The sequence below is a fragment of the Acidisoma sp. genome, from assembly GCF_965199065.1.
In the GTDB taxonomy this organism is placed as follows: Bacteria; Pseudomonadota; Alphaproteobacteria; order Acetobacterales; family Acetobacteraceae; genus Acidisoma.
Genome location: NZ_CBDAQN010000001.1, coordinates 966,196 through 1,416,033 on the forward strand (window position 1 = coordinate 966,196; position 449,838 = coordinate 1,416,033).

A 449,838-nucleotide genomic window follows, 5' to 3' on the forward strand; every position below is an offset into this window, starting at 1 on the left:
GTGGTGGCGGATGCGGAGCGCCACGGCGTCGGCCGCGCCGCGCAGTCGGGCGATCTCGGCGGGCGGCAGGCCGCGCGTAGGGGAGGGCAAGCGGGCTCGCGCGCCTGCCAGGCTCGCCGGACCGGCCTGGAACGCAACCTCCACCTCCGGCTGTCCAGACATCGCGCGCACCGCGCCGGCAGTCGCGCGCTTGAAGGCCTCACTCCGTTCGTTGCCGTCCTTAGTCCCGCTCACTGCGTTCGACCCTTAGCTCGCCCGGCGAAGGCCGCCGGTCGACAGCTCCTCGTTGAAGCAGCGCTGGTAGTATTCCGCGACCGTCGCCCGCTCCGCCTCGTCGCACTTGTTGAGGAAGGTGAGGCGGAACGCGAAGTTGAGGTCGTTGAAGATGCGGTCGTTCTCGGCCCAGGTGATCACGGTTCGTGGCGACATGACCGTGGAGATGTCGCCCGCGATGAAGCCCGCCCGCGTCAGATCGGCCAGCGCCACCATGCTCTCGACGCGGCGGCGGCCGGGACCATCCTTCGGGTCGATGCCGAGCTTGGCCATCACGATCGCCGTTTCCTGGCCGTGCGGCAGGTAGTTGAGGGTCGCGACGATGTTCCAGCGATCCATCTGCCCCTGGTTGATCTGCTGGGTGCCGTGATAGAGGCCGGTCGTGTCGCCCAATCCGACAGTGTTCGCGGTCGCGAACAGGCGGAAGGCCGGATGCGGATGGATGACGCGGTTCTGGTCGAGCAGGGTGAGCCGGCCCTCGACTTCGAGCACCCGCTGGATCACGAACATCACGTCCGGCCGCCCTGCATCGTATTCGTCGAAGACGAGGGCGCAGGGGTGCTGCAGCGCCCAGGGCAGGATGCCTTCGCGGAACTCGGTGACCTGCTGGCCGTCCTTCAGGACGATGGCGTCCTTGCCGATGAGATCGATGCGGCTGATGTGGCTGTCGAGATTGATCCGCAGGCATGGCCAGTTCAGCCGGGCGGCGACCTGCTCGATGTGGGTCGACTTGCCGGTTCCATGATAGCCCTGGATCATCACGCGCCGGTTGAAGGCGAAGCCGGCCAAGATCGCGAGCGTCGTATCATGATCGAACTGGTAGGTCGGGTCGATCTGCGGCACATGGTCCGAGCGTTCGCTGAAGGCCGGCGCGGTGAGGTCGGATTTGAGGCCGAAGACGTCGCGGACGCTGACCGTCGTGTCCGGCGTCCCCGTACCTCTGCTGACCGCGATCCCGGAATTGGCGCCATTCATCATCGAAAAGAACGTCCTGTCATGCTGCTGTCGGATGAGCGGGGGATTACGCCTCGCAAGACGCGGGCCGCCCCTGAGACCTGAAGACTATCATATAGGCGTCGCGCGGCGCCGCCGCGAGGGCGAACTGGCCCATGTTTCGGTGTCACGAACGAGCCATCTGCCGCTCGTCCGCCGGCCAGAGGGTCTTGAGCGTCGAATAGGCGATGTTGATGGCCTTGATCCGCGCATCGGCGGCATCTCCACCACCATTCGTGTCGGGGTGATGCTTCTTTGCCAGCGCCTTGTAGCGGGCCTTCACCGTGTCCATGCTGACCGGCCAGCTCAGCCCCAGCACGTCGAGCGGCTGGCGAAGTTCCGCGGGCGCCTGTTCCGAAGGGTCCGGCCGGTTCGGCCGGCGTCCGCCGAGGTTGAGCAGCGGATCGCGCAGAACGGCCTCATCGGGAACCTTGGGGCCACCATTCGTCCCCAGCCGCCAGGTCGGCCGTTGCCAGGACGCATCGGCCCTCAGCTCCTGCTCGATCTGGCCCGGCGTCATATCCTTGTAATAGTCCCAGCTGGCGTTGTAGGCCCGGACATGGTCCAGGCAGAGCCAAAGATAATCGTTCAGGGAAGTCCGGGACCGCGGGGCGCGGTAGCATCCCATATTGGGGCAATTGGGCATGTCGCACGGCCGGCCCGGCGCGTCCGGGTCGGGCGCGTAGGCCCGAACTCGGGTGACGCGTCGTGATGTCATGAGGCGATATATGGTCGCCGGGCGGGGCGCTTGGCAATCCCGCGCGCGCACGTCTGGCGACCGCCGATGATGCTTGAAATAGGGCGCGGTTCCGCTCAGGATTTGCCTCATGAGCAGGCAGTCCCGCATCGTCGGCATTCTCACGGAAGCCTTCACGCCGCAGCGCCTGGAGGTCGAGGACGACAGCGCCCGCCACGCCGGGCACGCCGGGGCCGGGGCCGGCGGAGAGACGCATTTCAACGTCCGGATGGCGTCTGCGGCCTTCGAAGGCATGAACCGCGTCGCGCGCTCCCGTGCCGTCAATGACGCGCTCGCCGGTGAGTTCGCCGAGGGCCTTCATGCGCTGTCGCTGACGCTGCGGGCGCCTTCGGAACTCACGGTCTCCAGCTGAAGCCTGCGTTCGCCTGAACCTCAGACAGCTGCGGGGCTGTCCGGACTTGCGCGGCTTGCCCGCTTGGCCGCACGCGGAAAATCCTTTGCCCTGCGCCCATCCTCTGTTGGAATGATTTGCAACGGGGGCGGATTTCCGTGCCTCTTCCTCTGAACCGGATTTCCTCAGGCAATCATGTCAGCAGCCGTGCCCATGGACGAGACAGACCGGGCGATCCTCCGGTTGATTGCGCGTGACGCCTCGCTCTCTCTGGCTGAGATCGCGGCGGAAGTGCATCTCACCCCGACCCCATGCTGGAAACGCATCCGCCGGCTGGAGAAGGACGGCGTCATCCGCGCGCGCATCGCGGTGCTGGACCAGCAGGCGCTCGGTCTGCCCGTCTCCGTGTTCGTCTCGGTCGAAACCGCGGATCATTCGGCGGATTGGCTCGGCCGTTTCGCGGCACTGGTGGACCAAACCCCCGAAATCGTGGATACATGGCGGATGGGCGGCGATGTGGACTACCTTCTGCATGTCGTCGTCTCAGATATCAGCGCCTATGACGCCTTCTACAGGCGGCTGATCGCCGCGCTCCCCCTGCGCAACGTCACCAGCCGCTTCGCCATGGAGCGCATCAAAAGCGCTCCCCTGCCACTATGACCCGGCAAACTCTCAACGCACCGGACGACGGGGCGGATACTTGCTTCGAGGAGAACGGCCCTGCCTGACCAACCTGATCCGACCGCCGCTCCGGAAGAGAACGGCAATCACCCCGAGGTCGCCATTCGCAACGCTCTCGATGCTGTCGGAAGCTTGCCGGACGAAGAAATAGCCTTGGCGGAGACGGCGCTTCTCTTTGCCCGGCTCGACGCGCCGGGCGCCGACTGGCGTGGTGCGAGGGCTCATCTGAGTGTGCTTGCGCGCGAGGCGGCGGAGCTGACCCAGTGGGCCGGCGCCAGCGCGCATGACCAGGGCGAGGCCATGTCGGCCATGCTCGGCTGCAGGCACGACTACAGCGGCGACCGCGACACCTACGACGACCTGCGGAACGTCAATCTGATACGCGTGACCGAACGCCGGCGCGGCATGCCGATCGGCCTCGGCGTGATCTGGCTGCACTGCGCGGAAGTGGCGGGGTGGGATTGCTACGGCATCAACTTCCCCGGCCATTTCATCCTCGGCCTCGATGGCGACGACGGGCAGGCGATCCTCGATGTCTTCTCCGGCGGCAAGATCCTCAACATCGAGGATCTCGACGCCATGATTTCGCGCGTCGACGAGACGCACAGGCCGCGGGCGACGTCCCAAGGCGAGCTGATGCCGCGTCTCTCGGGCCGGATGAGCAAGCGCGACGTGCTGGTCCGGCTGCAGCGGAACATCGCCTTCCGCCGCGAGCAGGGTGGCGATACTGCCGGTGCGCTCCGCTGCGTCGAGGATATGCTGCGCATCGCGCCGGGCGACATCGGGCTGTGGCAGGAGGCCGTCGTGCTCAATCAGAGGCTCGACCAGATGGCAGCCGCAGTGAGGTGCATGGGGCGCGTCGTGGCGCTGATTCCGCCCGGCAAGGACGCCGACCTCGCGCGTGCGGCGATGCGGCGTCTGCGCAGCAGCCTGAACTAGCCGACGACGTTCGCGAGCCTGTTCTCCGGGACGCGGGTCAGGACAGTGCCGAGCCTGATCGCGGCCGGGATGAGCCTCGCAGCCGCGAGCAATCCGTGCTGGGGCCGTGAATGGACGAAGACCCGCGATAGCCACGTCGCCCGTGACACCTGAGCGCCAACGTCGCTCGCGAGTTGCGCCTGGAAGCGCCCGACGCCTTGGCCGGCCAGATAGGCCGACGCGGCCAAAGCGGCGCTGTGCAGCGCGATCGACATGCCGTCCCCGGAAAAGGATGGAATGACGGCGGCCTGATCGCCGAGGCGCCAAAATCGTCCCAGGTCAGAACCATCGGGATCGGGAGCCCGGACTACGAGCCCGTAGGGCAGACCGGCGACGGAGAGCGGCCTGGCCCAGGCGGACGACGCACCCTCGAGGCGCTCCGCGAGTGCCGGAGTTTCTTCGCCGATGGCAGCCAGCAGACCTTGCCAGCTGCGGCCAGCCGCCGCGAACCGGTCGCGCCGCACCAGCAGGCAGAGATTGGCACGGTCGCCCTCCACCGGCTGCAGCCCCGCATATCCTCCGGCAAACAGCATGAGTTCCACCCGCCGGCTGAGCGCGGCGGCCTGACGGGGCGCCAACCTGAACATCATCTTGAAGCCGATGAGGTCGTTCTGGCGGCCCGGGGGACGCGGATGCCCTCGGAGGTCGTGCTTGCCGGTCGCAAGCACGGCTGTCGCCGCCTGCACCTCGACGCCATCCTCCAGACGCAGCCGCATCCCGTCTCCCGAAGGCTGGGCCGCCACCACCCTCCGCCCGCGCAGGATCCGGGCGCCGCATGCGGCGGCTCGCGACAGCACGGCCTCGTCGAGAACCCGGCGGGACAGGCTCATGGCCTGGAAGGGCAGGCGGGTCACGACGGAGGCTTTACCGGCCGAAAGGCCGAGCCTCTCGATCGGCAGCCCGCCCAGCGCCTTCAGGTCGATGCCGAGAGCGGACAGATAAAGCACCGCCTCACGGCTGAGGAACTCGCCACAAACCTTGTCGTGCGGCCCGGCCTCACGTTCGACCACGAGCACCTCGCGGCCAGCCGTGGCGAGGAGGCTGGCGAAACCAGCCCCCGCCAGTCCGCCGCCGATGACCGCGACCTCGGCCTGGAGCATCGATTAAACCGTCTCGAACAGCATCGTCTCGGCGACGAGGCCGGGACCGAAGCCCATCGCGCAGCCGCGCGCGCCTGGCTGTTTGGCGCGGATCATCCGGTCCAGCACGAACATGATGGTGGCGGAGGACATGTTGCCATAGTCGCTGAGCACCGACCGCGACTCCGCCAGCGCCCCCTGCGGCAGGTTAAGCCCTCCCTGCACCGCATCCAGCACCGACCGTCCGCCAGGATGGACCGCCCACAGGTCGATCGCCTCGACCGCCACGCCGTCCAGGATCAGCGGAGCGGCAACTGCCAGCCCTTCGCCGATCGTCGCCGGAACGCGGCCGGACAGGTGCATGTCGAACCCCTGGTCGCCGACGCGCCAGGTTATCAGCCCTTCGCTGGACGGGATCAGGGCCGCGTGGAAACGCTCGAGTGCGAGCCCCTCAGGCTCCGAGGTCACGAGGGAAGCGGCGCAACCATCCGCGAAGACGAGAAACGAGAGCACCTTCTCCAGATCCTGCGTCTCCTGCAGATGGAGGGTGCAAAGCTCCAGATTGACCACAAGGACCTGCGCGTCGGGTTCCGACCGCACGATGTGGCGCGCGAGCTTGAGGGCGTTGAAGGCTGCGTAGCAGCCCATGAAGGCCACCATGGTGCGCTCGACGGACGACCGTAAGCCGAGGGTCGCCGCGATCTGCATGTCCAGCCCGGGCGCGTAAAAGCCGGTGCAGGTGGTCACGATCAGATGCGTGATGTCGTCACGCCTCCCAGCGATGTCGAGGCCGCCGGCGGCCTCTAGCGCCAGCGGCAGCGCCGCCTGCTCATAGAGACCCATGCGGGTGCCGGAAGACGGGAAGTTGCCGCGCGCGAAGATGGCGGCGGCGTCGATGGAAGCACCGGTGGGGTCGGTCGCCGGCGCGAGCGTCGAATACCGGTGATGGATCTCGGAGCGGTCCGCCATGCGGCGGAACACTTTCTGGTGGCGTGGGTCCTCCAGCAGGCTGTCTGCGAAGCGCACGAACGTCTCGTGCACGTCGTGAGCCGGAACGGACGTCGAGACGCGATTGATGTAAGCGTTTCCCATTTGTCATATGTGGCATCACTTATGACCAAGTATAAGCGCTCGTTTTGTAGCCATTCTGTAACGTGACTTGCTTACGGGCGCGGCCGGCATGCGAGGAAGCGTCATCCGGCCTCTGCGCGCCTGCGAGGCGCTAAGCGACCGGAGGCGAGCCAGCCCCAGCGGCCGAGGAGCGGCGTAAGGAAACGATCCGTTCCGAACTGCAGACCGGCCTGCGCCAGGAACAGGGCGATGAAAACGAAGGCGTAGATGATGGCGGTTCCGATATCGGTTGAGCCGGCCTTGTAGGGTCCACCGAAGCCTTCGGCCGTCGACCAGATCGTAAGCGTCAGCAACACGCCCCCCAGCGCGGCCATATTGGTGAAGATGCCGAAGATCAACGCGAAGGCGAGCGCAGACTCGCTCAGTGCGACGATGGTTGCGAAGACGTGCGGATTAACCTCGATGATGTTGATCCAGAACCCGATCCACGCCTTCACGAGCGGCGGCTGCCCGTCAAGCGCACCACTGAGATAGGTCGGCAGGCCCGTCTGAAATGCGGGCCGCCATTTGAATTGGGCGTCAATCGCCCAAACGATCCCGAAGACGATGCGCAACACGCCGAAAGCCTGATCGCGCCACGGCTGGATGCCTCTCCCAGCCTGCAACATCGCGGATGCTGGTATCATCGACGACATGCGCGTGCCGTCGTCCACGATCTCGGAAGGATGTCGCATGCTTGCTACCCGTGATGATGATTTAGTTGAGACACAAGATTGTTTCGGCACGGCAGCGGAGACCGCGCGGTGTCTCGCCGCATCAACCCGTCGCAAGCTGGACCGGCCACTGCCAGCGAGAATGCCGCGGGTGCTTTACGCCCCATGAAGATGATGTGCTGCCTCGACCGCTGGCCGCCTGAAGGTCTTGTGGCAGGCCAAGCTTACGGCAACCTGACAGCCAGGCGATGCCGAGCCAGTTGACCGCCGCAAGCGCCAGTGCCGTCGCGAGCGTCCCTAACCGCGAGGACCCAGGTTGGAGGAAGCGTCTTCCAGCCTCTGGAGCGCCCGCCGGTCGCGGCGGAGGGCGTGGAACTCGAGCCATTGCCAGATCAGCAGGGCCGGAAGCCCGATGACGAGATCGCGCGCGCGGGTGAGAAGCGACACCGCAACGGAAATATCCGCAGGCAATCCAAATATGGCGCCGAGGCCGGCATACGCGGCCTCCTGCACGCCCGCGGCGCCGGGCACGAAGAAGGTCATGCTCAACGCGGCCCGGAGCAACGCCTCGATCCCCAGTGCCTGCGTGGGTGTGATCGGCGCGCCGAGCAGATGGTAGGCGAGCCAAGAGCTTCCGGCCGAGCCCAGCCACCCGATGAAGTGGCATAGCACGGCGGCGACGATGGCGGTCTTGCGTTCGTAGATGGCGTCGAACTGGCCGGCCATGCGATCGAGCGGACCCAAGGCGATCCGGCCGGCGGGCACCCCGGATTCTCCCGCGCCGATGCGCGCCACCAGTTTCTGCAGCACCCGGGTGCCCGGGCCAGGCAAGGAAATGAAGGTAACGGCCGCAAGCCCGGCAACCGCGATGCCCGCGCCGATCGGCAGGATGAGGCTCGAATGCGGCTGCCATACCACCAGCACGACAAGGCCGAGCGCTGCGAAAAGCACTTCCGCGGCGAACTCGGCCGCCACGTCGACCAAGGTCGAGGCCGCGGCGAGTGGTTTGGACATGCCCGCCAGCGAAACCGCGCGAGCACCCATGACGAAGCCGCCCACAGGCAGGAAGGGCAGGAAGCGGCCGCCGCCTTCCCGCACGAGACGGCCCCAGTAGAGGATAGGGTAGGTGCGGAAGTGGCCTTCCGGCAGGATGATGAACCAGGCGAGGGCCAGCAGCAGCGTGACCGCGAGTTGGGTCGCCACCATCAGGGAGAAGCCGCGCCACCCCACCGACAACAGCGCCGCCAGCACATGATGCGCCCCGAACACGAAGACCATGAGGATGGCGAGCAGAATGCCGGCCAGCATGAAGGCGACGGAGAGGCGCTTCATGGCTAAGGGCAGAAGCCCCAGGCCGGCGCGGGCACGATGCTGTTCACGGCTTTTGTCCCGGATCAGAGCTTGCGCCCATAGAGCATGACCGCTTCAAGGTTGAACCGGCGTCTAGGGACGAAGGCTTCTATACCGGCGCCGCTTCGGCTCGCCAATTCGCTACAGACTGTAACTGCCGCAGGAGAGGCCATTGGCCCGCGCAAATCTCGCCTTCGTCACCGGCGCCACCGGCTTCGTCGGCGCCGCCGTCGCCCGCGCCCTGGCCCTCAGGGGCTTTTCCCTGCGGCTCCTCGTGCGCCGCGCCAGCGAACGCAAGCATCTGGCGGGGCTGGAGGCAGAGTTGGTGGAGGGCGACCTCAACGATGCCGTGTCGCTGACACATGGCGTCAAGGATTGCCGCTACGTCTTTCATGTTGCGGCAGATTATCGTATTTGGGTGCCGGAGCCCGAGGCCATGATCGCGACCAACGTCCGCGCCACCGAGACCCTTCTGCGCCTGGCTCATGCGGCGGGTGTGGAGCGTATCGTCTACACGAGCAGCGTGGCGGCCCTTGGCCTGGCGCCACGGGGCGCGCCGCCGGCCGACGAGAAGACGCCCATCACCTACGACAAGGTCGTCGGGACCTACAAGAAGTCCAAGTTTCTGGCGGAGCAGGTGGCGCTGCGGCTGTCCGACGAGGGCATTCCTGTCGTCATCGTCAACCCTGCGGCGCCGGTCGGACCGGGCGACGTGAAGCCGACGCCTACGGGGGTCATGATCCGCGACGCGGCGACCGGCCGGATGCCGGCGTTCGTCGATACCGGCCTCAGCGTCGTGCATGTCGATGATTGCGCCGAGGGCCATCTGCTGGCGCTCGAGCGCGGGACGATCGGCGAGCGCTACATTCTCGGCGGCGAGAATATCTCGATGGCCGAGGTGCTGGGGCTGGTGGATGAGGTGACCGGAAAGCCGGTTCGCCGGTTCAAGCTGCCGATCGGCCCCCTCATGCCGGCGGCGGTCGTCGCCGAACAGGTGGCGCGGGTGACGGGGAAGGAGCCGCGCCTGACCCGCGATCACCTCAAGATGGCGCGCAAGATGATGTATTTCTCATCCGCCAAGGCGGAGGCGGATCTCGGCTACACGTATCGCCCGGCGCGCGAGGCGGTGCGGGACGCTCTCACTTGGTTCGAGACGCACGGCTACCTCAAGGCATGACGATCCTCACGGTGCTCGCGCTGCTCGTCTGGTGCGGGCTGATCCTCTTTCACGGCCGCTACTGGCAGTCGGGGCCGATCCTGCCGCCGGTGCCGGAGGGCCTGACGCTACCGCCTGTCGATGTCGTCGTGCCGGCGCGGGACGAGGCGCCCTCCATCGCCGCCGCGATCGGATCGCTGACGCGGCAGGCGATGCCTAACGTCCGCATCATATTGGTCGATGACGGCAGCACCGACGGCACGGCCGATCTGGCGCGGGCTGCCGCCGAGGGTGCGCCGCATCCGCTGACCATCGTGCCCGGCGCTCCCAAGCCACCCGGCTGGAGCGGCAAGCTCTGGGCGGTGAGCCAGGGTCTGGCCGCCACCACCGCCGATCTCGTGCTGCTGACGGATGCCGACATCACCCATGAGCCGGACCATCTCGCCCGGCTGGTGGCCCGCGCCGAGGCCGAGGATCTCGACCTCGTTTCCGAGATGGTGCTGCTGCATTGCGAGAGCTTCGCCGAGCGGGCGCTGGTGCCGGCCTTCGTCTACTTCTTCCAGCTTCTCTACCCGTTCGCGCAGGTGGCGGACCCTCGCCACCGGATGGCGGGTGCTGCCGGCGGCACCGTGCTCATCCGCCGCCGTGCGCTCGACCGGATCGGCGGCATTGCCGCGGTGAGGGGTGCTCTGATCGACGACGTGGCCCTCGGCACCGCGGTCAAGCGCAGCGGCGGGCGCATCTGGCTCGGCCATACCACGCGCGCGCGCTCGATCCGCCTCTATCCGGAGTTCCGCGACATCTGGGCGATGGTCGCCCGCACCGCCTATGTGCAGCTTGGCTTCTCGCCGGTGAAGCTCGCCGGCACCGTGCTCGGCATGCTGGTGGTCTGGCTGCTGCCGCCGGCCGCCGCCACCCTCGGCCACGGGTTAACACGCTGGTTCGGGCTCGCTGCCTGGGTGCTGATGGCGGCAAGCTTCCTGCCGAGCCTGCGCCGCTACCGGCTCTCGCCGGTCTGGGCCCTCTTCCTCCCGCTCATCGCCCTGTTCTACATGGCAGCGACGGTCGGCTCTGCGCTCAACCACATGCGCGGACGGAGCGTTATGTGGAAGAACCGGGTCTATGCCGATGGTCAATCATGAGCGCTAGCGCCGCTGCCGACACTGAAAACGTCGAAAGCTGGTCCGGCAAGGGTCGCGGCGACGAGAACTTTCCCGTCGGCGTCATCATCCGCCCCGATCTCCGCCGCCACGTCCATGCCTATTACGCCTTCGCCCGCAACGCCGACGACATCGGCGACAGCCCCATCCTGCCGCCCGCCGAGAAGATTGCCCGTCTCGACCACATGGAGGCCGTGCTGCTGGGGCATCGGGAAGGCGGGTCGCCCAGCGCCGCCGGCCTCCGCGCGAGCTTGGCCGAAACCGGCGTCGATCCGCGGCATGCCACCGACCTGCTCATCGCCTTCCGCCGGGACGCGACCAAGAACCGCTACGCGAACTGGGATGAACTGCTCGACTACTGCCGCGTCTCCGCCATGCCGGTCGGGCGCTACGTTCTCGACGTGCACGGCGAATCGCCCGCGACGCACGCGCCCTCGGATGCGCTCTGCGCGGCGCTTCAGGTGCTCAACCATCTCCAGGATTGCCAGAAGGATCTGCATGACCTCGACCGCTGCTACCTGCCGCAGGACCTCATGAGCGCCTCGGGAACGGATGTCACCGCCGTGTCGGGCAAGGCCGAGACGCCCGGCCTGCGCCGTGTCTTCGACGCGCTGCTGGATCGTTGCGACGCGCTCAATGCCGAGGCGGCCGCGCTGCCGCGCCTGGTCCGGGACCGCCGTCTGCGGATCGAGACCGGCGTCATCGCGAGCCTCGCCCGCCGGCTCACCACGCGGCTGCGGCGGGGCGATCCATTGGCGATGCGGGTGAAGCTCACCAAGACCGACGCCGTTCGCGCGCTGCTCGGCTCGCTGGTCCACGCCCTATGAGCCTGGCGAAGCTCCCGCAGCCGCCGCTGGGCGCGCTGCCGGCCGATCTCGAATTCGTCGAGGGGCTTGTGAAGCGGTCCGGCTCGTCCTTCTACTATGGCATGCGTATGTTGCCGCCGGACCGGCGCGCCGCCGTCTACTCCATCTATGCCTTCTGCCGCGTGGTCGACGATATCGCCGACGAGCCCGGCTCTCTCGTAGCCAAACGTGAGGCGCTCGACGGCTGGCGCGACCGGATCGCGGCCCTGGCCGAGGGGCGCGCCGACGATGGCCTCACCCGCCTGCTGCTGCTTTCGACGCGGAAATACGATCTTCGCGGCAAGGATTTTCTGGCGGTGATCGACGGCATGCAGATGGATGCCGAACGCGAGATTGTCGCGCCCCCGCTGGCGACGCTCGACCTCTACTGCGACCGTGTGGCGAGCGCCGTGGGGCGGCTCTCGGTGCGGGCGTTCGGGGATGCTTCCATGGCCGCCGACCGCGTCGCCTATTGCCTGGGGCGGGCGCTGCAGCTCACCAACATTCTGCGCGACATCGGCGAGGATGCCGAGCGCTCCCGCCTCTATCTTCCGCGCGAGTGGCTGGCGGAGGAGGGCGTGCCGCCCAACCCGCTCGCGGCACTGAAATCTCCCGGCTTGCCGCGCCTCTGCGAACGTCTGGCGGCACTGGCGCGCGACCACTATCGCGGTGCCGAGGAGGCTATGGCCGCCTGCGACCCGCGGGCAATGAAGCCGGCGCGGATGATGGCCGCGCCCTATCGCGCCTTGCTCGCCCGCATGGAGAAGTCCGGCTTCCGTCACCCCGAGCAACGGGTGCGACTTCCGGCCTGGCAGAAGGCCTGGTTCGGCTTCAGGATGATGACGGCTTGAGCGCTTCCCGAGGGCGCGTTCATGTCATCGGCGCCGGGCTGGCGGGGCTGTCGGCGGCGATGGCGCTGGTCGAGGCCGGGCGCGCGGTCACGGTTCACGAGGCTGGCCCGGCGGCGGGCGGTCGCTGCCGCTCCTACTTCGATCGCGAACTTGGCTGCCGGATCGACAACGGCAACCACCTGCTGCTTTCCGGCAATGCCGCCGCCATGCGCTACCTCGACCGCATCGGCGCGCGCGACAGCATGGTCGGTCCGGCCGCACCTGTCTTTCCCTTCATCGACCGCGCGGACGGTGCCCGCTGGGTGCTGCGGCTCGACCCCGGGCGGCTCCCCTTCTGGATCTTCGATCGCAAGCGGCGTGTGCCCGGCACTGGCTGGCGGGACTATCTGGCGCTCCTTCGGCTTCGTGGAGCCCATGGCACCGTGGCGGAGGCGCTCGGCGGGGCCGGACCGCTCTACCGGCGACTGCTGGAGCCGCTCGCCATCGCGGCTTTGAATACAGCGCCCGACGAGGGGCTCGCGTCGCTCATGCAGGCGGTGGTGGCGCAGACCCTGGGCGCGGGTGGCGCCGCCTGCCGGCCACTCGTGCCGCGCGAGGGCCTTTCCGAAAGCTTCATCGACCCCGCGGTCAACTGGCTTCGCGAGCGTGGGGCGGATGTGCGATTCGGCCGCCGGATGCTGGCCCTCGAACGGGCCGGCGATCACGTCTCCGTGCTGAACTTCAGCGATGGGCCGGTTCCCCTTGATCCGCACGACAGTGTCGTGCTCGCCGTGCCGGCGCCCGTCGCCGCTGGTGTCTTGCCCGGGCTTGCGGTGCCGGATGCCTTCGAATCGATCCTCAACCTGCACTACCTCGCCGATGCCCCGGAGGGGGATGCGCCGTTCGTGGGCGTCGTGGGCGGGGTCGCCGAATGGGTATTCATCAAGCCCGGCATTGTCTCGGTGACCATCAGCGCCGCCAACCGGCTGGCCGATGTGTCGGCGGAGACGCTCGCGGCCCAGGTCTGGCCCGACGTGCGTGCCGCCTGTCCGTCATTACCCGAGGCCATGCCAAGCTTCCGGGTGGTTCGCGAGAAGCGGGCGACGTTTGCCGCTACCGCAGCGCAGCAAAAACGCAGGCCAGCGGTGGACGGCGCGGGGCTTGCCAACCTCGTGCTCGCGGGCGACTGGACGGGGACCGGCTTGCCAGCCACGATCGAGGGCAGCATACGCTCGGGAGAGTCCGCAGCCCGCTTTCTCTTGAGGCATGTATAAGGCGACGATGCCGCACGACATGAACTTGGACACCGCGCTCGCCAGCGACGACCTCGAAGCCGCCATCGACCGGGCGGAGCAGGCGTTGCGGGGCCACCAGCAGCCGGACGGGCATTGGGTGTTCGAGCTTGAGGCGGATGCCACGATCCCCGCCGAGTACGTGTTGCTCGAGCACTACCTCGACCGGATAGACAACGAGCTGCAGCCCAAGATCGGGGTCTATCTGCGCCGCATCCAGGGCGAGCACGGCGGTTGGCCGCTCTATCATGGTGGGGCTTTCAACCTCTCGGCAAGCGTCAAGGCTTACTTCGCGCTGAAGGCGATCGGGGACGATCCCGCTGCCCCGCACATGGCGCGGGCGCGTAAGGCGATCTTGTCGGCGGGCGGCGCGGAACGAGCCAATGTCTTCACCCGCATCCAGCTGGCGCTGTTCGGCGAAGTGCCGTGGCGCGCCGTGCCGGTGATGCCGGTCGAGATCATGGGGCTGCCGAAATGGTTCCCCTTCCATCTGCTCAAGATCAGCTACTGGTCGCGCACCGTCGTCGTGCCGCTGCTCGTGCTCATGGCGCTGAAGCCCCAGGCACGGAACCCGCGCGGCGCTACCGTGCGGGAGCTTTTCGCGACACCGCCGGACCTCATCACCGACTGGATCAGGGGGCCGTATCGCAACGGCTGGGGCCGCTTCTTCAAGACGGTGGACGCCGTCATGCAGAAGGCCGAGCCTCGCTTCTCCAAGGAGCGCCGCCAGAAGCACATCGAAGAGGCGGTGCGCTGGGTGGGCGAGCGCCTCAACGGCGAGGACGGCCTCGGCGCGATCTACCCGGCGATGGCCAATTCCGTGATGATGTACGACGTGCTGGGATACTCGCCGGACCACCCGCAGGCGGCGATCGCCTGGCAGTCGGTGCGGAACCTTGTCACCGTCAAGGACGAGGAAGCCTATTGCCAGCCCTGTTTCTCGCCGATCTGGGACACCGGCCTCGCAGGGCACGCGATGGCCGAGGCGCAGGGTCCCGGACCGGGGCTGGGCGTCGCCGACGTGGAGCGCGCGGCGGCCTGGCTCGTCGAGCGCCAGATCACCGAGGTCCGGGGCGACTGGGCGGAGATCAAGCCGGACATCCCTCCCGGCGGCTGGGCCTTCCAGTTCAATAACGACCACTACCCGGATGTGGACGACACCGCGGTGGTGGCGATGCTGCTGCACCGGAACGGCGATCCGGCTCACGCGGATGCGGTCGAGCGGGCCCGGCACTGGATCATCGGCATGCAGAGCCGCAACGGCGGCTGGGGCGCCTTCGACGCCGACAACAACCACGAATACCTCAACCACATCCCGTTTGCGGATCATGGCGCCTTGCTCGATCCGCCGACGGCCGACGTGACGGCGCGTTGCGTCTCCTTCCTGGCCCAGCTTGGCCACGTCGAGGACGCCCCGGTCATCGCCCGGGCGATCGCGTATCTCCGCCAGGATCAGGAGGCGGAAGGCTGCTGGTTCGGCCGCTGGGGCACGAACTACATCTACGGCACCTGGTCGGTGCTCTGCGCGCTGAATGCCGCCGCCGTCTCGCCTGACGACCCGATGGTGCGGCGGGCGGTCGATTGGCTGGTCGAGAAGCAGCGGCCCGAGGGCGGCTGGGGCGAGGACTGCGCCAGCTACGAGGGGGCGCCGCCTGGCGAATACACCGAGAGCCTGCCCTCGCAGACGGCATGGGCCATTCTGGGTCTGATGGCGGCCGGGGAGGCGGACCATGCCGCTGTCATGCGTGGTGTCGCTTGGCTCGCGTCCCAGCAGAAGGTGGACGGCGAGTGGGAGGAGATGCCGTACAACGCGGTCGGTTTCCCCCGCGTCTTCTATCTCCGGTATCACGGCTACCGGCTATTTTTCCCGCTGATGGCGATGGCCCGGTTCCGTAATCTTCGCCAGGGCAACTCGCGAACCGTCGCCTGGGGCTTCTAGTCCGGCTTAGACTTCCAGATCCGCATTGTCTTCGGCGGCTCGTCAACCGACGATATTTTCACTCAAGTAAAGATTTCCGACGGTAGAGCGCCGCGAACTCCATGGTCGCAGGCATGTTTTCCGCATCGAAACCGGTTTTGGAGTGCACGGCGAAACGGTAAAGTCGTTGCAGGGATGTACGGGAATACGTTAGTCTTGCTCCCGAGGCGTTGAGCAGCCGTCGCATGCGAAGGCTTGAGGGTCATCGTCGACAAGCGTGGCGCGCTCAACATCGGAAAATATCGGCATGGCTGCGGACGGAACGACCATTCCCAAGACGACCGCGCGGCAGGGCGATCAGCCCATCACCGCACCAGCTGACGCCGCAACTGCGCTTGCCATTGCCGAAGACCATCGCCGCGCCCGCCGGTTCCACGATGCTGAAAAGACGCTCGTCGACGCCATCAGGACGTTCCCCGACCACCCGAGCCTGCTGACCTGTGCCGCCTGGGTCGCACATCAAAACGGCGACCATGCGGAGGCGCTCGAACGTTGGGCGCTGGTCAGGGTCGTCGTCCGCACCAAACCGGTGGGCTGGTCGGCCGCGGTCCAGGTCCACCAGAAGCTCGGTCAGCATAATGCCGCCGACGCTCTCGCCATGGAGGGCCTGGACCGCTTCCCCGCCGATGCGGCGCTGCTCGTCAATCACGCGTGGACGGCGCATCACGCACGCCGCTGGCAAGCCGCCGCGCTGCGCTGGCAGGCCGTGCGTGAACACGTGCGGGATGGCAAGCTCGGCTACGTGCAGGGGGCCAACGCCTTGCGCGAGGGCGGCGACGTTGCTGGGGCCGATGCACTACTGGGGGAGGCACTGCGCCGGTTTCCCGACGATGGCGAGTTGCTGACAAATGCGGCTTCCCTGGCGAGCCAAGGGCAGGACTGGACCCAGGCTTGGCGTCGTTGGCGCGGCGTCCGCGTCAAGTTCCCCGATGCCCGCGTCGCCTACTTGCTCGAAGCCCGAGCGCTTTTCCGTCTCAAAGCCTTTGAGGAAGCCGAGTTGGTCGCCCTGGCCGGCGCGAAGCTGTTCCCCGGGGATGGGGAGCTTGTGCTGGAGGCAGCCCGTTGCGCCTCGCGGATGAAGAACCATGCGACCGCGCTGGCGCGCTGGGAGCAGGCCTTCAACCTCGTGCCGCACATCCCCTCCGCGGGGATCGGTTACGCCGAGGCGCTGACCCGATCGGGAAACGGGGAACGCGCTGATACGTTGCTCGCCGAACTTGACGCGCGCTTTCCAGCCGATGCTGCAACCGCGATCGCCTTCGCACGCCAGGCGGTGGACCTCGGGGATTGGGCAGCGGCAGAGACACGCTGGCGCGCCGGCCACAGAAATCATTCGGGTAACCGTGCCTTTGCAGCCGCCGCCAATGACGCTGCCATGAGGGCGCTGCTCCATGACAAGGCCGATCTCGCGGGCATGCTCGGCCACTTCGCCGGCACCAACCTGACGCTTGTCGGAACGGCCGGCACCAAGCCAGGAGAGGCTGCGGAGATCGAGCCTCGCGCGCTGTTCATGTCGTTCGAGTCACTCGGCTACAACTGTGAGTTCGGCATCGTGCAACGACATTTTGGCGCCGAGCCGCTGAGCTTGCTGCGCTGGACCGCGACCGAGCCTGACGTTCTTGCCGACGCGTTGAACAACCAGCTGGACGGCGTCGGCCTGCCGGAGAACACGCGCATCGTTCTTGATTCCGACTATCGGACCAAGGACACGCGATACTCCATGCTGATGCATACATTCATTCTGCCTTCGCAGGCGACACCCGAGGAGCTGTTGCCGAAGTTCTGCAAACGCCTGCAGTACCTTCGCGCCAAGCTCCTCGACGACCTCCGCGCCGCCGAGAAGATCTTTCTGTACAAGGCCGTCGAGCCGATCACGGACGAGCAGTTGATGCCGCTGTGGCAAGCGGTGTCGGCCTATGGGCCGAACACGCTGGTGGTTGCCCGGATCGCCGTGCCCGGCCACCCGCCCGGTTCCGTTCGCGTGGTGGAGCCGGGGCTTATGGTCGGCTACTTCGACCGCACCTCTACGACCGACCCGTCCCTGGAAGTATGGCTCGAGATCTGTCGCCGCAGCCACTCGATATGGCAGGCGTCAAAAGCAGCGGTCACGGCCCCGCTTGCGGCACTTGCCTAGATTGAGAGCGACCCTCAACTGCCGGTGAAGGCCTGACACTCCGGCGCCCTTTCCAGATGTCCGGAAGATCGTTCCGTGAAGTTGATCGGAGCACGCGCCACCGTATTCCTTGGCGACTGCGCGATGCGCCGCATCCGCAAACAGACCCAAATAGGGCTTGATAACAAGGAGAACTTGGAAGAACCTGAGCTTTTTCGTGATCGGCGACGAATGAACGCTCGACCGAAGATTGTTTGACGCGCGACCCCAAAAGCCGACAGGTCAAAAGTGTTGGCAGGGGAGGAGATTGGCATCGATGTCGTGCGTCATATCGCGTCGTAAAAGACCGTCCACAGGCATAACGTAATCATGCTCTCACAAGCCGATGCCCAAGTTCTGGACGCTCAGATCAACACTCACGCTCTCAAAGAGGATCCCGGCCACCACATCGGCGCCATCGACGAGACCTCCATAAGCGCCGCCGGCGGGTGGTTCACGGGGTGGGCTTTGGAAAGAGCGACCTCGCGGCCGGCTGCCGGGCTCATCGTTAAATCCGCTGTGGGTTCCATCGTTCTCAAACCGAACTCCAACCGCAGTGATCTGCTGCGGGGCTTCGGACCAGACGCTCTTTTCTGCGGCTTTCGTGCGGACATTCCCTTGGGCATCATTCCGCCGATTTTCGCGCCCGACATGAAATACTACGCCTTCGATGGCAACACGGTCATAACGCCACTCCCGGTGACGAAGACAAACGACAAGCTGTCGCTGATACAGATCAGGACAGAAGCCGATTTCTACCGGCTGGTGCAGACACCTTCCACCCGGATAGGCGATGCGGCAACGATCACGCAACTCTCCCTCCATGCTTTGTCGCGCAGCGAGGGCAACTATGTGCTGGCCGCGGCGGCCGCCTGCGTTCTGGGCTATCGGCTTCTCGAAGGCGAGCCTCCGGCGGAGCACCAGCGAAGCATCATCCTCACCGCGATAAACAGGCTCTTGGGGGAGACCCCAGAGATCCCCCGTGGTCTTTTTTTGCGCTGGCATACGTCGCTGCGGCTTGTGGCGGGTTACCTCGCGTTCCAGGCCGGAAACGATGAGCGTGCGCTCACTCATTTCAGCGATATCGTCAATTACTTCCTTGACCTCAAGAGGTGGCCGCAGGCGCTGACGAACATCCTCATCGGCATTTCGATCTCCGGCTTCCTGCAGTATGAGAGGGGCGCGATCACGATGGCCATCGACACCTGGAACCGCGCGGAGGATGTCCTGCGCTACGGGGCGAGCGTTTCCGAGTTCCAGAATTTCTACGCCTATGGGGAACTGGGCAATGCTGTCCAGGTCGCGCAGTTCTGTCATACTGCCGCACTTTGCGCGCGAAGCGGCGGCACCCTGAACGATCCTTCTGTGGCGCCGCTCAACACCGGGATTGATATCAGGAAGATCGTAGGGCCGATTAGCCGGCTCGCCGCGGAGCGTCGCCGCGTCAGCAACTAGAGCGACATAGTTACAACGCCTCAACAGATGCGGCTATAGTCGTTACCTGATCATCCTCATCCAGCCTAGTCAGCTTCGCGTGGATGATTATGGCCCGGCCGATTGCTGTGAATTGACTTAATCAGGATAAGACCGGGCTTACGCGAGGGGATCGTCTTGTCAGGCGCAGATAATAGCCCTCTAATTCTGGAACCAGATCGACTGACTTGATCTGTCGTGGTAATGAGGTGGAATTAGTCGCAAACTGATGCAAGCGTTCTTGACGGACAGAAACTCGATTCAAGGAAGTGGATTGTGGAAGAGCAGCTAGTACAAAGAATTAAATGTCACCCTGCTTTCGAACGTCTGGGAAATTTGGATCTACCTGGTTTCACCTTACCCAAGGGCAATTTCTCGCGATACAATCCAGACGACACTCACGATAAACGTACGCTAGCCACCTTCGGAATACGGGTGTCTGGCAGCCTCGGGGGAAATAGCGAGGTCTATGTAGAACCTGCAATGGCGGGCGCAAACTTGGAACTTCGTGGCATCGGGCTGGGTGGGAATGTCGTTGTTCTGTCGCCTAAATGTCGCATCAAGGGTTCTATAGTCTTCGAGGGAACAAAGCACATCTTCATTGCCGGAGGCTGTCCGACTTCGAGCAATGTGGCTGCCGTATTTCGTACTGAAGAGTGCGGAATATTTCTTGGAGAGGAGACATCGTTTGGTGGAGCCGCTTTCTGGGCTGAGGGGCCGAAAGTTGGAATCTTCGTAGGCGACGGATCAATGGTCTCCTGGGATGTCAATCTGAGGACATCGGACGGGCACGGGATAGTTGATCTCCTAACGATGAGTAAATGTAATGAACATAAATCTGTTATTATCCGACCTCATATCTGGCTTGGAATGGGAGTCACTGTATGTCCCGGCACTGAAATCGGAAGTGGTGCGATTGTAGGAATGCACTCTGTCGTGACTAGAAGCATCGACCCTTGCACTCTGAGCATTGGAATACCCGCCAGATTGCACCGGTCGGGCGTGTCCTGGACGAGGCGGGCGATCCCGAAGTCTGGCGACCTAGATGCCTTGAGCAAACTTCCGGCGGTCGCAAGCTTCTTACAAGCCAATCGCGATCAAGCCAAGCCTTTTGAGGCAGGCCCTAGTTAGACTGCACCTGTTCACCTGCGGAGCTATCCGTTGGAGCCGCATTTACGGAACGAGCAAAAGCGAGGGGTGTCGGGGTGTTTGGGGCTCACCGGAGGCCGCAGAAACCCTGGCATAGTCCCGCCCCTATGAAATCTGTTGCGCTGCAACAGAATTTGATGCCAATCAGCAAGGAGCCGGACGCAGACCTAGACCTTGAGCGTCGTTAGAGCCGTGCATTCCCTCAGCTGAAAGACCTGGAGCCAGAATGTCCGATAGTTCCGTCATCGCGCCGCTCAAGGTCGCCAACGAGGCTTTCCTTGTCTCAAGCATGATCGAGCGCTGCCCCAAGACCATGATGATCCGAGAGTTGGTCATGAACGGCCTGGAGGCTGCCGCCCATGCGTTGCCGGGCCAGCGGAAGGTCGTCATATCGGCTCGCATGCATGAGGGCGCGCGCAAGCTATGCATCTGGAATACCGGCCCCGGCCTCAACGCGGCCGAATTGCTGCAGATCACGGACCTTGCCTCGTCGCTACGCAAGCAGAACAGCCTTGATCAGAACTTCGGTATGGGAGCGAAGGTCGCGTCGCTCCCGTCGAACCGTCACGGGCTGCGCTTTCGTTCCTGCGTGAAGGGGCGGGTCAGCGAAGTAATGATGGGCTACCGCGAGGGAACCTATGGCCGCTTACGCATCGGACCCGAGCGGATGGAGGTGGCCGACGCAACGGAGGCTTGCATAGCCGACGGTGATTACGATCTTGCACTTGATTGGACGGAGGTGCTGCTAGGCGGCAACAGCGCCGACCAGGACACCGTCGCCGCGCCCTATGGCGCGACCCTGAAGGCTGAACCGGATTGGATGGACGCCTATCTCGAAAATCGTTTCTTTCGCCTGCCGTGTGGTGTCAGTCTCACCCTGATGCCCGAGATCTGGGGCGGGACGGCGCCGCGCACCATGATCGGCCTGGACGACCGGCGCGACGAATTCGGCCGCACCGAGACCCGCACCACGCCAAGCGGTGTGAAGATACATTATTATTACGATCCAGCCGAGGGCGAGAACACTAAATCCGCCAAGGGTGCCATCGCCACCACCGCCTCGCGCAGCGCGATCGTCTACCGAGACGAACTCTACGATGTCCGGACCGGCCACGGCTGGCTGCAGGACGCGCCGATTTTCGGCATCCCCTTTGGCGCCAGATACATCTCCGTCTTCGTGGAACTTCCGCACGACTATCTTGTTTGGCCCGAAGCCTACCGGCAGTTCCTGCGCTTCCGCGGCAATGACCAACGGCAGGTGCATCTGACTGAGTTTAGCGCGCTGGTCCGGAGCTACATGCCAGCGTGGCTCGCCGAGATCATCCGCAGCTTCGGCCCCGGGCAGGCAAATTATCTCGACGAAATCGGCGACGAGCTGAAGGCGTTGCTCGCCTCGCTCGGTGTTCGGCCGACGGCCCAGACACCGGTGCCGGGTGCGCCCGAACGGCCGGCACCGACGACCGAGGTAAATCGGAAGCCTGCCGGCATCCAGGCCGACCAGCAGCCGCCGCCGCAAGCGCCGCCGCCCAAGCCGAAGCCCCCGGTCTTCGAACGGCCTCCGGAGATCATTGGTCTCCGCACGCCAGAGCAGATCCAGGAGCGGGCTCTCGAAGGCCGCGCGGCCAAATTCTATCCGCAGTCGCATCAGATTTTCATAAATCTTGCTTATCCAGCTGTGCTGCAGATGGCGGACGCCCTCCTGGCCGAGGGGGAGGCGCCGCCTGGCGGCATCGGGGAGGAAGCCCGACGCGTTGCGACCCAGACCGCGGAATGGGCGCTCACCAAGCGCATTTCCCGCGCAGTCGTGTATACCTTGTCCAAGAAGGCGATCGGCTGGCGGCCTGAGGAGGTTTCGCGCAGTCAGTCCACCGAAAGCCTCAGCCTGGTGGCCGATGATTGGGCGGCCGCGATGGACATTGCGCGTGCGCGGTATCAAGATCAGTTCGAGGCCGGAATGCCTGACAGGATCCGGCTTCAGGCTGTGGCGGCGTGAACGTCACGAACGCGCACGCAAGCCCGACGGACTTCGACCGCGCCTTCTTCATCCAGGGATGGAACGAACCGAGCGATGAACGACTTCAGCGGGCCGAGCATCGATCCCACCAACGCGCAGGCGACCCTGCGCGCTACGGCGGAGCTTTTGCAAAGCGGCGATTTCTCCACGGCCGAGCGTCTGCTGGGCTGGGCGCTCGATTTCAATCCGGAGCACCCCGGGCTCCTCAGGTGCATGAGCAAACTGCGCTGGAGCGAGGGCCGGGCTGATGAGGCTCTCACCTGGGCCGAGCAAGCGCTGGCGGCGGACCCTGGCGATGCTGAGAACTACGCCTGTCTCGGCCTACTGCGCATGCGCCAGGGCCATCACGTGGAGGCAAGCGAGCTTTTAGCCCGGGCCGTTGAAATCAATACAGAGAATGTGGGATATCTGCGGCTGCTGGCCGAGATCATGGCTCATCTGGGCCGGAGCAGCGAGGCGATTGCGCTTGCCGAGCGTGTGGTCTTGCTGCGGCCCCAAGACATCAGCAGCTACCATTCCCTTGCCGCCCTGCAGCAGCGCTACGGTGATTTCGAAGGTGCTGAAGCGTCGATCCTGACCGCCATCGACAAGGCTCCCGGGAATCCCTTGGCCCTGCGGCGCATGGCGGAGTTCCAACTTGGCCGCGGCAACATCGACACGGCGCGCGTTTGGGCGGCACGGGAACGCGAGAGCGCCGCCGACGACCCAGCGAGCCACGACCTTGAAGCCAGCTTGGCTCTCGCGAGCGGCGATATTGCCGGTGCCGAGGGAGCACTTCGCGCCGCCGCCGGTTTGGGCAAGGCAAACGGATACTACAAACGGCGGCTTAGCGACGTCCTCATGCGCCGCGGTGACAGGACAGGCGCCATCGCCTGGGCCGAGCGAGCAACTGCTGATCATCCGCAGGATCCGGGAGGTCATATCCAGCTCGCTCATCTGTATCTGGCCCAGGGCCAGCGCGATGATGCCTATGCGGTGCTTGAGGCGGCAATCGCTCAGTCTGCCACGCCGAGCGACGCTACACCGTTGATGCGACGGCTGAGCACCTTCGCGCTGCAGAACGGGCAATTGGACGAGGCCATGGGCTGGGCTTCCCGTGCCATCGCGGCTAGTCCGTTCGATGCGGAAAACCACGCCTCCGTGGCATCGTTTCATCTTCAGCTTGGCGAGTTGGTTCCGGCACTCGCGGCGGCAACACGCGCCTATGAACTTGCGCCTGGCACTGCGGCCCATAGCCGCCGCCTAAGCGACATTGCTTGGCGGCGGGGCGAAGCGGAGGCGGCCTTCGAGTGGGCTGCGCGCGCCGTCAGCGTGAACCCAGCCGACCCAAACAATCATGTCCACCAGGCGACTGTTCTGATGCAGAAGGGTCAGAACGAAGCAGCCGAGCCGGTGCTGGCGCGCGCCGTGGAACTTGTACCCCTGGACATCAGGCTGCTCACGCGCCTGAGCGACTTAAAGATGCGCCTCGGCAACCAGGAGGAGGCTTTCGCCCTTGCCGATCGTGCCATCGGCATTGGGCCACGCGACCTCGTAGCCTACAACCATATGGCGACGCTTCATCTTGCTCTCGGCAATCTGGACGCAGCCCACGAAGTTCTCAGCCGAGCGTCCGAAATAGCGTCTGCCAATGTTCAATTGCTGCGGCGTCTTGCCGATGTCGCGCAGCGACGTGGTGACAAGCCTGCCGCTCGCGCCTGGCTTCGGCAGGCGATCGATGCCGATCCGCGAGATCCGAACAGCTACAACCAGCTAGCACTTCTGGAACTCGCAAGTGGCGACAATGACGCCGCTGAAGCGGCGCTGACCCAGGCAACCGAGTTCGCCGGCGGCAACCCGGCCTTCCACCGCCGGTTGAGTGAGGTGTTGGGCCGACGGGGTGACGAACAGGGTGCGTTTCACTGGGCCGAGCGCGCCATCAGCGACTTCCCGGCGGACCCGATAGGTTTTGTGCAGTTCGGCAACCTTCACCTGGCGTCTGGTCGGCTGGATGAAGCCGAAGCCGCTTATCTCCAGGCACTCAAGCTTGCCACAACACCTGCCCAGGCGCTCGTGCCACTGCATCGGCTTAGTGAGGTTGCGACGCGACGGAACGACATCCGCGGCGCGCTTGCCTGGTCGCTGAAGGCGATTGAACGTTCGCCTCGGGAACCTGCCGCATACAACCATCTGGCCGGGCTGCACCTCGTCTATGACAATCTTGCAGCAGCCGAACAGGCGGCTCGGAGGGCCGTTGAGGTCGGGCCGACCGATGTGGCCGCGCTTCGCCGGTTGAGCGACATCGCGCTCCGCCAGGGGAGGATTGAAGTTGCGCTTGACCTTGCGCGTCAGGCCGTCGCCGCGAATGTGGGCGACGCGCAGAGCCATAATCACGAGGCGAGCGTGCGTCTTGCGGCGGGTGATCAGGCCGGGGCGCTGACCGCGCTTGCAAAGGCGCTCAAGCTCGCGCCGAACGACACGGCTGCTCTTCGAAAGGCAGATTATCAGCGGGCGCTGTCGGAGAGCGCTCTCGACCACGTCTGAGCCGGGCGGCAGCGATCTTTACTTGAACGTAATCGGTCACTAGTGTCGAGCTTGTTTCATGGTCGTCGTATCGGCATGATCACGATCGGCCGGCGACAAAACGGTCTGCCATCGAGTGGACTTTCTGAGGCAGATGCAACAGGGGCATGATGATTGAACGCGGCTTCTCCAGGAACGTTTGATTACCAGGGCCGGCCTATCTTGATACAGCCCGGCGGCTTTGCAGGATCGGTCGACAGTGCTCATCTGACGCTCGTGGGCGCAACTTTGGCCGGTTGGGCGGTTTCACATCGCGCCGAAGGCCAGGCTCTGCCGGCGCTGGAGGTCCTTGTGGTGAGCGATCGCAAGGTGATCCACGCAGCCCGGCCCGATCAGCTGAGGACCGACATCGGTGGCAAGTACGGCAATCAGGCGACGATCTCGGGCTTTTCAATCGCGCTGGACATCGCGCTGATCCCTCCGCCGCTGAAAACGAACTTCGCCCTATACGCCTACGACGGCGAAGCGGCGATGCTGCTGCCGGTGACTAGCGATCGAGACCGGCTGAGCGGCCTTGAAGTCTTGTCAGGGCAGGATTTCATCCGCCTCATCCAAAGCCCTTCAACCCGGCTTGCAGATCCGCATACGCTTGCCTATGCGGCCTATCACTGCGTGCGCCGGCTCCCGCCCGATTTCGCCCTCAGGGCTGCGGCTCTTTGTGTCATTGGCTATCGGCTCCTTAACCATGAGGTGGACGACCCGGCGCTTCGCCGTTTCTTTGAGAGCGAAAGCCGCCAGCTCCTCGCCGAGACGCCGAAGATTCCGCGTGGGCTCTTCCTGCGTTGGCATACCTCGGTGCGGCTGATAGCGGGCTACCTCGCCTTCCAGGCCGGCCGGGAGACGGCAGCAACCGAGCATTTCGCTGTCATTCCGAGCTTTGCGGCCGACCTTACCGAATGGCCGCAGGCGCTGACGAATGTTCTACTTGGGCTATTCATCACCGGCTATCTCCGATACCGGGACGGGCAGCGGGATGCAGCCATCGAGGAGTGGTCGCGCGGAGAGGGGATCTTTCGTTTCGGATCTTCGATTGCCGAGTTTCAGAATTTCTACGCCTACGGCGAGGTCGGCAACGCGCTCCGGGTGGTGCAGGAATGTTATATAGCGATGCAGGTGGTGCGTGGGTACGGTCCCATCAGCAATCCATCGCTGGCGCCGCCGGGCACGGACATCGACCTCCGCCGCCTGCCCAGCCCCTTCGCCAAGCTCATCGACGCGGCCAAGCAACGTGTTCCTGTGGAAGCCATGGTCTAGCGCACGACAACGCAGACGATCTAGATCGCATCTATTACGCAAGAAAATGTGTGGCGGGATGATCTACGCTGCCTGCTTCCCGTAGTATTGCCTGCACGAGAGGTTGAGCTTGTCCCGCATGGCGACCGCAATCACGCCAGGTCTTCCGAGCCAGGCCGGCATCGGCGACGAAGGGCAGACCAGCTCCCCTATCGTGCTCCGGTTCGGGCCGCATCTCTTTATCGACGGAGATTCAAATCATATCAACGAGCAGCATCAGGGCCGGCTGCCCATTCCGCTGCCGAGGCAGGAGGCTTGGCTCGCGCTGCTGCGGGCGCGGGCCGGCGCCGCCCGCGCCGCCGGCGCCGAGTTCCTGTTTCTGCTCGCTCCCGACAAGCAAAGCGTCTACCGGCACCTGCTGCCGTCATCCTACACTGCCCGCCCGGCGACCTTCCTCGGCCAGGACCCGGCCGTGATCGACATGGCGCCAGCTCTCGCCGCACTGGCGCAGGTGACGGATGTCTATCCCCGGACCGACAGCCACTGGAACCATGTCGGCGCCTTGGTCGCGGCCCTCGCGGTCCAGAGCCGCCGCCAGCAGACCCTGCCCGACATCCTTCACATTGGGGGGAGACCGCAAACCCTGGGGATCTCGGCAAGAAACTCGACCCTGTCGAGCACTCTACCCGCCCGATCGCCAAATTCCGCCAGCCTGCGGTCCTGCTGCACGACAACATGGTTCCGAACAACGGCCGTGTCCGCATCTTCGCGCGGCCGGTGCCACTGGGCGCCGAACCGCGGCGGCTGCTCCTCTTCGGCGACAGCTTCTCCTACGAACTCACTGAGTTTCTCAAGGAACTTCATGACGTGACCGTGCAGGTGCACAGCCCGGCCATGGACCACGCCTTGCTCGCGGCCTTTCGTCCGCAAATCGTCATCATGGAGCTCACGGAACGGTTCGTCTTCCGCCTGCCGGAGATCGCGGACGGCCACGTTCTGCCCGCCCTGTGGCTGCAGAAGATCGCGCGTCGCGAACGTCTGTTGCCCGCGCGCGGTGCCTCGCCTGAACAGGCAGCGGCGCTGCCGGCCGCCGCTCGGGACGTCCTCTCCTGGGTCGAAGCACTCTTCGAACCCTATCGGCCCCATCTTCGCCCGGATCACGAACACCAGACGGAAGGTGAAACGCCTTTTGAGCCAGCGACCGCCCTCGCGGCGGAGATCGACCGGCTAATTTCACTGCCGGGGCTTGAGGAGCGGCCGCGTGCCGTGCAGGAGCTGCTCAAGGGTCTCGCCCCGAAGATGGCGATGCCGGGCGGCAGCCTTGCCATTGCACTCCATACGGCATCGGTTCGCCCAGCCGAGGCGGCGGGAATATTGGCCGCCAGACCCGAATTCAGTGAATTTGCGACGATCTCGTCGCTGCCGCGCGCGCTGCAGGTGATGGCGCTCGGCGCCATGCGGAGCGCCGGGCGCCACCGGCAGATGTTCGCCTGCCTCCGTCTGGCCTGCTCCCGGTCTCCGGGCGGCAGCGCCACGAGCGGTGAGGTTCTGGCCTTCGCTCTCGACACGCTCTGCCGTATGCGTCCCCGCCGGCATCGGCGGGTGGAAGCGAGCCTCGCATCCCGTCTGGCGGCGGCGCCGCTCCTCGGCTCCACGGAGCACCATGTGCTTTGCCGCTATTTGCTCGATGTCGGGCGACCCGATGATGCGGCGGTCCGGCTGCGGATCTTCATCGCCGAATGCGATTCCGATCCGTGGCCCGTGGCGACGCTGGCGCGGCTGCTCTGGGCGGAAGGAAATGCTGAGGCCGCACGTCGCGAAATCACGTTGGCGTGGGGCCGGATGGCCTCAGATCCTGATCTTGCGGCCTTGATGACGCAGCTGTCACAATCCTGACTTGCATCATTTCATTGGCATTACATCTGCGTCTAAACAACAGTCCCGTCAAGTCCTTGCTGGTGAGAAATGGCCGGGGATGTAGAAAGTTCAGATGCCCCATTGAAATATTCCCATGAAAGAGTTAGTTGCGGTGCAGCATCATGCAGAGTGGGTAATGACGCGGCCTATAGGTCAATAGAAATGATTTTTTCTACTAGAGCCGGTTAGGTCCGGTGAGTGTAGCCGGCAATATCGAATCGATTGCCTTTTGTTCCGCACTCGGCGGGTGGCTTGTTCTCGGCTGGATCGGGCTGGGCTGGGAGAACGAGCACGGTGACTGTGAGGCGGCTGTCACCTTCAGCGGCCGGACGCTCACCGCCGAGCCTGTCATCTGCGTCTTCGACCGTGCCGATGTCCGCAAGCTGGGCACCGGAATGGTCGTGTTCATTCCCGATCAGCGCGACCTGCGCGGGGCGCCGCATGACCTTACACTCCGTTATGGCGCTTCCATCTTCTACTCGGCGCTGAACGGCGCCCAGACGCCTGAACAACGCACCCAGATCGCACACGCCCGCAGCCTGCTGGCCCATGCGGTCCGATCCGAGCAGTGGAAAACGCTCATCAACATGCTCGACCGTCCGATTTTTACGGGGGTCGATACGCTCGACACGTTCGAGCGGCCCGTCTTCCTCCAGCTCGACCTCGCCTACGTTTGTCCGCCTCACGGGCTCTGGATTTTCGGCTGGACGCTCGATCCGTTCGCCATCGTGAAATCCATGGTGCTGCGGTGCGGAGGCCGCCGGGCGTTGATCGATCCCAAGACCTGGATTCCCATCTCGCGGGCCGATGTACGAGACGGCTTCTCCGACAGGTTTGGCGGCCTCAGCGCAAAGTGCGGGTTCCTCGCCTATCTCGGCGATGTCTACGTTCCCGGCGAGACTGCCTACGCCGAAGTCGAAACCATCCACGGCGAGGTTGGCTTCAAATCGATGGCGGCGATCCGTAGTGCCGGCGTCGATACGATCAAGGACCTCCTTGCCCGGCTGGACCTGCGCTACACCGAGTTGGTCCGCGGCTACGACAACGTCGTCGGCCCGGCTGTCGAGGCGATCAACGCATTCCGGCTCCGGAACAGGCCCGACTACAAGGTCATCCAGTTCGGCGTTCCCCCGGCGCGGCCGAAGTCCTCGGTCATCGTGCCGCTCTACGGCCGGATAGACTTCATGGAGTATCAACTCGCGTTCTTCTCGCGCACCCTGTCGCACGACCACGAGTTGATCTACGTGCTCGACGACCCGTCCCAGATCCGCGCGACCGAGCATCTTGCCGCTTCCTGCCTGGCGCGTTTCGAGAAGCCCTTCGTTCTCGTCGCAATGGGCGAAAACCTGGGCTATGCGCCGGCGAACAATGTCGGCCTCGAGGTTGCCCGGGGCGAGTATGTCTGCTTTCTCAATTCCGACGTCTTCCCCGATGAGCCTCGCTGGCTCGACTACATGGTCGAGACAGCCGAGAGCGATCCCGACATCGGCGCCGTCGGCGCGCTTCTAGTCTTCGAGGACGAGACGACACAGCATGACGGCTGCACCTATGAGCGCCTCTCGGAACTCGGCAACTGGTTCTTCTGCCAGCATCCAAACAAGGGCTTCCTGTTCGAAGAGCAGCGGAATGTGCACGCCGTAGATGCCGTGACCGGTGCTTGCCTTCTGCTGTCGGCCGAGGTGGCACGGTCAGTGGGGGGCTTCGACGAAGGCTATGTGATCGGTGATTTCGAAGATGCCGATCTCTGCGAAAAGGTGAAGGCTCTCGGGAAGTTTTGCGTGGTCGACCGGCGCGCCAGGCTCTACCACCTGGAGCGGCAATCGCAGGGCAATCAACAGGATTGGCGCTTCAACCTGACCCTCTACAATGCGTGGCGCTTCCAGAAGCGGTGGGCGTCCGACGAGCTTGCCGCCGGGCGCCTGACCACTAGAAACCCAATGCTCGTGCGAACCTTCCAAGACAGTTCCGTCGATGGATGATCTGGCGAACGTGCTCTATCCGGCCGCGATGAGCACAATACCAAGCGTGCTTATCATGACCCACTCGCATCCGAGAGAGACGCGTGGGGGCGCCGAGATTGCGGCGCTGACCTTGTTCCAGGCGCTGAAGGGCCGTTCAGCCCGTACGTGGTTTCTCGGCTGTGCCGGCGTCAGGAGTGAATACCGCCTGGGCGCCACGCTGACGCAGCCCTACGGGCCGGATGACTATCTCTACCATCCGGGAGCGGAGTTCGATTACTTCAAGTTTGCCAATCCGGACCCGAATTTCCCGAAGGCACTCGGCAAGCTCGTCTCGGAGCTGAGGCCCGACATCGTGCACTCCCACCATTTCGCGCGTTTCGGCGTCGAATGTTTCTCTGTCATCAAGCGCCACTCGCCGGATACCCGGATCGTCCTCAGCCTTCATGAGTTTCTGGCGATCTGCAACCACCACGGACAGATGGTTAAGACAAAAACGTTACATCTTTGTGAACGGGAGAGCTACAGCGACTGCGCCAACTGCTTCCCGCAGTTCAGGCAGCGGGATTTCTTTCTCCGCAAGCGCTATATCCAGACATTCTTCGCCGATATCGATCTCTTCATCTCGCCGAGCCGGTTCCTGGCTGACCGATTTCGGGAGTGGGGGTTGCCCGAGCAAAAGATCGCGGTGCTCGAGAATATGCCGCCGGCTGTTCATGGCAATGCCTCGGATCTGGCCCTGCCGGAACCTGCAGCCGCAAGGCCATCATCGAGACGTGTCAAAGCTGGTGCGAGCGCAAGCGGGGCGGGAAGCGTGCAGGCAACCGCACCGGCGCGTCCGCTGCGGTTCGGTTTCTTCGGCCAGATGTCTCCGCTCAAAGGCATTTCGGTCCTCATCGACGCTGCCAAGCTTCTCAACAAGATGGGTCTCCGCGGCGCGATCATCGACATTTACGGTGACTATTCGAACCAGCCGCCGATCTTCCAGGCTGCGGTGGTGGAGGCGCTGGCCGAGGCCGGGCAGAGCGTCTCCTACCATGGGGCCTACGACAACCGTGATGTGCACAGGCTGATGCAGCGCATGGACGCGATCGTGGTTCCGTCGACGTGGTGGGAAAACTCCCCGGTCGTCATCCAGGAGGCATTTGCGAACGGGAAGCCGGTAATTTGTTCCGATATCGGCGGTATGGCGGAAAAGGTGGTTCCTGGGGTTAACGGGATGCACTTCTCGGTTGGCCAGGCGGCCAGCCTCGCCGGGGCAATCATGGATCTTGTTGATCACCCTGAGCGTCTCTGTGAGATGGCGGTCACCATGCGGCGTCCTGTGGATCTCGATACGGCGCTGGACGCGCATCTCGACCTTTATCGGGCGATGTTACCGCAACGACTTGACGTTGTTTGAGTTTCAGCCGGCCGCGTAAGGAAATCCTGATTTTTTAACGCAACCCCAATTATTTTGCTTGGGAATTTGTCGCCGATATCAGATTATGTGCTCAAGATTTAGCGGGGGCTTTCCTTCATGATTACAGGCTCAATCGACAAGCTCACGCCGCAGGGCGCCATCGGCTGGCTTTATCATCGCGAGCTTATGGAGCCTGTGAGGATCCGCGCGTTCCTCGACAACGAACTCATCGGTGAGACATTGGCGAGCTCCTACCGGGCTGACCTGCACCAGGTCGGCCTTGGTGATGGGCATTGTGGATTCGACATGAGCTTTACCCGGCCGATCAGCGAATCCCATCTTCCATTCATCAAGATCAAGCCTGACAGCATCGATCTCAGCCTCTCGCTCACCGGCAAGGCGGTGTACCTCGATCTGTTGCACGCCGTGCTTTCCAACGCCCATGGCGCCGGACGCAATCGCAGCATTCTGGGGGGGCTCTGGACGGACCGAACCGATGCCGCCCAAATCTTGACAGGTCGCCTGGCGGTTGGGTCCTGCGTCGCCGACATGCAGCCCATGCTGCAGGAACTCATCGCGAACGGGTTCGTCGTGCTGCCGGGTGTGCTGGCTCCAAACGGAATGACGCGGAAGGATGCGCTCGCTCTCGATCTCCAGGGCAAGAGCATCGCCCAGGACGTTGACCGGGACGCGCGGCTCCGCGAAGCGCTCGACACCTTGGCGAAACTTATTTTCCGGGATGTGGCTGTTCGCCTTCTCCGCGCCGTGTTCGACGACCACCCGGTGATCTATAGCCTCGACAAGATCGAGGAGGAGATGGAGTTCCATCAGGCAGCCTCGTTGGAGGCTCTGCCGTCGCCGGCTGAAAGTCTGCTGCTCTACGTAGGTTTCCCGGGCGGCAACAGCCGGCTCGACTTTATCCGTGAAAGCCATGAGATGGCTGAGTTCGGGCCGAGCGGCAAGTCGCGTTGGACCTTCGAAGGGGCGAGTGACCTAGGCTCGCTCGCGAAGCAGGAGGGGCTCTCCATCGGCGAGGCGGAGTTCGGCAATCTCGACATCGTTGTGGTCAGTCCAGGCCTCGTCCACCGCGTCAGCGGTTCCTCACGGGCGCCGGTACTGGCTGCATTTGCAACACCCCGGCGCATAACGCCGCTGCGTTTTCTGTCAGGGAGCGACAGCTGGGTCGAGGTTAATCACGTATCGGGTGCACGCATCCGTATCTGACATTGGCCCGGAGACAAGCTTCACGATGAATGCCGCACCCTCTCTGCATTGGCTACCTGTCGATGATGATTGGCGCGCGCGGCTCAAGGCCTTCCGCAACGGACATGAACTGTCGCGTGAAACTTGGGCCGAGGCCATCGGCATAGCCAAGCTGCGCCTCGACTTCACGGCCACGAATGCGCTCGATCAAGCGGTCCAGATGAGGTTCAGCGCCGGGCCGCCAGAAGGTCTCACCACCAAGCCGGTGCGTCTCGCGGTTCTCGGATCCTCCACGTCGAACCACCTCATTCCGGCCATACGGGTGGCGGCGCTCAGGCGCGGCATCTGGCTTCACGTCTACGAGACGAACTACGGGCAATATTTCCAGGAACTCGTCGACGCCTCATCCGATCTGCACGCGTTCAAGCCGACGGCGCTGTTGTTCGCTCTCGACGCCTTCGAGCTTGCGCAAGGTGTCACCGCCGGGATGACGGATCCCGTCGCCGCGGGCGCGATCGACGATGTCATGCAGAAGATCGAGAACTGCTGGAAGCTCACGCGTGACGCCTTTCGTGGCCATATCATCCAGCAGGCCGCGCTTGACGTATTTCCAAGCATCATCGGAGAGAACGACCACCGGCTGATTGGATCGCGCTCCGCCTTCATCACCAGACTTAACGAGCGGCTGCGCCAGGCGACCCAGGCCGGAGGCGTCGACCTCCTGGCTCTCGACCGTCGCGCGGCGCGGGATGGGCTTTTCAGCTGGTTCAACCCGGCGCTTTGGCACCGCTCGAAGCAGGAGGTCGCGCCGGCAGCTGCCCCGGTTTATGGCGATCTCGTGGGGCGCCTGCTTGCCGCGAAGCAGGGGTTGTCATCCAAATGTCTCGTCCTCGATCTCGACAATACCCTCTGGGGTGGCGTGATCGGTGACGACGGGTTGGAAGGCATCGTTCTCGGCCAAGGCAGTGCGTCAGGGGAAGCCTTCGTCGCGGTTCAGGATTATGCCCGCGAGCAAGCGAGGCGCGGCATCATTCTCGCCGTCTGCTCGAAGAACGACGATGCGGTCGCCCGCGAGCCTTTCGAGAAGCACCCCGACATGGTGCTCAAGATCGGCGACATCGCTTGCTTTGTCGCCAATTGGCAGGACAAGGCCTCCAACCTGCGCCATATCGCCGAGCGGCTGAACATCGGCATCGATTCGCTCGTCTTCCTCGACGACAACCCCTTCGAGCGCGCACTGATCCGCCGGGAACTGCCGATGGTCGCGGTGCCTGAGGTTTCGGAGGATGCCGCGCTCTACCCTTATGCCCTCGCGGATGCCGGCTATTTCGAAAGCGCCGTGGTGACGGACGAGGATCGCGAGCGCTCCGCGCAATATCAGGGCAACACACAGCGCGAGACGCTGCGGGAAAGCTCGACCGACATGAACTCCTATCTCCGCAGCCTGGAGATGAAGCTCATCTGGCGGCGTTTCGATCAGATCGGCCTGCAGCGTGTCGTGCAGCTGATCAACAAGACCAATCAGTTTAATCTGACGACACGCCGATACACGGAAACTGACGTCCAGTCGATGATGTCCGACCCACGCGCGGTCGGGCTGCAGCTGCGTCTTACCGATCGCTTTGGCGATAACGGGATCATTGGCATCGTCATCGGCCGGCTGCTGGATGACGGCGCGATGCTGATCGACACTTGGCTCATGAGCTGCCGCGTTCTGGGGCGTCAGGTAGAACAAGCAACCTTGAACCTGTTGGTCGAAGCGGCCAAAAGCGTTGGGGCGAACTCTCTCATAGGTGAATACAAGCCAACCCCGAAGAACGGGATGGTAGAGAAACATTATGAGAAGCTCGGCTTCGGTGTCGTTTCCCTGCATGAGGATGGCGCAAGTCGCAGCAATCTCGATCTGACCCGCTTCGCCGCGTGGCCGATTCCAATCACGACAGTTGAGGGATAAAATGACGACGGAACCCCAGGCCTACGAAGGGCTCGCAGAGATCTTCGGTGACGTGTTCATGCGCGACGATATCGCGCTCAAGCCGGAGCTCACGGCCAAGGACGTCGAAGGGTGGGATTCGTTCAAGCAGATCGAGATCGTCATGGCGGTTGAAGAAAAGTTTGGGATCAAGTTCCAGACCTGCGATCTCGACACGATGAAGAACGTCGGCGATCTCGTGCGCCTCGTAACAATGAAAAGCTAGCTGCGAACTGCTCAACACGACGGAGCGGGACGTTGAAATTTGATCATGTTGGGATAGTCGTAGCTTCCATGGCCGCGGGGAGGGATCACCTTTCGGCCCTCTTCGGTATTGGCCGCTGGTCGGAAGAATTTGCCGACACAGGCATTGGCGTCAATGTCCAGTTCGGAAGAGATCCTTCGGGTATCTGCTACGAGATCGTCGCGCCCCTACGTGAGGACAGTCCGGTGACACGGGCGCTTAATGCGCGGGACCGCATCCTGAACCACGTCGCCTATCTGGTGCCGGATCTGGAGGCCGAAGCCGCACGTGTTCGCGAAATTCGCTGCATGCCCGCCGGGCCGGCGATGCCAGCGGTAGCTTATGGCGGCAGGCGTGTGCAGTTCTTTGTTTCTCCCCTGTACTTTATCATCGAACTCATCGAAGCGCCCGGCCACGCCCATCGATACCTTGATGCGCCGACCGCGGCGAGCTAGAGGGGGCAGTGACTGATCTAATCGTTTGTTGCTGCATTCTATTAGCACTTATCGTCGTCGTGGGTTTCCTGCTGACGCGGAACCGCAAAGCCGATCATATTCTTTTCAATCGGTCGCGTGCAAAAAAGGCGCTGACCGAAGAAACTAAACGCCAGTTCAGAGCCCGAGGTTGGCTTGTTAGACGTGACGAAGCGCTGATTAATCTAGGCATTGACTTCTCAGTCGAGTGCCCACTTGCAACGTTTGAAGTTGTTTGCCTGGATCAGTCCTTGACACGTTTTCTCTCCGAAACTGCCATCCTGGAAAGATTCGAGATCCTGGCACGGCAATTCCGGCTCAGAAAAGCTTGTCTCATTGTTGTCACAGACGGCAGCCAAACAAAAGGCTTTGTTAAATCGGCTCAAGATCGAAAGTTGGTGCTGCTGCGACTCTCGGAGGTCGAGTTCGTCACTCAAATTATAACCTATGTCGATCTCCTCCCGGATACACTCGATGATGTGACGCTTCGCGCGATGGAAGGCAACTCTGCCACCTGCGCTAGCCTGATGTATCGCTTGAGCAAAAAAGGAGAGAAAGCCAAGGCGATAGAGTGGGGTAAGAGGGCCTTGAAAGCCTATGCCGGATATTTTGTTCACAACGCTCTCTTTTTTCTTCTCATCGATAACGATGATCTCGACGAGGCCGAAAAAATTGGCCAAGAAGCCTTGTCGTTTAAACCCAAAGATGCATCCGCTTTTTATCGTGGCTTTCAGAAGATAGCGTTTAAAAGAGGCAACGGTTCGGACGCGGTAAGTTGGGCAGAACGCTGGGTAAAGGCCGAACCCGGCAACAGCCAAGCTTACGCCAACTTGGCCACTATCCACCAGGAGCAAGGCGATCTCGCCTTTGCCAGTTCGAACATAAACAAAGCGATGGAACTAGATCCGGCGAATCCGGACTTGCTACGGCGGGCGACGTTACTTTCCGTTCGTGCAAATAATCTTGATGACGCATTCGACTACGCAACGAAGTGGGTCTCATATGCAGCAGGTGACGTTGGAGCATATGAAACTCTGGCGGACGTGCTGTTGAAACAAGCTCGCTACGACGAGGCCGCCGCATCGATAACCGAGGCTATGTCCATCCAATCCGACAGGCCAAGCCTTTTACGCAAAGCCTCTCTTGTTGCTCTTCAACGGGGCGATCTGCCGGCTTCTATCCAGTTCGCGGAGCGCTGGCGCTTTGTAGCGCCAACCGATGCCTGGGCACATGACCACCTCTCAACCATCTACCTACGTGGAGCAAGATTCGAGTTGGCGCAGGTTTCCAACTCCAAGGCTCGGGAGCTAGATCCAAACAATCTGAATTTTCTTCGGCGCGGAGAACAGATCGAAGCTCAAGCTGGGAAGTCATGCTGAACCCTGAGGGGCGAGGAGTGGCCTTGAGCAAAACCACTCGGCCGCAGGATGGAAGTCTGGGCTTCAACGCAGGTAGGACACGAACCAGCTTAAGATGCTCCTTGTGTTCAAGCTGGTCATCTTTCTATCAACGCATATCCGGATAATGAAGCAGAGTGCGATGCGAAGGACGATCTACAGGAGCACGAACCTACATGTGTTTTCTAATCAGGGCGTGACCGCTCCGGAAAATGGCATCGTTGTCGGTTTTCAGAATTGGAGGCCCACGCAGGGTCTTGATGATCCAGGGTTCGGTGAAACCTTCTTGGACAAGAACCGTCTTGCCGGCGTCTTCGTTAACTGCATCAGCAATGCCTGGTGGCAGTATGACGACTTGCCGCAAGCTCTTGCGGCTGTAGCATCGGCTGCGGCTCCCTTCGAGCAGCGCATTACGTATGGCTCAAGCATGGGGGGATATGCAGCGCTCCGCTTTGCTGATCTCATCGGTGCAACCCTGGTAATCGCAGCTTCGCCGCAATTTTCGCCGCGACACGAAGTGGTTCCTGTTGAAACCCGTTATATGAAGGCGATATGCGGCGTCAATTTCAAGTATGAGGACGGATTACTCCCGTTTAAAGACATCACCCGTTATCTGTTGTATGATCCTCTATTGAAGGTAGATAGAGAGCAGGTGCAACGTTATGCCGCCTTCGGCAGTGTACACCTCGTGCCCATGCCTGCGTCAGGTCATCCGTGTCTTTCCCTTCTTTTGGATCAAGAGGGACTTTCAAGCACTGTCAAGCTCATGATGAGCGGACACTTCAACATCGCCGAATTCAGGACCGAACAGCGCCACCTGCGTCGAACCACCTTTCGATACTGGGAGCAACTTAGCTTCAGGTTCGCCGAGCGGCAGAGGTTTGTGTTAGCCTCACGGATAGCTGAGAAAGCCGCTGAACATTTTCTTGATCACAGAGATAGAGCGCTGTCGCTTGCTTTGCGTTGGACCCTCTACGCCGGAGATCATGTTCGGGCTGGGATGATTACGACACGCATATCGGCTGGGTATCCAGATGCAGTGCGGCTTTGGACAGAAGCCTTCGAACACCGTCGCCGGGTCTTAGCACGACAGAGCGGCACGACATAGCCGAGAGACCTCAGGACGCGCCGCCTTTCGACAGCCGGTCGTACGCCTGCAGGCGAGCCAAGACCGCCGGCATCTCGGCGAGCGGGATCATGTTCGGCCCGTCCGAGGGCGCGCGGTCCGGGTCGGGATGCGTCTCCATAAAAATCGCCGCGCACCCGACCGCAAGCGCTGCCCGTGCCAGGATCGGCGCATATTCGCGCTGCCCGCCCGAGGAGCCGCCCTGGCCGCCCGGCTGCTGAACCGAGTGGGTCGCGTCAAAGACGATCGGATAGCCTGTGCGCGCCATCTCCGGCAGCCCGCGGAAATCCGTCACCAGCGTGTTGTAGCCGAAACTCGTGCCGCGCTCGGTCAGCAGGATGCGCTCGTTTCCCGTGCTCGCGATCTTGGCAGCCACATGCTTCATGTCCCAGGGCGCCAGGAACTGCCCCTTCTTGACGTTGATCGCGGCCCCGGTTTCGCCGGCCGCGATCAACAGATCCGTCTGCCGGCACAGGAAGGCGGGAATCTGGATCACGTCCACAGCCTCGGCGGCCGCCCGGCATTGGCCGGCATCATGCACATCCGTCAATGTGGGGATGCCAAAGCGCGCCCGCACCCCGGCGAGGATGTCGAGGCCCTTGGCCATGCCGACGCCACGAGCGGCGCCGCCCGACGTGCGGTTCGCCTTGTCGTAGCTGCTCTTGTAGATGAGCGGAATGCCGAGCCTCCGGCAGACCGCGGAGAGTTCCTCGGCCACTTCCATTGCATGTGCCTCAGACTCGATCTGGCAGGGACCGCCAATGAGGACGAAGGGAAGGTCGTTGCCGACTTCGACAGGCCCGACTTGAACAGCCATCTGACACCTCATCTTACGCGTTGACGCAGCTATTTATCGGCAGCAGGTCCAGATCAAGGAATAACCCGTCCGCCAACGGGGCGCCAGCGCTCCCGATACCGCAACGGTTCCGATGCTATTGACGAGAGCTCCCATGTCGCGCGAAGTGGCCTCGGCGCAACACCTGCATGATCGTGCCGGATTTTCGTAACGATTACCAGCGCATGAACCGTGCCGACATGCCGCTTCGCGATTGAGGCCCAGAGTAATGCCGAAATGACTCCGATCATCCTGATACCGGCCCGCATGGGTTCGACCAGATTGCCCGGCAAGCCCCTCGCCATGATCGGAGGTGAGCCGATGATCGTCCATGTTTGGCGGCGCGCGATGGAGTCCGGTCTGGGACCGGTTGCTATTGCCTGCTCGGAGAACGTGGTTGCGGACGCGATACGCGCTGTCGGCGGCACCGCAGTGATGACCGACCCGGCTTTGCCGCGCGGCTCCGACCGTATCCATGCCGCTCTCGCCGAACTCGATCCGGGGGGGCGGCATGATGTCGTGATCAATCTGCAGGGCGATCTGCCGACCTTGCCGCCCGACCTCTTGCGGGCCGTCACCTCGCCGCTGCGCGATCCCGGGTTCGACGTGGGCACGCTGGTCGCACCCATCCATGACGACGCCGAGGCGGCCCTGCCGAGCGTCGTGAAGGCGGCCTGCGCCTTCCGCGGCGACGCCGACATCGCGCCGGCACTCTACTTTTCGCGGGTGGCCCTGCCGTGGGGGCCGGGGCTCCGATGGCATCACATCGGCGTCTACGCATACCGCCGCCCTGCGCTGGACCGGTTCGTTACTTTGCCGGAATCGCCCCTTGAGATCAGGGAAAGTCTTGAACAGCTTCGGTTGCTGGAGGCCGGCATGAGGATTGGCGTGGCGAGGACTGAAACCGCGCCCTTCGGCGTCGATACGCCCGAGGATCTCGAACGGGCAAGACGCATCCTCCAATAGAGCGCGCTCGGCAGCCAGATCTCGGCCCGATCCGCGGAGGGCCGAATACCGGATGACAGTGTGAAGTCGTTTCGAGCTTGCCATAGGGAACCTTGAACATTAAGCTTATGGTGCTTGCGCTTCTGAAGGCATCCGGTTCTTCTAGACGAGATGACTAGCCTCGCGATCATTGCCGAGGATACAGCTCATGGGTGCAGGCCGAGAAGCGCCGATGTTGAACCCGGCGTTGTCGTGCTGACAGAGCAACGTCACTGGGCGTGGCGAGACGGCCGCAACCCTAGGCATCTGAGACATGAATGAGATGAGAAGAAGCGGCTTGGAACCTGGTGGTCCGGCGCAGACGGATTTGGTTTCGGCTGACAAACATATTGATAGTCTTGCCCGGACGATCGAGACCGAGAGAAAGGGCCTCGAGGTTCTGCAGGCAGCGCTGAGCCAGGGCCTGTCCGCCGCGATGTTGCGTATCGCCGAACTTATCGAGAAGAGCGGCGGCCGGGTTCTCCTGACTGGAATGGGGAAATCCGGGATCATCGGGCGGAAGATCGCGGCTACATTCGCGAGCACCGGCACTCCGAGCCACTTCGTGCACCCGGCCGAAGCCAGCCACGGCGATCTCGGCATGATCGGGCCCAATGATGTGGTGTTCGCGCTGTCCTGGTCCGGCGAAACGCCAGAGCTGGCCGATATCATAGCTTATACGCGCCGCTTCAAGATCACTCTCGTCGCCATGACGTCGCGCCCGCAAAGCGCGTTGGGGCGTGCGGCTGATGTCGGTTTGTTCCTGCCTGTCAGCCAGGAGGCTTGCCCGAACGGGCTGGCCCCGACGACCAGCACAACGATGCAGCTGGTGGCCGGCGACGCGTTGGCCATTCTGCTCCTGGAGCGCCGCGGATTTTCGTCGATGGACTTCCAGCGGTATCATCCGGGCGGCAAGCTCGGGGCGCGTCTCCTCACGGTTGGGCAGATCATGCATCATGGGGATGCATTGCCGATCGTGCGGGAGACCGCGCTCCTGTCGGAGGGCATCTTCGAGATGACTTCGAAACGATTTGGCATAGCGGCCGTGGTCAACGATAAAGGTCAACTTGTCGGCGTTCTGACGGATGGCGATCTTCGCCGTGCCTTCCGGTCAGGCTTCTCGGACATCCTGGTGCAGGAGGCCATGGGCAAGAGGCCGCTTGTGGTTACCGCGGACGTCCTGGCTGCCAAAGCCCTGGCACAGATGAACGATGCCAGGATTACCTGCATCTTCGTCTCCGAGGGCGACGTTCCGGTCGGTCTCGTCCATATTCACGACCTGCTGCGAGCAGGCGTCGCCTGACGCGGGGGCTCGGCGCGTGTCGCTTGGAGCTTGACCGCGCCCTGAAGAGGATGGACCTCATCGAAACGCCGCGGTCCGCGTTCGTCGTCGCGCGACGCTTCCGGGTGCCGGTCGCAGTCTTCATCTTTCTGCTGTCATCTGTCATGACGCTCAACAGCGCGTCAGCCGACGACTTCAACGTCCGAGCCTATGGCGCTGTGGGTGACGGGCGGGCTGACGATGGTCCTGCCATACAGCGCGCAATTGACGCGGCCATCCATACCGGACGGCCCAGCACAGTCATCGTTCCCGCAGGCCATTATCTGCTGTCGAGGCTGGTCATGGCAGGCGCACATGACATCTCTCTCGTCGGCACGTCCGGCACGGTGCTGATCGGCACCATGCCTCGGCTCACGATCCTCACGATTGTGGGCTCATCCGATGTTCGGGTCGCGGGCTTCACTTTGGATCGCGCGCCTGAGCTTTTTGCTCAGGGTGTCGTCAAGCAGGTCGATGTCGCCCGGAAAGCGGTCACCTTGAACCTCGACCCCCAGGCCGGTGCGTTGGATGGCCCCCTGCTGGTCCAGGAGAAGTTGCTGCTTGTGTTCAACGACCCAGCCTCCGGCAGTTGGGGCGATCACAGCGCCGCCTGCGCCTTCTATAAGCCAAGCGACCCCAGCGTTTGCTGGCCGCCGACCATCGTCGCACGCCGGCGGATCGACGCCTTCAGGTGGGAACTGATGCTGAACACTCCCCCGGAGCCGGGCGATCTCGGCAAGCAAGCCGTTGTCTGGTCGGGCGTCTATAAGGGGCGCGCCTTCCTGATCCTACGCAGCCATGACGTGACAATCGCCGACGTGACCTACTTTGCCGAGGGGGACGAGGGTGGTTTCATCGTCGGCCACGACAGCGGAACCGTCGAGTTTGACCACTTCACCATGAAGGTGCCGCCGGGCTCGGGAGACTTGGTCGCGTCGGTAGGCGGGGCCATGGTCTTTAACAACCACGTCCACCTCATCCTCGATCATGTCGATATCAGCGGCTCATGGGACGATTGCTTGAACATGGGCGCCAACTTCGCGCGCATCTACGCTCAGCTTTCGCCGAAAGTGCTCCAGGTCGACGGTAGCCGCGCCGACTTCGCCGTCGGTGATCACCTGTCGGTCTGGGACTGGCGCCTCAAGGCAATCATCGCCCATGTGGCGATCACGCAAATGACGTGCGAGAAGAAGCCCTTGATCACGTGCCAACTGACGCTCGACCAGTCGGTGAAGATCGCCCACCCCGGCTATGCGCCAGTTCGATCGGAAGGCAACGACACCGACGGGATCGACCGGGTCATCGATGTGGACGGCGTTGGCACCCTGACCGTCACCAACTCAAGCTTTCAATCTCTTCACGCGCGCTGCCTGTTGATTAAGGCGTCGCACGCGCTGGTTGAGAACAGCCTCTGTCATGACACCGTGATGGCGGGCATCGTGATCGGTCCTAGTTTTTTCTGGGATGAAGGACCTGAGACCGAGGGCGTAACGATCCGCAACACCGTGTTCCGTAACGTCAGCGGTCCCAACGTCCTCGTCACGAACGGCGGCTCGTCCAACGCACCCGCGGTGACCGGTATCGCGATCAAGGATGATCAATTCATCGGCTACGGACGTTTCCGGCATGGTGTCGAAGTAGGTTCGGGCGTGCCCATCATCCTACAGAAAACCGCGAACCCTGATCTTGCCGGCAATCGTACGTCCAGCCGGTTTGCGTTGCCAGGCAGCCCGCCGGCCGGGTCGGTCGATGATGCGCTTCAAATCAAATGATGCGGCCGCGTCGCCCGCGCGCAGGCCAGGCCCGCAGCCGCAACTTCGGGGTAATCCAGACGCACTACCGGTTCTTGCCGTCCTTCATGAGCCCGGCCGAACGTAGAACCTTCGTGATCAGCGCCCCAGGGTCGGCAAGGTTTGCCGCAACGCCCTGCACGGCTTCCTTGCCGGAGGGGAGAAAGTCCTGCCAGGCCGCGGCCGGGCGCGGCGCCGTCGTGGCTTTCTGGCCCGGCTGTTCAGCCGTTCCGCGCACCGTGCGCCGGCGGCCGATCAAGCCCCAGCTTTCCGCGATCAGGTACGTCGATGAGATGCCGGCCGGCACGATGAACCGGCTCGCGCCGGCGGTCCCGCATTGCGCGTCCTCGTCTGCCGTGTCGGGATCGATCGGGGTCGCATGGCCGAGCCCGGTGATCGTATAGGTCTCCACCACCTCCCGATCCTTCGCATTCCGCCACACCCGGTGCGCGGCGCCGTCGATCACACCGTCCGTCGATGCGGCGTCGGCCACGCCATGAACGTCCGACCATTGCTTCCGCAACTCGTCGGCATTCACTGGGTTGACCGTCGTGTCGGACGTGCCCTGCCAGATGGAGACCGTCGGCCACGGGCCCTGGTGCGGCGATGCCGCGCGCACGCGGTCACCGAGTTCGCGGGCTGAGCGGACGCGGCCCTGGCCCATCGCGCCGAAGGCTTCCGACATGCCATGCGCCGAGCCGAAGGGCAGTCCGGCGATGACCGCGCCACCGGCAAACAGGTCCGGGTACGTGGCAAGCAGTGCCGCCGTCATCGCCCCGCCGGCGGAGAGGCCGGTGACATAGACGCGGCGCCGGTCGATGCGGTGGGTGTCGATCATCGCCGTGACCATGGCGGCGATGGAAGCGACCTCGCCGCTGCCCCTTTCGATGTCCTCGGTCTGGAACCAGTCGAAGCATAGGTTGGCGTTGTTCGCGCGCCGCTGCTCGGGCAGCAGCAGAGCGAAGCCGAAGCGTTCGGCCAGCGTCGACCATCCGGTGCCGCGGTCGTATTCGTTCGCCGTCTGCGTACAGCCGTGCAGGACGACCACCAGCGGCGCACCCGCCGGCAACGCATCGGGCACATAGGAGAGCATCCGCAGGTTGCCGGGGTTGTCCCCAAAGACGGCCGTCTCGGCCAGAACGCCACCGCCCTGCGCGCCGAGCCCGGGCATGTCGAACGACTGCATCGTCTTCCCCAGCCCCTGCGGCTTGAGCTTCATGAGGTTGCTGAGAAAGCCATCGTTCGCGGGATTATGCGCCATGGCAGAAGACCTTTGCAGTGGGTGGAGCGCAGGCGTCGGGCGCCAGCCAGTTCGTTACAACGAACAAGATGGTGCAGCGCAGCAATAACTGCAAGGACCGTAGTTTTGCGTATCGGCTTCTGTTACGCCGGGAGGTAAGCCGACGCTCAGGTCTGGAGCGGTGGTGCCGCCGCGGCGCGGCCTCTCCGGCCCAGCATCCGCCTCAGTTCGCGCGGATGGGCAACGCCAAGCGCGAGACAGAGCAGGGCGAAAGCCGCGATGCCGCCGCCTACCAGCCCCGCCAGCGCCGCCAGTCGCTCGACGAGGTGCGGGGCGTTCAGCGCCGGCTGCAGCAGACGCTGAAGTCCGATAAGGGCGGCTCCCATGCCGACAGCCGCGAGCAGGATTCGCGGCAGGGTGCGGCGACAGCGGGCATCGAGTGAGAACTGGCGGCGGCGGGCGGAGATCGCCATCAGGCTGAGCGCGTTGAGCCAGCCGGCGGTGGAGGTGGCAAGCGCTATGCCGACGTGAGCGAGACCGGAGTAGAGCCCGAGGGAGACTGTCAGCACGAGGTTCGCGACCATCACGGCGATGGCGACCTTGACCGGCGTCAGAGTGTCCTGGCGCGCCAGGAAGCCGGTGATGACGACCTTGATGAGCACGAAGGCCGGCAGGCCGAAGGCGTAGGCGGCGAGGGTGGGCGCTACCTCGTCGACCTGATGCGGGCCGAACTTCCCGCGCTCGAACAGCACATGCAGGATGGCGTGGCTCTCCAGCAGCAGCGCGATCGCGGCCGGCAGCGTCAGCAGCAAGGCAAGTTCGAGCCCGCGGTTCTGCGTATGCAGTGCGGCGCTGTCCTCGCCCTTGCGGATATGGCGGGAGAGGGTGGGGAGGATGGCGGTCGCGACCGCCACCCCCACCACGCCGAGCGGCAGCTGGTTCAGCCGGTCGGCATAGGCGAGGTAGGAGACCGAGCCGACCGGCGCCAGCGATGCGATCGCGGTGGAGACGGCGAGGTTGATCTGGGTGGCGCCGGCGCCGAAGACGCCCGGCAGCATGACGCGCATGAGGCGGCGGACTTCCGGCGAGACATGGATGCGCGGCCAGCCGAGCCGCAGCCCGGCCTGCCGGCAGGACCAGAAGAGCCAAAGGCATTGCGCGACGCCAGCGGCCGTCACGGCCCACGATAGCTTCTCGCCGGTGACCGGATGCCGCAGCAGGGCGACGATCAGGAACAGGTTGAGCAGGATGGAGGTGGCGGCGGTCGCCGCGAACCGGTCCACGGCGTTGAGCAAGCCGCCCTGGAAGGAGGCGAGGGAGATGAACACCAGGTAGGGAAAGGTGATGCGGGTGAGTTCGACCGTCAGCCGGAAATGCGGTGGATCGACGTCGAAGCCCGGGGCGACCACGTGCAGGATGGCGGGCGTGAAAATCTCGCCAAGGGTCAGGAAGATGACGAGCGCCGTGAGCAGGCCGGAGAAGGTGTCCTGCGCGAAACGCATCGCGAAGTCGCGCCCCTCTTTCGCGATCATGCCAGCGAACAGGGGCACGAAGGCAGCGCTGAAGGCGCCTTCAGCAAACAGTGTGCGGAACAGGTTCGGCAGACGGAGGGCGACGAAGAAGGCGTCGCTGGTAGCGCCCGCGCCGAGTGCCGAGGCCGTCAGGATTTCCCGCACGAAGCCGAGCACGCGGCTGATCATCGTGTAGCCGCCGACGGTCGCCACGCGGCGGAGCAGAGCCATGCTAATCCCTAAAGCAACGCGCCCGTTCGAACGGGCGGGATTTTAATGCACGACAGCGCTTCCAAGCTCAAGTTGCCGCATCGTCACCTCGACCAGGGCACGCGCCTTGACGAGGTTGGTCGCCACTTGCTTCGTCTCGCTGCCGCCCCGCTCGCTCAGCTGCCGGAGCAGATCGCCGAGCAGTTCGGCGACCGCTGGAGAATTCTCCAACTCCTCGCGCTGATCCTCGGAGACGGAAATGGACACGTCGAAAAGCTCGCTCGCGAGGGTCGCGAGAAAGCCGGACGCGGCGACGGCGGAGGGGGCGGTCGCCTGCGCGCCCTCTTCGATTGCATCGAGTTCGCGCAGCATGTCGCGCACGAGGGAGCCGATGACGCGCTCCATCACCCGCTCCGGTGCCGCATGCCAGTCGGGGTTGGCTCCGGCCTTGCGAAGCTCGAGCAGAATGGCGGCGGCGACCGCTAGGTCCATCCGTTCGTCCCGGATGAAGTGGCGGTGCAGGATGACGCGCCAATCCTCCCAGCCCGGTCCCTCGGTCGCGGTCGCGGCAGTGGCCGCCAAGATCAGGCCCTCGGTGGTCCGCCTCGAGCGCGCGCCGAGGCCTGCCAGATATTGCGCGAGCGCGCCATCGAGTGCTTTGGCTTCGACCGCGGACGTTGCCTCCATGAGTGCCGCCCAGAGCCCCTCGAGTTCGCCATCGTCGCCGACGGTGTTGGCCCACTGGTCGGTCTCGAGAATGTCGTCGGTGCCGTCGGTCACTGCCTGATCCCTGGGTATCGGTTGGCCAGCAGCACTGGAGCATGTGTGCCGTGGTTATCTCATGGATAAGCGCTTGATGTGAATGTGCGCAGCCCCGGCTGCAACCGCGGGCATTGCCCCCGCTACAAAAAAGACGGTCGCTTCTTCAATGGTGCGGCGCCAGCAGGGCGCGGATAAAGGCGTAGGCCACGATAGGGATAGCGGCGATCACGTAAATCCGCAGCAGGATGAGCACCGTCAGTATCAGGGGGCCGAGATGGCGGCGGGGCAGCGGTGGCAGGATGTCGCTCATGCTTGTCCTCCTTACCCCAAGATCCCGGGGAAGACCGTGATCGCGCCGTAGAGCGCTCCCACCAGCGAGATTGCGATGATGATGGTGCCGCCGGCGAGGTTCGCCCGCCAGCCGTTTTCGAGGCCCGCCATGATCTCGCGGTCATTCACCAGCAGCAGCAGGAACAGAAGCGCCGGCGCCATCAGCAGCGTGGCGACGACGTTGACCGTCAGCGTCACCGCGAGCAGCGGCGCACCGGGGATGAGCACGATCCCGCCCGCCACCACGGCCGATATAATCGCGGCGCCGTAGAACAGGCGCCCATCGTTGAAATCGAGGTTCAGGCTGTGCCGGGCCGAGAGCGTCTCGGCCAGCGCATAGGAGGAACTGGTGGAGATCGTCATCGCCGCGACGAGGCCGGCCTCGACGATGCCGAGGGCGAAGAGCGTGGCGCCGGTGGTGCCGATGTAGGGCCGGAGCGCACTCGCGAAGTCAGCCCCGCTGGCAAAGTTTGCCACGTCGATATGGTGCGCGAACAGGGGAGCGGCGGCGACCACGGTCGCGATCGCGGTCACCGCGGCGATGAGCGCGCCCATGGCGGTATCGATGCGGCCCTGGGGAAGGTCGGCCCGCGTCAGGCCTTTGTCGACGACGGCACTCTGCTGGAAGAAGATCATCCAGGGGGTCACCGTGGCGCCGATGTTGGCGAGGATCAGCGTGACGAAGGCGGTATCGAGGCCGCCGGGAAGCGGCCCCCAGTGGGCGATGGCGTGGGCCAGGGCATGGCCATTCGGATGCGCCATCAGCGCGGCCGGAATGAAGAGCAGGTTGAAGGCAGCGAGGCCCATCAGCAGCCTCTCCCAGGTCGCATATCTCCGGAGCAGGAGCGAGCCCACGATCATGCCGATGCCGACCAGGACCGACAGCCATGTCGGGACGCCGAAGTAGAGGCCGCCAGCCTGGATGGCAATAAACTCGGTAACGAGCGTCAGGACATTGCCGAAGACGAGATCGGCCATCGCGAAGTAGCCCCAGAAGGGGCCGAAGCGCTGGAAGATGAGTTCCGCGTGGCCGCGTCCTGTCGCGATGCCCAGGCGCACCGTCATCTCCTGGACGATGTAGGCCATGACGAAGGTTGCCAGGATGAAGGGGACGAAAAACCCGATGCCGTAGGTGGCGCCAGTCGTGGCGTAGGAGACCATGCTCGGTCCGTCGTTCTCGCCGAGCATGACGAGCACCCCGGGTCCCGCGAGCAGCCAGAGTAACCGGAAGGAGCGGCCGCTGGCGCGGCTCGCCAGGATCCGCGAGCGGTCGCGGGCGCGCAGTCGTTCCTCGAGCGACATCGGCGGCGCGGCCTCGGCGGCGCCGGTATCGCGCAGATCGAAACTCACCGCTGTCGGCTCCTTGATGAACTGGGGTTGCACGACTTTCTGATGTGGCTAATGTAGCCGTGGTTACATTTCAGTCAATAGGCTTGGAGTTCTGGCCTTGGGGCTGCTGTAGGGCTGCGGCCTCACATTGACGCGACGACGCTGATGATCCGATACAGTCATTCGAGGGGGATGAAGGTGGAAACAGGTCTTGGCTGACACGCGGATTGAACCAGCGGTGACCGACATGCCCGAGGAGCCGACGCAGGCTCTACGGTTCGGCCGTGCGCGGACAGCCCGGTCGAGCGTGGTGCAGGAGGATTATGTCGAGTTAATCGCGGACCTCATGGCCGCGCACGGCGAGGCGCGGGCGACGGACATCGCCAAGCGCATGGGTGTGACACATCCGACGGCGTTGAAATGCATCACGCGGCTGAAGCGCGAGGGTCTCGTCACGTCGCGGCCTTACCGGGGGATTTTCCTGACGGAGGCGGGGCAGGAGCTGGCGCAGCGGGTTCGCGCCCGGCACCGGTTGATGGTGGAGGTTCTGTTGGCGCTGGGAGTGCCGGGGGAGGCTGCGGAAGCCGATGCCGAGGGCATGGAGCACTATGCCTCGGAGGCGACGCTCGCAGCGTTCAGCCGATACCTGCTGCGGCTGCGGCGGGAAGTCTGACACGGGTCCGGGCTGATCGGCAATTGTAGGCTTGGCGATTGCATGCCTGCAGCGGCCTAAGGCCTAGGCATGGTGAACATCAGTCATCGTAGACCATCCCGATTATCGCGAACCCCAATTCGCGGCTATCCAGGCTTTCTGCACTAAGATCGCAAGGCCGGTGAACGGCACAGTTGAACACCACTCGGCCATTAACCTGTGCGTATGGGATGGTTATGGTCCTGGCTGACCCTGGCGCGAGCAGGCACTCGTCGAAGAAACTGCCCGATGTCACCTGCACTTTCTTGTCGAGAGGAAGCGCGTTCTGCAGATTGATGGTCACATGCCGCCAAACCCGGCTCCCGTCGAGTGGAATGGCGGAGGCTTCCGATTTGCTCCAGCGAAGGTTGCCCTCGCCAGGATGCCAGCAATCGGGAAAACCCCAGGCTTCGAGAAGACATGGTCCTGTGATGTCCACGGTCAGAGCGCGGTTTGGCCTCGCGATGTATGCCGAGCCGCGCCAGCTCGCAGCATCGTTCATGAACGTTACGAGAAAGCCTGCGCGCATCCAGAGTTCGATGAAGTATTCTCTTGCGAAACCAAGTTCGCACCAGCCGTAGGTTCGCATGACCCGAAGCGACAGGCCATCGAGCCTCGGTCCCCAAGCATATGGCAACGTCTGCCGGTAGTAGTTGTCGCGTTCCAACACTGGCTCGCCGGCAAGAACGATATACCCGTCCGGCTGGAGGAGTTTAGCTAGCTTTCTGACCAGATCATGATGATTGAGAGCATGGTGAAACGCCTCAAAAAATAGGATGCGATCGTAGAGCACTCCTTCTTCAGAATCGCCGAACTCTCCTTCAAGCGTGACCAGATCGAGTTGAAGAGCAGCCGCCTGTGATTGGATACGCGATAAGTAGCGTCGCTCGATGTCGATCGCTGTGACTTTGCATTTCATTCTGCACAGGTGAAGAATGATCTGGCCGTCGCCCGGACCATACTCCAGAATGCGCTGACCTGAACGCATGGCAAGCGCCTTTAGGACGGCACCGTGCGCTTGGATGAACTCCCCCGCCCAAGCGGAGTCCCCAACGGTGTAGTGGCTAGGAACGACTGGGCCGGCGTTGACATCTGAAAGATAGGGCGCTTTTTCGTTCTCGGACGCATCATAGATGAGGCGGCCAGTTATTTCGTTCAGGCGAGCGGTCGCCTGCGATTTGAACTGCTCCGAAAAAGGATCAAGTGACGGCGCAGCGGAACCATCTGAGGGCGGCAACCAAAAGACGTCAACTAGCTGCTTTATGCAATCAGCCTCGTCATCGAAGGCTCGGTTTATGTCATCGATTTCGGTAAGATCGAATATCTGACGCACTTCCTGCTCCAAACTGCGCAGAAAGAACATTACACGAAACTCACCTACTGTCCATCAAGCTGCCAGCGTTGCTACAAGCGGCAAAACACACTTGCGGCTCCGCGCCGTCTACGACCACTAGGTGCCGAATGGCGACCGCTGATTGCCCGTTGACTGAGGAACCCCGTGACTGGAGCCTGCGCGGCACCCTCCGCTCAGGCTCCAGGCTATGACAGAATGTAAAGCTAAGAGGGTGTGAAGCTCGCTGCACCGACACAGAGGCGCTGAAGGCAGCCGCCAGCATGGCAGATCAGCGCCGGAGCGAAGCGGCTGTTCATGGCCGTAAGCACAGGAAGTCCAAAAAGCCGCGTCCAGCCAATGGAGCAGAAGACGTCATCGATGGTTCTAGCCCAAAGCCTCATTGATCTGCTTGATCGAATGATTCGTATAGTCCTTGGACAGCGTGTACGCGACGGCCTTGTCGACGTTCTTGTGCAGGGCATCCCGCAACTGCCCAAGCGTGTGCGGATCCGCAATCAAAACGATCGACTTGAAGGCGTTCTGATCGAACATCTTGTTGAGTGTCTTTGCCAGCTGCTTCGCGAACGTCGCTTCTCCCGTGTCGTGAGGTGACTGGTCTTCAAGTCCGGCGCCCGACGGTCCGTCGTTGACGAAGTCCTTCAGCGTGAGTCGCCGCTCTTCGCCAAGGACGACCTCCGCCTCCGTGCCGCTGTTGCGCAGCAATATTGCCTTGCCACCATCGGCCACTACGACCAATGCGCCTGCTGGAATAGTTTTCGACATAACGGTATCTCCTTGTACTTCCTGACAGGTGGCTATGATCTGTCGGATTAGAAGGTTGCTGTCGCTGGCATGATGAGCACGCGGACAGGCTCCCGGCAGCGTATGTCGTGTGGCGGAGCAACCGCGAGCGCTGGTCCGTGCATCTTCATCATGGGTCGACAAAGCTGCCTATCGCTTGTGCAGTATGCGGCGCCTGATGTTCGATCGAACTTCCAGGCAGCCGACAGAATAGAAGATGGCGGCAGCTGCCCACGGGTATGTGCGCGGCAGCACAAGGCGGTTCTACGTGTGGCTCAAAATCATCAACTCGCGCGGAACTGCCGGAAGGGGCGAGGCCATGCCCGCCCACTGGCTGAGGCCTCTCAAAAGGCTTGGCTGGATGAGTTGCCGCGCAACCGCTCCCGGTCGCTCGACGCGCCGTCTTGGCTGTGGAACAGCGTCGTCGACCTGATCCGTGCTCACGAGACCGCCTATATTGGGCACTGCCGTCTCTACGCTCGAAGGAAGCTGCCTGAAGCTCCGGATCAGAACCGGCAAACCGACAAGCGAACCCAGGTTATCAGGCCGATGGTGCTGCTGGAGGGGATTGAACTCTCGACCTCTCCCTTACCAAGGGAGTGCTCTACCACTGAGCTACAGCAGCGTGCCAGAGGCGCGCGGCGGCTTCATAGGCTGCAGCGCCTTAAGGCGCAACCCCGCTGTCATTGACAAGACCTGAAGCCCCGACGCAGATCTCTTGCGTGAGCGAGCCGCCGAAACCTGAACCGCAGCTGACCCCCGCCGCCCTGAAAGCTCGCGCTGAGCGGGAGGCGCGCCAGGCTCAGGCATTGCGCGCCAATCTTCGCCGGCGCCGCGCCCAGGCCCAAGGCCGCGAGACCGGCCGCGAGGTTAGCCGCGAGGCCGAGCAGGACACGTCCGCCGATCCTCCGCACAGCTTGTATCCGGATATTTCAGAGTAGCTCTAGGATTTGGAGGGCCGCCTGGGCTAGACCGGTCGCTTGCCGACCGCTGCCCATCTCCCGAGTCGCCTGGAGCCGCACCGCCGATGTCCGTCCTGCCCGACCATGTGATCCGCAAGCTCGCGATCGAGCACGCCATGATCGACCCCTTCGTCGAGACGCAGAAGCGCGAGGGCGTCATCAGCTACGGGCTCTCCTCCTACGGCTACGATGCGCGGGTGGCGGACGACTTCAAGATCTTCACCAACGTCGATTCGGCGATCGTCGATCCGAAGGCCTTCAACCCGTCGAGCTTCGTCGACCGCAAGACGCCGGTCTGCATCATCCCGCCCAACAGCTTCGCGCTGGCCCACACCATCGAGTATTTCCGCATCCCCCGGGATGTGCTGGTGATCTGCCTCGGCAAGTCCACCTACGCCCGTTGCGGCATCATCGTGAACGTCACTCCCCTGGAGCCGGAATGGGAGGGGCAGGTCACCATCGAGATCAGCAACACGACGCCGTTGCCCGCCAAGATCTACGCGGGCGAGGGCATCTGCCAGTTCCTGTTCCTGCGCGGCGAAGGCGCGCCGGAGGTCAGCTACGCCGACAAGGCGGGCAAGTACATGGGCCAGCGCGGCGTCGCGCTGCCCCGCCTGTGAAGCCCGTGCGTCAAGCCCGCTTGTTACGATAGGATCGCTTAATGGACAGCATCAGGATTGTCGGCGGCCGCCCGCTGCACGGTGAAATTCCCATCGGCGGCGCCAAGAACGCCGCTCTTCCGCTGATGGCGGCCGGGCTGCTGACCGAGGAGCGGCTGGTTCTCACCCGCGTGCCCCGGCTTGCGGACATCGAAACGATGGCGGAGCTTCTCGACCAGCACGGCATCGCCGTGGCACGCACCGGCAACGACGGCCGCTCGCTCTCCCTCGGCGGCCCGATCAAGAACACCGAGGCGCCCTACGACATCGTGCGCAAGATGCGTGCCTCCATCCTGGTGCTCGGGCCTCTGCTGGCGCGGATGGGCGAGGCGCGGGTCTCGCTGCCGGGCGGCTGCGCCATCGGCACGCGCCCCGTCGATCTCCACCTCAAGGGTCTGGAGCAGATGGGGGCGATCATCGACCTCGACGCTGGCTACGTGGTCGCCCGCGTTGCCGGCCGGCTAAGGGGGGCGACCATCATCTCGCCCGTGGTCTCGGTGGGAGCCACCGAGAACCTGCTCATGGCGGCCTGCCTCGCCGAGGGCCAGACCGTTCTGAGCAATGCCGCCCGCGAGCCCGAGATCATCGACCTCTGCCATTGCCTCGTGGCGATGGGCGCGCGGATCAGCGGCATCGGCACCGGCGAACTCGTGGTCGAGGGCGTCGAGCGCCTGCACGGCGCGACGCACGCCATCATTCCGGACCGGATCGAGACCGGCACCTATGCCTGCGCGGTCGCCATCGCCGGGGGCGAGGTCGTGCTGCGCGACGCGCGGATCGACCATCTGGGCGCGGTCAGCCGCGTGCTTGAGGAGGCCGGCATCGCGGTCACCGAGGTGCCCGAAGGCGTGCGCGTGCGGCGCCTCAACGGGCTGCACGGGGCCGATGTGATGACGGAGCCCTACCCGGGCTTCCCGACCGACATGCAGGCTCAGTTCATGGCTCTGATGGCGGTCGCGGAGGGCGCTTCGATGATTACGGAGTCGATCTTCGAGAACCGCTTCATGCATGTGTCCGAGCTCGCGCGCATGGGGGCGCGGGTGAACGTTCATGGGTCGTCCGCGATCGTGCGCGGTGTGCCGGCGCTGACCGGTGCGCCGGTGATGGCGACGGATCTGCGCGCCTCTTCCTCGCTCATCCTCGCGGGGCTGGCCGCCAAGGGCGAGACGGTGGTGAGCCGCGTCTATCACCTCGACCGCGGCTACGAGGATGTCGAGGGCAAGTTGTCGGCGGTGGGAGCCACGATCGAGCGCATCAGCGTGTAAGCGCGCAGGCGATTGTGCTTGCTGACGCCGAGCACCCAGCGATATGACCAACTACTTGGTCAGGAGGCTGTTGTGGAGACCGTGACACTTGCCGATGCAAAGGCACGTTTAAGCGAGTTGGTGGAGCGGGCCGCCTCGGGCGAGAGCGTGAGCATCACCAGGCGCGGAAAGACGGTGGCGCAGATCACGCCGATCGAGACGCCCCGCGAGCCCGTGGACGTTGAACGACTCCGCGCTCTGACGGCGGCGATGGAGCCGCAGTCTGAAGCGGGCGCTGATTTCGTCCGCAGAATGCGGGACGAGGACCGTTACTGACCCTCTATCTCGACACGTCCCTGCTCGTGGCGTCCCTCACTCGGGAGGCCGCGACGGACCGGGTTCTGGCATGGCTCCATGCGGCTGGTCAGGATGATCTTATGATCAGCGATTGGGTAGTGACCGAGCTGGCCTCGGCACTCTCAATCAAGAGGCGGATGGGACAGCTCGACGCGGTTCATCAGGCGAATGCGCTCACGGAGTTCACCCGGCTCTGCCGCGCGACGTTCACGGTGCTGCCTGTCGACCGGGTTCATTTTCGGCGGGCTGCTTCTCTGGCTAGTCAGTATAGCCTCGGCCTCCGTTCGGGCGATGCTCTGCATCTGGCTATCTGCGAAGATCGAGGCATGACCGTCTGCACCCTAGACCGGCGGCTGAGCGACGCCTGCTCGGAAGTCGGCATTGCCAGGACACTTGTCTGATGCCAGGGCGCGCCTGAATTGCTCGACCACGTCACCATCGGCGTCAACGATCTGGTGCGCGCGCGCCTTCTATGATGCGGCGCTGGCTTCGCCCGGCATCGTCTGTATGTGCGGCGAGGGCGATGCCTCCGCAGGCTATGGCGACGGCGAGCGCGCCGACTACTACGGCGCCTTCGTGCTCGACCCTGATGGGCACAACATCGAAGCCGTCTGCCACCAGCCGCTTCGTTAGATCGGCCACCACCCGTCTGCCCGACGCACGAAGCGCGGCGGCTGGAATACGCTCCGCACCGGCAACGGCATTGTGCCCGCGCCCTGGCGCATGGCGACGACACAGCCCTCGATCGCGATACCCAGCGTGCCGAGCAATGCCGCCACCGCGCCGAGCGACGCGCCCGTGCTGGCGACATCATCGATGACGACGACACGCCTGTCCGCCAGACGCGGCAGGATCAGCGGATCGATATACAGCCGCTTGCCCTCGCCCGGCGAGGTGATCGAGCGGATCGGCACCGACATGTCGTCGCGGTACCAGAACTTCCGTGAATAGCCGAGCGGCACGAAGTTCTCATGTCCCAGCCTGCGCGCGACTCCGGGAGCGAAGGCAAGGCCCAGCGTCGGCAGCCCGACCACGACATCGGGTTGAACCTCCACTGCGAGGGCCGCCATCCGCTCCGTCAGCAGGTCCAGCACGGAGAAGCTCGCCTGGTTGGCGATGAAGGAGGCGACCGCCGTGCGCCCACCGGGCAGGACCCGGATCGGCAGCACGAGCCAGCGTCCGGGCGCCAGTTCCACCGCGTAACGGTCGATGAAAGGTGGCCCTTCGACCGCGCCGTTCGCGAAGCCCTGCCAGAAACCATCCATCGTCCGATTGTAAGGCGTCGGGAGATTGGCAGGGAGCCCCCCGTCCTACCGGGGCGCCAGCCGCTTGATGACGTGCGTCGAGCCGACGGGCTGCGGCAGGTAACGCAGCAGCAGCACCTGCCAGTCGAATGGCACGCCCGCAGGCGGTGACGGCGAAGCGTCGTCGGAAGGTGTCGCCATCGGCTCACCGTCGTCGGTGCAGCCGCCGTCCCGTGCAGTGGAATTCGTTGCGCTCATGCCGCGAGATTGCCTCATCGAGCGTGACAACCATGTGGCGCAACCATGTCCAAATGTTGAGAGTTGGCGCTAACCTCGCGCCACTAAGCATTGATGCGATTGCGAATGTGGGGTGAGGCACGGTGGAGCTGAGGGGGATCGAACCCCTGACCTCGTCATTGCGAACGACGCGCTCTCCCAGCTGAGCTACAGCCCCGAACCGTGGGCGCGGAACATGGTCAGATGCCGGGCCACTGTCAAGCGCGCCCTCTGCTCGGGTCGGTTGCGCCTGTCTGCCTCGCCCGTTAGGGTCCGCCGCGACCGGCTGGGCGGGCTTCGCTTGCCGCGCAGGAGGAAACGACACCAAATGGATGCCGCCCAGCCTTTTCTGAGCACAATCGTCTGGCTTATCGAGAAGATCATCAGCCTCTACATCTGGGCCATCATCCTGGCCGCTGTCGTCAGCACCCTGGCCTCCTTCGGCGTCATCGACACTCGCAACCGGCTGGTCTGGACCGTCATGGACTTCCTGGATCGGGTGACCGCGCCGGTCCTGAGGCCGATCCGTCGCATCATTCCCTATCTCGGTGGGATCGACATCAGCCCGCTGATCGCCATTCTGCTGCTCGGGGCCCTGCAGAGGCTGATCGCCGACCTCTATGTGCACATGATGCTTGGCGGCGGCGGCGGCGGTTTCTGAGGGACTTCACCGCCTCCGTCTCGCTTGCGAAAAGCTCTCGGGCCATTACATCCGGTTCGGGTTGATGAAGGAAACAGCCGTTGGACGTGGAGGATCGTACCCTCGCTAAGGCCCGCACGGGGGTTCCAGGCCTCGACACCATCCTGGAGGGCGGCCTGACACCAGGCCATGTCTTCTTGCTGGAAGGCAATCCAGGCACAGGTAAGACGACCATCGCCCTGAACTTCCTGCTTGAGGGCGCGCGGCAGGGCGAACGCGGCCTCTACATCACCCTCTCGGAGACCGAGCAGGAGTTGCGCCTCGGTGCGCGCTCGCATGGCTGGACCATCGGCGACGGCATCGACATCTACGAGCTTGTGCCTCCGGAGAGCCTGCTCGACGCTGATCAGCACCAAAGCCTGCTCTATTCCTCCGACCTTGAGCTGGGCGAGACCACGAAGCTCATCTTCCAGGTCTTCGAGCGGATCAAGCCGACGCGGGTCGTGCTCGACAGCCTGTCCGAAATCCGCTTGCTGGCGCAAAGCTCGCTGCGCTACCGGCGGCAGATTTTGGTGCTCAAGCACTACTTTGCGCGCCAGCATGCGACTGTTCTCCTGCTTGACGACATGACCTCGGAGCAGCTCGACAAGACGGTCCACAGCGTCGTCCACGGCGTTATTCACCTCGAGGAACTGGCGCCGAATTACGGTGCCGAACGACGGCGTGTCCGCATCACCAAGTATCGTGGCCAGGCGTATCGCGGGGGCTACCACGACTTCACCATCCGGCGCGGCGGCCTCATCGTGTTCCCCCGCCTCGTGGCGGCGGAGCATCGAACGCCCTTCCTCCGGCAGGTCATGACCACCGGCATTCTCGAGTTCGACGCGCTTCTCGGCGGCGGCGTGGAGCAGGGGTCGAGCGCCGTCATTATCGGCCCCTCGGGCACCGGCAAGAGCGCGGTCGCCATTCAGTTCCTCGTTGCGGCCGTCGCTCGCGGGGAAACCGCCGCCATGTTCGTTTTCGACGAGGAGCTGGGGCTGCTCTTCAGCCGCACCCGTTCGATGGGCTTCGACCTTGAGGCGCTCCGGGACCGGGGCAGTCTCTACATCGAGCAGGTGGATGCCGCCGAACTGTCCCCGGGGGAGTTCACCGCACGCGTGCGGGATTGCGTCGACAGGGCTCGGGTGAGGACGGTGGTGATCGACAGCCTGAACGGCTATCAGGCGGCGATGCCGGAGGAGAATGCGCTCATCCTGCATATCCACGAGCTGTTGCAGTATCTCAACCGGCAGGGCGCATCGACGTTCCTGACGGTGGCGCAGCACGGCCTTCTTGGCGAAATGAAGACGCCGGTCGATGTCACCTACCTCGCCGACACTGTCATCCTGCTGCGCTTTTTCGAGGCGGCCGGCCGCGTCAGACGGGCGATCTCCGTGATCAAGAAACGGACCGGCGAGCATGAGGATACAATCCGCGAGTTCCGGGTGGGCCGCGGCGGGATATCGATGGGGCCGCCGGTGACCGACTTTCAGGGCGTCCTGCGCGGGGTTCCGGTCTTGGTCAGTCCAACCAGCCAGACCGGCAACGGGATCGATCAGTCCGGTGCAGCGTGAGCCGACAGCAAGCGGCGCGATCATCCTGGCGCCGCTGGGCAGGGACGCGACCGTCGCCCAGAGCCTGCTGCGGGAGGCGGGCGTGTCCTCCACGATCTGCAACAGTCTCGATGTGTTCGGGGGATTGCTCGGGAGCGACGTCTGCTTCGCGTTGCTGACGGAGGAGGCTGTCGCATCCGTTGACCTTCGTGGAATAGCCGGATGGGTCGCGAGCCAGCCGAGCTGGTCGGACCTGCCGTTCATCGTGCTCACTCAGCGCGGCGGCGGCCCGGAACGCAATCCGGCTGCGGCCCGTCTCTCCGATATCCTCGGCAACGTCACCTTCCTCGAACGTCCCTTCCATCCCACGACCTTCGTGAGCGTGGCGCGCACCGCTCTGAAAGGGCGCGACAGGCAATATGAAGCGCGGCGCCGGATCGAAGAACTGCACGAGAGCGAGGCGCGGCTGAGGACTGCCTTGTTGGCCGGACATCTGGGCGCGTGGGAGCTCGATCTCGGCACATGGACGTTGCTCTGCTCCGAAACCTGCAAGGCGGTGTTCGGGCGCAAGCCGGATGAGCCGTTCTCGTACATCGAGATGGTGCAGAGCGTCTTCGGCGCGGATCGCCGTCGTATGGACAAGGCGCTGCGGCGCGCGATCGACGAGGGTGTAGACTACGCCATCGAATACCGCACGGTCTGGCCGGACGGCAGCATCCACTGGGGCGAGGCCAGAGCACGCATCCTGCGAGACCGCGAAGGCGGACCCTTGCGCCTCGTCGGCGTTTGCTCGGACATCACGGCCCGTAAGGCTTCCGAAGATTCGTGGCGCCAGCTCAACGAAACGCTGGAGCAACGGGTCGGGCTGCGCACGGCGGAACTCGAAGAGGCGCACCGTTCCGTGCTGGAGCAAATCCGCAGTCGTGAGGAAGCGGAGGAGCGGCTGCGTCAGTCCCAGAAGCTGGAGATGATCGGGCAACTCACCGGCGGGGTGGCGCACGACTTCAACAACCTCCTGATGGCGATACTCTCCAATCTCGATCTGCTGGGCAAGTACATCCCGCCGGACAGCCGGGAGTCCCGGCTCGTCGACGGCGCTTTGCAGGGTGCCCGGCGCGGTGCCACGCTTACCCAGCGCCTGCTCGCTTTCGCCCGCAACCAGGATCTCAATGTCGAGCCGGTCGACATGTCGGCCCTTCTGAACGGGATGCTGGAACTTCTCGAGCGCTCGGTCGGATCATCGGTCGAGATGCGGATCGATGTCGCGGAGGATCTTCCGCCCGCCTTGGCCGATGCCAACCAGATTGAAATGGCGCTGCTCAACCTCGCGCTCAACGCCCGCGATGCCATGGCGGAGGGCGGGAAGCTTTCGATCGCGCTCGATACGGTGCGGGTCGAAGCAGTAGGGGCCGAGGCCATGCGCCACGATGAGCCGGAAGGGTTGGCGCCCGGTCGCTACTTGCGTCTCATCGTGACGGATACCGGCCACGGCATGGACCGCGAAACGCTGGCGCGTGCGATCGACCCCTTCTTCACGACCAAGGGTCGGGGCAAGGGCACCGGGCTTGGGTTGTCCACCATTCATGGCTTGGCCGTGCAGCTGAAGGGCACCTTGCATCTGGCGAGCGTCCCGGGACGCGGGACGCGGGCGGAGCTTTGGCTGCCGGCGTCTTCCGAGTGGGCGGCGCCTCAGCCGGCGGCCGCTCTGGTGGCAACGGACGCGCGCGAGAAATCCGTGTCCCGGGCTACCATTCTCATCGTCGATGATGACGCGCTGATCGCCATGAGCACGGCCGGCATGTTGGAGGATCTCGGGCATGAGGTGATCGAGGCCCATTCCGGCGCGAAGGCGGTGGCGCTCCTGCGGGACGGGCCGCGCGTCGACCTCATGATCACGGACTTCTCCATGCCCGGGATGACCGGCCTGCAGCTTGCCGAGGCGGCGCGGAAGTTGCGGCCGGAACTGCCTATCCTGCTAGCAACCGGCTACGCCGAATTGCCGAGCGGCGAGACGATCTCGCTGCCGCGTCTGGGCAAGCCCTACAAGCAAAGTCAGCTAGAGGCGGAGATTTCAAAGCTTCTGGCGCCGTCGTCTCCGCTCCTGCACTCCGAAGCGGTTTCCTAAAGCCCGCGTTCGCGCTTGATGCGGTCCCAGGCGGCATTGACCTGCGCCGCGCGCTCCGTGGAACGTGCGATGAATTCCGGCGGCACGCCGCGCGATGCCAGCGTGTCGGGGTGGTTCTCCCGCATCAGCCGCTTGCGCGCCTCCCGCAGCTGCTCGCTCGTGGCGCCTCTGGTGAGCCCGAGCACGCTGTAGGGATCGCCCTCATCCGACGACGGCCGCGCACGCTCCTGCGCGCCGCCTTTCGCCTGCTCCCAGGCGAACTGGTCCAGCCGCAGCAGACGATGCACGTCGGCGAGAAACCGCAGCTCGGACGCATTCAACCCGCCGTCCGCGCGGGCGATCACGAACAGCGACCGCAGCACCTCTTCCAGGAGGACGCGGTTGTCGGCCTCGAAGGCGAGGGCGAGTTCTTCGGCAAAGGCCTCGTAGCCGTTGGAGGATTTGCGTGCCTCGTCGAACAGCCGCCCGACCGTCGGCACATTCTGCGGCGGCACATGGAAGGCGGCCTTGAATGCGTCTATTTCCGCCCGGTTGACCGGTCCGTCGCATTTCGCGAGTTTCGCCGATAGTGTCACCGCCGCGATCGCAAATAATTGGTCCCGGTGGCCGAGCATGGCCGCGAGCCGGGCCGAATTGAGCGGTGCCGAATTACCGCCCAGGCCGCCGGGCATGAAGCCGCGCAACCCCTTCTGGATCTGCGGAATTGCGCCCGCATCGGCCGCGTGACCGAGTGCCGCGCCCATGACGGCGCCCGCAGGGCCTCCGACGGCGAAGCCAGCAACGCCGCCGATGATCTTTCCCCAGAGCATGAGAGCGGTCTAACACGGAGGCGCGGCCCGGGCGATATGAACAAACGCGTCACCACCTGGGCGTCATCTAATGGGCAACTTTGAATGAATGGTCGGTCTATGATTCCTTGGCAGTTCTGGATCGATCGTGGGGGCACCTTCACCGATATCGTTGCACGGGATGCGGCAGGCAGCGTCGTCACCCGCAAGTTCCTCTCCGAGAATCCGGGCCAGTACGATGATGCCGCCATCGCGGGCATTCGCGACATCCTGGCGCTCGCCCCGGGGGCGCCAATTCCGCCCGGTGCGATCGCCCAGGTCCGCATGGGCACGACGGTCGCCACCAACGCGCTGCTGGAACGGCGAGGGACGCCGGTACTGCTCGTCATCAACCAGGGCCTCGGCGATCTTCTGCGGATCGGCAATCAGGCGCGGCCGCGGCTGTTCGACCTCGATGTCCGTCTTCCGCCCGTGCTCTACAACGACGTGCTGGAGGTGTCGGGCCGCATCGGCGCCGATGGCCGCGAGGTGGCGCCGCTCGACGAGCCCGCCATCCGCGCCGCGCTGGCGGATGCGCGGGCAGGGGGCCTTGCCGCCGTCGCCATCGCGCTGATGCACGCCTGGGCGTTCCCGGAGCACGAGCGGCGTATCGCGGCGCTCGCGGCCGAAGCGGGCTTCACGCAGATTTCCACCAGCCACGAGACCGGGCCGTTGCTGCGCCTCGTGCCGCGCGGGCAGACGACGGTCGCCGACGCCTACCTCTCGCCGGTCCTGCGCCGCTACGTCGATCGCGTCGCGGGCGCGCTGCCGGATGTGCCGCTGTTCTTCATGCAGTCGCATGGCGGCCTCGCCCGCGCCGACCGCTTCGCCGGCCGCGACGCCATCTTGTCCGGGCCTGCCGGCGGCATCGTCGGCGCCGCGCGCACCGCCGCCGCGGCGGGCTTCGACCGCGTCATCGGCTTCGACATGGGCGGCACCTCGACCGACGTGGCCCTCTACGCCGGACGTTTTGAGCGCGCAACAGAAACCGAGATCGCCGGCGTGCGGCTGCGCGTCCCGATGATGGCGATCCACACGGTCGCCGCCGGTGGCGGTTCGGTGCTTGGTTTCGACGGCGCCCGGCTGACTGCGGGGCCGGGCTCGGCCGGCGCGCATCCGGGGCCGCTCTGCTACCGCCACGGCGGACCGCTGACGGTCACCGACGCGAACCTGCTCCTCGGCAAGATCCAGTCCGCGCACTTCCCGGCGATCTTCGGTCCGCGAGGACAGGAGCCGCTCGACGCCGATGCGGTGTCCGCCGCGATCGATGCCCTGGCCGCGGAGGTTGCGGACGCCACCGGGCGTCCGCAGAACCCGCTCGCGCTCGCGGAGGGTTTCGTCCGCATCGCGGTCGCGCACATGGCGGGCGCGATCCGTGAGATCACCCTCCGCCGCGGCCACGACGCCGCGCGCTTCACCCTTGCCTGCTTCGGCGGCGCGGGCGGGCAGCACGCCTGCATGGTCGCCGATGCGCTCGGCATGACGCGCATCTTCATCCACCCGCTGGCGGGCGTGCTCTCCGCGTACGGCATGGGTCTCGCCGACCAGTCCGTCATCCGGACGCAGGCCGTGGAACGCGAGCTTGAGCCCGGGCTGCTGCCCGAAATCGATGCCCTGCGCGCCCGGCTGGAGGACGCCGCGCGGGCCGAACTCGCGGGCCAGGGCGCTGCCGGCGAGGCGGTCGCAGTCTCCGTGACCGCGGAGCTGCGGCTGTCGGGCACCGATGCGCCTCTGCCGGTGGCGCTTGCGTCCCTCGACGCCATGCGGGCCGATTTCGGGCGCCAGCATCAGGCGCGCTTCGGCTTCGCGGCGCCCGATCGCCCGCTCATCCTGGAAGCACTGTCGGTGGAGGCGGTCGCCGCCGCCGAGCCGCCGGAGGAGGCATCGCTTCCGCCGCGCGCCTCGGGCTCCTCGCTCGCGCCCATCGACCATGTGGCGGTCTTCACCGGTGGCGAGACGCACGACACGCCGGTGTTCGAGCGCCTCGATCTGCGTGCGGGCGACACCATCGCCGGCCCCGCCCTCATCCGCGAGGCGAACGCCACGACGATGATCGAGCCGCACTGGTCCGCCACCGTCACGGCCACCAACGGCATGGTGCTCGACCGTGTGGAGGCCATGGCCGCCGCGGACGAAGGCGCGGACGCGGATCACGCCGACCCTGTGCTGCTGGAGCTTTTCCGCAACCTCTTCATGAGCGTCGCCGAGCAGGCGGGCGTCGTGCTTCAGAACGCCTCGCTGAGCGTCAACATCAAGGAGCGGCTCGATTTCAGCTGCGCCATCTTCGACGGCGAGGGGCGGCTGATCGCCAATGCCCCGCATGTGCCGGTGCATCTCGGCGCGATGGGCGAGAGCGTGCGGCACGTCATCGCCAAGCGCGGCGGGAGCCTGCGGCCCGGCGACGTGGTGGCGCTCAACAATCCCTTTGCCGGCGGCACCCATCTGCCCGACGTGACCGTCATCACGCCGGTCTTCGACGAGACCGGCCAGCATATCCGCTTCTTTACCGCCAATCGCGGGCACCACGCGGATATCGGCGGCACCACGCCCGGCTCCACCCCGCCCGACAGCCGCACGCTGGAGGAGGAGGGCGTCGTCATCGATGATTTCCTGCTCGTCGAGCAGGGCCGGTTTCGCGAGCAGCCCTTCCGCGATCTGCTTGGCCAAGCCCGCTATCCGGCCCGCAGCCCCGACATCAACGTCGCGGACATCGCGGCCCAGGTCGCTTCCAACGAGGCCGCCTCGCGGGAGATGGCCCGGATCATGCGCGACTGGGGCTGGCCGCGCGTGGACGCGTACATGAACCATCTCCGCGCCCATGCGGCGGAGAGCGTCCGTCGGGTCATCGACGGGCTGGAGGACGGCGCCTTCGCGCTCACCATGGATGACGGCGCACCGCTGCGGGTCGCGATCCGCATCGACCACGCCATGCGTCGCGCGACCATCGACTTCGCCGGCACCGGTGTGCAGAGCGCCGGCAACTTCAACGCGCCCCCGGCCGTCACCCGCGCGGTGGTGCTCTATGTCTTCCGCTGCCTCATCGGCGAGGACATCCCGCTGAACGACGGCTGCCTCGAGCCGTTGGACATCCTGATCCCGCCCGGCAGCTTTCTCGCGCCCGCGCCGGGGGCCGCCGTGGTCGCCGGCAATACGGAAGTCTCGCAGGCCGTGTGCAACACCCTGTTCGGCGCGCTAGGCGTCTGCGCGTCGGCCCAGGCGACGATGAACAACCTTCTATTCGGGGATGCCAGTCGCCAGTATTACGAGACGATCTGCGGCGGCGTCGGCGCGGGGCCGGGGTTCGACGGGGCGGCGACAGTCCAGACACACATGACCAACACACGCATGACCGATCCCGAGGTGCTGGAATTGCGCTACCCGGTCAGGGTCGAGCAGTTCGGGCGGCGCGTCGGTTCGGGCGGCGCCGGCCAGTGGCGCGGCGGCGACGGCGTCATCCGCCGCCTCCGGTTCCTGGAGCCGATGACGGCCGTGATCGTCTCCTCGCGCCGCCGCGAAGGCCCGTTCGGGCTTGCCGGCGGCGGTTCGGGCGCCGTCGGCGAGCAATGGATCGAGCGCGACGGCGCAATCATTCGCATGGAGGGCCGCGACCGTCGCGACCTGTTAGCCGGCGACGTGCTAGGCGTGGCCACGCCCGGCGGCGGAGGCTACGGAAAACCATGACGGAGCTGGATTGAGAGCGCCCCAGCGCTCGCGCTACCAGAAGCGGCGGTCCTTTCGCATAAGGCCCGTGCCGGTTCTGCTCGCGGGTGCCGTGGTGATCGTCGCCGGCATCTGGATCGGGCCGCGCCTGTTCGACTGGAACGCTCACCGCGCGGCGATCGAGGCCGCCGCCAGCGGCTTTCTCGGGCGTCGCGTCGAGATCAGCGGGCCGATCCGGCTCGGCCTGCTGCCCCAGCCCTCCATCACCGCCGAACGCGTCGAGGTCCGCGACGACGGGGACGGCGTGCGTATGGGCACGCGCGCGCTCACGCTCAACCTCTCGCTCGGCGCGTTGCTCACCGGCCGTGTGGAGGTCACGCACGTCGTGCTCGACCGGCCCGACATCCGTCTGCCCTGGCCCCTGCCACGCGGGCCGATCTCGATCGAACCGCCGCCTTGGCTGGCCGCGCTCTCCGCGAATGTCACGCGCGGCAGCCTCGTCATCGGTCCGCTCCATGTGACGGACGCCAATATCGGCGTGGTCACCGGCGGCGCGACGACGGCGCTCAGGATCGACGGAACGGCGGAGGCCGGCGGTGAGGCATGGCAGTTGAGCATCGGCCTCGCCTGGCCGCAGAACGATGGAGGCGCACCGCTGCAGTTGACGCTGCAGAATGCGGCGACGCCCGCCGGCACCTTTGGTTTCAAAGGCGTAATGGCTGCCAGCGGTCAGGTTATCGGCAGCTTCACGGCGCATGGCGACGATCTCGCGGCCCTCGTGCCGGCGCCGGCGCTCCCCTTCGACGCCGAAGGCTCGCTCCGCGCCGATGGCCGCAGCGTGAACCTCACCGATCTGGCTCTCAGCCTCGGCAACATGCCGGCGAGCGGCAATGTCCGGCTGCGGCTCACGACCCCGAAGGCACCGATGGCTCCGTCGCCTGGCCTGACCATCCACCTGCACACTCCGATGCTGGACCTCGCACCCTGGCTCACCGCTTTTCCCGCCGGCAGCACGAGCGCGCCGCCGCTCAGCCTCGATCTCGACGCGGACTCCGCCGTTTTCGGGGACGGCCTGTTGCGCCGCTTCGGGCTGAAGCTCGTCACCTCGGCCACGCGGATCCGCGTCGACGATGTCCACGCCACATTGCCCGGCGAGGCAGCGATCGCGCTCACCGGCTTCTATGACCCGGCGAGCATCTCCTTCATTGGCCGGATGAGCCTGGGCGCGCCGTCGCCCGCCGTCACGCTGCACTGGCTGGCGCAGTCGAAGCTGCTGCCCGACTTTTCCGGCGCACTATCGGGTCTCGCCAGTCTCGCGATCACTGCCGATGTCGCCGCCGATCCCCGTCGCGCCGCGGTCACCGGCATCGCCGGGCGGATGAACGACACCACCATCGCGGGCGGTTTCGCGCTTGGGCTCGGTCCGGCCGCCTCGGTCGCCGCCGGGCTCGACTTCGGCAAGATCGATCTTGGGCAGTGGCTGCCGCCCGACTGGCTGGTGGACCCGCCGCGTCCGGATCTGCTGGCCCATGCCCTCGCCGGCACGACAGCGGACCTGCGCCTCACGGCCGATGAGGTCTGGCTCGGTGACGACCGCATCGATCACGGCGTGCTCGATGCGGCGATCAGCGGCGGCCGCCTGAACCTTCGCCAGCTGGCCGGTCAGGATCAGGGCGTCCAGGTTCTCGTTTCAGGAGCCATGGACGGCGGCGGCGTGCTCAGCGATGCGCGGCTGGTGCTGGCGGCGCCGCATGCTAACCCCTTCATCGACCTCCTGCCGGCCCGGCTCCGGGGGGAGCGCACCTTCTGGAACGCGCCGCTGGCCGCCACGGTCACCGCTGCCGGGCCGCCGAACGCTCTCGCGGTTTCACTTCAGGGATCGCTCGGCGACCTCGACGTTTCCGCCCAGCCGGTCATGGATCTGGTTCACGACCATTGGCAGGGTCCGGTCACCCTGCAGCATCCCAACGCCTCGCGCCTGCTGCGCACCCTCGGCTACACCGACGCGCCCGCGTGGCTCGGCGAGGGCTCGCTGTCCGTCGTGTCGAACGTGGCGTCTGACGGCAGTTCCTGGTCGCTGTCTCCGGTGACCTTCAGCCTCGGCATGCTGCATGGCAGCGGCAGGCTCGCTCGGGCCTCCGCCCGCCCGCCCGCTGCGCGGCAGATTACCGGGACGCTCGTGATCGACACGCTACCCTGGCCGGAGCCCGCAACCGACGACCCCATTCCGGTGGCGCTGCTGCGGGGCTGGGAGGCAACGCTCGACATCACCGTCAACCGGGTGATGAACGACCTCTTGCCGGTCGCGAGCGACGTGCATGCCGAAACGCGGCTTCACGACGGCGTGCTGCAGGTGGCGATCGAGCGCGCGCGTCTTCTTGGCGGCACGCTGACCGGCACGTTAAGTCTGGCGGCGGCGGACCCACCGACGCTGACGGCGACCCTCGGGCTCGCGGGCGCGGCCTCGCCGCCGGCGGGCGACGATGTCCTCTCGGGCTTGCTTCCGGTCGCGCTGACCGCAACCTCGCTGAACGGTCGCGCGACGCTTGCCGCACGCGGCTACAGCCTCGCCTCGTGGCTGGCGAGCCTCGACGCAACCATGAGCTTAACGGCGGGGCCCGGTGTCATCGGCGGCATCGATCTCGGAGCGGTATCGAAGCCCGGCCTGGAGGCGACGCTGGCCGAGTTGCACAAGGCCGACCTGTTCGCCGGCACGTCGGCGTTCAATACGTTGAAGGCTTCGGCGAGCGTCGTCCTGGGCGAAATGCAGGTTACCGGGTTTCAGCTCGACGGCGCCGCCGGGGTCATGATGGCGACCGGTCAGGTCGATCTCGTCCGCGGGGTCTGCAACCTCAACCTGGCGCTCAAGCCGGCCGGTGGAGGCAGTATCGTCAACGCGGTCCTCCAGGGACCGGTAAGCCACCCAGCCTCCTGGATCGTCCACGGCACGGCCATGAACTGACTTCGGGTCAAGCCGTCATCAGCCAGGGTTTCGACAGATAGCGCGCCGCTTCTTCGGTCGTCGTCATCAGCGGTGCGATGAGCGGGCCCTGGACCACGTCGCAGCCATGCCGCTCCAGAAACAGGAGCTGCGCCGGCGTCTCCACGCCCACGGCGACAGCCTGGAAGCCCAGACCATGCGCGAGACCGATCGCCGCGCGCACGATCGCTTCGCTGCGGCGCCCGGTGCCGATCTCGGCGATGAAGGACGCGTCGATCTTGATGCGGGCGATCGGCAGGCGGGCGAGCGTCGACAGCGACACTAGGCACGCGTCTCCGGTCTCGATCACGCTGGTGATGCCGCAGTCGTCGAGCGCCCGGAGGGCATTCTCCACAGCCGCGCCGATGCGGCCATGGACCATATCCTCCGTGATCTTGATTTCCAGATCGCCCCGACGCAGGCCAAAACGCCTCAGCAGTTCCTTGGTTTCACCGACAAATCCGGCTTCCGCAACCTGACGGCCATAGACGCCGATCTCGACGCGCCCTGGCTCGAGGCCCTGGGCGCGGAGCGCGGCGAGGCGGCCGAGCGCCCCCTCCATCACCAAGCGGCCCAGCTCGCAGGCCAACCCGGTTTCGATTGCGGCCGCCACAAGATCGGCACGGGGCACAATCCGGTGCCCGTTACGCCAGAACGGTATGGCCTCGAACGCCACGTGGCCGCCGCGGAGCAGGCGTTTCGGCTGCCAGGCGACGGTGATCTGTCCGTCGGTCAGGGCGTGCCGCAGCCCTTCCGCTAAACGCGCCCGGCGATCCAGCGCCTCGGCCTGTTCCGGGCGGAAGGCGCGCCAGGCGCGACGACCGCTGCGCTTCGCTTCGTAAAGCGCAAGATCGGCGTTCTTGAGCAGCCGCGGCACCTGCCGCCCGTCGATCGGGAAGATGGTGACCCCGCTGGATATGCTGACCTCGACACGCTGGCCCAACAGCTCCATCGTTCCGGTCAGCGCCTTGTGGATGTCGAACAGCCGCGCTTCGGCGGCCTCGGACGTGCGGTCGCCGGGCGCCAGCAGGGCGAACTCATCGCCGCCCAGCCGGGCGATGACGTCGCCGGGCCGCGCCAGGCGGCTGACGCGCTGGGCCAACTCCACCAGCAGGGCATCGCCCACATCATGGCCGCGGGTGTCGTTGATCTGCTTGAAGTGATCGACGTCGAAAATCACGAGCGCGCCGCCGTCGGGCGCGGCGAGCGCGTGCTCGAAGGCGGCCAGCAGGGCTGAGCGGTTGGCGAGGCCGGTCAGCGGGTCGTGCTCGGCCTGATACCGCAGATAGGCCTCCATGCGGCGGCGCTCCGCTGCTTCCCGCCGGGCTTGCTCCTCGGCCAGGCGGCGCGCCGTGATGTCGGTCTGGACGGCGAGGAAGCCTGTCAGCTGGCCGTCATCGTCCCGCAGCGCCGTGCAGTTGATGGCGATCCAGTAAGATCGGCCGTCGCGACTGTAGTTCAGAACCTCGGCATCGAAGCCCTCGCCCTTCTCGATGCAAGCCCGCATGTAGGAGCGCGTCGATGGGTCGGTGCCGATGCCTTGAAGCAGCGCCCCGGGCCGCTTGCCGATCATCTCGACAGCCGGGATGCCGCTCATGCGGGTGAAGGCGTCGTTGCACCATTCCGTGCAGCCGCCTGCATCGGTGATGACCACGGCGTTCGGCATCTTGCGAACGACGAGCGACAGGCGTTCCGCGCGTTCCGTGAGATCGTGCCGGGCGGTCACATCCTGGAAAGCACCTGCGAGACCGGTAATCTGGCCGTTCTCGCAAATAGCCCCCCCGCAGGCTCGCACCCAGATCTCCCGTCCGGTGGCCGTGACGAGCGGCAGTTCGAGATCGTAGGGAACACCGTCGCGGCGCGCCTTCTCCAAAGCCCCGGAAAGCGTCGCCCGAGCGGCGGGAGGATAAAAGGCGAGGGCCTCTTCGACTGTCGGTGGCCGATCCGGATCGAGGTCGTGCACGGCAAAGGTGACGGCGTCCCAGCGGACGGCTCCTGTGCGAAGGTCAAGCTCCCACCCGCCGACACCCGAGATCTGCAGGGCCCGTTCGGCAAAAGCGGAAGCGATTTCGTGCATTAGTTCCAGCGTCCCTCGGCTCCCCAGACTATTGACTCCGCATAACCAACATGACTCACAAAGCCGTGATCTCCGTTAACCGCAGGCGTTTTCTGTCTCCTGCCTATTGACGGCCTCGCGCAGGGCACGGACGCGCAGAGCCGACGCCAGAGGTCTCGCCGGCGTTCGCTCGGCGTCAACCTCGAGGACAAGCGCTGCCAGCGGCTTTTCACGCTTCCGGGCGCATTGTTCCAGCGCTTCCCAGAACTCCGGCTCCAGCGCAACGCTGGTTCGGTGGCCAGCAATGCTGAAGCTGCGTTTGACTAGCATTCCGACCGGCCCTGCTCGTGCTGCTGACTGCAATCCGTGAGAGTAGGGCGGAGTGACAGTGGCGTGAATATCCCGACCCCGCTCTGTCGGGAGAGAGGGCGAGGGTGTATGTGGTCGCCTCATCCTGTTGTGGGATTGACTGCATGGCAGGTCATGCGGGAGTGTTTTCCAGCCGGTTTTGAACCGACAATAATGGCTGGCGCATTACCTGCGCGCATCATTTCTTTACTTATTCACAAGGAATTTCATTTAAAGCGACACGTGATTCGATTAGGTCTGCTGCGGGCGGCGGACGTCATCAAGAACAGCCCGGTTGATTTGGCTTCTCCAGGAGAAAACGATGAGACAGTCCTATATCATCGAGATCGACGGCGTTTTCGTTGGCGCAGCCGCATTCTATGGCAACGGATATACCTTCAAGGGTGTCGATTCCCGGTTGAAGGAAATCGACGGGCAGCATTTCTCTCAACTATCCGAGGTACGCGAGGCAGCGAGCCGCACGTATCGCCGCGCACCCTATGCGGCGCGGGTTCAGGCCATGAGCGTTATGGCTCGTTCGCTCTAGTAAATGTCGCATCAGCGGAAGGCGTTCCAAAGATGCGGATTAGAAACGGCAGGTAGCGTCCACAATCAACGGCCTTAACCTTCGCTCGATCCGGCGTTAATGCATTCGTAGATTCTGGTGAGGGCTGTCCAGGCTGAAGGCGGGTATCGTCACATCGAACAGCTCGCCGGATGACGGCACTACCATGTGATACTCGCCCGCCATGAAGCCGGTCGGCGTGTCGAGCGGCGTGCCGGATGTATATTCGAATGCCTCGCCCGGCTCGAGGACGGGCTGTTCGCCGACGACGCCATCCCCATGCACATGCTGGACGCGGCCGAGCCCATTGGTGATCCGCCATGTGCGGCTGATCAACTGCACCGTCTGCTGGCCTTTGTTCTCGATCGTCACGCGGTAGGCCCAGACGAAGCGCCCCTCGTCGGCTTGCGATTGATCTTCGAGATAGAAGGAGCGCACGCTGACGCGAATGCCGTTCGTCGTCTTTGTGTAATCGTTGCTCATATCGTGCCGCCGCTCCGCGGTCCTCTGCTTTGGATGCCGGAAGCTTCCGTATCCAGCTCCTTTCCTCACGCTACGCTGACAGCCAGGACGCGGCAACCGGGCCATCCGAGGGCTCGCCTTCACCGGCGGCTCAAGCAGGCTCCAGCACCAGCCCCGCCGCCATCGTCGTCACCTCGTCGGCGGAACGCTCCCCCGCGATCGCCTGGGCGGCGAGTTCGCCTGTGAGAGCCCCGAGCTTGAAGCCGTGGCCCGAGCAGGCGCTGATGATCCAGCCCTTCGCGCCAACCGCATTCTGGATGAAATGCTCATCGTCCGTCACGGTATAGAAGCAGGCCTTCCGCTCCAGCACCTGGTAGCGGTCGAAGTCCTTCACCACCCGTTTCAGCACGCGGGTCAGGCGGGTCACGTCGAGGTCGGTGGCGGTGCGGTCCTCGTCGGCGTCGCCGCGGCGGGTGAAGACGTGGTCGCCGATCTTGAGCCGCGTGCCGCGCCGGGGCGGCAGCATGTAGCAGCTCGACTCCGGTCCGAGGTCGGCCATCACCGAGGCTTCCGCCCAGGCCTGGGCATGGTCGGGCGGGGGCGCCAGGAACATCACCGCCTGGCGGGAGGGCGTGGCGTGCGCGCGGAGGCTCGGCACCAGCCGGTCGGCCCAGGCGCCGGCGGCGATCACCACGCGGTCACCGGAGTAAGTGGCCCCATTGGCGGTGACGGTTCCGTGCTCCGCGTCGATCTCGCTCACGAGGTGGTTGGCGTGGAAGACGACGCCCTTGCCGGCGAGGAACACGACGAGGTCGAGCACGATGCGGGACGGGAACAGCATGCCGGCGCCGTCGGTTTCCACGACGCGCGAGACGGTGTCGAGGTTGAGCATCGGGAAACGCGCCGCGGCCTTTCCCAGCGGAACGTCGCGGAAGCCGATGCCCATGCGGGTGAGCGCCGTCGAGGTGCCGTGATACCAGGGCGTCTCCTCGCGCTGGAAATAAACCGCGCCGCAGGGGTCGTAATGGGTGACGCCGAGATCCTTCCACATGAGGTCCCAGAGCCTGAAGGCCTGCGGCATGAGGTAGGAGTAGCCTTCGAATTCTCCATAGGCGTGGCGCGTGATGCGGTGCTCGTCCCACGACGAACCCTTCGGGTTGGGGATCGGCCCCTGCTCGAACATCTCGACCTCGAAACCGCGGCGCAGCAGGCTCCAGGCGGTTGCGAGCCCCGCGATGCCGCAGCCGACGATGAGGACTTTCCCTGTGGGCGCCATGGCTCTTGCTCTCTCTATTGGTTAGGCGGCGAGGACAGGTGCGACCCAGCCCTGGCGCGCGCGCCAGTCGCGCGGCAGGTTGGCGAAGCGATCCAGGCTCAGCTTGTCGATATCGGCGAAGCTGCACCGTCCGTCCATGACCAGGTCGCGGATCGCATGGCCCGTGGCGGGCGAGAGGCCGAAGCCGACGCTGCTCATGGTCGTCACCGTCAGGTTGCCGGGCTCTTCGAGCCGGTCGATGACCGGGCGGCCGTCGGGCGTGTTCTCGATAATGCCGGCCCAACTGCGGATGACGCGGACATGCGCGGCCTTGGGGAACAGCTCGACCAGGCGCTTGGAGAGGTTCTGCAGCAGTTGCGTGGACGGGCGGGCCGCATCGCCGCCGGTCACCGGCGCGTCCTCGAGCCATTCATGCGGTCCGCCGCCGTAGGCGAGGTTGCCGCGCAGGGTCTGGCGGCCATAGAGGCCGTTGCCGTCGACGCCGCCGATCTTCATGAGCGGCAGCGGCTCGGTCACGATCATCTCGGCGCGGGCGGGCGCGACGGGCAGGTAGATGCCGATCGTCTCCAGCAGCGCGCCGGTCTGCGGCCCGGCGGCGAGCACCAGATGGTCGCAGTCGAAGCGGCCGAGGCTCGTCTCGACGCCGACGACGCGGCCGCCCACGGTGACGATCCCCGAGACGGCGGTGTGCTGCAGGATGCGGCCGCCCTTGTCCTGCAGCGCCCAGGCATAGGCCTGCACGGTGCGCTGCGGATTGGCCTGGCCGCCAAAGTGGTAATGGACGGCACCGACGACGTTGTCCCCGGCGAAGGGCACAAGCTCGCGTGTCTGCTGTGCGTCGAGCGTCTCGTACTGATAGCCCATGTTGGCGCAGATATCGCCGTGGTCCTTGTACTGGGCGAGCTGCGCCTCGGTGAGCGCCATGATGACGCGCTCGCGCCGATACTCGGTCGGGTAGCCGAGCAACTCGTCCATCTGCGGCCAGAGCCGCTGCTCCTCGTGGAAGAGCGGGCTCTGGTAGTGGGTGCAGCCGCCGCCGTTGCGGCCGGAGGCCTCCCAGCCGACGATGCCCTTGTCGATCACCAGCACGTCGACGCCCTCGCGCGCCAGCCACCACGCGGCGCTGAGGCCGGTCACGCCTCCGCCGATGACGATGACGCTGGCACTCTTTCGTTCCATGGTCTTTTCCATCAGGGACACCTCAGCCATCCCTCAGAAATGCGCCATTCGGCCGGCGCGCTCGATCTCGCGCTCGGTGCCGATATCGGCGTAGGGCACCCACTGGGTGCGGATGCCGAACCAGACGTTCCAGCCCTGGATCATCTCGGCCGTCTCCTCGGAGGTCGCCAGCACGCCGAGCGGCAGCGGCCGCACGGGCGCGCGGTAGCCTGCCAGCGCGATGGATGAGAGCGGGCGTTCGGTGCCGATGGCCATGATCATGGCGACCTGCTCGCGGCAGCGGCGCGCCTGGCAAGCCCCCATGCAGGCGCGGGTGAGGCGCTTGATCTGGTCCTGATTGACCGGCCCGTCCTGAGCGAGTGTTGCCAGATCGCGTGAGGCGATCGGCGCGTCGAGGTAGCGCGGCGGCTGCACCGTCAGCAGGTCGCGGCGCGTCACCTCCTCGCATGTGCAGGCGTTCACATCGAGGCCGCCGGCCGTCATCAGGGCGCGCATCCAGTCCATGCGGTAGGCGTCGGTGTCCGTGATGGGCGACGGCACTGGCGCAGCCATCACCGGCACATCCTGGCCGAGCGAGCGCAACGCGGCATGAGCGGCGGCGCGTCCCGAGGCGGCGGCGTCTGTACCCGCGCCCGCGCAGTCGCCCGCGAAGAACACGCCGGCGGGCGCGGTCTCGACCAGATAGGCACCTTCGCGGCGGGCGATTTTGGCACCCGCGACATCGGCGAGATCGATCACCGGCACCGCGCCAATTGCGAGCACGATCGTGTCGCAGGCGATGGTCTTCGATCCCCCGCCCGAGACGGGCGCGAGAACGGCGGCGGTGACGCCGTCGGCATTGCCCTGCGCCTCCTGGATGACGTGGCCGGTGATGACCTCGACACCTCGCGAAACCATCAGGGACACGTCAGATTGCGGCGCGTCCCGCACCTCTACCATGGCCGCGACCTCGAGCCCGGCGTCGAGCGCTGTCTGCGCCGTCTTCACCGCAAGATCGCCGGTGCCGAGGATGACGATCCGACGGCCGTTGAAGGCACCGTATTTCGAGACCAGCGAGGCGAAGCCGAGCGCGCCGACGACGCCCGGCGTCTCGAAGCCCTTGAACGAAAATACGAGGTCGCGCGCGCCGGACGCGATGATGAGCCGCTTGAACCCGCAGAGCCAGGAGCGCGTCTCGTCCGCCAGACCGACGACCGGCTCCGGCAGCGAGCGCAGGTTCGGTCCGGCAACGAAGGCGCCCCAGGCATAGGTGCCGAGCTTCACCTCAACGCCCAGCTCGAACGCCTCTTCGAGACCAGGGTTGGTGCTGAGGATCTGTTCCAGCATGCGGCCCTTATTCTGCACGGCCGCCGTCCAGCGGTTGCCGAAGAGCAACGGCACATCCATGCCGATGAGCCCGGCGCCGAGCGGGTTCTCGTCCACCAGCGTCACCTGCAGCCCGGCGCGAGCGGCTTCGAGTGCTGCGGCAAGCCCCGCTTCGCCCGCCCCGATGACCAGCAGTTCGGCCTGTTCCGTGGCAGTCGTGTGCTTCTCGCCGATGGCGTGAAAGTCGGAAGTGACGTCTTCGTCTTCCATCAGACGGCCTCCAGGGCTTGGGCGAGATCCGCCACCAGATCGTCGCTGTTTTCGATGCCGACGGAAACACGCATCGTCGCGGGTCCGATATCAACTTCCGTGCGGGTGGCCTCGGGCACGGCATAGTGGGTGGTGGTCGCCGGGTGGCAGATGAGCGTCTCCGTCCCGCCGAGGCTGACCGCGAAGCGCAGCAGGCGCAGGCGGTCGAGGAACCGGAAGGCGCCCGCCTCGCCGCCGGTCACGTCGAACGAGAAGGTGGAGCCCGGTCCTGCACATTGCCGGTCATAGACCGCGCGTGCCGCCGATCCCTTTGCCAGGAAGCCGAGATAGGTGATGCGGGTAACCTTCTGGTGGTCGCGCAGATAGGTCGCGATGACCTTCGCGTTCCGCACGGCGCGCTCCGTCCGCAGGCTCATGGTCTCGACCGAGCGGAGCAGCATCCAGCAGCTATGCGGGTCGGCGTGGCATCCGAGCAGGGTGCGTAGCTTCTTGAGCCGCCCCACCAGCGCGGCCGAGCCGCTCACGCTGCCCGCCATGAAATCGCTGTGCCCACCGGCATATTTCGTGAGCGAGGTGACGCAGAGGTCGGCGCCGTGCTCCAGCGGCGATTGCAGGAACGGGCCGAGGAAGGTGTTGTCGACCGAAATGATCGGCCGCTTCCCTTGAGCGAGCGCGATGCGGTCCGCGAGGCGGCTGATCATGGCGAGGTCGGCGATGGCGCAGGTCGGGTTCGCCGGGCTCTCGACCATGATCAGGGTCAGCGGCCCCTTCGCCATGGCGGCATCGGCGACCGCCGCCATGGACGCCTCATCGACGCCGTCGGTGAAGCCGAAGATGTTCACCCCGATCTCGGCCATGTGCGAATGCAGCAGCATGTCCGTGCCGCCATAGATCGGTCGGCTGTGCATCATGCTGTCGCCGGGACGCAGCAGGCTCATGGCCAGCGTCGAGACCGCTGCCATGCCGCTCGCGAACAGCGCGCTGTCCTCGGCCCGGTCGAGCGCCGCGATGCGGGTCTGAGCCATGACGAGGTTCGGATGATCGAGCCGGGCGTAGATATAGCCGTTCTTCCCGCCGCGCTCGGGCACGTCGCCATCGAAGAAGGCCTGATGCACTGCCTTCGCCTGCGCCGCCGAGGCGTAGACGAAGGTCGAGGTCATGTAGATCGGCGGCTTGGCGGCGCCGCCATGCTCGGCGGGGTCGTAGCCCGCGCCGACGGCCAGCGTCTCCAGCGCAAGGGCGCGCTCGTCGCTTGGAGGGCGATCCATCACATGAGTTCCAAAACCAGGGGTGAGCGGGCGTAGCTGCAACAGGCGAGGATCTCGCCCGCGGCGATCTCCTCCTCCTCGATGCCGCCCTGATGGTTCATCTCCACGGTGCCCGAGCGTTTCCGCACCCGGCAGGTGCCGCAGATACCGTCCGCGCAGGCATAGGGGATGGCGATGCCGAGCCGCAAGGCGACCGTCAGCACGGTTTCGGAGGGCTTGGCCTCAGCCTCCTTCGCGGCAGGCTCGAAGCGCAGAGTGAAGGTGAGGGTGGCGGGCGCGGGGTTCGGCGGCTCGGGCGCGAGGTCGGGGATCGGGATGGCGGTGAAGGCCTCGCGGCGAAAGGCGGTGGCGGGGCCGCCCGCATTGGCGTGCGCAGCCTCGACGGCCTCCATGAAGCCAGTGGGGCCGCAACAGAAGACCTCGCGGGTGGCGAGGTCGGGCGCCATTGCGGCAAAGGCCGCGGCGGTCGGGCGTCCGGTCGCCGTCGTCAGGAAATCAAGCTTCCAGCTGCCGAGTTCGGCGGCGATCGCCTCGATCTCGGGCTTGAACAGCCAGTCTGAGGGCGTGCGGGCGAGGTGGACGTAATGCACCGGCGTGCGGCAGCCGATATCGCGCAGGAAGCGTGCGATGGACGCCATGGGCGTCGCTCCGCTGCCCGCGGAGACGAGCAGCAGCGGCCTCTCCGGCGGCTGCATCAGGCAGAACGGCCCGGCAGGCGGCATGGCCTTCAACGTCATCCCGACAGCGAGCGCGTAATGCATCCAGGCCGTGCCGCTGGTGTTGATGGTCTGCGCGCCGGCTTGACTCTTGATCGTGAGGTCGATCGCCTCATCCCGCAGCGGCGAGGAGGCGATGGTGAAGCAGCGCCACACCTTTCCGCCCGCCAGGGGCAGTTCAAGCGTCACGAACTGGCCGGCGTGGAAGCGGATGGGCGCGCGCGACTGAGCCTCGAAACGGAAGGTCCGGACGCCCGGCGCCTCATCAGATATGGCGGTGCAGCGGAGGAGGTCATCTCCGCCGCGCCAGACGCCGCTGTCGGTGGCGAGAGGGGGCACCTATTCCGCCGCGATGGCGTGGATCGGCTCGGCCTCCGCCTCAGCCGCCGCGATGAACGCCTTCGCCTGGGTCACGTAGTAGTTCACGAACCGCAGCACGAGCGACTCCGCAACCGCGGAGTAGGGGCCGGGCACGTAGCCGGGGGAGTTCACGCCGCGCTGGTTGAGTTCGCAGAGGTCGCGATCCTCGAGGTTGGTGGCGTCCCAGAGGCGCACGAGGTTGGCGAGGTCGTAGTCGACGCCCTCGACGGCATCCTTGTGGACCAGCCACTTGCCGAGAACGAGCGTCTCGCGCGTGTTGAGCGGAATGCAGGTGAACATGAAGGTGAAGTCGCCTGTCGAGTGGCAGAAGCTATGCGGCTCTATGGCCCAGCGCAGGCTGCCGATGTCGCCGTCGCCGATTGGGCACATGAGCTTGGCGACCGCGCGCTTGCCATCCATGGTCATGGAGACCGCGCCCTCGTTGAGCGGGAAGCGGGCGGCCTGCCACCAGTTCTCCTCGGCGGGCAGGCCGGGCAGGCCGAGTTCGACCATGCGCCGTTCGAAATTCGCCTCATGCTCGCTGACCGTCTCGAAGTTGCCCTTGGCATAGATCGGGAAGGTGACCGCGAGTTCCGGATGACGCCCGGCGCAATGGTAGCACTCGCGCGCATTCTCCATCACGAGCTTCCAGTTCGCCCGTTCGAGAAGCGTCGCCTCATGCGCGATCTTGGCGTTCTTGAAGTCGTGCGGCTCCAGCATGGGACCGACGGCGTCGCGGTAGGGCTGGAAGTCGGGCGGGCTGTCGGCGAGGCAGACATAGACGGTGCCGGCCAGCGTCTCGACATGGATGGGGCGGAGGCCATGGCTTTCGGGGCTGAAACCATCCCCCATCCGGCCGGCGAAGATGAGCTTGCCGGCGAGGTCGTAGGTCCATTGGTGATACGGGCAGACGAGGCGGGTCGCCTTGCCCGAACCCTCGGCGCAGAGTTCCGCGCCGCGATGCCGGCAGGTGTTGTGGAAGCCGCGCAGCGCGCCCTGGCGGTCGCGGATGACGATGATGGGTGCGCCGCCGATGTGCAGCGCCTGATAGCTGCCGGTGGCCGGAAACTCGATCTCGAAGCCGATCAGGATCCAGGTGCGGCGGAAGATCGCTTCCTGATCGAAGGCGAAGACCTCGTCGTCGTTATAGAGCGACTGGGGCAGCGAGTGTCCCGCTTCGCGCGCTCCGAGGGCGGCCTTGATCCTGGAGTAGTCAGCCATCCGCAGTCTCCGATCGACGGTCACTCAGAGCTGCGCCCATCACAGCACTGTGTTAGGTATGTGACACGATATCGCCCTGTATGGGCAAATCTCATTTGCTCATGCCGCCATCGAATTTCCGGAAGCGGCGGCGGATGGAGCGTGGCTGTTCCTGCGAATTTCGCCTAGCAATCCTTAGTGGAACCGTTCATACGGTCGCCTCGGCGCTTTTCATCCTGGGCTACAAGTGTTTCGGTATGCGGTTCCCGCCTCCGGCGCCTCCCCCCAATGCAAAAGTATGTTTGGCTCGCATGTTGCGGGTCGCCGGGTGCGAGGAGAGACCCGATGTCGGTCGGCACGGTTAAGTGGTTCAATGCTACCAAGGGCTATGGCTTCATTCAGCCGGAAGATGGTTCGGCGGATGTGTTCGTGCACATTTCCGCGGTCGAGCGCGCGGGCCTCGGCGGACTCAATGAGGGCCAGCGGGTTACGTTCGATCTCGAGCGCGGCCAGAAGGGCAAGATGGCTGCAGTCAACTTGAAAGTCTGATAAGAGCTGGACGACCTGCCCGATGCGCGGATCCGTGCATCGGGTGCTCGGCTGAGGTCTCACCGGCTTCCGCCCAACCCCTGGACTGTGGCGGACAGGCGGTAATGCGTGTGAAGGGGAAGCTGTATCTTGGCCATGAAGCCGAACTACAATCAGCAGCGTGCAGAGCGTGACAGGCTGAAACGCCTCAAGAAAGAAGAGAAGGCGCGCGAGCAGGAAGATGCCCGGCAGCGCCGCCGCTCGGAGCAGAGCGCGGGCGAGGGGGAGCCTCCGGCGCCCTCGCAGGACGAACCCGCACCCTGATCGCGGATACCGGTCCGGCCTGTCGCCGCTCGATTGACCGCCGTTGACCAGGATCAAGGTCCGCTTCCCGCGCTAAGCCGATAGTCCGCCGGAAACAGGCCTGCGGGCCAGGAGCAAGCGCGATGAAGGTCCAGGACGTGATGACCACCGATGTCCGCACGGTCGGGCCGGACGCCTCCATCGCCTCCGTAATCGCGATCATGACGGAACGGCGCGTGAGCGGCGTTCCGGTGGTGGATGAGGCCGGGCAGCTCGTCGGCATCCTGACGGAGGGCGACCTCCTGCGCAGGGCCGAGACCGGGACGGGCACGCCGACCCGCCCGTTCCTCCTCGATCTACTCGCGGGCCCCGGCCGTGAAGCCGTCGACTACGTTCGCACCCATAGCCGGCGCGTCAGCGACCTCATGACAGCCCAGGTGCTGACCGTGACGGAGAACGATCCGCTGACCGACCTCGTTCGCCTGATGGAGCGACGGCGCATCCGTCGCGTGCCCGTGGTGCGCGAGGGCCGGCTGGTGGGCATCGTCAGCCGGTTCGACCTGATCGCGGCGCTCGGCCGCGCTCTGGCCGCGTCGCCGGCACCGGCTGCCGGGGATGCCGAGATCGCCGCCAAGGTGGAGCGGGAATGGCGCGGCAAGCGCTGGCTCGGCAAAAGCAGCATCGGCATCCGGGTCGACGATGGCGTGGCCACGCTGGAGGGCATCATCCACGACGAGCGGATGCGTGACGCCATCCGGGTGGCGGCGCAGAATGTGCCGGGTGTCACGGCGATCAGCGACAGGATCGTCTATGTCGAACCGTTCACGGGGGCCATCGTTCCGGCGTGACCACGCCCGCCGATGCTTCCCAAGCGCGTTGCTTTTGTGCGACTGCACTTCATCTGCCGCGACCTGTCGGCGGCTCCGTTGTCTCCTTGCAACGATCTTGGCATACTCACCACGAACCTAGCATCGGACCGAACGATGACGGCTGCCCAAATCCACCCGATCCTCGTCACCCACAGCGGACGCTTCCACTGCGACGAGGTCTTCGCCTACGCCATTCTGCGATTGGCCTTGGCGCTTGTGGAGCCGGGACGGGACCACAGCCTGATCCGGACGCGCGACCCCGCGGTCGTCGGCAGCGCCGACATCGTCTGGGACGTGGGCACGGTGTTCGACCCGGCGGCATGTCGTTTCGATCACCACCAGCGCGGCGCGCCGCTGCGCCCCGACGGCACGCCCTATTCGGCGGCGGGGTTGATCTGGCAGGTCTATGGCGAGCGGGCGGTCGCCGCGCTGCTGGCGCCCTCGGGCTCCGAACGTTTTGCTCCCGCCATAGCGGCCGAGCTGGACGAGAGCGTGCTGCGGCGGATCGATGAACTCGACAACGGGATTTCGGCGCAGGGCCCGGTGGTGGACGACCTGCTCGGGCTGGGCCGGTTGATCGGCGACTTCAACCCGGTCTGGGACAGTTCGGAGGCCGACAGCCCGCAGGGTGGCAATGCGGCGTTCCGGGAGGCGGCGAGCCTTGTGGACGGTGTGCTCCGCCGGCGTGTCGAGGCGTTGCGTGCCCGGCTGAAGGCCGACGCCGAGGTTCTGGCGGCGTATGCGGCGGGCGCCGACCCCCGCATCCTGGTGCTGGAACGCGGCATGCCATGGAAGACGGCGGCGTTCAGCCATGAGCTGCCGGTGATCTTCACAGTCAGTCCGGCTGCCAACGGCAACTGGATGGTCGACACGATGCCGCCCGAGCCGGGCTCCTTTTCCCAGCGGCAACCCCTGCCGGAAGCCTGGGCCGGGTTGGAAGGTCCCGCACTGGCCGCGGCCTCGGGCGTGGCCGATGCCGTATTCGTTCACGTCCGGCGCTTTGTCGGCGCGGCGCAATCTCGGGCGGGCGCCATCGAGATGGCGCGTCTCGCTTTGGCCGCCGCCTGAGGCGCCGCTTTATCGTTTCGAAAAATTAACTGAATGCCCGTCGTCCACGGCGCTTCAGCATTGGACAGTTGGCCCGACCGGAAGCGGGGTCGCCGCCAGACGGCTCGCCGCTCCGGCACCAGAAGCGCCGTGGACGCGCCGCAAGCGTTACAAAGCTCCGGCATTCTCGACGAACCTTGCATCGGGCGTCCTCGAATGGGAGGAGTTCTTGCCCGGACCTCAAGGGAGAGACACGATGATCAGGGCCTTGCGCGCGATCGGCATCGGACTGGCGGCATTGGTTGTCCTGGGTTGCTGCGCCGTGCTGATCGGCGGCCCCCGGCTGATGCCGCAGGTCGCGGCGCTGTTGGGGCTCGCGCCGTCCTACTCCGGCAGCACGGGCACTGTCGGCGGCGTCACCATCGGCGGCCCGTTCAAGCTGACGGATGCGAGGACAGGCGCCGCCGTCACCGAGGCGAGCTATCACGGGCGCTGGATGCTGGTCTACTTCGGCTACACCTTCTGCCCCGACATCTGCCCGACGGATCTGCAGAAGATGATCGCGGCACTTCCCGCGGCGGGTGCAGGCGCGGACCGCATCACGCCCATCTTCATCACCGTCGACCCCGGCCGTGACAGCGCCGCGCCGCTCGCGCGCTATGTCGGGCTGTTCAGCCCCAAGCTCGTCGGTCTCACCGGGAGCCAGGCGCAGATCGACGCCGTCGTGAGCGCCTACCGGGTCTATGTCGAGAAGGTGCCCCCGGCGAGCCCCGGCGCCCCCTACCTCGTCAACCATTCCGCCTTCATGTATCTCATGAACCCGTCGGGCAAACTTGCCGCCATCTTCCCGCCGGACGTGAAGACCGCGGATCTCGCCCATCGGCTCGCCGACGACACCAGCACCTCGCCCGCCAGCTGAGCCTCAACGGAGGGGAAGCGCCGCGCCGCGCCGCAGGATCGCCTCCGCCGCATCCGTGTAGCCGCCGGTGGCACCATGCAGCACGAGGCCCGGCAGAAGGCGAAAGCCGCCGCCGCCGCCCTTGTGAGCCTGGAGGAGCACGATCCGCGCCTCGCGTCCCGGCTTCGGCCAGAGCGGAGATAGGAGCAACGAGCCGCAGCCCGCGGCCTCCAGCGCCGCAAGGCTCTCCGGAACCATCCGTGGCGGCAGGATGAGGGTGAGGGTGCCGCGGGGCCGCAGAACCTTGGCCATAGCCGAAATCCAGGCAGCCGCCAGTCCCGCCGGCGCCATCTTGGCCCGCTGCTTCAGCGCGCCGGGGGGCTGCGAGCCGGCAGCATCGTGCCAGGGCGGATTTGCCATCGCGTGATCGAACTCGCCCGCCGCGCCGGTCATGTCACAGACATCGCCGGTCAGGATCGTCAGCGCCCGCCGGCCGTTGGCGGCCAGATTGGCGGCCGCGATCCCGGCCATTGCGGGTTCGATCTCCACGCCGAGCCCGGTGACGCCATGCACGCGATGGGCGAGGCACAGCAGCCCGGCGCCGGCGCCGGTTCCTCCCTCCAGCACGCGCTCTCCGGAATGCGCCGGCACGGCCGCGGCCAGAAAGACCGGTTCGATTCCGGTGCGATGTCCCGAGGCGGGCTGCGCGTAGCTGACGGCACCGCCGAGCAGCGTCCCCTCCGTGGTCGGGATGGCGTCCATGCGGCATGCTCCCCCGCTGTGATCTTCAGGATCGACGGTCAGCGTTGCGTGAGACCGCTCGCGACGGTCTGCGGGCGGCGCGGAGGCGGTAGCGATCCACGGAGATTTGTGCGATGCCGAACGCGGCCACACAATGGCCTGCGGCGGACCGTGCCGGTCCGTTTATGACCCCTACCGGAAGGGCTCGAGCTTGGGCAAGATTGCCGGCCTATCAACACCTGCCTTCGCTAACGCGGGCAAGCCGGAGGAGGACGCCCTCTCGGCGCTCCTTGCCCTGCTGCAAGACGACATGAATGCCTGCAGCCGCACCATCGTGGCGCGCATGGACAGCCCCGTTGCGCTCATTCCTCAGCTGGCTGCCCATATCGTTGCCGCCGGCGGCAAACGCCTGCGCCCGCTGCTGACCCTCGCCGCTGCCCGGATGTGCGGCTACGCCGGCGGCGAACGCCATGTGCGTCTGGCTGCCTGCGTGGAGTTCATCCACACCGCGACGCTGCTGCACGACGATGTCGTCGACGAGAGCCGCCTGCGCCGCGGCATGGCGTCGGCCAATGCCGTCTTCGACAACAAGGCGCCGGTGCTCGTCGGCGACTTCATGTTCACCCGCGCCTTCCAGCTCATGATCGAGGACGGGTCGCTGCATGTGTTGCGCATCCTCTGCGATGCGGCGGCGACCATCGCCGAGGGCGAGGTGCTCCAGCTCGTCACCCAGCACGACCTGACAACGACCGAGGAGCGCTATCTCGACGTGGTGCGCGGCAAGACGGCGGCGCTTTTCTCGGCGGCGGCGCAGGTGGGCGCGGTCGTCGCCGGACGGCCGGTGACGGAGGAGGACGCGCTCGCGAGCTACGGGCACAATCTCGGCATCGCGTTTCAGCTTGTCGATGACGCGCTCGATTACGCCGCGGACGAGGCGGTGCTGGGCAAGAGCGTCGGCGACGACTTCCGCGAAGGCAAGATCACCTTGCCGGTGCTGATCGCCTACCAGAAAGGCAACGGCGACGAGCGGCGCTTCTGGCGCCGGACATTGGAGGAGGGCGAGCACAACGAACAGGATCTCGCGCATGCGATGCAACTGCTCGTGCAACATGCGGCGATCGACGAGACGCTGTCCCGGGCCGCGAGCTTCGTCCATGAAGCGCAGCTGGCGCTGGGCGTCTTCCCGCCCTCGGCGCTGCGGCAGGCGCTGGCCGATGTCGCCTCCTATACCATCAAACGGGTCCATTGAAGCGCGATCAAGCCGACCCACCTCCCGGTCTCGTCAACCGGAAAGGTTCCTGACATGGCAAGCGCGCCCAAACCCTCTCACATGCACTCCCACAAGACCCGTAACGATCTTGACGACAACGCGAAGAAGGCCTCGATCGACATCCTGAACGCCCGGCTGGCGGATGCGATCGACCTCGCCCTGATTACCAAGCAGGCCCACTGGAACCTCAAGGGCCCGCGCTTCATCATGATCCACGAGATGCTGGACGGCTTCCGCGACCAGATCGACGAGCATGTCGACACCATGGCCGAGCGCGTCGCGCAACTCGGCGGCACGGCGCTCGGCACCAGCCAGATCGTCGCGGGCAGCACGACACTCAAGCCGTACCCGACCGACATCTACAAGATCGAGGATCATCTCGCGGCCCTCATCGAGCATTACGCGGCCGTTGCGAACGCGTGCCGCCATGCGATCGACGACACGGACGAAGCCGGGGACGCCGACACGGCGGATATCTTCACCGCGGTGTCGCGCGAACTCGACAAGTCGCTGTGGTTCCTCGAGGCGCATGTGCAGGAGCCGACCTGACACTCGACGCAATTCTCAAGATGGAACCGTCGGTTGGCCATCTGAAGAATTTGTAGTGTGACCGACAGGGTGCGGCGCTGGGCAGCCGCCCCGCCGCGCGCTATGCACGCTCATCATGGACGCGACAAAAAAAGCTGCGAACGCCTGGCTCCGCCAGCAAAGTGCCATCGGTCGCCGGGTGGCGTCCGGCTCGATCGCGTTCGGTCTCCTCGGGACGGTTCTCGCGATCGTCCAAGCCGCCGCTGCCGCCGATCTGCTCCGAGCGCTCATCGTCCGCGACCATCAGCCGGTGCTCATCGCGGCGATCGTCTTCGCGCTCACCGCCGTGGGGCGCGCGGTCGTGGGGGCCCTTGCCGACAGCGCGGCGCTTGCTGCCGGCGCCGCCGGCCGCCGCCGTCTCCGCAGCGAGACGCTGGGGCGGCTGCTCTCGATCGGTCCCAGCCTCCTCCGCCAGGGCCACAGCGCGCAGCTCGCCGGCATCGTCGTCGACCGGATCGAAGCGCTGGAAGGCCTGTTCGCGCGCTGGATACCGGCGGCCTTCCTCGCCATCGCGGCGCCCATCCTGATCGTCATCGCGGCCGCCATCGCGGACCCTGTGGCGGCCCTCATCCTCGGCGTCTGCGGCCTGGCCGTGCCCTTCGCCATGGCCTTCGCCGGGATCGGCGCCGCCGTCGCATCCCGCAACCAACTGGCGGCGATGATGCGGCTGCAGGCGCGCTTCCTGGACCGGATGCGCGGCATCGGCACCATCGTCCTCGCAGGCCGCGCCGAGAGCGAGGCGGCCACCCTCCGCATCGCCGCCGACGAATTGCGGGCGCGCACCATGCGGGTGCTGCGGGTCGCGTTCCTCTCCTCGGCGGCGCTCGATTGCGCGGCGGCGGTCGCCCTCATCGGCATCGCCATCCAGCAGGGCGTGCTGATCCTCCACGCGCCACCCGGCGCCGAGATGGCGGCGCAGTCGGGCCGCGCCCTTTTCCTGCTGCTGCTGGTGCCGGAGTTCTTCGCGCCCCTTCGCAACTTCACGCTCGCCTATCAGGACCGCGGGCATGGCGTCGCGGCGGCGGAGGCGATCATCGCTCTGCCTGCCGCCGATCCGGACGCGCCCCTGGTCACGGAGGCGCCGGTTGCCGCGCCCGTCACCGTGGCGGCACATGGCATCAGCGTCGTCCTCGAGGATGTGCGGCTGACCTGGGACAAGGGGCGCGGCCCGGCGCTCGACGGGGTCAGCTTCCGGCTGCCGGCGGGCGGCGCGCTCATTCTCGCAGGGCCATCCGGCGCCGGCAAATCGACGGTCATCGAAATCCTGCTCGGCTTCGTGCGGCCGGATAGCGGGCGGGTCATGCTCAACGGCATGGACATCGCCAGCATCGTGCCGCAGGCGCTCGCCCGCCTCACGGCCTGGATCGGTCAGAAGCCGGTGCTGTTCGCGGCATCGATCCGCGACAACATCCGCTTCGCCCGGCCCGAGGCCACCGCCCACGAATTCGCCGAAGCCGTCCGCATGGCGAGCATGGAGGGCTTCCTCGCCGAACTGCCGCAGGGTCTCGACACCCTTGTGGGCGAGGGCGGATACGGCCTGTCCGGCGGTCAGGCGCAGCGCATCGCGATTGCCCGCGCCTTTCTCAAGAACGCGCCGCTGCTGCTGCTCGACGAGCCGACCGCGCATCTCGACCCCGCCACCGAGGCCGAGGTCTTCGAGAGCCTGAAACGCCTGGCGGTCGGCCGCACGGTGATCATGGCCAGCCACTCGGCTCAGGCGCATCTCCTCAGCGGCCGGCGCCTCAACATGGCGGCGGGGCGGCTGGTGCCGTCGGACCAGCAGCGGGGTGTTGCGTGACCGACCTGATCGCCATCCTCCGCCTGTGGCGGAATCGCACCGGCTGGATGGCCGCCGGCATCGTGCTCTCTCTGGCGGCGCTCGCCTTCGGGCTGCTCATGATGGCCCTGGCCGGACGCCTCACCGCCGCCGCCGTGGTCGCCGGAGTGATCGCGACGCCCGTGCTCCTGCGCGTGTCCGGCGTGCTCCGCGTCGTGCTGCGCTACCTCGAGCGCATCGTCACCCATGAGGCGACCTTCAGGTCGCTCGCCGATCTGCGGGTCTGGTTCTTCGCGGGCGTGGCCGAGCGGGCCGCCGGCGGGCTTGGCTTTCGCCGCAGCGGCGACGTGCTGACGCGGGTCGTCAACGATGTCGAGTCGCTCGACGGGCTTTATTCGCGGATCCTGGTGCCGCTGGCGGGCGCGCTGCTGATCCTGCCGGCGCTCGCCATCGTCCTCGCCTTCCGGAGCGGAACCCTCGCCATCACCGTCGCGGTGTTGTTCGCGCTCGCCGCCTTCCTGCTGCCGTGGATGGCCGCGCGCGGCACGGCCGCTGCCGGAGACCGGCTGGCGAGCGCGCTGTCGGGCCTGCGGGTGTCCGTGCTGGATGCGCTCACCGGTCTGCGGGAGGTGCGGGTTTTCGGCGCCGAGGGCCGCATGCTCGCGGCAATGCAGGCCCGCGAAGCGAGCTTGCTCGCGGCACAGCGGGATGTCGCGCGGCAGGCGCGCTTCGCCCAGGCCGGCGCCTTCCTCTGCGCCCAGGCGGCGATCCTCGCGGTGCTGCTGGCGGCAGGGGCACCGCCTGCGGGCGCGGTCGCCGCCGCCTTCCTGACCATCGCGGGTTTCGAGGCGGTCGGCGGGTTGCCCCGGGCAGGCGCGCTCGCCGGCTACGCCGCGGCAGGTGCCCGCCGTGTGCGGGAAGCCGCCACCGGCCCGATCCTCGCGCCCGATCCCGCGACGCCGGCGGCGCTGCCGCGCGACACGACGCTGCGGTTCGATGGCGTCCGGTTCCGTTGGCAGCCTGACCGCCAGACCGTGCTCGACGGCCTCACGATGGAGGTGCCGCCCGGCTCGCGCGTGGCGATCCTCGGGCCCTCGGGCTCGGGCAAGTCGACGCTGGCGGCGCTCGCGCTCCGTCTGGCCGTGCCGGAAGCGGGGCAGGTGTCGCTCGGGGGCGTCGACATCGCGACCCTCAAGGCGTCCGAACTGCGGTCCCGCATCGCGCTGCTCTCGCAGCAGACGCACCTGTTCGACGACTCGATCCGCGCCAACCTGCTGCTCGCGCGCCCGGACGCCGACGAGAAGGCGCTGTGGGCGGCGCTGGATGCGGCACAACTCGGCGATGTGGTGCGCGGCTTGCCCGACAAGCTCGACACATGGCTGGGCGAGGGCGGGTTCCGCTTCTCCGGCGGGCAAGGGCGGCGGCTCGCACTCGCCCGCGTCCTGCTATCGCCGGCCCTCATCGTGATCCTGGACGAGCCTTGCGCGGGCCTCGACATCGAGACGGAGACGGCGTTCCTCACCACCCTCAACGAGCTGGGGCGCGGCCGCACCTTCATCCTCATCGCCCATCGCCTGCTGGGGGTGGAGCGGCTCGACCGCATCTGGCGGATCTCCGGCGGCCATGCGGTGGCCGCCACGGCGTGAGACGGCTCTGACATTTGGCGATCACTTGACGGGAACGGCTTGGTCAGGCCCCATCTCCACGGGTAATTCTGGAGAACAACCATGCGCCGTCGCGCCGCGCTTCTAGCCTTCGCCTTGGTCGGATTGAGTGGCTGCGCGCAGGTTTCGCAGTTCGCATCGCGTCAATACTATCCGGCACAGCCGAAGTTCGTGATCGATTACAGCCCGTGGGGCACGACGCTCGACGAGAACGGTCTGTCGGTCGTTGCCGGGGCCGCCGAACTGGCTCTGAAGGAGCCGGCGTCCACGGTTCAGGTTGTAGGCTACGCCAGCGCCGTCGGCCCCGATGACGCCGATCAGTCGCTGTCCGAGGCGCGCGCCCAGGCGGTGGAAAGCCAGCTCGTCGCAGATGGCGTCGATGCCAACCGCGTCACCGGCTTCGCCCGCGGCGCCACCCCCTACCAGTTCAGCCCGTCAGAGGCCCGGCGCGTCGAGATCGATGTGGTGAAGGCCGGCTTCTGAGGTCGCTCCGACCGATTATCGTTGTCACGGCGCGGGCAAAAAAGGCATGAAGGCAGCGCCTTAGAGCCCGGCGTTGGAGTGGAAAGCGCATGTCGATCGCGACGATGATGAAGCGGCGTGTCCGGGCTGCGATCCCGCCCGTCATCTTCCTGCTGCTAGCCGTCTATTTTGGCTGGAACGCGATGCGCGGGGACCGCGGCCTCGTCGCGCAGCAGCAGGACAAGCTCGACCTTGCCGCAGCCCAGGTTCAGCTGGCGCACGCCAATGCCGAGGTCGCCCAGTGGGAGAACAAGATCGACGGCATGGGCGAACGCGCGCTCGACCTCGACGCGCTCGACGGGCAGGCGCGGAGCATGCTGAACCTCGTCGATCCCCGTGATCTCGTGGTGATGACGGGGACCGGCACGGAATCCGGCGCGGCGCCGATGAACGCCGCGGGCAGCAGCGTGCCCGCGATCAATCCCGGCCAGTAGGGGCAGCGCGCCCCTCCTCGACCGCGGGAAGAAACTGAAAAAGGGGCCAACCGGCCCCTTTTTCGTTGCCTGGGACGCAGGAGGCACTACCCCTCCATGTCTTCGGCGATGAGGCGCAATGTCCCCGGGGACTTGCTCTTCAACACCGAGAACCAGATGGCGCCGATCACGATGAAGAGCACGAAGACCGGCGGCAGGAAGTTGTAGGGGTAGGCGGGGTAGGGCACCACGCTGCCGTAGATCACGAAGGCCATCAGGGCCGCGCCGAGCACGCCGTAGATGACGTGCTGGATTTTCATCGCGCCCGCCCGGTAGAGATCGACCGGCGCGCTGAGGCAGACGCCGAGATAGACCACCACGAAGCCGTAGGTGGCGATGGTGCCGGTGAGGCCGAAGCCATTGAGCAGACCCTGCGGCAGCAGCGCCAGGAACAGCACCAGCACGATGAGGGCCGAGAACATCACGGCCATATGCGGCGTCTTGTGGGTGGCATGCACGAGGCCCATCGAGCGGTGCAGGAACTGGTAGCGGCCCATCGAGTAGAGCATCCGCGAGCTGGCGTTGATGCAGGCGAGCGCACAGGCGAAGGCGCTGATCATGGCGGCGAAATAGACGATGGCGGCGGCCCAGGGCAGTCCGGCCTTGTTGGTCATGTCGGCGAAGGGCGAGGCGCTGCCGCCGATGGCGCCCGCGTTGTCGCTCATGCCGAGAACCATGCAGTAGGCCATGACGCAGAAGAAGATGCCCGCGACGACGGCGCTGCCGATGACCGCGAACGGCACGTTGCGCTGCGGGTTGGCGGATTCCTTCGCCAGCGTTGCGGCGCTTTCGAAGCCCACGAAGCTGAAGACCGCGAAGGCCATCGCCGACATCACGCCGCCGAACTTCAGGTGCGAGATATCGAGCTGGGTGTGATCGACCACGCTGCCGTGCTTGCCGACGACGATCGCGGTGATGACGATGATGATGGCGATGGAGATCGTCTCCATCACCAGCCCGACCCGCGACGACAGCTGGATGTCGCGATAGGCGGCGTAGGTGACGAGCCCGAGGAACAGGACGCCGAATATCACCAGCTCCGGCATCGACAGCGTGATTTTGAAGACCGAAAGGAAGTTGCCCAGGAAGATCGGGAACCCGTAGACGACGGCGACAGCCGTGGTCGTGTAGGCCAGGATCATGCACCAGCCGGCCAGCGCGCCCGTCATCGGCCCGAAGTTGCGGCCGATATAGACGAAGTAGGAGCCTGCCTCAGGGTGTCGTTTCGCGAGCGTCGCGATACAGGCGCCCACGAAGACAAGCCCGACCGTCGCGATGAGATACGAGAGCCAGGAGCCGACCCCGGCGAGACCTGCCACCACCGTAATGTTCAGCGCGGGCGTCAGGGTGGGCGCGATGTTGGCGATCGATTGCCCGACCGTTTCCGGCAGGCTCAAAGCGCCATGCTTGAGTTGTGATGGTGCTCCTACGTCAGTCGTTGCAACCATGCTTTAGAACCTCCCGGAAATCGTTGCACGCGGGGCGACCGCCGGTCGAAGACCAAGAGATCGTTGCCAGTGCTCATGCAAACGCCGTGCCGTTTCCGGAACTAGACTTTCGTCGCCAGCCACTTCGCCATGACGATGCGCGGCGAGACCTCGAAGCCGAGATGCTCGTAGAACGAGACCACCTTGGTATTGGTATCGCGCACGAGGAGTTGCGCCTTGACGACCCCACGCGCTCGCAGCCAGTTCTCCGCAGCCGCCACCATGTCGCGCCCGTGTCCGAGCCCCCGCGCGCCTGGATCGGCGGAGACGTAATAGAGCCAGCCTCTGTGACCGTCATGCCCGACCATGACGCTGCCCCTGATGCAGCCGGCCTCATCTTCGCCGACGAGAACCTCCGAGCATGCGCCGGCTCTGGCAAAGGCAAAGTCTGCTGCGGGATCGTTGAAGCTCGTGACGAGGTCGCATGCGCGCCACAACGCGATCACCGCCGCCTCATCTTCGGCGGCGGCGGGTCTTATCGTCAGAGGCATGGAGCATCCTGCGGAAGTGGCCGATCGGGAACCGGCCGGTCATCCTCCGGAACGGCGGCACGCGTCAACGGCAGCAGGAGGAGGCGCCAGCTTCCCGGCTTCCGGTGTTGGTCGTCTCGGCCACCGCGATCGCCGGGTTGCCGTCGAAGAAGCCCGTCGGCATCAGCTTGAAGCCCGTGGTGATGCAAGGCTGGACGGGAAAATCCTCCGGTCGCACGGAATGATGCAGTCCGAAGACATGCCAGAGCACCAGGCTGGCATTCTCGAGCGGGCGGTCCTGCGCCACGAAATCAGCGATGCCGCCGGTGCCGTCCGAATGGTTCATGAATTCGCCCGCCGGATAACGCTCCTCCGGCGCGTGCGCTGTCACCCAAAGGTGGTTCTCGACGAAGCGCGAACGGCTGCCTGAAGGTCCCGACGGGCGCAGGAACGAATTGACGCAGTTCGTCGGCATGAGCTTGTAGCCGACCGGCTGCCCGACGAGGTTCGTCTTGTTCGGGTTGACGACCTTCCAGTACCGGGCGGAGTCGAGGTTCGCGCGGCGGCAGGCCTCGGTTTCCGTCTTGAGCGGCGTCTCGGTCTCGAAGAAGGCGTTGCCCCAGGGGTTGAGCGCCTCCACCTCGGTCTGCGTGTTGCACTCCAGGATGGTGTTCTCCTCGCCGTCGACCGCCATGTCCAGGCGCGCGCAGAAGATGTGCTGGTGGATTTGCCCGGCGACACCGGGCGAGACTTCGCGCTCGTATTTGCTCGGGTGTCCGGGCTCGCAGCCGACCGTGTTGATGATGCCGGTGGCCTTCATCTCGAACGCGATCTCGCCGTTCTGGTCGAACGTCCAGTACTGCGCGTACTCGTAGTTGCCGACCGTGCAGATGCAGGAGACGACGAGCTTGAGCCCGCGGCGGACCTGCGTCCGTTCCGTGCGGAAATCCCAGTGCTTCCAGAGGATGCCGTTATCTTCCTCGTGGATGCAGATGGCCTTTTCGATAGTGACGACGTCGCCCGACATCGTGTTGAGATGCACGTCGAGATACTCGATGGCGCCGAGGCAGTCGCAGCCGAGCTTGAGCGAGTTGGCAAGCTTGCCCAGCCCGTATTCGCCGATGTCGAAGACGTTCTTGCGGTAGTGTCCGTTGTCGGGCGATCCGTAGGGCACCACCATCTCGACCAGGGACGCGCGATTGACGACGGGGCGGCCATCGAAGCGGATGTCGTGCAGTGTGATCGCCTCGCGGGCGTTGAAGCCGATGGTGAAGGCCCAGCGGTCCCAGGCAATGTGGTGGCCGTCGAGGGCGAAGCTGACGCCCTCGGGTTGCACGATGTTCAGCGGCTTCAGCGGCGGCAGGGTCTCGGTCACGAACTTGCTGTCGTAGTTCACCTCGCGCATCGGGATGGCGGGGCCGGGGCGGTCGTCGACGCGGATGACCTCGCCCGTCTTGATGTCGACGACGGCGTTCAGGCCCTCGACCGGATGGGCGTAGAAGGCTTCGTCGTCATAGAGGCGGAGCCAGATGAAGGTGTGGCTGAGGTGGCGGCCCTCCTCGTCGGCATTGCCGAAATTTCCGGCAGACCAGGGGTCGACGCAGACGCGGGCCATGTCGGTGATCCCGCGCGCGGCGCAGGCGGCGATGAAGCGTGGATCGGCCTTCACATGGGCTTCGATCGCCATGAACTGCTCGAGCTGGATCATCGGCCGGGCGGACGGGTAGCGCTGGCTGGTGAGCACCCGCTTCTCGTCCAGCGACACTGTCAGCTTCCAGACCCCCTGTTCCTCGACGCGGAACACGTTGGCGCGGGCCTGCCGCGGGATGGCGGCCAACGGCAGGCCGCTCAGGATGGCGGCTTTCGGCGGGTCCATCAGCTCGATCGTCTCGAACAGGATGGCCTCGCCGAAGGCTGGATCGGCCTTCACGATAGCCGCCGTCGCGCGAAGCTCCGCGGCCGTCAGCGGCTCGAGCGCCGCCGCGTAGGGCGGAGTGGAGCCAGGCCCGAATGTTCTGTCTGCGGCAAAGCGGGCAATATCGTCCAAGGCCACCTCCTGAAGAAACGTTCCTTCCGCTCAGGAACTCGATGGAACAATGCAACCGATGTGCCGGGCAGCGCCACAACTTTCAGGACGGGGATGCCGCTGTTGGTGTGCGCGAACGCCGCCACCATATCAGGGAGCTTATCGACGAGGGGGGGAAACAGAGATGTCGCAGGACGGCAAACAGCACCGCAAGGGCGAGGCAGCACGGCCGCAAGCGCAGTCGGTCGATCGCGAGCCCACGGACGAACCGACGCCGCAGGGGCCGAGCGGTCAGGTCGATCACGAGGACGGGCCAAAGGGGCATCCGACGAGCGATCGCTTTCAGACCGAGCAGGCTCACCAGCCCGATGAAAAGGACACTAAGACACCGTAATTCTTCCCAAGCCCGATCGCGGACAGGGCGACGAACCGGTTGTTTTATGCCACAAAGAGGCATGCCGCCCGAAGCGCCCGGTGACACGTCTCTTACCGTCCTGTTGATGCGGGTGTCCGGCCTGACGTTGGCCATCCGCCAACGTGATGTCGTGGAAATCCTGCCGGTGCCGCGGCTTGCTGTGGTGCCGGAAGCGCCGTCGGTCTTGGCGGGCGCCTTCCAGTTGGCCGGCGATCTCGTGCTGGTCCTGCGGATGGCGACACTGCTCGGCCTGCCGGCCAAGGCGGAGGGCGATCCGCTCTACCACCATCTGCTGCTGCTGCCGGCACAAGCAGGCCGGCCGAAGCTGGCGCTGCTGGTCGACCGCGCCACCGACATCCTGGAGGCGGCGGCGACCATCCTGCCGCCCGGCGAGAGCTTCAACGACTGTGTCGACGGCGAGATCCGGATAGAGGGCGCGCTGGTGCCGCTGCTGGCGGCGAGCCGTCTGCTGACGGCCGATGAGGCAGCGCGGACGGAAGCCTTCGCGGCCCGGGCCGTGGCGCGCGAAGCCGCGTTCTCGGCACCTGGTGTCGCCTGATGTCAGCGCCTGGAACTGGCGTTCCGGCAACCCCTCACCGGGATGACGAGGCGAGCTTCGCCGCGCTCAAGCGCGCGGTCATCGACCGCACCGGCCATCATTATTACGCGGACAAGGACGATCTGCTGCGGGACCGGCTCGACCGCCGTCTGAAGACCACACGATCCGCAGGATGGGCCGGCTACCTGGCGCTGCTCAGCGATCCGGACGAGGGCGCCGCCGAATGGCAGGAACTGGAGGCCGAGATCACCATCGGCGAAACCTTCTTCTTCCGGCACGCGGAGCAGTTCGAGGCCCTGGAGAAGGTCATTCTGCCGGCGATCATCGACCGCAACGCGAGCCACCGGCGCCTGCGCGTCTGGAGCGCAGGCTGCGCGGTCGGAGCCGAACCGTATTCCATCGCAATTTTGCTGGAGCGGCTGCTGGGCAAGTCGTTTCCCGACTGGTCGGTCGATATCCTCGGCAGCGACATCAGCCATCGCTTTCTGGAGAAGGCGCGTGTCGGGTGCTTCAGCAACTGGGCTCTGCGCGGCATGGCGGACGAGGAGCGCGCGAGACATTTCGAGGCGACGCGGGACCCGAAGCAGTGGCAGATCGCCCACCGGCACCGGCGCCATGTCCGGTTCGTCCAGCACAACCTGCTGAGCCTCATCCACGGTCAGCAGAGTGCCGAGTTTGGCGGGTTCGACCTCATCCTTTGCCGCAACGTGCTCATCTATTTCAGCCAGGAGCGGATCGCGCCGATGATGTCGGTGCTTGGCCGCTGCCTCGGCCCGCATGGCTGGCTGATGGTGGGCTATTCCGATGCGATCGCGAACGTGCCGAAGGATCTCGGCATCGTCGAACTGGCCGGCACGATCGCCTTCCGGCCGCCCGGCCTCGTGCCGGCCCGCACGGCGCCTGTGCCTGCGCCCGTCCCGGCGCCCGTCCTGACGCCGGCGCCCGTCCCGACGCCGGTCGCTTGGGAGCGTAGCCGCCGGCCGCCGCCAGTCCCGGCCTCGTCGGAAACAACCGCCACGGGACGAGCCGCCGCCGGGTCGGCGGGACCTTCGCTCGATACGATCCGTGGGCTTGCCGACGCCGGACGGTTGCAGGAGGCGGCACAGGCCTGCAAGCGCGCGCTCGAGGACCATCCGCTCGATGCGCGGCTCCACTTCTATGACGGCGTCATCGCGCAGGCGGGGGGCGAGCGCGCCCGGGCCGAGGCCGCCTTCCGCGGTGCGATCTACCTCGCCGGCCACATGGTGGTGGCGCATTACCATCTTGGTCTGCTGCTGCTGGACGGGGCGACGCCGGAAGCCGGACGCCGGATCATGACCGAGGTGGTCAAGCTGTGCGCGACACTGCCGCAGGCGGAGGCGCTGCCGGAAAGCGACGGCCTCACCCCGCGCGACCTGGTCGAGCGGGTCGAAATGCGGCTGCGGGCGCGGGTTACAGAGGCACGGCCGGCTGGCGCCCCGCCGGGCCGGATGGTGAACGACCGGACCTCCTCGCGTGGAGCTTGACGAGGCGAGAACCGCGGCGCTGCTGGATCGCCGGACGACCGCACTTGCCACCCGCTCGGCCTCTCGAGGTGCGGGCCGCCGGGGCCTCGGCCGCGCCTCTCAGCTCGCGGAAGGGCGTCTGGCGGAGACGCGGGCACGGCCGTTCATCGTCTGGAGCCTCGGCGATAGCCTGTTCGGCACCGAGCTCGAGGCCGTGGCGGCGGTCGTGCCCTTCGCCGGCTGCGCCCGGGTGCCGACGCGCGAGCGCGCCTGCCTCGGCGTCGTCGGGCGGGCGGGTCGGTTCTACAGCGTCATCGGCATGAGCCGGCTGCTGGGTCTGGCGCCCGGCGATGTCAGGCCCAGCCACCTCCTGCTGCTTCGTGGGGCGGCGCCCTATCTGGCCCTGGCGGTCGATCAGGTGCTGGGACGTTTCGATCTCGCGGCATCAGGCCTTCCCTCGGACCCCGCGATGTCGTTAGAGGGCCGGCTGGTGGCGCCGTTCGCCCCGTCCGAGCTGCGGGTTCGGCTAGGGCTTTCCGTGTCAGGTGCCACGCCCAAGGAGTCTAACCTCTCGTGACTATCGCTGCTCGTCTGCTTCTCGGCTTCCTCGTCAGTGTTCTGCTGCTCATGGGGGTCGGGTTCTTCGGCCTCGACCGGATCGGCGTGGTGCGCGACACCACGGAGGCGATCGTCACCCACGACATCTGGGCCTACCGGGCGCTCCAGCGCATCGTGCAGACCCAGGTCACGATGATCGACGCGCGGCGCGCGACCGTCGTCGACTTCATGATGCAGGTGCAGCATCTCGGTCCCGCTACGGCCGGTTCAGGCACGGCCGGTTCAGGCACGGCCGGTCCAGGCATAGGTTCAGGCGCGGCATGGCTTGGCAGCGTGGGCGGCGCCAGCTCGGCCAATCTCGCTGCCGCCGCCGGGCATTGGAAGACGCTCGCCGATATGGGCGGAACGCAGCTCAACAGCGCCATCGCCGTCACCACGGGCTATGAGGAAGCGGCGCTGGCCGCCGGCGCCATCGGCCGGGCCGATGGGTGGCACGAGATCACCACCCTGCTGCAACAGGCGCAGTCGCAGTTCGAGGTGCTTCGTGCCGACGCGCTGAACCAGTTTGCCGCGATGGCGCAGGGCAACGTCAGCGGCGTGATCGGCGGAGAGCCGAAGCTCGTCACCGACAACATCGAATTCGGCGCGATCCTGGCGCGGGCGGAGGACGCGCTGCAAACCGGCAGCAGCGCCGGCGAGGCGCGCATCGCCGAACTCTACGATCAGAGCCGCATCCTGCTGGTCTGGGCGGTGATCGTCGCTCTCATCGTCTCGATCGGGATGGCCTACAGCATCCTGCGGTCGATCGTCCGCCCGCTGGAGGCCTTCATCGCCTTCGCCGAGCGCGTCGGCCGGGGCGACCTCACCGGCGAGCCGCTGAAGGTCGGCCGCAACGAGTTGGGCCGGCTCGGCGCGACGCTCAACACGATGTCGGAGAGCCTGCGGCAGGTCGGGCGTCAGAGCCGTGAGATCACCAGCACGCTGAACGCGTCGGCGGCCCAGATCCGGGCCTCGACGCAGCAGCAGGCGGCGAGCGTGGAGGAACAGCTCGCGGCCCTGCAGCAGACGGCGGCGACCGCGGACGAGATCACGCATTCCGGCGCCCGCATCGCCGCCCGGGCGCAGGAGGTCATTCACGCCGCGCAGGCGGCGGTGCAGACCAGCGCCAACGGCCTCAGGGCAGTCGGCGACGCCGCCCGCGCCATGGACGCCATCCGCGACCAGGGCGAGATCGTCGCCACCAACATCGTGGCGCTCAGCGAGAAGACCCAGGCGATCGGCGAGATCATCATGACCGTCAACGACATCTCCGAGCGGTCGCATCTCCTCGCGCTCAATGCCGCGATCGAGGCGGCGGCGGCGGGCGAGAACGGGCGCAGCTTCGCCGTCGTCGCCTCGGAATTGAAGGTGCTCGCCGACCAGGCCAAGGAGGCGACGCTCCAGGTGCGGTCGATCCTCGGCGAGATCCAGCGCGGCATCAACACCTCGGTGATGCTGACGGAGGAGGCGGTGAAGCGCGTCGCCGTCGGGCGGGAGCGGTCGGACGTGACCGAACGCACGATCGAGGAGATCACCGCCAGCGTGCAGGAGAGCGTGCAGACCTTCCAGCAGATCGTCGCCTCCACCAACCAGCAGCAGATCGGGATCGAGCAGGTAATGGCCGCGCTGCAGAACATCCGGCAGGCGAGCCAGCAGACGGCCGCCGGCACGCGGGAGCTCGACACCGCCGCCGGCAATCTCGCCGACCTGTCGCGGGAGCTCATGGTGCTCGGCGAGCGCTACAAGACGTGAGGCTCGGTGCCTCCGATGCCTGATCCTATGGCGGACCCGCTGCCCGGACCGTTGCAGGACCTCCGGCAGGAGCTGCTGACTGCCTTCGATGCCGAGTATCGCGACCACCTCGCCTCGGTGCGGAGCGGGCTCGCAGCGGCGCGTCGCGGCGAGGCCGCCGACCTTCGCGACATCTTCCGCCGCCTCCACTCGCTCAAGGGAGCCGCCCGTGCCGTCGATCTGCCGTCGGTCGAAGCTCTGGCGCACGGACTCGAAGCGCAGATGGCGGGCATCATCGAGGCGGGCTCGGGCCTCGGCCGCGACCGGATCGCCAGCCTGGAAGCCGGGCTCGACGGGATCGAGACGGCCATCGAGGCCGCCATCAGCGGCACCGGCGCGGCGGCCGCCCTGACGGCGGACGAGCCCACGACCGGCTATATGCGCGTCGAGGCCGGGCAGGTGACGGATCTGGTGATCGCCACGACCCGGCTCGCCCAGGCCGTGGAGCGCCAGGACGGGTTGTCCGCGCGGGTGCACGGGATCGAGCAGGCCGCGCGCCGCGCCCGCCGCGCGCTGGAGCCCTTGCTGCACCGCGACAATGCGCCGGGGCCGCTCGCCGAGGTCGCCCGCGAACTGGGTGCGTCGATGCGCGACGCTGCCTTGCTCCGCCACGACCTGCGCGAAACATCCTGGGCACTGGACGAGGCGCTGCGGCGGCTGCGGGAGGATGTCGACCGCTTCAGCCTGGTGCCGGCCGAAACGGTCTTCGGACCCATGGCGCGAATGCTGCGCGAGCTTGCGCGCGACGAGGGCGTCGAGGTCGAGCCGGATTTCACCGGCCTCGGACTGCAGGCGGACCGGCGCGTTCTGCAGGCGCTGAAGGACCCGGTGCTGCAACTGCTGCGGAACGCCGTGAGCCATGGCGGCGAGCATGCCGACCGCCGGCGTGCGCGCGGCCGGCCGCCGGCGATGCGGATCGCGCTGACACTCCGCAGCGGCGGGGGCCGTCTGACCGTCACCGTCACGGATGACGGTCCCGGCCCCGATATCGCGGCGATCCGCAGCCGGGCGGTGAGCCGCGGGCTGCTTGCCGCCGCCGCGGCCCGGGGGGCGACGCCCGAACAGCTGTTCGCGCTCGTGTTCGAGCCGGGCTTCTCCACCCGCGCCGATGTCGGCCAGCTCTCCGGGCGCGGCATGGGGCTGTCGATCGTGGCCGAGGCCGCCCGCGCGCTGGAGGGCAGCGCGCGCATGAGCATGGCTTCAGGCGGCGGCGCTGCCGCCGAAATCACGGTGCCGCTCTCGATCGCCCGGCAGACCGCCGTCCTGCTGGCCTTCGGCGAGGACGTGGTGGCGTTGCCGAGCGCCGCCGTGCAACGACTGCTGCGCGTTCCCGTGTCCGCGATCGAGCCGCTCGGCGGCCGGATGTGCGTGCGGACACAGGGGGGCGCCTCAGCCGGGGGCGCCTCGGCGCACACCGCGCCCGTGGCCGTGCTGGGGGAACTGCTCGCCATGGGGCAGGGTGGGGCGGTCACCGGTCTCCCGGTGCACGACGGCCACGTCAAACTCGCCGTGATGCGCGGTGGCGCTGGCGGGCAGGCGCTGGCGCTGGCCGTCGACCGCTTTCAGGACGTCCGCCGGTTTCTCTCCCACAGCGCCGAGATCGTCGGTCTCGATACCGATCTCGTCGCCGGCTTCGTCATGATCGGGAGCGAGACGCCGGCCCCGCTGCTATCGCCCGACGGCCTCGTCGCCCGCTGGGCTCATCGGGGCGGCTGGAGCGGCGAGATGTCGTCCGGCCCGGCTCTGCCCGATATTGCACCTCCCGACGGTACAGCCGGGGATACGGCCGAGCCGCGCACAATCCTGGTGGCGGACGATTCCATCACGAGCCGGACCTTGGAGAAGAGCATTCTTGAAGCACATGGATACCGGGTCATCACGGCGGCTGACGGGTTGGAGGCGCTGGAAATGCTGCAGATCCATCGGGGCCAGGGACGGGATACGATCGACATGGTCCTCGCCGATATCGAGATGCCGCGCATGGACGGGTTCGCGCTGCTGGAGGCCATGAAGGGCGACCCGGTGCTCTCGCTGATCCCGGTGATCATCATGACCTCGCGGGAGGCGGCGGCCGATGTCCGGCGCGGCCTCGATCTCGGCGCCGCCGCCTACATCGCCAAGCAGACCTTCGACCAGCAGGATCTGCTGGGAGTTATCGGGCGTCTGCTGTGAAGGCCCGTCGCGCGCTGCGCCCACAGGAAAACCTGCCACAGGAAACCGGGCGCGTGCGGGTGATGGTGGTGGAAGACAGCCCCGTCATCCGCAACCTCCTGGGGTTCATCATCGCCGCCGACCCCCGCCTGGAGGTGTGCGGCGCCGTGCCCTCTGGCGAGGCGGCGATCGAGGCCATCCCGCTTCTCCGCCCGGATGTGATCTCCATGGATATCCGGCTTCCGGGCATCGACGGGCTGGAAGCGACCCGCATCATCATGTCCCGCTACCCGACGCCGATCGTGGTGATCGCCGACGCGGTCGAGGATCGCTCGCTGCACATCTCGATGAACGCGCTGCGGTCGGGGGCGCTGTCGGTGGTCGAGAAGCCCGCCGGCTTCGCCCATGCCGACCATGCCGTGATCGCCGACACCATCCGCACGCAGCTCTACATCATGAGCCAGGTGCCGGTGATAAGGCAGCGCGACGTGAACCGGCCAGGGATGATGGCCGAACCATCCTTGGGCGAAGAGCGGCGGCGGCTCAGGCCGGCGATGGCGGCAATCGTTGCCTCGACCGGCGGTCCCGCCGCCCTGGCCCGCGTGCTGGGCGGCCTGCCGCTCGATTTCCCCCTGCCCATCCTTGTCGTGCAGCACATGGGGGCGGCCTTCATGACCGGCTTCGCCGAGTGGCTCGATGGCCTCGTCCGGCTGCCTGTCGGCATCGCGACCCATGGCCAGACGCCGCTCGCCGGGCAGGTCCATGTCGCGCCGGGCGACCAGCACATGAGCGTGGCGGCGGACGGCCGCTTGCGTCTCAGCCGGGAGGCGCCGGTGCACAACCAGCGTCCTTCGGGCACCATCCTGTTTCAGTCGATGGCCCGCGCTCTCGGTCCGCGCGGCCTCGGCGTGCTACTCACCGGAATGGGCGAGGACGGGGCCGAGGGCATGCTCGCCATGCGGCAGGCGGGCGCGATGACGATTACCGAGGATGAGAGCACGGCCGTGGTCTATGGAATGCCGGCAAGCGCCGTGAAGCTCGGCGCATCGGGGCTTGCGTTGCCGCTGGACAGGATCGCCCCCGCGATCCTCCACGCGACGGCCCCGGAGGGCGAACATTGGTGACGGAGGCGGATGTGCGGACGCCGAACCTGCTCGTGGTCGAGGATTCCGAAACCCAGGCGATCATGATCCGCCGCATGCTCGAGAGCCGCGGCTTTCAGGTCGAGCGGGCGGCCTCGGCAGAGGCGGCGCTCGACCACCTCAACCTCCGCCTGCCGGACCTTGTGATCGCCGATTACCATCTGCCGGGGATGAACGGCGGCGAGTTGTCGCGCCAGATCCGGCTGAACAGCCGGACGCGCTCCATCCCGTTGCTCATGCTGACCGAGGCGGCGGAGATCGAGACTGAACGGGAGGGGCTGGAGAGCGGCGCGGACGCCTATCTTTCGAAGGCGGCGGACCCCGACCTGATGATCCTCCGCATCCGGGCGCTGCTTCGGCAGCGGCCACCGGGCGCGGGAGAGCCGCCTCCCGACACCGCGCATTTCCGCCGCACCCGGTTCCTCATCATCGATGACGATGCAGGGGCGAGGGCGCGCCATGAGGCGGCACTGGTCCGGGACGGCTATCTGGTTTCCCTGGCATCGGATCTCGATGGCGCGCTGCATTGCATGAGCGATGGTCCGAGCACGGTCGACTGCGTGCTGGTCTCGTTGCAGGCCCAGACTTTCGATAGCGTCGCGGTCTGTCGCGCGTTGGATGCCCTCCGGGCGCCGCAGACCGTGGCCGACAAGGGCGCGCGTCCAGCTGCGCCTCAGCCGGCCGCGCCTCAGCCGGCCGCGCCTCAGCCGGCGGCGCCTCAGCCGGCCGCGCCTCAGCCGGCCGCGCCGTTCCTGCTCGTCGGGATCGAGCGGAAGGGCGATGTCTCGAAGGAGCTGCTGTCGCGCGCCTTCGATGCCGGGCTCGACGAATTCATCCCCGCCCTGCTCGACGACGGCGTGCTGCGGGTTCGCATGCGGGCCATCGTCCGCCGCAAGCTGCTGCAGGATGAGATGCAGCAGGCCGAGGCCGACCGGCAGGACCGCGCGATCACTCTCGAACGGGCGCGGATGGCGGAGGCGCTCACGCAGGCCAACGCCGGGCTGGAGGCCGCCAACGCCAAGCTGATCGAGACCCAGGCGAAGCTCGTGCAGGCGGCCAAAATGGCCTCGCTCGGCGAGCTGGTGGCGGGGATCGCACACGAGATCAACAATCCGCTCGCGTTCATCCTGGCACATCAGGCGACGGTGCAGCGGCTTCTCGGCAAGATCGGGCCCGAGGCTGTTCCGGACGAAGCGGCGCGCGGCTTCATCGCCAAGGCTCAGGACCGCGCGACGGCGATGGGGGCCGGCCTCCGCCGCATTCAGGACCTCGTGCTCAACCTGCGGCGATTTTCGCGCATGGACGAGGGTGGGTTCCAACTCGTGGACATCTTCGAATCGATCGACACTGTCTTGACCCTGCTCAGCCCGAAGCTCGGCGACCGGATCACGATCGGTCGTCATTACGAAGGGCCGCCCGCCCTCTGGTGTTCGCCGGCGCTGCTCAACCAGGTGGTGATGAACATCGTCAGCAATGCGGCCGATGCGATCGAAGGGCCGGGCCAGATCGAGATCACCGCGACCGCCGACGGCAACGTCTATCTCATCGTGATCGAGGATTCCGGCGCCGGTATCCCCGAGAACCTGCAGGAGCGGGTGTTCGAGCCCTTCTTCACGACCAAGCCGATCGGATCGGGCACTGGCCTTGGCCTCGCAATCGCCTATACGGTTGTTCAGGCCCATAAGGGTGCGATCACCGTCGGGCGTTCGGCGCTGGGCGGCGCGTCCTTCAGGATCTCCGTGCCGCTGACGCAGGACCCGGGTGCGCTGTCCGGGGGCGAGCGGCCGGGGCCCGCGCCGCGGGCTTTTGCGCGAGAGCTGATGCAAGGAGCATGAAGACGGGGATGCGCGGCACGATCCTGATTGTCGATGACGAGCCCGAAATCCTGACCGCCCTCCGTGATCAGCTGGAGGATGAGTTCGATGTCTGGAGCGCCGTGTCGCCGGTGACGGCGCTGGAAATCCTCGCCGACGAGCCCTCGATCTCGGTCATCGTCTCGGACCAGCGGATGCCGGAGATGACGGGCGACGTGATGCTGACGCGGGCCCGCGAAATCTCGGACGCGCAGACGATTTTGCTGACGGGCTATGCCGACCTCGGCGCCGTGGTGGACGCGATCAACCACGGGCGCATCTCGGCCTACGCGCAGAAGCCGTGGGAGCCGGCACTGCTGATGAGCATGGTCGCCAACGCTCACGAACAATGCGAACTGCGGCGCGCCCTGCGGCAGGAGCAGGCCTTGCTGCGCGGGCTCATGGACGGCAGCCAGAATGCGCTGTCCTTCAAGGATGCGGCGGGCAGGTTCGTACGACTGAATGCGGCCAAGGCGGCGGCGCTCGGCCGTGCGGCGGAAGCCTGTCTCGGCCATCTGGAGCAGGAACTTGCCGCCTCCCCGGAGGACGCCGCCCGCATCACCGAGGCGGATGCGGAAGCGATGGCCCTTGGGCGGGCGGTGGAGCGGCTCGAGGAACGCGGCGGCACGACGGCGCCCCGGTCGATGCAGGTGAACCGCGTGCCGATCGCCGGACCGGATGGACGGCCGGCCTACCTTGCCGTGCTCGAACATGACGTGACCGACCGGCGGCTGATGGAGAACAGGCTGCATCAGGCGGAGAAGATGCAGGCGCTTGGGACCATGGCGGGCGGCGTCGCGCATGACTTCAACAATCTGCTGACGGCGATCCTCGGCAGCCTGGAACTGGCAGTGCGGCGCAATGAAAACGATGCGCGCCTCCAACGGCTGCTGGAGAACGCGACGATGGCGGCCGAGCGGGGCACGACGCTCACCCAGCGGCTGCTGACCTTCAGCCGGCAGCGCGACCTCGCCTTGCGGTCGGTCAAGGCCAACGAGCTGATCCATGAGGTGCAGGACCTCATCCTGCGCAGCATCGGGACGCGGATCGAGGTGCGGGAGGAACTGGCGGAGGGTCTATGGCCGGCGCATGTCGACCCGGATCAGCTGGAGCTGGCTCTGCTGAACCTCTGCATCAACGCGCGGGACGCGATGGAGGGCGAGGGGTGCCTGACGCTGCTGACACGCAATCTGGTGGTGGGCCCGGCGGAGGCCGGTGACCTGACGCCAGGCGACTACGTGTCGGTCGCCGTCCGCGACACCGGGCCGGGGATGTCGCCGGAGGTTATTGCGCGTGTGTTCGAACCGTTTTTCACGACCAAGCCGGTGGGAAAAGGCACCGGCCTCGGGCTTTCGATGGTCTATGGCTTGGCGCAACAGGCCGGGGGCGTGGCGCGGGTGGTGTGCCCCACGGGCGGCGGCACGTTGGTGGAAATCGTGCTGCCCCGCGCCCGGGAGGAACGCCCTTCCGAAGCCGGAACGCTCGCGGAAGGGCATTAGGCCGGCTCAGCCCGCCACAGTTTAGCGCTTGCGGCGCTCGTCCCACGGAAACTCGCGGATCAGCGGCTCCAGGATATCGGGCTTGAGCAGGCCCACAAGGGCAATGACGAACGGGATCCCCACGATGGCGAAGAAAATCCAGTCGAAGGATTTTTCGCTGACGGCGCTGCTCTGGGCGAAGCTGCCGCTAAAAGCTGCCGATGCCGAGAGCAGCAGGGCCGCCATGATGATCGTTCGAAATCGCATTGGACGCTCCGGTCGTTTTTATTGAACAAGAGTTTGCTCAGCAGGTAATTCCCGAACAATACAAATTCGCGGGATGAACACTTTCCGCCGGAGAAATCCGACATTCACCGTCCTGTCCCGAGGACGAGCTCAGGCCGTCTTCCGCCGCAGACGATCGGTGAACTCCTTCCGCACCTTGGCGACCTTCGGCGCCACGATCACGCGGCAATAGCCGGCGTTGGGGTTCCGTGCGTAGTAGTCGTCGTGATAGGTCTCGGCGGGATAGAACACCGTCAGCGGCTCGATCGTCGTCACCAGCGGACGGCCCCAGATGCCGCGCCCCTCGATCTCGGCCATGACCTCGCGGGCAATACGCGTCTGCTCCTCCGTCTCCGGGAAGATCGACGACCGGTACTGCGTCCCCACGTCGTTGCCCTGACGGTTCAGCGTCGTCGGATCGTGGGTCGCGAAAAACACCCGCAGCAGATCGGCGTAGGAGATCACTGCGGGATCATAGGTGATCCGGATGACCTCGGAGTGGCCGGTGCGTCCCGTGCAAACCTGCTCGTAGGTCGGGTTCACCACCGTGCCGCCCGCATATCCGGACTTGACGCCCAACACGCCGTCCAACTCCAGAAACACCGCTTCCGTGCACCAAAAGCAGCCGCCGCCGAGAACCGCCGTTGCCGTCGTCATATCTGTCTCCCATTTTGACCAAATGTGCGTGAAGGCATATCGGCATCCGGGTTTGGACTGAGAAGGCCCGGAAACTGGAAGCGTAGCATGGGGAGCGCAGGGATGGCATTCGGAGACGGCACGGCCGCACCGAGCGGGGGCGGGCCGAGCGGAGGAGCGCCGAATGGGATCGTCACCATCGGCGAAATCCTCGTCGAGATCATGGCGACGGAGCCCGGCCATGGCTTCCGGGAGCCGATCAGCCTCGTCGGACCCTTCCCCAGCGGCGCCCCCGCCATCTTCATCGACCAGGTCGGCAAGCTCGGCTTCCCTGCCGGAATCGTAAGCTGCGTCGGCGGCGACGATTTCGCGGCCGTCAATATCGAACGTCTGCGCGCCGACGGGGTCGACGTGAGCGCGGTCGAACTCGATCCCGGCCAGGCGACCGGCAGCGCCTTCGTCCGTTACCGCCCCGACGGCGACCGCGACTTCGTCTACAACATCCGGCACAGCGCCTGCGGCCAGACGCGCCTGACCGAAGCAGCCCACGCATTGTTACGCCGCAGCAGCCACCTGCACGTCATGGGCTCCTCGCTCGCCTCCGAGCGGATCGTCGAGGAGACGAAAACCGCCATCGGGATCGTGAAGGCGCAGGGCGGCACCGTCTCCTTCGACCCCAACATCCGCCGCGAAATCCTGGCGGCGCCCGGGATGCGTGAAGCGCTCACTTATATGCTGGCGCATTGCGACATCTACCTGCCGAGCGGCGCCGAACTCACCCTGCTGACGGAATCGAAATCGGAGGGCGGGGCCATCGCCGAGATTCTGAGCCTCGGTGTCGCCGCCATCGTGGTCAAGCACGGAGCCGACGGGGCGAGCTACCACGACGGGCGGGAGAACCGGCGCCAGCCGGCGTTCACCGTGACCGAGGTCGATCCGACCGGCGCGGGCGACTGCTTCAGCGCCACCTTCATCACCTGCCGCCTGCAGGGGCGCAGCGTCTCCGAGTGCCTGCGCTATGCGGCGGCCTCGGGCGCACTCGCCGTGACGCGCCGCGGCCCGATGGAGGGCACCGCGACCTTTGCCGAGCTCGACGCGCTCATCGTCTCTCAGCGGCGCGGCATCGTGCCGGGCGTCGCCCAGCCGCCCGCGCATGGCGCCGGCATTCTGGCGGAACTGGCACAGGCACGCGGGGCCGGGCGGCCGTTCGGCATCACCTCCGTCTGTTCCGCCCATCCCCTGGTCATCGAGGCCGCGCTGCTGCAGGCGAAGGAGGACGGCACCACCGCCCTCATCGAGGCGACCTGCAACCAGGTGAACCAGCACGGCGGCTATACGGGCATGACGCCGGCGGGCTTTCGCGACTTCGTCCACGGCATCGCCCGCGATGTCGGCGTGCCGACGAGCCGGATCATCCTGGGGGGCGACCACCTCGGTCCCAACCCCTGGAAGTCGCTGCCGTCCGAGGCGGCGATGGCCGAGGCCGAGGCGATGGTGGAGGCCTACGTCCAGGCTGGGTTCCTCAAGCTCCACCTCGACACCAGCATGGGCTGCGCCGGCGAGCCGGTGGCGCTCGCCGACCAGCTCACCGCCGAGCGCGCGGCAAGGCTCGCGGCGATCGCCGAGCGGGCCGCCGCCCGTGCCGGAACGCGCCCCTACTACATCATCGGCACGGAGGTCCCGACGCCCGGCGGAGCACTCGAAGCCACGCCGGAGACTGTCGCGACCGCGCCGGACGCGCCGCTGGCGACCTACAGCATCCATAAGCATATCTTTATGTCCAATGGGCTGGGCCGCGTGCTGGACCGCGTTGTGGCGCTCGTCGTGCAGCCCGGCGTGGAACACGGCAACGAGACCGTGACGCGCTATGACAGCGAGGCGGCAGCCTCGCTCTCCGGGGCGCTGCACGGTCTCCCGGGGCTCGTGTTCGAAGCCCACGCGACCGATTACCAGACGCCGGCGGCGCTCGCGGCCCTGGTGCGGGACGGGTTTCCGATCCTGAAGGTCGGGCCGGCGCTGACCTTCGCGCTGAGGGAGGCGTTCTACGCACTCGACGGGATCGCGGCGGTGCTGGTGCCCGAGATCGACCCGGATGCGGAGCCGCTTCCGGCCGTCATGGAGCGGGTGATGCTGCTCAACCCGGAGCACTGGCGCAGCCATTACCACGGCGACTTCGCGGTGCTGCGTGTTCTGCGGCACTACAGCTACAGCGACCGCATCCGTTACTACTGGCCCGAGCCCGAGGCCGTGACAGCGGTGGACCGGCTCTTCGACCGGCTCGAGGGCGTGGTCATCCCGCCGCCGCTCATCAGCCAGTTCCTGCCACGGTTATACGAGCGCGTGGCGGCAGGCACCTTGCCAGGCGACGCGCGGGTGCTGGCGGTGGAGGCGGTGAGGGACGTGCTGCGTCCCTACGCGGCTGCCTGCAGGCCTTCCTCCGGACACCCATAGCTGCACTGCAGCATAATGTGCTGGCGAGCGCGGCGGCCTCGTCTTATCTGGGCTGGGGTTAATTTAAGAGGCTCGTGCGGATGTCGGCGTTCAATACCGAGACGGTGACCAAGGTTCATCATTGGACGGATCGGCTGTTCAGCTTCCAAACCACCCGCGACCCGGCGTTCCGTTTCCTCAACGGCCAGTTCACCATGATCGGACTGGAAGTCGATGGCCGGCCGCTGATGCGCGCCTACAGCCTCGCGAGCGCCAACTACGAGGAGGGGCTGGAGTTCCTCAGCATCAAGGTGCCGGACGGCCCGCTGACCTCTCGCCTGCAAAACATCCAGGAGGGCGACACCATCCTGGTGGGCCGCAAGCCCGTCGGCACGTTGGTGGCGGACAGCCTGCTGCCGGGCAAGACGCTCTATCTGCTCGGCACCGGGACAGGCCTCGCGCCGTTCATGGCGATCATCAAGGATCCCGATATCTACGAGCGGTTCGAGCGCGTGGTGCTGGTGCATGGCGTGCGGCAGGTCGCCGAACTTGCCTATGCCGACTACATCGAGACCCAACTGCCGAACGATGAACTGATCGGCGACGTCGTGCGCGGGAAGCTGCTGTATTACCCGACGGTCACGCGCGAGCCTTTCCGCAACCGGGGGCGGCTGACCGACCTCATCGGCCAGGGCACCATCGCGTCGGAGCTTGGGCTGCCGGCCATCGGCCGCGCCGATGACCGCTTCATGCTCTGCGGCAGTCCCGAGATGCTCACCGACATGACGGCATGGTTGCGCGCGGAGGGATTCACCGAGGGCAGCCACACGACACCCGCGGAATTCGTCGTCGAGAAAGCCTTCGTGGAAAAGTAGCGGCCGGTGTCGGGCCCCGCGAGCATCGTCGCGCCGATCGAGCGGGGAACGCCGGCGTTCAGGCGGACGACGTTAGCTCTGGGGACGGCGGGCTTCTCCACCTTCGCGCTGCTCTACTCCATCCAGCCGCTGCTGCCGGTGTTCTCCCGGCAGTTTCACGTCACCGCCGCCGGCGCCAGCCTTTCGCTCTCGCTGACCACGGGCCTCATGGCTGTGTGCATGCTGATGGCGAGCACCGTGTCCGAGAGCGTCGGGCGCAAGCCTGTGATGGTCGTCTCGGTGCTGGCGTCCTCGGTGCTGATGATCCTCTCGGCGCTGGTTCCGCAATGGTGGCAGTTCCTGGTGCTCCGCGCGCTGATGGGCGTGACGCTGAGCGGGCTGCCTGCGGTTGCCATGGCCTATGTCGCCGAAGAGATCGACCCGCGGCATACAGGGCTCTCGATGGGCCTCTATATCGGCGGCAACGCGCTCGGCGGCATGTCGGGGCGCCTCCTCATCGGCGTGCTGGCGGACCATACGGGGTGGCGGGTCGCACTACTGGTCATCGGGGTGGCGTCGACGGTCGGCAACCTCATCTTCTGGCGCATCCTGCCGCCGTCACGGAACTTCAGATCGCGGAGCTTCTCGCTGGAGACGCTGACGAGCGCCTTCGTGGGGCACCTCCGCGACAGTGCCTTGCTGATGCTGTTCGCCGAGGGCTTCCTGCTGATGGGCGGCTTCGTCGCGATCTACAACTACTTGGGCTACCGGCTGCTGGCGCCGCCCTTCGACCTCAATCAGGCGGAGGTCGGCCTGATCTTCTCGGCCTATCTCGTGGGTATTTTTAGTTCGGCCTGGATGGGCAACCTCGGCAACCGCCTGGGGCGGCGGCATGTCCTCTGGGTCGGCTTCCTGATCATGCTGGCAGGAACCGCGCTGACGGAGACGCGAAGCGTGATCCTCATCATCCTCGGCGTCGTCGTCGTGACGTTCGGCTTCTTCGGCGCGCACTCGATCGCCAGCGGCTGGGTGAGCGCGCGGGCGCGTCACGCGAAGGCGCAGGCGTCGTCTCTTTATCTGTTCTTCTATTACCTTGGGTCGAGCGTCGTCGGGACCACGGGCGGGGTCTTCATGCAGCACTACGGCTGGACCGGCGTGACGCTGATGACCGGCACGCTGATCCTGATCGGGTTGTTCCTGTCCCGGCGGCTGAGCCACATCCCGCCACTGGCCACAACGGGGCGTTGAACAAGACGACAATCAAGATTGTGGTTCGATAGCCCTAACCGCTAAACTCACGGGATGGAGCTTTCGCGGATCATCGATGAGCTAAGGAGCCATGAGCCTGCGCTGCGTGCGCGGGGTGTTCTTCATGTCGCTGTCTTCGGCTCCCGCGCACGTGGTGACAACCGGCCCGACAGCGATACGGATATCATGATCGACCTGGACCCTGACGCCCCGATCGGAGTTTGGGAATATGCCGGCCTGAAGACTTATATCGTTGGCTTGTTCGATGGTCCGGTGGATGTAGTCGCTCGCGAGAGCCTGAAACCTGCCATACGACCGGCCGCCGCCACCGATGCCGTCTATGCCTTCTGACGGTCACGCTTCACGCCGATGGCTCGGCGACATCCTGTATAACATCATTCTGGCCCAAGATTTCGCAGGGCACCTGACGTATCAGGAGTTCGGGACTGACACGTTGCGCCTTTATGCTGTCATCCGCTGCCTTGAAGTGATCTCGGAGGCCTCACGGCGACTGCCGGACGACCTGAAGATCCGTAACCCCGAAATCCCATGGCGCGAGGTGGCGGCCGCTGGAAACATCTACCGTCACGATTACGAAGCCGTGGCCGCCCGGCTGGTCTGGCGAACCTTGACGCATGATCTGCCGATGCTGCGCCTCGTAGTAGAAAGAGAAATAGCGTCCTGACGCGGGCGCCCTCGCATCATTCGAAGACGAATGCGGTCCCGGAAGGGGCTACGTTCAGCACCCCTTCAACTCAGTCCATCGCGACATGCGCCTCGGACGGATCCGGCTTCTTCGGCTGAACCTTCGGCTTGCGCATCAGGAACAACAAAAACAGGCACGGCACCGAACTGATCATCAGCGCCTTGAAGGCGTCGCCGTAGCCGATGATGCTCGCCTGGCGATTGACCATCTCGTTCATCGTCACCGCACCCTGCGCCGTGCGCGGATCGACCAGCGCCATCGCCCCCGAGGTGAACACATGCTGAAAGGGCGTCACGAAATAGCTCAGCACCGCGTGCTCATACTGCGTCATCTGCGTGACGATGGCCGAGGTTACCGACGTGCCGATCGCCATCCCGATGTTGCGCGTGAGGCTCATCGCCGCGGCGCCGTCACCCCGCAGCGCCGGGTTCAGCGTTGCGAAGGCAATGAGCTGCAACGGCATGAACACGAGGCCGATGCCCGCACCCTGAACGACGATCACCGTGATGATCCAGCTACTCGACACATCCGGCGTCCACAGCGTCATCCAGTAGAGCGACGCCAGCAACAGCGCGATGCCGACCAGCATCTGCAACCGCACGTCGATCCGGGTGCCGATGCGCCCGCAGATCATCATCGCCGCCATCGTGCCGAAACCGCGCGGAGCCATCTCGAGCCCCGCCGACCGCACCGAGTATCCGGAGAGGTTCTGAAGGTAGGGCGCCATGAGCGCGGAACTCGATAGCAGCACCAGCCCGACCAGGAACATCATCAGGATCGCGCTGAGCATGTTGCGGTCGGTGAAGATGCCCTTCGGCAGCAGCGGCTTGCTCGACGTCAGCATGTGGACGGTGAACAGGTAGAAGCCGAGCGCCGCCAGGATCGCCTCTGTGATGACCTCGTCGGAGCCGAACCAGTCCTTCGTCTCGCCACGGTCGAGCGCCAGCTGCAGCCCTGCCAGCGCGACCGCGAGAATGCCGAAACCGGTCCAGTCGAACGAGGGCACCTTCTTGTCGCCATCCTCCCGCATGAAGAGGATGATGCCGAGGGTTGCCGCGATGCCGAAGGGCAGGTTGACGAAGAACACGTAGCGCCAGTTGTAGATATCCGTGAGGTAGCCGCCGAGCGTCGGACCCAGGATGGGGCCGAGCATCACGCCCATGCCCCAGACCGCCATCGCTCCGCCGCGCTTCTCGACCGGATAGATGTTCAGCAGCGTCGATTGCGACAGAGGCACCAGGGCCGCGCCGAAAACCCCCTGCAGGAACCGGAAAATGACCATTTCGCCGATGCTGCCGGCAACGCCGCACATCATCGACGTGACGGTGAAGCCGACGAGGCTCACCAGCAGGACGTTCTTGGTGCCGAAGCGCGCGCTCATCCAGCCGACCGGCGCGGTCATGATCGCCGCCGCGACCACGTAGGAGGTGAGCACCCAGCTGATCTGATCGGAGTTGGCGGACAGCGTGCCCTGCATATACGGCAGCGCCACGTTGGCGATGGTGCTGTCGAGCGCCTGCATGAGCGTCGCCAGCATGACGCAGATGGTAATGATGGTTCGCGTCGCCGGCGTGATGCGCTCGTGCAGCGGGACCGGCATCGGCGCGGCGGCGGCGGACATCGCTTGCTCGTCGTTCAGAAGTTAGAAAAGATCGGAGAAGTGGCGCTTGTGGCCGGTGTCGACCGACACCTCGGCGCTCATGCCGGCGGCCAGACGCACGTCCTTCGGTCCACCGGTGAGCCGGATCCGCACCGGAATGCGCTGCACGACCTTCACCCAGTTGCCGGAGGAGTTCTCGGCCGGCAGCAGCGAAAACTGCGAGCCCGAGGCAGGGGCGATGCTCTGAACCACACCCGTCCACTTGTCGGCGGGGTAGGCGTCGACGCCGATCGTCACCTTCTGTCCCACGCGCATGTAGGTGAGCTGGGTCTCCTTGAACTGCGCCGTGACCCAGACATCGTCGGTGGAGACGATCCCGAAGGCCGGGGAGGCGGCCGTCAGGAACTGGCCGCGCTGCAGCTGCTCCACATTCGTCACGATGCCGTCGAAGGATGCGCGAACCGTCGTGTGGTCAAGCTGGCGCTGCGCCTCGGCAACGTCTGCCTCGGCGCTCTGATACTGCGGGTATTGGTCGACCGGCTTGCTGGGATCGTCGCCGAGCTTGGCGAGCTGCGTCTTTGCCTGCTCCTGCAAGGCACCGAGATTGGCCTGGTCCGCCTGCAGCTTGTATTTCGCGTCGTCGTATTCCGCGCGCGTCACGCCGCCGCTTTTGATGATGGAGGCATAGCGGTCGAAATCCGCCTGATCCTCCGCGACCTGGGCGGCGGCCGTGTCGGCGACCTTGAGCATGCGCTGGTAGTCTTCCCGCATCGAGGCGAGGGTCAGCGCCGTCTCCGCGAGCTTCGCCTTCGCGCCGTCCAGACCGATCTGGTAGCGGTGCTGGCCGAGTTCGAACAGGGTTTGCCCGGCCTTCACGCTCTCACCCTCATGCACCAGCACGTGGGAGACGATGCCGGAGACGTCGGTAGTTGCGTTGACCTCTGCGGCTTCGACGTAGCTGTCGTCGGTCGAGACCATGCGGCCGCCGGTGATCCAGATATAGCCTGTGCCGATGATGACGACCGCGATGCCGCCGAGCATGAGGATTGGCCGGATATAGTTGCCGCGCCGCTTGGCCGGCGCGCGAGCGGCAGGCGTGTCCGCCTGGGATGCACCGGGGGAGAGCTTGTCGGGCGCGGCGGTCTGGCCCGCATCGGCCGTCGTGCGGTCGCGGGTGGAAATCTGGTTCATCTATTGAGCTACCGCTAGTTTGGTGTCGTCATTCGGCGCCTCGGCGCCCTTGAGAGCGCCCACGACGTTCGCCTTCACCTGCATCAGGCCCTTCTGCATCGTCTGGACAGTGGGATGCCCGATGCCGGTCACGATCATCTCCGCGATGTCGGCCCGATGACCCGCCAGAACCTCCAGCAGCGGCCCGGCATCAGGGGTGAGGCGCAACCGCCAGACCCGCCGGTCGTGCCCGTCGGCATCGCGGGCGACGAGCCCACGTGCTTCCAGGCGGTCGACCAGCCTGCCGACCGTGATCGGCTCGACCTCCATCAACTCGGCGAGGTCCTTCTGAGATAGCCCAGGGTGGCGGGAGAGCTTCAGCAGCAGCACCCATTGCGCCTTCGTCATTCCGTGGCGCCGCGCAACGCGATCCGCATAGGTGCCGATGAGCCTGGCCGTGTCGCCGATGAGAAGGAGAAGGTCGTCCTCTGGCGGCAGTGCTGTCATACCAACGTAACTATAACGCCCGTTATCATCCGCATAGATACGATTGTGACAGATGTAACATGCTGTCTGGTATGAGCCGCCCTGGCGGGGGATCGGTATGCGCTCCGCCCCCTTGCGGCGCGGGCCCGCCGATGGTGGATGTCCCCCGACAGCTGGCGGCAACAAGTGGGGTTATTCCATGAGTGACGGTCGGATTTTCATCGGCACGCGCCGGTATTCCTCCTGGTCAATGCGCGGATGGCTGCCAGTGGCGCTCGCCGGGCTCGACGTGACCGAGGTGGTGATCCCGTTGGCCGAGACGGCGACATCGGCCGTGAAGGAGCAGACCCCGAGCGGGCTCGTGCCCTACCTGGAACACAACGGCGCCCGCATCTGGGAGAGCCTGGCGATCATCGAATACTGCGCCGAGTTCGACCAGACGCTGTGGCCGAAGAAGCGCAGGCCGCGTGCGATGGCCCGCGCGATCGCGGGCGAGATGCATGCCGGGTTCCGCGACTTGCGGCAGGCGATGCCGATGAACCTTGGCCGGGACGACTATGCGGGCCTTGGCCAGACACCGGGGGCTCTGGCGGACGTGGCGCGGATCGAGGCGATCTGGGCCGAGGCGCGGTCGGAGTTCGGCGAGGAGGGGCCCTACCTGTTCGGGGAGCGCTTCACCGGCGCCGACATCATGTTCGCGCCTGTGGTGGCGCGGTTCCTGACCTATGCGCCGCCGCTGAGCGAGGCGACCCTCGAATACTGCCGGGCAGTGAGGGCACACGCCCAGGTCGACGCCTGGTATCGCGCCGCCGCCGAGGAACCCGAAAGCTGGCGGCTGAGGAAATACGAGGGGCTTCGGCAGGACCATCCGGCCTCGACGGCCTGATCGTCCCAGGCGCTACTTTCCGGCGGGTGGCGCGCCCGCGCTCCCGGACCCGCCGAGCTGCAGGAACGGCATGGCCGTCGACCCCGCCATGTAGTGCGGCAGCTGCCCGTCCCACTTCTGGATCGCCGACAGCGTCAGGATGTCCGGCGTCAGAGCCTGCTGCTTGAGCTTGTAGGCCTGCGCGTCCGCCTGCGCCTGCAGAATGGTCGCCTTTGCCTGGCCCTGGGCGATGTCCACGGCGGCCGAGGCCTGCGCGTCCGCCTGCGCCACCTGCTGCTGCGCCGAAATCTGCACCTGTTGCAGCTTGTACTGCTCCTCCAGCGCCGTCTGCTGCGCCACCTGCTTGGCGTCGATCGCCTGATCGTAGGCGTCGGAATAGGAGAAGTTGGTGATGTTCACTCCAGTAACGACCGCCACCTTGTATTGTGCAAGGTCGGCGCGGACGTCCTGCTCGATCTCCTGGCGCACCTGCTCGCGCCGGGTGATCAGCTCCTGCGCCGTGTAGTCGGCGGTCACCGCCTTGGTGTCGTTGGAGACGATCGGCGCGATGATGGTCTGCGTGAGCGTCGGGATGTCGCGGTAGTTCTTCCAGAAGTTCACCGCCTCGGCGGGGTTGATGGTGAAGTTGACGGAAACGCCGGTCGAGACGTTCTGCTGGTCCTGGGTCGAGGCCGTCTCCGTCGTGGAGGCCAGCTGCGGCTGCGTCGAGACCTCGAACACGGCCTCGGCGACCGGCACCACGAAGTGAAACCCGGAGCCGAGCACGTCCTGCTCCGGCGCGCCGAAGAAGGTCTTCACGCCGACATACCCGCCATCGACGATGGTGAAGGGCCGAAACAACCAGATCAGGAGCAAAACCAGGATGACGGCGCCGGCCACGATCGTGGGCGTCATGTTGCCTCGCATGCTCGGGCGCATGCCCGGCAGCAGGCCGAATGGCGAATTGTTCGAGGATGACATGGAAGCCTCCGGGCTAAGCAGGCCAAAAGCCTGTGCCTCGGTGACTTGTCTACCAGTGGCTGCCCGGCGTGTCACGTGGCGGCCCGAGCCCACCGGACGCCGGGGCAGGGCTGGCGCTTTTGTTCAGAACACGGAAAAATGCCCTGGTTGAAGGTTGCGGAGTTGGATCGGATGACCGAGGCGGCTGCGATGACGAAGGAAAGCAGGCCGCGATTCCTGCTCGCGCGCGGCGTGGTCGTCGTCGCCGTGGCCATGGCGATGATCGGCAGCAGCGCGCCGTCGCCGATCTACGGCCTTTATCAGGCGCACCTGCACCTCGATCATGTCTGGCTGACCGCAATCTATGGCGCCTATTCCGTCGGCACCGTCTTCGCGCTGTTCGTCCTCGGCCGCGTCTCGGACGGCATCGGCGACCGCCGGCTTCTGCTGCTCGCGGCGCTCGTCGCGACCATCGCCGGCGCCGTCATCATGGCGCTCGCGCATGGCCTGGCAATGCTCCTCATCGGCCGTGTCTTCGCCGGCATGGGAACGGGGTGCATCATGGGACCGGCGACCGCGGCGCTCGTGGAACTGGACCCGTTGCGGGACCGGGTGCGCGCGGCCATCGTCGCCACGGTCGCCGTGACTGCGGGCATCACGAGCGGGGTCATCATCTCGGCGGCTGCGCTCGAAATGGATTTTGCGCCGACCGTCAGCCCGTTCGTGGTTCTTGCCGTTTCGGCAGCGGTCACGCTGGTCGCGTTGCGCCTTGTCCCCTGGGCGCCGCGCGATGTGGCGCCCGCCATGCTCCATCCCGCCGGCGCGTCCCCCGAAACGACGCCGGGCGGTGCGGCGCTGCTGCGGGAGGCGGGGTTGCCGTTCGTCGTATCCTGCGCCGGCATGGCCACGGCCTGGATGGCGGGCGGCTCGTTCCTGGCCCTCGGCGCCATCTTCGCGCGGCGGCTCGCGGGCATCCACGATCCGGCCGTGGCGGCGCTGACCGTGGCGGTCTTCCAGATCGTGGCGGGCTGCGCGCAACTCGGCGGGCGCAACCTGGAACCGCGCCGGGTGCTGGTCGCGGGCGCCGCGTTCATGGCGCTCGGTCTCATGCTCGCCACGGCGGCCGCGGCTCTCGGCTCGGCGGCCCTGTTCTGCTTGGGCGCGTTGCTGACAGGGGCCGGCTACGGCTGCGGCTTCTCGGGCGCCGCCGCCATCGGCAGCCGCAGCGCACCCGCCCGTGGGCGCGCGACGATCGTATCGTTCACCTACGTCGCGGGCTACCTCGGCAACCTTCTGCCGGTGCTGACGCTTGGGCTGATCGCCGACCGGTTCGGGCTCTTCGCGGCCATCGCGACGCTCGCCTGCGCCGCCGTGGTGTGCGGCGGGGTTCTGGCGGTGGCGGTGCGGGTCGTCCGCGCCTGAGGTTACGCGGCCCCGTCTATGCGGTCGTCTATGCGGTCGTCTATGTGGGCGTCTATGCGGCCTGTGCGAGTTTCTGGTGCACCTTGAAGGACGCCTCGGTCTTGGAGCGCACCTCGTCCACCGTCACGCCGGGCGCGAGGTCCACCAGCGTCAGGCCGGGGCGGGCGACATCGAAGACGCAGAGGTCGGTGACGATGAGGTCGACCACGCCCTTGCCGGTCAGCGGCAGAGTGCATTCGCGCAGGATCTTGGCCTCGCCCTTGGCGGTATGCTCCATCAGCACGACGACGCGCTTGACGCCCGCGACGAGGTCCATCGCGCCGCCCATGCCCTTCACCATCTTGCCCGGCACCATCCAGTTGGCGAGGTCGCCGTTCTCCGCCACTTGCAGCGCACCGAGGATGGACAGGTTGATGTGCCCGCCGCGGATCATGGCGAAGCTCTCGGCGCTGTCGAAGAAGCTGGTCGTCGGCAGTTCGGTCACCGTCTGCTTGCCGGCGTTGATGAGGTCGGCGTCCTCCTCGCCCTCATAGGGAAACGGGCCCATGCCGAGCATGCCGTTTTCGCTGTGGAGGATGATCGACATGCCCGGCGGGATGAAGTTCGCCACCAGCGTCGGGATGCCGATGCCGAGGTTGACGTAGAATCCGTCGTGCAATTCCTGCGCGGCGCGGGCCGCCATCTCGTCTCGTGTCCAGGGCATGTCTGGTCCCTTGCTGTTTGGATTTCAGGCGGCGCGCTTGCGAACCGTTCGTTGCTCGATCCGCTTGTCGACCGCGTCCAGCTTCACCAGCCGCTGCACATAGATGCCGGGAGTGACGATGTGGTCGGGGTCGAAGCTGCCGGGCTCGTGCAACTCCTCGACCTCGGCGACCGTCGCGCGGGCGGCTGTCGCCATCATCGGATTGAAGTTCCGCGCTGTCTTCCGGTAGATCAGGTTGCCCTCGCTGTCGCCCTTCCAGGCGTGGACGATCGCGAGATCACCGACGATGCCGCGCTCCATGACGTAGTGGTGGCCGTCGAACTCGCGGGTCTCCTTGCCCTCGGCGACCGCCGTTCCGTAGCCGGTGCGGGTGTAGAAGGCGGGGATGCCCGCGCCCCCCGCGCGGATGCGCTCGGCCAGCGTGCCCTGCGGGTTGAACTCGATCTCCAGCTCGCCGGCCAGGAACTGCTGCATGAACAGCTTGTTCTCGCCCACATAGGAGGACACCATCTTCTTCACCTGCTTGCTCTCCAGCAGCACGCCGAGGCCGACGCCGTCGATGCCCGCATTGTTGGAGACGATGGTGAGGCCGGTGACGCCGCTCTCGCGGATCGCGGCGATGAGGGCGCTCGGGATGCCGCAGAGGCCAAAGCCGCCTGAGAGGATGAGCATCCCGTCGCGCAGCAGGCCGGCGAGGGCATCTGTCGCATTGGCGTGAACCTTGGAAACGGCCATGCGTCTCAGACCTCCTGCTCTCTCCACCGTCGTTCCGGCGGGTAATGCCTCAGGAGGTAAAGCATCACCGCGATGGAGGGAAGCGTGGCCAGCGCCGTGACCAGGTAGAAGGCGTGCCAGCCGAGGCTCGCCGCCATGAAGCCCGACAGGCCGGCGACGGTCCGCAGCGCCAGCGCCGCGATCGACGACAGCAGCGCGTATTGTGTCGCCGTGTGGGCCCGGGAGCAGAGCGACGAGAGGTAGGTGATGAAGGCAGCGTCGGCGAGGCCTTCGGAGAAGGATTCCACCACTGCGGTCGCCATCAGCATGTGGTGGCTGCCCGCCGAGTAGGACAGCAGCACGTACATGCCCATGCAGAGCGTCTGGAAGCAGCCGGTGATGAGCAAAGCACGGCCGGTGCCGATGCGCGCCACCAGCCAGCCGCCGAGCGCCGCACCAATCAGCACAGCGGCGAGCGATATCGGCCCGTTGGCGATCGCGACCTGTGCGCGGTCGAAGCCGAGGTGGCGGTAGAAGGGCGGCAGCATGGTTCCTGCCAGCGCCTCGCCGAGGCGGAAGAGCACGATGAACAGGAGGATGACCGGCGCGCCGCGGCGGCTGGCGAACTCGGACAGCGGCTCGATGACGGAGCGGGCGAAACGGGTCGCGAAGGAGACGTGCTCCGCCAGCATGTGCGCGACGGTGGCGGTCGCCTCCGGTTCGCGGGCGAGGAGGGTGACGATCGGCCCGATCAGGGTGAGCGCGGCCATGGCCACGAACACGCCGTGCCAGCCCCAAGGGGTCGCGAGCGCAATGGCTCCTGCGCCGGAGATCAACAGGGCGGCGCGGTAGCCCCAGATGTAACCGGCGAGCGCGGTGCCCTGCATGGCCTGCGGGAAGGTCTCGATGCGCCAGGCGTCGATGATGGTGTCCTGACTCGCCGAGCAGAAGGCGAGGATCGCTGCGAAGGCGATGAGCGTCGTCGGCGCGGCGGGGCTGGCGAGCACCATGAGCAGGCAGGCGATGGTGAGCAGCGGCTGCACGGCAAGCAGCCAGCCGCGGCGGCGTCCGAGGCGGGCGAGGGGGCCGGGAGCGGCATTGTCGAACGCCGGCGACCAGAGGAATTTCAGCGAGTAGGCGAGGCCGATATTGGCGGTGAGGCCGATGAGCCCGAGGCCGACATGCCCCTCCGCGAGCCATTGGCGAAGGGTGAAGCCGGAGAGCGGAAGCGGCAGGCCGGAGGCGAAGCCGAACCCGGTCATGAGCCAGAGCCTGGGGTCGCTTAGCATGGCGGCAAATGTGGGGCGTGCTTCGGCGGGGGCGGTTGCGGATTCGCTCATGCCTCGAGCGTGTCACGCCGTGTGGGAGTGAGGCAATGAAGGGGTGGCGGACCCGAGACGATTCGAACGTCCGGCCTTTGCCTTCGGAGGGCAACGCTCTATCCAGCTGAGCTACGGGTCCATCGCTGCCCACCGGGCCGCGGGCACTCCAATACCCGGAACCGCAGTTTATGAAAAGGGGGCCTCGGCCTCGGTAAAACCGGAGCGAAGGTCGTTCGGCCAAGCCTGATGACGCCTCAGTTCAGCGCGGATTTCCTCGATGCGGCGGGGCTCGATGGCCGAGCCGAAGGCGGCGTTCCGGCGAACCGACGCCTCCAGCCGGGCGACGATCCCCCTCTTGGTCCAGGGGAGACGTAGAAGTTCCTCGACGAGGTCGGGCTCGCCCCAGGGAACGTCGATCGGAACCTGATCCAGGGCCACGTCCTTGTCGAGAAAACGCAGGGCCTGTGGGAACAGGGCAATGACGGGGCCGTGATCAGGCAACGGCTGCAACGGCCCCAGCTCATTGCTCGCCGCTTCATACAGCCGCGTCACGAGGTCCGCTCCGTGCGAACGGATATGTCCCAGCTGCGTCGCGCGCGGATTCATTTCGATCAGGAAGCATCTTCCGGTGGTGTCCTCGATAATGAAATCGAGCCCGAAAAAACCGGACAGGCCGAGATGCTCGGCGGTTACGGTAGCGACTTGATCCATCATGGGGTTGTCGATCAGCCGCAACACGGTCGAAGCGCCGACGTGCCCCTGCGTCGACATGACTTCGGCGTTGAGGCTCGCCAGTCTGCGGCCCTGCCAGGCGGCGACCATGCAGGTCACCTGGCGGCCGCGGACGTGCTCCTGAGCCATCACCTTGCGCTTCTTCCTGTGAAAGAAACGCGCCAGTGCGAAGGGGTCACGGTCGACAAGCCGGAAACGCACAGCCTTGTGGACCGGGAGCGGCGAGGACAGCTCCCGGTAGGCATCCATCGCATCTTGCACGGTGGCGGCGACCGCAACGCCCGAACCGCCCCAGCTGCCCTCGGCCTTGACAACCCACGGCGCCGCGTGAGCCTCGCACCAGGCACCCAGATCATCGGCCGACGAAATCTCCGCGCCGGCCGGGACGAGAACGCCCACCCCGCGCATCTCCTCGAGAAATGCGTGACGCGTTCCGCTTAAACCATATCCGGAAGGCGAGCCCAGAGAACGTTCTATGACACGTCTGACGGCTTGCCCTCGCGCATCCGCGGCAGCGGGAAGCTTTTTGTACAGTTCGTGAATGTGTTCGACGGCGCGATCATCCGTAGGGATGATGAGGTCAGGCTCGAAAGAGCCCATCGCCCGGCTCAGGGATCGGGCTGGGTCATATGCGGAATAGGTAGACCGACCTTGAATAAATTTTAGCTTGCTAAGCGGGTTGCCGATCGGGCTGAGGCTGAATACGTTAGCCCCCGCGCGCCTGAATGCAATTCCGAGGTATGCGGCAGATGGCCACCATGTTGTCGTAGCAATTAAGACTTTCACTCTCACAATACTGAACCAGACAATCTTCTAAGTTATCGTCGGAGCGGCGGACCCGGCTCCAGTTCGGTCGGTGAAGAGCATCGGGCAAGTGGGCCACAAGTCTAAGTGCGCAATAGGACCGATTAGGGAAAAATGGTAACCACTGTAGATTTCGCGATCGTGGGAGCGGGACCGTATGGCCTCTCGCTTGGCGCGCATGTCGCCGGAGCTGGCGCCGACTTCAAAATCTTCGGCTCCCCGATGGCGGTCTGGCAGAATCATATGCCCCGGGGGATGCATCTCAAGTCCGAAGGTTTCGCATCGACGCTTTTCGATCCGAAGCGGCAACACAGCCTGGAGGAGTTCTGCAAGCGCAACGGACATCCCTATGCCGACGTGGGCATCCCCGTTCCTGTCGAGCTGTTCTACTCGTATGGCCGGGACTTCCAGCAGCGCCTGCTGCCGGACCTCGATACGCGGCACATCGCGCAGATCACCGAGGACCGGGGCGGCTTTCTCCTCCGGCTCGATGATGGAGACCTGCTGAGGGCGCGGAAGGTCGTCGTTGCCGTCGGGATTTCGCACTACGCATACCTGCCGCCCGAGCTGCGGGACCTTCCTTCGCGGTTCGTGTCGCATACGTCGCAGCAACTGCCAATGAGCGAGTATGCCGGCCGCAAGGTTTTCGTCCTCGGAGCGGGCTCCTCGGCAGTCGACACCGCCGGGCTTCTGCACCAGGCCGGTGCCGATGTGGAGTTGGTCACCCGGCGTCCGAAAATCTGGTTCAACCATCCGCCCGAGCGCAAGCGGGGCCTCGAACTGGCGTATGCGAGGCTCCTGAAGCCGCGCTCCGGCCTCGGGCTTGGCTGGCGCTCGTACATGGCGTCCGACCTCCCGACCGTCTTCCATAAAATGCCGGAGCGGTTCCGCCTGAAAGTGACCAAGGGGCATCTTGGACCCTCGGCCGGGTGGGTCAGCCGGACGCTGGTCGAGGACAAGGTGCCGATCAAGGTCGAGAGGTCGCTCAGCAAGACAGAGGTTCGGGGCGACCGATTGCTCGTGACGTTCTCGGGGCCGGGCGGACAGGAAGAAGTGGAGGCGGATCACCTCGTAGCCGGAACCGGGTATAAGGTCGACCTCGACCGTCTTGAGTTTCTGGATGAGCCGATCCGGCGGCAGATCTCGAGGGTTCAGAACACGCCCAGGCTGTCGCGGTTCTTCGAGTCCTCGGTGCCGGGCCTGTATTTCATCGGGCCGTCTGCCGCGAACAGCTTCGGGCCGTTGCTGCGTTTCGCCTGGGGCGCCAAGTTCGCCTCCCGGCATCTGACGCGGCACCTCGTCCGCTAGCTCACGACAGCGGAGGCGGCCTCGCTCGGGATCCGCAATGCGCCTCCGCCTCCGTCCCAGGAGGCCGATCGACGGCCTCGCCGGCAGGTCCTGTCGGCAGCAGCCGAAGGCCGCCGGCCGAGCTTCCTCACCACCTCGGCCAACAGCAGCCCCAGCATGATGTCCTTGAGCAAGCCCTTGGCCCCGAAGGTCCAGAAGCTTTTCTCGCTGTAGGCTCCCTGTCTGCAGAGGCGGACGAGAGCGGCCATCCGCGCGGGCGGATGCGCGGAGCAGAGTTCCGCGCGACTGGAATAGACCGGCCCGAGCAACTGCCAGGCCGCCGCCGCCTCCGTCGCACGAAGACGGAGGAGAGGCGAGAACGTCTCGAGCCGGGACAGGCCGTCGAACAGGCCGGCGTTCAGCGGCGCGGTCTGCGACAGGTGGCGGTAGGTCTCCGATCTGTTCTCGAGGCGATACTGCCAGCGTTCGCGGAAGCTCGGTCTTGTGCGCTTACCCGTGCCCATCGTGTTGCGGCCGTGAATCCGATACTCCGCCAGCTCTTCATGGAGGTAGCGGACGGTCCCGAGGCCAGTCGCCAGCAGGAAGAAGAAGACCCCGTGCCCCATCTCCGTGTCCGGGTGGAAATAGTCCCGCACCGTGGGCCACAGGGCGGTCGCGGGCAGGAGGCTGCTCCGGATGGTCTGCGTGAAGCCGTAGCCGGCTGTCCAGGCCGGCAGGGTCAGCCGCGGAGACCGCGCCGGCGCGGGCGGATCGGCATAGAAGGGCGAAATCGAGCGGCGGGCACCATCGACGATGCGGGCGTTGTGGAACGTCAGCAGAACGTCGGGCTCCTCGAAGCACTTCGCCACTTTCGAGATATTGTCGGGATGCCAGACGTCGTCCTGATCGCAGAAGGTAATGAGGTCGCCCCGGCAGCGTTGCGCTGTGGCGATGAAGTTGGCCCGGAAGCCGAGGCGGCGTGGGTTCCTTTGGACAATTACCGGAAATGGCGCTCTGCCGGCGAATTCCGCCAGGATGGAGAGGGTTTCGTCCTCCGAACCGTCGTCGCCGACAACCAGTTCGGCCGGCCGGCGGCGTTGGGCGAGGAGACTGTCGAGTTGCTCGCGGAGATAGGTCGCGCCATTGAACGTTGTCATAGCGACCGACACCGTCAGTCGCTCGACTGTCACGTCTAAGTTGAGCCGCTCAGAGTTGCACATGACCTGATGGTTGTAGCGAATGTTCCCAGTAACCCGCGTTGGCAGGGCAATAAACCGACGCTTTTGGAGAATAAAGCATAAAATCGTCATGCCTCCGTACAATCATAATGAGGCTCGCATGAAGTACGGGGGCTGCGGCGAGCCGGGACTGCCTCACCGGGGGGAGCCCGTTTCCCAGACGCCTCGGGTTTTAAGATACCGGACCGTCGACGGGATCGAGAGCGCACGTCCAGGCTCAGATCAAGACTCGATATAAATTGTTAATGGTTTCTCTATAACCTTCGACGGCGCCCTAATGGACCGTTAACATGCATCTAAGCATCTCTTCGACGCTGAAGCTTTTTGGCGTGGCGGCCTGCCTCGGGCTGCTCGTCATCGTCGCGCTCAGCGTCATCGTGCTTGGGCGCGTGGAAATCTCCGGCCCGATCTATAACCAGATCGCCGTCGGCCAGGGCATCGAGGGCGATATCGAGCCGCCTCCGCTTTATGTGGTGGAAGCCTATCTCGATGCCAATCTGGCGGCGGCGCATCCGCATGATCTTGCGACGTACCGGGCTGCACTGACCGACCTGCACCAGCAATACGTCGATCGCCACGGCTTCTGGCAGAACAGCAATCTGCCGGTGGAGCTGAAGAAAGAACTGCAAGAGACATCGGATGCCGGGGTCCAGCAGTTCTGGAAGGAACTCGAACATGACCTGCTGCCCGCGATCGCCGCCGGCAACGCGCCGCAGGTTAGCCAGTCGATGGCCAGCCTCGACGTGATCTTCCGCGCCCACCGCGCCCTGGTGATCGACATCATCAACAAGGTCACGGCCCTGGACGACGCCAACCAGGCGATGGCGCAGCACGAGATCCGCTTTTTCTCCCGCCTGCTTTACGCGAACGCCGCCGTGGTTCTGCTGCTCATCGCAGGCGGCGTTTTCTGGATTTCCCGCAAGGCGGTGACGCCCATCGACGGCATGACCCAATACATGAGACAGCTCGCGACGGGCGAATTCGCTCGCGAGCCGCCTTACCAGAGCCGTCCGGATGAAATCGGCGACATGGCGAAGTCGGTCGCCGTCTTTCGCGATGCAATGATGGCGCAACTTCGCGCGGAGAAAGAGCTCGCCGCCGAGCGGGCCGCGGCCGAAATCGAACGCGACAAGTCCGAAGCCGCGACCGGCGTGTCGATGGGGCAACTTGGTTTCGTCGTGGAGACGATGGATGATGCTTTGCGCAGGCTCGCCGGGGGTGACTTGGTGTTCCGCCTGCGTGCGCCGTTCTCCGAAAGTTACGAGAAGCTGCGCCATGACTTCAACGGGGCGTTGGAACAGCTCCAGCGCACCATGACGTCGATCGGTTCCACCACGCAGGCCGTGAGTTCGACCGCCGGCGAGGTCGCGCAGGCCTCGGATGATCTCGCGCGCCGGACCGAACAGCAGGCTGCAAGCCTGGAGCAGACCGCCGCCGCTCTCGATAGGATCACCGCCACCGTCGGCAAGACCGCTGAAGGAGCCGATGAGGCCCGGAAGGTCGTCGCGGAATCCAAGGCCGACGCGGAGAGTTCCGGGGCCATCGTCGGCGATACCGTTTCGGCCATGCGTGGCATCGAGAAATCGTCGAAAGAGATCGGCAACGTGATCGGCTTGATCGACGAGATTGCCTTCCAGACAAATCTTCTGGCCCTGAATGCGGGCATCGAGGCGGCGCGTGCCGGTGACGCCGGCCGCGGCTTCGCGGTCGTCGCGACGGAAGTACGCGCTCTGGCTCAACGTTCCACGACTGCCGCTAAAGTCATCAAGGATCTTGTGTCAGCTTCGGACCAGCAGGTGGAAAGCGGGGTGAAGCTGGTGGATGAGACCGGTCAGGCGCTGGGGCGCATCGTCCGTCAGGTCGACCGGCTGAACCTGCTCGTGAGCGAGATCGCGGCCTCGGCGCGGGAACAGGCAGGCGCCCTGGCTGAGGTCAACACCGCCGTCAATCGGATGGACCAGATGACGCAACAGAATTCCGCGATGGTCGAGGAAACGACGGCCGGCAGCCATAACCTCGCCCGTGAAGCAGACGAACTGGCGCAACTGGTGGGCCTGTTCCAACTCGGTTCCGCCGCGAGCCGGTCCTTGCCGGAACTCACGAACTGACGCCGGCGAGGAGGTCGGAGGCTAACCGGCGGGTTGCGATGCGATCCAGGCCCGCGCGCGCCGGTCGGCGCCAGAGGGCAACGGCGCCCCCGGATCCGCAAGCCAATGCGCCACGTCTTCGGTCACCATCCGGCCCTCGTGGTCGCGCTCCAGCAGGTGGTAACCCTTGGGGTAGAAGGCATAGGTCACGCGGGCGTCGCCGCTCGCCATCGCCGCGCGCCACGCCGCCGCCATCGCAGGCTTCGGCACCAGCTCATCATGTCCGCCATAGAGGAACAGCACCGGCACCTTGATGTGCGCGGGTGCCGCCAAAGCCAGGTCCATGAGGTCGACGAGCCCCTTGAGCACGGACACGCGCGTCTCCGTCACCGTCAACGGATCGGTCGACAGGCGTATCAGCGCCGCCTCGTCGTCGGTCGGCTTCACACCGGCGCCGCGCCCGGTGAAGGTCATGCCGGGCACGGTCTTGTCGGCTAGCCAAAGCGTCGAGGTGAGGAGAACATTCATCTCGCGCCGGCCCCACACCGCGGGCGAACTGAACACATAGCCGTCGACCGGCGGTGCAAGACTGCTCGCCGCCAGCGCCAGCAGCACCGCGCCGCCCATGCTCTCGCCCGCCAGATAGAGGTGCGCCGTCGGGTAGCGCTCCTGGGTGAGGATCGCCATCTGCCGCGCATCCAGAAGCAGGCGCTCGATGCCGGGCCAGTGGCCGCGGCCGGGTGAGGCGCCGAAACCTCGCTGGTCCGGCGCGATGACGGCGATGCCGTGCGCCGCCAGGATGGGTCCAGGGCGCTCCCAGGCATCCCGGCTGTCGTCGATCCCGTGCAAGGCGAGCACCACGATCGAGGGGTTGCCCGGCGGCAGCCATTCCCGGTAGGGCAGCCGGGCGCCGTCGGTCATGGTAAAGGTTCCGTCAGTGACGGTCGGCGGTGGCGGCGGGCCGTAGCCCAGACGTGGTGGGGCGACGCATCCCGACAGCCAGAGGGCGGAAGCCAGCAGGGCGAGGGGGATGGTTCGGCGCACGCCGCATGGCTATCATTGAGCCGTCCTGCGCCAAAGAGGAAAACATGACCCCCGCTGACACGAAGCCACTTGTCACGACGCCGCTAGTCACGACGCCGCCTGTTGCGAAGCCGCTCGTCACGACCCGCGCCACGGCCAGCCAGGCTCTCATGAAGCCCATCGAGGTGCTGCAGGTCAGGGAGAGCGTTGTCACCTGTGACGGCGGCGGCGGCCGGCTTGGCCATCCCAAGGTCTATCTGCACATGCAGGGGCCCCTCGGGACCGAGGCCCGCCAGGTGATCTGCCCGTACTGCTCGCGGCTCTATGTGCTGACGGGCAACCCTGTCGCCGAAGGGCACTGACTTGGACCTGGACGTTGAAACTGCCTCGGCGGACACCGCGGCTGCCGGCGAGCCACTGCACCTTATCCTGATCGACGGCTCGGGCTTCATCTTCCGCGCCTACCACGCCATCCCGCCCATGAACCGGCCGGACGGCACCCAGGTGAACGCCGTCTATGGCTTCACCAACATGCTGTCGCGCCTGCTGAAGGATCATGTCGGCACCCACTTCGCCGTCATCTTCGACGCCGGCCGCACCACCTTCCGCAACCGGCTCTACGCCGAATACAAGGCGCACCGGCCGCCACCGCCGGATGACCTCGTGCCGCAGTTCGCGCTGGTGCGCGAGGCCACCGGCGCCTTCGGCGTGCCCGCGATCGAACTGGCGGATTGGGAGGCGGACGACCTCATCGCCTCTTACGCCGCCGCCGTGCGCGGTCTGGGCGGGCGCTGCACGATCGTCTCCTCCGACAAGGACCTCATGCAGCTCATCGGCGATGGGGTCGAGATGCTCGACCCCATGAAGCAGAAGCCGATCGGGACGGCCGAGGTCATGGAGAAGTTCGGCGTCACCCCGGACCGGGTCATCGACGTGCAGGCGCTGATCGGCGACAGCGTCGACAACGTGCCGGGCGTGCCCGGCATCGGGCCCAAGACGGCGGCCCAGCTCATGGCCGAATATGGCTCGCTGGAAGCGATCCTCGCCGCCGCGCGGAACGAGATGAAACCCTCCAAGCGCCGCGACGCGCTGGTGGAGCATGCCGAGGCCGCGCGTCTCTCCCGTCAGCTCGTTCTGCTTTGCGACACCGTGCCGCTGCCGCAGCCGATCGAGGCGCTCGTCGCGCGCCCGGTGGAGCAGGAGCGGCTGCAGGCCTGGCTGGCGACGCAAGGCTTCCGCTCCATCGCCACCCGCCTCGGGATGGAGGCCGGGAATGCGGCGGCGCGTTCGGTGCCGGCGAGGCCGCCGAGCGAAGCCGGGGACCGCAGCGCGCCCTTCGGCTCGCCCGCACCGCATCCGGCCGCGTCCGAGGGGGCTATCCCCGACGCGAGCGGCTACGGACCCTACGAGACGATCACTACGCTCGACGCCCTGCGCGCCTTCCTGGCGGAGGCCGTCCTCGACGGCATGCTCGCGCTCGGCGTGGAGACCGACGGCGTCGAGGCGGTGCGTGCCGCGCTCGTCGGCTTCACCCTGGCGATCGCTCCCGGGCGCGCCGCCTACGTGCCGTTGCGGCACGATCTTCTGGTTGGGCCGCAGATCGACCCCGAAGAGGCGATGGCTGCGCTGGCGCCCGTGCTCGCGGATCGCTCGGTGCTCAAGGTGCTGCACGACGCGAAGTTCGGCCTCGCCGTGCTGGAGCGGGCCGGCGCGCCCGCTGGAACATGGCCCCTCGACGACACCATGCTCATTTCCTACGCGCAGGATGCCGGACGCAACGGCCATGACCTGGGCGAGCTGGCTGAGCTTCATCTTGGGCAAAAGATGATGGGGCTGGACGCCGCGACCGGCACCGGCCGCGCGCGTGTGACCTTCGCCGGCGTGTCGCTCGAGCGCGCCACCGCCTATGCGGCGGAGGAGGCGGATGTCACCCTGCGGCTCTGGCACGTGCTGCGGCCCCGGCTTCGCACGACCAAGTCGCTCTCCCTCTACGAGCAGATGGAGCGGCGGCTGGTGCCCATCATCCTGGCGATGGAGCAGGCCGGCATCCGCATCGATGCGGACGAGTTGCGTCGTCTCTCTGCCGACTTCGCCGAGCGGATGGCGGTGGGCGAAACTCTGATCCACAAGCTCGCGGGCCGGTCCTTCAACCTCGGCAGCCCGAAGCAGCTGGGCGAGGTGCTGTTCGACGAGATGAGCCTGCCCGGTGGACGCCGCAACAAGACCGGCGCCTGGAGCACGGATGCCGCCGTGCTGCAGGACCTCGCCGAGCAGGGCCACGAACTTCCCGAGCGGCTGCTGCAATGGCGGCAGCTCTCCAAGCTCAAATCCACCTACACCGACGCGCTCATCGCGGAGATAGATCCCGACACGAAACGGGTGCATACGCGGTTCGCGATGGCGGCGACGACGACGGGGCGGCTGTCGTCGGTCGATCCCAATTTGCAGAACATTCCCATCCGCACGGAGGAGGGCGGCCGTATCCGCCGCGCTTTCGTGGCCGAGCCGGGCCATGTGCTGATCAGCGCCGACTACTCGCAGATCGAGCTGCGGCTGCTCGCCCATGTCGCCGATCTTCCCGTGCTGCGCGAGAGTTTCAAGAACGGCGAGGACATCCACGCGCGCACCGCCTCCGAGGTTTTCGGCGTGCCGATGGCGGGCATGGACCCGCTCACGCGGCGTCGCGCGAAGGCGATCAACTTCGGCATCATCTACGGCATCAGCGCCTTCGGTCTCGCGCGGCAGTTGCAGATCGAGGCGGGGCAGGCGAAGCGCTATATCGACGCCTATTTCGAGCGCTACCCTGGCATCCGCCACTACATGGAGCGGACGAAGGAGGAGGCGCGGGCTGCGGGATTTGTGCTGACACCGTTCGGGCGCCGGTGCTGGATTCCCGGCATTGCCGAGAAGAACGGTCCTCGTCGCAGCTATGCCGAGCGGCAGGCGATCAACGCGCCATTGCAGGGTGGCGCTGCCGACATCATCAAGCGGGCGATGGTGAAGCTGCCCAAGGCGCTGGCGGACGCGCGGCTGTCGGCGCGTTTGTTGCTGCAGGTGCACGACGAACTTCTGTTCGAGGCGCCGGACGCCGAGGCGCAGGCAACGGCGGCGGTCGTTCAGGATGTGATGCAACAGGCGGCGGTACTGAGTGTGCCGCTGGTGGTCGAGACTGGGACCGGCCTCAACTGGGGTCAGGCTCATTAGGCTCGGGTGGCAATTACAGCGCGGGCGAAGATTATTGGAAGTCGTCTTGGTTTCGCTACTTATGCAGGATGCACCAGTTGATCATTTCGCCTAGCAGCATTCTACATGGCATTTTATCTGGTTACGCTAGCGACTGTTCATTCAGCAAACGACCAGAAGTTCTCATCTGTGTGGAGCTCCACAAACCCTTCACGGACTTTCGGTGCGTATTCCCGAACCTCGGCCGCAAACCGACGATGGAGGGTGATCAGATGATCTCGAAACTGGGGCGCCATCTGTGCAGAGTCTTGATCAACGCGCTTTTTCAAGAAGGCTCCTAGGAGCAGGTTGGCGGCAAGCCAGAATTCATCGCAGCACTGCCCGGGGCTCACACCTTTCATGAGCTCCTCCATCATCCACCTCGCCCTTAGGTCATGAAATCCTTCTGGACGGAAAGTGGGGCAGTAAGAGAACGTCCCTTCCAAATGAGAGGGAAACATTCCAGAGGTCAGTAGTATCACGAGCGTGAGTTCGTCGAACTTGATTTCACATGCACGGATGTCGGGACGGTGAGGCTGCCCAAAGCTTGAGTTTGCACTCCCTACCAAAACCGAGTGGACTATATTGTGACGTGTGGTAAATTTCACAGGAACCCCGATCCCACGATCACATGCTCTTCATGGACAACTGGAACTCTCAGATAGCGCTCGCGGCTAAGATTCGTGCACTGTCGGAAATAAACATGGCTGAGTTACCCGTCCCTCCGTGTGGCGTCTGTAACGGCATGTCGCTCCTCGCTTTCCCCGTGTTCCAGAACTTGTGTCATATGGATGAGGGTGTGGGTCGGACTGTGATCGGGCACCGGGATCGAAATCTTATGAGTGACGGTCTTTGCAGCTTCAGCACCGTGGCCACATAACTCGGCCGACCGGATGACTAGAGTTACGCGACCCGTGTCTTTTTGCTCTTTAGCACTGAGAAGTTCACGCGGTCTCCCGTCAAATTCAACGCAGATGCGGACTTTCCTACGGCGCAACGTGGTCGCTCACAATCATGTTTCACAAGTAAGCTTGGAGAACCTTCGCATCCACCGGGGGCGATGGCCACGGCTTTCCAAGGCGGAAAGACTAGCAAACGGTTCACACGTTCTCCAGCAGGCTACTCGTCGCTTCCCATCACCAAGCCCTCGATATCGTGCTTCTGCGTGATCGGCACGAGCGTATCCACCACCCGGCACACCAGATGATCGCGCACGGTCTGCGGCAGCCCGTCGTGGAACGCCCGCGTCACCATCATGTCGTGCAGCGCGGCGTGTCCGGCACCCGGCGCGTCCACTCCAAGCACAAGAACCGGACGCGCGATCGGCGAGGGGTGCGCGGTGCCGCGATGCATCGTCAGCGCGGAGCGGCACGAGATGTCGCCCATCTGCGGATACTTCTTCACGGCGCGCTCCTCGAAGCGCGGCCAGAGCGCGCGGTCCGGAAACATCTCGTGGTTCCAGCTGCGTCCGTCATCCCATTGCGTGCCGGGAGCGACCTGAAACGGCCCCATATCGGGCGTCACGTCCACGCCGGTCAGGTTGAAGGCGAGCGACGTGATCCGGTGGCCCTCGTAGGTGTCCGGCGGCGAGGGGAAATCCCGGTGCCAAGGCTGGTTCTTCGCGCCCTGGAACGGCGTGTCGAAGCCGATCTCGACGATCTGGTAGTCAGGCCCCAGCACCCGCTCGCACATCGCCACCACCCACGGGTGCGCGACGAGGTCGGCAAAACCGCCGATCGCCTCGGGATGGACTTCCACATACCAGCGACGTGGCCCCCGTCCGACCGCCCCGCCGGGGCGCTGGATCGCCTCCCAGAAGGCCGTCATCATGTCCTCGCGCAACCGCTCGGCCCAGTCGCGCGAGAAGGCGCCCTTCTTCCCGACGACGCCGTCACGCACGAGGATATCCACATCCTCCGCGACCGGATCAGCAACCAGATTGTTGTCCAACATCACGAACTTCCCCCTCTAGGCGACGCGGCTGTTCAGTATGGCGGCATCCAGCCGGCCATACGCAGCTTCCTGTCGGTCTCGTACTGGTTCAGAGCGTACACCGCCCAGATCGCGGCCGGTATCCAGCCGATGATGGTCGCGTGCAGGATCAGGCAGATGATCCCGGCGACAGGGCGGCCAATGAAGAAGAAGGAAATGCCCGGCAGCAGCAGGGCCAGCAGCAGGCGCATCGTCGTCCTCCCTTGTCGGTATGCGCGCGGGGTTGGCGGGGCGGCCGCGCGCCTAATGAAGGTTTAAGCCGAGATAGGCGCGATCGCCCGGCTGTCATCCCTGAGGCCACCCGGCTGACCGCCGGACTGGCGCTGCCAGAGCCCGGCATAGATGCCGCCCCGCGCCAGCAAGGCGTGGTGGGTGCCCTGTTCGGCGATCCGGCCCTCATCCAAGACCACAAGACGGTCCATCATCGCAATGGTAGAGAGACGGTGCGCGATCGCGATGACGGTGCGCCCCTCCATCAGGTCGGTTAACTGCTCCTGGATCGCCGCCTCCACCTCGGAATCGAGCGCCGAGGTCGCCTCGTCCAGCACGAGGATGGGCGCGTTCTTGAGGATCACCCGGGCGATCGCGATCCGCTGACGCTGGCCGCCGGAGAGCTTCACCCCGCGCTCGCCGACATGGCTCTCGTAGCCGCGCCGGCCCTCGTTATCCTCGAGATGCTCGATGAAATCCGCCGCATGGGCGCGCGCGGCGGCGGCGTGGATCTCCTCCTCGGTCGCGGCCGGCCGTCCGAAGGCGATGTTCGCGCGGATCGAACGGTGCAATAGCGAGGTGTCCTGCGTCACCATGCCGATGGCCGCCCGCAGGCTCTCCTGCGTCAGCCCGGCGATATCCTGGCCGTCGATGAGGATGCGCCCCGCCGAGGGATCGTAGAAATGCAGCAGCAGGTTGACGAGCGTCGACTTGCCGGCGCCCGACCGTCCGATCAGGCCGATGCGCTCGCCCGCCTGGATGTCGAGGGTGATGCCGCGCAGCACGCCGCCGAGGCGGCCCGTCGCCCCGGTGCTGCGGTTCCGGCCGTAATCGAAGCTGAGGTTCTCGAAGCGGATAGCGCCATGCTCCAACCGCAGCGGCACCGCATCCGCGCGGTCCGGCATCTGCAGCGGATGGGCGATCGAGCGCATCCCGTCCTGCACCGTGCCGACGTTCTCGAAGATCGAGGTCACGTTCTGCGCGACCCAGCCCGCCATGTTGGCGATCTGCCAGGTCATCGGGATCGCGGTGGCGACGGTCCCCACCGGCACCTTGCCATGCACCCATAGCCAGACCGCGAGCGCGCCGGTGCTGGTGACGAGCAGCGCGTTCGTCATTGCCTGGACCATGAACCAGGTCGTGATGAGGCGCAGCTGGCGGCGATAGGCGAAGGTGTGGTCGTCGACGCTGTCGCGGATGAACGCGTCCTCCTGACGGGCGCGGGCGAACAGCTTGACCGTCAGGATATTCGTGTAGCTGTCGACCACACGCCCCGTGAGCATGGAGCGCACCTCCGACATCCGGCGCGACCGCTCCCGCATGCGCGGCACGAAGGACCGCATGAGAACGGCGTAGGCGATGAACCAGAGGATGATCGGAATGCCGAGGCGCCAGTCCGCATGGCTCAGCAGCAGGACCGAGCTCGTCCCATAGACAAGGATGTACCACACGGCATTGGTCGCGGAGACCATGCTCTCCCGCAGGCTCGGTCCGGTCTGCATGACGCGCGTCGCGATGCGGCCGGCGAAGTCGTTCTGGAAGAAACCCCAGCTCTGGCGCGCAACGTGCCAGTGGTTCTGCCAACGGATGAGGTTGGTCATGCTGGAGTTGATCGCCTGGTTGGTGATGAGGTTCTGCATGAGCAGCGCAGTTGGGCGCACCAGCAGCAGAACGCCCACCATGAGCAGCAACTGGCCGCCCGCCGCCGCGAACAGCGTCTTCGGCGTGTGGTTCGAGACGAGCGAGACGATGCGGCCGATGAAGACGGGGATCGTCACGTCGAGCGTGGCGACGACCAGCCCCGCTGCGAACAGTGCTGCCACCAGACCGGGTGCCTGGCGCACGAAGTGCCAGTAGAAGCGGGGCAGGGCGTTCGGCTGATCGAGGGTGGGTGGCGGCTTGTCCGGATCGATCGCGGTGGGTTCGAGCCGGGTTTCGAAAAAACGGAACATGGGCTAACCCCTGGACCCGATGCGGGGCCAGATCAACCCGCCGCCGCCGCAGGCCCCTCAATCGTGACGTAACCACGCCTCCGATGTCATCGAACGGTCGTAAGAGAACAACAGGAGGAAAGGCGGATGGTCACCAAGCGCGTCATCCTCGGCGGCACCATGCTCGCGGGGGTTGCCTATCTCCTCGGGATGCCGAAGGTTCGCCATGCCAGGGCCGAGACGTTCCCGGTCATGCATTCGGACGCGGAATGGCGCGCGGCGCTGAGCCCCGACGCCTATGAGGTGCTGCGTGACCAGGGCACCGAGGCGCCATTCTCCAGCCCCCTCGATATGGAGACGCGGCCCGGCCTCTATGCTTGCGCCGGCTGTGCCCAGACGGCCTATTCCTCCACCACGAAGTATGACAGCGGCACCGGCTGGCCGAGCTTCTGGGCGCCTTTGACGGGCGCTGTCGTCACCGCGTCCGATACGAGCTTCGGGATGGGCCGCACCGAGGTGCATTGCAGCCGTTGCGGCGGGCATTTAGGGCACGTCTTCGCCGACGGACCGCCGCCCACAGGCCAGCGATACTGCATGAACGGCGTTGCATTATCTTTCCACCCCACGGCGACCGGCTGAGGAAAATCTAAAATGTCACTGCTCTCCAGGATCAAGCCTTCAACCGGCCGCATCGGTGCGGTCTCGCTGGTGGCCCTGCTCGTGGCCGCGGTCGCCTCGGGTCATTTCCCGGGCGTGCGCGCTCATGCCGCCGATCTCGACCACAGATTGCCGGCGCCGGCAGTCGACGAGCCCGCCTCCGCTGGCCATACCGAGACGGCGATTTTCGCGGGCGGCTGCTTCTGGGGCGTGCAGGGGACGTTCCAGCACGTCCGCGGCGTCACCGAGGCGCTGGCCGGTTACGATGGCGGCCAGGCTTCGACGGCGCAGTATGAGACGGTGAGCACCGGCACCACGGGGCATGCGGAGTCCGTGCGCGTAACCTTCGATCCGCAGGTGATCTCCTATGGGCGCCTGCTGCAGATTTTCTTCTCGGTGGTCACCGACCCGACGCAGGTGAACGAGCAGTATCCGGATAGCGGCACGCAGTACCGGTCGGAGCTTTTTACAACCAGCCCCGCACAGGCGCGGGTGGCGTCGCTTTATATTGCTCAACTGGATCATGCGAAGGCGTTTCCGGCACCGATCGCGACCATCGTCGGCAAGAATACGGGTTTCTACCCGGCCGAGGGCTATCATCAGAACTACCTGACGCTCAACCCGGACAGCGACTACATCGCGACGTTCGACCTGCCCAAGATCGACGCGCTCAGCCACGTCTTCCCGGCGGACTACTCGTCGAAGCCGGTGCTCGTTCCTGGCAGCGGCAAGTCCTGAATGCCGTAATGTATTTGGTCTGCTTCAAGAAGAGCGTGCTCGTCTGGTTAGACGGTCACGCGGTGCGGTCGTTCCTCAGCAAGCATACGCCATGCCGGTCGTCATGACGGCAGCCGATAACCGGCGGCTTGACCAACCGTTAAACCTTTTCCTCTAAAGCCCTCGGATGCACGGCGGGACTTGCCGTTTCGCAACGTTTTGATCTTGCGGATCGCGGCGCGTGACCGGTGCCGACCATTCGGGGAACGAACATGCTGTCTCGCCTATCGATCACCCGTCAGTTCATCTTGCTCGGCGTCGTCGGCGTGATGATTACGCTGGTGACCCTCATCGTCGGGTTGCTTGCGATTTATAATGTCGCGCTGGACGCGAAGAAGATTCAGATCAAGAGCATGGTCGAAGCCTCGGTCTCTTCCACCGAGGGGTTCGTCAGGCTCGCGGCCGAGGGCAAGCTGACGACGAAGGAGGCGCAACGAGAAGCGCTGATCGCTGTCGGCTCTGCCCGCTACGACAACGGAGACTACTTCTTCATCTACGACGAGACGGGACTCACGATCGCCCATCCAAACAAGAAGTTTATCGGCACGAACCGCTACAATATCCGCGACTCTTTCGGCCGGTTGACGAACGCGCCCGTCATTGACGGAGCGAAAGCCGGCCATCCGGTCTTCAACACATATTTCAATCCAAAGGCTGGCAGCACCGTCCCCGAGCCGAAGATCTCCTATGGCGAGGCCGTCCCCGAGTGGGGCTGGGTCATCTGCACCGGCCTCTACGTCGATGATCTTAAGGCGGCTGTACTTACGCATCTTTTCAGCGTTCTGGAGATCATCGTCCCGCTTCTCGTGATCTTCATTCTTCTCTTCGTCTTCCTTGGGCACGCCGTGTCCGGGTTGCTCGGAACCATGAGCAAAAGCCTGCAGCGCATTGCCGGCGGCGCCTACGACGCCGAAATTCCCGGTCTTGATCGGCGCGACGAACTCGGACGGATGGCGGCGGCTGTCGGTGTGCTCAAGGAAGCCTCGATCGAGAAAAAGCGTCTGGAGCTTGCCGCGGAGGCCCACCGGGTAGAGGCCGAGAGTATCCGCAGCCAAGCCGATCGCGAGCGCGCGGATGCCGCGCGGGATCTGTCCGTCGTGCTGCAATCGGTGGCGACGGGGCTCGAAAAACTATCGGCGGGCGACCTCGTTTTCCGCCTGACGACGCCCTTCATCGGCGCCTACGAAACGCTGCGGACGAACTACAATGGCGCGATGGACAAGTTGCGGGAGACGGTCGCGGCGATCGCCGAGACCACCCGGGCGGTGCGCTCCGGCGCCGGAGAGATCACCCATGCCTCGGATGATCTTTCGCGCCGGACCGAGCAGCAGGCGGCGAGCCTGGAAGAAACCGCCGCCGCCCTCGATCAGATCACGGCCACGGTGCGTAAGGGAGCGGAAGTCGCGCAGGAAGCGCGTCTGCTGGTGACGACGGCCAAGGCGGATGCCGAGCGCGCCGGCGTCGTCGTGCGGGATACGGTCGGCGCGATGACCAGCATCGAGGACTCGTCGAAGAAGATCGGCAGCATCATCGGAGTGATCGACGAAATCGCCTTCCAGACCAACCTGCTGGCGCTGAACGCGGGCGTGGAGGCGGCACGTGCGGGCGATGCAGGACGAGGCTTCGCGGTAGTCGCGAGCGAGGTGCGGTCTCTGGCGCAGCGGTCCGCCGAGGCCGCGAAGGAGATCAAGGGGCTGATATCCGAGTCGAGCCGGCAGGTCGTGACGGGCGCTACTCTCGTCGGCGAGACCGGGACCGTGCTGCAGCGCATCGTCGACCACGTGATGAAACTCAATTCTCTTGTGGGCGAAACGGCGGCTGCGGCGCAGGAGCAGGCTATCGGGTTGAACGAGGTGAACACGGCCATGAACCAGATGGATCAGGTCACCCAGCAGAACGCGGCGATGGTCGAGGAGGCGACGGCGGCGAGCCACAGCCTGACGCGCGAGGCCGATGACCTCGCCCGCCTGATCCGGCAGTTCGATGTTGGCGAAGCCTCGGGGCACCCCGCGACGGCCTCCCGTGCTGGCACGGCGGCGACCCAGCGGCCCGCGGCGCGCCGCTTGCAGAGCGCCGACGCGTGATCCAAGACCCTGTCGCGAATGCGGCGGTCACACCCCGAGCGGCGCCAACCGGATGGCGGGCACCATCTCGCCCACATCGCAGGCCGGGGCAAAGGGCGGACGGATGATCAGCGCATCGGCCTCCGCCATCCGGCTGATCATCCCGGAATCCTGCTTCGCGTAAGGCTCGGCGATCCACTGCCCATCCACCTGGGTCAGCAGCGAGGCGCGGATGTAGTCCTCACGCATATCGTTCGCCGCCAACGGCGCTCCGAGACGCACCGCCTCGGCCAAGGGCGGATCGCCGGGCAGGCCCGAGAGCTTCGCGATCGCGGGCAACAGGAACAGGATCGCGCAGACGATGGCCGACACCGGGTTGCCCGGCAGGCCCAGCATCGGGACCTCGCCGAGTTTGCCATGCATCAGCGGCTTGCCGGGCCGCATGGCGATCCGCCAGAAGTCCAGCACCATGCCGCGCCCGGCCAGCGCCGCCTGCACCAGATCGTGGTCGCCGACGCTGGCGCCGCCCGTCGTCAGCAGCATCTCGGCGCCTCGGGCCGCGTCGGTCGCGGCAGCAATGGCGCCGATATCATCGCGCGCGGAGGGCAGCATCACGGGCTCACCCCCGGCCACGCGCACCAAAGCCGCGAGCGCCGGCCCGTTCGACGATACGACCCCGCCCGGCGGCAGCGGCTCACCGGGCAGCACGATTTCGTCGCCGGTGCTGAGGATGACGATGCGCGGCCGGCGATGCACGGCGAGCCAGGCGTGACCGCCCGCCGCCGCCAGACCGATGCTGCGCGGGTTCAGCCGCTTGCCGGCCGGGATGAGCGTTTCCCCGGCGCGGAAATCCTGCCCCATGCGGCGGATGTGGCGACCCGGCGGGGTTGCCTCGTTTAGCGTCACTACGCCGTCGCTGAGGGTGGCGTTTTCCTGGATGAGGATGGCGTCGGCGCCACCGGGCACCACGCTCCCGGTGAAGAGCCGCACGGTCTCGCCCGGCTCGATCCTGCCGTCGAAGGGATGACCGGCTGGGGCGGCGCCGATCAAGCGCAGCCGCGCGCCTGCGGCGGCATCCTCGGCTCGCACCGCGTAACCATCCATCGCCGAGACATCGGCGGGTGGATTGCTGTGGCGCGCAATGACCGGTGCGGCGGTCACCCGGCCCACGCCCTCCATGAGCGGTACGATCTCGGGCGCTGTCGGGGCCAGCCCTGCCAGTATTCTCGTGCGCGCTTCGGTCACGGAGATCATGGCGCGCGGAAATCGCCTGAGGCGCCCCCCGATTTCGCGACGACACGCAAGCCCTCAACCACCATCCCACGATCGACGGCCTTGCACATGTCGTAGACCGTAAGCGCCGCGACCGAGGCGGCCATCAGCGCCTCCATCTCCACGCCGGTACGCCCGGTGGTGCGGACGGTCGCCGTGATTTCCACGACCGACAGTTCGGCGTCCGCCACGAGATCCACGGTCACTGCCGCTATCGGCAGCGGGTGGCAGAGCGGGATGAGGTCGGCCGTGCGCTTGGCCGCCATGATGCCGGCGAGGCGCGCCACGCCGAGCACGTCGCCTTTCTTGGCCGTGCCGCTCAGGATAATCGCGAGCGTCTCGGGCAGCATGGTGATGCGGGCGCGGGCAGTTGCTTCCCGAACCGTCTCCGGCTTGGCCGAGACATCCACCATGGCCGCCTGCCCGGCGGCATCGAAATGGGTCAGGCGGCCTTCGGACGCCATCATGCCGCGTCCGCGGTTCGCTCCGGCCCGATCAGATCGCGCACCGCCTGGGCGACATCCGTCTGTCGCATGAGGCTCTCGCCGACGAGGTAACACTGCAGCCCGGCCTCGACGAGACGCCGCACATCTCCGGCATTCTGGATGCCGCTCTCGGCGATCAGGAAGCGCTCGGGCGGCACCTGAGGGGCAAGATCGACCGCCGTTTGAAGATCAATTTTCAACGTCTTGAGATTGCGGTTATTTATCCCGATCAGCGGCGTCTCCAGCCCCAGCGCGCGGCGTAATTCATCCTCGTCGTGCACCTCGGCCAGCACGTCCATGTCGAGGGCGCGGGCCAGTGCCTCCAGCTCTCGCGCCTGATCGTCGGAGAGGGCGGCAAGGATGAGCAGGATGCAGTCCGCGCCCATCGCCCGGCTCTCGTAGACCTGCCAGGGGTCGAGGATGAAATCCTTGCGGAGGACCGGCAGCGGCACCGCCGCGCGTGCGGCCATCAGATGTGCGGGCTCGCCCTGGAACCACGTCCTGTCCGTGAGCACGGACAGGCAGGTAGCGCCACCATCCCGGTAGGCCGAGGCGAGCGCAGGGGGATTGAAGTCCGGGCGGATGAGCCCGCCGGAGGGCGACGCCTTCTTGATCTCGGCGATCAGCGCGACCCGGTGCAGGTTGACGTGATCCATCAGGGTGCGCCCGAAGCCGCGCGGCTTGGTCTGGCCCGCGATCTTCTGCTTGAGCATTTCCATCGGCATCGACGCCCGCCGCCGGGCGACGTCCGCGCGGGTGTCGTCGCAGATTTTGACCAGAAGGTCGGGGACCTGGGAGTTCATTCTAGTTTGGAGCCTCTGGCGTCACTGCTTCGGAACCGCTGGGATAGAGGGCTGGCTTTCTCGCCGCAACGTCTCGAGCGCGCCCGCTGCCCGCTGGGCATCGATCGAAGCGGCGGCTGCGGCCACGCCTTCCGCCAGAGTTGGAACGGCGCCGGCCACCATCAAAGCTCCCGCCGCGTTCAAGATCACGGTATCGCGGTAGACGCCGCGCTCGCCCGCCAGCAGGCGCATGAGTGCCGCCGCATTGGTGGCTGCATCGCCGCCGCGCAACGCCGACAGCGGCGCGGGCGCGAGGCCTGCCTCCTCGGCGTTCAGCGTCATATCCCGCACCACCCCATCGCGCAGCACCGCCACGTGGTTGACGCCGGCGAGCGTCAGCTCATCGAGCCCCTGGCCATGCACGATCCAGGCGTCCCGGGTGCCGAGGCGCCCGAGCGCTTCCGCCACCGGCCGCGTCCACTGGCGCGCGAAGACGCCGGTGAACTGGCGCTCCACACGGGCCGGGTTCGCCAGCGGTCCCAGCAGGTTGAACAGCGTGCGGGTGCCGAGTTCCGCCCGCACGGGCGCCGCGTGCCGCAGCGCCGGGTGATGGGCAGGCGCGAACAGGAAGACACAGCCGGTCTCGGCGAGCAGGCGCTCGAGCCGGTCGGGCGGCAGAGTGACGTTGACGCCCAGATGTTCCAGCACGTCCGCCGCCCCGGACTTGGAGCTGAGAGCACGATTGCCGTGCTTGGCGACCGGCACGCCGCAACCGGCGACGACGAAGGCGACGGCGGTCGAGATGTTGAGCGTGCCGGCCTCGTCGCCGCCGGTGCCGCAGACATCGATGGCGCCCCTGGGCGCCGCGATCGCCACCATGCGGCGGCGGAGCGCGCGGACGGCGCCGACCATCTCCGGCACCGTTTCGCCGCGAACGCGCATCGCCATCAGCAGCCCCGCAATCTGCGCGTGGGTCGCGTCTCCGGTCATGATTTCGGTGAAGGCGGCTTCGGCTTCCGCCTCGGTCAGGCTCTCACCGCGGGCGAGCCGGGCGAGAAGCGGCCGGATCACGCCGGTCAGGCGGCCCGCCCATGAGCGCCTTCGGGAGCGTTCCGGCCACGCGCCAGCCCGAGGAAATTGGCGAGGATGGCGTGCCCATGCTCGCTCGCGATGCTCTCCGGGTGGAACTGCACCCCGAAGATCGGCAGGGTGCGGTGGCGCAGCCCCATGATGATGCCATCCTCGGTGAAGGCGGTGGGCGTGAGGGTCTCGGGCAGCGTTTCGCGCTCCACGATCAGGCTGTGGTAGCGCGTGGCGTCGAACGGCGAGGGCAGCCCCGCGAAGATATCAGACTGACCGTGCCGGATGGCGCTGATCTTGCCGTGCATCGGCGCGGGCGCGCGGATGACCTCGCCCCCGAAAGCCTGCCCGATGGCCTGATGGCCGAGACAGACACCGAGGATCGGCACCCGGCCGGCCGCGGCGGCGATGAGGTCGAGGCAGATGCCGGCCTCATTCGGCGTGCAGGGGCCGGGCGACAGCACGATGGCTTCGGGCTCGGCCGCGAGCACCTGCGCTACCGACACCGCATCGTTACGCCAAACCTCGCAGGCGGCGCCGAGATCGCCGAAAAACTGCACGAGGTTGAAGGTAAAGCTGTCATAGTTGTCGATGAGCAGGATCATGCCAATATTATCGTCTGCCGAGCAGGCAGGGTCAATCAATGGCAGGGCGGCTGGGCTCATGAACTTCGCCACATGGTTGGGGCGCCTGGGCCACCGGCCGCCACGCAAGGGGCACCACATGGACATCGACACGATCTCGAAAGCCTACCCGGTGAGCTTCACCGATGCCGAATGGCGCGCGCGCCTCTCACCCGAGCAGTATCAGGTTCTGCGACATCATGGCACGGAGCGGCCGGGCAGCTGCGCGCTGCTGCGCGAAAAGCGGCCGGGCACGTTCGCCTGTGCCGGATGCGGCAATCCGTTGTTCGAGGGCGCGACCAAGTTCGAGAGCGGCACCGGCTGGCCGAGCTTCGATGTACCGCTCGAGGGCGCGGTCGAGACCACCGAGGACCGCACCCTCGGCATGCTTCGGACGGAGGTTCACTGCAGCCAGTGCGGCGGTCATCTCGGCCACGTCTTCCCGGACGGGCCGCCGCCGACCCACCAGCGCTACTGCATGAACGGAGTGGCGCTGACCTTCACCCCGGCTGAAGCGAAATAACGTTCTGCGGACGATTTGGCGTCACCGCCGCCGCCACTGCGACGGACCGAAAAGGGGCAATGCGATGCCCCTTTTTTGTGGCCGCTCATGCGCGACCAGGCCGCGCCGGTCGATCCCCGGCGGTTAAACGTTTCGTTCATATCACGCCTGTATAACACGGGAATCGACATCTGATATTTGGGACGTCAACATGGCCCACGGCCGCTGCCACCGAACAATGCCGTTCAAGAAGGCCTAGCCGTGGCAACGCAGCCTTACGTCAGGCCTCCGACGATCCATGACGTGGCACGGGTCGCCAAGCTCTCCAAGTCCACGGTGTCCAACGTCATCCGAAATGCCGTCGGCGTGCACCCTGCGACGCGGGAGCGCGTTCAGGCGGCCATCGTCGAGTTGGATTATCAAACGAACATTGTCGCCCGCCAGCTCGTGCAGCAGAGGACGTCGATACTCGGCATCGTCATCGGCGACCTTGCCGATCCTTTCCAGGCCGAAATAGCCAAGTTGATCGGCGGCTTCACCGCAGCACTCAGCTATCAGGTGATGTTCTGCAACGCGCCCTCGGATGGCAACCCCGAGGCCGAGGGCATCCGCCGCATGTTGGAGCACCGGGTTGCCGGCTTGCTGTTTCTCTCCTGCCGGGCCGCCGCCGAGCAGGCGCGCCATCTCATCGGCAGTCGCGTGCCGTCGGTGTTCGTCTGCTGCAGCGCCGGCTGGGGCGATGTCGTTTCGATCGACGAACGCGCCGGCGCCCTGACCGCGATCTCCCACCTGATCGTGGAAGGTCATCGCGCCATCTGGCACCTCGCCGACGCGCCGTCCGACAGCCGCTATGCCTGCGACCGCGAGCTTGGCTATGCCGATGCGATGTTGGCTGCCGGGCTCCAGCCGAGAACGCTGTGCATCAGCCGCGACGGAGAGACGGCGACGATCGGGGGCGTCGCCATGCCGATTGCCGATGTCCTGCTGGGGGACGAGCGCCCGACCGCCGTCTTTGCCGTCAACGACATGCGGGCATTGCAGATCATGCAAATAGCCGAGCGGCTCGGCCTCGGCGTTCCGGACAAGCTGTCGGTTCTGGGCTTCGACGATGCGGGCAGTGCGGGGCACGGCCGCATGGAGCTTTCGACTATCGCCCAGCCAAAGGAGCAGCTCGCGCAACTGGCGGTCGATACCCTTGTCCGCAGGATAGCCGGAGGCGCGGGAACGGAACCGGCCCGCCACCTCCTCGGGTTTCAGCTCATGCTTCGCCGCTCGACCGCCACACACCATCAGGCAACAGAGCGTCTGGAGAGCTTTCCGGCGCTGCTCTCCGCCTGACGGTTTGCGCCCGCCACGATAACACCAAGGATGCCAATGCCCGCCATGGCATCGGGTCCCAGGCCCGGCAGGCAAGCCCCGAAGTCGACGGCAGCACAAGGACCGGCGGCATACCGGCCGGCTGCAAATCAGGCGGCAGCGGCCCATAGGGGATGCGCCCCGTTGGCAACCCCAGGTATTCCGCCGCCGCTCGCTTGCTGTTGAAGGCGAGCAGGCGCGGGCGGTAGCGCCGCATCGCTGCCGCCAGCCGCGCCCGGTCGAAGCCTTCGCGAGGCAAGGCCTCATCCTGACCCGAGGCGCTCTTGCAGACATCGGTCAGGCCGATACCGAGGTCTGGCAGACGCGGAAACTCCTCCGGCCGAAAGCGGTGCGGGGTCAGTCCCGTCTCCGCCAGCACGCTCCAGAAGCGGTTGCCGGGATTGGCGTAATATGCGCCGCGCGCGGCGGAAATAGCGCCGGCCGCCGTGCCACAGATGACGAGGTCCAGTCCGGGCCGCAGCAGGTCGGGCAGGATGTCGGGTGCAGGTGCCAGTGCAGGGAAAGCAGGGCTCAGACAGTCGCTCATCGGCTCATAGTAGCGCGGGCAAAACGCTCCGCCACCCTCCCTCGTCCTCCTTGGCATCAGGCCCGTGCGTGCCACCTCTGCCTGAAGATCGATGGTAAGGAACACCGCCATGGAATGCCGCCTCGACAAGCAGGTTGCGATCGTGACCGGAGCCAGTTCCGGCCTCGGCTACGCCTGCGCCGAACAGCTCGCCGACGCCGGGGCCGCTGTCGTCATCAACTACCACTCGCAACCCAAGCCGGCAGAAGAGCTGGCGAGCCGGATCAAGGCTGCCGGAGGCCGCGCGATTACCGTCGGCGCCGACGTTTCGCAGGAGGCCGACGTCGCCAGCCTCTTCGCGAAGACGCTGGAGGCTTTCGGCGGCGTGGATATCCTCGTCGCCAACTCCGGCATGCAGAAGGATGCGCCACTGACGGCGATGACGCTCGATCAGTGGGAGGCCGTGCTGAAGGTCAACCTGACGGGCCAGTTCCTTTGCGTCCAGACGGCTGTGCGGCAGTTCGAGGCCCAGGGGGATCGTGGCGTTTCGCGCGCGCGGGGCAAAATCATCTGCATGAGTTCGGTTCATCAGGTCATCCCCTGGGCGGGGCACGTGAACTACGCTGCCTCCAAGGGCGGCATCATGATGATGATGCAGACGATCGCTCAGGAAGTCGCGGAGAAGGGCATCCGGGTCAACGCAATCGCACCCGGCGCCATCCGCACCGCCATCAACGCGAGCGAGACCGAGGGCGAGAAAGGTGCGGCATTGCTGAAGCTCATCCCCTACGGCCGGATCGGCGTCGCCGAGGATGTGGGAAAAGCCGCTGTATGGCTCGCCTCCGACCAGTCCGACTACGTCGTCGGCACGACGATCTTCGTCGATGGCGGCATGACGCTCTACCCGGAATTCCGCGGCAACGGTTGACGGCCCTGCTGGCTTGCCGGAATTCGCCACGGCTGCGTTGACGCGACCCATTCTCGCGCGCGGGCCTCGGGATCGGCGTTCCGCAGCACGTCGGTGACGACGGCGGCGCTGTCGGCGCCAGCCTGCAGCACCTCCCGGCCCCGATCTGGTGTGAGGCCGCCGATGGCGACCAGCGGCGTGTCGCCCACATGCTGCTTCCAGTCGCCCACGCGGGAAACGCCTTGCGGCGCCCAGGCCATCGCCTTGAGGATGGTGGGATAAACCGGCCCCAGCGCCACGTAGTCGGGCGCGACGGACAGCGCGCGATCCAGTTCCGCCTCGTCATGCGTGCTGACACCGAGCCGCAGCCCGTGGCGGCGGATGGCGGCGACATCGGCGCCGTCGAGATCCTCCTGGCCGAGATGAACGAAGTCGCAGCGCTCATCGATGGCGATCTGCCAGTAGTCGTTGACGATGAGTTGCGCCCCGGCAGCGGCGCAGAGATCGCGGGCGGTGGCGATGTCGCTTCGCACCAGAGCCTCCGGCTGGTCCTTGATGCGTAGCTGCACCAGCCGCACGCCTTGAGGCAGCAGGCGGGGCAGCCAGCTTGCCCGGTCGACGATCAGATAGAACGGATCGAGCCGCATCAGAGGAAGGCCTGCCCGAGCAGGGGCGTGGAAGGCACCGCCATGTCACGCGGCAGCATGGGTTCGGCGAGGAACGCCTCGCGCCCCGCCTCAATCGCGTGAGCGAAGGCTGCCGCCATTCTGGCCGGCTCGCCTGCCCGGGCGACCGCGGTGTTGAGCAGGATGCCGTCATAGCCGAGTTCCATGGCCTGAGCCGCCTGCGAGGGCAGGCCGATACCCGCATCGACCACCAGCGGCACATCCGGGAAATGCGCCCGCATCGCGCGCAGCCCGTAGAGGTTGTTGAGCCCGCGCCCGGACCCGATCGGCGCGCCCCACGGCATCAGAACGCGGCATCCGGCATCGAGCAGGCGCTCGCCGACCACGAGGTCCTCGGTCGTGTAGGGGAAGACCTCGAAGCCATCCGCCGAGAGGCTGCGGGCCGCTTCGACGAGGCCGAAGACGTCGGGTTGCAGCGTGTCGTGGTTGCCGATGACCTCGAGCTTAATCCAGTTCGTCGCGAACACCTCGCGCGCCATCTGCGCCGTGGTGATCGCCTCGCGCGCGGAGTGGCAGCCGGCGGTGTTCGGCAACACGCGCACACCCAGTTCGCGGATGAGCGACCAGAACGCCTGGCCGGCGCGCTCCATGCCAGACTCGCGGCGTAGCGAGACGGTGACGACCTCGGCCCCTGAACGGCGGACGGCGTCGGCGAGGATGGCCGGCGAGGGATACTGCGCCGTGCCCAGCAGCAGGCGCGAGGAGAGGGTGACGCCATACACTTCCATCTCAGCCTCCCCGCATTGGCGCGAGCAGTTCCAGCCGGTCGCCCTCGGCCAGCATCAGCGACGGCCGGCTGCGCGCCGGGGCGAAGTCTCCGTTGACAGCGGTGGCTACCACGGCGCCGCCGTAGCCCAGCTCATCGAGCGCGTCGGCGAGGCTCGGCCCCGCGATCTCACGCGGTTCGTTGTTGACGAGGATTTTCATCCATCACCTCCGGATATTGTATGCCGTGCAGCAGCACGTCGGCGGCGCGGCGGGCGAGGGCAGGCGACAGCAGGAAGCCGTGCCGGAACAGGCCGTTGACCGACAGCCCGCTGCCATCGACGCGGATGCGCGGCAGGTTGTCGGGGAAGGCGGGGCGGGCATCGGCGCCCATCTCCAGGATCTCGGCCTCGGCGAAGGCCGGATGCAGCGTGTAGGCGGCGCTGAGCAGTTCGACGACGGAGCGTGCCGTCACCCGGTGCCGCTCGCCGCTTTCGACCATGGTCGCGCCGACCATGAAGACGCCCTCGCCGCGCGGCACGACATAGAGGGGAAAGCGAGGGTGCAGCAGCCGCACGGGGCGGGACAGGCTGATGGCGGGGCAGCGGAGGATGAGCATCTCGCCCTTGACCCCGCGCAGATCCGGCAGGCGGTCGGTGCCCGCCAACCCGCGGCAGTCGGCGATGAGATCGCGGCTCGGCGCCGCCAGGTCGACCGTCTCACCGAAGCGGATGGCGACGCCGCGCCCCGCCAGCGTTTCGGCCAGCGTCGTCAGCGCCCGCCGAGGGTCCAGATGCGCCTCGCGCGGGAAGAAAAGCCCCTGGCGGAAGCGGCCCGCGAGGTCGGGCTCGAGCGCCGCGATGCCGTCCGCATCGAGACGCTCATGCTCCGTGGTGCGGCGGGCGAAGCGTTCGAGGTCCGGCGCGTCGCGCGCGGGTGCGAGCACAAGGCTGCCGCGCTGCACCGTGCCGGGGTAGTTTCGCGGCCAGTAGTCCAGCGCTTCCTGGCCCAGCCGCGTTACCAGCGGCTCGGCGCTTTCGGCTTCGCACCAGGGGGCGAGCATACCGCCGGCGTAGCGCGAACACGCGCCGGCGCCGAGGCTTGCACTACGGTCGACGACGGTGACCTCAGCGCCCCCCTCCGACAGAGCGAGGGCGGTGGTGAGCCCGGCGATGCCGGCGCCGACGACGGTGACGCGCATGTCTTGCCTCACGCTTCGGTCGGGCGGCGGAGGGGGGTGGACCGGCACGGACGGGTGCGGGGGTTCGTTCCATCCCTTCGCCAGCATGACCTGGATCAGGTTGTAAGGGTCGCCGGGATGCGGTGTTCCGCGCTCCGGCCTCTCAGCCCCTTCTCGGGGCTCCCCTTGGTGCTTTCCGTGTAGTCCTGGCGGCGCGCCGGGTCAAAACAGCGTATCGTGACCCGAAGGTTATCCCCAGTCTCCACAGGCGCCGGCTGCTGAACCCGGAAGCCTCCTGGGTCTATGATGCGGCATGAACAACATCGACTCGCCGCTCCTCGGGCTCAGCCAACGCCTTCCGCCCGCCAACCTCCAAGCCGAACAGGCCCTCCTCGGCGCGCTTCTCGCCAACAACAAGGCCTACGAGCGGGTTTCGGAGTTCCTCGCGCCCGAGCACTTCGCCGACCCCATCCACGGGCGCATCTTCCAGGCGATCTCCCGCCGCATCGAGGCCGGGCAACTCGCCGACGCCGTCACCCTGAGGGCCGAATTCGAGCATTCGGGCGTGCTGGCGGAGGTCGGCGGCACCGCCTATCTCGCCCAACTCCTCACCGCCATGATCGGCATCATCAATGCCGGCGACTATGGCGTCACCGTGCATGACGCCTGGCTCCGCCGCCAGCTCATCGATGTCGGCGAGACGCTCGTCAATCGCGCCTTCGGGGCCGATGCGGAGCTCGACGGCCGCCAGCAGATGGAGGCCGCCGAGCAGCAGCTTTTCGATCTCGCGACCAGAGGCGGGTCCGAGGGCGGCTTCATCACCTTCGAGAAGGCGCTGGGGCAGGCGATCGACAGCGCCGAGCGCGCCTTCCAGCGTTCCGGCAGCGTCTCGGGCTTGTCGACGGGCTTGCGTGACCTCGATGCCAAGACCGGCGGGATGCATGGCTCCGACCTGCTCATCCTTGCTGGCCGCCCAGGCATGGGGAAGACGGCGCTCGCCACCAAGATCGCCTTCGGTGCGGCGCGCGCGATCCAGGCCGAGGCGCGCAAGGCCGGCGGCCCCAATGCCATCCCGAAGGACACCGTCGCGATCTTCTCGCTCGAGATGAGCTCCGAGCAGCTTGCCTCGCGTCTGCTGGCGGAGGAGGCGCGGATCAGCGGCGACCGCATCCGGCGCGGCGACATCGGCCCGCGCGACTTCGACCGGTTCGTGGCTGTCAGCCGGGACATCGCCAGCCTGCCGCTGGAGATCGACGACACGCCGGCCATCACGCTGTCGGCGCTCCGCACCCGTTGCCGCCGGCTGAAGCGCAGCAAGGGCCTGGGGCTCGTGGTGATCGACTACCTGCAGCTCATGCGGCCGGCGGCGGGCACCCGCCCGGAGAGCCGCGTGCTGGAAATCAGCATGATCACCCAGGGGCTGAAGGCGCTGGCCAAGGAGCTGTCCGTGCCCGTCATGGCGCTCTCCCAGCTCAGCCGCGCGGTCGAGAGCCGTGAGGACAAGCGCCCACAGCTCTCTGATTTGCGCGAGTCCGGGTCGATCGAGCAGGATGCGGATGCGGTGATGTTCATCTACCGCGACGAATACTACCTCGCCCAACGCGCGCCCAAGCAGATGGGCTACGACAGCGAGGACAAGTTTCAGACGGCGCTGGAGAAGTGGCAGCAGGATATGGAGCGCGTGCACAACAAGGCCGAACTATACCTCGCCAAGCAGCGCCATGGACCAACCGGCAAGATCGATCTCTTCTTCGAGGCCGAGTTCACGCGCTTCGCCGACCTCGACCAGGATCACGACGATCATCATTGAAGCGGGCACCACTGATTTCGACGTCGTCATCGTCGGCGCGGGCGCCGCGGGCCTTGCGGCGGCGGTAGCCCTGCGCACGGCGGGGCGCAGCACGCTTCTGCTCGAAGCGTCCGAGGCCCCCGGCGGCCGCGCGCGGACATCCACTCCCCCGGCGCTCGGCGGCGCCTGGATCGACGAGGGCGCGGCCTGGCTGCACATGGCCGAGCACAATCCGCTCGTGCCGATGGCCGAGCGCGCCGGCCACAAATTGCGCGAGGCCTTCCGCAGCGCATCCCGCATGGTCGTCGGCGACCGGCTCGCGACCGCCTCCGAGCAGGCGGACTACGAGGAGGCCGAGGAAGCGTGGTTCGAGGCCGTCATGCGCCATCCCGCCGAGCCCGACGTCGATCTCGCCACCGCCACGGGAGCCTTCCGGCACCAGAACCCCTGGGCGGCGACCATCGAGTCCTGGCACGCAAGCCTCATCGACGCCGTCGACGCGCCCGACCTCAGCCTCGTGGACTTTCGCCTCAACCAGCTGGACGGCGCGAACCTCATCGCCGAGCGTGGGTTCGGCCGCCTGTTGCGGGATCTGCTGGAGGCCGAGCGGGACCCATCCGCTGTCGCTGCCCCGCGCAACGAATCGCCTGGGGCGGTTCGGAGGTGAGGGTCGAGACACCTCAGGGAACCATCAGCGCCGCATCAGTCATCGTCACCGTCTCGACCGGCGTTCTGGGTGCGGGATCGATCGTCTTCGACCCGCCCTTGCCAGCGGATACCGCGGACGCGATTGCCAACCTGCCGATGGGATTGCTGAGCAAGGTGGTGCTGCGCGCACGAGGGGCGGACCGTCTCGGCATGACGGAGCCAACCCACGCCTTCCGCCGGCTGGACCGCCTTGGCGACCCGTTCATGAGCTTCATCGCCTGGCCGCGCGACACGGATCACGCCATCGCCTTTGTCGGCGGCGGCGCGGCCTGGGAAGTGGCGCCCGATCCGCGCGCGGCGCTCGATCTGGCGCGGTCGCAGTGGCGCGCGATGTTCGGAGCTAAGGCAGACGGCATCTTCGCCGAGGGCGGGTTCACCACCGACTGGGGCACCGACCCGCATCATCTCGGCGCCTACAGCTACGCCCGACCCGGTGGCGCGGGAGCGCGCGAAGTTTTGGGCCGCCCGATAGCCGGTGGCCGGCTCATTTTCGCGGGCGAGGCCTGCCGCACCGACGGCATGGCGGGAACGGTCGGCGGCGCGGTGCTGGACGGACGGCGCGCGGCGGCGCTCGTGATCGGGGAGAAGGATCGCCGCCATCATTGAACCCTTCGCCACCGGCGGCTCGGTGCTGGAGATCGACCTCGACGCCGTGGCGGCGAACTGGCGCATTCTGTGCGAGCGCCATGCGTCCGGCGATACGGCGGGCGTGCTCAAGGCCGACGGCTACGGCCTCGGCGCCGTGGCGATCGCCGCGCGTCTCTTTTCAGCAGGTTGCAGGCACTTCTTCACTGCCCACCTCATGGAGGCGATGGAGATCCGGCCCGTCGTCCCTGACGCCATGGTCTGCGTGCTGCACGGCCTCGGCCCCGGCGAAGAGGAAGCTTTCATCCAGCATGACCTCGCGCCGGCACTCGGCACCCTCGGCGAGGTGGAGGCCTGGAGCGCCGCTGCGCGGAATGCCGGGCGACGCCTCCCGGCGTTGCTCCATATCGACACGGGGATGAACCGCACCGGCCTGAGCCCCGCGGAACTTGCCCGGCTGATTGGCGACACAACGATGCTGGGCGGGCTCGACCTCCTTTACGTGATGACGCATCTCGTGGCCGCCGACACGCCGGCCTCGGCGATCAACGCGCTCCAGGCACGGACCTTCGCGGAGGCCGCCAGCCATTTCCCGGGCGTGCGCCGCTCCTTCGCCAATTCATCCGGCATCTTCCTGGGCGAGGACTTTGCCTCGGACCTCGCGCGGCCCGGCGCGGCGCTCTACGGCATCAACCCGACCGTCGGCCGCCCGAACCCCATGCGCCCCGTCGCGCGCCTCCGCGCGCGCATCATGCAACTGCGGGAGGTCGCGGCCGGCGAGGGCGTCGGCTACGACCACCAATGGGTCGCCACCCGTCCGAGCCGCATCGCCACGCTCCCCATCGGCTATGCCGACGGCTACCACCGCGTGCTCAGCAACAAGGCGGATGTGAGCCTCGACGGTCAGCTTTGCCCCGTCGTCGGCCGCATCTCGATGGACCTCATCACCGTCGACGTGACGGAGTGCCCCACGGCCGTCATCGGCGACTGGTGCGAGGTCATCGGTCCGCATGTTCCGGTCGAGAGACTTGCGGCGCTCGCGGGCACCAACGGCTACGAGATCCTTACCTCCCTGGGCAGACGCTTCCACAGGCGCTATCTGGGCGCATGAACTTGATCCTGAACGCGCTCGCCGCGATCGGGCGGGGCGCAATCGCGTCCTGCCGCTCGACCGGAGCCCTGGCGATCTTCGCCGTCACCGGCCTCCTCCACCTTCTGTTTCCGCCCTTCTACCCCCGGCTGCTCGGGCGGGCGCTGATCGGCATGGGCTTCCTCTCCCTGCCCGTGGTCTCGCTCACCGCGATCTTCGCGGGGATGGTGATCGCCCTCCAATCCTATACCGGCTTCGCCCGCTTCTCGGCGCAGTCCCAGACCGCGACGATCGTGGTGCTTTCCGTGACGCGGGAACTCGGGCCGGTGCTCGCCTCGCTCATGATGGCCGGGCGGGCAGGGGCCGCGATGGCGGCGGAGCTTGGCACCATGCGCGTCACCGACCAGATCGACGCGCTGCAGACGCTCTCCACCAACCCGATGAAGTACCTCGTGGCGCCCCGGCTGCTCGCCGGGCTCATCGCCATGCCGCTGCTGGTGGTGGTGGCCGACATCCTCGGCGTGCTGGGCGGCTTCATCGTCTGCACGCTCAAGCTCGGCTTCAACGGGCAAGACTATCTCCACAACACCTTCTCGGCACTCGCGCCCGTGGACGTGCTGTCGGGCCTGGCCAAGGCGGCGGTGTTCGGCTTCGTCATCGCGCTCTCCGGCTGCTACCACGGCTACCGCAGCCGGGGCGGCGCCGAGGGCGTGGGTTCGGCCACCACCTCCGCCGTGGTGATGGCCTCCGTCCTCATCCTGGCGCTGGATTACGTGATGACCGAGGTCTTCTTCACCCGATGAGCGCGAGCGGCACTCCGAAAATCCGCATTCGCGGCCTGCGCAAGGCATTCGGGACCAAGCAGGTGCTGGACGGCGTCGATCTCGACGTCTGGCCCGGCACTTCCATGGTCGTCATCGGCGGGTCGGGCACCGGCAAATCCGTGCTGCTGAAATGCATCCTCGGCCTCATCGAGCCGGATGCGGGCACCATCGAGATCGACGGCCAGAACATTCTGACGCTCGGCACCCGCGCCCGGAACGCGGCGCGCGGCGAGATCGGCATGCTGTTCCAGAACGGCGCGCTGTTCGACAGCATGACGGTGCGGCAGAACGTGGCGTTCGGCCTCGTCGCCAAGCGGCTGGCCTCGGGCGCCGAGGCGGCGCGGCGGGCGAACGGCGTGCTGGAACAGGTGGGTCTCTCGTCCTCCGTCGGCGATCTTGCGCCGTCCGAACTGTCCGGCGGCATGCAGAAGCGGGTGGCGTTGGCGCGGGCCATCGCCTCCGAGCCCGCGATCATGTTTTTCGACGAGCCGACGACGGGGCTCGACCCGATCATGGGCGCCGTGATCGACGGGTTGATCGTGGATTGCGTGAAGCGGCTGGGCAGCACGGCGATCGCGATCACGCACGACATGGCGAGCACGATGCGCATCGGCGACCGCGCGGCGATGCTGCGGCACGGCCGGATCATCTGGGAGGGTCCGGCGGCCGAGGTCATGAGTTCCGGCGATCCGGTGGTGGATCAGTTCACCCACGGCCGTCGCGAGGGGCCGATCCAGATGGAATTGCGGCGCTAGGGGCGAGGACCTTGCGGGGGGCGCGCGGCGGATGTTGCGCGAGGCGCTTGTGACGACCGCAGTCTATCCGTTCAACGACATCGTGGCGTGAACCCCTGTTCTTCGACTACGCGTTGGTGCCCCCGTCGACGGTCAGGCTCGTCCCGGTGATGTAGCTTGCCTCGGGCCCTGCAACGAAAGCCACCATCGCCGCGATGTCGTTGACATGGCCGTAGCGCTTGAGTGCGGTGTTCGCGATCTGGGGCGTTGCCCAGTCGCCCGCCGCGGGGTTCAGATCCGTGTCGATCGGACCGGGCTGGACGTTGTTGACCGTGATGCCACGGTTCCCCACCTCCCGCGACAGCCCTTGCACGAACATCTTGATGGCGCCCTTTGTGGCGGCATAGGCGGCCAGCCCCGGTGTCATCATACGTTCGCCGACGCTAGACCCGATCATGATGATGCGGCCGCCATCCTTCATATGCTTGAGCGCCGCATGCGTCGCGATCAGCGTGCCACGGACGTTGATGTCGATGACGCGATCCAGCTCCTCGAGCGTGGCCTCCTCGAACGGCTTGGGGATGGCCGTGCCGGCGTTGTTGACCAGGACATCGAGCCGGCCATACGCGGCGACAGCCTGATCAACGGCGGCAGCGACTGCCTTCGCATCGGTTGCCTCGGCCTGTACGGCCATTGCCTTGCCTCCGGCGCGCTCGATCTCGTCCACGACCGAGGCAGCGGCTTCACGGCCTTTGGTGTAGGTGATAGCAACGTTTGCCCCATCGGCCGCCAGGCGCCTGGCGATCCCTGCGCCGATGCCGCGTGAGCCTCCTGTGACAAACGCAGATTTGCCGGTCAGATTTGCCATTTCGCAAACTCCTCTATTGCTGCGGGACGAGATATCCGGGCGGGTCCGGGCGTCAGACGCTAGCCATAAGCGTCGCTGCCGAATAGGACTTTGCAGATCCAAGGATATGCCTCGGAGGCATAGAGCGGCGGAACTCAGGCACCTTCGTTTTCGTTCGTTACGGCTCATCGCCGCTTTGGCTAGCCTCCCACCATCTGCCAAAGATTGATGCCGAAATGGTCCAGCACCTTGTAGGCGCCATCGTGGATCATCCGCAGCGACACGAACAGCACCACCGCCAGACCGATCCAGGCGATCCAGCGCCGCTTCTCGAGCTGTGTCGCGATGAGGCTCGCCGCGACCCCCATCAGCGCCACCGACAGCAGTAGCCCCAGCGCCAGAATATACGGATGGTTGTGCGCCGCGCCCGCCACCGCCAGAACGTTGTCGAGGCTCATGGAGATGTCCGCGAGCGCGATCTGGAACGCAGCCTGCAGCGGCGTCTTGGCCAGGGCAGGGGCGGCATCGCCATGCTTCGGCCGCCGCCGCAACTCCCGGTACATCTTCCAGCAGACCCACAGCAGCAGCAGCCCGCCGGCAAGCGTCAGACCGACAACCGCCAGCAGCCGCAGGGCCATGAACGCCATCCCCACGCGCACCACGACGGCGAAGCTGACACCGATGAGAACCGCCCGCCGCTGCTGCGGCGGCGCGAGCCCGGCGACCGCCATGCCGATCACGACGGCATTGTCCCCCGCCAGCATGAGGTCGATGACCATGACCTGAGCCAGGGCCGCGAGTTGGGACAGCAGTTCGGGTGAGATCATCCGACCTCATCAGGAGGCGCCGGCATCCTTGTCAACCGGCGCCGTTCTCGGTAGGGCGGCGCCAGCGCCCTTTCCCGGAGAAGTCACATGGTTCCCCGCTATACCCGGCCCGAGATGGCGGCCATCTGGGCGCCCGAGAACCGCTACCGCATCTGGTTCGAAATCGAGGCGCTCGCGGCCGAAGGCATGGCGATGGTGGGCGCCGTCCCGGAGGAGGCCGCCCGCACCATCCGCGAGCGTGGCACGCCGTTGCTTGCGGCGATGGGGCCGGCGGACGTGGAGCGCATCGACGAGATCGAGCGCGAGACCCGCCACGACGTCATTGCCTTTCTCACCTGGCTCGCCGAGGGCGTGGGGCCGGACAGCCGCTTCGTGCATCTCGGCATGACCAGCTCGGACGTGCTCGACACCTGCCTCGCCGTGCAGCTCACCCAGGCGACGGATCTGCTCATCGCGGACGTGGACGCCGTGCTGGCGGCGCTGAGGGATCAGGCCTTCGCGCATAAGCACACGCTGACCATCGGGCGCAGCCACGGCATCCATGCCGAGCCCACCAGTTTCGGCCTCAAGCTCGCCGGGCATTATGCGGAGTTCGCCCGCAACCGGGCGCGCCTCGTCACGGCGCGGGCCGAGATCGCCACCTGCGCCATCTCGGGGGCCGTCGGCACCTACGCCCATCTCGACACGCGGGTGGAGGACTACGTGGCGGCGAAACTGGGGCTGGCCGTGGAGCCGGTCTCGACCCAGGTGATCCCGCGCGACCGTCATGCCGCGTGGTTCTCGGCGCTGGCGGTGGTCGCCAGCGGCATCGAGCGTCTCTCGACCGAAGTGCGGCATCTCCAGCGGTCAGAGGTCCGCGAGGCGGAGGAGTTCTTCCACGCCGGGCAGAAGGGGTCGAGCGCGATGCCGCACAAGCGCAACCCGGTGCTCAGCGAGAACCTTACCGGTCTCGCCCGCATCGTGCGCGCGGCGGTGGTGCCGGCGTTGGAGAACGTCGCGCTCTGGCATGAGCGTGACATCAGCCACTCCTCGGTGGAGCGCGTGTTCGCGCCTGACGCTAGTCTCGCCTTGGATTTCGCGCTGGTCCGGTTGGCGGGGATGATGGCGAAACTGGTGGTCCACCCGGCGCGGATGGCGGCGAACCTCGAGAGCCTGGGCGGCGTCGTCCACAGCGGCGAGGTTCTGCTGGCGCTGGCGCGGGCGGGCATTCTGCGCGAGGACGCGTACCGGATCGTGCAGCGGAACGCGATGGAGACGTGGACGAAGCTCGGCACGCCCGAGGGGCGCAGCTTTCGCGAGAACCTCGAAGCCGATCCGGAGGTTGCCGGGCGGGTGCCACCCGCCGTGCTCGACTCGGCGATGGATGCGCGCGCGCATCTGCGGTCGCTGGACGCGCTATACATGCGGGTGTTTGGCGAACCGGGTCCTGCAGCGGCGTAAAAGAAGTGTTGCTTCTTTTTTCCGGAAAGAAGCGCTTGTTTTCATCCACCTCCCCGCGCGCTGATGTTTGAGCCCTCAACTGGCCGCTCCCGCCACTTGATCCGTTAACGAAACAGTAATAGATCGGACGGAGTCAGGCGGCGAGGGACGGTTGATGTCGGGGCAGGTGTTGCAAAGTGGTTTTCTGCCGGCCCGGCTGGGGGCGCCGGTCGAAACACGGCTTGCGTGGCGTCATCCGGCAGTCTTGTTGGCGTGCTGGCATCTGGCGATCATCATCCTCAGCGGGATTGCCTGCCGGGGCCTCAATCCGCCGGCGCATGCGGGGCATACGCAGCGTGAGCTTCTGGTCATTCTTGGCACCGGAATGCTGGCCGTGTTCCTGCTTCACCGTCGCGGGCTCTACGGGCGCATCGGCGAGCATCCCCCGCAGCCGTGGCTTTCGTTTCTCAAGCCTGTTCTCCATGCCTTCTCGTTGATGCTTCTTGCGTTGCTGGTCTGGGAAGGGGTTGCCGCGTTGTGGCAAGGACCGGTGCCGGACGCCATTCTAACCAACCGGAATTGGCTGTTCGCCTGGGCGGTGACGGCGCCGGTTCTTCTTCTGCTCTCGAGAGATACCGCCGAGGCGGCGGTGATGCGGTCCGCGCCGAAGCGTGCCGGGCGGCGCGCGATCCTGCTCGGCAACGGAGAGGGTGCGGCGCGCCTGGCGACGTTTCTTGCATGCAACGATGCAGTGCAGATCGTCGGCTTCCTCGGCTTCGGTGGCGCGGTGCCGGCCGGCGCGGACGGGTGGCCGGTTCTGTGCAGCCTCCGCGCGGCCTGCGCCGCCATCCAGGCCAGCGAAGCGGATCTCGTCATCGTCGCGTTGCCGGAGGCGGCGTCCCACCGCATCGCGGCCATCATGCGCCGCATGTCGGGCATGGCGGTGGATATCCGGCTCGCCCCCGACACGGCGCGCTTCTATAAGCCCGACGCCCGTGTCTCCTCCATCGGAGGACTGCCGTTTCTGCATCTGCAGGACAAGCCGTTCTCGGATCGGGATGCCGTGGCCAAACGCGCCGAGGACCTCGTGCTCGGCGTGCCCCTGCTGTGCCTGGCCGCGCCGCTGATGCTGCTGGTGGCGCTGGCGATCCGCCTCGACAGCCCGGGGCCGGCGCTGTTCGTCCAGCCTCGCCTGGGGTTCAACAACAGCGTCATCCGGGTGCGGAAGTTCCGCACGATGCACGGGGCCGCCACGGATGAGGGCGGGTCGCGCCAGGCGGTGCGGGGCGATCGGCGCGTGACGCGGGTGGGCCGGCTGCTCCGGCGGACGAGCCTCGACGAGTTGCCGCAGTTGATCAACGTGGTCGGCGGGAGCATGTCCCTGGTGGGACCGCGGCCGCATGCTCTCGGCACGGCGGCGGCGGGTCTGCCGTTCGAGACGGCGGCGGCGGATTACGTGTCGCGGCACCGTGTGAAGCCCGGCCTGACCGGCTGGGCTCAGGTCCGAGGCTGGCGCGGCGAGACCGATACCGTCGAGAAGCTGCGCCGCCGGGTGGAGCACGATCTCCACTACATCGCGCATTGGTCCGTGTGGTTCGACCTGCGGATCCTGGCGCTGACCGTGACGGCCGTGTTCCGTGGCGAGGCCTACTAAGTCCTGCTAAGCCCGATCCTCGTTCCTGACCAAAGTGATGCCTGGATTTGTTTTGGTCTCGAACACCTGGGGCGATACGCTCGGGCGGAGCCCGAGATGGCCCGGGGCAGGAGGCTTTGCGAATAATGAAGAAGCGGGTGGCGATCATCGGCGCGGGCCCGAGCGGCATCGCGCAACTGAAGGCTTTCGAAGCGGCGCGGCGGGCGGGCGCCGAGATCCCTGAGATCGTCTGCTACGAGAAGCAGGGCGACTACGGCGGCTTGTGGAACTACACCTGGCGCACAGGGCTCGACGAGCATGGCGAGGCGGTCCACAGCGGCATGTATCGCTATCTGTGGTCGAACGGACCCAAGGAGTGCCTGGAATTCCCCGACTATTCGTTCGAGGCTCATTTCGGACGGCCGATCCCATCTTACGCGCCGCGCGCCGTGCTGCTCGACTACCTCAAGGGGTGCATCGCGGCGTCCGGCATCGCCGGCTACATCCGGCTGCGGCATGTCGTGCGCGGCGTCTCCTATGACCACGCCACGGCCAAGTTCACCTTGCACGTGACGCATCTCGCGGAGGACCGCTCCGAGGTCGAGCAGTTCGATGACGTGGTGGTGGCGACCGGTCACTATTCCACGCCGAACGTGCCGGGCTTTCCGGGTTTCGACAGTTTCCCCGGACGCATCCTGCATTCGCACGACGTCCGGGATGTGGTCGAGTTCGCCGGCCAGAACGTCCTCTTGGTCGGCGGCAGCCTGTCAGCCGAGGATATCGGCATGCAGTGCTTCAAATACGGCGCCGCTTCCGTGACCTTCAGCTATCGCACAAGGCCGATGGGCTTCAAATGGCCAGAAGGCTTCGAGGAAAAACCGCTGCTGACGGAACTCTCCGGCCGCACGGCGCACTTTCCGGACGGCACAACGCGCGAGGTCGACGCCGTCATCCTGTGCACCGGCTACCTGCATCATTTTCCGTTCCTGTCGGACGCGCTACGCCTCCGCGCCCGGAACAGGCTCTACCCCGGCGGGCTCTACAAAGGAATCGTTTCAACCTCGCATCCGAAGCTTTTCTACCTTGGGATGCAGGACCAGTTCTACACCTTCACGATGTTCGACGCCCAGGCATGGTATGCGCGCGACATCATGCTGGGGCGGATCGCGCTGCCGGACCGAGCCGGCATGGAGGCCGATATCGCAGCCTGGACGGCGCGCGAGGAGGCCTTGACCGAGGTCCCCGACATGATCGATTTCCAAGCCGACTACATGGGGGATCTTCTGGCCGCGACGGACTACCCGGTGTTCGATCTCGCCGCCACCGCCGAGACGTTCAAGGTCTGGGCGCAGCATCGCGATGCCGACATCACGACCTACCGAGATCACGCTCATGCCTCGGCAGTTACCGGCACGATGGCGCCGCGCCACCCTCTTCCCTGGCTCGATGCGCGCGATGACACGCTGGAGGCATTCGTCGCCGCCCAGGCGTGATCGTTGCGACCTGGAAGAGGCGCCGCTCGCCATCAGTTGATGGTGCTGCGTGGGGCTGTCGCGCTCTCCTCCGTCAGCAGAGGATCCCGTATCGGCCGCACCTCGACGATCACCGGATGGTCGCCAAGTGCCACCACGATGTCGCTTGCGCCACGCGCGCGCTCGATCGGTCTGGTGCCGACGAGCGGGTCGTAAACCGCCATGTTGCCGGTCGCGCCGTTCAGAGTGATGGTCACCGGAGACGATGCGACCTTCAGGGGCCGATGCGCGCGGTCGTCCCAGTTCGCGGGCTCGGACCACAGAACGATCGCGAATACGCCCGACGAGTTTTCGATAAGGAGCGAGTGGCCGGTCGCGGGCATCGCCGCCACCGCATAGTCGAGCGAGCCCGGATGAACGCGGCCGCGGCCGCGATCGGCGAGGATGGTGGTGAGGTTGTGGATGGCGGTCGCGACCGGCTTCGGCGAGTGGTCGATGCGGAACAAGCCGGATTGGGTGTCGCCCCTCTGGTTCGGGTAGGCGCTGACGAGCTGATAGACATAGGTGAGCGTCACGCCCTGAGCGAAGGCGTCCATGTAGAGGTTGAGGGTGTCCTTCGCCTGCGTTGCGTCGTCCACCCCGTTGGAAGCCGAAGGAACGTCGAAGAAGCCGGCTTCCGTGATGACGCGAGGGTAGCCCGCCGCCATCGCGAACCGCGCGCCGAACTCGGAGGCGATGCGCGGGCCGGGCTGCTCGCCGTGGTGACTGTAGGGGTGGCAGTTCGCGAAATCGGCCAGGCCCGTCAGCGTCGGCGCGACGTCCAGCCCGGTGTAGTAATACACGGCGGCATGGCGCAGAAGGCGGGAGCTGTGGACCCCGCGGTAGAGATCGTGCTGATAGGCGAGAGCGGCAGCCGCGCCGCGCCGGTCCTCGTAGGTCACCGGATTGTTGTTGATCTCGTTCGGACCCTCGACTGCGGTGACGGAGCCGGGATGCAGCCGCTCCACCATGCCGATCTGATCGAGGCTGATGCTCAGCGGCAGGCCGGGCGAGGTGATGAAATCGAACCTGTTGCCAGCCGCCGCCACGGCATCGATGGCGGTCATGTAGTTCAGATAGGGAATGCCGCCGTAGGGGTCGGGCGTCGCGTCGCGGAGCCGATGGATGCCGAGATAGTTCAGGTCGGCCACGACACGCTTGTAGTTGGCATAGGTGCCGTCGGTGTAGTTCAGATGCGTCGCAACGCCGAGAGACGCCAGGAAATCGGCGGCTTTCGCCGCCTCGGCCGCCTCTGCGTCCCGCGCACCGCCGCAGGCCATCCCAACGGCGAGCGTCGCGGCCAGATAGGGGTATCTCCTTGTGGGCAGCATCGGCTGATCCTCTGAAGAGCGGCCGGGCAGGTGCCTAGCTCTTCAGCCGAGAGTGAGACCCGGCGGTTTCAGGCGCGACCTGCCAATCAGGCCAGGATATCACTCGTTCGAATGAGGCTCGTCTCCGGAATGACCTGCGACGGACGAGGACATGCGGCCGTTGCGGCCTCGCGCCAATTCGGTGATGACGCCGTGCAGGGTACGCAACTCCTGCTCGGTGACCTCGCCGCGCTGGAACAGGTGGCGGATGTTGCGCACCATCCCCGGCCGCTTCGGCAGGTTGCGGAGGAAGCCGCTATCGTCCAGCTCCCGCACCAGATGGCCGAGGAAGTTCTCAAGTTCGCCCTTGGTGGCGACGCGGGTCTCGTTCGTCATCAGCACCCGCGGCGCGCTCTCCTCCGCCGCCATCCACCACTCGTAGGCCATCACCATCACCGCCTGGGCGAGGTTCAGCGACATGAAGGCCGGGTTGAGCGGGTAACGTATCAACATATCCGCATGCGTCATGTCGTCGTTCTCGAGCCCTGCGCGCTCGGGTCCGAACAGGATGCCCGCGCGCAACTCCCGCGCCGTGACCGCGCGAAGCTCAGCCGCCGCGCCACGCGCCGTCAGGATCGGCTTGATGATGTGGCGCGGGCGCGGGCAGGTCGCGGCGACATGGTGGAGGTCGGCGACCGCCTCGGCCACCGTCTCGAACACCTGCGCCGCGTCGAGGATGCGGTCGGCGCCGGAGGCCATCCGCCACGCCCGGTCCTGCGGCCAGCCGTCCCGGGGCGCGACCAGCCGCAGATGAAAGAGCCCCCCGTTCGCCATCGCGCGCGCGACGCTGCCGATGTTGTCGGCGAGCTGCGGGCGCACCAGGATCACCACCGGGCTGTTGCCGATGGGCGCGATGTCCGCTCCGTCCTCTCGCCCGGTCATGATGCGGAAGCGGGTTCGGCACGCCTCCAGGTGGTGCCCTGCGGCCCGTCCTCCAGCACGACGCCGCGCGCCAGCAACTCAGCCCGGATGGCGTCGGCGCGCGCGAAGTCCCGCGCTTTCCGCGCCGCCAGCCGTTCGGCGATGGCGTCGTCGACCGCGGCATCCCCGTCACCCTGGAACCACGCCGCAGGCTCGGCCTGCAAAAGCCCCAGCATACGGCCCGCCGCATGCAGACCGGCGGCGGCCTCCGCATCGCCCGCCATCGCCCGGTCGGCCAGCGCGTGCAGCGCCGCAATCGCTGCCGGCGTGTTCAGATCGTCGCAGAGGGCCGCCATCACTGTCGCGGGCACCTCGGCGGGCTCCTCGGCAAAGCTTGGCGCATGGCGGGCGAGGGCGCGGTAGAAGCGGTCCAGCTCCCGACGGGCCTCCACCAGCCCCGCCTCGGTGAAATCAAGCGCGGCGCGGTAATGGCTGCGCAGCAGGAGGAAGCGGATCGCCTCGCCGGGCGCGATGTCCAGCACGTCCCGCACCGTCCGGAAGTTGCCGAGACTCTTCGACATCTTCTCGCCGTTCACCAGCAGCATGCCGTTATGCACCCAGAACCGGGCGAAGCCGCTCCCGGGGAAGGCGCAGCAGCTCTGGGCCAGTTCGTTCTCGTGATGCGGGAAGATGAGATCGCCGCCGCCGCCGTGGATGTCGAAATCCGTGCCGAGGTAGCGCCAGGACATCGCCGAGCACTCGATGTGCCAGCCCGGCCGGCCACGCCCCCAGGGGCTGTCCCACCCCGGCATCTCAGGCGGCGAGGGCTTCCACAGCACGAAGTCGCCCGCGTCCCGCTTGTAGGGCGCGGTCTCGACCCGCGCGCCGGCGCGCAGCTCGTCGGGCGAGCGGCCCGAGAGGTGGCCGTAATGCGGGTCGGTCGCGACCGCGAACAGGACATGCCCCTCGGCTTCATAGGCGTGGCCGCCGGTGATCAGCGCCTCGATGATGGAAATCATCTGCGGAATGTTGTCGGTGGCGCGGGGCTCCACATCCGGGGCCAATGCGCCAAGCTCCGCCATGTCGGCGTGGAACTGCGCGGTGGTTTCGGCCGTCACGCTGTCGATGGAGACGCCGCGCTCGGCGGCGCGCGCCATGATCTTGTCGTCGATGTCCGTGATGTTGCGGACGTAGGTGACGTGGAGAAATAGCACGCGCAGCAGCCGGGCGAGCACGTCGAAGATCACCACGGGCCGGGCGTTGCCGAGATGGGCGCGGTCGTAGACGGTCGGGCCGCAGACGTAGAGGCCCACCCGCTCGGGATTGAGCGGGTGGAATTCCTCCAGCCGGCGCGTCAGGCTGTTATGGAGCGAAAGGGCGTGCATCCGGGCGTTTTGCCGCGAGCGGGGCCGTTCCTGCAAGCGGCGGACGCACAGGGTTGGTGCTCAGTATTGGTAGCCGTAGGGGCGATCCCAGCCGTGATGCCAATGATGATGCCAGTAAGGGTGCCATTCTGGGCGCCAATGCTCGCGATACTCGTGGTGCCAGTGATGATGCCAGCCGCCATGATAGTCTCCGTGCCAACCCGGGCGACCGTTCCAATCAACCCGGAGGAGACTGGCGCCGATCGGCTGTGTGTCGGCCGGTGGCGCGCCGGCTGAGGCAGAACAAACTGGAACAGAAACGGCCAGCAACGCGGCCGCAGCGCAGGCGACCAGATTTCGCATCGCACAAACTCCCTGTTAAGCGACAGAAAGTCTGCGAAGAGGTTGTGGCAGCAAAGCTACAGGTTGCGGGCGGAAGCGTGGCGCCCGATCACGAAGCGCGGCGCTGACGGCGTTTGTCGCAGCTCTTGGCGGCGGCCGGCGGCATTGCATCGGCAGCGGCATGAACCCGCGCGGCCAGCGCCGCCCTTGTCCGCTCCACCTCGAGCCCGGCCACGCGGAGCGGCGCGTAGCCCAGCGCCTCCATCACCAGCGAAATGTCCGCCCGTTCCGATCCGAACGCCGGGTGCAGCGCCTGGACACCTTCGCCGCCCGCGAATGAATTCCGGTCTCCGGTGTCGAGGTAGCTCTCGACCGGCAGCCCTTCGGCGAGGACCACCGAATGCTCCGGCAGTTCGACGTGGAAATACGTCACCTCCGCTGCCGGCACCTGGGCGATGGAGCCGCCGTTGACGAGGTGCTTCACCGGGATGAGCACGCCCTCCGCAAAGATCGCGTGATCGGGCGAAAGGAAGAGGTCGCGGGCCGGCCGGGATGGAGCAAAGGCATGGGCGCGGATGCGCACGGGCCAGACCTGCGCCGGGTCCGGGTGCCGCGTAACGTCGATGCGCCGGGAGCCGATCCACGAAATCAGGGCAGTGCCGCCGCCCTCCGTCATGACAGGATCGCCGACCGCGAGTTTCTCCACCGCCACATCCCCGTCCGGCGTGGCGATCAGCGTGCCGGCGGCGAAGCAGGGCGGGGGTGAAACCGTGAGCAGCGTTCCGCCGAACGGGTCGGCGGCGACCGCGAAGGCGGTGCCGCCTGCTGTGTCTCCGAACTGGAGCACGTAGTTCTGGCCGCCCTCCGTGACCACGAGGCTGCCATCCGAATAGTTCGCCGAGCCGCCCGATCCAAAGACCACGCCCGCGAGATCGATCTTGTCGCTCGCGGTGAAGCCGCTCAGGGTCGCGAAGGGCATCGCGGTGCTGCTGATGACGAAGGTGCCCGATCCGCCGAAGACGACCGACCCGCTCACGTCGCCGCCGTCGGAGACGGTCAGGGTGCCGTTTCCGGTGATGGTGGTGTTGCTCAGGACGCTGAAGCCCAGAACGGCGTCCTCGGCGATCACGCTGCCGTTGCCGGTGATCGTCAACCCGTCGGTGGTCCCGCCCTGGATGAGCGCGCCGCCGCTGACGACCGCGCCGACCGACAGGCCGGAGATGAGGTCGTAGCCGCCGGCGCTCACGACCGTGCCCACGTCGCGGCCCTGCGCGGAGACAACCTCGGTGCCGCCGCTCATCAGCATTGTGCCGCTGGTGACGCCGCCCGCGAGGACATAGACGGAGGTGACCGAATTCGCGACCAGTCCGCTCGACACCTGGCCGCTGCTCACCACCACCTGCACCGAGCCGAGGCCGCCGCTGCTGACCACCGTGCCGGTCGAGGAGCCGCCCGAGATCACAATGAAGGTGCCGCCGGACAGCACCGTGGTGCCCGCCGCCGACCCGCCGTTCAAGACCCTCAGCACGGCGCCGCTGCTCACCACGGTTCCGCTGACGGTGCCGCCCGAGGACACGATCTCACTGCCGCCGTTGACGACCGTGGTGGAGACGGCGCGGCCGCCCGAGCCCACATCCAGCAGCGACGAGCTGCCGACGGTCACGCCGCTGACGGTTTGTCCCGAGGTCACGAGGTTGGTGATGGAGAGCACCGCCGCCGCGGCGGATTGCGTGTCGAATGCGACGCCGCCCGCCGACACGATCATGGTGCCGCCGCCGCTGACGGCCGCGCTGCTCGCGACGCCGCCTGGGCCGAGCTGCAGGTAGCCGCCATCCTTCACCGCAGTGCCGATCGCCGTGCCGCCGGAGGAGACTTCCTCGGAGCCGCCTGCCCGGATGGTGGTGGAGGTCGTGATGCCGCCAGAGAATACGGTCTCGTAGCCACCGTCCTTCACGAGCGTGTTGATCGCGGTTCCGCCTGAGCCTATCTCGAGATAGGTTCCGGCACTGACGACAATGCCGCTGACGGTCTGACCGGAGATCAGAATATAATCGCTCATTAATTCATCCACTCGACGGTTTGACCAAACGCAGCCTGTAGACTGACTATTTACATTTTCATAACGTTTCCGTCGAGCGCCACCGCGCCGCCCACTCAAACTGGATCGTTCGAAGATAAAGCTGTCCCGGCAGAGGTAGGCGTCAATTCCTTATTTAATAGCAAACAAAATTGATTTTTGTTTATAATTCGTATCGATCACGTGAGCGTTCCAGTTTCGCCCGGGAGGCGACACCGCGTCGCTGCCGCAGATGGGCTTAGGGCCGCAGCCTGGCACAGAGGGCGGGCACCTCGGCGAAGCTCTCCGCCACCGCATCGGCGCCGGCCGCCATCTCCGACGCGCCGTAGCCCCAGGCGGCGAAGATCGTCGGGAGCCCGGCCGCCTTGCCTGCCGCCACGTCGTTGTGGTGGTCGCCGATCATGACCGCGCTCGCGGCATCGCTGCCGGCTTCCGCCAAGGTGAGGCGGATGTGGTCCGGGTCTGGCTTCTTCACCGGAAAGCTGTCGCCCGCGCCGACCGCCGCCAGCAGGGGCAGCAGCCCGACATGCTCCAGAAGCACCCGCGCCGGCGCCGCCGGCTTGTTGGTGCAGACCGCCAGCCTCCAGCCATTCGCCGCGAGCGCCCGCAGCGCCTCCATCGCACCAGGATACAGCACGGTGCCGGAGGTCGAGTTCGCCGTGTAGTCGGCGAGGCCCGCCGCCATATCCTCGGGCGTGGGGGTCAGGCCGCGGGCGGCATATCCGCGCAAGTACAGCTGCCCCAGGCCGTCGCCGACCATGGGCCGCACCTGCTCCATCGGCAGCGGCGGCTGACCGTGGTTCGCGAGGCTGCGGTTCAGCGCCGCCGTGATATCGGGGAGGCTGTCCGTGATCGTGCCGTCGAGATCGAGCACCAGGCATCTGGCCATTGGTTTCACTCCGATACGAGATGTGTCCGCGAAGCCTTTGACACGGCTCGCCTGTCGCCGCTACCGCAGGGGGCCGCCTGACGGTGACCCGCTCTGAGGGGAGAGCCATGACCACGACCGCCGTGATCCTCGCCGCCGGGCTTGGCACCCGTATGAAATCGGCGTTGCCCAAGGCGCTCCACCCAATCGCGGGGCGGCCCATGCTGGCGCATCTGCTCGCCTCGGCGGCCCAGGTCTTCGACCGCATCGTCGTCGTGACCGGGCCTGAGATGGAGGCGGTCGCTCGCGCGGCTGCTCCGCACCCGGTTGTGATCCAGCACGAGCGCCTCGGCACCGCCCATGCCGCGCTGCAGGCGTCACCGATGTTCGCGGAGGAGGACGAGGTCGTCATCCTCTATGCCGACAACCCCCTGATCACGCCGGACACCCTCCGCCGCCTGCGGGACGGCCGTGGTCAGGCGGGGCTGGCGCTGCTCGCCATGCGGCCCGCCGATCCCGCCCGGTACGGCCGTGTGCTCACCAACGTCCGCGGAGACGTGACGGCGGTCGTCGAATGGGCCGAGGCCGATGCCGGGCAACGCGCCGTCGGCCTCTGCAACGCAGGCGTGTTCTGCGCCCGCGGCGCCGATCTGGCCCGCTGGCTCGCGGAGGTCCGGCCGGACAACGCGAAGGGCGAATATTACCTCACCGATGTGGTGGCGCTCGCCGTCGCCGAGGGACAGCGGGTCGTCGCCATCGAGGCCGATCCTGCCGAGTTGCGCGGCATCAACTCCCGCGCCGAACTGGCCGAGGCGGAGGCGACCGTGCAGGCGCGTCTGCGCCGGGCGGCTCTGGAGGGGGGCGCCACGCTGACCGCGCCCGACACCGTCTTCCTCTCCGCCGATACGGTGCTGGAGCCGGATGTGACCGTCGGGCCGCATGTCGTCTTCGGAGCGGGCGTTTCGGTGAGAAGCGGCGCCGAGATCCTCGCCTTCAGTCATCTGGAGGGCTGCGTGGTCGCCGAGGGTGCGCGCATCGGCCCCTATGCGCGGCTGCGTCCCGGGGCCGAGGTCGGGCAGGGGGCGCATGTCGGCAATTTTGTGGAACTGAAGGCGACGCGTCTTGGCGCGGGGGCAAAGGCCAACCACCTGGCCTATCTCGGCGATGCGGACATCGGTCCGGGCAGCAACATCGGCGCGGGCACCATCACCTGTAACTACGACGGTCATCTGAAGCACCGCACGGAGATCGGGAAGGGCAGCTTCGTCGGCTCCAACGCGACGCTTGTGGCACCGGTGACCTTGGGCGATGGCGCCTTCATTGCAGCCGGGAGCACCATCACGAAGGATGTGGCGCCGGATGCGCTGGCCTTCGGGCGGGCGCGTCAGGTCGAGAAGCCAGGTGGCGGTTCGGCGATCCGCGCGACCTGGGTTAAGCGCCGGTAACCGCGTCCTTTCTGGAGAACGATCATGTGCGGCATTGTCGGCATACTGGGCGCCCGCCCCGCGGCGCCGCTGATCCTCGAGGCGCTCGGGCGGCTGGAGTATCGCGGCTATGACAGCGCCGGCATCGCGACCCTCACCGGCGGCGGCATCGACCGTCGGCGGGCAGAGGGCAAGCTCGGCAATCTCTCCGCCGTGCTCGACCGCCGGCCGCTAGGCGGCACCACGGGCATTGGGCATACGCGCTGGGCGACCCATGGCGCGCCGACCGAGGGCAACGCCCACCCGCACGGCACTTCGCGCGTGTCCGTCGTCCATAACGGCATCATCGAGAACCACGCGGCGCTCCGTCTCGAGCTGGAAGGCGAGGGGCAGGAGTTCACCACGGAAACCGACACGGAATGCGTGGCGCAACTGCTCGACCTCTATCTGAAACGGGGGATGACGCCGGAGCAGGCGGCGGCTAAGGGGCTCCGGCGGCTGGAGGGCGCCTACGCGCTCGCGCTCATCTTCGCGGGCTATCCCGACCTCATGATCGGCGCCCGCCATGGCGCACCGCTGGCGGTGGGGTTCGGCGATGACGAGATGTTCCTGGGCTCGGATGCCTTGGCGCTGGCCCCGCTGACGCGCCAGATCGCCTATCTGGAGGACGGCGACTGGGCGGCGATCAGCCGCGGCGGCGCGCGCTTCAGGGACCGGTCGGGCCGCATGGTTAAGCGCGCCATCCGGGAGACGCGGCTATCGGGGGCCGCCATCGGGCGCGGCAACTACCGACACTTCATGGAGAAGGAGCTGCACGAGCACCCCGTGGTGATCGGCGATGTGCTGAGCCGGATGATCGACCCCGGCACGCGCATGGTGACGCTGCCCGACTTCCCGTTCGACCTCGCCGCCATCCCGCGCGTGACGATCAGCGCCTGCGGCTCCGCCTACTACGCGGGGCTGGTCGGGCGCGTCTGGCTGGAGACGCTCGCCCGCCTGCCGGCCGACGCCGATGTGGCGAGCGAGTTCCGCTACCGCGCGCCACCCTTGCCGCCCGAGGGTCTGGGGCTGTTGGTGAGCCAGTCAGGCGAGACGGCGGATACCATGGCGGCGCTGCGCTACATGCAGGACGAGGGGCAGCACGTGCTTTCCATCGTCAACGTGCCGGAGAGCAGCATGGCGCGAGAGAGCGACGCGGTGCTGGAGACGCTGGCGGGCCCCGAGATCGGCGTGGCCAGCACCAAGGCCTTCACCGCGCAGCTGACGGTGCTGGCGGCGTTCGCGCTGGCGGCGGGGCGGGCGCGCGGCACACTCGACCCGGCGCGCGAGGCGCTGCTGACCCAGGCGCTGATGGAGGTGCCGGGCCATGCGGCGGAGGTGGTGGAGGGTGCGCCCGCCGAGGCGATCGGCCGCATCGCCGAGCGCATCGCGGAGGCGCGGGACGTGCTCTATCTCGGCCGCGGCTCATGCTTCCCGATTGCGCTGGAGGGCGCGCTGAAGCTCAAGGAGATCAGCTACATCCACGCGGAGGGCTATGCCGCCGGGGAAATGAAGCACGGGCCGATCGCGCTGATCGACCGGCATGTGCCGGTGGTGGCGATCGCACCCTCGGGGCCGCTGTTCGAGAAGACGGCGTCGAACCTGCAGGAGGCGGCGGCACGCGGCGGGCAGGTCATCGTGTTCAGCGACGCGGTGGGCGCCGAGAGGCTGCGCGGCATCGCTGTGGAAACGGTCGTGCTGCCCGACTGCGATCCCTTCGTGGCCCCCATCGTCTATGCTGTAGCGGTTCAGCTGCTGGCATACCGGGTGGCTTTGCTGAAGGGCACCGATGTGGATCAGCCGAGGAACCTCGCGAAGTCCGTGACGGTCGAGTAACGGCCACCGCTTCCTTTTGTCGAGGAAAACGGACAATATCTCTGTTCGGCTTGGGATTTCGTCCAGCCGATCACAACACCGAGCGTTTTGTTTCTACCTATCGAGCTACGACCAAGGGTTAGCACGAAGCCGTTCCTCGGGCGCGCTCGCGAGCCGATGGCGCCGCCTGCGAGTGCCTGCATTTCGGTCGGCGAATTGTTATCCGGCACAATGAGTTCTTCATCGGAACGACAGTGCCGATGACCTAGTTCCGCCGTCAACCTTTCCCGCTTCAGCCTTATCGTTGCGCGTCAATTCATACCAGGATAGAAACGGCGTGTTCTTTTCACGCGTCTCATTCCCGGGCAAATGATTAGGCAGGCTATCGCAATTCGCATTAACAGGACGCATATAAGAAGAGGTTCATCTGGCCGTGCCGGCGATACTGCGGGACGAAAACGTAATGATGTTTACGCCATCCGGTAAACCGCTGCCGGGAAGCGCTGTAAGGCCAGTTTTGTTCCGCATCCGTCTACGACGGACGCAACGCAAGACTTCGACATGCCTTCGACCAACTTGACGGGCTTGGCCGTCCTGAAAGGCGAGGACGGTTTCATGCTCATGCATCCGTTCAGGCTGCAATCAATAAGACCTGAGACGGTTCGACGGGTGACCGCGGTGACAGCCTGGGTCACGGTCGCCCTGATGGCGCTCAGCGCCTCCACCGTTTATTACAACATGCGAGAGCAGAGGCACAGCAACCAGTTGATCGATGAGGTCAGCGCCATCCAGATTGCCTCGGAGCAGCTCACGTCCGATCTCCTCAGCGCCGAAACCGGACAATGGGGCTACCTGCTGACCGGCGACAACAGTTATCTCATTCCTTATCATCTGGCACGCGAGAACCTGATTGCCGATCTTGCCCGGATCAGTTCCGCGCCGCTCGCGACGCCATCGCGGAAGATCGAGGTGGGCGAACTCCGGCGTTTGACCTGGGAGAAGCTCGACCAGTTCGCCCGCACCATTCAGCTGCATGACGCCGGACAGACCGGCGCTGCACTTGAACTGGTGAAGACCGATTATAGCAACGATCTCATGCGTCTCATCAGTGTTCAGACAGCAACACTGGAAGCGAATGCCAGGGCGAGGCTCCTGCGGGCGCGGGTCAAATTCTGGCCCTGGCACTGGCTCAATGCCACAATGCTGTTCTCGTTCTCCACCTTGCTGTTCGCAATCGTTCTGTGGGCGAAGCATATCATCGAGCGCGGAATCCGCGCCAAGCTTTACCGGCTGAAGCGCTTTACGCGCGCCTTCGGCCTGTCGAAGGGAACGTTGCTCTCGCAGGATGGCCGGATCCTGTTCTGGAACGGCGGCACGGAGCGCTTTTACGGTTACACGGAGGCTGAAGCCGTCGGCAAGCGCTTCGAGGAGATGCTGCAGACCAACTGCTCTCACAGCTTCGAGGAGATCTACAGGGTGCTGCTCGCCAAAGGCAGTTGGCAGGGCGAGTTCGTCTGCCGGCACAAGGATGGACGCGAAATGCATGTGATGAGCGACTGGACCTTGAGCCGGGGCGAGGCGGGAGAGCCGGACGTCGTGATCGAGATCAGCACCGACATCACCCCGATCAAGCGCGCCCAGCAGGAGCGGGAGGCGGCACACGCGTTGCTGCAGACTGTCATGGAGGCCGCGCCGGGAGCGATCTATGCGAAGGACCGCGACGGCCGGATGATCATGGCCAACGCATCCGCGCGCGCGCTGACCGGCAAGCCGTGGTCCCAGGTCGAGGGCCGCACCGAACAGCAGTTCCTGGACGATGAGGAGCAGGGCGCGCGCATCTGCGCCAACGATCAGCGGATCATGGAGCGCGGCGAGCCCGAGGAGTTCGAAGAGGAGGTCGGAGGAGGCGACGAGCCGCGGCGGATATGGTCCTCGCTCAAGGCGCCGCTCCGCGATGCCGGGGCGACGGTCATCGGCCTGATCGGCGTATCGGTCGACATCACCGACAGAAGGCGGAACGAAGACAGGCTTCTCATGATGGTCAACGAGCTTAATCACCGCGTCAAAAACACTCTTGCCACGGTTCAGGCCATCGCCTCGCAGACGCTGCGGAGCGGCGATGCCGCGCTGCGGGACAATCTGGAGTCGCGGCTCATGGCGCTGGCGGCGGCCTACGACGTGCTGACGCGGCAGAACTGGGAAGGTGCGGACCTGCATGAGCTGGTGGCGAGATCCCTGATGCCGTTCGGCGGCCTGCAAAGCAACCGCTTCGACGTTCAAGGCCCGCGGCTTCGGCTGGTGCCCCGCGCGGCGCTCGCCATGGCGATGGGCCTGCATGAACTGGGGACCAACGCGCTGAGGCACGGCGCCCTTTCCACGCTTTCGGGAAGGGTCGGCATCGTCTGGGACGTCACCGCGACGGACGACAAGGTGTTCGGTCTGACCTGGAGCGAGCGCGGCGGCCCGGCGGTCGTGCCGCCCGCGCGGCCCGGCTTCGGCATCCGGCTGATCCAGCGGATACTGGCGCAGGACCTCGGCGGCACGGCGGTCGTCCGGTTCGACTGCGCCAGCGGCGTCGTCTGCGTCGTCGAGGCGCCGCTGGCCGAAGTCGCGGCGCCGGGCGGCGTCGTGCCCCTGTTGCGTGTCGGAACCCGAGGGGAGCGCGGCCGCTGATGCTGGATGGTCTGCGCGTGCTTGTGGTCGAGGATGAAGCGGCGATCTCGATGCTCCTTGAAGAACTGCTCGACGCTCTTGGCTGCACGGTGGTGGCCGTCGCCGCGCGGCTGGAGGATGCAATGCAGAAGGCCCGGACGCTCGCGGTGGATATCGCCATGCTGGACGTCAATCTCGCGGGCAAGCAGAGCTATCCGGTTGCCCAGATTCTGCGGGACCGGGACATTCCGTTCTTCTTCGCGACCGGATATGGCGTTGAGGGTCTGTCGGCGGACCTGCAGGACGCGCCGGTCCTTGTCAAACCGTTCAGACAGGCGCAGCTCGCCGCCATGCTGGGCGCCGCCTCGCGGACGAGGCCCGGCAGCGGCTGACGCCCCGTCGCCGCCGCGGCCAGAACCGCGAGAACTTCATCGGCACGGGCTTCATCGTCACGCGCTATAGGATGCCTCCCCACTTAACCGGATGGTGAGCGCGTTGCCCGATGAGCCTGGCCTTCGCCTGACGCCCCCGCAAGCGCGGCTCGGCGCGCTCGGGCTGCTTCTGCCCTACCTCCGGCCTTACCGGTTCCGGGCCGTCGGGGCCGCCACGGTTCTGCTGCTCGCAGCCGGCCTGATCCTCGCCCTCGGCCAGGGCCTCCGCCGCCTCATCGACCACGGCTTCGCCAGCGGCAGCATGGCCCACCTCGACACCGCCGCATTCGGCGTGTTCGCGGTCGTAGCAGGCCTCGCCTGCGCCACCTCGGCCCGCTTCTACCTGGTGTCCTGGCTCGGCGAGCGCGTCGCCGCCGACCTCAGACGCGACGTGTTCGAGCGGGTGATAAGCCTCTCGCCGGCCTTCTTCGAAACGGCGCGGACCGGCGACATCCTCACCCGGCTGACCTCCGACATTTCCGTGCTTCAGGCGCTGATCGGCTCCTCCGTCTCGCAATGGCTACGCAACGGGCTGCTGCTCATCGGCGCGTTCGTCATGCTGCTGGTGACCGCGCCCAAGCTCGCGGCGATCATGCTGCTGGTCATCCCCGTCGTCATGGCGCCGCTGGTCCTGTTCGGGAGGCGTGAGCGGCGGCTCTCGCGCGCGGCGCAGGACCGGGTCGCCGATCTCGGCGCCTACGCGGAGGAGACGATCAGTGCGCTCCGCACCGTGCAGGCCTTCACGCACGAGCCGGTCGACCGCCGGCTGTTCTCGGCCGAGGTGGAGCGGTCGGTCGGGGCGGCGCTCCGCCGCGTGCGGACCCGGAGCAGCCTGATCCTGGTCATCATCCTGCTGGGCTTCGGCGCGATCGTGTTCAGCCTCTGGGTCGGCGGACGGGATGTGATCGCCCACCGCATGAGCGGCGGCGACCTCTCGGCCTTCGTGTTCTATGCGGTGATCCTCGGCACGTCGGGCGCGCAGATGAGCGAGCTGTGGGGCGATCTGCAGCGGGCAGGCGGTGCGGCCGAACGCATCGGGGACCTGCTCGCCGAGCAGCCGACGATCATGGCGCCGGCTCATCCCGAGCGCCTGCCGGCGCGGCCCGAGGGGCGCGTCGTCTTCGACGCGGTAACCTTCCGCTATCCGGCCCGGCCGGACCATGCCGCACTCGCAAACTTCTCGCTGACGGTCGAGCCGGGCGAGACGGTGGCGCTCGTGGGGCCGTCGGGCGCCGGCAAGACGACGGTGCTGCAACTGCTGCTGCGCTTCTACGACCCCATCAGCGGGGCGGTGCGGCTGGACGGCGTCGACGTGGCGCGCATGTCCCCGGCGGATTTGCGGAGCCATATCGGCATCGTGCCGCAGGACCCGGTGATCTTCAGCCAGTCGGCCTGGGAGAACATCCGCTATGGACGGCCGGAGGCGACGGACGCCGACATCCAGGCCGCGGCCGCGGCGGCCTACTGCGACTTCCTGGAGTATTTGCCTCAGGGCACGCAGACCTACCTCGGCGAGAAGGGCGTGCGGCTCTCGGGCGGCCAGCGGCAGCGCATCGCCATCGCCCGCGCGATCCTGCGCGACCCTGCGGTACTGCTGCTGGACGAGGCGACCAGCGCGCTCGACGCGGAGTCTGAACAGGCGGTGCAGAAGGCGCTGGCCAATCTCTCGCGCGGGCGGACGACGATCGTCGTCGCCCACCGGCTGGCCACCGTGCGGAAGGCGGACCGGATCGTCGTCATGGATCAGGGCGGCATTGTCGCGATGGGGACGCATGATGCGCTGGTGCGGGACGGCGGCCTCTACGCACGGCTGGCGCGGCTGCAATTCAGCATCGATGCCTGAGCGGCGGGCCGAGTGGGCTCGCCCGGTTGCGGAGGGGCGCGGGCGCTGCTAAACGGTCGCACCCGCGAAAAACCCCCGCGGGCTAGGTCCGGAGCGTAGCGCAGCCTGGTAGCGCATCAGTCTGGGGGACTGGGGGTCGTGGGTTCGAATCCCGCCGCTCCGACCAAAATCGATAGTCATCGTGCCGAGGGTATGGCTCAGCGGCCAGGTTCTATGACGCCGCCAGCGGACCCGGCAGGTGACCGGTCGTCCTCTGGAGATCCCGATAGAAGCCGAGCAGCTTGCGCCCGTTCTCAACCGGATCTCCTTCCGTCAGGACACCCTCGAGCCGGTTGAAGTCCCGTTCCTGCCCGGTCCAGGCTTCGATTGCGTCGACCGTCCCTGCGAGCGCGGCCGCATCCTGAAGATCCACGCACCGGATCCAGCTTGGACCGCAACGCTCGGCGAGTTCCTTGAACATGGGCAGGTCCGACGAGATTATCCTGCCGTGGTTGCTCAGGACATTGAGAGCCATCCCGGAGTTCGACCCCAGTTGATACGGCAGGAACACGGCGTCCGACGACTGAATCCATAGCGCCAGTTCCTCGTCGGTCAGACGATCGGCAACACGGAGATACGCCTCGCCGGACCTTTGACCGAGGATCGTGTCGACGTAGTCGCGGGGCAGGACGTTGTCGATCATCCCGCAGACCGCGAGCTTCACCGTGCGCCCGGAACGCGTTTTTTCAGGAATGAGCGCGGCTCGCTCCAGACCTTTGTGCGGGGTGATGCTTCCCAGAACGCTGATCAGGATTTCTGCATCTCCGATGCCATGAGCTTGCCGGTGCTCTCTCACCGCGGCAGCCTCGAACATCTTCGTTTGGAATCGGCTGTGAGGGGTGAAGCAGTAGGGTTTGCCAACTTCCCGGGGATTTCTACGTGAGAAGAGTTGCTGAGAACTCTGGTTGAGAAAGATATAGGCCGTCGTGAGTTGGTTGATGGCCTTCATGTATGTGAACAGGAAGGTCTTACGGCGAACCCAGGCCGGCTCGACATCATGGACCATCCAGACGACCGGCCGACCGCTTAACCGGGCGTAGAAAGCGATCCAGAGAAGCGCCGCTGTCAGCACGATCGACTTCAGCAGGTTTCCCTGCGTCACTGCATGATCCGGGTGATGAAGGTGCATCGCATCGAAGCCTGATCTGAGGCTCAGGACGCTCGAAAGACGAACATCTTCAATTCCCGCAGCCCTCAGGCCTTGCAAGAAATTTTCAAAATATGGATTGCCGCGCATCCGATTGGGAAAAACGAGAATCTTCATGGCACCCCGCCCAGGGACGACGAAGCAAGGAACCATCCTTACAGTTCGTCACAAAGGTATTTCTGATTGCGTCGTTTGATCGTTAATCCTGGTGCACCGGCGTTGCGCCATGTCGAGCATTGATGCGATGCGTTGACATCGACCCTTGTACCGTCACCAACAACATGTTTAGCACGGGGCCCCGAGCGGCGGCCTCAACCGTTCTGCGGAGCCCCTGAAGCCGCTCTGTATTCGCTCGCGGCAGGCCGAAGCTCAAAAGGATGAAGCGGCATCCGCTCAATGACAGGACGCCGCGTTTCTTCCAGCACCGGTGGCCGAGTTTGTCAGAGAAGCCCGTGCTGGTCGTAGATATTTTATTACAATCATCCAACAATAAGGGGGTTTGGAAGGCTGAACGTGCTCATGCCTGCGCTCTCCATCGGTCGGTGAGCCGGCAGGGTGGATGAGCAGGAAGGCTCTCTGAGAACGATGGCTGACATGCTGCTTGAAGCCGATCGCCGAGCCGCTTGATTTCAAAACCAAGCTCAACCTCACCTGCGCCATAGGGAGCCTCAGTCTCGATTCGCAGCTTCCCAAACATACCATGTTCACGTTATGTTCCCTATCCAAGGGGCCGCGTGACACAGAATGATGCAGCAAGTTCAGGATCTTACAGCTTTACGCCAGACCCTCACCGCGCTGGAACGGCGGGGTACCGCCAAAGCTCCCCGGATCGGCGCCGTACTGCCTTTCGGCATAGACGCCATCGACCGCCATCTGCCGGAAGGCGGTCTGCGCCTCGGTGGCCTGCATGAACTCGCCGATACCGGCCCTGCGCTCGAATACGCGACCGCTGCGGGGCTCATGGTCGCCGGCATCCTCGCGCGCCTCGATGGCCCGGTGTTGTGGGCCGCGGAACGGACCGATCTCTTCGCGCCCGCCTTGGCCCATGCTGGCCTCGACCTCGATCGCGTGCTGTTCGTCGAGGCTCCGCGCGCCGTGCTGCTCGCTATGGAGGAGGGGCTGCGCCATGGCGGTTTCGCCGGCATCGTCGGCGAGGTGCGGCGGCTGGATGCCATTGGCTCCCGCCGCCTTCAACTCGCGGCCGAAAGCGCGGGCGTGACCGCCTTCGCGCTTCGCCGTAGCCGCAACTCCCGCGACCCGGCACTGGCGGACCCCATCGCCGCCGTCACCCGCTGGCGTATCGCGCGCCTGCCCTCTGGGCCGCCGGCGCCGCAGGCCCCCTGGGTGCGGGGGCTGGCCCCCGCCTTGTGGCAACTCGACCTTATTCGATGCCGGGGCGCCGATCCCGCATCCTGGACCGTGGAGGCTTGCGATGCGACGGGTCGTCTCCGTCTGGCTGCCGATGTGGCCGACCGACCGGTGGCGGCGACACCAAAACAACGCCGGGGTCTGCGCCTCGCCGGATAGGCTCCCTTCATCCAGCGAGGTTCCGGTCGTCACCCGCAGCCATGACGGGCGGCGTTGGGTGATCGGGGCGGCGGACGCCGCGGCGCAAAAGATCGGGCTGCGGTCCGGACTGCCGCTGGCTCAGGCGCAAGCCATGCAGCCGGGCCTCTGCGTGATCGACGCCGATCCGGCGGGCGACGCCGCGGATTTGCGCGATCTCGCCGGCTGGTGCCAGCGCTATGCGCCGCTGACTGCCGCCGATCCTCCTGACGGCATCCGCATCGACAGCACGGGCGCCGACCACCTTCATGGCGGCGAGGCCGCGATGATGGCCGATCTGTCGGACCGTCTCGCACGCAGCGGCTTCACAGCGCGCGCGGCGGTTGCCGATACGCCGGGCGCTGCCTGGGCCTTCGCGCGATATGGAAACCGGCCGCTCATCGTGGTCCCACCCGGCGAGGCCATGACGGCGCTGGCGTCCTTACCCGTCGCGGCGCTGCGGCTACCGGCGGAAACCGTGGCCGCGCTGGACCGGCTCGGGTTTTCCCGGATCGGTCAACTCGCGGCCACGCCGCGTGGACCGTTAGTGCGACGCTTCGGCGAAGGGCTGATGCGCCAACTCGATTATGCGCGCGGCACGGTGTTCGAGCCGCTGGAGCCGGTGCCGCCGCGCACGCTCATCCGCCAGCGACTGACTTTCATCGAGCCGCTGCTGACGGCCGAAGCCTTTGCAACCGTCATCGAGCGTCTGTGCCGGACGGTCTGTGCGGCACTGGAGCGGCGCGGGGAGGGCGCGCGGCGGCTCGACCTCGTTTGCGAGCGGGTGGACGGCACGATGCAGTTGGTGGCGGTCGGCACGGCGCGGCCGGTGCGGGACGCGGTGCATCTAGCCCGGCTGCTGGCCGAGCGGATCGAGACCATAGATCCTGGGCTTGGGGTGGAGGCGATGACGCTCTGGGTGCCGCTGGCCGAGGCAGCCCCTGCGGGCCAGGGCGATGTTCTGGCGCGGGAGGGCGCCGGTGACCTCGGGCCGCTGATCGACCGGCTGGTGGCGCGGTTTGGGGCGGCGCAGGTTTATCGGGTGGCGCCGGTCGAGAGCGACGTGCCGGAACGGTCGGTGGCGCGGGTGGCCGGATTATCGCCAGCGGGCGGGCGGAGCTGGCCCCAGGCCTTGCCACGCCCTTTGCGGCTGCTGACGCCGCCTCAGCCGGTGCAGGCGATGGCGCTGCTGCCGGATCAGCCGCCGGTCGCCTTCACCTGGCGGCGCAAACGGCACCGGGTGCGCCGGGCGGACGGGCCGGAGCGCATCTTCGGCGAGTGGTGGCGGCGGGATGGGGAAATGCGCGCGGTGCGGGATTACTGGGCGGTCGAGAACGAAGTGGGGGAGCGTTTCTGGCTCTATCGCAGCGGCGACGGCGTGGAGCCGGAGACCGGTAATCTCGCCTGGTTCGTGCACGGGATTTTCTAATCGTTGGCCGCGCCGACCTTGGCCAGCAACGCCTCGATTTCGGGCTCTGCCACCAGCAGATCGTCCAGACCGAACGGGCAGACTGCCGGGAGCCGCGGGTCGTGCTTGCCGCGTGCCTCGGCCCGCAGCCGGGACAGTGCCTCGGCATAAAGGCCAGCCAGATCGATCCGTTGCCGCATCGAGGGCGAGAAGCGATGCCGAGCGTCGGCGATGAATGTGGCAACCTCGCCTCGCCAATGCGAAACGGACCGGCTCCTGGGTGCGAGGTGGAGTTTCAGCAGGTGGATCAGCGCCTGGCGCAGCAGGCTCTCGCAGCCATTCAGTTCCGATCGGCCCACAGACTGGACTTCCTCGATCACATTCTCCCAGTCGATCGTGTCGTTCAAGCGCTCGCCATGGGCAAAACGGCGCAGAAGATCGGCCTGATGCTCCGACCAGATCAGAATGTCCGTGTCATACAGGTTATCCGGCATCGCTGCTCCTCCAGGCTCGGCCCGCGCAGCATAGCGCAATCTTCAGCCGCCAAGCACCGGAATCACCCGCATCGACCGCATCCGGCCGCGCAACACCCAGCCTAGCGTCACCCCCCGCGTGCCGAGGAAGATCAGCAAGGCGAGCCATAGCCCCGCATTCCCAAATGGCGGCGTGAGCACGGCCCAAGCCGCCAGAAAAACACCCAGCGACAGCAGCATCATGTTCCGCATGTCGCGGGACCAGGTGGCGCCGATGAACACCCCGTCGAGCTGGAAGGCCGCCGCCGCCACCATGGGCACGAGCGCCGCCCAGATCAGGCTTTGCGCCGCGGCGACGCGCACCGCCGGCGCCTCCGTCAGCAACGCCACGAAATTATGCCCGAAGGCCAGGTAGATCACGGTGATGACGGCCCCCGAGGCCATGCTCCAGCCGATGCTCAGCTTTACCGCCCGCAGAAAGCCGCTTCGGTTGCGCGCCCCGATCATCGTGCCCGCAAGCTGTTCGGCGGCGGCGGCAAAGCCGTCCAGGCAGTTGGCCGAGAGGGCGAAGAACTGCATGTGAACCGCGTTCGCCGCCAGGATGACGGCACCGAGCGCCGCGCCCTGTCGCGTGAAGAAGGCGAAGGCAAAAAGAAGCGCCAGGGTGCGGATGAGGATGTCGAGGTTCAGCACCCCCATGCGGCGCCACCCGGGGCCATCCCGCATCGCGGCGGGCAGGCCCCTCCCGAGCGGCCCCGACAGCCGCTGCAGCACGATCAGCCCGGCGACAAACGCCACGACCTCGCCGACCAGCGCCGCGAGGCCGGCGCCTCGAACGCCCCAGCCGAGCCCCACCACCGCCCAGACGCAGACGATGATGTTGAGCCCGTTGAGCAGGATCTGCAGCGCCAGGCCCTCGGCGGCGCGCCCTCGGCCCAGCAGCGCGCCGAGAATCGCGAAGTTCCCGAGTGCTGCCGGGGCAGAAAGAGCGCGCAGCAGCACGTAGCCTTGCGCCGCCTGGAGAACACGGCCCTCGGCGCCGAGCAGAGGCAGTCCGACGGACGCCTCCACACGCCGCAGCGCCAGGATGACTGCGCCCAGCAGGAGCGCCAGCAGAAGCGAACGCTGGAAGACGGCCCGCGCCTCGCTTGCATCGCCGGCACCGAGCGAGAGCGCGGTCAGCCCGAGCGTCGCGCTGCGCAAGAAGTTGAGACTGGTGAGCAGAACGTCGAACAGGATGGCGGCAATGGCGATGCCGGCGGAAAGCGCGGGGTCGGCGAGATGCCCGACGGCGGCGGTCGACACCACGCCCACCAAAGCCGTGCTGAGATAAGCGAACATCATCGGCACGGCGATGCGGAGGATGCGACGATTGGTGACGGCAGCGGAGACGGGCATGCGGCGATCTGACCCAGTACTAGTACTATCGCAAGTGCTGAGGCACCCCTTGACCGATCGGTCAGCGGGGGCCACTCATGCTGCACAGCGAAACCGCCAGACTAGAGGCTGCACAATGCTCGCCGACGCCGCAACCATCGAGGCCGCCGATCGTGCCGCCCGCATCTGGGTGGCTGAAGACCGGGAACTGCCGATCGGCAGCGAAGCTCACAAGGCCGCCGTCTGCCGTATGTTCCACGAGACGTTCAACCCATACAAGCCCTCGGTCATCGACTGGCCGAAGCTCGACGATGAGGCGCGCACCCGGATCATCAACCTGCCGATCTGGGACATCGCGGTGCAAACCGAGGGCAAGGCGCGGCTACGCATGCTCTCCTACGCGCGCTCCTGTCTCGATCCCGATATGAGCAAGACAGTGGAACTGAACGGCTGGGAGGAGGGGCGGCACAAGGAGGTGCTGTCGAACCTCGTCGAGGCCTACGGCATCCCGCTGGAGCCCGAGCCGGCCTACATCGAGCCGCGCGACCCCGAATGGGCCTATCTCGTCACCGGCTACAGCGAATGCGTCGACAGCTTCTTCGCCTTCGGCCTGTTCGAGCTGGCCAAGCGGTCCGGCTTCTTCCCGCAGGAGCTGGTCGATACGTTCGAGCCGGTGATCCAGGAGGAGGCGCGGCATATCCTGCTGTTCCAGAACTGGGCCGCATGGCACCGCCGCAACATGCCCTGGTACAAGCGCATCTGGTTCGAGATGCGCGTCCTAGCCGTGTGGGTGTTCCTCGGCTACGAGCGCGTCGGGCTCGCGCGCGGCATGGATGACGGGAAATCCAAGTCGCAGGATAACAACTTCACCGTGACCGGCAGCGCCGCAGTTTCCGATGTCGATGTCAGCCTGCCGGAACTCATGGACATCTGTCTCGCCGAGAACGACCGCCGGTTCGCAGGCTACGACAAGCGCCTGCTGCGGCCGACGACCATGCCGAACATGGTGCGCTTTGCGCGCCGGTTCATGCGGGTGCCGAAGAAGAAGCAGGCCGCCGGGCCGGTCGCGGCCTAGCTGGAAACCTGTTCCGCCGCGGTGGAGCCTCTGGACTTCGCCGCAGCCGCCTCGACACTCTTGGAGCATACCCGCACAAGCCGCGGCATGCTCAGGCCCTGTGCGATGATGGTGAAGACGACGACGGCATAGCACGCGGGCAGCAGATGCTGGCGAGGCGCCCCCTCGGGCAGGCTCAGGGCCAAGGCCACGGAGATGCCGCCACGCAGCCCGCCCCAGGTCAGCAGCGCGAGCGCGTGCAACCCGATGACGTCGTGCAGCCGCAAAAGCGTCCCCGGCACGGCGATGCTGATCGCGCGCGCGACCAAGGCCAACGGGATCGCGATCGCCGCCGCTGCAAGATCGAGCCCGTGCAGCGGTACCGAAACCACCTCGAGGCCGATCAGCAGAAACAGGAGCGTGACCAGCAACTCGTCGATGAGCGACCAGAAGGTGGTGACGTGGTGATGCGTGATCTCGCTCATCGCGGTGCGCCCGGCGTTGCTGCCCATCGCAAGCCCGGCCACGACCACGGCGATCGGGGCCGAGAGATGCAGGGTGTTGGCGAGGCTGTAGGTGCCGGTCGCGAGCGCCAGGGAGATGATGAGTTCGAGGTTGTACTCGTCGACACGCCGCATCATCCGGAGCGCGACCCAACCGGTCGCGAACCCCAATGCAGCACCCCCGAAAGCCTCGATGACGAAGGATGAGATGACGCCCGCCGCCGTCTCCAGCTGGCCGTCGGCGGTGGCGATCCCCATCAGGACGGAGAAGACCACGACGCCGACACCATCGTTGAACAGGGCCTCGCCTGCGAAGATGGCGCGAAACGAAGGGGGAAGGCCGAGCCGCTGGAGCAGGCCGACGACGGAAACCGGATCGGTGGGCGCCAGGATCGCCCCGAGGACGAGACACCAGATGACCGCCACGGGGACACCCAGCAGGTGGAACACGCCCCAGATGCCGAGGCCGAAGACCGCAACCGCGATCAGGACGCCGAAGGTCGCCAGCGCAAGCACAGTCCATTTCCGGCGCAGCAACTCCCCGAGATCCACATGCATGCTGCCGGCGAAGAGCAGGAAGGCGAGCGCGCCGTTCATCAAGGTCGACGGCAGGTTGACCGTGTGGAGCAGGCTCTCGGCGAGCTGCCGGAAGCTGAACGGGGCGAGCAGGGGGTCGATCGCAATCGCCAGCGCCGAGACGGCGAGGGCGATGATGAGCACCCCGGTCGAGACATGCACCCGGAGCAGCCGGTAGTTGACCATGCCGAACACGGCCGCGAGCGTGACCAGGATCGCGAAGAAGCTGAGGCCGTTCATGCCGGCTCAGTGCGCGCGAGTTCGGGCACCGAGAATGGCGCAACGGGTTTCTTCAAGGCTCGCTCGGCGACCGCAGTGAGATGGTGCGCCATCTCAGCCGTGGCTGCGGCCATGTCGGATCGGGTGAGGCAGTCGATGAGCGCGTCATGCTCCTGCACCGCGCAACGGCCCGAGTGGGGAAGGTGGTGCTCCGACAGCATCAACGAGCAGCGCGAAACCAGCTCGGAGACGTAGCGGGCGAGGAGGGGGCTGCCTGTCGCCTCGGCCAGCCGCACGTGGAACTCGCCGGAGAGCCGAATGGATTCCGAGCCCCCGGCGGCGAGGGCATGCTCCTCCGCGGCGACATGAGCCCGCAGATCGCGCAGGACGGCCTCCGTTATGCGGCCATCGCCAAGCCGCGCCATGACCACGAGTTCGATGCTGCGGCGTAGATCGAGGATGTCGGCAGCTTCGTCCTGACTGGGCTTGGCGACACGAGCGCCCTGGTTGCTGGAGCGGACGACGAGGCCCTCGGCGATGAGGCGGCCAAAGGCCGCACGCACCACGGTCCGGCTGACGCCGAAGCGCCCGGCAACCTCGCCCTCGGGCAATTTGGCGCCTGGAAGGATCGCCTGCCCGATGATGGCCCGGCGCAGGCCATCGTAGACGCGATCAGGACCATCGCCCGCGCGGCGATGGGCGGACGCGCGTGTTGGGGCAGGGTCGGTCGGGGAGGGGTTACGTCGCATGGCTGGCCAGCATTACTAGGGTAACTCGCCAGCCTTTACCATGAAGTGCAGGTTTCAGAGGTTCAGCGCCCGCATCGCTTCCGCAGGGTAACGATCTCCCAGGAAAGCGGCGTGTGGAACGATCCGATTGATTTCGCCCAGTTCATCCGGGGTCAGGGAGACGTTGGTAGCGCCCACGTTTTCCTCTAGGAATTTTCTCCTCTTTGTCCCAGGGATAGGAATTATGTCCTCGCCTTGCGCCAGAACCCACGCGAGGGCGAGTTGCCCGGGCGTGCAGCCCTTGGCGCTCGCGAAGTCATGGATGCGCGTGGCGAGATCGACGTTCTTCTGGAAGTTCTCACCTTGGAAGCGCGGCATGTTGCGGCGCCAATCGTCCTTCTCCAGATCGTCGGGAGACTTGATCTGGCCGGTCAGAAAGCCACGACCCAGCGGACTGTAGGGCACGAAGGCGATACCGAGCTCCTTCGTCACTGATAGGATTTCATTCTCAGGCTCGCGGCTCCAGAGCGAATACTCTGTTTGCAGGGCCGTGATGGGATGTACGGCATGAGCCCGGCGGATCGTCTGGGGTCCAGCCTCGGAGAGGCCGAGATAACGCACCTTGCCGGCGCGCACGAGGTCGGCCATCGCTCCGACCGTCTCCTCGATCGGCACGTTCGGGTCGACCCGGTGCTGGTAATAGAGGTCGATCACGTCCCAGCCGAGCCGCTTCAGGCTCGCGTCGCATGCCTCGCGGACGTAGGCAGCGTCGCCGCGAATGGGCCCGCGCTGACGGTCGGCGGTCCAGGTGTTGGCGAACTTCGTCGCCAGCACGATGCGGTCGCGATACGGCTTGAGCACGCGGCCGACCAGTTCCTCGTTCTCGCCCATGCCATACACGTCGGCGCTGTCGAAGAAGGTGACGCCGAGTTCGACCGCACGCTCGAGCGTCGCTGTCGATTCACCTTCGTTGCGTCCGCCGTAGAAGGCGGACATGCCCATGCAGCCGAGACCGATTTCACTTACCTGGGGCCCGAGTGCCCCCAACTTGCGCGTTTTCATCAGGTCGTCTCCTTCAGAAGGCCGGGTGATCGCCAGGGAAATCGGCGCCGAGCGTCGTCTCTTCCCAGGCATCGAAGTCGGCGCGGAGGAACTCGAGCTTGCGGCGGGCGCCTTCGAGCGCAGGCTTGCCGAGCAGCAGCCGCAGCGGCGGTTCCGGCGAGGCGACGACATCGATTATGGCCTGCGCCGCGCGGACCGGGTCACCCTGCTGGCGGCCGTTGCGGGCATGGGTCGCGCGGCGACGCTCGCCCGCGGTCTGGTCGTAATCGTCGATGACCGTCTTCGACATGTTGATCGAACGACCGGCAAAGTCCGTGCGGAACGGACCGGGCTCCACGATCAGGACCTTGATGCCGAGCGGCGCCACTTCCTGCGACATCGCCTCGGAGATGGCTTCCACCGCATGCTTCGTCGCCGTGTAGTAGCCGGTGCCGGGGAAGGCCACGAGCCCGCCGATCGACGACAGGTTCACGATGAACCCCGAGTGGCGCTTGCGCATGCCCGGCAAAACCGCCTTCGTCATGTCGATCAGGCCGAATACGTTGGTGTCGAACATCGTCCGCACCGGCGCATCCTCGCCTTCCTCGATCGCGCCGAAGTAGCCGTAGCCGGCATTGTTCACCAGCACGTCGATCTGGCCGAACTTCTCCTCGGTCTGGCGGATGGCATGACGGATCGCGTCGGCGTCCGTCACGTCCAACGGCAGGGCCAGGGCATCCTCCTCATGGCCCTCGATCAGATCAGCAATCTTTGTCACGTCGCGCGCCGTTGCCACCACCCGGTAGTTCTGGCGGAGCAGAAGCGACACAAGTTCGCGGCCGAAACCAGTCGAGCAGCCGGTGATGAACCACACCGGCTTTTCCGAATTTGTCATCTGCGTGTCCTAGGTTTCATGTGTCTCATAAAGCGACGCGCCCGCTCAGCGATCGACCATCGCCATCATCGCCTCGCCGTAGCGAGGGCCGGCAATGCGGTCGGGAGACAGAGCCTCATCCAGAGCCTTCATCTGCGCGGTGTCGAGCGCGATCGAGGCGGCCGCCACGTTCTCCTCGAGATATTGCCGGCGCTTGGTCCCGGGGATAGGAACAAAATCCTCTCCCTTATGAAGAATCCAGGCGAGGGCGATCTGTCCCGGCTTGGCGCTCTTCGTCTCAGCGATGTCCCGCACGACCTGGGCTGCCGTCACGTTGGCCGTGAAGTTCTCGCCCTGATACCGCGGGTCGTTGCGACGGAAGTCATCCGCCGGATACTCTTCCGCCCGCTTTACTTCGCCGGTCAGGAAGCCGCGGCCGAGCGGCGAGAACGGCACCAGGCCAATGCCGAGTTCCCGCAGGCATGGGATGACGTCGCGCTCAAGATTGCGCTCCCATAGCGAATACTCGCTTTGCAGGGCGGAGACCGGGTGGACGGCGTGCGCCTTCCGGATGTTGGTGACACCGGCTTCGGACAGGCCAAAGAAACGCACCTTGCCCTGTTTGACGAGGTCGCCAACAGCGCCCGCGACATCCTCGATCGGCACGTTCCGGTCGACCCGGTGCTGATACAGCAAATCGATGTGGTCCGTGCGCAGACGCTTCAAAGAAGCCTCGACAACCTCACGGATATGCTCGGGCCGGCTGTCGGTGCCGCGGTTCTTGCCGTCCTCGATCTTGAAGCCGAACTTGGTGGCGATCACCACCTGGTCGCGCTTGCCTGCCAGGGCACGGCCCAGCAGATCCTCGTTCGTGAAAGGCCCGTACACCTCGGCGGTGTCGAGGAAGGTGCAGCCCAGTTCGATTGAGCGGTGCAGCGTCGCGATGGACTCGGGCTCATCCGCAGGTCCGTACGACTGGCTCATTCCCATGCAGCCGAGGCCGATGGCGGAAACGACCAGACCCTGGCCGCCAAGTTTTCGTGTGTTAAGCGTCATCACTTCGTCCTTAAATCATTTCCAGCGAACGCTTCGACCGGGGCGGCGGAAACGCGCGGTCGATATCCGCGAGATCGGCCTCGGTCAGCGTCAGCTCGGCGGCTCCGAGGTTTTCCTCGACGCGCGCGAGCGTTGCAGTTTTCGGTATGGTAACGACACCCGGGTTGCGGATGCTCCAGGCGAGCGCCACCTGCGCCGGTGTGGCGCCGTGGCGGCGTGCGATCTCGCCGATGGTTGCGTTGTCGAGCACCTGACCGGACTGACCGAGAGGCGTGTAGGCCATGATGGGTATGGCATGCGCCTGACAGTAGGGGATCAGACTGTGCTCTATGCCGCGTGAGCGCGGGTTGTAGAGCACCTGGTTCGCGGCGCACTGGGCGCCGGCGGGCATCGCCTCCAGGTCGTCCGTATCGAAGTTCGACACGCCCCAGGCCCTGATCTTGCCCTCGGCCTTCAGGGTCTCGAACGCCTCGATTGTTTCCCCGATGGGCGTGCCGCCGATCCAGTGCAGCAAGTAGAGGTCGATCACCTCGGTGCCGAGCCGCTTCAGGCTGGCCTCGCAGGCGCGGACCGTGCCCCGGCGGGAGGCATTGCTCGGCGCTACCTTGGTGACCAGAAACACCTGATCGCGGCGGCCCGCGATGGCCTCGCCGACAACCTGCTCGGAACGGCCGCTCGCGTAGATCTCGGCAGTGTCGAGCAACGTGATGCCGAGATCGAGCGCGCGCTGCACGACCCGAACCTCGTCAGCCACACGGGCGCGATCCTCACCCATCTTCCAGGTGCCAAGACCGAGCACAGGCAAGTCCCGGCCATCAGGTAGTCGTACTGCTCTCATGGGCAGTCTCCTCAGCGAGGCGCAGCAGACGGAGAAAGTTACCGCCCCATAGCGCCGCAATCGCCGCACGGTCGTAACCGCGCCGCAACAATTCGGCGGTGACGTTCGCGCTCTCACCGGCATCACGCCAGCCGACCACGCCGCCTCCACCATCGAAATCCGAGCCGATGCCGACATGGGCAATGCCCATCCGCCGCACCGCGTAGTCGATATGGTCCGCGAAGTCGCCGAGTGTAACCTCCGCCTCCTTTTTTCCCGCCTTGAGGAAGAAGGAAACGAGCGTGACCTGGACCACGCCGCCACTCGCTGCAAGGGCATCGAGCTGTTCGTCGTCGAGGTTGCGGGGATGGTCGCAGATCGCCCTGATCGAGGAATGCGTGGCGATGACGGGCGTGCGCGAGGCGCGAACCGCCTGCAGCATCGCGGCCTTCGAGGTGTGGGAGACATCCACCATCATGCCGAGACGGTTCATCCGGTCGATGGCGGCGAGGCCGAGGTCCGACAGCCCGCCATGCAGGGTCGGCGCATCGCCGAGGTCCTTCCGTGGCACCGAACTGTCCGCGAGGGCGTTGTGGCCATTGTGGGTCAGCGTCATGTAGCGCGCGCCGAGCGCCCGGTAGGCATCGAGGTGATCCAGCGTCTCCCCCATGGCGTAGCCGTTCTCGACCACGGGGATGATGGCGGGGCCCCCGGCAAGGCGTGCGCCTTCGATCTCGGCGACGGTCGTCGCGATGATCCCGGGCACGCCCTTGGCGCCCGGCGTGCCGGCGTCCTGACTGGCGCCGGAGTTCCCGCCCATGGCGCGGATGGCGTGGAGCATGGCGAGTGCGCGCTCATGGGCGGCGGCGTGCCCTGCGGCGTCACGGCGGCCCTGCGGGATGTAGGCCGCGAAGCAACCCGCACCGATGCCGCCGCGGCGCATCTTCGGCAGGTCCACCCGGCGCGGCCCGTCCTCGAAGGCGCTGGGGCCGGGCGGCCAGGGGATGTCTATATGGCTATCGATCGTCAGCAGCGCGTCATGGAGCTGCCGGTCAGTCTGCGTCATTGGGGCGTTCATGGAGGAGAGCTTCGCCGGTACGGCCCCGGCGTCAAGAGCGCCGCCCGGCTTCGGAGTTACGCCCGCTATTTCTTGACCACGGTCGGCACGCCTTTGAGAGCCCGGCCCGGCGTGCCGGTGGCTACCTGATGCTTCACCTGGGCAACGAGTTCGCCGCACCGGTGCGGATCGCCCACACCGAACTCGATGGTCGGCAGGATCGCAAGCGGCGCCGCCAGGAACCCGAGAGCGACCGCGAGGCCGCCGCGCACCGCCAGAGGCTTGAGTTCCACGCCGACGCTCGGGTGCTTGAGCGTGCCGGTCACATGGATCGGCGTTGGCAGGTTGCCGACGCTGAAGTTCTTCGAGCGCGACTGCGCCTGGAAGTTGATCGTCTGTGTCTTGAGATTGAGTTCGCCGGTACCGCCGATCAATGCCTCGCCGGTATCGACGAGCAACGCGCGGGTGGTGACGAGCCCCTGCCGCAGGTCGAAATCCCCGATCATGCATTCGACATTCGTACGCTGCGGCACGCCGAGCGCGGACAGCACGGCCTTCCCGAACTCCAGGCCCGAGAGGTCGATCAGCAACGCGCTGAGGTCGCCGCCGGACATGTAGACGTCGAGGCCGCCATTTCCGTCGCCGAGGAAGGTGGCGACGGAGTTGCCCGTGGAGTCGATCTCGGCACGGCCGCCGACGGCGCCGGCACCCTGGAAGGCGTGAGTGGCCGCCATAATCCGCGACACATCGACATGATCGAAGTGGATGTCCGCGTTGAGTTTGATGTTCTTGTCGGTTTCGGGCTTCAGCGAGATGTCGCCCTGCACGCGCCCGGTGCCGATGGTGAAGATGATCGGATGAAGGTCGACCGAGCCGTCGACGATGTCCATCGTCACGATGAGACTGTCGAGCGGGACCGACCGGCCCTCGATGTGATGTCCATCATATTTCAGATGGATGTTGGCGGCGTTGAGCTTGGGCATGTTGATGGGCGTCGTCGGCAAAAGGCTATGGCTGTCGGCGGTCGATTTCGCCACGTCACGCCGTTCCGCCGCGGTCGAGGTGCGGGTGGTGGCGCTGCCCGGCTTGGTGCCGATGAACCCGCCCAGATCGGCGAGATCCACGCGGCGGGAGGAGAGGTTCATGGTCACGTCGGGCTTTTTGCCCTGCGGCGCCTCGGCGATGGTGCCCTCGACGTCGCTGTTCCCGACGACGCCCTCGAAATCGTTGAAGCGGATGCTCTTGGTCGCCGTCACGTAATCGAGCTGGCCGCTGATGCGGTAGGCCGGCGTGCTCGGGATGGGGATGCCGGTCAACGGATAGAGGTCATCCATGTTCGTGCCTGACAGCACGAGCTTGAGATTGGTGCCCTCGAAGGCCAGCGGGTCCTGGATCGTCCCGGTCAGCGCGACATGGGTGTCGCCATTGGCGATCTTAAGGTCGAGCGGGAACGGCTTGGCTTTATCGGTGACGGTCAGGATGGCGCCGGCGATGAGGCTGGCGGTGACCGGATGGCCGGCATAGGTGCCGGTTGCCTTCGCGGTGATTTCGCTGGTGCCGCCGTTCTGGGCGACGATGCCTTCGGCGGCATGCGTCGCGATGTTCGCGGTGAAGTCTGCCTTCAGCTTGGGGATCTGCGCATGAAGGTGGCCGTCCTCGATCGTCAGGTCGCCGATCTTGGGCGCGGGGCGCGGCTTCTGGCCGGGCTTGAGGGGAGCGGCGGCCTTGAGCTTGACCGTGTAGTTGTTGGTGCCGTCGGGCAACGCACGCACTTCGAGCACCGGGTTGTTCACGTCGATGCGGGGGATCGAGATGATCCGGTTGTGGATGTAGGCCATCACGTCGAGATCGATGCCGAGATGGGCGATGCGGGCGAGCGGCGGCACATCCGCGGAAAAGCCGGCGGGGTTGTTCACAACTACATCATCGGCGACGATGCGCGTGGTCCGGCCGAGATGGACGTGCAGGTGCGTCAGAGTGACGCGCCGGCCGAGTTGCGCCGATGCCTGGCTCTCGACGATCGGGATGAACCAGTCCCAGTTCCAGAAGATGATCAGCAGGACGATAGCGAGCAAAGGGATGCCGATTGAGAGCCCGAGCCTGATACCCCCGCGCCGCGTCATGCCGTAACCCCCTGTTGTGGTGGGGGATGTGGGCGGGTCCGCCGGATTTACATCCTGCCTGGCCAACGAAGATCCGCGTGACACATCGGAAGTAGGATCTGGCGGAGGTCCGGCGCTCCCTGCTCTTCACGCGCCGGCGGAAGTCTGGCAGCCAGAAGGCGCGTCATGACGTGGAACCCGAGGAACACCAGATGATCAAGTTCTACTACAGCCTTGCCCCGAACCCGATGAAGGTCGCGCTGTTCCTGGAGGAGGCCGGATTGCCCTATGACCCGATCCCCGTCGATACCCGCAAGGGCGAGCAGTTCTCTCCCGAACTCACCGCGTTGAACCCCAACAACAAGGTGCCCGTCATCGTGGACGGCGACGTGACCGTCTTCGACAGCAACGCCATCCTGCTCTACCTCGCCGAGAAGACCGGCCAGTTCCTGCCGGAGAACACGCCGGTGGCGCGCGGCGCGTTCCTCTCGTGGCTGATGTTCACGGCAACTGGCGTCGGCCCCTATTCGGGCCAGGCTGTGCACTTCCACCATTTCGCGCCGGAGCCGAAGGATTACGCCGTCAGCCGCTATGCCTTCGAGGCGAAGCGCCACTACGGCATCGCCGACGCCCGGCTGGCGGATCACCGCTACATGCTCGGCGACACCTACACGATCGTCGACATGGCGCTGTGGGGCTGGTCGCGGATGCTGCCCTTCCTGATGAAGGACGACGCCGCCTGGGAAAAGCTGCCGAACCTCAAGCGCTGGTTCGACGAGATCAGCGCGCGCCCGGCGGCCGTCCGCGCCATCGCGTTGAAGGACCGGCACAGCTTCAAGACCGAGACCGACGCGGAAGCGCGCCGGCACATGTTCCGCTTCATCGCCCCGGCCCCTCACGACACGGCGGCCTGAACCATGCGGAACGGCATCGGCCGCGACTTCGAGGCGCCTGGGCGGTCGGTGGCGCTCGGCATCCACGGCATGGCCGCGACCTCGCACCCCGCGGCGACACTGACCGCCATCGAGACGCTGAAGGCGGGCGGCAACGCGATGGATGCCGCGATTGCGGCCTGCGCCGTGCAGTGTGTGGTGGAGCCGGGCATGACCGGCATCGGCGGCGACTGCTTCGTGCTCTATGCGCCGCGCGGCAGGTCCACGATCCACGCCTTCAACGGCGCCGGCCGGACACCGGCCGGCACCGATGCGGCGGCGCTCCGGGCGCAGGGGCTCTCGGCCATCCCGCATAATTCGCCCCATGCCGTGACGATCCCGGGCGCGGTCGACGCGTGGTGCCGGCTCGCCGCCGATCATGGGCGGCTGCCGCTCGCCCGCCTGCTGGAGCCCGCAATCGCGCTGGCCACCGAAGGATTTGCCGTCACGCCACGCGTCGCCTTCGACTGGGCGACCTGCCGCGACCTGCTGGCCCAGCGCCCGGCCGCGACGGCTGCCTACCTGCGGGAGGGCGACGCGCCCGCTGCCGGCGACGTTTTGCGGTTCCCGGCACTCGCCCGCACGCTGAGCGCGATCGCCGAGGGTGGCCGTCGCGCGTTCTACGAGGGCCCGGTCGCCGCCGAGATGGTGGCGACGCTGCGGGCCGAGGGCGGCACCCATACTGCGGAAGACTTCGCGGCGGCGGCGGGCGCCTACGTCACGCCGATCCGCACCCATTTTCGCGACTACGCCGTGCATGAATGTCCGCCGCCGGGCCAGGGCATCATCGCGCTGCTGATCATGAATATCCTGGCGGCGTTCCCCGGAAGCGGCGATCCGCTTGCGGCCGAGCGCCTGCACATCGAGATCGAGGCCGCGCGGCTCGCCTACGCGGTTCGCAACGCGATCCTGGCCGAGGGCTCGCCGGCAACGGGCGACCGCCTGTTGTCGCCGGGTTTTGCCGCCGAACTCGCTTCCCGCATCGATCCCGGACGGGCGGCGACCGATCTTCCTTCGTTTGCCGGACCCGAGCATCGCGATACCGTCTACCTCACCGTGGTGGACCGGGACCGCAACGTGGCGAGCTTCATCAACTCGGTGTTCGACACCTTCGGCAGCGGCATCGTGGCCGCAGAGAGCGGCGTGCTGCTGCACAACCGGGGGATGAGCTTCACCCTCGATCCCGGCCACCCGAACACGCTGGCGCCGCGCCGCCAGCCGATGCACACGATCATCCCCGGCATGATGACGAACGGGGACCGCGTCGCGATGTCCTTCGGGGTCATGGGCGGCCATTTCCAGGCCATGGGCCAGGCGCACCTCGTCTCCAAGGTCGTCGACTACGGCATGGACCTGCAGAGCGCGATGGCGTTGCCTCGTCTGTTCCCCGTGCCCGGCACGCCCCTGGTCGAGGCGGAGGCGACACTGCCGGCGGCCGCTCGCGCCGGGCTGGAGGCGCGTGGCCACCGCCTCATCCCCGCCGACCATCCGATTGGGGGCGCGCAGGCGATCTGGATCGACTGGGAGCGCGGCGTGCTGACCGGCGGCTCCGAGCCGCGGAAGGACGGCCTCGCGCTAGGTTACTGACGCGCGCGGTCAGGAGCCTCCCGGCCGCGTGCCGATCTGCACGTTGACAGCGGCCCCTCGCACGTGATCGGGGAGCGCTCATGCGATCTGCCATGGCTCTATTCCTGCTCGTCTTCGCCCTGCTCGCCGGTGCGGCCGCACCCGGGCTGGCCGCCACCACGCCAGCGGCCGTCGCGACGCCCGCTGGCGACAGCACCGGGACATCGGGCGGCGCTCCGGGCGGCCTGACCAGCGCCGAGGCCCAGCAACTCCTCGCCGTGCTGCAGAACCCGCAGAAGCGGCAGCAGCTCATCACCACTTTGCAGAGCCTGCAGAAGCTCATGCCAGTGGTGGCGCCGGCGGCCTCCAAAACGCCGACGCCGACGACAACGACGACAACGACGACGGCCAAGGCGAAGCCTGCCGTTGCGCTGAAGCCCAACAGTCTGGGGGCCGACATTCTGACCGGCACGGGCACGCTCATGACCCAGGTCGACGACAGCCTCGCGGCAACGCTCACCAGCGTCACCGACTACCAGGAGTTCGTAGGCTGGGCGAGCAGCCTCAGTCGCAACCCGACCATCTTCACCACCGTCCTCGACGCGATCTGGCGCCTGATCCTCGTGCTGGCAATCGCCTTCGCGTTCGAGTTCGTCGGCTGGCGCCTGACCCGACGCCTCTATGACCGGCTCGGCCGGCGGTCGCGGACGGTGGAGGCCGAGGCGGTGGAGGCCGAGGCGGAGGCGGCCGAGGCGAACCGGCTGCCGGCAGAGGCTTCAACCGAACTGCCCGACAGCGTCGCCACCGCCAGGACCGCCGTCGAGGCCGCGTCGTCTCCGCCTGCCAGAGGCGCGCCGGGCACCGGCGGTCGTGCCGCCTTGCAGCGCCTCAAGCCGTTGCAAAGCGGCTGGCTGCTGGTCAAGCGGCTGCCGTTCATCCTCGTCGCGATGGCGCTCGATGCGGTGCCGCCGATCGTCTTCCTCGGCATCGCCACGGTGCTGCTCGCCACGCCGCTCGCGCATGACCTGCAGACGCGGCTGATGATCGCCGCTGTCGTCAATGCCTATGTGGTGGTGCGGCTGGCGCTCGTGATCGTGCGTGGCGCGTTCTGCGCACCGAGCTCGAAACTACGACTGCTGCATGTGTCGGATGCGGCGGCCGCCTTCCTCACTGTCTGGTGCCGCAGGATAGCGATGGCCATCGTGCTGGCCTTCATCGTCGTCCAGATCGGCGGCATGTCCGGCATGAGTTACGAGATGCAGCATGGCGTGGGCCGGGTCTTCGGTCTCATCATCCACCTCATGCTCGTGATCATGGTGCTGCAGCGCCGTCGCGAGGTCGAGGACTGGCTGCGCGGACAACCAGGCGAGAGCCGGAGCGTCTGGCACGAGCTCAAGGCCAGGCTCGCGAGCGTCTGGCATATCCAGGCGATCATCCTCATCGTCATGGTGTGGATCGTCTACGCCACCGCGATCGCCAACGGGATCGGGCATCCGTTCCACCTGATCCTGAAGACCATGGGCCTGCTGGTGCTCTACCGGGTCGTCTCGATCCTGGTCCTCGGCGGCCTGGACAAGGCCTTCTCGGTTGGCACGAACACGCAGACCGGCACGCGCTATGCGCTGATCACCGCACGCGCGATGCGCTACCACGCCCCGCTTCGCACCCTGGTCAAGATCGGCATGGGCGTCCTTTTCTTCCTGGTCCTGTTCCAGAGCTGGGGCGTCGACGCCTGGAACTGGTTCGAGGTCGGCGGCCTCGGCGGCCGTCTGATCAGCTCGCTCGGCACCATCATGGTGACGCTCGTGATCGCGGTCATCGTCTGGGAAACGATCAACTTCGTCATGCAGATCTACATGGACGACCTCTCCCAGCAGGGCGCCTACGTCCGCGCCGCGCGCCTGCGCACGGTGGTGCCGGTGCTGCGCAACACGCTGCTGATCGCGCTTCTCGTCGTCATCGCGCTGACCGCGCTGAGCGAGATCGGGGTGAACATCGCTCCTCTGCTTGCGGGCGCCAGCATCATCGGCGTCGCCATCGGCTTTGGCTCGCAGAAGCTCGTGCAGGACTTCATCACCGGCATCTTCCTGCTGCTGGAGAATGCCATGCAGGTCGGCGACTGGGTGACCGCCGCGGGCCTTTCGGGCGCGGTCGAGAACCTCTCCATCCGCACGCTGCGGCTGCGCGCGGGCGACGGCTCGATCCACATCATCCCGTTCAGCTCCGTGTCGACGGTCACGAACACCAACCGGGGGCTGGGCAACGCCTCCGTGTCGGTCACCATTTCCTACGAGGAGGATACCGACAAGGTGGGCGAGATGCTGAAGCAGATCGCGCTCGACATGCGGCGAGAGGACACGTTCAAGGACGGCATGCTGAGCGACCTGCAACTCTGGGGCGTCGACAAGATCGACGGCACCACGGCGACGCTGGCGGGCCAGATCGTTTGCACCGATGGCGGCCGCTGGGGCGTGCAGCGCGAGTTCAACCGCCGGGTGAAGCTCGCCTTTCAGGAGAAGGGCATCCGTATGATGCCATCCGCCAGCATCATGGGCTTTCAGCACCCGCTGGATGTGCGCGTCGAGATGCCGGAGATGCCCACACGCCCGGCCGAGAGGCCCACCATCGAGGCGCGGCCTGCCGAGGCGCGGCCTGCTGAGGCGCCGCCTGACGAGGCGCAGCCGGCTGAGGCGCGGCCTGACGCGGCGCGGCCTCGCCGTGCCGGCGGTTCCGGGCCATAAGGGTGCCATGCCCCTCCTGTTCTGGCGTGCCCGGCCCATCCCCGTCGTCGAACTGCGCGGCGTCATCTCCGCCCGGCCCGGCATGCTCAACGTGCAGTCGGCTGGGCCGCTGCTGGAACGCGGGTTCGCGCTCGCCCGGGCGAAGAACGCCGGCAAACGGCTGATCCTGGCAGTGGAAAGCCCTGGCGGCTCGCCGGTGCAGTCCGACCTGATCGGCCAGTTCATCCGCAGGCGCGCGGAAGAGGCCGGTGTGCACGTGACTGCCGTGATCGGCGATGTCGGCGCCTCCGGCGGCTACTGGATCGCCTGTGCGGCGGATGAGATCCGCGCGAACCCCATGAGCATCGTGGGCTCCATCGGCGTCATCGGCGGCGGCTTCGGCGTCAACCGCCTGCTCTCGAGGCTCGATGTCGACCGGCGGCTCTACACCGCAGGCAAGAACAAGGGACGGCTCGATCCGTTCAGCCCGGAGCGGCCTGAGGACGTGGAGTTCACCCGCGCGCTGCTCGAGGATCTGCACGGCCATTTCAAGGACTGGGTCCGTAGCCGGCGTGCCGGACGCCTCCTTGCCCCGGAGGAGGAGCTGTTCGATGGCAGCTACATGATCGGCTCGCGGGCATTGGCGGCCGGGCTCGTCGACGCGCTCGGCGATGTCGACGGGCTCGTGCGCGAGATGGGCGGCGTCAAGGCGAAGGCCCTCTGGTTGCGGCCCAAAAGCCGCCGTTCGCTGCTACGCCTGTTGGGGCGCGGAGCAACCGAGGCGGTGGCGGACGTCGCGGAAATGTGGCGGGATACGCACGGCTTCCGCTAAAGGTTGATCTTGGTACATACCCTCATGCGGCCATTTCAGGTTCTCATTTCCTGGAACGACCGTGGCCCAACTTCGCGCTTTTCCGTCTGCCGTCGCCATTCCCGTTCGTGACGAGGAGGACCAAATCGGAGGATGTCTCGCGGCTCTGCTCAAACAGAGCGAACCTCCCGATCACGTCGTCCTGCTGATCAATAACACGACGGACCGTTCGGCTGAGGTTGCGCGAGAAACGGCGGCCGGGAGCCGCACGTCGGTCCATATCATCGAGCGCAAGTTGCAGGGCGCCGACGCGAACGCCGGAACGGCGCGGCGCCTTGCCATGGACCTGGCCGCGGAACTGGTCGGCAAGCGTGGTGCGCTGCTGACGACGGACGCCGACGGGCGGGTGCCACCGAACTGGGTCGCCGCCAATCTGGCATGGCTGCGCGGGGGACATGACGCCGTCTGCGGCATGGCGGCGATCGACCCCGCCGACGAGGCCGCCATCCCCGCGCATCTCGTCGCCGATGACGCCGCTGAGACGCGCTACACGGAGTTGCTGGACGAGATCGACAGCCTCATCGATCCGCGCCCTTACGACCCGTGGCCGCGGCACACGCACCGGTCGGGCGCCAGCATCGCCATCGGCGCCGCTGTCTATCGCGCCGTCGGCGGGGTGCCGCCCGTGCCTCATGGCGAGGATCGCGCCCTGATCGCGGCGCTCGAGCGGCGCGACGGCAAGATCCGGCACGACCCGGCTCTGGAAGTCGTGGTTTCGGGCCGCGTGGTCGGACGCGCCGAAGGTGGCATGGCGGCGACCATCGCGCGCCGGATGCTGGTGCAGGACCGTTGGGCCGATGACCGGCTGGAGGCGCCCGAAGCTGCCATGCGGCGCGCACGGCTGCGGGTCGAGGCGCGGCAAACCTGGGCCGGCAACAATGGCGGCGACAGTCTCGCGGCGGCGCTGGGCATAGCGCCCGAGGACCTTGCCGCCATGATGCGCGGCCCCTGGTTCGGTGCGGCCTGGGCTGCTATCGAGGCGGCGAGCCCGGCGCTGCGGCGGCAGCCAATTGCGATGACGGAGCTGGCGGAAGGAGCCGGACGGGCGACGCGCCTGCTCGCGCGGCTCAAGAGCAGCCTACCGAGGCACGCGCCGCAACACGCGAAGGTGGCAGAATGGATGCGCTGATCGGGCTTCCGGCGGATGAACTGGAACGTGTCCGCGCTGTAGTGCAGCCGCTGCAGGCGGCGGGCCTGGTTCCGGACCGGGCAGAGTTTCCGGGCGACGCGATGCGGATGCTGACGGAGGCGGGTGCTCTGACGGCGCCGTTGCCGATCGCCGCCGGCGGGCTTGGCCTCGGCACCGAACGGCACCGCGGGGGCGTGCTGCTCGATTTCCTGCATCTTCTGGGTCAGGCTGGCTTGCCGCTCGGCCGGTTGCTCGAGGCCCATGTCAACGCGCTTCGGATCGTGGTCCGGTATGGTAATGCGGATCAGCAGGCGTTCGTTGCCGAGGCCGTCCGCGGCGGCGCGCTCTTCGCGCTGTGGGTGACGGATCCACCGGAAAACGGATTGCGGGTGACGGCTCAGGGCGATGCGATGGTACTCGTCGGCGCGAAGATGTTCTGCTCCGGTGCAGGACATGCGAGCCACGCCCTGGTGACGGCCGAGTATCATGACGAGACGCGGCTGCTGATCGTCGAGTTGGGCGCCGGCGAACGCGTCTCGCCTTTATCCGCAAGCCTTTCCGGGATGCGTGCGGCGGTGACGGGGCAGGTGGATTTTACCGGCATCGCGACGAGCGCCGACCGGGTTGTCGGCAGCGCAGACGATTATCTGCGCGAGCCTGACTTCTCGGCCGGGGCATGGCGTAGCTCCGCGGTGGCGCTGGGCGGCCTCTACCGGCTCCTCGATCTGCTGCGGACCCAGCTGACGGACCGTGGGCGTGCGGCCGACCCGCATCAGCGGGCCCGTTTCGGGCAGGCGCTCATCGGGCATGAAACGGGACGGCTTTGGCTGGAGCGTGCAGGCAGGATGGCCGAGGACGGGGAGGCGGACGATGCCGCCATCGTGGCGACCGTGGGCCTCGCGCGCATCGCGGTCGAGCGCGCCTGCCTGGACGGTGTCGAGCTTGTGCAGAGGTCGCTCGGCCTCGCGGCCTTCATGACCAGCAATCCGGTGGAACAAGTCGCTCGCGATCTCGAGACCTACCTCAGGCAGCCGGCAGCCGACGAGGTCCTTCATAACGCCGCCGGCTACTTCATGCTAAATGGTCTCCCGGTTCCATCTTAGAATGGCGTTAAGGAGGCTGAGACAATGCGTATGGATGCGGTGCGGCACGCCTGGAACGAACTGCCGCTGGTGGACCTGGAAGCGATCCTGCAGGGCAGGGTGCCACTCATTCTCGCGCCGCATCCGGATGACGAGAGCATCGGCTGTGGCGGATTGATCGCGCAATGCTGTGCTGCCGGTAATCCGCCGCACGTGGTCATCCTGACCGACGGGTGCCAGTCGCACCCGAAATCCCTCAGTCATCCGCCGGAGCGGCTGCGTCATCTCCGTGAAGAGGAAGCGAGGGAGGCGTTGTTGCTGCTCGGGTTGCCGCACGGCCGGACCTGGTTCCTCGGGCAGACGGATTCCAGCCTGCCTTGCGCCGGGCCGGGCTTCAGCCTTGCCGCCCGCCGGATCGCCGGGATCTGCGAGCAACAGGGCTGCAACATCATCTTCTCGACCTGGCGGCACGATCCGCATTGCGATCATGTGGCTGCGGCGACCCTGGCCGAACATGTCGCCGCGCGGGAGGGAATTCCGCTGGTCAGTTATCCGGTCTGGGGCTGGACACTTCCCGACGATGCCGAGGTGGATGAGCCGCAGCCTCGTGGCTATCGCCTGGACATCAAGGGCGAGCTGGAGCTGAAGCAGAAGGCGATCATGACCCACGCGACGCAATACGGCGGGGTCATCACGGATGACCTGGAGGGCTTTACGTTGCCGGACACTCTGCTTTCGGTATTTCGCCGTCCCGTGGAAACCTTTCTCGTTTCATGAGTGACCGCTCCCGGGACGCTGCCTATTTCGAGGCGATGTATGCGGCGGATCCTGATCCGTGGCAGTTCAAGACAAGCGCTTACGAGGCTGCAAAATACGAAGCAACGGTAGCGGCGATCGCCGACCGCCGCTACCGTTCGGCGCTGGAGGTCGGGTGCTCGCTCGGAGTTCTGTCGCAACGGGTGGCACCACTTTGCGACGCCTTCCTTGGGCTCGATATCGCCGAGGCGCCCTTGGTTGAGGCGCGGCAGCGATGCCGGGATCTGCCGCACGTCCGTTTCGAGCGAAAGGCCATACCGGATATGTGGCCGGAGGAAGGCTTCGACCTCATCCTGCTCTCCGAGGTGCTTTATTTTCTGAGCCCCGAGGACATTACTGCGACCGCTGCTCATGTGCGTCGCAGCCTGCGGCCGGAGGGCACTGTTCTGCTCGTCAACTGGATTGGCAATTCGGAGCCGCCGCAACCGGGCGACCAGGCGGCGGACGCTTTTCTCAAGGCGGCGGGCCTTCCCGTGGCCCGGCGGGAGCGGGCGGAGCTTTACAGGCTGGAGCTTCTGCGAGGCTCTTGACCGCCATCCCGAGGCGCCGCTCACCTGGTGCAAATCTAGGGTTTGGACCCGTGGAGGCGAGGGCGCTCGGCAAGACCTGCCGGCTTGGCGGCCTTCGAGGCGATGCGTTTTAGCCCCAGGCGGCCGCTCCTGACCCACTGGATCTGAACCCGCAAACGCGTGCCGTCACCGGCTTCGAGCGTCATGAACGCACCTACCTCAAACAGAGCCGGAGTTTTTTGGGCCATACGGCACACCACGCCGAAGCCGGTTGCGGAAACGTCGGCGATTTTGCACGAGTAACTGACGGTGCCTTCTGCATCCGGCGCGTCAGGCACGAGATGGCACTTTTGTGCATTATAGGCGACGCCTGAAATCGGGCGCCGCTGGGCGCGCAAAAAGACCAGTTCTTTTTCGGCCGCCTCGACCATGATGCGCCGCAGGCCCATGGACGGCCCCTTTGCAGTGCTTTGCGCCATTTCGGCCCCTCAACCGCATCTCCGGCCAAAGATAGCAACAAATTATGGCTGCAAGTTTAACGAGGAGCAGGCCCGCAGACGCGACCAGTCACGCATCTCAGGACATTGCAGAAGATATATTATGGTAAGTCAAAGGTGCCGGTGAGCGCAGGTCTTCGTGTGCCACGGGTGCGACAGGCTGAAGACGTCCCATATTTAAGGCCGACGCCATAATCAAAGGAGGTTCGACCTTGAGTGATCGCCAACAGGCCATGCCGCTTCGCCGGCTGGGCCAAACCGACATGAAAATAACCCCCGTCGGCTTTGGCGCCTGGGCGCTCGGCGGTGGCGACTGGGCTGCCGGATGGGGCAGCCAGGATGACGAAGACTCGATCGCCGCCATCCGACATGCTGTGGAGCGTCAGGGGGTCAACTGGATAGACACCGCAGCGGTGTATGGCCTCGGCCGGTCGGAAACGGTTGTGGGCGAAGCGCTTCGCCGTATGCCGCCGGACACCCGGCCGTTCGTCTTTACCAAAGGCGGCCTGATCTGGGATGAAGCCGACCCGCGCGCGTTCCCCAAGCGCGTCGGACAACCCGACAGCATCCGCCGCGAAGTCGAAGCCTCCCTGCGGCGACTGGGCGTCGAGCGGATCGATCTCTACCAGATGCACTGGCCTGCCCAGGACGGCACTCCGATCGAGGATTACTGGCAGGCGCTTCTCGACCTGAAGGCGGAGGGCAAGGTTCGCGCGGTTGGGCTCTCCAACCACGATGCGGCTCAGCTCGCCGCCGCCGAAGCGGTCGGCCATGTCGACACGCTGCAGCCGCCGTTCTCCGCGATCGAGCGTGGAGCGGCCGAGAGCGTGCTGCCATGGTGCGAGGCCCACGGCACCGGCGTTATCGTCTACAGCCCGATGCAGGCCGGGCTGCTGACAGGCAGCTTCACGGAGATGCGCGCGGCAAACCTCGACGACGATGACTGGCGCTCTCGCAGCGACAATTTCAGGGGCGAGAAGCTGCGTCGCAACCTGGCTTTGGCTGAGGCGCTGAAGTCGATCGCGGACCGCCATCGCCTCCCGACGCCCGCAGTCGCGATCGCCTGGGTGCTGGCTTGGCCGGCCGTCACCGGCGCGATCGTGGGGGCGCGCAGCCCGCAGCAGGTGGACGGCTGGGTCGGCGGCGCGCGGTTGACCCTGTCCCAGTCCGAACTGGATGAGATCGCCGCGGCGATCCGGGAGACGGGTGCCGGACAAGGGCCGGTGCAGCCAGCTGTGGCCGCGTAGACGCGGTTCGTTCCGGACTGTGCCTCGAGGTGCCTCCTAAGCCGCAAGACGTTGACGTGCGGTCTTGAAGTCGCCCGCCGGCGCTCGCGAGGGGGCGAATGCGCCGAGGCCCGTCGGGGGCATGTCCATATAGATGCCCTCGATGCCGCCCGCGCGGCGATAGCTTTCGTGCCAGAAGCCGGAACCCCCTGCCCCACGCGCGAAGGCCTGCCACCACCCGGAATGCGGCGCCGATCGGGTGAAGACCTCCAGGCTCGTCAGGTCGCGCCAGTACTGCCGCATGCCGACGTGCATCCAACCCCACAACACGAACTCGTTTCGCAAAAGCCCATCCGGCGGGCTCTCCTCGATGGCTCGGAAGCCCTTGCCGAGGCTCATCATCCGGCGAATGCCCGATAGGCCCCGCGCGCGAAAGCCAAGGTAGACCACGACCAGATCCGGATAAGGCGAGAGATCGACAGACACTTTCGTCGAATGGGACATGACGGATGCCCTCCACATGTTTACAACGACAACATGAAGTGGGTTGTTTACGATGTCAACATCTGATCGGGCTTATCATCACGGCGACCTGCCTGCCGCGCTGATAAACGCAGCGAGGGTGCTTCTCGCCGAGAGCGGCACGGAGGCGTTGTCTCTGAGGGCGGTGGCACGGCGGGCCGGCGTATCGGCGATGGCGCCCTACCGCCACTTCCCGGACAAGGAGGCGTTGCTGGCAGCGGTTGCGGCGGATGGTTTCCGCGAATTCAGAGCGGCGCTCGAGGCCGCCGACGGGAGCGTGCCGCCCGATCGCGCGCTGCTCGAGCAGGGCGTGGCATACGTGCGCTTCGCCTGCGAGCAGCCGGCCTTGTTCAGGCTCATGTTCGGGCCGCCGCGGCAGGCGCCGCATCCGAAACTCAGGCATGACCAGGAGCAGTCCCACAGCGTGCTGGCCGCACGGGTGGCGGCCGAGACGGCGCCGTCGTTGCGGCAGAGCAGGACGCTTGCCTGCTGGTCCGTCGTCCATGGGTTGGCCTCGCTCATCATCGACGGGCAGATCGACACCGGCGGCACGACGCCGGAGGCACTGGCCCGCATGGTCGCCGCCGCCTTCCTGCAGCAGAGTGCGCCTAGCGGCGGTGGCGCTTCCGGGACGTGATCCTGATCGGCGGCAGCAGCATCGATTCCTGCAGGACGCGGAAGCGGTAGGCGGTGTTCAGTCCCGGCGTGTGAGAATGGTAGTCGCCGATCGCCTGCCAGATGTTGCCGTGCGTCTCCTCCACATAGCCATGGAGAATGAGGGCGGCGCTCGCGATATTGAAGCAGGGGCTGAGGATGAGGCGGACCGTGACCGTCTGTGGCGGCAGGCTCATGAACCGGGCCAGCGGCAGGATCCAGCGGGTATTGACCTGCATCAGGCCGAGATCGTGTGAGCCGTCCCGGTCGGCGCGAACCGCCCCGATGTAGCCGCCTTCTGCTTTCTGGATGGCGGGCAAGGCGTGCACCGGCAGGCGGTAGTGGGTTTCCGCCGCCACCATGCAGGCGTAGTAGGGAATCATGATTGGGCTGATCTACTGGGCGCTCAGCGAGGCGTAGTAGGTTGCGAGCGCCTTGATGTCATCCGCACTGAGCTGACCGGCCACGGCTGCCATGATGCTTGCCTGGGAGCCCAGCCGCTGATGCGTCTGATACTGACGAAGCGCATAGGCGATGTAGCCCTCTTTCTGTCCTGCGATGTTCGGGTAGGTCGGATAGGGCGAGATGCCGTTCGTGCCATGGCAGGAGGCGCAGAGGCCTGCGAGGGCCGGCGGACTGGCGAATGCTGCCGGAGCCGCCGCCAAACCAACAATCATGGCGACCGCACCGGCTATCGTTCTGGACTTAAAGATAGCGTCTTGCATGAGAGTCTCCGGATGAAATTACAGGATCTTTTCGGAAAGAGAACCGTTATTCGGTTGCCAGCGTCTCTGCTTTGAGCGGGCCGGAGGCCGGCACGCGGGCCATCAGGCTGTCCAAGTGATCGGCCTCCGCAGCAGGCTTGTCGGTGCGGATGCGGCTGATACGCGGGAAGCGCAAGGCCACGCCGGACTTGTGACGGTTCGAAAGTTGCGCGGCGTCGAAGACAATCTCCAGCACCAGCGCCTTCTCCACCTCGCGCACGGGTCCAAACCGCGCAGTGGTATGGGCGCGCACCCACTTGTCGAGGAAATTCAGTTCGTCGTCGGTGATGCCGGAGTAGGCTTTTCCGACCGGCACCAGAACCCCGTCAGCCCGCCACAGGCCGAAGGTGTAGTCGGAGTAGATGCTCGACCGCCGGCCGTGGCCCCGCTGCGCATACATCAGCACCGCGTCGATCGACAGCGGCGCGCGCTTCCACTTCCACCACGGACCCTTCGGCCGACCGGCCAGATACGGGCTGTCGCCGCGCTTGAGCATCAGCCCCTCGATGCTCGCAGCCCGCGCGCCGAGCCGCAGATCCGCCAGCGCCTCGGGTCCATCGAACGGGATCAGCGGCGAAAGGTCCATGCGCTCCGGGCGGTTGACCTCATACCACTGCTCCAGCCGCTCGCGGCGCGCATCGAAAGGCAGCGCCCGCACATCCTCCTCGCCGTCGATGAGGATGTCGTAGAGGCGCACCCAGGCAGGGAAATCGGCCAGCATCTTCGCCCCCGGCGCCTTCCGGTTGAGCCGCTGCTGGAGGTCGCTGAACGGCGCCACCAGCCCCTCGCGCATGACCAGCAGTTCGCCATCCAGCACGCCGTGGAAGTCCATCGCCGCCAGGATCTCCGGGAAGCCGTGCGAGATGTCCTCGGCGGTGCGGGTATAGAGGCGGCGGCCGTTCTCGGTCGCCACCATCTGCACGCGGATGCCGTCCCACTTCCACTCGGCACGATACGCGGGCCAGTCGAGCGCCCCGGCATCCGCCTCCTCCAGCGGATGGGCGAGCATGGTCGGGCGAAACACCGGCGCGCCGGCAGCGTCGGGCTTGGGCGCCCTACCCTCCAGCCAGTCGAACAGCGGCATGTAGGGCGGCGTCAGGCCATGCCACACCTCTTCGATATCGTCGGGCGGCACATCCGCCATTTCGCCGAGCGCGATCTTGGCGAGCCGAGCCGACGCCCCCACGCGGAGGCCGCCGGTGATGAGCTTGAGCAGCGCCAGCCGTTCGGACGGGTCGCAGACATCCATCCAATCGGCCACGCGCGCCGGCATGGCGAGCTTGGAGGTGTCGTGCAGCGCGGCCACGACCTCCGAGAGCCGCGGCGCCTCTCCGGTGGGGGCCTCGCCGGGCCAGATGAGGGCGACAGTTTCCGCGAGGTCGCCGACATAGTCGTAGGACCAGGCAAACAGCGTCGCGTCCACCCGCTCCTCGGTGATCTGCCGGATCATGGCGGGCTTGGCGGCGACGAAGCTGAGGTCGCCCGCGATGGCGGCGAGCGCGTAGCCCCGGTCGGGATCGGGCGTGTGCGCGAAGTAGTCGCGCAGCAAGGCGATCTTGGCGAGCCGGCCCGGCGTGAAGACCAGCCGCTCGAGCAGGGCCGCGAACGGCGTCATGCTTCTTCCGTCACCCCATCCGTCACTGGCGCCAGATGCGTGCCGGGCTCAGGTGGCGAGGACGCCAGCTCATCCGGCGCTTCCTCGCCCGCCTCCTCGTCCTCGTAGCCGAGCAGACGCAGAGCCCTGCCGCGGATCTGGCGGAGCGACAGCGCGTGGATGAGAGCCTCCTCCGATCCGTGCGTGACCCAGACCTCGGGCGCCCGGGTTTCGCCGATGGTGCGCAGCAGGTCCGGCCAGTCGGCGTGGTCGCTGATGATCATGGGCAGTTCCACGCCTGCCATGCGGGCGCGCTGCCGCACCCGCATCCACCCGGAGGCGCGAGCGATGACGGGGTCACTGAGGCGACGGGCCCAGCGATCGGCGGCGGCGGCGGGCGGCGCCACGACGATCGCGCCGCGCAGCTTGTCCTTGGCCGCGACGGTCGCATGACGCACATCGCCGAGCCGGACACCCTGCGCCTCATAGAGCGCGCAGAGGGCCGCAAGCGCGCCATGAATATAGATCGGGCCGTCCCAGCCGGCCTCCCGCAACAGAGCCATCACGCGCTGCGACTTGCCGAGCGAGTAGGCGCCGATGACGTGCGTGCGCTCCGGGAAGAGCGACAGGCTCTTGAGCAGCTTGCCGATCTCGTGCTCGGGCGGAGGATGACGAAAGACCGGGAAGCCGAAGGTCGCTTCGGTCACGAAAACGTCGCACTCGACCGGCTCGAAGGCAGCGCAGGTCGGGTCGCGCTGGCGCTTGTAATCGCCGCTGACGACGGCCCGGCTCCCTTGCCATTCCAGCACGATCTGAGCGGCACCGAGGACATGACCCGCCGGAACCAACTCGATTTTCAGGCCGTCGAGGCTTATGGGCGCGTGATAGCCGAGCGGCTGCTGTGTTTCGCCGGCCCGCCCCTCGCCCATGCGGACGCGCATGATGGCGAGCGTCTCAGGTGTCGCGAGCACGGCGCGATGGCCGGGCCGCGCGTGGTCTGAGTGGCCATGGGTGATGACGGCGCGGTCGACGGCCACAAGCGGATCGATGAAGAAGCCGCCGGGCTCGCAGAACAGGCCCTGGGGCAGAACGCGAAGCCAGGTTTCAGGATGCGGTGCAACCATTCCGCTGGATGATAAGGGCCGAATTCGGCGCGATACAATGGGCGGCGGTCCCGGTGCTGGGGCGGTCGCGTGGACGGAGCCAGTTCCGCGGCGTTATCATCGGCCGGCGTTGTTGACCGGAGCGAAAACCATGTCGGACTACGACCTCTACTACTGGCCCCTGCCGTTCCGAGGCCAGTTCGTGCGCGCCGTTCTGGCCTTCGCGGGAAAGAGATGGACCGAGGGCGAGATCGGCGCGATGTCGGCGCTGATGAACGGGGCGGTCGAGGACATGCCGGTGCCGTTCATGGGCCCGCCGATGCTGATCGACAAAAAGGCCGATTTTGCCATCGCCGAGATGCCCGCCATCATACTCTACCTCGGCGAGACGCTCGATCTGTTGCCCTCCAGCCCCGCCCTGCGCGCCATGACCATGAAGATCGTCAACGACGCCAACGACGTGATCGACGAGATCACGCTGGATGGCGGCCGGCAGATGTGGACGCAGAAGAGCTGGCAGGAGTTCGTCCCCCGCCTGAGGAAGTGGATGTCGTTCTGGGAGGAGACCGGGCGCCGCCACGGCCTGACGCCCACGTCCGGCTTCCTGCTCGGCGGCGAGACCCCAGGCGTTGCCGATGTCGTTTCCGCGACCCTGTGGTCGACCATGACCGAGCGCTTCGAGACGCTCGCCGCGCTCCTTGAGGAAGCGGCGCCGATGACAGCCGCCCTGACACGGCGGGTGTCCGGCCTTCCACCGCTGGCGAAGCTGGCCGCGAAGGCACGGGAAGACTACGGCGACGCTTATTGCGGAGGCCAGATCGAGGCGTCGCTGCGCAAAGTGGTGAAGGCGTAGGCCAACCAACTGCGTCAGACGTTCAGGCGAGGCCGGCCTCGCGCCGGGCGCGTTTCATGAAGACGTCGAGATAATCCTGCAGGTCGTTCACGCTCTCGGCGGATAGAAACACCGGCGCGGTGATCACGACCTCGCCCTCCGCCAGACCGAATACGGCCCGGCGCGTTCCACCCTCGGTCTTGGGCGGCTCGGGTGCGGATTCGGGTAGCGCGGCGACAACTTGCGGCGCCAGGACGGCAGGGGCGGCGTCGCCCTCGGCCTCCAGGAACTGCTTCGTCTCCCGATAAGCCCGGACCGCTGCCTCCGCCGCCGGTGGGATGAAGCCGCGGGTAACCAGCCAGGCCCGGATCGCGCTGTCGCTGGCCTGACCTCGTGCAAAGCGCTGATCCAGTTCGACGAACAATTCGGGACGGCCAGCAGCCTCCGCGAGCGCCGCCCGCCGCTCAGGCGCACCCGGCGGAAAGGCGAGGATGCGTACGGCGAGGTCGGAGACCCGCGTTTCCTCGGCCCGCCCTTCGAACAGTCCATACTTCCCGAGCGCCGCGAGCACCGCCAGCGACTTCCCGTTAAGCCCGGAATAACCCAGCCGGTCGGCCGCAAGATCACGCGTCAGGCTCGCTTGATAATCGCGTTTGTACACGCTGCTGACGCGCTGCACTGCCTCCTTAAGACCGATCTGCGGATAGTTCGGGCTCCGGCTTCGCGACATGACAGCAACCCTAGTGCGAACGAAAGCCTCTAGCAGGCTAGGCGTTCGCACGTGAAGTCATAAGAATATAAACCTAGCCTAGGGAATGTTTAGGAATTTAATCCTAGTAAGATTTGGCGTTACATAACGCTTAATAACGTAAACTCTACGATAGACTATCGTCGGCTACCTTATCCCCATTCATCCACAGGTCGTCCTTCAGAAACCAAGCCAATGCCTGTGGATGAAAGATCATGCCGATGAGGTTTGGGAAACCTCGCGTATTCGCACTATGTTCTCACCCCATGAGCCCCCGCTCCGCCCTCGCACCGTCTCGTCGCGCGCCTGCTGGCGTCTCATCACCGGCCTCAGCCGCCTTGCCGGCGGCGTTCGCCGCTTGGTTCGCGCTCCGCGGCTGGCGTCCGCGACCGCATCAGCTTGATGTTCTTGCTTCGTTCCGGAGGGGCGAGCATGTGCTCCTCATCGCGCCTACAGGAGGCGGCAAAACGCTGGCAGGCTTCCTGCCCAGCCTCATCGACCTCACGGACCGTCCGCCGTTGGCCGAGGACGCGCCCCCGCGCGGCATCCACACCCTCTACGTCAGCCCCCTCAAGGCGCTGGCGACCGACATCGCGCGCAACCTGACGCAGCCGGTGGACGAGATGCGCCTCCCGATCCGCATCGAGACCCGGACCGGGGACACGCCGACCAACCGCCGTGCCCGCCAGCGCGAGATGCCGCCCGACATCCTGCTGACCACGCCGGAGAGCTTGGCACTTCTGATCTCCCAGGAGAGCGCGGGCGCCATGTTCTCGGACCTGCGTGCGATCATCATCGACGAGGTGCACGCCATGGCCGGCACCAAGCGCGGCGACCTACTCGCCCTCGGGATGGCGAGGCTCGACCGTCTGGCACCCAAGGCCCAGCGGATCGGGCTATCGGCGACGGTCGCGCACAAGCCGGAACTCGCGGCCTATGTCTCGGCGGACGGACGCGGAGGCGGGCTTCGGCTCATCGAGGTCGCGGACCCCGCGCCGCCCGAACTCACCATCCTCCTGCCCGCCGGCCACCTTCCGTGGTCGGGCCATATGGGCCTCGCCTCGGCGCCCGATATTCTGGAGCGCGTGCGCGCGGCGGGCCTCACCATCGTCTTCGTCAATACGCGCGCCCAGGCCGAGCTGCTGTTCCAGGACATCTGGCGCATCAACGAGGACACGCTGCCCATCGCCATCCACCACGGCAGCCTGGAGGTGGGGCAGCGCCGTCGCGTCGAGACCGCCATGGCCGAGGGCCGGCTGCGCGCCGTCATCGCCACCTCCTCGCTCGACCTCGGCATCGACTGGGGCGGCGTCGATCAGGTCATCCAGGTCGGCGCGCCCAAGGGCGTGTCCCGCCTGCTGCAGCGCGTCGGCCGCGCCAATCACCGCATGGACGAGACGAGCCGCGCCATCCTCGTGCCCGCCAACCGCTTCGAGGTGCTGGAATGCGAGGCCGCCCGGCAAGGCGTCGCCGCGCGCGAGCAGGATGGCGAGGTGCCCCGCCCCGGCGGGCTCGACGTGCTCGCCCAGCATCTGCTGGGGCTGGCCTGTGCGGCGCCGTTTCACCCCGACGACGCCTTCGCCGAAATCACCCGCGCCGCGCCCTACGCCGCGATCGACCGCGCCACCTTCGAGGCCGTGTTGAGTTTCGTCGAGGACGGCGGCTACGCGCTGCAGGTCTATGAGCGCTACCGCAAGCTGTTCCGCGACGCGGAGGGGCTCGTGCATGTCCGCAACGCGCGCATTGCCCGCCAGTACCGGATGAACATCGGCACCATCGTCGAGGCGCCGATGATCAAGCTGCGGCTCGGCCGCGGCCCTGTGCTCGGCGAGGTCGAGGAAGGCTTCGTCAGCAGCCTCGCCGAGGGCGACACCTTCATCTTCGCGGGCCGCCTGCTGCGCTTCATCCGCCTTCGGGAGATGACGGCCGAGGTCGGCGATGGGGGCAGCGGCATCCCCAAGGTGCCGACCTATGTCGGCGCGAAGCTGCCGCTCTCGACCGGTCTCGCGGCGCGGGTTCGCGCCATGCTGCACGACCCTACCGCCTGGCCCGCCTTCCCAGAGCCGGTGCAGGAATGGCTCGCGCTACAGCAATACCGGTCCTCGCTGCCGGGCGAGGACGATCTGCTGGTGGAAACCTTCCCGCGAGGCGGGCTGTGGTATCTGGTCGCGTACTGCTTCGAGGGCCGCAACGCGCACCAGACGCTCGGCATGTTGCTGACCCGCCGGATGGAGCGGCTCGGCATGGGGCCGCTCGGCTATGTGGCGACGGATTACGTGCTGGCCGCCTGGTCGGCGCATGAGCCGCATTCCATGGACGCGCTCTTCGACGAGGACATGATGGGCGACGACCTGGAGGCCTGGATGGCGGAAAGCTCGCTGCTCCGCCGGACCTTCCGGAACGTGGCGGTGATCGCGGGGCTCATCGACCGCCAGATGCCGGGCGCCGAGCGCAACCGCAGGCAGGTGACGGTCAACAGCGACCTCATCTACGACGTGCTGCGCCGCCATCAGCCGGACCACATCCTGTTGCGCGCGACCTGGGCCGATGCGGCGGGCGGTCTCACCGATCTGGGCCGTCTATCCGCCATGCTTCAGCGGGTGCGCGGCAAGATCCATCACGTGGTGCTGGACCGGGTCTCGCCGCTTGCCGTGCCAGTCATTCTCGAAGTTGGACGCGAGCACGTCATCGGCGAGGCGCAAGAAGATCTCCTGGCCGAGGCGGAGGCTCTTGTCAGCGAGGCGACAGGAGAGGAACATCCGGAGAACGTCATTGCGCGAACATCGCGTTTCGACCCGAGGTTAAACTAACGTATGAAGTCGATTGAAAGTCTTGGTGCCGCATGAGCGCGATCGCCCCGCTCCACCTCGCAGGCGAGCGCCTGATGCTCGATCCTTCAGGAGCCGTCTTCTGGCCCGCCCGCAATATGCTGATCCTGGCTGATCTACATCTGGAGAAGGGTTCAGCCGCCGCAGGGCGCGGCCGGCTGCTGCCCCCCTACGACAGCCGCACTACGCTGGACCGGATCGCAGTCTTGTTGCGACGCTACTCCCCCGCGCATCTGCTTGCTCTCGGCGACAGCTTCCACGATGCGGACGGTGCCGCACGATTGCAGGCCGCCGACCAAGCCCGCCTCGCGAGCATGGCGCAGTCAATCGGGTTCATCTGGGTCCTGGGCAACCACGATCCGCGCCTGCCGGACAGCCTGCCTGGCGAAGTCTCTGCCGACTGGTCGGACGGCCCGCTCCGTTTCCGCCATGCGGCGGAAGCCAGCGGATCGGATGCCGAAATCTGCGGGCACCACCATCCGAAAGCGACGGTGCCGGTCCGCGGCGCCACGGTCACGCGTCCCTGTTTCGTGACAGACGGCCATCGGCGGCTCATGTTGCCGGCGTTCGGCGCCTACACCGGCGGGCTGGACATCGGCCACGCCGCTATCGCGAGCCTCTTTCCCCGTGGCGCCCGCATCTTTCTGCTGGGGCGGGAGCGGCTCTACCATTTCCAGGTCGGCCGTCCACGCGCTGGGTTGGCGGCGTGATGCGGCCTCCGCTCGCGCTTCTGCTCCTGCTGGGTGCGGCGGTCCTGGAAGCAGGCGGAGACGCGGTCGTCCGGCGCGGGCTCCATGCGGAGAGCCAGGCCTGGCGCCTCGGCCTGATCCTGCTGGGCGGCATCGTGCTGACGGCCTATGGCGCGGCCGTCAATCTACCGCCGTGGGACTTCGGGCGGCTGCTCGGCGTCTACGTGACGCTGTTCTTCGTCGTGGCTCAGGTCATCAACCTGGTGGTATTCGGTGTTGCGCCGTCGCTGCCGATACTCGTCGGCGGCGTCCTCATCATTGCCGGCGGTGCGGTGATGACCGTCTGGCACGCATAACCCGGTCCGAAGCCGTTGTGATCAAGGCAAGCGGACCAAGCCCCGAGAAAGTAGCGCGGGACTATGTCACTGCGCGGGCGGCGCCCCGACGATGATGTCGACCCGCCGGACTTCGATCTTCGACATCGGCACCGCGGGCTGCACCGGACCCTTGGGGAAGATTCTGATCCGGCTCGCATCGACGCCATCGGCCACCAACTGAGCGGTAACGGCGGCTGCCCGCGTCGTGTCGATGTTCGCGACTTCGGTGTAATGATGGCCCGGAGGCGCGCTATAGGCCTCCAGCGTCACGGGCTCGTCCTTGTGGAGGTTGGCGTAGTCTGCGGCATTTTTCACGATGCCGACGGCGCCATTGCTCAGGGACCCGGACATCGGGGTGAAGAAGACCAGAAACCTCTGATTTGCGGGCGCAAACCCGAGTGTCGCGCAGGCCGCGAGCGACACCAGCAGGGGCAGACCAACGAGCCAGCGCATTTCAATACCTACAGAAGGTTAGAAGATTGCGCTGGCTCTAGATCACAGCCGTGGAACCGTCAAATCCGCAACAAGCTGGGTCACCGCCAATGTGGCGGAATCCACACCCGACGGCCGTAATGATACGCCCAATGGCCCGGAATGAAACCGCCGTAGCGAGGCCCGGCGGGAACGTAATGGCCCGGAAACCAGGCGTAGCGATAACCGTTCCAATGCCAGTGGCCCGGCCGCCAGACGAAGCGAGGGCCTGGCGGCGGCGGCACTGCCTCGTACCGTGGCGGTGGCAGCGGCGGATAGCCCTGAGCCTGGGCCGTATGCACGCCCGCCACGGTCAGGCCGGCCGCAGCCGCCACGCCGCCCATGCCCAGCAGAGCCAGCCGCCGGAACAAGCCTCGTCGTGCCATGTTCGGCTTGTCGGATTTCATATCGTGAGACACCCGTCTCTCTCCTTCGCCCTAATTCGCGTTTCCCGCGTTGGGTCAGGAAACACATGCCTCGCGGCCAAACGAGGGCACCCTTGTTACAAATCCGCTGACTGCGTTTCGATCCAGCCTCGACGTATCATCCGATACGGGCAAGCGCCGCCCGGAGGCGCTCCGCCTCGGCCTGAAACGCCGCCAGCCGATCCCGGTTTTCCTGCACAACCTCGGGTTTGGCGCGCGAAACAAAGCTCTCGTTGCCAAGTTTAGCAGCGACCTTCGCGGCCTCATCCTGAGCGCGGGCTCGCTCCTTCTCCAGCCGGGCACGCTCGGCGGTGAGATCGATGAGATCGGCCAGCGGTAGCATGATCGTGATGCTGCCCAGAACCGCCTGCGCGGAGCCGCGCGGGGCCGCGCCGGCGAGCGGACTGACCTCGGACGCGCGGGCCAGCCGCCGGATCGCGTCGATCCAACGGGCGACGCGTCCCAACGCCTCCGCATCGGCATCCCGCAGCAGGATTGGCGCAAGCACCGAGGGCGGCACCCGCATCTCGGATCGCACGGCGCGAACCTCGCCGATGAGGGCTACGACCCAGTCGAGTTCGGCGCGCGCGGCCTCGGCGCCGGGCACCGCTACCGGCGTCGGCCAAGGCGCGCGGATGAGCGTGCCCTCTGCGCCGAAACCGAACTCGGCCCAGAGCACCTCGGTCACGAAGGGCATCGCCGGGTGCAGCAGGCTCAGGATCGTGCTGAGCACATGGGCCGCCACGGCGCGGACCTCCGCCGCGTCCTCGCTATCTCCCTGCGCGAGGATCGGCTTGGCGAATTCAAGGAACCAGTCGCAGAAGCTGTTCCAGGTGAAGCGGTAGCAGGCGGCGGCATAGTCATCGAGGCGATAAGCCTCCAGCGCTGCCGTTGCCTCCACAACCGCCCGGCCAGCGGCGTCGATGATCCAGCGGGACAGCGGCAGACGCACGCCTGCCGGGTCGAAGCCCACGACCGGCCGCACCGCGTTCATTTCGCAGAAGCGCGCGGCGTTCCACAGCTTGGTGACGAAGGAGCGCTGGTTCTCCACCGCCGCCGCGCCGAGCTTCACATCCCGCCCCGGTCCGGTCAGCGCGCAGATGGTGAAGCGCAGCGCGTCCGTGCCGTATTGATCGATGAGCACCAGAGGGTCGATGACGTTGCCCTTGGACTTCGACATCTTCTGGCCGCGCTCGTCCCGCACGAGGCCGTGGATATAGACGGTGCGGAACGGCACCTCGCCCATCATGTGCAGGCCCATCATCATCATCCGGGCAACCCAGAAAAAGATGATGTCGAACGCCGTCACCAGCACGTCGGTCGGGTAGTAGCGGGCGAGTTCCGGCGTCTCGTCCGGCCAGCCGAGCGTCGAGAACGGCCACAGCCCCGAGCTGAACCAGGTGTCGAGCACATCTTCGTCCTGCGTCAGCGGCTCGGCGCGGCCGTAATGAGCGAGCGCCGCTGCTTCAGCGCCCGCTTGGTCCTCGGCAACGAAGACGGCGCCGTCCGGCCCGTAATAGGCCGGGATGCGATGGCCCCACCAAAGCTGGCGGCTGATGCACCATGGCTCGATGTCCCGCATCCATGCGAAGAAGGTGTTCTCCCACTGGCGCGGCACGAACACCGTGCGCCCCTGCTCCACCGCCTCAATCGCGGGCTTGGCGAGCGTCGCCGCGTCGCAGAACCATTGCGTCGTCAACAACGGCTCGATCGGCACGCCCGAGCGGTCGCCATGCGGCACCTGATTGACGTGGCGCTCGGTTTTCACCAGCAATTCGAGACCTTCCAGCTCCGCCACGATCGCGGCGCGGAAGGGCACGCGGTCGGCGCCGGCAAGGCCGCGCAGGAAGGCGGGATCGGCGACGCCCGGCACCTCGGTCAGATCGGCCTCGATCTCGTCGAGCGTGAAGGCCGCGCGCCGGTCGAGGATCGAGGGCATCGGCAGCCCGTGCCGCTGCCCGACCGCGAAGTCGTTGAAGTCGTGCGCGGGCGTGATCTTGACCGCGCCAGTACCCTTTTCTGGATCGGAATGTTCGTCGCCGATGATCGGAATGCGCCGCCCGACCAGCGGCAGGACGGCGTGGCGCCCGATGAGGTCGGCGTAGCGCTCATCGGTCGGGTTCACCGCAACCGCCACGTCGCCCGGCAGCGTCTCGGGCCTCGTGGTGGCGACCGTGATGTAACGGTCGGGCATTCCCTCGATGGGATAGCGGATGTGCCAGAGGCTGCCGTTCATCTCACGGCTTTCGACCTCGAGGTCCGAGATGGCGGATTGGAACTTCGGGTCCCAGTTCACCAGCCGGCGGTCGCGATAGATGAGGCCCTGGGCGTGCAAGGTGACGAATACGCGTCGCACGGCGCGCGACAGGCCGTCATCCATGGTGAAGCGCTCGCGGTCCCAGTCGAGCGACGCCCCAAGACGCCGTAGCTGCCCGGTGATGCTGCCGCCCGACTCCGTCTTCCACTGCCAGACGCGGCGGAGGAACTCGTCGCGCCCCTGCGCCTGGCGGGTCGTGCCCTCGCTGGCGAGCAGACGCTCGACCACCATCTGCGTCGCGATGCCGGCATGGTCGGTGCCCGGCTGCCAGAGCGCGTCGCGCCCCTGCATCCGCCGGAAGCGGATGAGCGTGTCCTGCACCGTCATCGTCAGGGCGTGCCCGATGTGCAGACTGCCCGTGACGTTCGGCGGCGGGATCATGATGGTGAAGGGATCGGCGGCCGAGGAAGGATCGGCGGCGAAAGCGCCGCTCTCCTCCCAGATGCGATAGAGCCGGGCCTCAGCCTCGGCGGGGGCGAATGTCTTGTCGAGCATTCGCCTGACCTAGCCGAGAGCCCGCGCGCGAGGAAGAGGCCCCGGCGCGCATCACGTCAGAGCCAGGGCGTCAGACGACCCGGTCGGTCGCCGGATCGATGAGGTGCATGTTGTTCATGTCGACCGAGAGCCGCATCTTGGAGCCCGGCTGGGCACTCACAAGCGGGTCGATCCGCGCGCAGAGCGGCGCCTCGGTTATGTCCTTCCCGTCCGGCTTCGTGCCCGCCAGGTAGAAGTAGATGACCGTCTCCATGCCCATCGGCTCGGTCAGATCGACATCGATATCGATGGTGACGAAGCCGGGCCGGTTGTCGCCTGCGAAGGCCGGCAGATGCTCCGGCCGGATGCCGAGGAGCATGTCGCGCCCGGCGAACTGGCTGTAGCGGTCGATCCGCTCGGCCGGCACGGGAAGCTTCACGCCATTCTCCAGCTGCACCGTGAGCGCCTCCGGCGTCTTCACCAGCTTGCAGGGGATGAAGTTCATCCCGGGGCTGCCGATGAAACCGGCGACGAACCGCGTCTCCGGGTGATGATAAAGCTCCTGCGGCGGTCCGACCTGCTCGATCAACCCCTGGTTCATCACCACCACCCGGTCGGCGAGGGTCATCGCCTCGACCTGATCGTGCGTCACGTAGACGGTCGTGGTCTTGACGGTGCTGTGGACCTTCTTGATCTCGGTGCGCATCTGAACGCGCAGCTTGGCGTCGAGGTTCGAGAGCGGCTCGTCGAACAGAAAGACCTTGGGGTTGCGGACGATGGCGCGTCCCATCGCGACGCGCTGGCGCTGGCCGCCGGAAAGCGCGCGGGGCTTGCGTTGCAGCAGCGGCGTGAGGTGGAGGATGCGGGCAGCGTCCTCGACGCGCGTCCTGATGTCGGCCTTGGGGAACTTCCGCAGCTTCAGGCCGAAGGCCATGTTGTCGTAGACGGTCATGTGCGGATAGAGCGCGTAGTTCTGAAACACCATGGCGATGTCCCGGTCGCGCGGCGGCACATCATTGACCACCCGGCCGCCGATGTCGATCTCGCCGCCCGAGATGTCCTCAAGCCCCGCGATCATCCGGAGCGTGGTCGACTTGCCGCAGCCCGAGGGCCCGACGAGGACGACGAATTCGCCGTCGGCGATCTCGAGGTTGATGCCCTTCACCGCGAGGGCATCGCTGCCGTCGTAGGTCTTCTTGAGTGTCCTGATCGAGACTTGAGCCATGATCCGTTTCCCGCTGGTCTTAGGGCTGAGCAGCGGACACCAACAGGCGTCCGCTGACAAGCCGCTTTTTTTCTTTGCCAGAAGGACTTAGCCCCTCCGGTTGCTTCAGACCATAACCTTCTCGGGCATCACCCCGATTTTGTAGGGCCGCTTACTCGGCCGCCTGCTGCTGCAGTGCCGGATAATCGGTGTAGCCGTGCTCGTCGCCGCCGTAGAAGGTGGAGCGGTCATAGCGATTGAGCGGAGCGCCGGTCCGCAGCCGCTCGGGCAGGTCCGGGTTGCCGATAAAGAGGCGGCCGAAGGCCACCGCATCGACACTGCCCGAGGAAACGGCGCGCGCCGCCGTTTCGCCGGTAAATCCGCCGGCCGCGATGATGACGCCGCCGAAGCGAGGCTTGAAGCGGCTGGAGGCATCGGGCGCGTCCGCGTGGATCGCGTTCGTATCGCTGGTTTGGTCGGCGCGGGGCTCGACGAGGTGAAGGTAGGCGATGCCACGGCGGCCGAGTTCGGTCGCGGCGTAGTCAAACAGCGCCCCGGTGTCGCTGTCCGCCATGCCGTTGAAGGTGCCCCAGGGCGAGAGGCGCACGCCGACGCGGTCGCGCCCAATGGCCGCCGCCACCGCATCCACGATCTCGGTCAGGAAGCGCACGCGGTTCGCGATCGGGCCGCCATAGCCGTCGGTGCGCGTGTTGGTGCCGTCGCGGAGGAACTGGTCGATGAGGTAGCCGTTGGCGCCGTGAACCTCGACGCCATCGAAACCGGCGGCGCGGGCATTCCGGGCAGCCTGCGCGAACTCCTCGACGATGGTGCCGATTTCAGGCTCGGTCAGCGGTCGCGGCGTCTCGAACGGCACGCTCTCGAAGGTCCGCGTGAAGTGGTTGCCAGGTGCGGGGATGGCGGAGGCAGAAACCGGAACGCCCCCGCCCGGCTGCATGGAGGAGTGCGAGATGCGGCCGGTGTGCCAGATCTGGAGGAAGATGAAGCCGCCCTTGGCGTGCACGGCCTCGGTGACAGCCCGCCATCCGGCGAGTTGCTCGGGTGAGTAGCAGCCGGGCGCGCCGGGATAGCCGCGGGCCTGCTCGGTGATGTCCGTCGCCTCGGTGATGATCAGGCCGCCGGCGCTCGCCCGCTGACCATAATAGATGGCATTCATCGCCTGTGGCACGTCGCCGGGCTGGCGCGAGCGCATGCGGGTGAGCGGCGCCATGACGACGCGATGCGAGAGATGGATGGCGCCGACGGCAAGCGGCTGGAAAAGGGCTTCAAGGGTCACACGTCGTCTCCTGTTGGCGAGCGCCAGCGGCGCCGCTCTGTCGCCGTTGCTAGATGGTCACGATGCTGCGTTGCAATAGGCCTGCGGTTTCAAATCCGGCGTTGAAAATCGGTCAGCGCGGAGAGACCATGCGGCCGGTGTTTTCGCGTTCAGCAACAAAGGAGGGACGCCATGGTTGAAGCCAGCCCGATACGAACTGCGATCATCGGCTACGGCTATGTCGGCCGCACCTTCCACGCTCCGCTTATCCGCGCGACGCCGGGCTTCGCCCTTACCGTCATCGGGTCGAGGCGGCCGGAAACGGCGGTTCGCGAAACTGCGCCCGAGGCGCGGGTCGTCAGCGACCCCCTCGCCGCCGCGACCGACCCGGATGTGGAGCTCGTCGTCATCGCGAGCCCCAACGAGAGCCACGCCGTTCTCGCCGAGGCCGCCTTGAGCGCCGGCAAACATGTGGTCGTCGACAAGCCGTTCACGGTGACGCTTGCGGAGGCGCGTCGCGTGGCCGAGGTGGCCAGGCAGGCCGACCGGCTGCTTTCGGTGTTTCAGAACCGGCGCTGGGACAGCGACTTCCTCACCGTTCAGGCGGCGCTGGCCGAGGGGCGGCTCGGCACGCTGGTCCATTACGAGTCGCGCATCGATCGCTACCGGCCTGTGGTTCAGGACCGTTGGCGCGAGCGGCCGATCCCAGGCAGCGGATTGTGGTTCGACCTTGGGGCGCATCTGGTGGATCAGGCGCTGTTGCTTTTCGGCCTGCCGCAGACCGTCACACTGCATGTCGCCAGCCAGCGGCGGGCGGGAACTTCGCCCGACTGGTTCCTCGCGGTGCTCACCTACCCGCATCTCCATGCGGTTCTCTCGGCGGGCGTGCTGGTTTCCGGAGGCAGCGCGCGTTTCACGTTGCATGGCCTGACGGCCAGTTTGGTGAAGGGCGGCGTCGACGTGCAGGAGGCGCAGCTGCGCGAGGGCATGGTGCCCGGCGACCTCGATTGGGGAATAGACCTCAACCACGCCACCCTCTTCGACGGCGCAACAGGGGAGATCGAGGTTCTGTCAGCGACCGATGGCGACTACCGGCGCTATTACGAAGGCGTGCGCGACGCGATCCAGGGTGTGGCGCCAAACCCGGTGCCGCCGGCGCAGGCGATCGCTGTCATGGCGGTGATTGCGGCGGGTGAGGCATCTGCGGCGCAGGGACGCTCCATGGCTCTGCCGCTGACGGACGCCGAGGCCCAGGCATTCAGCGCCGCATCGGCGATGCCCCAATAGTTGCCGGGCCGCGTTCCGCGATGGCCTGACGTGCTCCCGAGCGCGCGCGGCTTGCAACGATCACGGCAGAGTGTGGTCGCGACGTGCGAGAATTATCTTGCCGCGCGTGAAACCCTGCCGATGTGCGACCCGGCACATGAGGCACGCGGCGTCACGCGGGCGGGGGCTCGCCGAACAGGGAAAGACAGCCGCCGATGCAGCTTCAGGTCCGGCCGGCGGAAGCGCAGGCCATTGCGCCGCAGCAACTAGCTTTCAACGCGTTGACCGGGCTGCGCGCAATCGCGGCAGTTTGGGTGATCGCCTACCATTACCGCAGCGGCGTGTTCAGCTCGCTCGGCGCCACGCACATTTTGCCTGTGCTGGGCTTCGGTTATCTCGGGGTAGACCTGTTCTTCATCCTGAGCGGCTTTGTCATCTACCACGTTCATGGGCAGGAAATGGCGCGCCCGACCATCCGCATTTTCCTGCGGTTCATCTGCCTTCGCGCAGCACGCCTCTACCCGGTCTACCTGTTTACCCTGGCGATTTTCGCCAGCATGGTGTGGCTGATACCAGCCTTCGGTTTCGAGGTGGTCGACCCCAGCCACTACCCTCTCCAGCACCTCATTCTCTCCATCCTGCTGGTTCAGACCTGGGGCCTCACCCGCAACCTGACCTGGAATTTCCCAGCATGGTCCGTGAGCGCGGAATGGTTCTGCTACCTTCTGTTTCCGCTTGCGGCCGTCATAGGAACTCGGTTGAGCCGAGGCGCCATGATGCTTGGCATCATACTCCTCCTCGTGACGGTCACCGTGGTCTACCTGACGAGCTTCAATCTCACGATGAACCAGGCGATCGGCTGGCGAGCGCTCGTGCGGGCCACGACGGAGTTCTCGCTGGGCTGCCTCCTGCGTGGCCTGCAGCATCGGGTGCGGACCGAAACGTGGCCGTGGACAGGCATCACGGCTGGCGTCGCAGTCGTCTGGGCCGCATCGTTTTACACGCCGCTGCCGGTGGGGGTCGTTGCCATTCCGCTCTTCGCCACGCTGGTCCTGGCCGGAAGCATCCGCGGCAACGTCATTTCGCTCGTCTTGAGTTGGCGACCGTTCGTTGCCATCGGCGCCGCGAGCTACTCGCTCTATCTGATGCAGGCGCCGATTGAGAAAGGAGCCGCGGACCTCGAGCAGTTCCTGTCGCCCTCGCGTCCGGTCCAAAGCGCCGGGATCGTCGGGATCTACGTAGCGCTGCTCGCGATCGGCACCACGCTGGTCCACCTCCTCGTCGAAAATCCTTCACGCCGCTGGCTGAGGAGCCGCATCGACACGTACATGCCCGTGCGCCGGCCTGAGGAGCCGCGGTGACGCGGAGGACGGTCAGCGGCCATGAACCACGGCCAAGGCGCCGGCCGCCGCCATCAGCATGCCCCCCGACACTCGGTTGCGCAGCCGGGAATGGCGGGCCAGCATAACGCGGGCCCGACCCGCGGCCAGGGCCCAGCAGCAGTCCACCGTACCCAGGACGACCAGGAACGTCACGGCGAGGATGACCACCTGCGGCAGCGCCGGGTGCACCGCGGAGATGAACTGCGGAAAGAGCGCGCCGAGGAACAGCAACACCTTGGGGTTCGTGAGTGAGACAGCCGCGGCCCGCGGCAGCATGGAGCGCAGCGGCACCCGCCCGTCCGCCCGGACCTGGGTCAGGTCCACGGGCGGTTCACGCCACTGCCGGTAGCCAAGCCAGAGCAGATAGATCACGCCGAGCCAGCGCAGCACCGTGAACCAGACACCGAGACTTGCAAGCAACGCCGTGAGGCCGAGGCTCACCGCGATGAGTTGGATGACCTGCGCGGAGACCGTGCCCGCGACCGTCATCAGCCCATAGCGCGGCCCATGGGCGATGCTGTTGGCGATGATGAGGGCGAGGTTCGGCCCGGGGATCAGGCCCAGGATCACCGTGATGAACACGAAGCCGAGGTAGAGGTGGAGGTTCACCGAGAGGCTAATGCCGCGTCGCGTCGTGGCAGCCGGCGATCTGAGCCGGGATCTCCATGCTTTGCGACTGCGTGCAGCACCGCCGGAACTTCGTGCGGGAAGCGACGTAGCCCTCGCCGGTGCCATGCTTGCGCGAGATCAGGAGCGGGTTCCGTCGCCAGTGAACACTCCGAGGATTTGTTGCTTCAACGGCGGCATGATGAATTGGCCAAGAACAGATCGGCCGTTTCATGCTCGGCTCCTGCGCGCAGGATGAAGTTGCAAGATCACAATCATTAAAACATCAACAAGATCGTCACTCACGCTTGTCTTCCGCTGCTTCCCGCGATGGATCGGCGCAAGTGAGCGCGGGAACAGACCCTTGTCGATCCGTATCAAACGGACCACGGCGGTCGCTTGGCGGCGGTCAGCCGTGGCCGTCACGCCGTCTGCAGGCTGGCCCATGTGCGGTCAATCGCGCGTGCCGCTCGTGACGCCATCTCACCGACCTCGTCGTCGGAGATGATGAGCGGAGGCGCGAACACCATCGTGTCCCGGCAGGCGCGCATCATCACCCCCTCGGCGATCGAGAAGTCCCGACACGTCGTGCCGACCTTCCGGCTGCCCGGGAAGAACCGGTGCGCGTCACGATCCTCCACCAGTTCGATGGCGCCGATCAGCCCCCTGCCCCGGATCTCGCCCACCAGCGGATGACCCGCCAGCGCCTCGTCCAGAGCGGCCCGCAGCTTCACGCCCTGGCGCTCGGCAGCGGCTGGCAGATCCTGGCCCTCGATGATGTCGAGATTGGCGAGTGCGACCGCACAGGCGACCGGATGCCCCGAATAGGTGAAGCCGTGGTAGAATTCTCCGCCCTCCTCGATGAAGGTTTTGGCCACGCGGTCTCCGACGAACACGGCCGATAGCGGAATGTAGCCCGAGGTGATGCCCTTCGCCGTCGTCATCAGGTCGGGCTCGATGCCGTAGCTGATCGAGCCGAACATCTTGCCGAGACGACCGAAGCCGCAGATGACCTCGTCGGCGATCAGCAGGATGTCGTGCGCGCGGCAGATGCGCTGGATCTCGGGCCAGTAGCTGTCGGGCGGGATGATGACGCCACCGGCCCCTTGGATGGGCTCGCCGATGAACGCCGCGATGCGCTCCGCCCCCACCTCCTCGATCAGCGCCTCGAAACTGCGCGCCGCCTGCAAGCCGAAGTCGTGCGGGCTCAGCGCACCCGCGTCACGGTAGGCGTAAGGCGTCGCGACCTGTAGGAAGTCGGGCAGATCGCCCGCCTGGCGGTGCATGTCCCGCATCCCGCCCGCCGAGGCGCCCGCCATCGTGGAACCGTGATAGCCATACTCGCGGCTGACGATGATGCGTTTCTCGGGCTTGCCCTGCAGTTGCCAGAACACCCGCGCCATGCGGAGCGCGCTGTCCACCGCCTCCGACCCCGACGAGGCGTAGAAGACCCGCGACATGCCCGGAGGCGCGATGGCCGCCAGCCGCTCCGAGAGGGCCGCCGCCGGCGGCGTCGTGCTGCTGAAGAAGGTGTTGTAGTAGGGCAGAAGCGTCATCTGGCGCGCGGCGGCCTCCACCAGCGACGGCTGGCTGTAGCCGACGTTGACGCACCAAAGCCCCGACATGCCGTCCAGGATGCGGTTGCCGTCCCCATCCCACAGCCACACGCCTTCCGCCCGGGTGATGACGCGAACACGCCCGGCCTGTAGCGCCTTGTGATCCGTGAACGGATGCAGGTGATGCGCGTTGTCGATCTCGCGCAGCCGGTCGATATCGTTCGGAAGGTCGGGCATTTGGAACCTCAGTTGGCGGGGTCAGGCTGTCCGCAGATAGGCGTCGTATTCAATCTCCGTGATATGCGCACGGAACTCCTCGATCTCCTGCCGCTTGACGGCAGCGAAGATGTGCCGGTACGGCTTGCCGAGCGCCTCGGCAATGAAGTCCGACGCCTCGAACCGGGCAAGCGCCTCGTCCCACGTCGTGGGCAGGCTCTCGCAGCCCGACTCGCTGTGTTCGCCGACCGTCGGCTCCGGCGGAACGGCGCCCGTCCGCAAGCCATGCAACGCCGCCGACAGGATGACCGCCATGGTCAGATAGGGGTTGGTGTCGGAGCCCGCCACGCGATGCTCGACGCGGGTGGCGGCTCCGGCCTCGATCACCCGGATCGCTGCCGTGCGGTTGTCGATCCCCCAGCTCAGCCGCGTTGGCGCGTGGCTCGCGGGCGTCAGCCGGCGATAGGAATTGGCGTGCGGGGCCAGCACCAGCATGCTGTCCTTCATCGTGCCGAGCATGCCGCCGACAACCTGACGCAGCTTGCCGCCGGGCGCATGGCCCTCCGCCACGAAGATATTGGCGCCCGCGCGGTCGAGCAGGCTGAGATGCGTGTGCATCCCGCAGCCCGCCAGCCCGCCATAGGGCTTGGCCATGAAGGTGGCGTCCATGCCGTGCCGCCGCGCCGCACCCTTGACGATGCGCTTGAGCATGATCGCCCAGTCGGCCGCGCGCACCACGTCGTCGGTATGGGTGAAGTTCAGCTCGTACTGGTCCGGCCCGTTCTCCCGCACCGTGCCGTCCAGAGGGATGCCCTGCTCACCGGCGTATCGCGCGATGTCGGCAAAGATCACGTCGTAGGCATGGAGTTCATCCAGGCTCAGCACGTTCGGCTGCCAGCCCTTCCACCCCTCCGCATCCGCGCCTGACGGACGCGGCTTGTCGCCCGCCGTCTCCACCGGCTCGATGAAGTAGAACTCCAGCTCGGTCGCCACCACGGGCGTCAGTTCCGCCGTCTGGAACTTCGCCACCACAGCCTCCAGCACGGTGCGCGGATCGGCGAAGTAAGGCGTGCCGTCGGCTGCCACCATGCGCAGCATGACCTGCGTTGCCCGGCGGGACAGCCAGGAGATCGGCAGCACCGAGCCCTCCACCGGCCGGCACAGCCCGTCCGGATCGCCGGTGCCGTGGCCGAGGCCCGCTTCGTCCGCGTCACGCCCCCAGATGTCCTGCGCGAAGACGGAGCGCGGGATGAGCAGCCCCTTGTCGCTCACATCCGACAGCTTCTCCGCCGGCAGCCACTTGCCGCGGGGGACGCCGTTGCCGTCCACCACGAAGGCCTCGACGATCCCGCCCTGCGACTTCTTCGACTTGCCGCCAACCGCGATCCTCGGAAGCACCGTCATGAATGGTCTCTCACCTGCCCAATCCATTACCGCATAATGTGATCACATTGTGCAAGCCCGTTCTGCTATCGTCCGCGCAGCCGTTCCGCGAGAGGACCGATGCCGGAAGACCTGCCTGCCCTATCTTCGCCGGCGTTAGCCATGCCGGAGCGCGAGGATGCAGAGCCTATCCACCAGTGGGTGTTCCGCGGCTTGCGGCGCGCGATCATGTCCGGACGGTTTCCCCCTGGCCAGCCGGTGACGATCCGCGGCCTCGCCGCCCGCATGGGGGTCAGCGCCATGCCGGTGCGGGAGGCGCTGCGCCGCCTTGTGGCGGAGCGGGCGCTCGCGCTGCTCGACAACCGGCGCGTGCGGGTGCCGGTGATGACGGTGGAGCGGTTCGACGAACTGCTGGCGGCCAGGATGGCGCTGGAACCCGAGGCGGCGGTGCGCGCACTGCCTTCGATCGGCCCGGAGCGGCTGGCGGCGCTGCGCCGCATCAACCGCCACATCGACGATGCCGTGGCGAACGCGGACGGTGAGACGGTCGTCGTCCAGAACCTGCTTTTCCACCTGACGCTCTACGGCGCGCGGGCGGACAGCGTTCTCGTTCCGCTCATCGAGTCTGTGTGGTTGCAGACAGGCCCCTTCATGCGGGCGGCGCTCGAAGACCTGCCGAGCCAGGGCGCGGATGACCATCATGCAGAGGCGCTCGCCGCCATTGCGCGCGGGGATGCGGCCGCGCTGCGGCTCGCGATCCAAGCTGACATTCAGACGGGTCTGGGTCATCTGGCTCAATCCGGACGCTTCGCCGGACGCCTCGGCGCCGAACGAGCCGGCTGACCGTTGTGACGGCCGCTTGGATCAGGTCGCCCGGATCAGGTCGCCCGGATCAGGGTTGCGGAGAAAGTTTCTCGGCAGCCAGATCAGCCGTGCTTATGTGATCACAATATCTGTTGAGGGAAGTTGATGATGCCCAAGCCGGTAATCGGGTTCGTGTGCGACGTGACAGCGGTGTCGGGTCACATCGCGCATCTGGTGGTGGAGAAATACCTCTACGCCGTCGCGGTCGGCGCCGACGCCACGCCAATCCTGCTGCCTGGCCGCATCTCGGACGTCGATGGCACGCCGGCGAGCGAGACCCTCGACTACGGAGCGATCCTGGCGCTCGTCGATGGCATTTTCCTGCCCGGCAGCCCCTCCAACGTGGCGCCGCCGCTCTATGGGAGACCGCCGGAGGATCAGGTTCTGCCTGCCGACCCGAACCGGGACGCGATGTCGCTGGGGCTCATCCGCGCGGCCTTGGCGGCGGGCGTGCCAATGCTGGGCGTCTGCCGTGGCTGCCAGGAGATGAACGTCGCCTTCGGCGGCACGCTGCATCCCAAGCTGCACGAGGTCGGTCAGGAACTCGACCACCGCTACGATGCGACGCTGCCGATCGCCGACGCCTACGCGCCGGTGCATGACGTGGCGCTGGAGCCCGGCGGGGTCTTTTCGGGCTGGGTGGACGGCGCCGCGCGCTGGCGGGTAAATTCTTTGCACGAGCAAGGGGTCGATCGGCTGGCGCCCGGCATGGAGGTAGAAGCGCGCGCGCCGGATGGGGTGGTGGAGGCATTCCGGCACCCGAACGCGGAGCGGTTCACGACCGCGATCCAGTGGCATCCGGAATGGCGTTTCGGCGCCGATGCGCTCTCAACAGCGATCTTCAGGGCTTTCGGCGAAGCGGCACGAGACCGGATGGCGTCCCGCCGCCGCTGACGCACGACTGCGTGAATTGCCGAAATGACACTGGCGCATCCCGCCGCCGCGGGCTTGCTGGTAACCGGCGGGACTGTCCCGCCGTATTCCGGCCGGCGGCGCGTGCCGCCCGACCACAGCCAGCAGGATCATCATGAGCCAAATACGCATCGCAGCGGCGGCCCTCAGCCTCGCGATAATCGGTGGACCCGTCATCGCCCAGGCTGCGCCTCCGCACCGGACGCGCGGCACAATCGACCAGATCACGCCGACGCAGCTTGTTGTCACCAGCCGCACCGGCTCGATGATGACCTACGCGATCAACGGCGACACCAAGGTGGCCGGCGAGAAGACCGTTTCGATATCCGCCATCCAGGCCGGTAGCTACATCGGCAGTGCCGCGGTTCCGGCCGGCGGCGGCAAGCTCCGCGCCCTCGAAGTGACGGTGTTTCCGCCCGCGATGAAGGGCGTCGGCGAGGGTCATTATGCTTGGGATCTGGGGCCGTCCAGCTCCATGACCAACGGCACCGTCGGCCATCTCGTCGTCTCCAACGGGAATACGATGACGGTGAACTACGCCGGCGGCGAGAAAACGATCATCGTGCCGGCGGACGTGCCGATTGTCGCGATCGATCCTGGCTCGATGAGCGACCTCAAGCCCGGCGTCAAGGTCATCGTCTTCCCATCACCGAACGACCCGAAGACCGCGTCGCGCATCCTCTACGGCGAGGACGGCATCACCCCGCCGCAATAAGCATGTGACGAGGTCGGTTGACGATGAACACGAGTAAGGCGCAAGGCCTGCCGAGGCAGCGCTGGGTGACTGTGCATCCGCTGTTGGTGCGCATCACCCACTGGGTAAATGCGGTGGCCCTCGTCTGCATGGTGATGAGCGGCTGGGAGATCTATAACGCGTCGCCGCTGCTGCCGTTCGTCTTTCCGCCATGGATGACGCTTGGCGGCTGGCTGGCGGGCGGCATCGCCTGGCACTTCGCCGCCATGTGGCTGCTCGTCGTCAACGGTCTCGTCTATGTCGCCTACGGGATCGTCGGACGGCACTTCCGGCGATCCTTCTTTCCCCTGAGCGCACGGAGCGTCTGGACGGATTTTCGCGGCGCCCTCTCCTTCCGGCTCTACCACACGCCGGGCGTCTACAACGCGGTCCAGAAGCTGCTCTACATCGCCGTGCTGCTGGTCGGCCTGCTGGCCGTCCTCTCGGGCCTTGCGATGTGGAAGCCCGTGCAACTCTGGTGGCTGACGGCCGCACTCGGCAGCTACCCGTCGGTGCGCTGGATCCATTTCCTGGCGATGACCGGCATCGTCGGGTTCGTGGTCATCCATCTGGTGCTGGTCGCGGTCGTGCCGCGCACCTTGCCGACGATGATCACTGGCCGCGCCCATGTTCCGGCTGCTGTGGAGGCGCATCCCGATGCGTAAGACGACCCTCATCCGCCCGCGTGACGCGGCGCCGGAACTACGGAAGCTCGAGCGGCGGCTGATGCTGAAGGCGGGGCTATCGCTCGGCGCGCTGACGATGCTGACGGGATGCGACCTCAACGACGGCGACGACGTGGATCGGGCGCTGTTCGCGATGTCCCGTTTCAATGACCGGGTGCAGGCGCTGTTGTTCAGCCGCACGCGGCTGGCGGCGACGTTCCCTGCGAGCCGCATCACCAACCCGTTCCGGTTCAACGCCTTCTATGACGAGGACGACGTGCCGGACATCGACGGCGGAACCTGGAAGATGTCGGTGTCGGGTCTGGTGGATGACAAGACGCCATGGAGTTTGGCGCGGCTGCGGACATTGCCGCAGGAGAGCCAGATCACGCGCCATATCTGTATCGAGGGCTGGAGCCAGATCGGCCAATGGAGCGGCGTTCCGCTGCACGTATTCCTCAAGCGGATTGGCGCGGACACACGTGCGAAGTATGTCGGCTTCACCTGCGCCGACCGGTATTACACGAGCCTCGACATGGCGAGCGCGCTGCATCCGCAGACAATCCTGGCGCTGGACTTCATCGGCAAGCCGTTGCCGGCTGATTTCGGATTTCCAATGCGCCTGCGGATTCCGACAAAGCTCGGCTTCAAGAGCGCCAAGCATGTTGTGTCCGTGTCGGTGACCAACACCAATCCGGGCGGTTACTGGGAGGACCAGGGCTACAACTGGTTCAGCGGCAGCTGACGGACGGTCTGTTATTGTGGATTGGCTCGGAGCATGACAGGCTGGGTCACTAAGCAGCCATAGAAGCCAGCGATGACTGATTATGTACTTCCGTCAGGCGGAACGACCACCAGCAGCGGCATCGTTCTGAACCCTGGCGACATGCTGACAGTTGTCAGTGGCGGCGTCGCGGTGGGAACCGTCGATAGCGGAGGTGAGACCGCAACGGGCGGTGGCATCCTGAACGGCGGGATCGATGCCGGCTACGCAGAGGTGTCAGCTGGTGGACGCGCGGTCGGACTGACAATCGAAGGCGGCGGAGACCTTTTCGTAAGCGCCGATGGTGGCGCCATTTCGTCAACCGTGGTGTCAGGCGGCTATCAGGCGGTCTACGGCGGCGGTAGCGCCGTTGACACGACGGTCCGCTCCGGCGGTGAAGAGGCAGTCTACGATGGCGGCCTCACGAGCGACTACACGGTCAGCAATGGGGGCCTGGAAGTCGTCGGGTTCCCCGGCGGCGTCGCGACGAGCGGTGTGGACGATGGCCTAGAAGTCGTCCTGTCCGGAAGTGTGGCAGACGAGGTGGACGTCGACGGCTACCTATACGTTTCTTCCGGAGGCGTTATCAGCGGCGCAGTTGTCCAGGGGGGCACTGGAATTCTGTTCTCGGGCAGCACTGCGATCGATACGTCGGTCGGGTTCGGTATCCTGTCAGCCTCTTTTGGAGTTTTTATCGACAATCTGGACGTGGGTGGCGGAGGACCTTCACTGGCGAGGGGCTCTGTCAATCTGAGAGCAGCCGATACTGTTGCTGGCACTGTCGGGGTAGGAGCCGGCGGCGTTCTTAACATATCCAGCGGCGTCGTCGGTCTGGTGGGGAACGCCACGTCCGCACCGACGGCGGTCATTTCGGGCTTCGGCCTCAGTAGCACAATCAATCTTGAGGCGCTCCCCTACTCGGGTGACGGCACCGTCAGCTTCAACGGGAGCACGCTGACCATCGTCGAAGACGGCACGACCGAGACTTTCGCTTTTGCTCCAGGGTCCGTGGACGGCACATTCGGCCTGTCCCCGAGCGACAACGGATTGGGCACTTACGTCAATCTGGTAACGTCCACGACGGGTCCCGGCATCGGAGGCAGCACGACCGTGTCAGGTGCGGGAGGCACGAACACGGTGACGGGTGGACCGGGAAACGTTACCGTCACAGGCGGCGCGGGCTCGCTCACCTTCGTCGGCGGCGCGGGTGCGGCGACGGTGACGGGCGGTTCCGGCGACACTACCCTGTTCGGCTCCACCGGCGACGCGAACAGCATGCTCACCGGCGGCTCCGGCAGCAACATCCTGGTCGCCGGGTCCGGCGGCGGTGCTTCGACCCTCGTCGGCGGTCCTGGCACCACGACCGAGTTCGGCAAAGGCAGCGGACCGGTCGAGTTCGTGGCGGGCGCGAACGGCAACACGACGATGGCCGGTCAATACGGCACGGGCGTCGAGACCTTCTTCACGGCACCCGCGACGACGGCGGTCATGGCGCTCAACGGGGCCGCGGACACGGTTGTCGGCGGCACCGGCCATTCCACGGTGATCGGCGGCGCAGGTCCGGACGTCTATGGGTTCCTCAACGGGCATGCCGGCGGCACGGAAGCCATCGAGGGGATCAAGGCAAACGACATTCTCGTCTTCGGCGGCTATACAAGCTACCCGATAGTGAGCGAGGGCGTAGTCAGCGGTTCCGACACCCTCACGCTGACGGATGGCACCGTCATCACGCTCGTCGGCTTCGGCCACAAGGTGTTCTGAGTTCGACGGTGAAGCATGGTTGAGCTGCAATTGACGGCGCGCCACAAAATTATTTCAAAGTTGCATCGGATTTGGGGGCGGCGGACTGATCGCACTTGCCGGTGTCAACTCAACTAATCTTGGCTAATGCAGGCGTCTGAACGTTTGACCGTGCAGCTTGGCCAGGGCAGTCTGACGCCGGTTAAGCGAGATTTGGCTAGGGAGCACGACAATAATGAACAAGATCACCGCCACGCTCATGGGTGGGGTTATCGCTGGCGCATTCGCAGTGCCGGCGCTTGCGTCATCCACTGCCTGCCCGACGGGAAATGCCTCCGTGCCGCCGGGAGCCAACACGACAAAGCCGACAGCGCCCTTCTACATCGATACCACAGACCTCAACCTGAGCACCTCGCCACCGACCCGTGACCCAGCAAACCCGGCCTACCCGAACGCGACGGCATCGCCCTCGGGAACGCTGCCCTCGGCGACAGCGGACGGCAACTTCATCATAGGGCCGGCACACCCGCCCGCGCCTGAAACCGTCGCTGATAACGGTGTGCCGAAAGGCAAAGTCCTCTCTCTTACGATGTCGTCCGCAGACAGCGTGATCTACAAGCCCGGCTTCGTCCGCGCCGATCCGCAGAACTGCCTCGACGCAGCCATCTTCTCGGCGAAAACGGCACCTGGTGACCCGTCAAACGTTCTTGTACCGACGAGCCAGGCCGGCACCTGGACGCGCGCGGTGGACGTCTATGTTCCCGCCGAACTCCCGAGAGGAACACCGGCGCCGTTCATCGTCGTGGGCGATGGCGGGCCGCACGGCTTCTTCTCGGAGAAGCAGTTTTTCACTGTGCTCGACAATCTCATCCACGAGCACCGCATCCCGCCGATCGTTGCCATCGGGATCGGTGCCGGCGGGCAGGATGCCCAGGGCAGCGAACGCGGTCGCGAGTATGACGCTGTGTCAGGCACCTACGCGGAGTGGGTGGAGCGGGAAGTGCTGCCGCTGGTCGAGCACCAGGCCGACATCCAACTGACGCACAATCCGGACGGTCGCGCCACCATGGGCATCAGTTCGAGCGGCTCGGCCGCCTTTACGATGGCCTGGTTCCACCCGGAACTTTATCACCGGGTGCTCGCCTACTCGCCGACCATGGTCAATCAGCAATGGCCCCACGATCCCGCGCTTCCGGGTGGAGCCTGGGAATACCATGACGCATGGGCCGGGCCACAGCCGGCTGGCCTCGGCGTGAACGGCGTCCATGTGACGAACACGGATATGGCCACCGGCGCTCCGCTCATTCCGAACAGCGCGCGCAAGCCGATCCGCTTCTGGTTCGAGGTGGGCGACCGCGACCTGTTCTATCCCGATGCGCCGCTCGCGGACGGCATGCACGACTGGACGCTCGCCGACGAGGATATGGCAAAGGTCTTGGCCGCCAAAGGCTACCAGTACCAGTTCCTCTTCTCGCGGAATGCCACTCATGTGGATGCCGCGACCGTTGCGGAGACACTGCCGGAGGCGCTGGAATGGCTCTGGCAGGGTTACCCGGCACACTGAACGCCAGCCTCGCGAAGGCCGACAGGCCCTACTCCATCAACCCCCGCACCGCGTCCCAGCTCGCGCGGTCGGGGGCGAGAATAATACCGCCCCGCGTCTCGGTCGGCGTATAGGGCGAGCCGTCCAGGCGCGCCGAATAGCCGCCCGCCTCGCGATGGATGAGCCAGCCCGGCGCGTGATCCCAAGGCATCATGCGCGCAAACAACGCCACATGCGCGAAACCCTGAGCCAGCAGCCGATACTCGTGCGCGGCGTTGCGGTAGTCCCAGGTCGTCGCGAACCGGGGCAGAGCCGTCAGCATCCGCGCCCGCTCCGGCTCCGGCAGATAGCGCCAGTTGATCGCGCCCGTCATACGCGCCAGCGGCACCGGCTCGGCGACCCGCAGATCCTTGCGCGCGCCAGAGGGCTGCTCCATCCAGGCCCCCTCGCCGCGCAGCGCCAACGCGCCGTCGCCGCCGATTGGGTCATGGATCACGCTCGCCACGATCTCGCCCCGCACCATCGCCGCCAGCATTACGCCGAACAGCGGCAAACCGGCGGCGAAATTTGCCGTCCCGTCCACCGGGTCGACCACGAAAGCGAGGTCGGCGTCGGCGATCCGGCGCAGCAGGCCGGGATCGGCGGCGGTCGCTTCCTCGCCAACCACCAGAGCACCCGGGAACATCCGCCCGATGCCCGCCGTGATCAGCCGCTCTGCCGCCTCGTCCGCATCGGTCACCAAGTCGAGCGGACCCGTCTTCATCCGGATCGTGCCCTCGCCCAGGTGCCGGAACCGGGGCAGGATCTCCGCCTCCGCCGCCTGCCGCATCAGCAGCCAAAGATCCTGGAGCTGTCCAGCCGTCAGCCCCCTCATACCAAGCTCTCGAACCGGGCCCGGTCGGCCGGCAACATACGGACAGTCACGCGGATCGCCTCCTCCTCATCCTCTCGCGTCAGCACCTCGCCGTGCCGGTAAAGCCAGGCGAGCTTCGCCCCATCCGACGGCACGATCTGGAACGACGCCACCTCTTTGGCGCTCGCCAGCCGCTCATCGATCGCCGCGCGCAGGGTGTCCAGACCGTCCCCGTTCAACGCCGAGATGGCGATTGTGCTGGCGTCCTCGACCAGCCCCGGCACCTCGGAGACGCCACCCAGCAGATCCGCCTTGTTCAACACGTCGATCGTCCGCTTCGGCCAGTCGGCATCGAGCGTGCCGTCCTGCACCATGCCGGCCAGCACGCCCAGCACATCCGCCTTCTGCGCCGCCGTATCGGGATGCGCGATGTCACGGACATGAAGAATGACATCGGCCTCGGCCACCTCCTCGAGCGTCGCCCGGAAGGCCGCGACCAGCTCGGTCGGCAGATCGCTGATGAAACCCACCGTGTCGGAGAGGATCGCCGGCGACCCCGATGGCAACGCTATGCTGCGCATGGTCGGGTCGAGCGTCGCGAACAGCTGGTCCTCGGCATGGACCGTCGCACCCGTCATCGCGTTGAACAGCGTCGACTTGCCGGCGTTCGTGTAGCCGATCAACGCGATCACCGGGTAGGGCGTGCGCTGACGCGCGTGACGATGCAATCCGCGCGTGCGCCGCACCTCCTCGATCTCGCGTTTCAGCCGCGCCATGCGGGTGGAGATAAGCCGGCGGTCCGCTTCGATCTGCGTCTCGCCCGGGCCGCCGAGGAAGCCGAAGCCGCCGCGCTGACGCTCCAAGTGGGTCCAGGACCGCACGAGCCGCGAGCGCTGATAGTCGAGATGCGCCAACTCGACCTGGAGAGCGCCTTCCCGCGTCCGCGCGCGCTCGCCGAAGATATCGAGGATAAGACCGGTTCGGTCGATGACCTTACAACCCCAGGCGCGCTCGAGATTGCGCTGCTGAACCGGCGACAGCGACGTGTCCATCACCACCAGCGCCACCTCATGCTCCTTCAGATCAGCGTGCACATTCTCGACCTGCCCCTCGCCGAGCAGCGCCGATGGCCGGCGGTGGCGGAGCGGCACGATGGCGGAATGCACGAGGACAAGCCCGATGGAAGCGGCGAGCCCCATGGCCTCGGCCAGTCGCGCTTCGGCGGAACGGCGATTGTCGCTGGCTTCCTCCCGCTCCCAGGGCAGAATGACGGCGGCCCGCGTCGGGGCGCCGCCCATGACAGGCTCGTTCATGCCGGAGTGACCGATAAGACCTCGCGCCCGGGCGCCGCCTCCGTTTTCAGAGGGTCGAAGAGCTGGATCGGCGCGCCCGGCATCACCGTGCTGATCGCATGCTTGTAGACGAGCTGGGTATGCCCGTCCCGCCGCAGAAGCACGGAGAAATTGTCAAACCAGGTGATGATCCCCTGGAGCTTCACGCCGTTCACGAGGAAGACCGTCACCGGCGTCTTGTTCTTCCGCACATGGTTCAGGAACACGTCCTGAACATTCTGCGTCTTCTCAGTTGCCACTAGAACTATCCTTTTTCTTGTTGCGCTGCCCGCATCATGGTGCTCACGCTCTCACGCGTGGCACTGTGGTGATGCAAGTCTTGTACTACAACCGCCGGGTTGGGCACTAGCTGACCCCCGGCAGCCCCGCCATCACGCCACCGCGCGACCAGCAGAAGCCACAGCACGGACCAGTCGTCGATCAGATAACGGCGCCCGAGCCGCCGCGGCTCGCGGCTTAGGCGGAAGAGCCATTCGAACCCCAGCCGGCGGCACCAGCACGGCGCCCGCGGCGTCAGTCCGGTCCAGAAGTCGAGCGCCGCGCCCACGCAAAGGCCGATGCCGGTTCCGCCCATGGCCTGGATCGCCGCCGCCAGCCGCTCCTGCACCGGAGAGCCGACCGCGAGCAGGGTGAAGCGCGCCGGATGGGCAACGGCGAAGCAGACTGCGTGCGCGAAGGCATCGGCGTCCTCGGACAGGCGCGGAGGCGGCTGATGGTGGTCCACCAGCACCCACGGCCGCCGATCCCGCAGGATCGCCACGCCGGCAGGGTCGAGGCCGATGATGGTCACCCGGTCGCCCGGACACAGATGCCGGTCAAGGATTTCGGCTAGAATGTCGGTGCCTGTCGCCACCGCGGGCGGCCGAAGACCGACCAGGCGTGCCACATGCGCGATCGCCATCGAATCGAGGCACCGCCACTCCGCGCGGTCGTAGAGCGTGGCGAGGCCCGGCGACCGGCCGAGACGCACGAAATGGTCGGCATTGGGTGTGACCAGATAGGCGAAGGTCGCATCGTCACGCCGTTGCGCGAGCCGCTCGGCGACGGTCGCCGCCTCCGCATCCAGGAACGACAATCCGAGGAAATTCATGATCACAGGCCCGCCGTCATGCTCAGCATGAACACGTCCTCACCAAAGGGGGTTGCAGTGCTACTTTGATGATCTGTCAACGTGAGCGTCGCCCGCGCCCGCAGCACTGGGCTGATGAGCCATTGCAGGCCGACGCGGCCGGTGATGAACGTTTCGGAGGCCCCGGTGAAATCTGCGCGGTCGAGGTCGGCGCCGAGGTGAAGGATGAGGTCGCGCCGCAGCTCGCGGTCCATCGCGACACCGCCGATGGTGGCGACGTAATCACCCTCGCCTTCGTCGGCGGCAGACTCGATCTGCCGGAACAGCGCGGCGTGCCAGGTGGTGCGCTCGTTCGGCTGCCAGGTGACGGCGGCATCCATGAGCGGCACGAACTGGTTCTCGTAGGAGGAACGATAGACGCGCCCGCCGGCGCCGGCCTGGATGCGCCAGCCCCAGACGCCGTCGAGATCGTGCTCCACGCCGAGCATGACCGTGCCGCCGGCATAATCCCGCGCCGGCTCGCCGAGCGTCTGGTTGGGATAATGGCCCGCATCCGGCTCGATGCTGAGCAACGCGCGATTGGGATCGTCGTATTCCTTGATCCCGTAGGAGACGGTGAGCCCGGCCTCGGCCACCACCCGGTCGCGATAGGCTTGGCTCGCCGCGACCCCGCCGATGGTTGCCGACCCGAACTCGTACTGGCTCAGGTCGAAGCTCGGCTGGATGGTCAGCCGGCTTGCCGGCGTCTGCGCGCTCAGCCGCAGGGTGTTGACCGCATAAGACAGAGGCTCGTCGTACTGCGCCGCGTCCAGGGCCGTATCGTTCTCGTGCAGGGCGAGATGCGCGACCGCCGCGGTGACGGCGCAGTCGGCGAGGTCGAAGGTGCCGCCCACGGCGGCGGTCCAGTCCGTGTCTGAAATTCCGGGTCCGTCGAGGTAGCGGATGTCGTCGGCCGAGGCCTCGGCGGTGACGCTGTATCCGGTGTCCTTCGCGTTGAGCGTGACGGACGGGGCCGTCTCGACAATCCAGCTCGGCTGCCGCCCGGCAAGAATGGCGCTGTCGTGGCCGATGCTTTCGGTCACCTCCGGGTGCAGCAGCTCTGCGCCGAGGGGGATTTCATGCCAGGCTGTGTCGGTCTGGATGCGGGAGGTGACGGACACGCCCTGCCCGGTGTCGAAACCAGGCACGTCGCTGGGGTAGGCGGTCTCGATCAGCTGCGCGCGCGCGGACCGGGCCGGCAGCAGGCCATAGAGAACAACCACAGGCAGGATCTTCCAAAGCCGCAAGGCCGCATCCGTTACGATAGGCGACCGTCATAGCCTTTTCATAACGGTTTCGATATAGTTTGATGATGGAAGATAATGTTTGGCGGCGGCGGGATCTCGACCGCGGCAAAACCCTGGCGATCCTGCTCGTCGTCTTCGGGCATATCGTTGCGCGTGAGGATCCGTCAGGCGGCGGCTGGGGTGCTGCCTGGTACGAGCCGGCGCGGGCGGCCGTTTACTCCTTCCACATCCCCTTCCTGTTCTACCTGAGCGGCTACGCGGCTCATTGGTCCGGTGCGACCGCGGCATGCGGCCCGGCATATGGCAACCTGCTCCGCCGCAGGGCGAAGCGCTTGCTGGTCCCTGCACTTGTTTTCGGCGTCGCCATCCTCGTCGGCAAAATCGCGATGATGGACGAGTTGCATGTGGACCATGCGCCGGCGTCGTTCGTAAGCGGCCTCGTGGACCTCGTCTGGCGGACCGATCGCAGCCCGGCGCAGTCAGTTTGGTACATCATCGTTCTGTTCTTCTATGCTGCGGGCGCCCCCATGCTGCTGCCCCTGCTGCGCCGCTACGGACCGGCGCTCCTGGTGGTGTCCGCGCCGCTGGCGCTCCTGCCCGTCCCGCCGATCCTCTATGCCGACCGCATCGTCACCTACGTGCCGTTCTTTCTCGCGGGCATGGTCGTGGCCGATCGCGATCTCGCCTGGTGTCGCTGGCTCGATGCCTGGCGGGTTCCGCTCGCCGTGCTGTTCGCGCTCGCGCTATGCGTCGATCTGCGCGCCGGAGCGGCGGTCCCGCGCAATCTCGCGATGCTTGGCGTGAGCATCGTGGCGTTGCCGGCGCTGCATGCCATCGTCCGTCAGCTACCCTATGCGGCGCGGCGGCTGCTCGATTGGCTCGGCGCTTACGCCTTCGCCATCTATCTGCTCAACACGATCTTCATCGGCCTCGCCAAGGCTCTGTTGATGAAGCAAATTCCCTGGGAGGCGGATTGGTTTCCGCTGTTCGCGGCGGGACTGATGGCCGCGGGCGTCGCTGGGCCGATCCTCGCGAAGACGCTGCTGTTCCGGCCTGTGCCCGTGCTGGACCGCCTCACGCGCTGATTTCAGTTGCTGTCCGTCGCGTAGGCCGCATACCGCCGGGAGGCGATTTCCGCCTCCGGAAAGCCGCGGAGGGCGCGGGACCGGGTTCCCACCTGCGTCAGAACCACGCCGAGAGAGCGTCCCGTCTGCGGCCCCAGCAGCCCGCGCACATGAGCGGCCAACCGACGGGGCGTATGGTTCCAGCGGATGCAGAGCAGAATGCCCTCGGCCATCTCGGCCAAGACCAGAGCGTCCGCGCTCGCCAGGATCGGCGGCCCATCGAGCACCACGAGGTCGTAATCGCGCCGCCACCCCTCGGTCGAGATCTTGACCGACAGATGGCCGATCCCGCGGCCATCCTGGGGTCGCCCCGCTGGCAGGAAGGCGAGACCGGAAAACCCGTCCGCATGCACAAGGCTTTGGGTATCGCCTCGATCCGCCAGCAGTTCGCCGAGGCCCGGCAAGTCGGCCGCTCCCATGATGCGGCTGAGGTTACGGCGCCAGAGATCGCAGTCGACCAACAGCACCCGCTCGCCGGCGCGGGCGGCCGAGCGCGCAAGCGCCAGAGCGAGGCTCGATTTGCCTTCACCGGGCCGGACGGAGGTGATGGCGAGCAGCCGGGGGCAGGCCGCGGCCAACCGCAGCCGGCCGCGCAACTGGGCCAGCTGGCGTGCGGCCGTGGTGCCTTCCCGGGCGAGCGCCTCCATCCATTGCCCGCCGCCGCCGCCGACGTTCAGGCCCAATGGGGCACGCAGAGGCGGGATGGCGCCGATGCAGGGAAGGCGCAGGATTGCGTGCACTTCGGCCTCGCTCCGGAAAGACGTGGCCATGGTTTCCCGCGCCCAGGCGAGAGCGGCTCCGGTCACCAGGCCCGCCAGGGCAGACGCCGCCAGCAGCAGGCTGCCGTGTGGCGAGGATGGCTTGGCCGGCGGTTCCGCACGCGAAAGGATGCGGCTATCCGGCGTCTCGATCGCTTCCTGCTGCGTGGTCTGGTCCATGCGGGACAGCAAGGTCTGGAGCAGCATGCGTGTGGCGTCGGCATCCTGCCCCATCGCCTGCAGAGGCACGTCGGCCTCGGCCTCGCGCGCGCTCTCCTTCTGGAGCGTGAGAAGATTGTTCTGCAGGGTCGTCAGCCGGGTCTGGGCCGCCTGCGCATCGGTCATCACCCCTGACCGCGCGGCCGAGGTCTCCGCCCCGGCTGCGGCCTGAAGTGCGCCGAGCAGCTTGCGGAGCGCCCTCACCTCCGGATGGTTCGGCCCGAGATGGCCGAGCGCGGCATCGAGATTGGCCTGGGCCTGCGCCTCCTGAAGCCGGATGGTGATGACGTTCTGAGACATTCCGGCACCATCCGCGGAGACATCGCGCCGGGCGCGCGCCGCCGCGAGATCGTTCTCGGCGCGCATGAGGTCGTCTCCGAGCGTGCTGAGTTCCTCCGTGCCCATCCCCGCCTGGACACCGGCGATGAGCCCGTTCTGCTGGCGATAGCGCGCGATGGCGGCCTCCTGCGCCAGTAGATTGACGCGCAGGCTGACGGCGCGGTTCTCCATCCAGTCGTTCGCGGCACGCAAGGCAGCGGTTTTGAAGCCGAGCTGATCGGCCAGGTAGAGGTCCATGATCCTGTTCGTGACCGCCGCGGCGATCATGGGGTTACGCGCGGTGAAGGAGACGGCGAAGACCCGGCTGTCGTTGATCGGCACGACGGCGATGGAACGCAGCACCTGGGCATCCAGCAGGAGCGAACGCGCCGCCGGTGAACTATGCGGGCGGCTGGTGAAGCCAGGTTGATGGCCAAGATCGAGATCGAGCGAAACACGATGCGCGATGGACAGGCTGGCGAGGATGGCGCCTTGGCTTGCCACGACCGCATCCGTGGTCGGGTCGGTCTTCAGGATGCTCTGCAACACCTCGGGCGCGTAACCGGCGGGATCGTAGATCACGGTTCCGGTCGCCGTGTAGAGCAACGGCATCCGCGAGACGGCGACGAAGCCCAGCGCAGGCATGAGCAGCATCGGGATGACGATGGTCCACAACTGACGCGCGACGACGCCGCGGATCAGTTCGGCGCCTCCCCGAACCGATTGCTCCGACGCGGCGGGGCCGCGCGCATCCGTCCCGTTTTCCCAGCTCCGGGCAAAATGCGATGGGCCTCGCCCGTCCGCATCATCCAGCACGATCGGCACTCCTCATCCCGTCATCAATTTGATACGGTATTGGAACATACCCTGCTCGGATGTATTTGTTAAACGTTCTCTGCATGGAGGTCAGTAGTTTTGATTACGTATCGGTCCATGTCGCGGCGGCAACGGCGAGCGAAGTTGCCAACCTTGTTCGGGCTGAGCTTGCTCGGCCTGTTGGCGGCCTGCGCGCCGACCGGAAGCGACTTGCCTCCTTTGCCGCCGCTCGGGGTCGCCGGCGCCTATCACCTCGGCCCGGGGGACCGCGTGCGCGTCCTCGTCTACGGCGACAAGGAACTGAGCGACGTCTTTTCGATCGGCGACGATGGTCTCATCTCGTTGCCGCTCGCCGGGGATGTGTCGGCGAGCGGCCACACGCCAAGCCAGCTCGCGGATGCGATCGGAGCGAGCCTCAAGCGGCGCGGCATGATCGAAGACCCGTCGGTCGCCGTGGAGGTCGTCTCCTATCGGCCGATCTTCATCCTCGGCGAGGTCATCCATCCCGGCCAATATCCGTACGAGCCGGACATGACGGTCATCGCCGCCGTGTCGCTCGGGGGTGGCTACACCTACCGTGCGATCCAGAGCTACGAGGGCGTGGTGCGCACGCAGGGAGCGAAGACCAGCGACGGGCTCGTCCACCCGCCGGACCGGCTGCAGCCGGGCGACGTGATCACGATCTTCGATCGAGTTTACTGAACCGGCTCTTCAGCTCGCATTGCCTCGGGTGATTGCCGTCTTGAGCGTCTGCCCGACGGAGCCGTTCGGCTCGCGCTCGTTGGACGGCGTCGGGAAGGTATCCTCCCAGCCGCCGCCGAGCGCCAGATAGAGCGCCACAAGATCGGTCGACACCGCCGCGGTGCTGTTCTGATAGCTGCTCTGGCTCGACAACACCGCCTGCTGGGCATTCAGAACGTCGATGTAGGTGGCGATGCCCTCGGTGTAGCGCTGCTGGGCGAGGTTGAAGGCACGCTCGTTCGCCGCGACGGCCTGACGCAGCAGGTGGCGCCGCTCTTGCTCCTTCTCGTAGTCGGTCAGATCGTTGTCGACATCCGAAAAGGCCGACAGCACCGTCTTGTCGTAGTTGATGACGGCCTCCTTCTGCTGCGCCCGGCGAAGATGCAGCGTCTCGACCAGCCTGCCGCCCTCGAAGACAGGCACCGACACCATACCGCCCAACAGGTAAGTCCGGGATGCGAGGGTGAAGAGATCGGACGTTTGGGTGGACTGGATATCGAACAGGCCGAGCAGGTCGACCGTCGGGAAGAAGTTCGCGACCGCGACGCCGATATTGGCAGTCGCCACATGAAGGTTGGCCTCGGCCTCGACGATGTCCGGGCGGCGGCGCAGCAGCTCCGAAGGCAAGCCGATCGGGATCGCCCGCGGGGTCGGGGGTACGGGCTCCGCTGTCGCCAACTCGGACTGCAGCGCGCGCGGCGGCTCGCCGAGGAGCAAGCTGAGCGCGTTGATGTAGGAAGCCACCTGGTCCTGCGCTTGCGGGATCGTCGCCTCCGTCGTCGTCAGCTGCGCCTGTTCCTGCGCCACATCCAATTCATCCGTGAGGCCCGCCGTCGCGCGCTGCATGGTCAGGCTGAGCAGGTTCCGCGCGGTGCGGACGTTGTCCTCATCGATCCGCAGCAGGGACTGGGCGTTGCGCAGCTGGATGTAGTCGCGCGCGACCTCGGCGATCGTCTGGATGAGCGTTCCTCGCCGGTCGACTTCGGAGACTTCGACATCAGCGTTGCCCGCCTCGACCTGGCGCCGCACCTTGCCCCATATATCGAGCGTCCAGGTGGCGTCGAAACCGTATTGATAGAGCGAAAGAGGATTGATTTCGTTCGACACGGGAGCAGCGGCGGCGCCCGAAGCACCGCCGGACGAGCCACCGCCGAGTTGCAGCCCGTTGTTGCTCGCCTTGTAGTCAGCGGCGCTCGCGCTGCCGGTGACGCTCGGGAAGAACGCCGCGGCGGTGATGCCCGCATTCGCCCGCGCCTCGGTCAGACGGACCGTTGCCGTCAACACGTCGAGGTTCTGCGCCGCCGCCCGTTGTTCGAGCGAATCGAGTTCGGGATCATGAAAGCTCTCCCACCACTCGACGTCGATGGGCTGCGGCACCGGCTGACTTGCCGCATTGGCGGGCGGCCTGCCGGCAAACCACGACAGTGGATTGTAAGGCGAGGTCGGGTGGTGAAAATCCGGGCCGACGGTGCAGCCGGAGACCATGAACAGAAGGGCCAGAGAAACGACAGGCCGGCTCGTCATCGCCCGCATGCGATGAAAGGCTTGTCTCTCTACCCTAAGGACCACCGTTTCCGCTCCTGCCGAGTGCTTTGACCGAACGGTTCGGTTAGCTGCTTGTATGATAGGTCCAGGCCAGCCATTGTCAAATTTGCGAGCAGGATGAAAAGACCGTGGCAGACATCGGTTCCGGACCTTCGGAGTCTCTCGTCGATCCGCTTTCGCCGGAGCGGCGTCACGCTATTCTGGATGGCGCCGGCCGGGTATTCGCCCGCGACGGATATGAAGGCGCGAGCATGGCCCAGATCGCCCGGGAAATCGGCGTGTCGAAGGGTACGCTCTACAACTATTTTCCGAGCAAGGCAGCACTGTTCAGCGGATTCATCTCCGCGAGCTGCGACCAGAGCCTCAAGCGTATCTTCGACATCCCGCCCAGCGACAACGAGCCCGAGGAGACGCTCTTCCGGGCTGGCAAAAGCATCCTCGAGATGATGCTCTCCCCGTTCCGCCAGGCAATCCACCGGATGGTGATGTCGGAGGCCGGACAGTTTCCGGAGCTGGCCCGGGCCTTCTTCGAGGCCGGGCCCCAGCGCGGGCTGAACTACCTCTCCCATTGGCTGCGCCAGGAGACGGCGGCCGGCCGGCTGATCGTGCCCGATCCCGATTTCGCTGCCGAGCAGTTCTTCGCCCTGTGCCAGACCAAGCTCGTCATGCGGGCAAGGCTCCGCCTGATCGAGACGGCCGATCCGGCCGAGTCGGAACGGGTGGTCGCCGGCGCGGTTTCGGTCTTTCTGAAGGCGTATGCGCCCGCGCAACCTCGCGCCTACGGCGTCGCGCCGATCCAGCACAATTGAAAAAGGACCCAGCGTGATGTCCAGCAATCAGGTTGAAGCCGTCCTCGCAAATCTCGAGACAACGCAGGACGAAGCGCGGGCCCGGCTCTTCGACCTGCTGCGCATCCCGAGCATCAGTGCGCAGCCTGCCCATGCCGAGGATTGTGCTCAGGCGGCGCGATGGCTGGCGCATGAGTTCGCCGCCATCGGCTTCACGACCGAAATCCGCGAGACAGCAGGCCATCCGATCGTCCTCGGTCACTATGCCGGGCCGGAAGGTGCGGATGCACAGGCCCGGCCGCATGTTCTGTTCTATGGCCATTACGACGTGCAGCCGGCCGATCCGCTGGACCTGTGGGAAAGCCCGCCGTTCGAACCGCAGCTGGTGGACCATGCGGAGGGTCCGCGGATCGTTGCGCGCGGCGCCGTCGACGACAAGGGTCAGGTCGTCGCGTTCCTTTGTGCCTGCCGGGCCTGGTATCTCTCGACCGGCGCCCTGCCCGTCCGCATCACGCTGCTGCTCGAGGGCGAGGAGGAAATCGGCTCCCCCAACCTGGACGGCTTCCTCGCGGCCAATCGCTCGGAGCTTGCAGCGGATGTTGCTCTCATCAGCGATACGGGGATGTGGGACCGGACGACGCCCGCGATCACCTCCCAGCTGCGCGGCATGGTCTACGTGCAGATCGACCTTTTCGGGCCATCGCGCGATCTGCATTCCGGCATGTACGGGGGATCGGCGCTTAATCCAATCAACGCGCTGACCCGCATCCTTGGGGACCTGCACGACGATCAGGGCCGCGTCCGCATCCCCGGCTTCTATGACGGCGTCGCCGAGTTGCCGGCGGCCCTTGCCGCGCAATGGAACGCGCTCGGCTTCGATGAGCGGGCGATGCTGAGGGCTGTCGGCCTATCGGCCCCGTCCGGCGAGGTCGGGCGGTCCGCGTTGGAGCGCCTATGGGCACGGCCGACGGCCGATCTGAACGGGATCTGGGGCGGCTATACGGGGGCGGGCTCCAAAACCGTCATCCCGTCCGAAGCCCATGCCAAGCTCTCGTGCCGTCTGGTGCCGGGGCAAGATCCGGCGGCGGTCCTGGCCGGGCTGCGGCAGTTCGTGACGGAGCGGACGCCGCCCGGCGCGCGAGTCGTCATCCAGGACTTCAACGCGAGCCCGGGTGTGGCCGTGCCTGTGGAAGGCCCCTTCATTGCGGCGGCGGCGGCGGCGCTCACCGAAGAATACGGCAAGCCGCCGGTCATGATGGGCTGTGGCGGGTCGATCCCGGTCGTCGGCTCTCTGAAGAGTTTGTTGGGGCTCGACACGATACTGATGGGTTTCGGCCTGGAGGACGACCAGGTCCACAGTCCGAACGAGAAGTTCGACTGGGCATGCTTCGAAGGCGGTGCGCGCAGCCACGCCCGGCTGCTCGGCAAGCTTGGCGGGTTCGGCTGAGAGCCGGACGCCGCCTATGGCGTCCCGCTCATCGGCGCACTAGTTTAGCCGGAGGCTCCACAGAAACTGTGGACGCGACTACCACCTGGACGGGTGGCCGAGTGGTTTAAGGCAGCGGTCTTGAAAACCGCCGAACGTGCAAGCGTTCCGTGGGTTCGAATCCCACCCCGTCCGCCAGTTGGACCAGCTCGCCGCCATCGCACCTCCCGCAAATGCATCAGGTCTTTGGCCATCCTCGTCCTGGCAACCCTCATGGTGTTTGCATTGGCGGTCTTCAATTGGATCGCCCGTCGCACATGTCAGTGTTTTATCGAAACGACATAGATGGAGTGCGCCCGTCAAAGCTCAGCATGGGCCTTTGGTGAGGCGGCGATGAAACGCCATTGGCCACGTTCCATCTCCCGAGCAGTCTGAAATCGCAGGTCCCGGCGATTTAATGGCATCGAACGGAGACCACCTCATCGTCGCATGATCGACTTGCCGGCGCTCGGCCGGCGCGTCGTCCAATAAGCTCCGGAGCATCACGCTGCGGAGGCGGCGGTCTGCGGAACCAGTGCGCCATCGGTCCGGTTCGACGTTTGCGCTGTCTGCCCAAGCTGATTGGTTTGCGCAGTCTGTGCCGACGCTCCGGCTTCGCGGACGATGTAGCCCCGGCCCCAGACGGTCGTGATCACATCGCCCGCACCGGCGAGAGAGAGCTTGCGGCGAAGCTTGCAGACGAAGACATCGATGATCTTGATATCCGGCTCGTCGTTGCCGCCGTAGAGATGGTTGAGGAAAGATTCCTTGGCAACGATACTGCCGCCACGCAAGAAGAGAAGTTCCAGTATTCTGTATTCTTTTTCAGTCAGGTGAACAGTCGTGCCGTTCACCATGACGACATTGGAGTCCATGTCGAGGACAATGGGTCCGACCACGATCTTCGAGTGGCTCAGCCCCTTCGAACGCCGGACCAACGCCTGGATCCTGGCGCCAAGTTCGGATTCGTCAAATGGCCGGGCAAGGAAGTCGTCGGCGCCGAGCGAGAACGCCTTCACCTTGGCTTGTGGCCGCGTCAGGCTCGACAAAACCAAAATCGGTACTGCAACCGAGGTCCACCGGAGCCGCCGGATAACCTCGTAACCGTCGATGTCCGGAAGCATCAGATCCAGGATCATTGCATCGTAGTCGTAACGTTTTGCGAGCTGGAAAGCCTCCTCGCCCGTTTCGACATGCTCTAGTATGGCACCATTAGCCTTTAGAGCGCGCTGGATCGAAGCAGCGGCTTGAGCGTCATTATCAACTAGAAGGACACGCATTGCTTTCTACACCCCTGGGTTGCAGGCAGAATGCTACCTGGGCGTGTGTGAGTCAATAAAAAGCTCATGCGCGGATGACGATTTATACCGCTTTTAGGTAATTGACAATTGTTTGGGTAAATCAATGGCTAGGAGCGGAGACAGGTCAAAGCTTGTTATAAGGGCATTGCTATAACGAGGCGTGACCTCCGCCTGATCCGGCGCCGCCGCAACCTCTGGATGTATAACTGGATGATTTACGCCGCTCAGGGAAAGCCCGCGGAACCGTGGTGGGCGCAACAGGGATTGAACCTGTGACCCCCACCGTGTCAAGGTGGTGCTCTCCCGCTGAGCTATGCGCCCACGGTTCCGGTGGCGGCTTTCCTAGCGGTTGATCCCCCGAGCCGCAAGAGGGTCGCGCAGCACACAGTATTGCAGGTCGGCGTCTGCCGCCATGATGAGGCGGCAGACATCCGTCAGCCCGCGATGCGTATCAGATGCACGTCGACGAGAGGGCGCTTCTGCAACCGTCGTCCGACTGCCCGCCGCAAGGAAGCCCGAGCCGATTCGAGCAGCGTGAAGTCGTCCTGCCGCATTGCCTCCGGCAGATCGGCGACCGAGGCCGTGAACTCCCCGATGATGCGCGCGGTCTCCGGATCTTCCGGCTCGAAGAGACCCGGGGCGCTGATCTGAGCCGCGCCCCTGATCCGCCCGCTGGCATCGACCACGAAGCTACCGATGACGACTCCGTTGAACAGCATGCGCCGTCGAGCGGCCAGAACACCGCCGGTCATCGGCACCAGCCGGTTGCCGTCCACCGCAAGGCGGCCCACCGGCGCGCTGTCGATCACGCGCGGCACGCCCGGCGCCAGACGCAGGATGTCGCCATCCTCCAGCATCAGAGGCTTCGCACCCAGCTCGCTCGCCAGCCCAGCATGGGCCGCGAGGTGTCGCCACTCGCCATGCACCGGCACCGCGTAGGTCGGCCGCACAAGCGCGTAGATACGCCGCAACTCGTCCCGTGCCGGATGACCCGAGACGTGAACCATGTGATCGTCGTCGGTCATCAGATGCACGCCGCGCCGCGCCAGATTGTCCTGAACGGCGTGGATGGCGCGCTCGTTGCCGGGAATGACGCGGCTCGAGAAGATGACGGTGTCGCCCTCGCCTAGAGCAATGCGCGGATGCGAATCGGCGGCAACGCGGGACATGGCGCTCCGCGCCTCGCCCTGGCTGCCCGAGAGGATGAGCAGCAGGTTGTCGTCCGGGATGTCGGAAGCGGCATCCTCGCTGAGGAACGGCGGAATGCCCGTCAGGTAGCCGCATTCGCGCGCAGCCGCCTCGATGTTGCGCAAGGACCGCCCTGCGATCGCCACCTGCCGCCCGACCGCCTTCGCGGCAAGCGCGATGCTCTCGACCCGCGCGACGTTGCTGGCGAAGCAGGTCACCGCCACCCGGCCGCTGAGATGGCGGATGAGTTCGGGCAGCGCCCGCCGCACCTCGGACTCAGAACCAGAGTGGCCTTCGACCAGCGCGTTGGTGGAGTCGCCGATGAAGGCCAGCACGCCGCGATCACCGATGCGCTTGAGCGCGCCCTCGTCCGTCACGGGACCGAGGGTCGGGTCGGGATCGAGCTTCCAGTCCCCGCTATGCACGATCAGGCCGTAGGGCGTCGTGATGGCGAGCGCCTGCGCCTCCGGGACCGAATGAGCCATGGAGATGAATTCGATGTGGTACGGCCCGATGTCGAGCTGGCCGCCGGGCTGCACGACATGCAGCGGCACCTCGGAGGCGAGACCCGCCTCGGACAGCTTGCGCCGCAGGACGGCTGCGGTGAACGGCGTCGCATAGACCGGGCAGCGCAGCTGGCGCCACAACCATGCCACCGCGCCGAGATGGTCCTCATGGGCGTGGGTGATCACCAGCCCGAGCAGATCCTTCCGCCGCTCGGCGATATAGACGGGGTCAGGCACCATGACCTCGACCTCCGGATGCTCCGGGCCGCCGAAGCCAAGCCCGCAATCGACGGCAAGCCATTGGCCGTTGCAGCGGTAGAGATTGAGGTTCATGCCGATCTCGCCCGTCCCCCCAAGTGGGAGAAAGGCGAGATCGTCGTCATTGCTGTTCATTCGGCCCGGATCCTTCGGTTAGTCTCCTGTGGGCTGGCGCTTCCAGTCGTTCGACAGGCTGGGAGCCGGATTGCGCAGCGCCAACAAACGCATTCCCTCCAGCGTGAGGTCGGGATCGATAGTCTCGAAGATCGAAGTGCCTTCGGCGAAAAGCGGCGCCAGGCCACCGGTCGCGATCACGCGCATCGGCTGGCCAAACTCGGCGCGGATGCGCGCCACGAGCCCCTCGACCATACCGACGTATCCCCAGAAGATGCCGGAGCGCATGGCGGGCACCGTGGACTTGCCGATAACGGCCTGCGGCCGCCCGATGCCGATGCGCGGCAACCGTGCTGCAGCCTTATGCAGAGCTTCTATGGAGAGGTTGACACCTGGCGAAATGATGCCGCCGATAAAGTTGCCAGCGTGATCCACTACGTCGAATGTGGTGGCAGTGCCGAAATCCACAACCACGAGAGGGCCGCCGTAGATCTGATGCGCGGCCAGGGTATTGAGCAGCCGGTCCGCGCCGACTTCCGTGGGCGCATCCATTTTGATTTCGAAGCCCCAGTTGAGCTCCCACGACGCGATCAGAGGCTCAACGGCCAGCCACTCTCGGCACAACCGCCGTAGATGATAGATGGCCGCCGGAACGACGATCCCCATGACCGCCCGCGTGATGGCGCGCGGGTCGATGTCCTGATGCCGCAGCAGCGTCAGCAGCCAAACCGCGTATTCGTCGGAGGTTCGCTGGGGATCGGTCGAAATCCGCCAGATGCCGCGCCAGCCGCTGTCATCATGCACAGCCATCACGATATTCGTGTTTCCCGCATCGATGACGAGCAGCATGATTGTGGCTAGTTCCTCTGACCCAGCAGCACGTCTCCCGTCGAGATCGTGTGGATAGCGTCGCCTGAGGACAATAGCAGTTCGCCCCGCACCGAGAGACCCGCGAAAACACCCGTGCGGGTGCGCAGTGCATCCTTGACACTGACAGCCGTGCCAAGCGGATGCGCATGCTCTAGCCAGGCGTCCCGGATCGGGGCAAACCCGGCAATCGCAAGCACCCCGCGCCACCGCTCAAGATTAGTCAGGAAGACCTTGGCGACTTCCTCCGCCGGCGCCGGCACCCCATCCGGCGTCACCAGGGCCGCTACCTGCCGCCCTTCGATAACGGGGGCAGAGGCGAGGTTGGCGCCGACGCCCACGACCAGCCAGTCTGAACCGGCGTCGACCGTCATCGCGGCGTCGACGAGGATACCGGCAAGCTTGGCGCCGTCGCTCAGCACGTCGTTGGGCCACTTAAGCATCAGAGCCTCGGGCGAGGCCGCGAATAGCGCCAGTGTCTCGACCAAGGCCACGCCCGCCAGCAGAGCCCATTGCCCGGCCCCGGCTTCCTCGAAATGGTTGCGCGGCCTTAGCAGGACCGAGAGGTAAAGGTTGCCCGGCGGGCAAACCCACTGGCGCCCACGGCTGCCACGCCCCGCCGTCTGGTTCTCGGCAAGGATCGCCAGACCGTCCGGGGCTCCCGCCCTCGCCCGCTCCATACAGGCATCCGACGTTGAAGGCAGGCTCGCCACCCGTTCAAGCCGATAGGCCGCTGGCAGGTCTGGCGGCGCGGGAGCCAGACCGCGTTCGTTCAACCCAGCAAGGCCGACGCCGCGGCCTGTGCCGCCGCCGTGATCGGCCCCGCCACCAGAATGAAGAACAGGGTCACGATGCCGGATGCGGCTACGACGAAGGAGAGCGAAGACGAACGGCGGTCGAAGACGCTGACCGGCGCATCGAAATACATGATCTTGATGATCCGCAGGTAGTAGTAGGCGCCGACGATGCTGGTCAGCACGCCGATGACCGCAAGCGTCCACAACCCGCTCTGGATCGCCGCGAGGAACACGTAGAGCTTGCCGAAGAACCCCGAGAGCGGCGGCACGCCCGCCATGCTAAGCATGAAGATGCTCATGGCCAATGCCAGCCCACCGTCGTTGCGCCCGAGCCCCGCCAGGTCGCTGATCTTTTCGACGCTGCGGCCCTGGCGACGCATGGCGAGTATGACGCCGAAGGTCCCGAGCGTCATGAAGATATAGGTCGCGAGGTAGATCAGCGTGCCGCTGGTCCCCGAAGCCGTGCCCGCCGCCAGCCCCATCAGCGCGTAGCCGACGTGGCCGATGGAGGAGTACGCCATCAGTCGCTTGATGCTGGTCTGCATGATGGGTGCGAGCGAGCCCAGGACCATCGACGCGATCGAGATGATCTCGACCAGCAACTGCCACTGCGGCAGCAGATGGCCGAACGGCTGCATCATCACCCGCAGCAGCAGGGCCACCGCCGCCACCTTGGGCGCGGAGCCAAGCAGCGCCGTCACCGAACTGGGCGCCCCCTCATAGACATCCGGCGACCACATGTGAAAGGGCACGGCGGCCATCTTGAAGACGAGGCCCGAGAGCACGAAGACCATGCCGATGATGAGGCCGACGGAGGCCCTGCCGGAAACCAGCGCCTGTTCGATGTGACCAAAATCCATCGAGCCGGAGAAGCCGTAGGTCAGCGATATGCCGTAAAGCAGCAGTCCGGAGGCGAGCGACCCCAGCACGAAATACTTCAAACCCGCTTCGGCCGAACGCAGGCTGTCGCGGGCGAAAGACGCGATGACGTAAAGCGCGAGCGACTGAAGTTCCAACCCCAGATAAAGGGTCATGAGGTTGGTAGCGGCGACCATGATCATCATGCCGGTCGTCGCGAACAGGATCAGAACCGGGAACTCGAACCGCGCGAGCTGCTCATCCTGCCGGTTGAAATCGAGCGACAGGATGATGGCGAGCGCCGAACCGGCCAGTATGAGCACCTGGACGAAGCGGCTGAAGGCGTCGGCCACGAAAAGACCGCCGTAGCCGAGACCATGCGGCGCGATGATCACGAGCCCTGCGGTGATAAGCAGGCCGCCGAGCGACAGCATGCTGGTGAGCAGGAATGCGCCCTTGGGCGGTGCGAACACCCCCGCCAGCAGCACCGCCATGGCCGCGAGGGCGAGCGCGATCTCGGGAAGTGCGACGAGCCAGTTCATCAATTCGTGCCCCCAGCCATCACGTTTGCCGCGGAGGCGAGATGCGCGCCGGCACTGTGCGCCATGGCCAGCGCGTGCTGGTTCGCCATGGCCGTCACCGTCGCGTCGAAGAAGGTCGAGAAGCTGGAGGGGTAGATGCCCATCCAGAGGGTCAGCAGCACCAGCGGCACGAGCATGGCGATTTCCCGCCCGCCGAGATCGCGAAGAGCGCTCAGATCAGGCCGCACGAGCGCACCGAAGATCACGCGGCGGTACATCACCAGCGTGTACACCGCGCTAAGGATAAGCGTGGTGGCGGTCAGCGTCGCCACCCAGAAGTTCACCTTCAGCGCGCCGACGATCACGAGGATTTCGCCGACGAAACCCGCCGTGCCTGGCAAGCCGACCGTGCCCATCGCAAAGATCATGAAGAGCAGCGAATAGAACGGCATGCGGTGAACGACACCGCCGAAGGCGTCCATGCTCTGGCTGCGAGTGCGGTCCATCAGCACGCCGACGCAGAGGAACAGCGCTGCCGTGATGAACCCGTGGCTGAGCATGCGGAACAGCGAGCCCTCGATCCCTTCGACGTTGAAGGTGAAGATGCCGACGACCGCGATCGCCATGTGGCCGACCGAGGAATAGGCGACGAGCTTGAGCAGGTCCCTCTGCACCAGCGCCGCGATCGAGGTGTAGATGATCGCGACGACGCCGAGCGTGAACATGAGCGGCGCGAAGTATTGCGAGGCATCGGGCAGCAGCGGCACCGAGAAGCGCAGGAACCCGTAGCCGCCCATGTTGGCGAGCACACCCGCCAGCAGCACCGAGCCCGCGATGGGCGATTCCCGGTGCGCGTCGATGAGCCAGGTATGAACCGGCCAGATCGGGATTTTGACCGCAAAAGCTGCGAGAAACGCCAGGAACAACCAATACTGCAGGTGAGCCGGCAGCGGGATGTGCATCATTGCCGGAATGCTGGTGGTGCCGTCGTGGAACCAGAGCGCCAGGATGCCCAGCAGCATGAGCATCGAGCCCGCGAACATGAACAGGAAGAACTTGATCGCGGCGTATAGCCGGCGCTCGCCGCCCCACACCCCGATGATGATGAACATCGGGATCAGCACGCCCTCGAAGAAGACGAAGAACAGGATGAAGTCGAGCGCCGAGAACAGCCCGACCATCATCGTCTCCATGACGAGGAAGGCGACCATGTATTCCCGCACGCGTCCGCCGGTGCTGTTCCAGCTCGACAGGATCGCGATCGGGGTCAGCGCGGTCGAGATCAGCACGAACATGATGCTGATGCCGTCGACGCCCACGCGGTAGTTGACGCCGAACTGCGGCAGCCAGTTGGCAACCTCGTTGAACTGGAACCCGGCCTGGGATTTGTCGAAGTCGAACCACAGCAGCAGGCTGAGGACAAAGACGATCAGGCTCGTCCAAAGCGCGGTCCAGCGCGCGTTGGAGGCGACCGTCGCCTCATCCCCCCTCACCGACATGATGACGATCACCCCCACCAGCGGGAGGAAGGTCAGAACGGATAGCAGCGGGAAACCGGCCTGGTTCATCGCGCTCACCGGAAGATCAGGAAGACGCTGATGAGCACGACGAGCCCGATCAGCATGACGAACGCATATTGGGCGAGCGAACCGCTCTGGAACCGCACCAGGCCTCCCGCCGTTCCGCGCGCAAGCAGCACGCCGCCACGGGGGATGCCGTCGATGATGTCCTCGTCGCCCACATGCCAGAGGGTGCGGGCCAGCGCCCGGTAGGGACGGACGAAAATGACGCCGTAGAGTTCGTCGACGTAGTACTTGTTCAGCAGCAGCCGGTAGACGAAGCCGAACCTTGCGGCGAGCAGCGCAGGGAGTTGTGGCCGCGCGATATACATGAGGTAGGCGGTCGCGATGCCGAGCAGGCCGAGCACCGTCGGCAGGTAGTCGACCACGCTCGGCACATGATTGAGATCGGCCAGGATGGACCAATGGGGCGCGTTGACGATGGACCCATTCCAGAAAAGCCTCTGGGCGGCGCCGATGAAGTCGCGGTCGAGCAGCATGCCCCCGAAGATCGCACCGATCGCGAGCACGACGAGCGGCCCGCGCATGACCCAGGGGCTCTCATGGACATGCGCCATGACATGCGCGTCGCCCTTCCGGGGGCCGTGGAAGGTCATGAAGATCATGCGCCACGAATAGAAGGCGGTCAGGAAAGTCGCGACTTCCACACAGACGAAAGCGTAGCCGCCGCCGCGCCCGAAGAAGTCGGAGTCGATGATCGCGTCCTTGGAGAAGAAGCCGGAAAGCGGCGGAATGCCCGCGAGGGCCAGGCTGCCGATCCACATCATGATGTAGGTGAAGGGGATCAGCCGGGCGAGCCCGCCCATGCGGCGCATGTCCTGCTCGCCCGACATCGCGTGAATGACCGACCCTGCCGTGAGGAAGAGCAGTGCCTTGAAGAAGGCGTGCATGATGAGGTGGAACATCGAAGCCTGGTACGCGCCGACCGACACCGCGACGAACATGTAGCCGAGCTGGGAGCACGTCGAGTAGGCGATGACGCGCTTGATGTCGGTCTGGGCGCAGCCGATGGTGGCCGCAAACACCGCAGTCGTGCCGCCGATGATGCCGACGACGGCCAAAGCGACGGGCGCGTAGTCCAGCAGCGGCGACATCCGGACCATCAGGAACACGCCGGCGGTCACCATGGTCGCGGCATGGATGAGGGCGGACACTGGGGTTGGACCTTCCATGGCGTCTGCGAGCCACGGATGCAAGCCAAGCTGCGCCGACTTTCCCATCGCGCCGATGAACAGCAGAATGCCGATCACATCCAGAGCATGCAGGTTGGTGCCGAACAGGTGGTAGACGGCATGATTTTGCGCCGGCACAGCCGCGAAGATGGCGTCGAACCGGATGCTGCCGAAGAGAAAGAAGACCAGCGCTATTCCGATGGCGAAGCCGAGATCGCCAATGCGGTTCATCACGAAGGCCTTGATGGCGGCGGCATTGGCGCTCGGCCGGTCGTACCAGAAACCGACCAGCAGATAACTGAGCAGGCCTACGCCCTCCCAGCCGAAAAAGAGCTGCAACAGGTCGTTCGCCGTCACCAGCATCAGCATCGAGAAGGTGAAGAGCGAGAGGTAGGCGAAGAAGCGAGGGACCGAGCGGTCCCCTTCCATATAGCCGATCGAGTAGATGTGGATGAGGGTCGAGACGACCGTCACCATCATCACCATGACCGCCGAGAGGCTGTCGTAGCGCAGCGCCCAATCGGCCTGGAAGCTGCCGACATGTAGCCAGTCGCCGACGAAGACGAGGCCGTCCGGCACCTCGTTCGTCAGCAGCCGCAGGCCCGAGACGACGCCCGCGACCGATGCGAGCAGCATGAGAATGACGCTCACGGCCTGAGCGCCACGGTCGCCAAGCTGGCGGCCAAAAAGGCCGGAGATCAGCGAGCCGATGAGAGGCGCGAAGACGGCAACAGCAAAGATCACGTCTCAGCCCTTCATCAGGTTGACGTCTTCGACCGCGATCGAGCCGCGGTTGCGGAAGTAGGTGACGACGATGGCGAGCCCGATAGCGGCCTCGGCGGCGGCGACGGTCAGCACGAACATCGTCATGATCTGTCCGGTGAGGTCATGCAGCACGCCCGAGAAGGCGACCAGATTGAGGTTCACCGCCAGCAGGATGAGTTCGATCGACATCAGGATGGTGATGACGTTCTTGCGGTTCATGAAGATGCCGAAGATGCCCACGACGAGGAGCATCGACGACACGACGAGATAAGAGCCGACGCCGATGGGCATGTCAGTGCTCTCCCGGCGTGTTCGGAACCAGCACGGGCTCCTGCGTCTTTTCGTCGGGAAGCAGCACCACCTCGCCCGGCGGAGGCAGCCCCACCACGTCCGGCCGGCGAATGTCGGCAGCCGTTACCCCGGCGCCTATCGCGACATCGATCATCGCGAGTGTATTCGCTGGCGTGCGCGCATTCTGCTGCGCGATGTTCTGCGTCTTCGACCGGCGGCGGTCCCGGTGCGTCAGCACGATCGCACCGATCATGGCCACCATCAGAACCAGCGATGCCGTCTCGAACAGGAAGGCGTACTGCGTGTAGAGCACCCGCCCGATGGCCTGCGTGTTCGAGACGCCCGGCGCCATCGGCGTCAGCAGCAGGCCCGATGCGGCAGGCGCGATCTTCCAGCCTCCGAGCACCAGCACGAGCTCCAGAAACAGGACTGCGCCGATCACCGCGCCGATCGGCGCGTAGCGCTGCACGCCGGCACGAAGCTCGCTGAAGTCGATATCCAGCATCATGACGACGAACAGGAACAGAACCGCGACGGCGCCAACGTAGACGATGAGCAGGATGAAGGCGAGGAACTCGGCGCCCGCGATCAGGAACAGACCGGCTGCGTTGAAGAAGCACAGGATCAGGAACAACACCGAATGGACCGGGTTGCGTGAGGTGACCACCATCACGGCGGACGCCACCAGGATCGCCGCGAAGAAGTAGAAGAAGATGTGAGCAAAGATCATGGCGTTTTACCGGTACGGGGCATCGAGTTCGAGGCGACGCGCCAGTTCGGGCTCCCACCGGTCGCCGTTCGAGAGCAGCTTCTCCTTGTCGTAGAGCAGCTCCTCGCGCGTCTCGGTCGAGTATTCGAAGTTCGGCCCCTCGACGATGGCATCGACCGGGCAGGCCTCCTCGCAGAGGCCGCAGTAGATGCACTTCACCATGTCGATGTCGTAGCGCGTCGTGCGGCGGGACCCGTCGTCGCGCGGCTCGGCTTCGATGGTGATGGCCTGCGCCGGGCAGATCGCCTCGCAGAGCTTGCATGCGATGCAGCGCTCTTCGCCATTGGGATAGCGGCGCAGCGCATGCTCGCCACGGAAGCGCGGGCTGAGCGGCGATTTTTCGAAGGGATAGTTGATGGTGGCCTTCGGTTTGAACATGTAGCGGAACGTGATGGCCATGCCGCCGAGCAATTCGGTCAGCAGCAGGCTGCGGGCCGCGCGATCGAGAACACCCATGGTGCTAGTCTCCACTCAGGCGAAAATCAGCCATTCGGCAGCCATCCGAACACTTCCAGCGCGCAGGCCGTCAGCACCATCCAGCCGAGCGACAGCGGCAGGAAGATCTTCCAGCCCAGCCGCATGAGCTGGTCGTACCGGAAGCGCGGGAACGTCGCCCGGACCCAGAAAAACATGAACATCATCAGGCAGATCTTGAGGATGAACCAGATCGGCCCCGGTATCCAGGTGAACGGCGCGAAGGGCAGCGGCGACATCCAGCCGCCGAGGAACAGGATCGACGTCATCCCGCTCATCAGCACCATGTTCGCGTATTCGCCGAGGAAGAACATGGCGTAGCTCATCGAGCTATACTCGACCATGAACCCGGCGACGATCTCGCTCTCGCCCTCGGGCAGGTCGAACGGCACGCGGTTGCACTCGGCGAGGCCCGAGATGAAGAATACGACGAACATCGGGAACAGCGGAATGCAGAACCACAGGCCATTCTGCGCGCGCACGATGTCGTTGAGGTTGAGGCTGCCGACGCAGAGCAACACCGACACCAGCACGAAGCCGATCGAGACCTCGTAGCTCACCATCTGCGCCGCCGAGCGCAAGCCGCCGAGGAAGGCGTATTTCGAGTTGCTCGACCAGCCGGCGATGATGATGCCGTAGACGCCGAGGGAGCTGATCGCGAACAGATAGAGGATGCCGACGTTGATGTTGGCGACGGCGAGGTTGTCGCCGGTCGGCACCACCACCCAGGCCAGCATCGCGAGGCTGAACGTCAGCATCGGCGCCAGCAGGAACAGAAATCGGTTCGCGCCTGTGGGCACGATCGTTTCTTTCATGATCATCTTGATGGCGTCGGCGAACGCCTGCCACAGTCCGAAGGGCCCGACGACATTCGGCCCCTTGCGCAGCTGCATCGCGCCGAGGATGCGTCGCTCGGCATAGGTGGCATAGGCGACGATCAGCAGCAGGGGCACCAGCACCGCCAGCGTCTCAAGCACACGCAGAATGATCTGGCCGAGGATGGTCGAGAAGAAGCCCATGGCCGTGGTCTACTCCGCCGCCTGCAGAAGCGGCGAGATAGTTTCGGTACAGGCATGCATCGTCGGGCTCGCACGGCTGATCGGATCGGTCAGGTAGTAGTTCGGCACGACGACCGCGAAGGCGTGACCGCTGAGAGCACCACCTGTCTCCGCCGGCCCTGTCGTGTCCGACGTCGCGAGCCGGGTCAGCACATCGAGCGTGCCGAACACCGGGTTGACCGCGACCAGCCGCTCCCGCAGCGCCTCGACCGTGTTGTAGGGCAGCGTCTGGCCGACCACGGCGCTGAACGCCCGGATGATGCGCCAATCCTCCTTCGCGTCGCCGAGCGGGAACGCGGCCTGCGCGGTGCGTTGCACACGGCCCTCGGTGTTGACGTAGGTGCCGCTTTTCTCGGTGTACGCCGCACCCGGCAGCACGACATCTGCGCGCGCGGCGCCCCGGTCTCCGTGATGACCCTGGTAGATCACGAAGGTCTCGGGCGCGATCCCTGCCGCGTCGAACTCGTCCGCGCCGAGCAGCCACAGCACGTCGACGCCGCCCGTCACCATGGCGGCCCAATCCTTGCCCTCAGGCCCCGGAACGAAGCCGAGATCGAGCCCGCCGACCCGCGCCGCCGCGCGATGCAGCACGTTGAAGCCATGCCAGGCGTCACCGAACCCGCCGACCTTCTCGGCCAGCTTCCAGGCAGCAGCGAGCACCGCCGCACCGCCCTCGCCCGCCAAGGCACCCTCGCCGACCACGATCATCGGCTTGGCCGCCTTGGTCAGGATCTCGGCGAAGGCGTGGCTGCCGTCGAGCAGCGCCGTCAGCACGTCCGCGCCCGCGCCGATGATCTCGGACGGGTAGGTCAGGTCGGTGGCCGAGCCGATGACCGCCACCGGCAGCCGGTTCATCCGCCAGCGCTTGCGGATGCGGGCGTTGAGGATCGGCGCCTCATGCCGGGGATTGGTGCCGATGAGCAGCAGCGCATCCGCCTCCTCGATCCCGGCGATCGTCGAGTTGAAGATGTAGAAGTCGCGCCGCGAGGTGTCGAACACCGCGCCACCCTGACGGCAATCGACGTTGGCCGAGCCGAGCCCCGCCATCAGCTCCTTGAGCGCCAGCATGCTCTCGGCATCGGCCATGTCGCCCGCGAGCGCGCCGATGCGGCGGCCCGGCACGTCCTTCATCCGCCCGGCGATGGCGATGAACGCCTCTTCCCAGGTCGCGGGACGCAGCTTGCCGCCGACGCGCAGCCAGGGCTTGTCGAGCCGCCGCCGCATCAGCCCGTCGACGATGTGGCGGGACTTGTCGGCCAGCCACTCCTCGTTCACGTCCTCATGGAGGCGCGGCAGGATACGCATGACCTGCGGCCCGCGCGTGTCGACGCGGATCGCCGAGCCGACCGCATCCATCACGTCGATGCTGTCGGTCTTCTTCAGCTCCCACGGCCGCGCGGTATAGGCGTAGGGCTTGGAGGTCAGCGCGCCGACCGGGCAGATGTCCACAAGATTGCCCGACAGTTCCGACGACAGCGCGTGCTGGACGTAGGTGGTGATCTCCATGTTCTCGCCACGAGAGGTGGCGCCGAGTTCCGGCACACCGGCGATCTCGGTCGCGAAGCGCACGCAGCGGGTGCACTGGATGCAGCGGGTCATGTTCGTCTTGACGATCGGCCCGAGATCCTTGTCGCGAACGGCGCGCTTGTTCTCGGTGTAGCGCGAGTGATCCGCGCCATAGGCCATCGCCTGGTCCTGCAGATCGCACTCGCCGCCCTGGTCGCAAATCGGGCAGTCGAGCGGATGGTTGATGAGCAGGAACTCCATCACCCCGCGCCGCGCCTTCCGCACCATCGGGCTGTCGGTCTTCACCACCATGCCCTCGCCGACCGGAAAGGCGCAGGAGGCAACCGGCTTCGGGGCCTTCTCGACCTCGACCAGGCACATGCGGCAGTTGGCCGCCACGGACAGCCGGTCGTGGAAGCAGAACCGGGGAATTTCCTTCCCCGCCATTTCAGCCGCCTGCAATACGGAGAAGCCGGGCGGCACCTCGATCTCGATACCGTCGATCGTGAGCTTGGGCATTGGCTTCTACTCCGCCGCGATCGCCAGGGGTTGCGTGTTCGCCGGGGGCACCGAATGCGTCGCCCTGTAGGCGGCGATCCGTTCTTCCATCAGCGGGCGGAAATGCCGGATGAGGCCCTGGATCGGCCAGGCCGCCGCATCGCCCAGCGCGCAGATCGTATGGCCCTCGACCTGGCGCGTCACCTGGTCGAGCATGTCGATCTCCTCGATCTCGGCCCGCCCCTCGACCATGCGGTTCATGATCCGCATCATCCAGCCCGTGCCCTCGCGGCAAGGCGTGCATTGGCCGCAGCTCTCATGCTTATAGAAGGCCGAAATCCGCGCGATGGCCTTGATGAGGTCGGTCGACTTGTCCATCACGATGACCGCGCCGGTGCCGAGGCCCGAGCGCATCTCGCGCAGGCTGTCGAAATCCATCAGCGCGCGCTCGGCCATCTCCTTGGTGATCATCGGAACCGAGACGCCGCCCGGGATGATCGCGAGCAGGTTGTCCCAGCCGCCGCGCACGCCGCCGGCATGGGTCTCGATGAGTTCCCGCATCGAGATGCTCATGGACTCCTCGACGGTGCAGGGCTTGTTCACATGGCCCGAGATGCAGAACAGCTTGGTGCCCTGGTTCTTGTCGCGGCCGAAGCTCGCGAACCATTTGGCCCCGCGCCGCATGATGGTCGGCGACACCGCCACCGTCTCGCAGTTCGTCACCGTGCTCGGGCAGCCATAGAGGCCCATCGCCGCCGGGAAAGGCGGCTTGGAGCGCGGCATGCCCTTCTTGCCCTCGAGGCTCTCGATGAGCGCCGTCTCCTCGCCGCAGATGTAGGCGCCGGCCCCGCGATGCACGAAGACGTCGAAATCATAGCCCGAGCCGGATGCGTTCTTCCCGATCAGGCCGGCGGCGTAGGCTTCCTCGACCGCCGTCTGGAGCCGCACGTATTCGAGGTAATACTCGCCGCGGATGTAGCAGTAGGCCGCCGTCGCCCCCATCGCGAAGCCGGCGATCAGGCAGCCCTCGACCAGCTTGTGCGGGTCGTTGCGGAGGATCTCGCGGTCCTTGCAGGTACCGGGCTCGCTCTCATCGCAATTCACCAGCAGATAGGCGGGCTTGGCGCCGCGATCCTTCGGCATGAAGCTCCATTTGAGCCCGGCCGGGAAACCGGCCCCGCCCCGGCCGCGCAGCCCCGAGGCCTTGATCTCGTCGACGATCGCCCCGCGGCCGAGCGCCAGAAGGTCGGCGGTGCTGTCCCAATCGCCGCGCGCTCGGGCGCCGTCCAGGTGCCAGTCGCCCTGGCCGTGGAGGTTGGTGAAGAGGCGATCCTTATCCGCAAGCATCATGGCTACGCTCCCGGCTTGGCAGGCTCTGTAGGCGGCGGATTGGCAGCGGCCGCCGCCGCCTGCGCGTCGGCTTCGGCCTTGGCGGCGTCAGCGCGTTCGCGTTTCAACGCCGCGTATTTTTCCGGCGACCAAAGAGCGGCCGTATCGGTCAGCGTCGTCGGCCCACCCTCGGCCATCGAACCCTGGCGGCCGATCGTCGAACCCGGCGTCGGCGTCTCGCCACGGCGAAATGCCTCGAGCAGCGCCTCGGTGCGGGGCCCGTCGAGATCCTCATAGTAGCTCTGGTTGCTGACCTGCATCATCGGTGCGTTGGAGCAGGCGCCGAGACACTCGACCTCGCTCAACGTGAAAAGGCCATCGGCGCTGGTCTCGCCGAAATGCTCGATGCCCGTCACTTTCTTGCAGGCGGCGACCACCTCGTCGGAGCCGCGCAGCCAGCACGGCGTGGTGGTGCACACCTGCAGATGGTAGCGCCCGATCGGCTTGAGATTGAACATCGTGTAGAAGCTGCCGACCTCGTAGACGCGGATCGGCGCCATATCGAGCAGAGCAGCCACGACATCCATGGCAACCTTCGGCACCCAGCCACTGCCGGTGAGGCGGAACATCTGGCTCTGGACTTCATAGAGTACAGGAATGACGGCGCTCGCGCGCCGTTCCGGCGGATAGCGCCTCAGGATCACGTCGATCTGCTCACTGGCATAGGCGTCGAACGTAAAGCTTGCCGGCTCCGCGACTGCGGGCTCGTTCGGTGCGAGGTCGCTCATGATTACCTGTCGATTTCGCCAAAGACGAGGTCGATGGACCCGATGATGGAAACCACATCGGCCAGCATGTGGCCGCGCGCCATCTTGTCCATCGCCTGGAGGTGCGAGAACCCCGTCGGCCTGATTTTGCAGCGATAGGGCCGGTTGGTTCCGTCGGCGATCAGATAGACCGCAAACTCGCCCTTCGGCGATTCGACGGCCGTGTAGGTCGAACCCGCCGGCACGTGGAAGCCCTCGGTAAAGAGCTTGAAGTGATGGATGAGCGCCTCCATCGAGCGTTTCATCTCGGCGCGCTTCGGCGGCGTGAACTTGTTGTCTTCAACGCGCACCGGCCCCGGCTTCATCTTGGCCAGGCACTGCTTCATGATCTTCACACTCTCCCGCATCTCATGGACGCGGATGAGGTAGCGGTCGTAGCAGTCGCCGTTGCGGGTCACCGGGATATTGAAGGCGACCTCGGAGTATTTCGAGTAGGGCTGTGCCCGCCGCAGATCCCACGGCACGCCCGAGGCCCGCAAGTTGGGTCCGCTGAAGCCCCAGTTGAGCGCCTCCTCGGCCGTCACCACGCCAATATCCACCGTGCGCTGCTTCCAGATGCGGTTTCCCGTCAGCAGGCCCTCGAGATCGTCGACGAAGCCGGGGAAAGTTTCGCACCAAGCGGCGATCCGTTCCTCGAGACCCGCCGGCAGGTCGCGGTTTACGCCGCCGGGTCGGATATAGTTGGCGTGCAGCCTCGCGCCCGAGGCTGCCTCGTAGAACTCCATCAGCTGCTCACGGACCTCGTAGCCCCAAAGGCTCGGCGTGGTGGCCCCTGCGTCTAGCGCGAAGGAGGTAACGTTCAGCAAATGGTTGAGGATGCGGGTAATTTCCGCGAACAGCGTGCGTATCCATTCAGCGCGCTCGGGTGGCGTGATGCCGATCAACTTCTCGACCGCCATGCAGTAGCATTGCTCCTGCACCATCGGGCTCACGTAATCGAGCCGGTCGAAATACGGGACGTTCTGAAGGTAGGTCCGGTATTCCATCAGCTTTTCAGTGCCGCGATGGAGCAGGCCGACATGCGGATCCGCGCGGTCCACGACCTCGCCGTCCATTTCGAGAATGAGACGCAGCACGCCATGCGCCGCCGGATGTTGCGGTCCGAAGTTCAGCGCGTGGCTGTCGATCTCGACTGTCTTCGTCTCGGGCTCGAACTTCGGACGGTCGCCCACATACACTTCGCTCATCGTCTTATCCTTCCCGATGCGCCTTCTCGTCCCCAGGGAGCGTCGTCATGCCCTCCCACGGCGAGATGAAGTCGAAGCGGCGGAAATCCTGGGTCAGCTTCACAGGCTCGTAGATGACCTGTTTGCGCTCCTCGTCGTAGCGAACCTCGACGTAGCCCGTCATCGGGAAGTCCTTGCGCAGCGGGTGACCGACGAAGCCGTAATCGGTGAGGATGCGGCGAAGATCCGCCTGACCCGAGAAGGGAATGCCGTAGAGATCCCAGGCCTCGCGCTCCCACCATGTCGCTGCGGCCCAGAGGCCCGACACCGAGGGCACCGGCGTGACACCGTCGGTCGTCACGATGACGCGGATGCGATGGTTCTGCGACACGGAGAGCAGGTTGTAGACGACCTCGAAACGCTCCGGCTTCGCGGGCCAGTCGACGCCGCAGATGTCCATCACCTGCTCGAAGGCGAAGCGCGGATCGTCTTTAAGCGCCGTCATCACCGCGATGAGCGATCCGGTGTCGGTCCGCAGGACGACCTCGCCGACCTCGACCGTGGCGCCCCTCACATAAGGCAGACCGCCGGCAATGGCGGCGAGCGCCCCTTCGCGGCTAACCGATGCGGGCACCGCCTCCGGCGCCGCTGCGGCGGCGTCAGCCACGTAAGATGGTCCCCGTTCGGCGGATTTTTTTCTGAAGTTGCATGATGCCGTAGACCAGAGCCTCGGCCGAGGGCGGGCAGCCCGGCACGTAGATGTCGACCGGCACGATGCGGTCGCAGCCGCGGACGACTGAGTAGGAATAATGGTAGTAGCCGCCGCCGTTGGCGCAGCTGCCCATGGAGATGACCCAGCGCGGTTCCGCCATCTGGTCGTAGAGCTTGCGCAGTGCCGGCGCCATCTTGTTGGTCAGCGTGCCGGCAACGATCATCACGTCGCTCTGCCGGGGGCTGGCGCGCGGGATCACGCCCATGCGGTCCAGATCATAGCGCGGCATGTAGGCGTGGATCATTTCGACGGCGCAGCATGCAAGCCCAAAGGTCATCGGCCATAGACTGCCCGTGCGCGCCCAGTTCACCAGCTTGTCGAGGTTGCCCACGACGAAGCCACGGCCGGCGATCTCACCCGTGATGCTGCGGATGACAGCGTCCTGGTCAGGACCAGGCGGCAACTCGCTGCCGTTCCAGGCGATCGTGCGGGTTCCGTGATCGGTCGTGCCGTCGGCCATACCTTCATTGGTCGTGCCGATATTGGTCGACGGATAGGAGGTCGTGTCGCTCATCGCTGTCACTCCCAGTCGAGCGCGCCTTTGCGCCACTCGTAGATGAAGCCCACCGTCAGCACGCCCAGAAAGCCCATCATGGTCAGGAAACCAAACATGCCGATATGCGACAGGCTGACTGCCCAGGGAAACAGGAAGGCAACTTCTAGGTCGAAGATGATGAACAGAAGGCACACGAGATAGAAGCGGACATCAAAACGACGACGCGCATCGTCGAAGGGTTCGAAACCGCACTCATATGCAGAAAGTTTCTCGGCATAGGGTTTCTGCCGGGCCGCGAGCAGAGCGGCGGTCATCATGGCCAAGGCGATCACTCCGGCGATGGCTCCGAAGATCAGGATCGGCCAGTACTGCGAAAGCAGAGGTTGCACCTTCATCTCCCCGGACTAAACACTGCGCCGCAGGCCAGTTGGCCAGAACAAGTTAGTCTACCGCAACCGCGAAGGGGGCGTAATCCCCCTTGCCCGGGCGCGCCCGCGCTTCACCGCATGGTGTGGAAGACGCTGGCTTGCCTTGAGGGTTCGAGTTCGAGCTTGAACTTTAGTCGCTGGCGCGAGTGACGGGGCTCGAACCCGCGACCTCCGGCGTGACAGGCCGGCGCTCTAACCAACTGAGCTACACCCGCAGCGACGGGCGGGTGTTAAAGCGGCACGGCGATAGCGTCAAGCCGCCTAGACTGCGGCAAGCCTGCCGGAGACGCCGGTCGGACGCGCGCAACGCGTCACGCATCCGGATTGACTTTAGATTGGAACGAAGATGGTGGGCGGTGACGGATTCGAACCGCCGGCCCTCTCGGTGTAAACGAGACGCTCTACCGCTGAGCTAACCGCCCATGACCGGGCCCAGGGACCAATCCTGAGCCCGCTGGAGCCCCTAGGCCCCAGACTGCCTCAAGAGCGCGATGAGCCGAGCCCCTGCTCCTGAGTGGGGGCCCAACGGCCCCGTTGGAGATGGGGCAGAGCCCCATAGTATTGACTAGTTGACCGCGTCCTTGAGGGCCTTGCCCGGCTTGAAGCGCACGGAGGTGGACGCTGGAATCGCGATCTCCTCGCCCGTGCGGGGGTTGCGGCCTGTGCCAGCCTTGCGCTTGGCAGTAACGAAGTTGCCAAAACCGATCAGCCGGACCTCGGAGGACTTGAGCCCCTCAGCGATCTTCGCGAACACCGCGTCTACCACTTCACCGGCTTTCGCGCGTGAGAGGTCTGTCTCCTCGGCTACTGCCGCGATCAAATCCATTTTGTTCACTCTAGAACTCCCTGTTCACGAACGATCCATTTAAAACCCAGACGCTCTGTGCCTTTCGGGGCGTCTCAAGGCTACTAGCCACCGGCTCCGTTGCACGTCAACGCAAGGCGGACAGCATCCTGAGCTTTCCTGCAGCCACGAACGCCGTTCTCCCGGCCTAAAGACCACGTGGGGCAGGAAAAAGGCGGCGAACCGAGGTTCGCCGCCTTTTTTAGACAATCGCCGCGGTGCCCAGACGTCCGGGCCTGATCAGTGCGGTAGCAGAGCGCCTTTCTCGGCCACCGGCGCTTTCGCGGGAATCGGCTCCTCCTCAGGATCGGCCCATTCGATCGGCTCTGGCTTGCGCACAAGAGCTTGGCTGATCACCTCGTCGACATGGGACACCGGGATGATCTTGATCCCTTTCTTCACATTGTCAGGGATCTCGGCGAGGTCCTTCTCGTTTTCCTTCGGGATGAAAGCGGTCGTGATGCCGGCCCGCAAGGCGGCCAACAGCTTCTCCTTCAACCCGCCGATCGGAAGCACACGGCCGCGCAACGTGATCTCGCCGGTCATCGCCACGTCACGCCGCACCGCAATGCCCGTGAGCACGCTGACGATGCTGACGGCCATCGCGACGCCGGCCGAGGGACCGTCTTTCGGAGTCGCACCCTCCGGCACATGGACATGGATGTCGCGCTTCTCGAACAGCGTCGGCTTGATGCCGAAGGTGATGGACCGGCTGCGCACGTAGCTCAGCGCTGCCGCCACGCTCTCCTGCATCACGTCGCCAAGCTTGCCCGTATGCTTTATGCCGCCCTTGCCGGGCAGAAGCACGCTCTCGATCGTCAGGATCTCGCCGCCGACCTCTGTCCAGGCCAGTCCCGTGACAACGCCGACCATGTCCGTCGACTCGGCTTCGCCGTAGTGGAACTTCTTCACCCCGGCATAGGTCTCGAGGTTGTCGGCGGTGAAGTCGACGCGCTTCGCCTTCGACTTCACGATCTCCTTGACGGCCTTCCGCGCCAGGTTGGCGATCTCGCGCTCGAGGTTACGGACACCCGCTTCCCGCGTGTAGTAGCGGATCAGATCGCGAACGGCGTCGTCGCTGACTGACCACTCGTTCTCCTTCAGGCTGTGCGCCAGACCTTGCTTTGGCGTCAGATGGCGCCTGGCGATCTCGATCTTCTCATCCTCGGTATAGCCGGGGATGCGGATGATCTCCATGCGGTCGAGCAACGGCTGCGGCATCCGCAGACTGTTCGCCGTCGTCACGAACATCACGTCCGACAAGTCGTAATCGACCTCGAGGTAATGGTCGGCGAAGGTCGAGTTCTGCTCCGGGTCCAGCACTTCCAGCAGCGCCGAACTCGGGTCGCCGCGCCAGTCGGCGCCGAGCTTGTCGATCTCATCGAGCAGGAACAGCGGGTTGGAGGTCTTCGCCTTCTTCATGCCCTGGATGACCTTGCCCGGCATCGAGCCGATGTAGGTCCGCCGATGCCCGCGGATTTCGGCCTCGTCCCGCACGCCGCCAAGCGACATGCGGACGAAGTTGCGGCCCGTGGCATGCGCGATCGACTTGGCGAGCGAGGTCTTGCCGACACCCGGAGGCCCAACAAGGCAGAGGATCGGGCCCTTGAGCTTCTGGCTGCGCACCTGCACCGCCAGATACTCGATGATCCGCTCCTTGATCTTCTCCATCGCGTAATGCTCGTCATCGAGCACTTTCTCAGCCTCGGCGATGTCGGTCTTGACCTTGCTGCGCTTTTTCCAAGGGATCGCGAGGATCCAGTCGAGGTAGTTGCGAACCACCGTGGCTTCGGCGCTCATCGGGCTCATGGTCTTGAGCTTCTTGAGCTCTGCCATGGCCTTCTCTCGCGCCTCCTTGGAGAGCTTGGTCTTCTTGATCTTCTCTTCGATCTCGGCCGACTCGTCGCGGCCGTCCTCGCCTTCGCCGAGTTCCTTCTGGATCGCCTTGAGCTGCTCGTTCAGGTAGTACTCGCGCTGCGTCTTCTCCATCTGCCGCTTGACGCGGTTACGGATACGCTTCTCGACCTGAAGAACGCCGATTTCAGTTTCCATATGAGCGAAAAGCCGCTCCAGCCGCTCACCGACCGACTTCATCTCCAGCAGCTCCTGCTTCTCGGAGATCTTGAGCGTGAGGTGGCTGGCGACGGTGTCCGCGAGCTTTGCCGGATCGTCGATCTGGTTCAGCGATACCAGGACTTCCTGCGCAATCTTCTTGTTGAGCTTGATATACTGCTCGAACTGCCCGACCACGGTGCGGCTTAGCGCCTCAAGTTCCTTAGGCTCGCCCAATACCTCTTCGAGCGGCATGACCTTCGCTTCGAAGAACTGGTCGACCTCGGTAAAGCGGCTCACGGTGGCGCGGCTCGTGCCCTCGACCAGCACCTTCACCGTGCCATCCGGCAGCTTGAGCAGCTGGAGGATCGTCGACACGGTGCCAACCTGGTAGATGTCGTCGGCCGAGGGATCGTCCTGGGCGGCGTTCTTCTGAGCAACCAGAAGGATCTGCTTGCCTTCCTTGGCAACGGCTTCCAAAGCACGGACGGATTTCTCGCGCCCCACGAACAGGGGCACGATCATGTGCGGGAACACCACGATGTCCCGAAGCGGGAGCACAGGCATCCGCTCGTCGCCTGGATGCATCTCCGCTGTCTGTTCAGTCTTACTCACGATGACCTCCTTTAGGACAGTCGTTCTCAGTCTTCAGGAGCGCAATCGAAACGCTTCGGGTTGCACGATCGCGCTCCGGCGGGCCCGTCAGCGGCACCCGCCGTAGTTCAGGCACTCTCTTCAGCGCGTTCCTTGCCGTAGGTGAACAGCGGCTCGGCCCGGCTTTCGGCCACCTCACGGTTGATCGTAACTTCCTCGACGTTGTTGAGGCCGGGAAGTTCGTACATCGTGCTGAGCAGGATCTGCTCCATGATGGAGCGCAGGCCGCGCGCTCCCGTCTTGCGCTTGATGGCGCGCGCCGCCACCGACTTCATGGCGTCCTCCGTGAAGGAGAGCTTGACCCCCTCCATCTCGAACAGACGGCCATATTGCTTGACCAGGGCATTCTTCGGCTTGGTCAAAATCTCGATGAGCGCCCCCTCATCAAGATCCTCGAGGGTCGCCAACACGGGCAGGCGACCGATAAATTCTGGGATGAGGCCGAAGCGCAGCAGATCCTCTGGCTCGACCTCGCGCAGCAACTCGCCCGTCTGCCGCTCGTCGGCGGACTTTACGGATGCCCCGTAGCCGATCCCCGACCCCTTGCCACGGGCCGAGATGATCTTGTCGAGCCCCGCGAACGCCCCGCCGCAGATGAACAGGATGTTGGTCGTGTCGACCTGCAGGAACTCCTGCTGCGGATGCTTGCGGCCGCCCTGCGGTGGCACGGAGGCAACCGTCCCCTCCATGATCTTGAGCAGAGCCTGCTGCACACCCTCGCCGCTCACGTCGCGGGTGATCGACGGGTTGTCGGACTTGCGGCTGATCTTGTCGACCTCATCGATATAGACGATGCCTCGCTGCGCCCGCTCGACATTGTAATCGGCCGACTGGAGCAGCTTGAGGATGATGTTCTCCACATCCTCGCCCACGTAGCCGGCCTCGGTCAGCGTCGTCGCGTCTGCCATAGTGAAGGGCACATCGAGCATGCGTGCCAGAGTTTGGGCGAGCAGCGTCTTGCCCGAGCCGGTCGGTCCGATCAGCAGGATGTTCGACTTGGCAATCTCGACGTCGTTGTGCTTCTGCCCGTGCGCGAGGCGCTTGTAGTGGTTGTGGACGGCGACGCTCAGCACCTTCTTCGCGTGAACCTGGCCGATGACGTAATCGTCCAGCACCTTGCAAATCTCGCGCGGCGTCGGCACGCCATCCCGAGACTTGACGAGGTGGGTCTTGTTCTCCTCGCGGATGATATCCATGCAGAGTTCGACGCACTCGTCACAGATGAAGACGGTCGGGCCCGCGATCAGCTTGCGCACCTCGTGCTGGGACTTGCCGCAGAACGAGCAGTATAAAGTGTTCTTCGAATCGCTGGCTTTGCTCATTGCAGGCTCCTCTCCCGGGGTCGTGCCGGGCGTCGATCGTCAAGACTACGCCCCAGAAGCATTAAAAAACAAGGTGGTGGCCCTTCTGCCGAAGCAATCGGTCCACGCCGTCACGTCAGTCATGCCCGGGCCGGGGGTTATTGTTGAAGGCTCTGATCCCCCGGCGCCGCTTCGTCCCATCCGTTTCAGGATGGTCATCCAAGTTTTGGGCCACCCGAAGTCCGGGCGGCCAAGGCCCTCGAACCCCTTCAGCTGACCTTGCCGTCGTCGCCAACCTGTGGCCGGCTCTCGACAACCTGGTCGATCAGGCCGAAATCGCGCGCCTCGTCGGCCGACATGAACGTATCGCGCTCGAGCTTGCTCTCGATCCGCTCGAGCGTCTGCCCGGTATGTTTCACGTAGATTTCGTTCAGCCGCTGACGGATGCGGAGGATTTCGCGCGCCTGGATTTCGATATCCGTCGCCTGACCCTGAGCGCCACCGGACGGCTGATGCACCATGATCCTCGCATTCGGCAGGGCGAATCGCTTGCCGGCGGCTCCGGCCGTCAGCAGCAGGCTACCCATCGACGCCGCTTGCCCGATACATACGGTGCTGACCTGGCAGCGGATGTATTGCATCGTATCGTAAATCGCGAGACCGGAGGTCACCACGCCGCCGGGGCTGTTAATGTAGAAGGCGATGTCCTTGGAGGGATTCTCGCTTTCGAGAAACAGAAGCTGGGCGCAGATGAGCGAGGCCATCTCGTCGAAGACCTGCCCCGTCATGAAGATGATCCGCTCCTTAAGGAGGCGCGAATAGATGTCGTAGGACCGCTCGCCCCGTGAGGTTTGCTCCACCACCATCGGGACCAGGGTATTGTTGTAGACGGTTAGGGGATCCCGGTCTTCCATGCTCAGTCCTTTCCGCGCCCGGGCTCATTCCCGCAGCGGCAAGATGCGATCCGACTATGCGATCGCTTGAGGGGCATTTCCTCATGAACCTGCCCCTACCGCAAGCGTCGTCTTTTAGATGGTGCCGACGGCCGGCCGAACCGCCCCATTTGGCGACGGTTCAAGCTCCGGCAATGGCCTCACCGCTATGTGAGCCTGCCGGCAAAGATTTTAAAGACCTATTGTGAGTCGCCCTCGACGGCGGCGGTCAGCTCCTCGGGCGTCACCGGCTTGTCCTCGACCTGGGCAAGCTCCAGCACGTAATCGACCACCTTCTCCTCGAAGATCGGGCCGCGCAGGAACTCCGCGGCCTGGGGGTTCTTGCGGAACATCTCCAGCGCCTCCTTCTGCCGCGCGCCATAAGCCATGGAGTGCTGGAAAACCGCCCGGTTCATCTCCTCGTTGCTCACCGTGATGCCGTTCCGCTGGCCGATTTCAGCGAGCAGCAGGCCCAGGCGCACGCGGCGGTCAGCGATGCCCTGATACTCGGTCCGCAGCGTCTCCTCGTCCTTGTCCTTGTCCTCGTCGTCGAGCCGTCCCGCCTTCCGCTCCGTCTCCAGCCGCTCCCAGATCTGCTGGAATTCGCTGGCGGTCAGGCTGGGAGGAACCTCGAAACTCACCCGATCGGCCAGCGCATCGAGCAGCTGGCGCTTGAGGTTCTGGCGTGCTTCCGAATCGAGCTCCCGCTGCAACCGGTCGCGCACGAACTTCTTGAGGTCGTCCAGATCCTCGAACCCAAGTTCGGTCGCGAGCGCATCGTCGGCGACCGGCGTCTCGTATTGCTTGAGCGCCTTGGCCGTGACCTCGAACTCGGCATCCTTACCCGCAAGTTCGGCGCTGCCGTAATCCTCGGGGAAGCGGACCGAGATGGTGCGGCTCTCGCCCACGGACATGCCCACCAGCTGCTCGGCGAAGCCCGGGATGAACCCGGAGCCGCCAATTTCCACCGGCACGTCCTGCGCGGTGCCGCCTTCGAAGGCCTCGCCGCCGATGCGCCCGATGAAGTCGACGACCAGCGTGTCGCCCTCGGCCGCCGGCCGCGCCTCGGTGATGTCGATCTCCTTGCGGCGGCTGCGCAGGATGTTGGCAAGCCCCTGATCCACGGCTTCCGCCGGAGGCTCGGTCTTCAGGCGGGTGAGGCTGATCTCGCCGAGGTTCGGCACGGTGATGTCGGGCAGCACCTCGAGCTGGAGGGTGAACTCGAGGTCGTTGGCGTCGCCCGCCGACACCAGATCGACCTTCGGCTGCATGGCGGGACGCAGGCCGCGCTCGGAGAGCAGCTGGCGCGTCGCCTCGTTGACGCTCTCGTCGGCGACCTCGGCCATAACCGCAGGCCCATAGCGCTTCTGCAGCAGGGTCATCGGAACCTTGCCCGGCCGGAAGCCCGGCATCTTCATCGTCCGGCCGAGTTCCACCAGCCGCGCCTGCCGCTTCTGCTCGAGATCGGCATGGGGCAGGATGACGGTGAAAGCGCGCTTCAGCCCGTCGGACTGGGTTTCGGTGATCTGCATGGGACGGTTAAGCTCCGGGTCGGAAAAGGACGGCGTGAGAGGGAAAGGAAAGCATTGGAGTGCGGCGCGGCAATGGCGCGGTCCGGACGGCGTTGGTGCGGGCGGAGGGACTTGAACCCCCACGGCTTGCGCCACCAGAACCTAAATCTGGCGTGTCTGCCAATTTCACCACGCCCGCCCTTCACCCGGCCCGACAGGCCTCAGCCCCACCTTCTATAGGGTGGGGGCGCGCTTTACCCTACTCGCGCATCCCCCACAAGCGCAGGCCCTGCTGGGCCTTCACGCGTGCCAAGCGCAAGACCGAGCGCCGCGGCGATACCATCGCCCAGATCCTCGGCGATCAAACCCGCGCCGCCGGAGTTCGGGTCGGCTAGCCGCGCGGCCTCGCCATGCAGCCAGACACCGGCGGCGGCGGCGTCCCAGGCCGGCATACCCTGGGTGAGCAGCCCGGCGATGATCCCCGCCAGCACATCGCCCGAGCCCGCTGTCGCCAGGCTTGGCGGCGCGTTGTGGTTGATCGCCGCGCGTCCATCCGGTGCCGCGATCACCGTGTCGGCGCCTTTGAGGACGACGACGGCGTCGATGCGCGCCGCCGCCGCCCGGGCCGCTGCCAGCTTGTCTTGGCCGATGGGGCCGAAGAGCTTCGCGAACTCTCCGCCATGCGGGGTGATGACGGCAACGCCGCGCAACCGGTCCGGCTCGCCGGCGCAGGCGCCCAGCGCATCGGCATCGGCCAGGATCTGCCGGTCGGCGGCGATCAGCGCCGGCAGCGCCTCCCGGGCCCGGTCAAGCCCCAGGCCCGGGCCGCAGAGCCATGTGCGTCGCCGCTTGTCCTCGAGCAACGCCTCCAGCGGCTCGTCGCTGACGATGAGGCCCGGTTCTGTCGCGCGCAGAACATCGCCGTTGCCCTGCACCACCACTGTCAGCAACCCGGCGCCGGCGCGGCGGGCGCCCATGGACGCCATGCGGGCAGCGCCTGCCATCTGCGACCCGGCCAGCACCGTGAGCATCCCGCGCGTGTATTTCTGCCCATCCATGGTGAGCTTCGGCAGCGACCAGAGCGTAGGACCGTTGGCGAAGGTCCGGCAGCCGATCGGCGCGAGAACCGCCTCCGGCATGCCGATGTCGGCGAGCACCAACTCCCCGCAGAGTTCGCGCCCGGGGAGAAGGAGGTGACCGGGCTTGAGCCTGAAGAAGGTGACCGTCAGTTCGGCCGGCGACACTACGCCGCGTGCGGCTCCCGTGCCGCCATCGAGCCCGCTCGGCACGTCGATGGCGACGCGTCTGCGAGCGGCCGCGAGGACCGCCGCCACCTCGGGATCGAGATCCCGGCTAAGACCGGCGCCGAAGATCGCGTCGATGACGAGGTCGGCGCGGGCGGCCTCCGCGGAACTGAAGCGATGACGCGGGCCCTTCCAGCGCGCGGCCATGAAGCTCGCATCGGAACCGGCGCGCGGCTCGGTTAGGCTCGCGACCGCAACCGGCCAGCCCTCCTGGGCCAGCAGCCGGGCGACGACATACCCGTCGCCGCCATTGCCGCCCCCGCCGCAGAGCACGAGTGTCCGCGCCGGGCGGATGCGCTGGCGAATGGCGCGCGCCACGGCCCGGCCCGCGTTCTCCATGAGCGAAAGGCCAGGCGTGCCCAGGCGTGGCGCGGCATGGTCCGCCTGCGCCATCTCGTCTGGCGTCAGGAGTTCGGGCGGGAACTGCATCGGCGGCGTCCTCATCGCAAAAGGGTCTGGCGGTATCCCGTCAGACCCTTTCATATCATGGGCGCCGACCCGGGTGGATGAGGTCGGCCGGCAGACTTCAGGCCGGTTGAACCGCACCCTCGAGCAGGCCGATGAAGGCTTTCGAGAAGTCGGGGATGTCGTCCGGCTTGCGCGAGGTGACGAGCGTCCCGTCCGTGACCACCGGCTTGTCGACCCAGGTCGCCCCTGCGTTGGTGAGGTCGCTGCGCAGAGACGGCCACGACGTCATCGTGTGCCCCTTCACGCCGCCAGCCTCGATGAGCGTCCACGGACCGTGGCAGATCGCCGCGATAGGCTTCTTCGACGTGACGAAATGACGGACAAAGGCAACTGCCTCGCCGTTGACGCGAAGATAGTCGGGGTTGGCGACGCCACCGGGCAATAGAAGCGCATCGAAACCGTCCGGCTTGGTCGTGGAGAGTTTGGCGTCGGGCGTGAAGGTGTCGCCCTTCTCATCGTGGTTCATCCCTTGGATTTTATCATCCTTGGGCGAAACGATGGTGACCTGGGCGCCTGCCTTCTTCAGGGCCTCAACCGGTCCCGTGAGTTCGACCTGCTCGAAGCCGTCAGTCACCAGGACCGCAATCTTTTTGGAAATGGTCATGCTGTCTCTCCGGATATTGCGCCCCTTGCGGCGTTGCCTTCCGGGGCCTGAGCGTTAGATGGAGTGCCCAGGGCGGCGCTCAACGTGCCGCCCGCTTTCGTGACCGCCGCAAAGCTGAGAGATGCGGTCGGCGGTTCAGCCAGGAGAAGACCACGGACATGATCGTTCTCATCACGGGTGCCTCAGCCGGCTTCGGCGCATCGATCGCGCGGGTGCTTGCGTCCGAGGGCCACAGGATCATCGCCGCCGGGCGACGCGCCGACCGCCTCGACGCGCTCGTCGCCGAGATCGGGGCGGACAAGGTCCTGCCGCTGGTGCTGGACGTGACGGATCGGGCTGCCGTCAAAGCCGCGATCGAAGGGTTGCCGGAAGCCTGGGCAGGTATCGACATACTGGTGAACAACGCGGGACTCGCGCGCGGTATCGCCCCGGCGCAGGAAGCGAAGCTCGACGATTGGGAGACGATGATCGACACCAACGTCAAAGGCTTGACCTACGTCACCCATGCCGTGTTGCCGGGCATGGTGGCGCGAGATCGCGGGCACATCGTCAACATGGGCTCGGTCGCCGGCAACTGGCCCTACCCCGGCGGCAACGTCTACGGCGCCACCAAGGCGTTCGTCCGCAACTTCTCGCTCAATCTGAGGACGGACCTGCTCGGCACGAAGGTGCGGGTGACGAATGTCGAGCCCGGGCTCGTCGCGGGCACCGAGTTCTCCTCCGTGCGCTTCGATGGCGACAAGGCTCGCGCCGCCAACGTCTACGCCAACACGACGCCGCTGACCGCCGAGGACGTGGCGGAAACGGTGCGCTGGGTCGTGACGTTGCCGTCCCATTTCAATGTCAACACGATTGAGATCATGCCGGTGGTGCAAGGGTGGGCCGGGCTGAAGGTGGTGAAGACGGAGGCTTAACCGGCGGCGTCTGGCCCGCCGCCTGGAGCATGGCCGACGTGTGAAGCTACCTTGTGGGTCGACATGTCGTTGACAGAAGGCGGGTTGCTTGATAGGGCCCGCCGGCTTGACCAGCGACTTCGCCGGTCGGCCCATAAGAAGAAGCCGCTCCAACGAGGGCGCAGCAATGAAAGACCGTTAGCCTATGTTCGCAGTCATCCGCACTGGCGGAAAGCAATATCGCGTCGTGCCGAACGCCATCCTCAAGGTCGAGAAGCTCGAGGCCGAGGCCGGTAGCACAATCACCTTCGACGAAGTTCTGGCAGTCGGCGAAAACGGCGGTGCATTGTCCGTGGGCGCCCCCCTGGTGGCGGGCGCGACCGTGACCGCGACCGTCGTGGCCCAGGATCGCCTCGACAAGATCATCATATTCAAGAAGCGCCGCCGGCAGAACAGCCGCCGCAAGAACGGCCATCGCCAGCACGTCACCGTTCTGCGCATCGCGGACATCGTGGCGTCCGGCGGGCGTGCCTCGGAGACCGTGGTCGAAGCGGCCCCGGCCGAAGAAACCGCCGCCGAATCTGCGGCCTGAGCCGGTTGAACATAAGGAGAGCACCAGATGGCCCATAAGAAAGCAGGCGGCTCGTCCCGCAACGGCCGCGATACCGCCGGCCGCCGCCTTGGCGTGAAGAAGTTCGGCGGCGAAAGCGTCGTTGCCGGCAACATCATCATCCGCCAGCGCGGCACCAAGATGAAGCCCGGCAGCAATGTCGGCCTCGGCAAGGATCACACGATCTTCGCCCTGGTCGATGGCCATGTCAGTTTCGAAACGAAGGCCGACCGGGTGCATGTATCCGTGAAGACGCGGCCGGCGGCGCCGATGCCGGCCGCGCCGCTGCCCGTCGCCGCCGAATAACCGCCGATACCTTCGATTACCGAGCAGAAGGGGTCGGCACCGCCGGCCCCTTTATGCGTTTTGGGTGCGCCATGAAGTTCCTCGACCAGGCCAAAATCTACGTCCGTTCAGGCGATGGCGGGGATGGAGTGACCGCGTTCCGGCGCGAGAAATACATCGAGTTCGGCGGCCCTGACGGCGGCAACGGCGGCCGGGGCGGCGATGTCATCTTCGAGGCCGCGCCCGATCTCAACACGCTCATCGACTTCCGCTATTCGCAGCATTTCAGGGCGCCCAAGGGCGGCAACGGCGCGGGCTCCGATCGCACCGGCGCCAACTCCGACCCTGTCGTCGTCCGCGTGCCGGTCGGCACCGAGATCCTGGCCGAGGACCGAGAGACTCTGCTGGCCGATATCGACCGGCCGACGGCGCGCGTCGTGCTGTGCCGGGGCGGCGACGGCGGCCACGGCAACGCCCATTTCAAGAGCAGCACCAACCGCGCGCCGCGCCGCGCCGACAAGGGCTGGCCCGGCGAGGAGCGCTGGGTCTGGCTGCGCCTCAAGCTCATCGCCGATGTCGGGCTGGTCGGGCTGCCCAACGCAGGCAAGTCGACCTTCCTCTCGGTCGTATCCGCCGCGCGCCCCAAGATCGCCGACTACCCGTTCACGACGCTGACGCCGCAACTCGGCGTCGTGCGGCCCACCGACTACGAGGAGTTCGTGCTCGCGGACATCCCAGGCCTCATCGAGGGCGCGCATGAAGGCGTTGGCCTCGGCGACCGCTTTCTCGGCCATGTCGAGCGTTGCGCCGCCCTGCTGCATCTGGTGGACGGCGCCGCCGGTAACGTCGTCGACGCCTGGCGCACGATCCGCGAGGAGCTGCAGGCCTATGGCGGCGGCCTTTCCGAGAAGCCTGAAATCCTCGTGCTGAACAAGTGCGACGCCATGTCGCCGCGCGAAACCTCGGCGCGTCGGGCGGCTTTGGCGAAGGCCAGCGGCAAGCCGGTCTACGTCGCGTCGGGCGTGAGCCGCGAAGGCGTGCCCGAAATCCTGCGGGTGCTCATGACGATCGTGCACGAGGCCCGCGCCGAACGCGCGGCGGCGCTGAAAACCTCCGTCCTGGCGTGAGTGTCTCCGCGTGAGCGCCAGCCGCGCCGAGCCTCGGGTGATCGCCCTGCCCGCCATTGGTTCCGCCCGGCGGCTGGTCATCAAGCTCGGCAGCGCCCTGGTGGTCGATCCCGACGCCGCCAGCCCTCGCCAGGGCTGGCTGGGCGAGGTGGCGGCGGATATCGCTGAACTGCGCGCGACGGGCACCGAGATCATCGTCGTGTCCTCCGGCGCCATCGCCCTCGCACGGCGGACGCTCGGCCTCACGCAGCCCCGGCTGCGGCTCGAGGAAAAGCAGGCGGCGGCGGCGGTCGGCCAGATCCGGCTCGCCCAGGCCTGGACCGAGGCGCTCTCCGGCCAGGGCCTGACGGCGGCTCAGCTTCTGCTGACGATGGAGGACACCGAGGACCGGCGGCGCTACCTCAACGCGCGCGCGACGCTGACGACCCTGCTCGGGCTCGGCTGCGTGCCGGTCATCAACGAGAACGATACGGTGGCGACGGCCGAAATCCGCTTCGGCGACAATGACCGCCTCGCCGCCCGGGTGGCCGAGATGGTGCAGGCGGACCAGCTGGTTCTGTTTTCCGACATCGATGGTCTCTACACGGCCGATCCGCGACTGGATCCGGCCGCCTCCCATATTCCTGTGGTGACGGCGATGACGGCCGAGATCGACGCGATGGGCGGCGAGCCGCCCCCGGGCTACTCCTCGGGCGGGATGCGGACGAAACTCGCCGCCGCCCGCATCGCGACGAGCGCCGGCTGCGCCATGGCAATCGCACTCGGACATCGGCCTCATCCGCTGCGCGCCCTGGCCGACGGCGCCCGCTGCACCTGGTTTCTCGCCGTGCAGGACGGCCGCTCCGCCCGCAAACGGTGGATCGCGGGGAGCCTCTCGCCCGTCGGCTGGCTGACGGTCGATGCTGGCGCGGCGCGGGCCCTCGGCGCGGGGCGGTCGCTGCTGCCGGCGGGCGTGACGGCTGTCACCGGCGACTTTGCTCGCGGTGACGCGGTGCGCGTGGTGGGTCCGGATGGCGATGAGGTGGCGCGCGGCCTCTCAGCCTATACGAGCGAGGATGCCCGCCGGATCATCGGCCACCGTTCCGAGGAAATCGAGACCATCCTGGGCTGGCGCGGCCGCGACGAACTCATCCACCGCGACGACCTCGTATTGATGTCATAACGGCTTGCTGTTTGGCTAACGAGATCGCGTTTTCTCAGCATGGCTATCCTGGCCGGACGTGCGCCGAATTTCCTAAGGGATCACCAACTCGAGGCATTAGATGCGTGGCGACGCGCGTCTGTTGGCAACGAGGACTTTCGATGGAGCCTGAGGTCGACCGCAGGATAGAAACTGACGTGCCGCTGCAGATGGTGGCGGAAGATGAAGTGCGGCGGAACGGGTTCCGTCTGACGTTCCCTGCCGATCTGGAGCAGCGTTACCGGCTCGATGTCGCCGCTGCGCGGGCCCATGAGCTGCCAAAGGTGGCGTGCATCGGTCTCCTGCTGTTCATGGGCATAGGCATCCTGTGGAATTTGTTTGTCGATCCGGATCCCAGGTGGAAGCTCTCACTCGTCGTCTGGTCGCTGATGATCGCGGGCGTGGTTCTGGTTCAGCCTTACTTCAAGCCCGCTGTTGCCTTTTGGAAACGTGAAGCCGCTATCCTTTGCTTCTATGGCTTCATGTGCCTTTCCGTCATGGTGTTCGTCGACCGCCAGCCGACCCCGCTCACACTCGAGCCGCTCATCTTTACCGCGCTGCCGATGTACTTCGTGTTGATATTCGTGCGGTTGCCGTTTCCGCTCGCGATCCTCTTCATGGCCGTCAGCGAAGGCACCTACGGCGCAATCCTTCTGCACCATCCCGAACTTTCCGAGCCCGGCAAGGTCTTTCTGCTGGCGTTCGTGCTGGCACTCACTCTGCCCACGCTCGTCGCCGCTCATCAGCTCGAAAGAGCTTCGCGCCGGCTCTATCTGCATGGCCTGTCGCAACATCTGAACTACGAACGCGTCGTGGCGCAGAATGCCGTCCTCACCGATCTGTCCTTCACGGATCCTCTGACGGGGATCGCCAACCGCCGCCGCATGACCGGCGAGCTGCAGCACCTCTGCGACAAGGAAGACACCTGCTCCACCTTCCTCATCGTCGACATCGATCTGTTCAAAAACTTTAACGATCTTTACGGGCATCCTGTCGGCGATCGTTGCCTGCAGGAAGTGGCGACCTGCCTTGCTTCGGCTTTGCGTGGAAACGATCTTTTGGCTCGTCTCGGTGGCGAGGAATTCGGCATTCTGCTGCCGGAGCTGCCGATGCAGGAAGCCGTGCTCGTGGCGGAACGCCTACGTGCGGGCGTTGCGGCCTACCCTTTCATGGTCGGCACGCGGATCGTCAGAATCACGGTCAGTGTGGGCGTTGCCGGTATCGTCGGCTTCGACGAGCCTGCCCGGGTAATGGACGCTGCCGACAAAGCCCTTTACCGGGCGAAGCGCGCCGGGCGGAACCGTGTCGGCGGGCCCTGGCTGAAGGTAGTCTCCTAGCGCAGCAGCGCCCTCTGCCGTGCTGGCCACAACGGCCAATGCCAGAGGGTGGTGGCGCTCCACCAGCCTCTGCAACCGTTCTGCCAGAAGATGCGTGTAGATCTGCGTCGTCGCTATGTCGGCATGACCGAGCAGGAGTTGCAGGCTGCGGAGGTCGGCGCCGCGGCCGAGCAGATGCGAGGCGAAGGAATGCCGCAGCACATGCGGGGAAACCCGCGCCGGATCGAGCCCGGCCTTCCCCGCAACCTGCTTCAACTGGAGGAAGAACGCCTGGCGCGTCAGCGGGCGGCGTGCATCCCTTCCCGGGAACAGCCATTTACCGGTCCGAGGCAAAACTGCCCGCAAAGCCTGCGCTGCCTCCCGCGCGGCATCCGACAGAGGCACGACGCGATCGCGGCCACCCTTGCCTCGCACCAGCAGCATTTCCGCGTCGGGGGTCAGCGCCGCTGCCGGCAGCGCCAGCAACTCGGAGATCCGCAGTCCGCTCGCATAGAGGATCTCCAGCCCGGCGCGCATCGCGAGGCCGGTGCGGCCACCGGCCGCGTTGGCGGCCCCCGCGGCAGCCTGCAACAGCTGGTCGACCTCGGCCTCGGTGAGATTTTTCGGCAACGGCGCCTGCGCCTTGGGCGAGGAGAGCAAGCGAGCCGGATCGTCCGCCCGCACACCTTCGCGGAGCAGGAACCTGTGGAACTGGCGGATGGAGGCGAGCCGCCGCGCCTGGGTGCGTGACGCCAGCCCCTCGGCTGCGAGCGAGGCGAGATAAGCCCGCAGAGCCTCCGGCCGGGCGGCCGCAAGCCGCTCGCCCCGCACAGCCAGAAATGCGCCGAGGTCTTCGAGATCGGCCCGGTAGGCGGCGAGCGTGTTCCACGCGGCCCCGCGCTCGGCCGCCATCATCTCGAGGAACGCTTCGAGGTGCCGATCCATCAGGAACGCATCAGAGATGCCGCAGCATACTGCTCCTGCAGCGCCAGCCAGCCGGAGGAGATAGGCTGGATGATATCCAACAGGCGCTCGGCTGGCCGCATGTCTCCCTCACTACTCAAGCGTGGCGGATGCTGACACCACGCTGTCAGAGCCACCCCTCTATAGCCCGTCGCGGATAACAGGAGCGAGCAGATGAAGCGATGGGCCGGACCGGCTTTGATGGGAGGGTCGACGCTCGCCTACAGCTTGGCCGGATACTTCACCCGGCTCATCCCGCTCGACGCGATCAGCCTGCTGTTCTGGCGCGCCCTGTTCGCGGGCCTGATGATCGTGACGCTGATCCTGGTGCAGTATCGCGGCGAGGCCTGGGCAAGAACGCGGGACATCGGCTGGCAGGGGGTCGTGATCGGCGCGTTGGGAGTTGTCTCCTCCTATTCCTACCTCGCGGCGTTCCGCCACACGACCGTCGCCGATGTCTCGATCATCTACGCTACCCTGCCCTTTGTCACAGCGGGCTTTGCCTGGGTCGTTCTGCGGGACCGTGAAGGCTGGCGCGTGATCGTCAGCAGCATAGTGGCGCTCGTCGGCGTCGGTATCATGACGGGGGGCGCCATTCGGCACGGGCATCTGCTCGGCGACCTGTTGGCGTTCGCGATGACGGCCTCGTTCGCCATCATGCTGGTTCTGCTGCGCCGGGGCCGCCGCGTCTCGATGCTGCCCGCAGTTGCGCTTCAATGCCTGCTGAGCGCGCTGGTCGCCGCACCCTTCGCGCATATCAGTCCGATCGGCAGCTTGCCGCTGCTTCACCTCGCCCTGTTTGGAACCTGCCAATATGGCCTCGGACTCGTGCTGCTCGCCTTCGGTATGCGCCGCGTCGGTGCCACGGAAGGGGCATTGATCGGTCTGCTGGATACCCCGCTGGCGCCGCTCTGGGTCTGGCTCGCCTTCAACGAAGTGCCGCCGCTGCTGACCCTGGTCGGCGGCGCGGTCGTGCTGGGCGCCGTGTTCTGGAACATGACAGGCACCTCAAGCACCGCAGAAGCCCCGGCGGGCTAGCTCTTGTCGATGGCGCTGGCCGGCAGCACCTCATGAACCTGATGCTGGTGCAGAGGCAGCGGAAACATCCCCAGAGCGAGGAAACCGCCGCCGATCACGACCAGCAGGAAAAGAATGACGACCAACAGGAAACCACGCATTCGGCTGATCTGCCCCTCGAGTCTGCGCCTATGCTAGAGCTATACCAGCCTGACCGGAGTCGCGAAGCGAGGCGAGGATGATTAGGTTCCGGGTGAAGAAGAGCTGGAGCGCGCTGATCGTTTTCAGGCTGAGCTCGGGAGCGGACGACAAGCCTGGGATGTGATGACGCGCAATAGCTCGCAGGAGAGTTCGGGCTTCGACCCGCCCCCCGACCTGCCATCCAACCATGGTGGCCGCAGCATCGTGCTCGTCGGGCTGATGGGTGCCGGCAAAACCGCCGTTGGGCGCCGGCTGGCCCAGGCGCTCGGCCTCCCGTTCGTCGATACCGACCATGAGGTCGAGGCCGCGGCAGGCTATAGTGTCAGCGAAATCTTTCAGCGCTTCGGCGAGCCTGCTTTCCGGGACGTGGAACGCCGTGTCATCCGCCGGCTCTTGGACGGCCCTCGGATCGTGCTCGCGACCGGCGGCGGCGCCTTCATGGACCGCGAAACGCGGGCCGTGATCCGCAGCACGGGGCTGTCGATCTGGATCAGGGCGCCGTTGCCCCTGCTGCTGAAGCGCGTCGCCGGCCGCACCCATCGCCCGCTGCTGATGAGCGGCGACCCCGTCCAGATCCTGCAGGGGCTGATCGACCTGCGCCACCCCTTCTATGCCGAGGCCGATATCGTGATCGATTCGAGAGACGAACCCGTGGACAGCATGGCCAGGCGCCTGACCGAGGCCGTGCTGGCGCATGAACCGCCGCTTCGCGTGCCCGTCGAGCTGACGGGCGGTGGCTACGACGTGGTCATCGGAAGCGGGCTGCTGGCGCGCGCCGGAGGTCTGCTCGCCCCTGTGCTGCCGCAGCGCCGCGCCATCATCGTGACCGACCGGATCGTCGCCGGCCTGCATCTCGCGACCCTGAAGGGCGGGCTGGAGACAGCCGGCTTCACCACCGGAACCGTGGAGATCGAGCCCGGCGAGGCGTCCAAATCCGTCGAGGGCTGGACCGAACTCGTCGACCACCTGCTCGGTCGCGGCGTGGAGCGACGGACGGCGATCGTGGCGCTCGGCGGGGGCGTCGTCGGCGACCTCGCAGGGTTCGCGGCGGCAGCCACCTTGCGCGGCCTTCCCTTCGTCCAGGTGCCGACGACGCTGCTTGCCCAGGTCGACAGCAGCGTCGGCGGCAAGACCGGCATCAACACGCGCCATGGCAAGAACCTGATCGGGGCCTTCCATCAGCCGCGCATCGTGCTCGCCGATACCGATGTGCTGGCAACCCTGCCGCCCCGCGAACTCCGTGCGGGCTACGCCGAGATCGTCAAGGCCGGCCTCATCGGCGACGCCGCGTTCTACGAGTGGTGCGAGGCCCATGGCGCCGGCGTCGTCGGGGGCAATCGCGCAGATCAGGCCGAGGCCATCCGCCGCGCCTGCGCCTTCAAGGCGAGCGTCGTCGGCGATGACGAGCGCGAGGAACGCGCGAATGACGGCCGCGCTCTGCTCAATCTCGGCCACACCTTCGCCCACGCGCTGGAAGCCGAGGTCGGCTACGGCGGGGAGCTGTTGCATGGCGAGGCGGTCGCAATCGGGCTCGGCCTCGCCTTCGGCTTGTCGGCACGCCTCGGCCACTGCGCGCCCGAGGATGGCGTTCGCGTGCGCGCGCATCTGGAAGCGGTCGGGTTGCCGGCGGACCTGCGGATGCTGAACCGTGTGTTCTCGGCCGAGCGGCTGATCGCGCATATGAGGAGGGACAAGAAGATGCGCGACGGGACGCTGCATTTCGTTCTTGTGCGGGGGATCGGCCAGGCCTTCACCACGGGCGATGTACCGCCCGAGGCTGTCACCGAGGTGTTGCGCGAGGCAGGGTGCCGGGAGCCGTAACCGCCACGCCGAAGTGCGTCCAGGCGCTGGGCGCGTAGCCCGAGCCGTCTGCCGCCACGGCATAGACGCGCCAGGCGAAATCCTCGTCGCCGGGCAACGTCACTGCGGTGGCGCTCGTCGTGCTGTAGCGAGACAGCACCTCGTTGAACTGGCCGTGCGCGCCAGCCTGTAATTCGACGAAGTAGGTTACGGGGAACGGTTCCGCTGGCGCCGTCCAGACAAGTTGGGTGACCGAATGAGCGGCGGACACAGGCACCGCCGTGCCACCAGCCGGCCAGACCGGCTTCGGCGCCACCAGCGGACCTGCCACCTCTGACCGCTGGTGCGCCGCCAGTTGCGCGGCCTTTGCCGCAGCCTCGGGGATTGCACCGGCCGCCATGCTATACCAGGCGACAGCCGCGGCAATATTATGCGGCACCCCCTCGCCCGTCTCATACAGCTGGCCGAGGTTGAACGCGGCTTCGCGCTGGCCGAGGGACGCCGCCCTGGCATACCAGATGGCCGCTTCGGCCCGATCCCGCCGGACGCCGCGCCCGCTGTCGTACATGACCCCCACATTGAGGGCACCCGCGCCGATACCGGCCTCCGCCGCCCGCCGATACCAACGGAAGGCCGTGGACGCATTGGGCGACACGCCGTCTCCGAGATCGTAGAGCAGCCCGAGGTCGAACGCCGCATTGGCGTTTCCGGCGCGGGCGGCCGCAGACCAAACCTGCCGTGCCTCGCCATAACGCCCCGCGTCGAACGCTGCGTTGCCGTCAGCAAGCTCGTCCGCATGGGAGGCGGGAGCCACGAAGGGGCAGGACCACACGAGAAGCCCCGCCGCGAGCGTCTGCCGGGCCCTCCCGCTCAGCACCGGAAGTGTCAGCGCCCAATGTGCCAAAGGCCGGCGTGTCAGCGCCCGCCGTGTCAGCGCCCGCCGTGTCAGCGCCCGCCGTGTCAGCGCCAAGTGATCTCCACCTTGCGGTAAGCTTGATCGGGGCCTGAAGGCTCCTTCCCGCTCAGAGAAGCCGTGGTGCCGGCTGCCAGGATCTGGAAGTGGTTCGGGGGCAAGCCGCGGGCGATCAGCCCCTGGAACACGATATCCGCCCTTTTTTGCGACAGCAGCAGATTGGGGCCGGCCGAGCCGGTGGCGTCCGCCATGCCGGTGATGATCATGACGATGGGCTTGCCGTCATTGAAGATGCGCGAGGCCTCGTCGAGGGTCGCCTGCTCCTTCGGTGCGAGCGTGGAACTTCCGGAGGCGAAGTAGACCGACAGGCTCGTGGGCGCCTCGGCGGAGGTGGGCGTCGTGGAGGAGGCCGGGCTGGTCGTCGTATGAGCATCCGGCGTCTCGGGCTTGGGCGCCGCCGGGTTCGGCGTCTGCGCCATAGCGACTGTGCTGGCCGCGATCATCGCGGTGCCGACTGCGAGAACGATCTTATGAGCCTTCATTGCTTAGATCCTTTGCAACCTTGAGAGGTAGCCGGATTTCGACGGTTCCCGGCCGGGGAAGCACGCTCGCGTGAACGAGCGCCACCGGCTCGGGCCGCTTCGTAATGCGCGAGAGGCCGGCTGCAACCCGAAGAGCGCCGACCGCGTCTTGCGGGAAGAAGTACACGACGGCCTCGTCAGGGACTGATCCTGCAGACGCTGTCGCGCTCGCGATATCGGACATCTGTCGGCGCAGCTGGCTGGCAAATGCCTCCATCCGCAGGCCCTCCATGGGGCTCGACGGCGCGTAGACGATTCGCAGATGCATAGGCGTGCCATCGGGAAGCGTCTGCGGTGCGGACGGTACACCAGGAAGCGCCACAGCCAAGGCAGGCACGAGATGGTGGGGTTCGACTGGCGGCGGGAGGTCGACCGTTCTCACTGGGTTGTTGGCCACAGACGGGGTCGTCCGGTGCGGGCGCTCCGGAAGGCTGGATGGGGCCGGCCCGCTGATGGCGACTGCCTTTGGCGCCGGCGCCGGTGGATGCGCGATGGCCGGGACACGAAGTCCGGACGCCCACGCCTCTGCACGGCGGATCATCCGGCCCGCTTGCAGGCTTGAAGGACCCAAAGCTCCCGCAATGCCGCCCACGAGCAACCCAACGACCAGAAGCACGCCAAGGCCGATCAGCACAGGCCTACTGTACGAAATTCTGGCTGGCTCGGGCGGCTGAATGTCAGGCGGGGGCAGCGTGCGATTTTGACCCGTGCTCTCCCGCTGCAGGAACTCGCTCAGCCACTCGGTAGTCGCGGACTGATGATCCGGCCGGCCACCTTCAGCTTCGGACAGTTGGCGGTTCGGAAGCGGGCTCTCGGCGGACGACAATCCATCCATTACGTGGTTCGAACTCCGTCTTCAGCCGGCGAACGGCTTGTAATCGGCTAATCGCGCCGCTCACGCCGGGCAGTCGCGGTATCAGAGCAAACTGAATAATCGAGCCGCGCTCCTGTTTCTTCCAGTCGCCTTTTCGGGGAGGCCGCACCTTTCTCATACCCCTTTGGTGCAAAGACGCTTACGGCTGCACAACGCTTAGAAAGTGTACACAGTTGGCCGGCATCCATGCATCGGGTAGGTGTGAAACACGATCCCGAAGCTAAAGCGTTGATGATATTGTCCAATAGCTATGGCACAGGCTTTGCTTGGCATCTTGAGTGATCGTTTCGTTCGCGAGGCGACACGACCCCATGCCAGGAAGCGACCCATCGTGCAGCCCGCTCTGGACGTCGAGTTGATCGCCGTCACAAAACGCTATGGATCGACCGCCGCGGTCGAAGACATCTCCCTGCGCATCCCGCGCGGCACCTATTGCTGCCTGCTCGGCCCCTCGGGCTGCGGCAAGACCAGCACGCTGCGCATGATCGCCGGGCACGAAAGCATCAGCGAAGGCGAGATCATCATCAACGGCGTGAGCGTCGCCCGCCTGCCGCCGGTCAAGCGCGGCACCGCGATGATGTTCCAGAGCTACGCGCTGTTCCCGCATTTGAATTGCATCGACAACGTGGCGTTCGGGCTCAAGATGCGCGGCGTCGGCAAGAACGAGCGCCGAGAACAGGCCGCGCGCCTGCTCTCCATGGTGCAGATGGACAAGTACGCCCAGCGCCTGCCGGCACAGCTTTCCGGCGGGCAGCAGCAGCGTGTCGCCCTCGCCCGGGCGCTGATCACGCGGCCCAAGGTTCTGCTGCTCGACGAGCCGCTTTCGGCGCTCGACCCGTTCCTGCGTGGCACGATGCGGGAGGAGTTGAAGCGCCTGCAACGCGAACTCGGCATCAGCTTCATCCATGTCACGCATAGCCAGGAGGAGGCGTTGGCGCTGGCCGATCTCGTCGTCGTGATGGATCACGGCCACATCGTGCAGTCCGGCTCGCCGCGCGAAATCTTCGACACGCCCGCCACCGCCTTCATCGCGCGCTTCATGGGGGGACACAACGTCATCACCAATGGCCATGGCGCCTTTGCCGTGCGCGCCGACCGCTGCCGCTTCGCGCCGCCCACCGCCAACGAGGGCCTGCCGGGGTCGGTCTGCTCCATCGAATATCTGGGCGCCGTCGTGAAGGTCGGCATCGCGACCGAAGGCGGCGGCGAGATCGTGGCGCTACTGCCGGACGACCAGTTCTTCGCAGCCCCCCTGGCAATGGGCGAAACCGCCCGCCTCGTCTGGGCGCCGCAGGATGCCCATCCCGTGAGTTTCTAGACCTGTGGGCGGCCGCTCCACCAAAGCCCGCGCGCAAGCAAGCCTGAACATCAAGACATAGGGAAACTTATAATGACCAAGAAGATGATGAACCGCCGCGGGCTTCTGAAGGGCACGGCCGCTCTCGCCGGCGTCGCCGCCGGATCGGGCGCCATCACCGGCTTTCCAACGATCTGGGCGCAGAACATCAAGAACGTAACGCTGCGCCAGTTCGGCACCGGCGTGTCGAACCTCAATGACATCGCAACGAAGTGCAAGGCCGACACCGGCATCACCATTTCGATGACGGCGATGGACACGGATGCCGCGGCGATCCGCGCCATCACCCAGCCGAACAGCTACGACGTGGCCGACATCGAATACTTCACGGTGAAGAAGGTCTTCCCGACCGGCCGCCTGCAGCCATTGGATATCAAGAAGATCAAATACTACGGCGAGATCGTGCCGCTGTTCAAGGACGGCAAGGTGACGCCGACCGCCTCCGTCGGCCAGGGCACCGCGCCTTGCCGCGTGAGCTATACCGAGGGCCCGGAGTCCAAGAAGTTCGCGGCCTCGCCCACCGAGTGGATGACGCTCATCCCGACGATCTACAACGCCGATACGCTCGGCATCCGCCCCGATCTGGTGGGCAAGCCGATCACCCATTGGAAGGAACTCGTCGACCCTGCCTTCAAGGGCAAGGCGGCGATCATCAACATCCCCGGCATCGGCATCATGGACGCCGCCATGACGATCGAGAGCCTGGGGATGATGAAATACGGCGACAAGGGCAACATGACGAAGCCCGAGATCGACAAGACGATCGCCTTCCTCATCGAGCAGAAGAAGGCGGGCCAGTTCCGCGCCTTCTGGAAAAGCTTCGAGGAGAGCGTCGATCTGATGGCCTCGGGCGAGGTCGTCATCCAGTCGATGTGGTCACCCGCGGTGACCGCCGTGCGGTCCAAGGGCATCGCCTGCACCTTCCAGCCGCTGGCCGAGGGCTATCGCGGCTGGGGCGGCGGGCTCGGCATCGCGCGCCACCTCACCGGGTTGGAGCGTGACGCGGCCTACGAATACATCAACTGGTATCTGTCGGGCTGGACCGGCGCCTACCTCAACCGCCAGGGCTACTACTCGGCGGTGCTGACAACGGCGCAGAAATACATGAGCGCGAACGAGTGGGGCTACTGGATGGAAGGCAAGGCCGCGACCGCGCCGATCGTCAGCCCGCAAGGCACGCAGATCGCCAAGGTGGGCGACAAGCGCGACGGCGGCTCGTACTACGACCGCATCGGGCACATCGCCTGCTGGAACTCGGTGATGGATAACGACCGCTACCTCATCCAGAAGTGGAACGAGTTCTCGGTGGCGTAGTCTAAGCAGGGAGCGAGCCGCGCGTGAGCACAACGATCGAGACCGCTGCTGCGAAACCCGCGATGCGCGTGAAGAAGGCCAGGGCCGGCGGGTCGTCCGCCGGTTCCTGGCTGCTCGCATTGCCGTTGACGTTGGTGCTCGGGGTGTTCCTCGTCATCCCGATCCTGATGCTCGTCGTCGTCAGCTTCCTCGATTACAACTCCGTGCAGATCCTGTGGAGCTTCGTGCTCGACAACTACGGCGAGGCGCTGTCCTCGGCCGTGACCTGGGAGACCTTCGCGGTCACCATCAAATACGCGGTCATCACCTGGGCGATCACGCTGTTCCTGGGCTTCTGGCTGTCCTATTTCCTCGCCTTCGAGGTGCGCGGCGCGGCATGGCAGATGGGATTATTCCTGGTCTGCTCGATACCGTTCCTGACCTCGAACATCATCCGCACGATCTCATGGATACCGGCGCTGGGGCGCAACGGCATCGTCAACAGCGTGCTGCTGCATTTCCACCTGATCCATCAACCGCTGACCTTCCTGCTGTACAGCCAGTTCGCCATCATCCTCGCCTTCGTGCATCTGAACACGCTGTTCATGGTGACGCCGATCTTCAACTCGATGATGCGGATCGACCGGACTTTGATCGAGGCGGCGCATGATAATGGCGCCGGCTTCTGGCAGACGATCTTCAACGTCATCCTGCCGCTGTCGAAGACGGGCATCGGCATCGGCACCATCTTCGTCATCACGCTGGTGATGGGCGACTTCGTGAGCGTCAGCATCATGGGCGGCGGCCAGAGCGCCTCCGTCGGCATCATGATCCAGAACGAGATGTCGCAGCTGCAATACCCGGCGGCGGCGGCGAACGCGGTGATCCTGCTGGCGATCGTGCTGGTGATGGTGTTCCTCATCCTGCGCGTCGTCGACATCCGCAAGGAACTCTGAGCCGATGAACCGGGACCGGCGCGGGCTTTCGTTCTACATCCTGGCGGCGCTGTTCGCGGCCTTCGTGCTGTTCCTGTACGGGCCGATCGCCACCATCGTCATCCTGTCCTTCCAGGGACCGAACGGCGGCCTGACCTTTCCAATGAACGGCTTTTCCTTCCATTGGTTCCATGCCCTGTTCCAGGCGCAGATGGTCGGCGACTTCGGCGCCTCCATCACGCGCTCGCTGATCCTCGCCCTGATGGTGATGGTGGCGAACGTGGTCATCTCCGTCGCGGCCGGGATGGCGTTCCGGCGGCGCTTCACCGGCTCGACGGTGCTGTTCTATCTCGTCATCGCCAGCCTCATCGTGCCGTCGATCCTGGTCAGCCTCGGCATCGGCCTGCTGTTCAGCCAGCTCGGCATCGACCCCGCCTGGTACAGCACGGCCTTCGGCGCGCAACTCACCTGGACCATGCCGTTCGGCCTGCTCATCATGTTCGCGGTCTTCAACCGCTTCAACAAAAGCTGGGAGGAAGCGGCGCGCGATCTGGGTGCGAGCCCCTGGCGCAGCTTCCGCGAGGTCGTGCTGCCCATCATCCTGCCCGGCGTCATCGGCATCGCGCTGTTCGGCTTCTCGCTCTCGTATGACGAATATCCCCGCACCATGATGACGGCGGGCGACAGCAACACCCTGCCGCTCGAGATTTTCGCGATGACGGCGAATGTGACGACGCCCGTGATCTACGCGCTCGGCACGCTGACGACGGCCTTCTCCGCAGTTGTGATCCTGGTGGCGATGACAACCATGGCGGTGATCCGCCGCCGACGCTTGGCCAAGCTGTAACCGAGCCTAACTAAGCGGTCATGAAGCTACTCGTCATAAATCCCAATACCACCGCTTCCATGACCGCCAAGATCGGCGCCGCGGCCCGGTCCGTGGCCAGCCCTGGCACGCAGATCGAGGCTGTGAACCCGGCAATGGGTCCGGTGAGCATCGAAGGCTTCTACGACGAGGCGCTCTGTCTCCCCGGCCTTCTGACCGAGGTGGCGGCGGGTGAGCGACGCGGCGCCGACGCGATCGTCGTCGCCTGCTTCGACGACCCGGGCATCGACGCCGCGCGCTCGATCGCCTCGGTGCCCGTCCTCGGCATCTGCGAGGCGGCGATGCGGATGGCCTCGATGCTGGGGCACCGCTTCACCATCGTGACGACGCAGGCGATCTCCCTGCCCGCGATGGAGGGGCTCATCCGGCGCCACGGGATGGAGGCATGCGGACGCGCGCGCGCCGCGGGCGTGCCGGTGCTGGCGCTCGAGGACCCGCTGAGCGGCGCGGTCGCAAAGGTCCGAACCGAAATCCACCGGGCCGTGACCGAGGACCGGGCCGAGTGCATCCTGCTCGGCTGCGCCGGAATGGCGGACTTAGCGCGCGACCTCACGGAGGAGATGGGGCTGCCGGTCATCGACGGCGTGGCGGCGGCGGTCAAGCTTGCGGAGGCGGTGGTCGGGCTCGGGCTACGCACGTCCAAGGTTGGCGGCTACGCGCGTCCGGCGGCGAAGTCCTATACGGGCATATTGACGGCGTTCGCGCCCTGAGCAGCTAGCCAAGGGCGAGAGCAGCGCGGATTTCACGGCCGCGGCCACCCGCGTCCATCATCTCTGCCAGTTGCGGCCGGCGCTCGATCTGCAGCCGGTAGAGCCTGTAGGCGGCGCTCACCAATGTGCCGTCGCGGCCCAGCATCGCGTCGCCCAGTTCGAGAATGCGGAGATTGGGCCAGGCCTTCTCGCGAATGCCGTGAACCATGGCGAGGATCGTCTCGGCGGGCTCGCCGGGCAGCGCCTGGGCGAGGATCAGCACCATCGAGGCGGTGGAGCGGGAAATTCCCGCATGGCAATGGACGATGAGGTTGGCCTGCGGATCAGCCGCAAGGCTGCGGCCGAAGGCGAGAGTCGCCTCGACGTGCTCAGGCCCGGGCAGGATCATGCCGGGCGTCGGGTCGATGATGTCGTTGAAGCGCAGTTCGAGGCGGTCATGCTCGCCATACTCCCCGAAGGCTTCGGGGACCGGATGATCCGGGTCGAGGATGGAGAGGACATGCGTGGCGCCGAGTGCTCCGTGCCCCTCCAACTCGTCGATGCCGCAGATGGTAATGCCGAAGGGCGGCGTGTCGGTGCTCATGGTGCCTCTGTCCAAGCCTTGGCCCCTAATGTGGGGCGCACCGGTTGGCGCGCCAGTGCCAGGCTCCCCTGAGGTCGCAGCCGATGGATTATGGTATCGTGGCGCTCCCCGGTCAGATCGGATCGCATGCGCCTCCTTGCCATGGTCACCGCCGCGCTCGTCCTCCTGATCGTGCCGGCAGCGGCGAGAGCCGGATCACCGAGTTCGCCCGTGGATATGGCGACACCGCCATGGACGGCGCTCGGGCGCGTTCAGACTGAACTCGGCACCCGCTGCACCGGCTTCCTCATCAGCCCCCGCGTCGTGATGACGGCCGCGCACTGTCTGTTCCGCCATGTCACCGGACGATACGTGCAGCCGAGCTCCGTCCACTTCCTGTGGCGCTACGACATGGGCGCCTATGCCGACCACGCCCGCGTCGTCGCGTTTGCCATCGCACCGGGCTACGACCCGCTCCACGAATTGCACACGCTCGGCCTCGACCGCGCCTTTCTGACGCTCGACCACACAGTCGGCGACCTTGGCGATGACGTGCGTTTTGCTCCTGCCACCCCGAGGATCGGCGCGCCGCTGCTGCTTGGCGGCTACAACCGCGACCATGACGAGGTGCTGGAGGCGGATAGCTGCCGGTTGCGTGGCTTCGCCGTGGATCATGGCGGACACCGGTTGCTCGTCCATGACTGCTATGGCGAACCTGGCACCAGCGGCGCGGCGCTGTTCTCCCGGGCGCCGAGCGGCGACTGGGACGTCGTTGGGCTGGAAGTGGCCGTGACCGGACCTTCCGGCCGCATCGGCCTCGCCGAGCCGCTTGCGAACTAGACCCGTCGCCTCTGTTCAAATTCGCCGCCCCCTGCGTTCTGTCTATATAAGGGGTTTTCGCGCACCACTCGTCGAACTCGCACAGCCACGGACGGTCCATGGAACGCTTCTCCGGCCTCGCTTTGCTTCGTCACGCCTTTGGCGGCCACCAGGGCTGGAAACCCTTCTGGCGCGAGCCCGAACCCAAGCCCGCCTACGATGCGTCATCGTCGGCGGCGGCGGGCATGGCATGGGCGCCGCCTACTACCTCGCGAAGGAGCACGGGCTGCGGAACATCGCGGTGCTCGAAAAGGGCTGGCTCGGCGGCGGCAATACCGGCCGCAACACCACCATCATCCGCTCCAACTACCTCTTCCCGGAGAGCGCCGCGCTCTACAACCACTCGGTCAAGCTCTGGGAAACGCTGTCGGAGACGCTGAACTACAACACCATGTTCTCGCAGCGCGGCGTGCTCATGCTCGCCCATACGGTGCATGACGTGCAGACCTTCAAGCGCCACGTCCACGCCAACCGTGCGGCAGGCGTCGACAACGAGTGGCTCAGTGCCGCCGAGTGCAAGGCCTTCTGCCCGCCGCTGAACATTTCCGCCAATATCCGCTACCCGGTCCTCGGCGGGGCGCTGCAACGGCGCGGCGGCACGGCGCGGCACGACGCCGTCGTCTGGGGCTACGCGCGGGCGGCCGATGCGATGGGCGTCGACATCATCCAGAACTGCGCCGTGACGGGCATCCGGCGTGATGCCGCCGGCGCCGTGGAGGGCGTGGAAACCGAGCGCGGCTTCATCCGCGCGCCAAAGGTCGGCGTGTCGGCGGCAGGCAATACGAGCGTGGTGATGGGCATGGCGGGGCTGCGCATGCCGCTGGAAAGCTTCCCGCTGCAGGCCCTGGTGTCGGAACCGGTCAAGCCGGACTTCCCCTGCGTCGTCATGTCCAACACCATCCACGCCTACATCAGCCAGTCCGACAAGGGCGAGATGGTCATCGGCGCCGGAACCGACGCCTATACGAGCTACACCCAACGCGGCGCGCTCCATGTGACGAGCCATACGCTCGACGCCATCTGCGAGCTGGTGCCGATGTACCGGCGGCTGCGGATGCTGCGGAACTGGGGCGGCATCGTCGACACGACGCCCGACCGCTCGCCCATCATCGCCAAGACGCCGGTGCAGGGCCTCTACGTGAATTGCGGCTGGGGCACCGGCGGCTTCAAAGCGACGCCGGGCTCGGCGCATCTGTTCGCCCATACCATCGCCCGCGACGAGCCGCACCCGATCAACGCGCCCTTCAGCCTCGAACGCTTCACCACCGGACGCTTCATCGACGAGGCCGCCGCCGCGGCCGTCGCGCATTAGGCAGTCAGAGACATGCTCCTCATCCCCTGCCCCTTCTGCGGCCCGCGACCCGAACTCGAGTTCCGCTACGGCGGGCAGGCGCATATCGCACGACCGGAGAACCCGGCGGCGCTGACCGACGAAGCCTGGGCCGAGTTCCTGTATCTCCGCGACAACACGAAGGGGGTGCACGCTGAGCGCTGGCGGCACATCCACGGCTGCGCGCGCTTCTTCAACATGCTGCGCGACACGACGACGGACCGGATCGTGACCACCTATAAGTCAGGCGAACCGCGACCAGAGGCTGTATGAAATGCCGGATTCCCTGACCACGACTCTCGAGCCGCCCGTCGCTACCGCCACGAACCGCGAGCCGTTCCGGACCGCGACCGGCGGCCGCATCGACCGCAGCCGCGCCCTTACCTTCCGCTTCGATGGCCGGAGCTACACCGGGGTGCAGGGCGATACGCTCGCCTCGGCGCTGCTGGCGAACGGCGTCCACCTCGTCGGGAGGTCGTTCAAGTATCACCGGCCTCGCGGCATCATGACGGCGGGCTCGGACGAGCCGAACGCGCTGGTGACGGTGCGGCGGGATGCGGCGCGGACGACACCGAACCTGCGCGCCACCCAGGTGGAGCTGTACGAGGGGCTGGACGCGATCAGCCAGAACCGCTTTCCGTCGCTCGGCTTCGATGTCGGCGGTATCAACGACCGCTTCTCGGCGCTGCTCCCCGCCGGCTTCTACTACAAGACCTTCATGTGGCCGCGCGGCTTCTGGGACCGCGTCTACGAGCCAGTGATCCGGCGCGCGGCAGGCCTCGGGCGAGTGCCGACCGCGCCCGACCCCGACCGCTACCTGCAACGCCATGCCCATTGCGACGTGCTTGTCGTCGGCGCGGGGCCGGCGGGACTGGCTGCCGCCCTCGCCGCCGCCGAAGCGAACTGCCGCGTCATCCTCTGCGACGAACAGGCCGAGATGGGCGGCTCGCTGCTGGCCGATACCGCGTCCACCATCGCGGGACGCCCTGCCCGCATCTGGGTCTCCGAGGCGCTGGCCGAACTCGCCACCCACGAGCGGGTGACGCTGCTGCCGCGCACGACCGCGTTCGGCTACTTCCCGCACAACCATATCGGGCTCGTCGAGCGGGTGACGGACCATCAGGCGGCGCCCGACACGGACCTCCCAAGGGAGCGGCTGTGGCAGGTGCGGGCACGCGAGGTGGTGCTCGCGGCGGGGGCGATGGAGCGGCCGCTGACCTTCCCCGAGAACGACCGCCCAGGGATCATGCTGGCGGACGCCGCCCATACCTACATCACGCGGTATGGCGTGAAGCCGGGCAGCCGCGCCGTGATCGTCGCCGCCAACGATAGCGGCTACCGCAGCGCGCTGGCCCTCGCCGAGGAAGGGGTCGAGATCGCGGCCATCGCCGATGTCCGGCGGCAGCCGAGCGGCCCCTGGTTCGCGGCGGCGCGTAAAGCCGGGCTGCCGGTACACACTGGCATGACCGTCGCCGGCACCTCCGGCAGGTTGCGCGTCGATGGCGTGTCGCTCGCGGCGGTGGACGCCGGGGGCGTGGTCGGCAGCACGGAGGATCACGCCTGCGACCTGCTGCTGATGGCGGGCGGCTGGACGCCGACGGTGCACCTGTTCTCGCAGTCGCTCGGCAAACTGCGCTTCGACGAGGCTTTGCAGGCCTACGTGCCGGACGTCGCCGCCCAACATATCCGCGTAGCGGGTGGATCGAACGGGGAGTATGGGCTGGCGGAGGCGCTGGCCGGCGGCCATCGCGCCGGTGCGGAAGCGGCCGGGGCCACGGAGGCGCCCTCCCGCGTTTACGTCACGGTCTCGCCGGAAGCCGACGTGTCGAGCGTGCTGGGCACGCTACCCTATGCGCGGGACCCGTCACGCGTGCGGGCCTTCGTCGATTTCCAGAACGACAGCACGGCGAAGGACCTCAAGCTCGCGGTGAGCGAAGGCTTCCGCTCGGTCGAGCACGCAAAGCGCTACACGACGACGGGCATGGCGACCGACCAGGGCAAGACGAGCAACATGCCGATGCTCGGCGTGCTGTCGCAGGCGCAGGGGAAGTCCATCCCCGAGGTCGGCTTCACCACCTTCCGGCCGCCGTTCACGCCAACGACCTTCGGCATCTTCGCGGGTGCCGCGCGCGGCGAGTTGTTCGACCCCGCCCGGCGCACGCCGATCCATCCCTGGGCCGAGGCGCACGGCGCGGTGTTCGAGGATGTCAGCCTGTGGAAACGCGCCCGCTACTTCCCGCATGGTGGCGAGGACATGCACGCCGCCGTCGCCCGGGAATGCCTCGCCGTGCGGAACGCGGTGGGGATTTTCGACGCGAGCACGCTCGGCAAGATCGAGGTCGTCGGACCCGATGCGGCCGAGTTCATGAACCGCATGTACATCAACCCGTGGACCAAGCTCGGCGTCGGGCGCTGCCGCTACGGCGTGATGCTGCGCGAGGACGGGTTCGTGCTGGATGACGGCGTGGTGGGACGCCTCGCGCCCGACCGCTTCCATGTCACGACAACCACCGGCGGCGCGGCCTCGGTACTGAACATGATGGAGGACTACCTCCAGACGGAATGGTCCGACCTGCAGGTCTGGCTGACCTCGGTGACAGAGCAATGGGCGGTCATCGCCGTGCAGGGGCCGCGCGCGCGCGAGGTGCTGGCGCCGCTGGTGGAGGGGATCGATCTGTCACCGACGGCGCTGCCTCATATGGCGCTGGCCGAGGGCCGCATCTGCGGCGTGAGGACGCGGCTGTTCCGGGTGAGCTTCACGGGCGAACTCGGTTTCGAGGTCAACGTGCCGGCGGGTGAAGGCGAGCCGCGTGTGGGACGCGATCTACGCGGCGGGTCAGCCGCATGGGATCACGCCCTACGGCACCGAGACGATGCACGTGCTCCGCGCCGAGAAGGGCTTCATCATCGTGGGCCAGGAAACCGACGGCACGGCGACGCCGGACGATGTGGGCCTCGGCTGGGCGATCGGAAAGGCGAAGCCGGATTTCGTCGGCAAGCGCTCGTTGACGCGCTCGGGCATGATGGACCCGACGCGCAAGCAACTGGTGGGCCTGCTCAGCCTGGATCGCAGCACCGTGCTGGAGGAAGGCGCGCAGATCGTCGCGGGCAGGAGCATGGAGCCGCCGCTGACGGCGATCGGGCATGTCACCTCCTCGTATCAGAGCGCCGTGCTGGAGCATCCGATTGCACTGGCCATGCTGTCGGCGGGACGCAGCCGGATGGGAGAGACGCTCTATGTGCCGATGCCGCGCGGGTTCCGGGGCACCGTCGCGCCTCTCGCAGTGAAGGTCGTGCCACCTGTCTTCTACGACCCGGAAGGAACGCGCCTCGATGTCTGACGTGATGGACGCGACGATCGGTGCGGATGGCGTTAGCCTGGAGACGCTGCCGCCGTTCGGCCGCTTCATCTTTCGCGGCCCGGAGGGTGCGGTTCAGGCGATGAGCGAGGCCTTCGGCATCTCCCTGCCGCGCGAGGCCTGCCGTTCCACGATGGCCGCAGACCGCGCGGCGCTGTGGCTCGGCCCGGACGAGTGGCTTCTGCTCGCCCCTGCGGCGGGGCTGGAGAGCATCGACGCCGAAGCGGAGGACCGGATTTCCCAGCTGCCGCACAGCATGGTGGACGTGTCCGACCGGCAGGTGGGTCTGCGGCTGTCGGGGCGGCGGGCGGCGACGGTCCTCTCGGGCGGCGTTCCGCTGGACCTCGACCCCTCGGCGTTTCCGGTCGGCATGTGCACGCGCACGGTGCTGGCGAAGGCCGAGATCGTGCTGTGGCGGGCGGCGCCCGAGAGTTTCCACATCGAGGTGTGGCGCAGCTTCGCGCCGTATGTTCATGGCTTCCTGCGCGAGCACATGCGGGAGTTCGGGAATTGAAATTTTTGCTTCTTTTTTTAAAAAGAAGCGCTGACCTTGATTAGCGTTTTCGAGTTGTTCAAGATTGGCATTGGCCCTTCGTCCTCTCACACCGTCGGGCCGATGAAGGCGGCGGCCGCCTTCGCGTCTTCCTTGACGGCGCAACCCGCTCGCATCCGCGTGGACCTGCTGGGTTCCCTTGCCTGGACCGGCCGTGGCCACGCGACCGACACGGCGGTGATGCTGGGGCTCGCCGGTGAGCGCCCGGACAGCGTGACGGCGGAGGCCGCGCGCCGCATCATCGACGACGCTCGCGGCGCGCATCGCCTGCCTGTCGGGCGCGGCATGATCGTGTTTGATCCGGCAACGGACATCGTCTTCGACACGGCGGCGGCGACGCCCGTCCACCCCAATACGCTGGTGTTCACCGTGCTTGGCGCGGACGGTGCTGAGATCGTGTCGGAGCGATGGTGCTCGGTCGGCGGTGGTTTTGTGGCGAAAGAGGCCGATGTCGGCGTGCCCCTGCCGGGGACCGACGACCCCCTGCCCTACGCGTTCCGGAACGGCGGCGAGATGCTGCGGCTCGGCGAGCTTTCGGGCCTCTCGGTCGCCGGGATGATGTGGGAAAACGAGCGCGTGCTGCGGCCGCAAGCCGAGATCGAGCGGCGGCTGGACGAGATCATCGCCGTGATGATGGATTGCATCGACCGCGGCATCGCGGGCGAAGGCGAGTTGCCGGGCGGGCTGAAGGTGCGCCGGCGTGCGCGGGCCCTGCTGGCGCGGATGGAGACGGCGGGCGCCCGGAACGACCCGCTGCCGCACACGCTGCTCGACCGGGTGAGCCTCCACGCGATCGCGGTGAACGAGGAGAACGCCGCGGGTGGCCGGGTGGTGACGGCGCCGACGAACGGGGCGGCGGGCGTGGTGCCGGCGGTGCTGCGCCACTACCGCGACGACTGTCCGGGCGCGAGCCTGGAGGGGATGCGGGATTTCCTGCTGACGGCGGCGGCGATCGGGGCGTTGTTCAAGATCAACGCGTCGATTTCGGGCGCCGAGATGGGATGCCAGGGCGAGGTCGGCGTCGCCTGCTCGATGGCGGCGGCGGGGTTGACGGCAGCGCTCGGCGGCACGATCGCGCAGGTGGAGAATGCGGCTGAGATCGGGATGGAGCATCACCTCGGAATGACCTGCGACCCGGTGGGCGGTCTCGTGCAGATCCCCTGCATCGAGCGCAACGCGTTCGGGGCGATCAAGGCGATCAACGCGGCGTCGTTGTCACTGCATGGGGACGGCACGCATCGCGTGTCTCTCGATCAGGTGATCGCGACCATGCGTCAGACCGGGCAAGATATGCAGTCGAAATACAAGGAAACGTCGCTGGGCGGGCTGGCGGTGAACTTTACAGAGTGCTGAGGGGAACATGGTCTCGCCCTACACGATCGACATACCCGACGAACGGCTTGCGGCCATCATGGCGAAGGTCGAGGCCTATGATTGGAGCCAGCTGCCCGATGCAGGTGGTTGGACCTCGGGGGTCGGCATCGACGACCTCAAGCGTCTCGTCACCTACTGGCGGAGCACCTACGACTGGCGCGCGGTCGAGCGACGCCTCAACCAGCTCCCCAACTTCATGGCCGATGTCGAGGGTGAGCGTATCCACTTCATCCATTTTCGCGGTGACGGCTCAAAGCCGCCGCTTCTGCTTCTCCATGGCTGGCCGGGCTCGTATCTCGAATTTGAAAAGCTTGTTGGTCCACTCGCGGCGGATGGGCACGATGTCATCGTCCCCTCGCTGCCGGGTTTTGCCTTCTCCAAGCCGATCACCGGCATCATCGGCCCGCGCCGGGCGGCGGATCTCATGCACGGGCTGATGGTGCAGTTGTTCGGGCAACGCCGATACATCGTGCAGGGCGGTGACTGGGGCTCGGGGATCGCCGGCTGGATGGCCCACAGCCAGCCCGACGCCTTGCTCGGCATCCACGTCAACATGGTCAATCTGATGGCGGAAGACGCCACTCCCACGACCGACGAAGAGAAGGACTTCCTCGCCAAGCGGACGGCCACGCTCGAGTTGGAGGGCGGATACAGTCATGAGCAGGGAACCCGCCCTCAGACGCTGGGCGTCGCCATGGCCGACAGTCCGGTGGGCGCCGCCGGTTGGATACTCGAAAAGTTCGGCATGTGGGCGGACCTGCCAAAGACCGCCGACGGCAGCCCGGACATCTGGAGCAAATTCTCCGAGGAGGAGCTGCTCACGAACATCATGCTGTATGTCGCGCCGTCTTCCGTTGTGACGGCAACCTGGATCTACCGCGGCAGGCGTCTGGAGGGCACGCAGACCTTTCCCGCCGGCACGCGCATCCGGGTGCCGACCGGTGTCGCGGCCTTCCCCGATCCCGTGTTCAGGCCGCCGCCGCGTTCGCTCGCCGAAAAGACCTACAGCATCGTGCATTGGAGCGAGCCGTCCGCCGGTGGGCACTTCGCCGCGATGGAGCAACCGGCGCTGATGCTCGCCGACCTGCGCGCCTTCGTCTCCATTGTCGGGAGAGAGCCGCACTGAAGGCCGAACTCTCCGCGTCCGAGGCCCGTCGCATCGCCCTTGCGGCACAGGGGTTCAACCCAATGCGCCGGCACGAAGCCATCGGTGCCGCGTTGCTGCGTAAGGGCGTCGAGCGGCTCGGCCTGCTGCAGATCGACAGCGTGAACGTGCTCGTGCGGGCGCACTATCTGCCGCTGTTCTCTCGGCTGGGCGCCTACGAGATAGCCCTGCTGGACAAACTGGTGGCCGCCAAACCGAAGCGCCTGTTCGAATATTGGGGGCATGAGGCGTCGCTGCTGCCGGTCGAGTGCCACCCGCTTCTGCGCTGGCGCATGGCCCGCGCGCTGCGGGGCCAGGGCGTGTGGGGGCCTCTCGAGCCCTTCGCCGGGGAGAAGCGGCGCGAGGCCACCGCTCTGCTCGCGCGCATCGAGGCAGAGGGGCCGCTCGCCGCGTCCGACGTGGCGGCAACCAGGGCGACGAAGGGGATGTGGGTGTGGAGCGCCGCCAAGCACGCGCTTGAATGGCTGTTCTGGGCTGGGCTGGTCGCCTCGACACACCGCCGGGGCAGCTTCGAGCGCGTGTATGACCTGCCCGAGCGCGTGTTGCCGCGTGCAATACTGGAGCTTCCCACGCCCCGCGGCGTCGATGCCCGGCGGGCGCTCATCGCACGCGCCGGGCGGGCGCTTGGTATCGCGACGGCAGACGACCTGCGCGATTACTACCGCATTCCTGCCCCGGACGCGCGCCTGCCGATCGAACAACTGGTCGAAGACGGGACCATCATCCCCGTGCGCGTGCGCGGCTGGCAGCAGCAAGCCTATCTGCACAAGGATGCGCGCGCCGCCCGCAAGCTGGAGGGTTCGGCGCTGCTGTCGCCCTTCGACCCTCTCATCTGGCACCGTCCGCGAACCGAGCGGTTGTTCGGGTTCCGCTATCGGCTCGAAATCTACACGCCCGCCCACAAGCGCGAGCACGGCTACTACGTGCTGCCATTCCTGATGGACGGCGCGCTCGTTGGCCGCGTGGACCTGAAGGCGGATCGCAAAGCCGGCACGCTAATCATCCAGCGCGCGCACCTCGAGCCCGATGCCCCGCACCACACGGCGGAACGGCTGATCGAGGAACTGCGGCTGATGGCGTCGTGGCTCGGACTGACGAGCCTTGCGGTGGCAACGGCCGCCGACCTCGATCGCCTCTTCGCGAGCCTCACCTGCACAAGCGCCGAGCCTGTGCGGATGTCAGAGGCCGAGCTCACTTAGCCCCGGATGATCGTCCGGCCGAGCTTGCCCCACCGGCCAGTGGAACCGCCGCGTAGATTGCGCGATCGGAATGTCGTTGATGCTCGCATGGCGCACGCGCATGAGGCCGCTCTCGTCGAACTCCCACAACTCGTTGCCGTAGCTGCGGAACCAGGCAGCAGTCTCGTCGTGCCACTCGTAGCAGAACCGCACCGCGATCCGGTTCTCGCGAAAACCCCAAAGCTCCTTGATCAGCCGGTAATCCGTCTCCTTCGCCCACTTGCGCGTCAGAAAATCGACGATGGCTTCCCGGCCCTGAAAGATCTCGTCCCTGTTACGCCAGCGGCTGTCGACAGTATATGCGAGCGCCACCTTGGCCGGGTCGCGGCTGTTCCACGCATCTTCGGCCTTGCGTGTCTTCAGCGTCGCGCTCGCCAGGTCGAAGGGCGGGAACGGCGGCCGGGCTTGATCGGTCAAAGGCCTCTCTCCTTGTTGCTGTAGAGCAGCAGTTGCGCGGCAAGCCTCGCGTTCTCCCGCTCAAGCTCCTCGATACGATGACGGAGTGGAGATACGGCAGCCTCGATCTCCTCCGTGGTGTAGCGGGGCCGGATGTGCTGCGGACAGTTCCAGTCGAACGTTTCCAGACGCAGCACGAAGGCCCGCTCCGGTCTTCCGCGGTAACCGGCATCGACCAGTTTTGCCGCCAGATCCGGCGATGCGGCGAGATCCTCAGCGTGCATGTGCGCCAGTATCTTGAGCCGCGCCTTGTGCGGGTAATCGACCAGGATCAGGGAGACCCGGTCATCCGCCTTGACGTTGCCGAGACTGATATACTGCCGGTTGCCGCGGTAGTCGGCGAAGGCCAGCGTCTGGTCGTCGAGCAGTTTGAGGAAGCCCGGCGGGCCGCCGCGATGCTGCACGTAGGGCCAGCCAGATTCGGAGACGGTCGCGAGATAGAAGTTGTCGCGGGCGGCGATGAAGGCCGCTTCGCTTGCGCCGAAACGGTCGAAGGTCCGGTCGCCGCCTTTCCCGTCCCACAAGCCCAGGCTTCCCTGCTCTGCCTGCGCGTTGCGGACAGCGGGCGTCGCAAGCAGATCAAGGAAGCCGTAGGCCACGGTGCGCTCAGGCCGCCTTGGCGGTCACGACCGGGAAATCGATTTCGGTGCCGGCGACGATGTTGAGGAAGTTGGTGAACACGTTCTCGGCCACGATCGCCACGATCTCGACCAGCTGTCCGTCGGTATAACCGGCAGCGCGCACGGATTGAATATCGGCCTCGGTGACCTGACCGCGATTTCTCGTGATCGTCGCGGCGAATGCGACGGCGGCATTTGCCTTCGCATCGGCAGAGGCGCCCTCACGGTTCCGGGCGATCTCCCCCGCATCGAGCTTGGCGAGGTTGGTGGCGAGGTAGCTGTGGGCAGACAGGCAATAATCGCAGCCATTCACCTGCGCCACGGCGAGGGCGATGCGCTCGCGCGTCTTCACGTCCAGCGTCTTTGCCAATGCGCCGCTCAGGCTCAGGTAGCCCTGCAGCGCGTGCGGACTGAGCGCGATCACGCGGAACATGTTCGGAACAAGCCCTAGCTGCTTTTCCACCGCATCGAGCAGCGGCTGGGAACCAGCGGGAACGGCGTCTCGGGCGGGAGCAGGAATATGGGACATGGTGTGCCTCTTGCTTTGGTGTCCGGGAGGTATGGACTGAAACGCTGCCGAGAATAATCCGGCATCTTGGCATTACTCTGTTGCCGTCCTAGCAATGACCATGGATCATCTCGAGGCGATGCGGATGTTCGTGGCGGTGGCCCGGAGCGGTAGCTTCGCCGAGGCCGCTCGCCGAACACGTCTGTCGCCGTCCGTCGCCACGCGCGCCGTGGCACAGTTGGAGGACCGGCTCGGCGTGGAGCTGTTGAGCCGCACGACGCGTTCGGTCCGCCTGACCGAACTGGGGGCCGCTCATCTCGACCGGTGCATTCGCATTATCGAGGAGCTGGACGATGCCGAGCGGGCACTGCGCGGCGACACCGGAGAACTACGCGGCGAAATGGTTGTTGCCGCTCCGGTCGTGTTTGGGCGCCTGCATGTGCTTCCGATCGTCGTGGCAATGATGCGGCAACATGCCGCGCTCTCGGTTCGGCTGATGCTCTCGGACCGCAATGCGCGCGTGGCCGAGGAAGGCGTCGATGTTGCCGTCAGGATCGGGCCGCTTGCCGATAGCAGTCTGATCGCTGTGCGTCTCGGCAGCGTGGGGCAGGTTGTCGTTGCAAGCCCGCACTATCTTGCCACCCATCCCGTGCCGGAGCGCCTCGCCGACCTCAAGAACCACAGCCTCATCGTCTTCGAGGGTCTGGGGCAGACCAACGAGTGGCGGTTTCGAGATGAGGCGGTCCGCATCCGGCCGCGACTGAGCGTGACCACGGCCGATTGCGCCATTGCCGCGGCTGAAACGGGTTTGGGCATCACCCGGACGCTCTCCTATCAGGTGGACGAGGCGCAGCGCGCCGGTCGCCTCGTGCCCTTGCTGGAAGAGTTCGCACCACCGCAGGTTCCGGTGAGCGCGCTTTATCAGCCCAGCCGCCGCACGACGGCGAACGTTGCCGCCTTTCTTGCTGAAGCGCGCACCTACTTCGCAGCCGGAGCCGTCAGCGGAACCGGGGAAGTTCACGCGGCGGGCTTGCGGTGAATCCAAGGAAGGCTGAGGCGGTGGCCGGTCTTGCGCTTGCGCCTTCGGCAATCAGCGTTACTTGCTGAGCATGAGCAGCATGCCGTTCCAGGTGATCCAACGGGCCTGATCCCTAACCTTACCGGATGGACCGGCGGCACGATCCGCATTGGCGTGACCGGCCTGGCGCGGGCAGGGAAAACCGCGTTCCTGACATCGCTGGCCGCGAACCTGCTGGCGATGGGGGCGGGTCAGCCGACGCTGCCCGCGTTGGCAGCCCGGTTGGGCGGCCGTCGCGTCAGCGTCGCCCTGGCCCAAAGCGGCGCCTCCGGAGTTCCGCGCTTCGACTACGGCGCCCATCTCGACGCGCTTGCCGCAGAGCCGGCCGCCTGGCCCGCCCGCACCGGAGCGGTCTCGCTGCTGGCATTGGACGTTACCGTGCCTCGGGCGGGCCTCGCCGGGCAGTTGCCGCCGCGCCGTCTGCGCCTCGAGTTCCTCGACTATCCAGGCGAGTGGCTGCTGGACCTCCCGCTGTTGCGCATGAGCTTTGCCGACTGGTCCGAGGGCGTGCTCCGCCGGTTGGAGAACCAGCCCGTGGCAAAGGATTTCCTCACCTTCTCCACGGCGCTGCCGGGGGATGCCGCGCGCGACGAGGCCTTGGCCGCGACGGGGCATCGCCTATATCGAAGCCTGCTGCACCGGCTGCGGGACGAGGCGGGGCTCGCCTATCTGCAACCAGGACGCTTCCTGATGCCGGCGCCGGGTCCGGAGCCGCCTTGGATCGGATTTTTCCCCTTGCGCGGACGTGGCGGCCTCGCCGGCCTTCTCGAGGAGCGTTACGCCGCTTACGCCAATGCGGCGCGACAGGACTTGCTCTCGCCGCTCTTCGGCAAACTCGACCGTCTTGTGGTGCTGGCCGATCTTCTGACCGCACTCGCATCCGGACATGAAGGGTTTGCCGACACACAGGCGGCACTGTCGGCGGCCTCCGGCGCCCTGCGCTGGCAGTCCTCCTGGATGGAGAGCGTGACGGCGCTGCTTTCCCTGCGCTTGCCACCGCCGGTGATCGGGCGCGTTGCCTATGCAGCCACCAAGGCCGATCATGTGGCCGCCCGCCAACGCGGCAACCTCCGCAGCCTGATGAAGGCGCTGACGGAACGGGAGACCGAAATGGCCTCGGCCTGGTTCGCCATCGCCTCGATCCGCTGCACGGAGGATGCCGCCTGGCAGCTGGGCGGCCGCAGCGTCTCGGCCGTGCGCGGCCGGGTGGCGGGCCAGGGTGTCGCCCTTTCCTATCCGGGCGAGGTTCCCGACCAGCCACCGGACGACGCCTTCTGGACGCATCCGTTTTTCGCATTGCCTGATTTCGAGCCGACGCGCCTACCTCACGCCCGACGCGCGGGCATCCCTCAGATCGAGATGGATGCGCTGCTCGCCTTCCTGCTGGACGACGTGCTGTGACCCGCGCGCCGCGCCTGCTGATCGAGGATGCCAAGGGACCGCGCCTCGATCCGATGATGCCGGTGGTGGTGGAGGCGACCGAGGAACCGGCGCCGCGCGCTTCCGGCTTTGTGCTGGCACTGGCGGGCGTGGCGGTTTTGGCGATCGGACTGGCGGCGCTGCAGACGGCCAATTTCGTCGCGACCCAGTTCGACCGCACCGTCTGGCTGGGTTGGCTGACGCTCGCGGTCGCAGTCCTGGGCTTTGGGCTTCTGCTGGCGGCAATCTGGCGAGAGTTGAGCGGCCTGTTCGCGTTGGGCCGCGTCGACCGCTTGAGGCGCGCGCTGGCGAGCGGCGACGCCCACCGCATCCACACGGCGGCCCGGAGTTGGGCCGCAACTCTTCCCGAGGCCGCGACGCTCGTACCGGCCATCAACGCCACCAACGACCCCGACGCCATCCTGGCCCTGCTGCGGGCTGGGCCGGTGGCCGGGCTGCGCGCTCGCAGCGACGCATTGGGACGGAACGCCGCGTTTCAGACTGCGGCCGGGATCGCCGCCACGCCGGCGCCGGCTCTGGTCGTGCTTCTCGTGGCTTGGCGTGGGGTGCGGCTCGTGCGCCAGGTGGCGGCGCTGCACGGCATGCGCCCGGGCCTGTTCGGCACGCTCGGTCTGCTCCGCCGCACAATGATGGCGGCGGGCCTGGTGGCCGGGTCGGAGGCCGCGATCAACGCGGCCGCTCATGCCGTGCTCTCCAATCCGCTGCTGACCCATGCGCTTGGAGAGATGGCCGGCGCCGGCGTCGCGGCCCGCCGCATGATCCTGCTGGCGCGTGCGACGGCTGCCGCCTGCAATCCGCTCGACGGGACGCGCGACACGGAATGACGGTGGTGCAAGATGGACCACGATCCGGCGAGCCTCAGGAGGCGGCGCGGAACTCCGTCCAGACCTTTGGCAGCAGGCGGATCAAGCGCGCCGCCCACCCGGCCTGCCCCGCCTCGTTCGCTATGAGATCCTGGCGGATCTCCAACTCGAGGTAAGGCAATGCCCGGCGCTCGGCATGCACCGGGATCGAGTAGTCGGTGAGGTCGTTGACGAAATAAGGCTCGTTGTCGCCAACCACCAGATCGCCCTCTTCCAGCAATAGCCGCTTGAGGAGAAGCGACAGGCGCGCATCCCGGTTGTAGAGCACGCCCGCATGCCATGGCCGCACCTCGCCCTTGTAGACGGGGGTGAAACTGTGGACGGCAACGAAGGCCGTGGGCCGGGCCGCCCGCGCGTCCAGCGCCGCCGTGATCGCGGCGTGGTAGGGTTGGAAAAGCGCCACCCGCCGCGCCTCCCGCTCCGCATCCGTCAGACCCACATTGCCGGGGATCGGGGTTGTCTCGCTGATCTCCGGGATCGAACTCGGCACCGACGGGTCGCGGTTGCAGTCGATCACCAGACGCGAATAGATCTGGCGGATGAGCGTCGCGTCGAACGCATCGGCGAGCCGGACAGCAACCGAGGCCGCGCCGATGTCGTAGGCGATGTGCCGCTCCATCTCCGCGTCCGAGACGCCGAGCTGGCCGAGCCGCCTCGGCATGCGCCGCCCGGCATGATCGCAAACAAAGAAAAAATCGGAGGCACCGTCGGGGTGGTCGATCACCACCGGTGCGGGTTCATCCTCGGATAGAAGGGTCACGATCGACGGCTGCATCACTCCATCATAGCGGCAGGTACCGGTCGCGTCATGTCCAAGCGGCGCTTCGCCTCCCCTACTTGACCCGGCGGCCATTTGGTCCTGATTTCATCGACACAGAACGAGGACATCCTGATGGATTTCGAAACGAAGCTCGATCGCCTCGCCGAGGTCGCGGTGAAGGTGGGTCTTGGCCTGCGCGCTGGCCAGGAAGTGGTCATGACTGCGCCGCTCGAAGCGCTGCCGCTGACGCGGCTCATCACACGTCACGCCTATAAGGCGGGCGCCTCGCTCGTCACCACCTTCTACGGCGACGATCAGTCGACCCTCGCCCGCTTCGAATATGGCGCACCCGAGAGCTTCGATACCGCCCCCGCCTGGCTGTTCGAGGGGATGGCGAAAGCCTATGGCGACGGCGCCGCGCGCCTGGCGATCGCGGGCGACGACCCGGCTCTGCTGGCGGCCCAGGACCCTGAAAAGGTCAGCCGCGCCAACCGGGCCCGCTCCAAGGCCTACCTGCCGGCGCTGAAGCATATCGTCGACTTCCATATCAACTGGAGCATCCTGTCCTTCGCCAGCCCGTCATGGGCGAAGATGGTCTTCCCCGACGTCCCCCTCGAGACCGCCGTGGCGAAGCTATGGGACGCGATCTTCGCCGCCTCGCGCATCGACGAGGCCGACCCCGTGGCGGCCTGGAACGCCCACAACGCGCGTCTGCGCGACCGCAAGACGTTCCTCAACGAGCGCCGATACTCAGCGCTGCGCTTCCGCGGGCCGGGCACCGATCTGACCGTCGGCCTCGCCGACCGCCACGAATGGGCGGGGGGCTCGGAAGCGGCGCGCAACGGGATCGTCTGCAATCCGAACATCCCGACCGAGGAGGTCTTCACCACGCCTCATGCCCAGCGAGTGGAAGGCCGGGTGACGAGCACCAAGCCGCTCTCCTATCAGGGGACGCTCATTCAAGGCATCGCCGTGCGGTTCGAGGCAGGTCGCATCGTGGAGGCAACAGCACGGACGGGCGAGACCGTGCTGCATAAGGTGCTGGAGACCGATGCCGGCGCCGCGCGCCTCGGCGAGGTGGCGCTGGTGCCGAACTCCTCGCCGATCTCTAGAAGCGGCATCCTGTTCTACAACACGCTGTTCGACGAGAACGCCGCCAGCCACATCGCCCTGGGCCAAGCCTACAACAAGTGCATCACGGGTTTCGAGACGATGAGCGAGGAGGAACTCGTGGAGGTCGGCGCCAACCGGAGCCTCATCCATATCGACTGGATGATCGGCTCGGGCGAGGTGGATGTCGACGGCGTCTCGGCTTCCGGCGAGGCCGAGGGGCTCATGCGCGCCGGCGAGTGGGTCATCTAGCCTGGCGTCAGGCCGCGTTCACCCCTGCCAGGCGGCGTCCGTGACGACGATCTTCCTCGGTACAAGCCCGAGGCCGAAGAAGGTGTCGGCTATTTTTTGCTGGTCGGCGAAGATCGCAGGCGTCATCGGTCCGACGCCGTAGGCGACGCGCGCCAGAGCCTTCTGCAGAACCGGGATTGGAATGCCGGTCTCGGGCCCGAGCTTGATCGCAGCCGCACCGGTGTCCGCGGCGACGCTTTTTTCGGTGGCCCCCACGGCCGAGACCACCGCCCGAACCACGGGCGCATTCGCCTCGGCAAAGGAACGCCGGGCAAGGAAGAACTGGTGGTTCGGCGCGATGCCCTCGGCGTCGGCGACGAGTTGACCGCCCGTCATCTCGGCGGCGGCAAAAAGCGGATCCCAGCAGCACCAGGCGTCTACGCGGCCGGTGCGGAAGGCGGCGAATGCGTCCGGGGGCGCAAGGAAGCTGATTTGCGCGTCTTTCGGCGTCAAACCAGCCTTGGCCAGGGCCGCCACCAACAGATAGTTCGCGTTGGAGCCCTTGGTCGTCACGATGTGGCGGCCGCGCAAGTCGCTCAGCGTCTTGATCGTGCTGCCGGAGGGCACGACAATCCCCTCGCCCTTGGGCGCCGGCGGATCGGCGGCGACATAAACGAAGGGCGTGCCCGCAGCCTGGGCGAAGATCGGCGGAGTTTCGCCGGTGATGCCGAAATCGATGGCGCCGGCGTTCAGCGCCTCGAGAAGCGGAGGCCCTGACAGGAATTCACTCCAGCTCACCGTGAATCCCAGGGGCGCCAACGTCCGATCCAGAGTGCCGGCGGCCTTCAGCAGCAGAAGTGTGCCGTATTTCTGGTAGCCGAGGTGGATGGTGCCCCCCGCGGCCGAGGCCGAACGCCCCGCGCCGATATAACCGGCGGTTGCCACGGCTGGTGCCGTCATCAGGAACGATCGGCGAGAGATCATCGTGGTTTCCCGGCACTGAGCCATGAACATGGCTGTTAACGCGGGTGCATCATGCGTTACCCGCTTCACAGCCGTGGTATTTGAACTATCTCGTCCTCGTCAATCGTGTATATTTATGTTCCACGTCTCGTTGTCACTGTTCTGTTGTATTGGAGTGAGCCTATGGCCAGCGCCGCTGTGAGCGTCTCGTCAGCGCGATCCGCGTCCCGTCCAAGACCGGTCGTGGGCAATGGATTGCTCGGCAGCGCGCACCGCTTCCTGGTGCCCGTCCTCATACTGATTGTGTGGCAGGCGCTGGACTCGCTGGGCTGGATCAACAGCCGGCTCATGCCCTCGCCGGTCATGGTCGCCGAGGCTTTCTGGCAGCTCCTGGTCACCGGACAGCTGCTGACGAACCTCTGGGTGTCGCTCGTCCGGGTCATGGTGGGGCTTGGCATCGGCGTCGTGCTGGGCGTCGTCTTCGGGCTGTTCGCCGGGCTCTCCCGCTTCGGCGAGAACACGGTCGACTCTACGCTGCAGATGGTGAGAACCCTGCCCCACCTGGCGCTCATCCCTCTTTTCATCCTGTGGTTCGGCATCGGCGAGACACCCAAGATCGCGCTCATCGCGCTCGGCTCGGTGTTCCCGATCTACCTCAACCTTTTCGCCGGCATCCGCGCGGTCGACCGCAAGATCATCGAAGCCGCCTCGACGCTCGATCTCACCCGCTCCGAGATCATCTGGAACGTCATCCTGCCGGGCGCGTTGCCATCGTTCCTTGTCGGCCTGCGCTATGCCGTGGGGATCGCGTGGCTCACGCTGGTGGTGGCCGAGCAGGTCAACGCCAACAGCGGCATTGGCTACCTGGTCATGAATGCCCGCGACTTTCTCGAGACCGACGTGATCTTCGTGGGGCTTATCATCTACGCGATCCTCGGTCTCACCACGGACCAGATGGTCCGCGCCATCGAGCGGCGAGCGCTCGTCTGGCGGCCAAGCTTCGTCGGCCCGCAACAGGTAAATCGGGGGATCGTGTGATGACCGCTCTGCAGTCGACGGCTCCGGTGCTCGACGAGCCGCGCGTAACCCGCGGCGAGGTCGCCGTCAGCATCAGCGGCCTCACCCGCTCGTTCGGTGGTCCGAACATCCTCGACGACCTCGACCTCGAGCTCGAGGCGGGGAGCTTCACCGCCCTGCTCGGCCGGTCGGGCTCCGGCAAGTCGACCCTGCTGCGAACGCTGGCTGGGCTCGACCACGCGCCCTCCGGCACCGTCACCGTGCCGGATCGTCGAGCGGTCGTCTTTCAGGAGCCGCGGCTGCTGCCTTGGAAGAAGGTGTGGCGCAACGTCTCGCTCGGCCTGCGGACCGGCAACCCGCGCGCGAAGGCGAGCGCGGCGCTCGCCGAACTCGGGCTGGCCGACCGGCTCGACGCCTGGCCGCTCACGCTCTCCGGCGGCGAGGCGCAGCGTGTCGCCCTTGCCCGGGCATTGGTCCGTGACCCCAAGCTCATGCTGCTCGACGAGCCCTTCGCCGCGCTCGATGCTTTGACGCGGCTGCGGATGCAGGCGCTCGTGGGCAAGCTTTGGCAGATGCATGATCTCACCGTCCTGCTCGTGACCCACGACGTGGATGAGGCGCTGCTGCTGGCCGACCGCGCGGTGGTGCTGATCGACGGGCGAATCGGGGCCGATATCCCGATCCCGCTCGACCGCCCGCGTCACCATGGCAATCCGGAGTTCATCCGGCTGCGTCAACGTCTGCTATCCACCCTGGGCGTGGACGAAACCGGGCTTTCTTAAGGCCAGCGACCACTCGGGCCGGATCGTCCAGGGAGGCTGCCGTCCCCCGGCCGTGGCGTTGCAGGCTGGCCTCTCGTTACCGTCGTAACTATAAACTGCCATCGATCGGATCATGCGATGGCGGACGCCCAAATCCCAGCAAGCGAGTTCTGCCGCCAGGCTTACCGCCTCTCAACCGCGTGGCGGTTGGAGATCGGCAAGCGCCCGCGCGCCTTCGCCGTGACCTTCGTCAAAGACGTGAACGCGGCGGAACCGGATTTCCGTTACAGCGGCCTTGGCCGGTTGCTGCGCTCCTTCGCCCGCCACCGTGCGGTTGAGGAGAACAGCTGAAATGAGTGCTGTCTCGGGTCCTGCGTCACCTGTTCGGCAAGCCTCGGCCTGGAGCGGTATCAAGGCCGCACTTATGCCTTCGCCGACCACTGCGTATGTCGCGCGGACGCTGCTGGCGATGGCGATCGCCCTCTACGCCGCGCTCTGGCTGCAGCTGTCGTCCCCGGCGTCGGCCGCCGTCACAGTCATGATCGTCGCCAACCCCTCCCGTGGCGGCATCGTCTCGAAGGGCCTGTGGCGTGTCTTCGGCACAATCACCGGCGCGGTCGCGGCTGTCGTCATCATGGCCTTGTTTCCGCAGCAGCCGATCCTGTTCATCCTCGCGTTCGGCTTCTGGCTCGGGCTCTGCACCTTTGCCTCCAGCATGTTCCGCCACTTCCGGGCCTATGCCGCAGTCCTCTCCGGATACACGGTCGCCCTCATCGCCGCCGGCGCGATCAGCTCGCCCGATCATGTCCTGGCCTTCGCACTTTCGCGGCTTGCCGTCGTGACGCTGGGCGTCGTCACCTCCACAGTCGTCACCATGATTTTCCAGCCGAGCGTCACCACCGACGCCATGCGGGTCCGGGCCCGCGCCGCCTTGCGTGGCGTCGCCAGCCTCCTGCTGAGCCGCGCGGCCGGCAATCCCATGGACGACGCAGCCTTCACCGCCGAGCGAACCCGGCTCGCGGGGGAGATCGAACGACTGGACGAGGTCGTCGAGTTTTCCGGCGTCGAGGCAACCGACGTGAACCGCCACGCGCCCAGTATCCGGCGCGGCCTCGCTGCTATGTACGCGGCCCTGCTCTCCGTCTCGGCTGCCGGGGCTTCGCTCTCGCGGCTGACCGAGCCGAGGGCCGGCCCGTTGCCCGAGGACCGGTCTGATGCGGAGGCGACCGAAGCCAGACGCGCGGTTGCCGGCCACGTGGTGGATGTCCTGCAGGCGGTCCAGCGATACGATCCGCAGGACGACCGGGCGCCGATGGCGATGGCGGAGCACCTGGCATCGATCGCCCGCGAGGTCACGGCACTCCAGGGCAATGCTCGCACGGTGGAGGAAGAGGCCACGCTGGCGCGCGTCCATCAGGAGTTGCAGCAGCTCTATGAAACCGTTGCACCCTTCGCCGCCTGGCGGGCGAACCAGGCGCCGTTCCACGGCTTGCGGCGCCTCCGCGCCTTCAAGGACTACGCGACGGCCGTGCGGAACGGCACACGCGGCATGATCGCCGTCGTGCTTGGGGGGCTTTTCTCCTACATCACCGCTTGGCCGTCCGGTCCGACGCTTCTCATCGTGCTCGCATCGGCTTGCGCTCTGCTGTCCGGCGCGCCGAGCGCCGCGGCGGCCAGCACGAACTTTGCGAAGGGCATCACCCTCTCGACGGTGATCGCGTTTGTCTGGGAGTTCGGCGTCCTGCCCGAGATTTCCGGCTACCCGCTGCTGTTCCTGACGATTGCACCCATCCTGGCCGTCGGCATCTACGCCAGCACCATCCCGAAATACTCTCTGCAGGCACTCGGCTTCGTCGTCTTTTTCATCACCCAGCTCGGCATCGCCAACGAGATGAGCTTCAACGTCGTGGCTTATCTCAATAACGGCATCGCGTTCTCGCTCGGAGCCTGGGTCACGGTCCTGGTGTTTCAGGTCATCCTGCCGCCGAACCCCATGCGGGACGCGAAAATCCTGACACGGCGCATCCGCAGATCCGTCGAACGCCTCATTCGAAGCGGTGGAGTCCACCGCGACCGTCTAGGCTGGCTCGTGACCCAGAACCAGGCCATGCAGCGCCTCTTCATGCGGCTGCAGGGGAACCCCGCGCTCCGGTCCCAGACGATCGGCGACTGCGGCGCGTTGCTCATGATCACGCAAGAGGCGCTGCGGCTGCACTCGTTACTCAGCGGCCTCAACCTCCCGAAGGCTGAAGCCGCCGAGGCGCAGGCGGCGCTGCACCGGCTCTGCCGCCTCCGCGAGCCGCGCCGGGCGGCAAACGCCGCGGACCGGGCGAGTGGAAGCCTGCTCGCCTTGGCCGGACGGTTCGAAGAGCCGCGCCCCGGGGTGCTCAGGGCCGCGGCAAGCTTCCGCACGATTTCGGCGCTGATGCCGCAGGCGGAACGCTTTCTGGCGCTGGAAGCGCCGCTCCGGGGAGGCGCTTGAGTGTTTACGGAAGCGCAACTTGCCGGGATTCTGTTCGCCCCCATCGTCCTCTATTGCGTGCTCGCCGCGATCGTCTTCGTGCCGATCCGGTTTGTGCTCGGGCGCCTGCGCATCTTCTCCGCCGTCTGGCACCCGGCCCTGTTCGAACTCTCGCTCTACCTGATCATCACCGGCGCCATCGTCTATCTGGCCGCCTGACCGGAAACCGATGACCGTCATTCTCCGCCTGATACGCTTTCTCATCACACTCGCCATCGTCGCGGTTGCGGTCTTCGTCGTCATCCAGCTCTGGGATGTCTATGTGCTGGCTCCCTGGACCAGGGACGGACGGGTCTTCGCGCAGACTGTCGTCGTCGCGCCCGAGGTATCGGGCACGGTCGTCTCCGTGCCGCTGAGCGACAACGAAACGGTCAAAAAAGGCGCTGTGCTGTTCCGGATCGATCCGCAGCGCTTCCAGATCGCGCTGGCCCAGGCCCAGGCCCAACTCGATGCCGCCAAGCTACAGCTCCAGGAACGGCAGGAAGACGTGGCCCGACGGCGCGGCCTCTCCGGCCTCATCTCGAAAGAGGATGTCGCCAACACCAGCATTGCCTCGGCTGTTGCGAACGCAAACTTGACCGGAGCGCAAGCGGCCGTCGACCTCGCCAACTACAATCTGGCGCGCACGACGCTCTATGCTCCGGTCACCGGCATCGTGACCCATCTGCGCCTGCAGACCGGCGACTACGCAACCGCCGGGCACCCATACGTCACACTGATCGACACCAACTCCTTCCAGGTGATCGCCTACTTCGAGGAGACCAAACTCGCCCATGTCCATGAGGGCGATCCCGCCAGCATGCGGCTGATGGGCTTCCCGCAGCGCCTGAAGGGCCATGTCGGCAGCATAGGACGCGGCATCAACGATCAGAACGATCAGGTCAATGAGCGCGGCCTGCCCGAAGTCGATCCGGTGTTCGACTGGGTCCGGCTGGCGCAACGCATTCCCGTCGACGTCGTCATCGACGAGGTGCCGCCGGGCGTGCTGCTTGCATCGGGGATGACCTGTTCGGTGAACGTGGGGCGCGAGGTGCCGGTCCAGAAAGGACTGGCGGGCGCCGTGCAGCGCTGGCTAGAGAACAATCTTTAAGATGGCCGGATGCTCGAGGAAGCCGTTCTTTTTACCAAAGAAGAGCCGGAAGATCTTTGTCAGCTTGCTCGGCGTCGCCGCGTTGGCGGGCTGCACCGTCGGCCCCAACTTCAGAAGCCCGAAGCTCGACCTGCCCGCCCAATTTACTGAACGTCCGGCGACACCAGCGGACATCGCTCTCAGCAACGCGGAACTGACCCGGTGGTGGACATCGTTCAATGATCCCACCCTCGACCGGCTGATCGACCAGGCCATCGCCGGCAGTCTCAACCTTCAGGCTGCTCGCCAGCGCCTGCTCCAGGCGCGTGAGGAGCGCATCGAAACGGCGGCGGGCGACTATCCCTCGGTGGATTTCGGCGGCGAGGTCGCCCGTTCCCGGGCCAGCACGACGGTGCAATATCCGCCCGGCTTCGGCAACTACCACTTCTACGAGCTGGGCTTCGACGCCAGCTGGGAACTGGACGTCTTCGGCGAGAACCGCCGCGAAACGGAGGAGGCCACCGCGCGCGTCGGCGCCTCCATCGCTGACCGGCGGGCCGTCCTCATCAGCCTGCTGTCGGAAGTCGCCGCCGATTACGCGGCGCTGCGCGCGGCCCAGGCGCGGCTCGCCATCGCCGAGGACAACGTGCGTACTGCGCAGCAGGTGGTGTCGCTCGCGGCACAGGAGGAAAGTCAGGGCGTCGGCACCACGCTGGAAACCATCCAGGCGCGGGCCCAGCTCGAACAGACGCAATCGACGCTGCCCGCGCTGCGGGCGCAGATTGCCGTGATGGCCCACGCCATCGCCGTGCTGCTGGGACGCTATCCGGGCGAGCTGGAGGCAATGCTCGACCGGCCGCAGCGGCTGATGCTGCCGCCGTCGACGATCCCGGACACGATCCCGTCCGAGGTGATCGCGAACCGGCCCGACGTGCACGAGGCGCTGCTCCAATATGCCGGCGCAAATGCCGAGATCGGCGTGCAGACGGCGGAGGAACTGCCGCATTTCTCGATCCCGCTCTCCATCACGCCGACGACAAGCCCGATCGGCGAACTGTTCGAGGGAGCGAGCCTGACCTACTCGCTGGCGCTGTCGGCAACGCAGCATATCTATCAAGGCGGCCGGTTGAACGCCCGGCTTCGCGCCGCACGAGACGCGGCGGAAGTGGCCCGGCTCAACTACAAGGAACAGGTGTTGGCAGCTTTGCAGCAGGTGGAGGACGCGCTCGTGCGCGTTCAGACGGAGCGCGAAACCAATCGCTCTCTGGTCTTGTCGGTGCGGGATGCGCGCACCGCGCTCAGTCAGTCGTCGCGGCTCTATAACGCGGGGCTCACCGACTTTCTCACCGTCCTGACCGATGAGCGGACCGTCTTCTCATCGCGCGACGCCCTGGCCGAGAGCGACCTTGCGCTCGTCGACGACTTCATCAGCCTTTACAAGGCACTGGGCGGCGGCTGGCAGACAATCGAGCTGGACCCGCCGTCTCCGGGAAACGCGCACGCAGGAACCCGCGCCGCGAGGAGCAGCTAGGTGGCGGCTTTCTCGATGGCGATCCCCCAGGACGGCCTGGCGCAGCCGCAGCGGGCCTGGGCGGTCGCCGCCGTGGCGCTCGGCCTCATCATGGCGGTGCTGGACGGCGCAATCGCCAACGTGGCGCTGCCGACCATCGCGGCGGACGTGCATGTCAGCCCGCACGACAGCGTCTCGATCATCAATGCCTACCAGATCGCCGTCATCGTGTTGCTGCTGCCGCTCGCGTCTCTCGGCGAAATCTACGGCTACAAACGGATCTTTCAGATCGGCGTGGTTGTCTTCACCTGCGCCTCGCTCGCCTGCGCGCTGTCCACGACGCTGGAGCAGCTGACGCTTGCCCGGGTCATCCAAGGATGCGGCGCCGCTGGGGAGATGAGCGTGACCGGCGCGCTCATCCGCTTTGCCTACCCAAGATCGCGGCTCGGTCAGGGGCTGGCGCTCAACGCGCTGGTGGTGGCGGGCTCCACGGCTGCCGCCCCCTCGATCGCCTCGGCCATTCTGGCCGTCGCCCATTGGGAGTGGCTTTTCGCGATCAACGTGCCGATCGGGCTGGTGTGTTTCGCCGTCGCCTGGCGCGCTCTGCCGCTCAGCCCGCTGTCGTCGATGCGGTTCGATTTCATCAGCGCCCTGCTCAGTGCCGCGACCTTCGGCGTCGGCATGGTCGGCATCATGGGGCTCACCCACGGGCGCGACCTGCCTCTGGCGGTCGGAGAGGTCGCGGTGGGCGTGGGCGCCGGCATTTTCCTTGTGCGGCGCCAGCTGTCGCGGAAGGAGCCGCTGCTGCCGATTGACCTGCTGCGCATCCCGCTGTTCCGCCTGTCGATCATGACCTCGATCTTCTCCTTCTGCGCGCAGATGTTGGCTTTCACCGCTATCCCATTCTTTGTGCAGGATAGTCTGGGCCGGAGTGAAGTCACGACCGGACTGCTCATGACGCCTTGGCCGCTCTTCGTGATGATGACCGCCCCCATCGCCGGTCGCCTGTCGGACCGGTTTCCGGCAGGTTTGCTGGGTGGCGTCGGCCTCGGCGTCTATGCGATCGGCCTGGGGCTGACGGCGCTGCTGCCGGCGCATCCGACCAACCTCGACATCGTCTGGCGTCTGGCCATCTGCGGCGCGGGCTTCGGACTGTTCCAATCGCCCAACAACCGGGCCATCATGGGCGCGGCGCCGCGCAACCGGAGCGGTGGCGCGAATGGCATGCTGGGCCTTGCGCGGCTGACCGGCCAGACTTTCGGCGCGACGATCGCGGCGCTCATCTTCAAGCTCTATCCGCATCATGGTCAGATGCCGGTCGCGATGGGAGTAGCCTGCGCGCTGGCCGTCATCGGCATGGTGCTGAGCCTGCTGCGGCTGCGCGTGGGCGCCCCGGCCACCAGTGCCGCGAGAAGCTGAGGCGGGCGGGCGGCGCGGGGCTGGAACGATTTTCAGCCGCGCAAGGCGGATTAGAAGGCCGAGCTTCACGAAGCCGCAACTGCTTGGCTTCCTCGCCTTAAGCAGCGCCAGGCCATCGTCCGGGTCCAGCCTTGGCTCAGGATCCACCTGAGCCGTACCCTGTGCTGCTGGACGGAGTGACGCATGTCCGGGCTCAAGGATTCCGCCGACGCTCTCGGCGCGGAGGTCGCGACCCAGCTTTACGGAGTGACGGGCGGCGGAATCAAGATCGGCATCATCTCCGACAGCTACGACGCGAACGGCGGCGCGGCGGCGAACGTCGCCTCCGGCAATCTGCCGCAGAACGTTGCTGTCGAGAGCGATAGCTTCACCGGAACCGACGAAGGCCAGGCGATGACGGAGCTGGCCTATCAGGTGGCGCCCGGCGCGTCCTACTACTTCGCGACCTGCGGCGACAGCCTCCAGAGTTTCGCCGCGGCGGTAACGACCCTGCAATCCGCAGGCTGCGCCGTCATCGTCGACGACGTGACGTTCCCATCCGAGGAGTCCTTCTACCAGACGGGAACCGTCCTCGACCTCGCGATCGAGGCCGCGGTTGCGGCCGGTGCGAACTACTTCACTGCAACAGGGAACGGGGGCGACGACTACGTCCAGCTCGGCTTCGCGCCCATCTCGGTGACGGTAGCCGGGATCAGTCCCTTCGCCTTGAACGCCGCGAACTTCGGGGCGACCGGCGCCTTCCAGGACATCGCGATAAGCTCCGGCGCCAACGTGACCATCGATCTCGAATGGGCCCAGCCCTTCGCGACGATCGGCGAGTTGAGCGGCGGCGCGCGGAACAGCCTGGCCTTCTACCTCATCAACAGCAGCGGCCGCGTCGTCGCCAGCTCGACGCAGGTCGTGCTCGGCGACAACCCTGTGCAGACCATCCAGTTCACCAACTACACCTCGTCGGCACAGTTCCGCCTGGTGGTGGTCGAGAACGGCGGCACGACACCCTCAGGACAAAGTTTTACGATCAGTGTCTTAGACAGTGCTCTTGCCACGCTTGAAGGGCCGGACGCGGGAACCGGCGCGGGCAGCGTGATGGGCCACGCTCTTATCTCCGGCGTGAACGCTGTGGGCGCCGTGACCTACAGCAACACCCCGGCGTTCGGCGCCTCTCCCGCACCTGCCTTCTACACCGCGACCGGAACAGGCACGATCCTCTACAATTCCCAGGGCCAGTTGCTTGCTACCCCTGCGAGCGCGAATGCGCCCGGCTTCCTGAGCGTTTCCGGTTCATCGACGACGGTCGCCGGTTTCGCGCCCTTCGCCGGCACATCCGCAGCAGCCCCAACTGCCGGCGCGGTTGGTGCACTCATGCTTCAGGCCAATGGAGCCCTCACCACCGTCGAGGTAACGGCGCTGCTGGATCAATCCGCGATCCCCGTCCCGAGCACGGTCGACGATGTCGGTGCCGGGCTGATCCAGGCCCGGGCCGCAGTCGAGCTATCGGTTTCGGCGGCGGGCACCCGCTGGTCCGCGGCCAGCGGCGGCAACTGGAGCAGCGCCGCCAACTGGTCGGCCGGAACGCTGCCCAGCGCGAACGGCGCCGTGATGCTCAGCAACGATCTCGGTGTGATCTCTGGCAGTTACGGCCTGACAGTGAACACGCCAAGCGCGACGGCAGGCGCTTTGACCCTGTCGGCGCCCGCGGGCCAGACGGTGACGCTCACGATCGGCGCCGGCGACGGGCTCGCGGTCGGCGGCCCGGCTGCGAACGACATCACCGCCGGCGACTTCCTGGTCGGCGTCGGCGGCACGCTCTCGATGAGCGGGGGCACGCTGAGTGTCAGCGGATCACTCAACTCCAATGCCGGAACCGTCGTCATGACCGGCGGCGAGGTGACCGCCGGCAACTACACGCAGGACGCGGGTGGGATGATCGTGACCGCCGGCACCGTCGGGCTCACCGGCGCGGTCGGTTTCGCGGAGACCGGCGGGCAAGTTTCCATCGGGACGCAAGGCGTCCTCGACACGACGGCGGTAAGCGTCTCGGCGGCGACTGTGACCGTCGCGGGGACGCTTGACGATCTCGGCATCCTCTCCACCGGCACTTCCGGGGGCATCGGGGTCATCAGCGTTGCATCGACGGGCTCGCTGAGCATCGGCGGCGCGGCCAGCGGCGTCGGGATCGCCTTCTCCGGCAATGGCGGGCTGCTGGACTTCACCTCTGACAGCGCGTCGGTGCTGACCGGCGGCCTGACCTCCATCATCTCCGGCTTCGACGACGGGTCGAGCGTCGTGGCGTTCGGCGCCCTCACCTACAACCCGCTCGACACCGCCAGCTATGCGAGCGGCACACTCACCATCCAGGACGGCTCCGTGGACCTCGCCACTTTGGCGCTCTCGGCGTCCGAGCAGTACGGCGGCTTCGACCTCATTGCGGGCACTGCGGACCGGCTGGAGGTCGTCGCACTGGCCTGCTTCGCGGCCGGCACCTGCCTGTGGACCGAGCGGGGAGCGGTCGCGGTCGAGACCCTCGCGGTGGGCGACCTCGTCATCACCGCCGATGGCGGGCTGGCGCCGATCACCTGGACCGGCCTGCGGCGCGTCGAATGCGGTCGCCACCGCGAACCCGCGGGCGTTCTGCCCGTCCGCATTTCGGCCCATGCCTTCGGGGACGGTCTGCCCGGGCGCGACCTGTTCCTCTCCCCGGACCATGCGGTTTACGCCGAGGGTGTCCTTATCCCGGTCAAGCACCTCATCGACGGCGCGCTGATCCGGCAAGTGACGGTGGCCCATGTGACCTATGTCCATATCGAACTGTCTCACCACCAATTGGTTTTGGCGGAGGGACTGCCGGTCGAAAGCTATCTCGATGCCGGCGATCGCGCCGGTTTCTCCGGGGGCCCCGTCGTCGCCTTGCATCCGGAGTGGGGAAAGCACCGGGGCGATGTGGCGATGTTCAGCGAGGCCCTCGCCTATGCGCCGCTACGCGTGACGGGAGCGGAGGTCGACCGCGTGCGGGCGAAGCTGGCCGTGCGCTGCCGTCATCAGTGCTTCGGCGGGGCCAGCAGCACCCGATTGACCGACTGAAGGGCGGCAAAGGTTTCAGCCCAGGCCCGGGCGAACTTCGCCTCCGGCATGCCGCGTCCTGCGAACAGGGAGCGGAGGCTCGCCACGCTGCGCTCGCCGTCGATCGCGTGCAGGATCGCAGTGCCCTCGGGGGGGAGGCGCAGCACCGCCCGCAAGCCGTCGAACAGGAAGGGTAGCGAGCCGTCGGGGAGGATGGACTTCGCCAGTTCCGCGCCCGGAACCTCGCGCATGACGGGCACCGCCTCGTCGGCAAAGGCATTGGCCATCGCCACCGGCTCGGCGGCGCGGCGGCAATAGGCGATGTGGACGCTCATGTTCGCGGTCAGCGCCTCGGCCAGCGCGGCCTGTGCGGTCGCGCCCAGGCTCGCGGCACGCGCCCGGAGCTTGGGCTCCGGCAGCCACGTGGCCGGGTCGTAGCGCATCGGCTCCATGAAGGCGGTGACCGCCATGCCGGCGCCCGCCAGCAAATCGGCGAAGGCGGTGACGGTGAAGGCGCGGTCACGCGGGTTGAGGAGCAGATCGTATAGCCCGGCGTCGCCGCCGGTGATGTGGTCGGTGAAGTTCCGGTTGAAACGCAGCCAGTTGCTCTCGGGCAGATGGCGCATCACCCGCCGTGCCACATCGAGCCGGGCCGCGGGCGGCTGATCGGCGGGCGCCAGCAAACTCAGCGCGTCCTGCACCATGTAGACGCCGGTGCGGCCATGAGGCGCATAGACCATGAGCCCCAAGCCGCCGCTGGGCGCGAGCACGGCGACGAGCGCCGCCAGCCCCTCGGCCGGCTCCGGCAGGTGGTGCAGCACGCCGCAGCAGTCGATGTAGTCGAACGGTCCAACCCCGAGCTGCGGCAGGTCGAGCAGCGAACCCTGTAGCCAGTCGATGTTGGTGAGGCCGCGCACCTCCGCCCGAGCGCGCGCCACCTTCAGGGCAGCGGCCGAGCGGTCGAGATAGGTGACGCGGCCCGGCCGCCCCGAGCGGGCCATGTGGGTCGCGAGCATGATGGTGCCATCGCCCGTGCCGCCGCCCGCGATGAGCGCTCGCAGAGGCCGCGATGTGGGCCGGTTGGCGCCGAAGACCCAATAGTCGATCTCCCGCAGATGCGAAGGGCTGCCGATGATGAGCCGCTTGGCCTCCTCGCGAGGGTCTCGCGCCGGATACGGATAGGCCTCGTACTGTGCCGCGAGGTGGGCATCTGCGTGATCGCTCATCGGGCCGCTTTAGCGGCTACCGGTGGCGCTGGCGAGACATGCGAGGAGACCTGCAACCTTCTCTTGCGCGAGGCCGCGGAGCTCCCTTATGCCACGCCAATGCATAGACTCCTTCTGACAACTTCCGCCCTGTTGGCACTGACACTGCCTGCCTTCGCGGCTGGCCCCACCTCCCTTGGGGTGTTCCAGGACTGGACCTCGGCCCAGTACGATGCTGGCGGCGCCCATGTGTGCTACGCCTTCACCCGGGCGATCGGCAGCGCCAAGACGCCGTCGGCGGCGATGATCATCGTCTCGGAACGGTCCACCTCCCGCGACGAGGTGGTTGTCCAGGCAACCGCGGCCTACCCGCCGAAAGCGGAGGTCGCCGTGCAGGTCGATCGCCAGCCGCCGATGTCCTTCTACACGGCCGCCAACCGCGCATTCTCCCGGGATGGCCGCGCCACGGTCATCGGCATGCAGAAGGGCGCGAGCGCCACCGCCACCTGGGATCGCAAGGGCGGCAAGGGCCATGAGAAATTCTCCCTCGCCGGCTTCAGCGCGGCGTACGGCGCCATCGTCCGCGCGTGCCCGGCCCGTTGAACGCGCTCATCCCCCGTATCGAGCTCCCGGCCGGCGAGTTCGCCGGCGACGCCGCCCGCATCATGGCGAAAGCCGCATTGTTCGCGCCTCCGCCGGCGCGGCTGGCGGATGGCAGGCGCGACCTTGTCGGCCTGACGCGCGAGGAGCTGGCGGCCGAGGTCGCAGGCATCGGCGAAGCGCCGTTCCGGGCCAAGCAGATCTGGCACTGGATCTACCACCAGGGGGAAACCGACTTCGCGCGCATGACGACCATGGCCAAGCCCATGCGGGACAAGCTGGCGGAGAACTTCGTCGTCGGCAGGCCCGAAACGGTGGTGGCTCAGACGAGCACCGACGAGACACGGAAATTCCTCTTCCGGTTCCGTGACGGCCAGGAGGCCGAGACCGTCTATATTCCCGACCCGGAGGAGGATCGCGGCGCCGTCTGCCTATCCTCCCAGGTCGGCTGCACCCTCTCCTGCACCTTCTGCCATACGGGCACGCAGCGGCTCATGCGCAACCTGGGCGCGGCGGAGATCGTCGGTCAGTTCATGGCGGCGCGGGATAGCTATGGCGAGTGGCCCAGCCCCAAGGGCGAGACCCCGCGCCTGCTCTCGACCATCGTGCTGATGGGCATGGGCGAGCCCCTCTATAACTACGACAATGTCGCCCGCGCGATGCGTATCGTCATGGACGGCGAAGGGATCGCTCTCTCCCGCCGCCGCATCACCCTCTCCACCAGCGGCGTCGTGCCGATGATGGACAGGGCTGGCACCGAACTCGGCGTCAATCTCGCCGTATCGCTCCATGCCGTGCGGGACGAGCTGCGCGACGAGTTGGTGCCGCTCAACCGGAAATACCCGATCGCCGAGCTCATTGCCGCCTGCCGGCGCTACCCGGCAGCCTCTAACGCCCGGCGCATCACCTTCGAATACGTCATGCTGAAGGGCGTCAATGACAGCGAGGCGGATGCGCGCCTGTTGGTCGAGTTGATCGCCGGGCTTCCGGCCAAGGTGAACCTCATTCCGTTCAACCCCTGGCCGGGCAGCGCCTACGAGACAAGCACACCAACGGCGATACGGCGCTTTGCAGCAATCGTCATGGATGCGGGATATGCGGCTCCAGTTCGCACCCCACGCGGGCAAGACATTCTGGCCGCCTGCGGGCAGCTCAAAACCGAGACAGTTCTGGCAAGGCACGCTCAAAAAACGTCTGGCTAATCAGAGCAAAATAACATCGGTCGTCCAGCTTGGGCGACCCGACGCGTCACCAGCCGCACGGGCAGCTAAAAATACGAAACGGTGTCAAAACGAGGCTGGTCGTCCAGCTGCTGCTTGGCAACGTTTTCGCCACGATCCAGGCGGTTACGGATCGTGGCTAGAGGCGACGTGAGCGTCGTCAGCTCGCCTTCGGGTCGAGGCGGTAGCCGCCGGCCTCGGTGATCAGCAGTTGCGAATGCGATGGATCGGGCTCGATCTTCTGCCGGAGACGGTAAATATGAGTCTCCAGCGTATGAGTCGTTACCGCTGCGTTGTAGCCCCAGACCTCGTTGAGCAGAACCTGCCGCGGAACCGGCTTCGCACCGGCGCGATACAGGAACTTCAGGATCGCGGCCTCTTTCTCGGTCAACCGGATCCGGCGGTTCTTGACCGGCTCCTGCAACAGCTTGGTCGCGGGCCTGAACACATACGGCCCGATCGTGAAGACCGCGTCCTCGCTGTTCTCGAACATGCGGAGCTGGGCGCGCAGACGTGCCATCAGTTCCGACAGGCGGAAGGGCTTCGAGACATAGTCGTTCGCGCCGGAGTCGAGACCGCGGACGACATCGGTTTCCTCGGCCGATCCGGTCAGCATGATGATGGGCATCTTTAGCCCGCGCGCCCGCAACTTCGTGCAAAAGTCACGGCCGTCACCGTCCGGCAGGCTCACATCCAGGATGATGGCGTCGAACCTCATGCCCGGCTTGCCGAGCTCCGCCTCGGCCTCGCCGACCGTTGCCGCCTCGGTCGCCGAAAACTCGCCGTCCACAACAAGCTGCTCGGCCAGCGTCGACCGCAGCGCCAAGTCGTCATCGACGATGAGTATCGGCCGCTCGTCTCCGCTTGGCTTATCTGCCACCTTCGTCCTCTCATTCAGCGTCTGCACATCCGCCATCCGCCAACTCCATCCACTCAATATCCGCAAACTTCAACAGGTTCATCCAAAGACGCGGCCGTTCCGATGTCCAGACCGTTATTTCGCCAGGCATGCCCGTTCCGAGAGTTCAAACGATATAGGAGCGCTCACGGGCTTTACTATGCTTTAACAAGTAATTCGGCGCCGAAACCAGTGCGGTTACGGCATGCGGTTTTTCAGCCTGTGGCGCACTCGGTTTGCTCGCGCCGAAGCCAGCATCAGCCGCCGATCACCTCGACCCCGGTCATCCCCTTCGACAGAACCTCCCGCAGATGGTCGATTTCGAGCGCTATGCAACCCGCCGTGGGCGCCCGAGAAGCCGTCGCAAGGTGAAGAAATATTGCCGAACCGCGGTCGCGAATCGGTGGTGCATCGTTCCAGCCCAAGACGCCTATCACGTCATAAACCGCATCCGCGCGCCACAGTTCTTCGTGCCGGCCCGGATAGGGCAGGCGAACCGGACGATTATATTCGGCGTCGCGCGGATCGTCGCACCATCCGTCGTTCTGGCTGAGCGGCTCGATGGGGCAGGTCGCGAGCGGCGGCGGCACCCTGTCGGCGCGGTAAAGAACGCGCCGCAGAGGCAACACGCCGGCGGGCGTCGCCTCGTCACCCTCGATCTTGTGGCGCGAAATGCCGCCACGGCCGAAACAGGCCGGAAAGCGGTCCGCACCGAACCTGAGGAAACCGTCTGCCGTGAGAATCGCAAGGACCATGAGCTACCGTAGATGGGTCCGACCTCAGGCTGGAAGCACATCCTGCGCCGGCACCCGGAATAACCACGATTATCACGATCAGACAATAGTTTCAGTTACGGCACAAGTCAGCTCGTGCTGTTCGCGCGCAGGCGCAATAACTTCCCGCCGGGATCATTACTTGTGGATGCGGCGCTCGCCGGATACGCATGCTTCAGCCAGGGAACCCGATGGATCAGTTCGACGGCAACAGCGCCGCAGTCACCGCCGCAGGCTGGCATCTGGTCCGTGCCGTCCGGCTTGCACCCGGCGCGGAGGCGGCGCTGACAAGCGGGCCAGCGGATGGCGAGACGCTCGCTGCTAACCCCCGCGGCCTTCTGGGCGCCGTTGCGCGCACGGAGGAAGAGCCGGCCGAGGCGGGCGGCACCGGCAATCCGGCGGTCGTTGCGATGCACGGGCTCATCGACGGCCTCTACAACGCCCGGCCAACGCTTGGACGCGCCCAGGCGCTGACGCAGGCCCTCCTCGCCATCAACAGCTGGATGTTCGCGCGCCATGGCAGGGACGGCCTGGGTGCCGGACCCGCGGCCTCGCTTTCTACCATCGTCTTCAGCGGAACGCGCGTAGGGCTGGTGCAGATCGGCAGCGGCATGATCCTGCGCCTGCGCGCCGGCGAACTCAGCCGGCTGACCGAGCCGCAGTTGAGGCGAATGCCCGGCGGCAGCCTCGGGGCAAGGCGCACGCTTGGCAGCGACAGCCGGCTGCTGCTCGATTACCTCGAAGAACCGGTCCTGGCGGGAGACCGGTATATCCTGCTCAGCGACATCCGCCGCAGGTCCGCGCCGGGATCGATGGAAGAGACGGTTCTCGACGAGCGCGCGCTGGCCGCCGTCTGCGCCCAGGCCCAGCCAGCGGCGGCACTTGCCGGCGCGCTGTCGGTCTTCCCCGCAACCGGCCCGGCCGCGCCCCCCGAGCGGGCGGCACTCGTCATCGACGTGATCGGCCTGCCGGCGCCGACTGCGGGGTCCGCCGAGACGAGCCTCGCCGACCTGCCGCTGGCGCCGGTGCCGCAGGAGGGCGAGAACCGGGATGGGTATCTCATCGGCCGCACGCTCCACCGCGGCGCCTACACGCTGCTCAAATACGCGACCGACAGCCGCACACGCGAACAGGTGGTGCTGAAGTTCCCCCTGCCCGCCATGCTGAACGACCGCGTCTTCCGGGCCGGGTTCGCGCGCGAGACATGGATCGGCCATACCATCCGCAGCCCGGTGATCGCCCGCATCATCGAGCCCGAACCCGGCCGGCGCTCCAGCCTCTACATCGTCATGCCCCACTACCGGGGCGAAACGCTGGAGGCGCGGATCGCCCGCGAACCCCGCTTCTCGGTCGGCGAGATTGCGGCGATCGCGCTGCCGCTATGCCAGGCGGTCGAGGATCTGCGCGCGGTCGAGGTACTGCACCGCGACCTCAAGCCCGAAAACGTCATGCTCACGACCGGTGGAGGCCTTCGCCTGCTCGACCTCGGGCTCGCCTATCTGGCCGGCGTCGAGGATGCAGGCGACCAGGGCCTCGCCGGCACCATCCGTTACATGGCGCCGGAGTTGCTGCGCGGCAGGATGCCGGATGACCGGACCGAGGTGTACGCGCTTGGGGTCATCCTCTACCGGCTGGCCGTTCTGGGGCGCTTCCCCCGGCCCGGCGCGGATGTGGCGGGCGCGTTGCGGCAGGCGCGGCCGGACATCCCTCCGGCGCTTGCGGCCACGATCGCCGCCGCGGTCGACCAGGACCCCGGCAAACGGCCGATGCACGCCGAGTTGCTGGCCGAAGCGGTGTCGGGGGCGCTGCAGAACGGCGCCGGCAACCGCGTCTCGCCGCGCCGGTTCGCGAGCCCTCTGGTGGTCTGGCGCAGCTTGGCACTGGCATTGGGGCTAGCCCTTTTGATGGCGCTCGCGCTGCGGTAGCGGGGGCATTTCGGCATCGCTACCCCGGTGCTTGAGTGGTAAGACCTTTTTAAGGAAGCCGATGACGAGAGACCGCCCTGTGTCAGAGCCTGCCGCGAATGTTGCCGTTTTGACCGACGCCTCGCTTGAGCCGCCCGTGGTGGCCGAGCGTGCGACCCCGGCTGGCCGCGCCACTCTGCGGCGCATCGCGATGGAGCAGATCGAGGCCTACCGCCCGCTGGCAATGCAGCTGGTCAAGTTCGGCATGGTCGGGACCGTCGGCTTCGTTGTCGACAACGCCTTCGTCTACACGGCGCATTTCGTTTTCGGCGTGGGACTGATCCTGGCCGGCATCCTGTCCTTTTTCGTGGCCGGCAGCTCCAACTGGTTCCTCAACCGGATGTGGACCTTCCGCGGCGCCAGCCAGGGCCGTTTGCACTACGAATGGCTGCGATACCTCGCCACCAATGCGGCTGGCTTCGTCCTCAACCGCGGCGTCTATATCGCCCTGATCGCCTCCTCGGCGCCTTGCCGCCTCCATCCGGTGCTGGCGCTCGCCGCCGGGTCGGTCGCCGGACTGGGCGTGAACTTCGTGATGTCCCGCCGGATTGTCTTTCGGTGACCGGGCGGTGAGCGGCCCCGCTTTGCTGATGGACGGCGCACTGCCGCCGCCGGGCCAAGCCTACGACGAGGCGGCCGGCAGAAAGGGGAGCCTTGCGGGCCTGCGGATCGCCGTGCTGATCCCGTGCCGGGACGAGGCCGTCACCATCGGCAATGTCGTGAGCGACTTCCGCCACGCCCTGCCGGAGGCACGCATCTACGTCTATGACAACAACTCGATGGATGACACGGCTGTGCTCGCCGCTCAGGCCGGGGCCACCGTGCGGCACGAGAGACGCCAGGGCAAAGGCCACGTCGTGCGCCGGATGTTCGCCGACATCGAGGCCGACGTCTACGTTCTGGTCGATGGCGACGGAACGTATGATCCGGTGGACGCGCCGACCATGGTCCGTCTGCTCGCCAACCAGCAGCTCGACATGGTGACCGGTGCGCGGGTCGATACGTCCCGCGGGAGTTACCGGCGCGGTCATCGCCTCGGCAACCGGGTGCTGACCGGCATCGTCCGCAATATCTTCGGCGATTTCACCAGCGACATGCTGTCCGGCTACCGGGTCTTCAGCCGGCGGTTCGTGAAGTCCTTCCCGGCACTGTCGGTGGGCTTCGAGACGGAGACGGAATTCACCGTCCACGCTCTGGAACTGGGCATGCCGGTGGGTGAACTCCGCACGCGCTACCAGGAGCGGCAGCAGGGGTCGGCTTCCAAACTGCACACCTACCGGGACGGCATCCGCATCCTGCGCACCATCCTCAACCTGGTGAAGGAGGAACGGCCGCTGCTGTTCTTCTCCTGCATCGGCGCGGTCCTGGTGCTCATCGCCGTGGGCCTCGGCCTTCCGCTGGTGTCGTTCTTTCTCAAAACCGGCCGGGTGCCGCGCCTGCCAACGGCGGTGCTCTCGGTCACCTTCGTCATCCTCGGCTGGTTGTCGTTCTTCTGCGGCCTGATCCTGGACAGCCTGGCTCGTGGCCGGAAGGAGACCAAGCGCATCGCCTACCTCTCGTTGCGGGCGATCTCACCGATTTCATGAGCGGCCACGCCGTGGCAGGCGGGCATCTAGCGGGCAAACCGGCGCCCGCCGGCGATTACGATGCCGATATCCTGATCCTGAGCCTCGACCGCGTCGCGGAAACCGAGGCGGCTATCCAGTCGGTTCTTGGGCAGACCGGCTTGAGCAGGCATCTCATCGTCTTCGACCAGGGCTCTTCGGAAGCCACGCTCGCCCGCCTTCGTGCTGTGATAGAGCCACACGAGAATGCGCAGCTGACCTCAGCCGGCGGCAACCTTGGCGTCGCCGAGGGCCGCAACCGCGCCGCCGCCCTCGGGCATGGCCGGATGCTGATCGCGCTCGACAACGACGCGGTGTTTGCAGACAGCTCGACCGCCGCCCGCGCCGTCGCCCTGCTGGACGAACAGCCGCAGCTGGCGGCCCTTGGCTTTCGGATCATGAACGGTGACGGCAGCGACGAGGACCATGCCTCCTGGGGCTATCCCGAGGCCTTGCGGCCCCGCGCCGCGGACCGCTTCGCGAGCGCCACCTTCGTCGGCGCCGGGCATGCAATCCGGCGGGCCACATGGGACGCCGTCGGCGGCTACGACTCGGCGTTGTTTTTCACCTGGGAGGAATATGACTTCGCACTCCGCGCGATCGATCAGGGATGGCAGCTGCTCCATGCCGGCGATATCGCGGTTCATCACAAGCTCGCGAGCGAAGGCCGGCTCGACTGGTCGGGACGGCGGTGGTTCCTGTTCATCCGCAACCGCCTCTACATCGCACGCAAATGGCGTACTCCACTTCCCGCGCTCCTTGCCCGCGCTGCAGCCTATTGTCTCAAAAGTATGAGGCTGGGGCTCACGCGCCAGGCATGGCTGGCCGTTACGGCATCGTTCCAGATGCCGCTTTCGGTGCCGCCTCGGCGGATGAGCGCCGGGGGGCGCGCCTACCTGGGCGTCAACGATACAGCCTGGCGCGGCGGGTTCTGGTTCCGGTTTCGCGCCGAAGTCGCGACTGGACTGCCATCAACCCGTCAGAGACAAATGCGTAACACCCCCGTTACAACTCCGCCGTAGAGCGTGACCGCGTCAGGCCTAAACAGCCAAGGCTGAAACCTGAGACGTGGGCAGGCTGTTCATTGCCGGTAGCGGCAATGTTTACCGCTTGAGGTGCATCCAGGAACGGCGCCGGGCCGAGCAGTCTGGCGTCGTATGCTGAACATAGGGGTTCGAGTGATCCGTCGGCTTCTTATCGGCTTCCTGCCGTTTCTGCCCCTGATGGGCTGCGATGTCGGACCGGATTATCATCGCCCGCTGGTCGATACGCCCTTCGCCTTCACCTCGCCCGGGGCGGAAAACCCGAGTGCGGGCCAGAGCGGTCCCGCGCCATTCTGGCCCAGCAGCACCTGGTGGCAAGGCTTCCAGTCGCCCGAACTCGACACCCTCATGGCCGAGGCCGAGGCGCAGAACTACACGATCCAGAGCGCCATCGCCGCCGTGTCGGCCGCAGACGCCGCCGTGCGGGTGGCGGGCGGTGCCTTGCTGCCGGTCGTCAGCGCGTCACCCAGCGCCAGCTTCGCCCAGGTCAACGCGGGCGGCAGCAGCCGCAGCGGCTACAGCAACTACAGCAGCTACAGCGCGGCGGCAGGTTCCACCGGCACCGTGACCCAGATCGGCCAGGGGATCATCGATACCCGCACCTATAGCGCCCAACTCTCGGCATCGTACGAGATCGACTTCTGGGGCAAGAACCTCGCGACGTTCAGGGCGGCGGAGGCAAGCGCGGTCGCTGCCCGCTATGCGGCGCAGGTCGAAGCCCTGACCATCGTCAGCGAGGTCGCGGACACATGGTTCGCGGCGCTCGCCTATCAGGACGAACTGGACGTGGCCCGGCGCAACCTGGCCGCGGCGGAGACGCTCCTGAAGGTCGAGCAGGCCCGGCTCGACGCCGGTACCGCCTCGCTTCTCGATGTCTCGCAGCAGGCGGCGCTCGTCGCCGGGGAGCGTGCCAACATCCCCGACCTCATCTCGCTGGAGAGGCAGGAGGTCATCGCGCTCGGCATCCTCGTCGGACGGCCGCCCGAGGAGATCGCCGTCGAACCCGGGACGCTGGTGACGATCCCCTCCCCGGTGGTCGTGCCCGGCCTGCCTATCGAACTTCTGCAGCGACGCCCGGACGTGGCGGAGGCCGAGGCGACGCTCGTTTCCGCCGTCGCGAGCACCCGCGCCGCGCGCGCCGCGCTCTTTCCATCGTTGACGCTCACCGGCTCCATGGGCTGGGAGAACGACGCGCTCAACGGCCTGCTTGCCCCGCAATCCCTGGTGCTGAACGCCGCCGCGAGCGCGGTGCAGACGCTGTTCGACAACGGCGCGCTGTCGGGTCAGGTCGCCGAGAACCGCGCGGTGGCGCGGGAGGATGCCGACGCTTATCAGGAGGCCGTGCTGCAGGCTTACACGGATGTCGAGACAGCGCTGACCCAGCTGCATTATGCTATTCAGCAGGAGAGCCTGGAGCGCGACGCCGTCCAGCAGGCGCGGCTGGCGGTGACGGTTTCCACCGCGCAGTTGCAGGCTGGCACGGTGGACATCACTTCGCTGCTGACTGCTCAGCAGACGCTGCTCCAGGATGAGAATACGCTTGTGACCGTGAGTCTTGCGCGGTTCCAGGCGCTTGTCGCCTTGTTCAAGGCACTCGGCGGCGGCTGGCAGCAGACGGTGCCGGAAACCGCGCAGCCGGTGCCGGTGCTCAACCCCTCCATCATCCCATGAGTTCGAGCATGACGGACGCCCCTCAACCCGAACCACCTCCCCGCAGGAAGTCCAGGATCCGGTGGCTGATCGCCGTCGTGCTCGTGGCGCTCGTGGGTGGCGCCGCCGGCATCTTGGCCGGCCGGACCGACGCTCAGTCAACGGCGTCGTCCAGGCCGCATAAGGGCAAGAACGCCGCCGATGCGCCTATCCCGGTGACGCTCGCGCCGGTCAAGACGCAGGACGTGCCGGTCATCCTCACCGGGCTCGGCACGGTCCAGGCATCCAACACCGTCACCATCAGCCCGATGGTGACCGGTCCGATCGTCGCCATCGACTTCACCGAGGGGCAGGACGTGAAGGCGGGCGACGTGCTGGCCCGCATCGACCCCCGCACCTATCAGGCGACGCTCGACCAGGACCTCGGCAAGCTCGCCCAGGACCAGGCGACGCTCGCCGGCGCGGAAAGCGATCTTGCCCGCTACGAGAAGCTCACCGCCTCGAAGTTCGAGTCGGCGCAGACAGCGAGCGACGAGCGGGCGACGGTCCAGGAGACGAAGGCGCTCGTGGAGCAGGACCAGGCGGCCATCGAGCAGGCTCGGACCAACCTCAGCTATTGCACGATCACCGCGCCGGTCGACGGGCGGCTCGGCATCCGTAACATCGACCTCGGCAACATCGTGCAGGCGGGCACCACGACGGGCATCGCCACGCTGACGACGCTGAAGCCGATCGGCGTCATCTTCACGCTGCCGCAGCAGGATCTGCCGGCCATCGTCGATGCCGCGGCCCAGGGCCGCCTTCCAGTGTCGGTCGATCCGGAAGGCGACGCTGCAGGCCCCAAGGAAACCGCGACACTCGACGTGATCGACAACGAGGTCGACAGCAGCACAGGCACGGTCCGCTTCAAAGCCTACTTCCCGAATACGGACCTGCATCTGTGGCCGGGCGGCTTCGTCACGGCCCACCTCACGGTCAAGGTGCTGAAGGGCGTGCTCACGGTGCCGCCGTCGGCGATCCAGACCGGCCCCACCAGCAGCTTCGTCTATGTGCTGAACGACGACCACAAGACGGTCAAGCAGACCAACGTCACCGTCGGGCAGCAGAGCGACACCACGGCGGTGATCGACAGCGGCGTGTCCGAGGGCCAGCAGGTGGTGCTGCAAGGGGCATCGCGCCTCAGCGACGGGTCGAAGGTCGCGCTCGCGAAGCCGGTCTCCACGGCCGCCGCGGACACGGCCGAGCCGGGGCATCGTCACCACCATCATGGCGGCGCGACCGCCAGCGCCGCCCAACCGACTTGAGCGTATCTTGAACGTCTCGGCGCCCTTCATCTCGCGGCCGATCGCGACGGCGCTTCTCGCGGTGGCGGTGCTGATCTCCGGCATCCTCGGCTACATGGAACTGCCGGTCTCCTCCCTGCCCGAGGTGGAGTTCCCGACCATCCTCGTCACCACGCAGCTCCCCGGCGCCGGGCCGGAAACGATCGCCAACCTCATCACCGCGCCGCTGGAGCGGCAGCTGGGCGAAATCCAGGGCGTGGTCGGCATGACCTCGACGAGCGCGCAGGGCCTCAGCCAGATCGTCATGCAGTTCTCGCTCGACCGCGACATCGACGACGCGGCGCAGGATGTGCAGGCGGCGATCAACGCGTCGGCCGGAACGCTGCCGACCTCGCTGCCCTACCCGCCGATCTATGCCAAGGTGAACCCGGCCGATACGCCCATCGTGACGCTGGCGATGACCTCCAAGACCGTGCCGCTCTATACGATGTCGGACGAGGCGGTGACGCTGCTGCAGCCGAAGCTTAGCCAGATCAGCGGCATCGGCCAGGTGACGGTGCTGGGGGGCTTGCGCCAGGCCTACCGCATCCAGGCCGATCCGGCGCGGCTCGCAGCCTACAGCCTGTCGCTCGAGGATATCCGGAACGCTGTCGTCGACGGCAACCAGAACGGGTCGAAGGGGGGCTTCGACGGGCCTACGCAATCCTTCACCCTGGGCGCCAACGACCAGCTTGAGACGGCTGCTTCCTATTCGAATCTGGTGGTGGCGTGGCGGAACAACGCGCCCGTGCGGCTCCGCGACGTGGCCCGCGTCGTCACGGCCATGGAAAACAACGAAACTGACGTCCGCTTCAACGGCCAGCCTGCCGTCGTGCTCAGCATCCAGCGCGAGCCGGGGGCAAACATCGTCGCGACCGCCGACCTCGTGAAGCACGCGCTGCCCAAGCTCGAGCGGACGCTTCCGGGAGCAGTCAAGCTCACCCTCGTCAGCGACCGCACGACGACGATCCGCGCCTCCGTCAACGACGTGCAGTTCACGCTCATCCTCAGCATCCTGCTGGTGGTTTTGGTGATCTACCTGTTCCTGGGCTCCGTCCGCGCCACCATCATCCCCGGGCTCGCGCTGCCGCTGTCGCTCATCGGCACCTTCGGGATCATGTATTTCCTCGGCTACGGCCTCGACAACCTGTCGCTGATGGCGCTGACGGTCGCGGCGGGCTTCGTCGTCGACGACGCCATCGTCATGATCGAGAACGTGGTGCGCTTCATCGAGGACGGTGTGCCGCCGCTGGAGGCCGCCTACAAGGGCGCCCGGCAGATCGGCTTCACCATCATCTCGCTGACGATCTCGCTCATCGCCGTCTTCATCCCGCTGCTCTTCATGTCGGGCGTGGTGGGGAAGCTGTTCCACGAGTTCGCGGTGACGCTTTCGGTCGCGGTGATCGTCTCGGCGGTCATTTCGCTGACGCTCACGCCGATGATGTGCGGGCGGTTGTTGCGCCCTACGTCAGCCGAGCGTCCGGCGTGGCCCGCACGCGTGGCGGAAGCCGGCTTCGCACGGCTGCTGGCGCTCTACCGGGTGACGTTGGTCTGGGTGCTGCGCCGCCAGGCGCTGGTGCTGCTGATCTCGGTCGGAACCCTGGTGGGCACCATTCTCCTCTACGTCGTGGTGCCGAAGGGCTTCCTGCCGCAACAGGATACCGGCTCGATCATCGCCATCACCGAGGCCTCTCAGGATATCTCCATCCCGGCGATGGTCGCGCTGCAGAACCAGGCAGCTGCGGCGTTCCGCACGGTCTCCGGCGTCACCAACGTTGTTTCGGATGTCGGCACGGGGACGGAGAACCCGACGCCCAACTCCGGCCAGATCACGGTCACCCTGGCGCCGGTCGGTTCACGGCCCGGGGTCAACGAAATCGTCGACGAGTTGCGCGACGCCACCGCCGGCATCCCGGGCCTCACGATCTTCTACCAGCCGGTACAGGATATTCAGCTTGGCACCAGCATCACCCGCACCGCCTACCAGTATCGTCTGACCGACACAGACTCCAAAGAACTGAATGAGTTCGTGCCGAAGCTTGTGGCGAAGCTGCAAACGCTGCCGCAACTCGCCCATGTCAGCAGCGATCTTCAGAACGGCGGCGCCGCCGTCACGATCCATGTCGACCGGGCCGAGGCCATGCGCGTCGGCGTGCCGATGCAGACGGTCGAGAACATCCTCGACGACGCCTTCGGCCAGCGCCAGATTTCGACGATCTTCGGCCAGACCAACCAGTATCGCGTCATCCTCGAACTCGACCCGCGCTTCGCCCAGAGCCCGGAGTTGCTGGACATGCTGTATTTTCCCGGCAATGTCATGAGCAGCGGCGCCTCGAACTCGAGCACCACGAGCGCCAACAACAGCAACAACACGACCTCGGGCAGTGGCACCTCGGTCGCCTCCGGCAGCTCCAATACACAGACGGCAACGACCACGGCCTCCACCGGCACCTCGAGCAGCACCTCGAACCAGATCCCGCTGACCGCCTTCGCGACCGTCACGCGCGGCACCACGCCGCTCTCCATCATGCATGACGAGCAGTTCCCGGCCGCGACAATCGGCTTCGATCTCGCTCCCGGCGTTTCGCTCGGTGGCGCCGTCAACGCCATCGACCAGGCCGAGGCCGCGCTCGGGGTGCCTTCCACCATCTCCGGAAGCTACCAGGGGGAGGCAGCGCAATTCGAAAGCTCGCTCGCTTCCGAGCCGTGGCTGATCCTCGCCGCTGTCGTCGTCATCTACATCGTGCTCGGCGTGCTCTACGAGAGCATCATCCATCCGGTGACGATCCTCTCGACGTTGCCCTCTGCGGGCATCGGCGCGCTGCTGGCCCTTATCGTGACCGGCAACGACCTTTCGATCGTCGCGCTGGTCGGCGTGGTGCTGCTGATGGGCATCGTGAAGAAGAATGCGATCATGATGATCGACTTCGCCATCGAGGCGCAGCATTCGGGCCGGAAGACCCCGGCACAGGCAATCGAACAGGCCTGCCTGCTGCGTTTCCGCCCCATCATGATGACGACGATGGCGGCGTTGCTCGGCGCCATCCCCCTCGTGCTGCAAGGCGGGGCCGGGTCGGAGCTGCGGCGGCCACTCGGCATCACCATCGTCGGCGGGCTGCTGCTCAGCCAGTTGCTGACGCTCTACACAACGCCCGTGATCTATCTGGCGATGGAGCGGCTGCGCCCCGTGCCGCGCCGCCGGACCGCGGGCGTCGCCCACCCGGCCGAGTAACGCCGCTTGTCGATCTCCACGCCCTTCATTCGCCGCCCGATCGGCACCATCCTGCTGGCGATCGGGCTGATGCTGGCGGGCGCGGTCGCCTACAAGTTCCTGCCGGTCGCGTCCCTGCCAAATGTCGATCTACCGGCGGTCGTGGTGTTCGCGAGCCGCCCCGGCGCCAGCCCCGAGACGATCGCCAACTCGATCGCGGCACCCCTGGAACGGCATCTCGGCCAGATCGCCGGGATCAACGAACTGACCTCGATCAACTCGCTCGGCTCGACCTCGATCATCTGCATCTTCGACATCGACCGGAACATCAACTCCGCCGCCGCGGACGTGCAGGAAGCGATCAACGCCTCGGAGGCGGATCTGCCCTCCGATCTCCCGAGCGCGCCCTACTACCGCAAATTCAATCCCTCCGACGCGCCGGTGCTGACGATCGCACTGACCTCCGACACCTTGTCGATTGCCCAGATTTACGACGCGGTCGACACCATCCTGGCGCAGCGGCTGTCGCAGGCCCCCGGCGTCGCGGAGGTGACCGAGAGCGGCGCCGACAAGCCGGCGGTGCGCGTGCAACTCGATCCCACACGGGTCGCGCTCAGCGGCCTCTCCGGCGAGACGATCAGCCAGAATATCGGCAACTCGAATGTCATCCAGCCGATCGGAAGCATCCAGGGGCCGGACCGCGCCTTCACTTTACTCGTCAACGGGCAGATCACCTCGGCCAAGCAGTACGGCAACCTGGTGATGGCCAAAGGCACCGATGGCGTCTTGCATCTGCGCGACCTCGGCCATGTCATCGACAGCGTGGCGACGTTGCGCCTCGCGGCCTGGAGCGGTCAGAAGCCGGCGATTTTGCTCGACATCACCAAGGAGCCGGGCGCCAACGTCATCCAGACCGTCGACGGGGTGAAGGCGCTCCTCCCGGGGATCATGAAGCTGATGCCGAGCGGCATTCACGTCACGATCCTGACCGACCGCACGACCACGATCCGGGCAAGCGTCGCGGACGTTCAGTACACGCTGATGATCACCGTGCTGCTGGTGTTGGCGGTCGTGCTCGTCTTCCTGCAGCAGACGGTGCTGACGATCGCGGCCGGCGTCACGATCCCGCTTTCGATCGCCGGCACGCTCGCCGGCATGTGGTTCGAGGGCTTCACGATCGACAACTTCTCGCTCCTCGCGATCACCATCTCCGTGGGCTTCGTCGTCGACGACGCCATCGTCATGATCGAGAACATCCACGCGCAGGTCGAGCGCGGGATGCCGCCGCTGCGGGCCGCGCTCCGGGGCGCCGGGCAGATCGGCTTCACCGTGATGTCCATCACCATCTCGCTGGTCGCCGTGTTCTCGCCGATGGTCTTCATGCCCGGCATCATGGGTGAGTTGTTCCACGAGTTCGCGATGACGCTGGTGATGGCGGTGGTCGTGTCGGGCGTGGTCTCGCTGACGGTCACGCCGATGATCTGCGCCTGGTTCATGCGCCGTGAGGCACCGCTGGTGAGGCCGGGAATCCTGGGCCGTGGCGGCCGCAGGCTCGGCGCGGCCTTCGAGCGCGGCTTTCGCGCCGTGCTGCGAGGCTATGGCCGCAGCCTCGACTGGGTGTTGCGCCACCGCATCCTGATGAACCTTGTGACCCTCGGCACCGTCATCCTCACCGTCTGGCTCTACACCGTCGTGCCCAAGAGCTTCCTGCCGAGCGAGGATACCGGTCTTCTCATGGGCCAGACCATCGCCAACCCCGACATCTCGTTCAAAGCCATGGAGAAGCTGCAGCGGCGCGTGGTGGCGGTATTGCTGAAGGACCCCGCGATCGACCAGGTCGGCTCGCGCATCGGTGTCGCGAACGGGTTTTCCTCGCTCAATCGAGGCACACTCTTCGTGTCGCTCAAGCCGATGAACGAGCGCCATGTCTCGGACCAGACGGTTATCGCGCGGCTCCGTGCTCCGCTTGCGCGCATTGCCGGCATCCAGTCCTACCTTATTCCGCAGGAGGACCTCCGCACCGGCGGCCGCCAAAGCGCCAGCGACTACGACTACGTCCTGAGCGGCGACAATCTGCAGGAGTTACAGCTCTGGTCGCAGAAACTTGAAGACAAGCTGAAGACGATACCGCAGCTCACCGACATCTCCAGCGATCAGGACAAGGCGGGGCCGGAAGCCGATGTCGTCGTCGACCGCGCCGCCGCATCCCGCATGAACGTGTCGATGATGGCAATCGACGAAGCCCTCAACAACAGCTTCGCACAGCGCCAGATTTCCACGATCTATCAGCAGCGGAACCAGTACAAGGTCGTGCTGGAAGCGTTGCCCGGTCTACAGATCGATCCATCCCAGCTCGACCGCGTCTATGTCGGCAGCAACACCGGGCAACAGGTTCCGCTCTCGGCGTTTACCCACATCACGCGCGCGAGCGCCCCCCTGACGGTGCGTCATCAAGGCCAGTTTCCGGAGGCGACGGTGAGCTTCAGCCTGAAGCCCGGCGTGACGCTCAGCCAGGCGACGGTTCTGCTTCAGCAGGCGGGCCAGGCGATCTTCCTGCCCGGTGACATCCACACGGCTTTCGCCGGGAACGCCCAGCTGTTCAAGCAATCGGCAAGTTCGATACCGCTCTTGCTGCTCGCGGCGCTGCTGGCAATCTATATCGTGCTTGGCGTTCTCTACGAGAGTTTGACACAGCCTTTGACGATCTTGTCGACGCTGCCGTCGGCGGGTATCGGCGCCCTCCTGGCTCTGCTGGCGACAGGCACGCCGCTTTCGATCATTGCGATAATCGGCATTTTCTTGCTGATGGGCATCGTCAAAAAGAACGCGATCATGATGGTGGATTTTGCGCTCGCCGCTGAGCGCCAGCGTGGCCTCGCGCCGATCGATGCGATCAGGGAGGCGAGCATCGCCCGCTTCCGGCCGATCATCATGACGACGCTTGCGGCGTTGCTCGGCGCGCTGCCGCTCGCCTTCTCGTTTGGGATTGGCTACGAATATCGCCGTCCGCTCGGCATTGCCATCATCGGCGGCCTCATCGTTTCCCAAATGCTGACGCTCTACACGACGCCGGTTATCTATGTTGCACTGCAACGTAAACCGCAGCGGGTAAAACATAAAGTGCCCGCCTAAGTCTTTCGGATAGTTCTGCCGCATCGCAACATTTGTGCACCCGGACGACATGCTGTTCTCGTCTTAGGTTGCATGTCAAATGCACGGTCCGCGGACCCTCTGGACTGTTGCACCCCGCCCGATTATGGCCACATATCTCGATGCACGACCGGCGTTTCAAACCGGGTAATCGTCCCGGATGCGCTGTCGCGATCTGTGGCGGGGAGGAGCGATGTCATGGACGCCGAAATAAACTCATTTTCCGCAGAAGACGGTCCCACCACGACGCGATCGCGGATGAGCGGTCTCTTGCGTGCGACGCAGGTGCTCGACCGGCTGGTGGTCGAAGGCAAGGCCACATCGGCCTATGATCTCGCCAAGGCAATCCATGCCCCGGTCTCGACCATCTACGGGGTTGTGGACGCGCTGGTGCAGGCGGGGCTGCTGGAACGCGATGCTGCTGGCGCGGTGTGGTTCGGCAGCCGGATGTATCATTATGGCCTTGCCTACGGGCGGAACGTAGACCTCCTGCGGGAAGCGCGGATCGAGATGCGACGGCTCGCCCAGGAGCTTGGCGAGACCGTCCAGATATGCGCCCGGCATGAGGGGTTCGTGGTCATCCAGGACATGGCCGAGGCCTCCCGCAACCTGCGGGTTTCCAGCCGGATCGGCGCGCGGGTGCCAATCAACTGGAGTGTCTCAGGCCGCTTCTTCCTGGCACATCTTCCGCAGCACGAGCAGTTGGAGATCTTCCGTCACAATGCCGTCCCTTCGGCCACCGGACGCGCGCCTTTAGACCCCGCGCAATTCGTGGCATTGAGCGAGGAGGCGCGCCGCCTAGGCTACGCCAGCCAGCTGAGCGGCACGGACGAGGGCATCGCCTGTATCGCGGCGCCGGTCACCAACGCGTCGGGCATCTGCGAGATGACCATCAGCATCATCATGCCGGAACTCCGTGTGCGCGAGTCGATGGACGGCTACGCATCCGCGGTGCGGGATGCGGCTGCGCGGATCGAGGCCCGGGTCGGCTGGAGGCCGTTCGGGCCTATGCCGACCGTAAAGTCGCCGGGTTCGCTCGCGAGAGAGATCAGCCCTGCCGAGCCCGCCTTCACGCGGTACGAGGTCATGGCCTAGCAGCCGGATCGGCACTTGCGGGTTGCGGCGGCTGAGGAACCTACCTATAAGCCGCATCCCTGTGGAGAGGTGCCAGAGTGGCCGATCGGGGCGGTCTCGAAAACCGTTGTGCGTGTGAGCGTACCGTGGGTTCGAATCCCACCCTCTCCGCCACGCGCTGTGGCATCGACGCCTCAGGCGGCGCTTTCATCCTGAGCGCAGACGCGGGTCCAAAGCACATCGAAGGATGCGTCGTCGCTCTCCAGGATCGTCGACTGCGTCTGGCCGAAGACCGAGATGAACCGCTGCGCTCCGCTCGCGTTGTTATATCCGGATGTGCCAGCCACCTCGCCACAGAAGCTTACCACGTGACCCGCCGCCACATCGACGTAGCTGCCGGAGAAACTGGTGTATCCAGGGCGCGCGAGCGCATGCTGGACGGCTCTCACGCCAGAGATCCACACCGATCGCTGTAGAGGATCCGAGTAGACCGTCGGCGGCCGCAACGGATCGTCCACCGCAACCTGTGCCGTTTTCGCGGTCCGCACGGGTATATGTGGGACACCACCGAGATGCACTGCGTAGGCTGCTGACAGCATCAAAGGCACTGCGACAAACAACAACAGAACGCGGGGGCCGCGCCGAACCGCCGACCTGGAGATAGTTGCACTCCCAGGCGCGGCGTCTGGCATAGGTGCTTGAAGGCCGCACTCGGGACAAGTGGCAGTTCCGGGCCTCAGTGCCGTGTCGCACCACAGGCACGCTACGATAGCCATTTGTCACTCCGCCACTAACCAAAACGCTACAACGAACTAATCACACCTACCCTCTCGCCGCGGAATCTCTAGTCAACTTCCCGTGATGAAAATCATTTGAAGCTGTGCAAGACCTATTTGGGGCTCGACACGCAGATTTGTGGTAAAGATTTCTTGGACAAAACAATGGATTAGCTGCGCGGCTTCGGCTCGTGTCCAGCCGAGCCTCCTCCCGGTTCAGGGGCAGCCTTGCGGGAGGTTAGAAACGTGCGGAAATGACGACAGTCAGCAGCGCCGCGTTACGCTACAGGCGCACGCGCGACGATGCCCGCGGGTTGTGGTCCACCCGCCATCCAGTCCAGAAGCTCCACGGTGTGGATGACAGGCAACCCACCACCGGAAAGCTGGGTTATGCACCCGATGTTTCCTGCCGCGACCAGATCGGGCTTGCGCGCCGTCAGTGTCTCCAGCTTGCGCTCCCGAAGACGGCCGGCGATTTCGGGTTGAACGATGTTGTAGGTGCCTGCCGAGCCGCAGCAGAGATGAGGGTCGGCGGGCTCGACCACCTTGAAGCCGGCCCGGCGCAGCAAGGCCTTCGGCTCCGCCGTTACGCGCTGGCCATGTTGAAGGCTGCAGGCGGAATGGTAGGCGACCGTCAGGCCCGGAGCAGGACGGGTCGGCGCGTAGTCGATTCGCGCCAGATACTCGCTGATGTCCGCCGCCAAGGCCGAGACGCGCTCCGCGCGAAGTCGCTCCGGCTCGGGCTCGGTCCGGAACATGAAGCCGTAATCCTTCACCGTCGTCCCGCAGCCCGAGGTGTTGATGAGGATAGCATCCAGCCCCTCACCCTCGATCTCGCGGCTCCAGCCGTCGATCGCCGCCTTCGCAGCGGCCATGGCAGGATCGTGCTTGCCCATATGATGGGTGAGCGCACCGCAACAGCCGACGCCAGGGGCGATGACCACCTCGATGCCTAGGCGCGTCAGCAGCCGGATGGTGGCCTCGTTGATCGCCGGCGCGAGCACCGTTTGCGCGCAGCCCGTGAGCAGCGCCACCCGCCCGCGGCGCTCACCCTGAGCGCGATGGACCTGCGGCGCCTGCGCCGCGCTCGGCGGCGGGAGGTGCGCGGGAGCCAGGGTCAGCATCGCCCGAAGACGCTGAGCAAGCATGCCCTTTCCGCGAATGAGCCCGGCAAGGGGGCGTCCGGCTCGTGCGCCCTGCAGAGCCAGACGGAATAGCCGCGGGTTGGGCAGCACGCGGGACAGCACGTCCCGCATGAGCCGCTCATGCCAGGGCCGTGTGTATGTCTCCTCGATATACCGCCGCGCATGGTCGACGAGGTGCATGTAGTTCACGCCCGAGGGGCAGGTCGTCATGCAGGAGAGGCAGGAGAGGCAGCGATCCACATGCCGCACGACCTCCTCCGTCGCCGGACGGCCGGATTCCAGCATGTCCTTGATGAGGTAGATGCGTCCGCGCGGGCTATCGAGTTCATCGCCCAGCAGCACGAAGGTCGGGCAGGTCGCGGTGCAGAAGCCGCAATGGACGCAGGTGCGTAGAACCTGATTGGAGGAAGCCGTCTCCGGGTCACGCAGCTGATCGGCGGTGAAGTTCGTTTGCATGACCTATAGTCCCGCGTAGAGGCGCCCAGGATTGAGAATACCAGCGGGGTCCAGCGCGCCCTTGACCCGGCGGGTTATGGCGGCGAGCGCAGCCACCTCGGGCGGCACGACATCAACCGCCGCGCGCAGAGGTTCGGGCGCCCGCATCAGCGTCCAGGTGCCGCCCTGAACCCGGACGGTGTCAGCAATGGCCGTATGCAGCGCCTCGGTGCCGGGGCCCGCGAGCCAGACCCGTCCGCCACTCCAATCGAGGAAGCCACGAGCACCCGCCGCCGAGGCCGCCATCAACACGCGCGGACCCAGCGACGGCCGGGTGGAAACCAGCCACACCGCCTCGCCCGGCGAGATCTCGATCGGCGTTACATCGCGGATCGCCTTCCAGACGGTGCGGCTGGCGCCATCGTCGAGGATCTGAGCGGTGCCGAATGCGGCCAGGTCGTCCGCGAGCCGGCCAAGCCGGTAGATGACGCTGGGAGCGAACTCCTCCATCCGGATGACCGCCGCCGAACCCGCGCCGAGCGCCGGGACCGCGTCCGCTGCCCAGGCCGGAAGCCAGGCCGCGCCGGAGACGCCATAGGGCGAGCCCATCGCGGCGGACAGCGCCGCCACGCCCTGCGCTGCATCCAGCCCGCGGATGACGAGCGAGCCCGTGCTCTCGGGTGCGGGCAGCACCTTGACCGTGATCTCCGTCAACACGCCGAGGGTGCCGTGGCTGCCGGTCAGCAGCTTGCAGAGGTCGAGCCCGGTGACGTTCTTCAGCACACGGCCGCCCGAGCGGATGACCTCGCCGCGTCCGTTCACGGCGCGAATGCCCATGACGTGGTCGCGCATCGCGCCCCAGGCGATCCTGCGCGGGCCGCTGAGATTGGTGGCGACAATGCCTCCCCAGCTTTGCGCCCGGGAGCCGCCCAACAGAGCCGAAAGATCCGGTGGCTCGGCGATGAGGTGCTGATTGTGCTCGGCCAGCGCCGCCTCGATCTCGCTCACCGGCGTGCCGGCGCGCGCCGAGAGGATCAGCTCGCGCGGCGAGTAGAGCGTGATGCCGGTGAGGTTGCGGGTGGAAAGCGTCCGCGCCGACTGCACCGGCCGCAACATGCCGGCTTTGCTGCCGAAGCCCTCGATGCTGAGCGGCTCGCGACGATCCGTCGCCTCCTGGATGACGGTCGCAACGCCCGCCTCATCGGCAGGCGCCTCCGCATAGGTCAGGCCACTCATCGCAGCAGGAAGCTTTCAACCATCATCATGCCGCCAGCAACGGAAAGACCTTGGCAGGGTTGAGTAACCAACCCGCATCGAAGGCCGATTTCAAAAGCCGTTGCTGCGTCAACTCCGTCTCGGTGAACTGCACATGCATGAGGTCGCGCTTTTCGACGCCGACGCCGTGCTCGCCGGTCAGGCAACCGCCGACCTCGACGCAGAGCGTGAGGATGTCGGCGCCGAACTGCTCGGCTTTGTGGAAGCTCTCCGGGTCGTTGGCGTCGAACATGATGAGCGGGTGCAGGTTGCCGTCACCGGCGTGGAAGATGTTGGCGACCTTGAGGCCGTAGCTCTCGCTCATCGCGCCGATCTTCGCGAGCACGTCGGCCAGCCGGCTCGTCGGGATCGTGCCGTCCATGCAGAGGTAATCGGGGCTGATGCGGCCGACGGCTCCGAACGCGCCCTTGCGGCCCTTCCAGATCGCCGCGCTCTCCTCGGCCGATTGCGAGACCTTGAGGCTGATCGGGTCGAACTCGGCGCAGATGGCGCGGATGCGGTCGAGCAACGCGTCCTGCTCGGCGACCGAGCCCTCGACCTCGATGATGAGCATGGCCTCGGCATCGAGCGGGTAGTTGGCGTGGGCGAAGGCCTCGCAGGCATGGATCGCCGGGCGGTCCATGAACTCCAGCGCCACCGGAATGATGCCCGAGCCGATGATGCGATCCACGCAGGCGCCGGCGACCTCGTTCGAGCGAAAGGCGGCCAGCATCGCGCGCTGGCCCTCGGCGGCACGCAGGATGCGGACGGTGACTTCCGAGACCATGGCGAGCTGGCCCTCGCTGCCCGTCAGCAAGCCGAGCCAGTCGTAGCCAGCGGCATCGAGGTGGGCGCCGCCAATGTCGAGGATGTCGCCCTCGATGGTGACGATCTTGAGCCCGAGCAGGTTGTTGGCGGTGACGCCATACTTGAGGCAATGGGCGCCCCCGGAATTCATGCCCACGTTGCCGCCGATCATGCAGGCTAGCTGGCTGGACGGGTCCGGCGCGTAGAAGAAGCCGTCCGCCTGCATGGCGGCGGTGATGCCGAGGTTCGTGACGCCCGCCTGCACCACGGCGAGGCGATCCGCATAGTCGATCTCGAGGATACGGTTCATCCGCATCATGCCCACGACGACGGCATCGGCGAGCGGCAGCGCGCCGCCCGACAGGCTGGTGCCGGCACCGCGAGGGATGACGCGCGCGCCTTCGCGGTGAAGGAGCTTGAGGACCGCGGCGAGTTGCTCGGTCGTTTCCGGCAGCACGACTGCCATAGGTGGCTGGCGGTAGGCGCTCAGCCCGTCGGTCTCGTAGGGGCGAAGCCGCAAAGCTTCGGCGATGACCCCGCTTTCGGGCAGCAGCTCGCGCAGCCCTGCAACGATTTGGTCCCGGCGGGCGAGGACATCGGCTTTCGGTTCCGGCAGTCGGATCATGGCACGAGCCCTCCCGGGCTCATCTTGTCATATTTCTTACTGACTAGGATTTGCACCGCGGACGGCCCGGTTACAAGGCTCGCCGCCACCGCCGGCCATTCGACACCGTGGAACCCCAGGCATGACACCGTCAGACTTGCACCGGACTCCACCGCCGGCGCATTCTCGGAAGCTTGGAGCCTGGTGAAGAGGCTGACGGAGACGGACCATGGACGGTGAGACGGAGGCGCGGCGGATCACCCTCTATCGGGAGGAGGATTTCGCCGGGATGCGGGCGGCGGGGCGTCTTGCCGCGGAAACCCTGGACATGATCGGTCCGCATGTGGTTCCGGGCGTGACCACGGAAACCCTGGATCGCCTGTGCCACGACTTCATCCTGGCCCACAACGCGACGCCCGCGCCGCTCAACTACCGGGGTTTTCCGAAGAGCATCTGCACCTCGATCAACCATGTCGTCTGCCACGGCATTCCGGGCAACCGGCGGCTGGAGGACGGCGACGTTCTCAACATCGACATCACCGTCATTCTCGACGGCTGGTATGGAGATACAAGCCGCATGTATGTCGCGGGCACGGCCAACACGCGGGCCCGCCGCCTGATCGACGTGACCTATGAAGCGCTGATGATCGGCGTGGCGGCGGTGAAGCCGGGCAACACCCTCGGCGATATCGGCCACGCCATCCAAAGCTTCGTCGAGCCGCAACGCTTCAGCGTGGTGCGGGACTTTTGCGGCCATGGCATCGGCCGGCGTTTTCACGAGCCGCCGAACATCCTGCATTACGGCCGTCCGGGGGATGGCACCGTGCTGCGCGCGGGCATGTTCTTCACCATCGAGCCCATGGTGAACGCCGGACGGCCCGAGGTGAAGATTCTGGATGACGGCTGGACCGCGGTGACGCGTGATCGCAGCCTCTCGGCCCAGTTCGAGCACATGATCGGCATCACACCGACGGGCTGCGAGATCTTCACCCTCTCGCCCGCGGGTTTTACAAAACCGCCCTACGAGTAGTGGTCGCGGGCAAGGACGGTCATCCGCTTCTCGCCGATTGCCTCCTCCAGCACCGTCCAGCCGAGCCCTTCGTAGAAGGACCTTCGATGCGGCGCCGCTGAAAGGTAGGCGCGTCTCCAGCCTGCACGGAATATGGCCTCCGCCGCATGACGCACCAGGGCTCTTCCGAGGCCGGCGCTGCGTGCTTCGGGTTCCACCCAGACGGCGGCGACCCAGGGCGTGTATTGAGGCCGCTCGTCCATATCCGCCGCAATGGCGGAGGCGGTGCCGAGGAACCGGCCGCCGTCCAGGGCGATGAACGCCGACGGGATCAGGTCCGGCCCGAGATTATCGGCGACGGCGTTCGCGACGACCTCCAGCGGCGTGCCGGTCGCCTGCCACCACGCGCGCCAGATGCGGTCGGCGAGGATAGGCTGGAACTCCGGCCGGTCTCGCAGGTCGGAGATCGAGATCATGGCAGCGCTCCGTGGTCGAACGTCACTTTGTCACCAAGCGGCGTGTTGCAGCCGAGCCTGGGCCCGGTATTACATTTTGTCCTTGTTCCATGAGGATAGACTGATGCTCGGCGCCTATGCAGCACATGAAGGCCAGCCTCTGGCCGATTTTCCGCCTGAAGGCGATCTCTCCAAGGCGCAGTGGATCGACCTCTTTCAGCCCACGCCGGAAGAGAAGGCACGTGTGGTGGCGGCGACCGGCCTTGAAGTCGCGACAGAGGATGAACTGGCGGAAATCGAGACTTCGAGCCGCCTTGCCTTCGACGGCCATGCGATCTACCTCAGCATGCCGTTGATCGCCAAAGTGGAAGGGGAACCACCCGACACCAAGCCGATCGGGTTCGTGCTCGCCCGAGACCGGCTCATCACCATCCGGTTCAACCGCAGCCTGGCGTTCCACAAATTCCTCGAGACGCAACACAGGACGCCAATGGAAACGACGGCGCCGATCGGGATCTTCATGCTGATGATGGAGGCGATCTCCGACCGCCTCGCCGACCTGCTGGAGAATATCCGGGACGATCTGGACCGGATTTCAAAGCTCATCTTTCACGATACGGGCAACGGCAAGTTGCGGGGCCGCAGACGAGATAACGGGCTTCAGGATGTCCTGCGCGCAATCGGTCGCGCGGGCGATACGATGTCCCGTGTGCGGGACAGCCTGCTCGGCATCGGCCGTATCCTGCCCTACGTGGCCCAGATCGCCGCCGCCTGGATCGATCGTCCGATGCGGGACCGGATGAAGTCGCTGCGTCAGGACATCGCCTCGCTCGCCGATTACGACGCGCACCTCAACAGCAAGATGCAATTCCTGCTCGACGCCACGCTCGGGCTGATCAACAACACGCAGAACAACATCATCAAGGTGCTGACGGTCGTGTCCGTCGTGGGCGTGCCGCCCACCCTCGTCGCCAGCATCTACGGCATGAACTTCAAGGACATGCCGGAGTTGCAGTGGAATTACGGCTACCCCTACGGCCTGACCTTGATCTTCCTCTCGGCAGTGCTCCCGCTCATCTGGTTCAAGTTGCGCGGCTGGCTCTAGCCTGCCGGCACGCGATGGTCGCGGTCGTTCATCAGACGATGCAATGTCGGCTCGATCGCAGCCGCGATCAAAGCCATGCCGAGCGCGTCAGGATGCAAGGCGACGCTAGGCACCGTCGCGGTCGTCACGCCCGGCTCATGAGAGGCCGACACGGCTTCATGCGGGTCGAGATACAGGCCGCGGTCGAGCTTGCCGTTTTGATAAAACAGATAGCCGACGTTCTGGAAGGTGACATACGGACGGCCGCGATAGGTCTCGGCGAGGTCCTCGTTCAGCAACGCGGTATTGGCCGTGATCCAGGGCGAGCGCTCGCTTGGCAGCACGCCGAGTAGGAGTATCTGCGTCTCGGGAAGCTGGCGCCGCAAGATGGCGATGATCGTGTTGATGCCGGCCAGCGTCTGCCCGGCGCTCCAGTGAACGCGGCCGAAGTTGTTGGCGCCGATCAGAAGCACCAGGGCCCGGGGCGAGATGCCCCGCACCTCGCCGTTATCCAGCCGCCAGATCACGTTGGCCGTCGTATCGCCCCTGAAGCCCAGGTCGACGGCGTTACGGTCGCCGTAGAACCGCTCCCATACCGGGGCGTAGGCAGCGTAGGGTGCCGGGCCGGTTCGTTCCCAGTTCTGGGTGATGGAGTCGCCGAGCCAGACGAGACCGACATGACCGCGCCGCACCCGCTCCAGGGTGTGCTCGAACCGCATCCTCCACCATGGCTGATCCATCCGGCTGATCGGCACCGCCGCCAGATTGACCCCGGCTTCAGCCGCCGGCGCAAGCGAAAGCGCCATGGGCCAGAGCAGCGCGAGGACCAGGATGAAGCTTTTCTTCATGACGCGCCGCTTCTAGGCGGCCAGGAGCAGGTAGCCGGCGCTCAGGATGCCGGCAATCACGCAATAAAGGGCGTATGGGGTCATTGCCTGGCGCTCATGGCCGCGAAACCAGCGCATCAGAAAGGCAGTGCTGGCGAGCGCGGTAAGACCCGCGACGACGGCGCAGATGAGGGCGAGGCTCGTCTGCCCATGAGCCGCCGTATCGTGCATCAGCTTTGGCACCTCCAGCACCGCCGCCGCCACGATGACGGGCGTCGCAATGAGGAAGGAGAAGTGAGCGGCGCCTTCATGGTCCACACCGCGCAGCACGCCCCCGAGGATCGTCACGCCGGAACGCGAGAGACCCGGGATGAGCGCAAGGCACTGCCACAAACCAATGACGAAGGCGTCCATCGGCCTGAGACTCGAGAGCGCCCGGAGATTGCCCGTCTGCCGCTTCAGCCGCTCGCCGACGAGCAGCAGCAGGCCGTTCACCACCAGGAACGCGGCGGCGATCAACGGGGTGGAGAAGACCCGGCGCAGCGGATGCTCCAGCGCGAATCCCACGATGACCACCGGGATGGTCGCGATCACGATCAGCACGAGGACGCGGCGCGCCTCCGCCACCGAATGGGCATCGGCCAGACCGAAGACGCCGCGCAGGATGGCGAGCCAGTCGCGCCAGAAAAAGCCCAGCAAAGCGAGCGCCGTCCCGACATGTAGCATGACGAGGAAGGGCAGAAAGCTCTGGCTGTTGAGGTCGAGATGCCACCCGAGCAAGGCGGGCAGCACGACGGCGTGGCCGAGGCTGCTGACCGGGAAAAGTTCCGTCGCCCCTTGGACCAGGGCGATGACGATGGCGTGGATTGGGTCCAAGGGCTGCGATCTCCGTAAGGCGAGCCTTCATAGCGGCCTCAGCACGGGTGGCAACGGGGCAAACGCGCTATAGACGGCCAGTGAAGAACGATCGAACAGCCACTATACTTTCACCTGACCCGACTCGGTCGGCCGCGCTCTCCCTTCTCGCTGCGGTGCTGGACCGGCATCGGCCGCTCGAGGATGCACTCGATTCGCTGCCGCCGATGGATGCGCGGGACCGAGCCGCCGCGCATCGGCTGGCGGCGGCCGTGCTCCGCCGCAGGGGCACCATCGATGCCGTGCTGGAGCCCTTTCTGGCCCGCAACCCGCCCTCCGAGGGGATGCACATCCTGCGGCTGGGCGCGGCGGCGCTGCTCTTCCTGGAGACGCCGGCCCATGCCGCCGTCGGCACGGCGGTCGCGCTCGCCCGCGCCCGCAACCTGCCGAAGCTTGCCGGCCTCGTGAACGCCGTCCTGCGTCGCGTCGCTGAGAACGGCGCGTCGGCTCTGGAGGAGCTGGACGGGCCGCGCCTGGATACGCCGCCCTGGCTGTGGACTTCATGGGGCGCGGATGCGCGTGACATCGCAACCGCGCATCAGAGCGAGGCGGCTCTCGACCTGACCATGATCGGCGACGCGCCTGCGCCCGAGGGCGGCCTTTTGCTGCCGACAGGCTCGGTGCGGCTGCCCACAGGCACGCGGGTCACGGAGCTGCCGGGCTTCGAGACCGGCGCCTTCATGGTGCAGGATGCCGCCGCTGCCCTGCCCGCCCGGCTGCTGGGCGCCGAGCCCGGCCAGCATATCGCCGACCTCTGCGCGGCACCTGGGGGCAAGACGGCGCAGCTTGCGGCCACGGGCGCCGCCGTCACGGCCGTCGATCTCAATCCGGCCCGCATGCAGCGCCTGGCCGCGAACCTTGCGCGCCTCGGCCTTGTGGCGGAACTGGTCGGCGCGGATGCGCGAAGCTGGCGGCCCGCGACACCGCTCGACGGCATTCTGCTCGATGCGCCGTGCAGCGCGACCGGCACGATCCGCCGGCATCCGGACGTGCCTTATCTAAAGCGGCAGAACGACATCCTGCCGCTGACGCAGTTGCAGGACCAGCTTCTGGCGGCAGCGACGGCGATGCTGAAGCCAGGCGGCCGACTCGTCTATGCGGTGTGTTCGCTGCAGCCGGAGGAAGGCGCCGCGCGAGCTGCGGCGGCCCTGGCACGGCTGCCGCTCGACCCGGACCCCATCCGGCGATCGGAAATGCCGGAGCTCGCGGCGGCGCTCGGGCGCGACGGCCATGTCCGCACCCATCCCGGGCTATGGCCCCAGTACGGCGGGTTGGACGGGTTCTTCATCGCGCGGTTCCGGCGCATCTAACCGCTTGTCACGTTAAATCGGCCGGGATCTCGACGGAGCCACGGCGGCACCAAGGACGCCCGGGCGCACAGCGGCTTCCTCATCATGGTCACGTCTTGTCGACCACAGCCCTGCTATCGGGTTTTTGTGCATCGCGGCAACAGGGGTGCGTGTTTATCTCTCGTCTAAAGAGTTTTAGAGGAGATCTAACCCTATGGTTGATCGTTCGGATGATTACAGCGACGCCTCACAGGCTGAGGCACTATCGTTCGTCGTAAGCGCCGACGAGGCCAGAGCAATCGATGACTGGTCAGCCGCCAATCACATCGACGACCGCTCTGAAGCGGTGCATCGCCTGGTCAATCTGGCACTTCATGCTGAGGTCGAACCGGACGACGTTCACCTGAGATAGCCTGATCTGCCGAGCCGCAGATGCCTGCCCGCTATGCGGAGCTGAGCGGCTGCGGTTTATCCTCGCTTAGCCGGTCGCATTCCGCTAAGGGTGCGCCGCAACAAAAGCGCCCTGCCCCTGGCGGATCATCTCCGCCACCGGCGGGGCGTTTAACGTACGCATAGCACAATCGGGCCGCCGCGCTGGGTCCACAAGCCGGAAGACGTCATGGACATTCGCAATATCGCCATCATCGCACACGTCGATCATGGAAAGACCACCCTGGTCGACGCGCTGCTGAAGCAGTCCGGCGCGTTCCGCGACAACCAGCACGTCGCCGAGCGGGCGCTCGACCGCAACGACCTGGAACGAGAGCGCGGGATCACCATTCTCGCGAAATGCACCAGCGTCATCTGGAAGGGCATCCGCCTCAACATCGTCGATACTCCGGGCCATGCCGACTTCGGGGGCGAGGTCGAGCGCATCCTCAGCATGGTGGACGGCGCCATTCTGCTCGTCGACGCTGCCGAAGGCGTGCTGCCGCAGACCAAGTTCGTGCTCGGCAAGGCGCTGGCGCGCGGCATCCGCCCGATCGTGGTGGTCAACAAGATCGATCGCGGCGATGCCCGGCCGGACGAGGTCCATAACGAGATCTTCGACCTCTTCGCGGCGCTCGACGCCACCGAGGAACAGCTCGATTTTCCGACGCTCTTCGCCTCCGGCCGCCAAGGGTGGGCAGACCTGGAGATCGAGGGCGCGCGGAAGGATCTCGCCCCGATGTTCGACCTCGTTGTCAGCCATGTGCCGGCGCCGAAGCTGGACGTGGACGCGCCCTTCGCGATGCTCGCCTCCATTCTGGACTACGACAACTTCCTCGGCCGCGTGCTGACCGGGCGCGTCGAGCAGGGGCGCGCTCGCCTCAACATGCCGCTGAAGGTGCTGCGCGCCGACGGCACCGTGGTCGAGACCGGCCGCCTCACCAAGCTCATGTCGTTCAATGGCCTCGACCGGGTGCCGGTCGACGAGGCGCAGGCGGGCGACATCATCGCCATCGCCGGCCTGACGGACGCCACCATCCCCGACACGCTCGGCGCGCCGGAACTGCTGCTGCCGATCCAGGCCATCCCGGTCGATCCGCCGACCCTCAGCATGACCTTCCGCGTCAATGATGGCCCCCTCGGTGGCCGCGAAGGCAAGAAGGTCACGTCCCGCCAGATCCGCGACCGTCTGATGTTCGAAATCCAGGGCAACGTCGCGCTCAAGGTCACGATCAGCAACGAAACCGACGCCTTCGAGGTTGCCGGCCGCGGCGAATTGCAGCTCGGCGTTCTCATCGAGACGATGCGCCGCGAGGGCTTCGAGCTGACCATCGGCCGCCCCCGGGTGCTGACGCGCACCAACGAGGAGACCGGCGAGCGCGAGGAGCCGATGGAGGACGTGCTGGCCGATGTCGACGAGCCCTATACCGGCGTCGTCGTCGAGAAGCTCAGCCGGCGCAAGGGACAGCTGCAGGACATGCGCCCGTCGGGCGGCGGCAAGGTGCGCTTGACCTTCCGCATGCCGAGCCGTGGCCTCATCGGCTACCACGGCGAGTTCCTCACCGACACGCGCGGATCGGGCATCATGAACCGCATGTTCGCCGGTTACGGCCCATGGACTGGCCCGATCGAGGGACGGCGCAACGGCAGCCTGATCTCCAACCTCGACGGCGAGGCCGTGCAGTATTCGCTCTGGTATCTCCAGGAGCGCGGGACTTTGTTCATCAACCCGGGCGACAAGGTCTACACGGGGATGATCGTCGGAGAGCACAGCCGCGAGAACGACCTCGACGTGAACGTCATCAAGGAAAAGAAGCTCACCAACATCCGTGCCGCCGGCAAGGATGACGCGATGCTGCTGATCCCGCCGCGCCGCATGTCGCTGGAGCAGGCGATCGCCTACGTCGAGGATGACGAATTGGTGGAGGTGACGCCGACGGCCATTCGCCTGCGCAAGCGCCATCTCGATCCGAACGCGCGCAAGCGTGCCGACCGCGCGTCAGATTCGGACGCGGCCTGACACGAAAGCGGAGGGCAGTGCCTCTTTTCCCAAGGGAAGCACTGCCTCATTCTGGACGTCAGAGTTCCGGGCGTCCGATTCGCTTCCAGTAGACCAGGGTGCCCGTGAGGCCGCCGTGCGGCTTGAGCGCGTAGTCCGGGATTTCGCCCGTCAGGGTGAAGCCCTGCCGCTCATATAATCCGGCCGCGCCCTCGTCACGGGCGGTGTCCAGCACCAGCAGGCGCCGCCCCTTCTCAATCGCGACTGCCTCGGCGGCGTGGAGCAACGCGGTGGCGATGCCGCGCCCACGGTGGCTGACACGGGTCATCATCTTGGCGATCTCCGCCCGATGCGGCTGGTTTTCCGGCAGATCGAGCAGCAACGTCACCGTGCCGACCAGGGCGTCGCCCTCCCAGGCGCCGAAGACGATCCGCTCGCCGCGTTCGGCTGCCGCCAGCGAGCCACGCCAGAAGGCTTCGGCTGTTGCGCGCGCAAGCGGATGCATGAAGCTCACCGAGCCTCCGTTTGCGACCGTCTCGACCAGCAGGTCCGCGAGCATCTCACGTATTGCGGGGCTTTGACCGAGCGGCGCGATGGTGATTGGCATAGCCTTAAGCTCCAAACGGGGAAGACGCTGGCGAGCTTCAGCAGGATCACGCCGTCCTGACGACTTCGGTCCTTGGATGGGTCGGCCGCCTGTCGCGTTAACATGTCGTTATGCAAAGCTTGCTACAGTTTGGTTGATCTGTGGTGACCATGCAAAGGCGCTCGATGCGATTCCTCGACAACATGGCGATCCGAAACAAGGTCGTTACGAGTTACGTTCTTGTGGTCGCCGTTTCTGCCCTTCTGGGCGCCTTCGTTCTTTTGCAAATCGAGCATCTCGGCGCGATCATGGTGGAGACGGGCGCGAGTGTGGCTGTTTCCGTGGAGCTGGGGGACATGCGGGGTGACGGCGCTGACTTGTCAGGCCTCACCGCGGAGGAGATCCAGTCCGCGAACGCCTCTGATTCCATGGATCAGTATAAGGGGCTGGTCGTCCTACAGGATTCTGCTCGTAAGGAATTCGCCAGGCAGTGGGCGCTTTACCGGCCGAACATGACGCCCGGCCAGGAGACCGTTTACGGCAACAGGATCAAAACATCCTTTGCCAAGCTTAGCGACCTCGCCAATCAGGACGTGCAGGCGGTGACCAATGGCGACATGCCGACCGCGGGCACAATCGTCCTCGGCGACATGGACACCACTTACAAGGCGTTCCGCACCGCCATCTTCGACGATCTGGCCTATCGCTCGCTCTACACGCAGTCACTGAAGGAGAAGGCCAGCGCCCTTGTACGGTTCAGCTTCATCGGCACCTTCATCGTGTTCGCCGTACTGTTGGCCGCGATCCTCGCATCCGTGTTCCTGACGGTCACCAGCATCGCCAGGCCCATCGCCCGGATGACCGAGGTCATGCGCCGGCTGGCACTTCAGGACACGGCGGTGGCGGTCACGGAAATTGGCCGGCGCGACGAGATCGGCGCCATGGCAAATGCGGTTCAGGTGTTCAAGGACGGCGCGATCGAACGCCGTAAGCTGGAGGCGGGAGCGGCCGAGTTTCAGAACAACCTCGACCGCAGGCTCCGGGAAGCCGAGGAGGCCGCCATGGCGGCCGGGCGCGACCAAAGGGCGGTTGTGGACGGGATCACCAGGGCGCTCGCCGACCTCGCGGGCGGTGATCTCACGGTGCGCTTCGCGCATGAGGTGGGTGCCGGCTATCAGGGCCTAAAGCACGACTTCAACGCCGCGATGGAGACGCTGCAGCAGACCATGCAGTCCATCTCGGCAAATGCAGGCGGGGTCTTCTCCGGCGCGGCCGAAATCACCAAGGCGTCCGACGATCTCGCTCGTCGAACCGAACAGCAGGCGGCGAGCCTGGAAGAGACGGCAGCGGCACTGGACCAGATCACGGCCACGATCAAGCGGGCCGCAGAGACGGCCGGTCAGGCGCGCCAACTCGGGAGCGAAGCCCGCAGCGGCGCCGAACGCTCCGGCACGGTTGTTCGCGAGGCCGTGACTGCGATGAGCGGTATTGAAACATCATCCCGGCAGATCGGCACGATCGTCGGCGTGATCGACGAGATTGCGTTCCAGACCAATCTGCTTGCGTTGAACGCCGGGGTGGAAGCGGCACGCGCGGGCGACGCCGGACGAGGTTTTGCTGTGGTCGCGACCGAAGTGCGGGCGCTCGCTCAACGCTCCGCAGATGCAGCACGCCAAATCAAAACGTTGATCTCCGCATCGAGCCAGCAGGTCGCGCTGGGCGTTGAGTTGGTCGGCGAGACCGGCAAGACCCTAGGCCGCATCGTGGAACAGGTCATCCAGTTGAACGGGCTCGTTACCGATATGTCGGCCGCGGCGCAGGAGCAGTCGACCGGTCTGCAGGAGGTGAACAAGGCCATCAATCAGATGGATCAGGTGACGCAGCAGAATGCCGCAATGGTGGAACAGGCGACCGCCGCGAGCCACAGCCTCGCCCATGAGGCGGAGGAACTGGCCGGACTGGTGGGTCAGTTCCGGATCGGCGCGGGTGGCGCCACGGCCAGATCTGGCCCGTCCAAGGCCCAGAACAGGCCGCGCCTCCTGGCCGGAACGCACTAGCGCCAGCCTAAGCCCTACTCTCGAACAGCCGCGAGCCTTACATGGTGTCGGTAACCTCCATGGATCGAGCGATGCGGTGGTGGCTGACGACAATGGCCCTGACGATGACGGCAGGCGGGGCTCACGCCGCGACCGTCATCAGGCCGCTCGCCGAGAGCGGATACTGGTCCACGGTCGAACAAGTGCCCGCGGCAAGCGCTGCGCCAAATTCCTGCATGATCGTGCAGGCAGACACGGCCGTCGCCCTCCGCAGCATAGGTGGGGTGGTCGACCTCATGGTTGCGAACGCGCACTGGGATCTTCCCCGCCTCATGCAGGCTGCCATTCACGTTACGCTCAGCGACGGCGCCATTAGTTTTCCGGTGACCTTCACAACCCGCGACACCGCAGTGGCTCAAATCGGCGCATCGGCGCTGCCGTCTCTGCTGGATGGCATGAGCCATGATGGATATATGCGGGTCGTGCTCTTTCCGGGCATGCCGGTGCTTGTACCGCTCGCGGGTTTCGCTGGCGCTTTGCCGGCTTTCCGGCACTGCGCCGGCCTCACCTGAGCAGAATGCACACAATCCTCCGGGTGACGCCGGATGTGGCGATCAGCCCGCGGCCGCCGGCTCCCGCGCCGCCAGAATGCGCTGAAGGGCCTCATCCACATGAACGGCCTCGGCATGGCTCAACCGAAGCCCAAGTTTGCTCCTCCGCCAGAGCACGTCCGGCGCGCCGAACGCCCACTCTGCACGGACCAGATACCGCAGCTCGGCTTCGGTCAGGTCGGCGCCATAGACGGTGCCGAGGTCGGACATGGACGAGGCGCCCGCCAGGATTGCTTCCATCCGCGTGCCATAGGCCCGCAGCAGCCGGCGCAGATGCGCCTCCGCGAGGAACGGATAGCGCATGCGCGCGGAGGCTAGCTGGGCCTCGAACCCCCGCATGGGGAAGTCTCCGCCAGGCAAGGGCGTCTTGCCGGTCCACCCGGCAGAACGTTTCGTGCCAGCCGGAAGATGAGGCGCAAGCTGTGCCAGCGCAGACTCGGCAAGACGGCGGTACGTCGTGATCTTGCCACCGAAGACGGAGAGCAACGGCGGCATGCCGTCGCCTGCATCCAGCTTCAGCACGTAATCCCGTGTCGCGGCCTGAGCCGCCGTATCGCCGCTTTCGTCGTAAAGTGGACGAACTCCGGAATACGTCCAAACGACCTTCTCCGGCGTCACCGGTATGCGAAGATAGGCGCTGGCGGAACGGCAGAGGTAGGCGACCTCATCCGCCGATGCGCGGACGGAAGCGGGATCGCCTTTGTAATCCTGATCCGTCGTCCCGATCAGCGTGAAGTCACGTTCGTAAGGGATAACGAAGAAGATGCGGTCATCGGCATTCTGGAAGATGTAACAGCCGGGATGGTCGTACAGCTTTGGCACGATGATGTGGCTGCCCTGGACCAGCCGCAGCGGCGCCTGCTCGTTATGATGCAGGACCGTCTGAGCGACCTCGCCGACCCAGGGGCCGGCGGCGTTCACCAACGCCCGCGCATGAAAGGCGGTCTTGTCGCCGGTCTGCTCGTCTTCCAGCACCACATGCCAAAGGCTGCCTTGGGGCTCGGCCGAGATGCAGCGCCGCCGGGGAATGATCGTCGCGCCAAGCTCCGCCGCCGCCATGGCGTTCAGCACCACAAGACGGCTGTCCTCGACCCAGCAGTCGGAATACTCGAATCCGGTCGTGAACTCCGACTTCAAAGGCTCGCCGGTCACGTCGCGGGTGAGGTCCACGACGCGCGTCTTCGGCAATTTCCGGCGGCCCCCGATATGGTCGTACAGGAACAGGCCCAGCCGCAGCATCCAACGGCGCCGCAGCTTTTCGTGGTAGGGCAGCACGAAGCGCAACGGCCAGATGATGTGGGGCGCGATGCTCCAGAGCACCTCGCGCTCCATGAGCGCCTCGCGGACCAGACGAAACTCGTGGTGTTCAAGATAGCGCAGGCCGCCATGGATGAGCTTGGTGGAGGCGCTGGAGGTGCCGGAGCCGAGGTCGTTCTGTTCGCTGAGTAAAACACTCCAGCCGCGGCCAGCCGCATCTCGCGCAATGCCGCAGCCGTTGATGCCACCGCCGATAATGGCGAGGTCGTAGATCAACGGCGATGCGTCCATGTCAAACCCCTGCCACCCCGACACGGCAAGTCAGCCCTTGCTGCCCACAGCGGGTCGAACTCTGGGGAAGCACGAATGGCGGTAAATTTTCAACAGACGCGGACAACAGGCTGAGCACCGGAATTGGCCATGCTGGCGAGGGCGGCTAGCGGCCCCAGATAGACCGGACCAAGTCCACCAACCCAAACATTGAGAAGGGAGTTACAAACAGGCAAATAGCAATGAAGAGTATAAAGCGGCTGAGGGCCTTGTCGCTGGGCATCTCGGGGTTTGGCTGGCGCGGCCGAGCGTGGAAATCGGTTCCATCGAATGGCATCGCTGCTTCCCCTCCCCCGATCTTTCGCAGGCTGACACGGCGTCATATCAGCCAGCCTGCGACGTGCGCGTCAATCAATCTTCTGCCGTTGGCGGCCTAAACCTTCAACTCCCAACTCTAGCGGCAGCGGGCGTGTCACGCCACTGCCTTGTGGAAGATACCGTGGCCGCCTCCGGGACCGAACCTCAGGGTGCGCCACCGGTTCCCGAGACCGGTGGGTTGCTGTTGTCGCCCGGGCCGCCGGCGCCAGGGCCATTGGCGGCTGCGCTGCCCGTCGTGCCGACACCACCGCCAGCCGCCGGCCCGGCGCCCATGCCGGTCACGCCCCCTACGCCAACACCTGCCTGCGTGGCGCCGTCTTCGGCGCCGACGCTTGGGCCGTTCTGGGTGCCCCCGCCAGTCTGGCTGGTCGCTCCCAACGGAACCGTGGCGCCAGGCTCGGCCGGACCGGACGGTCCCCTACCGCCACCACTCAACATGTCGCAGCCGGCCAGAGCCAGCGGCAGCCCGATCGCCAATAGACGCAGGCCGCTCATCATCGTCTTCATCGTAGCCTCCAAGACCAATATCGCTTGAGGAAATCGGACCGGAGCGACCAGCGCGTTAGTGGCGACAGCGCAGGCACCGGATCATCCTTGCGTGATGCCTGCCTCAGCGCCGGCGGGGCCGTCTCCACGTCCTCCCCGATCATCCTCTCTTGCCTTCGTAGCTTGTTCCTGATTTGTTCACATCTGACAATGGGGGCACCACGCTGATGGAAGTCGAGACGATGGAAGGTGGAGAGGCAGACGATCGAGTGGCTGCACGAGACGCCATCACCGCGACCGTCTCCGCCGTGCTGCGGCAAAACATGAGGCGCAGCGCCCACCCGGCGGACAGGGCTGCAGTCCGACGGGAAGCCGCGCAGATCGTCGGCGCTCTGGAGATCGAGTTCCTGGTCATCCCACGCCATTCCGAAAGCGCAAAGCTGTCCGAACGGCAGCAACTCCGCGAGCATGCACATGAATGATATGCCGCAACCCGCCTTAGTGCGTGTTCGCACCTGCACCATATTCCGCTTCAAGCGTCGTTGCTGGGTTGTTCAACAGCGAACGTTTTAACGACGAATTGGAGTATTTCGAGATGAAGTCAGGTCTTTTCCTTTCCGCTACAGCTAGCCTCATGATGCTTGGCAGCACCGCCGTATTCGCGCAGTCCTATGCGGCGCCTGGTGCCGTGACCATGAAGCCCGGCCAGATCCAGTCCAGCGACCAGTCATCGCAGGGTTCGACGTTCTCGACGCAGCCGGGTGTCGGCATCGTCAACCTGAAGCCGGGCGAGACCGTCAACACGGCGGCTTCGCAGGATTTGGGCAGCGTTCAGGGCGGTGCCTACAGCCCCGACCAGGGCGTCATCACCCTGAAGCCCGGCCAAGCCGGCTAACCGCGTCAGGCTCGCCTAAGGAAAGCCGGATCCCGGAAGGGGTCCGGCTTTTTTATTGCCTAACTTGCTACCGAACGCCGATGCCCGCGGTCAGTCCTCCGTCGATCTTGTAGTCGGCGCCGGTGATGAACGCTGCCTTGTCCGAGATCAGGAAGGCCACCAACTCGGCCACCTCCTCCGGTTCTCCAATGCGGCCGAGGGGATGCGCCGCGCCGAATCGGGCGAAGGCGGCATCGATATCGGCCTCCGGACCGTCGAAGGTGCGCGCCGCCAGTGTTAGAATCGGGCTGCGCACCGAACCTGGACTAATGGACACCACACGGATGCCGTCCGCCGCGAAGTCGAGCGCCATTGCGCGCGTCATGGCATGGATCGCGCCTTTGGACGCGACATAAGCCATCACGCCCGACTGACAGGCGAAACCTTGGACGCTGGACAGGTTCACGATGACCCCGCCGCCGCGCAGCCGCATCATCGGCACGCCGAAGTGCGCGGTGAGATGAATGGAACCCACATTGACCTGCAGGCATCGCGCGAAGGTCTCGTGCGTCGTCGTTACCGCATCGCCATACGGATGGATGGCAGCGCTGTTCACGATGATGTCGAGGCCGCCATGAAGCGCTACCGCCTCGTCGATGGCCGCTTCGACGGCGGACGGCACCGAGACATCGATGTGACGCACCGTGACCGTCAGCCCCTCCTCCACCGCCAGTGTCTGGAGCGCGTCGTTTCCATCGCGGTCGATGCCGAGCGCCATCACGGAGGCGCCGTCCCGCGCCAACCGAAGCGCCGTCGCGCGGCCGATCCCCGTCGTTCCGGTGACCAAGGCGACCTTGCCCATACCGCTCTCCTCCTCCGATATTATAGTCTCGTCGCGTAGCACAGGTTTGGACAGGAGAGGCGCTTGGAACAGAGTTGGCGTTGGTTCGGGCCGAGCGATCCGGTGCCGCTGGCCCATGTGCGTCAGGCCGGCGCGACGGGCGTGGTCACCGCGCTCCACCACATCTATGACGGGCGCGTCTGGTCAGCGGAGGATATCGCTGCCCGCCAGCAGGTGGTGGCGGCCGCCGGCCTGACCTGGAATGTCTGCGAATCTATCCCGGTGCACACGTCCATCAAGCTTCGCACGGGGCCGTGGCGGCAATATCTCGACGCCTGGAAAGACAGCCTCGCCAATCTCGGCCGCGCCGGAGTCCCGACCGTCTGCTATAACTTCATGCCGGTTGTGGACTGGACCCGCACCAACCTGACGTTTCCGATGCCAAGCACCGGCCTTGCGTTGCGCTTCGACATCGCTGAGTTCGCTGCCTATGACGCATTCGTTCTGAAGCGCACCGGCGCCGAGGGCGACTACCCGGCAGCGCTCCTGGAGCGCGCGAGGGCTGTGCTCGCCGACAAGTCCGCGGCTGAGATCGAGCAGCTCGAAACCACCATCATTGCCGGGCTTCCCGGGGGCGAGGACAGCTACACGCGCGATGGCATCCGTGACCGCATCGCCGCTTTCGAGGGTGTGACCCCCGCGGACATGCGAGCCAACCTGATCGCCTTCCTCAACGAGGTGGTGCCCGTCGCAGAGGAGGTCGGCGTCCGTCTCGGCATCCATCCTGACGACCCGCCGTTCTCGCTGTTCGGCCTGCCGCGGATCGTTTCGACCGTAAGCGATGTCGAAACACTGATGGCGGCCGTCGGCCACCGGGCCAACGGGCTGACCCTCTGTGCGGGCTCGTATGGCTCGCGGCCGGATAATGACGTGCCGGCGATCGCCAGGCGCTTCGGCGACCGCGTGCATTTCGTGCATCTTCGCAACGTGAGCCGCGACGGGGACGGTTCCTTTACGGAAGCGGACCATCTCGCAGGCGATGTGAACATGGTGGCGCTCATCGCGGCCTTGCTGGCGGAGGAACGGCGGCGGGCCTCTTCAGGCGAGATGGCCGGTATTCCGATGCGGCCCGACCATGGGCATCTGCTGGGTTTCGACGGCGACCGACGCAGCAACCCCGGCTACTCCTACATCGGGCGCCTGAAGGGCCTGGCCGAGTTGCGCGGCGTCATGACGGCGGTGGAGGCGCTGGGCTGAGTTTCAGCCGCGCTACATGGCAGCGGCGACGGCCTCGGCCACCGCCTCGGCGGCCGGTCCGCCATCCGCGCGGAGGCCGGCCACAACCCCGGCCCGATCAGCCGCATTCCGGTTCTGGCTCATCTTCCACTTGCCGGTCATGGCCGTGATCTCGAGCCGCACCCCTACGATCGCGCGCAGCTGGGACTGGATGAAGTCCGCCGGCGCATCGCTGACCGCCCAGGGCGCCGCACGTTCGCCCTCATGCTGATCCGTGAGACGCCGCACGAGCCCAAGCAACGCCTCGGGCTCCTGAAAAAAGCTGATCCGGCCCCGCACGTGGACCGTCACGTAGTTCCAGGTCGGCACCACTTTTCCGGTGAGACGTTTTGTTTCGTAGAATGATGGAGAGATGTAGCTGTCCGGGCCGGAGAAGATCGCCAGCGCCTCGTGGCTCGCATCCGTCGTTCGCCATTGCGGATTGCCGCGTGCGACGTGCCCGATGAGACTACCCCTGGAACCGTCATTCACGTCGAGCATCAGCGGCAGCGGCGTAGCGTCGATGCCCTCGCTGCCCATGGTGACGAGGTTCGCAAACGGCGCCGCTCGTATGGCGGCATGAAGTACCTCGACCCGGTCTTCCCGGAAATGCGGCGGCGCGTACAGAGTGTTTAGACCGGCGTGAGCAAGCCGGCCTCTTCGTCCGTGTAGACGCGGGACCGTGTCAGGAAACGGACGCCCCGGCCGTTTTCGAGCGAAAACATGCCCCCTTTGCCCGGCACCACGTCGATGATGATCTGGGTATGCTTCCAGTATTCGAACTGAGAGCGGCTGATGTAGAAGGGCGCCCCCGCGATCTCGCCCAGGAGTACGTCTGAGTCGCCAGTCATGAAGTCGCTGCGGGGGTAGCACATAGGAGAGGAGCCGTCGCAGCACCCGCCCGATTGGTGAAACAGGATCGGGCCGTTTTCCGCCGTCAGTGCGGCCGCCAATGCTTCGGCGGCTTCCGTTGCGGTGACCCTGTCGATCTGCATGTCCATCCCAACTTCCGTGTCCAGGCTTTCAGCTTCGCCAGCGACGGGGCCGCGTACGGCTGCCGCGGGGGCCGGAGAGGTTCACTGCCCCGCCAAAGAAGATCAGCCCGATCGCGGTCGGGGGCAGCCAACCCGGTCGTTCAAGAACCGGCATCGCAACGCTCATCCAGAGCCAGGGCGACAATCCCTTTTCGATCAGGGTCTGCAACGTCGGCACCCAGCTGCTGTCGACCATGAAGAGAAGGTCCCGCAACGGCGTAACCGGCGGCCAGAAGGCAGCGATGGCGAAGGCCATCACGAGGAAGGCGGCGGCAAGGACGGAAAGGATACGGGCTGCGATCACATGAACAGTTTACGCGTCTGCGGCATGCCAGCATAGAGAGAAGAGACCCACTCGCCGTACCCATTGTAGATTTGCGTGGCGACGATCTGGTCGGTGCCGATCAGCCGTTCCTGCGCCTGGCTCCAGCGCGGATGAGGTACAGCGGGATTAACATTCGCCCAGAAGCCATATTCGTCCGGCGAAAGCTGTGCCCAGAACGTATCCGGCTGCTTATCGCTAAACGACACCTTGACGATCGATTTGCCGGATTTGAAGCCGTATTTCCAGGGCACGACGAGCCGGATCGGTCCGCCGTTCTGCGGCGGCATGGGTTTCCCGTATAAACCGGTGGCTATGAAGGCGAGCTCGTTGCTCGCCTCCGCGATCGTCAGTCCCTCGAGATAAGGCCAGGGCATGAAGCCGCCCAGGCCCGGCATGACCTTGGGATCCTCGTCACTGGTGAAGATCATGTACTTCGCGCTCGAGGTAGGCTTGGCGAGGGCCACCAGTTTCGCCAGCGGAAAGCCGCTCCAGGGCACCGTCATGGCCCAGGCTTCGACACAGCGATGGCGATAGACCCGTTCCTCGATCTGGACCTGCTTCAGCAGATCGTCGAGGCCGATGGTGAACGGCTTCTCCACCATCCCGTCGAAGGTGATCGACCAGGGCCGCTGGGGGAAGGCCTGAGCCATCTGCCACAGGTCCTTGTCCGTGCTGAATTCATAGAAGTTGTTGTAGGTTTCGGCGACATTAGACGGCGTCAGCGGGCGGCCCGGGTCGAAGCGCATGGCTGAAGCGGGGATGCTGGCGGTCTCGTCAGCGGCAGAGGCCGGGCGGATGCCAGCGACACCCAGGCCTGCAACCGCCCCGGCCGCCGCGAAGGCGCCCATTGCGGACCGGCGGCTGAAGAAGGCGTTTTCGGACGTGACGGCGCGACCCGGCTTATCCCAACCCCGCAGGCGTGTGATCAGCATGACGAAATTCCCTCCGCAATGACCATGAGAGCATACGCGCGAAGAGGGCCAAAGGTTTCATGGCCGCCGGCGTGCGGCCAGGCGCGTCACTCCGGGATCGTGATCTCCATACCGTCATAGGCAGGCTCGAGCCCTCGCGGCAGGTTCCGCATCATCCAGCCCCAGTCCATATCATTGCCCATATGTGTCAGGATGGTCCGCTTGGCGCCAAGCCGCGCCGCCCACTCCCGGACCGACGCCAGCGATCCGTGCGTCCGGTGCAGGTCCCGCTGAAAACAATCGACCATCCATGTATCGACGCCCGCGAGAATCTCCCATGCGGCGTCGTCTAGGTCGACCACATCCGTGCAGTAGGCGAAACGCCCGATCCGAAAGCCGAGCGTCGTCCCGAATCCATGATCCTGATCGAACACGGTGATGTCCATGCCCGCAAGCGAGACAAGGTCGCCGCTCTTGACCACCTCGGGCTCCAGCACGGGGCGGATGAAGCCCGGCGGCCGCCAGGGCAGAAAGGCGTAATCGAACCGCCGCTGCAGCTCGCCCAGCGTATGCGCGTCGCACCGCACCGGGATCGGCCGGTCGATGATCCGGTTGAGAATGCGGACGTCATCGAGGCCGAGGATGTGATCGGCATGGGAATGCGTGAACAAAATCCCCTCGATCGACGAGATTCCGTGGTCGATCATCTGCAGCCGCATGTCGGGCGAGGTATCGACGAGGAAGCGGCGCTCATCGTTGCCCTGCACGACGATGCTGGATCGGGTCCGGCGGTTGCGTCGCTCCGCCGCATCGCAGGCGCCCCAGTCGCCGCGGCCGTCGGCGCCGCCGATGTGCGGCACGCCAGCGGACCCTCCGCAGCCCAGGACGATCGCCTTCATCGGGCAACCGCCTTCGGGTAGAGGCGGCGGAAGTTCGCGGTCGTGAGCGCCGCCAACTCCTCCGGCGATAGCCCCCTCACCTCGGCGAGCTTCGCCGCGGTGTGCGCGACCCAGGCGGGCTCATTACGCTTGCCGCGATGCGTCGCCGGGGCGAGATAGGGCGCGTCCGTCTCCACCAGAATCCGGTCCGGAGGCATGTCCCGCGCGATCTCCCGCAACTCCGTGGACTTCGGAAAGGTCAGGATGCCCGAGAAGCTGACATAGCCGCCCATCGCGATCGCTGCCTCCGCCAATGCCCGGCCGGAGGAAAAACAATGCAGCAGGAAGTCGAACGGGCCGCCGGCGTCCCGCTCCTCGGCCAGGATCGAGGCGATATCGTCATCAGCATTGCGCGCGTGGATCGCCAGCGGCACGCCCGCCAGACGAGCCGCCCGGATATGCGCGCGGAAGCCCGCCTGCTGCACGTCATGCGGCGCCGTCTCGTAGAAGTAATCGAGCCCGCTTTCACCCAGGCCAATGACCTTGGGATGATCCGTCATCGCCGCCAGCACCTCCGGCTCCGGCACCGGCTCCTCATGCGCGTGCTGAGGATGAATGCCGACGGAACACCAGAGGCCGGGCTCGTTCTCGACCAGCGCCAGGATGCGGCGAGACTGCTCCAGACTGGTGCCGATCGAGACCATCTCGCCCACGCCCGCCGCCCTCGCGCGCGCCAGCACGTCCGCGAATTCGACGTCCTTGAAATAGTCCAGATGACAGTGGGAATCGATCAGCACGGAAGACAATCCATCAAGGAACAAGCGGTTCTCTTTGAAAAAAGAGACAAAAACTTCCGTCCGTTCATGCAACCTCATCGACGTAGCGCGGGAAAATCCCCTGCGGCGGAGGAAGAACCGTGCCGTCCGCCAGCGGCTCAGCAAGCGCCGCAAAGCTTCGCGCCTCGGCCGGAACAGCGAGTTGATCGAGCATCCGCGCCATGCTGTCCGGCATGAAAGGTTGCAGAACCGTGGCGACCGTGCGCATCACCTCCACCAGCACCCGCAGAACGGCGCCCATCCGCACCGCATCCGTCTTCTTCAAAGCCCAGGGCGCCTGATGATCGATGTAGGCGTTGGCTGCACGGATCACGCGCCAAGCCTCCTCCAACGCCGAGTGGAAGGCCTGAACCTCAATGGCGTCTCCGAGAAGCTTCGGCAGTGCCGCCGCCTGATCGAGCAACACAGTGTCGGCTTCGATGAGAGGGACGGGCATCGGCGGCAACCGGCCCTCGCAATTGCGCGCGATCATCGCGAGGCTGCGCTGCGCCAGATTGCCCAGGTCGTTTGCCAACTCAACGTTGAGGCGGGAGATAAGCGCGCGGCGGCTGAAATCACCATCATTCCCGAAGGGCATCTCGCGCAGCAGGAAGAAGCGCACCGCGTCCCGGCCAAATTGTTCGATCAAAGCCGACGGCTCGATGACGTTGCCGATCGACTTGCTCATCTTCTCGCCTTCGACCGTCCACCAGCCATTGGCGCAGACGCGGCGTGGTGTCGGCAGCCCGGCGGCCATCAGGAAGGCCGGCCAGTAGACGGCATGGAAGCGGATGATGTCCTTGCCGACCATATGCAGGTCAGCCGGCCAGAAGCCGGCCCGCGGCGCATCCGGGTCAGGGTAACCGGTCGCGGTCAGGTAGTTGGTGAGCGCGTCCAGCCAGACATACATGACGTGCTCAGGGTCGCCCGGCACCTCGATGCCCCAGCGAAAGCTCGTGCGGCTGACGGAAAGATCGTTCAGACCCCCGCGTACGAAGCTGACGACCTCGTTGCGGCGCGCGCCCGGCCCGATGAAGTCCGGGTTCGCCTCGTAGAAGGCAAGCAACCGATCCTGCCAGGCCGAGAGGCGGAAGAAGTAGGACGGCTCGCGCACCCATTCCACCGGCGCACCGGTCGGCGCAATTCTCAAGCCGTGGGCATTGGTGACAAGCTCATCCTCGCCGTAGAAGGCCTCGTCGCGAACCGCGTACCAGCCCTCGTAATGGCCAAGGTAGATGTCCCCGGATGCCACGAGCCGGGTCCAGAGCGCAGCGCAGGCGATCTTGTGGCGCGGCTCCGTCGTGCGGATGAAGTCGTCGTTGGAGATGCCGAGCGCCTCGCTCATCGCGCGGAACTGCCCGGCCACACCGTCGGTGAAGCTCTGCGGGTCGAGCCCCGCATCCAGCGCCGCCTTCTCGACCTTCTGGCCGTGCTCATCCGTGCCGGTCAGGAAGAATACGTCATGGCCCTCCAGCCGCTTCCAGCGTGCCACGACATCCGCTGCGAGCGAGGTATAGGCGTGGCCGATATGCGGCGCCCCGTTCACGTAATAGATCGGCGTCGTCACGTAGAATCTGTCGCTCATGTCCCTGCCATCAGGCTCAGCCCGGCCAGCACCGCCTGGCGGCGGTCGAGGGCAAAGCGCTCCGTCTCGTTCTTGATGTCCGTCAGCGCCTGCCATACCGCACCCCAGGACTCAAGGGAACGTAACGCGAGCAGCCGGGCCTGATGGCTGTCCGGCGTGCCGCGCGCGCCTTGGCGCACCGCGTTCCCGACCGACTGGCGCAGCAGATCCATGAACAGGCTGAAGCCGGCCTCATCCCGCCCGACGGCATCCGCGACCTCTAGTGCCGCCATGCCTTGGGGTAACGCGGCCACCACGCGCGCGACCTGGGCGGCCATTGCCGGACCGTCGCCTTCGGCCAGGACCAGCGCCCGGCCGATCGACCCCTCGCCCAGCGCCGCCATCTGCGCGCGCTCTGTCGGCGGCAGTTCCGGAAGATACCGGGCGAGCAGCGTCTCCACCGTCTCCAGGCTGAGCGGCGAGAGCCTCAGGCGGCGGCACCGGCTGCGGATCGTCGCGGGCAGCAGCCCCGGCGCGTGGCACACCAGCAGCAGGAGCGCCCCGGCTGGCGGCTCCTCCAGCAGCTTGAGCAGCGCATTCGCCGCGTTCGGGTTCATGTCCTCGGCACCGTCGACGATGACGACCCGCCCGCCGCCCTCGCCTGCGGTTCGACGAAGAAACTGCGTGACCTCCCGCACCTCGTCGACGACGATCTCCCGCCGCATGCGCTTGGTCTTCTCGTCGGCGCTGCGCTCGACGGTCATCAGCCCCGCATGGGTGCCGGCGGCGATCCGCCGGAACACAGGGTCGGCCGGGTCCATGTCCAGACTGTCACCCGGCTTGCGGCCGGCGAGCAGCCCGCGGGCGAGACGATACGCAAGCGTCGCCTTGCCGATGCCGTGGGTGCCGGTGATCAGCCACGCATGGTGCAACCGGCCGCTGGCGCGCGCCTGGGACCAGATCCGCTCGGCCGCTTCATGGCCAAGCAGATCCGGATTGGCGCGCGGCTCTAGGCGCGTCAGTTCGCGCCGAGAAGCTGGATGTCGAAGATCAGCGTGGCGCCGGGAGGGATGACGCCGCCGGCGCCCTGGTCGCCGTAGGCCTGGTCGGGCGGGATGATCAGCGTGCGCGTGCCGCCGACATGCATTCCGGCAACCCCGGCGTCCCAGCCGGGAATGACCTGCTGATCCTCCAGCACGAAGCTGAACGGGGTGTTGCGGTCATAGGAGCTGTCGAACTTCGCGCCCTTCTGGCCGTTCTGGTAGAGCCAGCCCGTGTATTGCACGACGACGGTCTGGCCGGCCTGGGGCTGCGGCCCGGTGCCGACGACGCTGTCGTGATACATCACGCCGTCGGGCAATGTCGAAAAGCCTGCCGGTGCGGCAGAGGCGGAAGCAGTGACGGCCATCAGCAAAACTCCTGCGAGCGGCATAAGAAAGCGGCGCATGGGCAAGACCTATCCTGTCGTGAGGGAAGCCGAAAGCCAGGCGCGGAGCTGTGCCACCACATCCGGGCGCACACTGTCCAGGGCCCGGCCCGCATCGATGATGATCGTGGCGCCCGGCTTGGCCTCCGCCTGCTCCAGGAAGGCGCCACGAACACGCTCATGAAAGTCGAGGTCGAGCGCCTCGAACCGGCCCTCATCGGCCTTCGTGGCGCTCAGCCGCTGCCTGCTGCGCCGGACGCCTGTGCCGGCGTCCACATCCATCAGCACCGTGAGGTCCGGCCAGACGTCGTCCACGAAGATGCGGTGCAGGTCGCGGATGAGCGCCAGCGGCAGCCCACGGCCGGCGCCCTGGTAGGCGAGCGTGGAGCCGACGAAACGATCGCACAGCACGATCCTGCCCGCCGCCAGCGCCGGCCGGATGACGCGCTTCACATGCTGCACCCGCGCCGCCGTCATCAGCAGCAACTCGGAGCCCTGATCCCACACCGATCCCGCGGCGGCGAGCAGCAGGGCGCGGAGTTCCAGCCCCTCGGGCGTGCCGCCCGGCTCCCGCGTGGTGAGGACATCGAGCCCGTCGGCCACGAGAGCCTCGGCGACGGCGGACAGCGCGCTGCCTTTGCCCGCACCGTCCCCGCCCTCGAAGACGATGAATCGGCCCCGCGCTTCAACTCCGGGCATTTAAGCGCCCGTGATGAAATGGCGCAGCCGGGCGAGTGCGCGTCCGGGAAGCCCGAGCCGCCGGACATCCGTCATCGCGACAAGCTGCGCCCCTGTCGCGGCCTGCCCGCTCGGGATGCCGGGGCCGGTCACGTTGATCTGCCCGATCACCTGCCCTGCCGTGATAGGGGCCGGGATCGGCGCCGGATAATCCACGGCGACCTTCACCGTGTTCTGCCAGCCCATCGGCATGGTCACGACAGCCGGCTGCGGCACCGTCAGCCCGACCATAGGGGCCTCGCCAAGCCAGACCGGCGCCTGCGTCACCTGGGCGCCGGCGGCGAACAGCTGCACGTCCTGGAAGCTGTTGAAGGCCCAGTCCATCAGCCGCTTCGACTCCGTGACGCGGGAATCCCAGCTCGGCAACCCGTTCAGCACCACGATGACGCGCCGGTAGTTGCGCTCGGTCGTGCCGGCCAGGGAGTAGCCGCCCTCTTCGGTATGGCCGGTCTTGAGCCCGTCGCCGAGCCCTGCGGTTACCAGCGGGTTCCGGTTCATCTGATTGATCTTGTTGTAGGCGAAGCTCTGCTCGCCCGCGTAATGGTAATACTCCGGGAAGTCGCGGATGATGTGTTCGCTGAGCGTCGCGATGTCCCGCACCGACATGAAGTGGCCGTCCGCCGGCCAGCCCGAGGCGTTGAGGAAGTGCGAGTGGGTCATCCCGAGCTTCGCCGCCGCGGCATTCATCATGGTCGCGAAATTGTCCTCGGTTCCGCCGATGCCCTCGGCGAGCGCCACGGCTGCATCGTTCCCGGAGTCGACGAAGATGCCGCGGATGAGGTCCTCGATCGTCACGTTCGTGCCGACCTGCACGAACATCCGCGAGCCGCCCATGTGCCAGGCGTGTTCGCTGATGAGGAAGGTTTGGCCGAGCCGCAGCTTGCCTTCCTTCAATTGCTGGAAGGTGATGTAGATCGTCATGAGCTTGGTCAGGGACGACGGCGGGCTGGGGGTGTCCGGGTCTTTGGTCAGCAGGACGGCGCCGGTATTGAAGTCGATGACGATGGCATGGGTCGCCACGGTGTCCACCGGCCCGATCGGCGTTTCGGCCGGGCTGGAAACGACGGCCGTGGATGCGCCTGGGCCACCTTCGTCGCCCGATGGGGTAGCGCCCGCCTCCGGCGCGTGCCGCCGCTTCGCCCACGCCGGCAACGCACTGAGGCTGGCGACGCCAGCGCCCACGAAAAGCAAGACTCGGCGTGTATTCATGAGGCGCTTCCGTTCTGAGCCCGCCGGGCTTACTGCACGATGATGGTGGCGTCCACGGCGCCCGCCCGCAAAGTCGCCGCCAGGGCGGCATCCGCCTGGGCGACGTTGGCATAAGGCCCCGTCTGCACTCCATACAGGGAGCGGCCCTGCCCCGGGATGGCAATGACGTGAGCATTGGGCAAGCCGCCGAGGCGCGCCGTCTGCCGCCATGCATCGAGCTGGCGGCCGAAGCTCCCCGACTGGATATAGAGCCCGCCCGGGTCGGGTGCCACCGTCGTCAGTGTCACCGGCAGTACCAGCGGCGGCACGGACGCCGTGACCGGGTTTGAATTTGCCGCATCGAACTGACCGATGGCAGGTCCGCCCGCCTGAGAGACACCCGGGGGCGGCGCCAGGCTGGTCGCGTGGAAGCCGCCGACCGGCGCGGCCTGGATCTGGATGCCGCCACCGAGGGCATCGGCGAGCGCCTCGCTTGCGCCCTGCTGTACGGTTACGCGTACCTCGGCCGAACCTCCCGCCGGGATTCCGAGCAACTCGGCGGCATGGGGCGTGACCGCAAGAATGCGGCCGGGATCGGCGGGTCCACGGTCATTGACGCGAAGGAGAAGCTGGCGCCCGGTCTGCAGGTCGGTGATCTGGACGATGCAGGGCAATTGGAGCGTCTGACTGGCCCCTGCCATGGCGCGGGAGTCGTAGGCCTCGCCATCCGTGGTCATGGTTGGGGCGTCGTCGCCATAGACGCCGGCAAGCCCGGTGCGGTCGTAGCCGAAATCCTCGCGCGGATAATGCCAGACGCCATCCGCCTCATACCCCGTGCCGATCGTGTAGTGCGGCTCGGAACTGGTCGCCGGAACTTGGTGCACACAGGCGGCGAGGCCGAGCGCGGTCAGCGTCATCGGCAGAGCAAGTCTCATGCGGTGATGAGGTCGCCGAGAAGACCGACAGAGAGGGCGTAGAAGTCGGAGGGGTTGTAGCGGCGGATGGCGTGGTAATTCGGATAGACGAGGAACGCGTCGCCACCGACCCCGTCCGGCTGGATGAGCCGCGCCGGCATCGAGTAAGCGACGGCCGGGTGGTTGGGAAGTCGACGCACACCCATCGCCATCCAGCTGGACAACGGCTCCGCCTGATCGGGATCGATGGCAGCGGCATCGACCCTGGAGGTAAGCAGCACGGCTTCCCCCCATGGCTCGTCGCCGCGCCAGCCCGATGTCAACAGATAATTCGCGATGGAGGCGAGGCTGTCGGGGACGCTGGTCCAGATGTCTGGCCGTCCGGTGCCGGTGAAGCTGACGGCGAGCTTGAGGTAGACGCTCGGCATGAACTGCGGCTGGCCCATGGCACCGGCGTAGCTGCCGGTCATGCCCTGAGGCGTCACCGCGCCGCTGTCGATGATGCTCAGCGCGGAGACCAGTTCCGACCGGAAGTAGCTGGGCCGGTGGCTGGTCCATCCGAGGGTGGCCAGCGCCTGCACCACGGAAAAACCGCCGGTATAGGTGCCGTAGTTGGTCTCCAACCCCCAGATGCCCATGATGACGCCCGGGGCGACGCCGAACTGCGTGTAGATGGCCGCCAACAGGGTTCGGTTGGCTCCGTAGTTCTGACGCCCGGTGGCGACCCGCGCGGCGGAGAGACGCTTGGCGGAATACTGCGCCCAGGTTTGGGTGAATTCCGGCTGGCGGTTGTCGAGGTCGATCACGTCCTGGTTCGGGCTGAGGCCATTCAGAGCCGCACGCCGGGTGGCGTAGCTGACGCCGTGCGCCGCGGCCTGTGCATCGACCTCGACCAGGAACTCCTGGAAACTCCCGGCGGCGCGGGCAGCGGCGGCCGTACTGACCAACAGGCCGGCGGAAACGGCGGGAATCGACCGGATGAGGGTGCGGCGGCGCATGGCCGCTGTCTGCCAGAGCCGGGCAGCCGGAGCAACTTAAGCTTCATCCGCATAGTCTGACCGCCGGGCCGCGCAGCCTCGCGGCGTCACGATTTTGTGGTCGGCGCCATGGTTGTGACCGCAAACAGAGCGTCCGATCTAGCGGAACATGCCCAGAACCCGGCTCAAGGCTCATAATCAACCGGCGGCAGACTCGGCTTCTGCCGGGAAACCGTCAAAGCCGCGGCGGAGCGCTCAACTCAAGCGCCTGCTCCGCATCGACGCCAGCCCCGAAGCCGCGGCAGCCGAGGCGAACCTTCACTACGTGAACGACGGAACCCCGGGCATCGCCCGGCATCCCACAAAGGAAGACAAGGTTTTCAGCTACACGGATGCGGACGGGCGTCCTGTTACAGACGCGGCCATTCTCGATCGCATCCGCAAGCTTGCGATCCCGCCCGCCTATCGCGACGTTTGGATATGCCCAGACGCGGACGGCCATCTTCAGGCGACGGGCAAGGATGCGCGCGGCCGGCGCCAGTACCGGTATCACCCACGCTGGCGCGAGGTGCGGGACGAGGCAAAGTTCGGGCACATGATGGTCTTCGCCAATGTCCTGCCCAAGATCAGGCGGCAGGTGGAGGAGGACCTCTCCCTGCCAGGCCTACCGCGCAAGAAGGTTCTGGCCGCGATCGTGCGATTGCTCGAGACGACCCTGATGCGCGTCGGCAACGAGGAATATGCGCAAACCAACAATAGTTTCGGGATCACGACGCTCCGCAACCGGCATGTGAAGGTGCGCGGGAAGTCGATCGTCCTCGATTTCCGCGGCAAGCATGGCGTAACGCATCATATCGATCTCGAAGATGCGCGCCTCGCCCGCATCGTCAGCAAGTGCCAGCATCTGCCGGGCCAGGAGCTGTTTCAGTTCGTGGACCACGACGAGTTGACGCACGCCGTCGGTTCGTCGGATGTAAATCACTATCTACAGGAGATCAGCGGCGCCGATATCACCGCCAAGGATTTCCGCACCTGGGCCGGGACCAACCTGGCGGCGCTGGCGCTGCAGGAACTGGCCGCTGCCACCGAGCCGCTGCCACCCAAGAAAAGCGTGCTCCGGGCAATCGAGTCTGTGTCGAAACTGCTGGGCAACACGCCCGCCATCTGCCGCAAATGCTACATCCATCCAGCGATCTTTGAAGGTTACCTGGACGGCTCCCTGCTCGGCACGCTGAAGAAGCGGGCGACCGAAGAACTCGAACAGGACCTCGGCAATCTCAAGCCTGCCGAGGCGGCCGTCACCGGCTTCCTCGCCCATCGGCTTGTGCAGGCCGTCAACCATCCGGAGGCCGAGCCGCAGGTTCTGGCCGCCGCCCGGAAGAAACAAGCGCGTGGGACGAAGTCATCTCCTGCGCAACCCGCTCCGCGCATCGAGGTAGCCGCCCCATCCAAGGCGGCCGCCAATGCGTGAAGTCATCCTGCCTGCGAACAGTGCGGATGAAGCCGCAACCACCAAGGGAGACTGAGCCATGGCGACGCATAAGGAAAGTCACACCAAGAGCGACAGCGAGCACGGCAAGCACGCCGAGCACGACAGCAAGAAAACTGAGCACAGCAAAAACGAGAGCAAGTCGGCCGCCGGAGAGAAAGGCGTCTCGCAGGAGCAGGTCGGATCGGGAAAGGAACACGACCCGAACAACTTCGCGAACAACAAGGAACGCGCATCGGCCGCGGGCAAGAAGGGCGGCCACAGCAGCCACGGCTGACTGTGGTTCAACGGGCTCCGATTCCGGAGCCCGTTGCCTGTGGCATTCAGTAGTAGCCGTGATGTCCGAACAGCAGGATCAGTACCAGGACCACCAGTAGAAAGACCCCAAGACCGCCCATGCCATAGCCATAGGTCGGGCGTTCCCGGTAGTAGCCGCGGCTGTAGCCGTAACCGCCGCCGCCGAACACGAGAACCAGAAGAATAATAATAATCAGAAGCAGCATTGGTCTCTCCTTGGAGGACCGGACAACCTTTGATCCGGTTGAAGTTGTGGATGCTCACCAAATGGCGAGGAGGCGTCCGGCTGGTAGGGGCATAGACGCAAAATCTTATTTCTGCCCGATTCTGCCCATGAGAGCTGTCAGGGTGCCTCGGCCAGAACAAATCTCCGGCTCGGCGTCATGTTTGTCGGGATCGCGGAGTAGACGTCCTTCACCGCCTCGGTAATCGTTACTCCGGCGAACTGCGGCATAGCCCAGTGGCCTGTGCGTTCCCATAGCCGATTGCTCCGCAGCACGAGGCGCATGGAAGTCGGTGGCAAGAAAAGCGCGGTGTCACGCCGTTCGACCCGGAACATGCTGCTCGCAAGCAGCCGCCCCACCTGCCCGGGCGAGTAGGGCGTTCCCTGGCCAAACGGATTTTGCTCGAAATACGCCCACATGCCCCGCCGGTTCGGCGCGACCACCATCAGCCTCCCGTCGTCCTTCAGCACGCGCCAGATCTCGCGTAGCATCCGCCGCGCGTTCTCCGCGCTCTCCAGGCCGTGAATCAGCAGCACCCGGTCGAACACCGGCCCGGCGAACGGCAAGGCGTCTTCCTCCGCCATGCAAGTGAGGTTCGCGCTACCCATCGGCCAGCGCGCGGCCCCAAGCTGCCCGGGCGTCAGTGCGACCGCGAGTCGCGCCTCTTCCCGCCAGAACCGCAGGTAAGGCGGGGCGTAACCAAGGCCCAGCACCGCCATGCCGGCGAGGCTAGGCCACAGGGTTCCAAGCCGCTCGCGGATCAGCCGGCCCGCGACAATGCCTTGAGCAGTGGAATAAAAATCCGCAGCGGCGTGAACATCGAGCACCATTTGGACGCACCATACACGACCTCGAAATCCCTGCCCTACGCAAAGCTCCTGGAAAAGCGCCCGGCTGAAGCCCTTATTCGGAGGACGTTTTCGGAGGGCATTCCCGCTCGCCGCGACCAATGCTAGGAAGCCGGTCATGACCCTCACCGCCCATACCGTCCCGATGCTGTCCGACAACTACGCCTGGCTTCTGCGGGACGACGCCACGGGCGCGCTGGCCTTCGTCGATCCCGCCGACGCAGAGGCGGCCGCAGCCGCCGTCGATGCCCATGGCGGCAAGCTCGACCTCATCCTCCTCACCCACCACCACGACGATCACATCGCCGGCGCCGACGCCCTCCGGCGCCGCTACGGCGCAAAGATCGTTGGCGCCGCCGCCGACGCCCACCGGCTACCCCGGCTCGATATCGCCGTCGCGGAAGGCGACCGCGTGACCTTCTCCACCTACGAGGGGCAGGTGATCGACACGCCCGGGCACACGGTCGGCCATATCTCCTACTTTTTCCCTGACGGTCCGATCCTGTTCTGCGGCGACACGATGTTCAGCCTCGGTTGCGGCCGCATGTTCGAAGGCACCGCCGAGCAGTTCTTCGCGAGCTTCCGCAAGATTGCCGCCCTGCCGCCGCAGACGCTGATTTGCGCCGGCCATGAATACACGCAGTCTAACGCGCGTTTTGCACTGTCCGTCGACCCCGATAACTCGCGGCTGCGGGCGAAGGCGGCGGAGGTCGACCGCATGCGCGCCGCTGGCCAGCAGACGCTGCCGGTCCGGCTGGCCGATGAGCTGATGGTAAACCCGTATCTCCTCGCGCAGGACGCGCCGAGCTTTGGCCGGCTGCGTTCGATGAAGGACAGCTTCAAGGGTTGACGCGTGCCGCGCCTGAACCCGACCCACACACGAGGACGCCGATGAAGCTGTTCTACTCGCCCACCAGCCCCTTCGTGCGCAAAGTCGTCGCGTGCGCGATCACCCGCGGGCTCGACAGCCGGATCGAGCGTATCCGGACCGATGCGCATGCCTCGCCCGCCGCGCTGCTGGCCGCCAACCCGCTTTCGAAGGTGCCGGCTCTGCTGACCGAGGATGGCGTGGCGCTCTTCGATAGCCCGCTGATCTGCGAATATCTCGACAGCATCGGGGATGCGCCGCCGCTGTTCCCGGACCATGGCTCCAGCCGCTGGGTGGCGTTGCGCTTCCAGGCGCTCGCCGACGGCATCATGGACGCGGCCGTGGCGGCCCGGGGCGAGATCATGCGGCCACAGGAAGCGGCGCGGCAGGCCAACATCGAGCGCCAGAAGGCAGCGGTCGCCCGCGGCCTCTCGGTTCTGGAAGATCATCCGCCGTCCGACGGCCTGCCCGACATCGGAAGCATTTCCGTTGCCTGCGCGCTCGGCTACCTCGACTTCCGCTACGCCGACGATGCGTGGCGCGACCATCATCCGCGGCTCGCGCACTGGTTCAAAGGCGTCTCCGCTCTGCCCGGCATCGCCGACACCGCGCCCCCGGGCTGAGGCTCCGCGAGCATGAACCTTCGCGACCAAGCCCTCGCCGCCGAGGCCGTGGCGGCGGGTTTGGATCTCGCTCCGCATCCGGAGGGCGGCTTCTACCGCGAGACCTTCCGGGACGGTGATCCCGTTGGTCGCGGAGCCGCCACTGCCATCCTGTTCCTGTTGCCACAGGGCGTCATCAGCCACTGGCACCGTGTCGATGCGTTGGAGATCTGGGTCTGGCAGGCAGGCGCACCGTTGCTGCTGGAGATAGCGGCCCCGGATGCGGCGGCGGTCGCTGACCGTCTCGGGCCCGATCTTTCGGCCGGGGAGCGTCTGCAACAGACGGTGCCCGTGCAGCATTGGCAGCGGGCCCAGAGCCTGGGCTCGTGGAGCCTCGTCTCCTGCATCGTGGCACCCGCCTTCCAGTTTTCCGGCTTCGTCATGGCGCCGCCCGGCTGGCAGCCGCAATCCGCCTGATTCCTGCCCGAATGCAAGATGATACGGAGAATAATGGGGCAGTTGGCATGACCCCACCGGGAACGGCAGCGATGGACACTCTCATTACTGATGTCGGCGTTTTCGATCATGGAGTCCGGGCGATGACGCTTGACGGCTTCATCGGCACGGCTGCCGCCTGCCCGGAACTTTCGATTGTGGTGCCCTGCTACAAGGAACAGCCGAACGTCCGCCCTATGGTGGACCGTGTCGCGGCGGCCCTCCCCGGAGTGGCCTGGGAGATCATCTTCGTCGACGACAACAGCCCGGACGGCACGGCCGATGCGGCGCGCGCCATCGCCCGGGTCGATTCCCGGGTGCGCTGTATTCGCCGCATCGGCCGGCGCGGCCTCTCGACCGCCGTGATCGAGGGCGCGCTCTCCTCCTCCGCCGACTTCGTAGCCGTCATGGATGGCGACCTGCAGCACGACCAGACAATTCTGCCCACCATGCTGGCGCAGCTCCGTGCCAACGCCGCCGACATCGTCATCGGCAGCCGCTTTGTCTCGGGCGGCTCCTCGGCGGGTCTTTCCTCCGCCATGCGTCATCGCATTTCGAACCTTGGCATCGGCATCGCGCAGTATGCCCTGCCGATGCGGATCACGGACCCCATGAGCGGCTTCTTCATGGTGCCGCGCGCGAGCTTTGAGCAGATCGCTCCGCGGCTGTCGGGCGTCGGCTTCAAGATCCTGCTCGATCTCATCCTGTCCGCGCCTGAGAAGCTGCGGGTTCTGGAAATCCCTTGCCAGTTCCACCGCAGAGAGGCAGGCGAGAGCAAGCTCGATGCGTTGGTGATGATCCAGTTCGGCGCGTTGCTGCTGGACAAGGCCTTGCACGGTTATGTGCCGATGCGCTTTGTCGCCTTTGCGGGCGTGGGTGCGATCGGGATGATCGTGAACCTCGCCGCTCTCTGGGCGGGGCACGCCGCCGGCATGCACTTCCTGGCAGCCGAGATCCTGGCGACGATTCTGGCGATGCTCTTCAACTTCCAGCTCAACAACCGGCTCACCTACCGCACCCACCGCCTTCGCGGTCCGAGGCTGGTGCGGGGCCTCGTGCTGTTCATGCTGGTTTGCGGGCTGGGCGCCGTTGCCAATGTCGGCATCGCGACGGCGCTGTTTTCGCATGCGGCGCATAACGGGCTCGGCGCCGCGGCCATTGGCGCTGCGGTCGGGGTAGTCTGGAACTACGCCGTGTCATCGACCCTGGTGTGGCGCACCGTTTAACGGGGGACGCTTTTGCTTCGTTTGCGCCCGGCCAGGGCTCAAAAGTAGCGCCTGCTTTCCTTTTTCGAGCGGCTGAGCCATAGCCTCGCGGCGCATGCGCCGATTTTCCTCCCCTGTTCTTTTCGCGCTCGCCCTGGCGGCGCTGACCGTCATCCGGCTCATAGTCGCAGGGGTCGCGCCGCTCTCTCCGGACGAAGCCTATTATTGGGTGTGGTCGCGGGCGCCGGCGTTTGGATATCTCGATCATCCCTTCATGGTGGCACTGTGGATCCGCGCTGGAACGGCCTTGTTCGGCGACAGCGCCTTCGGCATCCGGGTTCTCGCACCTTTTGCCGTTGCCCTTGGCTCGGTTCTGATACTGGACGCGGCGCGGCGGCTGGGAGCGGGCCGCGGTTTCGCCGCGGCTCTGCTGCTCAATGCAACGCTCCTCTTTGGCGCCGGCGGCATCCTGATGACGCCCGACACGCCGCTGATCCTGTTCTGGATCGCGACACTTTGGGCGATGGCGCGCATCGTCGACGGCGGCGCCGGGTGGTGGTGGATCGCGGCCGGGGTGTTCGCGGGTTTGGCGCTCGACAGCAAGTACACGGCGGCGCTGCTGCTCGCCGGCATCGGCCTGTGGCTGGTGCTTCTGCCTGCGGGCTGGCGCTGGCTTCGCGATCTGCGATCCTGGCTCGGCCTCGTCATCGCCCTGGTGCTCTTTTTGCCCGTCATTCTGTGGAATGCGGATCATCATTGGGCGAGCTTCCTCAAGCAGGGGGGCCGCACCGGCGACTTTCACCCAGCGCGTGCCGTGCAGTTCCTCGGCGAACTGGTGCTCGGGCAGCTTGGGCTGGCGACCCCCGTGGTTTTCGTGCTCTGCGCCGTGGGCCTCGTCCATGCGGCGCGTCTGGCAACGATGCGACGGGATCCGGCGGCCGGGCTGCTGGTGGCGCTCGGCATTCTCCCGGCGCTGGTTTTCATCCAGCACGCCTTCGGTGACCGCGTTCAGGCAAATTGGCCCGAGATCATCTATCCGGCGGCGGTCATCGCCGCTGCCGGCATACCGCTCACCATGCGATGGCTGAAGCCCGCCGTGGCGGTCGGGTTCGCGGTGACCTTGGTGATCTACGCTCAGGCAATCGCCAGTCCCATCCCCATCGGCGGCGTGAGCGACCCGACCATTCGCATGCTCGGGGGCTGGGCGGAACTGAGCCAGGCGGTGGACCGCCGCGCGCAGCAGACAGATGCCCGTTTCATCGCGATCGACGAATATGGTCTCGGCTCGGAGTTGGCGTGGCGGCTGCCGAACTCGTTGCCGGTCGTGGCTGACGATCCGCGCTGGCTGTTGTTCAACCTTCCGCACCCCGGGATCACCCTCGCTGCAGGCGAGACCGGGCTGCTCGTTCGCACCACGCGCCGGCGAACGCTGCCCGATGCCAAACCCTGGGCGAGCATGGCCGAAATCGGCGTGCTCGGTCGCGGACGCTACGGCCGAATCGGCGAAAGCTATAAACTCTACCTCGTCACAGTCGGCCCCGCCGCCGCCGCGCTCGTCACCCGCCTGCCATCCGGAGCATCGCCGTGAAGATCAGCCTGCCGACCTTCCAGGACAGCCTCGCTGCTCGCGCCCGCTGCGGAGACCGCGTCCGCCACACGCCCCTGCTGCGGAGCGCCGTGCTGGATCGTGCCATCGGCGGGACAGTGCTGCTGAAGGCGGACTCGTTGCAGCACACCGGCAGCTTCAAACTGCGCGGGGCGATGAACGCGGTGCTGTCGCTGGTCGAGAACGGACATGCCGGCGGCATCGTCGCCTTCTCCTCCGGCAATCACGCCCAGGCGACGGCCTACGCGGCGGCGGCGGCCGGCTTGGCGGCCACGATCTTCATGCCGTCCGATGCACCCGCCATAAAGACGCGCGCGACCAAGAGTTGGGGCGCGACGGTCGTTCCATTCGATCGCGTGGCCGACGATCGCGAAGCTTTGGCACGGGCGGAAGCAGAGCGCACCGGCGCGGCACTCATCCCGCCCTACGACGACCCCCGCATCATCGCCGGCCAGGGCACCTGCGGGCTGGAGCTTGCCGAGGATGCGGCGACGATGGGGCTGATACCCGATGCCGTGCTCGTGCCCGTCAGTGGCGGCGGCCTCGCCGCCGGTTGCGCGCTTGCGATGGAGGAGATGGCGCCGGGCTGTGCCGTCTACTCCGTCGAACCCGAGGGCCGGGACGATCACCGCCGTTCACTGGTGACCGGCGAGCGGCAGTCGAACGAGCCCGGCGGCTCGGTCCTCTGCGACGGGCTGATGTCGCCGGCGCCCGGCGAGCTGACCTTCGCGCTCAACCGCCGCCGACTGGCCGGCGGCCTCGTGGTGACGGACGAGGCCGTGCTGCGCGCGATGGCCTTTGCCTTCCTGCACCTCAAGCTGGTCGTGGAGCCGAGCGGCGCCGTCGGTCTTGCCGCCCTGCTGTCGGGTGTGTTCGACGGCCGGAACCGGGTGACGGCGGTCGTTCTCAGCGGCGGGAACGTCGACCCGGACACCTTCCAGCGGGCGCTGGCTCTGGCCTGAAGATCGGCCGGCGCTACTCTCCCGCCACCTCGTGCTCGCGCACCTTGTGGAACTCGTAGGGCCTTAGCCGGAAGATGTGCACGCGCGACCATTCCCGCATGTACTGGAACATCGTGTAGAGCATCGGGATCACGAAAATCCCGAAGCAACTGGCGGCAATCATTCCGAAGAACACCGGAGTGCCGACAGATTGCCGGCTGATCTCAGACGCGCCTTTCGCCCAGACCAGCGGCACCAGGCCGAGGATGAAGGCAAAGGACGTCATCATCACCGCGCGGAACCGCAGCCGCGCCCCCGCCACGGCGGCTTCACGGATTGGCCTGCCCTGCTCGCGCTGCTCCTTCGCGAACTCCACGATCAGAATGCCGTTCTTGGCCGACAAGGCGATGAGCGTCACCAGCCCGATCTGCGCGTAGAGGTTGAGGGGCAGGTCCCTGACCATGAGCCCGATGAAGGCGCCGAGGCCCGCCACCACCACCGAGATCAGCACCGACATCGGGATGGTCCAGCTCTCATAGAGAGCCACCAGGAACAGGTAGGCGAAGAGCACCGCGAGCGCGAGCACGACGCCGGTCTGCCCGCCGGCCTGGATCTCCTGATACGCCGTGCCGGTCCATTCATAGCTGTAACCCGAGGGCAACACCTTGTTCGAGATCTCCGCCATCGCCGCCAGCGCCTGCGAGGAGGACACGCCCGGCCCCGGCGATCCATCGATGGTGATGGAGCGCACGTTGTTGTAGCGGGAGATCACCTGAGGCCCGGTAATCACGCTCATCGTCGCCAGGCTGCGCAGCGGCACCATGTCGCCCTGTTTGTTCCGCACGTAGATCTTCCAGAGCGCGGCGAAGTCGTTGCGGTCAGCCTCCTCGCCTTCGATGTTCACCTGCCAGACGCGGCCGAACAGGTTGAAGTCGTTGACGTAGTACCCGCCCATCGTCGCCTGCAGCGTGGTGAAGATGTCGCTGATGTTGACACCGAGCGCCTCGGCCTTGTCGCGGTCGATGTTCAGGTAGACCGATGGATTGCTCGCCGAGTAGGTCGAGAAGACCCGGCTCAGCCGCTTGTCGCTGTTGGCCGCGATCAGCACGCTACCCAGGACCGAGGCCATATCCTGCGGATCCTGGCCCTCCAGCGCATCGAGCTGGTACTCGAAGCCGCCGCCCGTCGAGAGGCCGATGATCGGCGGCAGATTGAACGGAAACACGCTCGCGCTCATGATCTGTTGCGACATGCCGAACATCTTGCCGATCAAGGCATTGACGCTGTCGAACGGATGGGTGCGCTGGGCGAATGGCTTCAGACGGGCGACGACGAACGCGGCGTTAGGCTCCGCCGCACCGTCGAGGATGGAGTACCCGACGATCGAGATGGTGTGGGCCACCTGGGGTTCGCCCTTGAGCATTGCGGCGACGCGGTCCACCACCTTCTGCGTGCGATTGACGGACGCGCCGTCCGGCAGCTGAACGGCGGTGAAGAACGCGCCCTGATCCTCTTCCGGCAGGAAGCCACCCGGCGTCCGGCCGGCAAGGAACATGAGGCAAAACACACAGATGCCGACGATCGGGATGACGAGAATGGCGACGCGCACGAGACGCCCGACGGCATAGCCATAGCCGTTGCGAACGCGGTCGATGCCGCGGCTGAGGCGCGAAAACGGACCCTTGCGGGTCGCCTTGTCCTTCACCGGGCGCAGGAACAGGGCGCAGAGCGCGGGCGACAGCGTCAGCGCGTTCGTCGCCGAGATCAGCATGGTCACGCTGATGGTGATGGCGAACTGCTTGAACAGCTCGCCGGAAAGGCCCGGGATGAAGCCCACCGGCACAAACACCGACAGCAGCACGAGGGAAATCGCGATGATCGGACCCGTTATCTGCCGCATGGCGAGCTTGGTCGCATCCTGCGGCGATAGCTCCGGATACTCCTCCATGACGCGCTCGACGTTCTCCACCACGACGATGGCGTCGTCGACGACCACGCCAATCGCGACGACCAGCGCCAGCATCGAGATGGTGTTCGCGGACATGCCGATGGCCAGCATGATGGCGAAGGCGCCGATGAGGCTGACGGGCACTGCGATCGCCGGGATGATCGTCGCCCGTACGTTGCCGCCGAGGAACAGGAACACGACGAGCACGACCAGCACAAAGGCCTCGGCGATGGTCTGGACGACCTCGTGCAGCGTGTCGTTCACGAAGTCGCTGGTGTCGTAGATCACGTTGGCCGCGAGGCCCGGCGGGAAGCGCTTCGATATACCTGCGATCACGGCCTTGACGCGTTGAGAGGTTTCAACCGCGTTGGCCCCCGGTTCGAGATAGATGCCGATGCCGAGCGCGGGGGCGCCGTCGAGTTGGTCCTGCGTGCTTTGGCTTTCAGCGCCGAGTTCGAGCCGCGCGACATCCCGGAGCCTGAGCACGGACCCGTCCTGGTTCGCGCGCAGGATGATGTTCCCGAACTGCGCCGGCGTGATGAGGCGACCCTGGGTCTGGATATTGAGCTGGAACTGCTGGTCGGGACCGATCGGCTTGGCGCCGATGGTGCCGACCGCCGCCTGAGTGTTCTGGGATTGGATCGCCGTGATGATGTCCGTCGGGGACAGGCCGAGCTGCGTCAGCCGGTCCGTATTCATCCAGACGCGCATCGAATAGTTCTGCGCGCCGAACAGGAAGGCCTGGCCAACGCCGGGCGTGCGCGAGAGCACGTCCAGCACGTTGATGGTGATGTAGTTGCTGATGAACAGTGGCGACAGGCTTTTGTTCGGGCTCGAGAACAGCACGAACTGCAACACCGCCGAGGATTTCTGACGCAGCTGTAGTCCTTCGAGCTGAACCTCCGGCGGCAGTTCGGACAACGCGGCAGAAACGCGGTTCTGCACGTTCACCACGTCGATGTTCGGGTCGGTGCCGAGCGCGAAGCTGACGGTCAGGCTGTAGCTGCCGTCATTGCCGCTGTAGGACCGCATGTAGATCATCTTGTCGGCGCCGACGATCTGCGCCTCGAGCGGCTGCGCGACCGTCGCTTCCACCACGGCCGCCGACGCGCCCGGGTAGGTCGTCGTTACCGATACCTGCGGCGGCACGATGTCGGGGAACTGCGCGACCGGAATGCGCAGCAGCGCGATCAGGCCGGCGAGCGTGATCATGATGGCGATGACGACCGCGAACCTTGGGCGGTCGACGAAGACCGAGGAGATCATGGCTTTGCCTGTCCCGTCACTGACCCGACCCGTCCGTGCTGCCCGGCGCGCTGTAGTCTGGCGGCGTGAAGGGCGTAGGCTTCACCGGCGCCCCCGGTTTCACGCGCTGCACGCCATCTGCGACCACGGTCTCGCCGGCCTTGAGGCCGGTCGCCACGACGGCGAGAAGTGCCGTCGAATCGCCGAGCGTGATGTTCCGCCGCTGCGCCGTGTTCCCCGGCCCGAGGACGAAGACGTAATAGCCTTGCTGGTCGGCCAGCACCGCCGCCCGCGGCACCGTCACCTGCTGCTGGGCGTTCTTCGACTGGAGAATGACGGTGACGAACCCGCCGTCGACCAGGGTGCGGTCGCTGCCAAGCGCCAAGGTGTTGGCCCGCGGCGGGTTCGGCACGACGGCGCGCAGATCGAGCGTGTCGGTCGAGGAATTGATGCTGATGTCGCTGAAATCGATCTTGCCGGTCTTGTCGTATGTCTGCCCGTCCGGAAGGCGCAGCTTTACCGTCATGGCGGCAAGGCCCCCTTGCCCGGCGTTTTTGGACTTGAGCAGCGATGCCTCGGTCTCGGAGACCGGAAACAGCACGTATTCGGGGTCCTCGCTCACCACGGTCGCGAGCGCCGCGTCGGTGAAGGCGACGACGTTGCCGGGATCGGTCGCGATGCCGATCCTGCCGTCGATCGGCGAGAGAATGGTCGTGTAGCCGAGGTTGATCTGTGCGGTCTGCAGCTGGGCTTCGGCGACAAGAAGGGAGCCTTGGCCCTGACCCGCACTCGCCTGGTCGCTGTCGACGGTGGAGCGCTGGCCGGCAGGCGTGTTCAGAAGCGTCTGCGAGCGGCTTAGGTTCAGCCTGGCGTTGCGCAGGGTCGCCTCTGCCTGCACGACCTGGCCTTGGGCCTGCAGCACGGCCGCCTGGTAGGGCGGCTGCTCGATGACGAAGAGCTTCTGGCCCTTCTTGACCTCGTCGCCTTCATGGAAGTCGCGCTCCTCCAGGAGGCCCGTCACCCGCGCCCTGATCGTGATCTTGCTGATGGCCTGAACGCGGCCGATGTATTCGCTCGACTGGTAGATGGGGGTGAGCGCGGCCTTCACGACGCCGACCGCGGGCGGCCCGCCCGGCCCCGTTTGCGCCTGTGCCCCCGGCGAACCGCCGGCCACCAGCATGGCTGCAACGACAAGCGACAAATAGCGAAACCGCATCAGGAAATCCCTGGGCTTGAGCCTTGATGGCTGACGGAAGAGCCACGATCGCGCGGAAGGCTCCCTGCTGGAAGGCGCCTTTCCCGATCATTCGCGCCTGTTGTGTAACCGGTTGACCGATCGGTCAACCGGCCTGACGCAGCGCAGCATGAGCGTCTGCAGATTGACGGGCGGATCGGATGCGAAGAAAAGCCCGCACGACCCGCAGGCACGGCCGGCGGCCGGCAGAGGGCGCTTTCCTCGGACGGCGATGAAAGGTGGAACCATGCAGCGCGTTTTTTCCGGGATACAGCCGTCGGGCATTCCGACGCTCGGCAACTATCTCGGAGCGATCCGCAACTGGGTGGCTCTGCAGGCCGAACACGATTGCCTTTATTGTGTGGTGGACCTGCACGCCATCACCACCTGGCAGGAGCCGGAGACGCTCCGGCAGCAGACCAGGGAACTGGCCGCCGCCATTATCGCCTGCGGGGTCGACCCCGAGCGCCACATCCTCTTTCATCAGTCCGCCGTACCGGCCCATGCCCGGCTCGCCTGGATCTTCAACTGCGTCGCCCGCATCGGCTGGCTCAACCGGATGACCCAGTTCAAGGACAAGGCAGGCAAGGACCGAGAAGCCGCCTCGGCCGGGCTTTACGTCTATCCAAACCTCATGGCCGCCGACATCCTGGCCTACCACGCCACCCGCGTGCCGGTCGGCGACGACCAGAAACAACATCTCGAACTCGCGAACGACATCGCCCAGAAGTTCAATCACGATTACGCGACGCCCTTCTTCCCCCTCATCGAACCCCTCATCATGCCTGAGGCGGCGCGGGTGATGTCATTGCGGGACGGCACGAAGAAGATGTCGAAGTCCGACCCGTCGGATCAGAGCCGGATCAATCTTGGCGACGACGCCGACGCGATCGCCGGCAAGATCCGCAAGGCAAGGACTGATGCCGAACCTCTGCCGAGCGACCCCGAGGGACTGGAGGGCCGCGCCGAGGCCCGCAATCTCGTCGGCATCTATGGGGCGCTTGCGGGCATGACGCCCGCGGCGGTGCTCGCCGAATATGGCGGCCAGGGTTTCGCCGGCTTCAAGGATGCGCTGGCCGCGCTGACGGTCGCGAAACTCACTCCAATCGGTGCAGAAACGAAACGGCTCCTAGCCGACCCCGGGTATATCGACCGGCTGCTGTTCGACGGCGCGGCCAGGGCCGGGGCTATTGCCAACCCGATCGTTGCCGAGGCCGAGCGCCTTGTTGGGTTTCTGCAACGGCCTTCCGTGTAGGCCGAGGTGTAAAGATGGGCCGGATAGGTTATCAAGCAGGCATGGATGCGATCCCGCCCTCTCCGTCTCCGGCGTCTTCGGTGCTGGAAACCTCGCCTCGCTCCGCCAGCCTGACGCGCGCCACCTCCGAGACTGAGGTGACGATCCGGCTCGACCTCGACGGAACCGGCCAGGTCCGCGCCGAAACCGGGATCGGGTTCTTCGACCACATGCTCACGGCCCTCGGCCGGCACGCGTTGTTCGACCTCGACATCGTCGCGAAGGGCGATCTCCATGTCGACTTTCACCACACGGTCGAGGATGTCGGCATCGTGCTCGGCCAGTTGATCCTCAGGACGGTTGGCGACAAGCGCGGCATCGGCCGCTACGGACAGGCGCTGGTGCCGATGGATGAGGCGCTGGTGGAAGCCGCGATCGACCTCTCGGGGCGAGCGACGCTTGGCTGGCAGGTCGCGTTCACGCGTCCCAAAATCGGCGAGATGGATACCGAGCTCTTCGAGGAGTTCTTCCGGGCCCTGTCCGGCAATGGTCTGTTCGCGCTGCACCTCATCCAGCGGGCCGGACGCAACGACCACCATATCGCCGAGGGTTGCTTCAAGGCGACGGCGCGTGCGCTGCGGATGGCGGTAGAGCCTGATCCGCGGCAACGCGGGCTGATCCCCTCCACAAAGGGGTCACTCGCGGGATGAGGATCTTTACCGCCCATCTTGCCCCGGGTCGTGCGCCGCGCCTCATCCGGGAAGGGTTCAGCCTCGGCGCCTTTCTGTTCGGTCCGGTCTGGCTCTTCGCCCAGCGCGCCTGGGTGGCCGGCATCATTGCGCTCGCCGTGCTGATCGGGTTGGGCGTGGTCGCCAGCGTGCTGAACGGCTCCAACCTGCCGCTCATCCTGCTCCTGGGCTATGCCGCGCTGCTGGGCTGGAACGGCCGCGACCTCTGCCGCTGGTCCCTCGCCCGCCAGGGCTACGAGGAGAGCCACGTCCTCGCCGGCCGTGACAGCGATGCCGCCTACGCCCGGCTCATCACCCGCGACCCCACGCTCGCCGCTTCGGACCTGCCATGAAGGTCGTCGTCGTCGACTATGGGAGCGGCAACCTCGCCTCCGCCTCCCGTGCGGTCGCCTCTGCGGCCGAACGCGCAGGCGAGTCCGGGGAGGTCATCGTGACGAGCGACCCCGCGGACATCCGCGCCGCCGATCGCATCGTGCTGCCCGGCCAGGGCGCCTTCGCCGAGTGCATGGATGGGCTGGCCGCTGTTCCCGGCCTCCGCGATGCGCTGGAGCAGTCGGTCGCCGGCGGCACCCCCTTCCTCGGGATCTGCGTCGGCATGCAGCTTATGGCGGAGCGCGGTCTCGAATACGGCGCGACCGACGGGCTGGGCTGGGTGAAGGGCGAGATCACGCGCATGCCGGCGCCCTCGCTGCGGCTGCCGCAGATGGGCTGGAACGCGCTCGACTTCACGCCGGGCTCGCATCCGCTGCTCGATGGAATTGCGCCGGGCGACCACGTCTATCTCGCGCACAGCTACTCCTTGACCGGCGGGGCGGAGGAGGAATGCTTGGCCACCACCGATTACGGCGGCCCGGTCGTGGCGATGGTGGCGAACGGCAATCGCGCCGGAACCCAGTTTCACCCCGAGAAGAGCCAGGAGGTCGGCCTCACCATCATGGGCAATTTCCTGAGGTGGACGCCGTGATGGCGGTGGAAAGCTCCCATACGCGGGAGACTGCGGGCGCGGCGGAAACCGCGCTCCCGCCGCTCCCCCAGGCGAAGCCGAAGCTGAGCGTCGACCGGATCGCCACCTTCTCCGAGGAGGATCTCCTGGCGCTCTGCGAGGCGACGGATGCGGCCATCATCGATGGCGGCGGCTTCGGCTGGGTGAACCCGCCCGGACGGCAGGTGATCGAGAGTTATTTTCGCGGTCTGCTCATGGTGCCGGAGCGCGAGATTTACGTCGGCCGGGTCGATGGGGTGATTGTCGGTTCAACGCAGCTCGTGCGGCCGTCGCGGAACAATGAGGCGCAGGCGATGGCGGCGACGATCACACAGGCGTTCGTAGCGCCCTACGCCCGGCGGCTGGGTCTCGCGCGGATGATGGTGATGCGGGTCGAGGAACGCGCGCGCGGCATGGGCTACCAGGTGCTCAACCTCGACGTGCGGGAGACGCATGTGGGTGCGATCGCGCTTTATGATGCGCTCGGCTACCTGCGTTGGGGCGAACATCCGGCCTATGCCAGGGTCGGCGGCCAGATGATCGCCGGCGTGTTTTTCTACAAGCTTCTTCAGCGCAAGGCGTGAGGAGGTTTTGCTTCTACGTTCGAAAAGAAGCGCGGGCTCGCCTTTTTGAGGATGATGATGCGGGCTCTGACGCTCTATCCGGCGATCGACCTCAAGGGTGGCGCCTGTGTCCGGCTCCGGCGTGGCGATATGGATCAGGCGACGGTTTATGGCGATGATCCCGGCGCGCAGGCGGTGGCCTGGCAGGAGGCCGGGTGCCAATGGCTCCACGTGGTCGATCTGGATGGAGCTTTCGCGGGCCGGTCGGTGAATGCCGAAGCGGTGCGGGCCATTCTGGCGGCGGCGCGGGTTCCGGTGCAGCTTGGTGGCGGCATCCGCGAGTTGCCGAGCATCGAAGCTTGGCTGGCCGACGGCGTCAGGCGCGTCATTCTCGGCAGCATTGCCGCCAAGAACCCAAACCTCGTGCGCGAGGCATGCCGGATGTTCCCGGGGCGGATCGTGGTTGGCATCGACGCGCGGGATGGATTTGTCGCGACCGAGGGCTGGGCCGAGACTTCCGCGCTTTCGGCCGAGGCGTTGGCGCTACGGTTCGAGGATGCCGGTGCCGCGGCCATCATTTTCACGGACATCGGGCGGGACGGCATGTTGGGGGGCCTCAACCTCGATGCCACGGCGGCTTTGGCGCGAGCAGTCACGACGCCGGTGATAGCCTCGGGCGGCGTGGGTTCGGTTGGTGATCTGGTGGCTTTGCGGGAGGTGGCTGTGAAGACGCCGGGGATCGACGGCGTGATCGTCGGGCGGGCGCTGTACGATGGCCGGATCACGCCGGCGGAGGCGCTGAAGGCTTTGGCTTGAGCCTCCGCTACCGAAATTCGCTCCGGTGCGGCAGATGGTTGAAGTTGACCGACCTGTCGGGTGCGATGCCGCAAGCAGCCTGGTAGAGATCGAAGTCAGCGGTCAGCAACGTGATATTGCGGTTCATCAATGCCAAAAGCACGGCATCGGCTAGACCGAGCCGAAGGTAGCTCTCGCTACTACAGACTTCGACGCTCCTGACATGTAGTTCAGTGGCGTTATGGATTAGCTGTCCCAGGGTGAGGCTCACCCTGCGCTTGGCGTCACCCGTAATCTGGCGGCTGAGATTGGAGCATTCCGTCAGAGTGCTCGGTGTAACATAAAGTCCATCGTAGCCGGTCAGCACCGTCCTCAACTCCTGAAAATCTCTGAGATTGTAAGCGCTTAGAGCCTTATGAGACTTAATCCAGCCTTCGTTCGCCAGCCCAACCACGAGCAGAACCAGAAGGTTTGTATCCAGTAGCAGGCCTCTCAACTGTTTGCCGAAGCTGGTTCACGGTTCTTAATCGAAACCAAAGTACCATCCGCGTCCGATATCGTGACGACTTTGAAGGAGCGCTGGAAACCGGGGGAGTAGAGCATGCCGGCAAGGCCCGACGGTTGGGTTTTCCAGATCCGATTGAAGCCGATGGTGATCTTCCAGCCATCAACGTCATGCTCGACTTCTTCGAGCCCTATGTCGGCAATCGGTTCGTCTTTAAAGATCTCGCCAACAATATTGCGAGCCCTCTTTATGGCATCCTGCACATCTAGGTTCGGCATCGAGTACCCGCGGCTTGAGTTTGTGCGCGGGATCATACGAGTGATGACAGGCTCGCGCCACGGCCCCTACTGCGCCAGAAAACCGCCATCCACCGCCAAGGTCGTGCCGGTGATCATCGCCGCCGCGGGGCTTGCCAGGAAGCCGATCGCGTAAGCCACTTCCTCCGCCTCCGCCAACCGCCCAAGCGGTGTCACGTCGCGAATGCGCTGCATCAGCGCCGGGTTCTGCTCCAACTCGCCGATGAAGCCGGTTCGCGTCCAGGTAGGCGCAACTGCGTTCACCCGAATGCGCTGGGCCGCCCACTCCACCGCCAGCGCACGCGTCATGTTCACGATCGCGCCCTTCGTCGTCTGGTAGGAGATGTTCGGGTACAGCCCGCCGCCGGACAGCCCCATGACGGAGGCCGTGTTGACGATGGCCCCGCCCCGCCCGGCCTCGATCATCAGTGCCGCCGCCGAACGCGCGCACACAAATGCGCCGGTCATGTTGACGGCGACGACCGCCTCCCAATCCGCGAGATCGAGCTCCAGCGATGGCCGCCGGATCGCCCGTCCCGCGTTGTTCACCAGGATGTCGAGCCGCCCCTCCCGCTCCACGACGTCCGCGAACGCCGCACGAACCGCCGCTTCGTCCGTCACGTCCAGCCCGAGGCCACGCGTCGCTCCGCTTCCAACCTCCCGTGCCGCGTCAATCGCCGCTTGCTCGTCCTGGTCCATCAGCACGACGCGAGCGCCCATGGCGACGAGCAGCCGCCCGGCCGCAAGCCCGATGCCCCTCGCGCCACCGGTGATCGCCGCAACCAGACCGTCCGCCCGGAACGGCGTTGGAATGCCGGCGTCGGTCATTGCGCCAGATAGCCGCCATCGACCGGCAGGACCGCGCCTGTGATGAAGGACGCATCGTCCGACGCTAGGAACAGGATCGCAGCCGCCACCTCCGCCGGGTCGCCGACCCGGCCGATCGGGTGCGCGGCCGTGACGCCGGCGATGTATTCCGCCGACATCTTCATAAGTCCTGCAGTCGCGATCGTGCCCGGCGCCACCGCATTGACCCGGATGCCCTGCGATGCAAGTTCCACCGCCAAGTGCTTGGTGATGCCGGAGGCGACGAACTTCGCAGGGCCGTAGACGGCCTGGCGCTTCTGCCCCGCCTCGCCGGAGATGGAAGAGAGGCAGACAATCGAGCCGCCGCCCGTCTTCAGCATCGCCGCGACCGCGAACTTGCAGCTGAGGAACATCCCCCGCCCGTCGATGGCCATGACGTGATCGAAATCCTCGGCCGTCGCCGTGGCGAGGTCCATCTCCGGGATGATGCCCGCATTGGCGACCAGCACGTCCAGCCGCCCAAACTCCGCGACCGCGACAGCCACCATCGCCTCCGCATCCTCGGTTTTCGCCACATCGCCGACGGCGGCCCGCACCTCGGCCCCAGCCGCGGCTATGGTGGCGCGGAGCGTCTCCAGCCGTGGAGCGTCAATGTCGTTGATGACGAGCCTCGCGCTCTCGGCCGCGAAGCGGAGGGCTGTGGCGCGGCCGATACCGCTCGAGGCGCCGGTCACCAGCGCCACCTTGCCCTGCAGACGGCCAAGACCAGCCGGAAGTGTTTCGCTCATGGTCATGCCCCTCAGGCGCCGGTGGTGTTGAGGAAGACGGAATAGACGGAGGTGCTGGCAGCCATGAACAGCCGATGGCCCTTCTTGCCGCCGAAGCACAGGTTGGCGCAGCTCTCCGGCAGATGGATCTTGCCGATGAGGTCACCATCCGGTGCGTAGCAGCGCACGCCGTCCTCTCCGGGATCGGCCCAGCCCATGCTGCACCAGACATTGCCGTCGGCATCTGTGCGGAGCCCGTCGGTGAAGCCGGGCGCGAAGTCCTCCGCGAAAACGCGTCCGTTCCGGAGCTTCGCGCCGTCAACCTCGAAGACGCGGATGTGCGCGGGCCCGCCGTGGGTGATGCCGCTGTCGACGACATAGAGGCGCTTCTCGTCAGGCGAGAAGGCCAGTCCGTTGGGGCGCACGAAGTCATCGGCCACAACCGTCGCCTTCCCGGTCGCCGGATCGAGGCGATAGACGTGGCGGGAGAGTTCGGCCTCGGCGGCGTGGCCTTCGTAGGGACCGTCGATCCCGTAGCCCGGATCGGTGAACCAGATGGCGCCGTCGGAGGCGACGACGACATCGTTCGGCGCGTTCAGCCGCCGGCCATCATGCCGGTCCATAAGCACCGTGATGCTGCCGTCGAACTCCGTCCGGGTCACGCGACGCGCGTCATGCTCGCAGGTGACCAAGCGGCCCTCGCGATCACAGGTGTTTCCGTTGGCGAAGTTGGAGGGGCTGCGGAACACGCTGACATGCCCGTCATCCTCGAGCCAGCGCAGCATGCGGTTGTTGGGGATGTCGCTCCAGAGCAGATAGCCGCCCGCCGGGAAGTAGACCGGCCCTTCCGCCCAGCGGAAGCCGGTCGCGATCCGCTCGATCCCCGCATTCCCCTGCCGGGCAGTGAAACGCCGATCGAGAGCCTCGACCCGTGGATCGGGGTAGCGTGTCGCGGGCAGATGGCCGAGAGGCAGCGGATCATGGCGGCCAAAGGGATGCGAACCCGCCGTTATCGCTTGGTCCATCGTTGTTCCACTCCTTCTTCCGAGAAGTTTCGTATTGAGAGGCTCGTGGCGACCGTTCCTAGGTTGCCGTCGCGCCTGGCAGCAACGTCAGCGCAGGGACGTTGACCCCGCTCGCCGGCACGGTCTTGTCGGTCCACTGCATCCGCCCGACCGTCCCGCAGGAGGGGCAGGCTGCATGCCATGCGCCCGGCTCGGCGCCGCAGGTCGTGCAGCGCCAACGCGGGTCCGGGCGTGCCGTCTGGCTCCGTCGCAGCGCCTCATGGGCCGCGAATGCCGCGGCCTCTCCGCCGCCCGCCGCCGCGTCGGCATCCTCGATATCCGCTTTGAGCACCCAAAGCCGACGCTGATCCAACCCTGCGGCTAACGCGGCCTGCGCATGCCGCCGAGCCTCGCCCGTGAGGTTCGCTGCAAGGTTGGCCTGCGCCAGCAGAAAATGGCTCTCGGGGCTGTTCTTGTTGAAGGCCGTAAGCCGCTCGGCCTCGCGCACCCGCTCAAGCGGGTCGGTCACCGGCTCGAGGTAGAAGGTTGCCAGATCGGGGTGCGGCGCTGCCGCCCAGGCTTTTTCAACGACGTTCTCGGCCTTTCGGGCCTCGCGCCCCGCCCGCAGCCGGCTCGCATAGGCCAACGCGGCCGGTGTAAGCTTCGGATCGGCTGCGAAGGCGTCCTTGGCCAGCCGTAACGCCTGGATCGGGTCGGTCGCCGCTTCGGCTGCCGCGGTTGCCATCACTGCGCGCGGCGCTTCCGGCCCCGAGAGCGCCAGGGCCTCGGCCCAGCTGCCGGTGCGGAGAGCCAGCCTTGCCCGTTCGCTGCGTAGCCAGCTCGCGCCAGGATGTGCGAGCTCCGCGCGACGAGCGATGTCGGCGGCGAGCGTCCAGTCATGCGCGTCGAGCGCCTGACGCAGCAACCCGCGAAGCCCGAGGAACGCGGCATCCGGTTGCTCGGCGAGCGCGCGGTAATGGGCTTCGCTCTCCTCCGGGTTGCCGGCGAGCCGCGCTGCCTCGGCGGAAACGAGCAGCGCCATCGGCGCGTTGGGCAGCAGGCGCTTGGCGCGCTGGGCCTCGCGCTGAGCCGCCTTCGGATCCGCCGCCGCCAGTGCCGCGAAGGCACGTGTCACGGCGCGGTCGCCCTGACGAACCTGGCGTTCCTGTCGGCTCCGCCCGAAACGCCCTGGGGTCGAGAGCAGCAGCGCCAGCAGCCGCACGAGCAGGTAGAGGACGACGAACAGGATGACAGCCGCGACCAGAACCAGCGGCAGCGGTGCCTGAACGGTCCAGCTGCCGAAGGTGGCGCCGATCTGGCCCGGCAGCGCGCCGAGGCCGAAGGCGATCGCCACCAGGATCGCCGCCAGGATGAGAAAGCCGATTACGCGACGCATCAGCCGGCTGCCATCTGCGTCAGGGCCTCGCGCGCCTGCAACAGGGCGCGCGCCTGGGCCTCCCAAGGCGCCATGGCCTGAGCCGCTGGCCCGGTCAGGGTGCCGAGCACCGCAAGCGCCCCCGAAAGGTCACCGGCATCAAGCACGGTCTGAGCATGGGCGAGGATCGCGCTGGTCGGATCCCCGAGGACAACGCGATCGCCTTGGCGGACCATGACGAGGTTCTGCGCTCGCATCCAGACCCGGTGCCAGAAGTGGCCTTGATCCGGCACGGGCTCGCCGGCCATGTCGGCAGCCTGCGCCGCGCTGGTGAAAGACAGCTGAAGCGCCGACTGCGTCGGTGGCGCTGTGTCGGCATAACGGGCGAGGGCTTGCGGCGCGTTCGCGATCGTGCCGAGCGGCAGTCCGGCGCGCAGCGCCTCCTGCGCCCGGACGATCTGACCCAGGCGATCGGCCTGGGCTGTCAGTTTCGGAACGGCGGCCGAGGTCTTGGTCAGGGTCTGCGCCTGGCCTGTCAGAGTGGCAAGCTGCTGCTGCACCAGATTGATATCCTGCCGGATGGCCGTGTCGTCCTTGGACTCCCTCTGGCCCACATCATCGACGCGGGAAGCGAGTTTTGAGACATCGGCGGCGGAGGGCAGCGACTGTGTCTGCTGCGCCTGTGCGGCTTCGGCCGACTGCAGCTGGTCGATACGGTTGGAGAGGCTGGCCACGGACTGGGTCAGAGCGGCGTCCGCCGCCGCCTGGGCGACCACGGCCGAGGGTGCGGGTGCCGCCGCGTTTTGTGCGGGCGTTGCGCTCTGCGAGGTCGCCGAGGGCGACGTGGAGGACGAACTTTGCGTGGGCGTGGAACTTTGAGCGGGCGCCGGACTCTCTGAAGTCGTCGAACCACCCGGTGGCGTGGAGTTCCCGGCGGCTGCCGAGTTCTGGGCCGCGCCGGAGTTCTGGGCCGTGCCGGAGTTCTGGGCCGTGCCGGAGTTCTGGGCCGTGCCGGAGGGCTGGCCCGTGCTGGAGGGCTGGGCGGCGGAAGTTGCTGCGGGAAGGGCCGCGATCGCCGCGTGCAAGGCCGCCACGTCGGAGTTTTCGCGCTTATCCAGCGTCGCGAGATGGGTCTTCAGCGACGCCAGATCCGATTGAAGTGCCGCGACCGCGTCGCTCTCGTCCGGCGGCATCGCGGGCATCGCCGGTGTCGGCGCCGGACGAACCCACAGATAACCGATGGCGGCGGCCAGGATCACAAAGCCGAGCACCCCGAGCAGCGGCATGGCCACCGAACGCCTCTGCGGCGGCGGCGGCACCGGAGACGCCGTCGATCCAGGGACTGTCGGTCCAATGTCCGGCGCCTCTCGCTGCGGCTCAGGTCCAGGCGACGGGGACGACACCGCCTCCTCGCCGGCCGCATGGGGGCCGCCTAAAGCGATCGGCCTATCGGCCTCGGGTGACGGGTCGTTCGAGGGTTCATCGATCATGCAGAAGGGCCAACACCGCGTTTTCTGTGGGTTTCATTGCCACACGGATACTCCGCCAGGGCAAGCCCCTAACCGCTTCGGCGACAGGTCTGCTGATGGCGGCAAGGTCGAGCGTCGAGAGGCCGGCCAATAGCTCTGTCTCCTGTATCAGCCGGCTGAGGCAAAGTGCGGTTTCCCGCGAGAAGAGCAAGACCTGCCCGCGCCGGCAACCGCAGATCATCGCACGAGCCGTCTCCGGCAGCGCGTCGACCGGCTGAGCCGCATAGACCTCTCTACGCTCCACGGCAAAACCGCTCTCCGTCAGAAGCCGCATGAGATGGCGACCCTGCCCTAGCCCCGCGACCAGCAGCAGCGGGCGATCGCCCGGCATGAGGCTGAGCGCCACAAGCGCTGCCAGCGCTGGGGCATCGCCGTCGGCGCTCCGGACGTCTGCGAAGCCGCTCTGCCGGGCGACCGCGGCCGTCGCCTCGCCGACCGCGAACAGCGGCAGGCCGCGGTGGCTCCGGGGCAAAGGCGGCACCGCATGTTGGCTGGCGACGACGATACCGTGCAGCGCCTCTGGTGGCGGTAGCGCCGCCGGCATGGGCGCAATCGTCAGCAGAGGTGCGACCTCCGGCGCGAATCCCATGCTCCGCAGCTGCCGCGCGGTCGCCGAAGCTCCCGGCTCAGGCCGCGTGACGAGAACCGGCGTCGGCGTCATCGCACCGCTCCGTCTCAGTCCAGGAAGATATCGGCCGGAGACTGCCCGCGCAGCTCCTCTCCGAGCGCACGCCCGAGGGCCTCCGCCTCCCGCGCGCTGCCCTCGATATGTGACTTGAGGAGGAACGAGCCGTCCTCCCTCGCGACCAGACCTGTCAGCCGCAGCTCGCCGTCGATCAGCCGGGCATAGCCGCCGATGGGCGTGCGGCAGGAGCCGTCGAGCGCGGCCAGCAGCCCGCGTTCGGCCATGGAGACGGCCCGTGCCTCCGGATCCTCGATGGCGGCGAGCAGTTCGCGAAGTTCGACATCGTCCGCGCGGACGGTGACGCCCACAATACCCTGGCCCGCGGCCGGCACCATGATCTCGGGCGCGATGATGACGGCGGCCGCGCCGGCAAGGCCCAGGCGGCGCAACCCGGCAAGCGCCAGCAGGCTGCCGTCAAACTCGCCTGCCCGCACCCGGTTGAGGCGCGTCTGCACGTTGCCGCGAATGGTGCGAACCTGGATATCCGGCCGCGCGTGCAGCAACTGCGCCTGGCGACGGACCGAGGCGGAGCCTACGACGGCCTGCGGCGGCAGCGACGAATACGGCGCGTCCGGGTCCGGCTTCTCCAGCGCCTGCCCGAGGATCAATACGTCACGCGCATCCTCACGCTTGAGGGTGCAGGCGAGCACGATGCCCGGCGGCAAATCGGTTTCGAGGTCCTTCAGGCTGTGGACGGCGAGATCGATCCGACGATCCTGAAGCGCTTCATGAATTTCTTTCGAGAACAGGCCCTTGCCGCCTACTTCTGCGAGCCGTTTATCCTGGATGCGGTCGCCCGACGTGGTGATCACATGCTCTTCGAAGACGCTCATGGAATCCAGCACAGGGCAGAAGCGGCTCAGCTGCGCCTGGAACGCCCGCGTCTGGGCCAGGGCCAGCGGAGATCCGCGCGTGCCGACACGCAGAGGGAGCGCACGGAGATGGGGTTTAACGCGCGGTTCGTGCGATAGAATGTCGGATGACCTCATCGGCGCCTGATAATGCCTGACATGAATGAAGAGAAGACTACCGCGCTGCACATCGGCCTTGACTGGAGCGGCGCATCCGCGGGGCCGGTTCTCGCGATTGAGACATCCTGCGACGAGACTGCCGTGGCAATCCTCTCTGCCGACGGCGCCGTCCTCGCCGAGCGCGTGCTGAGCCAGTTCGCGGACCATGCGCCATTCGGCGGCGTCGTGCCCGAGATCGCCGCCCGCGCCCATCTCTCCCACCTGCCGGCGATGGCGGCGGCGACGCTGCAGGACGCCGGATTGCGGGCCGATGATCTTGCCGCCGTGGCCGCCACCACAGGTCCCGGGCTGATCGGCGGTCTGCTCGTTGGCGCCGGCTTCGGCAAGGGCTTGGCGCTTGCCGCCGGTCGCCCCTTCATTGCCGTCAATCATCTCGAGGGACACGCGCTCACAGCGCGCCTTCCCGGGCTCACGCCGAGTGGCGCCGGATTTCCGTATCTGCTCCTCCTGCTCTCCGGCGGTCACTGCCAATGCGTGCGAGTGGAGGGCGTCGGGCGCTATCGCCGCCTCGGCGGCACGATCGACGATGCGGTTGGCGAGGCCTTCGACAAGGTCGCGAAGCTCCTCGGCTTGCCGTTGCCAGGGGGTCCGGCTCTGGAGCGCCTCGCGCTGTCTGGCGACAGCCGCCGCCATGGTTTCCCCCGGCCGCTACTGGGCCGTCCGGGATGTGATTTCAGCTTCTCGGGTCTCAAGACGGCGGTCGCGCAGTTGGTCGCGACGCTCCCGCCAGGAGCCATGGAGCCCCGGATGTGCGCCGATATCGCCGCCAGCTTTCAGGCGGCAGCGGCGGAGGTTCTGGCCGATCGGGCTGCCCATGCGCTTGCTATGGCGCCGGATGCGACGTGCCTCGTCGTCGCTGGCGGGGTCGCTGCCAATCAGACGATCCGGCAGGCTTTGGCCGAAGCCGGGAAGCGGCACGGGGTGCCGATGGTCGCACCGCCGCTCCGCTACTGTGGCGACAATGCCGTGATGATCGGCTGGGCCGCGATCGAGCGGCTGCGGCTGGGCCTCGCCACCGAGGGTCTTGAAGTGCGCCCGCAGCCGCGCTGGCCAATTGGCACATCAGCGGCCTACCAAAATGTGACCTCGCAATCAGCCTTTTGATAATCTGGTTCACTAAAAACCTACACAAATGTGTTAGATAAGAGAGGATGTTTCGAAAAGCGGCGGTCGAACGTGCTCAAGACAGCGTCAGGTTGCAGGCTTGCCAGTCTGGTCGCTCTTTCCGCCGCGCTGCTCGGTTTAAGCGCTTGCGCCTCGGATGATGCTGAATACGCTCCCGGCAGTCCGAGCGTGGCGGCCGAAGGTCTGGTGGGCGCCTCGACACCGGTCCAACCCCTGCGGGATTTGGCCGCTGGAGCACCGGCACCAGCCCCCGGCCGCGCGAGCCTTCGCCTCGTGGCCTATGTGCCGGCACAGTCGGATGAGCTTGCGCTGTCGCCCGCCTCGACGGTCCGGGAGGCAACCACCTTGCGACAGGCCATGGCGGCGGAGGTTGCCGGCGCAGTTCAACTTACTTCAGCTAAGGAGCAGGCACTGATCGTTCTTGCGCAACGGATTGCGGGTCAGGATCATCTGTTCATTCGCCAGCCCCAGCTGGTGCTGATCGTCGACCGCGCTCCGCAGGGCCAGCTGATGGCGATGACCCTCGCTCAGCCGGATGGTGACTGGGAGGTTCTCGGCGCCAGGCATGTCTCGACCGGCAAGCCCGGCCGGCTTCAGCACTTCAAGACGCCGGTGGGTGTCCTCCTGAACGACGGGTCGGAACTCGGCTACCGCGCGCAGGGCACCTTCAATCAGAACCATATCCGCGGCCTTGGCGTGAAGGGGATGCGCGTCTGGGATTTCGGCTGGCAGACCAGCGATGACTGGCGAACGCCCGGCGCCACGATGGAGGTTCGCGTCGAAATGCACGCGACCGATCCGGACGTGCTGGAAGAGCGGATCGGCCGGGCGGATTCGGAAGGCTGCATCCGTCTGCCGGACAGCCTCAACCGGTTCCTCGACCGCCGCGGCATCATCGACGCCGACATCGAGCGCCTTGGCCAGAACGACATCGGCTACCGCGCGCTGCTTTCGCCTGAACTCGAACCTACGCCACTCGCGGGGGACGCGGTGATCGTGGTGGATAGCTCGGAGCCCTCGGTCAAGCCGTATCCGCCCGTGACTAACATCGCCCTCAGCGACTGATCGCTTCCGCGGCAGCGTTCGTTGGCAACCCTACCGGCCGATCAGCCGGGTGATCTCCGTCCGGACGAGACGCTCGACCATTGGCGGCAGATGTTCATCGAGCCAAGCCTTGAGGAAAGGCCGCAGCTCCGAACGCACAACCTCCTCGAGGCTCGGCGGAGACGGCGCCGACGGTTTGAGCGCCGCGAGCCGTTCCTCACCCAACTGCTTGAGAAGCGCCTCCACCGAGGCCGTAGCGGCGGCGGCGGCGGCCGGAGCCATCAACGCCTCGATCTCCTGCGCGCTGATCATGACCGGGCGTGAACTCGAAGCAAGGTCCACAGGCACGACCCCGGTGGCGCCCAATACCGTCGTATGCGCGGCGAATGACGGCTCCCGCTGGACTGGCGCCGCCGCGTCGCCTGTCTCGGCGTCAGCCGGCACACTGCTGGTGACAGCGGCTGGTTTCGCGTCGGCGTGTCGAGCCTCATTCACCCGGACTTCCGTGCCGTCGGAGGACGCATTGAGTTGGTCCTCGGGCGGCACGCCTTCGACGACCATGCTCGAATCTAGGATGAGGACAGGATCCGCGCCGGCAGCCGGAGTCCGCCCGGGCGGGGTGGCCGGCGCTCCCGGACCGTCCTGCAGCCGCGCCTGTTCATCCAGCATGATCCGCCGGATCGAGGCCAGGATGTCGTCCATCGACTGCTCTTTCTCCGGCATGTCGTCCGCCGCCGCCGTCATCGAGGGAGTAGTTCCGGGAATGTCATGCTGCGCGACCATCAGTGATTGTCGTTGCGAAGATTATCGGACGGGCTGCCGTTCTCGTCGCCTACCGAGTTGGCGGTCGGATCGCCTGTGCCAACCCAGGCGTTCTTTACCGCACTGTAATAAGCATTATCGTCATACAAAGGAACGTGGAGGCCGATATCGCGCGCCGTAAAACGGCCGATGGCGGCGGCAACCTGATAGCTGTCCGTCACCAGGCTGGCCAGATTCTGCACCAGGGTCACCTGCGACTGCAGCAGAAGCTGCTGCGCGTTCAGCACGTCGAGGGTCGTGCGGCTGCCGACGAGCGCCTCGCGCTCCGTCCCGTCCAGCGCGATCTCGTTGGCGGCGATCTCCGCCCGCGTGCTGGTGATCGTGGCGCGCGTGGCCACCAGGTTTTCCCAGTATTGCTCGGCGTTCTCGATCGCGGTGCGCTTCGCCACGTCGACCTGCTGACGGGCATACTCGCGCTGCTGAACCGCCTGCCTGATGGCCGCATACTCGGCGCCGCCCTGGTAAAGCGGCCAGGAAAGGCTCGCCAGAACCTCGGCACCCTTGCTGATGTAGCCGGCTTCGACGGACCCCACTTCGTCATAGACCTCCCCCTGCAGAGCAAGCGTGGGCATGAGCTTGCTGAAGGCAAGGTCGACGGCATCCGAGGCCGAAGCCTCGTTGAACTGCGCCTGGATGACGGCCGGGTTGTTGGCGGCCGCAGTCGCCGCCGCCGAGCGTCTGCTGTTGACGGGAAGCGCCAGGGGCTGCGGCGGCGTCAACCGGCCCGGCGGAAAACCTATCACCTGCTCGAAGGTCGCACGCGCCGTCTGCAGGTTGCCTTGCGACGTCTGCACCTCGGCCTCCGCCTGCGCCAGCGAGCTTTCGCTCTGCGCCACGTCGGTCCGGGTGATCTCTCCGACACTGAAACGATCCTGCGTCGCCTTCAGCTGCTCCTTCAGGACCTGCGCGTTATTGATGGCGAGGGCCAGAAGCTGCTGGTTCTCGATGACCGTCGCGTAAGCTGAGACGGCATTCGTGAAGACCTGCTGCTCGATATTGATCAGGTTGGCGCGCTCGGACTTCACCTTGTCGATGGCCTCGGCGGTCTGCGCCTTGGTCTGACCGCCGCTGTAGATGTTCTCGGTGACCTGAGCCGACACCGTGCCAAGCTGATGATCCTGCGACGTCGTCACCGTCGTCGCGTTGCCGAGGAAATCCTGGGAAGGCGAAGAGATGCTGCCCTGGGTGTAGCCGGCGGTTCCGCTGACCGTCACCTGAGGGCGCCAGCCTGCCAGCGCCTGCGGCACGCCCTCGTCTGTCGAACGGAGATTTGCGCGCTCCGCCTGTAGCTGCGGGTTGTTGGCATAGGCGGCCGCGAGCGCTTCATCCAAAGTCTGCGCGGCCGCGGGCGAAGCCGCGCCTAGAAGGCCGAGCCCGACCAGAAGGCCAATGCGTGAAATCATGAACCTCATTCCAATTGCGAAGCGGCCGTTACGTGGCCGACGAGGATCCGACGCAGACCATTCCGGGATGGGAGTGTTCTGCCTGTGCCTTGCCCCCAGCTTGCGCTGGTCATTTTCATGGCCGGAGCGCCCTCCGCATTTGCCATAGTATCAGGCTGAAAGGCCAACTCTTTAGTGCGGCCACGGCATCGGCTAAAACTGGAAATCGGCCACCGCCTCAAATCCCGGCAGCGTGGCGGTCGTGCAATCGAAGGTCCGCGCCAAAGGAAGCTGGGCTCCCTGCCGTTCGCCAAGAACGGCGACGCCGGGCTGTCCCGGTTTGCCGAGTATCGTGACCAGCCGCCCGCTGCCGGCGCGAAGCTGAGCCGCCAGACCTTCGGGCACGAATTCGATCTTGCCCTGAATGAGGATGCCATCCCAAGGCTGCACTCCCGGCAGACCGTCGCGGTGCGGACCGCACTGCGAGCTGACAGCGAGCCCGAGTGCCGCGATGGCGCTCCGCCCGATGTCGAGCAACGCCTGATCCTGGTCGAGCGCCGTCACGCGGGCGCCGCACGTCGCGAGCACGGCGGCGGCGTAGCCGGTCCCGGAGCCGATCACCAGCACGCGCTCGCCCGGCGCCGGGTCGAGCAACTGCGCCAGCCGGGCGAAGGCGAGCGGCGCGATGAGCACGCGGCCACCGGCGAGCTGCACGTCCTGATCGGCATACGCGACACTCCATAGGGGCGGCGGCAGAAAGGTTTCCCGCGGCACGTGGCGCATGGCATCCAGCAGAACCGGATTGGCAACCTTGTTGGGGCGTAGCTGGCTGTCCACCATGAATTGCCGGGCCGCCGCGAAAGGAAGGGTCGTGCTGGCCATCATCTCCACCGGATCACGCAATTTGTGAGGCGAGCATAGCCCTGCTGCGCCGTAGCGCCAAGCTGGCCCGCGGGCAGGCCCGGACCCTGAGGCGCTGCGGCGGCTGATCTTGACCCGGGGGCCTCCGGAATGGATAAGCCTCCCCATTGCGGGGTCCCGTGGCAGAGTGGTGATGCAACGGACTGCAAATCCGTGAATCCCGGTTCGATTCCGGGCGGGACCTCCAATCTCCGGCGAAAATTGCCTCCGCTATCGGAGATGCAATGGCGGCTATGCCAGGAAAATCATTGACTTTATACCGCCCCGGCAGCGATACCCATCGCGACGAGACCGCTCATCCGCACGGACTTCGAAGGTCCGGGCGGCGCACGGTCGTCTGCCCTGCGTTTCCGCCGCCAGCGTCAGGCGTTCGGCAAGGCCTCGCAATCGCCAACCCACTGCCAGCCAGACCACCACAGGATCATATCCTCTTTGTCACTTCACGCAGCATCCTCCGCGGATGCACCAATTTCTTCATCATCGACGACGATCGGCCCCGTTGAAACGGATGCGGCTGCGCCGCCGATCGTCGAGTCCGCCCCTGTCGAGGATCGGTCCGATTCTGCCGAGGATCGCTCCGGCCCCGAGGATCGCTCCGGCCCCGGGGAGACCCCGGCCGAGGCGAGGACGACGTTTGCCGATTTAGGCCTGTCCGATCTTCTGCTGCGCGCGATCGCCGAGAAGGGTTACATCCACCCGACACCGATTCAGGAACAGGCCATCCCCATCGTCCTTCAAGGACGCGATGTCCTCGGCAGCGCCCAGACAGGCACCGGCAAAACCGCAAGCTTCACCCTGCCGATGATGGAGATCCTGTCCGGGTCGCGAGCGCGTGCCCGGATGCCGCGCAGCCTCATCCTCGAGCCGACCCGCGAACTCGCGCTCCAGGTCGCTGAGAACTTCGTGCTCTACGGCAAATATCTCAAACTCAACCACGCCCTTCTCATCGGCGGCGAAAGCCTGTCCGACCAGAAAGAGGTGCTGATGCGCGGCGTCGACGTGCTCATCGCGACGCCCGGCCGCCTCATCGACATGTTCGAGCGCGGCGGGCTGCTGCTTTCAGACACGCGCATCCTCGTCATCGACGAGGCCGACCGCATGCTCGACATGGGGTTCATCCCCGATGTGGAACGGATCGTTTCACTTCTGCCATCGACCCGGCAGACGCTGTTCTTCAGCGCCACCATGGCGAAGGAGATCCGCCGCCTCGCGGACGCCTTCCTGCAGAACCCGAAGGAAATCACCACCTCCGCTCCCGCGACCGTCGCGACCACCATCACCTCGACACTCGTGGTCGTCGCCGAGGAGGACAAGCGCCGCGCGCTCCGCCGGATCATCCGCAACGAGGAGGTTCAGAACGCGCTGATCTTCTCGAACCGCAAGCGCGACGTGGACATCCTCCACAAGTCGCTGCAGCGGCATGGGTTCAGCGTCGGCGCCCTGCATGGCGACATGCCGCAGTCGGCGCGGTTCTCGACGCTAGAGAAGTTCCGGGCCGGCGAAATCCGGCTGCTGGTCTGCAGCGACGTGGCGGCCCGCGGGATCGATATCGGCGGTCTGTCACATGTCTTCAATTTCGACGTGCCGCATCACGCCGAGGATTATGTCCACCGGATCGGCCGCACCGGCCGTGCCGGTCGCGAGGGCCGCGCCTTCACGATCGCGACGCCGGATCAGCGCGATGCCGTTGTCGCCATCGAGAAACTGACCGGTGCGCCGATCGTGCGCATGGACGTCGAGGGCTTCGAGCCGCTCGAATGGGCGGAGGGCGGCGATCAGCGCCGGCGCGGTGGCAAAGGCAGGGGCAAGGTAAAGCCGAAGGGCGCCGCGCCGGGGAAACCTGCTGGCGCTCAGCCGTCAGACGCTCAGCCTGTCAATGTTCAGCCTGCCGCCCAGGCCGAGCCTGTGCAGCCTCCCGCGGCCGTAGCGGAACCGAGATCCCGAGGTGCGGCGCCGTCTCCGCGCCGTGAACGAGGCGATCAGCGTGGGCGCGAACGGCCGGATGCCGCGCGTCCCTCTTCGGGCAGCAACGGGGCGTCTGCGGAGTCTCCGCGGCGCAGCCAGCCCGATCCTGATCGGGGACCGCCCGTGGTCGGCTTCGGCGACGATATCCCGGCCTTCATGCTGATCCGCCGCCGCGGCGCCGGCACGGCAAGTGTCGACGCGGCCGGTTTTGTGGCTGGCCCCGATCTGCCGCTCGAGCCCGAGGATGACGAGGATCAGCGCTGAGTCCGGCACGGGACGTGCTGACCCCGAGCTCGTGAGCGCCCAGCGGACCATCGTCCGCAGCGGGATCAGCGGCATTGGCGGAGATGGCGACGGGGTTGGGCGTCTTGCGGACGGTCGGCCGCTCTACCTGCCCTACACATTGCCTGGCGAGATCGTTGAAGCCCGGCCCCTGAGCCGTCGCGGCGGCGGCATGGCGGGCGTAGCCGAAACCATCCTCGAGGCCAGCACCGAGCGGGTCGTACCCCCCTGCCCCCATTTCGGCCGCTGCGGCGGCTGTACGCTCCAGCATTGGGACCGGGCATCGCTCAATCGCTGGAAGGTGGCGGAACTGGCTACCGCCCTCTCAGAAGCGGGCTACCCCGACGCACCGCTGGCGCCGCTGGCGGAGTGCCTTCCAGCGACGCGCCGCCGGGTCGATCTCGCCATCCGCAAGCAGGCGGGGATCGTGGCGCTCGGCTTCCACATGGTGCGCTCGGCCGAGATCGTGCCGATCGAGACTTGCCTGGTCGCCGCGCCCGCGATTGTCGCTCTGCTGGCCCCGCTCAGGGCGATCATTCCGCGCCTTCAAGCGATCAAGCGCGATTCGAGCTGTGCGATCAACCTGCTCGATACCGGGCCCGATCTCCTGCTGCGGACGGATGGAGAATTGGCGGCATCGGATCGCCGGCTCCTCGCAGCCTTCGCCGACGCCGAAGGTATCCGGCGCGTCGCCTGGGCCCGCGGCGAAGACACGATCGAGATTGCGGCTCAGCTCGGGCCTGTGTCGGTGGACCTCGCCGGTGTTCCGGTATCGCCGCCGCCGGGGGCGTTCCTTCAGGCAACCGCGGATGGCGCGGCCGCGATCGCCGCCGCCGTCGTCGGCGGGCTGCCCTCGGGGCTGCGACCTAAGGACCGCGTGGTCGAGCTGCATGCCGGCTGCGGCACGCTGACCTTTGCCCTCGCCCGCCATGCGCGGGTCACGGCTTACGAGGGAGACGCCGGAGCCGCCGCCGCACTGGAACGCGCTGCCGGTCAGGCTGGCCTGCACGGAACCATTCTCGTCCATCGCCGCGACCTGAACCGGCAACCCCTGGGCGAGCCGGAGCTGCGTGAGGCGGCCGCCATTGTGCTCGATCCCCCATTCAGCGGCGCGTTGACCCAGATAGAGGCGATCGCCGCCTCCTCGGCGACTCGCGTGATCTACGTCAGCTGCAACCCGGCCGCGCTCGCGCGGGATGCCGCGGTCCTGAAGCGGTCGGGCTTCGCCCTGGTGTCGGCGAACCCGATTGACCAGTTCCTGTGGTCGAGTCGGCTCGAAAGCGTCGTGGTCTTCGCCCGCCCGCCCCGCCCCAGGCCAAGCTTTCGCCCGCCTCGTTGAAAGCCGCGGAACGCCACCGAAGTTGACGCCGGGCTCTCGCCATCTCATGACTTACTCCCATATCCGTCCCCAGACGCGCCACACCCGGACGGGGTATTGTGCCGGCATCGAACGAAGGACGCTCCCGCTGCGCGCCAGAAGCTCCGTATGCCAGACCTAGCCGAGGCCGAGGCGCTCGACAGGCTGGATCACTGGCGGGAATGCCCGGATTGCGGGTTGCTCTCGACATTGCCCGACATGGCGCCTGGTCTCGTCGCCGAATGCCCCCGGTGCGGCAAGACGCTGTGGCGAATGCTGCGCGCCCCGTTACGATTCCCGATCGCCTGCGGCATCGCGGGCCTCATGTTCTACCTGTTCGCGCTGGTCGCGCCCTTCCTCGAAATCTCGTCGTATGGGCGCTTCCAGCTCGCGCGCCTGGAGACAGGCCCCGACAACCTCATCCTGCAAGGCTACACCGGGCTCGGCGTTCTGGTCATGGCCGTGACCGCAGTCTTCCCCGGCGTGAAGCTCGGCATCATGCTCGTCACCTTCATTGGGCTGGAGACGCGCGCCGTTCCTGCCCGGCTGATGGTTCTGCTGTTCCGCTGGTACCACCGCATCACGCCATGGTCGATGATCGACGTCTATCTGCTGGGCTTCCTGGTGGCTTACACGCGCCTCATCGCAATCGCCCATGTCGAGCTTGATACGTCTCTCTATGCGCTCATCGGCCTCATGGTTTCGATGGCCGCGGCGGACGGCGCCATCGATCACGAAGCGGTTTGGCGGGCGCTGGAGGAGGCGGAGACCCGAGCGGACATTAAGGCGGACGAGCGCTTCCACCGTCGCCATCCGCAGGCCGCCCGTGCGCCACGCCGGACCGCGGAGGAGGTGCAGGCGCACCCCGAGGTCATCGGCTGCCACACCTGCCATCTGGTAAACCATGGTGATCCGGGCGACCCGTGCAGGCGCTGCCACACCATCCTGCGGGCCCGCAAGCCGGACAGCGTCAACCGCACCTGGGCTTTGGTGCTGTCCGCCGTCTTCCTCTACATCCCGGCCAACATCTATCCGGTGATGAACATCACGCAGCTCGCCAAGTCCCAGGCCTTCACCATCTTCGGGGGCATCAAGGAACTCGTCGCCTACGGGCTGTGGCCCTTGGCGGCCCTCGTCTTCCTGGCCAGCATCACCATTCCGCTGATGAAGCTCGCAACTCTCGCCTTCCTGCTCATCCAGACGCAGCGGCGGCGCGACACGCGTCTGCTGTTCCGCACCCGCGCGTTCCGTGTGATCGATTTCATCGGCCGCTGGTCGATGATCGACATCTTCATGATCTCGATCCTCGTGGCGCTCGTGCGGTTCGGGCAACTCGCCAACGTCTACGCCGAGACCGGTGCGCCCTGCTTCGCCGCCGTCGTCGTCCTGACGATGTTCGCGGTCATCGCCTTCGACCCGCGGCTGATGTGGGATGTGCGGCGCGGGCGTGAACCCGCGCCTCAGCCCGGACCTGTGCCGGCGCCGTCCGCGGTGATCCAGCCGCCCGGCGGCAACATCAAGGACGCCGGCAGCGTAAAGGATGCCCATGCATGACCGATCCTGAACGCCCGCCCGCCGTCGACGGACAGCCGCCCCAGCGCCACATGCCTCCGCCCGCGGTCCACATTCGCCAGAGGCGCTTTTCCTTCGTCTGGATCATCCCGATCATCGCCGCGGTGATCGCGATCTACCTCGGCTACCGCACCATCACGCAGCAGGGGCCGCTGGTCACCATCACCTTCAACAACAGCGAAGGGCTGGCGGTCGGGCAGACGCAGGTCAAATACAAATGGGTGGCGCTCGGCACCGTCGAGAGCATCGACCTCAGCCCTGACAACAGCCACGTCGTCGTCAAGGTGCGCATGAACAGCGTCGGCGTGCGATTCCTGACGACGCATGCCCGCTTCTGGGTGGTGCGGCCGCGCCTCTCGGTGACCAACCTCTCGGGGCTCGATACGCTCGTGTCCGGCGCCTATATCGGCGTCGACCCTGGCGGGCCGGGCGGCCGCTACGACACGCACTATACAGGGTTGGAGGAGCCGCCCGGCGTCCGTTCGGATGAGCCTGGCAGCACGTATGTCCTCCACGCGGACAGCGTCGGCTCGCTCAGCTCAGGCTCTCCGGTTTTCTATCGGGACGTGGTTGTCGGCGAAGTGCTCGGCTACGATCTCGGCGACGGCATCGGGCCTGTCACCATCAACATCTTCGTCCGCGCTCCCTTCAACAAGCTGGTGAAGTCGAGCAGCCACTTCTGGGACTCGTCCGGCATCAGCATCGGCGTGCAAGGGGGCACCCTTCGCGTCCAGCTGCAGTCGCTGGAAGCCGTGCTCGCCGGTGGCGTGACCTTCGACCTGCCCGCCGATCAGGCAGACGCGCAGGCAAGCGCCAACAACGCGACCTTCCACCTCTACCCGACCGAGCAGGATGCGGAGGCCGCCGGCTACCAGCATCAGATCAGCACGGTCGCCTATTTCCAGACATCGGTCGCAGGCGTCAGCCGCGGCACGCCCGTCACGATCTTCGGCATCCAGGTGGGCTACGTCACCGACGTGAAGTTCCTCCTCGACCCGATGACCGGCCTCGCCAAGGTTCGGGTCGCCATGGAGTTGCAGCCGGACCGGGTGGTTCGCAGCTCGGACTTCAGCCCGGGCCTCAAGCCGCTCGACGTGTTGCAGCGGATGGTCGATCGCGGCCTGCGGGTCGACCTGGAAACGAGCAGCTTCATCACCGGTCAGAAAGACGTGGCGCTCGCCTTCGAGCCCGATGCCGGTCATGCGGCGATCACTCACGAAGGCGATGCGCTCGTGCTGCCGACCGCGAGCGGAGGCGCCACCGATATCCTGACCGCCGCGTCTCAGGTCATGACCAAGGTTTCCGCGATACCCTTCGACCAGATCGGCGCCAATCTGAACAAGCTGCTCGTGACCTCGAACGAGACGCTTGGCGGCGAGCAGGTGAAGAACGCGCTCACGGCGCTTTCGGCCACGCTCACCAGCGTTCAGCATCTGGTGGCGACAACCGATCATGGGCTTGCGCCGACGCTGCATGAGCTGCCGGCCCTCACCGCCAATCTGCAGGCGACGCTGCGCGGAACCAACTTGGCCATCACGCAGCTCAACCGCGGCTACGGCAACAATTCCGATTTCCAGCGTAGCCTCGGGCAGCTCATGGATCAGGCGGACAGTGCATTGCGGTCGGTGAAGGATCTGGCCGATTTCATTGACCGGCATCCGGAAGCCCTGCTCTTGGGCCGGACCGGCCGCGCCACAGGTGGACAATGACAATCCAGCGCCGACAGTTCCTGCGTATATTTGGCGCCGTGCCGGCGATCGTTCCTCTGTTCGGCACGGTGAGCCTCGCTGCCCTGGCCGGCTGCAGCTCCCCCAACCCGAACTACTACCGGCTGGGCGTGGCCTCCGGACCGACCGTCAGCCACGGGCCGCCGAGCGTCGAGGTGCGGAGCATCAGCATCCCCGGCTATCTCGATCGCCAGGGCGTCGTGAAGAGCGCCGGCGACTTCAAGCTCGATATCCACAGCAACGACATCTGGGCCGAACCGTTCGCGGACATGCTGCAGGCGACGCTGGTGCAGGATCTGACGCAGCGGATGCCCGGCACCTCGGTGATCGGCTCCGGCGGCTCGATCGGCGCCAGCCCCAACCTCATCGTGGAAACCAACGTGCTGCGCTTCGACCCCAACCCCGACGGCACGATGACGCTGCAAATGCAGGTCGCGGTGCGCAGCGGGGAGACGCTGCAGATCATCGTCACCCGCACGATCCAGGAGAGCGGGCCGGCCAATGAGCCCGTCGTCGCCAACATCGTGGCGAGCATGAGCACCCTCTGGGGCGCGGCGGCCAGCGACATCGCGCACCTTCTCGCGCGCACGTGGGATCATCTGCCGCTTGGCTCAGGCGGCTGAGCCTGGGTGGCCGACCTCAGCCAAATGATCGGCACGAGCGCGGAGGACGGGCAAGTCATCCCTGGACCTGCGGTGGCCGATCTCATGCGTCGGGCTGGTCTGCCGACGGTCGAGGCGCTGATGCTCGCCCTGTTGCCGGAGGCGCAGGCCCTGGCGCGGCCTGTGATGTCGGGATTTCGCGTCGGCGCCGTCGGCCGCGAAATCGGCACGGGCGCGCTCGTTTTCGGCGCCAACGTGGAGTTTGGCGGTGCGCCTGCAACCGACACCATCCACGCCGAGCAGTTCCTGTTCTCCCGCGCGTATCACCGTGGCGCGAATCTCGACCTCGTTGCCGTCTCCGCCCGGCCGTGCGGCCACTGCCGGCAGTTCATGGCCGAATTCGCCGGGCGCGAGCGGCTGATCATCCTCGATCCGTCCGGCGACCGGTTGACACTGGCCGAGTTGCTGCCCTGGAGCTTCACGCCCACCGATCTAGGCGAAAGCGGCGTCGATCCGCGCTCCGGCTCACCGTTGCAGTTGCAGGATGGCGGCGATGTCTCTGCGGACCTGCGGGCGGCGCTCGAAGCCGCTGGCGGGCGCGCCTATGCGCCATACAGTCGCGCCCCCTCCGCCGTGGTTCTGCAACTCGACGACGGGGCCATCGTCAGCGGGGCCGCGATCGAGAATGCCGCCTACAACCCCGGTCTGCCGCCGCTGCAGGCGGCGCTCATCAACCTCATCGCCGCGGGGCGCGACTACGGGTCCATCCGCCGGGCCGTGATCGCGGCGCCGGCGGATGGAGCGGTTGACCACGCATCATCTACGCGCCGGTTGCTGGGCAGCGTCGCGCCTCTCGCCCGCTGCGATGCCCTGACGTGGCGTGTCGCACCCTCCACCTGATGCGCCACTCTCTGCTATAAGCTCCGCCATGACCGCGCCCTTCTGGCAGACCAAGACGCTCGACGAGATGACGGCAGAGGAATGGGAATCCCTCTGTGACGGCTGCGGGCGCTGTTGCCTGCACAAACTGCGGGACGAGGAGACGCAGGCGCTCTCCTTCACGAACGTGGCTTGCCGGTTGCTCGACACCGCGACCTGCCGATGCTCGGACTACGAGAACCGCTTCGCCAAGGTTCCCGACTGCATTCAGCTGACGCCCGCGATCCTGCGGGAGATCGACTGGTTGCCTCCATCATGCGCTTACCGCCGGATCGAGGAGGGGCGCGGGTTGCCGTCCTGGCACCCGCTCCGCTCGGGCACGAGCGATACCGTCGTCACCTCCGGCGCGTCGGCGCGCGGCCGCATCATCAGCGAGCGGGATGCGGGGATGCTGGAGGACCACGTCACCGATTGGCCCGGGCGAAACCCTCGCGCGCCACGCTTGCGCTGATGCGCGATCACCGCTGTGGCCGGTGACGCCCGCACGGATGTCCGGGCGCTCTTTGCGCGGCCATACGGGATCTATCTGGCGACCTTCAGCCTGGGGTCCGCCCTCTACGCCTTCTCGGCGTTTCTGGTGGCGGCGTGCATGCCGTCGGCCATCAAGTCCCTCGGGCACCTCGGCCTGATCAGCTGGGGCTTCACCTTCTACCTCATCGCGGCGATCGTGGCCGGCACGCTCGCCTCGCAGCTGAAGCGCCGCCTCGGCACGGCCGATGCCCTGCAATGGGCCGCCGCCTGCTTCCTCGCGGGTACATTGGCCTGCGGCCTGGCGCCTGACATCTGGTTGTTGCTCGTTGGGCGCGTGTTGCAGGGTCTCGGGGAAGGCGCCATCTCCGGCCTCACCTACATGCTGATCCCGGAGGTCTTTCCAGCGGCGCTCATCCCGGCTGTATTCGGGATCGAGGCGGTGATCTGGGCCAGCGGCTCCACTGCCGGGCCGATCCTTGGCGGCTTCCTCACCCAGGCGCTGAGCTGGCGCGCCGCCTTCCTGGCGGAGGTGCCGATGGTCCTCGCCTTCATGCTGCTCGTCCGCGTCAATATCCCGCGCCGCGCGAGCGCGCTTCCTGTCCACGGTTTGGCCATGGCGAGGCTCCTCGGCGTGGGCCTCGCCATCCTGCTGCTGTCGCTCGCGGCCATCGAACCGCAGCTCTGGATGCGCGCCGCGAGCGCCTTGGCGTCCATCGGGCTTCTCGTTGTCCTGTCGATCCGCGACCAGCAGGCGCTCAACCGGCTCCTGCCGGCCGGCGCATTCTCCTGGGGCTCCGCACTGGGCCTCGCCTTCTGGGTCGTCCTGCTGATGCCGGCGGCGAGCACCGGCCCCACCACCTACACCATCCTGATGCTGGAGCGGATCTGGGGTTTCCGGCCACTGGCCGCGAGCATCCTGGGCGCGGCTCCCTACATCACCTGGAGCATCATCGGCGTCTTGGCGAGCCGCATTCCCGCCTCGCTGTCCTCCTCCTGCCTCTGGGCCGGACCGACGCTGCTGGCCCTCGGCCTTGGCGCCGGCATGGTCGCCATGCCATCGGAGTCGCTCTCGCTGTTGATGGCGTCCCTCGTGTGCGTCGGCACCGGCTATGGCTTGAGCTGGGGCTTTCTCAGCCAGGCGATCATGACCCGCGCCGGCCCCGGTGACCGCGACCGCGCCTCCGCGATGCTGCCGACGGTGCTCTCAACCGGCCTCGCAATCGGCGCCGCCCTCGGCGGTGTCGCCGCCAATTCGGCTGGCCTGACCGACCGGGCACCGCCTGCGGTAGTCGCGCAAGCGGGGCTCTTCTGCTTCACCGTGGGGGTCGTGGTCGGCATCGGCGCGGTGCTCGCGGGCCTCAGGCTGCGGTTGCTTGTCAGGGACTTCGCACCCGCACAATAAGCCTCGATCCGGCCATCTTCCCGCTATAGTGGGGCACACCCGGATGCGGAGTTCGTGCCTTGGCCCTGCCTCCAGCCCTGCTTGCTCTGGCCGCCGCCGCCTTCGGGATTGGCACGACCGAGTTCGTCATCATGGGGCTGCTCCCGGAAATCGGGAAAAATCTCTCGGTATCCATCCCGCAGGCTGGGCAGCTAGTCACCTGCTACGCACTTTCGGTGACGATCGGCTCGCCCTTCATGGCGATCCTGATGGCAAGGTTCCCGCGCCGGCTCTCGCTGCTCATCCTCATGGTGATCTTTATCCTCGGGAACACGCTGTGCGCGCTGGCCCACGGCTACGAAACGCTGATGGCGGCGCGCATCTTCACGGCGCTCGCGCACGGCGCGTTCTTCGGGATCGGCGCCATCGTCGCGGCCGAGGTGGTGCCGAAGCACCAGCGTGCCAGAGCAATCTCGCTCATGTTCACGGGGCTGACGCTCGCCAATGTCCTGGGCGTTCCGCTCGGCACGCTCCTTGGCCAGGCCTACGGCTGGCGATCCACCTTCTGGGCCGTCTCCGTCATCGGCATCGTGGCCTTCGCAGCCCTGCTGATCTGGGTGCCCGAAGTGCGGCAGGCACGGCGAATGCGCCTGAAACGCGAGGTGGTCGCGCTGAGCCATCCGCAGGTGCTGCTCGCGATGGGGGTCAGCACGATCTGCTCGGCCTCGCTGTTCACCGTCTTCACCTACATCACGCCGCTGCTGGAGACCGCGTCCGGCATCTCGCCGCATGGCGTCAGCATCGCGCTACTGCTCTTTGGCGTCGGCATCACCCTTGGCAACCTTGCGGGCGGCCGGGCGGCGGATTGGCGGCTGATGGCGTCCATCGTCATCATGCTCTGCATGCTCGTCGTGGTGCAGGCCGCGTTCACCTGGACCAGCCACAGTGCGGTTCCCGCGGTCATCACCATCATGATCTGGGGCGCGCTCGCTTTCGGAGTGTGCTCACCGCTCCAGATGCGGGTGGTGGATCAAGGCCGCGCGGCCCCAGGCCTCGCCTCGACGCTCAACCAGAGCGCCTTCAACCTCGGCAATGCGCTTGGGGCGTCCTTCGGCGGAGTAATGGTGTCCGCGGGCGTGGGCTATTCCCGCCTGCCGTGGTTCGGCAGCGCTTTGAGCGCCTTGGCGCTGGTCCTCATTCTCTATGCCCTGTGGCTTGAGGCTCGGGCTCAACGTCGCCGGCAGGACAGGCGGGCTGTCCATCGTGCTGCGGCAGCGTCCGGCAGCGTGCCTCTCTAGACGCAAAAAGGCCGGCCCGTTGCCGGGCCGGCCTCTCGTAGCAATCGCAAATCGCCTACGCGGCGATGCGGGCGATGTCGGTGTCCTTCGTCATCAGCTGCCGGCGGTCGGCGATCTGCGTCTTCATCGACTTCTGCAGCTTCTCGAAAGCCCGCACCTCGATCTGCCTCACCCGCTCGCGCGAAATGCGATACTGCTGGGACAGATCCTCGAGGGTCGTCGCCTCATCCTTCAGGCGCCGCTCGATCAGGATATGCCGCTCGCGCTCGTTCAGGGTCTTCAGCGCGTTGGCGAGAAGCGCCTTGCGATCGGTCATCTCCTCGCGGTCGGCCATGGAGTCTTCCTGGCTCTCCGAGTCGTCGACCAGCCAATCCTGCCACTCGCCTTCGCTGTCCATCCGGACCGGGGCGTTCAGGCTGTGATCGGGCGCCGAAAGGCGGCGGTTCATGTTGACCACGTCCTGCTCAGGCACAGCGAGCATCCGAGAGATATGGGCAACCTGATCCGGGCGAAGATCGCCGTCGTCGATCGCCTGCATCTGGCCCTTGAGACGGCGCAGGTTGAAGAAAAGCTTCTTCTGCGCGGCCGTGGTGCCCATCTTCACGAGAGACCAGCTATGCAGGATGTACTCCTGAATAGCGGCACGGATCCACCACATTGCGTATGTCGCGAGACGGAAGCCGCGTTCGGGATCGAAGCGCTTCACGGCTTGCATCATGCCGACGTTGCCTTCGCTCACCAGTTCGCCAACCGGGAGGCCGTAACCGCGATAGCCCATGGCGATTTTGGCGACGAGGCGGAGATGGGATGTAACGAGCTTGTGGGCGGCCTCGACATCGTTGTTGTCGCGCCAGGATTTAGCCAAGGAAAGCTCCTCCTCGGCGGTCAGCATTGGAAATTTACGGATTTCCTGAAGATAACGAGAGAGATTACCTTCGGGAGCCATGTTGATCATGCCAAGGGCCATAACAGACTCCTTTTCTTCTTCGACGATCGCGGCCTGAAGTCAGCGCCGTTTCGGACCGAAGCCGGTCAAGTTGTTGACCTTGTATACGTACTGAAACCCCGTGCCGTCCCATCACGAGCCAGCGATTACCCCGTCAGCGGCAGTAACCGTTCGGTGATGTGTCAGTTGACGGACGCGAGCGATTTCACACCTCACGAACAATACCGTGATCACCGGCCGCCGTTAAATGGATTCCGTCGTATCAGGCCCGCTATGAGGCAGACGAATAGCTTCGTCCGCCTCATCATGACCATCCAGCTAGCGAGCGCGTTTGCGGCGGAAACCGGGCCGCAACAGGTCCTGCCCCATGACCAGCCCGACGATCGCCGCCGTCAGCAGGGCCGTGCCCTTGTGGCGATTGAAAAAGCCTCGCCCCGCGGCAGCCACATCCTTCGGCGCCGTCAGAGCAGCGAGCGCTGCGGGCAGCGCGGCAGCCGTTGCGCCCATTTGGCGGGGCGGGTTGTCGCGCCTCAGGTCCACGGCGGGCTTCTTGGAGGCGATGATACCGACCAGCAGCAGGATCACGGCCAGGATGACGAAAGCGGCCGCGGTTATGAAAGCCGCCCAGACGGGACCGAGATCGTGCTGCACGATGATCCACAGGCCAGCCGCCGCGCATCCGGCGGCAGGAAGCAGGAGCAGGGCTGCGACCAGAGCACAGACGATGAGGATGGCGGTCCGTCGCGCGGCACCGGCGACATCCTCCACGATCCGCGCCGGGTTGAAGGCCAGAGCGAGGCCGATACGTAGCAGGCGCTGCAAGTTGGCCATAAACTGCTACCGCCTCAACGCGTCAGGATCTTGCTGAAGATGAAGCCCGCCGCGAACGCGATCAGGAGGCTGGAGATCGGCTGCTCCTCGACACGGGCGGTGATCGCATCGGCCGACCTCTTGCTGGTGTCGGAGACGGTGCCGTAGAGGTCGGATGCACGGCCCGAGATTTTGTCGGCTGTGTCCTGGCTCAGGCGATTGGCCTCGCGCACCGCATAATCCTTCATCTGCTTGATGAGGGATGCCATATCCTGCTTCAGGGCGGCGACATCGTCGGCGACTCGCTTGGCCTCGGGACCCGTCTCGGCTTGGAAATCGCTCATAAAGTTACCCCTCGTGAATAGCGGACAGGAACGGCGCCGGTTCTCCTGGCGCCCTGACATGCGGTTGATCTGGGGGGTGAAGATTAAAAGGCAATAACCTTTGGGCGCTCCCGAGCCTACGCCGGCATCACAGGCGTAAGGCGTCGCGCCGGCATTTCGATGACCAGGTAGAGTGCGACTGCAAGAAGTTGAGCCGCTGCCGCCAGCGCCAGAAACGTGAGCCAGCCGACGCCGCTGGAGGACTGGCCCCAGATCAGCCAGGCGTCAAAGACCGCGGGCTGCACCACGGTAATGGCGAGTGCGGTTCTCGACCAGAGGAGCAGGGCGCGCTCGCCGGGCAGGAACCAGGGCCGCTCGCCGAGCGTGCCGCCGGCCACGATCATGATAAAGCCGAGGAAGAACAGCCCGGCTCCTGCCAAGATCGAGCAGACGAGCATGGCCAGCCAGCCCAGAATGATGACCGGACCGCGCACTGGTCCGAAATGAACGACGCCGCGAAACATGCTCGTGCAGAGGCATACGCCCAGCAAGAAGTCGGCGAGCGCGGCCGACGGCCACATATAGGCCAGTCTGTGCCAGCCCAGGGTCAGGCTCATGCCGGTATAGATGAGGGCGAGAACAAGCCCGGTGAAGCCGATGTCGAGCGGCGCGGTCCACATCCAATACAGAAAGACCGGCCACAGGAACGCGAAGACGATCGCCGTCGCGAGGACCAGGAACTGGACCTCGATCAGCCGGTCCTGCCATGGCAGCACGACGGCATGGGCCGGTCCCGCCAGATGAACGGCCTCCAGAAGCGCCACGCCCACGGCCAGGTAGGCGATCAGCGGAACCACCGCCGCGAAGTAGACCTGGATCGCCACCGGCCGCTCCCATTCCCGGCGCAGTTCCCGGCGGAAGTGAAAGGCGGCGCACCCCGCGACGATCATGCCGAAGTCCGGCATGTACTGACCCTTGGCCAGAGCGAAGCGCAGCAGCGGCGGCAGCCCGGCCTTGAACGCCGCCAAAGGCGGCAGGGACAGAAACTGCCAGACGAAGTAGAACCAGGCCGCGAGCAGGCCCATGACCAGCACGCCCCGGAAGTCGCTGGCGCCGGGGATCGTCTTGTTCTGCCACGCTATCTCGCCGGCGCTGACCATGACTGACCTGCCTGTTCGTTTGCCATTTGCAACTGTGCCCTCGCTAGCAGAGAGCCGGCCGCAGCGCCAACAGGGTATGGCAGCCGGCAGCGGTCGCCGAGGGGCTTGCCCGGACCTGCGAAAGACCTTAGAGAACCGGCCTCCGCGGACGGACTGGGTGCGTAGCTCAGCGGTAGAGCATCGCCTTCACACGGCGGGGGTCACAGGTTCAATCCCTGTCGCACCCACCAGTCTCCTCGTCAGAACCCGAACATGTGGTCGAGCGAGAACGCGCCCCGGTCATCGACCAGACCGTGGTAGCCGAATAGCCGGCACGTCCGGTCCCGGATCAGCACGTAGCCTGCCGGTCCCGCCGTCTCGATCAGCGCGCGCGTGAAAACCAGGTCCGGGCGCACCAGCGCCGAACCCGAACGGGCGATGGTGATGCCTTCCTCGGCCAGCACCGCACCCGCGCCATCATGGAGCACGAGGCGCGTATCGGAGCGGGCATGCCACGGCCCCGAGGCCGGGTAGATGAGGTGGGTGTAGCTGTGCCGGTCGCCTTCGCCGAGCTTGAGGAACAGCCGTGTCGTCAGCCCCGGCGGCGGCCCCGAGTAGGATTGCGGCTCGCCCTTGTAGGTCATCAGCGTGTTGAAGATATGGGCGCCGAAGCTGGTTTCGGCGACATGGTCGCAGTCGCGCCGCTCGTAGCGCACGAGGGCGTGGAGCCAGCCGTCAGCTTCCCCGCCCTCGCGGAAATCGTAGACGAGGTCGGCATGGCCGCCGATGTCGCTGAGCGCGGCGCTGTCGAGCAGGTCGTCGAAATCGACCGCCACGGCATGGTCCCGCGGCAGGCAGCCGAGGAAGTGCTCGCGGAGGAGGTTGCCCTCGGCGTCGAAGATGTCGAGGCGCAGGGGCAGTGTCCGTTCGCTTTCCGCCATCGGCGTCGGCAGGACGATGCTGCGATAGGTCGCGCGGGGCAGGATCGGGAACGGGAGCAGGAAGCCGCGCCCCAGCTGCGGCGGCAGCGTCCGGATGCCGGGGTCCGGCACGAGGTCGGCCCGCTCGACATTGACGTGCGCGATGCGGGTGCGCCCAAGGCGCGTCACCTCGTAGCGCGGCCGCACCACATGCCGCCCGGCCCTCACCTCCACCTGCTCGGGCCAGCGAAGACCGGGCAGAAGTTCCGCCACGTCCACCGCGCGGCTGGCGAAGGGTCCGATGGGCTCGGCCAGCGCCACCGGCTGCTCGGCGCCCATGCGGTCGAGCGCGATCGCGCCGGCCGGGATCGTCGAGCCGTGGCTGTTCTGCACCCAGAGCACCACCCTCTCATCGGCGCGCGGCGCAGGCAGGCCGGCATACCGGCTGGACGGCCAGGCGTTGGCGTCGTGGGTGCAGGACAAGCTTGCCTCGTTGCCCCCGCCGACGGTGTCGAGCGCGTATTTGACGATGTCATGACCGGCCACGCCGATCGCATGCACGAACAACTGCCCGGTGAACGGCCCGAGCCCGAAGCGCGCGCGGATGTCCCGGCTGTTGAAGACGATGCCCCCTGCCCCCGCCGGCGCAGGCTCCTCCCAATCGGCGATCGCCCCGCCCGCGCCATCGAACAGGCGCAACCAGAAGCGCACCGCCGTTGCGCCATAGCCCGCCCAGTAGTTGGCGGTGACGAGCCGCGTGGAGAGCCCGTCCTGGTCCCGGAAGAAGGCGAAGTTCATGGCGAAGTTCAGCGGGTCGAGGTAGCGCCGCGTGTTGGTCAGATGCGTCTCGGGAAGGCGCGCCTCATCGAGGCTGAGCACGGCCATTCCCTCGGGCAACTGGCTACGCAACAGGCCCACGACCCGTCGGGCGTCGAAGCCCGCCACCAGCACCGTGCGAGCGCCACTCCCGGCCAGTTCCGTGACCGGACGCGCGACGAGGCCGCCGCGCTCGCGGCCAACGGCCTGCACGTCCTGAACGAACAGGCTCTCGATGCCCAGCGCCGGATACATCGTCAGCAGCGGGCCGGCGACCGCCTCCGGATCGAAGAGGGCGACCGGCCCGGCCTCGGCCAGCCGCGCCGCGAGCCGGCCCATGGCTTCAGCGGCGAGCGGATGGGCAAGCGCCTTGTAGAAGACGTTGCCGCCCTTCAGGGCGTCGAAGGTCTGAATATCGAGCATCGGTCGTGGCACTGCCTTTGTTCGCGAACGGTCTCGTTATATCGACGAAACAACACCTTAGAAGCCAAGCCTGTGCCGCATCTCCTGCGCCGCCGCGGCGGTATCGTCCAGAGGGGCGACCGGCCAGTGGTCGTAGCGGCCGACGAACGGCCGCACTCTGCCCTCTGCGATCATCTGATCGGTGAACACGCCGATGCGGCGGGACCGGCCGGGCAGCGGGGCCAGCATGACGGGCGCATTGGTCGCCGCCGCCTCCGACACCATGGACACCGAATCGATCGTCACGACGATCATATCGGCCAGCGCGAGCATCCCGAAATAGGGGTTGTCGCCGGTCCCGTCCCACACGAAGGCCCCGAGCGGGTTCAGCCGGTCGCGGAAGACAGCCGTCGCCGCCGGGTCCGTCCGCCGCGACGGCGTGAGCATCAGGCCGGCACGGTCCCTCTCCATCATCCCGCCGAGCGTGGCGGCCAGTGTTTCGGCAACGGCGGCGTCAAGCCGGAAGCGCCCGTTGGTGCCGCCGATCAGGACGGCCACCAGCGGCCGTGGCAGATGGGCGAGAGCCGGGCGCCATAGCTCGGCTGCCGCGGCAAGCCGCGCCGGCGTCGCCCGATGCAGCGCGGTGCGGGTCACGATGACGTTCGGCCCGGTCACCTGGTCGTGCCGGTTGACGACGATGAGGTCGAAACGGTCGAGCGCCATGCGGGGGTGCTGCACATGCACGACGCGCCGCTCAGGGCCGCGCAATGCCGCCGCCACTGCCCCGGCCATGCCGCCGCAGCTCAGCACCAGCTCCGGCTTTGGCCCGGCCAATGCCTCACGCTCGACGGCGTGCAGCGGCCAGGGCCAGCGCGGCGCGGAGATGAGGCTCCATGGCCATCTGGGTTTCAATGTCCGCACGAGCGGCGCCAGCCCGGCCGCTTCGGCCAGCCCCAGCGCCTGCGCCTGAAGCCCGGCGTAAGGCTCCGTCAAAATCCACGAGGATGGGGAGGTGCCGGGCGAGACTATGGAGAGACCGGCTGCAGGCGGGGACGCCAGGGATGACATCCCGGCCTTGTGATGCTGCTCGCCCTGGACGTCAACGGCTCCACCCTCTGCATTAGCGCGTATTCATGCACAGAGCCTCGAGGCGCGGCGGCAGCAGGACATCTCCAGTTGCCGAGACTGCCGGCCGGTATAGGATAAGCCGTTATGCAGAACATGTTGCTGGCAGATGCTCCCCGCACCGCCGCCGGACCCACGACGGTCGAGATACTGGCGCGGCTCGTCGCCTTCGACACCACCTCCCGCCACAGCAACCTGCCGTTGATCGAGGCAGTCGCCGGCTATCTCGACGGCCTCGGCGTCCGCTACCGGCTCAGCCACGACGAGACGGGCGAGAAGGCGAATATCCACGCCATCATCGGCACGGCCGGGCCAGGTGGCCTCGCTCTGTCGGGGCACGTGGATACGGTGCCGGTCGAAGGACAGAGCTGGACGAGCGACCCCTTCACCCTGCGCCGCGAGGGTGGCCGGCTCTATGGACGCGGCACCGCGGACATGAAGGGCTTCGTCGCCGCTTGCCTCGCGGCGGTCCCCGATCTCCAGGCGGCGCGTCTTCCCCGGCCCGTGCATCTCTTCATCAGCTATGACGAGGAGGTCAGCTGCAACGGCGCCCGCCGGCTCATCGAAGACATCGACGAGAGCGGCTGGAAGCCCGACCTCTGCCTGGTCGGCGAGCCGAGCCTGATGCAGCCGATCACCGGCCACAAGGGACGGCTCGCGATGCGGGTCACGGCACGCGGCCGTGCCGGCCACTCCGCCAATCCGGCGGGCGGCGTGAACGCCGTCGCCGCCGTGGCCGAAGCGGTGAACTGGGTGACGCGGGACGCGCGGCGTTTCGCGGCAAGCGGACCGTTCGTGCCGGGCTACGATCCGCCTCACACCACCTGCCACGTGGGCGTCATCGGCGGCGGCTCCGTCATCAACATCATCCCCGATCTCGCCTGGTTCGACATGGAGTGGCGCACGGTGCCGGGCGACGACTTCTTCCACGAGGTCGAGCGTTTCCGCGCCTATGTGGCGGAGGCCATCGAGCCGGCGATGAAGGCGGTCGATCCCGCCGCGGGCTTCAGCTTCGACGTCCTGAACTGGATTCCCGGGCTCTCTCTGGACGAGGGGCATCCGCTCGCCGATCTCGTCCGGCAGACCACCGGCGCGAACGGCGCCGGGCGCGTCAGCTACGGCACCGAGGCCGGCCTCTACGACGCGTCGGGCATCCCGACGATCGTCTGCGGGCCGGGCAACATCGCCCAGGCTCATCAGGGCGATGAGTGGATCGCCGAAAGCGAGTTGGCGGCCTGCGACCGCTTCATCCGACGCATGGCCGAACGCGCCTGCCGATGAACTCGGTGCTGCCGTCCGGGCTTGCCCCGATCTCCCTGCCCCATTTCGATGTCGCCGTGACGCCGCCCGACATCGAGCCGTGGCTCGCAGGGAATACGGGTGTGCGGGGCTTCACGACCCGCGACAGCCGCCGGCCGGGACCGCACCTCATTCTCGTCTCGCTGATGCACGGCAACGAACTGGCGGGCGCCATCGCGCTCGACCGTCTACTTCGCGACGATTTGCAGCCTTTGTGCGGACGATTGACCTTCGGCTTCGCCAACCTGGCGGCCTTCGCCCGGTTCGACCCCGCGGACCCGATCGCCTCGCGTTACGTCGAGGAGGACCTCAACCGCGTCTGGGACGTGAGTTCGCTCGGCGGCGGTCGGCGCTCCCTGGAACTCGACCGGGCGCGGGAGATGCGCCCTCTGATCGAGACCGCCGACATCCTGTTCGACCTGCACTCGATGCTGTGGCCGTCGGACCCGCTCATCCTCAGCGGACGGACGCCGAAGGGGCGGCAGTTGGCCCAAGGCATCGGCGCGCCGGGGCTGGTCATCGCGGACGAGGGGCACAGCAACGGGCGTCGTCTGATCGACTACGCGATGTTTTCGGACGAGGGCAGCGGTCCCACCGCCAATCTGGTCGAGGCGGGACAGCACTGGGAGCGGGAGACGGTTGAAACCACGATCCGCGCGATTGCCGGGGTGCTGCGGCAGCTGGGCATGGTGGCGCCGGATGAACCGCGGCTGCCGCCGCCAGCGAGGGCTCCGCGTGTGTTCGCCGAGGTCACCACCGTCGTGACAGCGAAGACCGCCGGTTTCGCGTTCGTGCAGCCTTATCGCGGCGGGCAGATCATCCGCCGGCGGGATACGCTCATTGCAGTGGACGGATCGACCGATATCCGCACGCCCTACGACAACTGCCTGCTGGTGATGCCAAGCCTGCGGCCGAGCCGTGGGCACACCGCCGTGCGGCTGGCGCGGGTGGCGTAGCGGCTCGGTCTCGTTCGCCGCCTACTTGCCGTGGCTCCGGGCCGGCGCGCCGAGAGCGAGGGGCGCCGCGATCCCGACGGTGATGGCTGCCGTCATGAGCAACACTGTCACCGCGAGCGCTACCGTCGCGTCGATCAGCGTTGCGGGCGGCACCTGGCCGGCGCTCACGATCCTCAAGGCGCCGGTGACCGTCCGGAAGCCGTAGACGCCCGGGATCATCGCGACCACGCCCGGAAAGGCGAAGGTTGCCGCCGGCGCGCCCAGCCGTCGCGCGAAGATAGCCGCGAGGCCGCCCGTCACCAGGGCGCCGATCAGCGTGCCGGCGACGATATCGAGCCCGGCATCCATGCAGAGCGACCGCACCGTATGACTGCACAATCCGCAGAGCACGCAGGCCCAGGCGAAGCGGAGCGGCACGCTGAACAGGAACACGTAGCCGAGCGCCGCCAAGGCGGAAAATATGGCGTCCTGCGCCAGCGGCACCGGAAGGCTCGGTGCGTCCAGCGGCAGCGGCACGCCCGCCACCGAGGACGCCACTTCCAGGCCGAGGCCAATTGCCGCGATGACGAAGAAGGCGAAGCCGATCCGCGCCATCCCCGTGCTCGCATGGTTGCGGATCATGTCCTGCACGCCGTTGATGAGCGGCACGCCCGGCACGATCACCATCCCCGGCGCGACGAGGCAGAGCGATGCCGTGCCGCTGTGGAGGAGGCGCGCGCCAAGGCCGCCGAGAAGGCCGCTGATACAGGCGACCACGAACGCGACCAGCACCGGGCTCAATCTTCGGCGCCCGAGCTCCTGGCGCAGCAGTGTCGCGAGGGAGACGGCAACCCAGCAGACGGCGAAGGCGGTCCAGTCGCCGCCGAACAGCCGGCTGAGTGAGGCGGCCGTCAGCCCGAGCGCCACGGCCACCAGCACGTGGTTGTAGGCGGGCGGCTCGCGCTCGACGCGGTCGAGGGCGGCCTGGGCCTCGGGCAGACGCATCGCCCCGCTGTCGATGCTGTCGAGGATGCCGTAGACGGAGACGAGCGCGCTCATGCCGACATTCATCGCGGGAATGCGGTTGCCGACCTTGGTCCTGAAGGACCGGTGGCCGACGAGCGTCAGCAGCAGCGCTTCATAGGTGACGAGCAGATGCGCCTCGAAGCCGAAGGCCGCCGCCACGCGCTCGATCGCGAGCTGCACCTGACCGGTATCGCCGCCGTTCTGCAGCATGATGCGGCCGACCTGGAGCGCGCAGTGCGCGGCGGCCTCGGCCGTTCCGTCATCCTGTCCCGGCTCGGGGCGTTCCGGCGCTTGCCCGGCGTCCAAGAGATTATCTACCTCAAGCTCGGCAGGCAGTTCGTTCGCCCCTGCAGAACACAATCCTGGAGGGCATCCGTCTGGCGCAGCGAGTCGATGATCCAGAGCCCGACCAGGACGAGGACCATGAGGAGGATGAGCGCCCCGATCACGCTGCGGCTGTTGCTCGATCCGCCGTCCCGATGGCCATCCGGGTCGTAGTCCCAGGACAGAAAGAAGTTAACGACGAACCAGGAGAATTCGCGAAACACGCGGTCTGCTTCCGTTGTCCGATCATTTGACAGTAGCCGTCAAGGCCGTCGCCTGGCCATGAGAAAATCGGGCGTTTGGCCCTCAGGATCAGGCGGGCTCGCCCTGGATCGGCGTCAGGCCCAGGCGCTCCATGATCGCCGTCACCTCCGCGGTCGCCGCCTCCGCGTCCGCCACGTCCGTGCCCTTGCTCACGATCGCCACACCGTTCCCGGTCGGGCGCGCGAAGGGATAGCTGCCGACATCCAGCTCCGGGTGGCGCTTCTGCACAGCCTCGAGATCGGCCGCGATCGCGCCCTCCAGCAGCCCGATCGCGTAGACCGCGCGCGAGACGACCGGCGAACCGCCCTCCAGCGTCGGCGCGAGACACTCGAACATCGCCTGCATGATGCGCGGCACGCCGGCCATCACGTGGACATTGCCGATGGTGAAGCCCGGCGCGGCGGAAACCGGGTTCTCGATCAGCGTGGCCCCGCGCGGCATCGTCGCCATCCGCTGCCGGGCGGCGTTGAACTCGCCCTTCGGGTAGCGGGCGTTCATGATGGCGAACGCCTCTTCGTTGATCTCCCAAGGCACCCCGAAGGCGGCAGAGATGCATTCGGCGGTGATATCGTCGTGGGTTGGTCCGATGCCGCCCGTGGTGAAGACATGGTCGAACGCCGCCCGCACCTCGTTCACCGTGCCGATGATCGTTTCGGCGACATCGGGAATGACGCGCACCTGGCGCAGGGGAATGCCCAGCTCTCCCAGCCGCGTCGCCAGGAACTTGATGTTGATGTCCTGGGTCCGGCCCGAGAGTATCTCGTTGCCGATCACCAGCAGGCAGGCAATGGGGTTGGGCATGGGTGTCGGCCTCACATCAGATTTCGGGAGCGCGAGACCCTACAGCAGGTCGCGCAGCATGGGGAGCAGCGGCCGGTCGGCCGGCAGGAACGGATAGTCGGCTAATTCGTCCGGCGCGACCCACCGGATCGTTTGCCCCTCATGCGGAACCGGCGTGCCCTGCCAGCGCCGGCACAGGAAAAGCGGCATGAGCAGGTGAAACCGCTCATAGGCGTGGGACGCGAACACGAAGGGCGCCAGACAGGAGCGCGACACGTCGATGCCCAGTTCCTCGCGCAGTTCACGCGCGAGCGCATCTTCGGGGCTTTCGCCCGGCTCCAGTTTACCGCCCGGAAACTCCCAAAGGCCGGCCATCGCGCGGCCTTCCGGGCGGCGCGCGATCAGCACCCGTCCCGAACCGTCGATCAGCACGCAGGCGGCGACCAGCAGCAGCGGCACGCCTCCGGCTTCGGGGCTGGGCTGGTCGGGCACCGCGGACACATCCCCCCGGCTGGCCGCGAACCGCCGCACGGGCTGGGTACCGCCGCCCCGCGACAGAAAGACCTCCTGCCCGGCCCCGGTCTCCTGAAAGCCGGCCGCCGCCAGCACACGGGCCGACGCCGGATTATCGTTCGCGACCACGGCCTCGACGCAGTCGAGATCGAGATTGGCCAGCGCCCAGCGCACCACGCGCGCCGTCGCCTCGCGCGCCACACCATGCCCCCAGAAGCGCCGTCCGACCCAATAGCCGAGGGTCGCCCGCCGCTGTCCCGGCATCAGCTTGAGGCCGATCGCGCCTACTAAAATCTCTCCACCGGTTTCGACGCCGGTAATCGCGAAATGATAGGCGGCACCGTCCTGCCGCTGGGCGACGGAGTCTGCGATCCACTGGTCGGCCAACAGGCGGGGATAGGGGAATGGCACGGTCTGCAACATGCGGCAGACCTCCCAGTCGTTCAGCAGCCGGTGGAGCTGTTCGGCGTCATCGGGGGTCAGCGGCCGCAGCACCAGCCGTTCGGTCGTCAGTTCGGTGCAGGACGGCGCGGGGGCATCAGCTTCGATAGCTGCCATTGATATCGATATATCCATGGGTGAGGTCGCAGGTCCAGACCGTTGCCTCGCCATCCCCCAGACCGATATCGACGGCGATGTCGACCTCGCGCCTCTTCATGTGCGCGACCACCGGCGCCTCGTCGTAACCCGGCACCACGGTGCCGTTGCGCGCCATCCAGGTGCCGCCCACGCCGATCGCGAGGCGGTCGCGGTCGGCGGGCTCACCCGACTTGCCGACGGCCATCACGATCCGTCCCCAGTTGGCGTCCTCGCCGGCGATCGCGGTCTTCACCAGCGGCGAATGGGCGATGGCGAAGGCGATGGCGCGGGCCGATTTCTTGTTGGCGGCGCCCGTCACGGTGATGCGGACGAGCTTCTGCGCGCCCTCCCCGTCCCGCACCACCTGCAAGGCGAGGTCGTGCAGCACCTCGTCCAGCGCGCGGCGGAAATCGCGCAGCATGGCGCCGCCCGACTCCGGCACGCGCGGATTGCCCGCCGCGCCGGTCGCGAACAGCAGAACCGTGTCGCTGGTGGAGGTGTCGCTATCCACAGTCACCGAGTTGAAGCTGGGGCCGACGCCCTTCGACAGCAGGGACTGCAACGCGGCCGACGGGATGGCAGCGTCGGTCGCGATGAAGCACAGCATCGTCGCCATGTCGGGGGCGATCATGCCGCTGCCCTTGGCGATGCCGTTGATGGTCACCTCGACCCCACCGATGATCGCGCTGCGCGTGCTGCCCTTGGGGAAGGTGTCGGTCGTCATGATGGCGCGGGCGGCGTCTTCCCAGCCGTCCTCGGACAGCGTCTCCGCCAGGGCCGGCAGCGCCTCGGTGATACGCTCGGCGGGGAGAACCTCGCCGATCACGCCGGTCGAGGCCAGGAACACCTGGGTCGCCGGGCATCCGGCCAGCGCGCCGGCGGCCTTCGCGGTTGCCTTCACCGTGGCGACGCCCGCCTTTCCGGTGAACACGTTGGCGTTGCCGGCATTGACCACGAGCGCGCGCGCCTTCCCGGCTTCCAGCACCGAGCGGCACCAGTCGATCGGCGCACCCGGGCAGCGGTTGCGGGTGAAGACGCCCGCGACCGTGGTGCCACGCGGAAAGACCATCATCATGAGGTCGCGCCGGCCCTTGTAGCGGATGCCGGCCTCCGAGGCGCCCAGACGCACGCCCGCGATCGGTCCGAGGTTCGGCAGCGGCACCGCCAGCGGCGAGACGCCCGTGATCGCGGCCATGCCGGTTTTCCGTTACTGCGAGCCGGCTGGCAGGGTCAAGGGCGAGCCGTCGGGCGCATATTCCTTGATCGCCACCTGGCTGCGCACGGAGGTCAGCAGGTTGTGGATGCCCTGCTGGATCAGCTCGTTGCGGATCTTGTCGTGGACGGAGGCGAGGGTCGGCGCCGGATCGACGCGGTGGCCGAGCACCTGGATGACATGCCAGCCAAACTGGCTGTGCACCGGCGTCTGGGTAATCTGCCCGTCCTTCATGGCGAAGGCGGCGTTGGCGAATTCAGGCACCATGTCGGTCTTCTTGAACCAGCCGAGGTCGCCGCCGTTCACGCTGCCCGGATCGGTCGAATACTTCTGCGCCAGCTTGGCGAAGTCGGCGCCGTTGTCGAGCTGCTTGATGATCGACTGCGCCTCCGCCTGGGTCGGCACGAGGATATGGCGGGCATGGATTTCCTCGACGCCGGGCTTGTTCGCATATTCCTTCTGGTATGCGGCATTGATTGCCGCTTCGCTGATCTGCGGCCCGACCGTCTTGGTGATCAGCGCCGCCTGCAGCACCTGTTCAGTGCCGATCTCGATCCGCTTCTGGACGGTCGGGTCGTCCAGGAGCCCGTCCTTCTTGGCGGCGATCGACATCGCCTTCTGGTCGACCAGCTGATCGAGCAGGATCGGGTAAAGCTGATCGGGCGACATGCCTTGCAGCTGTTGCGGCAGGTTGCGGGTCATTTCCGACAGCTCGGACAGATGGATGGGCGCGCCGTTCACCGTGGCGATGACCGGATCGGTGGGCGTCCCTGTTGCCGGTGTCGGCACGCCGCCTGCTGGGGCTGCCGATGATGTCCCCGAGGGCGCGGCGCTTTGCTCTGCCGGGGTCGCGGGTGCCGCGCTTTGCGCCGCCGGGGTCGCGGGTGCGGCGCTTTGCGCTGCCGGGGTCGCGGGCGCGGCGCTTTGCGCCGCCGGGGTCGTGGGAGCGGCGCTTTGCGCTGCCGGGGTCGTGGGCGCGGCGCTTTGCGCCTGGGCCCCCTGAGCCGCAAACGAAAGCCCGAGGGCGGAGCTGGCCAACATGGTCAGCAGAAGGCGGGAAGAGCGCATGAAAACCTCGAACGTCGCTTGGGTGCCAAAGGCGGCGGACAATGGCCGAAGAGCCGTCGGGCCACAAGGCGGCTCCAGGTTACGGTCCTACTTCAGTTTGAAGACGCAGCAGGACACAGGTGCTCCGCCAGGGATGCCGCAGGCGCGCGTTGACCCGCCTTTGCGCCAGTCCTATCAAAGGCGCCCCATCAAGGCTGACGGACCAGGCTACCTGGACCGCCTAGCCTCTGGGCGGACGCGCTTGACCCGTAAGCCGAGCCTTCGCCCGGCCCTTCTGACCCAAGGTAGTCATGTTCGGATCTTTCGCCCGCATCTTTCTCGGAACCAGCAACGAGCGCACGCTGAAGGGCTACCGCCGCATCGTGCCGCAGGTCAATGCGCTCGAGCCCGCAATGGTGGCTTTGTCGGACGAAGCGCTGCGTGCCAAGACTGCCGAATTCAAGGACCGCATCCTGGGCGGCGAAGCGCTCGACAACATCATGGCCGAGGCCTTCGCCACCGTGCGCGAGGCGTCGAAACGTGTTCTCGGCCTGCGCCACTTCGATGTGCAGCTGGTTGGCGGCCTCGTCCTCCATAACGGCCGCATCGCCGAGATGAAGACCGGCGAAGGCAAGACGCTGGTCGCCACCCTCCCCGTCTATCTCAACGCGCTCTCCGGCCGCGGCGTGCACGTGGTGACCGTGAACGACTACCTCGCCCGCCGCGACGCCGAGAGCATGGGCGAACTCTATGCCTTCCTCGGCCTCTCCACCGGCATCATCGTGCACGGAATGGAGGACAGCCAGCGCCGCGCCAGCTACGCCTGCGACATCACCTACGGCACCAACAACGAGTTCGGCTTCGATTATCTGCGCGACAACATGAAGTACCGGCTGGAGGACATGGTCCAGCGCGACTTCCACTATGCGATCGTCGACGAGGTCGACAGCATCCTCATCGACGAAGCCCGCACGCCGCTGATCATCTCCGGCCCGGCGGAAGACTCGTCCGACCTCTATCGCCGCGTCGACGAGGTGGTGATCCAGCTGGTGCAGGACCCCACGACCTTCGAGAAGGACGAGAAGCTCAAGGCGGTCACCATGACCGAAGCAGGCTCCGAGAAGGTCGAGGAGATGCTGCGCGAGGCCGGCATCATCGAAGAGGGCGGGCTCTACGATGTCTTCAACATCTCGGTCATCCACCACGCCCAGCAGAGCCTGCGCGCTCACACGCTCTTCTCCCGCGACGTCGACTACATCGTGCGCGACGACAAGGTCATCATCATCGACGAGTTCACCGGCCGCATGATGGAAGGCCGCCGCTATTCGGAGGGTCTGCATCAGGCGCTGGAAGCCAAGGAACACGTCACCGTCCAGCCCGAGAACCAGACGCTCGCCTCGATCACCTTCCAGAATTATTTCCGGCTCTATCCGAAGCTCGCCGGGATGACCGGCACGGCGATGACCGAGGCGGACGAGTTCGAGGAGATCTACAAGCTCTCGGTCGTCGACATCCCGACGAACGTGCCGGTCGCGCGCAAGGACGAGGACGACGAGGTCTATCGGTCCGCCGCCGAGAAGTACACCGCCCTCGCGGGCCTCATCGCCGAGACGCGCAAGCGCGGCCAGCCGGTGCTCGTCGGCACCACGAGCATCGAGCGGAGCGAGTTGCTCAGCGAGTTGCTGAAGCGGGAAAAGGTGCCGCACGCGGTGCTGAACGCGCGCTTCCATGAGCAGGAGGCGGTGATCATCTCCCAGGCGGGCGCGCCGGGGGCGGTCACGATCGCGACCAACATGGCCGGCCGGGGCACCGACATCAAACTCGGCGGCAACGTCGAGATGCGGCGCCGGCTGGAACTCGGCGCCATCGCCGACCCCGAGGAGTACGCCCGCCGCGATGCGGAACTCGTGGTAGAAGTGGCTCGCGCGCATGATGCGGTGGTGGCGGCGGGCGGCCTGTTCGTGATCGGGACGGAGCGGCATGAGAGCCGCCGCATCGACAATCAGCTGCGTGGCCGGTCGGGCCGCCAGGGCGATCCGGGGCACTCGCGCTTCTTCCTGTCGCTCGAGGATGACCTTATGCGCATCTTCGGCTCGGACCGGATGGGCGGCATGCTGCAGCGGCTGGGCCTGAAGGAGGGCGAGGCGATCACCCATCCCTGGATCAACCGGGCGCTGGAGAAGGCTCAGAAGAAGGTCGAGGCGCGCAACTTCGACACGCGGAAGAACCTGCTGAAGTACGACGACGTGATGAACGACCAGCGCCGCGAGGTGTATGGCCAGCGCCGCGAATACATGAAGCAGGAAGACGTTTCGGAGACGGTCGCGCAGATGCGGGCCGAGATCATCGGCGACCTCGTGGCGCGCCGCATCCCCGAGAAGGCATTCGCCGAGCAGTGGGAGACGGCGGAACTGGCCGAGGATCTCGAGCGCCTGCTGGGCATGCGCCTCCCTGTCGAGGATTGGGGCCGGGAGGAAGGCATCGACGAGACCCATATCCGCGAGCGGGTCGAACAGGCGGCGGATGCGATGATGGCCGCCAAGGCGGCTAACTTTGGTCCCGAACTTATGCGGATGATCGAGAAGTCGTTGCTGTTGCAGACGCTGGACCAGGTCTGGAAGGAGCATCTTCTCAACCTGGACCATCTGCGCCAGGGCATCGGGCTGCGCGCCTACGGTCAGCTCGATCCGCTGCGGGAATACAAGACCGAGGCCTTCGCGCTCTTCGGCGCCTTGCTGGAGGATTTGAAGGAGCGGGTGACGGCGAGCCTTTCGCGGGTCGAGATCGGCCAGCCGGCGGAGCCGCCGCCGACACAGTCCGGTCCGATGTTCGAGAACCATCCCGAGGAGGTGCTAAACCAGAGCTTCGGCACCAACACGGGCTACGCCGCCGGTGCGGTGCTCGAGGCGCCGGTGGCGGCCGAAGGTGCGGCATTCTCCCTGGCTGATCTGCCGGAAGCCTGGCGGAGCACGCCGCGCAACGCGCCCTGCCCTTGCGGCTCCGGCAAGAAGTTCAAATACTGCCACGGCCGCCTGACCTGACGCGGCATAGGGCGCGCCGCACCACGACCTCGCTGGCGCTATGGCTGCTTGCCGACCGTCATCAGGACGTATTCGATCGGCTCCAAGGAGACGCGCACGCTCCCGAAAAACGGGTGGTCCATCGTTATGATCGCGAATAGCGCTAGGAAGATCACGGCGGTCAGCATGCCCGACATCACCATCTGCACCCAGACGTGGCGCGTGCCAAAGAACAGGGTGAAGGCCACATTGAGGATCGCGCCACCGAACAGCGCGATCCAGACGACCCTTGGCACTGTGCTCCCGCCTAACTCCAGTCGATCCCGCCGGCCGTCGGAGAGCGTGGTGAGGGCGCTCAGGAGGTTCTGATAAGCGTCTGACTGCTCGAGTGTCTGGGGATGAGCGTTCAATACCGCAGCATAAAGCGCGGTGAGGGCGTTCGTGGCATTCCGCGACACCAGACCTCCTGCAGCCAGCAGCGGCCCCTCCTCATTGACCAGGACTTCTCCATAGTTAAAAGCGGCCTGCCGGATCATCGCAGCCGCATCCGGCCCAACACCGCCCGCAAGACGAAAGGTGGTCGACAGCGCCGAGGCTTCTTCGATGACCGCCGTGCTCCCGTCGCGGAAATTCTCCCAGACCACGATCACAGCGAAGCCGAGCAGGACCGCGTAGATCACGCCGAGGACGGCGTATTTGAAGCCGGCGACCTCGTTATTGACCTCTAGCCGGCTGAGCCCGAACACTCTCCGGACAAGGAGAGTCGAGGCCATTACGATGACGGTCGGAACCACGACGATAAGGAGAACGGACTGCCAAAGCGGCACGCCGGACAGCCACATGACAAAGGTCAATCGTCGAACTCCGTGCTTCGCCGCGGGCGCCGTCATTTACCACGGCTTCATCCCTAGCCCACGCCGGAAAGCAGGAACAACCTCCTCGTCTTACTTCGGCACGATGGCGTTCAAGAACAGCGCCACCGTTCCGAACACGACGACGCTGACGACATAGATCGCCAGGAACCAGACCCAGCGCCTGGCGGCGTCACGGCGTGCGAGGGCCTGCTGCCACCGTGCAGCGCCCGGGAGGCGCGCGACGGCACGCGCCAGACGGTCGAACGGGTCCTGGCGATCAGTGGTAATGCGCACCGGGTTCCACCTTTCCGCGAAAGATATAATAGGACATCGCATTGTAGGCGAGGATGAGCGGGATCATCACCACGGCCCCGACCAGCAGGAAGATCTGACTGGAGTGGACAGACGCCGCCTGCCAGATGGTGAGCGACGGCGGCACGATCATGGGGAAGATCGAGTAGCCGAGACCGAGGAACCCCAGGGTGAACCAGCCGAGCGCGCAGAAGAACGGCACCTTCTCGTGGGCGGCGCTGTCCTCCCGCCTGAGCGCCAGGAAGAACACCACCGCCAGCACGATGCAGAGCGCCGGCGCGACGCCGGTCGCCAGCATGCCCGGCCAGGCGAACCAGCGGTGGTTGAAGGTCGGGCTCAGGAAGGGCGTCCAGAGGCTGACGACGGCCAGCATCACGAGCAGGACGATCCCCAGCACGAAGGTGTGGCGCCGCATGTTCGCATGCAGGCGGCCGGTCGTCCGCCAGATCAGCCAGCTCGACCCCAGCAGGGCATAGCCGAAGACGACGGCGATGCCGCAGAAGACGGTGAACGGCGACAGCCAATCCAGCGGCCCTCCGGCGAACTGGTTGTTGGCGACCTTGGTGCCCTGGATGAGCGCGCCGAGGATCGCGCCCTGGCAGAAGGCGGCAAGGACCGAGCCGCCGAGAAACGCCCAATCCCACCAATGGCGCTGGCTTGGGATGGCGCGGAAGCGGAACTCGAAGGCCACGCCGCGGAAGATCAGCCCCATGAGCATCACGAAGACCAGCGGATAGATCGCCGGCAGGATGACGCTGTAGGCCGTCGGGAAGGCCCCGTAGAGGCCGCTGCCGCCCAGCACCAGCCAGGTTTCGTTGCCGTCCCAGACCGGCGCGATGGTGTTCACCATCACGTCGCGGTCGTGTTCGTCATGCTCGGCGGCGAACAGCATGCCGACGCCGAGATCGAAGCCGTCGAGCACGACGTAGGCCAGGATCACGAAGGCCATGATGCAGGCCCAGATGACGGGCAGCACGGGTTGCCCAGCCAGCATCGCGCTCATTCCGCGGGCACCCCGATCGGATCGCCGGGCCGGGTCTCCTTGCGGCGGCCGGTGCCACCGGCCGGGCCCGGGGTGATGCCCTGGGTGCGCTGCGGCGGATCATTGGCAGGGGGCTGCTCGTCCAGGCTCGGCGGATAGGCCATCATCGCCAGCAGGTAGCGGATGCCGATCCCGAAGATGACCGTGTAGATCACCAGGATGAGGGCGCAGGAGAAGGCCACCATCGGGAGGGTCACCGGCGAGACGCTCTGCGCCGTCCTCAGCTGCCCATAGACGGTCCAGGGCTGGCGGCCGACCTCCGTCGTCGTCCAGCCGGCGAGGATGCAGAAGAAGCCGGCGGGCGAGAGGGCGATCGCGGCCCGGTGGAACAGCGGCGTGTCGTAGAGCCGCCGCTTGTAGCGCAGCCAGAGGCTGACGAGGCCGAGGGCGAACATCAGCATCGCCACGCCGACCATCAGGCGGAAGGACCAGAAGACGATGGAGACCACCGGCCAGTCGTTCTTGGGGAAGGCGTCGAGCCCGCGGATCAGCCCGTTCCAGCTATGGGTGAGGATCATCGAACCGACGTGCGGGACGGCGATTTCAAACCGGTTGCGGTTCTGGGACGTGTCCGGCAGCCCGAACAGCACCAGCGGCTGGCCTGCCTTGGTGGTGAAATCACCCTCCATCGCGGCGATCTTGACCGGCTGATACTGCAGCGTGTTCCGGCCCTGTTCGTCGCCCGCATACATCTGGATGGGCATGACGACGGCGGCCATCCACATGGCCATGGAGAACATCACGCGGGCCACCGCGTTGCGGCGGTCGCGCAGCAGGTGGTAGGCGCCGACGCCACCGACCGCGAAGGCGGTCGCGAGGTAGGCGGCCAGCACCATGTGCACCCAGCGATAGGGGAAACTCGGGTTGAAGCAGATCGCCCACCAGTCGGTCGGCACGAAGGCGCCGTCCTTACCCACGGTGAATCCCGCCGGCGTCTGCATCCAGGAGTTGGCCATCAAAATCCAGCTGGCCGAGATCAGCGTGCCGATCGCCACCATGCAGGTGGCGAACAGATGCAGCTTGCGGCCCACGCGCTGGAGCCCGAAGATCATGATGCCGAGGAAGCCCGCCTCCAGGAAGAACGCGGTCAGCGTCTCCCAGGCCAGCAATGGCCCGAGGATCGGCCCGGCCTTGAACGAATAGCCGCTCCAGTTGGCGCCGATCTCGTAGGCCATGACGAGGCCTGAGACGACGCCCATGGCGAAGGCGACCGAGAAGATCTTCAGCCAGTAGCGAAAGGCCGCCATGTAGACGTCCTGGCCCGTCGCCAGCCACAGGATTTCGAGCACCGCGAGGAAGCTCGCCGATCCGATCGAAAAGGCCGGGAAGAGAATGTGGAAGGCAATGGTGAAGCCGAACTGGGCGCGGGCAAGAATGACCGCGAGAGCCGGCACAGCCGTGGCAGCAGCGCTCATCACATCAAATCCTCATCAAATGAGCCCTCTTCCGGCGTACGGGTCTCGCCCGGAAGAGGATCGGTCGAATTCGCGCCAGCCGCGCCTCTCGAACCGCGGCCGGACCCGATCAATGGAAGCCGGTTCTTAAGCTCCAGCAGCCGGACGACGCGCCCGCCAAGCCGGATAAGCTCCGTGAGCTGCTCCGTTTCGAGCTTCTGGATGTCCTCGGACCAGCGCGTGATAAGCTCGAGAAGGTCGTGCATCTCCTGCATGCGGCGATGCGCGTGTTGGTCGGTCTCGCCCGATACGCGGTCGAGCAGCAGGTCGCGCAGAACCGAAAGTGTGGGATCGAGTTCCCTGCGCCGCCGCTCCTCGGCGAGCGTGCGGACGATCTGCCAGACATCGTCCGGCGTGGAGAAGTGCTCGCGCCGGTCGCCGGGCAGGTGCTGGAGGCGCACCAGCCGCCAGGCCTGAAGCTCCTTCAGCCCCATGGAGACGTTGGAGCGCGAGAAACCGAGCGCTTCGGCGATTTCGTCCGCGGGCAGCGGCCGCGCAGAGAGGAACAGCAGGGCGCAGATCTGACCTACCGTCCGGTTGATACCCCAGCGGCTCCCCATCTCACCGAAGTGCAGCACGAAAGCCTGGACGATTGGCGACAGTTCCACAGTCGAGAACTTTCAGTAACTTCTGAAAAGACGATACGCGCTGCCGCTCGCTCGATCAAGCCGATCGGTCATGCCACGGCAGCATAGCGGGAGACGCTTAGACAACGTGATCGGGCGCCAGCCGGCACTGGCCTTCCGCATCGATCTCGATCTGCAGCGTGGCGTGTCCGATGCGGAAGCGGCGCCTGAGCTGATCTGATGTCACACGCAGAAAACCATCGCCGGGGTGAGTGCCGGGGATCACGAGATGCCCGGTGAGTGCCGTCTCGGTGGTGCTCATGGACCAAATGTGCAGGTCGTGCACCTCCGTGACACCCGGAAGCTCCCTTAGGTAACGACGCACGGCGGTCGCATCGACGCCGTCCGGCACAGCGTCGAGCGACATGCCCACCGATTGCCGGAGCAGGTCCCATGTCCCGGCGACGATGACCACCGATATGACGATGGACATGATCGGGTCGAGCCGGTTCCAGCCTGTGAGGCTTATGATGAGTGCTGCGACAACCACGCCCGCCGAGACCATGGCGTCGGCCAGCATGTGCTGGAAGGCGCCGCGGATGTTGATGTCGCCCTTGCTGCCCGAGGCGAAGAGCCAGGCACTGATGCCGTTGACGGCGATGCCGACGCCCGCGACGATCATCACCGTCACGCCGGCGACGGGCGCCGGGTGGATCAGCCGCTGGATCGCCTCCAGGAAGATCGCGCCCGTCGCCAGCATCAGGAGGCCGCCATTCATCAGCGCGGCGAGGATCGTCGTGCGCCCGAGGCCATAGGTGAAGCGGGCGGTGGGCGCTCGCCGCGCGAGGACGGTCGCGAGCCAGGCGGCGCCGAGGCCCGCCACGTCGGTCAGGTTGTGGGCGGCGTCCGCGATCAGGGCGACGGAACCCCCGAGCAAGCCATAGACGACCTCGGCGACGACGAAGCCGATGTTGAGGATTATGCCGATCAGGAAGGCGCGGCCGAAATTGGCCGGTGCATGAGAGTGCCCCGCATGGGAGTGCCCGGCATGGGAGTGCCCGGCATGGGAGTGCCCCGCGTGTCCGTGTTCGCCATGATCGTGGTGATCGTGCCCCGCCTCGTCGTGTTCCAGGTCGTGGTCTTCGTCGTGGTCGCTCATGCCGTCACCGTGGGCGCTGGGCGGAAGCGCGCGCTCTCTTGCGGGAAAGGGCCGCCTCGCCCACAAGACGGAGACGATGACGAGCGCCCTGCCATGTTGAAACTTCGGGTCATTCCATGCCTGGACGTGAAGGACGGTCGGGTGGTGAAGGGCGTCAATTTCGTCTCTCTCCGGGATGCCGGCGATCCCGTTGAACAGGCGGGGTTATACGATGCGGCCGGTGCCGACGAGCTGACCTTCCTCGATATAACCGCAAGCCACGAGAACCGCGATACGATCCTCGATGTCGTTTCCAAGACCGCGGCGAGGATCTTCCTCCCGTTGACGGTCGGCGGCGGAATCCGGTCCACCGCCGACATGCGCCGCCTGCTGCTCGCCGGCGCCGACAAGTGCAGCGTCAATTCGGCCGCCATCGCCCGCCCCGAACTCGTCAGCGAGGCCGCGGAGAAATTCGGCAACCAGTGCGTGGTGGTCGCCGTGGATGCCCGTGCCGCGGGGCCTGGGCGCTGGGAGGTCTTCAGCCACGGCGGACGGACGGCGACCGGGCTCGACGCCGTCGCCTGGTGCCAGCGGATGGCCATCATGGGCGCCGGCGAGATTCTGCTGACCAGCATGGACCGGGACGGCACCGGGCGCGGCTTCGACCTCGATCTGCTGCGGGCAGTCTGCACCTCGGTGACGATCCCCATCGTCGCGTCGGGCGGCGTCGGCAGTCTCCGCCACTTCGTCGAGGGCGCCCAGGCCGGGGCGACCGGGCTTCTGGCCGCGAGCGTCTTCCATTTCGGCCAGTTCACGATCGCGGAGGTGAAGCAGGCGTTGAACGACGCCCGCCTGCCGGTTCGCATGCCGCGCATCGCCGGGGGATCACCACCATGACCGACGCGCCCAGGCTCGATGCCACCGTGCTCGACCGGCTGTGGGAAACGGTCGAAAGCCGCCGCGGCGCCGACCCCGCATTCAGCCACTCCGCCCGTTTGCTCTCGCGCGGCACGCCCAAGATCGCGCAGAAGTTCGGCGAGGAGGCGGTGGAGTGCGTCATCGAGGCGGTGCGTGGCGAGGATCGCGCGGCACTCATCGCCGAGAGCGCCGACGTCCTCTTCCACCTGATGGTTCTGTGGGTTGATGCGAAGGTTCGGCCCGAGGAGGTCTGGGCCGAACTCGCGCGGCGCGAGGGCATCAGCGGGATCGCCGAGAAGGCGTCGCGGCCCCGCTGATGAGACCGGACTGAGGCGTTAGCTGGCCTTGTAGGGGATTTTCTTCCCCTCGTCGGCGGCACGCCAGAGGTACCAGGCCGCAGTGCTGCGGAACGGCGACCAGGGCAGGCCGAGCTGAGCCAGCGCCTTGGGTTTCGGCCGTGTCTCGAGACCGTGCAGGATGCGATAGCCTTCCTGCACGCCGAAGTCGTCGACCGGCAGGATATCCGGCCGCCCGAGGTTGAAGATCAGGAGCATCTCCACCGTCCAGCGGCCGATGCCGCGCACCGTCGTCAGCCGCTCGATCAGTGCTTCGTCGTCGAGCCGCATGGCGGCGCGCCGGGTCGGCACGATGCCGTCGAGCGCCTTGCGGCAGAGGTCGTGGATCGCGGCGATCTTGTTTTCCGACCAGCCGCAGCCCTTCAGCGCCATTACGTCGGTCAGCAGGATCTGCTCAGGCTTTGGAAAGCCGCCGCCCTGGTAGAGCGCGATGAACCGGCCAAGGATCGCCTCCGCCGCGCGGGCATGGAGTTGCTGATGGGCGACAGCCCGCAGCAGCGCCTCGAAGGGTTCGCGCGCCGGCTCCGTTTTCAGGCGGCAGGGCCCGATGCGCTTGATGAGGGGGGCGAAGACGGGTTCTGCGGCTCCAAGATGGCGGCGGGCAATGGTCACGCGCGGCGCCGCCCGGTCACAGCAACGAACCCTGTTGGGCCGGGTTCCGAGGCCGAGAGGGGCGAGGCGCCGCAGCCTCGCCATCCGCTGTCGCGGCTACCGTGCCATCGGCAAATTGCAGCCGCAAAGCGGCGCGCGGCGCCACCTCGCCCGCGCGCGTCAGCGGGTGCCCGGCGGGGTCGGAGACCAGCGCGAAGCCCCGCTCCAGCACTGCCATGTAGGAGACCGAATCCAGCCGGGCGGCCAATCCCTCCAGCCGCGCCCGCGCCTCCCGCTGCCCAGCCACCACGGGCGCCGGATGCAACCGGGCGCTGACGCGCCCCTCGGCCTGCGCCAGCACCGAGACCCGGTGCCGCACGCCTGAACCCAGGCCCTGCGCCCCGAGCGCCATGGCGTTCCGGCGCAGCGCCAGCAGCTGCGGCAAACCGAGCCGCAACCGGGTCTCCGCCTCCCGCACATGGCGGCCCAGGCCCTGCAGCCAAATGGAGGGCGCCGGCAGCCGCTCGGCGGCGTGGCGCCACTCGGCCCGCCGCAGCATCAGCAGGCTGCGCGGCGCCATCCGCAGGCGCTCCACCCGATCGTCCAGCCGCTGCCGCGCCTGCCCCAGCAGGCTCGCGATATCGGGCAGACCCCGGCTCGCGCCGGTCACGCGCAAGCGTCCCTCGCCCATCCGCCGCGCCAGAGCCGAGGTCAGCCGTCCCGCCTTCTGCGCCACGTCGGCGACGAGCTCGATCCGCGACGGCACCGCGAGTTCGGCCGCCGCGGTCGGCGTCGGCGCCCGCCTGTCCGAGGCGAAGTCGATCAGCGTCGTATCCGTCTCGTGTCCCACCGCCGAGATGAGCGGAATGCTGCACGCTGCCGCCGCGCGCACCACGGCCTCGTCGTTGAAGGCCATGAGGTCCTCGAGGCTGCCGCCGCCGCGCGCCACGATCAGCACATCGGGGCGGGGGATCGCGCCTGCCGGCAATGCCGACATGCCGGCGATGGCCGCGGCGATGCGTGCGGCCGCGCCCTCGCCTTGCACGGGCACCGACCACAGCAGGATCGGGCGTGGGAAACGACGCGCGATCGTGGTGCGGATGTCCTGCAGGACAGCGCCTTGCCCCGAGGTGATGACGCCCACCAGCTTCGGCAGCACCGGCAGCGGCCGCTTGCGGGTTTCGGCGAACAGCCCCTCCTCCGCCAGCCGCACCCGCAGCATCTCGATGCGCGCCAGCAGCGCCCCGGCGCCCGCATACTCCATCCGCTCGACGATGAGCTGGTAGCTCGACCGCTCGCCATAGGCGGTGACGCGCCCGGTGGCGATCACCTCAACCCCGTTCTCGGGCACCAGACCCAGCCGCGAGACGGCCGTTTTCCAGATGATCCCGGCGAGCTTCCCGTTCTCGTCCTTGAGCGAGAAGTAGATGTGGCCGGAGGAGTAGCGCTTGAGTTCGGTGATCTCGCCGCGCACCCGCACGCGGCCGAAGGCGCCCTCCAGCGTGCGCTTCACGGCGGCGGAAATCTCGCCCACCGAGTATTCGGGGATGTTCGTCACAGCGGCTGGGGATTCGAGCGTTTCGGCCATCGCCGCAGGATATGCTAGAGCCGCCGCTTCTTGAAGCAGCGGCGAGGATCGAGGGATGCGCGTTCTGGTGGTGGGCTCAGGCGGCCGCGAACATGCTTTGGTGCGGGCCATCGCCCAAAGCCCGATGGTGACGGCGCTGTTCTGCGCGCCGGGCAACCCCGGCATCGCGCCGCTCGCGACCCTGGTGCCGATCCCGGCCGCCGATGTCGACGCGCTCACGAGCTTCGCCGCTGCCAACGCCATCGACCTTGTGGTTCCGGGTCCGGAGGCGCCGCTCGTCGCCGGCCTCGCCGACCATTTGGCCGCACGCGGCGTGCGCTGTTGTGGCCCGAGCGCCGCCGCCGCCCGGCTGGAGGGCAGCAAGCAGTTCGCCAAGGAGGTGGCGGACGCCGCCGGCATCCCGACCGCACGATGGGAAGCCTTCACCGACAGCCACCACGCGCTCGACTTCGTCCAGCGGCGCGGCGCGCCGCTCGTGGTGAAGGCCGATGGTCTCGCGGCCGGCAAGGGTGTGGTCGTGGCACAGACGGTGGCGGAGGCGGAGGCCGCCGTCATTGCCTGCCTGCGCGACAAGGCGTTCGGCCACGCCGGGGCGACGGTCGTGATCGAGGAATGTCTGGTGGGTCACGAGGTCTCTGTCTTCGCGCTCTGCGACGGGCGCGACGCGATCTTTCTCGGCGCCGCGCGCGACTACAAGCGCGTGGGCGACGGCGACATCGGGCCCAACACCGGCGGCATGGGCGCGATCGCGCCGCCGCCCGGCTTCACGCATGACACGCAGGCGCTGGTGATGGAGACGATCATCCGCCCGGCGCTTGCCGAGATGGCGCGGCGCGGCATGCCGTTCACGGGCATTCTCTTCGCCGGGCTGATGCTCACCGAGCAGGGGCCGAAGCTCATCGAGTTCAACGTCCGTTTCGGCGACCCCGAGGCCGAGACGCTGCTGCCGCTGCTGGCGAGCGACCTCGTGCCGGCGCTCGTCGCCGCCTGCCAGGGCGACATTGCGGGTGCGACTTTGACATGGCGCGCCGAGGCATCCGTATCCGTGGTCATGGCGGGGGCCGGGTATCCGAACGCCTACCAGCGCGGCAGCGTCATCGGCGGGCTGGAGCGCGCCGCGGCGGGTGATGAGGTTTCAGTGTTTCACGCCGGCACCCGGACGGATGGCGACAAGATCGTGGCGGATGGCGGCCGGGTGCTCGTGGTCAACGCGATGGCGCCGAGCCTCGTCCAGGCGCGCGAGCGAGCCTATGCGGCGGTGGACGCAATCGTTTGGCCCGAGGGTTTCTGCCGTCGCGACATCGGCAGCCATTTCTGACGCTCATTGTGCAGTCAGTCGCGGAGTTCCCTCCCATACGTCAGGCGAAGTGACGCAGCAGCCAGATTGCGGCGATGCCGCTTGCCATCGTCACCGGCAGGTTTCGCGTCACGATGGCGACGACAAGCGCGACAATTCCCGCGCCCCACTCCCTGGGGCCTCCCGACAACAGTGAAACCGTCACCAGGGATACGATGAGGCAGCCCGGCAGAGCACGCAGCCAACGCGCCCAGGCTCCATGCTGCGGTATGCGCTGCCCGATCAGAACACCGGACATCCGGGTCGCGAAAGTGCCTGCCGTCAGCGCAAGTATGACGACCCAGGTTTCATCCATTGCGCGAGAACGCGGCCGCCGTCGCCCCGGCCGCTCCACCTATGATCAACGTCCATGATGGCGGAAGGCCGCCAACACGGATCGACACCGCAACAATGACGACGGCGGTCAGCCAAGGCATGAGGTCGCTGCGGCCTTTCCAGAGCGAACGGGCAATCGCGATGAAGGCGGCTGTGAACGCAAAATCCATCCCCAGCGACTTCGGGTCAGGAATAGCCCGCGCGAAGATGACACCGGCCATGGTTGCGAGCGGCCAGATCAGCAGCAGGCAGACGCCAGCGCCGACGAGATACCAGAACCCGGTGGGCCTGCCCTTCGCGCGCTGCGCCAGCATGAGCGCCCAGTTTTCATCCGTCGTCACATGAGCGCCGAGCACGATCTGCCACCAGGGGCGGCCCGCATACACTTCGTGGACCGAAGCGGTCACGAGGATCAACCGCAGGTTGAGGGCTAATCCAGCGATGACGGCCGCCACAGCTCCCGCGCCTGCGATCATTTGCTGGGCGGCAACGATCTGCGAGCCGCCGGCGAACACGATCAGCCCCATGACGCCGACCTTGATCGTGTTGAAACCGGCCTGCGCGGCAAGCAAACCGAACGCCAGACCGTAGATGACGACGCCGACGGCCAGCGGCGATACATCCCGCGCCCCCAGCAAGGCGCTGCGTAGCGGTCCATGCGGCATGCCCACGCGTGTTCTGCTCCCTATCGGCGTTCGCTGAAGAACGCCCGCAGCAGATCGCCGCATTCCACCTCGCGGACCCCGCCGATGACTTCCGGGCGGTGATGGCAGGATGACGCCGCAAAGACCCGCGCGCCATGCTCCACGCCGCCGCCTTTCGGGTCATAGGCGCCGAACACCAGTTTCGCGATCCGGAAGGCGCTGATCGCCGCCGCGCACATGGGGCACGGCTCCAGCGTGACGACCAGCGTGCAGTCGGGAAGCCGGGCGGAGCCCCGCGCCCGCGCCGCCGCCCGCAGCGCCAGCATCTCGGCGTGGGCGCTCGCATCATGGTCCGCCTCGGTGCGGTTGCCGGCGGCGGCCAGCACGGCGCCCGAGCCGTCCAGCACGACGGCGCCCACCGGCACCTCGCCACGGGCGGCGGCGGCCCGGGCTTCCCGCAGGGCGAGTTCCATCGGCGTCATGCGGCTTCTTGCCTGCTGGCAGACCGCGGGTCCAGTGGACCCGGTCGCTCTCTCATGGCATCTGCCTCTCATGGCAGTACGACCCGACAAACCGACCCCCAGCACCATCCAGCGGCCGCTCTCCCTCGCGGTCATGGACCTCCACCGAGCCCTCCTCCAGGCGCAGGCGCGGGAAACCGGGCTCGCCGGCAATCCCTACAAGCTTCTCGGCGCCGTCATGGAGGACCTGCGTTTCGCCTGGCTGCGCGCCTTCAGCGACCTCATCGTCGCGATGGACGAGGCCGGTGACCGGGGTGAACTGCCCGATGCGGGCGCCCTCGCCCCCTACGTCGCCAGAGTGCGCGGCCTCGTCGCACCGGGCACCGAGGCCGCGGCACGCATAGCGGCACTCTCCCCCACCACGCCGGACATCGCCGCCGCCCACGAAAAGATCAGGATCGCGCTGTCGGACTTCCCCGAATGACGCGCCGTCCGCTGATCGGCATCACGCTGGATAGCGAGGCGCCGGGCGGCTGGTCCCGCTACCCCTGGTATGCTTTGCGCCAGAACTACGCGGCAGCGGTGGCGGAGGCCGGCGGTCTGCCGATCGCCCTGCCGCACGACCCGGACCTCGCAGCCGACTGGCTCGACCGGCTGGATGCTCTGATCGTCACCGGCGGCGCCTTCGACATCGACCCCGCGATGTACGGCGAGGGCGACCGGCACGAGACCGTGGTGCTGAAGGAGGGCCGCACGGCCGCCGAACTCGCCCTGCTGCGCGGCGCGCTCCAGCGGGACAAGCCGGTCCTCGGCATCTGCGGCGGCGAGCAGTTGATGGCGGTCGCGCTCGGCGGCACACTCATCCAGCACATCCCGGACAGCATCCCCGACTGCGTCGCCCATGAGCAGAAGACGCGGCATGACGAGCCGGGACATCCGGTGACGGTCACGGCCGGGTCGCGGCTCGCCCGCATCACCGGCACCGGGCGGATGATGGTGAACACCTCGCACCATCAGGCGGTGCGGGATGCCGGTCCGGGCGTTCTCGTCAACGCCGTCGCCCCGGACGGCGTCGTCGAAGGCATCGAGGACCCGCGCCACCGCTTCTGCCTCGGCGTCCAGTGGCATCCGGAGTTCCACACCGATCCCGGCGACGCGCTCATCTTCCGCGCGCTGGTCGAGGCCTGCCGATGACTGAGGAACCGAATGAGGACGCGCCTCCCGAGGTGCACGGGACTGAGCGGGGCGAGCGCATCGCCAAATGGGCGGCGCGGGCCGGTGTCGCCAGCCGGCGCGACGTGGAGAAGATGATCGCCGAGGGCCGCATAAAGCTCAACGGCGTGAAGCTCGACCATCCGGCGAGCTTCGTGAGCGAGGGCGACACCGTCCACGTGGACGGCAAGATCGTCGATGCGCCGTCACGCACGCGGCTCTTTCGCTACCACAAGCCTGTCGGGCTGATGACGACGCACAAGGACCCCGAGGGCCGTCCGACGGTCTTCGAGAAATTGCCCCCCGGCCTGCCGCGGCTGATCAGCGTCGGGCGGCTCGACCTCAACAGCGAGGGGCTGCTGCTGCTCACCAATGACGGCGCGCTGGCGCGGCTGCTGGAGCGGCCGGCGACCGGCTGGCTTCGCCGTTACCGGGTGCGGGTGAACGGCTTTGTCGACGAGCCGGCGCTCGCCGCGCTGGCGAATGGCATCACGATCGAGGGCGAGCGTTACGGCCCCATCGATGCGGGTCTCGACAGCCGCAAGGGCGACAACTCCTGGCTCACGATCGCTTTGCGCGAAGGCCGCAACCGAGAGGTTCGTCGCGTCATGGCGCATCTGGGTTTGGCCACCTCGCGGCTCATCCGCATCGCCTACGGCCCGTTCCAGCTTGGGCTGCTGACGAAGGGATCTGTCGAGGAAGTGCCGCCCAAGATCCTGCGGGACCAGATGCCCAAGGACCCGCCAAAGTCTTGAGGATCATCGCCGGGCGTTACAAGGGCCGGCGGCTGACGGCACCACCTGGGGCGGATACGCGGCCAACCTCCGACCGCGCGCGTCAGGCCTTGTTCGACATGCTGATGCACGCGCCCTGGGCCGAGGGGGCCCTCACCGGCGCGACCGTGCTCGACGTGTTCGCCGGCACCGGGGCGCTGGGCCTGGAGGCGCTGTCGCGTGGAGCGGCCTCCGCCACCTTCATCGAGAGCGGCCGCCCGGCAGCGGCGGCGCTGCGGGCCAATATCGCGGCCTGCGGTGCCGAGAGCCTGTGCCGCGTCGTCGCCGGCGACGCGCTGAAGCCACCGCGCGGAACGGCCAGCGGGCTGGTCTTCTTGGACCCGCCCTACGGCCAGGGTCTCGTCCCCCGGGCGCTCGCGGCGTTGGCAAAGACTGGATGGATCGTCGCCGGCGCTCTCCTCATCGCCGAGGTCGGCGTCGCGGACCCGGCACCCACGGATGCGCCGCTGCTCGCGGAACGGCGCTTCGGCGCGGCGCGGATCTGTGCCTGGAACCAGCCGGACGGGACCGGTTAATTCGCGGGCCGTTCCAGCAGCGTGATCCGGTCCGTGTCGGGGATCTTCGCCCACTGCATCGCTTCGGTCTGGAGAATTCGCAGACCGGCCTCCTGAGCAAAAAACTCGAACAGTGCCAGCGTCATGTGATTGCGCGCGTTTGGATTGAGCCCGTAGTGACGGCCAGGCGTGCCGGTGTCGGGCGCGTAGAGGTTGGCGTGATGCAACAGCGCCCGCCCTCCCGGAACCAGGACGCGGGCCGCGTCCGCGAGATAGCTCCGGACGATATCGGGGCTGAAATGAACCATCGCATCGTAGCAGAAGATCGCGGTGAGGGTCGCCGCCGGTATCGGCTGAAAGTCACAGCCGGAAATCAGGATGACCGTGGCCTGGGCGAACATGCCGATCCGCTCGGCCGTGAACGCGACGTTTTCCTCCAGCACATCCAGGCAGTAGAGCGCCTCCACCCGATCCCCATAGCGCCTCAGGAGTTGTTCTGCGTGCCGCCCGTGACCGCAGGCGAGTTCCGCGCACCGCTTCAGGTCGAGCTTGTCGAAGTATGGCTTGAAGACGAACCGGTCCTCCCAGAAGAGGAACGTCCATTGCTCGGCATGCTCATAGTACGGGCTGCCGACCCAGGCCTCCTTAACGACCTCGATCGACTGGAGAATATCCGTCACTCGGTTCAGCCTTCGCGGTTCCGGACCTCATTGTTAAAGCAGATCGATGCCGTTCTGAAGAAAAGACTTTCACTCGAACTCGGTCGGCAGCGCTGGATTGCGATGATGCGCGAACATCCGGGCGATCTGTGCGGGCAGCACCCGGCCGGAAGACAAATCCGCAGGCACCTCGCCCTCGGCGAAGAATGCGACCTCGCTCGTCTCCAGGCTCGTCGCAGACGCTCCACCCGTGATCTCGCAGAGGAAGAACAGCTTGGTGATCGAGAACAGCCCCGCCGGGCGATGCCCCTGGGCCGCGCGATCCCAGCAGGCCGCGAGCTTCACGACACGGACGACGTAGCCGGATTCCTCCAGCACCTCACGCGCCACGCACTGTGCAGGCGTCTGGTTCACATCCGCCCACCCGCCCGGCAGCGTCCACCGGTCATGGTCCGCCGCCTCGCGCACCATCAGGATGCGCCCATCGGCATCGAAGGCCGCGCCCCGCACATCGAGCTTCGGCGTCGCGTAGCCGCGCTCGGCCCCGAACAGCGCCTCCAGAGCCCCCGCCGCGCCATCCGTCCGCGCGGCGATCATCCGCGCCGCCAACGCGGTCAGCGCGTGATACCGCTCGATGTCATACGGGTCCTTGGTGAAGGCGAGGCCGGACTGCGCCGTCGCCTGGATTTCCCGCGCCCATAGCAGCCAGTCCGGCTCGGTCCCACCGCTCACTCGGCGGCCTGCGCGGCGATTCCGCGGGCTTCCGCCGCCTCATGTTGCCGGGCGTAGCGCTTCGCGAGCACCGCGCAGACCATCAGCTGCATCTGGTGGAAGATGATGAGCGGGAGCACGATCAACCCGACCGTCGAGGCCCCGAACAGCACGTTGGCCATCGGCACGCCGCTGGCGGCACTCTTCTTCGAGCCGCAGAAGACGATGGCGATCTCCTCCGGGCGGGCAAACCCCAGGGCGCGGCTGCCATAGGTCGTTATCAGCAGAACCAGCGCTAAAAGGATGCCGTTGGAGACGATGATTTCGGCAAACCCGGAGAGTGGCAGCTGGTGCCAGATGCCGCGCATCACGGCGGCGCTGAAGGCGGTGTAGACGACCAGGATGATCGACCCGCGGTCGGTGAATTTGAGGATGTTCCGGTTACGCGCCGCCCAGTCGGCGATCCAGGGCCGCAGCAACTGCCCGAGGATGAAGGGCAGCAGAAGCTCAAGAAAGATGCCGCCGATGGCGCCGAAGCCACCGCCATGGCCGCCGCCCTGGGCGCCATGGGTCTTCAGCAGCAGGCTCGCCATGATCGGCGTCACGATCACGCCGATGAGCGTCGAGAAGGTGGCGGCGCAGATCGCCGCCGGCACGTTTCCATGGCCGATGGAGGTGAAGGCGATGGAGGACTGCACGGTCGAGGGCAGCAGGCAGATGTAGAGCAGCCCGATCAGCATGGGCGGGCTGATGAGGTGCGGGAACAGCGCGCGGAAGCCGAAGCCCAGGATCGGAAACACGATGAATGTCGAGGTCAGGATGACCGCGTGCAACCGCCACTGCCTGAGGCCGGAGATCACCGCGTCCCGCGACAGTCTGGCCCCCTGCATGAAGAACATGACGGCGATGGCGAGCGTCGTGAGCCAGCTGAAGATCACGGCGCCCTCCCCATGGCAGGGGAGGAAGGAGGCGATGACAACGGTCGCGACGATCGCGAGGGTGAAGCCATCGGGCAGGAATTCTATCAAGCGCTGCATGGCCCCATCCTAACCTTGCAGCGGCGGCTGGGTGAAGAGACCGCAGGGACGGCGGGCGGCCATGCCCGCCCTTCGGGGCCCGTAGAGTTGTCGGCCAAGGCCGGCCTTTGCTTGTCGCCTCATTCCGTCCCCGGTAAGGTAAACCAAACAAAAAAGGGGGATGTTGATGAGGGTTTCCCGGCGTTCTCTCATCGTCGCGGCCCTTCTATCGGCGCCCGCGGCCGGGCTCTCTCTGCCTGCTCTGGCGCAGCCCGCCGGCGCACCATCCGGCGCGACGCCCCTGGCCACGGCTTGGCCACATACCATCGATGTGAACGGCGCCGCCGTCACGGTCTATGAGCCGCAGGCGATCGACTGGCCCAACCGCGCCACCCTTCGCGCCCGCGCGGCCATCGCCATCACCCCGCCGGGCAGCGCCCACCCCATCCTCGGCACGATCGAGCTTTCCGGCAGCACCGAGGCCGATACCGCCAACAACGTCGTCTATTTCGAGCGACCGACGCTGCTCTCCTCGAGCTTCCCGGCGCTCGACACCAGCCATGCCTACCAGTTGCAGACCCGCATCGCGGCCTTCCTGACGACGATGCCGGTGAAGATCATCCCGCTCGACACCATCCTGCTCAGCCTGAACGAGGCGCCGGTGACCGCGGCGCCGGTCAACAACGCGCCGCCGGCGATCTACTACAGCGCCCAGCCGGCAAGCCTTCTGGTGTTCGATGGCGATCCGGTCAT

At 66.4% G+C, this 449,838-nt stretch carries 409 protein-coding genes, 12 tRNA genes, 5 pseudogenes and 1 riboswitch (2 of these 427 cut by a window edge); of the genes and pseudogenes, 218 read left to right on the forward strand and 208 right to left on the reverse strand.

Going from position 1 to position 449,838, the window contains the following annotated elements; all coding sequences use genetic code 11:
* The 3 genes from cobT to ACOEQ1_RS04555 form a co-directional block, all read right to left on the reverse strand.
* A protein-coding gene (gene cobT / locus ACOEQ1_RS04545; RefSeq protein WP_419758639.1) for a cobaltochelatase subunit CobT crosses the window boundary here: on the reverse strand, positions 1-162 show its 5' end (the start). The gene continues 1,641 nt to the left of window position 1, outside the view; the window shows 162 of its 1,803 coding nt (coding positions 1-162); its start codon is at positions 160-162; its stop codon lies off the left edge, out of view.
* Positions 163-246: 84 nt separating this feature from the next.
* Positions 247-1,251 (reverse strand): cobaltochelatase subunit CobS, encoded by a 1,005-nt coding sequence (gene cobS / locus ACOEQ1_RS04550; RefSeq protein ID WP_419758030.1) that lies wholly within the window; start codon positions 1,249-1,251, stop codon positions 247-249.
* A 142-nt stretch (positions 1,252-1,393) separates the two neighbouring features.
* Positions 1,394-1,984 (reverse strand): J domain-containing protein, encoded by a 591-nt coding sequence (locus ACOEQ1_RS04555; RefSeq protein ID WP_419758031.1) that lies wholly within the window; start codon positions 1,982-1,984, stop codon positions 1,394-1,396.
* 109 nt (positions 1,985-2,093) lie between these two features.
* On the opposite strand from ACOEQ1_RS04555, the gene ACOEQ1_RS04560 reads away from it, so the two are divergent.
* The 3 genes from ACOEQ1_RS04560 (at position 2,094) to ACOEQ1_RS04570 (ending at position 3,974) form a co-directional block, all read left to right on the forward strand.
* Positions 2,094-2,375 carry a BolA family protein gene (locus ACOEQ1_RS04560; RefSeq protein WP_419758032.1) on the forward strand — a complete coding sequence of 94 codons (282 nt, stop codon included), beginning with the start codon at positions 2,094-2,096 and terminating at the stop codon, positions 2,373-2,375.
* Positions 2,376-2,567: 192 nt separating this feature from the next.
* The gene (locus ACOEQ1_RS04565) at positions 2,568-3,014 is read left to right on the forward strand and encodes an Lrp/AsnC family transcriptional regulator (RefSeq protein WP_419758033.1); all 447 of its coding nucleotides are present in this window, start codon (positions 2,568-2,570) and stop codon (positions 3,012-3,014) included.
* A 174-nt stretch (positions 3,015-3,188) separates the two neighbouring features.
* Positions 3,189-3,974 (forward strand): SirB1 family protein, encoded by a 786-nt coding sequence (locus ACOEQ1_RS04570; protein ID WP_419758034.1) that lies wholly within the window; start codon positions 3,189-3,191, stop codon positions 3,972-3,974.
* On the opposite strand, the gene ACOEQ1_RS04575 is transcribed toward ACOEQ1_RS04570, so the two are convergent.
* From ACOEQ1_RS04575 to ACOEQ1_RS04590, 4 genes are all read right to left on the reverse strand, one after another.
* Positions 3,971-5,113: an NAD(P)/FAD-dependent oxidoreductase gene (locus ACOEQ1_RS04575; RefSeq protein WP_419758035.1), complete on the reverse strand. Its 1,143-nt coding sequence runs from the start codon at positions 5,111-5,113 to the stop codon at positions 3,971-3,973. The two genes, ACOEQ1_RS04570 and ACOEQ1_RS04575, sit on opposite strands and share 4 nt — an antisense overlap.
* Positions 5,114-5,116: 3 nt before the next feature.
* On the reverse strand, positions 5,117-6,184 hold the full coding sequence (locus ACOEQ1_RS04580) for a type III polyketide synthase (protein ID WP_419758036.1): 1,068 nt from the start codon (positions 6,182-6,184) through the stop codon (positions 5,117-5,119).
* Positions 6,185-6,285: 101 nt separating this feature from the next.
* Complete coding sequence (locus tag ACOEQ1_RS04585) at positions 6,286-6,897, reverse strand: hypothetical protein (RefSeq protein ID WP_419758037.1); 612 nt, start codon at positions 6,895-6,897, stop codon at positions 6,286-6,288.
* 276 nt (positions 6,898-7,173) lie between these two features.
* The gene (locus tag ACOEQ1_RS04590; RefSeq protein WP_419758038.1) at positions 7,174-8,208 is read right to left on the reverse strand and encodes a lysylphosphatidylglycerol synthase domain-containing protein; all 1,035 of its coding nucleotides are present in this window, start codon (positions 8,206-8,208) and stop codon (positions 7,174-7,176) included.
* Between the two features lie 190 nt (positions 8,209-8,398).
* On the opposite strand from ACOEQ1_RS04590, the gene hpnA reads away from it, so the two are divergent.
* The 20 genes from hpnA (at position 8,399) to ACOEQ1_RS04690 (ending at position 37,744) form a co-directional block, all read left to right on the forward strand.
* Positions 8,399-9,403, forward strand: coding sequence for a hopanoid-associated sugar epimerase (gene hpnA, locus ACOEQ1_RS04595; protein ID WP_419758039.1), 1,005 nt, complete (start codon positions 8,399-8,401; stop codon positions 9,401-9,403).
* Positions 9,400-10,524: a glycosyltransferase gene (locus ACOEQ1_RS04600; protein WP_419758040.1), complete on the forward strand. Its 1,125-nt coding sequence runs from the start codon at positions 9,400-9,402 to the stop codon at positions 10,522-10,524. The genes hpnA and ACOEQ1_RS04600 overlap by 4 nt, the downstream gene beginning before the upstream one ends.
* On the forward strand, positions 10,521-11,369 hold the full coding sequence (gene hpnC / locus ACOEQ1_RS04605) for a squalene synthase HpnC (protein WP_419758041.1): 849 nt from the start codon (positions 10,521-10,523) through the stop codon (positions 11,367-11,369). Before ACOEQ1_RS04600 ends, hpnC begins: the two co-directional genes overlap by 4 nt.
* Complete coding sequence (gene hpnD, locus ACOEQ1_RS04610) at positions 11,366-12,238, forward strand: presqualene diphosphate synthase HpnD (RefSeq protein WP_419758042.1); 873 nt, start codon at positions 11,366-11,368, stop codon at positions 12,236-12,238. The genes hpnC and hpnD overlap by 4 nt, the downstream gene beginning before the upstream one ends.
* Positions 12,235-13,491, forward strand: a complete 1,257-nt coding sequence (gene hpnE, locus ACOEQ1_RS04615; protein WP_419758043.1) for a hydroxysqualene dehydroxylase HpnE — start codon at positions 12,235-12,237, stop codon at positions 13,489-13,491. The genes hpnD and hpnE overlap by 4 nt, the downstream gene beginning before the upstream one ends.
* Positions 13,492-13,510: 19 nt before the next feature.
* On the forward strand, positions 13,511-15,448 hold the full coding sequence (shc, locus tag ACOEQ1_RS04620; protein WP_419758044.1) for a squalene--hopene cyclase: 1,938 nt from the start codon (positions 13,511-13,513) through the stop codon (positions 15,446-15,448).
* A gap of 286 nt (positions 15,449-15,734) precedes the next feature.
* Positions 15,735-17,621: a tetratricopeptide repeat protein gene (locus tag ACOEQ1_RS04625; protein WP_419758045.1), complete on the forward strand. Its 1,887-nt coding sequence runs from the start codon at positions 15,735-15,737 to the stop codon at positions 17,619-17,621.
* Positions 17,622-17,969: 348 nt separating this feature from the next.
* Positions 17,970-19,094, forward strand: a complete 1,125-nt coding sequence (locus ACOEQ1_RS04630; RefSeq protein WP_419758046.1) for a hypothetical protein — start codon at positions 17,970-17,972, stop codon at positions 19,092-19,094.
* Positions 19,095-20,487: 1,393 nt separating this feature from the next.
* Positions 20,488-22,254, forward strand: coding sequence for an ATP-binding protein (locus ACOEQ1_RS04635; RefSeq protein ID WP_419758047.1), 1,767 nt, complete (start codon positions 20,488-20,490; stop codon positions 22,252-22,254).
* 75 nt (positions 22,255-22,329) lie between these two features.
* Complete coding sequence (locus ACOEQ1_RS04640; RefSeq protein ID WP_419758048.1) at positions 22,330-24,798, forward strand: tetratricopeptide repeat protein; 2,469 nt, start codon at positions 22,330-22,332, stop codon at positions 24,796-24,798.
* A 201-nt stretch (positions 24,799-24,999) separates the two neighbouring features.
* Positions 25,000-26,091 (forward strand): hypothetical protein, encoded by a 1,092-nt coding sequence (locus ACOEQ1_RS04645; protein WP_419758049.1) that lies wholly within the window; start codon positions 25,000-25,002, stop codon positions 26,089-26,091.
* A gap of 118 nt (positions 26,092-26,209) precedes the next feature.
* Positions 26,210-26,941, forward strand: coding sequence for an alginate O-acetyltransferase AlgX-related protein (locus tag ACOEQ1_RS04650; protein WP_419758050.1), 732 nt, complete (start codon positions 26,210-26,212; stop codon positions 26,939-26,941).
* Positions 26,942-28,181: 1,240 nt separating this feature from the next.
* Positions 28,182-29,966 (forward strand): glycosyltransferase, encoded by a 1,785-nt coding sequence (locus ACOEQ1_RS04655; protein WP_419758051.1) that lies wholly within the window; start codon positions 28,182-28,184, stop codon positions 29,964-29,966.
* Positions 29,967-30,021: 55 nt separating this feature from the next.
* The gene (locus ACOEQ1_RS04660; RefSeq protein ID WP_419758640.1) at positions 30,022-31,347 is read left to right on the forward strand and encodes a glycosyltransferase family 4 protein; all 1,326 of its coding nucleotides are present in this window, start codon (positions 30,022-30,024) and stop codon (positions 31,345-31,347) included.
* Between the two features lie 117 nt (positions 31,348-31,464).
* The gene (locus ACOEQ1_RS04665) at positions 31,465-32,571 is read left to right on the forward strand and encodes a hypothetical protein (protein WP_419758052.1); all 1,107 of its coding nucleotides are present in this window, start codon (positions 31,465-31,467) and stop codon (positions 32,569-32,571) included.
* Between the two features lie 25 nt (positions 32,572-32,596).
* Positions 32,597-34,504 carry an HAD-IIIC family phosphatase gene (locus tag ACOEQ1_RS04670; protein WP_419758053.1) on the forward strand — a complete coding sequence of 636 codons (1,908 nt, stop codon included), beginning with the start codon at positions 32,597-32,599 and terminating at the stop codon, positions 34,502-34,504.
* Between the two features lies 1 nt (position 34,505).
* Entirely contained in the window at positions 34,506-34,748 is a 243-nt protein-coding gene (locus ACOEQ1_RS04675) for an acyl carrier protein (RefSeq protein ID WP_419758054.1), read from the forward strand.
* A 32-nt stretch (positions 34,749-34,780) separates the two neighbouring features.
* Complete coding sequence (locus ACOEQ1_RS04680; protein ID WP_419758055.1) at positions 34,781-35,221, forward strand: VOC family protein; 441 nt, start codon at positions 34,781-34,783, stop codon at positions 35,219-35,221.
* An 8-nt stretch (positions 35,222-35,229) separates the two neighbouring features.
* A complete protein-coding gene (locus ACOEQ1_RS04685) occupies positions 35,230-36,618 on the forward strand; it encodes a tetratricopeptide repeat protein (RefSeq protein WP_419758056.1) in 1,389 nt (462 codons plus the stop codon).
* Between the two features lie 94 nt (positions 36,619-36,712).
* Positions 36,713-37,744, forward strand: a complete 1,032-nt coding sequence (locus tag ACOEQ1_RS04690; RefSeq protein WP_419758057.1) for a hypothetical protein — start codon at positions 36,713-36,715, stop codon at positions 37,742-37,744.
* Between the two features lie 10 nt (positions 37,745-37,754).
* On the opposite strand, the gene kdsA is transcribed toward ACOEQ1_RS04690, so the two are convergent.
* On the reverse strand, positions 37,755-38,579 hold the full coding sequence (kdsA, locus tag ACOEQ1_RS04695; RefSeq protein WP_419758058.1) for a 3-deoxy-8-phosphooctulonate synthase: 825 nt from the start codon (positions 38,577-38,579) through the stop codon (positions 37,755-37,757).
* A gap of 255 nt (positions 38,580-38,834) precedes the next feature.
* Between kdsA and ACOEQ1_RS04700 the strand changes: the two genes are divergently transcribed.
* The 3 genes from ACOEQ1_RS04700 to ACOEQ1_RS04710 all read left to right on the forward strand — a co-directional run bounded on the left by ACOEQ1_RS04700 (position 38,835) and on the right by ACOEQ1_RS04710 (position 42,674).
* On the forward strand, positions 38,835-39,563 hold the full coding sequence (locus ACOEQ1_RS04700; RefSeq protein ID WP_419758059.1) for a 3-deoxy-manno-octulosonate cytidylyltransferase: 729 nt from the start codon (positions 38,835-38,837) through the stop codon (positions 39,561-39,563).
* A 301-nt stretch (positions 39,564-39,864) separates the two neighbouring features.
* A complete protein-coding gene (locus tag ACOEQ1_RS04705; RefSeq protein ID WP_419758641.1) occupies positions 39,865-40,884 on the forward strand; it encodes a KpsF/GutQ family sugar-phosphate isomerase in 1,020 nt (339 codons plus the stop codon).
* 50 nt (positions 40,885-40,934) lie between these two features.
* Positions 40,935-42,674: a glycosyl hydrolase family 28-related protein gene (locus ACOEQ1_RS04710; protein ID WP_419758060.1), complete on the forward strand. Its 1,740-nt coding sequence runs from the start codon at positions 40,935-40,937 to the stop codon at positions 42,672-42,674.
* Positions 42,675-42,738: 64 nt separating this feature from the next.
* Here the strand turns inward: ACOEQ1_RS04710 and ACOEQ1_RS04715 are convergent, their stop codons facing one another.
* The 5 genes from ACOEQ1_RS04715 to ACOEQ1_RS04735 all read right to left on the reverse strand — a co-directional run bounded on the left by ACOEQ1_RS04715 (position 42,739) and on the right by ACOEQ1_RS04735 (position 48,095).
* Positions 42,739-43,953, reverse strand: a complete 1,215-nt coding sequence (locus ACOEQ1_RS04715) for an alpha/beta hydrolase family esterase (RefSeq protein WP_419758061.1) — start codon at positions 43,951-43,953, stop codon at positions 42,739-42,741.
* Between the two features lie 146 nt (positions 43,954-44,099).
* Positions 44,100-45,674, reverse strand: coding sequence for a murein biosynthesis integral membrane protein MurJ (gene murJ, locus ACOEQ1_RS04720; protein WP_419758062.1), 1,575 nt, complete (start codon positions 45,672-45,674; stop codon positions 44,100-44,102).
* Positions 45,675-45,716: 42 nt separating this feature from the next.
* Positions 45,717-46,433, reverse strand: coding sequence for a hypothetical protein (locus ACOEQ1_RS04725; protein ID WP_419758063.1), 717 nt, complete (start codon positions 46,431-46,433; stop codon positions 45,717-45,719).
* A 145-nt stretch (positions 46,434-46,578) separates the two neighbouring features.
* Positions 46,579-46,725, reverse strand: coding sequence for a hypothetical protein (locus ACOEQ1_RS04730; protein WP_419758064.1), 147 nt, complete (start codon positions 46,723-46,725; stop codon positions 46,579-46,581).
* Between the two features lie 11 nt (positions 46,726-46,736).
* Positions 46,737-48,095 carry an NRAMP family divalent metal transporter gene (locus ACOEQ1_RS04735; RefSeq protein WP_419758065.1) on the reverse strand — a complete coding sequence of 453 codons (1,359 nt, stop codon included), beginning with the start codon at positions 48,093-48,095 and terminating at the stop codon, positions 46,737-46,739.
* Positions 48,096-48,285: 190 nt separating this feature from the next.
* Between ACOEQ1_RS04735 and mntR the strand changes: the two genes are divergently transcribed.
* On the forward strand, positions 48,286-48,747 hold the full coding sequence (mntR, locus tag ACOEQ1_RS04740; RefSeq protein ID WP_419758066.1) for a manganese-binding transcriptional regulator MntR: 462 nt from the start codon (positions 48,286-48,288) through the stop codon (positions 48,745-48,747).
* A gap of 79 nt (positions 48,748-48,826) precedes the next feature.
* Here the strand turns inward: mntR and ACOEQ1_RS04745 are convergent, their stop codons facing one another.
* The 3 genes from ACOEQ1_RS04745 to ACOEQ1_RS04755 form a co-directional block, all read right to left on the reverse strand.
* Positions 48,827-50,128 (reverse strand): class I SAM-dependent methyltransferase, encoded by a 1,302-nt coding sequence (locus tag ACOEQ1_RS04745; RefSeq protein WP_419758067.1) that lies wholly within the window; start codon positions 50,126-50,128, stop codon positions 48,827-48,829.
* A gap of 354 nt (positions 50,129-50,482) precedes the next feature.
* The gene (locus ACOEQ1_RS04750; RefSeq protein WP_419758068.1) at positions 50,483-50,881 is read right to left on the reverse strand and encodes a host attachment family protein; all 399 of its coding nucleotides are present in this window, start codon (positions 50,879-50,881) and stop codon (positions 50,483-50,485) included.
* Positions 50,882-51,449: 568 nt separating this feature from the next.
* A tRNA-Thr gene (locus ACOEQ1_RS04755) sits at positions 51,450-51,524 on the reverse strand.
* A gap of 97 nt (positions 51,525-51,621) precedes the next feature.
* Between ACOEQ1_RS04755 and ACOEQ1_RS04760 the strand changes: the two genes are divergently transcribed.
* From ACOEQ1_RS04760 to ACOEQ1_RS04785, 6 genes are all read left to right on the forward strand, one after another.
* Positions 51,622-51,840, forward strand: a complete 219-nt coding sequence (locus ACOEQ1_RS04760; RefSeq protein ID WP_419758069.1) for a hypothetical protein — start codon at positions 51,622-51,624, stop codon at positions 51,838-51,840.
* A gap of 86 nt (positions 51,841-51,926) precedes the next feature.
* Positions 51,927-52,481: a dCTP deaminase gene (gene dcd / locus ACOEQ1_RS04765; RefSeq protein WP_419758070.1), complete on the forward strand. Its 555-nt coding sequence runs from the start codon at positions 51,927-51,929 to the stop codon at positions 52,479-52,481.
* 41 nt (positions 52,482-52,522) lie between these two features.
* The gene (gene murA / locus ACOEQ1_RS04770) at positions 52,523-53,785 is read left to right on the forward strand and encodes a UDP-N-acetylglucosamine 1-carboxyvinyltransferase (protein ID WP_419758071.1); all 1,263 of its coding nucleotides are present in this window, start codon (positions 52,523-52,525) and stop codon (positions 53,783-53,785) included.
* Between the two features lie 72 nt (positions 53,786-53,857).
* The gene (locus ACOEQ1_RS04775; protein WP_419758072.1) at positions 53,858-54,100 is read left to right on the forward strand and encodes a type II toxin-antitoxin system Phd/YefM family antitoxin; all 243 of its coding nucleotides are present in this window, start codon (positions 53,858-53,860) and stop codon (positions 54,098-54,100) included.
* On the forward strand, positions 54,097-54,522 hold the full coding sequence (locus ACOEQ1_RS04780; RefSeq protein WP_419758642.1) for a type II toxin-antitoxin system VapC family toxin: 426 nt from the start codon (positions 54,097-54,099) through the stop codon (positions 54,520-54,522). The genes ACOEQ1_RS04775 and ACOEQ1_RS04780 overlap by 4 nt, the downstream gene beginning before the upstream one ends.
* Complete coding sequence (locus tag ACOEQ1_RS04785; protein WP_419758073.1) at positions 54,515-54,754, forward strand: hypothetical protein; 240 nt, start codon at positions 54,515-54,517, stop codon at positions 54,752-54,754. Before ACOEQ1_RS04780 ends, ACOEQ1_RS04785 begins: the two co-directional genes overlap by 8 nt.
* On the opposite strand, the gene ACOEQ1_RS04790 is transcribed toward ACOEQ1_RS04785, so the two are convergent.
* The 3 genes from ACOEQ1_RS04790 to ACOEQ1_RS04800 form a co-directional block, all read right to left on the reverse strand.
* A complete protein-coding gene (locus ACOEQ1_RS04790; protein ID WP_419758074.1) occupies positions 54,751-55,386 on the reverse strand; it encodes a phosphoribosyltransferase in 636 nt (211 codons plus the stop codon). The two genes, ACOEQ1_RS04785 and ACOEQ1_RS04790, sit on opposite strands and share 4 nt — an antisense overlap.
* A 45-nt stretch (positions 55,387-55,431) precedes the next feature.
* Positions 55,432-55,623: a hypothetical protein gene (locus tag ACOEQ1_RS04795; protein ID WP_419758075.1), complete on the reverse strand. Its 192-nt coding sequence runs from the start codon at positions 55,621-55,623 to the stop codon at positions 55,432-55,434.
* A 123-nt stretch (positions 55,624-55,746) separates the two neighbouring features.
* Positions 55,747-55,819: transfer RNA gene (locus ACOEQ1_RS04800), tRNA-Ala, on the reverse strand.
* 150 nt (positions 55,820-55,969) lie between these two features.
* Between ACOEQ1_RS04800 and ACOEQ1_RS04805 the strand changes: the two genes are divergently transcribed.
* The 3 genes from ACOEQ1_RS04805 (at position 55,970) to ACOEQ1_RS04815 (ending at position 59,998) form a co-directional block, all read left to right on the forward strand.
* On the forward strand, positions 55,970-56,302 hold the full coding sequence (locus ACOEQ1_RS04805) for a YggT family protein (protein ID WP_419758076.1): 333 nt from the start codon (positions 55,970-55,972) through the stop codon (positions 56,300-56,302).
* Positions 56,303-56,388: 86 nt separating this feature from the next.
* Positions 56,389-57,894, forward strand: a complete 1,506-nt coding sequence (locus tag ACOEQ1_RS04810; protein ID WP_419758643.1) for an ATPase domain-containing protein — start codon at positions 56,389-56,391, stop codon at positions 57,892-57,894.
* Entirely contained in the window at positions 57,884-59,998 is a 2,115-nt protein-coding gene (locus tag ACOEQ1_RS04815) for an ATP-binding protein (protein WP_419758077.1), read from the forward strand. The genes ACOEQ1_RS04810 and ACOEQ1_RS04815 overlap by 11 nt, the downstream gene beginning before the upstream one ends.
* Here the strand turns inward: ACOEQ1_RS04815 and ACOEQ1_RS04820 are convergent.
* Positions 59,995-60,807, reverse strand: coding sequence for a TerB family tellurite resistance protein (locus ACOEQ1_RS04820; RefSeq protein WP_419758078.1), 813 nt, complete (start codon positions 60,805-60,807; stop codon positions 59,995-59,997). The two genes, ACOEQ1_RS04815 and ACOEQ1_RS04820, sit on opposite strands and share 4 nt — an antisense overlap.
* 99 nt (positions 60,808-60,906) lie before the next feature.
* Here ACOEQ1_RS04820 and ACOEQ1_RS04825 point away from each other — a divergent pair, with 99 nt between their 5' ends.
* Complete coding sequence (locus ACOEQ1_RS04825) at positions 60,907-64,506, forward strand: hydantoinase B/oxoprolinase family protein (RefSeq protein WP_419758079.1); 3,600 nt, start codon at positions 60,907-60,909, stop codon at positions 64,504-64,506.
* A gap of 10 nt (positions 64,507-64,516) precedes the next feature.
* Positions 64,517-67,447: an AsmA-like C-terminal region-containing protein gene (locus ACOEQ1_RS04830; protein ID WP_419758080.1), complete on the forward strand. Its 2,931-nt coding sequence runs from the start codon at positions 64,517-64,519 to the stop codon at positions 67,445-67,447.
* A gap of 7 nt (positions 67,448-67,454) precedes the next feature.
* Here ACOEQ1_RS04830 and ACOEQ1_RS04835 read toward each other — a convergent pair whose 3' ends face one another.
* Both ACOEQ1_RS04835 and ACOEQ1_RS04840 read right to left on the reverse strand, forming a co-directional pair.
* Positions 67,455-69,542: a putative bifunctional diguanylate cyclase/phosphodiesterase gene (locus ACOEQ1_RS04835; RefSeq protein WP_419758081.1), complete on the reverse strand. Its 2,088-nt coding sequence runs from the start codon at positions 69,540-69,542 to the stop codon at positions 67,455-67,457.
* Positions 69,543-69,617: 75 nt separating this feature from the next.
* Complete coding sequence (locus ACOEQ1_RS04840) at positions 69,618-69,974, reverse strand: ribbon-helix-helix domain-containing protein (RefSeq protein WP_419758082.1); 357 nt, start codon at positions 69,972-69,974, stop codon at positions 69,618-69,620.
* A 217-nt stretch (positions 69,975-70,191) separates the two neighbouring features.
* Between ACOEQ1_RS04840 and ACOEQ1_RS04845 the strand changes: the two genes are divergently transcribed.
* Positions 70,192-70,416, forward strand: a complete 225-nt coding sequence (locus tag ACOEQ1_RS04845) for a hypothetical protein (protein WP_419758083.1) — start codon at positions 70,192-70,194, stop codon at positions 70,414-70,416.
* Between the two features lie 96 nt (positions 70,417-70,512).
* On the opposite strand, the gene apaG is transcribed toward ACOEQ1_RS04845, so the two are convergent.
* The 7 genes from apaG to ACOEQ1_RS04880 all read right to left on the reverse strand — a co-directional run bounded on the left by apaG (position 70,513) and on the right by ACOEQ1_RS04880 (position 78,491).
* On the reverse strand, positions 70,513-70,917 hold the full coding sequence (gene apaG, locus ACOEQ1_RS04850) for a Co2+/Mg2+ efflux protein ApaG (RefSeq protein ID WP_419758084.1): 405 nt from the start codon (positions 70,915-70,917) through the stop codon (positions 70,513-70,515).
* Between the two features lie 130 nt (positions 70,918-71,047).
* Positions 71,048-72,172 carry an NAD(P)/FAD-dependent oxidoreductase gene (locus ACOEQ1_RS04855; protein WP_419758085.1) on the reverse strand — a complete coding sequence of 375 codons (1,125 nt, stop codon included), beginning with the start codon at positions 72,170-72,172 and terminating at the stop codon, positions 71,048-71,050.
* 21 nt (positions 72,173-72,193) lie between these two features.
* Positions 72,194-73,351 carry an NAD(P)/FAD-dependent oxidoreductase gene (locus ACOEQ1_RS04860; protein WP_419758086.1) on the reverse strand — a complete coding sequence of 386 codons (1,158 nt, stop codon included), beginning with the start codon at positions 73,349-73,351 and terminating at the stop codon, positions 72,194-72,196.
* A gap of 33 nt (positions 73,352-73,384) precedes the next feature.
* A complete protein-coding gene (locus ACOEQ1_RS04865; RefSeq protein WP_419758087.1) occupies positions 73,385-74,926 on the reverse strand; it encodes an FAD-dependent oxidoreductase in 1,542 nt (513 codons plus the stop codon).
* Positions 74,926-76,194: a cystathionine gamma-synthase family protein gene (locus ACOEQ1_RS04870; protein WP_419758088.1), complete on the reverse strand. Its 1,269-nt coding sequence runs from the start codon at positions 76,192-76,194 to the stop codon at positions 74,926-74,928. The genes ACOEQ1_RS04865 and ACOEQ1_RS04870 overlap by 1 nt, the downstream gene beginning before the upstream one ends.
* On the reverse strand, positions 76,194-77,249 hold the full coding sequence (locus ACOEQ1_RS04875; protein ID WP_419758089.1) for a flavin reductase family protein: 1,056 nt from the start codon (positions 77,247-77,249) through the stop codon (positions 76,194-76,196). Before ACOEQ1_RS04875 ends, ACOEQ1_RS04870 begins: the two co-directional genes overlap by 1 nt.
* Positions 77,250-78,491 (reverse strand): aromatic ring-hydroxylating oxygenase subunit alpha, encoded by a 1,242-nt coding sequence (locus tag ACOEQ1_RS04880; protein WP_419758090.1) that lies wholly within the window; start codon positions 78,489-78,491, stop codon positions 77,250-77,252.
* Positions 78,492-78,815: 324 nt separating this feature from the next.
* On the opposite strand from ACOEQ1_RS04880, the gene ACOEQ1_RS04885 reads away from it, so the two are divergent.
* The 5 genes from ACOEQ1_RS04885 (at position 78,816) to ACOEQ1_RS04905 (ending at position 82,136) form a co-directional block, all read left to right on the forward strand.
* On the forward strand, positions 78,816-79,019 hold the full coding sequence (locus ACOEQ1_RS04885) for a cold-shock protein (protein WP_419758091.1): 204 nt from the start codon (positions 78,816-78,818) through the stop codon (positions 79,017-79,019).
* Between the two features lie 129 nt (positions 79,020-79,148).
* Complete coding sequence (locus tag ACOEQ1_RS04890) at positions 79,149-79,322, forward strand: hypothetical protein (RefSeq protein WP_419758092.1); 174 nt, start codon at positions 79,149-79,151, stop codon at positions 79,320-79,322.
* Between the two features lie 122 nt (positions 79,323-79,444).
* Positions 79,445-80,149, forward strand: a complete 705-nt coding sequence (locus ACOEQ1_RS04895) for a CBS domain-containing protein (RefSeq protein ID WP_419758093.1) — start codon at positions 79,445-79,447, stop codon at positions 80,147-80,149.
* 135 nt (positions 80,150-80,284) lie between these two features.
* Positions 80,285-81,238 carry an MYG1 family protein gene (locus tag ACOEQ1_RS04900; protein ID WP_419758094.1) on the forward strand — a complete coding sequence of 318 codons (954 nt, stop codon included), beginning with the start codon at positions 80,285-80,287 and terminating at the stop codon, positions 81,236-81,238.
* Positions 81,239-81,473: 235 nt separating this feature from the next.
* The gene (locus tag ACOEQ1_RS04905) at positions 81,474-82,136 is read left to right on the forward strand and encodes an SCO family protein (RefSeq protein ID WP_419758095.1); all 663 of its coding nucleotides are present in this window, start codon (positions 81,474-81,476) and stop codon (positions 82,134-82,136) included.
* A 3-nt stretch (positions 82,137-82,139) separates the two neighbouring features.
* On the opposite strand, the gene ACOEQ1_RS04910 is transcribed toward ACOEQ1_RS04905, so the two are convergent.
* Positions 82,140-82,877 carry a tRNA1(Val) (adenine(37)-N6)-methyltransferase gene (locus ACOEQ1_RS04910; protein WP_419758096.1) on the reverse strand — a complete coding sequence of 246 codons (738 nt, stop codon included), beginning with the start codon at positions 82,875-82,877 and terminating at the stop codon, positions 82,140-82,142.
* 289 nt (positions 82,878-83,166) lie between these two features.
* Here ACOEQ1_RS04910 and ACOEQ1_RS04915 point away from each other — a divergent pair, with 289 nt between their 5' ends.
* The 6 genes from ACOEQ1_RS04915 to ACOEQ1_RS04940 all read left to right on the forward strand — a co-directional run bounded on the left by ACOEQ1_RS04915 (position 83,167) and on the right by ACOEQ1_RS04940 (position 89,111).
* Positions 83,167-84,105: a polyprenyl synthetase family protein gene (locus ACOEQ1_RS04915; protein WP_419758644.1), complete on the forward strand. Its 939-nt coding sequence runs from the start codon at positions 83,167-83,169 to the stop codon at positions 84,103-84,105.
* Between the two features lie 54 nt (positions 84,106-84,159).
* Complete coding sequence (gene dps / locus ACOEQ1_RS04920) at positions 84,160-84,675, forward strand: DNA starvation/stationary phase protection protein Dps (protein WP_419758097.1); 516 nt, start codon at positions 84,160-84,162, stop codon at positions 84,673-84,675.
* Between the two features lie 115 nt (positions 84,676-84,790).
* Positions 84,791-86,512: a thiol reductant ABC exporter subunit CydD gene (cydD, locus tag ACOEQ1_RS04925; protein ID WP_419758098.1), complete on the forward strand. Its 1,722-nt coding sequence runs from the start codon at positions 84,791-84,793 to the stop codon at positions 86,510-86,512.
* Entirely contained in the window at positions 86,509-88,137 is a 1,629-nt protein-coding gene (cydC, locus tag ACOEQ1_RS04930) for a thiol reductant ABC exporter subunit CydC (RefSeq protein ID WP_419758099.1), read from the forward strand. The genes cydD and cydC overlap by 4 nt, the downstream gene beginning before the upstream one ends.
* Before the next feature lie 81 nt (positions 88,138-88,218).
* Positions 88,219-88,638 (forward strand): OmpA family protein, encoded by a 420-nt coding sequence (locus ACOEQ1_RS04935; protein WP_419758100.1) that lies wholly within the window; start codon positions 88,219-88,221, stop codon positions 88,636-88,638.
* A gap of 89 nt (positions 88,639-88,727) precedes the next feature.
* Positions 88,728-89,111 carry an FtsB family cell division protein gene (locus ACOEQ1_RS04940; protein ID WP_419758101.1) on the forward strand — a complete coding sequence of 128 codons (384 nt, stop codon included), beginning with the start codon at positions 88,728-88,730 and terminating at the stop codon, positions 89,109-89,111.
* 86 nt (positions 89,112-89,197) lie between these two features.
* Here ACOEQ1_RS04940 and ACOEQ1_RS04945 read toward each other — a convergent pair whose 3' ends face one another.
* The 3 genes from ACOEQ1_RS04945 to ACOEQ1_RS04955 form a co-directional block, all read right to left on the reverse strand.
* Positions 89,198-90,547, reverse strand: coding sequence for an APC family permease (locus ACOEQ1_RS04945; RefSeq protein WP_419758102.1), 1,350 nt, complete (start codon positions 90,545-90,547; stop codon positions 89,198-89,200).
* A 152-nt stretch (positions 90,548-90,699) separates the two neighbouring features.
* Positions 90,700-91,128, reverse strand: coding sequence for a GNAT family acetyltransferase (locus tag ACOEQ1_RS04950; protein WP_419758103.1), 429 nt, complete (start codon positions 91,126-91,128; stop codon positions 90,700-90,702).
* A 64-nt stretch (positions 91,129-91,192) separates the two neighbouring features.
* Positions 91,193-93,154, reverse strand: a complete 1,962-nt coding sequence (locus ACOEQ1_RS04955; RefSeq protein WP_419758104.1) for a primary-amine oxidase — start codon at positions 93,152-93,154, stop codon at positions 91,193-91,195.
* Positions 93,155-93,317: 163 nt separating this feature from the next.
* Between ACOEQ1_RS04955 and ACOEQ1_RS04960 the strand changes: the two genes are divergently transcribed.
* The 9 genes from ACOEQ1_RS04960 (at position 93,318) to ACOEQ1_RS05000 (ending at position 104,624) form a co-directional block, all read left to right on the forward strand.
* Positions 93,318-93,527 (forward strand): hypothetical protein, encoded by a 210-nt coding sequence (locus tag ACOEQ1_RS04960; protein WP_419758105.1) that lies wholly within the window; start codon positions 93,318-93,320, stop codon positions 93,525-93,527.
* A gap of 61 nt (positions 93,528-93,588) precedes the next feature.
* Positions 93,589-94,107 carry a chemotaxis protein CheW gene (locus ACOEQ1_RS04965; RefSeq protein ID WP_419758106.1) on the forward strand — a complete coding sequence of 173 codons (519 nt, stop codon included), beginning with the start codon at positions 93,589-93,591 and terminating at the stop codon, positions 94,105-94,107.
* The gene (locus ACOEQ1_RS04970) at positions 94,107-95,612 is read left to right on the forward strand and encodes a CheR family methyltransferase (RefSeq protein ID WP_419758107.1); all 1,506 of its coding nucleotides are present in this window, start codon (positions 94,107-94,109) and stop codon (positions 95,610-95,612) included. Before ACOEQ1_RS04965 ends, ACOEQ1_RS04970 begins: the two co-directional genes overlap by 1 nt.
* The gene (locus ACOEQ1_RS04975) at positions 95,602-96,168 is read left to right on the forward strand and encodes a chemotaxis protein CheW (protein ID WP_419758108.1); all 567 of its coding nucleotides are present in this window, start codon (positions 95,602-95,604) and stop codon (positions 96,166-96,168) included. The genes ACOEQ1_RS04970 and ACOEQ1_RS04975 overlap by 11 nt, the downstream gene beginning before the upstream one ends.
* The gene (locus ACOEQ1_RS04980) at positions 96,165-97,940 is read left to right on the forward strand and encodes a methyl-accepting chemotaxis protein (RefSeq protein ID WP_419758109.1); all 1,776 of its coding nucleotides are present in this window, start codon (positions 96,165-96,167) and stop codon (positions 97,938-97,940) included. The genes ACOEQ1_RS04975 and ACOEQ1_RS04980 overlap by 4 nt, the downstream gene beginning before the upstream one ends.
* 15 nt (positions 97,941-97,955) lie before the next feature.
* Positions 97,956-100,151 carry a response regulator gene (locus tag ACOEQ1_RS04985; RefSeq protein WP_419758110.1) on the forward strand — a complete coding sequence of 732 codons (2,196 nt, stop codon included), beginning with the start codon at positions 97,956-97,958 and terminating at the stop codon, positions 100,149-100,151.
* Entirely contained in the window at positions 100,148-101,254 is a 1,107-nt protein-coding gene (gene cheB / locus ACOEQ1_RS04990) for a chemotaxis-specific protein-glutamate methyltransferase CheB (protein ID WP_419758111.1), read from the forward strand. Before ACOEQ1_RS04985 ends, cheB begins: the two co-directional genes overlap by 4 nt.
* A complete protein-coding gene (locus tag ACOEQ1_RS04995; protein WP_419758112.1) occupies positions 101,251-103,107 on the forward strand; it encodes a response regulator in 1,857 nt (618 codons plus the stop codon). The genes cheB and ACOEQ1_RS04995 overlap by 4 nt, the downstream gene beginning before the upstream one ends.
* On the forward strand, positions 103,104-104,624 hold the full coding sequence (locus tag ACOEQ1_RS05000; RefSeq protein ID WP_419758113.1) for an ATP-binding protein: 1,521 nt from the start codon (positions 103,104-103,106) through the stop codon (positions 104,622-104,624). The genes ACOEQ1_RS04995 and ACOEQ1_RS05000 overlap by 4 nt, the downstream gene beginning before the upstream one ends.
* Before the next feature lie 21 nt (positions 104,625-104,645).
* Here ACOEQ1_RS05000 and ACOEQ1_RS05005 read toward each other — a convergent pair whose 3' ends face one another.
* Both ACOEQ1_RS05005 and msrA (ACOEQ1_RS05010) read right to left on the reverse strand, forming a co-directional pair.
* Positions 104,646-104,870, reverse strand: coding sequence for a hypothetical protein (locus ACOEQ1_RS05005; protein ID WP_419758114.1), 225 nt, complete (start codon positions 104,868-104,870; stop codon positions 104,646-104,648).
* A gap of 129 nt (positions 104,871-104,999) precedes the next feature.
* Positions 105,000-105,545 (reverse strand): peptide-methionine (S)-S-oxide reductase MsrA, encoded by a 546-nt coding sequence (msrA, locus tag ACOEQ1_RS05010; protein ID WP_419758115.1) that lies wholly within the window; start codon positions 105,543-105,545, stop codon positions 105,000-105,002.
* Positions 105,546-105,647: 102 nt separating this feature from the next.
* On the opposite strand from msrA (ACOEQ1_RS05010), the gene ACOEQ1_RS05015 reads away from it, so the two are divergent.
* From ACOEQ1_RS05015 to ACOEQ1_RS05035, 5 genes are all read left to right on the forward strand, one after another.
* Positions 105,648-107,975: a D-tagatose-bisphosphate aldolase, class II, non-catalytic subunit gene (locus ACOEQ1_RS05015; RefSeq protein ID WP_419758116.1), complete on the forward strand. Its 2,328-nt coding sequence runs from the start codon at positions 105,648-105,650 to the stop codon at positions 107,973-107,975.
* 80 nt (positions 107,976-108,055) lie between these two features.
* Complete coding sequence (locus ACOEQ1_RS05020) at positions 108,056-108,829, forward strand: ferredoxin--NADP reductase (protein ID WP_419758117.1); 774 nt, start codon at positions 108,056-108,058, stop codon at positions 108,827-108,829.
* 6 nt (positions 108,830-108,835) lie between these two features.
* Positions 108,836-110,056, forward strand: coding sequence for an MFS transporter (locus ACOEQ1_RS05025; RefSeq protein ID WP_419758118.1), 1,221 nt, complete (start codon positions 108,836-108,838; stop codon positions 110,054-110,056).
* 54 nt (positions 110,057-110,110) lie between these two features.
* Complete coding sequence (locus ACOEQ1_RS05030) at positions 110,111-110,407, forward strand: nucleotidyltransferase family protein (RefSeq protein WP_419758119.1); 297 nt, start codon at positions 110,111-110,113, stop codon at positions 110,405-110,407.
* Positions 110,397-110,741: a DUF86 domain-containing protein gene (locus ACOEQ1_RS05035; protein ID WP_419758120.1), complete on the forward strand. Its 345-nt coding sequence runs from the start codon at positions 110,397-110,399 to the stop codon at positions 110,739-110,741. Before ACOEQ1_RS05030 ends, ACOEQ1_RS05035 begins: the two co-directional genes overlap by 11 nt.
* 70 nt (positions 110,742-110,811) lie before the next feature.
* Here ACOEQ1_RS05035 and ACOEQ1_RS05040 read toward each other — a convergent pair whose 3' ends face one another.
* Genes ACOEQ1_RS05040 through ACOEQ1_RS05050 form a run of 3 tightly spaced genes read right to left on the reverse strand, consistent with a single transcriptional unit; the run spans position 110,812 to position 114,039 of the window.
* Entirely contained in the window at positions 110,812-112,383 is a 1,572-nt protein-coding gene (locus ACOEQ1_RS05040) for a DHA2 family efflux MFS transporter permease subunit (protein ID WP_419758121.1), read from the reverse strand.
* Between the two features lie 21 nt (positions 112,384-112,404).
* A complete protein-coding gene (locus ACOEQ1_RS05045; protein ID WP_419758122.1) occupies positions 112,405-113,553 on the reverse strand; it encodes an HlyD family secretion protein in 1,149 nt (382 codons plus the stop codon).
* Positions 113,554-114,039: a MarR family winged helix-turn-helix transcriptional regulator gene (locus ACOEQ1_RS05050; protein ID WP_419758123.1), complete on the reverse strand. Its 486-nt coding sequence runs from the start codon at positions 114,037-114,039 to the stop codon at positions 113,554-113,556.
* Between the two features lie 178 nt (positions 114,040-114,217).
* On the opposite strand from ACOEQ1_RS05050, the gene ACOEQ1_RS05055 reads away from it, so the two are divergent.
* Positions 114,218-114,904: a glutathione S-transferase gene (locus ACOEQ1_RS05055; protein WP_419758124.1), complete on the forward strand. Its 687-nt coding sequence runs from the start codon at positions 114,218-114,220 to the stop codon at positions 114,902-114,904.
* A 12-nt stretch (positions 114,905-114,916) separates the two neighbouring features.
* Here ACOEQ1_RS05055 and ACOEQ1_RS05060 read toward each other — a convergent pair whose 3' ends face one another.
* On the reverse strand, positions 114,917-115,864 hold the full coding sequence (locus ACOEQ1_RS05060; protein WP_419758125.1) for a prohibitin family protein: 948 nt from the start codon (positions 115,862-115,864) through the stop codon (positions 114,917-114,919).
* Positions 115,865-116,035: 171 nt separating this feature from the next.
* On the opposite strand from ACOEQ1_RS05060, the gene ACOEQ1_RS05065 reads away from it, so the two are divergent.
* Complete coding sequence (locus ACOEQ1_RS05065; RefSeq protein WP_419758126.1) at positions 116,036-117,265, forward strand: MFS transporter; 1,230 nt, start codon at positions 116,036-116,038, stop codon at positions 117,263-117,265.
* A 52-nt stretch (positions 117,266-117,317) separates the two neighbouring features.
* Here ACOEQ1_RS05065 and ACOEQ1_RS05070 read toward each other — a convergent pair whose 3' ends face one another.
* From ACOEQ1_RS05070 to ACOEQ1_RS05090, 5 genes are all read right to left on the reverse strand, one after another.
* On the reverse strand, positions 117,318-117,968 hold the full coding sequence (locus ACOEQ1_RS05070) for a CoA transferase subunit B (protein ID WP_419758127.1): 651 nt from the start codon (positions 117,966-117,968) through the stop codon (positions 117,318-117,320).
* A 24-nt stretch (positions 117,969-117,992) separates the two neighbouring features.
* Complete coding sequence (locus ACOEQ1_RS05075) at positions 117,993-118,703, reverse strand: CoA transferase subunit A (protein WP_419758128.1); 711 nt, start codon at positions 118,701-118,703, stop codon at positions 117,993-117,995.
* Between the two features lie 5 nt (positions 118,704-118,708).
* On the reverse strand, positions 118,709-120,022 hold the full coding sequence (locus tag ACOEQ1_RS05080; RefSeq protein WP_419758129.1) for an AmpG family muropeptide MFS transporter: 1,314 nt from the start codon (positions 120,020-120,022) through the stop codon (positions 118,709-118,711).
* A gap of 44 nt (positions 120,023-120,066) precedes the next feature.
* Positions 120,067-120,143: transfer RNA gene (locus tag ACOEQ1_RS05085), tRNA-Arg, on the reverse strand.
* 47 nt (positions 120,144-120,190) lie between these two features.
* Positions 120,191-121,135, reverse strand: a complete 945-nt coding sequence (locus ACOEQ1_RS05090; protein ID WP_419758130.1) for an ATP-grasp domain-containing protein — start codon at positions 121,133-121,135, stop codon at positions 120,191-120,193.
* Between the two features lie 519 nt (positions 121,136-121,654).
* Between ACOEQ1_RS05090 and ACOEQ1_RS05095 the strand changes: the two genes are divergently transcribed.
* Complete coding sequence (locus ACOEQ1_RS05095; RefSeq protein ID WP_419758131.1) at positions 121,655-122,848, forward strand: NAD(P)-binding domain-containing protein; 1,194 nt, start codon at positions 121,655-121,657, stop codon at positions 122,846-122,848.
* Here the strand turns inward: ACOEQ1_RS05095 and ACOEQ1_RS05100 are convergent.
* Positions 122,845-123,984: a glycosyltransferase gene (locus tag ACOEQ1_RS05100; RefSeq protein ID WP_419758132.1), complete on the reverse strand. Its 1,140-nt coding sequence runs from the start codon at positions 123,982-123,984 to the stop codon at positions 122,845-122,847. The two genes, ACOEQ1_RS05095 and ACOEQ1_RS05100, sit on opposite strands and share 4 nt — an antisense overlap.
* Before the next feature lie 371 nt (positions 123,985-124,355).
* On the opposite strand from ACOEQ1_RS05100, the gene ACOEQ1_RS05105 reads away from it, so the two are divergent.
* Positions 124,356-126,173 (forward strand): methyl-accepting chemotaxis protein, encoded by a 1,818-nt coding sequence (locus ACOEQ1_RS05105; RefSeq protein WP_419758133.1) that lies wholly within the window; start codon positions 124,356-124,358, stop codon positions 126,171-126,173.
* A gap of 21 nt (positions 126,174-126,194) precedes the next feature.
* Here ACOEQ1_RS05105 and ACOEQ1_RS05110 read toward each other — a convergent pair whose 3' ends face one another.
* Complete coding sequence (locus ACOEQ1_RS05110; protein WP_419758134.1) at positions 126,195-127,196, reverse strand: alpha/beta fold hydrolase; 1,002 nt, start codon at positions 127,194-127,196, stop codon at positions 126,195-126,197.
* Positions 127,197-127,240: 44 nt separating this feature from the next.
* On the opposite strand from ACOEQ1_RS05110, the gene ACOEQ1_RS05115 reads away from it, so the two are divergent.
* Together ACOEQ1_RS05115 and polA are read left to right on the forward strand one after the other, a co-directional pair.
* The gene (locus tag ACOEQ1_RS05115; RefSeq protein ID WP_419758135.1) at positions 127,241-127,537 is read left to right on the forward strand and encodes a zinc-finger domain-containing protein; all 297 of its coding nucleotides are present in this window, start codon (positions 127,241-127,243) and stop codon (positions 127,535-127,537) included.
* 1 nt (position 127,538) lies between these two features.
* Complete coding sequence (polA, locus tag ACOEQ1_RS05120; protein WP_419758136.1) at positions 127,539-130,379, forward strand: DNA polymerase I; 2,841 nt, start codon at positions 127,539-127,541, stop codon at positions 130,377-130,379.
* Positions 130,380-130,516: 137 nt separating this feature from the next.
* On the opposite strand, the gene ACOEQ1_RS05125 is transcribed toward polA, so the two are convergent.
* From ACOEQ1_RS05125 to ACOEQ1_RS05140, 4 genes are all read right to left on the reverse strand, one after another.
* Positions 130,517-130,774 carry a hypothetical protein gene (locus ACOEQ1_RS05125; protein ID WP_419758137.1) on the reverse strand — a complete coding sequence of 86 codons (258 nt, stop codon included), beginning with the start codon at positions 130,772-130,774 and terminating at the stop codon, positions 130,517-130,519.
* Between the two features lie 742 nt (positions 130,775-131,516).
* A complete protein-coding gene (locus ACOEQ1_RS05130) occupies positions 131,517-132,350 on the reverse strand; it encodes a phytanoyl-CoA dioxygenase family protein (protein ID WP_419758138.1) in 834 nt (277 codons plus the stop codon).
* 32 nt (positions 132,351-132,382) lie between these two features.
* The gene (locus tag ACOEQ1_RS05135; RefSeq protein ID WP_419758139.1) at positions 132,383-132,580 is read right to left on the reverse strand and encodes a YqaE/Pmp3 family membrane protein; all 198 of its coding nucleotides are present in this window, start codon (positions 132,578-132,580) and stop codon (positions 132,383-132,385) included.
* Positions 132,581-132,643: 63 nt separating this feature from the next.
* Positions 132,644-134,551: an ABC transporter ATP-binding protein gene (locus ACOEQ1_RS05140; protein ID WP_419758140.1), complete on the reverse strand. Its 1,908-nt coding sequence runs from the start codon at positions 134,549-134,551 to the stop codon at positions 132,644-132,646.
* Between the two features lie 189 nt (positions 134,552-134,740).
* Here ACOEQ1_RS05140 and msrB (ACOEQ1_RS05145) point away from each other — a divergent pair, with 189 nt between their 5' ends.
* The 3 genes from msrB (ACOEQ1_RS05145) to ACOEQ1_RS05155 all read left to right on the forward strand — a co-directional run bounded on the left by msrB (ACOEQ1_RS05145) (position 134,741) and on the right by ACOEQ1_RS05155 (position 138,048).
* Positions 134,741-135,169 (forward strand): peptide-methionine (R)-S-oxide reductase MsrB, encoded by a 429-nt coding sequence (gene msrB, locus ACOEQ1_RS05145; protein ID WP_419758645.1) that lies wholly within the window; start codon positions 134,741-134,743, stop codon positions 135,167-135,169.
* 12 nt (positions 135,170-135,181) lie between these two features.
* The gene (msrA, locus tag ACOEQ1_RS05150; RefSeq protein ID WP_419758141.1) at positions 135,182-135,925 is read left to right on the forward strand and encodes a peptide-methionine (S)-S-oxide reductase MsrA; all 744 of its coding nucleotides are present in this window, start codon (positions 135,182-135,184) and stop codon (positions 135,923-135,925) included.
* 251 nt (positions 135,926-136,176) lie between these two features.
* Entirely contained in the window at positions 136,177-138,048 is a 1,872-nt protein-coding gene (locus ACOEQ1_RS05155) for a methyl-accepting chemotaxis protein (protein WP_419758142.1), read from the forward strand.
* A gap of 27 nt (positions 138,049-138,075) precedes the next feature.
* Here the strand turns inward: ACOEQ1_RS05155 and glp are convergent, their stop codons facing one another.
* From glp to ACOEQ1_RS05180, 5 genes are read right to left on the reverse strand one after another with little or no spacing between them, the layout of a single operon-like run.
* Positions 138,076-139,281, reverse strand: a complete 1,206-nt coding sequence (gene glp / locus ACOEQ1_RS05160) for a gephyrin-like molybdotransferase Glp (RefSeq protein ID WP_419758143.1) — start codon at positions 139,279-139,281, stop codon at positions 138,076-138,078.
* Entirely contained in the window at positions 139,278-139,763 is a 486-nt protein-coding gene (gene moaC / locus ACOEQ1_RS05165; RefSeq protein WP_419758646.1) for a cyclic pyranopterin monophosphate synthase MoaC, read from the reverse strand. Before moaC ends, glp begins: the two co-directional genes overlap by 4 nt.
* Entirely contained in the window at positions 139,763-140,587 is an 825-nt protein-coding gene (gene trpC, locus ACOEQ1_RS05170; RefSeq protein WP_419758144.1) for an indole-3-glycerol phosphate synthase TrpC, read from the reverse strand. Before trpC ends, moaC begins: the two co-directional genes overlap by 1 nt.
* Before the next feature lie 21 nt (positions 140,588-140,608).
* Positions 140,609-141,637: an anthranilate phosphoribosyltransferase gene (trpD, locus tag ACOEQ1_RS05175; RefSeq protein WP_419758145.1), complete on the reverse strand. Its 1,029-nt coding sequence runs from the start codon at positions 141,635-141,637 to the stop codon at positions 140,609-140,611.
* 5 nt (positions 141,638-141,642) lie between these two features.
* On the reverse strand, positions 141,643-142,251 hold the full coding sequence (locus tag ACOEQ1_RS05180; RefSeq protein WP_419758647.1) for an anthranilate synthase component II: 609 nt from the start codon (positions 142,249-142,251) through the stop codon (positions 141,643-141,645).
* A gap of 118 nt (positions 142,252-142,369) precedes the next feature.
* On the opposite strand from ACOEQ1_RS05180, the gene msrB (ACOEQ1_RS05185) reads away from it, so the two are divergent.
* Entirely contained in the window at positions 142,370-142,792 is a 423-nt protein-coding gene (msrB, locus tag ACOEQ1_RS05185) for a peptide-methionine (R)-S-oxide reductase MsrB (RefSeq protein ID WP_419758146.1), read from the forward strand.
* A gap of 240 nt (positions 142,793-143,032) precedes the next feature.
* Complete coding sequence (locus ACOEQ1_RS05190) at positions 143,033-144,109, forward strand: LacI family DNA-binding transcriptional regulator (RefSeq protein WP_419758147.1); 1,077 nt, start codon at positions 143,033-143,035, stop codon at positions 144,107-144,109.
* On the opposite strand, the gene ACOEQ1_RS05195 is transcribed toward ACOEQ1_RS05190, so the two are convergent.
* A complete protein-coding gene (locus ACOEQ1_RS05195) occupies positions 144,030-144,674 on the reverse strand; it encodes a mismatch-specific DNA-glycosylase (RefSeq protein ID WP_419758148.1) in 645 nt (214 codons plus the stop codon). The genes ACOEQ1_RS05190 and ACOEQ1_RS05195 overlap by 80 nt on opposite strands.
* Before the next feature lie 109 nt (positions 144,675-144,783).
* On the opposite strand from ACOEQ1_RS05195, the gene ACOEQ1_RS05200 reads away from it, so the two are divergent.
* Positions 144,784-145,581: a glucose 1-dehydrogenase gene (locus tag ACOEQ1_RS05200; RefSeq protein WP_419758149.1), complete on the forward strand. Its 798-nt coding sequence runs from the start codon at positions 144,784-144,786 to the stop codon at positions 145,579-145,581.
* On the opposite strand, the gene ACOEQ1_RS05205 is transcribed toward ACOEQ1_RS05200, so the two are convergent.
* From ACOEQ1_RS05205 to ACOEQ1_RS05220, 4 genes are read right to left on the reverse strand one after another with little or no spacing between them, the layout of a single operon-like run.
* Complete coding sequence (locus ACOEQ1_RS05205; RefSeq protein ID WP_419758150.1) at positions 145,554-146,207, reverse strand: thiamine phosphate synthase; 654 nt, start codon at positions 146,205-146,207, stop codon at positions 145,554-145,556. The two genes, ACOEQ1_RS05200 and ACOEQ1_RS05205, sit on opposite strands and share 28 nt — an antisense overlap.
* A complete protein-coding gene (locus ACOEQ1_RS05210) occupies positions 146,207-146,974 on the reverse strand; it encodes a thiazole synthase (RefSeq protein ID WP_419758151.1) in 768 nt (255 codons plus the stop codon). Before ACOEQ1_RS05210 ends, ACOEQ1_RS05205 begins: the two co-directional genes overlap by 1 nt.
* A gap of 1 nt (position 146,975) precedes the next feature.
* The gene (gene thiS / locus ACOEQ1_RS05215; RefSeq protein ID WP_419758152.1) at positions 146,976-147,173 is read right to left on the reverse strand and encodes a sulfur carrier protein ThiS; all 198 of its coding nucleotides are present in this window, start codon (positions 147,171-147,173) and stop codon (positions 146,976-146,978) included.
* Positions 147,142-148,152, reverse strand: a complete 1,011-nt coding sequence (locus tag ACOEQ1_RS05220) for an FAD-dependent oxidoreductase (RefSeq protein ID WP_419758153.1) — start codon at positions 148,150-148,152, stop codon at positions 147,142-147,144. The genes thiS and ACOEQ1_RS05220 overlap by 32 nt, the downstream gene beginning before the upstream one ends.
* A 55-nt stretch (positions 148,153-148,207) precedes the next feature.
* Positions 148,208-148,328, reverse strand: a riboswitch (TPP riboswitch).
* Positions 148,329-148,444: 116 nt separating this feature from the next.
* Between ACOEQ1_RS05220 and ACOEQ1_RS05225 the strand changes: the two genes are divergently transcribed.
* From ACOEQ1_RS05225 to ACOEQ1_RS05250, 6 genes are read left to right on the forward strand one after another with little or no spacing between them, the layout of a single operon-like run.
* A complete protein-coding gene (locus ACOEQ1_RS05225; RefSeq protein WP_419758154.1) occupies positions 148,445-149,941 on the forward strand; it encodes a replicative DNA helicase in 1,497 nt (498 codons plus the stop codon).
* Entirely contained in the window at positions 149,853-150,587 is a 735-nt protein-coding gene (locus ACOEQ1_RS05230) for an FAD-dependent oxidoreductase (protein WP_419758155.1), read from the forward strand. Before ACOEQ1_RS05225 ends, ACOEQ1_RS05230 begins: the two co-directional genes overlap by 89 nt.
* On the forward strand, positions 150,584-151,234 hold the full coding sequence (locus tag ACOEQ1_RS05235) for a flavin monoamine oxidase family protein (protein WP_419758156.1): 651 nt from the start codon (positions 150,584-150,586) through the stop codon (positions 151,232-151,234). Before ACOEQ1_RS05230 ends, ACOEQ1_RS05235 begins: the two co-directional genes overlap by 4 nt.
* A gap of 22 nt (positions 151,235-151,256) precedes the next feature.
* On the forward strand, positions 151,257-152,324 hold the full coding sequence (alr, locus tag ACOEQ1_RS05240; protein WP_419758157.1) for an alanine racemase: 1,068 nt from the start codon (positions 151,257-151,259) through the stop codon (positions 152,322-152,324).
* Positions 152,321-153,106 (forward strand): MlaE family ABC transporter permease, encoded by a 786-nt coding sequence (locus tag ACOEQ1_RS05245; protein WP_419758158.1) that lies wholly within the window; start codon positions 152,321-152,323, stop codon positions 153,104-153,106. The genes alr and ACOEQ1_RS05245 overlap by 4 nt, the downstream gene beginning before the upstream one ends.
* Entirely contained in the window at positions 153,103-153,882 is a 780-nt protein-coding gene (locus tag ACOEQ1_RS05250) for an ABC transporter ATP-binding protein (RefSeq protein WP_419758159.1), read from the forward strand. The genes ACOEQ1_RS05245 and ACOEQ1_RS05250 overlap by 4 nt, the downstream gene beginning before the upstream one ends.
* 106 nt (positions 153,883-153,988) lie before the next feature.
* Here the strand turns inward: ACOEQ1_RS05250 and ACOEQ1_RS05255 are convergent, their stop codons facing one another.
* Together ACOEQ1_RS05255 and ACOEQ1_RS05260 are read right to left on the reverse strand one after the other, a co-directional pair.
* A complete protein-coding gene (locus tag ACOEQ1_RS05255; protein WP_419758160.1) occupies positions 153,989-154,729 on the reverse strand; it encodes an SDR family NAD(P)-dependent oxidoreductase in 741 nt (246 codons plus the stop codon).
* Positions 154,730-154,908: 179 nt separating this feature from the next.
* Entirely contained in the window at positions 154,909-155,535 is a 627-nt protein-coding gene (locus tag ACOEQ1_RS05260) for a YjbE family putative metal transport protein (RefSeq protein WP_419758161.1), read from the reverse strand.
* 87 nt (positions 155,536-155,622) lie between these two features.
* On the opposite strand from ACOEQ1_RS05260, the gene purB reads away from it, so the two are divergent.
* The 3 genes from purB to ACOEQ1_RS05275 all read left to right on the forward strand — a co-directional run bounded on the left by purB (position 155,623) and on the right by ACOEQ1_RS05275 (position 160,080).
* Positions 155,623-156,975: an adenylosuccinate lyase gene (purB, locus tag ACOEQ1_RS05265; RefSeq protein ID WP_419758162.1), complete on the forward strand. Its 1,353-nt coding sequence runs from the start codon at positions 155,623-155,625 to the stop codon at positions 156,973-156,975.
* 154 nt (positions 156,976-157,129) lie between these two features.
* Positions 157,130-158,608: an exopolysaccharide biosynthesis polyprenyl glycosylphosphotransferase gene (locus ACOEQ1_RS05270; RefSeq protein WP_419758163.1), complete on the forward strand. Its 1,479-nt coding sequence runs from the start codon at positions 157,130-157,132 to the stop codon at positions 158,606-158,608.
* 125 nt (positions 158,609-158,733) lie between these two features.
* Positions 158,734-160,080 carry a flavin-containing monooxygenase gene (locus tag ACOEQ1_RS05275; RefSeq protein WP_419758164.1) on the forward strand — a complete coding sequence of 449 codons (1,347 nt, stop codon included), beginning with the start codon at positions 158,734-158,736 and terminating at the stop codon, positions 160,078-160,080.
* Between the two features lie 32 nt (positions 160,081-160,112).
* Here the strand turns inward: ACOEQ1_RS05275 and ACOEQ1_RS05280 are convergent, their stop codons facing one another.
* From ACOEQ1_RS05280 to ACOEQ1_RS05300, 5 genes are all read right to left on the reverse strand, one after another.
* Positions 160,113-161,429: a hypothetical protein gene (locus tag ACOEQ1_RS05280; protein ID WP_419758165.1), complete on the reverse strand. Its 1,317-nt coding sequence runs from the start codon at positions 161,427-161,429 to the stop codon at positions 160,113-160,115.
* Between the two features lie 99 nt (positions 161,430-161,528).
* Positions 161,529-162,350 carry an RNA methyltransferase gene (locus tag ACOEQ1_RS05285; protein WP_419758166.1) on the reverse strand — a complete coding sequence of 274 codons (822 nt, stop codon included), beginning with the start codon at positions 162,348-162,350 and terminating at the stop codon, positions 161,529-161,531.
* Positions 162,347-163,714, reverse strand: a complete 1,368-nt coding sequence (gene cysS, locus ACOEQ1_RS05290) for a cysteine--tRNA ligase (RefSeq protein WP_419758167.1) — start codon at positions 163,712-163,714, stop codon at positions 162,347-162,349. The genes ACOEQ1_RS05285 and cysS overlap by 4 nt, the downstream gene beginning before the upstream one ends.
* Positions 163,715-164,144: 430 nt before the next feature.
* Entirely contained in the window at positions 164,145-166,094 is a 1,950-nt protein-coding gene (locus tag ACOEQ1_RS05295) for a Hint domain-containing protein (RefSeq protein ID WP_419758168.1), read from the reverse strand.
* A 256-nt stretch (positions 166,095-166,350) separates the two neighbouring features.
* A complete protein-coding gene (locus ACOEQ1_RS05300) occupies positions 166,351-167,001 on the reverse strand; it encodes an HAD family hydrolase (protein ID WP_419758169.1) in 651 nt (216 codons plus the stop codon).
* Between the two features lie 107 nt (positions 167,002-167,108).
* Here ACOEQ1_RS05300 and glmU point away from each other — a divergent pair, with 107 nt between their 5' ends.
* From glmU to ACOEQ1_RS05330, 6 genes are all read left to right on the forward strand, one after another.
* Positions 167,109-168,425, forward strand: a complete 1,317-nt coding sequence (gene glmU / locus ACOEQ1_RS05305) for a bifunctional UDP-N-acetylglucosamine diphosphorylase/glucosamine-1-phosphate N-acetyltransferase GlmU (protein WP_419758170.1) — start codon at positions 167,109-167,111, stop codon at positions 168,423-168,425.
* Positions 168,426-168,449: 24 nt separating this feature from the next.
* Positions 168,450-170,279 carry a glutamine--fructose-6-phosphate transaminase (isomerizing) gene (gene glmS / locus ACOEQ1_RS05310; RefSeq protein WP_419758171.1) on the forward strand — a complete coding sequence of 610 codons (1,830 nt, stop codon included), beginning with the start codon at positions 168,450-168,452 and terminating at the stop codon, positions 170,277-170,279.
* A 648-nt stretch (positions 170,280-170,927) separates the two neighbouring features.
* On the forward strand, positions 170,928-172,931 hold the full coding sequence (locus ACOEQ1_RS05315) for a PAS domain-containing protein (RefSeq protein ID WP_419758172.1): 2,004 nt from the start codon (positions 170,928-170,930) through the stop codon (positions 172,929-172,931).
* Positions 172,931-173,302, forward strand: coding sequence for a response regulator (locus ACOEQ1_RS05320; RefSeq protein ID WP_419758173.1), 372 nt, complete (start codon positions 172,931-172,933; stop codon positions 173,300-173,302). Before ACOEQ1_RS05315 ends, ACOEQ1_RS05320 begins: the two co-directional genes overlap by 1 nt.
* Before the next feature lie 103 nt (positions 173,303-173,405).
* Positions 173,406-175,184, forward strand: coding sequence for an ABC transporter transmembrane domain-containing protein (locus ACOEQ1_RS05325; protein ID WP_419758174.1), 1,779 nt, complete (start codon positions 173,406-173,408; stop codon positions 175,182-175,184).
* Positions 175,185-175,273: 89 nt separating this feature from the next.
* Positions 175,274-175,350: transfer RNA gene (locus tag ACOEQ1_RS05330), tRNA-Pro, on the forward strand.
* A 45-nt stretch (positions 175,351-175,395) separates the two neighbouring features.
* Here the strand turns inward: ACOEQ1_RS05330 and ACOEQ1_RS05335 are convergent.
* On the reverse strand, positions 175,396-176,487 hold the full coding sequence (locus ACOEQ1_RS05335) for a hypothetical protein (protein ID WP_419758175.1): 1,092 nt from the start codon (positions 176,485-176,487) through the stop codon (positions 175,396-175,398).
* Positions 176,488-177,114: 627 nt separating this feature from the next.
* Here ACOEQ1_RS05335 and ACOEQ1_RS05340 point away from each other — a divergent pair.
* Both ACOEQ1_RS05340 and ACOEQ1_RS05345 read left to right on the forward strand, forming a co-directional pair.
* Entirely contained in the window at positions 177,115-177,897 is a 783-nt protein-coding gene (locus ACOEQ1_RS05340) for an ImuA family protein (protein ID WP_419758176.1), read from the forward strand.
* A complete protein-coding gene (locus tag ACOEQ1_RS05345) occupies positions 177,803-179,344 on the forward strand; it encodes a Y-family DNA polymerase (RefSeq protein WP_419758177.1) in 1,542 nt (513 codons plus the stop codon). The genes ACOEQ1_RS05340 and ACOEQ1_RS05345 overlap by 95 nt, the downstream gene beginning before the upstream one ends.
* Here ACOEQ1_RS05345 and ACOEQ1_RS05350 read toward each other — a convergent pair.
* Positions 179,341-179,817, reverse strand: a complete 477-nt coding sequence (locus ACOEQ1_RS05350) for a DUF29 domain-containing protein (protein ID WP_419758178.1) — start codon at positions 179,815-179,817, stop codon at positions 179,341-179,343. The genes ACOEQ1_RS05345 and ACOEQ1_RS05350 overlap by 4 nt on opposite strands.
* A gap of 42 nt (positions 179,818-179,859) precedes the next feature.
* Positions 179,860-181,194, reverse strand: a complete 1,335-nt coding sequence (locus ACOEQ1_RS05355) for an MATE family efflux transporter (protein WP_419758179.1) — start codon at positions 181,192-181,194, stop codon at positions 179,860-179,862.
* Between the two features lie 115 nt (positions 181,195-181,309).
* Here ACOEQ1_RS05355 and ACOEQ1_RS05360 point away from each other — a divergent pair, with 115 nt between their 5' ends.
* Positions 181,310-182,248 (forward strand): ferritin-like domain-containing protein, encoded by a 939-nt coding sequence (locus ACOEQ1_RS05360; protein WP_419758180.1) that lies wholly within the window; start codon positions 181,310-181,312, stop codon positions 182,246-182,248.
* Here the strand turns inward: ACOEQ1_RS05360 and ACOEQ1_RS05365 are convergent.
* The 8 genes from ACOEQ1_RS05365 to ACOEQ1_RS05400 all read right to left on the reverse strand — a co-directional run bounded on the left by ACOEQ1_RS05365 (position 182,245) and on the right by ACOEQ1_RS05400 (position 191,221).
* Positions 182,245-183,546 carry a cation:proton antiporter gene (locus tag ACOEQ1_RS05365; RefSeq protein WP_419758181.1) on the reverse strand — a complete coding sequence of 434 codons (1,302 nt, stop codon included), beginning with the start codon at positions 183,544-183,546 and terminating at the stop codon, positions 182,245-182,247. The two genes, ACOEQ1_RS05360 and ACOEQ1_RS05365, sit on opposite strands and share 4 nt — an antisense overlap.
* Entirely contained in the window at positions 183,543-184,274 is a 732-nt protein-coding gene (locus ACOEQ1_RS05370; protein WP_419758182.1) for a GntR family transcriptional regulator, read from the reverse strand. Before ACOEQ1_RS05370 ends, ACOEQ1_RS05365 begins: the two co-directional genes overlap by 4 nt.
* A 54-nt stretch (positions 184,275-184,328) precedes the next feature.
* The gene (locus ACOEQ1_RS05375; protein WP_419758183.1) at positions 184,329-185,315 is read right to left on the reverse strand and encodes an aldo/keto reductase; all 987 of its coding nucleotides are present in this window, start codon (positions 185,313-185,315) and stop codon (positions 184,329-184,331) included.
* A 13-nt stretch (positions 185,316-185,328) separates the two neighbouring features.
* Positions 185,329-186,189 (reverse strand): oxidoreductase, encoded by an 861-nt coding sequence (locus ACOEQ1_RS05380; protein ID WP_419758184.1) that lies wholly within the window; start codon positions 186,187-186,189, stop codon positions 185,329-185,331.
* A gap of 45 nt (positions 186,190-186,234) precedes the next feature.
* Positions 186,235-187,224 carry an aldo/keto reductase gene (locus ACOEQ1_RS05385; protein WP_419758185.1) on the reverse strand — a complete coding sequence of 330 codons (990 nt, stop codon included), beginning with the start codon at positions 187,222-187,224 and terminating at the stop codon, positions 186,235-186,237.
* Positions 187,225-187,234: 10 nt separating this feature from the next.
* Positions 187,235-188,062 carry an aldo/keto reductase gene (locus ACOEQ1_RS05390; protein ID WP_419758186.1) on the reverse strand — a complete coding sequence of 276 codons (828 nt, stop codon included), beginning with the start codon at positions 188,060-188,062 and terminating at the stop codon, positions 187,235-187,237.
* Positions 188,040-189,107 carry a dipeptidase gene (locus ACOEQ1_RS05395; protein WP_419758187.1) on the reverse strand — a complete coding sequence of 356 codons (1,068 nt, stop codon included), beginning with the start codon at positions 189,105-189,107 and terminating at the stop codon, positions 188,040-188,042. The genes ACOEQ1_RS05390 and ACOEQ1_RS05395 overlap by 23 nt, the downstream gene beginning before the upstream one ends.
* A gap of 77 nt (positions 189,108-189,184) precedes the next feature.
* Complete coding sequence (locus ACOEQ1_RS05400) at positions 189,185-191,221, reverse strand: AsmA family protein (protein ID WP_419758188.1); 2,037 nt, start codon at positions 191,219-191,221, stop codon at positions 189,185-189,187.
* 191 nt (positions 191,222-191,412) lie between these two features.
* Here ACOEQ1_RS05400 and ACOEQ1_RS05405 point away from each other — a divergent pair, with 191 nt between their 5' ends.
* The 8 genes from ACOEQ1_RS05405 (at position 191,413) to ACOEQ1_RS05440 (ending at position 200,846) form a co-directional block, all read left to right on the forward strand.
* Positions 191,413-192,114, forward strand: coding sequence for a glutathione S-transferase family protein (locus ACOEQ1_RS05405; protein WP_419758189.1), 702 nt, complete (start codon positions 191,413-191,415; stop codon positions 192,112-192,114).
* A gap of 3 nt (positions 192,115-192,117) precedes the next feature.
* Complete coding sequence (locus tag ACOEQ1_RS05410) at positions 192,118-193,719, forward strand: gamma-glutamyltransferase family protein (RefSeq protein WP_419758190.1); 1,602 nt, start codon at positions 192,118-192,120, stop codon at positions 193,717-193,719.
* Between the two features lie 92 nt (positions 193,720-193,811).
* Positions 193,812-196,439: a mechanosensitive ion channel family protein gene (locus ACOEQ1_RS05415; RefSeq protein WP_419758191.1), complete on the forward strand. Its 2,628-nt coding sequence runs from the start codon at positions 193,812-193,814 to the stop codon at positions 196,437-196,439.
* 7 nt (positions 196,440-196,446) lie between these two features.
* The gene (locus tag ACOEQ1_RS05420) at positions 196,447-197,250 is read left to right on the forward strand and encodes a S49 family peptidase (RefSeq protein WP_419758192.1); all 804 of its coding nucleotides are present in this window, start codon (positions 196,447-196,449) and stop codon (positions 197,248-197,250) included.
* A 61-nt stretch (positions 197,251-197,311) separates the two neighbouring features.
* Positions 197,312-198,418 (forward strand): glycosyltransferase family A protein, encoded by a 1,107-nt coding sequence (locus ACOEQ1_RS05425; protein ID WP_419758193.1) that lies wholly within the window; start codon positions 197,312-197,314, stop codon positions 198,416-198,418.
* Positions 198,406-199,521: an acyl-CoA dehydrogenase gene (locus ACOEQ1_RS05430; RefSeq protein WP_419758194.1), complete on the forward strand. Its 1,116-nt coding sequence runs from the start codon at positions 198,406-198,408 to the stop codon at positions 199,519-199,521. Before ACOEQ1_RS05425 ends, ACOEQ1_RS05430 begins: the two co-directional genes overlap by 13 nt.
* Before the next feature lie 24 nt (positions 199,522-199,545).
* Complete coding sequence (locus ACOEQ1_RS05435; RefSeq protein WP_419758195.1) at positions 199,546-200,277, forward strand: PIG-L deacetylase family protein; 732 nt, start codon at positions 199,546-199,548, stop codon at positions 200,275-200,277.
* Positions 200,274-200,846 carry a class I SAM-dependent DNA methyltransferase gene (locus ACOEQ1_RS05440; RefSeq protein ID WP_419758196.1) on the forward strand — a complete coding sequence of 191 codons (573 nt, stop codon included), beginning with the start codon at positions 200,274-200,276 and terminating at the stop codon, positions 200,844-200,846. Before ACOEQ1_RS05435 ends, ACOEQ1_RS05440 begins: the two co-directional genes overlap by 4 nt.
* A gap of 35 nt (positions 200,847-200,881) precedes the next feature.
* On the opposite strand, the gene ACOEQ1_RS05445 is transcribed toward ACOEQ1_RS05440, so the two are convergent.
* Positions 200,882-201,304 (reverse strand): hypothetical protein, encoded by a 423-nt coding sequence (locus ACOEQ1_RS05445; protein WP_419758197.1) that lies wholly within the window; start codon positions 201,302-201,304, stop codon positions 200,882-200,884.
* Positions 201,305-201,534: 230 nt separating this feature from the next.
* Between ACOEQ1_RS05445 and ACOEQ1_RS05450 the strand changes: the two genes are divergently transcribed.
* Entirely contained in the window at positions 201,535-202,569 is a 1,035-nt protein-coding gene (locus ACOEQ1_RS05450) for an aldo/keto reductase (protein WP_419758198.1), read from the forward strand.
* Between the two features lie 36 nt (positions 202,570-202,605).
* On the opposite strand, the gene ACOEQ1_RS05455 is transcribed toward ACOEQ1_RS05450, so the two are convergent.
* Positions 202,606-203,052 (reverse strand): monooxygenase family protein, encoded by a 447-nt coding sequence (locus ACOEQ1_RS05455; protein WP_419758199.1) that lies wholly within the window; start codon positions 203,050-203,052, stop codon positions 202,606-202,608.
* Between the two features lie 52 nt (positions 203,053-203,104).
* Between ACOEQ1_RS05455 and ACOEQ1_RS05460 the strand changes: the two genes are divergently transcribed.
* The gene (locus tag ACOEQ1_RS05460; RefSeq protein ID WP_419758200.1) at positions 203,105-203,707 is read left to right on the forward strand and encodes a TetR/AcrR family transcriptional regulator; all 603 of its coding nucleotides are present in this window, start codon (positions 203,105-203,107) and stop codon (positions 203,705-203,707) included.
* Here ACOEQ1_RS05460 and ACOEQ1_RS05465 read toward each other — a convergent pair.
* From ACOEQ1_RS05465 to ACOEQ1_RS05480, 4 genes are read right to left on the reverse strand one after another with little or no spacing between them, the layout of a single operon-like run.
* On the reverse strand, positions 203,679-204,107 hold the full coding sequence (locus ACOEQ1_RS05465; RefSeq protein ID WP_419758201.1) for a lytic transglycosylase domain-containing protein: 429 nt from the start codon (positions 204,105-204,107) through the stop codon (positions 203,679-203,681). The genes ACOEQ1_RS05460 and ACOEQ1_RS05465 overlap by 29 nt on opposite strands.
* 12 nt (positions 204,108-204,119) lie before the next feature.
* Positions 204,120-204,449 carry a c-type cytochrome gene (locus ACOEQ1_RS05470; RefSeq protein ID WP_419758202.1) on the reverse strand — a complete coding sequence of 110 codons (330 nt, stop codon included), beginning with the start codon at positions 204,447-204,449 and terminating at the stop codon, positions 204,120-204,122.
* Between the two features lie 46 nt (positions 204,450-204,495).
* Positions 204,496-206,103 carry a cisplatin damage response ATP-dependent DNA ligase gene (locus ACOEQ1_RS05475; RefSeq protein WP_419758203.1) on the reverse strand — a complete coding sequence of 536 codons (1,608 nt, stop codon included), beginning with the start codon at positions 206,101-206,103 and terminating at the stop codon, positions 204,496-204,498.
* Positions 206,100-207,206 (reverse strand): ligase-associated DNA damage response exonuclease, encoded by a 1,107-nt coding sequence (locus tag ACOEQ1_RS05480; RefSeq protein ID WP_419758204.1) that lies wholly within the window; start codon positions 207,204-207,206, stop codon positions 206,100-206,102. Before ACOEQ1_RS05480 ends, ACOEQ1_RS05475 begins: the two co-directional genes overlap by 4 nt.
* A gap of 130 nt (positions 207,207-207,336) precedes the next feature.
* Here ACOEQ1_RS05480 and ACOEQ1_RS05485 point away from each other — a divergent pair, with 130 nt between their 5' ends.
* Complete coding sequence (locus ACOEQ1_RS05485; protein ID WP_419758205.1) at positions 207,337-208,038, forward strand: glutathione S-transferase; 702 nt, start codon at positions 207,337-207,339, stop codon at positions 208,036-208,038.
* 22 nt (positions 208,039-208,060) lie between these two features.
* Here ACOEQ1_RS05485 and ACOEQ1_RS05490 read toward each other — a convergent pair whose 3' ends face one another.
* Positions 208,061-208,747, reverse strand: coding sequence for a hypothetical protein (locus ACOEQ1_RS05490; RefSeq protein WP_419758206.1), 687 nt, complete (start codon positions 208,745-208,747; stop codon positions 208,061-208,063).
* Positions 208,748-209,103: 356 nt separating this feature from the next.
* On the opposite strand from ACOEQ1_RS05490, the gene ACOEQ1_RS05495 reads away from it, so the two are divergent.
* Genes ACOEQ1_RS05495 through ACOEQ1_RS05505 form a run of 3 tightly spaced genes read left to right on the forward strand, consistent with a single transcriptional unit; the run spans position 209,104 to position 212,638 of the window.
* Positions 209,104-211,575, forward strand: coding sequence for a ligase-associated DNA damage response DEXH box helicase (locus ACOEQ1_RS05495; RefSeq protein WP_419758648.1), 2,472 nt, complete (start codon positions 209,104-209,106; stop codon positions 211,573-211,575).
* 32 nt (positions 211,576-211,607) lie between these two features.
* Positions 211,608-212,303, forward strand: a complete 696-nt coding sequence (gene pdeM, locus ACOEQ1_RS05500; RefSeq protein ID WP_419758207.1) for a ligase-associated DNA damage response endonuclease PdeM — start codon at positions 211,608-211,610, stop codon at positions 212,301-212,303.
* Positions 212,303-212,638 (forward strand): hypothetical protein, encoded by a 336-nt coding sequence (locus tag ACOEQ1_RS05505; protein ID WP_419758649.1) that lies wholly within the window; start codon positions 212,303-212,305, stop codon positions 212,636-212,638. The genes pdeM and ACOEQ1_RS05505 overlap by 1 nt, the downstream gene beginning before the upstream one ends.
* A gap of 66 nt (positions 212,639-212,704) precedes the next feature.
* Here the strand turns inward: ACOEQ1_RS05505 and ACOEQ1_RS05510 are convergent, their stop codons facing one another.
* From ACOEQ1_RS05510 to ACOEQ1_RS05530, 5 genes are all read right to left on the reverse strand, one after another.
* Entirely contained in the window at positions 212,705-213,112 is a 408-nt protein-coding gene (locus ACOEQ1_RS05510; protein WP_419758208.1) for a hypothetical protein, read from the reverse strand.
* 80 nt (positions 213,113-213,192) lie between these two features.
* Positions 213,193-213,549, reverse strand: a complete 357-nt coding sequence (locus ACOEQ1_RS05515; protein ID WP_419758209.1) for a hypothetical protein — start codon at positions 213,547-213,549, stop codon at positions 213,193-213,195.
* 124 nt (positions 213,550-213,673) lie between these two features.
* Entirely contained in the window at positions 213,674-216,367 is a 2,694-nt protein-coding gene (locus tag ACOEQ1_RS05520) for a valine--tRNA ligase (RefSeq protein ID WP_419758210.1), read from the reverse strand.
* Positions 216,368-216,437: 70 nt separating this feature from the next.
* Positions 216,438-217,571 carry an ABC transporter ATP-binding protein gene (locus tag ACOEQ1_RS05525; protein WP_419758211.1) on the reverse strand — a complete coding sequence of 378 codons (1,134 nt, stop codon included), beginning with the start codon at positions 217,569-217,571 and terminating at the stop codon, positions 216,438-216,440.
* Between the two features lie 151 nt (positions 217,572-217,722).
* Positions 217,723-218,844 (reverse strand): alkene reductase, encoded by a 1,122-nt coding sequence (locus ACOEQ1_RS05530; RefSeq protein ID WP_419758212.1) that lies wholly within the window; start codon positions 218,842-218,844, stop codon positions 217,723-217,725.
* 171 nt (positions 218,845-219,015) lie between these two features.
* Between ACOEQ1_RS05530 and ACOEQ1_RS05535 the strand changes: the two genes are divergently transcribed.
* Positions 219,016-220,110 (forward strand): oxidoreductase, encoded by a 1,095-nt coding sequence (locus ACOEQ1_RS05535; RefSeq protein ID WP_419758213.1) that lies wholly within the window; start codon positions 219,016-219,018, stop codon positions 220,108-220,110.
* 194 nt (positions 220,111-220,304) lie between these two features.
* The gene (locus ACOEQ1_RS05540) at positions 220,305-221,450 is read left to right on the forward strand and encodes an acyltransferase family protein (protein ID WP_419758214.1); all 1,146 of its coding nucleotides are present in this window, start codon (positions 220,305-220,307) and stop codon (positions 221,448-221,450) included.
* 12 nt (positions 221,451-221,462) lie between these two features.
* Here ACOEQ1_RS05540 and ACOEQ1_RS05545 read toward each other — a convergent pair whose 3' ends face one another.
* From ACOEQ1_RS05545 to ACOEQ1_RS05555, 3 genes are all read right to left on the reverse strand, one after another.
* The gene (locus ACOEQ1_RS05545; RefSeq protein ID WP_419758215.1) at positions 221,463-222,080 is read right to left on the reverse strand and encodes a LysE family translocator; all 618 of its coding nucleotides are present in this window, start codon (positions 222,078-222,080) and stop codon (positions 221,463-221,465) included.
* A 419-nt stretch (positions 222,081-222,499) separates the two neighbouring features.
* Complete coding sequence (locus ACOEQ1_RS05550; protein WP_419758216.1) at positions 222,500-223,870, reverse strand: aminotransferase; 1,371 nt, start codon at positions 223,868-223,870, stop codon at positions 222,500-222,502.
* Between the two features lie 21 nt (positions 223,871-223,891).
* Complete coding sequence (locus ACOEQ1_RS05555; protein ID WP_419758217.1) at positions 223,892-225,253, reverse strand: glutamine synthetase family protein; 1,362 nt, start codon at positions 225,251-225,253, stop codon at positions 223,892-223,894.
* Between the two features lie 141 nt (positions 225,254-225,394).
* Between ACOEQ1_RS05555 and ACOEQ1_RS05560 the strand changes: the two genes are divergently transcribed.
* From ACOEQ1_RS05560 to ACOEQ1_RS05590, 7 genes are all read left to right on the forward strand, one after another.
* Complete coding sequence (locus ACOEQ1_RS05560; RefSeq protein WP_419758218.1) at positions 225,395-226,075, forward strand: GntR family transcriptional regulator; 681 nt, start codon at positions 225,395-225,397, stop codon at positions 226,073-226,075.
* 129 nt (positions 226,076-226,204) lie between these two features.
* Positions 226,205-226,990, forward strand: coding sequence for a gamma-glutamyl-gamma-aminobutyrate hydrolase family protein (locus tag ACOEQ1_RS05565; protein ID WP_419758219.1), 786 nt, complete (start codon positions 226,205-226,207; stop codon positions 226,988-226,990).
* A 133-nt stretch (positions 226,991-227,123) separates the two neighbouring features.
* Positions 227,124-227,723 carry a hypothetical protein gene (locus tag ACOEQ1_RS05570; RefSeq protein WP_419758220.1) on the forward strand — a complete coding sequence of 200 codons (600 nt, stop codon included), beginning with the start codon at positions 227,124-227,126 and terminating at the stop codon, positions 227,721-227,723.
* 23 nt (positions 227,724-227,746) lie between these two features.
* A complete protein-coding gene (locus ACOEQ1_RS05575) occupies positions 227,747-228,406 on the forward strand; it encodes a cytochrome b/b6 domain-containing protein (protein ID WP_419758221.1) in 660 nt (219 codons plus the stop codon).
* Positions 228,399-229,151 (forward strand): molybdopterin-dependent oxidoreductase, encoded by a 753-nt coding sequence (locus ACOEQ1_RS05580; protein ID WP_419758222.1) that lies wholly within the window; start codon positions 228,399-228,401, stop codon positions 229,149-229,151. The genes ACOEQ1_RS05575 and ACOEQ1_RS05580 overlap by 8 nt, the downstream gene beginning before the upstream one ends.
* A 72-nt stretch (positions 229,152-229,223) precedes the next feature.
* Positions 229,224-230,930, forward strand: coding sequence for a beta strand repeat-containing protein (locus ACOEQ1_RS05585; protein WP_419758223.1), 1,707 nt, complete (start codon positions 229,224-229,226; stop codon positions 230,928-230,930).
* Between the two features lie 214 nt (positions 230,931-231,144).
* Positions 231,145-232,473, forward strand: a complete 1,329-nt coding sequence (locus ACOEQ1_RS05590) for an alpha/beta hydrolase (RefSeq protein ID WP_419758224.1) — start codon at positions 231,145-231,147, stop codon at positions 232,471-232,473.
* Between the two features lie 28 nt (positions 232,474-232,501).
* On the opposite strand, the gene ACOEQ1_RS05595 is transcribed toward ACOEQ1_RS05590, so the two are convergent.
* The 5 genes from ACOEQ1_RS05595 to ACOEQ1_RS05615 are packed head-to-tail and all read right to left on the reverse strand — an operon-like array spanning position 232,502 to position 237,012.
* Positions 232,502-233,326 carry an inositol monophosphatase family protein gene (locus ACOEQ1_RS05595; RefSeq protein WP_419758225.1) on the reverse strand — a complete coding sequence of 275 codons (825 nt, stop codon included), beginning with the start codon at positions 233,324-233,326 and terminating at the stop codon, positions 232,502-232,504.
* Positions 233,323-234,618 carry a GTPase HflX gene (hflX, locus tag ACOEQ1_RS05600; RefSeq protein WP_419758226.1) on the reverse strand — a complete coding sequence of 432 codons (1,296 nt, stop codon included), beginning with the start codon at positions 234,616-234,618 and terminating at the stop codon, positions 233,323-233,325. The genes ACOEQ1_RS05595 and hflX overlap by 4 nt, the downstream gene beginning before the upstream one ends.
* Positions 234,615-234,896: an RNA chaperone Hfq gene (gene hfq / locus ACOEQ1_RS05605; protein WP_419758227.1), complete on the reverse strand. Its 282-nt coding sequence runs from the start codon at positions 234,894-234,896 to the stop codon at positions 234,615-234,617. The genes hflX and hfq overlap by 4 nt, the downstream gene beginning before the upstream one ends.
* A 5-nt stretch (positions 234,897-234,901) precedes the next feature.
* Positions 234,902-235,747: a WecB/TagA/CpsF family glycosyltransferase gene (locus tag ACOEQ1_RS05610; RefSeq protein WP_419758228.1), complete on the reverse strand. Its 846-nt coding sequence runs from the start codon at positions 235,745-235,747 to the stop codon at positions 234,902-234,904.
* Positions 235,748-235,749: 2 nt separating this feature from the next.
* Positions 235,750-237,012: an outer membrane beta-barrel protein gene (locus tag ACOEQ1_RS05615; protein WP_419758229.1), complete on the reverse strand. Its 1,263-nt coding sequence runs from the start codon at positions 237,010-237,012 to the stop codon at positions 235,750-235,752.
* Between the two features lie 62 nt (positions 237,013-237,074).
* Here ACOEQ1_RS05615 and ACOEQ1_RS05620 point away from each other — a divergent pair, with 62 nt between their 5' ends.
* Positions 237,075-238,097 carry an acyltransferase family protein gene (locus ACOEQ1_RS05620; protein WP_419758230.1) on the forward strand — a complete coding sequence of 341 codons (1,023 nt, stop codon included), beginning with the start codon at positions 237,075-237,077 and terminating at the stop codon, positions 238,095-238,097.
* Positions 238,098-238,099: 2 nt separating this feature from the next.
* Here ACOEQ1_RS05620 and ACOEQ1_RS05625 read toward each other — a convergent pair whose 3' ends face one another.
* Positions 238,100-240,247 (reverse strand): GumC family protein, encoded by a 2,148-nt coding sequence (locus ACOEQ1_RS05625; protein WP_419758231.1) that lies wholly within the window; start codon positions 240,245-240,247, stop codon positions 238,100-238,102.
* A 144-nt stretch (positions 240,248-240,391) separates the two neighbouring features.
* Between ACOEQ1_RS05625 and ACOEQ1_RS05630 the strand changes: the two genes are divergently transcribed.
* The gene (locus ACOEQ1_RS05630) at positions 240,392-240,949 is read left to right on the forward strand and encodes a polysaccharide biosynthesis/export family protein (protein ID WP_419758232.1); all 558 of its coding nucleotides are present in this window, start codon (positions 240,392-240,394) and stop codon (positions 240,947-240,949) included.
* A gap of 9 nt (positions 240,950-240,958) precedes the next feature.
* Here the strand turns inward: ACOEQ1_RS05630 and ACOEQ1_RS05635 are convergent, their stop codons facing one another.
* Positions 240,959-242,512: an efflux transporter outer membrane subunit gene (locus ACOEQ1_RS05635; protein ID WP_419758233.1), complete on the reverse strand. Its 1,554-nt coding sequence runs from the start codon at positions 242,510-242,512 to the stop codon at positions 240,959-240,961.
* A gap of 149 nt (positions 242,513-242,661) precedes the next feature.
* On the opposite strand from ACOEQ1_RS05635, the gene ACOEQ1_RS05640 reads away from it, so the two are divergent.
* The 3 genes from ACOEQ1_RS05640 to ACOEQ1_RS05650 all read left to right on the forward strand — a co-directional run bounded on the left by ACOEQ1_RS05640 (position 242,662) and on the right by ACOEQ1_RS05650 (position 244,945).
* Positions 242,662-243,342: a TetR/AcrR family transcriptional regulator gene (locus ACOEQ1_RS05640; protein ID WP_419758234.1), complete on the forward strand. Its 681-nt coding sequence runs from the start codon at positions 242,662-242,664 to the stop codon at positions 243,340-243,342.
* A gap of 16 nt (positions 243,343-243,358) precedes the next feature.
* Positions 243,359-244,768 carry a dipeptidase gene (locus ACOEQ1_RS05645; RefSeq protein WP_419758235.1) on the forward strand — a complete coding sequence of 470 codons (1,410 nt, stop codon included), beginning with the start codon at positions 243,359-243,361 and terminating at the stop codon, positions 244,766-244,768.
* Between the two features lie 87 nt (positions 244,769-244,855).
* Positions 244,856-244,945 (forward strand) — tRNA-Ser (locus ACOEQ1_RS05650).
* A gap of 344 nt (positions 244,946-245,289) precedes the next feature.
* Here the strand turns inward: ACOEQ1_RS05650 and ACOEQ1_RS05655 are convergent.
* The 29 genes and pseudogenes from ACOEQ1_RS05655 to ACOEQ1_RS05795 all read right to left on the reverse strand — a co-directional run bounded on the left by ACOEQ1_RS05655 (position 245,290) and on the right by ACOEQ1_RS05795 (position 273,997).
* Positions 245,290-246,066 carry a response regulator transcription factor gene (locus tag ACOEQ1_RS05655; RefSeq protein ID WP_419758236.1) on the reverse strand — a complete coding sequence of 259 codons (777 nt, stop codon included), beginning with the start codon at positions 246,064-246,066 and terminating at the stop codon, positions 245,290-245,292.
* Positions 246,067-246,333: 267 nt separating this feature from the next.
* Positions 246,334-246,408: transfer RNA gene (locus ACOEQ1_RS05660), tRNA-Val, on the reverse strand.
* 113 nt (positions 246,409-246,521) lie between these two features.
* Positions 246,522-248,174, reverse strand: a complete 1,653-nt coding sequence (locus ACOEQ1_RS05665) for a ribonuclease J (protein ID WP_419758237.1) — start codon at positions 248,172-248,174, stop codon at positions 246,522-246,524.
* 18 nt (positions 248,175-248,192) lie between these two features.
* Complete coding sequence (locus ACOEQ1_RS05670) at positions 248,193-249,002, reverse strand: type III pantothenate kinase (protein WP_419758238.1); 810 nt, start codon at positions 249,000-249,002, stop codon at positions 248,193-248,195.
* Positions 249,003-249,010: 8 nt separating this feature from the next.
* A complete protein-coding gene (locus tag ACOEQ1_RS05675) occupies positions 249,011-249,796 on the reverse strand; it encodes a biotin--[acetyl-CoA-carboxylase] ligase (protein WP_419758239.1) in 786 nt (261 codons plus the stop codon).
* The gene (gene nuoN, locus ACOEQ1_RS05680; RefSeq protein WP_419758240.1) at positions 249,793-251,217 is read right to left on the reverse strand and encodes an NADH-quinone oxidoreductase subunit NuoN; all 1,425 of its coding nucleotides are present in this window, start codon (positions 251,215-251,217) and stop codon (positions 249,793-249,795) included. The genes ACOEQ1_RS05675 and nuoN overlap by 4 nt, the downstream gene beginning before the upstream one ends.
* Complete coding sequence (locus ACOEQ1_RS05685; RefSeq protein ID WP_419758650.1) at positions 251,217-252,764, reverse strand: NADH-quinone oxidoreductase subunit M; 1,548 nt, start codon at positions 252,762-252,764, stop codon at positions 251,217-251,219. The genes nuoN and ACOEQ1_RS05685 overlap by 1 nt, the downstream gene beginning before the upstream one ends.
* Positions 252,765-252,769: 5 nt before the next feature.
* The gene (nuoL, locus tag ACOEQ1_RS05690) at positions 252,770-254,692 is read right to left on the reverse strand and encodes an NADH-quinone oxidoreductase subunit L (RefSeq protein ID WP_419758241.1); all 1,923 of its coding nucleotides are present in this window, start codon (positions 254,690-254,692) and stop codon (positions 252,770-252,772) included.
* Positions 254,693-254,695: 3 nt separating this feature from the next.
* Entirely contained in the window at positions 254,696-255,004 is a 309-nt protein-coding gene (nuoK, locus tag ACOEQ1_RS05695; protein ID WP_419758242.1) for an NADH-quinone oxidoreductase subunit NuoK, read from the reverse strand.
* Between the two features lies 1 nt (position 255,005).
* Positions 255,006-255,731, reverse strand: coding sequence for an NADH-quinone oxidoreductase subunit J (locus ACOEQ1_RS05700; protein ID WP_419758651.1), 726 nt, complete (start codon positions 255,729-255,731; stop codon positions 255,006-255,008).
* A gap of 9 nt (positions 255,732-255,740) precedes the next feature.
* The gene (nuoI, locus tag ACOEQ1_RS05705) at positions 255,741-256,229 is read right to left on the reverse strand and encodes an NADH-quinone oxidoreductase subunit NuoI (protein WP_419758243.1); all 489 of its coding nucleotides are present in this window, start codon (positions 256,227-256,229) and stop codon (positions 255,741-255,743) included.
* Between the two features lie 26 nt (positions 256,230-256,255).
* On the reverse strand, positions 256,256-257,266 hold the full coding sequence (nuoH, locus tag ACOEQ1_RS05710; RefSeq protein WP_419758244.1) for an NADH-quinone oxidoreductase subunit NuoH: 1,011 nt from the start codon (positions 257,264-257,266) through the stop codon (positions 256,256-256,258).
* A 9-nt stretch (positions 257,267-257,275) separates the two neighbouring features.
* Complete coding sequence (gene nuoG, locus ACOEQ1_RS05715) at positions 257,276-259,330, reverse strand: NADH-quinone oxidoreductase subunit NuoG (protein WP_419758245.1); 2,055 nt, start codon at positions 259,328-259,330, stop codon at positions 257,276-257,278.
* A 6-nt stretch (positions 259,331-259,336) separates the two neighbouring features.
* Positions 259,337-260,656, reverse strand: coding sequence for an NADH-quinone oxidoreductase subunit NuoF (gene nuoF / locus ACOEQ1_RS05720; RefSeq protein ID WP_419758652.1), 1,320 nt, complete (start codon positions 260,654-260,656; stop codon positions 259,337-259,339).
* A 140-nt stretch (positions 260,657-260,796) separates the two neighbouring features.
* Positions 260,797-261,426, reverse strand: a pseudogene (locus ACOEQ1_RS05725) (complex I 24 kDa subunit family protein); the annotation flags it as partial.
* Positions 261,427-261,428: 2 nt separating this feature from the next.
* A complete protein-coding gene (locus ACOEQ1_RS05730) occupies positions 261,429-262,652 on the reverse strand; it encodes an NADH-quinone oxidoreductase subunit D (RefSeq protein ID WP_419758246.1) in 1,224 nt (407 codons plus the stop codon).
* Positions 262,653-262,656: 4 nt separating this feature from the next.
* The gene (locus tag ACOEQ1_RS05735) at positions 262,657-263,298 is read right to left on the reverse strand and encodes an NADH-quinone oxidoreductase subunit C (protein ID WP_419758247.1); all 642 of its coding nucleotides are present in this window, start codon (positions 263,296-263,298) and stop codon (positions 262,657-262,659) included.
* Positions 263,291-263,863 (reverse strand): NuoB/complex I 20 kDa subunit family protein, encoded by a 573-nt coding sequence (locus tag ACOEQ1_RS05740; protein ID WP_419758653.1) that lies wholly within the window; start codon positions 263,861-263,863, stop codon positions 263,291-263,293. The genes ACOEQ1_RS05735 and ACOEQ1_RS05740 overlap by 8 nt, the downstream gene beginning before the upstream one ends.
* A 59-nt stretch (positions 263,864-263,922) precedes the next feature.
* The gene (locus tag ACOEQ1_RS05745) at positions 263,923-264,288 is read right to left on the reverse strand and encodes an NADH-quinone oxidoreductase subunit A (RefSeq protein WP_419758248.1); all 366 of its coding nucleotides are present in this window, start codon (positions 264,286-264,288) and stop codon (positions 263,923-263,925) included.
* A gap of 177 nt (positions 264,289-264,465) precedes the next feature.
* Positions 264,466-264,542, reverse strand: a tRNA-Asp gene (locus tag ACOEQ1_RS05750).
* A 132-nt stretch (positions 264,543-264,674) separates the two neighbouring features.
* Positions 264,675-264,749, reverse strand: a tRNA-Val gene (locus ACOEQ1_RS05755).
* Positions 264,750-264,892: 143 nt separating this feature from the next.
* Positions 264,893-265,153, reverse strand: a complete 261-nt coding sequence (locus ACOEQ1_RS05760) for an HU family DNA-binding protein (RefSeq protein ID WP_419758654.1) — start codon at positions 265,151-265,153, stop codon at positions 264,893-264,895.
* Between the two features lie 258 nt (positions 265,154-265,411).
* Positions 265,412-267,811 carry an endopeptidase La gene (gene lon / locus ACOEQ1_RS05765; protein ID WP_419758655.1) on the reverse strand — a complete coding sequence of 800 codons (2,400 nt, stop codon included), beginning with the start codon at positions 267,809-267,811 and terminating at the stop codon, positions 265,412-265,414.
* Positions 267,812-267,945: 134 nt separating this feature from the next.
* On the reverse strand, positions 267,946-269,199 hold the full coding sequence (clpX, locus tag ACOEQ1_RS05770) for an ATP-dependent Clp protease ATP-binding subunit ClpX (RefSeq protein WP_419758249.1): 1,254 nt from the start codon (positions 269,197-269,199) through the stop codon (positions 267,946-267,948).
* Between the two features lie 248 nt (positions 269,200-269,447).
* Positions 269,448-270,092, reverse strand: coding sequence for an ATP-dependent Clp endopeptidase proteolytic subunit ClpP (gene clpP / locus ACOEQ1_RS05775; protein WP_419758250.1), 645 nt, complete (start codon positions 270,090-270,092; stop codon positions 269,448-269,450).
* A gap of 218 nt (positions 270,093-270,310) precedes the next feature.
* Positions 270,311-271,642 carry a trigger factor gene (gene tig, locus ACOEQ1_RS05780; RefSeq protein ID WP_419758251.1) on the reverse strand — a complete coding sequence of 444 codons (1,332 nt, stop codon included), beginning with the start codon at positions 271,640-271,642 and terminating at the stop codon, positions 270,311-270,313.
* Between the two features lie 93 nt (positions 271,643-271,735).
* Positions 271,736-271,820: transfer RNA gene (locus tag ACOEQ1_RS05785), tRNA-Leu, on the reverse strand.
* Between the two features lie 55 nt (positions 271,821-271,875).
* Positions 271,876-273,354 (reverse strand): NAD(P)H-hydrate dehydratase, encoded by a 1,479-nt coding sequence (locus tag ACOEQ1_RS05790; protein ID WP_419758252.1) that lies wholly within the window; start codon positions 273,352-273,354, stop codon positions 271,876-271,878.
* Between the two features lie 97 nt (positions 273,355-273,451).
* On the reverse strand, positions 273,452-273,997 hold the full coding sequence (locus tag ACOEQ1_RS05795; protein ID WP_419758253.1) for a type 1 glutamine amidotransferase domain-containing protein: 546 nt from the start codon (positions 273,995-273,997) through the stop codon (positions 273,452-273,454).
* Positions 273,998-274,155: 158 nt separating this feature from the next.
* Between ACOEQ1_RS05795 and ACOEQ1_RS05800 the strand changes: the two genes are divergently transcribed.
* From ACOEQ1_RS05800 to ACOEQ1_RS05825, 6 genes and pseudogenes are all read left to right on the forward strand, one after another.
* Positions 274,156-274,911: an SDR family oxidoreductase gene (locus ACOEQ1_RS05800; RefSeq protein WP_419758254.1), complete on the forward strand. Its 756-nt coding sequence runs from the start codon at positions 274,156-274,158 to the stop codon at positions 274,909-274,911.
* A 184-nt stretch (positions 274,912-275,095) separates the two neighbouring features.
* Positions 275,096-275,410, forward strand: a pseudogene (rplU, locus tag ACOEQ1_RS05805) (50S ribosomal protein L21); the annotation flags it as partial.
* Positions 275,411-275,509: 99 nt separating this feature from the next.
* Positions 275,510-275,806 (forward strand): 50S ribosomal protein L27, encoded by a 297-nt coding sequence (gene rpmA / locus ACOEQ1_RS05810; RefSeq protein WP_419758255.1) that lies wholly within the window; start codon positions 275,510-275,512, stop codon positions 275,804-275,806.
* A gap of 71 nt (positions 275,807-275,877) precedes the next feature.
* Positions 275,878-276,912 (forward strand): GTPase ObgE, encoded by a 1,035-nt coding sequence (gene obgE, locus ACOEQ1_RS05815; protein ID WP_419758256.1) that lies wholly within the window; start codon positions 275,878-275,880, stop codon positions 276,910-276,912.
* A 10-nt stretch (positions 276,913-276,922) separates the two neighbouring features.
* On the forward strand, positions 276,923-278,074 hold the full coding sequence (proB, locus tag ACOEQ1_RS05820; protein ID WP_419758257.1) for a glutamate 5-kinase: 1,152 nt from the start codon (positions 276,923-276,925) through the stop codon (positions 278,072-278,074).
* Between the two features lie 140 nt (positions 278,075-278,214).
* Positions 278,215-279,429, forward strand: a complete 1,215-nt coding sequence (locus ACOEQ1_RS05825) for a GGDEF domain-containing protein (RefSeq protein ID WP_419758258.1) — start codon at positions 278,215-278,217, stop codon at positions 279,427-279,429.
* A 39-nt stretch (positions 279,430-279,468) separates the two neighbouring features.
* On the opposite strand, the pseudogene ACOEQ1_RS05830 reads toward ACOEQ1_RS05825, so the two are convergent.
* Positions 279,469-280,353: pseudogene (locus ACOEQ1_RS05830) on the reverse strand (tyrosine recombinase); the annotation flags it as partial.
* 192 nt (positions 280,354-280,545) lie between these two features.
* Here ACOEQ1_RS05830 and ACOEQ1_RS05835 point away from each other — a divergent pair.
* Positions 280,546-281,409 (forward strand): DMT family transporter, encoded by an 864-nt coding sequence (locus ACOEQ1_RS05835; protein ID WP_419758259.1) that lies wholly within the window; start codon positions 280,546-280,548, stop codon positions 281,407-281,409.
* Here ACOEQ1_RS05835 and ACOEQ1_RS05840 read toward each other — a convergent pair.
* A complete protein-coding gene (locus ACOEQ1_RS05840) occupies positions 281,406-281,549 on the reverse strand; it encodes a hypothetical protein (RefSeq protein WP_419758260.1) in 144 nt (47 codons plus the stop codon). The genes ACOEQ1_RS05835 and ACOEQ1_RS05840 overlap by 4 nt on opposite strands.
* 163 nt (positions 281,550-281,712) lie before the next feature.
* Between ACOEQ1_RS05840 and aroB the strand changes: the two genes are divergently transcribed.
* Positions 281,713-283,410 (forward strand): 3-dehydroquinate synthase, encoded by a 1,698-nt coding sequence (gene aroB / locus ACOEQ1_RS05845; protein ID WP_419758261.1) that lies wholly within the window; start codon positions 281,713-281,715, stop codon positions 283,408-283,410.
* Here the strand turns inward: aroB and ACOEQ1_RS05850 are convergent.
* Together ACOEQ1_RS05850 and ACOEQ1_RS05855 are read right to left on the reverse strand one after the other, a co-directional pair.
* Positions 283,370-284,359 (reverse strand): tetratricopeptide repeat protein, encoded by a 990-nt coding sequence (locus ACOEQ1_RS05850; protein WP_419758262.1) that lies wholly within the window; start codon positions 284,357-284,359, stop codon positions 283,370-283,372. The genes aroB and ACOEQ1_RS05850 overlap by 41 nt on opposite strands.
* Positions 284,350-284,844 carry an OmpA family protein gene (locus ACOEQ1_RS05855; protein ID WP_419758263.1) on the reverse strand — a complete coding sequence of 165 codons (495 nt, stop codon included), beginning with the start codon at positions 284,842-284,844 and terminating at the stop codon, positions 284,350-284,352. The genes ACOEQ1_RS05850 and ACOEQ1_RS05855 overlap by 10 nt, the downstream gene beginning before the upstream one ends.
* 1,244 nt (positions 284,845-286,088) lie before the next feature.
* Between ACOEQ1_RS05855 and ACOEQ1_RS05860 the strand changes: the two genes are divergently transcribed.
* The 5 genes from ACOEQ1_RS05860 to ACOEQ1_RS05880 all read left to right on the forward strand — a co-directional run bounded on the left by ACOEQ1_RS05860 (position 286,089) and on the right by ACOEQ1_RS05880 (position 290,938).
* Entirely contained in the window at positions 286,089-287,075 is a 987-nt protein-coding gene (locus tag ACOEQ1_RS05860) for an ABC transporter ATP-binding protein (RefSeq protein WP_419758264.1), read from the forward strand.
* Positions 287,076-287,147: 72 nt separating this feature from the next.
* Positions 287,148-288,428, forward strand: coding sequence for an ABC transporter substrate-binding protein (locus ACOEQ1_RS05865; protein WP_419758265.1), 1,281 nt, complete (start codon positions 287,148-287,150; stop codon positions 288,426-288,428).
* 23 nt (positions 288,429-288,451) lie between these two features.
* Positions 288,452-289,363: an ABC transporter permease gene (locus tag ACOEQ1_RS05870; RefSeq protein ID WP_419758266.1), complete on the forward strand. Its 912-nt coding sequence runs from the start codon at positions 288,452-288,454 to the stop codon at positions 289,361-289,363.
* Between the two features lie 4 nt (positions 289,364-289,367).
* Complete coding sequence (locus ACOEQ1_RS05875; protein ID WP_419758267.1) at positions 289,368-290,189, forward strand: ABC transporter permease; 822 nt, start codon at positions 289,368-289,370, stop codon at positions 290,187-290,189.
* Between the two features lie 20 nt (positions 290,190-290,209).
* Positions 290,210-290,938 (forward strand): aspartate/glutamate racemase family protein, encoded by a 729-nt coding sequence (locus tag ACOEQ1_RS05880; RefSeq protein ID WP_419758268.1) that lies wholly within the window; start codon positions 290,210-290,212, stop codon positions 290,936-290,938.
* A 4-nt stretch (positions 290,939-290,942) separates the two neighbouring features.
* On the opposite strand, the gene ACOEQ1_RS05885 is transcribed toward ACOEQ1_RS05880, so the two are convergent.
* A complete protein-coding gene (locus ACOEQ1_RS05885; protein WP_419758269.1) occupies positions 290,943-291,521 on the reverse strand; it encodes a tyrosine phosphatase family protein in 579 nt (192 codons plus the stop codon).
* A gap of 126 nt (positions 291,522-291,647) precedes the next feature.
* Here ACOEQ1_RS05885 and ACOEQ1_RS05890 point away from each other — a divergent pair, with 126 nt between their 5' ends.
* The 9 genes and pseudogenes from ACOEQ1_RS05890 to ACOEQ1_RS05930 all read left to right on the forward strand — a co-directional run bounded on the left by ACOEQ1_RS05890 (position 291,648) and on the right by ACOEQ1_RS05930 (position 301,359).
* The gene (locus ACOEQ1_RS05890; RefSeq protein WP_419758270.1) at positions 291,648-292,340 is read left to right on the forward strand and encodes a trypsin-like serine peptidase; all 693 of its coding nucleotides are present in this window, start codon (positions 291,648-291,650) and stop codon (positions 292,338-292,340) included.
* A 98-nt stretch (positions 292,341-292,438) separates the two neighbouring features.
* Positions 292,439-293,691 (forward strand): annotated as a pseudogene (locus tag ACOEQ1_RS05895) (sarcosine oxidase subunit beta family protein).
* Positions 293,692-293,703: 12 nt separating this feature from the next.
* Positions 293,704-293,982: a sarcosine oxidase subunit delta gene (locus ACOEQ1_RS05900; RefSeq protein WP_419758271.1), complete on the forward strand. Its 279-nt coding sequence runs from the start codon at positions 293,704-293,706 to the stop codon at positions 293,980-293,982.
* Position 293,983: 1 nt separating this feature from the next.
* Positions 293,984-296,458 (forward strand): annotated as a pseudogene (locus ACOEQ1_RS05905) (sarcosine oxidase subunit alpha family protein); the annotation flags it as partial.
* A gap of 61 nt (positions 296,459-296,519) precedes the next feature.
* Entirely contained in the window at positions 296,520-297,050 is a 531-nt protein-coding gene (locus tag ACOEQ1_RS05910) for a glycine cleavage T C-terminal barrel domain-containing protein (protein WP_419758656.1), read from the forward strand.
* The gene (locus ACOEQ1_RS05915) at positions 297,043-297,582 is read left to right on the forward strand and encodes a sarcosine oxidase subunit gamma (RefSeq protein WP_419758272.1); all 540 of its coding nucleotides are present in this window, start codon (positions 297,043-297,045) and stop codon (positions 297,580-297,582) included. The genes ACOEQ1_RS05910 and ACOEQ1_RS05915 overlap by 8 nt, the downstream gene beginning before the upstream one ends.
* Positions 297,583-297,618: 36 nt before the next feature.
* The gene (locus tag ACOEQ1_RS05920) at positions 297,619-298,974 is read left to right on the forward strand and encodes an L-serine ammonia-lyase (RefSeq protein ID WP_419758273.1); all 1,356 of its coding nucleotides are present in this window, start codon (positions 297,619-297,621) and stop codon (positions 298,972-298,974) included.
* Positions 298,975-298,981: 7 nt separating this feature from the next.
* On the forward strand, positions 298,982-300,121 hold the full coding sequence (locus tag ACOEQ1_RS05925) for an epoxide hydrolase family protein (RefSeq protein WP_419758274.1): 1,140 nt from the start codon (positions 298,982-298,984) through the stop codon (positions 300,119-300,121).
* A 62-nt stretch (positions 300,122-300,183) separates the two neighbouring features.
* Complete coding sequence (locus ACOEQ1_RS05930; RefSeq protein ID WP_419758275.1) at positions 300,184-301,359, forward strand: winged helix-turn-helix domain-containing protein; 1,176 nt, start codon at positions 300,184-300,186, stop codon at positions 301,357-301,359.
* On the opposite strand, the gene ACOEQ1_RS05935 is transcribed toward ACOEQ1_RS05930, so the two are convergent.
* The 3 genes from ACOEQ1_RS05935 to ACOEQ1_RS05945 are packed head-to-tail and all read right to left on the reverse strand — an operon-like array spanning position 301,339 to position 303,003.
* Positions 301,339-301,815 (reverse strand): DUF1348 family protein, encoded by a 477-nt coding sequence (locus ACOEQ1_RS05935; RefSeq protein ID WP_419758276.1) that lies wholly within the window; start codon positions 301,813-301,815, stop codon positions 301,339-301,341. The genes ACOEQ1_RS05930 and ACOEQ1_RS05935 overlap by 21 nt on opposite strands.
* Complete coding sequence (locus ACOEQ1_RS05940) at positions 301,812-302,453, reverse strand: pyridoxamine 5'-phosphate oxidase family protein (RefSeq protein WP_419758277.1); 642 nt, start codon at positions 302,451-302,453, stop codon at positions 301,812-301,814. The genes ACOEQ1_RS05935 and ACOEQ1_RS05940 overlap by 4 nt, the downstream gene beginning before the upstream one ends.
* A 7-nt stretch (positions 302,454-302,460) precedes the next feature.
* Positions 302,461-303,003: a carboxymuconolactone decarboxylase family protein gene (locus ACOEQ1_RS05945; protein WP_419758278.1), complete on the reverse strand. Its 543-nt coding sequence runs from the start codon at positions 303,001-303,003 to the stop codon at positions 302,461-302,463.
* A 100-nt stretch (positions 303,004-303,103) separates the two neighbouring features.
* Here ACOEQ1_RS05945 and ACOEQ1_RS05950 point away from each other — a divergent pair, with 100 nt between their 5' ends.
* The 3 genes from ACOEQ1_RS05950 (at position 303,104) to ACOEQ1_RS05960 (ending at position 306,324) form a co-directional block, all read left to right on the forward strand.
* On the forward strand, positions 303,104-304,021 hold the full coding sequence (locus tag ACOEQ1_RS05950; protein ID WP_419758279.1) for a LysR family transcriptional regulator: 918 nt from the start codon (positions 303,104-303,106) through the stop codon (positions 304,019-304,021).
* Positions 304,022-304,174: 153 nt separating this feature from the next.
* Positions 304,175-305,461, forward strand: coding sequence for a YcjX family protein (locus ACOEQ1_RS05955; protein WP_419758280.1), 1,287 nt, complete (start codon positions 304,175-304,177; stop codon positions 305,459-305,461).
* Positions 305,458-306,324, forward strand: a complete 867-nt coding sequence (locus ACOEQ1_RS05960) for a DUF697 domain-containing protein (RefSeq protein WP_419758281.1) — start codon at positions 305,458-305,460, stop codon at positions 306,322-306,324. The genes ACOEQ1_RS05955 and ACOEQ1_RS05960 overlap by 4 nt, the downstream gene beginning before the upstream one ends.
* A 34-nt stretch (positions 306,325-306,358) precedes the next feature.
* Here the strand turns inward: ACOEQ1_RS05960 and ACOEQ1_RS05965 are convergent, their stop codons facing one another.
* A complete protein-coding gene (locus tag ACOEQ1_RS05965; protein ID WP_419758282.1) occupies positions 306,359-307,138 on the reverse strand; it encodes an N-formylglutamate amidohydrolase in 780 nt (259 codons plus the stop codon).
* 117 nt (positions 307,139-307,255) lie between these two features.
* Here ACOEQ1_RS05965 and ACOEQ1_RS05970 point away from each other — a divergent pair, with 117 nt between their 5' ends.
* A complete protein-coding gene (locus ACOEQ1_RS05970; protein WP_419758283.1) occupies positions 307,256-308,485 on the forward strand; it encodes an aminopeptidase in 1,230 nt (409 codons plus the stop codon).
* 18 nt (positions 308,486-308,503) lie between these two features.
* On the opposite strand, the gene ACOEQ1_RS05975 is transcribed toward ACOEQ1_RS05970, so the two are convergent.
* Positions 308,504-309,448 carry an aliphatic sulfonate ABC transporter substrate-binding protein gene (locus ACOEQ1_RS05975; protein ID WP_419758284.1) on the reverse strand — a complete coding sequence of 315 codons (945 nt, stop codon included), beginning with the start codon at positions 309,446-309,448 and terminating at the stop codon, positions 308,504-308,506.
* A gap of 162 nt (positions 309,449-309,610) precedes the next feature.
* Between ACOEQ1_RS05975 and ACOEQ1_RS05980 the strand changes: the two genes are divergently transcribed.
* From ACOEQ1_RS05980 to ACOEQ1_RS06020, 9 genes are all read left to right on the forward strand, one after another.
* Entirely contained in the window at positions 309,611-310,465 is an 855-nt protein-coding gene (locus ACOEQ1_RS05980; protein WP_419758285.1) for an ABC transporter permease subunit, read from the forward strand.
* The gene (locus ACOEQ1_RS05985; protein ID WP_419758286.1) at positions 310,465-311,226 is read left to right on the forward strand and encodes an ABC transporter ATP-binding protein; all 762 of its coding nucleotides are present in this window, start codon (positions 310,465-310,467) and stop codon (positions 311,224-311,226) included. Before ACOEQ1_RS05980 ends, ACOEQ1_RS05985 begins: the two co-directional genes overlap by 1 nt.
* Before the next feature lie 117 nt (positions 311,227-311,343).
* The gene (locus ACOEQ1_RS05990; RefSeq protein ID WP_419758287.1) at positions 311,344-311,556 is read left to right on the forward strand and encodes a hypothetical protein; all 213 of its coding nucleotides are present in this window, start codon (positions 311,344-311,346) and stop codon (positions 311,554-311,556) included.
* Positions 311,557-311,629: 73 nt separating this feature from the next.
* Entirely contained in the window at positions 311,630-313,687 is a 2,058-nt protein-coding gene (locus ACOEQ1_RS05995) for an FUSC family protein (RefSeq protein ID WP_419758288.1), read from the forward strand.
* Entirely contained in the window at positions 313,688-313,885 is a 198-nt protein-coding gene (locus ACOEQ1_RS06000; protein WP_419758289.1) for a DUF1656 domain-containing protein, read from the forward strand.
* 10 nt (positions 313,886-313,895) lie between these two features.
* On the forward strand, positions 313,896-314,816 hold the full coding sequence (locus ACOEQ1_RS06005) for an efflux RND transporter periplasmic adaptor subunit (RefSeq protein WP_419758290.1): 921 nt from the start codon (positions 313,896-313,898) through the stop codon (positions 314,814-314,816).
* A 64-nt stretch (positions 314,817-314,880) separates the two neighbouring features.
* Positions 314,881-316,326, forward strand: coding sequence for an efflux transporter outer membrane subunit (locus tag ACOEQ1_RS06010; RefSeq protein ID WP_419758291.1), 1,446 nt, complete (start codon positions 314,881-314,883; stop codon positions 316,324-316,326).
* Positions 316,327-317,724 carry an MFS transporter gene (locus tag ACOEQ1_RS06015; RefSeq protein ID WP_419758292.1) on the forward strand — a complete coding sequence of 466 codons (1,398 nt, stop codon included), beginning with the start codon at positions 316,327-316,329 and terminating at the stop codon, positions 317,722-317,724.
* 183 nt (positions 317,725-317,907) lie between these two features.
* Positions 317,908-320,805 carry a Hint domain-containing protein gene (locus ACOEQ1_RS06020; protein WP_419758293.1) on the forward strand — a complete coding sequence of 966 codons (2,898 nt, stop codon included), beginning with the start codon at positions 317,908-317,910 and terminating at the stop codon, positions 320,803-320,805.
* Here ACOEQ1_RS06020 and ACOEQ1_RS06025 read toward each other — a convergent pair.
* Positions 320,763-322,010, reverse strand: a complete 1,248-nt coding sequence (locus ACOEQ1_RS06025; RefSeq protein ID WP_419758294.1) for a class I SAM-dependent methyltransferase — start codon at positions 322,008-322,010, stop codon at positions 320,763-320,765. The two genes, ACOEQ1_RS06020 and ACOEQ1_RS06025, sit on opposite strands and share 43 nt — an antisense overlap.
* 99 nt (positions 322,011-322,109) lie before the next feature.
* Here ACOEQ1_RS06025 and ACOEQ1_RS06030 point away from each other — a divergent pair, with 99 nt between their 5' ends.
* Both ACOEQ1_RS06030 and rlmN read left to right on the forward strand, forming a co-directional pair.
* Complete coding sequence (locus ACOEQ1_RS06030; protein WP_419758295.1) at positions 322,110-322,592, forward strand: hypothetical protein; 483 nt, start codon at positions 322,110-322,112, stop codon at positions 322,590-322,592.
* 62 nt (positions 322,593-322,654) lie between these two features.
* Positions 322,655-323,791, forward strand: coding sequence for a 23S rRNA (adenine(2503)-C(2))-methyltransferase RlmN (gene rlmN / locus ACOEQ1_RS06035; RefSeq protein WP_419758657.1), 1,137 nt, complete (start codon positions 322,655-322,657; stop codon positions 323,789-323,791).
* A 178-nt stretch (positions 323,792-323,969) separates the two neighbouring features.
* On the opposite strand, the gene ACOEQ1_RS06040 is transcribed toward rlmN, so the two are convergent.
* Both ACOEQ1_RS06040 and ACOEQ1_RS06045 read right to left on the reverse strand, forming a co-directional pair.
* Positions 323,970-324,725, reverse strand: a complete 756-nt coding sequence (locus ACOEQ1_RS06040; protein ID WP_419758296.1) for a response regulator transcription factor — start codon at positions 324,723-324,725, stop codon at positions 323,970-323,972.
* A gap of 239 nt (positions 324,726-324,964) precedes the next feature.
* Positions 324,965-325,462 carry a L,D-transpeptidase family protein gene (locus ACOEQ1_RS06045; protein WP_419758297.1) on the reverse strand — a complete coding sequence of 166 codons (498 nt, stop codon included), beginning with the start codon at positions 325,460-325,462 and terminating at the stop codon, positions 324,965-324,967.
* Positions 325,463-325,671: 209 nt separating this feature from the next.
* Here ACOEQ1_RS06045 and ACOEQ1_RS06050 point away from each other — a divergent pair, with 209 nt between their 5' ends.
* The 10 genes from ACOEQ1_RS06050 (at position 325,672) to ACOEQ1_RS06095 (ending at position 340,672) form a co-directional block, all read left to right on the forward strand.
* A complete protein-coding gene (locus tag ACOEQ1_RS06050) occupies positions 325,672-327,405 on the forward strand; it encodes a protein kinase domain-containing protein (RefSeq protein ID WP_419758298.1) in 1,734 nt (577 codons plus the stop codon).
* Between the two features lie 61 nt (positions 327,406-327,466).
* Positions 327,467-328,006: a GtrA family protein gene (locus ACOEQ1_RS06055; protein ID WP_419758299.1), complete on the forward strand. Its 540-nt coding sequence runs from the start codon at positions 327,467-327,469 to the stop codon at positions 328,004-328,006.
* A gap of 7 nt (positions 328,007-328,013) precedes the next feature.
* A complete protein-coding gene (locus tag ACOEQ1_RS06060; RefSeq protein WP_419758300.1) occupies positions 328,014-329,030 on the forward strand; it encodes a glycosyltransferase in 1,017 nt (338 codons plus the stop codon).
* Complete coding sequence (locus ACOEQ1_RS06065) at positions 329,027-330,070, forward strand: glycosyltransferase family 2 protein (protein ID WP_419758301.1); 1,044 nt, start codon at positions 329,027-329,029, stop codon at positions 330,068-330,070. The genes ACOEQ1_RS06060 and ACOEQ1_RS06065 overlap by 4 nt, the downstream gene beginning before the upstream one ends.
* Positions 330,071-330,226: 156 nt before the next feature.
* Entirely contained in the window at positions 330,227-331,762 is a 1,536-nt protein-coding gene (locus ACOEQ1_RS06070; protein ID WP_419758302.1) for an efflux transporter outer membrane subunit, read from the forward strand.
* An 8-nt stretch (positions 331,763-331,770) separates the two neighbouring features.
* Entirely contained in the window at positions 331,771-333,045 is a 1,275-nt protein-coding gene (locus tag ACOEQ1_RS06075; RefSeq protein WP_419758303.1) for an efflux RND transporter periplasmic adaptor subunit, read from the forward strand.
* A 7-nt stretch (positions 333,046-333,052) separates the two neighbouring features.
* The gene (locus tag ACOEQ1_RS06080) at positions 333,053-336,295 is read left to right on the forward strand and encodes an efflux RND transporter permease subunit (RefSeq protein WP_419758304.1); all 3,243 of its coding nucleotides are present in this window, start codon (positions 333,053-333,055) and stop codon (positions 336,293-336,295) included.
* Between the two features lie 6 nt (positions 336,296-336,301).
* Positions 336,302-339,406, forward strand: a complete 3,105-nt coding sequence (locus ACOEQ1_RS06085; RefSeq protein WP_419758305.1) for an efflux RND transporter permease subunit — start codon at positions 336,302-336,304, stop codon at positions 339,404-339,406.
* 276 nt (positions 339,407-339,682) lie between these two features.
* A complete protein-coding gene (locus tag ACOEQ1_RS06090) occupies positions 339,683-340,519 on the forward strand; it encodes an IclR family transcriptional regulator (RefSeq protein WP_419758306.1) in 837 nt (278 codons plus the stop codon).
* Between the two features lie 63 nt (positions 340,520-340,582).
* Positions 340,583-340,672, forward strand: a tRNA-Ser gene (locus ACOEQ1_RS06095).
* Between the two features lie 20 nt (positions 340,673-340,692).
* Here ACOEQ1_RS06095 and ACOEQ1_RS06100 read toward each other — a convergent pair.
* The 4 genes from ACOEQ1_RS06100 to ACOEQ1_RS06115 form a co-directional block, all read right to left on the reverse strand.
* A complete protein-coding gene (locus ACOEQ1_RS06100) occupies positions 340,693-340,947 on the reverse strand; it encodes a hypothetical protein (RefSeq protein ID WP_419758307.1) in 255 nt (84 codons plus the stop codon).
* 605 nt (positions 340,948-341,552) lie between these two features.
* Positions 341,553-342,875: a glycolate oxidase subunit GlcF gene (gene glcF / locus ACOEQ1_RS06105; protein ID WP_419758308.1), complete on the reverse strand. Its 1,323-nt coding sequence runs from the start codon at positions 342,873-342,875 to the stop codon at positions 341,553-341,555.
* 3 nt (positions 342,876-342,878) lie between these two features.
* On the reverse strand, positions 342,879-344,090 hold the full coding sequence (locus tag ACOEQ1_RS06110) for an FAD-binding protein (RefSeq protein ID WP_419758309.1): 1,212 nt from the start codon (positions 344,088-344,090) through the stop codon (positions 342,879-342,881).
* A gap of 25 nt (positions 344,091-344,115) precedes the next feature.
* Positions 344,116-345,540 carry an FAD-linked oxidase C-terminal domain-containing protein gene (locus ACOEQ1_RS06115; RefSeq protein WP_419758310.1) on the reverse strand — a complete coding sequence of 475 codons (1,425 nt, stop codon included), beginning with the start codon at positions 345,538-345,540 and terminating at the stop codon, positions 344,116-344,118.
* A gap of 208 nt (positions 345,541-345,748) precedes the next feature.
* Here ACOEQ1_RS06115 and map point away from each other — a divergent pair, with 208 nt between their 5' ends.
* The gene (gene map, locus ACOEQ1_RS06120; protein WP_419758311.1) at positions 345,749-346,549 is read left to right on the forward strand and encodes a type I methionyl aminopeptidase; all 801 of its coding nucleotides are present in this window, start codon (positions 345,749-345,751) and stop codon (positions 346,547-346,549) included.
* On the opposite strand, the gene ACOEQ1_RS06125 is transcribed toward map, so the two are convergent.
* Entirely contained in the window at positions 346,540-347,004 is a 465-nt protein-coding gene (locus tag ACOEQ1_RS06125) for a GNAT family N-acetyltransferase (protein ID WP_419758312.1), read from the reverse strand. The two genes, map and ACOEQ1_RS06125, sit on opposite strands and share 10 nt — an antisense overlap.
* 103 nt (positions 347,005-347,107) lie before the next feature.
* Here ACOEQ1_RS06125 and ACOEQ1_RS06130 point away from each other — a divergent pair, with 103 nt between their 5' ends.
* Complete coding sequence (locus ACOEQ1_RS06130; protein WP_419758313.1) at positions 347,108-348,088, forward strand: magnesium transporter CorA family protein; 981 nt, start codon at positions 347,108-347,110, stop codon at positions 348,086-348,088.
* Here ACOEQ1_RS06130 and ACOEQ1_RS06135 read toward each other — a convergent pair.
* Both ACOEQ1_RS06135 and ACOEQ1_RS06140 read right to left on the reverse strand, forming a co-directional pair.
* Positions 348,085-348,915, reverse strand: coding sequence for a GDSL-type esterase/lipase family protein (locus tag ACOEQ1_RS06135; RefSeq protein ID WP_419758314.1), 831 nt, complete (start codon positions 348,913-348,915; stop codon positions 348,085-348,087). The genes ACOEQ1_RS06130 and ACOEQ1_RS06135 overlap by 4 nt on opposite strands.
* Before the next feature lie 12 nt (positions 348,916-348,927).
* Positions 348,928-349,770, reverse strand: coding sequence for an undecaprenyl-diphosphate phosphatase (locus tag ACOEQ1_RS06140; protein WP_419758315.1), 843 nt, complete (start codon positions 349,768-349,770; stop codon positions 348,928-348,930).
* Between the two features lie 80 nt (positions 349,771-349,850).
* Between ACOEQ1_RS06140 and ACOEQ1_RS06145 the strand changes: the two genes are divergently transcribed.
* The 3 genes from ACOEQ1_RS06145 (at position 349,851) to typA (ending at position 353,547) form a co-directional block, all read left to right on the forward strand.
* Positions 349,851-351,119: a transcription antitermination factor NusB gene (locus ACOEQ1_RS06145; protein ID WP_419758316.1), complete on the forward strand. Its 1,269-nt coding sequence runs from the start codon at positions 349,851-349,853 to the stop codon at positions 351,117-351,119.
* Positions 351,120-351,312: 193 nt separating this feature from the next.
* Positions 351,313-351,510 (forward strand): hypothetical protein, encoded by a 198-nt coding sequence (locus ACOEQ1_RS06150; protein ID WP_419758317.1) that lies wholly within the window; start codon positions 351,313-351,315, stop codon positions 351,508-351,510.
* 207 nt (positions 351,511-351,717) lie between these two features.
* On the forward strand, positions 351,718-353,547 hold the full coding sequence (gene typA / locus ACOEQ1_RS06155) for a translational GTPase TypA (RefSeq protein ID WP_419758318.1): 1,830 nt from the start codon (positions 351,718-351,720) through the stop codon (positions 353,545-353,547).
* 58 nt (positions 353,548-353,605) lie between these two features.
* On the opposite strand, the gene ACOEQ1_RS06160 is transcribed toward typA, so the two are convergent.
* Positions 353,606-354,133 carry a GNAT family N-acetyltransferase gene (locus ACOEQ1_RS06160; RefSeq protein ID WP_419758319.1) on the reverse strand — a complete coding sequence of 176 codons (528 nt, stop codon included), beginning with the start codon at positions 354,131-354,133 and terminating at the stop codon, positions 353,606-353,608.
* Positions 354,134-354,297: 164 nt separating this feature from the next.
* Here ACOEQ1_RS06160 and ACOEQ1_RS06165 point away from each other — a divergent pair, with 164 nt between their 5' ends.
* Positions 354,298-356,169: a methyl-accepting chemotaxis protein gene (locus tag ACOEQ1_RS06165; RefSeq protein WP_419758320.1), complete on the forward strand. Its 1,872-nt coding sequence runs from the start codon at positions 354,298-354,300 to the stop codon at positions 356,167-356,169.
* A 71-nt stretch (positions 356,170-356,240) separates the two neighbouring features.
* Positions 356,241-356,720 (forward strand): hypothetical protein, encoded by a 480-nt coding sequence (locus ACOEQ1_RS06170; RefSeq protein WP_419758321.1) that lies wholly within the window; start codon positions 356,241-356,243, stop codon positions 356,718-356,720.
* Between the two features lie 42 nt (positions 356,721-356,762).
* On the opposite strand, the gene glpD is transcribed toward ACOEQ1_RS06170, so the two are convergent.
* The gene (glpD, locus tag ACOEQ1_RS06175) at positions 356,763-358,307 is read right to left on the reverse strand and encodes a glycerol-3-phosphate dehydrogenase (protein ID WP_419758322.1); all 1,545 of its coding nucleotides are present in this window, start codon (positions 358,305-358,307) and stop codon (positions 356,763-356,765) included.
* A gap of 501 nt (positions 358,308-358,808) precedes the next feature.
* Positions 358,809-359,171: a hypothetical protein gene (locus tag ACOEQ1_RS06180; RefSeq protein WP_419758323.1), complete on the reverse strand. Its 363-nt coding sequence runs from the start codon at positions 359,169-359,171 to the stop codon at positions 358,809-358,811.
* Positions 359,172-359,377: 206 nt separating this feature from the next.
* Between ACOEQ1_RS06180 and ACOEQ1_RS06185 the strand changes: the two genes are divergently transcribed.
* Together ACOEQ1_RS06185 and ACOEQ1_RS06190 are read left to right on the forward strand one after the other, a co-directional pair.
* Complete coding sequence (locus tag ACOEQ1_RS06185) at positions 359,378-359,632, forward strand: hypothetical protein (RefSeq protein ID WP_419758324.1); 255 nt, start codon at positions 359,378-359,380, stop codon at positions 359,630-359,632.
* Between the two features lie 152 nt (positions 359,633-359,784).
* Positions 359,785-360,045: a hypothetical protein gene (locus ACOEQ1_RS06190; RefSeq protein WP_419758325.1), complete on the forward strand. Its 261-nt coding sequence runs from the start codon at positions 359,785-359,787 to the stop codon at positions 360,043-360,045.
* Between the two features lie 67 nt (positions 360,046-360,112).
* Here the strand turns inward: ACOEQ1_RS06190 and ACOEQ1_RS06195 are convergent, their stop codons facing one another.
* Positions 360,113-360,886, reverse strand: a complete 774-nt coding sequence (locus tag ACOEQ1_RS06195; RefSeq protein ID WP_419758326.1) for an SDR family NAD(P)-dependent oxidoreductase — start codon at positions 360,884-360,886, stop codon at positions 360,113-360,115.
* Between the two features lie 63 nt (positions 360,887-360,949).
* Between ACOEQ1_RS06195 and uxuA the strand changes: the two genes are divergently transcribed.
* Positions 360,950-362,122 carry a mannonate dehydratase gene (uxuA, locus tag ACOEQ1_RS06200; RefSeq protein ID WP_419758327.1) on the forward strand — a complete coding sequence of 391 codons (1,173 nt, stop codon included), beginning with the start codon at positions 360,950-360,952 and terminating at the stop codon, positions 362,120-362,122.
* Between the two features lie 12 nt (positions 362,123-362,134).
* Here the strand turns inward: uxuA and ACOEQ1_RS06205 are convergent, their stop codons facing one another.
* The 13 genes from ACOEQ1_RS06205 to ACOEQ1_RS06265 form a co-directional block, all read right to left on the reverse strand.
* Positions 362,135-362,767, reverse strand: coding sequence for an FMN-binding negative transcriptional regulator (locus tag ACOEQ1_RS06205; RefSeq protein ID WP_419758658.1), 633 nt, complete (start codon positions 362,765-362,767; stop codon positions 362,135-362,137).
* A gap of 5 nt (positions 362,768-362,772) precedes the next feature.
* Positions 362,773-363,141, reverse strand: coding sequence for a DUF779 domain-containing protein (locus ACOEQ1_RS06210; RefSeq protein ID WP_419758328.1), 369 nt, complete (start codon positions 363,139-363,141; stop codon positions 362,773-362,775).
* Positions 363,142-363,163: 22 nt separating this feature from the next.
* Entirely contained in the window at positions 363,164-363,478 is a 315-nt protein-coding gene (locus ACOEQ1_RS06215; protein ID WP_419758329.1) for a hypothetical protein, read from the reverse strand.
* The gene (gene msrP, locus ACOEQ1_RS06220) at positions 363,475-364,431 is read right to left on the reverse strand and encodes a protein-methionine-sulfoxide reductase catalytic subunit MsrP (protein WP_419758330.1); all 957 of its coding nucleotides are present in this window, start codon (positions 364,429-364,431) and stop codon (positions 363,475-363,477) included. Before msrP ends, ACOEQ1_RS06215 begins: the two co-directional genes overlap by 4 nt.
* An 86-nt stretch (positions 364,432-364,517) precedes the next feature.
* Positions 364,518-365,309, reverse strand: a complete 792-nt coding sequence (locus tag ACOEQ1_RS06225; protein ID WP_419758331.1) for an MBL fold metallo-hydrolase — start codon at positions 365,307-365,309, stop codon at positions 364,518-364,520.
* Positions 365,306-366,085, reverse strand: coding sequence for a TatD family hydrolase (locus ACOEQ1_RS06230; protein WP_419758332.1), 780 nt, complete (start codon positions 366,083-366,085; stop codon positions 365,306-365,308). The genes ACOEQ1_RS06225 and ACOEQ1_RS06230 overlap by 4 nt, the downstream gene beginning before the upstream one ends.
* Positions 366,086-366,149: 64 nt before the next feature.
* Positions 366,150-367,688, reverse strand: coding sequence for a methionine--tRNA ligase (gene metG, locus ACOEQ1_RS06235; protein ID WP_419758333.1), 1,539 nt, complete (start codon positions 367,686-367,688; stop codon positions 366,150-366,152).
* The gene (locus tag ACOEQ1_RS06240) at positions 367,685-368,689 is read right to left on the reverse strand and encodes a DNA polymerase III subunit delta' (protein WP_419758659.1); all 1,005 of its coding nucleotides are present in this window, start codon (positions 368,687-368,689) and stop codon (positions 367,685-367,687) included. The genes metG and ACOEQ1_RS06240 overlap by 4 nt, the downstream gene beginning before the upstream one ends.
* Positions 368,686-369,075 (reverse strand): FKBP-type peptidyl-prolyl cis-trans isomerase, encoded by a 390-nt coding sequence (locus tag ACOEQ1_RS06245; RefSeq protein WP_419758334.1) that lies wholly within the window; start codon positions 369,073-369,075, stop codon positions 368,686-368,688. Before ACOEQ1_RS06245 ends, ACOEQ1_RS06240 begins: the two co-directional genes overlap by 4 nt.
* 48 nt (positions 369,076-369,123) lie before the next feature.
* Positions 369,124-369,792 carry a dTMP kinase gene (tmk, locus tag ACOEQ1_RS06250; protein ID WP_419758335.1) on the reverse strand — a complete coding sequence of 223 codons (669 nt, stop codon included), beginning with the start codon at positions 369,790-369,792 and terminating at the stop codon, positions 369,124-369,126.
* Positions 369,793-371,040, reverse strand: coding sequence for a D-alanyl-D-alanine carboxypeptidase family protein (locus tag ACOEQ1_RS06255; RefSeq protein WP_419758336.1), 1,248 nt, complete (start codon positions 371,038-371,040; stop codon positions 369,793-369,795).
* 29 nt (positions 371,041-371,069) lie between these two features.
* On the reverse strand, positions 371,070-371,954 hold the full coding sequence (locus ACOEQ1_RS06260; RefSeq protein WP_419758337.1) for an RlpA-like double-psi beta-barrel domain-containing protein: 885 nt from the start codon (positions 371,952-371,954) through the stop codon (positions 371,070-371,072).
* Complete coding sequence (locus ACOEQ1_RS06265) at positions 371,951-372,931, reverse strand: lytic murein transglycosylase (RefSeq protein WP_419758338.1); 981 nt, start codon at positions 372,929-372,931, stop codon at positions 371,951-371,953. The genes ACOEQ1_RS06260 and ACOEQ1_RS06265 overlap by 4 nt, the downstream gene beginning before the upstream one ends.
* Positions 372,932-373,079: 148 nt before the next feature.
* Here ACOEQ1_RS06265 and ACOEQ1_RS06270 point away from each other — a divergent pair, with 148 nt between their 5' ends.
* Both ACOEQ1_RS06270 and ACOEQ1_RS06275 read left to right on the forward strand, forming a co-directional pair.
* On the forward strand, positions 373,080-374,381 hold the full coding sequence (locus tag ACOEQ1_RS06270; RefSeq protein ID WP_419758339.1) for a DNA topoisomerase IB: 1,302 nt from the start codon (positions 373,080-373,082) through the stop codon (positions 374,379-374,381).
* Between the two features lie 58 nt (positions 374,382-374,439).
* Positions 374,440-374,676: a KGG domain-containing protein gene (locus ACOEQ1_RS06275; protein WP_419758340.1), complete on the forward strand. Its 237-nt coding sequence runs from the start codon at positions 374,440-374,442 to the stop codon at positions 374,674-374,676.
* A gap of 46 nt (positions 374,677-374,722) precedes the next feature.
* On the opposite strand, the gene ACOEQ1_RS06280 is transcribed toward ACOEQ1_RS06275, so the two are convergent.
* Positions 374,723-374,902: a DUF3309 domain-containing protein gene (locus ACOEQ1_RS06280; protein ID WP_419758341.1), complete on the reverse strand. Its 180-nt coding sequence runs from the start codon at positions 374,900-374,902 to the stop codon at positions 374,723-374,725.
* Positions 374,903-375,039: 137 nt separating this feature from the next.
* A complete protein-coding gene (locus ACOEQ1_RS06285) occupies positions 375,040-375,750 on the reverse strand; it encodes a class I SAM-dependent methyltransferase (RefSeq protein ID WP_419758342.1) in 711 nt (236 codons plus the stop codon).
* A gap of 136 nt (positions 375,751-375,886) precedes the next feature.
* Between ACOEQ1_RS06285 and gloB the strand changes: the two genes are divergently transcribed.
* The 6 genes from gloB (at position 375,887) to ACOEQ1_RS06315 (ending at position 381,506) form a co-directional block, all read left to right on the forward strand.
* Positions 375,887-376,618 (forward strand): hydroxyacylglutathione hydrolase, encoded by a 732-nt coding sequence (gene gloB, locus ACOEQ1_RS06290; protein WP_419758343.1) that lies wholly within the window; start codon positions 375,887-375,889, stop codon positions 376,616-376,618.
* Between the two features lie 41 nt (positions 376,619-376,659).
* Complete coding sequence (locus tag ACOEQ1_RS06295) at positions 376,660-377,259, forward strand: glutathione S-transferase N-terminal domain-containing protein (protein WP_419758344.1); 600 nt, start codon at positions 376,660-376,662, stop codon at positions 377,257-377,259.
* 12 nt (positions 377,260-377,271) lie between these two features.
* Positions 377,272-377,715, forward strand: a complete 444-nt coding sequence (locus tag ACOEQ1_RS06300) for a cupin domain-containing protein (protein WP_419758345.1) — start codon at positions 377,272-377,274, stop codon at positions 377,713-377,715.
* Positions 377,716-377,837: 122 nt separating this feature from the next.
* The gene (locus ACOEQ1_RS06305; RefSeq protein ID WP_419758660.1) at positions 377,838-378,959 is read left to right on the forward strand and encodes a glycosyltransferase; all 1,122 of its coding nucleotides are present in this window, start codon (positions 377,838-377,840) and stop codon (positions 378,957-378,959) included.
* Positions 378,960-379,053: 94 nt separating this feature from the next.
* The gene (locus tag ACOEQ1_RS06310; protein ID WP_419758346.1) at positions 379,054-380,526 is read left to right on the forward strand and encodes a glycosyltransferase family 39 protein; all 1,473 of its coding nucleotides are present in this window, start codon (positions 379,054-379,056) and stop codon (positions 380,524-380,526) included.
* A complete protein-coding gene (locus tag ACOEQ1_RS06315; protein ID WP_419758347.1) occupies positions 380,523-381,506 on the forward strand; it encodes a threonine ammonia-lyase in 984 nt (327 codons plus the stop codon). Before ACOEQ1_RS06310 ends, ACOEQ1_RS06315 begins: the two co-directional genes overlap by 4 nt.
* A 13-nt stretch (positions 381,507-381,519) precedes the next feature.
* On the opposite strand, the gene ACOEQ1_RS06320 is transcribed toward ACOEQ1_RS06315, so the two are convergent.
* Entirely contained in the window at positions 381,520-384,699 is a 3,180-nt protein-coding gene (locus tag ACOEQ1_RS06320; protein ID WP_419758348.1) for an efflux RND transporter permease subunit, read from the reverse strand.
* Between the two features lie 16 nt (positions 384,700-384,715).
* The gene (locus ACOEQ1_RS06325; RefSeq protein WP_419758349.1) at positions 384,716-385,894 is read right to left on the reverse strand and encodes an efflux RND transporter periplasmic adaptor subunit; all 1,179 of its coding nucleotides are present in this window, start codon (positions 385,892-385,894) and stop codon (positions 384,716-384,718) included.
* 265 nt (positions 385,895-386,159) lie between these two features.
* Between ACOEQ1_RS06325 and trpS the strand changes: the two genes are divergently transcribed.
* From trpS to hisA, 6 genes are read left to right on the forward strand one after another with little or no spacing between them, the layout of a single operon-like run.
* Positions 386,160-387,167 carry a tryptophan--tRNA ligase gene (trpS, locus tag ACOEQ1_RS06330; RefSeq protein ID WP_419758350.1) on the forward strand — a complete coding sequence of 336 codons (1,008 nt, stop codon included), beginning with the start codon at positions 386,160-386,162 and terminating at the stop codon, positions 387,165-387,167.
* A gap of 41 nt (positions 387,168-387,208) precedes the next feature.
* Positions 387,209-387,856, forward strand: coding sequence for an imidazoleglycerol-phosphate dehydratase HisB (gene hisB, locus ACOEQ1_RS06335; protein WP_419758351.1), 648 nt, complete (start codon positions 387,209-387,211; stop codon positions 387,854-387,856).
* The gene (locus ACOEQ1_RS06340) at positions 387,853-388,227 is read left to right on the forward strand and encodes a DUF2628 domain-containing protein (protein ID WP_419758352.1); all 375 of its coding nucleotides are present in this window, start codon (positions 387,853-387,855) and stop codon (positions 388,225-388,227) included. Before hisB ends, ACOEQ1_RS06340 begins: the two co-directional genes overlap by 4 nt.
* Positions 388,224-388,859, forward strand: a complete 636-nt coding sequence (gene hisH / locus ACOEQ1_RS06345) for an imidazole glycerol phosphate synthase subunit HisH (RefSeq protein WP_419758353.1) — start codon at positions 388,224-388,226, stop codon at positions 388,857-388,859. Before ACOEQ1_RS06340 ends, hisH begins: the two co-directional genes overlap by 4 nt.
* The gene (locus ACOEQ1_RS06350; protein WP_419758354.1) at positions 388,859-389,461 is read left to right on the forward strand and encodes an N-acetyltransferase family protein; all 603 of its coding nucleotides are present in this window, start codon (positions 388,859-388,861) and stop codon (positions 389,459-389,461) included. The genes hisH and ACOEQ1_RS06350 overlap by 1 nt, the downstream gene beginning before the upstream one ends.
* A gap of 57 nt (positions 389,462-389,518) precedes the next feature.
* Positions 389,519-390,256, forward strand: a complete 738-nt coding sequence (gene hisA / locus ACOEQ1_RS06355) for a 1-(5-phosphoribosyl)-5-[(5-phosphoribosylamino)methylideneamino]imidazole-4-carboxamide isomerase (RefSeq protein ID WP_419758355.1) — start codon at positions 389,519-389,521, stop codon at positions 390,254-390,256.
* Between the two features lie 7 nt (positions 390,257-390,263).
* Here the strand turns inward: hisA and ACOEQ1_RS06360 are convergent, their stop codons facing one another.
* From ACOEQ1_RS06360 to hemC, 9 genes are all read right to left on the reverse strand, one after another.
* A complete protein-coding gene (locus ACOEQ1_RS06360; protein ID WP_419758356.1) occupies positions 390,264-390,602 on the reverse strand; it encodes a hypothetical protein in 339 nt (112 codons plus the stop codon).
* Positions 390,603-390,727: 125 nt separating this feature from the next.
* The gene (locus ACOEQ1_RS06365; protein WP_419758357.1) at positions 390,728-391,018 is read right to left on the reverse strand and encodes a hypothetical protein; all 291 of its coding nucleotides are present in this window, start codon (positions 391,016-391,018) and stop codon (positions 390,728-390,730) included.
* 66 nt (positions 391,019-391,084) lie between these two features.
* The gene (locus ACOEQ1_RS06370) at positions 391,085-391,864 is read right to left on the reverse strand and encodes an SDR family NAD(P)-dependent oxidoreductase (protein WP_419758358.1); all 780 of its coding nucleotides are present in this window, start codon (positions 391,862-391,864) and stop codon (positions 391,085-391,087) included.
* Positions 391,861-392,631, reverse strand: a complete 771-nt coding sequence (locus tag ACOEQ1_RS06375) for an SDR family NAD(P)-dependent oxidoreductase (protein WP_419758359.1) — start codon at positions 392,629-392,631, stop codon at positions 391,861-391,863. Before ACOEQ1_RS06375 ends, ACOEQ1_RS06370 begins: the two co-directional genes overlap by 4 nt.
* Positions 392,632-392,642: 11 nt before the next feature.
* Positions 392,643-393,635: an SMP-30/gluconolactonase/LRE family protein gene (locus tag ACOEQ1_RS06380; RefSeq protein WP_419758360.1), complete on the reverse strand. Its 993-nt coding sequence runs from the start codon at positions 393,633-393,635 to the stop codon at positions 392,643-392,645.
* Between the two features lie 58 nt (positions 393,636-393,693).
* Complete coding sequence (locus ACOEQ1_RS06385; protein WP_419758361.1) at positions 393,694-395,010, reverse strand: heme biosynthesis HemY N-terminal domain-containing protein; 1,317 nt, start codon at positions 395,008-395,010, stop codon at positions 393,694-393,696.
* Positions 395,010-396,479: a COG4223 family protein gene (locus tag ACOEQ1_RS06390; protein WP_419758362.1), complete on the reverse strand. Its 1,470-nt coding sequence runs from the start codon at positions 396,477-396,479 to the stop codon at positions 395,010-395,012. The genes ACOEQ1_RS06385 and ACOEQ1_RS06390 overlap by 1 nt, the downstream gene beginning before the upstream one ends.
* Entirely contained in the window at positions 396,469-397,179 is a 711-nt protein-coding gene (locus ACOEQ1_RS06395; protein ID WP_419758363.1) for a uroporphyrinogen-III synthase, read from the reverse strand. The genes ACOEQ1_RS06390 and ACOEQ1_RS06395 overlap by 11 nt, the downstream gene beginning before the upstream one ends.
* A gap of 14 nt (positions 397,180-397,193) precedes the next feature.
* On the reverse strand, positions 397,194-398,192 hold the full coding sequence (hemC, locus tag ACOEQ1_RS06400) for a hydroxymethylbilane synthase (protein WP_419758364.1): 999 nt from the start codon (positions 398,190-398,192) through the stop codon (positions 397,194-397,196).
* Between the two features lie 21 nt (positions 398,193-398,213).
* Here hemC and tsaD point away from each other — a divergent pair, with 21 nt between their 5' ends.
* Both tsaD and ACOEQ1_RS06410 read left to right on the forward strand, forming a co-directional pair.
* Positions 398,214-399,338 carry a tRNA (adenosine(37)-N6)-threonylcarbamoyltransferase complex transferase subunit TsaD gene (gene tsaD, locus ACOEQ1_RS06405; protein WP_419758661.1) on the forward strand — a complete coding sequence of 375 codons (1,125 nt, stop codon included), beginning with the start codon at positions 398,214-398,216 and terminating at the stop codon, positions 399,336-399,338.
* A gap of 189 nt (positions 399,339-399,527) precedes the next feature.
* The gene (locus ACOEQ1_RS06410; protein WP_419758365.1) at positions 399,528-400,424 is read left to right on the forward strand and encodes a L,D-transpeptidase; all 897 of its coding nucleotides are present in this window, start codon (positions 399,528-399,530) and stop codon (positions 400,422-400,424) included.
* A 30-nt stretch (positions 400,425-400,454) separates the two neighbouring features.
* Here the strand turns inward: ACOEQ1_RS06410 and ACOEQ1_RS06415 are convergent, their stop codons facing one another.
* The 3 genes from ACOEQ1_RS06415 to ACOEQ1_RS06425 form a co-directional block, all read right to left on the reverse strand.
* Positions 400,455-401,186, reverse strand: coding sequence for a DUF2497 domain-containing protein (locus ACOEQ1_RS06415; RefSeq protein WP_419758366.1), 732 nt, complete (start codon positions 401,184-401,186; stop codon positions 400,455-400,457).
* Entirely contained in the window at positions 401,186-402,628 is a 1,443-nt protein-coding gene (locus ACOEQ1_RS06420) for a TolC family outer membrane protein (protein WP_419758367.1), read from the reverse strand. The genes ACOEQ1_RS06415 and ACOEQ1_RS06420 overlap by 1 nt, the downstream gene beginning before the upstream one ends.
* 192 nt (positions 402,629-402,820) lie before the next feature.
* Complete coding sequence (locus tag ACOEQ1_RS06425) at positions 402,821-403,489, reverse strand: protein-L-isoaspartate O-methyltransferase family protein (protein ID WP_419758368.1); 669 nt, start codon at positions 403,487-403,489, stop codon at positions 402,821-402,823.
* A gap of 152 nt (positions 403,490-403,641) precedes the next feature.
* Here ACOEQ1_RS06425 and ACOEQ1_RS06430 point away from each other — a divergent pair.
* From ACOEQ1_RS06430 to ACOEQ1_RS06475, 10 genes are all read left to right on the forward strand, one after another.
* A tRNA-Cys gene (locus ACOEQ1_RS06430) sits at positions 403,642-403,715 on the forward strand.
* A 281-nt stretch (positions 403,716-403,996) separates the two neighbouring features.
* Positions 403,997-405,757 (forward strand): DEAD/DEAH box helicase, encoded by a 1,761-nt coding sequence (locus ACOEQ1_RS06435; protein WP_419758662.1) that lies wholly within the window; start codon positions 403,997-403,999, stop codon positions 405,755-405,757.
* Positions 405,738-407,114, forward strand: coding sequence for a class I SAM-dependent RNA methyltransferase (locus ACOEQ1_RS06440; RefSeq protein ID WP_419758369.1), 1,377 nt, complete (start codon positions 405,738-405,740; stop codon positions 407,112-407,114). Before ACOEQ1_RS06435 ends, ACOEQ1_RS06440 begins: the two co-directional genes overlap by 20 nt.
* Before the next feature lie 147 nt (positions 407,115-407,261).
* Positions 407,262-408,686, forward strand: a complete 1,425-nt coding sequence (locus ACOEQ1_RS06445; protein WP_419758370.1) for a paraquat-inducible protein A — start codon at positions 407,262-407,264, stop codon at positions 408,684-408,686.
* Positions 408,683-410,413, forward strand: coding sequence for an intermembrane transport protein PqiB (locus tag ACOEQ1_RS06450; protein ID WP_419758371.1), 1,731 nt, complete (start codon positions 408,683-408,685; stop codon positions 410,411-410,413). Before ACOEQ1_RS06445 ends, ACOEQ1_RS06450 begins: the two co-directional genes overlap by 4 nt.
* Complete coding sequence (locus ACOEQ1_RS06455) at positions 410,410-411,054, forward strand: PqiC family protein (RefSeq protein ID WP_419758372.1); 645 nt, start codon at positions 410,410-410,412, stop codon at positions 411,052-411,054. Before ACOEQ1_RS06450 ends, ACOEQ1_RS06455 begins: the two co-directional genes overlap by 4 nt.
* Positions 411,055-411,060: 6 nt before the next feature.
* Complete coding sequence (cdd, locus tag ACOEQ1_RS06460) at positions 411,061-411,933, forward strand: cytidine deaminase (protein ID WP_419758373.1); 873 nt, start codon at positions 411,061-411,063, stop codon at positions 411,931-411,933.
* Positions 411,934-411,961: 28 nt separating this feature from the next.
* On the forward strand, positions 411,962-412,423 hold the full coding sequence (locus ACOEQ1_RS06465) for a YcgN family cysteine cluster protein (protein WP_419758374.1): 462 nt from the start codon (positions 411,962-411,964) through the stop codon (positions 412,421-412,423).
* A 15-nt stretch (positions 412,424-412,438) separates the two neighbouring features.
* Positions 412,439-413,845 (forward strand): MFS transporter, encoded by a 1,407-nt coding sequence (locus ACOEQ1_RS06470; protein ID WP_419758375.1) that lies wholly within the window; start codon positions 412,439-412,441, stop codon positions 413,843-413,845.
* A gap of 59 nt (positions 413,846-413,904) precedes the next feature.
* Complete coding sequence (locus tag ACOEQ1_RS06475; protein ID WP_419758376.1) at positions 413,905-415,122, forward strand: MFS transporter; 1,218 nt, start codon at positions 413,905-413,907, stop codon at positions 415,120-415,122.
* Positions 415,123-415,177: 55 nt separating this feature from the next.
* Here ACOEQ1_RS06475 and rpoH read toward each other — a convergent pair whose 3' ends face one another.
* The 4 genes from rpoH to ACOEQ1_RS06495 all read right to left on the reverse strand — a co-directional run bounded on the left by rpoH (position 415,178) and on the right by ACOEQ1_RS06495 (position 418,361).
* Positions 415,178-416,068: an RNA polymerase sigma factor RpoH gene (gene rpoH / locus ACOEQ1_RS06480; RefSeq protein ID WP_419758663.1), complete on the reverse strand. Its 891-nt coding sequence runs from the start codon at positions 416,066-416,068 to the stop codon at positions 415,178-415,180.
* Positions 416,069-416,386: 318 nt separating this feature from the next.
* Complete coding sequence (locus ACOEQ1_RS06485; protein ID WP_419758377.1) at positions 416,387-416,899, reverse strand: hypothetical protein; 513 nt, start codon at positions 416,897-416,899, stop codon at positions 416,387-416,389.
* Positions 416,900-416,913: 14 nt separating this feature from the next.
* Entirely contained in the window at positions 416,914-417,222 is a 309-nt protein-coding gene (locus tag ACOEQ1_RS06490; RefSeq protein WP_419758378.1) for a DUF883 family protein, read from the reverse strand.
* Positions 417,223-417,338: 116 nt separating this feature from the next.
* Positions 417,339-418,361, reverse strand: a complete 1,023-nt coding sequence (locus ACOEQ1_RS06495; RefSeq protein WP_419758379.1) for a hypothetical protein — start codon at positions 418,359-418,361, stop codon at positions 417,339-417,341.
* Positions 418,362-418,516: 155 nt separating this feature from the next.
* On the opposite strand from ACOEQ1_RS06495, the gene ACOEQ1_RS06500 reads away from it, so the two are divergent.
* A tRNA-Val gene (locus ACOEQ1_RS06500) sits at positions 418,517-418,591 on the forward strand.
* A gap of 9 nt (positions 418,592-418,600) precedes the next feature.
* On the opposite strand, the gene ACOEQ1_RS06505 is transcribed toward ACOEQ1_RS06500, so the two are convergent.
* Together ACOEQ1_RS06505 and ACOEQ1_RS06510 are read right to left on the reverse strand one after the other, a co-directional pair.
* Entirely contained in the window at positions 418,601-420,499 is a 1,899-nt protein-coding gene (locus ACOEQ1_RS06505) for a hypothetical protein (protein ID WP_419758380.1), read from the reverse strand.
* A gap of 57 nt (positions 420,500-420,556) precedes the next feature.
* Complete coding sequence (locus ACOEQ1_RS06510; RefSeq protein WP_419758381.1) at positions 420,557-421,471, reverse strand: mitochondrial fission ELM1 family protein; 915 nt, start codon at positions 421,469-421,471, stop codon at positions 420,557-420,559.
* Between the two features lie 219 nt (positions 421,472-421,690).
* On the opposite strand from ACOEQ1_RS06510, the gene argE reads away from it, so the two are divergent.
* Both argE and ACOEQ1_RS06520 read left to right on the forward strand, forming a co-directional pair.
* The gene (argE, locus tag ACOEQ1_RS06515) at positions 421,691-422,884 is read left to right on the forward strand and encodes an acetylornithine deacetylase (protein ID WP_419758382.1); all 1,194 of its coding nucleotides are present in this window, start codon (positions 421,691-421,693) and stop codon (positions 422,882-422,884) included.
* Complete coding sequence (locus ACOEQ1_RS06520) at positions 422,881-423,858, forward strand: peptidase M14 (RefSeq protein WP_419758383.1); 978 nt, start codon at positions 422,881-422,883, stop codon at positions 423,856-423,858. The genes argE and ACOEQ1_RS06520 overlap by 4 nt, the downstream gene beginning before the upstream one ends.
* A 21-nt stretch (positions 423,859-423,879) precedes the next feature.
* On the opposite strand, the gene ACOEQ1_RS06525 is transcribed toward ACOEQ1_RS06520, so the two are convergent.
* From ACOEQ1_RS06525 to ACOEQ1_RS06550, 6 genes are all read right to left on the reverse strand, one after another.
* A complete protein-coding gene (locus ACOEQ1_RS06525) occupies positions 423,880-425,169 on the reverse strand; it encodes a threonine/serine ThrE exporter family protein (RefSeq protein ID WP_419758384.1) in 1,290 nt (429 codons plus the stop codon).
* A gap of 8 nt (positions 425,170-425,177) precedes the next feature.
* The gene (locus tag ACOEQ1_RS06530) at positions 425,178-425,411 is read right to left on the reverse strand and encodes a hypothetical protein (protein ID WP_419758385.1); all 234 of its coding nucleotides are present in this window, start codon (positions 425,409-425,411) and stop codon (positions 425,178-425,180) included.
* 88 nt (positions 425,412-425,499) lie between these two features.
* A complete protein-coding gene (locus ACOEQ1_RS06535; RefSeq protein WP_419758386.1) occupies positions 425,500-426,252 on the reverse strand; it encodes a competence/damage-inducible protein A in 753 nt (250 codons plus the stop codon).
* Positions 426,253-426,291: 39 nt separating this feature from the next.
* Entirely contained in the window at positions 426,292-427,302 is a 1,011-nt protein-coding gene (mutT, locus tag ACOEQ1_RS06540) for an 8-oxo-dGTP diphosphatase MutT (protein ID WP_419758387.1), read from the reverse strand.
* Positions 427,283-428,518 (reverse strand): bifunctional glutamate N-acetyltransferase/amino-acid acetyltransferase ArgJ, encoded by a 1,236-nt coding sequence (gene argJ, locus ACOEQ1_RS06545; RefSeq protein ID WP_419758388.1) that lies wholly within the window; start codon positions 428,516-428,518, stop codon positions 427,283-427,285. The genes mutT and argJ overlap by 20 nt, the downstream gene beginning before the upstream one ends.
* Positions 428,519-428,530: 12 nt before the next feature.
* Positions 428,531-429,277, reverse strand: a complete 747-nt coding sequence (locus ACOEQ1_RS06550; protein WP_419758389.1) for a peptidylprolyl isomerase — start codon at positions 429,275-429,277, stop codon at positions 428,531-428,533.
* Here ACOEQ1_RS06550 and ACOEQ1_RS06555 point away from each other — a divergent pair.
* Both ACOEQ1_RS06555 and secA read left to right on the forward strand, forming a co-directional pair.
* Complete coding sequence (locus tag ACOEQ1_RS06555; RefSeq protein ID WP_419758390.1) at positions 429,261-429,539, forward strand: hypothetical protein; 279 nt, start codon at positions 429,261-429,263, stop codon at positions 429,537-429,539. The two genes, ACOEQ1_RS06550 and ACOEQ1_RS06555, sit on opposite strands and share 17 nt — an antisense overlap.
* Positions 429,540-429,894: 355 nt before the next feature.
* Complete coding sequence (secA, locus tag ACOEQ1_RS06560; RefSeq protein WP_419758391.1) at positions 429,895-432,624, forward strand: preprotein translocase subunit SecA; 2,730 nt, start codon at positions 429,895-429,897, stop codon at positions 432,622-432,624.
* A 38-nt stretch (positions 432,625-432,662) separates the two neighbouring features.
* Here secA and ACOEQ1_RS06565 read toward each other — a convergent pair whose 3' ends face one another.
* The 6 genes from ACOEQ1_RS06565 to ACOEQ1_RS06590 all read right to left on the reverse strand — a co-directional run bounded on the left by ACOEQ1_RS06565 (position 432,663) and on the right by ACOEQ1_RS06590 (position 437,990).
* Positions 432,663-433,457: a DUF4239 domain-containing protein gene (locus ACOEQ1_RS06565; protein ID WP_419758392.1), complete on the reverse strand. Its 795-nt coding sequence runs from the start codon at positions 433,455-433,457 to the stop codon at positions 432,663-432,665.
* Between the two features lie 90 nt (positions 433,458-433,547).
* A complete protein-coding gene (locus tag ACOEQ1_RS06570; RefSeq protein WP_419758393.1) occupies positions 433,548-433,751 on the reverse strand; it encodes a hypothetical protein in 204 nt (67 codons plus the stop codon).
* Positions 433,735-434,763, reverse strand: coding sequence for a cytochrome d ubiquinol oxidase subunit II (gene cydB / locus ACOEQ1_RS06575; protein WP_419758664.1), 1,029 nt, complete (start codon positions 434,761-434,763; stop codon positions 433,735-433,737). The genes ACOEQ1_RS06570 and cydB overlap by 17 nt, the downstream gene beginning before the upstream one ends.
* 5 nt (positions 434,764-434,768) lie before the next feature.
* Positions 434,769-436,226 (reverse strand): cytochrome ubiquinol oxidase subunit I, encoded by a 1,458-nt coding sequence (locus ACOEQ1_RS06580; RefSeq protein ID WP_419758394.1) that lies wholly within the window; start codon positions 436,224-436,226, stop codon positions 434,769-434,771.
* Positions 436,226-436,873, reverse strand: coding sequence for a GbsR/MarR family transcriptional regulator (locus tag ACOEQ1_RS06585; RefSeq protein ID WP_419758395.1), 648 nt, complete (start codon positions 436,871-436,873; stop codon positions 436,226-436,228). Before ACOEQ1_RS06585 ends, ACOEQ1_RS06580 begins: the two co-directional genes overlap by 1 nt.
* A 97-nt stretch (positions 436,874-436,970) precedes the next feature.
* Entirely contained in the window at positions 436,971-437,990 is a 1,020-nt protein-coding gene (locus ACOEQ1_RS06590; protein ID WP_419758396.1) for a cation diffusion facilitator family transporter, read from the reverse strand.
* Between the two features lie 93 nt (positions 437,991-438,083).
* Here ACOEQ1_RS06590 and hisF point away from each other — a divergent pair, with 93 nt between their 5' ends.
* Both hisF and ACOEQ1_RS06600 read left to right on the forward strand, forming a co-directional pair.
* Positions 438,084-438,866: an imidazole glycerol phosphate synthase subunit HisF gene (hisF, locus tag ACOEQ1_RS06595; protein WP_419758397.1), complete on the forward strand. Its 783-nt coding sequence runs from the start codon at positions 438,084-438,086 to the stop codon at positions 438,864-438,866.
* A complete protein-coding gene (locus ACOEQ1_RS06600) occupies positions 438,863-439,204 on the forward strand; it encodes a phosphoribosyl-ATP diphosphatase (protein WP_419758398.1) in 342 nt (113 codons plus the stop codon). Before hisF ends, ACOEQ1_RS06600 begins: the two co-directional genes overlap by 4 nt.
* Before the next feature lie 18 nt (positions 439,205-439,222).
* Here the strand turns inward: ACOEQ1_RS06600 and ACOEQ1_RS06605 are convergent, their stop codons facing one another.
* Positions 439,223-439,855, reverse strand: a complete 633-nt coding sequence (locus ACOEQ1_RS06605; protein ID WP_419758399.1) for a DNA-3-methyladenine glycosylase family protein — start codon at positions 439,853-439,855, stop codon at positions 439,223-439,225.
* Positions 439,856-439,871: 16 nt separating this feature from the next.
* A complete protein-coding gene (gene xseA / locus ACOEQ1_RS06610; protein WP_419758400.1) occupies positions 439,872-441,422 on the reverse strand; it encodes an exodeoxyribonuclease VII large subunit in 1,551 nt (516 codons plus the stop codon).
* Between the two features lie 55 nt (positions 441,423-441,477).
* On the opposite strand from xseA, the gene purD reads away from it, so the two are divergent.
* Complete coding sequence (gene purD, locus ACOEQ1_RS06615; protein ID WP_419758401.1) at positions 441,478-442,740, forward strand: phosphoribosylamine--glycine ligase; 1,263 nt, start codon at positions 441,478-441,480, stop codon at positions 442,738-442,740.
* Between the two features lie 40 nt (positions 442,741-442,780).
* Here the strand turns inward: purD and ACOEQ1_RS06620 are convergent, their stop codons facing one another.
* The 3 genes from ACOEQ1_RS06620 to ACOEQ1_RS06630 are packed head-to-tail and all read right to left on the reverse strand — an operon-like array spanning position 442,781 to position 444,211.
* Complete coding sequence (locus tag ACOEQ1_RS06620; protein WP_419758402.1) at positions 442,781-443,074, reverse strand: AzlD family protein; 294 nt, start codon at positions 443,072-443,074, stop codon at positions 442,781-442,783.
* Entirely contained in the window at positions 443,067-443,759 is a 693-nt protein-coding gene (locus ACOEQ1_RS06625; protein ID WP_419758665.1) for an AzlC family ABC transporter permease, read from the reverse strand. Before ACOEQ1_RS06625 ends, ACOEQ1_RS06620 begins: the two co-directional genes overlap by 8 nt.
* Before the next feature lie 20 nt (positions 443,760-443,779).
* Positions 443,780-444,211, reverse strand: a complete 432-nt coding sequence (locus ACOEQ1_RS06630; protein WP_419758666.1) for a nucleoside deaminase — start codon at positions 444,209-444,211, stop codon at positions 443,780-443,782.
* A 79-nt stretch (positions 444,212-444,290) separates the two neighbouring features.
* On the opposite strand from ACOEQ1_RS06630, the gene ACOEQ1_RS06635 reads away from it, so the two are divergent.
* Genes ACOEQ1_RS06635 through rsmD form a run of 4 tightly spaced genes read left to right on the forward strand, consistent with a single transcriptional unit; the run spans position 444,291 to position 446,720 of the window.
* Complete coding sequence (locus ACOEQ1_RS06635) at positions 444,291-444,683, forward strand: hypothetical protein (RefSeq protein WP_419758403.1); 393 nt, start codon at positions 444,291-444,293, stop codon at positions 444,681-444,683.
* A complete protein-coding gene (locus tag ACOEQ1_RS06640) occupies positions 444,680-445,393 on the forward strand; it encodes a gamma-glutamyl-gamma-aminobutyrate hydrolase family protein (RefSeq protein ID WP_419758404.1) in 714 nt (237 codons plus the stop codon). The genes ACOEQ1_RS06635 and ACOEQ1_RS06640 overlap by 4 nt, the downstream gene beginning before the upstream one ends.
* Positions 445,390-446,166, forward strand: a complete 777-nt coding sequence (locus tag ACOEQ1_RS06645; RefSeq protein WP_419758405.1) for a pseudouridine synthase — start codon at positions 445,390-445,392, stop codon at positions 446,164-446,166. Before ACOEQ1_RS06640 ends, ACOEQ1_RS06645 begins: the two co-directional genes overlap by 4 nt.
* Positions 446,163-446,720 carry a 16S rRNA (guanine(966)-N(2))-methyltransferase RsmD gene (gene rsmD, locus ACOEQ1_RS06650; RefSeq protein ID WP_419758406.1) on the forward strand — a complete coding sequence of 186 codons (558 nt, stop codon included), beginning with the start codon at positions 446,163-446,165 and terminating at the stop codon, positions 446,718-446,720. Before ACOEQ1_RS06645 ends, rsmD begins: the two co-directional genes overlap by 4 nt.
* On the opposite strand, the gene ACOEQ1_RS06655 is transcribed toward rsmD, so the two are convergent.
* The 3 genes from ACOEQ1_RS06655 to ACOEQ1_RS06665 form a co-directional block, all read right to left on the reverse strand.
* The gene (locus ACOEQ1_RS06655) at positions 446,717-447,379 is read right to left on the reverse strand and encodes a class I SAM-dependent methyltransferase (protein WP_419758407.1); all 663 of its coding nucleotides are present in this window, start codon (positions 447,377-447,379) and stop codon (positions 446,717-446,719) included. The two genes, rsmD and ACOEQ1_RS06655, sit on opposite strands and share 4 nt — an antisense overlap.
* A gap of 69 nt (positions 447,380-447,448) precedes the next feature.
* Positions 447,449-448,090: an NUDIX hydrolase gene (locus ACOEQ1_RS06660; RefSeq protein WP_419758408.1), complete on the reverse strand. Its 642-nt coding sequence runs from the start codon at positions 448,088-448,090 to the stop codon at positions 447,449-447,451.
* Positions 448,087-449,106 (reverse strand): bile acid:sodium symporter family protein, encoded by a 1,020-nt coding sequence (locus ACOEQ1_RS06665; protein ID WP_419758409.1) that lies wholly within the window; start codon positions 449,104-449,106, stop codon positions 448,087-448,089. Before ACOEQ1_RS06665 ends, ACOEQ1_RS06660 begins: the two co-directional genes overlap by 4 nt.
* A 166-nt stretch (positions 449,107-449,272) precedes the next feature.
* On the opposite strand from ACOEQ1_RS06665, the gene ACOEQ1_RS06670 reads away from it, so the two are divergent.
* On the forward strand, positions 449,273-449,838 hold the 5' end (the start) of the coding sequence (locus tag ACOEQ1_RS06670) for a hypothetical protein (protein ID WP_419758410.1). 1,897 nt of this gene lie beyond the right edge of the window; only the first 566 of its 2,463 coding nucleotides appear in the window; its start codon is at positions 449,273-449,275; its stop codon lies off the right edge, out of view.

What these genes read in the sequence shown, in the direction of transcription:
- ACOEQ1_RS05475 (WP_419758203.1), bottom strand. Translation starts at nt 206,103, where the DNA reads ATGACGCCGTTCGCGGCCCTGCTCGAGCGGCTGGTCTTCACGCCGGGC.
- ACOEQ1_RS05350 (WP_419758178.1), bottom strand. Translation starts at nt 179,817, where the DNA reads ATGCCGGATAACCTGTATGACACGGACATTCTGATCTGGTCGGAGCAT.
- rpmA (WP_419758255.1), top strand. Translation starts at nt 275,510, where the DNA reads ATGGCCCATAAGAAAGCAGGCGGCTCGTCCCGCAACGGCCGCGATACC.
- ACOEQ1_RS06115 (WP_419758310.1), bottom strand. Translation starts at nt 345,540, where the DNA reads ATGATCCGACTGCCGGAACCGAAAGCCGATGTCCTCGCCCGCCGGGAC.
- ACOEQ1_RS06415 (WP_419758366.1), bottom strand. Translation starts at nt 401,186, where the DNA reads ATGGTCGCGCAGCATGACATTCCCGGAACTACTCCCTCGATGACGGCG.
- ACOEQ1_RS04625 (WP_419758045.1), top strand. Translation starts at nt 15,735, where the DNA reads ATGGCTGCGGACGGAACGACCATTCCCAAGACGACCGCGCGGCAGGGC.
- ACOEQ1_RS06180 (WP_419758323.1), bottom strand. Translation starts at nt 359,171, where the DNA reads ATGAAGACGATGATGAGCGGCCTGCGTCTATTGGCGATCGGGCTGCCG.
- ACOEQ1_RS04670 (WP_419758053.1), top strand. Translation starts at nt 32,597, where the DNA reads ATGAATGCCGCACCCTCTCTGCATTGGCTACCTGTCGATGATGATTGG.
- ACOEQ1_RS05245 (WP_419758158.1), top strand. Translation starts at nt 152,321, where the DNA reads ATGAACTTGATCCTGAACGCGCTCGCCGCGATCGGGCGGGGCGCAATC.
- ACOEQ1_RS05670 (WP_419758238.1), bottom strand. Translation starts at nt 249,002, where the DNA reads ATGCTGCTCGTCATCGATGCGGGAAACACGAATATCGTGATGGCTGTG.
- ACOEQ1_RS06300 (WP_419758345.1), top strand. Translation starts at nt 377,272, where the DNA reads ATGAACCTTCGCGACCAAGCCCTCGCCGCCGAGGCCGTGGCGGCGGGT.
- hisH (WP_419758353.1), top strand. Translation starts at nt 388,224, where the DNA reads ATGAAGGTCGTCGTCGTCGACTATGGGAGCGGCAACCTCGCCTCCGCC.
- ACOEQ1_RS05345 (WP_419758177.1), top strand. Translation starts at nt 177,803, where the DNA reads ATGCGACGGGTCGTCTCCGTCTGGCTGCCGATGTGGCCGACCGACCGG.
- ACOEQ1_RS05280 (WP_419758165.1), bottom strand. Translation starts at nt 161,429, where the DNA reads ATGCTGCCCACAAGGAGATACCCCTATCTGGCCGCGACGCTCGCCGTT.
- ACOEQ1_RS05945 (WP_419758278.1), bottom strand. Translation starts at nt 303,003, where the DNA reads ATGTCCCATATTCCTGCTCCCGCCCGAGACGCCGTTCCCGCTGGTTCC.
- glp (WP_419758143.1), bottom strand. Translation starts at nt 139,281, where the DNA reads ATGATCTCCGTGACCGAAGCGCGCACGAGAATACTGGCAGGGCTGGCC.
- ACOEQ1_RS06445 (WP_419758370.1), top strand. Translation starts at nt 407,262, where the DNA reads ATGCCAGACCTAGCCGAGGCCGAGGCGCTCGACAGGCTGGATCACTGG.
- ACOEQ1_RS05065 (WP_419758126.1), top strand. Translation starts at nt 116,036, where the DNA reads ATGACCGAGGCGGCTGCGATGACGAAGGAAAGCAGGCCGCGATTCCTG.
- ACOEQ1_RS05430 (WP_419758194.1), top strand. Translation starts at nt 198,406, where the DNA reads ATGGATGCGCTGATCGGGCTTCCGGCGGATGAACTGGAACGTGTCCGC.
- rlmN (WP_419758657.1), top strand. Translation starts at nt 322,655, where the DNA reads ATGGCGAAAGCCGCATTGTTCGCGCCTCCGCCGGCGCGGCTGGCGGAT.
- ACOEQ1_RS05095 (WP_419758131.1), top strand. Translation starts at nt 121,655, where the DNA reads ATGGTAACCACTGTAGATTTCGCGATCGTGGGAGCGGGACCGTATGGC.
- ACOEQ1_RS06160 (WP_419758319.1), bottom strand. Translation starts at nt 354,133, where the DNA reads ATGCCAATCACCATCGCGCCGCTCGGTCAAAGCCCCGCAATACGTGAG.
- ACOEQ1_RS05445 (WP_419758197.1), bottom strand. Translation starts at nt 201,304, where the DNA reads ATGGCGCAAAGCACTGCAAAGGGGCCGTCCATGGGCCTGCGGCGCATC.
- ACOEQ1_RS05505 (WP_419758649.1), top strand. Translation starts at nt 212,303, where the DNA reads ATGCGGCCTCCGCTCGCGCTTCTGCTCCTGCTGGGTGCGGCGGTCCTG.
- metG (WP_419758333.1), bottom strand. Translation starts at nt 367,688, where the DNA reads ATGAGCGACAGATTCTACGTGACGACGCCGATCTATTACGTGAACGGG.
- ACOEQ1_RS06125 (WP_419758312.1), bottom strand. Translation starts at nt 347,004, where the DNA reads ATGATCTCGATCTCCGACCTGCGAGACCGGCCGGAGTTCCAGCCTATC.
- ACOEQ1_RS06135 (WP_419758314.1), bottom strand. Translation starts at nt 348,915, where the DNA reads ATGAAGAAAAGCTTCATCCTGGTCCTCGCGCTGCTCTGGCCCATGGCG.
- ACOEQ1_RS05275 (WP_419758164.1), top strand. Translation starts at nt 158,734, where the DNA reads ATGAAGAAGCGGGTGGCGATCATCGGCGCGGGCCCGAGCGGCATCGCG.
- tig (WP_419758251.1), bottom strand. Translation starts at nt 271,642, where the DNA reads ATGCAGATCACCGAAACCCAGTCCGACGGGCTGAAGCGCGCTTTCACC.
- ACOEQ1_RS05205 (WP_419758150.1), bottom strand. Translation starts at nt 146,207, where the DNA reads ATGCGGCTCGATCCGTTCTATCTGATCGTCGACCGGGCAAGCTGGCTG.
- ACOEQ1_RS05140 (WP_419758140.1), bottom strand. Translation starts at nt 134,551, where the DNA reads ATGTTCCGTTTTTTCGAAACCCGGCTCGAACCCACCGCGATCGATCCG.
- clpP (WP_419758250.1), bottom strand. Translation starts at nt 270,092, where the DNA reads ATGGAAGACCGGGATCCCCTAACCGTCTACAACAATACCCTGGTCCCG.
- ACOEQ1_RS05230 (WP_419758155.1), top strand. Translation starts at nt 149,853, where the DNA reads ATGGACCAACCGGCAAGATCGATCTCTTCTTCGAGGCCGAGTTCACGC.
- ACOEQ1_RS04840 (WP_419758082.1), bottom strand. Translation starts at nt 69,974, where the DNA reads ATGAGGCGACCACATACACCCTCGCCCTCTCTCCCGACAGAGCGGGGT.
- ACOEQ1_RS06520 (WP_419758383.1), top strand. Translation starts at nt 422,881, where the DNA reads ATGAACTCGGTGCTGCCGTCCGGGCTTGCCCCGATCTCCCTGCCCCAT.
- ACOEQ1_RS05250 (WP_419758159.1), top strand. Translation starts at nt 153,103, where the DNA reads ATGAGCGCGAGCGGCACTCCGAAAATCCGCATTCGCGGCCTGCGCAAG.
- ACOEQ1_RS05320 (WP_419758173.1), top strand. Translation starts at nt 172,931, where the DNA reads ATGCTGGATGGTCTGCGCGTGCTTGTGGTCGAGGATGAAGCGGCGATC.
- hpnC (WP_419758041.1), top strand. Translation starts at nt 10,521, where the DNA reads ATGAGCGCTAGCGCCGCTGCCGACACTGAAAACGTCGAAAGCTGGTCC.
- ACOEQ1_RS04795 (WP_419758075.1), bottom strand. Translation starts at nt 55,623, where the DNA reads ATGAGCGCAACGAATTCCACTGCACGGGACGGCGGCTGCACCGACGAC.
- ACOEQ1_RS05100 (WP_419758132.1), bottom strand. Translation starts at nt 123,984, where the DNA reads ATGACAACGTTCAATGGCGCGACCTATCTCCGCGAGCAACTCGACAGT.
- ACOEQ1_RS05645 (WP_419758235.1), top strand. Translation starts at nt 243,359, where the DNA reads ATGTCCAGCAATCAGGTTGAAGCCGTCCTCGCAAATCTCGAGACAACG.
- apaG (WP_419758084.1), bottom strand. Translation starts at nt 70,917, where the DNA reads ATGAGCAACGATTACACAAAGACGACGAACGGCATTCGCGTCAGCGTG.
- ACOEQ1_RS05990 (WP_419758287.1), top strand. Translation starts at nt 311,344, where the DNA reads ATGGCGGACGCCCAAATCCCAGCAAGCGAGTTCTGCCGCCAGGCTTAC.
- ACOEQ1_RS06285 (WP_419758342.1), bottom strand. Translation starts at nt 375,750, where the DNA reads ATGGTGCTCGATGTTCACGCCGCTGCGGATTTTTATTCCACTGCTCAA.
- ACOEQ1_RS06225 (WP_419758331.1), bottom strand. Translation starts at nt 365,309, where the DNA reads ATGAAGGCGATCGTCCTGGGCTGCGGAGGGTCCGCTGGCGTGCCGCAC.
- ACOEQ1_RS04985 (WP_419758110.1), top strand. Translation starts at nt 97,956, where the DNA reads ATGCCTGATCCTATGGCGGACCCGCTGCCCGGACCGTTGCAGGACCTC.
- ACOEQ1_RS05125 (WP_419758137.1), bottom strand. Translation starts at nt 130,774, where the DNA reads ATGATGGAGGAGCTCATGAAAGGTGTGAGCCCCGGGCAGTGCTGCGAT.
- ACOEQ1_RS05055 (WP_419758124.1), top strand. Translation starts at nt 114,218, where the DNA reads ATGAGTGACGGTCGGATTTTCATCGGCACGCGCCGGTATTCCTCCTGG.
- ACOEQ1_RS04915 (WP_419758644.1), top strand. Translation starts at nt 83,167, where the DNA reads ATGAATGCCTGCAGCCGCACCATCGTGGCGCGCATGGACAGCCCCGTT.
- trpS (WP_419758350.1), top strand. Translation starts at nt 386,160, where the DNA reads ATGCAGCGCGTTTTTTCCGGGATACAGCCGTCGGGCATTCCGACGCTC.
- ACOEQ1_RS05930 (WP_419758275.1), top strand. Translation starts at nt 300,184, where the DNA reads ATGCGCCGGCACGAAGCCATCGGTGCCGCGTTGCTGCGTAAGGGCGTC.
- purD (WP_419758401.1), top strand. Translation starts at nt 441,478, where the DNA reads ATGCGCGTTCTGGTGGTGGGCTCAGGCGGCCGCGAACATGCTTTGGTG.
- mutT (WP_419758387.1), bottom strand. Translation starts at nt 427,302, where the DNA reads ATGGCAGCTATCGAAGCTGATGCCCCCGCGCCGTCCTGCACCGAACTG.
- ACOEQ1_RS06020 (WP_419758293.1), top strand. Translation starts at nt 317,908, where the DNA reads ATGTCCGGGCTCAAGGATTCCGCCGACGCTCTCGGCGCGGAGGTCGCG.
- ACOEQ1_RS06555 (WP_419758390.1), top strand. Translation starts at nt 429,261, where the DNA reads ATGGGCGCGCCGTTCACCGTGGCGATGACCGGATCGGTGGGCGTCCCT.
- ACOEQ1_RS05565 (WP_419758219.1), top strand. Translation starts at nt 226,205, where the DNA reads ATGCCCAAGCCGGTAATCGGGTTCGTGTGCGACGTGACAGCGGTGTCG.
- ACOEQ1_RS05000 (WP_419758113.1), top strand. Translation starts at nt 103,104, where the DNA reads ATGAAGACGGGGATGCGCGGCACGATCCTGATTGTCGATGACGAGCCC.
- ACOEQ1_RS05635 (WP_419758233.1), bottom strand. Translation starts at nt 242,512, where the DNA reads ATGACGAGCCGGCCTGTCGTTTCTCTGGCCCTTCTGTTCATGGTCTCC.
- murJ (WP_419758062.1), bottom strand. Translation starts at nt 45,674, where the DNA reads ATGGCTCTGCTCCGCCGCGTGGCGACCGTCGGCGGCTACACGATGATC.
- ACOEQ1_RS06170 (WP_419758321.1), top strand. Translation starts at nt 356,241, where the DNA reads ATGCGGTGGTGGCTGACGACAATGGCCCTGACGATGACGGCAGGCGGG.
- hpnD (WP_419758042.1), top strand. Translation starts at nt 11,366, where the DNA reads ATGAGCCTGGCGAAGCTCCCGCAGCCGCCGCTGGGCGCGCTGCCGGCC.
- ACOEQ1_RS05800 (WP_419758254.1), top strand. Translation starts at nt 274,156, where the DNA reads ATGATCGTTCTCATCACGGGTGCCTCAGCCGGCTTCGGCGCATCGATC.
- ACOEQ1_RS05035 (WP_419758120.1), top strand. Translation starts at nt 110,397, where the DNA reads ATGCCTTCTGACGGTCACGCTTCACGCCGATGGCTCGGCGACATCCTG.
- hisA (WP_419758355.1), top strand. Translation starts at nt 389,519, where the DNA reads ATGCGGGCTCTGACGCTCTATCCGGCGATCGACCTCAAGGGTGGCGCC.
- ACOEQ1_RS06425 (WP_419758368.1), bottom strand. Translation starts at nt 403,489, where the DNA reads ATGGCCAGCACGACCCTTCCTTTCGCGGCGGCCCGGCAATTCATGGTG.
- ACOEQ1_RS06450 (WP_419758371.1), top strand. Translation starts at nt 408,683, where the DNA reads ATGACCGATCCTGAACGCCCGCCCGCCGTCGACGGACAGCCGCCCCAG.
- ACOEQ1_RS06030 (WP_419758295.1), top strand. Translation starts at nt 322,110, where the DNA reads ATGCATAGACTCCTTCTGACAACTTCCGCCCTGTTGGCACTGACACTG.
- ACOEQ1_RS05130 (WP_419758138.1), bottom strand. Translation starts at nt 132,350, where the DNA reads ATGTTGGACAACAATCTGGTTGCTGATCCGGTCGCGGAGGATGTGGAT.
- ACOEQ1_RS05225 (WP_419758154.1), top strand. Translation starts at nt 148,445, where the DNA reads ATGAACAACATCGACTCGCCGCTCCTCGGGCTCAGCCAACGCCTTCCG.
- ACOEQ1_RS05900 (WP_419758271.1), top strand. Translation starts at nt 293,704, where the DNA reads ATGCTCCTCATCCCCTGCCCCTTCTGCGGCCCGCGACCCGAACTCGAG.
- aroB (WP_419758261.1), top strand. Translation starts at nt 281,713, where the DNA reads ATGACGCGCAATAGCTCGCAGGAGAGTTCGGGCTTCGACCCGCCCCCC.
- ACOEQ1_RS06130 (WP_419758313.1), top strand. Translation starts at nt 347,108, where the DNA reads ATGCTCGGCGCCTATGCAGCACATGAAGGCCAGCCTCTGGCCGATTTT.
- ACOEQ1_RS06620 (WP_419758402.1), bottom strand. Translation starts at nt 443,074, where the DNA reads ATGGATGAAACCTGGGTCGTCATACTTGCGCTGACGGCAGGCACTTTC.
- ACOEQ1_RS06535 (WP_419758386.1), bottom strand. Translation starts at nt 426,252, where the DNA reads ATGCCCAACCCCATTGCCTGCCTGCTGGTGATCGGCAACGAGATACTC.
- murA (WP_419758071.1), top strand. Translation starts at nt 52,523, where the DNA reads ATGGACAGCATCAGGATTGTCGGCGGCCGCCCGCTGCACGGTGAAATT.
- ACOEQ1_RS05200 (WP_419758149.1), top strand. Translation starts at nt 144,784, where the DNA reads ATGGAATGCCGCCTCGACAAGCAGGTTGCGATCGTGACCGGAGCCAGT.
- ACOEQ1_RS04640 (WP_419758048.1), top strand. Translation starts at nt 22,330, where the DNA reads ATGAACGACTTCAGCGGGCCGAGCATCGATCCCACCAACGCGCAGGCG.
- ACOEQ1_RS06630 (WP_419758666.1), bottom strand. Translation starts at nt 444,211, where the DNA reads ATGGAACTCGCCCTGCGGGAAGCCCGGGCCGCCGCCGCCCGTGGCGAG.
- ACOEQ1_RS04730 (WP_419758064.1), bottom strand. Translation starts at nt 46,725, where the DNA reads ATGAGCGACATCCTGCCACCGCTGCCCCGCCGCCATCTCGGCCCCCTG.
- ACOEQ1_RS06295 (WP_419758344.1), top strand. Translation starts at nt 376,660, where the DNA reads ATGAAGCTGTTCTACTCGCCCACCAGCCCCTTCGTGCGCAAAGTCGTC.
- hisF (WP_419758397.1), top strand. Translation starts at nt 438,084, where the DNA reads ATGTTGAAACTTCGGGTCATTCCATGCCTGGACGTGAAGGACGGTCGG.
- ACOEQ1_RS06305 (WP_419758660.1), top strand. Translation starts at nt 377,838, where the DNA reads ATGACGCTTGACGGCTTCATCGGCACGGCTGCCGCCTGCCCGGAACTT.
- ACOEQ1_RS04820 (WP_419758078.1), bottom strand. Translation starts at nt 60,807, where the DNA reads ATGCTCTGGGGAAAGATCATCGGCGGCGTTGCTGGCTTCGCCGTCGGA.
- ACOEQ1_RS05015 (WP_419758116.1), top strand. Translation starts at nt 105,648, where the DNA reads ATGGCATTCGGAGACGGCACGGCCGCACCGAGCGGGGGCGGGCCGAGC.
- ACOEQ1_RS06635 (WP_419758403.1), top strand. Translation starts at nt 444,291, where the DNA reads ATGGCAGTACGACCCGACAAACCGACCCCCAGCACCATCCAGCGGCCG.
- trpC (WP_419758144.1), bottom strand. Translation starts at nt 140,587, where the DNA reads ATGAACTCCCAGGTCCCCGACCTTCTGGTCAAAATCTGCGACGACACC.
- ACOEQ1_RS05040 (WP_419758121.1), bottom strand. Translation starts at nt 112,383, where the DNA reads ATGTCCGCCGCCGCCGCGCCGATGCCGGTCCCGCTGCACGAGCGCATC.
- ACOEQ1_RS04855 (WP_419758085.1), bottom strand. Translation starts at nt 72,172, where the DNA reads ATGGCGCCCACAGGGAAAGTCCTCATCGTCGGCTGCGGCATCGCGGGG.
- ACOEQ1_RS04935 (WP_419758100.1), top strand. Translation starts at nt 88,219, where the DNA reads ATGCGCCGTCGCGCCGCGCTTCTAGCCTTCGCCTTGGTCGGATTGAGT.
- ACOEQ1_RS05220 (WP_419758153.1), bottom strand. Translation starts at nt 148,152, where the DNA reads ATGCGCGTCACCGTCGTCGGCGCCGGCATCGCCGGGCTCACCACCGCC.
- ACOEQ1_RS05410 (WP_419758190.1), top strand. Translation starts at nt 192,118, where the DNA reads ATGCGGAACGGCATCGGCCGCGACTTCGAGGCGCCTGGGCGGTCGGTG.
- ACOEQ1_RS06395 (WP_419758363.1), bottom strand. Translation starts at nt 397,179, where the DNA reads ATGACGCCGACGCCGGTTCTCGTCACGCGGCCTGAGCCGGGAGCTTCG.
- ACOEQ1_RS04555 (WP_419758031.1), bottom strand. Translation starts at nt 1,984, where the DNA reads ATGACATCACGACGCGTCACCCGAGTTCGGGCCTACGCGCCCGACCCG.
- ACOEQ1_RS04700 (WP_419758059.1), top strand. Translation starts at nt 38,835, where the DNA reads ATGACTCCGATCATCCTGATACCGGCCCGCATGGGTTCGACCAGATTG.
- ACOEQ1_RS06075 (WP_419758303.1), top strand. Translation starts at nt 331,771, where the DNA reads ATGACGGACGCCCCTCAACCCGAACCACCTCCCCGCAGGAAGTCCAGG.
- ACOEQ1_RS06390 (WP_419758362.1), bottom strand. Translation starts at nt 396,479, where the DNA reads ATGATCGATGAACCCTCGAACGACCCGTCACCCGAGGCCGATAGGCCG.
- ACOEQ1_RS06485 (WP_419758377.1), bottom strand. Translation starts at nt 416,899, where the DNA reads ATGGCCAACTTGCAGCGCCTGCTACGTATCGGCCTCGCTCTGGCCTTC.
- hemC (WP_419758364.1), bottom strand. Translation starts at nt 398,192, where the DNA reads ATGAGGTCATCCGACATTCTATCGCACGAACCGCGCGTTAAACCCCAT.
- ACOEQ1_RS05080 (WP_419758129.1), bottom strand. Translation starts at nt 120,022, where the DNA reads ATGAGCGAATCCGCAACCGCCCCCGCCGAAGCACGCCCCACATTTGCC.
- ACOEQ1_RS04970 (WP_419758107.1), top strand. Translation starts at nt 94,107, where the DNA reads ATGTCAGCGCCTGGAACTGGCGTTCCGGCAACCCCTCACCGGGATGAC.
- tmk (WP_419758335.1), bottom strand. Translation starts at nt 369,792, where the DNA reads ATGCCCGGAGTTGAAGCGCGGGGCCGATTCATCGTCTTCGAGGGCGGG.
- ACOEQ1_RS06320 (WP_419758348.1), bottom strand. Translation starts at nt 384,699, where the DNA reads ATGATCTCCTCGGTCTTCGTCGACCGCCCAAGGTTCGCGGTCGTCATC.
- ACOEQ1_RS04865 (WP_419758087.1), bottom strand. Translation starts at nt 74,926, where the DNA reads ATGGAAGACGAAGACGTCACTTCCGACTTTCACGCCATCGGCGAGAAG.
- ACOEQ1_RS05575 (WP_419758221.1), top strand. Translation starts at nt 227,747, where the DNA reads ATGAACACGAGTAAGGCGCAAGGCCTGCCGAGGCAGCGCTGGGTGACT.
- ACOEQ1_RS05460 (WP_419758200.1), top strand. Translation starts at nt 203,105, where the DNA reads ATGTCAACATCTGATCGGGCTTATCATCACGGCGACCTGCCTGCCGCG.
- ACOEQ1_RS06645 (WP_419758405.1), top strand. Translation starts at nt 445,390, where the DNA reads ATGACTGAGGAACCGAATGAGGACGCGCCTCCCGAGGTGCACGGGACT.
- ACOEQ1_RS05890 (WP_419758270.1), top strand. Translation starts at nt 291,648, where the DNA reads ATGCGCCTCCTTGCCATGGTCACCGCCGCGCTCGTCCTCCTGATCGTG.
- ACOEQ1_RS06465 (WP_419758374.1), top strand. Translation starts at nt 411,962, where the DNA reads ATGACCGCGCCCTTCTGGCAGACCAAGACGCTCGACGAGATGACGGCA.
- glcF (WP_419758308.1), bottom strand. Translation starts at nt 342,875, where the DNA reads ATGCAAACGAACTTCACCGCCGATCAGCTGCGTGACCCGGAGACGGCT.
- clpX (WP_419758249.1), bottom strand. Translation starts at nt 269,199, where the DNA reads ATGAGCAAAGCCAGCGATTCGAAGAACACTTTATACTGCTCGTTCTGC.
- ACOEQ1_RS05375 (WP_419758183.1), bottom strand. Translation starts at nt 185,315, where the DNA reads ATGAAAACGCGCAAGTTGGGGGCACTCGGGCCCCAGGTAAGTGAAATC.
- obgE (WP_419758256.1), top strand. Translation starts at nt 275,878, where the DNA reads ATGAAGTTCCTCGACCAGGCCAAAATCTACGTCCGTTCAGGCGATGGC.
- ACOEQ1_RS05590 (WP_419758224.1), top strand. Translation starts at nt 231,145, where the DNA reads ATGAACAAGATCACCGCCACGCTCATGGGTGGGGTTATCGCTGGCGCA.
- ACOEQ1_RS05050 (WP_419758123.1), bottom strand. Translation starts at nt 114,039, where the DNA reads ATGACAGCACTGCCGCCAGAGGACGACCTTCTCCTTCTCATCGGCGAC.
- glpD (WP_419758322.1), bottom strand. Translation starts at nt 358,307, where the DNA reads ATGGACGCATCGCCGTTGATCTACGACCTCGCCATTATCGGCGGTGGC.
- ACOEQ1_RS05585 (WP_419758223.1), top strand. Translation starts at nt 229,224, where the DNA reads ATGACTGATTATGTACTTCCGTCAGGCGGAACGACCACCAGCAGCGGC.
- ACOEQ1_RS06165 (WP_419758320.1), top strand. Translation starts at nt 354,298, where the DNA reads ATGCGATTCCTCGACAACATGGCGATCCGAAACAAGGTCGTTACGAGT.
- ACOEQ1_RS05980 (WP_419758285.1), top strand. Translation starts at nt 309,611, where the DNA reads ATGGCCAGCGCCGCTGTGAGCGTCTCGTCAGCGCGATCCGCGTCCCGT.
- dps (WP_419758097.1), top strand. Translation starts at nt 84,160, where the DNA reads ATGGCAAGCGCGCCCAAACCCTCTCACATGCACTCCCACAAGACCCGT.
- thiS (WP_419758152.1), bottom strand. Translation starts at nt 147,173, where the DNA reads ATGAAAATCCTCGTCAACAACGAACCGCGTGAGATCGCGGGGCCGAGC.
- ACOEQ1_RS05790 (WP_419758252.1), bottom strand. Translation starts at nt 273,354, where the DNA reads ATGCAGTTCCCGCCCGAACTCCTGACGCCAGACGAGATGGCGCAGGCG.
- ACOEQ1_RS06005 (WP_419758290.1), top strand. Translation starts at nt 313,896, where the DNA reads ATGACCGTCATTCTCCGCCTGATACGCTTTCTCATCACACTCGCCATC.
- ACOEQ1_RS05620 (WP_419758230.1), top strand. Translation starts at nt 237,075, where the DNA reads ATGATGGAAGATAATGTTTGGCGGCGGCGGGATCTCGACCGCGGCAAA.
- ACOEQ1_RS05855 (WP_419758263.1), bottom strand. Translation starts at nt 284,844, where the DNA reads ATGAAGGCTCATAAGATCGTTCTCGCAGTCGGCACCGCGATGATCGCG.
- ACOEQ1_RS05665 (WP_419758237.1), bottom strand. Translation starts at nt 248,174, where the DNA reads ATGAACAGCAATGACGACGATCTCGCCTTTCTCCCACTTGGGGGGACG.
- ACOEQ1_RS05470 (WP_419758202.1), bottom strand. Translation starts at nt 204,449, where the DNA reads ATGCAAGACGCTATCTTTAAGTCCAGAACGATAGCCGGTGCGGTCGCC.
- ACOEQ1_RS05075 (WP_419758128.1), bottom strand. Translation starts at nt 118,703, where the DNA reads ATGGCCGTTTCCAAGGTTCACGCCAATGCGACAGATGCCCTCGCCGGC.
- ACOEQ1_RS06385 (WP_419758361.1), bottom strand. Translation starts at nt 395,010, where the DNA reads ATGCGTCGCGTAATCGGCTTTCTCATCCTGGCGGCGATCCTGGTGGCG.
- ACOEQ1_RS05525 (WP_419758211.1), bottom strand. Translation starts at nt 217,571, where the DNA reads ATGGCTCAAGTCTCGATCAGGACACTCAAGAAGACCTACGACGGCAGC.
- ACOEQ1_RS06370 (WP_419758358.1), bottom strand. Translation starts at nt 391,864, where the DNA reads ATGACCGACGCCGGCATTCCAACGCCGTTCCGGGCGGACGGTCTGGTT.
- ACOEQ1_RS05580 (WP_419758222.1), top strand. Translation starts at nt 228,399, where the DNA reads ATGCGTAAGACGACCCTCATCCGCCCGCGTGACGCGGCGCCGGAACTA.
- ACOEQ1_RS05435 (WP_419758195.1), top strand. Translation starts at nt 199,546, where the DNA reads ATGCGTATGGATGCGGTGCGGCACGCCTGGAACGAACTGCCGCTGGTG.
- ACOEQ1_RS05950 (WP_419758279.1), top strand. Translation starts at nt 303,104, where the DNA reads ATGGATCATCTCGAGGCGATGCGGATGTTCGTGGCGGTGGCCCGGAGC.
- ACOEQ1_RS05285 (WP_419758166.1), bottom strand. Translation starts at nt 162,350, where the DNA reads ATGACCGGGCGAGAGGACGGAGCGGACATCGCGCCCATCGGCAACAGC.
- ACOEQ1_RS06265 (WP_419758338.1), bottom strand. Translation starts at nt 372,931, where the DNA reads ATGCGCCGCCGCACCCTCATCCGGTCGATTCCCGCCGTTTCCGCCGGC.
- ACOEQ1_RS05535 (WP_419758213.1), top strand. Translation starts at nt 219,016, where the DNA reads ATGGTTGAAGCCAGCCCGATACGAACTGCGATCATCGGCTACGGCTAT.
- ACOEQ1_RS04630 (WP_419758046.1), top strand. Translation starts at nt 17,970, where the DNA reads ATGCTCTCACAAGCCGATGCCCAAGTTCTGGACGCTCAGATCAACACT.
- ACOEQ1_RS04745 (WP_419758067.1), bottom strand. Translation starts at nt 50,128, where the DNA reads ATGTTCTTTCTGCGCAGTTTGGAGCAGGAAGTGCGTCAGATATTCGAT.
- ACOEQ1_RS05210 (WP_419758151.1), bottom strand. Translation starts at nt 146,974, where the DNA reads ATGGAAGTGTATGGCGTCACCCTCTCCTCGCGCCTGCTGCTGGGCACG.
- ACOEQ1_RS05480 (WP_419758204.1), bottom strand. Translation starts at nt 207,206, where the DNA reads ATGGTTGCACCGCATCCTGAAACCTGGCTTCGCGTTCTGCCCCAGGGC.
- ACOEQ1_RS06625 (WP_419758665.1), bottom strand. Translation starts at nt 443,759, where the DNA reads ATGCCGCATGGACCGCTACGCAGCGCCTTGCTGGGGGCGCGGGATGTA.
- ACOEQ1_RS06380 (WP_419758360.1), bottom strand. Translation starts at nt 393,635, where the DNA reads ATGGACCAAGCGATAACGGCGGGTTCGCATCCCTTTGGCCGCCATGAT.
- ACOEQ1_RS05840 (WP_419758260.1), bottom strand. Translation starts at nt 281,549, where the DNA reads ATGCGTGGTTTCCTGTTGGTCGTCATTCTTTTCCTGCTGGTCGTGATC.
- ACOEQ1_RS05380 (WP_419758184.1), bottom strand. Translation starts at nt 186,189, where the DNA reads ATGACAAATTCGGAAAAGCCGGTGTGGTTCATCACCGGCTGCTCGACT.
- ACOEQ1_RS06590 (WP_419758396.1), bottom strand. Translation starts at nt 437,990, where the DNA reads ATGAGCGACCACGACGAAGACCACGACCTGGAACACGACGAGGCGGGG.
- ACOEQ1_RS06350 (WP_419758354.1), top strand. Translation starts at nt 388,859, where the DNA reads ATGGCGGTGGAAAGCTCCCATACGCGGGAGACTGCGGGCGCGGCGGAA.
- ACOEQ1_RS04660 (WP_419758640.1), top strand. Translation starts at nt 30,022, where the DNA reads ATGACCCACTCGCATCCGAGAGAGACGCGTGGGGGCGCCGAGATTGCG.
- ACOEQ1_RS05560 (WP_419758218.1), top strand. Translation starts at nt 225,395, where the DNA reads ATGCCGGAGCGCGAGGATGCAGAGCCTATCCACCAGTGGGTGTTCCGC.
- lon (WP_419758655.1), bottom strand. Translation starts at nt 267,811, where the DNA reads ATGCATCCAGGCGACGAGCGGATGCCTGTGCTCCCGCTTCGGGACATC.
- xseA (WP_419758400.1), bottom strand. Translation starts at nt 441,422, where the DNA reads ATGGCCGAAACGCTCGAATCCCCAGCCGCTGTGACGAACATCCCCGAA.
- ACOEQ1_RS05420 (WP_419758192.1), top strand. Translation starts at nt 196,447, where the DNA reads ATGCCCCTCCTGTTCTGGCGTGCCCGGCCCATCCCCGTCGTCGAACTG.
- ACOEQ1_RS06280 (WP_419758341.1), bottom strand. Translation starts at nt 374,902, where the DNA reads ATGCTGCTTCTGATTATTATTATTCTTCTGGTTCTCGTGTTCGGCGGC.
- kdsA (WP_419758058.1), bottom strand. Translation starts at nt 38,579, where the DNA reads ATGGCTGTTCAAGTCGGGCCTGTCGAAGTCGGCAACGACCTTCCCTTC.
- purB (WP_419758162.1), top strand. Translation starts at nt 155,623, where the DNA reads ATGGTTCCCCGCTATACCCGGCCCGAGATGGCGGCCATCTGGGCGCCC.
- glmU (WP_419758170.1), top strand. Translation starts at nt 167,109, where the DNA reads ATGACCACGACCGCCGTGATCCTCGCCGCCGGGCTTGGCACCCGTATG.
- ACOEQ1_RS04895 (WP_419758093.1), top strand. Translation starts at nt 79,445, where the DNA reads ATGAAGGTCCAGGACGTGATGACCACCGATGTCCGCACGGTCGGGCCG.
- ACOEQ1_RS05180 (WP_419758647.1), bottom strand. Translation starts at nt 142,251, where the DNA reads ATGATCCTGCTCATCGACAACTATGACAGCTTTACCTTCAACCTCGTG.
- ACOEQ1_RS05490 (WP_419758206.1), bottom strand. Translation starts at nt 208,747, where the DNA reads ATGTCGCGAAGCCGGAGCCCGAACTATCCGCAGATCGGTCTTAAGGAG.
- ACOEQ1_RS04705 (WP_419758641.1), top strand. Translation starts at nt 39,865, where the DNA reads ATGAGAAGAAGCGGCTTGGAACCTGGTGGTCCGGCGCAGACGGATTTG.
- ACOEQ1_RS05825 (WP_419758258.1), top strand. Translation starts at nt 278,215, where the DNA reads ATGGAGCCTGAGGTCGACCGCAGGATAGAAACTGACGTGCCGCTGCAG.
- ACOEQ1_RS05105 (WP_419758133.1), top strand. Translation starts at nt 124,356, where the DNA reads ATGCATCTAAGCATCTCTTCGACGCTGAAGCTTTTTGGCGTGGCGGCC.
- ACOEQ1_RS04600 (WP_419758040.1), top strand. Translation starts at nt 9,400, where the DNA reads ATGACGATCCTCACGGTGCTCGCGCTGCTCGTCTGGTGCGGGCTGATC.
- msrA (WP_419758141.1), top strand. Translation starts at nt 135,182, where the DNA reads ATGTCACTGCTCTCCAGGATCAAGCCTTCAACCGGCCGCATCGGTGCG.
- ACOEQ1_RS04750 (WP_419758068.1), bottom strand. Translation starts at nt 50,881, where the DNA reads ATGTCGAAAACTATTCCAGCAGGCGCATTGGTCGTAGTGGCCGATGGT.
- ACOEQ1_RS05300 (WP_419758169.1), bottom strand. Translation starts at nt 167,001, where the DNA reads ATGGCCAGATGCCTGGTGCTCGATCTCGACGGCACGATCACGGACAGC.
- ACOEQ1_RS05385 (WP_419758185.1), bottom strand. Translation starts at nt 187,224, where the DNA reads ATGACGCTTAACACACGAAAACTTGGCGGCCAGGGTCTGGTCGTTTCC.
- ACOEQ1_RS05070 (WP_419758127.1), bottom strand. Translation starts at nt 117,968, where the DNA reads ATGCCCTGGACACGAGACGAGATGGCGGCCCGCGCCGCGCAGGAATTG.
- ACOEQ1_RS04710 (WP_419758060.1), top strand. Translation starts at nt 40,935, where the DNA reads ATGGACCTCATCGAAACGCCGCGGTCCGCGTTCGTCGTCGCGCGACGC.
- ACOEQ1_RS06025 (WP_419758294.1), bottom strand. Translation starts at nt 322,010, where the DNA reads ATGAGCGATCACGCAGATGCCCACCTCGCGGCACAGTACGAGGCCTAT.
- ACOEQ1_RS06455 (WP_419758372.1), top strand. Translation starts at nt 410,410, where the DNA reads ATGACAATCCAGCGCCGACAGTTCCTGCGTATATTTGGCGCCGTGCCG.
- ACOEQ1_RS05465 (WP_419758201.1), bottom strand. Translation starts at nt 204,107, where the DNA reads ATGATTCCCTACTACGCCTGCATGGTGGCGGCGGAAACCCACTACCGC.
- ACOEQ1_RS05835 (WP_419758259.1), top strand. Translation starts at nt 280,546, where the DNA reads ATGAAGCGATGGGCCGGACCGGCTTTGATGGGAGGGTCGACGCTCGCC.
- ACOEQ1_RS06495 (WP_419758379.1), bottom strand. Translation starts at nt 418,361, where the DNA reads ATGGTCAGCGCCGGCGAGATAGCGTGGCAGAACAAGACGATCCCCGGC.
- ACOEQ1_RS04965 (WP_419758106.1), top strand. Translation starts at nt 93,589, where the DNA reads ATGCCGCCCGAAGCGCCCGGTGACACGTCTCTTACCGTCCTGTTGATG.
- ACOEQ1_RS06420 (WP_419758367.1), bottom strand. Translation starts at nt 402,628, where the DNA reads ATGATTTCACGCATTGGCCTTCTGGTCGGGCTCGGCCTTCTAGGCGCG.
- ACOEQ1_RS06375 (WP_419758359.1), bottom strand. Translation starts at nt 392,631, where the DNA reads ATGAGCGAAACACTTCCGGCTGGTCTTGGCCGTCTGCAGGGCAAGGTG.
- ACOEQ1_RS05610 (WP_419758228.1), bottom strand. Translation starts at nt 235,747, where the DNA reads ATGAATTTCCTCGGATTGTCGTTCCTGGATGCGGAGGCGGCGACCGTC.
- ACOEQ1_RS06505 (WP_419758380.1), bottom strand. Translation starts at nt 420,499, where the DNA reads ATGCTCGATATTCAGACCTTCGACGCCCTGAAGGGCGGCAACGTCTTC.
- map (WP_419758311.1), top strand. Translation starts at nt 345,749, where the DNA reads ATGGACGGTGAGACGGAGGCGCGGCGGATCACCCTCTATCGGGAGGAG.
- ACOEQ1_RS04950 (WP_419758103.1), bottom strand. Translation starts at nt 91,128, where the DNA reads ATGCCTCTGACGATAAGACCCGCCGCCGCCGAAGATGAGGCGGCGGTG.
- ACOEQ1_RS05795 (WP_419758253.1), bottom strand. Translation starts at nt 273,997, where the DNA reads ATGACCATTTCCAAAAAGATTGCGGTCCTGGTGACTGACGGCTTCGAG.
- ACOEQ1_RS04690 (WP_419758057.1), top strand. Translation starts at nt 36,713, where the DNA reads ATGCTCCTTGTGTTCAAGCTGGTCATCTTTCTATCAACGCATATCCGG.
- ACOEQ1_RS05115 (WP_419758135.1), top strand. Translation starts at nt 127,241, where the DNA reads ATGACCCCCGCTGACACGAAGCCACTTGTCACGACGCCGCTAGTCACG.
- ACOEQ1_RS06580 (WP_419758394.1), bottom strand. Translation starts at nt 436,226, where the DNA reads ATGAGCGCTGCTGCCACGGCTGTGCCGGCTCTCGCGGTCATTCTTGCC.
- nuoG (WP_419758245.1), bottom strand. Translation starts at nt 259,330, where the DNA reads ATGCCCAAGCTCACGATCGACGGTATCGAGATCGAGGTGCCGCCCGGC.
- shc (WP_419758044.1), top strand. Translation starts at nt 13,511, where the DNA reads ATGAACTTGGACACCGCGCTCGCCAGCGACGACCTCGAAGCCGCCATC.
- ACOEQ1_RS05390 (WP_419758186.1), bottom strand. Translation starts at nt 188,062, where the DNA reads ATGAGAGCAGTACGACTACCTGATGGCCGGGACTTGCCTGTGCTCGGT.
- ACOEQ1_RS05485 (WP_419758205.1), top strand. Translation starts at nt 207,337, where the DNA reads ATGTCGGACTACGACCTCTACTACTGGCCCCTGCCGTTCCGAGGCCAG.
- ACOEQ1_RS05550 (WP_419758216.1), bottom strand. Translation starts at nt 223,870, where the DNA reads ATGCCCGACCTTCCGAACGATATCGACCGGCTGCGCGAGATCGACAAC.
- ACOEQ1_RS06365 (WP_419758357.1), bottom strand. Translation starts at nt 391,018, where the DNA reads ATGCCGAACCTAGATGTGCAGGATGCCATAAAGAGGGCTCGCAATATT.
- msrB (WP_419758645.1), top strand. Translation starts at nt 134,741, where the DNA reads ATGCCGAAGGTTCGCCATGCCAGGGCCGAGACGTTCCCGGTCATGCAT.
- ACOEQ1_RS05005 (WP_419758114.1), bottom strand. Translation starts at nt 104,870, where the DNA reads ATGCGATTTCGAACGATCATCATGGCGGCCCTGCTGCTCTCGGCATCG.
- argE (WP_419758382.1), top strand. Translation starts at nt 421,691, where the DNA reads ATGCAGAACATGTTGCTGGCAGATGCTCCCCGCACCGCCGCCGGACCC.
- ACOEQ1_RS05295 (WP_419758168.1), bottom strand. Translation starts at nt 166,094, where the DNA reads ATGAGCGATTATATTCTGATCTCCGGTCAGACCGTCAGCGGCATTGTC.
- ACOEQ1_RS06050 (WP_419758298.1), top strand. Translation starts at nt 325,672, where the DNA reads ATGGATCAGTTCGACGGCAACAGCGCCGCAGTCACCGCCGCAGGCTGG.
- ACOEQ1_RS05965 (WP_419758282.1), bottom strand. Translation starts at nt 307,138, where the DNA reads ATGCAGCCGTCGATCGTGACCCTTCTATCCGAGGATGAACCCGCACCG.
- ACOEQ1_RS05135 (WP_419758139.1), bottom strand. Translation starts at nt 132,580, where the DNA reads ATGCGCCTGCTGCTGGCCCTGCTGCTGCCGGGCATTTCCTTCTTCTTC.
- ACOEQ1_RS05740 (WP_419758653.1), bottom strand. Translation starts at nt 263,863, where the DNA reads ATGGCCGACGGCACGACCGATCACGGAACCCGCACGATCGCCTGGAAC.
- hisB (WP_419758351.1), top strand. Translation starts at nt 387,209, where the DNA reads ATGGATGCGATCCCGCCCTCTCCGTCTCCGGCGTCTTCGGTGCTGGAA.
- ACOEQ1_RS06190 (WP_419758325.1), top strand. Translation starts at nt 359,785, where the DNA reads ATGATGCTTGGCAGCACCGCCGTATTCGCGCAGTCCTATGCGGCGCCT.
- nuoI (WP_419758243.1), bottom strand. Translation starts at nt 256,229, where the DNA reads ATGGGTGTTCTCGATCGCGCGGCCCGCAGCCTGCTGCTGACCGAATTG.
- ACOEQ1_RS05925 (WP_419758274.1), top strand. Translation starts at nt 298,982, where the DNA reads ATGGTCTCGCCCTACACGATCGACATACCCGACGAACGGCTTGCGGCC.
- ACOEQ1_RS06640 (WP_419758404.1), top strand. Translation starts at nt 444,680, where the DNA reads ATGACGCGCCGTCCGCTGATCGGCATCACGCTGGATAGCGAGGCGCCG.
- ACOEQ1_RS06195 (WP_419758326.1), bottom strand. Translation starts at nt 360,886, where the DNA reads ATGGGCAAGGTCGCCTTGGTCACCGGAACGACGGGGATCGGCCGCGCG.
- ACOEQ1_RS04790 (WP_419758074.1), bottom strand. Translation starts at nt 55,386, where the DNA reads ATGGATGGTTTCTGGCAGGGCTTCGCGAACGGCGCGGTCGAAGGGCCA.
- ACOEQ1_RS04825 (WP_419758079.1), top strand. Translation starts at nt 60,907, where the DNA reads ATGATTCCTTGGCAGTTCTGGATCGATCGTGGGGGCACCTTCACCGAT.
- msrA (WP_419758115.1), bottom strand. Translation starts at nt 105,545, where the DNA reads ATGACGACGGCAACGGCGGTTCTCGGCGGCGGCTGCTTTTGGTGCACG.
- ACOEQ1_RS05255 (WP_419758160.1), bottom strand. Translation starts at nt 154,729, where the DNA reads ATGGCAAATCTGACCGGCAAATCTGCGTTTGTCACAGGAGGCTCACGC.
- ACOEQ1_RS06045 (WP_419758297.1), bottom strand. Translation starts at nt 325,462, where the DNA reads ATGGTCCTTGCGATTCTCACGGCAGACGGTTTCCTCAGGTTCGGTGCG.
- nuoF (WP_419758652.1), bottom strand. Translation starts at nt 260,656, where the DNA reads ATGCTTGCGGATAAGGATCGCCTCTTCACCAACCTCCACGGCCAGGGC.
- pdeM (WP_419758207.1), top strand. Translation starts at nt 211,608, where the DNA reads ATGAGCGCGATCGCCCCGCTCCACCTCGCAGGCGAGCGCCTGATGCTC.
- ACOEQ1_RS05355 (WP_419758179.1), bottom strand. Translation starts at nt 181,194, where the DNA reads ATGCCCGTCTCCGCTGCCGTCACCAATCGTCGCATCCTCCGCATCGCC.
- argJ (WP_419758388.1), bottom strand. Translation starts at nt 428,518, where the DNA reads ATGGCCGCGATCACGGGCGTCTCGCCGCTGGCGGTGCCGCTGCCGAAC.
- ACOEQ1_RS05995 (WP_419758288.1), top strand. Translation starts at nt 311,630, where the DNA reads ATGCCTTCGCCGACCACTGCGTATGTCGCGCGGACGCTGCTGGCGATG.
- ACOEQ1_RS04715 (WP_419758061.1), bottom strand. Translation starts at nt 43,953, where the DNA reads ATGGCGCATAATCCCGCGAACGATGGCTTTCTCAGCAACCTCATGAAG.
- ACOEQ1_RS05155 (WP_419758142.1), top strand. Translation starts at nt 136,177, where the DNA reads ATGCTGTCTCGCCTATCGATCACCCGTCAGTTCATCTTGCTCGGCGTC.
- ACOEQ1_RS04675 (WP_419758054.1), top strand. Translation starts at nt 34,506, where the DNA reads ATGACGACGGAACCCCAGGCCTACGAAGGGCTCGCAGAGATCTTCGGT.
- ACOEQ1_RS04665 (WP_419758052.1), top strand. Translation starts at nt 31,465, where the DNA reads ATGATTACAGGCTCAATCGACAAGCTCACGCCGCAGGGCGCCATCGGC.
- ACOEQ1_RS06055 (WP_419758299.1), top strand. Translation starts at nt 327,467, where the DNA reads ATGACGAGAGACCGCCCTGTGTCAGAGCCTGCCGCGAATGTTGCCGTT.
- ACOEQ1_RS05030 (WP_419758119.1), top strand. Translation starts at nt 110,111, where the DNA reads ATGGAGCTTTCGCGGATCATCGATGAGCTAAGGAGCCATGAGCCTGCG.
- ACOEQ1_RS05555 (WP_419758217.1), bottom strand. Translation starts at nt 225,253, where the DNA reads ATGACGGTGCTTCCGAGGATCGCGGTTGGCGGCAAGTCGAAGAAGTCG.
- ACOEQ1_RS04870 (WP_419758088.1), bottom strand. Translation starts at nt 76,194, where the DNA reads ATGGATCGCCCTCCAAGCGACGAGCGCGCCCTTGCGCTGGAGACGCTG.
- ACOEQ1_RS05360 (WP_419758180.1), top strand. Translation starts at nt 181,310, where the DNA reads ATGCTCGCCGACGCCGCAACCATCGAGGCCGCCGATCGTGCCGCCCGC.
- rpoH (WP_419758663.1), bottom strand. Translation starts at nt 416,068, where the DNA reads ATGGCTCCCGAAGGTAATCTCTCTCGTTATCTTCAGGAAATCCGTAAA.
- ACOEQ1_RS06325 (WP_419758349.1), bottom strand. Translation starts at nt 385,894, where the DNA reads ATGCGGTTTCGCTATTTGTCGCTTGTCGTTGCAGCCATGCTGGTGGCC.
- cysS (WP_419758167.1), bottom strand. Translation starts at nt 163,714, where the DNA reads ATGCACGCCCTTTCGCTCCATAACAGCCTGACGCGCCGGCTGGAGGAA.
- ACOEQ1_RS06440 (WP_419758369.1), top strand. Translation starts at nt 405,738, where the DNA reads ATGACGAGGATCAGCGCTGAGTCCGGCACGGGACGTGCTGACCCCGAG.
- ACOEQ1_RS06210 (WP_419758328.1), bottom strand. Translation starts at nt 363,141, where the DNA reads ATGGACATGCAGATCGACAGGGTCACCGCAACGGAAGCCGCCGAAGCA.
- ACOEQ1_RS06270 (WP_419758339.1), top strand. Translation starts at nt 373,080, where the DNA reads ATGCCCAGAACCCGGCTCAAGGCTCATAATCAACCGGCGGCAGACTCG.
- ACOEQ1_RS06665 (WP_419758409.1), bottom strand. Translation starts at nt 449,106, where the DNA reads ATGCAGCGCTTGATAGAATTCCTGCCCGATGGCTTCACCCTCGCGATC.
- ACOEQ1_RS06245 (WP_419758334.1), bottom strand. Translation starts at nt 369,075, where the DNA reads ATGGCCGTCACTGCTTCCGCCTCTGCCGCACCGGCAGGCTTTTCGACA.
- ACOEQ1_RS05400 (WP_419758188.1), bottom strand. Translation starts at nt 191,221, where the DNA reads ATGACGCGGCGCGGGGGTATCAGGCTCGGGCTCTCAATCGGCATCCCT.
- moaC (WP_419758646.1), bottom strand. Translation starts at nt 139,763, where the DNA reads ATGGCGTCCGAAGGCCGCCTGACCCATTTCGATGCCGCCGGGCAGGCG.
- ACOEQ1_RS04580 (WP_419758036.1), bottom strand. Translation starts at nt 6,184, where the DNA reads ATGGGAAACGCTTACATCAATCGCGTCTCGACGTCCGTTCCGGCTCAC.
- ACOEQ1_RS05260 (WP_419758161.1), bottom strand. Translation starts at nt 155,535, where the DNA reads ATGATCTCACCCGAACTGCTGTCCCAACTCGCGGCCCTGGCTCAGGTC.
- ACOEQ1_RS04880 (WP_419758090.1), bottom strand. Translation starts at nt 78,491, where the DNA reads ATGGCTGACTACTCCAGGATCAAGGCCGCCCTCGGAGCGCGCGAAGCG.
- ACOEQ1_RS06260 (WP_419758337.1), bottom strand. Translation starts at nt 371,954, where the DNA reads ATGAGACTTGCTCTGCCGATGACGCTGACCGCGCTCGGCCTCGCCGCC.
- ACOEQ1_RS05455 (WP_419758199.1), bottom strand. Translation starts at nt 203,052, where the DNA reads ATGTCCCATTCGACGAAAGTGTCTGTCGATCTCTCGCCTTATCCGGAT.
- gloB (WP_419758343.1), top strand. Translation starts at nt 375,887, where the DNA reads ATGACCCTCACCGCCCATACCGTCCCGATGCTGTCCGACAACTACGCC.
- ACOEQ1_RS04905 (WP_419758095.1), top strand. Translation starts at nt 81,474, where the DNA reads ATGATCAGGGCCTTGCGCGCGATCGGCATCGGACTGGCGGCATTGGTT.
- ACOEQ1_RS04575 (WP_419758035.1), bottom strand. Translation starts at nt 5,113, where the DNA reads ATGCTCCAGGCCGAGGTCGCGGTCATCGGCGGCGGACTGGCGGGGGCT.
- ACOEQ1_RS05020 (WP_419758117.1), top strand. Translation starts at nt 108,056, where the DNA reads ATGTCGGCGTTCAATACCGAGACGGTGACCAAGGTTCATCATTGGACG.
- ACOEQ1_RS05510 (WP_419758208.1), bottom strand. Translation starts at nt 213,112, where the DNA reads ATGCGCTGGCTCGTTGGTCTGCCCCTGCTGGTGTCGCTCGCGGCCTGC.
- ACOEQ1_RS05880 (WP_419758268.1), top strand. Translation starts at nt 290,210, where the DNA reads ATGAAGCTACTCGTCATAAATCCCAATACCACCGCTTCCATGACCGCC.
- tsaD (WP_419758661.1), top strand. Translation starts at nt 398,214, where the DNA reads ATGAATGAAGAGAAGACTACCGCGCTGCACATCGGCCTTGACTGGAGC.
- secA (WP_419758391.1), top strand. Translation starts at nt 429,895, where the DNA reads ATGTTCGGATCTTTCGCCCGCATCTTTCTCGGAACCAGCAACGAGCGC.
- cobS (WP_419758030.1), bottom strand. Translation starts at nt 1,251, where the DNA reads ATGATGAATGGCGCCAATTCCGGGATCGCGGTCAGCAGAGGTACGGGG.
- dcd (WP_419758070.1), top strand. Translation starts at nt 51,927, where the DNA reads ATGTCCGTCCTGCCCGACCATGTGATCCGCAAGCTCGCGATCGAGCAC.
- ACOEQ1_RS06185 (WP_419758324.1), top strand. Translation starts at nt 359,378, where the DNA reads ATGGAAGTCGAGACGATGGAAGGTGGAGAGGCAGACGATCGAGTGGCT.
- ACOEQ1_RS05570 (WP_419758220.1), top strand. Translation starts at nt 227,124, where the DNA reads ATGAGCCAAATACGCATCGCAGCGGCGGCCCTCAGCCTCGCGATAATC.
- ACOEQ1_RS05415 (WP_419758191.1), top strand. Translation starts at nt 193,812, where the DNA reads ATGGCTCTATTCCTGCTCGTCTTCGCCCTGCTCGCCGGTGCGGCCGCA.
- ACOEQ1_RS04565 (WP_419758033.1), top strand. Translation starts at nt 2,568, where the DNA reads ATGGACGAGACAGACCGGGCGATCCTCCGGTTGATTGCGCGTGACGCC.
- nuoH (WP_419758244.1), bottom strand. Translation starts at nt 257,266, where the DNA reads ATGGGCTTCTTCTCGACCATCCTCGGCCAGATCATTCTGCGTGTGCTT.
- ACOEQ1_RS04885 (WP_419758091.1), top strand. Translation starts at nt 78,816, where the DNA reads ATGTCGGTCGGCACGGTTAAGTGGTTCAATGCTACCAAGGGCTATGGC.
- ACOEQ1_RS04940 (WP_419758101.1), top strand. Translation starts at nt 88,728, where the DNA reads ATGTCGATCGCGACGATGATGAAGCGGCGTGTCCGGGCTGCGATCCCG.
- ACOEQ1_RS06150 (WP_419758317.1), top strand. Translation starts at nt 351,313, where the DNA reads ATGGTTGATCGTTCGGATGATTACAGCGACGCCTCACAGGCTGAGGCA.
- msrP (WP_419758330.1), bottom strand. Translation starts at nt 364,431, where the DNA reads ATGCTGATCACACGCCTGCGGGGTTGGGATAAGCCGGGTCGCGCCGTC.
- ACOEQ1_RS05440 (WP_419758196.1), top strand. Translation starts at nt 200,274, where the DNA reads ATGAGTGACCGCTCCCGGGACGCTGCCTATTTCGAGGCGATGTATGCG.
- ACOEQ1_RS06490 (WP_419758378.1), bottom strand. Translation starts at nt 417,222, where the DNA reads ATGAGCGATTTCCAAGCCGAGACGGGTCCCGAGGCCAAGCGAGTCGCC.
- cydB (WP_419758664.1), bottom strand. Translation starts at nt 434,763, where the DNA reads ATGCTGGCTGGGCAACCCGTGCTGCCCGTCATCTGGGCCTGCATCATG.
- cydD (WP_419758098.1), top strand. Translation starts at nt 84,791, where the DNA reads ATGGACGCGACAAAAAAAGCTGCGAACGCCTGGCTCCGCCAGCAAAGT.
- ACOEQ1_RS05595 (WP_419758225.1), bottom strand. Translation starts at nt 233,326, where the DNA reads ATGAGGGGGCTGACGGCTGGACAGCTCCAGGATCTTTGGCTGCTGATG.
- ACOEQ1_RS06310 (WP_419758346.1), top strand. Translation starts at nt 379,054, where the DNA reads ATGCGCCGATTTTCCTCCCCTGTTCTTTTCGCGCTCGCCCTGGCGGCG.
- ACOEQ1_RS04590 (WP_419758038.1), bottom strand. Translation starts at nt 8,208, where the DNA reads ATGAAGCGCCTCTCCGTCGCCTTCATGCTGGCCGGCATTCTGCTCGCC.
- ACOEQ1_RS04650 (WP_419758050.1), top strand. Translation starts at nt 26,210, where the DNA reads ATGGCGACCGCAATCACGCCAGGTCTTCCGAGCCAGGCCGGCATCGGC.
- ACOEQ1_RS04585 (WP_419758037.1), bottom strand. Translation starts at nt 6,897, where the DNA reads ATGCGACATCCTTCCGAGATCGTGGACGACGGCACGCGCATGTCGTCG.
- ACOEQ1_RS04805 (WP_419758076.1), top strand. Translation starts at nt 55,970, where the DNA reads ATGGATGCCGCCCAGCCTTTTCTGAGCACAATCGTCTGGCTTATCGAG.
- ACOEQ1_RS06275 (WP_419758340.1), top strand. Translation starts at nt 374,440, where the DNA reads ATGGCGACGCATAAGGAAAGTCACACCAAGAGCGACAGCGAGCACGGC.
- ACOEQ1_RS05730 (WP_419758246.1), bottom strand. Translation starts at nt 262,652, where the DNA reads ATGAGCGAAGTGTATGTGGGCGACCGTCCGAAGTTCGAGCCCGAGACG.
- ACOEQ1_RS05335 (WP_419758175.1), bottom strand. Translation starts at nt 176,487, where the DNA reads ATGAAGATTCTCGTTTTTCCCAATCGGATGCGCGGCAATCCATATTTT.
- ACOEQ1_RS04900 (WP_419758094.1), top strand. Translation starts at nt 80,285, where the DNA reads ATGACGGCTGCCCAAATCCACCCGATCCTCGTCACCCACAGCGGACGC.
- ACOEQ1_RS05340 (WP_419758176.1), top strand. Translation starts at nt 177,115, where the DNA reads ATGATGCAGCAAGTTCAGGATCTTACAGCTTTACGCCAGACCCTCACC.
- nuoN (WP_419758240.1), bottom strand. Translation starts at nt 251,217, where the DNA reads ATGAACTGGCTCGTCGCACTTCCCGAGATCGCGCTCGCCCTCGCGGCC.
- ACOEQ1_RS05875 (WP_419758267.1), top strand. Translation starts at nt 289,368, where the DNA reads ATGAACCGGGACCGGCGCGGGCTTTCGTTCTACATCCTGGCGGCGCTG.
- ACOEQ1_RS05365 (WP_419758181.1), bottom strand. Translation starts at nt 183,546, where the DNA reads ATGAACGGCCTCAGCTTCTTCGCGATCCTGGTCACGCTCGCGGCCGTG.
- ACOEQ1_RS05655 (WP_419758236.1), bottom strand. Translation starts at nt 246,066, where the DNA reads ATGCGTGTCCTTCTAGTTGATAATGACGCTCAAGCCGCTGCTTCGATC.
- hflX (WP_419758226.1), bottom strand. Translation starts at nt 234,618, where the DNA reads ATGAACGAGCCTGTCATGGGCGGCGCCCCGACGCGGGCCGCCGTCATT.
- ACOEQ1_RS06065 (WP_419758301.1), top strand. Translation starts at nt 329,027, where the DNA reads ATGAGCGGCCACGCCGTGGCAGGCGGGCATCTAGCGGGCAAACCGGCG.
- ACOEQ1_RS04910 (WP_419758096.1), bottom strand. Translation starts at nt 82,877, where the DNA reads ATGGACGCCATCCCGACCACGGAGGGGACGCTGCTCGGCGGTGCCGTC.
- ACOEQ1_RS05045 (WP_419758122.1), bottom strand. Translation starts at nt 113,553, where the DNA reads ATGAACCAGATTTCCACCCGCGACCGCACGACGGCCGATGCGGGCCAG.
- msrB (WP_419758146.1), top strand. Translation starts at nt 142,370, where the DNA reads ATGGACATCGACACGATCTCGAAAGCCTACCCGGTGAGCTTCACCGAT.
- ACOEQ1_RS05915 (WP_419758272.1), top strand. Translation starts at nt 297,043, where the DNA reads ATGTCTGACGTGATGGACGCGACGATCGGTGCGGATGGCGTTAGCCTG.
- ACOEQ1_RS05760 (WP_419758654.1), bottom strand. Translation starts at nt 265,153, where the DNA reads ATGGATTTGATCGCGGCAGTAGCCGAGGAGACAGACCTCTCACGCGCG.
- ACOEQ1_RS05985 (WP_419758286.1), top strand. Translation starts at nt 310,465, where the DNA reads ATGACCGCTCTGCAGTCGACGGCTCCGGTGCTCGACGAGCCGCGCGTA.
- ACOEQ1_RS05975 (WP_419758284.1), bottom strand. Translation starts at nt 309,448, where the DNA reads ATGATCTCTCGCCGATCGTTCCTGATGACGGCACCAGCCGTGGCAACC.
- ACOEQ1_RS04635 (WP_419758047.1), top strand. Translation starts at nt 20,488, where the DNA reads ATGTCCGATAGTTCCGTCATCGCGCCGCTCAAGGTCGCCAACGAGGCT.
- ACOEQ1_RS05865 (WP_419758265.1), top strand. Translation starts at nt 287,148, where the DNA reads ATGACCAAGAAGATGATGAACCGCCGCGGGCTTCTGAAGGGCACGGCC.
- ACOEQ1_RS04845 (WP_419758083.1), top strand. Translation starts at nt 70,192, where the DNA reads ATGAGACAGTCCTATATCATCGAGATCGACGGCGTTTTCGTTGGCGCA.
- ACOEQ1_RS04835 (WP_419758081.1), bottom strand. Translation starts at nt 69,542, where the DNA reads ATGCACGAAATCGCTTCCGCTTTTGCCGAACGGGCCCTGCAGATCTCG.
- ACOEQ1_RS05195 (WP_419758148.1), bottom strand. Translation starts at nt 144,674, where the DNA reads ATGAGCGACTGTCTGAGCCCTGCTTTCCCTGCACTGGCACCTGCACCC.
- ACOEQ1_RS04560 (WP_419758032.1), top strand. Translation starts at nt 2,094, where the DNA reads ATGAGCAGGCAGTCCCGCATCGTCGGCATTCTCACGGAAGCCTTCACG.
- ACOEQ1_RS05395 (WP_419758187.1), bottom strand. Translation starts at nt 189,107, where the DNA reads ATGACGCAGACTGACCGGCAGCTCCATGACGCGCTGCTGACGATCGAT.
- ACOEQ1_RS05520 (WP_419758210.1), bottom strand. Translation starts at nt 216,367, where the DNA reads ATGCTCGACAAGACATTCGCCCCCGCCGAGGCTGAGGCCCGGCTCTAT.
- ACOEQ1_RS05270 (WP_419758163.1), top strand. Translation starts at nt 157,130, where the DNA reads ATGTCGGGGCAGGTGTTGCAAAGTGGTTTTCTGCCGGCCCGGCTGGGG.
- ACOEQ1_RS06255 (WP_419758336.1), bottom strand. Translation starts at nt 371,040, where the DNA reads ATGAATACACGCCGAGTCTTGCTTTTCGTGGGCGCTGGCGTCGCCAGC.
- ACOEQ1_RS04860 (WP_419758086.1), bottom strand. Translation starts at nt 73,351, where the DNA reads ATGGAACGAAAGAGTGCCAGCGTCATCGTCATCGGCGGAGGCGTGACC.
- glmS (WP_419758171.1), top strand. Translation starts at nt 168,450, where the DNA reads ATGTGCGGCATTGTCGGCATACTGGGCGCCCGCCCCGCGGCGCCGCTG.
- ACOEQ1_RS06340 (WP_419758352.1), top strand. Translation starts at nt 387,853, where the DNA reads ATGAGGATCTTTACCGCCCATCTTGCCCCGGGTCGTGCGCCGCGCCTC.
- ACOEQ1_RS05060 (WP_419758125.1), bottom strand. Translation starts at nt 115,864, where the DNA reads ATGTCATCCTCGAACAATTCGCCATTCGGCCTGCTGCCGGGCATGCGC.
- ACOEQ1_RS06600 (WP_419758398.1), top strand. Translation starts at nt 438,863, where the DNA reads ATGACCGACGCGCCCAGGCTCGATGCCACCGTGCTCGACCGGCTGTGG.
- ACOEQ1_RS06090 (WP_419758306.1), top strand. Translation starts at nt 339,683, where the DNA reads ATGAGCGGTCTCTTGCGTGCGACGCAGGTGCTCGACCGGCTGGTGGTC.
- ACOEQ1_RS05540 (WP_419758214.1), top strand. Translation starts at nt 220,305, where the DNA reads ATGCAGCTTCAGGTCCGGCCGGCGGAAGCGCAGGCCATTGCGCCGCAG.
- ACOEQ1_RS05685 (WP_419758650.1), bottom strand. Translation starts at nt 252,764, where the DNA reads ATGAACCAGGCCGGTTTCCCGCTGCTATCCGTTCTGACCTTCCTCCCG.
- typA (WP_419758318.1), top strand. Translation starts at nt 351,718, where the DNA reads ATGGACATTCGCAATATCGCCATCATCGCACACGTCGATCATGGAAAG.
- ACOEQ1_RS06040 (WP_419758296.1), bottom strand. Translation starts at nt 324,725, where the DNA reads ATGGCGGATGTGCAGACGCTGAATGAGAGGACGAAGGTGGCAGATAAG.
- nuoK (WP_419758242.1), bottom strand. Translation starts at nt 255,004, where the DNA reads ATGCCCATCGGCGTCGGCTCTTATCTCGTCGTGTCGTCGATGCTCCTC.
- ACOEQ1_RS05370 (WP_419758182.1), bottom strand. Translation starts at nt 184,274, where the DNA reads ATGCGACGTAACCCCTCCCCGACCGACCCTGCCCCAACACGCGCGTCC.
- ACOEQ1_RS05405 (WP_419758189.1), top strand. Translation starts at nt 191,413, where the DNA reads ATGATCAAGTTCTACTACAGCCTTGCCCCGAACCCGATGAAGGTCGCG.
- ACOEQ1_RS05970 (WP_419758283.1), top strand. Translation starts at nt 307,256, where the DNA reads ATGGATTTCGAAACGAAGCTCGATCGCCTCGCCGAGGTCGCGGTGAAG.
- ACOEQ1_RS06110 (WP_419758309.1), bottom strand. Translation starts at nt 344,090, where the DNA reads ATGAGTGGCCTGACCTATGCGGAGGCGCCTGCCGATGAGGCGGGCGTT.
- ACOEQ1_RS05885 (WP_419758269.1), bottom strand. Translation starts at nt 291,521, where the DNA reads ATGAGCACCGACACGCCGCCCTTCGGCATTACCATCTGCGGCATCGAC.
- ACOEQ1_RS04960 (WP_419758105.1), top strand. Translation starts at nt 93,318, where the DNA reads ATGTCGCAGGACGGCAAACAGCACCGCAAGGGCGAGGCAGCACGGCCG.